The 461,373-nt window shown below is 56.8% G+C and carries 393 protein-coding genes, 13 tRNA genes and 9 pseudogenes (1 of these 415 only partly in view); 172 read left to right on the top strand and 243 right to left on the bottom strand.

Annotated features, from left to right (window positions below):
* Positions 1-773 carry the 3' portion of a class II aldolase/adducin family protein gene (locus tag ACCC84_RS08230; RefSeq protein WP_004961171.1) on the top strand. The gene continues 25 nt to the left of window position 1, outside the view, so only the last 773 of its 798 coding nucleotides appear in the window; the start codon falls outside the window, past its left edge; the stop codon is at positions 771-773.
* Positions 774-1,233: 460 nt separating this feature from the next.
* On the opposite strand, the gene ACCC84_RS08225 is transcribed toward ACCC84_RS08230, so the two are convergent.
* Complete coding sequence (locus tag ACCC84_RS08225) at positions 1,234-2,448, bottom strand: mechanosensitive ion channel family protein (protein WP_004961168.1); 1,215 nt, start codon at positions 2,446-2,448, stop codon at positions 1,234-1,236.
* A gap of 225 nt (positions 2,449-2,673) precedes the next feature.
* Here ACCC84_RS08225 and ACCC84_RS08220 point away from each other — a divergent pair, with 225 nt between their 5' ends.
* Entirely contained in the window at positions 2,674-3,372 is a 699-nt protein-coding gene (locus ACCC84_RS08220; protein WP_371901736.1) for an RluA family pseudouridine synthase, read from the top strand.
* An 85-nt stretch (positions 3,373-3,457) separates the two neighbouring features.
* Here ACCC84_RS08220 and ACCC84_RS08215 read toward each other — a convergent pair whose 3' ends face one another.
* The 4 genes from ACCC84_RS08215 to gcvA all read right to left on the bottom strand — a co-directional run bounded on the left by ACCC84_RS08215 (position 3,458) and on the right by gcvA (position 6,859).
* The gene (locus ACCC84_RS08215) at positions 3,458-3,997 is read right to left on the bottom strand and encodes a DUF2058 domain-containing protein (RefSeq protein WP_039992668.1); all 540 of its coding nucleotides are present in this window, start codon (positions 3,995-3,997) and stop codon (positions 3,458-3,460) included.
* Positions 3,998-4,139: 142 nt separating this feature from the next.
* A complete protein-coding gene (locus ACCC84_RS08210; RefSeq protein WP_371901735.1) occupies positions 4,140-5,030 on the bottom strand; it encodes an oxidoreductase in 891 nt (296 codons plus the stop codon).
* A gap of 20 nt (positions 5,031-5,050) precedes the next feature.
* Entirely contained in the window at positions 5,051-5,878 is an 828-nt protein-coding gene (locus ACCC84_RS08205; RefSeq protein ID WP_004961160.1) for a DMT family transporter, read from the bottom strand.
* Positions 5,879-5,953: 75 nt separating this feature from the next.
* On the bottom strand, positions 5,954-6,859 hold the full coding sequence (gcvA, locus tag ACCC84_RS08200; RefSeq protein ID WP_004961157.1) for a transcriptional regulator GcvA: 906 nt from the start codon (positions 6,857-6,859) through the stop codon (positions 5,954-5,956).
* A gap of 287 nt (positions 6,860-7,146) precedes the next feature.
* On the opposite strand from gcvA, the pseudogene ACCC84_RS08195 reads away from it, so the two are divergent.
* A pseudogene (locus ACCC84_RS08195) lies at positions 7,147-7,939 on the top strand (MBL fold metallo-hydrolase).
* Positions 7,940-8,062: 123 nt separating this feature from the next.
* On the opposite strand, the gene ACCC84_RS08190 reads toward ACCC84_RS08195, so the two are convergent.
* Positions 8,063-8,986 carry a LysR family transcriptional regulator gene (locus ACCC84_RS08190; RefSeq protein WP_198772975.1) on the bottom strand — a complete coding sequence of 308 codons (924 nt, stop codon included), beginning with the start codon at positions 8,984-8,986 and terminating at the stop codon, positions 8,063-8,065.
* 92 nt (positions 8,987-9,078) lie between these two features.
* Here ACCC84_RS08190 and ACCC84_RS08185 point away from each other — a divergent pair, with 92 nt between their 5' ends.
* Positions 9,079-9,555 (top strand): GNAT family N-acetyltransferase, encoded by a 477-nt coding sequence (locus ACCC84_RS08185; protein WP_004961152.1) that lies wholly within the window; start codon positions 9,079-9,081, stop codon positions 9,553-9,555.
* A gap of 175 nt (positions 9,556-9,730) precedes the next feature.
* Here ACCC84_RS08185 and ACCC84_RS08180 read toward each other — a convergent pair whose 3' ends face one another.
* The 5 genes from ACCC84_RS08180 to ACCC84_RS08160 form a co-directional block, all read right to left on the bottom strand.
* Positions 9,731-10,966 carry a hypothetical protein gene (locus ACCC84_RS08180; protein ID WP_273872273.1) on the bottom strand — a complete coding sequence of 412 codons (1,236 nt, stop codon included), beginning with the start codon at positions 10,964-10,966 and terminating at the stop codon, positions 9,731-9,733.
* Positions 10,967-11,021: 55 nt separating this feature from the next.
* A complete protein-coding gene (locus ACCC84_RS08175) occupies positions 11,022-13,496 on the bottom strand; it encodes a CS1-pili formation C-terminal domain-containing protein (protein WP_371901734.1) in 2,475 nt (824 codons plus the stop codon).
* Between the two features lie 81 nt (positions 13,497-13,577).
* Positions 13,578-14,087, bottom strand: coding sequence for a CS1 type fimbrial major subunit (locus tag ACCC84_RS08170; protein ID WP_273872270.1), 510 nt, complete (start codon positions 14,085-14,087; stop codon positions 13,578-13,580).
* Between the two features lie 41 nt (positions 14,088-14,128).
* Entirely contained in the window at positions 14,129-14,869 is a 741-nt protein-coding gene (locus ACCC84_RS08165; protein WP_004961144.1) for a hypothetical protein, read from the bottom strand.
* Between the two features lie 114 nt (positions 14,870-14,983).
* Positions 14,984-15,685, bottom strand: a complete 702-nt coding sequence (locus ACCC84_RS08160; RefSeq protein WP_371901733.1) for a LuxR C-terminal-related transcriptional regulator — start codon at positions 15,683-15,685, stop codon at positions 14,984-14,986.
* A 387-nt stretch (positions 15,686-16,072) separates the two neighbouring features.
* Here ACCC84_RS08160 and ACCC84_RS08155 point away from each other — a divergent pair, with 387 nt between their 5' ends.
* The 4 genes from ACCC84_RS08155 (at position 16,073) to ACCC84_RS08140 (ending at position 19,925) form a co-directional block, all read left to right on the top strand.
* Complete coding sequence (locus ACCC84_RS08155; RefSeq protein ID WP_371901732.1) at positions 16,073-16,852, top strand: winged helix-turn-helix domain-containing protein; 780 nt, start codon at positions 16,073-16,075, stop codon at positions 16,850-16,852.
* Positions 16,849-17,316: a hypothetical protein gene (locus ACCC84_RS08150; protein WP_371901731.1), complete on the top strand. Its 468-nt coding sequence runs from the start codon at positions 16,849-16,851 to the stop codon at positions 17,314-17,316. Before ACCC84_RS08155 ends, ACCC84_RS08150 begins: the two co-directional genes overlap by 4 nt.
* A 491-nt stretch (positions 17,317-17,807) precedes the next feature.
* The gene (locus ACCC84_RS08145) at positions 17,808-19,103 is read left to right on the top strand and encodes an MFS transporter (RefSeq protein ID WP_039991929.1); all 1,296 of its coding nucleotides are present in this window, start codon (positions 17,808-17,810) and stop codon (positions 19,101-19,103) included.
* A gap of 15 nt (positions 19,104-19,118) precedes the next feature.
* Positions 19,119-19,925, top strand: coding sequence for a substrate-binding domain-containing protein (locus ACCC84_RS08140; RefSeq protein WP_371901730.1), 807 nt, complete (start codon positions 19,119-19,121; stop codon positions 19,923-19,925).
* On the opposite strand, the gene psrA is transcribed toward ACCC84_RS08140, so the two are convergent.
* From psrA to ACCC84_RS08125, 3 genes are all read right to left on the bottom strand, one after another.
* Positions 19,900-20,799 (bottom strand): L-proline-binding transcription factor PsrA, encoded by a 900-nt coding sequence (gene psrA / locus ACCC84_RS08135; RefSeq protein ID WP_004961125.1) that lies wholly within the window; start codon positions 20,797-20,799, stop codon positions 19,900-19,902. The two genes, ACCC84_RS08140 and psrA, sit on opposite strands and share 26 nt — an antisense overlap.
* 79 nt (positions 20,800-20,878) lie before the next feature.
* Positions 20,879-21,283, bottom strand: a complete 405-nt coding sequence (locus ACCC84_RS08130) for a YybH family protein (RefSeq protein ID WP_371901729.1) — start codon at positions 21,281-21,283, stop codon at positions 20,879-20,881.
* Between the two features lie 131 nt (positions 21,284-21,414).
* Positions 21,415-22,302: a LysR family transcriptional regulator gene (locus ACCC84_RS08125; protein ID WP_198772983.1), complete on the bottom strand. Its 888-nt coding sequence runs from the start codon at positions 22,300-22,302 to the stop codon at positions 21,415-21,417.
* 95 nt (positions 22,303-22,397) lie between these two features.
* Here ACCC84_RS08125 and ACCC84_RS08120 point away from each other — a divergent pair, with 95 nt between their 5' ends.
* Positions 22,398-23,456, top strand: coding sequence for an NAD(P)H-dependent flavin oxidoreductase (locus ACCC84_RS08120; RefSeq protein WP_004961120.1), 1,059 nt, complete (start codon positions 22,398-22,400; stop codon positions 23,454-23,456).
* A gap of 54 nt (positions 23,457-23,510) precedes the next feature.
* Here the strand turns inward: ACCC84_RS08120 and nac are convergent, their stop codons facing one another.
* Complete coding sequence (gene nac, locus ACCC84_RS08115) at positions 23,511-24,434, bottom strand: nitrogen assimilation transcriptional regulator NAC (protein ID WP_039991928.1); 924 nt, start codon at positions 24,432-24,434, stop codon at positions 23,511-23,513.
* 338 nt (positions 24,435-24,772) lie between these two features.
* Here nac and ACCC84_RS08110 point away from each other — a divergent pair.
* Positions 24,773-24,848: transfer RNA gene (locus ACCC84_RS08110), tRNA-Asn, on the top strand.
* Between the two features lie 168 nt (positions 24,849-25,016).
* Here the strand turns inward: ACCC84_RS08110 and ACCC84_RS08105 are convergent.
* The 5 genes from ACCC84_RS08105 to ACCC84_RS08085 all read right to left on the bottom strand — a co-directional run bounded on the left by ACCC84_RS08105 (position 25,017) and on the right by ACCC84_RS08085 (position 28,755).
* Positions 25,017-25,604 (bottom strand): flavin reductase family protein, encoded by a 588-nt coding sequence (locus ACCC84_RS08105; RefSeq protein ID WP_039991927.1) that lies wholly within the window; start codon positions 25,602-25,604, stop codon positions 25,017-25,019.
* 139 nt (positions 25,605-25,743) lie between these two features.
* Positions 25,744-26,400, bottom strand: coding sequence for an NAD(P)H-binding protein (locus tag ACCC84_RS08100; protein ID WP_273872200.1), 657 nt, complete (start codon positions 26,398-26,400; stop codon positions 25,744-25,746).
* 154 nt (positions 26,401-26,554) lie between these two features.
* Positions 26,555-26,845 carry a nuclear transport factor 2 family protein gene (locus ACCC84_RS08095; RefSeq protein ID WP_233092249.1) on the bottom strand — a complete coding sequence of 97 codons (291 nt, stop codon included), beginning with the start codon at positions 26,843-26,845 and terminating at the stop codon, positions 26,555-26,557.
* A gap of 135 nt (positions 26,846-26,980) precedes the next feature.
* Positions 26,981-28,084: an alkene reductase gene (locus ACCC84_RS08090; RefSeq protein WP_371901728.1), complete on the bottom strand. Its 1,104-nt coding sequence runs from the start codon at positions 28,082-28,084 to the stop codon at positions 26,981-26,983.
* 92 nt (positions 28,085-28,176) lie between these two features.
* The gene (locus ACCC84_RS08085) at positions 28,177-28,755 is read right to left on the bottom strand and encodes a TetR/AcrR family transcriptional regulator (RefSeq protein WP_039991926.1); all 579 of its coding nucleotides are present in this window, start codon (positions 28,753-28,755) and stop codon (positions 28,177-28,179) included.
* 173 nt (positions 28,756-28,928) lie between these two features.
* On the opposite strand from ACCC84_RS08085, the gene ACCC84_RS08080 reads away from it, so the two are divergent.
* Positions 28,929-29,795, top strand: coding sequence for a MurR/RpiR family transcriptional regulator (locus tag ACCC84_RS08080; RefSeq protein ID WP_004961111.1), 867 nt, complete (start codon positions 28,929-28,931; stop codon positions 29,793-29,795).
* Here the strand turns inward: ACCC84_RS08080 and ACCC84_RS08075 are convergent.
* The 5 genes from ACCC84_RS08075 to ACCC84_RS08055 form a co-directional block, all read right to left on the bottom strand.
* A complete protein-coding gene (locus tag ACCC84_RS08075; RefSeq protein ID WP_004961110.1) occupies positions 29,792-30,388 on the bottom strand; it encodes a 2-dehydro-3-deoxy-6-phosphogalactonate aldolase in 597 nt (198 codons plus the stop codon). The genes ACCC84_RS08080 and ACCC84_RS08075 overlap by 4 nt on opposite strands.
* Positions 30,375-31,247 (bottom strand): 2-dehydro-3-deoxygalactonokinase, encoded by an 873-nt coding sequence (locus ACCC84_RS08070; protein ID WP_371901898.1) that lies wholly within the window; start codon positions 31,245-31,247, stop codon positions 30,375-30,377. The genes ACCC84_RS08075 and ACCC84_RS08070 overlap by 14 nt, the downstream gene beginning before the upstream one ends.
* Before the next feature lie 7 nt (positions 31,248-31,254).
* Entirely contained in the window at positions 31,255-32,736 is a 1,482-nt protein-coding gene (locus ACCC84_RS08065; RefSeq protein WP_198772987.1) for a sodium:solute symporter family protein, read from the bottom strand.
* Between the two features lie 100 nt (positions 32,737-32,836).
* Positions 32,837-33,229 (bottom strand): RidA family protein, encoded by a 393-nt coding sequence (locus tag ACCC84_RS08060; protein WP_039991925.1) that lies wholly within the window; start codon positions 33,227-33,229, stop codon positions 32,837-32,839.
* A gap of 2 nt (positions 33,230-33,231) precedes the next feature.
* Complete coding sequence (locus ACCC84_RS08055; RefSeq protein WP_198772988.1) at positions 33,232-34,683, bottom strand: N-acyl-D-amino-acid deacylase family protein; 1,452 nt, start codon at positions 34,681-34,683, stop codon at positions 33,232-33,234.
* 201 nt (positions 34,684-34,884) lie between these two features.
* Between ACCC84_RS08055 and ACCC84_RS08050 the strand changes: the two genes are divergently transcribed.
* Positions 34,885-36,105, top strand: a complete 1,221-nt coding sequence (locus ACCC84_RS08050; protein WP_004961102.1) for an amino acid deaminase — start codon at positions 34,885-34,887, stop codon at positions 36,103-36,105.
* Between the two features lie 173 nt (positions 36,106-36,278).
* On the opposite strand, the gene ACCC84_RS08045 is transcribed toward ACCC84_RS08050, so the two are convergent.
* Positions 36,279-37,544 (bottom strand): MFS transporter, encoded by a 1,266-nt coding sequence (locus ACCC84_RS08045; RefSeq protein ID WP_088499733.1) that lies wholly within the window; start codon positions 37,542-37,544, stop codon positions 36,279-36,281.
* Between the two features lie 51 nt (positions 37,545-37,595).
* Positions 37,596-40,718: a beta-galactosidase gene (locus ACCC84_RS08040; RefSeq protein WP_004961098.1), complete on the bottom strand. Its 3,123-nt coding sequence runs from the start codon at positions 40,716-40,718 to the stop codon at positions 37,596-37,598.
* Positions 40,719-40,954: 236 nt separating this feature from the next.
* On the opposite strand from ACCC84_RS08040, the gene ACCC84_RS08035 reads away from it, so the two are divergent.
* A complete protein-coding gene (locus ACCC84_RS08035; RefSeq protein WP_004961092.1) occupies positions 40,955-42,019 on the top strand; it encodes a LacI family DNA-binding transcriptional regulator in 1,065 nt (354 codons plus the stop codon).
* Between the two features lie 52 nt (positions 42,020-42,071).
* Here ACCC84_RS08035 and ACCC84_RS08030 read toward each other — a convergent pair whose 3' ends face one another.
* The 13 genes from ACCC84_RS08030 to ACCC84_RS07970 all read right to left on the bottom strand — a co-directional run bounded on the left by ACCC84_RS08030 (position 42,072) and on the right by ACCC84_RS07970 (position 57,091).
* Positions 42,072-43,022 (bottom strand): hypothetical protein, encoded by a 951-nt coding sequence (locus ACCC84_RS08030; protein WP_127913623.1) that lies wholly within the window; start codon positions 43,020-43,022, stop codon positions 42,072-42,074.
* A 237-nt stretch (positions 43,023-43,259) separates the two neighbouring features.
* The gene (locus ACCC84_RS08025) at positions 43,260-44,852 is read right to left on the bottom strand and encodes a PTS transporter subunit EIIC (RefSeq protein ID WP_004961088.1); all 1,593 of its coding nucleotides are present in this window, start codon (positions 44,850-44,852) and stop codon (positions 43,260-43,262) included.
* A gap of 151 nt (positions 44,853-45,003) precedes the next feature.
* On the bottom strand, positions 45,004-45,924 hold the full coding sequence (locus ACCC84_RS08020) for a LacI family DNA-binding transcriptional regulator (RefSeq protein ID WP_004961085.1): 921 nt from the start codon (positions 45,922-45,924) through the stop codon (positions 45,004-45,006).
* Between the two features lie 180 nt (positions 45,925-46,104).
* Positions 46,105-46,422 carry a PTS lactose/cellobiose transporter subunit IIA gene (locus tag ACCC84_RS08015; protein ID WP_039992661.1) on the bottom strand — a complete coding sequence of 106 codons (318 nt, stop codon included), beginning with the start codon at positions 46,420-46,422 and terminating at the stop codon, positions 46,105-46,107.
* On the bottom strand, positions 46,422-47,813 hold the full coding sequence (gene gmuD / locus ACCC84_RS08010; RefSeq protein ID WP_004961081.1) for a 6-phospho-beta-glucosidase GmuD: 1,392 nt from the start codon (positions 47,811-47,813) through the stop codon (positions 46,422-46,424). Before gmuD ends, ACCC84_RS08015 begins: the two co-directional genes overlap by 1 nt.
* A gap of 13 nt (positions 47,814-47,826) precedes the next feature.
* Positions 47,827-49,152 carry a PTS cellobiose transporter subunit IIC gene (locus ACCC84_RS08005; protein WP_004961079.1) on the bottom strand — a complete coding sequence of 442 codons (1,326 nt, stop codon included), beginning with the start codon at positions 49,150-49,152 and terminating at the stop codon, positions 47,827-47,829.
* A complete protein-coding gene (locus ACCC84_RS08000; protein WP_004961078.1) occupies positions 49,149-49,472 on the bottom strand; it encodes a PTS sugar transporter subunit IIB in 324 nt (107 codons plus the stop codon). Before ACCC84_RS08000 ends, ACCC84_RS08005 begins: the two co-directional genes overlap by 4 nt.
* Positions 49,473-49,855: 383 nt before the next feature.
* Positions 49,856-50,968: an alkylhydroperoxidase domain protein gene (locus ACCC84_RS07995; protein WP_371901727.1), complete on the bottom strand. Its 1,113-nt coding sequence runs from the start codon at positions 50,966-50,968 to the stop codon at positions 49,856-49,858.
* On the bottom strand, positions 50,965-52,008 hold the full coding sequence (locus ACCC84_RS07990) for a putative FMN-dependent luciferase-like monooxygenase (protein WP_088499734.1): 1,044 nt from the start codon (positions 52,006-52,008) through the stop codon (positions 50,965-50,967). Before ACCC84_RS07990 ends, ACCC84_RS07995 begins: the two co-directional genes overlap by 4 nt.
* Positions 52,005-53,663: a dipeptide ABC transporter ATP-binding protein gene (locus ACCC84_RS07985; RefSeq protein WP_198772992.1), complete on the bottom strand. Its 1,659-nt coding sequence runs from the start codon at positions 53,661-53,663 to the stop codon at positions 52,005-52,007. Before ACCC84_RS07985 ends, ACCC84_RS07990 begins: the two co-directional genes overlap by 4 nt.
* On the bottom strand, positions 53,660-54,550 hold the full coding sequence (locus ACCC84_RS07980; RefSeq protein ID WP_371901726.1) for an ABC transporter permease: 891 nt from the start codon (positions 54,548-54,550) through the stop codon (positions 53,660-53,662). The genes ACCC84_RS07985 and ACCC84_RS07980 overlap by 4 nt, the downstream gene beginning before the upstream one ends.
* On the bottom strand, positions 54,547-55,491 hold the full coding sequence (locus tag ACCC84_RS07975; protein WP_004961069.1) for an ABC transporter permease: 945 nt from the start codon (positions 55,489-55,491) through the stop codon (positions 54,547-54,549). Before ACCC84_RS07975 ends, ACCC84_RS07980 begins: the two co-directional genes overlap by 4 nt.
* A 10-nt stretch (positions 55,492-55,501) precedes the next feature.
* The gene (locus ACCC84_RS07970; protein WP_004961068.1) at positions 55,502-57,091 is read right to left on the bottom strand and encodes a TIGR04028 family ABC transporter substrate-binding protein; all 1,590 of its coding nucleotides are present in this window, start codon (positions 57,089-57,091) and stop codon (positions 55,502-55,504) included.
* A 353-nt stretch (positions 57,092-57,444) separates the two neighbouring features.
* Here ACCC84_RS07970 and ACCC84_RS07965 point away from each other — a divergent pair, with 353 nt between their 5' ends.
* From ACCC84_RS07965 to ACCC84_RS07955, 3 genes are all read left to right on the top strand, one after another.
* A complete protein-coding gene (locus ACCC84_RS07965) occupies positions 57,445-58,344 on the top strand; it encodes a glycyl-radical enzyme activating protein (RefSeq protein WP_198772995.1) in 900 nt (299 codons plus the stop codon).
* 4 nt (positions 58,345-58,348) lie between these two features.
* Positions 58,349-60,781, top strand: coding sequence for a formate C-acetyltransferase/glycerol dehydratase family glycyl radical enzyme (locus ACCC84_RS07960; protein ID WP_004961066.1), 2,433 nt, complete (start codon positions 58,349-58,351; stop codon positions 60,779-60,781).
* Positions 60,782-60,896: 115 nt separating this feature from the next.
* Positions 60,897-61,145 (top strand): hypothetical protein, encoded by a 249-nt coding sequence (locus ACCC84_RS07955; RefSeq protein WP_198772997.1) that lies wholly within the window; start codon positions 60,897-60,899, stop codon positions 61,143-61,145.
* 15 nt (positions 61,146-61,160) lie between these two features.
* Here the strand turns inward: ACCC84_RS07955 and ACCC84_RS07950 are convergent, their stop codons facing one another.
* Entirely contained in the window at positions 61,161-61,790 is a 630-nt protein-coding gene (locus ACCC84_RS07950) for an alanyl-tRNA editing protein (protein WP_004961064.1), read from the bottom strand.
* A gap of 71 nt (positions 61,791-61,861) precedes the next feature.
* Between ACCC84_RS07950 and ACCC84_RS07945 the strand changes: the two genes are divergently transcribed.
* Entirely contained in the window at positions 61,862-62,818 is a 957-nt protein-coding gene (locus ACCC84_RS07945) for a LysR family transcriptional regulator (RefSeq protein WP_198772998.1), read from the top strand.
* Here ACCC84_RS07945 and alkB read toward each other — a convergent pair.
* The 3 genes from alkB to agp form a co-directional block, all read right to left on the bottom strand.
* Positions 62,796-63,443, bottom strand: coding sequence for a DNA oxidative demethylase AlkB (alkB, locus tag ACCC84_RS07940; RefSeq protein ID WP_004961060.1), 648 nt, complete (start codon positions 63,441-63,443; stop codon positions 62,796-62,798). The two genes, ACCC84_RS07945 and alkB, sit on opposite strands and share 23 nt — an antisense overlap.
* Before the next feature lie 101 nt (positions 63,444-63,544).
* Entirely contained in the window at positions 63,545-64,240 is a 696-nt protein-coding gene (locus tag ACCC84_RS07935; protein WP_371901724.1) for a 4'-phosphopantetheinyl transferase family protein, read from the bottom strand.
* Positions 64,241-64,312: 72 nt separating this feature from the next.
* Complete coding sequence (agp, locus tag ACCC84_RS07930) at positions 64,313-65,542, bottom strand: bifunctional glucose-1-phosphatase/inositol phosphatase (RefSeq protein WP_004961056.1); 1,230 nt, start codon at positions 65,540-65,542, stop codon at positions 64,313-64,315.
* A gap of 328 nt (positions 65,543-65,870) precedes the next feature.
* On the opposite strand from agp, the gene ACCC84_RS07925 reads away from it, so the two are divergent.
* From ACCC84_RS07925 to ACCC84_RS07910, 4 genes and pseudogenes are all read left to right on the top strand, one after another.
* A tRNA-Asn gene (locus ACCC84_RS07925) sits at positions 65,871-65,946 on the top strand.
* 161 nt (positions 65,947-66,107) lie between these two features.
* Positions 66,108-66,200 (top strand): annotated as a pseudogene (locus ACCC84_RS07920) (Arm DNA-binding domain-containing protein); the annotation flags it as partial.
* Between the two features lie 357 nt (positions 66,201-66,557).
* On the top strand, positions 66,558-68,042 hold the full coding sequence (locus ACCC84_RS07915) for an efflux transporter outer membrane subunit (protein WP_198772999.1): 1,485 nt from the start codon (positions 66,558-66,560) through the stop codon (positions 68,040-68,042).
* Between the two features lie 2 nt (positions 68,043-68,044).
* On the top strand, positions 68,045-69,058 hold the full coding sequence (locus ACCC84_RS07910) for an HlyD family secretion protein (RefSeq protein WP_371901723.1): 1,014 nt from the start codon (positions 68,045-68,047) through the stop codon (positions 69,056-69,058).
* Between the two features lie 192 nt (positions 69,059-69,250).
* Here the strand turns inward: ACCC84_RS07910 and ACCC84_RS07905 are convergent.
* A pseudogene (locus ACCC84_RS07905) lies at positions 69,251-69,322 on the bottom strand (hypothetical protein); the annotation flags it as partial.
* A 21-nt stretch (positions 69,323-69,343) separates the two neighbouring features.
* On the opposite strand from ACCC84_RS07905, the pseudogene ACCC84_RS07900 reads away from it, so the two are divergent.
* The 5 genes and pseudogenes from ACCC84_RS07900 to ACCC84_RS07880 all read left to right on the top strand — a co-directional run.
* Positions 69,344-69,597 (top strand): annotated as a pseudogene (locus ACCC84_RS07900) (Arm DNA-binding domain-containing protein); the annotation flags it as partial.
* A gap of 333 nt (positions 69,598-69,930) precedes the next feature.
* Positions 69,931-71,136, top strand: a complete 1,206-nt coding sequence (gene rbsK / locus ACCC84_RS07895) for a ribokinase (RefSeq protein ID WP_004961041.1) — start codon at positions 69,931-69,933, stop codon at positions 71,134-71,136.
* A 37-nt stretch (positions 71,137-71,173) separates the two neighbouring features.
* Positions 71,174-72,094, top strand: coding sequence for a dihydrodipicolinate synthase family protein (locus ACCC84_RS07890; RefSeq protein ID WP_004961040.1), 921 nt, complete (start codon positions 71,174-71,176; stop codon positions 72,092-72,094).
* Positions 72,095-72,162: 68 nt separating this feature from the next.
* Entirely contained in the window at positions 72,163-73,494 is a 1,332-nt protein-coding gene (locus ACCC84_RS07885) for an MFS transporter (RefSeq protein ID WP_198773003.1), read from the top strand.
* The gene (locus tag ACCC84_RS07880) at positions 73,475-74,470 is read left to right on the top strand and encodes a phosphoglycerate dehydrogenase (RefSeq protein WP_198773004.1); all 996 of its coding nucleotides are present in this window, start codon (positions 73,475-73,477) and stop codon (positions 74,468-74,470) included. The genes ACCC84_RS07885 and ACCC84_RS07880 overlap by 20 nt, the downstream gene beginning before the upstream one ends.
* Positions 74,471-74,828: 358 nt before the next feature.
* Here ACCC84_RS07880 and ACCC84_RS07875 read toward each other — a convergent pair whose 3' ends face one another.
* Positions 74,829-75,878 carry an NAD(P)-dependent alcohol dehydrogenase gene (locus tag ACCC84_RS07875; protein ID WP_198773005.1) on the bottom strand — a complete coding sequence of 350 codons (1,050 nt, stop codon included), beginning with the start codon at positions 75,876-75,878 and terminating at the stop codon, positions 74,829-74,831.
* 112 nt (positions 75,879-75,990) lie between these two features.
* Between ACCC84_RS07875 and ACCC84_RS07870 the strand changes: the two genes are divergently transcribed.
* The gene (locus ACCC84_RS07870; RefSeq protein ID WP_039991921.1) at positions 75,991-76,377 is read left to right on the top strand and encodes a winged helix-turn-helix transcriptional regulator; all 387 of its coding nucleotides are present in this window, start codon (positions 75,991-75,993) and stop codon (positions 76,375-76,377) included.
* A gap of 359 nt (positions 76,378-76,736) precedes the next feature.
* Here ACCC84_RS07870 and ACCC84_RS07865 read toward each other — a convergent pair whose 3' ends face one another.
* The 6 genes from ACCC84_RS07865 to ACCC84_RS07840 form a co-directional block, all read right to left on the bottom strand.
* Positions 76,737-77,729, bottom strand: coding sequence for a zinc-dependent alcohol dehydrogenase family protein (locus ACCC84_RS07865; RefSeq protein WP_004961032.1), 993 nt, complete (start codon positions 77,727-77,729; stop codon positions 76,737-76,739).
* Between the two features lie 121 nt (positions 77,730-77,850).
* Positions 77,851-78,780 (bottom strand): LysR family transcriptional regulator, encoded by a 930-nt coding sequence (locus tag ACCC84_RS07860; RefSeq protein WP_004961030.1) that lies wholly within the window; start codon positions 78,778-78,780, stop codon positions 77,851-77,853.
* Positions 78,781-79,413: 633 nt separating this feature from the next.
* Complete coding sequence (locus tag ACCC84_RS07855; RefSeq protein ID WP_371901722.1) at positions 79,414-80,193, bottom strand: hypothetical protein; 780 nt, start codon at positions 80,191-80,193, stop codon at positions 79,414-79,416.
* Positions 80,194-81,021 carry a hypothetical protein gene (locus ACCC84_RS07850; RefSeq protein WP_371901721.1) on the bottom strand — a complete coding sequence of 276 codons (828 nt, stop codon included), beginning with the start codon at positions 81,019-81,021 and terminating at the stop codon, positions 80,194-80,196.
* 469 nt (positions 81,022-81,490) lie between these two features.
* On the bottom strand, positions 81,491-82,231 hold the full coding sequence (locus ACCC84_RS07845) for an SDR family NAD(P)-dependent oxidoreductase (RefSeq protein WP_004961022.1): 741 nt from the start codon (positions 82,229-82,231) through the stop codon (positions 81,491-81,493).
* A 3-nt stretch (positions 82,232-82,234) separates the two neighbouring features.
* Positions 82,235-83,155, bottom strand: coding sequence for an NAD-dependent epimerase/dehydratase family protein (locus tag ACCC84_RS07840; RefSeq protein ID WP_004961020.1), 921 nt, complete (start codon positions 83,153-83,155; stop codon positions 82,235-82,237).
* Between the two features lie 89 nt (positions 83,156-83,244).
* Between ACCC84_RS07840 and ACCC84_RS07835 the strand changes: the two genes are divergently transcribed.
* Both ACCC84_RS07835 and ACCC84_RS07830 read left to right on the top strand, forming a co-directional pair.
* Complete coding sequence (locus tag ACCC84_RS07835; protein ID WP_198773016.1) at positions 83,245-84,129, top strand: LysR family transcriptional regulator; 885 nt, start codon at positions 83,245-83,247, stop codon at positions 84,127-84,129.
* A gap of 111 nt (positions 84,130-84,240) precedes the next feature.
* On the top strand, positions 84,241-84,495 hold the full coding sequence (locus ACCC84_RS07830; RefSeq protein WP_198773017.1) for a hypothetical protein: 255 nt from the start codon (positions 84,241-84,243) through the stop codon (positions 84,493-84,495).
* Positions 84,496-84,633: 138 nt separating this feature from the next.
* Here ACCC84_RS07830 and ACCC84_RS07825 read toward each other — a convergent pair whose 3' ends face one another.
* The 5 genes from ACCC84_RS07825 to ACCC84_RS07805 form a co-directional block, all read right to left on the bottom strand.
* Positions 84,634-84,987 (bottom strand): nuclear transport factor 2 family protein, encoded by a 354-nt coding sequence (locus ACCC84_RS07825; RefSeq protein ID WP_198773018.1) that lies wholly within the window; start codon positions 84,985-84,987, stop codon positions 84,634-84,636.
* Between the two features lie 322 nt (positions 84,988-85,309).
* The gene (locus tag ACCC84_RS07820) at positions 85,310-85,822 is read right to left on the bottom strand and encodes a GrpB family protein (RefSeq protein ID WP_371901720.1); all 513 of its coding nucleotides are present in this window, start codon (positions 85,820-85,822) and stop codon (positions 85,310-85,312) included.
* A 222-nt stretch (positions 85,823-86,044) separates the two neighbouring features.
* A complete protein-coding gene (locus ACCC84_RS07815; RefSeq protein ID WP_233092272.1) occupies positions 86,045-86,242 on the bottom strand; it encodes a LysR substrate-binding domain-containing protein in 198 nt (65 codons plus the stop codon).
* A gap of 192 nt (positions 86,243-86,434) precedes the next feature.
* The gene (locus tag ACCC84_RS07810; RefSeq protein WP_371901719.1) at positions 86,435-86,941 is read right to left on the bottom strand and encodes an SRPBCC domain-containing protein; all 507 of its coding nucleotides are present in this window, start codon (positions 86,939-86,941) and stop codon (positions 86,435-86,437) included.
* Between the two features lie 2 nt (positions 86,942-86,943).
* On the bottom strand, positions 86,944-87,090 hold the full coding sequence (locus ACCC84_RS07805) for a hypothetical protein (protein ID WP_371901718.1): 147 nt from the start codon (positions 87,088-87,090) through the stop codon (positions 86,944-86,946).
* A 128-nt stretch (positions 87,091-87,218) separates the two neighbouring features.
* On the opposite strand from ACCC84_RS07805, the gene ACCC84_RS07800 reads away from it, so the two are divergent.
* Positions 87,219-88,130 (top strand): LysR family transcriptional regulator, encoded by a 912-nt coding sequence (locus ACCC84_RS07800; protein WP_371901717.1) that lies wholly within the window; start codon positions 87,219-87,221, stop codon positions 88,128-88,130.
* Between the two features lie 15 nt (positions 88,131-88,145).
* Here ACCC84_RS07800 and ACCC84_RS07795 read toward each other — a convergent pair whose 3' ends face one another.
* On the bottom strand, positions 88,146-88,949 hold the full coding sequence (locus tag ACCC84_RS07795; RefSeq protein ID WP_004960999.1) for a DeoR family transcriptional regulator: 804 nt from the start codon (positions 88,947-88,949) through the stop codon (positions 88,146-88,148).
* A gap of 367 nt (positions 88,950-89,316) precedes the next feature.
* On the opposite strand from ACCC84_RS07795, the gene ACCC84_RS07790 reads away from it, so the two are divergent.
* The 7 genes from ACCC84_RS07790 to ACCC84_RS07760 all read left to right on the top strand — a co-directional run bounded on the left by ACCC84_RS07790 (position 89,317) and on the right by ACCC84_RS07760 (position 97,104).
* Positions 89,317-90,591, top strand: coding sequence for a D-tagatose-bisphosphate aldolase, class II, non-catalytic subunit (locus ACCC84_RS07790; protein ID WP_371901716.1), 1,275 nt, complete (start codon positions 89,317-89,319; stop codon positions 90,589-90,591).
* A gap of 22 nt (positions 90,592-90,613) precedes the next feature.
* The gene (locus ACCC84_RS07785) at positions 90,614-91,759 is read left to right on the top strand and encodes an SIS domain-containing protein (RefSeq protein ID WP_371901715.1); all 1,146 of its coding nucleotides are present in this window, start codon (positions 90,614-90,616) and stop codon (positions 91,757-91,759) included.
* Positions 91,760-91,779: 20 nt separating this feature from the next.
* Positions 91,780-92,652 (top strand): tagatose bisphosphate family class II aldolase, encoded by an 873-nt coding sequence (locus tag ACCC84_RS07780; protein ID WP_371901714.1) that lies wholly within the window; start codon positions 91,780-91,782, stop codon positions 92,650-92,652.
* On the top strand, positions 92,649-93,629 hold the full coding sequence (locus tag ACCC84_RS07775) for an N-acetylglucosamine kinase (protein ID WP_095099228.1): 981 nt from the start codon (positions 92,649-92,651) through the stop codon (positions 93,627-93,629). Before ACCC84_RS07780 ends, ACCC84_RS07775 begins: the two co-directional genes overlap by 4 nt.
* Positions 93,619-94,527 (top strand): EamA family transporter, encoded by a 909-nt coding sequence (locus ACCC84_RS07770; RefSeq protein WP_004960989.1) that lies wholly within the window; start codon positions 93,619-93,621, stop codon positions 94,525-94,527. Before ACCC84_RS07775 ends, ACCC84_RS07770 begins: the two co-directional genes overlap by 11 nt.
* 179 nt (positions 94,528-94,706) lie before the next feature.
* Positions 94,707-95,969, top strand: a complete 1,263-nt coding sequence (locus ACCC84_RS07765) for a glycoside hydrolase family 27 protein (protein WP_371901713.1) — start codon at positions 94,707-94,709, stop codon at positions 95,967-95,969.
* A 130-nt stretch (positions 95,970-96,099) separates the two neighbouring features.
* Positions 96,100-97,104, top strand: a complete 1,005-nt coding sequence (locus ACCC84_RS07760) for an OmpG family monomeric porin (protein ID WP_004960985.1) — start codon at positions 96,100-96,102, stop codon at positions 97,102-97,104.
* A gap of 20 nt (positions 97,105-97,124) precedes the next feature.
* Here the strand turns inward: ACCC84_RS07760 and ACCC84_RS07755 are convergent, their stop codons facing one another.
* The 8 genes from ACCC84_RS07755 to ACCC84_RS07720 form a co-directional block, all read right to left on the bottom strand.
* On the bottom strand, positions 97,125-97,610 hold the full coding sequence (locus ACCC84_RS07755) for a hypothetical protein (RefSeq protein ID WP_004960983.1): 486 nt from the start codon (positions 97,608-97,610) through the stop codon (positions 97,125-97,127).
* 114 nt (positions 97,611-97,724) lie between these two features.
* A complete protein-coding gene (locus ACCC84_RS07750; RefSeq protein WP_371901711.1) occupies positions 97,725-98,504 on the bottom strand; it encodes an AraC family transcriptional regulator in 780 nt (259 codons plus the stop codon).
* A gap of 16 nt (positions 98,505-98,520) precedes the next feature.
* The gene (locus tag ACCC84_RS07745) at positions 98,521-99,888 is read right to left on the bottom strand and encodes an MFS transporter (protein WP_088499740.1); all 1,368 of its coding nucleotides are present in this window, start codon (positions 99,886-99,888) and stop codon (positions 98,521-98,523) included.
* A 14-nt stretch (positions 99,889-99,902) separates the two neighbouring features.
* Positions 99,903-100,799 (bottom strand): diiron oxygenase, encoded by an 897-nt coding sequence (locus ACCC84_RS07740; RefSeq protein WP_004960978.1) that lies wholly within the window; start codon positions 100,797-100,799, stop codon positions 99,903-99,905.
* Between the two features lie 13 nt (positions 100,800-100,812).
* Positions 100,813-101,721: a TauD/TfdA family dioxygenase gene (locus ACCC84_RS07735; protein ID WP_004960976.1), complete on the bottom strand. Its 909-nt coding sequence runs from the start codon at positions 101,719-101,721 to the stop codon at positions 100,813-100,815.
* Complete coding sequence (locus tag ACCC84_RS07730; protein ID WP_088499741.1) at positions 101,718-103,283, bottom strand: AMP-binding protein; 1,566 nt, start codon at positions 103,281-103,283, stop codon at positions 101,718-101,720. Before ACCC84_RS07730 ends, ACCC84_RS07735 begins: the two co-directional genes overlap by 4 nt.
* Positions 103,280-103,963 (bottom strand): thermostable hemolysin, encoded by a 684-nt coding sequence (locus tag ACCC84_RS07725; protein WP_004960972.1) that lies wholly within the window; start codon positions 103,961-103,963, stop codon positions 103,280-103,282. Before ACCC84_RS07725 ends, ACCC84_RS07730 begins: the two co-directional genes overlap by 4 nt.
* 265 nt (positions 103,964-104,228) lie before the next feature.
* Complete coding sequence (locus tag ACCC84_RS07720) at positions 104,229-104,816, bottom strand: hypothetical protein (protein WP_371901710.1); 588 nt, start codon at positions 104,814-104,816, stop codon at positions 104,229-104,231.
* Between the two features lie 132 nt (positions 104,817-104,948).
* Here ACCC84_RS07720 and ACCC84_RS07715 point away from each other — a divergent pair, with 132 nt between their 5' ends.
* On the top strand, positions 104,949-105,839 hold the full coding sequence (locus ACCC84_RS07715) for a LysR substrate-binding domain-containing protein (RefSeq protein WP_004960966.1): 891 nt from the start codon (positions 104,949-104,951) through the stop codon (positions 105,837-105,839).
* 114 nt (positions 105,840-105,953) lie between these two features.
* Here ACCC84_RS07715 and ACCC84_RS07710 read toward each other — a convergent pair whose 3' ends face one another.
* The 5 genes from ACCC84_RS07710 to ACCC84_RS07690 all read right to left on the bottom strand — a co-directional run bounded on the left by ACCC84_RS07710 (position 105,954) and on the right by ACCC84_RS07690 (position 112,074).
* Positions 105,954-106,598 carry an RpiB/LacA/LacB family sugar-phosphate isomerase gene (locus tag ACCC84_RS07710; RefSeq protein WP_198774016.1) on the bottom strand — a complete coding sequence of 215 codons (645 nt, stop codon included), beginning with the start codon at positions 106,596-106,598 and terminating at the stop codon, positions 105,954-105,956.
* 38 nt (positions 106,599-106,636) lie between these two features.
* Positions 106,637-107,398, bottom strand: a complete 762-nt coding sequence (gene kduD / locus ACCC84_RS07705) for a 2-dehydro-3-deoxy-D-gluconate 5-dehydrogenase KduD (RefSeq protein ID WP_004960959.1) — start codon at positions 107,396-107,398, stop codon at positions 106,637-106,639.
* Between the two features lie 219 nt (positions 107,399-107,617).
* Complete coding sequence (locus tag ACCC84_RS07700; RefSeq protein ID WP_004960953.1) at positions 107,618-108,298, bottom strand: oligogalacturonate-specific porin KdgM family protein; 681 nt, start codon at positions 108,296-108,298, stop codon at positions 107,618-107,620.
* Between the two features lie 73 nt (positions 108,299-108,371).
* Positions 108,372-110,432, bottom strand: a complete 2,061-nt coding sequence (locus tag ACCC84_RS07695; RefSeq protein ID WP_039991915.1) for a right-handed parallel beta-helix repeat-containing protein — start codon at positions 110,430-110,432, stop codon at positions 108,372-108,374.
* A 73-nt stretch (positions 110,433-110,505) separates the two neighbouring features.
* Complete coding sequence (locus ACCC84_RS07690) at positions 110,506-112,074, bottom strand: MFS transporter (protein WP_004960949.1); 1,569 nt, start codon at positions 112,072-112,074, stop codon at positions 110,506-110,508.
* A gap of 306 nt (positions 112,075-112,380) precedes the next feature.
* Here ACCC84_RS07690 and ACCC84_RS07685 point away from each other — a divergent pair, with 306 nt between their 5' ends.
* Complete coding sequence (locus tag ACCC84_RS07685) at positions 112,381-113,547, top strand: oligogalacturonate lyase family protein (protein WP_088499742.1); 1,167 nt, start codon at positions 112,381-112,383, stop codon at positions 113,545-113,547.
* Positions 113,548-113,580: 33 nt separating this feature from the next.
* Here the strand turns inward: ACCC84_RS07685 and ACCC84_RS07680 are convergent, their stop codons facing one another.
* The 3 genes from ACCC84_RS07680 to ACCC84_RS07670 all read right to left on the bottom strand — a co-directional run bounded on the left by ACCC84_RS07680 (position 113,581) and on the right by ACCC84_RS07670 (position 117,191).
* Positions 113,581-114,996: an EmmdR/YeeO family multidrug/toxin efflux MATE transporter gene (locus tag ACCC84_RS07680; RefSeq protein ID WP_371901897.1), complete on the bottom strand. Its 1,416-nt coding sequence runs from the start codon at positions 114,994-114,996 to the stop codon at positions 113,581-113,583.
* Between the two features lie 117 nt (positions 114,997-115,113).
* Positions 115,114-116,523 (bottom strand): heavy metal sensor histidine kinase, encoded by a 1,410-nt coding sequence (locus tag ACCC84_RS07675; protein ID WP_371901708.1) that lies wholly within the window; start codon positions 116,521-116,523, stop codon positions 115,114-115,116.
* Positions 116,520-117,191 carry a heavy metal response regulator transcription factor gene (locus tag ACCC84_RS07670; RefSeq protein ID WP_039991912.1) on the bottom strand — a complete coding sequence of 224 codons (672 nt, stop codon included), beginning with the start codon at positions 117,189-117,191 and terminating at the stop codon, positions 116,520-116,522. The genes ACCC84_RS07675 and ACCC84_RS07670 overlap by 4 nt, the downstream gene beginning before the upstream one ends.
* A gap of 139 nt (positions 117,192-117,330) precedes the next feature.
* On the opposite strand from ACCC84_RS07670, the gene ACCC84_RS07665 reads away from it, so the two are divergent.
* The 3 genes from ACCC84_RS07665 to ACCC84_RS07655 are packed head-to-tail and all read left to right on the top strand — an operon-like array spanning position 117,331 to position 119,328.
* Positions 117,331-117,954 carry a hypothetical protein gene (locus tag ACCC84_RS07665; RefSeq protein WP_198774013.1) on the top strand — a complete coding sequence of 208 codons (624 nt, stop codon included), beginning with the start codon at positions 117,331-117,333 and terminating at the stop codon, positions 117,952-117,954.
* Positions 117,955-117,968: 14 nt separating this feature from the next.
* Positions 117,969-118,577, top strand: coding sequence for a cytochrome b/b6 domain-containing protein (locus ACCC84_RS07660; RefSeq protein ID WP_004960934.1), 609 nt, complete (start codon positions 117,969-117,971; stop codon positions 118,575-118,577).
* Positions 118,567-119,328: a molybdopterin-dependent oxidoreductase gene (locus tag ACCC84_RS07655; protein ID WP_004960933.1), complete on the top strand. Its 762-nt coding sequence runs from the start codon at positions 118,567-118,569 to the stop codon at positions 119,326-119,328. The genes ACCC84_RS07660 and ACCC84_RS07655 overlap by 11 nt, the downstream gene beginning before the upstream one ends.
* Positions 119,329-119,341: 13 nt before the next feature.
* Here ACCC84_RS07655 and ACCC84_RS07650 read toward each other — a convergent pair whose 3' ends face one another.
* Positions 119,342-120,208 (bottom strand): aldo/keto reductase family oxidoreductase, encoded by an 867-nt coding sequence (locus ACCC84_RS07650; RefSeq protein ID WP_004960931.1) that lies wholly within the window; start codon positions 120,206-120,208, stop codon positions 119,342-119,344.
* Positions 120,209-120,313: 105 nt separating this feature from the next.
* Between ACCC84_RS07650 and ACCC84_RS07645 the strand changes: the two genes are divergently transcribed.
* Positions 120,314-121,246, top strand: a complete 933-nt coding sequence (locus ACCC84_RS07645) for a LysR family transcriptional regulator (protein WP_198774012.1) — start codon at positions 120,314-120,316, stop codon at positions 121,244-121,246.
* 104 nt (positions 121,247-121,350) lie between these two features.
* Positions 121,351-122,811: an AMP nucleosidase gene (locus ACCC84_RS07640; RefSeq protein WP_004960927.1), complete on the top strand. Its 1,461-nt coding sequence runs from the start codon at positions 121,351-121,353 to the stop codon at positions 122,809-122,811.
* A 46-nt stretch (positions 122,812-122,857) separates the two neighbouring features.
* Here the strand turns inward: ACCC84_RS07640 and ACCC84_RS07635 are convergent, their stop codons facing one another.
* The gene (locus ACCC84_RS07635) at positions 122,858-124,045 is read right to left on the bottom strand and encodes a sugar transporter (RefSeq protein WP_004960924.1); all 1,188 of its coding nucleotides are present in this window, start codon (positions 124,043-124,045) and stop codon (positions 122,858-122,860) included.
* Between the two features lie 322 nt (positions 124,046-124,367).
* On the opposite strand from ACCC84_RS07635, the gene ACCC84_RS07630 reads away from it, so the two are divergent.
* Positions 124,368-124,443 (top strand) — tRNA-Asn (locus ACCC84_RS07630).
* A gap of 65 nt (positions 124,444-124,508) precedes the next feature.
* Positions 124,509-124,639 (top strand): annotated as a pseudogene (locus ACCC84_RS07625) (Arm DNA-binding domain-containing protein); the annotation flags it as partial.
* Positions 124,640-124,800: 161 nt separating this feature from the next.
* On the opposite strand, the gene ACCC84_RS07620 reads toward ACCC84_RS07625, so the two are convergent.
* Complete coding sequence (locus ACCC84_RS07620) at positions 124,801-125,262, bottom strand: alpha/beta fold hydrolase (RefSeq protein ID WP_371901707.1); 462 nt, start codon at positions 125,260-125,262, stop codon at positions 124,801-124,803.
* A gap of 44 nt (positions 125,263-125,306) precedes the next feature.
* Here ACCC84_RS07620 and ACCC84_RS07615 point away from each other — a divergent pair, with 44 nt between their 5' ends.
* From ACCC84_RS07615 to ACCC84_RS07595, 5 genes are all read left to right on the top strand, one after another.
* Complete coding sequence (locus tag ACCC84_RS07615) at positions 125,307-125,999, top strand: DsbA family protein (protein ID WP_371901706.1); 693 nt, start codon at positions 125,307-125,309, stop codon at positions 125,997-125,999.
* Positions 126,000-126,213: 214 nt separating this feature from the next.
* Positions 126,214-127,194: an NAD(P)H-dependent flavin oxidoreductase gene (locus ACCC84_RS07610; protein ID WP_371901705.1), complete on the top strand. Its 981-nt coding sequence runs from the start codon at positions 126,214-126,216 to the stop codon at positions 127,192-127,194.
* Between the two features lie 739 nt (positions 127,195-127,933).
* Entirely contained in the window at positions 127,934-129,091 is a 1,158-nt protein-coding gene (gene thcB4 / locus ACCC84_RS07605; RefSeq protein WP_219654905.1) for a Thoeris type III anti-phage system protein ThcB4, read from the top strand.
* On the top strand, positions 129,092-129,682 hold the full coding sequence (gene thcA / locus ACCC84_RS07600) for a Thoeris type III anti-phage system protein ThcA (RefSeq protein WP_371901703.1): 591 nt from the start codon (positions 129,092-129,094) through the stop codon (positions 129,680-129,682). It begins immediately after the preceding gene.
* A 19-nt stretch (positions 129,683-129,701) separates the two neighbouring features.
* Complete coding sequence (locus tag ACCC84_RS07595) at positions 129,702-130,283, top strand: TIR domain-containing protein (protein WP_219654907.1); 582 nt, start codon at positions 129,702-129,704, stop codon at positions 130,281-130,283.
* Between the two features lie 295 nt (positions 130,284-130,578).
* Here ACCC84_RS07595 and ACCC84_RS07590 read toward each other — a convergent pair whose 3' ends face one another.
* Complete coding sequence (locus ACCC84_RS07590) at positions 130,579-131,754, bottom strand: TIR domain-containing protein (protein ID WP_371901702.1); 1,176 nt, start codon at positions 131,752-131,754, stop codon at positions 130,579-130,581.
* Between the two features lie 734 nt (positions 131,755-132,488).
* Between ACCC84_RS07590 and ACCC84_RS07585 the strand changes: the two are divergent.
* Positions 132,489-132,599 (top strand): annotated as a pseudogene (locus tag ACCC84_RS07585) (Arm DNA-binding domain-containing protein); the annotation flags it as partial.
* A 111-nt stretch (positions 132,600-132,710) separates the two neighbouring features.
* Here ACCC84_RS07585 and ybtS read toward each other — a convergent pair.
* Genes ybtS through ybtP form a run of 4 tightly spaced genes read right to left on the bottom strand, consistent with a single transcriptional unit; the run spans position 132,711 to position 138,820 of the window.
* Positions 132,711-134,021, bottom strand: a complete 1,311-nt coding sequence (ybtS, locus tag ACCC84_RS07580; RefSeq protein WP_371901701.1) for a yersiniabactin biosynthesis salicylate synthase Irp9/YbtS — start codon at positions 134,019-134,021, stop codon at positions 132,711-132,713.
* A gap of 27 nt (positions 134,022-134,048) precedes the next feature.
* Positions 134,049-135,326 carry a yersiniabactin-associated zinc MFS transporter YbtX gene (ybtX, locus tag ACCC84_RS07575; protein WP_273869472.1) on the bottom strand — a complete coding sequence of 426 codons (1,278 nt, stop codon included), beginning with the start codon at positions 135,324-135,326 and terminating at the stop codon, positions 134,049-134,051.
* A complete protein-coding gene (gene ybtQ / locus ACCC84_RS07570) occupies positions 135,319-137,121 on the bottom strand; it encodes a yersiniabactin ABC transporter ATP-binding/permease protein YbtQ (protein WP_371901700.1) in 1,803 nt (600 codons plus the stop codon). The genes ybtX and ybtQ overlap by 8 nt, the downstream gene beginning before the upstream one ends.
* On the bottom strand, positions 137,108-138,820 hold the full coding sequence (gene ybtP / locus ACCC84_RS07565; RefSeq protein ID WP_273869705.1) for a yersiniabactin ABC transporter ATP-binding/permease protein YbtP: 1,713 nt from the start codon (positions 138,818-138,820) through the stop codon (positions 137,108-137,110). Before ybtP ends, ybtQ begins: the two co-directional genes overlap by 14 nt.
* Before the next feature lie 256 nt (positions 138,821-139,076).
* On the opposite strand from ybtP, the gene ybtA reads away from it, so the two are divergent.
* From ybtA to fyuA, 7 genes are all read left to right on the top strand, one after another.
* Positions 139,077-140,036, top strand: a complete 960-nt coding sequence (ybtA, locus tag ACCC84_RS07560; protein WP_273869476.1) for a yersiniabactin transcriptional regulator YbtA — start codon at positions 139,077-139,079, stop codon at positions 140,034-140,036.
* A gap of 190 nt (positions 140,037-140,226) precedes the next feature.
* A complete protein-coding gene (irp2, locus tag ACCC84_RS07555; protein WP_371901699.1) occupies positions 140,227-146,337 on the top strand; it encodes a yersiniabactin non-ribosomal peptide synthetase HMWP2 in 6,111 nt (2,036 codons plus the stop codon).
* An 88-nt stretch (positions 146,338-146,425) separates the two neighbouring features.
* Positions 146,426-155,917 (top strand): yersiniabactin polyketide synthase HMWP1, encoded by a 9,492-nt coding sequence (gene irp1, locus ACCC84_RS07550; RefSeq protein ID WP_371901698.1) that lies wholly within the window; start codon positions 146,426-146,428, stop codon positions 155,915-155,917.
* Complete coding sequence (ybtU, locus tag ACCC84_RS07545) at positions 155,914-157,014, top strand: yersiniabactin biosynthesis oxidoreductase YbtU (RefSeq protein ID WP_273869482.1); 1,101 nt, start codon at positions 155,914-155,916, stop codon at positions 157,012-157,014. Before irp1 ends, ybtU begins: the two co-directional genes overlap by 4 nt.
* Entirely contained in the window at positions 157,011-157,814 is an 804-nt protein-coding gene (ybtT, locus tag ACCC84_RS07540; RefSeq protein ID WP_371901697.1) for a yersiniabactin biosynthesis thioesterase YbtT, read from the top strand. Before ybtU ends, ybtT begins: the two co-directional genes overlap by 4 nt.
* A 3-nt stretch (positions 157,815-157,817) precedes the next feature.
* Complete coding sequence (ybtE, locus tag ACCC84_RS07535; protein WP_371901696.1) at positions 157,818-159,395, top strand: yersiniabactin biosynthesis salycil-AMP ligase YbtE; 1,578 nt, start codon at positions 157,818-157,820, stop codon at positions 159,393-159,395.
* Between the two features lie 130 nt (positions 159,396-159,525).
* Entirely contained in the window at positions 159,526-161,547 is a 2,022-nt protein-coding gene (gene fyuA / locus ACCC84_RS07530) for a siderophore yersiniabactin receptor FyuA (RefSeq protein ID WP_371901694.1), read from the top strand.
* 358 nt (positions 161,548-161,905) lie between these two features.
* On the opposite strand, the gene ACCC84_RS07525 is transcribed toward fyuA, so the two are convergent.
* Together ACCC84_RS07525 and ACCC84_RS07520 are read right to left on the bottom strand one after the other, a co-directional pair.
* Positions 161,906-163,243 (bottom strand): LLM class flavin-dependent oxidoreductase, encoded by a 1,338-nt coding sequence (locus ACCC84_RS07525; protein ID WP_273869491.1) that lies wholly within the window; start codon positions 163,241-163,243, stop codon positions 161,906-161,908.
* A 9-nt stretch (positions 163,244-163,252) separates the two neighbouring features.
* Positions 163,253-164,239, bottom strand: a complete 987-nt coding sequence (locus tag ACCC84_RS07520; RefSeq protein WP_039991905.1) for an MsnO8 family LLM class oxidoreductase — start codon at positions 164,237-164,239, stop codon at positions 163,253-163,255.
* 228 nt (positions 164,240-164,467) lie between these two features.
* Here ACCC84_RS07520 and ACCC84_RS07515 point away from each other — a divergent pair, with 228 nt between their 5' ends.
* The 6 genes and pseudogenes from ACCC84_RS07515 to ACCC84_RS07490 all read left to right on the top strand — a co-directional run bounded on the left by ACCC84_RS07515 (position 164,468) and on the right by ACCC84_RS07490 (position 169,579).
* Positions 164,468-165,652, top strand: coding sequence for a M20 peptidase aminoacylase family protein (locus ACCC84_RS07515; protein WP_004960865.1), 1,185 nt, complete (start codon positions 164,468-164,470; stop codon positions 165,650-165,652).
* 219 nt (positions 165,653-165,871) lie between these two features.
* Positions 165,872-166,795, top strand: a complete 924-nt coding sequence (locus ACCC84_RS07510; RefSeq protein WP_371901896.1) for an ABC transporter substrate-binding protein — start codon at positions 165,872-165,874, stop codon at positions 166,793-166,795.
* 14 nt (positions 166,796-166,809) lie between these two features.
* Complete coding sequence (locus ACCC84_RS07505; protein WP_198773992.1) at positions 166,810-167,313, top strand: GNAT family N-acetyltransferase; 504 nt, start codon at positions 166,810-166,812, stop codon at positions 167,311-167,313.
* A 36-nt stretch (positions 167,314-167,349) separates the two neighbouring features.
* Entirely contained in the window at positions 167,350-168,264 is a 915-nt protein-coding gene (locus ACCC84_RS07500; RefSeq protein WP_039991904.1) for an amino acid ABC transporter permease, read from the top strand.
* 14 nt (positions 168,265-168,278) lie between these two features.
* Complete coding sequence (locus ACCC84_RS07495) at positions 168,279-169,118, top strand: amino acid ABC transporter ATP-binding protein (protein ID WP_004960852.1); 840 nt, start codon at positions 168,279-168,281, stop codon at positions 169,116-169,118.
* Positions 169,119-169,226: 108 nt separating this feature from the next.
* A pseudogene (locus tag ACCC84_RS07490) lies at positions 169,227-169,579 on the top strand (MmcQ/YjbR family DNA-binding protein).
* A gap of 298 nt (positions 169,580-169,877) precedes the next feature.
* Here ACCC84_RS07490 and tmaR read toward each other — a convergent pair.
* Both tmaR and ACCC84_RS07480 read right to left on the bottom strand, forming a co-directional pair.
* Positions 169,878-170,195: a PTS system regulator TmaR gene (gene tmaR, locus ACCC84_RS07485; RefSeq protein WP_039992647.1), complete on the bottom strand. Its 318-nt coding sequence runs from the start codon at positions 170,193-170,195 to the stop codon at positions 169,878-169,880.
* A gap of 240 nt (positions 170,196-170,435) precedes the next feature.
* Positions 170,436-171,203, bottom strand: a complete 768-nt coding sequence (locus tag ACCC84_RS07480) for an N-acetylmuramoyl-L-alanine amidase (protein ID WP_004960842.1) — start codon at positions 171,201-171,203, stop codon at positions 170,436-170,438.
* A gap of 173 nt (positions 171,204-171,376) precedes the next feature.
* Here ACCC84_RS07480 and ACCC84_RS07475 point away from each other — a divergent pair, with 173 nt between their 5' ends.
* Positions 171,377-172,123 carry a S24 family peptidase gene (locus ACCC84_RS07475; protein WP_004960840.1) on the top strand — a complete coding sequence of 249 codons (747 nt, stop codon included), beginning with the start codon at positions 171,377-171,379 and terminating at the stop codon, positions 172,121-172,123.
* 4 nt (positions 172,124-172,127) lie between these two features.
* Here ACCC84_RS07475 and ACCC84_RS07470 read toward each other — a convergent pair whose 3' ends face one another.
* Positions 172,128-173,237 carry an SDR family oxidoreductase gene (locus tag ACCC84_RS07470; protein WP_371901693.1) on the bottom strand — a complete coding sequence of 370 codons (1,110 nt, stop codon included), beginning with the start codon at positions 173,235-173,237 and terminating at the stop codon, positions 172,128-172,130.
* A gap of 249 nt (positions 173,238-173,486) precedes the next feature.
* On the opposite strand from ACCC84_RS07470, the gene ACCC84_RS07465 reads away from it, so the two are divergent.
* On the top strand, positions 173,487-173,711 hold the full coding sequence (locus ACCC84_RS07465) for a hypothetical protein (protein WP_004960835.1): 225 nt from the start codon (positions 173,487-173,489) through the stop codon (positions 173,709-173,711).
* 71 nt (positions 173,712-173,782) lie between these two features.
* On the top strand, positions 173,783-175,210 hold the full coding sequence (gene sbcB / locus ACCC84_RS07460; protein ID WP_039991902.1) for an exodeoxyribonuclease I: 1,428 nt from the start codon (positions 173,783-173,785) through the stop codon (positions 175,208-175,210).
* Positions 175,211-175,300: 90 nt separating this feature from the next.
* Here sbcB and ACCC84_RS07455 read toward each other — a convergent pair whose 3' ends face one another.
* Complete coding sequence (locus ACCC84_RS07455) at positions 175,301-176,671, bottom strand: APC family permease (protein WP_004960827.1); 1,371 nt, start codon at positions 176,669-176,671, stop codon at positions 175,301-175,303.
* Between the two features lie 536 nt (positions 176,672-177,207).
* The gene (locus ACCC84_RS07450; protein ID WP_004960823.1) at positions 177,208-178,626 is read right to left on the bottom strand and encodes a glutamine synthetase family protein; all 1,419 of its coding nucleotides are present in this window, start codon (positions 178,624-178,626) and stop codon (positions 177,208-177,210) included.
* Positions 178,627-178,984: 358 nt separating this feature from the next.
* Between ACCC84_RS07450 and puuR the strand changes: the two genes are divergently transcribed.
* From puuR to ACCC84_RS07430, 4 genes are all read left to right on the top strand, one after another.
* Positions 178,985-179,542, top strand: coding sequence for an HTH-type transcriptional regulator PuuR (gene puuR, locus ACCC84_RS07445; protein WP_004960821.1), 558 nt, complete (start codon positions 178,985-178,987; stop codon positions 179,540-179,542).
* 165 nt (positions 179,543-179,707) lie between these two features.
* A complete protein-coding gene (locus ACCC84_RS07440; protein WP_273869713.1) occupies positions 179,708-181,219 on the top strand; it encodes a sugar ABC transporter ATP-binding protein in 1,512 nt (503 codons plus the stop codon).
* Positions 181,216-182,211, top strand: coding sequence for an ABC transporter permease (locus ACCC84_RS07435; protein ID WP_198773988.1), 996 nt, complete (start codon positions 181,216-181,218; stop codon positions 182,209-182,211). The genes ACCC84_RS07440 and ACCC84_RS07435 overlap by 4 nt, the downstream gene beginning before the upstream one ends.
* 242 nt (positions 182,212-182,453) lie before the next feature.
* Entirely contained in the window at positions 182,454-184,445 is a 1,992-nt protein-coding gene (locus tag ACCC84_RS07430) for a ligand-gated channel protein (protein WP_371901692.1), read from the top strand.
* Between the two features lie 54 nt (positions 184,446-184,499).
* Here ACCC84_RS07430 and ACCC84_RS07425 read toward each other — a convergent pair whose 3' ends face one another.
* Both ACCC84_RS07425 and ACCC84_RS07420 read right to left on the bottom strand, forming a co-directional pair.
* Positions 184,500-185,288 (bottom strand): ABC transporter ATP-binding protein, encoded by a 789-nt coding sequence (locus tag ACCC84_RS07425; RefSeq protein ID WP_004960811.1) that lies wholly within the window; start codon positions 185,286-185,288, stop codon positions 184,500-184,502.
* Positions 185,288-186,370, bottom strand: a complete 1,083-nt coding sequence (locus ACCC84_RS07420) for a FecCD family ABC transporter permease (RefSeq protein ID WP_004960809.1) — start codon at positions 186,368-186,370, stop codon at positions 185,288-185,290. The genes ACCC84_RS07425 and ACCC84_RS07420 overlap by 1 nt, the downstream gene beginning before the upstream one ends.
* A 356-nt stretch (positions 186,371-186,726) precedes the next feature.
* Between ACCC84_RS07420 and ACCC84_RS07415 the strand changes: the two genes are divergently transcribed.
* Positions 186,727-187,674: a GGDEF domain-containing protein gene (locus tag ACCC84_RS07415; RefSeq protein WP_371901691.1), complete on the top strand. Its 948-nt coding sequence runs from the start codon at positions 186,727-186,729 to the stop codon at positions 187,672-187,674.
* Positions 187,675-187,712: 38 nt separating this feature from the next.
* Here the strand turns inward: ACCC84_RS07415 and ACCC84_RS07410 are convergent, their stop codons facing one another.
* Both ACCC84_RS07410 and yieE read right to left on the bottom strand, forming a co-directional pair.
* Entirely contained in the window at positions 187,713-189,191 is a 1,479-nt protein-coding gene (locus ACCC84_RS07410) for an amino acid permease (protein ID WP_004960802.1), read from the bottom strand.
* 167 nt (positions 189,192-189,358) lie between these two features.
* Positions 189,359-190,237, bottom strand: a complete 879-nt coding sequence (gene yieE / locus ACCC84_RS07405) for a DNA-binding transcriptional regulator YeiE (protein WP_039991901.1) — start codon at positions 190,235-190,237, stop codon at positions 189,359-189,361.
* 253 nt (positions 190,238-190,490) lie between these two features.
* Here yieE and ACCC84_RS07400 point away from each other — a divergent pair, with 253 nt between their 5' ends.
* Positions 190,491-191,567 carry a YeiH family putative sulfate export transporter gene (locus ACCC84_RS07400; protein ID WP_004960798.1) on the top strand — a complete coding sequence of 359 codons (1,077 nt, stop codon included), beginning with the start codon at positions 190,491-190,493 and terminating at the stop codon, positions 191,565-191,567.
* Positions 191,568-191,667: 100 nt separating this feature from the next.
* Positions 191,668-192,507, top strand: a complete 840-nt coding sequence (nfo, locus tag ACCC84_RS07395; protein ID WP_039991900.1) for a deoxyribonuclease IV — start codon at positions 191,668-191,670, stop codon at positions 192,505-192,507.
* Positions 192,508-192,596: 89 nt separating this feature from the next.
* Here the strand turns inward: nfo and fruA are convergent, their stop codons facing one another.
* The 3 genes from fruA to fruB are packed head-to-tail and all read right to left on the bottom strand — an operon-like array spanning position 192,597 to position 196,371.
* Positions 192,597-194,288: a PTS fructose transporter subunit IIBC gene (gene fruA, locus ACCC84_RS07390; protein WP_371901690.1), complete on the bottom strand. Its 1,692-nt coding sequence runs from the start codon at positions 194,286-194,288 to the stop codon at positions 192,597-192,599.
* A gap of 11 nt (positions 194,289-194,299) precedes the next feature.
* Complete coding sequence (gene fruK / locus ACCC84_RS07385) at positions 194,300-195,241, bottom strand: 1-phosphofructokinase (protein ID WP_004960790.1); 942 nt, start codon at positions 195,239-195,241, stop codon at positions 194,300-194,302.
* Positions 195,238-196,371, bottom strand: coding sequence for a fused PTS fructose transporter subunit IIA/HPr protein (fruB, locus tag ACCC84_RS07380; protein WP_371901689.1), 1,134 nt, complete (start codon positions 196,369-196,371; stop codon positions 195,238-195,240). Before fruB ends, fruK begins: the two co-directional genes overlap by 4 nt.
* A gap of 247 nt (positions 196,372-196,618) precedes the next feature.
* On the opposite strand from fruB, the gene ACCC84_RS07375 reads away from it, so the two are divergent.
* The 4 genes from ACCC84_RS07375 to ACCC84_RS07360 all read left to right on the top strand — a co-directional run bounded on the left by ACCC84_RS07375 (position 196,619) and on the right by ACCC84_RS07360 (position 202,335).
* The gene (locus ACCC84_RS07375; protein ID WP_273869518.1) at positions 196,619-197,041 is read left to right on the top strand and encodes a nucleotide triphosphate diphosphatase NUDT15; all 423 of its coding nucleotides are present in this window, start codon (positions 196,619-196,621) and stop codon (positions 197,039-197,041) included.
* Between the two features lie 274 nt (positions 197,042-197,315).
* Positions 197,316-198,476 carry a NapC/NirT family cytochrome c gene (locus tag ACCC84_RS07370; protein WP_004960781.1) on the top strand — a complete coding sequence of 387 codons (1,161 nt, stop codon included), beginning with the start codon at positions 197,316-197,318 and terminating at the stop codon, positions 198,474-198,476.
* Between the two features lie 13 nt (positions 198,477-198,489).
* On the top strand, positions 198,490-200,970 hold the full coding sequence (gene torA / locus ACCC84_RS07365) for a trimethylamine-N-oxide reductase TorA (RefSeq protein WP_198773439.1): 2,481 nt from the start codon (positions 198,490-198,492) through the stop codon (positions 200,968-200,970).
* Positions 200,971-201,156: 186 nt separating this feature from the next.
* The gene (locus tag ACCC84_RS07360; protein WP_198773440.1) at positions 201,157-202,335 is read left to right on the top strand and encodes a sugar efflux transporter; all 1,179 of its coding nucleotides are present in this window, start codon (positions 201,157-201,159) and stop codon (positions 202,333-202,335) included.
* 4 nt (positions 202,336-202,339) lie between these two features.
* Here the strand turns inward: ACCC84_RS07360 and ACCC84_RS07355 are convergent, their stop codons facing one another.
* The gene (locus tag ACCC84_RS07355) at positions 202,340-202,594 is read right to left on the bottom strand and encodes a YkgJ family cysteine cluster protein (RefSeq protein WP_371901688.1); all 255 of its coding nucleotides are present in this window, start codon (positions 202,592-202,594) and stop codon (positions 202,340-202,342) included.
* Positions 202,595-202,868: 274 nt separating this feature from the next.
* Here ACCC84_RS07355 and mtr point away from each other — a divergent pair, with 274 nt between their 5' ends.
* Together mtr and yeiP are read left to right on the top strand one after the other, a co-directional pair.
* Complete coding sequence (mtr, locus tag ACCC84_RS07350) at positions 202,869-204,104, top strand: tryptophan permease (protein ID WP_004960765.1); 1,236 nt, start codon at positions 202,869-202,871, stop codon at positions 204,102-204,104.
* 157 nt (positions 204,105-204,261) lie between these two features.
* Entirely contained in the window at positions 204,262-204,834 is a 573-nt protein-coding gene (yeiP, locus tag ACCC84_RS07345; RefSeq protein ID WP_004960762.1) for an elongation factor P-like protein YeiP, read from the top strand.
* 131 nt (positions 204,835-204,965) lie between these two features.
* Here yeiP and uxuA read toward each other — a convergent pair whose 3' ends face one another.
* Positions 204,966-206,159, bottom strand: coding sequence for a mannonate dehydratase (gene uxuA / locus ACCC84_RS07340; protein ID WP_198773441.1), 1,194 nt, complete (start codon positions 206,157-206,159; stop codon positions 204,966-204,968).
* 314 nt (positions 206,160-206,473) lie between these two features.
* Here uxuA and ACCC84_RS07335 point away from each other — a divergent pair, with 314 nt between their 5' ends.
* Positions 206,474-207,949, top strand: a complete 1,476-nt coding sequence (locus tag ACCC84_RS07335) for a mannitol dehydrogenase family protein (RefSeq protein WP_039991897.1) — start codon at positions 206,474-206,476, stop codon at positions 207,947-207,949.
* Between the two features lie 51 nt (positions 207,950-208,000).
* Here the strand turns inward: ACCC84_RS07335 and ACCC84_RS07330 are convergent, their stop codons facing one another.
* On the bottom strand, positions 208,001-208,312 hold the full coding sequence (locus ACCC84_RS07330; RefSeq protein ID WP_004960753.1) for a YmdA family protein: 312 nt from the start codon (positions 208,310-208,312) through the stop codon (positions 208,001-208,003).
* 319 nt (positions 208,313-208,631) lie between these two features.
* Here ACCC84_RS07330 and ACCC84_RS07325 point away from each other — a divergent pair, with 319 nt between their 5' ends.
* The 9 genes from ACCC84_RS07325 (at position 208,632) to yejF (ending at position 219,461) form a co-directional block, all read left to right on the top strand.
* On the top strand, positions 208,632-209,606 hold the full coding sequence (locus ACCC84_RS07325; protein ID WP_039991896.1) for a CobW family GTP-binding protein: 975 nt from the start codon (positions 208,632-208,634) through the stop codon (positions 209,604-209,606).
* Positions 209,607-209,654: 48 nt separating this feature from the next.
* A complete protein-coding gene (locus tag ACCC84_RS07320; protein WP_004960745.1) occupies positions 209,655-210,359 on the top strand; it encodes a phosphatase PAP2 family protein in 705 nt (234 codons plus the stop codon).
* A 414-nt stretch (positions 210,360-210,773) separates the two neighbouring features.
* Entirely contained in the window at positions 210,774-211,349 is a 576-nt protein-coding gene (gene mepS / locus ACCC84_RS07315) for a bifunctional murein DD-endopeptidase/murein LD-carboxypeptidase (RefSeq protein ID WP_004960739.1), read from the top strand.
* Between the two features lie 156 nt (positions 211,350-211,505).
* Positions 211,506-212,171 carry a TetR/AcrR family transcriptional regulator gene (locus tag ACCC84_RS07310; RefSeq protein WP_004960736.1) on the top strand — a complete coding sequence of 222 codons (666 nt, stop codon included), beginning with the start codon at positions 211,506-211,508 and terminating at the stop codon, positions 212,169-212,171.
* 101 nt (positions 212,172-212,272) lie between these two features.
* Positions 212,273-213,868, top strand: coding sequence for a cyclic di-3',5'-guanosine monophosphate phosphodiesterase PdeN (gene pdeN / locus ACCC84_RS07305; RefSeq protein WP_198773443.1), 1,596 nt, complete (start codon positions 212,273-212,275; stop codon positions 213,866-213,868).
* An 81-nt stretch (positions 213,869-213,949) separates the two neighbouring features.
* Positions 213,950-215,758 (top strand): extracellular solute-binding protein, encoded by a 1,809-nt coding sequence (locus tag ACCC84_RS07300; RefSeq protein WP_371901687.1) that lies wholly within the window; start codon positions 213,950-213,952, stop codon positions 215,756-215,758.
* Positions 215,759-215,768: 10 nt separating this feature from the next.
* Positions 215,769-216,845 (top strand): microcin C ABC transporter permease YejB, encoded by a 1,077-nt coding sequence (locus tag ACCC84_RS07295; protein WP_004960725.1) that lies wholly within the window; start codon positions 215,769-215,771, stop codon positions 216,843-216,845.
* On the top strand, positions 216,842-217,867 hold the full coding sequence (locus ACCC84_RS07290; protein WP_004960721.1) for an ABC transporter permease: 1,026 nt from the start codon (positions 216,842-216,844) through the stop codon (positions 217,865-217,867). The genes ACCC84_RS07295 and ACCC84_RS07290 overlap by 4 nt, the downstream gene beginning before the upstream one ends.
* A 1-nt stretch (position 217,868) precedes the next feature.
* The gene (gene yejF, locus ACCC84_RS07285) at positions 217,869-219,461 is read left to right on the top strand and encodes a microcin C ABC transporter ATP-binding protein YejF (protein ID WP_371901686.1); all 1,593 of its coding nucleotides are present in this window, start codon (positions 217,869-217,871) and stop codon (positions 219,459-219,461) included.
* An 8-nt stretch (positions 219,462-219,469) separates the two neighbouring features.
* Here the strand turns inward: yejF and ACCC84_RS07280 are convergent, their stop codons facing one another.
* The 3 genes from ACCC84_RS07280 to rsuA form a co-directional block, all read right to left on the bottom strand.
* Positions 219,470-219,814: a YejG family protein gene (locus ACCC84_RS07280; RefSeq protein WP_004960716.1), complete on the bottom strand. Its 345-nt coding sequence runs from the start codon at positions 219,812-219,814 to the stop codon at positions 219,470-219,472.
* 586 nt (positions 219,815-220,400) lie between these two features.
* Positions 220,401-221,612 (bottom strand): Bcr/CflA family multidrug efflux MFS transporter, encoded by a 1,212-nt coding sequence (locus ACCC84_RS07275; protein ID WP_039991894.1) that lies wholly within the window; start codon positions 221,610-221,612, stop codon positions 220,401-220,403.
* Between the two features lie 34 nt (positions 221,613-221,646).
* On the bottom strand, positions 221,647-222,360 hold the full coding sequence (rsuA, locus tag ACCC84_RS07270; protein ID WP_004960707.1) for a 16S rRNA pseudouridine(516) synthase RsuA: 714 nt from the start codon (positions 222,358-222,360) through the stop codon (positions 221,647-221,649).
* Positions 222,361-222,616: 256 nt separating this feature from the next.
* On the opposite strand from rsuA, the gene radD reads away from it, so the two are divergent.
* Both radD and rplY read left to right on the top strand, forming a co-directional pair.
* On the top strand, positions 222,617-224,374 hold the full coding sequence (radD, locus tag ACCC84_RS07265; RefSeq protein ID WP_371901685.1) for a DNA repair helicase RadD: 1,758 nt from the start codon (positions 222,617-222,619) through the stop codon (positions 224,372-224,374).
* Between the two features lie 173 nt (positions 224,375-224,547).
* On the top strand, positions 224,548-224,832 hold the full coding sequence (gene rplY, locus ACCC84_RS07260; RefSeq protein WP_004960703.1) for a 50S ribosomal protein L25: 285 nt from the start codon (positions 224,548-224,550) through the stop codon (positions 224,830-224,832).
* A gap of 92 nt (positions 224,833-224,924) precedes the next feature.
* On the opposite strand, the gene yejK is transcribed toward rplY, so the two are convergent.
* Positions 224,925-225,932, bottom strand: a complete 1,008-nt coding sequence (gene yejK / locus ACCC84_RS07255; protein ID WP_198773446.1) for a nucleoid-associated protein YejK — start codon at positions 225,930-225,932, stop codon at positions 224,925-224,927.
* A 159-nt stretch (positions 225,933-226,091) separates the two neighbouring features.
* Here yejK and ACCC84_RS07250 point away from each other — a divergent pair, with 159 nt between their 5' ends.
* The 6 genes from ACCC84_RS07250 (at position 226,092) to ACCC84_RS07225 (ending at position 232,519) form a co-directional block, all read left to right on the top strand.
* The gene (locus tag ACCC84_RS07250) at positions 226,092-226,319 is read left to right on the top strand and encodes a YejL family protein (RefSeq protein WP_004960694.1); all 228 of its coding nucleotides are present in this window, start codon (positions 226,092-226,094) and stop codon (positions 226,317-226,319) included.
* 10 nt (positions 226,320-226,329) lie between these two features.
* A complete protein-coding gene (gene yejM / locus ACCC84_RS07245) occupies positions 226,330-228,117 on the top strand; it encodes an LPS biosynthesis-modulating metalloenzyme YejM (protein ID WP_004960691.1) in 1,788 nt (595 codons plus the stop codon).
* 75 nt (positions 228,118-228,192) lie between these two features.
* Positions 228,193-228,269: transfer RNA gene (locus tag ACCC84_RS07240), tRNA-Pro, on the top strand.
* Between the two features lie 257 nt (positions 228,270-228,526).
* Positions 228,527-228,901 carry a VOC family protein gene (locus ACCC84_RS07235; RefSeq protein ID WP_004960662.1) on the top strand — a complete coding sequence of 125 codons (375 nt, stop codon included), beginning with the start codon at positions 228,527-228,529 and terminating at the stop codon, positions 228,899-228,901.
* Between the two features lie 126 nt (positions 228,902-229,027).
* On the top strand, positions 229,028-229,186 hold the full coding sequence (locus ACCC84_RS07230; protein WP_156000356.1) for a hypothetical protein: 159 nt from the start codon (positions 229,028-229,030) through the stop codon (positions 229,184-229,186).
* Positions 229,187-229,372: 186 nt separating this feature from the next.
* The gene (locus ACCC84_RS07225) at positions 229,373-232,519 is read left to right on the top strand and encodes a DUF4214 domain-containing protein (protein WP_227745698.1); all 3,147 of its coding nucleotides are present in this window, start codon (positions 229,373-229,375) and stop codon (positions 232,517-232,519) included.
* 41 nt (positions 232,520-232,560) lie between these two features.
* Here ACCC84_RS07225 and ACCC84_RS07220 read toward each other — a convergent pair.
* The 4 genes from ACCC84_RS07220 to ACCC84_RS07205 form a co-directional block, all read right to left on the bottom strand.
* Positions 232,561-232,636: transfer RNA gene (locus ACCC84_RS07220), tRNA-Thr, on the bottom strand.
* A 237-nt stretch (positions 232,637-232,873) separates the two neighbouring features.
* Positions 232,874-232,961: transfer RNA gene (locus ACCC84_RS07215), tRNA-Ser, on the bottom strand.
* 157 nt (positions 232,962-233,118) lie between these two features.
* Positions 233,119-233,448, bottom strand: coding sequence for an osmotically-inducible lipoprotein OsmE (gene osmE / locus ACCC84_RS07210; protein WP_004960655.1), 330 nt, complete (start codon positions 233,446-233,448; stop codon positions 233,119-233,121).
* Positions 233,449-233,527: 79 nt separating this feature from the next.
* Positions 233,528-234,916, bottom strand: a complete 1,389-nt coding sequence (locus ACCC84_RS07205; protein ID WP_371901684.1) for a PepSY-associated TM helix domain-containing protein — start codon at positions 234,914-234,916, stop codon at positions 233,528-233,530.
* Between the two features lie 129 nt (positions 234,917-235,045).
* On the opposite strand from ACCC84_RS07205, the gene ACCC84_RS07200 reads away from it, so the two are divergent.
* A complete protein-coding gene (locus tag ACCC84_RS07200; RefSeq protein WP_050763115.1) occupies positions 235,046-235,519 on the top strand; it encodes a DUF2946 domain-containing protein in 474 nt (157 codons plus the stop codon).
* Between the two features lie 97 nt (positions 235,520-235,616).
* Here the strand turns inward: ACCC84_RS07200 and ACCC84_RS07195 are convergent, their stop codons facing one another.
* Entirely contained in the window at positions 235,617-236,084 is a 468-nt protein-coding gene (locus tag ACCC84_RS07195) for a nuclear transport factor 2 family protein (protein ID WP_273869546.1), read from the bottom strand.
* Between the two features lie 108 nt (positions 236,085-236,192).
* Between ACCC84_RS07195 and ACCC84_RS07190 the strand changes: the two genes are divergently transcribed.
* Positions 236,193-236,768, top strand: coding sequence for a TetR/AcrR family transcriptional regulator (locus ACCC84_RS07190; protein WP_198773451.1), 576 nt, complete (start codon positions 236,193-236,195; stop codon positions 236,766-236,768).
* Here ACCC84_RS07190 and ACCC84_RS07185 read toward each other — a convergent pair.
* A complete protein-coding gene (locus tag ACCC84_RS07185) occupies positions 236,762-237,031 on the bottom strand; it encodes a VOC family protein (RefSeq protein ID WP_004960650.1) in 270 nt (89 codons plus the stop codon). The genes ACCC84_RS07190 and ACCC84_RS07185 overlap by 7 nt on opposite strands.
* Before the next feature lie 278 nt (positions 237,032-237,309).
* The gene (locus ACCC84_RS07180; protein WP_004960647.1) at positions 237,310-238,419 is read right to left on the bottom strand and encodes a porin OmpC; all 1,110 of its coding nucleotides are present in this window, start codon (positions 238,417-238,419) and stop codon (positions 237,310-237,312) included.
* A 705-nt stretch (positions 238,420-239,124) separates the two neighbouring features.
* Between ACCC84_RS07180 and ACCC84_RS07175 the strand changes: the two genes are divergently transcribed.
* From ACCC84_RS07175 to rcsB, 4 genes are read left to right on the top strand one after another with little or no spacing between them, the layout of a single operon-like run.
* Entirely contained in the window at positions 239,125-239,529 is a 405-nt protein-coding gene (locus tag ACCC84_RS07175; protein WP_004960645.1) for a DUF4186 domain-containing protein, read from the top strand.
* 54 nt (positions 239,530-239,583) lie between these two features.
* On the top strand, positions 239,584-240,738 hold the full coding sequence (locus tag ACCC84_RS07170; protein WP_004960642.1) for an MFS transporter: 1,155 nt from the start codon (positions 239,584-239,586) through the stop codon (positions 240,736-240,738).
* A gap of 20 nt (positions 240,739-240,758) precedes the next feature.
* Positions 240,759-243,464 carry a phosphotransferase RcsD gene (gene rcsD / locus ACCC84_RS07165; RefSeq protein ID WP_004960640.1) on the top strand — a complete coding sequence of 902 codons (2,706 nt, stop codon included), beginning with the start codon at positions 240,759-240,761 and terminating at the stop codon, positions 243,462-243,464.
* On the top strand, positions 243,457-244,107 hold the full coding sequence (gene rcsB / locus ACCC84_RS07160; protein WP_004960635.1) for a response regulator transcription factor RcsB: 651 nt from the start codon (positions 243,457-243,459) through the stop codon (positions 244,105-244,107). The genes rcsD and rcsB overlap by 8 nt, the downstream gene beginning before the upstream one ends.
* A gap of 79 nt (positions 244,108-244,186) precedes the next feature.
* Here rcsB and rcsC read toward each other — a convergent pair whose 3' ends face one another.
* Both rcsC and gyrA read right to left on the bottom strand, forming a co-directional pair.
* On the bottom strand, positions 244,187-247,048 hold the full coding sequence (rcsC, locus tag ACCC84_RS07155; RefSeq protein WP_039991888.1) for a two-component system sensor histidine kinase RcsC: 2,862 nt from the start codon (positions 247,046-247,048) through the stop codon (positions 244,187-244,189).
* Positions 247,049-247,343: 295 nt separating this feature from the next.
* On the bottom strand, positions 247,344-249,986 hold the full coding sequence (gyrA, locus tag ACCC84_RS07150; protein WP_039991887.1) for a DNA topoisomerase (ATP-hydrolyzing) subunit A: 2,643 nt from the start codon (positions 249,984-249,986) through the stop codon (positions 247,344-247,346).
* Positions 249,987-250,199: 213 nt separating this feature from the next.
* Here gyrA and ubiG point away from each other — a divergent pair, with 213 nt between their 5' ends.
* From ubiG to yfaE, 4 genes are all read left to right on the top strand, one after another.
* Positions 250,200-250,925 carry a bifunctional 2-polyprenyl-6-hydroxyphenol methylase/3-demethylubiquinol 3-O-methyltransferase UbiG gene (gene ubiG, locus ACCC84_RS07145; protein ID WP_004960626.1) on the top strand — a complete coding sequence of 242 codons (726 nt, stop codon included), beginning with the start codon at positions 250,200-250,202 and terminating at the stop codon, positions 250,923-250,925.
* Between the two features lie 439 nt (positions 250,926-251,364).
* Positions 251,365-253,653, top strand: coding sequence for a class 1a ribonucleoside-diphosphate reductase subunit alpha (gene nrdA, locus ACCC84_RS07140; RefSeq protein WP_004960623.1), 2,289 nt, complete (start codon positions 251,365-251,367; stop codon positions 253,651-253,653).
* Between the two features lie 102 nt (positions 253,654-253,755).
* Positions 253,756-254,886: a class Ia ribonucleoside-diphosphate reductase subunit beta gene (nrdB, locus tag ACCC84_RS07135; RefSeq protein ID WP_198773453.1), complete on the top strand. Its 1,131-nt coding sequence runs from the start codon at positions 253,756-253,758 to the stop codon at positions 254,884-254,886.
* Position 254,887: 1 nt separating this feature from the next.
* A complete protein-coding gene (gene yfaE / locus ACCC84_RS07130) occupies positions 254,888-255,148 on the top strand; it encodes a class I ribonucleotide reductase maintenance protein YfaE (RefSeq protein WP_039991886.1) in 261 nt (86 codons plus the stop codon).
* Between the two features lie 241 nt (positions 255,149-255,389).
* Here the strand turns inward: yfaE and ACCC84_RS07125 are convergent, their stop codons facing one another.
* Positions 255,390-256,586, bottom strand: a complete 1,197-nt coding sequence (locus tag ACCC84_RS07125; RefSeq protein WP_039991885.1) for a nicotinamide mononucleotide deamidase-related protein YfaY — start codon at positions 256,584-256,586, stop codon at positions 255,390-255,392.
* 244 nt (positions 256,587-256,830) lie between these two features.
* On the opposite strand from ACCC84_RS07125, the gene tyrP reads away from it, so the two are divergent.
* Positions 256,831-258,039 (top strand): tyrosine transporter TyrP, encoded by a 1,209-nt coding sequence (gene tyrP / locus ACCC84_RS07120; protein WP_039991884.1) that lies wholly within the window; start codon positions 256,831-256,833, stop codon positions 258,037-258,039.
* 60 nt (positions 258,040-258,099) lie between these two features.
* On the opposite strand, the gene ACCC84_RS07115 is transcribed toward tyrP, so the two are convergent.
* Entirely contained in the window at positions 258,100-258,642 is a 543-nt protein-coding gene (locus ACCC84_RS07115) for a YfaZ family outer membrane protein (protein ID WP_004960609.1), read from the bottom strand.
* A gap of 327 nt (positions 258,643-258,969) precedes the next feature.
* On the opposite strand from ACCC84_RS07115, the gene ACCC84_RS07110 reads away from it, so the two are divergent.
* A complete protein-coding gene (locus ACCC84_RS07110; RefSeq protein ID WP_371901683.1) occupies positions 258,970-260,409 on the top strand; it encodes a catalase in 1,440 nt (479 codons plus the stop codon).
* A gap of 48 nt (positions 260,410-260,457) precedes the next feature.
* Here the strand turns inward: ACCC84_RS07110 and menE are convergent, their stop codons facing one another.
* From menE to menF, 6 genes are all read right to left on the bottom strand, one after another.
* Positions 260,458-261,840, bottom strand: coding sequence for an o-succinylbenzoate--CoA ligase (gene menE / locus ACCC84_RS07105; RefSeq protein WP_371901682.1), 1,383 nt, complete (start codon positions 261,838-261,840; stop codon positions 260,458-260,460).
* Positions 261,828-262,799, bottom strand: coding sequence for an o-succinylbenzoate synthase (menC, locus tag ACCC84_RS07100; RefSeq protein WP_088499927.1), 972 nt, complete (start codon positions 262,797-262,799; stop codon positions 261,828-261,830). Before menC ends, menE begins: the two co-directional genes overlap by 13 nt.
* 11 nt (positions 262,800-262,810) lie before the next feature.
* The gene (gene menB / locus ACCC84_RS07095; RefSeq protein WP_039991883.1) at positions 262,811-263,668 is read right to left on the bottom strand and encodes a 1,4-dihydroxy-2-naphthoyl-CoA synthase; all 858 of its coding nucleotides are present in this window, start codon (positions 263,666-263,668) and stop codon (positions 262,811-262,813) included.
* 10 nt (positions 263,669-263,678) lie between these two features.
* Positions 263,679-264,446, bottom strand: a complete 768-nt coding sequence (gene menH, locus ACCC84_RS07090) for a 2-succinyl-6-hydroxy-2,4-cyclohexadiene-1-carboxylate synthase (protein WP_004960597.1) — start codon at positions 264,444-264,446, stop codon at positions 263,679-263,681.
* A complete protein-coding gene (gene menD, locus ACCC84_RS07085) occupies positions 264,446-266,119 on the bottom strand; it encodes a 2-succinyl-5-enolpyruvyl-6-hydroxy-3-cyclohexene-1-carboxylic-acid synthase (RefSeq protein WP_004960595.1) in 1,674 nt (557 codons plus the stop codon). The genes menH and menD overlap by 1 nt, the downstream gene beginning before the upstream one ends.
* Before the next feature lie 283 nt (positions 266,120-266,402).
* Positions 266,403-267,698, bottom strand: a complete 1,296-nt coding sequence (menF, locus tag ACCC84_RS07080; RefSeq protein WP_004960589.1) for an isochorismate synthase MenF — start codon at positions 267,696-267,698, stop codon at positions 266,403-266,405.
* A 348-nt stretch (positions 267,699-268,046) separates the two neighbouring features.
* On the opposite strand from menF, the gene ACCC84_RS07075 reads away from it, so the two are divergent.
* Positions 268,047-276,656: a GH36-type glycosyl hydrolase domain-containing protein gene (locus ACCC84_RS07075; RefSeq protein WP_371901895.1), complete on the top strand. Its 8,610-nt coding sequence runs from the start codon at positions 268,047-268,049 to the stop codon at positions 276,654-276,656.
* A gap of 117 nt (positions 276,657-276,773) precedes the next feature.
* On the opposite strand, the gene elaB is transcribed toward ACCC84_RS07075, so the two are convergent.
* The 6 genes from elaB to ACCC84_RS07045 form a co-directional block, all read right to left on the bottom strand.
* Positions 276,774-277,085 carry a stress response protein ElaB gene (gene elaB / locus ACCC84_RS07070; RefSeq protein ID WP_004960581.1) on the bottom strand — a complete coding sequence of 104 codons (312 nt, stop codon included), beginning with the start codon at positions 277,083-277,085 and terminating at the stop codon, positions 276,774-276,776.
* A gap of 100 nt (positions 277,086-277,185) precedes the next feature.
* The gene (locus ACCC84_RS07065; protein ID WP_004960579.1) at positions 277,186-277,689 is read right to left on the bottom strand and encodes a DUF1097 domain-containing protein; all 504 of its coding nucleotides are present in this window, start codon (positions 277,687-277,689) and stop codon (positions 277,186-277,188) included.
* Positions 277,690-277,900: 211 nt separating this feature from the next.
* A complete protein-coding gene (locus ACCC84_RS07060) occupies positions 277,901-279,145 on the bottom strand; it encodes an MFS transporter (RefSeq protein ID WP_004960576.1) in 1,245 nt (414 codons plus the stop codon).
* Between the two features lie 286 nt (positions 279,146-279,431).
* Entirely contained in the window at positions 279,432-280,301 is an 870-nt protein-coding gene (locus tag ACCC84_RS07055; RefSeq protein ID WP_004960573.1) for a DMT family transporter, read from the bottom strand.
* A gap of 52 nt (positions 280,302-280,353) precedes the next feature.
* Positions 280,354-280,779, bottom strand: a complete 426-nt coding sequence (locus tag ACCC84_RS07050) for a cupin domain-containing protein (RefSeq protein WP_088499747.1) — start codon at positions 280,777-280,779, stop codon at positions 280,354-280,356.
* A gap of 115 nt (positions 280,780-280,894) precedes the next feature.
* On the bottom strand, positions 280,895-282,724 hold the full coding sequence (locus ACCC84_RS07045) for a thiamine pyrophosphate-binding protein (protein WP_004960570.1): 1,830 nt from the start codon (positions 282,722-282,724) through the stop codon (positions 280,895-280,897).
* 298 nt (positions 282,725-283,022) lie between these two features.
* Between ACCC84_RS07045 and ACCC84_RS07040 the strand changes: the two genes are divergently transcribed.
* Entirely contained in the window at positions 283,023-283,898 is an 876-nt protein-coding gene (locus ACCC84_RS07040; protein WP_198773464.1) for a LysR family transcriptional regulator, read from the top strand.
* 162 nt (positions 283,899-284,060) lie between these two features.
* On the opposite strand, the gene nuoN is transcribed toward ACCC84_RS07040, so the two are convergent.
* The 14 genes from nuoN to lrhA form a co-directional block, all read right to left on the bottom strand.
* A complete protein-coding gene (nuoN, locus tag ACCC84_RS07035; protein ID WP_004960567.1) occupies positions 284,061-285,518 on the bottom strand; it encodes an NADH-quinone oxidoreductase subunit NuoN in 1,458 nt (485 codons plus the stop codon).
* A 6-nt stretch (positions 285,519-285,524) separates the two neighbouring features.
* Complete coding sequence (gene nuoM / locus ACCC84_RS07030; protein ID WP_004960566.1) at positions 285,525-287,054, bottom strand: NADH-quinone oxidoreductase subunit M; 1,530 nt, start codon at positions 287,052-287,054, stop codon at positions 285,525-285,527.
* A gap of 337 nt (positions 287,055-287,391) precedes the next feature.
* Complete coding sequence (nuoL, locus tag ACCC84_RS07025; RefSeq protein ID WP_004960564.1) at positions 287,392-289,239, bottom strand: NADH-quinone oxidoreductase subunit L; 1,848 nt, start codon at positions 289,237-289,239, stop codon at positions 287,392-287,394.
* Positions 289,236-289,538 carry an NADH-quinone oxidoreductase subunit NuoK gene (gene nuoK, locus ACCC84_RS07020; protein WP_004960562.1) on the bottom strand — a complete coding sequence of 101 codons (303 nt, stop codon included), beginning with the start codon at positions 289,536-289,538 and terminating at the stop codon, positions 289,236-289,238. The genes nuoL and nuoK overlap by 4 nt, the downstream gene beginning before the upstream one ends.
* Entirely contained in the window at positions 289,535-290,095 is a 561-nt protein-coding gene (gene nuoJ / locus ACCC84_RS07015; RefSeq protein WP_004960557.1) for an NADH-quinone oxidoreductase subunit J, read from the bottom strand. The genes nuoK and nuoJ overlap by 4 nt, the downstream gene beginning before the upstream one ends.
* A 13-nt stretch (positions 290,096-290,108) precedes the next feature.
* A complete protein-coding gene (nuoI, locus tag ACCC84_RS07010; RefSeq protein WP_004960554.1) occupies positions 290,109-290,651 on the bottom strand; it encodes an NADH-quinone oxidoreductase subunit NuoI in 543 nt (180 codons plus the stop codon).
* Between the two features lie 14 nt (positions 290,652-290,665).
* Positions 290,666-291,643: an NADH-quinone oxidoreductase subunit NuoH gene (gene nuoH, locus ACCC84_RS07005; RefSeq protein ID WP_004960551.1), complete on the bottom strand. Its 978-nt coding sequence runs from the start codon at positions 291,641-291,643 to the stop codon at positions 290,666-290,668.
* Positions 291,640-294,375, bottom strand: a complete 2,736-nt coding sequence (gene nuoG / locus ACCC84_RS07000) for an NADH-quinone oxidoreductase subunit NuoG (RefSeq protein ID WP_088499928.1) — start codon at positions 294,373-294,375, stop codon at positions 291,640-291,642. Before nuoG ends, nuoH begins: the two co-directional genes overlap by 4 nt.
* 228 nt (positions 294,376-294,603) lie before the next feature.
* The gene (gene nuoF, locus ACCC84_RS06995) at positions 294,604-295,956 is read right to left on the bottom strand and encodes an NADH-quinone oxidoreductase subunit NuoF (RefSeq protein WP_004960546.1); all 1,353 of its coding nucleotides are present in this window, start codon (positions 295,954-295,956) and stop codon (positions 294,604-294,606) included.
* Positions 295,953-296,504, bottom strand: a complete 552-nt coding sequence (gene nuoE / locus ACCC84_RS06990) for an NADH-quinone oxidoreductase subunit NuoE (RefSeq protein WP_004960544.1) — start codon at positions 296,502-296,504, stop codon at positions 295,953-295,955. The genes nuoF and nuoE overlap by 4 nt, the downstream gene beginning before the upstream one ends.
* A 2-nt stretch (positions 296,505-296,506) precedes the next feature.
* A complete protein-coding gene (nuoC, locus tag ACCC84_RS06985) occupies positions 296,507-298,303 on the bottom strand; it encodes an NADH-quinone oxidoreductase subunit C/D (protein ID WP_004960542.1) in 1,797 nt (598 codons plus the stop codon).
* A 95-nt stretch (positions 298,304-298,398) separates the two neighbouring features.
* The gene (locus ACCC84_RS06980) at positions 298,399-299,073 is read right to left on the bottom strand and encodes a NuoB/complex I 20 kDa subunit family protein (RefSeq protein ID WP_004960540.1); all 675 of its coding nucleotides are present in this window, start codon (positions 299,071-299,073) and stop codon (positions 298,399-298,401) included.
* Between the two features lie 30 nt (positions 299,074-299,103).
* Positions 299,104-299,544 carry an NADH-quinone oxidoreductase subunit A gene (locus ACCC84_RS06975; protein ID WP_004960537.1) on the bottom strand — a complete coding sequence of 147 codons (441 nt, stop codon included), beginning with the start codon at positions 299,542-299,544 and terminating at the stop codon, positions 299,104-299,106.
* A gap of 712 nt (positions 299,545-300,256) precedes the next feature.
* The gene (lrhA, locus tag ACCC84_RS06970; RefSeq protein WP_004960536.1) at positions 300,257-301,192 is read right to left on the bottom strand and encodes a transcriptional regulator LrhA; all 936 of its coding nucleotides are present in this window, start codon (positions 301,190-301,192) and stop codon (positions 300,257-300,259) included.
* A gap of 838 nt (positions 301,193-302,030) precedes the next feature.
* Here lrhA and ACCC84_RS06965 point away from each other — a divergent pair.
* Together ACCC84_RS06965 and yfbR are read left to right on the top strand one after the other, a co-directional pair.
* Entirely contained in the window at positions 302,031-303,245 is a 1,215-nt protein-coding gene (locus ACCC84_RS06965; RefSeq protein WP_039991881.1) for a pyridoxal phosphate-dependent aminotransferase, read from the top strand.
* Between the two features lie 116 nt (positions 303,246-303,361).
* The gene (gene yfbR / locus ACCC84_RS06960) at positions 303,362-303,961 is read left to right on the top strand and encodes a 5'-deoxynucleotidase (RefSeq protein WP_088499748.1); all 600 of its coding nucleotides are present in this window, start codon (positions 303,362-303,364) and stop codon (positions 303,959-303,961) included.
* A gap of 19 nt (positions 303,962-303,980) precedes the next feature.
* Here the strand turns inward: yfbR and ACCC84_RS06955 are convergent, their stop codons facing one another.
* The 4 genes from ACCC84_RS06955 to yfbV all read right to left on the bottom strand — a co-directional run bounded on the left by ACCC84_RS06955 (position 303,981) and on the right by yfbV (position 307,678).
* On the bottom strand, positions 303,981-305,813 hold the full coding sequence (locus ACCC84_RS06955; RefSeq protein ID WP_004960511.1) for an SLC13 family permease: 1,833 nt from the start codon (positions 305,811-305,813) through the stop codon (positions 303,981-303,983).
* Positions 305,814-305,910: 97 nt separating this feature from the next.
* A complete protein-coding gene (locus ACCC84_RS06950) occupies positions 305,911-306,567 on the bottom strand; it encodes a sugar phosphatase (RefSeq protein ID WP_039991878.1) in 657 nt (218 codons plus the stop codon).
* Positions 306,568-306,584: 17 nt separating this feature from the next.
* Complete coding sequence (locus ACCC84_RS06945) at positions 306,585-307,079, bottom strand: YfbU family protein (protein ID WP_039991876.1); 495 nt, start codon at positions 307,077-307,079, stop codon at positions 306,585-306,587.
* 143 nt (positions 307,080-307,222) lie between these two features.
* Entirely contained in the window at positions 307,223-307,678 is a 456-nt protein-coding gene (yfbV, locus tag ACCC84_RS06940) for a terminus macrodomain insulation protein YfbV (RefSeq protein ID WP_004960505.1), read from the bottom strand.
* A 350-nt stretch (positions 307,679-308,028) separates the two neighbouring features.
* Here yfbV and ackA point away from each other — a divergent pair, with 350 nt between their 5' ends.
* Positions 308,029-309,231: an acetate kinase gene (gene ackA, locus ACCC84_RS06935; protein ID WP_004960503.1), complete on the top strand. Its 1,203-nt coding sequence runs from the start codon at positions 308,029-308,031 to the stop codon at positions 309,229-309,231.
* A 72-nt stretch (positions 309,232-309,303) separates the two neighbouring features.
* On the top strand, positions 309,304-311,460 hold the full coding sequence (gene pta, locus ACCC84_RS06930) for a phosphate acetyltransferase (protein ID WP_039991874.1): 2,157 nt from the start codon (positions 309,304-309,306) through the stop codon (positions 311,458-311,460).
* Positions 311,461-311,534: 74 nt separating this feature from the next.
* On the opposite strand, the gene ACCC84_RS06925 is transcribed toward pta, so the two are convergent.
* The 5 genes from ACCC84_RS06925 to ACCC84_RS06905 all read right to left on the bottom strand — a co-directional run bounded on the left by ACCC84_RS06925 (position 311,535) and on the right by ACCC84_RS06905 (position 315,556).
* Positions 311,535-312,491 carry a transketolase family protein gene (locus tag ACCC84_RS06925; protein ID WP_004960497.1) on the bottom strand — a complete coding sequence of 319 codons (957 nt, stop codon included), beginning with the start codon at positions 312,489-312,491 and terminating at the stop codon, positions 311,535-311,537.
* A complete protein-coding gene (locus ACCC84_RS06920) occupies positions 312,484-313,323 on the bottom strand; it encodes a transketolase (protein WP_273869602.1) in 840 nt (279 codons plus the stop codon). The genes ACCC84_RS06925 and ACCC84_RS06920 overlap by 8 nt, the downstream gene beginning before the upstream one ends.
* Before the next feature lie 14 nt (positions 313,324-313,337).
* Positions 313,338-314,720, bottom strand: coding sequence for a PTS ascorbate transporter subunit IIC (locus ACCC84_RS06915; RefSeq protein ID WP_198773469.1), 1,383 nt, complete (start codon positions 314,718-314,720; stop codon positions 313,338-313,340).
* A gap of 23 nt (positions 314,721-314,743) precedes the next feature.
* Positions 314,744-315,025 (bottom strand): PTS sugar transporter subunit IIB, encoded by a 282-nt coding sequence (locus ACCC84_RS06910; RefSeq protein ID WP_004960490.1) that lies wholly within the window; start codon positions 315,023-315,025, stop codon positions 314,744-314,746.
* A gap of 87 nt (positions 315,026-315,112) precedes the next feature.
* A complete protein-coding gene (locus tag ACCC84_RS06905) occupies positions 315,113-315,556 on the bottom strand; it encodes a PTS sugar transporter subunit IIA (protein WP_273869613.1) in 444 nt (147 codons plus the stop codon).
* A gap of 318 nt (positions 315,557-315,874) precedes the next feature.
* Between ACCC84_RS06905 and ACCC84_RS06900 the strand changes: the two genes are divergently transcribed.
* Positions 315,875-316,894 (top strand): LacI family DNA-binding transcriptional regulator, encoded by a 1,020-nt coding sequence (locus tag ACCC84_RS06900; protein ID WP_004960478.1) that lies wholly within the window; start codon positions 315,875-315,877, stop codon positions 316,892-316,894.
* 174 nt (positions 316,895-317,068) lie between these two features.
* Here ACCC84_RS06900 and yfcD read toward each other — a convergent pair whose 3' ends face one another.
* Positions 317,069-317,644, bottom strand: a complete 576-nt coding sequence (gene yfcD, locus ACCC84_RS06895; RefSeq protein ID WP_004960475.1) for an NUDIX hydrolase YfcD — start codon at positions 317,642-317,644, stop codon at positions 317,069-317,071.
* An 88-nt stretch (positions 317,645-317,732) separates the two neighbouring features.
* Complete coding sequence (gene yfcE, locus ACCC84_RS06890; RefSeq protein ID WP_004960472.1) at positions 317,733-318,284, bottom strand: phosphodiesterase; 552 nt, start codon at positions 318,282-318,284, stop codon at positions 317,733-317,735.
* Positions 318,285-318,537: 253 nt separating this feature from the next.
* On the opposite strand from yfcE, the gene yfcG reads away from it, so the two are divergent.
* The 3 genes from yfcG to ACCC84_RS06875 all read left to right on the top strand — a co-directional run bounded on the left by yfcG (position 318,538) and on the right by ACCC84_RS06875 (position 320,586).
* A complete protein-coding gene (yfcG, locus tag ACCC84_RS06885; protein ID WP_004960470.1) occupies positions 318,538-319,167 on the top strand; it encodes a GSH-dependent disulfide bond oxidoreductase in 630 nt (209 codons plus the stop codon).
* 115 nt (positions 319,168-319,282) lie between these two features.
* Positions 319,283-319,654, top strand: coding sequence for a dihydroneopterin triphosphate 2'-epimerase (gene folX / locus ACCC84_RS06880; protein ID WP_004960468.1), 372 nt, complete (start codon positions 319,283-319,285; stop codon positions 319,652-319,654).
* Positions 319,655-319,677: 23 nt separating this feature from the next.
* A complete protein-coding gene (locus ACCC84_RS06875) occupies positions 319,678-320,586 on the top strand; it encodes a TIGR01777 family oxidoreductase (protein ID WP_273869620.1) in 909 nt (302 codons plus the stop codon).
* A gap of 38 nt (positions 320,587-320,624) precedes the next feature.
* On the opposite strand, the gene hisP is transcribed toward ACCC84_RS06875, so the two are convergent.
* The 15 genes from hisP to ACCC84_RS06800 form a co-directional block, all read right to left on the bottom strand.
* Entirely contained in the window at positions 320,625-321,398 is a 774-nt protein-coding gene (hisP, locus tag ACCC84_RS06870) for a histidine ABC transporter ATP-binding protein HisP (protein WP_039992637.1), read from the bottom strand.
* Positions 321,399-321,415: 17 nt separating this feature from the next.
* A complete protein-coding gene (locus ACCC84_RS06865; protein WP_004960455.1) occupies positions 321,416-322,123 on the bottom strand; it encodes an ABC transporter permease in 708 nt (235 codons plus the stop codon).
* The gene (locus ACCC84_RS06860) at positions 322,120-322,806 is read right to left on the bottom strand and encodes a histidine ABC transporter permease HisQ (RefSeq protein WP_004960450.1); all 687 of its coding nucleotides are present in this window, start codon (positions 322,804-322,806) and stop codon (positions 322,120-322,122) included. The genes ACCC84_RS06865 and ACCC84_RS06860 overlap by 4 nt, the downstream gene beginning before the upstream one ends.
* 71 nt (positions 322,807-322,877) lie before the next feature.
* Positions 322,878-323,660: a lysine/arginine/ornithine ABC transporter substrate-binding protein ArgT gene (gene argT / locus ACCC84_RS06855; RefSeq protein WP_004960440.1), complete on the bottom strand. Its 783-nt coding sequence runs from the start codon at positions 323,658-323,660 to the stop codon at positions 322,878-322,880.
* A 301-nt stretch (positions 323,661-323,961) separates the two neighbouring features.
* On the bottom strand, positions 323,962-324,534 hold the full coding sequence (locus ACCC84_RS06850; protein WP_004960436.1) for a UbiX family flavin prenyltransferase: 573 nt from the start codon (positions 324,532-324,534) through the stop codon (positions 323,962-323,964).
* A gap of 124 nt (positions 324,535-324,658) precedes the next feature.
* Entirely contained in the window at positions 324,659-326,176 is a 1,518-nt protein-coding gene (gene purF / locus ACCC84_RS06845; RefSeq protein ID WP_004960434.1) for an amidophosphoribosyltransferase, read from the bottom strand.
* A gap of 21 nt (positions 326,177-326,197) precedes the next feature.
* Entirely contained in the window at positions 326,198-326,698 is a 501-nt protein-coding gene (gene cvpA, locus ACCC84_RS06840) for a colicin V production protein (protein ID WP_039991873.1), read from the bottom strand.
* Between the two features lie 187 nt (positions 326,699-326,885).
* Entirely contained in the window at positions 326,886-327,596 is a 711-nt protein-coding gene (gene dedD, locus ACCC84_RS06835) for a cell division protein DedD (protein ID WP_198773474.1), read from the bottom strand.
* Positions 327,597-328,862: a bifunctional tetrahydrofolate synthase/dihydrofolate synthase gene (gene folC / locus ACCC84_RS06830; RefSeq protein ID WP_004960425.1), complete on the bottom strand. Its 1,266-nt coding sequence runs from the start codon at positions 328,860-328,862 to the stop codon at positions 327,597-327,599. It lies immediately after the preceding gene.
* 151 nt (positions 328,863-329,013) lie between these two features.
* The gene (gene accD / locus ACCC84_RS06825) at positions 329,014-329,922 is read right to left on the bottom strand and encodes an acetyl-CoA carboxylase, carboxyltransferase subunit beta (protein WP_004960422.1); all 909 of its coding nucleotides are present in this window, start codon (positions 329,920-329,922) and stop codon (positions 329,014-329,016) included.
* Positions 329,923-330,155: 233 nt separating this feature from the next.
* Positions 330,156-330,818, bottom strand: a complete 663-nt coding sequence (locus tag ACCC84_RS06820) for a DedA family protein (RefSeq protein WP_004960419.1) — start codon at positions 330,816-330,818, stop codon at positions 330,156-330,158.
* Between the two features lie 69 nt (positions 330,819-330,887).
* A complete protein-coding gene (truA, locus tag ACCC84_RS06815; RefSeq protein WP_004960416.1) occupies positions 330,888-331,700 on the bottom strand; it encodes a tRNA pseudouridine(38-40) synthase TruA in 813 nt (270 codons plus the stop codon).
* Complete coding sequence (locus ACCC84_RS06810; protein ID WP_004960415.1) at positions 331,700-332,710, bottom strand: aspartate-semialdehyde dehydrogenase; 1,011 nt, start codon at positions 332,708-332,710, stop codon at positions 331,700-331,702. Before ACCC84_RS06810 ends, truA begins: the two co-directional genes overlap by 1 nt.
* Before the next feature lie 105 nt (positions 332,711-332,815).
* Positions 332,816-333,937 (bottom strand): 4-phosphoerythronate dehydrogenase PdxB, encoded by a 1,122-nt coding sequence (gene pdxB / locus ACCC84_RS06805; RefSeq protein ID WP_004960412.1) that lies wholly within the window; start codon positions 333,935-333,937, stop codon positions 332,816-332,818.
* A gap of 89 nt (positions 333,938-334,026) precedes the next feature.
* Complete coding sequence (locus ACCC84_RS06800) at positions 334,027-334,800, bottom strand: AraC family transcriptional regulator (RefSeq protein ID WP_371901681.1); 774 nt, start codon at positions 334,798-334,800, stop codon at positions 334,027-334,029.
* 109 nt (positions 334,801-334,909) lie between these two features.
* Between ACCC84_RS06800 and ACCC84_RS06795 the strand changes: the two genes are divergently transcribed.
* Positions 334,910-335,821, top strand: coding sequence for a DMT family transporter (locus ACCC84_RS06795; protein WP_371901680.1), 912 nt, complete (start codon positions 334,910-334,912; stop codon positions 335,819-335,821).
* Between the two features lie 12 nt (positions 335,822-335,833).
* Here the strand turns inward: ACCC84_RS06795 and ACCC84_RS06790 are convergent, their stop codons facing one another.
* From ACCC84_RS06790 to ACCC84_RS06780, 3 genes are all read right to left on the bottom strand, one after another.
* On the bottom strand, positions 335,834-337,255 hold the full coding sequence (locus tag ACCC84_RS06790) for a sensor histidine kinase (protein WP_004960405.1): 1,422 nt from the start codon (positions 337,253-337,255) through the stop codon (positions 335,834-335,836).
* The gene (gene tctD, locus ACCC84_RS06785) at positions 337,242-337,916 is read right to left on the bottom strand and encodes a transcriptional regulator TctD (protein WP_004960403.1); all 675 of its coding nucleotides are present in this window, start codon (positions 337,914-337,916) and stop codon (positions 337,242-337,244) included. The genes ACCC84_RS06790 and tctD overlap by 14 nt, the downstream gene beginning before the upstream one ends.
* Positions 337,917-338,074: 158 nt before the next feature.
* Positions 338,075-338,404, bottom strand: a complete 330-nt coding sequence (locus tag ACCC84_RS06780) for a hypothetical protein (protein ID WP_198773476.1) — start codon at positions 338,402-338,404, stop codon at positions 338,075-338,077.
* Positions 338,405-338,704: 300 nt separating this feature from the next.
* Between ACCC84_RS06780 and ACCC84_RS06775 the strand changes: the two genes are divergently transcribed.
* The 3 genes from ACCC84_RS06775 to ACCC84_RS06765 are packed head-to-tail and all read left to right on the top strand — an operon-like array spanning position 338,705 to position 341,664.
* Entirely contained in the window at positions 338,705-339,685 is a 981-nt protein-coding gene (locus ACCC84_RS06775; RefSeq protein WP_198773477.1) for a Bug family tripartite tricarboxylate transporter substrate binding protein, read from the top strand.
* 15 nt (positions 339,686-339,700) lie between these two features.
* On the top strand, positions 339,701-340,132 hold the full coding sequence (locus tag ACCC84_RS06770; protein ID WP_004960392.1) for a tripartite tricarboxylate transporter TctB family protein: 432 nt from the start codon (positions 339,701-339,703) through the stop codon (positions 340,130-340,132).
* Positions 340,133-340,143: 11 nt separating this feature from the next.
* On the top strand, positions 340,144-341,664 hold the full coding sequence (locus tag ACCC84_RS06765; protein WP_004960389.1) for a tripartite tricarboxylate transporter permease: 1,521 nt from the start codon (positions 340,144-340,146) through the stop codon (positions 341,662-341,664).
* Between the two features lie 480 nt (positions 341,665-342,144).
* On the opposite strand, the gene ACCC84_RS06760 is transcribed toward ACCC84_RS06765, so the two are convergent.
* Genes ACCC84_RS06760 through ACCC84_RS06745 form a run of 4 tightly spaced genes read right to left on the bottom strand, consistent with a single transcriptional unit; the run spans position 342,145 to position 345,802 of the window.
* A complete protein-coding gene (locus tag ACCC84_RS06760; RefSeq protein WP_004960383.1) occupies positions 342,145-342,645 on the bottom strand; it encodes a protein disulfide oxidoreductase in 501 nt (166 codons plus the stop codon).
* A complete protein-coding gene (locus tag ACCC84_RS06755) occupies positions 342,638-343,354 on the bottom strand; it encodes a DsbA family protein (RefSeq protein WP_004960379.1) in 717 nt (238 codons plus the stop codon). Before ACCC84_RS06755 ends, ACCC84_RS06760 begins: the two co-directional genes overlap by 8 nt.
* Entirely contained in the window at positions 343,351-345,387 is a 2,037-nt protein-coding gene (locus ACCC84_RS06750) for a protein-disulfide reductase DsbD family protein (RefSeq protein WP_004960374.1), read from the bottom strand. The genes ACCC84_RS06755 and ACCC84_RS06750 overlap by 4 nt, the downstream gene beginning before the upstream one ends.
* A 49-nt stretch (positions 345,388-345,436) precedes the next feature.
* Positions 345,437-345,802: a hypothetical protein gene (locus ACCC84_RS06745; protein ID WP_004960372.1), complete on the bottom strand. Its 366-nt coding sequence runs from the start codon at positions 345,800-345,802 to the stop codon at positions 345,437-345,439.
* A 192-nt stretch (positions 345,803-345,994) separates the two neighbouring features.
* Here ACCC84_RS06745 and flk point away from each other — a divergent pair, with 192 nt between their 5' ends.
* On the top strand, positions 345,995-347,026 hold the full coding sequence (gene flk, locus ACCC84_RS06740) for a flagella biosynthesis regulator Flk (RefSeq protein WP_371901679.1): 1,032 nt from the start codon (positions 345,995-345,997) through the stop codon (positions 347,024-347,026).
* A 2-nt stretch (positions 347,027-347,028) separates the two neighbouring features.
* On the opposite strand, the gene ACCC84_RS06735 is transcribed toward flk, so the two are convergent.
* Positions 347,029-347,484 carry a rhodanese-like domain-containing protein gene (locus ACCC84_RS06735; RefSeq protein ID WP_198773482.1) on the bottom strand — a complete coding sequence of 152 codons (456 nt, stop codon included), beginning with the start codon at positions 347,482-347,484 and terminating at the stop codon, positions 347,029-347,031.
* A gap of 37 nt (positions 347,485-347,521) precedes the next feature.
* On the opposite strand from ACCC84_RS06735, the gene pdxR reads away from it, so the two are divergent.
* The 3 genes from pdxR to apbE all read left to right on the top strand — a co-directional run bounded on the left by pdxR (position 347,522) and on the right by apbE (position 351,454).
* Positions 347,522-349,015, top strand: coding sequence for a MocR-like pyridoxine biosynthesis transcription factor PdxR (gene pdxR / locus ACCC84_RS06730; RefSeq protein WP_004960364.1), 1,494 nt, complete (start codon positions 347,522-347,524; stop codon positions 349,013-349,015).
* 58 nt (positions 349,016-349,073) lie between these two features.
* Complete coding sequence (gene pepT, locus ACCC84_RS06725; RefSeq protein ID WP_004960361.1) at positions 349,074-350,303, top strand: peptidase T; 1,230 nt, start codon at positions 349,074-349,076, stop codon at positions 350,301-350,303.
* 119 nt (positions 350,304-350,422) lie between these two features.
* Positions 350,423-351,454: an FAD:protein FMN transferase ApbE gene (gene apbE / locus ACCC84_RS06720; RefSeq protein ID WP_198773483.1), complete on the top strand. Its 1,032-nt coding sequence runs from the start codon at positions 350,423-350,425 to the stop codon at positions 351,452-351,454.
* Positions 351,455-351,571: 117 nt separating this feature from the next.
* Here the strand turns inward: apbE and ACCC84_RS06715 are convergent, their stop codons facing one another.
* Together ACCC84_RS06715 and fabB are read right to left on the bottom strand one after the other, a co-directional pair.
* Positions 351,572-351,793, bottom strand: coding sequence for a putative periplasmic lipoprotein (locus ACCC84_RS06715; RefSeq protein WP_004960354.1), 222 nt, complete (start codon positions 351,791-351,793; stop codon positions 351,572-351,574).
* A gap of 211 nt (positions 351,794-352,004) precedes the next feature.
* Positions 352,005-353,219, bottom strand: a complete 1,215-nt coding sequence (fabB, locus tag ACCC84_RS06710) for a beta-ketoacyl-ACP synthase I (RefSeq protein ID WP_004960351.1) — start codon at positions 353,217-353,219, stop codon at positions 352,005-352,007.
* A 172-nt stretch (positions 353,220-353,391) separates the two neighbouring features.
* On the opposite strand from fabB, the gene mnmC reads away from it, so the two are divergent.
* The gene (gene mnmC, locus ACCC84_RS06705) at positions 353,392-355,413 is read left to right on the top strand and encodes a bifunctional tRNA (5-methylaminomethyl-2-thiouridine)(34)-methyltransferase MnmC2/FAD-dependent 5-carboxymethylaminomethyl-2-thiouridine(34) oxidoreductase MnmC1 (RefSeq protein ID WP_371901678.1); all 2,022 of its coding nucleotides are present in this window, start codon (positions 353,392-353,394) and stop codon (positions 355,411-355,413) included.
* Positions 355,414-355,474: 61 nt separating this feature from the next.
* Here mnmC and ACCC84_RS06700 read toward each other — a convergent pair whose 3' ends face one another.
* The 6 genes from ACCC84_RS06700 to prmB all read right to left on the bottom strand — a co-directional run bounded on the left by ACCC84_RS06700 (position 355,475) and on the right by prmB (position 360,250).
* Complete coding sequence (locus tag ACCC84_RS06700; RefSeq protein WP_004960346.1) at positions 355,475-355,756, bottom strand: YfcL family protein; 282 nt, start codon at positions 355,754-355,756, stop codon at positions 355,475-355,477.
* 31 nt (positions 355,757-355,787) lie between these two features.
* The gene (locus ACCC84_RS06695; RefSeq protein ID WP_004960343.1) at positions 355,788-356,345 is read right to left on the bottom strand and encodes an elongation factor P hydroxylase; all 558 of its coding nucleotides are present in this window, start codon (positions 356,343-356,345) and stop codon (positions 355,788-355,790) included.
* Positions 356,346-356,410: 65 nt separating this feature from the next.
* Positions 356,411-357,211, bottom strand: a complete 801-nt coding sequence (locus ACCC84_RS06690) for a sulfite exporter TauE/SafE family protein (RefSeq protein WP_004960340.1) — start codon at positions 357,209-357,211, stop codon at positions 356,411-356,413.
* A gap of 3 nt (positions 357,212-357,214) precedes the next feature.
* A complete protein-coding gene (gene mepA / locus ACCC84_RS06685) occupies positions 357,215-358,042 on the bottom strand; it encodes a penicillin-insensitive murein endopeptidase (protein ID WP_004960337.1) in 828 nt (275 codons plus the stop codon).
* A 31-nt stretch (positions 358,043-358,073) separates the two neighbouring features.
* A complete protein-coding gene (gene aroC / locus ACCC84_RS06680) occupies positions 358,074-359,159 on the bottom strand; it encodes a chorismate synthase (protein ID WP_004960335.1) in 1,086 nt (361 codons plus the stop codon).
* A gap of 158 nt (positions 359,160-359,317) precedes the next feature.
* Complete coding sequence (prmB, locus tag ACCC84_RS06675; protein WP_039992635.1) at positions 359,318-360,250, bottom strand: 50S ribosomal protein L3 N(5)-glutamine methyltransferase; 933 nt, start codon at positions 360,248-360,250, stop codon at positions 359,318-359,320.
* Positions 360,251-360,524: 274 nt separating this feature from the next.
* Between prmB and smrB the strand changes: the two genes are divergently transcribed.
* Positions 360,525-361,055 carry an endonuclease SmrB gene (gene smrB / locus ACCC84_RS06670; RefSeq protein ID WP_004960326.1) on the top strand — a complete coding sequence of 177 codons (531 nt, stop codon included), beginning with the start codon at positions 360,525-360,527 and terminating at the stop codon, positions 361,053-361,055.
* Between the two features lie 68 nt (positions 361,056-361,123).
* On the opposite strand, the gene sixA is transcribed toward smrB, so the two are convergent.
* The 4 genes from sixA to ACCC84_RS06650 form a co-directional block, all read right to left on the bottom strand.
* Entirely contained in the window at positions 361,124-361,606 is a 483-nt protein-coding gene (gene sixA / locus ACCC84_RS06665; RefSeq protein ID WP_004960321.1) for a phosphohistidine phosphatase SixA, read from the bottom strand.
* 424 nt (positions 361,607-362,030) lie between these two features.
* Complete coding sequence (gene fadJ, locus ACCC84_RS06660; protein ID WP_004960319.1) at positions 362,031-364,190, bottom strand: fatty acid oxidation complex subunit alpha FadJ; 2,160 nt, start codon at positions 364,188-364,190, stop codon at positions 362,031-362,033.
* Positions 364,187-365,500 carry an acetyl-CoA C-acyltransferase FadI gene (fadI, locus tag ACCC84_RS06655; protein WP_039991867.1) on the bottom strand — a complete coding sequence of 438 codons (1,314 nt, stop codon included), beginning with the start codon at positions 365,498-365,500 and terminating at the stop codon, positions 364,187-364,189. The genes fadJ and fadI overlap by 4 nt, the downstream gene beginning before the upstream one ends.
* Before the next feature lie 205 nt (positions 365,501-365,705).
* The gene (locus ACCC84_RS06650; RefSeq protein ID WP_081445075.1) at positions 365,706-366,002 is read right to left on the bottom strand and encodes a YfcZ/YiiS family protein; all 297 of its coding nucleotides are present in this window, start codon (positions 366,000-366,002) and stop codon (positions 365,706-365,708) included.
* Positions 366,003-366,408: 406 nt separating this feature from the next.
* Between ACCC84_RS06650 and fadL the strand changes: the two genes are divergently transcribed.
* Positions 366,409-367,686, top strand: a complete 1,278-nt coding sequence (gene fadL, locus ACCC84_RS06645; RefSeq protein ID WP_004960307.1) for a long-chain fatty acid transporter FadL — start codon at positions 366,409-366,411, stop codon at positions 367,684-367,686.
* A 63-nt stretch (positions 367,687-367,749) separates the two neighbouring features.
* Here the strand turns inward: fadL and mlaA are convergent, their stop codons facing one another.
* From mlaA to ccmA, 10 genes are all read right to left on the bottom strand, one after another.
* Positions 367,750-368,511 carry a phospholipid-binding lipoprotein MlaA gene (mlaA, locus tag ACCC84_RS06640; protein ID WP_039991866.1) on the bottom strand — a complete coding sequence of 254 codons (762 nt, stop codon included), beginning with the start codon at positions 368,509-368,511 and terminating at the stop codon, positions 367,750-367,752.
* Positions 368,512-368,549: 38 nt separating this feature from the next.
* Positions 368,550-369,761: a c-type cytochrome biogenesis protein CcmI gene (gene ccmI, locus ACCC84_RS06635; protein WP_004960300.1), complete on the bottom strand. Its 1,212-nt coding sequence runs from the start codon at positions 369,759-369,761 to the stop codon at positions 368,550-368,552.
* Positions 369,761-370,228, bottom strand: a complete 468-nt coding sequence (locus ACCC84_RS06630) for a cytochrome c-type biogenesis protein (protein WP_004960297.1) — start codon at positions 370,226-370,228, stop codon at positions 369,761-369,763. The genes ccmI and ACCC84_RS06630 overlap by 1 nt, the downstream gene beginning before the upstream one ends.
* Positions 370,225-370,776 carry a DsbE family thiol:disulfide interchange protein gene (locus ACCC84_RS06625; RefSeq protein ID WP_004960296.1) on the bottom strand — a complete coding sequence of 184 codons (552 nt, stop codon included), beginning with the start codon at positions 370,774-370,776 and terminating at the stop codon, positions 370,225-370,227. The genes ACCC84_RS06630 and ACCC84_RS06625 overlap by 4 nt, the downstream gene beginning before the upstream one ends.
* Positions 370,773-372,743: a heme lyase CcmF/NrfE family subunit gene (locus tag ACCC84_RS06620; RefSeq protein ID WP_198773488.1), complete on the bottom strand. Its 1,971-nt coding sequence runs from the start codon at positions 372,741-372,743 to the stop codon at positions 370,773-370,775. Before ACCC84_RS06620 ends, ACCC84_RS06625 begins: the two co-directional genes overlap by 4 nt.
* Positions 372,740-373,231, bottom strand: coding sequence for a cytochrome c maturation protein CcmE (gene ccmE / locus ACCC84_RS06615; protein WP_004960289.1), 492 nt, complete (start codon positions 373,229-373,231; stop codon positions 372,740-372,742). Before ccmE ends, ACCC84_RS06620 begins: the two co-directional genes overlap by 4 nt.
* Entirely contained in the window at positions 373,228-373,479 is a 252-nt protein-coding gene (ccmD, locus tag ACCC84_RS06610; protein ID WP_004960287.1) for a heme exporter protein CcmD, read from the bottom strand. The genes ccmE and ccmD overlap by 4 nt, the downstream gene beginning before the upstream one ends.
* Positions 373,476-374,213, bottom strand: coding sequence for a heme ABC transporter permease (locus ACCC84_RS06605; RefSeq protein WP_039991865.1), 738 nt, complete (start codon positions 374,211-374,213; stop codon positions 373,476-373,478). Before ACCC84_RS06605 ends, ccmD begins: the two co-directional genes overlap by 4 nt.
* Positions 374,214-374,329: 116 nt before the next feature.
* Positions 374,330-374,989, bottom strand: coding sequence for a heme exporter protein CcmB (ccmB, locus tag ACCC84_RS06600; protein ID WP_004960282.1), 660 nt, complete (start codon positions 374,987-374,989; stop codon positions 374,330-374,332).
* Positions 374,989-375,621 (bottom strand): cytochrome c biogenesis heme-transporting ATPase CcmA, encoded by a 633-nt coding sequence (gene ccmA / locus ACCC84_RS06595; RefSeq protein WP_004960276.1) that lies wholly within the window; start codon positions 375,619-375,621, stop codon positions 374,989-374,991. The genes ccmB and ccmA overlap by 1 nt, the downstream gene beginning before the upstream one ends.
* Positions 375,622-375,874: 253 nt before the next feature.
* Between ccmA and ACCC84_RS06590 the strand changes: the two genes are divergently transcribed.
* Together ACCC84_RS06590 and ACCC84_RS06585 are read left to right on the top strand one after the other, a co-directional pair.
* Positions 375,875-376,828: a formate/nitrite transporter family protein gene (locus ACCC84_RS06590; protein ID WP_004960275.1), complete on the top strand. Its 954-nt coding sequence runs from the start codon at positions 375,875-375,877 to the stop codon at positions 376,826-376,828.
* A gap of 113 nt (positions 376,829-376,941) precedes the next feature.
* Positions 376,942-377,016, top strand: a tRNA-Arg gene (locus tag ACCC84_RS06585).
* Positions 377,017-377,273: 257 nt separating this feature from the next.
* Here the strand turns inward: ACCC84_RS06585 and ACCC84_RS06580 are convergent.
* Entirely contained in the window at positions 377,274-378,545 is a 1,272-nt protein-coding gene (locus ACCC84_RS06580; protein ID WP_233092354.1) for a DUF2254 domain-containing protein, read from the bottom strand.
* Positions 378,546-378,709: 164 nt separating this feature from the next.
* Here ACCC84_RS06580 and ACCC84_RS06575 point away from each other — a divergent pair, with 164 nt between their 5' ends.
* Positions 378,710-379,150 carry a type II toxin-antitoxin system HicB family antitoxin gene (locus ACCC84_RS06575; RefSeq protein ID WP_004960265.1) on the top strand — a complete coding sequence of 147 codons (441 nt, stop codon included), beginning with the start codon at positions 378,710-378,712 and terminating at the stop codon, positions 379,148-379,150.
* Positions 379,151-379,694: 544 nt separating this feature from the next.
* Positions 379,695-379,769 carry a membrane protein YpdK gene (gene ypdK, locus ACCC84_RS06570; RefSeq protein ID WP_099782600.1) on the top strand — a complete coding sequence of 25 codons (75 nt, stop codon included), beginning with the start codon at positions 379,695-379,697 and terminating at the stop codon, positions 379,767-379,769.
* 73 nt (positions 379,770-379,842) lie between these two features.
* Here ypdK and alaC read toward each other — a convergent pair whose 3' ends face one another.
* Together alaC and ACCC84_RS06560 are read right to left on the bottom strand one after the other, a co-directional pair.
* On the bottom strand, positions 379,843-381,081 hold the full coding sequence (gene alaC, locus ACCC84_RS06565) for an alanine transaminase (protein WP_371901677.1): 1,239 nt from the start codon (positions 381,079-381,081) through the stop codon (positions 379,843-379,845).
* A gap of 117 nt (positions 381,082-381,198) precedes the next feature.
* Positions 381,199-381,741 carry a GNAT family N-acetyltransferase gene (locus tag ACCC84_RS06560; protein ID WP_039991864.1) on the bottom strand — a complete coding sequence of 181 codons (543 nt, stop codon included), beginning with the start codon at positions 381,739-381,741 and terminating at the stop codon, positions 381,199-381,201.
* A 168-nt stretch (positions 381,742-381,909) separates the two neighbouring features.
* On the opposite strand from ACCC84_RS06560, the gene ACCC84_RS06555 reads away from it, so the two are divergent.
* On the top strand, positions 381,910-383,154 hold the full coding sequence (locus ACCC84_RS06555) for a DUF1479 domain-containing protein (RefSeq protein WP_004960256.1): 1,245 nt from the start codon (positions 381,910-381,912) through the stop codon (positions 383,152-383,154).
* On the opposite strand, the gene ACCC84_RS06550 is transcribed toward ACCC84_RS06555, so the two are convergent.
* Positions 383,147-383,302, bottom strand: coding sequence for a hypothetical protein (locus ACCC84_RS06550; protein ID WP_004960252.1), 156 nt, complete (start codon positions 383,300-383,302; stop codon positions 383,147-383,149). The genes ACCC84_RS06555 and ACCC84_RS06550 overlap by 8 nt on opposite strands.
* A gap of 43 nt (positions 383,303-383,345) precedes the next feature.
* Between ACCC84_RS06550 and ACCC84_RS06545 the strand changes: the two genes are divergently transcribed.
* The 3 genes from ACCC84_RS06545 (at position 383,346) to ACCC84_RS06535 (ending at position 387,322) form a co-directional block, all read left to right on the top strand.
* On the top strand, positions 383,346-385,034 hold the full coding sequence (locus ACCC84_RS06545) for a sensor histidine kinase (protein WP_004960249.1): 1,689 nt from the start codon (positions 383,346-383,348) through the stop codon (positions 385,032-385,034).
* Positions 385,034-385,774: a LytR/AlgR family response regulator transcription factor gene (locus ACCC84_RS06540; RefSeq protein WP_371901676.1), complete on the top strand. Its 741-nt coding sequence runs from the start codon at positions 385,034-385,036 to the stop codon at positions 385,772-385,774. Before ACCC84_RS06545 ends, ACCC84_RS06540 begins: the two co-directional genes overlap by 1 nt.
* 318 nt (positions 385,775-386,092) lie before the next feature.
* Positions 386,093-387,322 (top strand): L-lactate MFS transporter, encoded by a 1,230-nt coding sequence (locus ACCC84_RS06535; RefSeq protein ID WP_004960243.1) that lies wholly within the window; start codon positions 386,093-386,095, stop codon positions 387,320-387,322.
* 91 nt (positions 387,323-387,413) lie between these two features.
* Here the strand turns inward: ACCC84_RS06535 and glk are convergent, their stop codons facing one another.
* Entirely contained in the window at positions 387,414-388,379 is a 966-nt protein-coding gene (gene glk, locus ACCC84_RS06530) for a glucokinase (RefSeq protein WP_198773514.1), read from the bottom strand.
* Positions 388,380-388,460: 81 nt separating this feature from the next.
* A complete protein-coding gene (locus tag ACCC84_RS06525; RefSeq protein WP_198773492.1) occupies positions 388,461-388,730 on the bottom strand; it encodes a hypothetical protein in 270 nt (89 codons plus the stop codon).
* On the opposite strand from ACCC84_RS06525, the gene ACCC84_RS06520 reads away from it, so the two are divergent.
* Positions 388,729-389,982, top strand: a complete 1,254-nt coding sequence (locus tag ACCC84_RS06520; RefSeq protein WP_198773493.1) for an ion channel protein — start codon at positions 388,729-388,731, stop codon at positions 389,980-389,982. The two genes, ACCC84_RS06525 and ACCC84_RS06520, sit on opposite strands and share 2 nt — an antisense overlap.
* Before the next feature lie 6 nt (positions 389,983-389,988).
* Here the strand turns inward: ACCC84_RS06520 and ACCC84_RS06515 are convergent, their stop codons facing one another.
* Together ACCC84_RS06515 and ACCC84_RS06510 are read right to left on the bottom strand one after the other, a co-directional pair.
* Positions 389,989-390,681 (bottom strand): aspartate/glutamate racemase family protein, encoded by a 693-nt coding sequence (locus tag ACCC84_RS06515; protein WP_004960232.1) that lies wholly within the window; start codon positions 390,679-390,681, stop codon positions 389,989-389,991.
* A gap of 69 nt (positions 390,682-390,750) precedes the next feature.
* Positions 390,751-391,191, bottom strand: a complete 441-nt coding sequence (locus ACCC84_RS06510) for a multidrug/biocide efflux PACE transporter (protein ID WP_198773494.1) — start codon at positions 391,189-391,191, stop codon at positions 390,751-390,753.
* 98 nt (positions 391,192-391,289) lie between these two features.
* Here ACCC84_RS06510 and ACCC84_RS06505 point away from each other — a divergent pair, with 98 nt between their 5' ends.
* Positions 391,290-392,177, top strand: coding sequence for a LysR family transcriptional regulator (locus ACCC84_RS06505; RefSeq protein WP_004960227.1), 888 nt, complete (start codon positions 391,290-391,292; stop codon positions 392,175-392,177).
* Here the strand turns inward: ACCC84_RS06505 and ACCC84_RS06500 are convergent.
* Positions 392,153-393,814, bottom strand: a complete 1,662-nt coding sequence (locus ACCC84_RS06500) for an alpha-keto acid decarboxylase family protein (protein ID WP_198773495.1) — start codon at positions 393,812-393,814, stop codon at positions 392,153-392,155. The two genes, ACCC84_RS06505 and ACCC84_RS06500, sit on opposite strands and share 25 nt — an antisense overlap.
* 247 nt (positions 393,815-394,061) lie before the next feature.
* Here ACCC84_RS06500 and mgrA point away from each other — a divergent pair, with 247 nt between their 5' ends.
* Positions 394,062-395,051 (top strand): L-glyceraldehyde 3-phosphate reductase, encoded by a 990-nt coding sequence (gene mgrA / locus ACCC84_RS06495; protein ID WP_004960218.1) that lies wholly within the window; start codon positions 394,062-394,064, stop codon positions 395,049-395,051.
* Positions 395,052-395,294: 243 nt separating this feature from the next.
* Complete coding sequence (locus tag ACCC84_RS06490) at positions 395,295-395,669, top strand: DUF2502 domain-containing protein (protein ID WP_371901675.1); 375 nt, start codon at positions 395,295-395,297, stop codon at positions 395,667-395,669.
* A 46-nt stretch (positions 395,670-395,715) separates the two neighbouring features.
* Here ACCC84_RS06490 and ACCC84_RS06485 read toward each other — a convergent pair whose 3' ends face one another.
* Positions 395,716-396,954, bottom strand: a complete 1,239-nt coding sequence (locus ACCC84_RS06485) for an Nramp family divalent metal transporter (protein WP_004960212.1) — start codon at positions 396,952-396,954, stop codon at positions 395,716-395,718.
* Between the two features lie 380 nt (positions 396,955-397,334).
* Here ACCC84_RS06485 and ACCC84_RS06480 point away from each other — a divergent pair, with 380 nt between their 5' ends.
* On the top strand, positions 397,335-398,522 hold the full coding sequence (locus tag ACCC84_RS06480) for a NupC/NupG family nucleoside CNT transporter (RefSeq protein ID WP_004960209.1): 1,188 nt from the start codon (positions 397,335-397,337) through the stop codon (positions 398,520-398,522).
* Positions 398,523-398,714: 192 nt separating this feature from the next.
* Here ACCC84_RS06480 and ACCC84_RS06475 read toward each other — a convergent pair.
* From ACCC84_RS06475 to gltX, 3 genes are all read right to left on the bottom strand, one after another.
* Positions 398,715-398,790: transfer RNA gene (locus ACCC84_RS06475), tRNA-Ala, on the bottom strand.
* Between the two features lie 61 nt (positions 398,791-398,851).
* Positions 398,852-398,927: transfer RNA gene (locus tag ACCC84_RS06470), tRNA-Ala, on the bottom strand.
* A gap of 310 nt (positions 398,928-399,237) precedes the next feature.
* Positions 399,238-400,653, bottom strand: coding sequence for a glutamate--tRNA ligase (gene gltX / locus ACCC84_RS06465; protein ID WP_198773496.1), 1,416 nt, complete (start codon positions 400,651-400,653; stop codon positions 399,238-399,240).
* A gap of 292 nt (positions 400,654-400,945) precedes the next feature.
* Between gltX and ACCC84_RS06460 the strand changes: the two genes are divergently transcribed.
* The 4 genes from ACCC84_RS06460 (at position 400,946) to ACCC84_RS06445 (ending at position 401,320) form a co-directional block, all read left to right on the top strand.
* Positions 400,946-401,021, top strand: a tRNA-Val gene (locus ACCC84_RS06460).
* Positions 401,022-401,046: 25 nt separating this feature from the next.
* Positions 401,047-401,122 (top strand) — tRNA-Val (locus ACCC84_RS06455).
* Positions 401,123-401,161: 39 nt separating this feature from the next.
* A tRNA-Val gene (locus tag ACCC84_RS06450) sits at positions 401,162-401,237 on the top strand.
* Between the two features lie 7 nt (positions 401,238-401,244).
* Positions 401,245-401,320 (top strand) — tRNA-Lys (locus tag ACCC84_RS06445).
* A gap of 165 nt (positions 401,321-401,485) precedes the next feature.
* Here the strand turns inward: ACCC84_RS06445 and dhbA are convergent.
* Genes dhbA through ACCC84_RS06425 form a run of 4 tightly spaced genes read right to left on the bottom strand, consistent with a single transcriptional unit; the run spans position 401,486 to position 405,935 of the window.
* A complete protein-coding gene (gene dhbA, locus ACCC84_RS06440; RefSeq protein WP_198773497.1) occupies positions 401,486-402,241 on the bottom strand; it encodes a 2,3-dihydro-2,3-dihydroxybenzoate dehydrogenase in 756 nt (251 codons plus the stop codon).
* On the bottom strand, positions 402,241-403,095 hold the full coding sequence (locus ACCC84_RS06435) for an isochorismatase (protein ID WP_004960204.1): 855 nt from the start codon (positions 403,093-403,095) through the stop codon (positions 402,241-402,243). The genes dhbA and ACCC84_RS06435 overlap by 1 nt, the downstream gene beginning before the upstream one ends.
* A 3-nt stretch (positions 403,096-403,098) precedes the next feature.
* Positions 403,099-404,727: a (2,3-dihydroxybenzoyl)adenylate synthase gene (locus tag ACCC84_RS06430; protein ID WP_004960203.1), complete on the bottom strand. Its 1,629-nt coding sequence runs from the start codon at positions 404,725-404,727 to the stop codon at positions 403,099-403,101.
* Positions 404,728-404,732: 5 nt separating this feature from the next.
* Entirely contained in the window at positions 404,733-405,935 is a 1,203-nt protein-coding gene (locus ACCC84_RS06425; protein ID WP_004960202.1) for an isochorismate synthase, read from the bottom strand.
* Positions 405,936-406,137: 202 nt separating this feature from the next.
* On the opposite strand from ACCC84_RS06425, the gene fepB reads away from it, so the two are divergent.
* A complete protein-coding gene (gene fepB / locus ACCC84_RS06420; protein ID WP_004960201.1) occupies positions 406,138-407,091 on the top strand; it encodes a Fe2+-enterobactin ABC transporter substrate-binding protein in 954 nt (317 codons plus the stop codon).
* A 78-nt stretch (positions 407,092-407,169) separates the two neighbouring features.
* Here the strand turns inward: fepB and entS are convergent, their stop codons facing one another.
* Positions 407,170-408,414, bottom strand: coding sequence for an enterobactin transporter EntS (entS, locus tag ACCC84_RS06415; protein WP_371901672.1), 1,245 nt, complete (start codon positions 408,412-408,414; stop codon positions 407,170-407,172).
* A 135-nt stretch (positions 408,415-408,549) separates the two neighbouring features.
* Here entS and fepD point away from each other — a divergent pair, with 135 nt between their 5' ends.
* Genes fepD through ACCC84_RS06400 form a run of 3 tightly spaced genes read left to right on the top strand, consistent with a single transcriptional unit; the run spans position 408,550 to position 411,445 of the window.
* A complete protein-coding gene (gene fepD / locus ACCC84_RS06410) occupies positions 408,550-409,623 on the top strand; it encodes a Fe(3+)-siderophore ABC transporter permease (RefSeq protein WP_004960199.1) in 1,074 nt (357 codons plus the stop codon).
* A complete protein-coding gene (gene fepG, locus ACCC84_RS06405) occupies positions 409,623-410,648 on the top strand; it encodes an iron-enterobactin ABC transporter permease (protein WP_273872302.1) in 1,026 nt (341 codons plus the stop codon). The genes fepD and fepG overlap by 1 nt, the downstream gene beginning before the upstream one ends.
* Positions 410,645-411,445 carry an ATP-binding cassette domain-containing protein gene (locus ACCC84_RS06400; RefSeq protein ID WP_004960196.1) on the top strand — a complete coding sequence of 267 codons (801 nt, stop codon included), beginning with the start codon at positions 410,645-410,647 and terminating at the stop codon, positions 411,443-411,445. The genes fepG and ACCC84_RS06400 overlap by 4 nt, the downstream gene beginning before the upstream one ends.
* Positions 411,446-411,532: 87 nt before the next feature.
* Here ACCC84_RS06400 and ACCC84_RS06395 read toward each other — a convergent pair whose 3' ends face one another.
* From ACCC84_RS06395 to fes, 3 genes are all read right to left on the bottom strand, one after another.
* Positions 411,533-415,429, bottom strand: coding sequence for an enterobactin synthase subunit F (locus tag ACCC84_RS06395; RefSeq protein ID WP_371901894.1), 3,897 nt, complete (start codon positions 415,427-415,429; stop codon positions 411,533-411,535).
* A 191-nt stretch (positions 415,430-415,620) separates the two neighbouring features.
* A complete protein-coding gene (locus tag ACCC84_RS06390) occupies positions 415,621-415,827 on the bottom strand; it encodes an MbtH family protein (protein WP_004960192.1) in 207 nt (68 codons plus the stop codon).
* On the bottom strand, positions 415,802-417,187 hold the full coding sequence (gene fes, locus ACCC84_RS06385) for an enterochelin esterase (protein ID WP_071586664.1): 1,386 nt from the start codon (positions 417,185-417,187) through the stop codon (positions 415,802-415,804). Before fes ends, ACCC84_RS06390 begins: the two co-directional genes overlap by 26 nt.
* Before the next feature lie 318 nt (positions 417,188-417,505).
* Between fes and ACCC84_RS06380 the strand changes: the two genes are divergently transcribed.
* Complete coding sequence (locus ACCC84_RS06380) at positions 417,506-419,803, top strand: TonB-dependent siderophore receptor (RefSeq protein WP_371901671.1); 2,298 nt, start codon at positions 417,506-417,508, stop codon at positions 419,801-419,803.
* A 149-nt stretch (positions 419,804-419,952) separates the two neighbouring features.
* Here ACCC84_RS06380 and ACCC84_RS06375 read toward each other — a convergent pair whose 3' ends face one another.
* The 3 genes from ACCC84_RS06375 to budA all read right to left on the bottom strand — a co-directional run bounded on the left by ACCC84_RS06375 (position 419,953) and on the right by budA (position 424,218).
* Positions 419,953-421,548: an ABC transporter substrate-binding protein gene (locus ACCC84_RS06375; RefSeq protein WP_371901670.1), complete on the bottom strand. Its 1,596-nt coding sequence runs from the start codon at positions 421,546-421,548 to the stop codon at positions 419,953-419,955.
* Positions 421,549-421,685: 137 nt separating this feature from the next.
* Positions 421,686-423,371, bottom strand: a complete 1,686-nt coding sequence (gene alsS, locus ACCC84_RS06370) for an acetolactate synthase AlsS (RefSeq protein ID WP_004960174.1) — start codon at positions 423,369-423,371, stop codon at positions 421,686-421,688.
* 67 nt (positions 423,372-423,438) lie between these two features.
* Positions 423,439-424,218, bottom strand: a complete 780-nt coding sequence (gene budA / locus ACCC84_RS06365) for an acetolactate decarboxylase (protein ID WP_039991861.1) — start codon at positions 424,216-424,218, stop codon at positions 423,439-423,441.
* Between the two features lie 392 nt (positions 424,219-424,610).
* Between budA and ACCC84_RS06360 the strand changes: the two genes are divergently transcribed.
* Together ACCC84_RS06360 and ACCC84_RS06355 are read left to right on the top strand one after the other, a co-directional pair.
* Positions 424,611-425,498 carry a LysR family transcriptional regulator gene (locus ACCC84_RS06360; RefSeq protein WP_198773502.1) on the top strand — a complete coding sequence of 296 codons (888 nt, stop codon included), beginning with the start codon at positions 424,611-424,613 and terminating at the stop codon, positions 425,496-425,498.
* 46 nt (positions 425,499-425,544) lie between these two features.
* Positions 425,545-426,090 carry a nucleotidyltransferase family protein gene (locus ACCC84_RS06355; RefSeq protein ID WP_004960166.1) on the top strand — a complete coding sequence of 182 codons (546 nt, stop codon included), beginning with the start codon at positions 425,545-425,547 and terminating at the stop codon, positions 426,088-426,090.
* Positions 426,091-426,136: 46 nt separating this feature from the next.
* On the opposite strand, the gene ACCC84_RS06350 is transcribed toward ACCC84_RS06355, so the two are convergent.
* Entirely contained in the window at positions 426,137-427,054 is a 918-nt protein-coding gene (locus ACCC84_RS06350) for a LysR family transcriptional regulator (RefSeq protein ID WP_004960165.1), read from the bottom strand.
* 96 nt (positions 427,055-427,150) lie between these two features.
* Here ACCC84_RS06350 and ACCC84_RS06345 point away from each other — a divergent pair, with 96 nt between their 5' ends.
* Positions 427,151-428,128, top strand: a complete 978-nt coding sequence (locus ACCC84_RS06345) for a bile acid:sodium symporter family protein (RefSeq protein ID WP_039992626.1) — start codon at positions 427,151-427,153, stop codon at positions 428,126-428,128.
* Between the two features lie 32 nt (positions 428,129-428,160).
* Here ACCC84_RS06345 and ACCC84_RS06340 read toward each other — a convergent pair whose 3' ends face one another.
* The 3 genes from ACCC84_RS06340 to zipA form a co-directional block, all read right to left on the bottom strand.
* Complete coding sequence (locus tag ACCC84_RS06340; protein WP_039992624.1) at positions 428,161-428,376, bottom strand: DUF3820 family protein; 216 nt, start codon at positions 428,374-428,376, stop codon at positions 428,161-428,163.
* Entirely contained in the window at positions 428,376-430,397 is a 2,022-nt protein-coding gene (gene ligA, locus ACCC84_RS06335; protein WP_004960159.1) for an NAD-dependent DNA ligase LigA, read from the bottom strand. The genes ACCC84_RS06340 and ligA overlap by 1 nt, the downstream gene beginning before the upstream one ends.
* Before the next feature lie 76 nt (positions 430,398-430,473).
* A complete protein-coding gene (gene zipA / locus ACCC84_RS06330) occupies positions 430,474-431,460 on the bottom strand; it encodes a cell division protein ZipA (RefSeq protein ID WP_039991859.1) in 987 nt (328 codons plus the stop codon).
* A 221-nt stretch (positions 431,461-431,681) separates the two neighbouring features.
* Here zipA and cysZ point away from each other — a divergent pair, with 221 nt between their 5' ends.
* From cysZ to crr, 5 genes are all read left to right on the top strand, one after another.
* Positions 431,682-432,443, top strand: a complete 762-nt coding sequence (gene cysZ, locus ACCC84_RS06325) for a sulfate transporter CysZ (RefSeq protein WP_004960154.1) — start codon at positions 431,682-431,684, stop codon at positions 432,441-432,443.
* A gap of 174 nt (positions 432,444-432,617) precedes the next feature.
* Positions 432,618-433,586, top strand: a complete 969-nt coding sequence (gene cysK, locus ACCC84_RS06320) for a cysteine synthase A (RefSeq protein WP_088499750.1) — start codon at positions 432,618-432,620, stop codon at positions 433,584-433,586.
* Between the two features lie 399 nt (positions 433,587-433,985).
* Positions 433,986-434,243, top strand: a complete 258-nt coding sequence (gene ptsH, locus ACCC84_RS06315; RefSeq protein WP_004960145.1) for a phosphocarrier protein Hpr — start codon at positions 433,986-433,988, stop codon at positions 434,241-434,243.
* Between the two features lie 46 nt (positions 434,244-434,289).
* A complete protein-coding gene (gene ptsI / locus ACCC84_RS06310) occupies positions 434,290-436,017 on the top strand; it encodes a phosphoenolpyruvate-protein phosphotransferase PtsI (RefSeq protein WP_004960143.1) in 1,728 nt (575 codons plus the stop codon).
* Positions 436,018-436,066: 49 nt separating this feature from the next.
* Positions 436,067-436,576, top strand: a complete 510-nt coding sequence (gene crr, locus ACCC84_RS06305) for a PTS glucose transporter subunit IIA (RefSeq protein ID WP_004936467.1) — start codon at positions 436,067-436,069, stop codon at positions 436,574-436,576.
* A gap of 285 nt (positions 436,577-436,861) precedes the next feature.
* Here crr and ACCC84_RS06300 read toward each other — a convergent pair whose 3' ends face one another.
* From ACCC84_RS06300 to ACCC84_RS06255, 10 genes are all read right to left on the bottom strand, one after another.
* The gene (locus tag ACCC84_RS06300) at positions 436,862-438,181 is read right to left on the bottom strand and encodes an ATP-binding protein (protein ID WP_198773516.1); all 1,320 of its coding nucleotides are present in this window, start codon (positions 438,179-438,181) and stop codon (positions 436,862-436,864) included.
* A gap of 5 nt (positions 438,182-438,186) precedes the next feature.
* The gene (locus ACCC84_RS06295) at positions 438,187-438,867 is read right to left on the bottom strand and encodes a response regulator transcription factor (RefSeq protein ID WP_004960136.1); all 681 of its coding nucleotides are present in this window, start codon (positions 438,865-438,867) and stop codon (positions 438,187-438,189) included.
* Between the two features lie 247 nt (positions 438,868-439,114).
* A complete protein-coding gene (cysM, locus tag ACCC84_RS06290; RefSeq protein WP_004960132.1) occupies positions 439,115-439,996 on the bottom strand; it encodes a cysteine synthase CysM in 882 nt (293 codons plus the stop codon).
* A gap of 92 nt (positions 439,997-440,088) precedes the next feature.
* Positions 440,089-441,177, bottom strand: a complete 1,089-nt coding sequence (cysA, locus tag ACCC84_RS06285; RefSeq protein ID WP_004960130.1) for a sulfate/thiosulfate ABC transporter ATP-binding protein CysA — start codon at positions 441,175-441,177, stop codon at positions 440,089-440,091.
* Positions 441,167-442,042, bottom strand: coding sequence for a sulfate/thiosulfate ABC transporter permease CysW (cysW, locus tag ACCC84_RS06280; RefSeq protein WP_198773504.1), 876 nt, complete (start codon positions 442,040-442,042; stop codon positions 441,167-441,169). Before cysW ends, cysA begins: the two co-directional genes overlap by 11 nt.
* On the bottom strand, positions 442,042-442,875 hold the full coding sequence (gene cysT, locus ACCC84_RS06275) for a sulfate/thiosulfate ABC transporter permease CysT (protein WP_039992621.1): 834 nt from the start codon (positions 442,873-442,875) through the stop codon (positions 442,042-442,044). The genes cysW and cysT overlap by 1 nt, the downstream gene beginning before the upstream one ends.
* A gap of 2 nt (positions 442,876-442,877) precedes the next feature.
* Positions 442,878-443,900 (bottom strand): sulfate ABC transporter substrate-binding protein, encoded by a 1,023-nt coding sequence (locus tag ACCC84_RS06270; protein WP_004960118.1) that lies wholly within the window; start codon positions 443,898-443,900, stop codon positions 442,878-442,880.
* A 223-nt stretch (positions 443,901-444,123) separates the two neighbouring features.
* Positions 444,124-445,023 (bottom strand): Dyp-type peroxidase, encoded by a 900-nt coding sequence (locus tag ACCC84_RS06265; RefSeq protein ID WP_004960116.1) that lies wholly within the window; start codon positions 445,021-445,023, stop codon positions 444,124-444,126.
* Positions 445,024-445,225: 202 nt separating this feature from the next.
* The gene (locus tag ACCC84_RS06260; RefSeq protein WP_039991858.1) at positions 445,226-445,810 is read right to left on the bottom strand and encodes an RpoE-regulated lipoprotein; all 585 of its coding nucleotides are present in this window, start codon (positions 445,808-445,810) and stop codon (positions 445,226-445,228) included.
* 145 nt (positions 445,811-445,955) lie between these two features.
* Complete coding sequence (locus ACCC84_RS06255; protein ID WP_039991857.1) at positions 445,956-446,417, bottom strand: DUF2919 domain-containing protein; 462 nt, start codon at positions 446,415-446,417, stop codon at positions 445,956-445,958.
* Between the two features lie 172 nt (positions 446,418-446,589).
* Here ACCC84_RS06255 and ACCC84_RS06250 point away from each other — a divergent pair, with 172 nt between their 5' ends.
* The gene (locus ACCC84_RS06250; RefSeq protein WP_004960108.1) at positions 446,590-446,988 is read left to right on the top strand and encodes a YgiW/YdeI family stress tolerance OB fold protein; all 399 of its coding nucleotides are present in this window, start codon (positions 446,590-446,592) and stop codon (positions 446,986-446,988) included.
* 38 nt (positions 446,989-447,026) lie between these two features.
* On the opposite strand, the gene ACCC84_RS06245 is transcribed toward ACCC84_RS06250, so the two are convergent.
* Complete coding sequence (locus tag ACCC84_RS06245) at positions 447,027-447,452, bottom strand: GNAT family acetyltransferase (RefSeq protein WP_004960106.1); 426 nt, start codon at positions 447,450-447,452, stop codon at positions 447,027-447,029.
* Between the two features lie 181 nt (positions 447,453-447,633).
* Here ACCC84_RS06245 and amiA point away from each other — a divergent pair, with 181 nt between their 5' ends.
* The 3 genes from amiA (at position 447,634) to ACCC84_RS06230 (ending at position 449,968) form a co-directional block, all read left to right on the top strand.
* Positions 447,634-448,524 carry an N-acetylmuramoyl-L-alanine amidase AmiA gene (amiA, locus tag ACCC84_RS06240; protein WP_371901669.1) on the top strand — a complete coding sequence of 297 codons (891 nt, stop codon included), beginning with the start codon at positions 447,634-447,636 and terminating at the stop codon, positions 448,522-448,524.
* Between the two features lie 74 nt (positions 448,525-448,598).
* Complete coding sequence (hemF, locus tag ACCC84_RS06235) at positions 448,599-449,516, top strand: oxygen-dependent coproporphyrinogen oxidase (RefSeq protein ID WP_371901668.1); 918 nt, start codon at positions 448,599-448,601, stop codon at positions 449,514-449,516.
* A gap of 2 nt (positions 449,517-449,518) precedes the next feature.
* The gene (locus ACCC84_RS06230) at positions 449,519-449,968 is read left to right on the top strand and encodes a YaiI/YqxD family protein (RefSeq protein WP_198773508.1); all 450 of its coding nucleotides are present in this window, start codon (positions 449,519-449,521) and stop codon (positions 449,966-449,968) included.
* On the opposite strand, the gene ACCC84_RS06225 is transcribed toward ACCC84_RS06230, so the two are convergent.
* On the bottom strand, positions 449,965-450,813 hold the full coding sequence (locus ACCC84_RS06225; RefSeq protein WP_004960090.1) for a ChaN family lipoprotein: 849 nt from the start codon (positions 450,811-450,813) through the stop codon (positions 449,965-449,967). The genes ACCC84_RS06230 and ACCC84_RS06225 overlap by 4 nt on opposite strands.
* A 158-nt stretch (positions 450,814-450,971) precedes the next feature.
* On the opposite strand from ACCC84_RS06225, the gene mmuP reads away from it, so the two are divergent.
* Entirely contained in the window at positions 450,972-452,393 is a 1,422-nt protein-coding gene (mmuP, locus tag ACCC84_RS06220) for an S-methylmethionine permease (RefSeq protein WP_198773510.1), read from the top strand.
* Positions 452,383-453,324 (top strand): homocysteine S-methyltransferase, encoded by a 942-nt coding sequence (mmuM, locus tag ACCC84_RS06215; RefSeq protein WP_273872322.1) that lies wholly within the window; start codon positions 452,383-452,385, stop codon positions 453,322-453,324. The genes mmuP and mmuM overlap by 11 nt, the downstream gene beginning before the upstream one ends.
* 53 nt (positions 453,325-453,377) lie before the next feature.
* On the opposite strand, the gene maeB is transcribed toward mmuM, so the two are convergent.
* The 6 genes from maeB to ACCC84_RS06185 form a co-directional block, all read right to left on the bottom strand.
* Positions 453,378-455,657: an NADP-dependent oxaloacetate-decarboxylating malate dehydrogenase gene (gene maeB, locus ACCC84_RS06210; protein ID WP_004960082.1), complete on the bottom strand. Its 2,280-nt coding sequence runs from the start codon at positions 455,655-455,657 to the stop codon at positions 453,378-453,380.
* Positions 455,658-455,824: 167 nt separating this feature from the next.
* Positions 455,825-455,989 (bottom strand): Rz1-like lysis system protein LysC, encoded by a 165-nt coding sequence (gene lysC, locus ACCC84_RS06205; RefSeq protein ID WP_164844269.1) that lies wholly within the window; start codon positions 455,987-455,989, stop codon positions 455,825-455,827.
* Positions 455,979-456,359 (bottom strand): DUF2570 family protein, encoded by a 381-nt coding sequence (locus ACCC84_RS06200; RefSeq protein WP_273872324.1) that lies wholly within the window; start codon positions 456,357-456,359, stop codon positions 455,979-455,981. Before ACCC84_RS06200 ends, lysC begins: the two co-directional genes overlap by 11 nt.
* The gene (gene chiX / locus ACCC84_RS06195) at positions 456,356-456,757 is read right to left on the bottom strand and encodes an L-Ala D-Glu endopeptidase ChiX (protein WP_039992619.1); all 402 of its coding nucleotides are present in this window, start codon (positions 456,755-456,757) and stop codon (positions 456,356-456,358) included. Before chiX ends, ACCC84_RS06200 begins: the two co-directional genes overlap by 4 nt.
* Positions 456,747-457,073, bottom strand: coding sequence for a phage holin, lambda family (locus tag ACCC84_RS06190; RefSeq protein ID WP_088499752.1), 327 nt, complete (start codon positions 457,071-457,073; stop codon positions 456,747-456,749). Before ACCC84_RS06190 ends, chiX begins: the two co-directional genes overlap by 11 nt.
* 274 nt (positions 457,074-457,347) lie before the next feature.
* The gene (locus tag ACCC84_RS06185; RefSeq protein ID WP_004960072.1) at positions 457,348-458,289 is read right to left on the bottom strand and encodes a LysR family transcriptional regulator; all 942 of its coding nucleotides are present in this window, start codon (positions 458,287-458,289) and stop codon (positions 457,348-457,350) included.
* A 401-nt stretch (positions 458,290-458,690) separates the two neighbouring features.
* Between ACCC84_RS06185 and cbp21 the strand changes: the two genes are divergently transcribed.
* Positions 458,691-459,284 (top strand): chitin-binding protein/chitosanase CBP21, encoded by a 594-nt coding sequence (gene cbp21, locus ACCC84_RS06180; protein WP_371901667.1) that lies wholly within the window; start codon positions 458,691-458,693, stop codon positions 459,282-459,284.
* Positions 459,285-459,348: 64 nt separating this feature from the next.
* Here the strand turns inward: cbp21 and ACCC84_RS06175 are convergent.
* A pseudogene (locus tag ACCC84_RS06175) lies at positions 459,349-459,702 on the bottom strand (sugar-binding domain-containing protein); the annotation flags it as partial.
* Here ACCC84_RS06175 and ACCC84_RS06170 point away from each other — a divergent pair.
* The 3 genes and pseudogenes from ACCC84_RS06170 to ACCC84_RS06160 form a co-directional block, all read left to right on the top strand.
* Positions 459,687-459,893, top strand: a pseudogene (locus ACCC84_RS06170) (RpiB/LacA/LacB family sugar-phosphate isomerase); the annotation flags it as partial. The pseudogenes ACCC84_RS06175 and ACCC84_RS06170 sit on opposite strands and share 16 nt — an antisense overlap.
* Positions 459,894-460,280: 387 nt before the next feature.
* Positions 460,281-461,231 (top strand): transaldolase, encoded by a 951-nt coding sequence (gene tal, locus ACCC84_RS06165; protein ID WP_004960055.1) that lies wholly within the window; start codon positions 460,281-460,283, stop codon positions 461,229-461,231.
* 20 nt (positions 461,232-461,251) lie between these two features.
* The coding region (locus ACCC84_RS06160; protein ID WP_171996282.1) for a thiamine pyrophosphate-binding protein at positions 461,252-461,373 on the top strand (122 nt) is incomplete at its 3' end.

The raw sequence follows: 461,373 nt of genomic DNA, 5'->3' as shown, positions 1-461,373 counted from the left end.
CCAACAGCGGCGCAGTAAAAAACGACGTCAGCCAGGAGGAGTGGCAAGAACGCGTCAAACTGGCTGCCGCTTATCAATTGGCGGCCCTGTATAACTGGACCGATCATATTTATACCCATTTCTCGGCGCGCGTGCCGGGCGCGGAAGAACATTTCCTGATTAACGCCTACGGCCTGCTATTCAGTGAAATCACCGCCTCCAACCTGGTGAAAATCGATTTGGACGGCAATATTATTGCCGATCCCACCGGGCTTGGCATTAATCAGGCCGGCTTTGTGATCCACAGCGCCATACACCGCGCCCGACCCGATCTGAAAGCCGTGCTGCATACCCACACCAAAGACGGTGCGGCAGTATCGGCGCAAAAAGACGGTTTGTTGCCGCTGTCACAACATGCGCTGGCTTACTATTCGCGCATTACCTATCACGAATATGAAGGCGTAGCGCTCGATCTGGATGAGCAGGAACGGTTGGTTAACGATCTGGGCCACGGCAACGTGATGATTTTGCGCAACCACGGGCTGCTGGCCGGCGGCGTGAGTATCGAGCACGCGTTCCGGGAACTGCACGGTTTGGAGCGCGCCTGTAACATTCAGGTGGCGGCGCTCGCCGGCGGGCGAGACAATCTGCACTATGCGCCGCCGGCCGCGATCGAAAAGGTCAAGGCGCAGTCCATGCGGTTTCGCAGCGGCACGGATGAGATCACGCAAAAGCACTGGGCGGCAGCCATCCGCCAGTTGGAGGCCAGTGGTTTATCCAGCTTTAATCGATAATCTGTTGAGCGATGTGCCTGCTGCCATGAGACATCGCGGTGGCTGGTACCGTTTCGTCACATTCCCGCATGGCATGCCGGTGATGATATGAGACTCTCCCAGGTGAGATGATGAAGAGCGTCATGATTCAGCGCAACGCTGACGAAACCAGACAAAACAGCTGATTTCGGCAAAAAATGTGCCGGCTGAAGGCGACTATATCTCCTTTAGCGAAAATAAAATCTGCGCGTTAACCGGCGTGGCTCGCACGGCGTTATCAGGTTTATTTTGGCGTCGATTCACTCGACGAAATAGCCGAACATCTGACACCGTATCGTCTTATGTTCTGGGGCGCAATTTTAGCGCTGCATCACAATGACAAAGAAGGTTACAGCTTAAAATCGGTAACTGACTTTATTCATTCACACCAATCTCGCCCCTGCATTATGCGGGGGATGTCTGCTTGTGCATCGCTGAACGATTATTTCGGCAACATGTTGCTGACATCGGTTCCCGAGGGTTTTTGATAAATCCCCAAAGAAAAGTAACGAGCCGTCGCATACATATACTCGAAAATTTCCGACTGTGTTTCTTCATAGTTTTCCCAGAAGACATTTGAGCTGAAACAGTATATTTCAATCGGCAATCCTTCTGATGTCGGACTAAGTTGCCGCACCACCAGATACATATCCTTTCTAATATCTTCCCGCCCCTTCAAATACTCCAGTAAGTATTTTCTAAACAATCCAAGATTGGTAATCCCATGGTGACTCAGCTGTTCATCCGACAGCGTTGCCATTTTTTTACTGAGATATTCTTTCAGTCCAACATATTTTTCTGGCGATAACGCTGTTAACCTCTCAAGTAACGCGGTATCGGCAAAGGTGACGCTAGATTGATCAACAAAGAAACTGCGCTTAATGCGACGTCCGCCCGAGGAGAACATCGGTTGCCAGTTGGTATAGGTTTCTGTGATCAGGTTCTTGGTCGGTACCCGCGACAGGGTATTGTCCCAGTTACGAATAGTGATGGTATGTAGCGCAATATCAACAACTTCGCCGCTGATCTCTCCATGAGCAATCTCTATCCAGTCGCCGGTTTGAATAACGTTAGAGGACGATACCTGGATATTTGCCACCAGTGATGTCAGCGTATGTTGAAATACCAGCATGAGCACGGCTGCCACCGCCCCCAGACTAGAGATAATGATTACCGGTGACTTATTGGACAATGTGGCAATCACTAAAATAGTCGCAATGGATGACACAATAATCTTGCCGATCTGCACATATCCTTTAATCGAATGCGCTTTTTCACCGTGTCTGCGAATATAGGTGGTATTGGTGATATCCAGAAGTTCGTTGATCAGCATGGTGGCATTAATAATAAATAACACCCCGCAAATGGTACTGATGGCTTCCTGTAGCCCCGGAGGCAATCCCGGAATAAGACGTGACAGAAAGTAGAACGTGACGACGGGAATAATGTTCGTCAAACGCCGAGCGACCCGCATGTCCTTGTCCAGAGGATCGTGCTTATGCGAGTGGAGGATGAACCGCCTCACCAGACCCAGCAGGAAAAGCTTACAGATAATCGCTGTCACAAAAGCGGTAAATAGCATAAAAACAACCGCTAGCAGGGAAAAGGCGAATGGGCTCGACTTAAGCCAGTCCCAGATAAACAACAGCGTTTGCATCAACTCAACCCCTCAACAAAGAAAAACTAATCCATAGTAGCCAACTTTAAACTATTTTCTTTGCTAAATATGGGATTGCTGGATTCATTCATCGGTAATCCGGCTCAACGCCTAAATCTGAGCGGGCTTTTTGCTTATCGGGTTTTAGCCGACGATGATGCGCGGGATCGCCAGACGGCTGAAAATTGGTTATCATCCGCCCCCACTCTCCGTTCAGGCAAGCTGATGTCTACCATTGTCGATAGCTTTATTGCCCCGCCGTGTCATGACAGGATAGAGATCCTCTATCAGGACGAGCAGCTGGTACTGATCGATAAACCCGCCGGGCTGCTCAGCCTGTCGGGGAAAAATGCGCAAAATATCGATTCGGTGCATCATCGGCTGGTGCAGATTTTTCCTGGCTGCACGCTGGTTCACCGCCTGGATTTCGGCACCTCCGGGCTGATGCTGATTGCCCGCAATAAGGCGATTAATGCCGCCCTCTGCCAGCAGTTCAGTCAACGTACGGTAAGCAAGGAGTACCACGCGCTACTGTGTGGGCATCTGGAGCACAACGAAGGGGTGATAGACGCGGCGATAGCCAAAGACCCGGCACTGTTCCCGTTGATGTCGATTTGCTCAATCCACGGCAAGCCCGCCCGCTCCCGCTATCAGGTCGTTGAGCGCGGTTATCACGCCGTGGCAGAGCAGCGGCCAGTGCCGGTGACGCGGGTACGGTTAACGCCGGAGACCGGGCGCACCCACCAGTTACGTATCCACTGCCAGCAGTTGGGTCACCCTATTTTGGGTTGCGATCTGTACGGCGGCCGCCTGTTGCCAGGCACCGAGCAGACGCCGCGGCTGATGCTGCACGCCAGCGAGTTACAGTTTGTTCATCCCGTCAGTCAACGGCGAATCACCGCCCGCCAAGCAAGCCCGTTCTAAGCGCAAAAATGGTGTTGCCGCTCGCTATGGCTGCAAAGCAGCGGCGCCAGGGTTGAGGATCCAACCCATGGCCTGTAACCGCTGATTACCACATCAAATCATCAGGCACTTTAAAGTCGGCATACGGATCTTCTTCATCCTGCTCTTCCTGACTCAGCGCACTGTTCAAGACAATACTGCTGGCATCTCGCTGGGCAATTTTGTCGGCAACGCTGGCGGGGATAATGGCGTATTCTTTCTCGGCGCCGTTATCAACCACCAACGCCGCGATGGCAAGCCGACCGCTAATCAGCTGGGCCTGAGTGGTCTTGTCGACATAGATTTTTTTAATCACATTGCTATCGGTGAAGTTAAAGCCGATATCACCTTTTGCAATGACGATTTTGTTCATTTCAATCAGCTGCTTGACCTGCGCTTTATACTCTTTGGATAACGCCGCCTGTTTTTGTTGTTCGCTCAGCTGTTTGTCGCGCTCAAGTTGCGCTTTTTTGTTTTCTTCTACCGCTTCTCTGGCCTCACGCGCCTGCACGCGTGATTTTTTAGCCGTTCTCTGGACTTTGGCCATTTTTTTGCTGGTTACCAAGCCCGCTTTGAGCATCTGCTCTTGTAAGGTGAGTTTTGTCATCGTCATTTCTAAACCGGTTGAATAATGACGGCGATTATACCCATTATTTTTGTGGCTGCACCAGGTTGCATCCACCACTGACCGGGTGGCAAACGCTAGCCGGCTGTCAGCGTTGAACAACAGCCACCCACCATTAGCTGCGTTAACCTGGCCCCTCACTGCCCGCCGCCAACAGCGGAACCAGCACGTCGCCGATCGGCATGGGGATCCCCTGCAAGCGCCCGTAACGCTGTATTACGCCGTTGCGAATATCCCACTCCAGTGGCCGATTGGCCTGGCGATCGGCTAGTATCGAGGTGCCTAAATCCGCCGGGGCGCGATGGAAACCGTCGACGATCTCCTGCGGCACGTTGTCGTCAAGTTTAGCCCCCTGCGTACGCGCCACTGCCAGACACTCATGCAGATAAGCCAGAGCCAGTGCGGTAATGTCCGGCCGGGCAAACATCCCGGTACGGCGATTGGCCAACACCATCAGCCCCGCCACCGCATTCTGCAACAGCTTGCGCCAGGCGATAGTCAGAAAGTCGGCTGACAGCTCCACCGTACAGCCGCTGCCGCCGAGCGCATCGGTGACCCGTGTTGCCGACGGCACCGCCGGCAGCGTCAGGCGTGGTTTGGCACGCAGCCAGACAGACGCGTCTGGTTCACGCTGAGCCGGGAACCACACTACCGAAGGCAGCACCGTTGCGCCATTGACGTAGGGTGCCAACTGGGTTTGCTGTTCGACGCCGTTCTGCAAGGCGCAAACCACGGTGTTTTCGTTACACAGCGCGGCCAGCCAGTCGGCGCTGTCGGTTATCTGGGTGGTTTTCACCGCCACAAACACCAGATCGAACGGCTGGCGGATCGCCGCCGGATTGCTCAATACCGGGCCAGGTACCACAACTTCACCGCCATCATGACGCAGAATCAGCTGCGGATAGGCGGTGCGCCCGCAGAGCACTGGCGTACGGCCAACTTGATGCAATACTGCCGCAATGGTGGTGCCGATGGCCCCCGGACCAATAAGCGCTATCGAAGGATGCTTTGACATAGTGTGTTGTCCTGTGTTGATTAACCCATGATCACAATACCGCTGACAATCACCGTGCATGCCAGCATTTTTCCCAGCGTCAGTGTTTCGCCAAGAAACAGATAGCCCAGCAGCGCGGCAAACAGTACGCTGGTTTCACGCAGCGCCGAGACTGCGCCCATCGGGGCTGCCGCCATGGCATAGATAATGATGCCGTAAGCCAGTAGCGAAACCACGCCACCGGTGGCCGCGCGCCCTACGCCGGCGCGCCAACGCAGCAGACTTTTACCGTCACGCAGCGCGATATACAGCGCTGGCATCAAGATTCCCCATAAAGCGCTCATCCAGACGGTATAGGACAGCGCATTGCCGGACAGGCGCACGCCGATACCATCCACCACGCTATACGCGGCGATAAACACGCCGGTCGCCAGTGCGTATTGCACCGTCGGCCTCGTCAGCTTGCGCCCCCGGAAGGCGAGCAACAGGATCCCCACGCATACCAGCGCAATACCGCCCAGGGTGTTGAGCTCGATCTGTTCCCCGGCCAGGAGGGCCGCCGCGCAGGTGACCAGCAGTGGCGCAGAGCCGCGTGCAATCGGGTAGGTTTGCCCGAGTTCCCCGCTGTGATAACTGCGTATCAGGCACAGGTTATAACCAACGTGCAGCAGGGCCGACAGCAGCGCGTACCTCCAGCTGGCGCTGGCCGGCAGTGGCAAAAACGGCATCGCCAGCGCGCAGCTCACGGCGATGGCGAGGCACATGATGGTCATCGACCATAGCCGGTCGGTGCCGCCACGCAATAAGGTATTCCAACTGGCATGCAGCAGCGCGGCGAATAGCGTAAGCAGAATAATATGATTGGGCATCTGCTGATGCTAAACAGCCGGTGCGCCAATGAACAGTGAAGTGTCGTCATCATGTCATGAGTAAATACTCATGACTTAACGGTAGCTGCACTGCGCCTGCTGCGACTCTGCCTGTAGCCAGCTGCGGAATTTGACAATATGCGGCCGTGTTTCGATGCCCTGCGGGCAGACAAAATAATAGGCGGCCGGTGACGGAAAAGGCACCGCAAACAGCCGCACCAGCGTGCCTTCGCCGAGCTCTTTTTCCACGTGCCCACTGCGCGCCAGCGCAATGCCTTGCCCCAGCAGCGCCGCTTCAATCGTCATATTGGTATCGGCGAAGCGCACGCTTTCGTGCAACACTTCGGTATTTATGCCAACCAGCTTGAACCAGACGTCCCATTTCGGCACCAGATCGGCGCCGTCACGCGTCAGTAGCGGGTAGCGCAACAGTTCGGCAGGTTCACGCGGAGTACCAAAGCGCTGTAACAGTGCCGGACTTGCCACCGGGAACAGCTGCTCGCGGAACATAAACTCGGTGTGTAGCGCGGGGTAATTGCCGTGGCCGAAGCGGATCGCCACGTCGGCATCGGTGCTGGCGAAGTTGATCGCCTGATCGGTGCTTTCCAGAGTCACCAGAATTTCCGGATGCAAACGCGCCAACTCCGGCAGGCGTGGCAGCAACCACTTTAATGCAAAAGAATAGGTGGTATTGACGCGCAGTCGCACCCGGCCCTTTTGCTCTCGCAGATCGGCCAGCGTGGTTTCCAACTTGCTGAAAAATTCACGCACCAGCGGGGCCAGTGCCGCGCCGGCCGGCGTCAGACTGAGATTTTTACCGCGCTGAAAAAGCTGCAGACCCCAGATTTCTTCCAGCTTTTTCAATTGATGGCTAACCGCACTTTGGGTGATAAACAGCTCTGCGGCCGCCGAGGTGAAGGTGGTGTGACGGGTGGCAACTTCAAACGCGCGTAGCGTAGCGGTAGGAGGAAGGTCACGCATGATTCTGTTCCTGTGAATGAGCTAATGCTCATAACACCATACGCCGGGTGCCCGGCAAAATATACGCGCATCGGGCAAAGCGACCGCAGCACCAGCGTTACCGGTATACGCCCTGCGAGCGGCTGTTCTACGGGGCATACTCCGCTTGATAGCGGTGTCTTTTGTCGCGCGTTCTTGTAAAAAGAACTCTCGTTGTCTACCGCCTATTCGCCTCTCTGGCGGAGGGTAAGCTAGTGTTACTGGAGAGATATCAGCCAATCAGCCTGACGAGAAGCATGGAGGACGTGATGATAACGCTATGTAAAGCTTGCGGAACATCCTATGAGACGGCCGACGCTCATCCGCAACGGTGCCAAATCTGCCTGGATGAACGCCAGTACGTACCGGTAACGGGACAACAATGGATTGACTTCGATACCCTGGTTGCCTCACACACCAACAAGTGGAAACAGCATCAGGAAAACCTGTTTAGCATCCGCACCGTGCCTGATTTTGCCATTAACCAGCGTGCTTTTATTCTGCGAACCGCGCAGGGCAATATTCTGTGGGACTGCATCGCCACGCTCGATGACGCCACCAAAACGCTGGTTAATTCTCTGGGCGGACTGAAGGCTATTGCCATCTCGCACCCGCATTACTACACCACCATGCAGCAATGGGCCGACCAATTTGATGCCGAAATTTACCTGCATGCCCGCGATCGCCAGTGGATCATGCGCGATAGCCCGCGGATCACCCTTTGGCAAGGTGACAGCCTGGCGCTAACCACAGATAGTCAACCTGCTACGTCTCGGGGGACACTTCGCCGGCGGTAGCGTGCTTCACTGGGCGACGGGTGATGGCATATTGCTGTGCGGGGACATCCTGCAGGTGACGCCAGGCGCCAACGGCGTATCGTTCATGTGGAGTTATCCCAACATGCTGCCGCTGCCGGCGGCGACGGTTAGCGATATGGTGCACCGCCTGAACGGCGTGAGTTTCAACACCCTTTACGGCGCGTTTGAAGGCAAGGATATAATGGCGAATGCCGATCGGCTGGTGCAGCGTAGTGGGGAAAAATACATTGCCTGTCTTGATTAAACAGCGTGAGCGGAATGTATCGACAGGAAAATCCGCCCTGCGCTGGCAGACGGTGGCTGCGCTGACGGTTTGCCGTGACATCAAGCCGCTCGGCGCCTAAAGGCGGTTATCTACGCGCAGCGGCTAATTCATCTCTTTTGCCAGCATTTGCAGTTGGCTCTTCAGCCAGTTGGTCGCGCCCCGCTGGCCACTGCGTTTATGTGAATAAATCTTCACCTCAAACCGGCGGATGGCGAACGGCAAGGCAAATAGCTTGATATCGGCTGCCGGCATCAGCTTTTCGGCGGCAAAACGGGGGATCGCCATCAGCAGATCGCTTTGTGCAACAATAAACGGCGCACTGAGCATCGACGGTGTTTTGATTGCTATCTGCCGCGTATACCCCATCTGTTCCAGCTGTAAATCCACAACGCCCTGCTTTTCATTCCACGGTGTTACAACCAGGTGCCGGGCGGCGAGATAATCCTCCAGCGTCAGCCGCGTACGCTGGGGGTTGCTGATAACGACATACTCATCTTCAAACCAGCTGATTTCATCCAGTTCCGGATAGTGGATATCTTCCGGCGTGCTGAATCCCAGCGCCAGATCCACTTCGCCTGCCAGCAGTTCCGTCAGCGCCGGGCTGTGCGGCAAATAGAGTAACTCAAAGCGCAGGCCGGGGGCATGATGCTGCAGTGTGTGCATCAGGGCAGGGAAAATGCAGAAGGCGGTAAAATCGGTAATCGCAATCTGTAACCGCTCGCTACTGGTAGCAGCATCAAACTCCGGCTGTGGCGTCAGCTGCCGATTGAGGAAAGCCAGTGACGATGCAATGGCCGGCGCCAACTGGCTGGCATACACGCTGGGGCACATACGGTGGCCTTGCCGGTAAAATAGCGGATCGTTCAGGCTGTCACGCAGTCGCGACAGCGCATGGCTCAGCGCCGATGTACTCATCGCCAGTTCATCCGCCGCCAGACGAACCGAGCGGTGACGATAAATTGCGTCAAAAACCGGCAGCAGATTTAAGTCAAGGCGCCTCAGCGCCGGATGCATAATATTCATCATTTAGTGATTTCATTGCACTTAATTCTTCTGACAATACCCCTTATGCTGGTTATCAACAATATCGACAACATGCAGCAACCATAGGAAAACCGATGAGCATCACGATTCGCCAGGCACGCCCGGAAGACGCAACGGCAATATACGCCATGATCTATGAACTGGCGGTGTACGAAAAAGCCCCGCAGCAGGTGGTCACCACGCCGGAGGAGATCCGCGCAACGCTGTTTGGTGCAGGCAGTAACACCGAAGCGTTGATCGCTGAAAGTGAGGGTAAAACCATAGGCTATGCCGTTTTCTTTACCAGTTATTCCACATGGCTCGGACGTAACGGTATTTATATGGAGGATTTGTACGTTTCCCCTGATTATCGCGCTAAAGGCGCGGGAAGAGCCTTGCTGAAAAAGATTGCGCAATGTGCAGTGCAACGGCAGTGCGGCCGCCTGGAATGGAGCGTGCTGGACTGGAACCAGCCCGCCATTGATTTTTACCTGAGCATTGGCGCGTTGCCGCAGTCTGAATGGGTACGCTATCGCCTTGATGGCGACGCGTTGCTGAAATTTGCCGAATAACCACGCCGTCATAGTAATAAAACCCCGACAACCGGGGTTTTGCATTGCCACCGTTATCCCGCCGCTGCGTTATTGCCGCGCTCACTTCAAACCGCCATTTTAACTGTCCCCTGACATTCGTCCCCTCGGTGGTTATCAGGATACCGCCCCTGCAAAACAGCGCGTTGCCGGCGCATCACTCCACCTCGGAGTCAAATATCAGGGTAACCACGCCCCGCCATGCCGACCCCGGCGTTTGTACCATCTGCTCCACCCCCGCTCTCTTCACCTGAAAATCCAGCGTCGAGCGGCGGTTAAAGATTGGCACCTGCGGCGGATTGATTTTTTGTCCGTTACGGTTGGTCGTAAGCAACTGCCTGGATACCGGGCCGCCGTCGCTGCTAAAGCCCGGCAGGCTTATCAACACCTCCACCGGTACGGTGTCGTCAGTCAGGGTACTCTTCAGCCCGCAGGTTGGCCCCTGCTGATGTTCACACAGCATCGTTACCTTAAAGCCGGTGGATGAAGATAGCATAAACGGCACCTGTTTCTGCAGCTGATCGGGGATGCGCCCGCCATTAATCCACTGACTCCAGCCCCCTTTTGCCGCCAGTTTGACCCGCTCGCTACCTGGCGGGAAACGAAGTTCAAATACGTGTTCCACCGTCGCCTTGATAACAATGCGGATCACTTCCTCGCCGTTGTAATCATCCGCTCCCAAGCCGATGTAGCCGGGGGCATTCATCACGTCGCCGACGCGGTATTCAATCACCCCTTCATACTCGCCGGCCCTGATGCCCATCGGTGACGGCGTGGTCAAGGTATAACCGATGCTCAGATTGTCAATCTTGACCGTACCCTGATAGCTATGGTTGCTGTTCAGCATCCTGTAGCAAACGATCAGGCGCTCAGGCACCCCCCAACCGTGATTATATATGCTGGCATGTCCTGACCCTATCCGGCCTGAACAGCCGCCCTCAGGATAAACGCCGGTACCCGACATTGCAGCAGACAAGTCTCCATCCTGGGCGTTGATTCTGCTATGCCTGACGCCAAAGAATGCCCAGCGGAAGTCCGCCGTCATCTGGTTGGCCGGATTATTGACGTCGGTCAGGGTTACCGGCTTGGTCGTCCCATCCAGGGAGATAAAGGTATGTCTGTTGAGATCCCCGGAGCTGCTGTCGAACTGCTTATAGGCGGTAAAGCCGGGCACCAGAACGCTGAACTCACCGTCATGACAATATGCCGAGAACGAACCACAAAATCCCGACACCGGCGTGGTGTTCTCAAACTGATTGTGGGTCGGCCGCGTGGCGTCGGCTTTAAACAGGGTGGTGATCACCACCTCCGCCGCCAGGGCGGACTGTGCCAGTAGTAATGCCGCCGGCAGCGCCAGGGCGCTCAGCGAACGCGTTAAGTTAAACTTCTTCATGAATAGTGACTCCGGAATCTCGGTGGTTGCTTTTTGCTGCGCAAAAGTTGTGTCATCAGCCGTCCTGCAGAGTGGAACGGGTGTTGCTGTCTGCCAGCGGCAGCCCGTCGCAGGTCAGGTTGCCGGCAAAAATCATGTCTTCCTGCTTCTGGCTGCCGGGGTTCAGGCGGATTTCGCACTGCGCGCCGGAAGGGTGTTCCACGGTGACCACCGGATTTTTCTCATGCAGTTCCAGCGTAAACACTCCGTCGGACTCGGTGACCGTGCGTCCGGCGTGGTTGATCACCTGCGCGCCCCCCAGCGCCAGCCCCTCTCGGTTCACCAGCCGGCCCATCACCGTGACGGTCTTCATCACCCGGACCTGATGGGTGCTGACGCCGCCGCGGATGTGGTGATAGTCGAGGTATTCAGGCTGAATTTTCAGCGCCGGTGCCTCGGTGCCCGGGAAGTCGAGCTGCACCGTGCCGGGTTTCCAGGCTTCCACTGGGATGAAGTTGCGTCCCGGCTTCAGCGTGATGCCCCCCGACTGATGCAGGGCCACCAGTTCGGCGCTGTCGTCATCGGAAACTACATCGACAATCATGCCGCCGCCCTGATGATGAGCCACCTGCTGCGTCATCACCGCCTTGCCCTTCCCGAAGGCCAGCGTGCTACCGGTGTTGAGGCCGCCCGAAAGCCCGCCGTCAACGCTGGATCGTTGCCCCCAGAAGCTCCCTTCGGCTACCGACGTATTGAAGCTGTTATAGGTGCTGAGGCTGGCGCCGTGGCGGTCGGCGGTCAGGGTGCCGCTGGTTTCTCGGATAATGCTGTTGTCTCCCCACTGCTGGCTGACCGACGCCGAAGCGTATAGGTCACGGGTGCCGGTGGTATCCGTCCGGCTACCGACGCTGACGCTACCGCTGCGCCCTTCGCCGCCGAGCGGGAAGCTCAGGCTGAGGCTAACGCCACGATTACGCAGGGCGCTGCTGTCCTGATAGGGGCGATCAAACCCCGACAGCCGCCAGTTCACCGAAGTGCCCGCCACGCGGGTCCGCGAACTGTAGCCCACATCTACGCCCGGCCCGCGCCCCCGGCTATGGTGGGTGATCCGGGCGTTGACGTTGTTCTCGCTGTTAAAGCGCCAGGTTGCCGACAGCACGCTGTTGTACTCGGCCTGCGGCGAGGAGGTACGCTGCGCACCAAACCCTTCCGCAGGGCGGAACCAGCTGCGGCTGTGTCCGAACGCCACGTTGCCGCGGTGGTGGCTAAGCACCGCCTGGGAATCGAAACCGTAGCCGGTGGCCGAACTGTTCCACAGGTTGCCGTAAAACTGCAGCGCGTCCGCCGGTTGAAAATCCAGCGAGCTGCCAATCTGCGTCTCCTTGCCGATTTTCTGCCACGCCAAACCGAGGGTAGCGCGGGGATGCAGTAAATAATTGAGGCTGGCACCGGCTGCCGGCTCGCCGGTGCCTAGGGTGCTGTCGCTGTTGAACAGCGTGCGCTGCTGGCCGGCAAACAGGTTGTAGCGCAAACGCTGCCCGGTATTACGCCAACGCATCGGCTTGTTGATGGTTTCCGTCACCCGGCTACTTTCACGACCATCTTCAAGTACGCGGATTTCAACGTCGTAAATGCCCGCCGGCAAAACCGTGGTATCCAGCATCTGCATGCCAGGTGCGACCGGTTGCGCGTTAATCAGGGAACCATCGCGATAAACTTCGGCCACCCCCTCGCGGTTGGCGGTGACGTAAACCGGATACAGGCTGGCGAATCCCGCGTCTTTCAACAGCGTCTCGCTGCTCCCCACCATGGCACCCACCAGGGTACTGACGCCACCGCCGCGTGAGTATGGCTGATGCAGCAGCCCTTGGCTGTCAGGGGTAAACAGACCGGCGCGGACAAAATGCTGCTGAAACTCACGTTGGGAGTACAGCGACGTCACCGCGTGGCGGGTCTCGTTAGCTGACCCGCTGCTGCGGTCCAGTTGGTACTGGCTGACGGTGGTCCAGCTCCCGGTCGCGGCTTCGGCACCGCCGGTCCAGCCCAGCGCCGTCTGCTGGCGGCTGCCGCTGATGCTCAACTGGTTGTTCAGCAACAGCCCCGAACTGCCCGATTCAGGCAGGCTGAACCAGCGATCCGCCGCGCCGCTTTCCGACGCCGGCGTGATAAGGACCAGCCTGGCATCGCTGAGGTTATAATCAACGGCCATCAGGCCATGCGGGCAACGGCCATCACACTGGCCGAGCGGCAGCGCTGACGAGAAGGCTTGCAACCAGCGCTGGCGCTCTGACTCGGGGTACGAGCTCTCTGCCGGATCGGTAAACTGTATAATCTGCGCCCGATCATCTTCCGTCAGCACTATCATTGCATCACCCAATACCTTGCCATCGAGGACTACCCGGGCGGATATCGGGGCATTAAAAAAGTGCTCACGGAATTCTGCTGGCATGTCTGCCGCCTGACTGGCAAGAGACTGGGACGCCTGAGCTACAGCGGAAAGGCTCAGGGTAATGGCGAATGCAATTGCGGTGACAAGTTGGAGAAATGGCATGACTAACTCATTACTCTCTGAATTGGGGCAAAAAAAGGGAGAGGTTGCCCTCTCCCGAAGCAGTGAAACGGCAATAACGGCTTATGGGGTTACTACCGGGACCGTATCGAAGATCATGGTGACCGGGCCCATGTAAGTGCCTGCCGCCGGACGTGCACTGAGGGTGCTGCTCTGGCTGATCGCCATGGTAGCGGTCTGCTCGGTTGCCGCCGCCGTGGAGTTATACAGCTCAACTGCGGTTGCCGAAGTCACCGGCAGCGTCTTACCCGCCAGGCTGACCGTAAGAGGAATGGCGTCGTTGCCTGCGCCCGAGGTCAGGGTCGGAGCACCGTTGAGGTATGCCTTGATGCCGCCGGCGGTATTTTTCATCTTCAGCTGCTTGCCCGGATCGGCTTCAACTACCGACATGCTCGGCTCATCCCAGCGCATTTTCTGCGACTGTGCATCCCAACCGTTGACCGGGGTAACGTAGAAACTGTTGTCAGGGATCACCGCTTCCACGGTAAAGTCCACCTGCGGCGTAGCCGCATTGGCAGCAAAGCCGCAGGCCAACAGGGAAGCCGCCAGGCCGATTTTTTTCAGGTTCATCATTTTGAATTTCTCCAGGTTATTTAATTGTCCGGGCAGTAACATTACTTACCGGTATTCAGGTTTTTTTTCTGACCGCCTTCGATCAGGGTGTATTGCCAGACTCGGTCTGGCGCGGCAGTACGTTTGAGCGTTTTGCCGGGTCTTAACTGGACAATCACGCCGCTGTCGCAGTTTTTTAACGCTTTGTCGCAGGACTTCAGTCCGTCAATCACCACGGAGGCATTACCGTGGTTAACAATGTTCAACTGGTTCCCCCCACCGCTGATGCGCGAGTCAAAGCGCGCGTTGTCCGGATGGACGGTGACGATGGTGCCGAATCCAGACATCACCGTGACGCCTGCATTGATTTCGTCCTGGTATTGCTTTGCATCCGCGCTGCTGATGCCGAACTCTTTGCTGCTGTCGGGCACCACCGGGATGTAGCGCACGCGGTAATAACGCTCTTTCTCCCGCGAACCGGTAAACACCAGACGGTTGGTCTGCATACCGCCAGCGGGAATAATCAACCGGGGCGGCGTGGAGAGCAGGCCGGTGCCTTTTCCGCTAACCATGGCGTCGGCGTCCAGGTTTTTCTCTACCGTCTCACCTTTGTTATCGAACAAAATTTCATAAATATTGATGCGTACGAAGGCCGTGGCGTCGCCAGTGTTATGAATACGCTTGGCCAGCGTGCTTTTACCGCTTTGCATATATTCATTCAGGGAACCAACGTTAATAACCGGGCCAGCCAGCGCCGGCAGCGCCACCATTAATGCGGCAGCGGTGAAAATACCTTTAAACATATAACTCTCTTAATCAAACCATTAAGCAATATCGGCGTACACCTGATTTAAAAACCCCATACACCCAAGTGCAATGGCTTTTTAAATAGGGTTCGCGGAGTGCGACCTGAAATATCATTGTTTGGGCAGATGCCCGTAGCGTTTTAAAAGCTCCATCTGATTGCTGACACCCAGTTTTTTCATTGCTGCCTGTTTGTGACTGCTAATCGTTTTGATGCTGCGCTTCTTTTGCACTGCAATTTCTGACACCGTCAGACCATTCATGTAATTAAAAATGACCGCGTGCTCGGCCTGGGTTAATAGCAAAATTGCTTTTTCCTCAACCGTAAGGCGCCGCTGTGTATCCAGCGAGACGATTTTTTGGTAATACTGATCAATATGTGATTCCAGCCAGTACCCTCCCCGCCTGACTTTATCCACGGCATCAATAAAGCAGGACAGAGGAGCGCAGCGCCATATATAAGCCTTCGCGCCTGACAGCATATATTCCACGACTTCGGCAGCATCGTTACCAGAAGAGGTAATAATAACCGACACGCCTGCATACTGCGAAATACGGGCAACCGAGAAACACACCATTTGCTGACACGAGAAAAAGTCGGCATCGATAACCACTACGCTGATATTTTCACGTTCAACAAAACCCTTATCAACCGCGCTCTCATTTTTAAACAAGTGCACCTGATTAAACCTGCGAGTCTCCAACAAGGTCGAATAGAAACCCTTGCTCATTATCTCGCATGACGAGACAACGGCGACACCGCTACTTTGTGTCAGGCGGCGCATAAAGCGCTGAGCCAGAGAATGTGCACTCACAATGCCTTCCTGTTATTTAATAATTTTCACCACGTTCTATAACCTGAACCGTAGTCAACCTGCTATTTATTCAGGTGGTGAAGCACGCTTGATTACATCCACTTTTATTATCGCCGCCATGGTAATCAAAGGGTATCCGTGACTTGCGATGGGTGCATTTGAACACCGGAACACTCTTAGCTCAACACCCTAAGCCAAAATGGAACGCAAATGTAACCGTTACAAAATATTTACATAAAAAACAACAAGTTAAATCGTTATTTTTGCGTTACTTTAAGGAAGATCCGCTTTTGATAGCCGCAATACCAGCGCCGAACCTGCGGTTAAAGGATGTATTTCGGATTAGACACGGATTATAATGATGACTTTCGCATGTAAGGAAAACGCATGGACATTCTTTTTTATTACCAGGTTGGGGTACTGAAAAACGGTACACGCTCGCTTGAGCTGAGTAAGCAAAACAAGCTCGGGCTGGCGCTCTTTTGCAAAAAAGAAGGGCTACTGGTGACAAAGGAGGAGTTCGTGCAGGAGTGCTGGGAAAGCAAGGGCGTTATTGTCTCCGATAACACCGTAAGACAGACCTTATTCCGACTGCGTTCCGCACTGGCTGACATTGGCGCACCGGAAGATACGCTTATTACCCAGGGGCGAAATGGCTATGTGCTTAAGCCAGGGGTTATTAAGGTTATTGACAGTGATAATGTTTATGATGCGGCGATTAATACCAACGCCGAGCCACATCATGTTTCCGTCAAACCATCCGCAACGGCAGACGAGGCGACAACGGCGCCAGAAAAAAGTCAACGATGGCCGGTGTCCGGTCAATATGCATTATTAGCACTGGCAGTAATGCTATTGTTTTGTGGCGGAGTTTTTTTGCGATATCTCTTTTTCACCCACGAGCTTTCCTTTACCCACTATAAAGATGAAGGTGGCCGAGCATTTTTCTTCTCTGACAATATACGCAAAGATAAAAATAAAGAGGATTCGGTGCGCAGGATTATCTACTGGTTAGACAAGAACAATCGCAAACCCGCCGACGGACCGCTGATCTATGTGAGTGCAGACTGGCGAGACACGCTTTCATTCCTTTCCTGTAAAAAAGACATTACTTCGCCATCGGGTGATTGCCTGACCATCAATGTGATTGGAGGTAATAAAAAATGAAATGGCTGCTTCTTGCCTGCCCAATTTCTCTGTTTGCAGGATGGTTGGCATTTCCGCTGGTGGCCCAATTTTATGTCGGTGAATGTACCACGCGGTCGTTATTAATTTATGATGAGCCCCATAAGACCGTCATCAGCGACGCCATATGGGATACGCTGCGTGGTGGCAAGCAACATTATTACACCAGCAAATTACGCCTGATACCGGATAACGGCCCGGTGGAAAACTATTATATTGAGAGAACGCTCAAGACGTCGGTTAACTATCATATGGATTCAGCGGAGATAACCAGCGTGGCGGCGTTCAGGATAGCAGGACCTGATACCTCGGATCCGCACGTTGGGCGTTATATTGATCCCCTCTCGGAACAGGGTTTCACCGCAAGGGTGTATTTCTTCCGCGTGGGAGAACGTATTCTGTCTGGATTTCGCGACCGGCCCTTGGTGTCTTGTCAGAAAAGGTAAAGCAATGACGTTGGTTCGCCTCCTTGAACCGCTGTTATCGCGGAGCTGAGCATTATCTCTACCTCTGGGGCGTGGGAAACGCCCCTCTGTCCGGCCTTGCTGCAGATGTTCTGCTCCCCCTCTTTCACAAGCTGCGCCAGCCCGCCCCGTCAAGGCCCATTTTTATATACAGTCCCGTCGGGTTGACGGCCGCAGCGCCGCTGACCGGAAGCGCGATGGCCTCCCTGCCCTTGACGAAGCACATCTCCCCCCTGCGCCCGATATGAACCCTGTCACAAAACGCGCATTACTTTTTTTGCTGCCGATGCCACAGGTTGTAGCGAACAAGTTGGTTAATAGCCCGTTACAACCTATCGCATCTAATTGTTAAATTTTATTCATGCGTGATACGCATCAATCCATGAGTTTATTGCGCTTATCTGGTTTATTTTCCTGATCCAGTCTGCAGCAACGGGCGCGGTAAAAACGCCAATGACCAACTGGAGATAACGATGCATTCCTCTAAGCTACCCATGACAACTCGGGCAAAAACCAGCGCGATACTGCGTGTAACCTCGGGCAATTTCCTCGAGCAATTTGATTTTTTCCTGTTCGGATTTTATGCCACCTACATCGCCCATACCTTCTTCCCTGCCAGCAGTGAGTTTGCCTCGCTGATGATGACCTTCGCGGTGTTTGGCGCGGGCTTTCTGATGCGACCGTTCGGCGCTATCGTACTGGGTGCATACATTGATAAAGTCGGCAGACGTAAAGGGCTGATTGTCACCCTGTCGATCATGGCCGCCGGGACCTTCCTGATTGTCCTTATTCCCTCCTATCAAACCATTGGCCTCTGGGCGCCGTTGCTGGTGCTGGCGGGGCGTTTATTACAAGGTTTCTCGGCGGGCGCAGAGCTGGGCGGCGTGTCCGTTTATCTGGCCGAAATTGCTACCCCGGGCCGTAAGGGTTTTTATACCAGCTGGCAGTCTGGTAGCCAGCAAGTGGCCATTATGGTGGCGGCAGCCATGGGCTTCGCCCTGAACGCCGCGTTGGAAGAAAGCGCCATTCGCGACTGGGGCTGGCGGCTGCCTTTCCTGTTCGGCTGTCTGATTGTGCCCTTCATCTTTTTCCTGCGCCGCAAACTGCAAGAAACCGAGGCGTTCACCGCCCGCCGCAACCATCTGGCAATGCGCGAGGTGTTTAAAACCCTGTTAGCGAACTGGCAGGTGGTTATCGCCGGCATGTTGATGGTCGCCATGACCACCACCGCGTTTTATCTGATCACCGTCTATGCCCCGACCTTCGGCAAGAAAGTGCTGATGCTCAGCGCCTCGGACAGTCTGCTGGTCACCTTGCTGGTGGCGATATCCAATTTCCTCTGGCTGCCGGTAGGCGGCGCCCTGTCAGACCGTTTTGGCCGCAAACCGGTGTTGGTTACCATGGCGCTGCTGGCACTGGTCACCGCCTATCCGGCGCTGAGCCTGCTTGCTGAAGCCCCCAGCTTTTCCATGATGCTGACGGTGCTACTGTGGCTGTCCTTCCTTTACGGCCTCTACAATGGCGCCATGATCCCGGCGTTAACCGAGATCATGCCGATGGAGGTGCGGGTCGCCGGCTTCTCGTTGGCCTACAGTCTGGCAACCGCTGTTTTTGGCGGCTTTACGCCGGTTATTTCTACCGCCCTGATCGAGTACACCGGCGACAAAGCCTCGCCCGGCTACTGGATGAGCTTTGCCGCGGTATGTGCATTATTGGCAACGCTTTATTTATACCGTCGCAACAGCTTATCGCTGCAAACCGCCGCTTGAATCAGGGATTACACCATGCAAAACATTTATCGTTCACTGCTCGCCATACTGCTATTTTCGGCTGTCAGCACCCCGGTGCTGGCCAAAGAAGTGACCGTCATGATTTCAGGTGGCTTTAAAGCCGCACTGGAAAAACTGGCACCGCAATTTACCGCCAATAGCGGCGACACTGTCGTTTTGGTGTCTGGTCCCTCCATGGGTAACACCCCTCAGGCGATCCCGGCACGCCTGGCGCGCGGAGAACAGGCCGACGTGGTGATTATGGTCGGTGATGCGCTGAACAACCTGGATCAGGGTAACTGGCTGCAGCCGGGTTCGCGTGTCGAAATAGCCGACTCGCCGATTGGTATGGTGGTCAGGCAAGGTGAGCCCAAGCCCGATATCAAACGGGCGGCAGATCTGCGCAGCACCCTGTTGCATGCCACATCCGTGGCTTATTCGGACAGCGCCAGCGGCCGCTATGTCAGCGGCCAGCTGTTCAAAAAACTGTCTATCGAAGCGCAGATGAAAGAGAAGGCGCATAAGGTTGAACGCATTCCGGTGGCATCCGAAGTGGCAAAAGGGAAATATGCGCTAGGTTTCCAGCAGGTGAGCGAACTGCTTCCGGTGCCGGGCGTCACCTTTATTGGCGAACTGCCGGAAGAACTGCAGCACATTACCCGCTTTGCCGGCGCGATCACCGCCAACGCACAGCACCGTCAGGCAGGCAAAGCGCTGCTGGATTTCCTCTCTTCCGCCGAAGTGCAAAACACCATTCGCGCCACCGGCATGAGATCGGTGCAGGCCGAACGACCGGTTAAACCGCGTGATACTGTTCAGTGATCAAGGTTTCCAACTCACCAGCCAGGTAAGACTGCATGCGTCCGCTGCGCCTGATCAGGCCCACCGTGCGCTTCACCACCGGATCGGTCAGCGGCAGGTGAGTCAATACCGAATGTGCTGAGCTCGGCATCGACATAGCGGGCACGGCGGCAATGCCGACGCCCGCTTCAACCATGCCCAGCAGGGTCGTCACATGGCGGGTTTCGCAGAGGCTGGGACGCTCGGGAATAATGTGTCCCAGCATCTGATCGAGCAGATGGCGGTTACCGGAGGTCTGATCCAGCCCCACGTAATCCTGCTGATAAAACTCGCGCCAACTGAGGCTTTTTTTACGGGCGAGAGGATGATCGCGCCGGCAGGCAGCCACGTAGACATCCCCCACCAACGGTACAAATTCGATATTGGGTTGCAGGTTTCTCGCAAAACAGATGCCGAAGTCAGCCTGACCACTGGCAACCGCTTCAATGACATTCCCTGCACTGCTATCAATAAGCTTGACCCGCACCCGTGGATAGCGGGCCTGGAAACGGCGGATCACGTCAGGCATGAAATAGTAGGCTGCCGAGGGCACCGTGGCGACGGTGACCAGCCCCATGCGGTCCTGACTCACCTTATTGATATCCGCCAACACCGACTCAACGTTGGCCAATAGCTGGTCCGAACGTTCGGCAAAGGTCTGGCCATACAGCGTCAGCGTGACGCGCCGGGTGGTTCTGTCGAACAACTTGATACCCAGCGCGGATTCAAGCTTTTCTATTCTGCGGCTCAATGCTGACTGTGACAGGCAGATGGACTCCGCGGCAAGCCGAAAATTGCCGTATTCAACCAGCGCACGGAAGGCATAGAGATCGTTAAGATCAAAATTCACGGGCATAGCAACAGACGATCCTTTTTCAGTGGCAGCAAGGGGTTAAGGGAAAGATGATAGCCGCATCTTGCTCAACCGCCATCTTTTAGGCGCTGTCCCGATCCAAAAGCGCCGTGCCGTAAGAATTATCAACGGTGCAAAGCCAGCGGCCGTCGTCTTCCTGCCGAAAAACATAGGTTGCCCGCCGGGTTATCTCAACCATCACGCCCTGTTGATCGGGAAAGCGCAGCAGGGTTTCCATGATAACCAGCGCATTTCTGCCACCTTCAACGATCTGCATTTCCCCCTGCTCCACCACCAGCCGATGCTGAAAGTAATCGGAAATGGCGATAAAGGCGTTGCGGATATTGTCTTTTCCCATGGCGATGGTGCCTGGCTTCACCACCAGAGCGGCATCGGGTGCATAGTGCTCCATCAGCGCGTCAAAATTCCTGGCTGAAATAGCGCTGTCGCAGAACGCAATGATCTGCCGAATCGGATGCGAATTCATCTAGCTGCTCCTGTAAGGGTGTTCAGTTATATGTACCATAACCTCGCTTGGCGTCCGCTATTTATCAAGGCAAGACGTCATTTTCATCAGAGTGAAGCCGTATGCCGCAGACCCGCGGCGCTGCCTGGCGATCATCGCTCAACGTTCGACGTCGCGGCCAGCGCCCGACGCAGGCTGTCCAGCGCTGGCGAACGCGCATCGGCGCGCCAGATAAAATGCGTGGTTGCCGATCCGGCGGCAACCAGAGTGACCCCAGCGGGCAGTTGCAGCAACTCGAGCACGCTTGCGGGTAACAGGCACAGGTAGTTGCCGGCGGCGACGCAGGCGAGCATCGCATGGTAAGAGCCGACCTCCTGCACCGCCGGTTGCTGGTTCGCAGGCAGTCGACGCGCCATCAGGCCAATGGCAAGCTCGCGGTAGCGACACCCCTGCCTGAATGCGGCAAGTTTGAGCGCACCGGCGTCATTGCCGCTTTTTGCCTGGTCAAACCCCACCGGCAGCACCAGGGTCATTTGCTCGACAAATAAGGGTAGAGAGGATAAACCGTCGGGACATATAACGTTACCGTCACGGCCTTCAGGCAGCGCGACCAGCGCACAATCCAGTTGCGCGTTATACACTTTTTCCGTCAGTTGTCGCGTCGGCAAGGTGGCCAAGGTCAACCGCACCTGCGGGCAAGCCTGGCGAAAATGACTCAACGGCATGGACAGCCGGCTGGCGGCGGCACATTCCATCGCGCCCAGCGCCAGCGTGCCGCTTGGCTGCTGAGGGTGCAAAGACTGGCGCGCCTCCTGCGCCAGACTGAGAATGCGCTGCGCATAGCCGAGGAACTTGCGCCCCTGCGACGTCAGAGCCAAACGTCTGTTTTCGCGAGAAAAAAGCTGAACACCCAGTTCCTGTTCAAGCTGTTGGATGCGCGTCGTAATGTTGGATTGCACCCGTCCCAGGCGCGTAGCCGCTTTGATGATGCTGAGCTCCTCGGCGACCACCGTGAAGATTTCCAGTGAAGTATGGTTCATCTTTCATTCTCATTTTGAAAACGACATTGATTTTTACGTCTCTGCACGAGATTTTATAGTTGACCTTACATGACGCTCAAGCAGGTATAAACACCATGAAAACCGCTTTGTGTACCGCTGTTAACCTACAGTACCCGCTGGTACAGGCGCCGATGGCCGGCGTGTCTACCCCTGAACTCGCTGCTGCCGTCAGCAACGCCGGGGCGCTTGGTTCGATCAGCGTCGGGGCTTCAACGCCAGAACAGGCGGAGGCAATGATAGCCAAGACCCAGTCGCTGACCTCTCGCCCGATCAATGTCAATGTGTTCTGCCACCCGCCGGTGCAACGCGATCAACGGCTTGAACTGGCCTGGATACGGCGATTCGAGACGCTGTTCGACCAGTACGCGGCAACGCCTCCCGCACAACTGAGCGAAATCTACCAAACGTTTCATGACAACCCGCCGATGCTGGAGGTCTTGTTGGCACGCCGGCCCAGCGTGGTGAGTTTTCATTTCGGCATTCCGTCGGCCGCCGTTATCGACCAGCTAAAAGCGCGCGGCATCGTCACCTTTGCCACCGCAACCAGCCCGGACGAAGCACGTCAGATAGCCGCGAGCGACATTGATTTTATTGTGGCGCAGGGCATCGAGGCCGGCGGCCATCGCGGCCAGCTTGACCCACGGCAGGATGACGGTCAGCTAAGTACCTTTACGCTATTGCAGGCCATCAAGGCGGTCACGCCGGTGCCGGTTATTGCCGCCGGCGGCGTGATGGATGGCGCGGGCATTGCCGCGATGCGCCGTCTGGGCGCGACCGGCGTGCAAATGGGGACGGCGTTTATTCTGTGTCCGGAATCTGCCGCCAATCAGGCCTATCGCCACGCATTGAAGAGCCCGCAGGCGGCCACCACGGTGATGACGTCGGCGATTTCCGGCCGACCGGCCAGGTGTATCGACAATGCCTTTTGTCAGTTTACCCGCCGTATCGCCGAGGACGCCATTCCCCCCTATCCGCTGACCTATGCGCTCGGTAAAGCGCTCGCCGTTGCGGCAGCGGCGAAAGGCGAACACGGTTTTGGCGCCCAGTGGGCCGGACAGGGAGTGTCGCTGATTCGGGAAATGCCCGCCGATAGACTGGTGCAGACGCTGGTGGAGGAATGGCAGGCGGTATAACGCCGTTTTCCGGCGGGGTTGGCGGGACCGGGGGCGCTGCTGCCCCCCGTAACCTTATTGCACCAATACCAGCGCGCGTTTTTCCTGACTGCGCTCGGCAACGATCGACAACAGCAGCTCCTTAACCGCCAGCGCCGGGGCAGACAGCGGTTGCTGGCTGGAGACGCACAGCGTCATCGGCACCGCCAGTGCAGGGCTGATGATGCGCGCCATCCAGGCCTTGGCTGGGCCGATCATCGCTCGCGCGGCCGATTCAGGCAAAATGGTGGCACCCAGACCGCCGGCAATCGCCGCACTGAGGGTGGATGGCGACTCAATCTCGCCAATCACGTTCGCCGCCAGTCGGCGCACCGCCATCGCTTCATCTACCTGATTACGCACCACGTCACCCTCGCGCGGCAAAAACAGGTTCAATCGTGATACGTCCATCAGGTCGACGCTGTTGCCGGGGCTTGGTACCGCCCGCGTTGCCACCAGATATAACTCTTCTTTCGCCAGCAGGGTGGCGGTCAGTCCCGGCGGCGTTTTAGCACCGTACAGCACCGCCATGTCCAGACGGTAATTCTCGATTTGGCCAGGCAGTTCGGCCCCTGCGTGTTCATGCAAACTCAGCAGAATGCCGGGATGCCGCTCGCGCACCGCCTGCAATAGCGGCAAGGCCAGCTGCGCCGCCGCGCTGCCGGACGCCAGTCCGACCGCAACCTGTCCGCTCATCGCCTGCCCTGCGCTGCACACCGCGCTTTGTGCCTGTTCGCACTGGCGTAAAATGGTCTGCGCATGGGCATAGAGAATATTGCCGGCTTCGGTCGGCATCACGCCGCGCTTGGAGCGAATCAGCAGCTGTTGATTGAGTTCGCCCTCCAGCGTCGCCAACTGCTGGCTGAGCGCTGGTTGAGCGATATGCAACACTTCTGCTGCCTGGGTCAGACTGCCGATATCGACAATTTTTACGAAATACTTGAGTCGTCTGAGATTCATGGTGCCCCCGTGATGCCGGTTAACAGCGAAATAAAAACCAAACATCAGGCAGCAAGATCCAGGCCATAATGTCACGAGAGCGCATTTGCCATGCTAAGGTGTGGATTAACAGGCTAAAAAACGCGGGTTCGCCCCGTTCGGTTAACCACTGCCCCCGCAAGGCGGCGCGATTTTGCACCACAATGGGGCGGTTGCCGTGCGCATTGCCCGCCACCATGCCACCAATTCATTCAATAATGCAGCAGTTTGCATACTCTTACAGCAAACGCACCAAAACGCGTTTTTTGATGCTTTACAAGCCCCTGGCACCCCGCTATGATTCGCCTCGTTCAAACGATTCCTCTGTAGTTCAGTCGGTAGAACGGCGGACTGTTAATCCGTATGTCACTGGTTCGAGTCCAGTCAGAGGAGCCAAATTTAGAGAAGCCCGCTTAAGGAAACTTAAGCGGGCTTTTTGCTTGCCGACGCCGGTATTAATCAGCCAGGTAAATAACACGCGCCGTGTATCAACAGCGAGGGGCCCCCTCGCTGTCTCGTCGCTAAGCGGCCATTGTGCCCGTGGTATTGACCGGCGGATTGGCGTTACTCAGCGCCAGGTTGAGCCACGGTCAGCGCATCGCCGATGGTGTAATAGTGGCCGCCGGCGATGTAATGCAGGCTGCGCAGCGCGGGATCGGCGGTTTCGAAATGCCAGTGCCCGTCGCTGAATATACGGGTATCCGACCAGGCGCCGACGATCTCGCCAATAAACAGATCGTGCGCCGCCTGATTGTGAGGTTCGGCTATCAGCCGACACGCCAGCCAGGCACTGCACCCCGCAACAAACGGCATATCATGGCCATCAATGTCTAACAGTTGCACCCCGCTGTTGGTCAGTTTTTGACTATCCGTCAACAGGCTGTGCGTGCCCAGATAGTGGGTTAATGGCAGCTGTGCCGCGGTGGGCACCTGGACCACAAAAGTGCCGCTGCGTTCGATTAGCTGGCGCGTTTTGGCTACCTTGTCCAACACCACGTTGAGCTTGGGCGGCGAAAAATCCATCGCACAGGCCCAGGCAACGGTCATGATATCGTCACAGTCGCCATCACGCGCCGAGACCAGAACCGTAGGGCCATGGTTAATCAAGCGGTAGGCTTTTTCCAGCGCCACCGGGGCGATATGGCTTTCCATAGGCATCTCAATTTCTCTCTTTAACTTGCTGACATGCGCCGTCCGGCTAACCGGTCAGCCCACTTTTCTTGCCACCGCCACATCTGCCACGGCCCGTTGACAGCACGCCGAGGCAAGAGCCGTTGCAATGATACGCAGATCAATGTGCCAGGCGACGCACCGCCTGTTCTACCGGGAGATCGCCCTGCGTCAACTCGATGATCACCCGGTTGACTTCGGGCTGTTCAATCAATGCGACCAGCGTCGCCGCTACGTCGTCCCGCGACACATCACCATAAGGGATGGCGACGTCGGCTCGAACCTTGCCGGTGCCCACGTCATCGCGCAACGTTCCCGGACGCAGAATGATCCAATCCAGCTCGCTTTCAACCAGTTGCACGTCTGCGCGTTTTTTTACTGCCATATAATGTTCGAACTGCTCGGAAGCCTTGCCACCGCGCAGCGCGTCGGGGAAAGCGGAAACCAGCAGGAAGCGGCGGATCCCGGCCAGTTTGGCGGCCGCAATCGCGGTGGTCAGTCCGTCACCGTCAATCGCCTGGGTCATTGCCGGGCCGCCCTTGCCGCCAGCGCCGGCAGTAAAAATGACCACCTCGCTGCCGGTCATTAACCTGGCTAGCGCGGGCGCATCCAGCGCCAACAGATTACCGGCAACGGGAATGGCGCCCAAGGCGCTGAGTTCACCGGCCTGTTCTGCATGGCGATGCAGCGCGTACGGCTGCAGGCCACGGCTGGCCAGACGCGGGATCAAACGGCGGCCGATCTTGCCGGCGGCCCCAATAATAAACACATGACTCATTTTCACTCCTTATATCGACTGCATAGCAGCATGGTGTCGCGGCGCGCCCCTCAACGGCAGACGTTACTGCCCTCAAACCGGCAAAGTGCGGGCATCAGGGCTGGTATGGCGATGATGCGGTGCCGGGGCACGCGGCGTTGAACAGGCCGAACGGTCAGGCGGCGGTATGGGTATGATAAATTTTGCTGACCACCCGCCACTGGCCTTCAACCTTCAGCAGGTTAAAGAAATCGGTAAAGCGGAAACCGGAAATGTCATCCGTATCGATCCGCGCGCTGGCGGCGGTTCCGACGATATCAATGTGCACGATGGCCGCTTTGGCTTCCGGCAAGGGGCGAAAGGCGCTATCAATGATGTCGAACAGGCCTTGAATCGGGCCGCCGGTCAATTTGTAGTCGTCATCCACGCCAAAGATAGTGGCACGCTCGCTGAATGCCGGTTTCATCAGCGTACTGGCCACCGGCATTGTATTGGTTTAGCACATCAACGATGGCGTTGTATTCCTGTACATAGGTGATATTGCTCATCTTGCCGTTCCTTATTTAACTGAGTGATGGTTCTAGGCAAATCCACGCCAGATTCAATAATTGCCGTTTGGCCAGTCGGTATACCCCTTGGCACCGCCGCCGTAATAGGCTTCGCGCGCAGCGATGGTCAGCTCTGCCCCCTTGCGCAGGCGTTCAACCAGATCAGGGTTGGAGATAAACAGCCGGCCAAAAGCCACCGCATCGATGATCCCTTCGGCCCGCCGGGCAATTGCCATTTCCAGGTCATAGTTATTGTTACCAATAAATGGCCCGTTGAACTGGCCGCTCAAGGCGTCCAGGTCGACGCCTGGCGGCACCGAGCGTGATGTCGCCGTCGCGCCCTCGACAAAGTGCAGATAGGCCAGATTGAGGGAGTTCAACTGCCCGATCAGATACCCGTAGGTCGCCATCACGTTGCTGTCTGGCGGCGTATTTCCGGCATCCGGCGTCACCGGCGAAAGTCGGATACCCACGCGATCGCTCCCCCAAACCCCGATCACCGCTTTCGTGACTTCCAGCGTCAGACGGCTACGGTTTTCAATCGAGCCGCCATAACCATCGCTGCGCTGATTGGTCGAATCACGCAGGAACTGATCGAGTAAGTAACTGTTTGCCGAGTGAACTTCCACACCGTCAAAACCGGCACGTTTGGCGTTTTCTGCTGCGCGCCGGTACTGTTCAATAATCCCGGGTATTTCATCCGTTTCGAGTGCGCGGGGCATCGAGACCGGCACAAACCCCTCAACGGTATAGGTATTGCCTTCGGCAATGATGACAGAAGGTGCTACTGGCGATGCTCCGCCGGGCTGCAACGCGGTGCTGGAAAAGCGCCCCACGTGCCACAGCTGGCTGACGATTTTGCCACCGGCGGCGTGTACCGCGTCGGTGACTTTTTTCCACCCGGCAACCTGCTCGTCATTCCAGATCCCCGGGGTAGCGGCATAGCCTCGCCCCTGCGGCGAAATATTGGTGGCTTCCGCCACAATCAGGCCGGCACCGGCACGCTGCGCGTAATAGGTGGCATGCAGTTGATGCGGAATACCGTCTTCGCCGTAACGGCTGCGGGTCACCGGTGCCATCACGATACGATTGGCAAGTTCAAGTGCGCCAAATGTGGTTGGAAAGAACAGATCGGTGCGAGTGCTGTTATCAGTCATGGTAAATCTCTTTTATAGTTGACCAGTCGTCTAGTAAGTAAGTAAAAAAATGCAGCTACCGTAGCAGCTGCCTATTGATGCCATCAGCGACGCTAGATCAGCCGTACCGTCATTGACATGGCGCTGGCAAAAGCATCGTCGGTTTTGTGCAACTTGCCCAGTAATGAAGCCCCCAGCCACAGTTGGTAAAGCGATTCCGCCAAGGTGCGCGGCGCCATGTCCGTGACGATCGATTTATCGCCCTGTCCGGCTTCGATAGCGGCGGCGATGCGATCGATAATGGCGACGGTGCCAGTTTGCAGCACTTGCCGCATCCCCTCGGACAGATCGCAAACTTCAGGGCCGAGTTTCACCACCAGGCATTTACCTTCCGGCAAATCTGTCCCCTGAGTATCAGACCAATATCGAAAATAGCCCAATAGCCGGTCACGCCCGGTGCCGGTTGCCGACAACAGACGATCGATGGTGGCTAAATATTCCCTGAAATATTCTTCGAGTAATGCCTGCCCGAAATCTTCCTTGGATTTGAAATAGTAGTAAAATGATCCTTTCGGCACGCCGGCCGAGGCCACCAGTTCGGCCAACCCTACGGCAGTGTAGCCTTTGGTCGTCATCAGGGTTCTGGCCACGTCCAGAATGTGTTGGCGTATTTCGCAAGCTGGTTTTTTCATAGTGCGCATAGCATAGTCAAAAAACTGACCGGTCGTCTAGTAATTTTGTCAGGCTATTCGTCCATCGGCTGGATGCGCAGAACCCAGCCTGGCTGTTGACCCGATGCTTAGTTGCATTAAATACCCCACATGATAAAAAGGATCGTAGCTTCCCACTACGTTGATACCGTCTAATGACCTACAGCATCGACATAATCTCCTGCATCACCGAGCGTTTCATGGCACTGACAGCAACAGAAAAACGCATTGCGCGCTTTATTCTGGACGATGTTGCCACTGCCGCCGAGCTGCCTATCGCCAGCCTGGCGCACCACACCGACACCAGTCAGGCCTCAATCACCCGTTTCGCCAGAACCCTGGGCTGCAAGGATTTTCGCGAACTCAAGATGCGCCTGGCCCAGTCGCTGGCGGTGGGACAGCGCTTTATTCTGGATGTACCGGATCTTGAGGGTGTACAGGGCATTTACGAATCTATCATCAGCGTGCTGGAAACCAACCGACGCGCCCTGGATACCGAAGCGTTGCAGCTGGCGGTGAACTGGCTGAGCCAGGCTCGGCAAATCCTGGCAATTGGCATGGGCGGCGGCTCCACCATTTGTGCTCAAGAGTTACAGCACCGTCTCTTTCGCCTCGGACTGCCGGTCGTCCATCAGAATGATGGCCTGCTGGTGCGGATGATGTGTGCGGCGGTGGCGCCGAAGGACGTGGTGATTGCCCTTTCGCTCGGCGGGCATGCCAGTGAACTGACTAACAGCGCGGCCATTGCCCGGCAATATGGGGCCAAGGTGATCGCCATCACCCCGCCGGATACGCCGCTGGCCGAGCAGGCCGATCTGGTGTTGCCGCTGGTGGTGCGTGAAAACGACTATATCTTTAAACCCAGCACGTCACGCTATGCGATGTTGGCGATGGTGGATGTGCTGGCAACCGAACTGGCGATGGCAAACAAGGCGCAGGCAAAAGACCGCTTGCGCCGCATCAAGCTGGCGCTGGACAGTCACCGTGAAAACCACGATGACCGCCAGCCGCTAGGAGATTAACCGCAGGCGGCAATAAATCGTCGGGCCTGTGCTGCGGTTTGCTGTACGCTTTGCCCGGCACGATACAGATCGCTACCCAACCCGGCGCCACAGCAGCCCGCCTGCAGGTAATCGACAATATTGTCCGGCGTTACACCGCCGACAGCCAACACCGATACCTCAGGCGGCAGTACCGCTTTCAGTGCGCTAATGTACGCCGGCCCAAAAGCGGCTGAGGGAAAGATTTTCAGGCACTGCGCGCCGGCCTCAAGCGCAGTAAACGCTTCGCTGGCGGTGGCACAGCCGGCACACACCAGCATGTCATGCTCCAGCGCCCGGCGAATGACAGCGGGTTGCGTATTGGGCGTGACAATCAGTCTTGCTCCAACCTTGGCCAGCCAGTCCACCTGCTCGATATTCAGCACCGTTCCGGCGCCGATCGTCGCCTGCTGACCATACTGGCGTATCATCTGCGGTATGCTTTGTTGCCAACCGGGGGAGTTGAGCGGAATTTCGATGTAGCGTAAACCCGCGTCAATCAAGGCCGCAACATGGTCGGCAGCCTCTTCTGGCCTGACGCCGCGCAAGATGGCAATCAGCTTAATATCCATCATTGATTATCCTCTTTATTCCCTGCAAAAATGCGCTGTCGCCCGAACATTGGCTTACCGTTATTCCCAGCAGATCGAAGGCTGCCTGGTAGCGCATCAGTAATGGTTCTGCACCAACCAGCGTGACCGATGACGGTTGCCGCTGCCCCGTCTGCGTTGCCAGCTCGGCACCGATCAGCAAGCCCGACAGATAGTCGCTGACCGATTCCTTTTTCAGCGCCCCCAACAGCCAGCGGGCGCGGGTTTCAAACAGCTTTGGCAGCAAGGCGGGAGAATCCACACCGGTTGCCAGCCCCTGGCGGAACGCCGCGGCATCCTCCTGCTGTTCCGGCAGCGCGTGGCCGATCAATGAATGGCTCAACAATAAATGGTGCAGTTCCCCCGTCATCACCGTGGTGAAATCCTCAATGCTGGCCTGCGGTGACCACACCCATTTGCAGTGCGTACCCGGCAGTACGTAACAGCTGGCAGGCGACAGCTGTGCTGCGCCAAGCAGCTGCGTTTCCTCACCGCGCATCACGTTGCAGGCGCCATCGCGCACGGTTTTCAGCCCCGGCACAATCCAGACATTCTCATCAACACGCTGGCATTGTGAGCCGATATCATCAAGTCGTACGGGACAATCGAGATAGGGCACTGTCTGCCAGCCCGCCTCACTGCCGATCATCCCCGCCATCATGACCGGTATGTTCCGATTGCCGCGCCAGGGGGCGATGTAGCGCTGGAAGATGTCGCGCGGTGCCTGCCCTTTCAGACGGCTTACCCCCGCCGGGAGGTTGAGTGAATGGATACAGTCGCCGTGCTGCACGTGCCAGGCGCGCAGTTGGGTCGACCCCCAGTCAATGGCAATATAATCGTCGATCATGCCCTTACCCCGCATTGCCTGATGCCTTGTCGGTAACGACCACCACGCTCTGGTCTTCACGTTCCCGGGTGATCATCGCCAGAGCGTCTTCCCGACTCAAGGTGCTGGCAGGCGTCATCAGCGTAACAAACAGCGAGCTGACAAAGCTCACCACCACCGACGGAATGCACGGATTCCCCCAGAAGGCCAGCCAGTCGGCCTTCGCCAGAATGACGATCGAGGTCAGCATGCCGGCGATCAGCGCGGTAAGCGCGCCCTGCCAGTTAAAGCGCAGCCAGAAGTGACCGAGCAGCGAGCAGACAAACAGCCCGGACATCAGCATCGAAATCATTTTGGTGATATAGCTGATGATGTCGTTGGAGGTCAGCGCGCAGATCAACGCCAGGCCGATCACCCCGGCCAGCATGATGCGCGACAGCAGAATGGCCTTGTTTTCCGGCGGCATTCTGCCGGTCACCATGGTGTAAACATCGCGCATCATAATGGCGACGGCGGCGATGGCATCGGAACTGGCGGAAGACATGGTGGCCGACAAACCGGCAATCAGCACCACCATGCCGAGAATGGCGGGCAGGAAACCGGTGGCGAACAGGAAAGCATAGTTACTGTTGGTCAGGTGCGGGTTCATGGTGAAGGCCGCCATGCCGATAATCGCCGGCAGAATGGAGAAAAACAGATACAACACGCCGGTATAGACAAACGAGCGGCGCACCGAGGACACGTTTTTACCCGAGTAGATGCGCTGGCGATACGATGGGGTAGCCAGCACGCCGACACCGATCACCGTCGCCAGCGACAACGCCGGCACCAGGCCCAGTTTGTCAATCGCAAACAGGCTCAGAGCTTGCGGATCCATCGCCTGCTCAATCGCCTGCCAGCCGCCGACGTGAATCACCGCCAGAATCGCCATCAGAATAAAACCAAAGAACAGGATCAGCGCCTGAATCGTATCGGTCCAGACCACCGCCGAATAGCCGCCGATAATCACATAAATTGCAAAAGCCAGCGCGATAATCAATTTGGCTACGGTCAGGTCAATACCGGTAGCCCACGACAAATAGAGACTGCCGCCGAGAATATGCGCCCCCAGCCAACCAATTGAGGCAATAAATATCATCAGCCCGACGATATTTTTAATCAGATGACTGCCGCCGGTATAATAAGACAATTCTTCACTCATGGTCATAAAACGTAATTTACGCAACGGAGCAAATAGCCAGGCGACCAGCAAAATCCCGATAGCGCCGCCGACGCCGTAGAGCATGCCCGCCCAGCCGTTGCTGTAGCCGAAGCCGACGGCCCCCATGCTGGAGCCGGTGCCAACCATGGTGGCGACCGTCGATCCGAGGGTTAAAAACAGCGGTAGCGATCGCCCGCCGAGCAGAAAGTCTTCTCCACTTTTCTGGTTCCGGGATACGTACCAGCCAAGCCAGATCATGGCGATGGCATAAACAATAAATCCGACTAAAAAGACATGACTATTCATTATTCACATCCTGCCAGTTAATGAGTGTAAGGTAGAGAGAAGCCTGAGCGCTGAATAATTTCAGCACTCAATGAGCAAATGAGATTGTATTTTTATTTAATTACGCGCGTGACGCGTTATAACAGGTAATATCAACTTCAACTTTACAATCAACCACCAAATCCGCCACACAGCAAATACGTGCCGGAGGATTGGCGCCAAAGATTTCGCTGAATACTTTATTGAACGACTGGAAATAGCGTGCATCCGTCAGGATCACCTTGACATGTACCACATCTGCCAGGGTATAACCCGCCTCATCCATGATATCCAGGCAGTTCTGAATCGCCAGACGGGATTGATCGACAATACCGCCTTCGACCACTTCGCCATTTTTCATCGGTGTCTGGCCGGACACGTACAGCCAGCCCCCCGCTGCCACCGCACGGGCAAACGGCAGATGCTGCCCGCCGGTTCCCGTTGCGCCGTCGATCCCGTAACGTGTAATACTCATTATCATGCCCCTTCTTGCTGACGTTGACGACGCAGGAAACGCCCTGCTCGCCCGATAACCTGCTGTTGTGGCCCATAGCTCATCACGCCGTTCACCATCACCCGTTCAATGCCGGCGGCCGGCTGTCTGGGGTCAGAAAAACTGGCGATATCGCGTACCGTTTGCGGATCGAATAACACCAAATCGGCATAGTAGCCCACTTTTACCAGCCCCCGCTGCGGCAGACGGAAACGCGCGGCGGACAGGCCGGTCATTTTGTGGATCGCCACGGTGAGCGGGAACAGTTTTTCATCGCGGCAGTAATGCCCCAGCACGCGGGGGAACGCGCCCCACAGGCGCGGATGCGGCATCGGATCATTAGGCAGTCCGTCTGAACCCACCATCGTCACCGGGTAGCTCAGCACCCGGCGTACATCCCGCTCATCCATGTTGTAATAAATCGCACCGGCCGGCATCAGGCGCTTCGCCGCGTCATGCAGGCTCAGCTGCCAGTCAGTGGCAATCTGTTGCAGCGTTTTCCCTGCCTGTTCCGCGTGGGGGTGCGACCAGGTAATCACGATGTCAAACTCGTCGGTCACCTGCTTGAGATCGAGGGTAGAAGAGCTGGCGGAATACGGATAACAGTCGCAGCCAATCTCCTGTCGTTGACGCATGCGGTCAAACAAGGCCAGCGTCTCGACGGTGCGCCCCCAGTTGTTGGCCCCGGCGCATTTGTGGTGCGACACAACCACCGGCACCTTGGCGTGACGACCGATACGGAAAGCCTCATCCAGCGCCTCGAGGATCGGCTCGAACTCGGAACGCAGGTGCGTGGTGTAAATCCCCTGCTCGCCGGCCAGCTCCTCCGCCAGCGCCATCACTTCCTCGGTGCTGGCGTTAAAGGCGCTGGCATAGGCAAGCCCGGTACTTAACCCCAATGCCCCCTGTTGCAACCCTTCACGTAACTGGAGGCGCATCGCGGCAATTTCTGCGGCCGTCGCCGAGCGAAAAAGATCGTCCATATGATTGTTGCGCAAGGTGGTGTGGCCAATCAGCGTTGCCACATTCACCGCCGGCCTGGCGGCCTCGACCCCGTGCGCATAGGCCTCCACGCTAGGGTAGATAAAATGCGCCTTCTCACCCAGCAGGTTCATCGGATCTGGCACCTCGCCCTTGATGGTCGCCAGCGCGGCACCGATCCCGCAGTTGCCAACGATCACTGTCGTCACCCCCTGGCTTATCTTTGGCAGATAGGCCGGCATGCGGATGACGTTGGTATCATCGTGGGTATGAACATCAATAAAACCCGGAGCAAGCACCCGTCCCTCACCCTCAATGGTCTGCAGCGCTGTGACCGCGAGCGACGGTGCAATATCCACAATGCGATCGCCCGCCACTGCCACATCAGCGCGGTATTGCTCACCCCCGCTGCCATCAACCACCGTGACATTCCTGAATAACCAGTCAACTTTCATTGTCTTCAGCTCCCTATGCATTCTGTGCAGCAGTAAACCATTTACACACGCTGAAAACAGTGAAAAACCACACAAAATCACCATGAAATTGTGGTACTTTAATTCAATAAAAATAAATAAAAACGAAATAATCAAATAAATTCAATAGATTAAGTTTAGTTACCCAATCCGATCGCCATAAAAAATCAAAGGAGTCATGTTATGAAATACCAATCCGAGATGCTGGTACCCCACAAATCTGCGCTGATGAACCCATGCGCCAACGTGCTCAACGAAGACGTGTGTCTGCCTGCGGCGGTGATTAAAAAAGCCGCCTTGATGAACAACATCGACTGGATGCAGCGTTATGCCAATGCGCGCGGAGTTTCGTTGATACCGCACGGTAAAACCACCATGACGCCCGCGATTTTTCAGTGGCAGCAACGGGCAGGCGCCTGGGCTATCGGCGTTGGCAGCGCCTGGCAGGCAAATGCAGCCATGGCGAGCGGTATCCAGCGCGTGCTGATGGCTAACCAATTGGTGGGTAAAGCCAACATGCAGCTGATCTCGCGCCTGAAGTCGCATTATGCCGAGGTTGATTTCATTTGCTGTATCGACAGTCTGGCGAATGCACGGACGCTTTCCGCCTTCTTCCGTCAGCAAAATCAGGTATTGGATGTACTGGTGGAACTGGGGGTGGTCGGCGGGCGCTGTGGCTGTCGCAGCACTGACAGCGCGCTGGCACTGGCTGCGGAAATCGCCAACTTACCGGGGTTACGTCTACGCGGGCTGGAATTATATGAAGGCGTCTTGCATGGCGATAACCCGCAACCTCAGGTGGAGGCGCTGCTGCGTGACGCCGCCACCCTTGCCTGCCAGATGGCAGCTTACGTGGACGGCGAGTTTATCCTCACCGGAGCCGGTTCCGTGTGGTATGACGTGGTGTGCAATAGCTGGCTTGCGGCCGAAAAACCGGCGCAGTGCCGCATTGCGATCCGCCCCGGCTGTTATATCACCCACGACCAGGGGATTTATCACCAGGCTCAGCAACGGCTAATCGAGCGTGACCCCATCGCCTGCGAGTTGGCAGGCGACCTGGTCTCCGCCCTGGAACTGGTGGCGATGGTGCAATCGGTGCCGGAAAACCATCGTGCGGTGGTGAACTTCGGCAAACGTGACTGCGCGTTTGATGCCGGCTTGCCGCAGCCTGTCGCCCATTATCGCCATGGAACGGCACTCCCGCTGCCAGCGGGGGCGATAAGCAGCATCGGCATCATGGATCAACACTGCATGCTCAGCCTGACTCCCGGCTACGACTTACAGCCCGGCGATATTCTGGTATTTGGCACCTCCCACCCGTGTCTGACATTCGATAAGTGGAAAACGCTGCTGTTGGTTGATGATGGCTACCAGGTCGAACAACAGCTGGAAACCTTATTCTGATGGCACGGCTCACCGCAGCGGCTCAATCGGCACCGTAAAAGCCTGCCACCATAGCGAGGCATTGGCGGTCATTGACTGGCAATGTTAACCCCGTTCACCGGCGTTATAATAAGAAAAGCCCGCTCAGGGAAACCCGAGCGGGCCTATTGCTTCGCCGTGGGCCAGCGCGAAAGTTAGCGCGGGGCGGGATTCGCTTCTACCGCTGACGACAGGCTGCGCCCCGTCAGGGTGAAATAGGAGATAATGGTAAACACGCTGGTGATCAGGCCCAGGATCAGATAGGCCTGATGGAACCCTACCGAGTCATACATTCTTCCCACCCAGGCAGACAGCACCACGCCTGAAAGCTGTTTCGACAGGTTAAATCCTATCAGGAACAGCGTCGCCGACACCCGTGGATCGAACACCGAAGAAATGTATTTGAAGGTGCCGACCAGCAGGAATGGCAGCTCGAACATATGCAGCGTTTTCAGCACAATGACCTCGATGCCGCTGCTGGCAAATGACGAGCCGATGATCCTCAGCGACATGATGGCACCGGCCACCAGTAATGCGTTTTTGGCACCGATACGGTTAATGATAAACGGGGCACAGAACATAATGCAGGCATTCAACAACTCCCCGCCGGTGGTCACAAAACCAAAAATCTCGGTGCCGCGCTGGGGCGATGAAAAGAAGCCTTTGAAGAAGTTGGCGAATTGCTGGTCAAACACGTCATAAATACTGGCAACGCCAACCACGTATAATAAAAAGGCCCAGAAACGCGGCATTTTTAACAGTTCCAGCGCCATCGTCAGCGAAAACTCGCGCTGATTGGCGCCCAGCTTATCCAGCACCTGCGCGGTCTGGTGTGGCTGCGGGCGGGAAACAATCAGCAGAATGGCCAATACTATGCCAAAGCCCGAGGCGATCCAGAAGGTGATATTGGGATTGATGCTGAACAATAACCCGGTAATCGACGCGCAAATCGCCCAGCCCACGCAGCCCGAAACCCGCACCTTGCCGTATTCAAAGCGATTGGTGCGGCTGACGCGTTCGATATAGGCCTCTACCGCGCCGGCACCGCCGGAGAACACAAACCCCAGGTATAATCCTCCGGCCAACGCGCCGGCATAAATATTGTATTGCAACAACGGGGCAAGCACGTAAATAAAGAAAGGGGCAAACAGAATCAAAAGAATAACGATGGCCCATAGCAGATGTTTACGCAGGCCCAATTTGTCGGAGATCAACCCGAAAGCCACCTGAAATATAATGGCAAACAGGGCAATAAATGAAAAAACCAACCCGGTTTCAGTCTTGGTCAGATGATTGACATCCGCCAGCCATATCGGGAAAAAAGGAAAGTACGCCGACATGATGAAATAGTAAAAAAAGAAAAACAGCATAAAATAAATAAAATTATGCCGTTCCTGCGCCGAGAGTTGAGTCAGTTTCATAGTGTCACCTGGATTATTATTTTGTAATGGGGGGCTCGCCCCCCTCCACGCTTACCGATGTTTGATAGTGACCTGATAACGCCATTGCGAGTCCTGCAACAACCACGCGTCATGCACGCTCGGCGTCCAGGAATCGTCGCCGCCGACGCCCATGTGCTGGGCATCCAGCGTGATCCAGATACCCGCTTCGGCACGCAGCAGATGCCAATGGTCGACCTCCATTAACTGTTTGCTGCCGTAAGGCATGATGGAAAAATGGAATAATCCGTCGATGTGCCAACCGGCCCAGTTGAGCTCGCGGGTGTCGCAGCGCAGGCCATTTTCCGTCGGGAAGACATACGGGGTGACCATTTCACTCAGCGGCAGACGCCAGCGTGAAAAACAGGCGCTCTGCCGGCGATCGGGATAGTTCTCATGCGGCCCCAGTCCTAGCCACTCGACCTCGGCGGCATCCGGTGTGGCCTGGAAAACCATACCGATACGCGCCAGCGCGGGCAGATGTTCGGCGCGCTGCCCTTCGACGCTGATGGTTAACGCGCCCTGGCCGTCAATCACCATCTGCCAGCGGCTGACGATCAGGATTTCCTCACCATAGCGGTAATGGAAGGTACTGCAGATCTCCACCCGATCCGCGTAAGCCTGCGCCGTGCAGTGAGCGCAAACCCGCTGCAAATCATAAAGTCCGGCCTTTTTCCAACGTTCAACCCAGGCGTTGGGATCGCAGCGCTCCACCTCGCTGACGCCAATGTCATTATCCAGCGGTGCGCGCACGAACTGGTCGGTAAACGGCGAAATCAGTTTATCCACGCCCGCCACCGTCCATTGGCTTAACAGACCGCTGGCGCGGTCGACCCGCCACTGCTGCTCGCCGTGCGAAACCCGATACCCGTCCTCATGCTGTTGCAGTTGCGGGCAACCGGCCGCTTTGACAACGTCTGGCAATACCAGCGCCGTCGGCAAGCGGAACTGCTGCCATGCGACACGGTGCCCTGCCGGCGACCAGGCGGTGGCCTGCGGTTGGATAACCTCGACGATCAGGTAGAGATCGCGGGCGTTCGCTGGCAAATCGCCCGCTTCAGCCAGGACAATCACGCTACTCCCCTGTGGCGCAATGGCCAGCGGCAGCTCACCGGACCGCCATTCGCGCCCGTCCTGTTCAATGCGCCAATGCAACCGCTCGTTGTCACTAGGGCGGAAAAGGTATTCGCTGCTGACGGCCAGTTCGAGCGGCGCCGTGCTCAGCAACGAAAACTGAAAGAACTGCTGCGCCTGTTTGGCTTCGTGCAGCGACGGGTGCGGCGTGCGGTCGGCAAACACCAGGCCGTTCATGCAGAACTGGCGATCGTTCGGCGTATCGTTGAAGTCACCGCCATAGGCCGGCGCCGGTACGCCATTCAGGTCGTTCTTGAGCAGCGATTGGTCGGCCCAGTCCCAGACAAACCCGCCCTGCAAGCGGGGATACTGACGAAATGCGCGCCAGTACTCGTCAAAATTGCCGAGGCTGTTACCCATCGCGTGGGCGTATTCGCACAGGATCAGCGGACGCTGTTCGCCCGGCATGCCGATCCATTTCTTTATCGACCATTTGGGTACCGCCGGGATCTGCTGATCCTCGTCCACCCGAGCATACATCGGGCAAATGATATCCGTCGCCGCGCTGTTGGCGCCGCCGCCTTCATACTGCACCGGACGGCTAGGATCGCTACTTTTGAGCCAGCGATACAGCGCGTCATGCAGACTGCCATGCCCCGATTCATTGCCCAGCGACCAGATGATGATTGAGGGATGATTGCGGTTACACTGCACCATTCTGGTGACTCGGGCGCTGTAGGCCGGGAACCAGGCCGGATCGTCGCTGAGCCGTCCCATCGGCACCATGCCGTGCGTCTCGATATTGGCCTCGTCCACCACATACAGCCCATAACGATCGCAAAGCTCATACCAACGGGGATTATTGGGATAATGTGAACAACGCACCGCATTAAAGTTGTTCTGCTTTATCAGCAGAATATCCTGCAGCATATCCTCTTCGCTGATGGCCTGACCGCGTTGCGGATGATGCTCGTGTCGGTTGACGCCACGGATCAGCAGCGGCTGGCCGTTGAGTTTCAGCAGTCCGTCGACGATCTCGACGCGGCGAAAACCGGTGTCCGCCGCCTCGGCTTCAATCAGTTGTCCATCGGCGTCATACAGGGCAATAACGGCGCGATAGCAATGCGGCAATTCCGCGCTCCATAAATCCGGTGCCGCCACCGGCAGCCCAAACGTCACCCGTTCGGCATAACCACCGCGCTCATCAACCGCCGCGCTGCCGAGCGGCTGGCGTTGACCGGCAATCTTTTCATCACCGCGCCATAGCGACAGGTCAACCTGTAACCCGCTCAACGTCGCCTTACCCACCGCCACCTGGACAGAAGCCTGCAGCGTGCCGTGGCGATATTCGCTATCCAGCCCGGCAGTCAGCTGAAAATCCGCCAGATGAGCGTCCGGTTTATGCAGCAGCGAGACCGAACGGTAGATGCCGCTCATGCGCCACATATCCTGATCTTCCAGCCAGGTTCCCGCGCTCCATCGCATCACCATCACGCAGAGGCGATTGCCGCCACCGGCATGCAGCGCGTCGGTTAAATCAAACTCGGCCGGCAGACGACTGTCCTGCGAATAGCCAATCCAGCGGCCATTGCAAAAAAGGTGAAACGCCGAATTAACGCCGTTGAAGATGATGCGGGTGCTGCCGCTGCTCAACCAGTCAGCGGGAATGTCGATCTCGCGCGAATAGCAGCCGGTGGGATTATCCTCCGGCACCAACGGCGGTCTGGTGGCTATCGGATAACGGACGTTGGTGTAGATCGGCGCATCATAGCCGTCCATTTGCCAGTTGGAAGGTACGCTGACGGGCCGACTTTCCGGGCTATCCTCAACCAGCCAGCGAGGATCGGCCGCTTCTGGCCGCGCCAGGTAGGCAAAACGCCATTCGCCATCCAGCGACGCCCGCTGTTCGGAGCGCCGGTTATCCCTGGCCGGTTCAAGTGCACGCCAACTGCGAAACTGCGGATGGGCCGGCAAGCGGTTGAGATGGCAGATCGCCGGATTTTGCCAGTCCTGTCGGGCAATGACCTGCTGGAGGACACTGTCCGGTGACACCGCGTTTACCGCATAAATATGATGCTTCATAACCGTCCTTTCCTGCTGTCTGTGGAATGTATAGCGCTATACATTTTTAAACGAGTAAATACGATTATTATCCTTACCAGCAATCAAATAAGTGATTATCTTTGAGTTAAATCACGCTATTTATCGGTTGTTTCACATAATGTATTACGCACGACATAAAATGTTTTTTTTAGACATTTTCCGACAGTACGGCTTATCACAGACGCCAAGCGTGCCGTTAAGAAGAGAGCGAATCGATGACCAGACGTCAGGCAACCCTGGAAGATGTGGCAATAGAAGCGGGCGTATCGCAGCAAACCGTGTCACGAGTATTGAACAACCCGGCTATCGTCGCTGAACGCACGCGCAAAAAAGTACTGGCCGCGATGAATACGCTCAATTATGTGCCCAACCGCTCGGCGCAGATCCTGGCTGGCAAGGCGTTGCCGACCTTTGGCTTGATCACCACCTCGCTGGCGCTGCATGCCCCGTCGCAAATCGCCTCATCATTCAAGCATCATGCGGAACTGGCCGGCTACCAGGTGGCGATCTCGATGTTGAAAACCGGTCAGTTGCCGAGCCTGCAATCGGCGTTGAACGAATTCCGCGCGCAAAAGATCAACAGCGTGGTCATGAGCCTGCCGCTGGAAAAAGCCGATGCCGAAACCCTGACCAGAGATAATCCCGACATCCGGCTGCTGTTTCTCGACGTTCCCCCCGCCGCACAGGTGTGCCACCTCGGTTTTCTGCACAGCGACGGCACCGCCAGCAGCGTCAATCTGCTGCTCGACCTGGGACACAGAAAATTCGGTTTGCTGGCCGGTCCGGAAAGCTCCATTTCGGCCCGCCTGCGTCTCGCCTGTTGGCGCGACACGCTGTATCAGGCGGGCATCACCGAAGTCGATACCGAATACGGCGACTGGAGCGCCAACAGCGGCTGGATAAAAACCGTGGAACTGTTCAGCCGGCACCCGGATATCACCGCGATGCTGGTGGCCAGCGATCAGATGGCGCTGGGGGTGATGAGCGCCTTACGGCAAATCAATAAGCGCATACCGCAGGATGTTTCGGTGATTGGCTATGACGATACCCCCGACAGTCAGTATTTCCATCCGGCGCTGACCACGGTGAGGCAGGATTTTGATCTGATCGGCAAGCGTGCGGTCGATCATCTGGTGGGGATGAAGGATCGACCGCACCAGGCGTTTAACGATCTGTTGCCGACGACCCTGGTGGTCAGGCAGTCCACCGCGGCCCCTTACGCGTCAAACGCGGAAAATCCGCTGATCCGGCAACTGCAGGCGCTGGTACAGCAACTGTAGGCCGACTGCCAACGCGGGCCGCCCCGGCCTGCGCCAACAGACTGACACGGCGTTAGAACTCCGCTGCCAGCCCGATGCTCCAGCCTGTTACGCCGTCGCCAAGGATGCCAGAGCCCCGCAGGCTGACGCCGCCAATACCAGGGATCACGTCGCTGTCGACCAGCTCGATGCCGGCGCCAAGTTCCACGAAAGAGTTGAAACCGATGTCACCCTTGATCTGTGGCATATAGGTACCGCTGGCAAAGCCAATCCAGCGCAACGGCTGACCGAACAGCGTCAGATCGGTCGGGCCATTCAGTTCAGCCCCGGCGGTCATCACGCTGTAATCGTCACGCCCTTCCAGCGCCGGATCGCTGGCACTGTAACTGTCATCCACCAGGTAGTTGTAACGCAGGTTGGCGGTCAGATTCACATCGTTTTGCCAGCGGTGATTCTGTTCGATTTCGAGCGCGCCACCGTACAGCAGGCTGTTGATTTTAAAATCAAACAGCAGGCCGCGCCCGGCGCTGTGGAACTGGTCGCCAAAATTGCCGGAAGACGTGGTGTCATTGGAGGAACGCGAATAGCCGAATAACGCCATCGGCCGCAGAATGGTGCCGCTGGCAATGTCAAATTCAGCCCCGGCGCCACCGAGCACCGACAGGGTTTTGGTCTTCAGTTTCAGGTGATTGGCGGTGGAATCAAAATCGCCTAAATCCAGAGACTGATCGCTTTTGACATAACCGAAAGTGCCTTCAATATACGGTCTGAAGCCGTCGATGCCGACGTCAAACGCATGCGACGGCGAGAGTTTGTAGGAGTCGATCTCCAACGGATCGGTGTCATCGTGGGTCAGACGAAAATTCGCCGCGCTGATGCCCGGCGTGGTGCCGATAATGGACAATACCTGATAGAGATCCCTTAATCCCCCGCCATCCTCGTGTACGATGGCGTGCAATTCTTGCGGGCTGATTGGCAATGGATCGGCCAGCGCGTCGCCGGCCGAGAACAACATGGTCGTCAATATAACACAGCGATTTCTCATCATATTTATCAGCCATATTTTGATAATCGGTAATCAACTGCACTATATCCGTCATTATCAAGCCACACCCTGGCAGTAATTGCCGACCAAGCTGCTTTAATTATTTAGGATATAAATAAATACCAAAGGAAAATTAAGCATAAGCCATCCTCGATCGTCCGCAATTTTTTAAGATATTACGGAGCCAGGCCGACACGGGCAATCGCGCTGCCGCCTTTACGCCAGCGCCTGCTTGACCTGATTGGCGATCTTCTCGACCTGCAAACCGTAAATAACCTGAATATCCTCGTCGCTGGCGCGTTTGATACCGCTGGCACCGCTGGCCATCAGCGCCTCGTCGTCGATGTCATCCATGTTCACCACCTTGACCCGCAGGCGGGTAAAGCAGCAATCCACCAGTTGAATGTTCTCTTTACCGCCCAGGCCGACGATAATGCGCGCCACCTGCTCGTTGGGTGCCACCACCACCTCGGGCGGCGATGCGCTGTCGTCGTCCTCGCGACCAGGGGTTTTGACCTGCATACGCGTAATGACCAAGCGGAAGGTGAAGTAATACAGCGGGAAATAGATCGCGCCCAGCAACAGCGGATACCACCATGCGGTCTGGCTGCCCCCCAACACGCCGAAGACCAGAAAATCGATCGCACCGCCCTGTACGTTGCCAATCATCACGCCAAACAGCTGCATCAGCGCAAAGGAAAGGCCGCTCATTATCGCATGGAAGACGAACAACAGCGGTGACACGAAGATAAAGGTGAATTCCAGCGGTTCGGTAATGCCGGTGGTAAAGGACGCCAACGCGCCGGCCATCATCAGCGCCTTAACGCGTTTTTTATGTTCTGGCCGCGCACAGTGATAAATCGCCAACGCCGCTGCCGGCATACCGAACATCATCACCGGGATTTTGCCCTGCGCCAGAAAACGGGTGGCGCCACGCACCACCTGATCGGTAAAGGCGCCGGGATTGGCCAGTGCGGTATTGAAAATGTTCAGCGCGCCGACGATGCTTTCACCATGAAACGGCGGCGAAACCCCGCCAATCGGCGTGAAACGCACGGTTTCATTGAGGATGTGATGCAGACCGGTGGGGATCAGAATTCGTTCGGTGAAGGCATAGACAAAGGTGCCATAAATGCCGGAATGGCCAATCAACCGACCAATCCAGGCAATGCCGGCACCGATGGTTGGCCAAATCAGCGACAGCGCAATCCCCACCAGCGGCATCACCAGTACGGTAACGATCGGCACAAAGCGCCGCCCACCGAAGAAGTTAATCGCCGTCGGCAGCACGATGGTGTAATAGCGGTTATGCAAAAACGCGGTGATCAGACCGGCAATCACCCCGCCCAGCACGCTCATCTGGTAAGAAAATATGCCCAGCGTTGCACTAAATTCGGCGGAGTACATCAACGCCTCGGTGCGCCCCATGCCGTGCGCAGTCAGGTAGGCCGGCGTGGTGGTTTGCGCGGTAATCCCCTGGCTCAACAGACTGTAGCTGATGCCCATATGCATGGTCAGGAAGCCAATCACCGCGGCGAACGCAGCGGTGGGCTTTTCGTCTTTGGCCAGGGCAATAGCGGCGGCAACGGCAAAGAACAGCGGCAGGTTGGCAAACAACGCGCCAGCAATGTTGCGGATAAACCCAATCACCAGCTGCGGCAGCGCCATCTGGCTAAACGACTCGCCGACCACCGCCGGGTTTTGCATCGCCGCGGCCACGCCAAGAAAAATGCCCGCGGCGGCAATCACCGAAATGGGCATCATCAATCCTTTGCCAAAATCATGAAGCCTGGCACCAAACTTAGCCATAAGTTGCACCTCACTGTCGCGTTCTGGTGATGATAGTGTGGAAAAATGGCGATAAAAGCGGGCAACCGCAGCACTTTTTCACCATTCGCGTAAAAAGTGTAATGCGGTTGATTATAGACAATGCGCGTGCGAGCGCTGGGGGGGAGGCAAGTCAGCGCGCCATCAGGCTGCCGCGAATCAGGCTGTGGTCTTCGTCGCTGGTCAGCAACGCCAGCGCACGCTGCGCCAACGCCTCCAGCGAATATTCAATCGACGGCACCGCCGGTGCGCCGGGCCACTGCAATGACCCGTCCAGGCTGAACACCGTCACCTGTCCCGGCACCTGCCGTTGATACTGCCGCAGAACGTCGATCGCTTCCTGCGCCTGACAGTCATCGGTGACCAGCAGCGCATTAAACGGCATATGGCGATTGAACAGGCTTTGCAACGCGATACGCACCGACGCCTCGCCCTCCACCACCAGTTGCCGGTTATAGGGGATCAGGTGCGTCTCCAGCGCGCTGCAATACCCCTGCAAGACCTGCTGCGCGGCGTCGCCACCGGCAAAGTTGACCAGCGCAATCTGCCGCCGCTGCTGGCTGGCGAGATAATGCACCGCGGTTTCGGTTGCAAACTGATGATCGAAGCCGATGCTTTTACTGGTGGTGGCCGACAGGCAATCGAGACACATTACGCTGTCTGGCAGCGGCGGCAGGCTAAAGCGCGCACCGACCACAATCAGCGCGTCACACCAGCCATTGCTCAGCTCCGCCACCGCGGCCGCCAGCGTCGGTGCATCGTTGGCGAAGCGCAACAGCAAATGCTTGCGCTGTTGACTCAGCTGTTTTTCCAGCGCCTGCAAATAGCCGGTGGACTGCTGGATATGTTCGGTAGCGCACACCACGCCGATGCAGCCGGTCGATTGACTGGTCAGCGACTGCGCCACGGCATTCGGCCGATAATTGAGCGTTTCCACCGCCCGCAACACCGCCAGGCGGCTTTCTTCCTTTACCCCGCGACTGCCGCTCAGCACCCGGGATACCGTGGCTTTCGACACCTGCGCCAGACGGGAAACATCGTTGATATTGGCCATAACTGCGGGTCTTCCTGCTGATGTTGAAAAACGGGCCAAAGGCCCGTCAGACTACTGACAAAGTCAGATATTAGGGAGAGCGTTGGGGCGTAGCGGCGTGAGCCGCCGAAGCGCCTCGAAGTGCGCCAGGCCCGAGTCTCTCACCGAGAACTTTGTCATCTATCTCGTTACTGATTATCCTTAACTCGCCGCCTGCTGTCGTTGATAAAGTTCGACCATTTCAGCGATCAGCTCGCGAGCGAGAATAGCATTCATCAGATGATCCTGTGCATGCACCATGATCAACGTCATCGGCGTCTTGCCCTCACCGGCGTCATGTTCAATCAACTGGGTCTGCACCCGATGCGCCGCGCGCGAATACTCGTCCGCCTCGCGCAAACGCGCCTGAGCCTGAGTGAAATCACCGTCGCGCGCCGCCTGCAACGCTTCAAAACACAGGCTGCGCGTCTGCCCGGCATTGACGATGATTTCCATCACCGTGCTTTCCAAATCGTCCATCATTCTGCTCCCTCAAACCCCTTGGCTTCGGCGACGGCAGCAAACCACTCGCCACTTTTTTTGATGCTGCGTTTCTGCGTAGCCAAATCCAGCTGCACAAAACCATAGCGATTTTTATAGGCGTTGCACCATGACCAGTTATCGATAAAGGTCCACATATGGTAACCCAGGCAGTTGCTACCCTCCTGAATACCGCGATGTACCCAGCGCAAATGGTCGCGAACAAACGCAATGCGATAGTCGTCCTGGATCTGGCCATTCTGGTCAAAGCGCTGCTCGTTTTCCACCCCCATGCCGTTTTCGGAAATAAAGCAGCGCGGGTTGCCGTAGTTGGTGCGCAGATTGGTCAGAATATCGTAAACGCCCTTTTCGTAGATTTCCCAGCCGCGATACGGGTTCATTTTACGCCCCGGCATCTCATAGCTGCTGAAGAACCATTCCGGCATAAAGGGGCTGTCGGGGTTAACCAGGCTGTCGCGACACTGAATGCGGCGCGGCTGGTAATAATTGATCCCCAGCAGATCGACCACGCCCTGTTGTAGCAGTTGCGCGTCTCCCGGCTGGCAATGCGGCAGTTGACCGTGCTGTTGCAGCAACGCCACCAGCTCCTGCGGATATTCACCGCGCAGCGCTGGATCGAGGAAACTGCGGTTGAACATCAGATCGGCAATATGGGCCGCCTTGACGTCTGCCGGGTTGTCGGAACGCGGATAGGACGGCGTCAGGTTAAGAATGATGCCAATCTCCCCACCCTGTTGCCGCGCGCGGTACTTTTTCACCGCCTGGGCATGGGCCAGCATGGTGTGGTACGCCACGGTGGCGGCGCGTTTGAAGTCCACCACGTTCGGATAATGGAAATCATACAGATAGCCGCCCTCCACCGGCACGATCGGCTCGTTGAAGGTAAACCAGTGCTTCACCCGATCGCCAAACAGACGGAAGCAGTTATCGGCAAACTCGGCATAGGCATCGATCACCTCGCGGCTTTCCCAGCCGCCGAGCTGTTGCATCGCCATCGGCATGTCAAAATGAAACAGGTTGATAAATGGTGTAATGCCCTGCGCCAGCATTTCATCGATCACCTGATTATAAAACGCCACCGCCTGCTGATTGACGCTGCCGCGCCCCATCGGCATCAGCCGCGCCCAGGAGATCGAGGTGCGGAAGCTGTTGTGATTCAACTGTTTGAGTAGCGCAATGTCTTCACGCCAGTGGCGATAAAAACCGGAGGTGTCCTGCGGCCCGACCTGCTGGTGAAAACGCCCCGGCTGCTGCGAAAACCATTCATCCCAGACGGTAGCGCTCTTGCCAAAATTCAGGCTTTCCCCTTCGGTCTGCGGTGCCGAGCTGGCGCTGCCCCACCAAAAATCTTGCGGGAACGAATATTTCATTATGGCTCCTTGTTCAGGAATTCACGGCGGTTGCGGCACCGCCTTGTGGTTGATTATTTTCCTGCTCTTGCTTGAGCAGGGTGCGTTCGTAGGCCTTCAGGAACGGGTAATACATCAGTGCCGACAACACCATGCAGAACAGGCACATCAACAGCGGACTGATCGCCCAGTTGGCGGCCCAGGAAGCCCCGATCGGTGCCGGCGTGGTCCATGGCGTCAGCGACACCACCTGCGCGACCCAACCCAGCTTGGTGGCGATATAGGCGAAGGTGGCATTGATCATCGGCACCAGAATGAACGGCAGGAAGAACACCGGGTTCATGATGATCGGCGCACCGAACAGAATCGGCTCGTTGATATTGAACATGCTCGGCACCACGCCCATCTTGCCGATGGTACGCAGATGCACGGCCCGACTGCGCAGCAGCAGGAACGCCAGCGGCAACGTGGAACCGACGCCGCCGATCAGCAGATAGTGGTCCCAGAACCCTTGCAGATAGATATGCGGTAATGGCGCACCGGCGGCGAGCGCGGTCTGGTTCAGCGCCAGGTTGGTCATCCAGAACGGGTTCATGATGCCGGTGACGATCAGCGCGCCGTGAATACCGGCAAACCACAGGATCTGACAGATAAACACCGAAATCAGGATCGCCGGCAGCGAATCCGACGCCGAAACCAGCGGCTCCAGCAGATGCATGATGGCCTGCGGAATGATCATGCCGGTGTAACTCTGCACCAGCAGGTTAAGCGGGTGCAGCGTTGCCACGATCACCACCACCGGGATCAGGATTTCGAACGATCGCGCCACGCCGGTCGGCACCTCTTTCGGCAAGCGGATGGTGATATTGTGGCGTTTGAGCCAGGCATACAGCTCACCGGCGTACAGCGCGGTAATGATGGCGGTGAAAATACCCTGTCCGGAGAAATACTGGGTGTCGATCACTCCGTCGCGGTACGGCGCCGCCACCAGCAGGAAGGCCATAAACGCCAGCAGACCGGTCATGATCGGATCCAGCTTGTAGTGCCGCCCAAGGCTGGCGCCGATCCCGACCGAAATAAAGAAGGTCATTACCCCCATGCTGAGATGAAACGGCAGCATCAGTTGCTCACGGTATTTGAGCGAAAAATTCAGCCAACCGCGCGCAAAGCCCCAACTGCTGTCGGCGGCAAACGGCGGGAAGATGAACACCAGCATGAACGAACCGATAATCATAAACGGCAGCGCCGACACGAAGCCGTCGCGAATGGCGATCACGTGCCGCTGCTGGCCGACGCTACCGGCCAACGGCGTGACCTTTTGTTCAATAACGTTGACCATCGCCTGATAGAGGGAACTCATGCGCGCGCTCCCTGTTGTTCAATCAGCGCCAGCGCGAAGTCCAGCACTTTGTCGCCACGCTGCATGCCGTAATCCATCATGTCGATGGCGGCCACCGGCACGCCCTTTTCCGCCGCGCGGGCCGACAGCGCCGGCAGCATATATTTGACCTGCGGCCCCAGCAGCACCACCTGGTAGTTCGGGAACTGCTGATCGAACTCGCTGGCGCTGAACGCTGCAATCTCCACCGGCAGCTGACGACTGGCGGCTTCGGCATTCATTTTATTGACTAACAGACTGGTCGACATCCCCGCAGAACAACAAAGCATTATTTTCTTCATTATGATTACCCCAGTGATGATTGGTGGTCTTTGAGGCCCCCATTGGAAACAAAATGGAAACCGGTTTCCAATGGAGAAATGACGAAATGAGAGGGCTCTCATGCATTAAAATCAAAATACTGGCAACCTCGTGATTCCGGTCACAATTTCAACAACCACCGAGTCTGGTTGGCAGGTAAATTTCCGGGGAACTGCTATGGCGGGAGAGGCGTACCGCTCAAGCGCCAGTCGCGCGGTTAACCGCGACATGGCGCTTGCCAGCACATAAGTGACGAGGTCACATAACTATAAATGTATATATTTCAAGTGATTAAAAACAATTTCCGCAATGAGTGCAACGGGTGGCTAATGCCAAAAAACGCCGCACCGGCAGGCGCTACCCTCTATGGCTCAAACGGTTCTCCCAGCGTCAGCATCAGCCGGTTGGCCCAGGCGAAAAACGCCGTCGACTGCACCAAATCCAGTAGTTCAAGTGGGGTTAGACCCTGACTGCGCAATAGCGCCAATTGATTGGGATTGGCCCGCGGCGGCGTGGCGGACAGTGCGGCAGCAAAATCGATCTGCGCGCGCCAGGCGTCCTGCTGCCCTTCACTCAGCGCCCCACCCGGCGGTACCTCTAACAGTTGCTGCACCGCATCCCCCTGTTTGGACAACTGCGCGGCCTTGCGCGCGTGTACCGACGCGCAATAGATGCAGCCGTTCACTTTGCTGGCGACGGTGGCTGCCAGTTCGCGCTCCGCCCGCGCCAGCCCGCCGGAGGTATAGAAAATCGCCCGATCGGCCAGGGTGCGTTGTTCCAGCAGCGGGTGGTTGCGCGCCAGCAGGCGGAAATAGTCCGAATCCGTATGGCCAAAACGCGCCAGCAGCGCCAGCCCTGCGGCATCAAATTCGGCCAGCGGTTTGGCGGCAATCCAGGGTTCCCACTCCAACTCCTGGCGGGTAAAGGCCAGCGGCGCCTGACGGCCGCCATGGGTACGGCGCTCGGTGCGCCATGCTGCGGCACGCACCGGCGCCCCGCCGACGGCGTTCACCGCCTTTCCCGCCAACAACCGGTAGCCGTACAGCAAACGACTTTGGAAACTGACGAAGGCGATCAACTGCGACAGCGTGACGATCGCCGCCAGCGACCAGCCAGCCTGTTGCAACCCCTGCAGGTGCTGAGGTTCGGCCTGCGCCGGCGTGAATGCCAGCCGCTCGGCGTGATCCAGCGCGGCACGCAGCCGTTCGGCATTTTCCTGCGGGCGTTGCGCCGTCTGCCGCAATGCATCGCCATAGTGCGCCGCCAGCGCGTGGACGCCGTGCCATTCGCTGACGCGCTGTGCCAGCAATAATCGCTCGGCGCGTGGGAATTCGTCATCCGCTGCGGCATGGAACAGCGCGTGATAACTGGATTGAATCGCCTCGCCGGCGGCCTGACGCGTCGCACGTGCCTGCGCCAGTGCCGAGTCGCTGTCGATATCAGCCAGCGTAGCCAGCAGATCATGGGTGTCGGTCATACATTTTCCTCTGCGTGATGGTGAGCGGCCGCGGCCGGGTGACGCGGTTGCCAGCCGAGTGCCGGTGCGACATGGCGCGCGATCAACTCGATCGAACGCAAAATATACGGGTGTGGCGGATCGATGGAGTGCACCTGAAACGCCAAATCGGTGACGCGGGCCAGCGCGCTGTCCTGTTGCAACGAGTCAATCACCTGCTGCGGCGTGCCCAGATGCACGTCAAACGCGCGGATCAACCCGTCCAGCGTTTCATCGGCCGGTTGATGGCCGGCGGCGCGCAGGCGTTCCAGCCCGCGGCTCAGCCCCTGGGCGGCAAAATCGCGCGCCCGGGCGCTGTCGTCACAGACAAATACGCTGCGCGACCCCATGATGCGCGGCGTCACCCCCGCGGGCAACGCCGCCAGATAGGCGTCGATAATCGGGTTTTGCAGCGCATCCAGCGGCAGATCCAGCGCATCGGCCGGCCGTGGCTGGGTGCGCGACAGCATCAACCCATGGCCGGCCTTGCCAGCACGCTCGCCGCCGGCCACCGAAAAGGTGGCCTGCCACACGCGCTGCGCCAACTGCGGCGCTGCCGGGTAAAGGCGATTGTCGTCGCTGCCCAATGGGGCGCCGCGCCACGCCTGCAACAGGCTGTGCAAATTGGCGGCAAACGCCGCGTTGCGCTGTTCGGCCTCCAGGCCAAACGCCGCAAACGAGGTCGGCGTGCCCCCCGCCGCAACGCCAACCTCCAGCCGGCCGTCGGACAACAGATCCAGCACGGCGGTGTCTTCCGCCACGCGGATCGCCGACTCCATCGGCAGAGTGATTACGCCAGTACCAAGCCGGATGTGGCGCGTTTTTGCCGCCAGCTGCGCCAGAAACACCAGCGGCGATGGCAGTCCGCCCTCATCCTGGTGAAAATGGTGTTGCGCCACCCAGGCGCTGTCGAATCCGGCACGCTCGGCATGCACGATCTGTTCGGTTGCCAGACGGTAACGCTGCTGCGCGCTGCCCTGATCGAGCAAACGGGTGAAGAATCCCAGTCTTTTACTGCTCATGACACATCCTTAATCTGCTGCGGTAGCTGAAAACGTTGACCGGGAATGGCGTCGATCAACCGGCGGGTATAGTCGCTGCCCGGCATGGCGAACAGCTCGGCGGTAGCGCCGCAATCCACCTGTCGGCCACGGTGCAACACCGAAACGCCGTGTGATATCTGGCGTACCGTCGCCAAATCGTGGGAAATAAACAGATAGGTCAGGCCAAGCTCCTGCTGCAACTGCTGTAACAGACGCAGGATTTGCGCCTGCACCGTCACGTCCAGCGCCGACGTGGCCTCATCCAGCACCAGCACGCGCGGCTGCAATACCAGCGCACGGGCAATGGCCACCCGCTGGCGCTGGCCGCCGGACAGTTCATGCGGCCGGCGGCTCAGCAGATCGTCCGGCAACGCTACCCTGGCAAACAGATCGCGCACCCGGCGATAACGCTCGGCTTTGGCCATCGGTTGGAAATTCAGCAACGGCTCTTCGACCACCTGATACAGCGTCTGGGCAGGATCGAGCGAACCGAACGGATTCTGATACACCAGTTGAATGCGTTGGCGGAACTGGCGCAGCGCCTCCCCCTTCAACTGCGTCATGTCCACCCCGTCGATAACGATCTGCCCGGCATCGGGCCGTTGGAAGCCCAGCAGACAGCGCGCCAGGGTGGTTTTTCCCGAACCGGATTCGCCCACCAGCGCGTGGGTGGCTCCTTGGGCAACGCGAAACGACACGTTATCCAGCGCGCGAAACACCTCGCCGCCGCGCCCGGCGAAACGGAAGTCTTTTACCAGGCCCTTAACCTCGATTGCCGTTGCCGCCTGGCCAATCACGCTCGGCGCAGCGGCGCCCCCCAGCGACGGCAAATCGGCAAACAACTGACGGGTATAGTCGCTGCGCGGATTAGCCAACACCTCGGCGGTCGCCCCCTGCTCCTGCACCCGCCCGTCACGGAACACCAGCAATCGGTCGGCACGCTCGGCGGCCACGCCCAGATCGTGGGTAACCAGCAGTACCGCCGTGCCGAACTCCTGACGCAGCTGGTCAATCAAATCGAGGATGCGTTTTTGCACCGTGACGTCGAGCGCGCTGGTCGGCTCGTCGGCCACAATCAGCGCCGGTTGCAACGCGATGGCGATCGCAATCAACACCCGCTGCTTCATGCCGCCGGACAACTCATGCGGATACTGATGCAGCCGTTGCGCCGGATGCGACAGACCGACGCGGGTCAGCAACTCCACTACCCGCTGTTGCAGCTGTCGTCGCGGTAGGCGGCGATGAATATTGATGATCTCCGCCACCTGGGCACCGATGGTTTTCACCGGATTGAGCGAGCTGGACGGATCCTGTGGGATCAGACTGATTTGCGCGCCACGCAGCGCATCGAGGCGCGACGAGGGCCAGCGGCCGATATCCACGCCGTTCAGGCGGATGGCACCCTGTTCAAGCTGCCCGTTGTCGGCCAGCAGGCCGATAATCGCCTGCGCGGTGGTGGTTTTGCCGGAGCCTGACTCCCCCACCAGCGCCACCACCTCCCCCGGCCGAATGGCGAACGAGACGTTATGCACCACCCGCCGGCTGTCGCCGTGCCGCTGATAGGCAATCGAGACGTTATCCAGTTCCAGCACCGGCGGTACCGCCGTACGCTGTAATGCTCCTTGCAGACTCATAGGCGTCTTCTCCCCAATGCGTGACTGATACGGTTGGCGGCCAGTACTACCGCTATCACCACCAGTCCCGGGAACGTGGTCAGCCACCAGGCGGTGGCGAGATAGTTGCGTCCTTCGGCGATCAGCAGTCCCCATTCCGGCGTTGGCGGCGGCGTGCCATACCCCAGAAAGCTCAGCGTGGCGATCGCCAGAATGGCGCTGCCGAACTGCAACGCCGACAGCGCAATCACCGGTCCCAGCGAGTTCGGCAAGATATGCCGCCACAGCACCGCCCAGAAGCCGCCACCGCTGCCATACGCCGCTTCGACATAATCGCTGTGACGCACCCGCATCACTTCCGCCCGCGCCAGCCGGGCAAAGTTCGCCACCGAGGTAATGCCCACCGCGATCGCCGCGTTTACCATGCCAAACCCCAGCAGCATAATCACACTGAGCGCCAGCAACAGGCCGGGGATCGACAGCAGTACGTCTACCAGCCGCATCAGCGCAGTATCAACCACCCCGCCCAGCGTCCCGGAGCATACGCCGAGCGCGGTACCGGCCACGCCGCCCAGCGCCACCGCCACCAGCGCACCGGTCAGGGTTTGCGAGGCGCCGTAGACGATGCGCGCGTACAGATCGCGGCCCAGCGGATCGGTTCCCAGCCAGTGTTCGGCGCTCGGTGCCAGCCGCTGTGCCCCGGCAATGCCGTCGGTCCCGCTGTAGGCGGTAAACAGGCCCGGCGCCAACGCCCACAGCGCCACCAGCGCCAGTACCGCCCAGGCCAGCACCAGCGTCAGCGGAAGGCGTCGCGAACGTGAACGGCGCATCGGCAACGTGCCTTCGCTTTCAACCACCGTCAGATCGCGTTCCGGCACCACCTCTTTTTCAAATGAAATACTGCTCATGCGGTCACTCCTGCGTGAGATTTCAAGCGTGGATCCAGCAGCGGGAACAACAGATCCACCAACAGGTTGATGGTGACGAACGCCGCGGCCGAAAGCAGTACCATCGCCTGCAATACCGCAACGTCCTGATTTTCCACCGCCTGTTGTGTCAACTGCCCAAGGCCGCTGCGACCAAATACCGTTTCAGTGATGAGCGCGCCGGCGATCAGCTCGCCAAACAACATGCCGGCGATGGTCAGCGCCGGCAGCATGGCGTTGCGCGCCACATGGTGCAGCAATACCCGCTGCCGACTGGCCCCTTTGGCGCGGGCCACGGCGATGAACGGCTGCGTTTGTACACTGTCGATGCTGCGGATCAGGATCTGCGCCAGCGGCGCGCTAATCGGTATCGCCAGCGTTACCACCGGCAGGATCAGTCCCTGCCATTGCGTGGGATTGATCACTGGTATCAGTTTGAAATGGAAAGAAAACAATTGAATCAGCGCGATACCGAGCCAGAAGGTCGGCACCGAGACAAACAGCGCCGGCAGCGAACGCAGCAGTGCCGCCAGCCGGGACGCGCCGGGCAGATGGGAAACAAAGGCCAGCATCAGCGCCACCAGCAGCGCCAAGGCAAAGCCGATTACCGCCAGTTGCAGCGTGGCTGGCAAGTTGGCGGCCAGCAGCGCGGTGACCGGCACCCCGGCCTGCATCGAATAACCCAGATCGCCATGCAGCACGTTACCGAGGGTATGCAGGTACTGCTGCCACAGCGGTACGTCGGCGCCATACGCCGCCCGCATGTCGGCGATCTGCGCCGGGCTAAGGCCCATATCCGGATTCTGGAACTTGATCAGCACAGCGTCGCCCGGCAACACCTGCAGCAACAGAAAAGACAGGGTAAATGCCGCCCACAGCACCAACAGCGCCTGTCCAACCCGACTACCGAGATATCTGATCATCGTCGCCTCCCTAGTGCTTTTCCAGCCATGCGCCGTAGAAGCTTGGCCGGCCTACCGCCTCGAAACTGACGCCCTTCAGGTACGGTGCACCGGCAAACACCTGCGGCTCTTCAAAAATCGGAATGACGTACGCCTGATCCAGCAGGTAACGCTGGGCATCGCCGGCGATTTGCAGGCGTTTTGCCGCATCGACTTCGGCAGCAATGCCAAGTAGCAATGCGTTCAGCCGATCGTCGCTGAAACGGCTGTGCTTGCCGCTGCCGCCCTGTTGCAGCAGGCCGTCGCGGTTGCTGGGATAAAACTGGCTCTTGATCACGTCCGGATCGGCGCGGCCCACCTCAATCACCGCCAGCGGCGTTTTTTGCGGGTCAAGGTTGTCCGCCACTTTGCTACCGGCGTCGCCGGCCAGAATATTCAGACTGGCGCCAACGTTGCGCCACTGCTGCGAAACCAGCTGCAGCACCGCTTTGTTCTGCGGCTGCGGCAAGGATTCGTACACCGTCAGTCGCAGCTTTTTGCCGTCTTTTTCGCGCAGGCCATCGGCGCCCTTTTGCCAGCCGGCCTGATCCAGCAGCCGGTTGGCCAGCGCCGGATCGAAATTAAGCCGATCGGACAGATCGACAAAACCGGCAGCGGACGAGGCTACCACCGAGCGGGCCTGCGGGTAGTTGGGCGAAAATAGCGTCTCGACGATCTGTTTGGCGTCAGTGGCATGCAGCAGCGCCTGGCGTACCCGCAGGTCGCTGACCAACGGGTTATCCGGACGGAAGGCCAGACTGTCGTTGACGCCGCGCGTTGGGGCGGCGTAAATGATAAAACCGCGATCGCGGGTGGGCTTTTCGTCGTAGGCCTGGATCTGGCGAATAAAATCCGCCTGTCCGGCCTGTAGCGCGCCGATACGAACGCTGTCCTCAGCGGTGACAATCACTTTGATGCCATCCAGATTGGCGCGCCCCTGCTGCGCCAGTGTGACCGGTCCCCAGCGATAATCCTTGCGCACGCTAAGGTTCACTTCCCGCCCCAGCTTCTCATCGCTGACCACAAAGGGGCCGGAACCGATAATATTGCGGGCGTCGCCCAGTTGGTCATAGCTGCGCGCCAGCGTGCTGAGCGCCACCAGGCCGGAGCCGATGGTGGCGGTGCCCTGCAGAAAGCCCGGCGACGGCCGTTTGAAATAGAACTTCACCGTCAGTGGGTCGATCACTTCGCTGTGGTCATAGTTGTTGATCACTTCCGACACCGGCAGCTTTTGCCGTTTGTTACCCAAGCCATAGGTGTCGAAATTTCTGGCGACCGCGTTAGCGTCCAGCGGCGTACCGTCGGAAAAACTGACGCCGGGACGCAATTTGAAGGTGTATTCGGTTTTATCGGCGTTACTGCTCCAGGATTGCGCGATCCAGGGTTCGATCTCCAGCGTTTGCGGGTTCTGATAGGTCAGTTTGTCGGTGATTTGATTGAGGATACCGCCGTTAGGATAAAAACCGCCGGAAGGCGGATAAAGCGTGGTATGCGCCTGCTGTTCCAGGTAAATCAGGGTGCCGCCCTGCACCGCCGCCCAGGCTGGGCTGGCGCTGAGCGTCACCCCCAAAGCCACCGCCATTCCACTGGTTAAGCTATTGAAAGAAAAATTAAACATGCTCGCCACGCCCTTATATATTTCTGGAAGTTATGGGTTAGATAACAAACCAAATCGACAGGGAATTGAACGAACAAATCCGGCAATGCTTTGTTAGAAAATGCACAAGGTGACCGGCCAAAACAGCCTCGGTGACAATCAAGTCTCAGAGGGGTGGCCGGCAGGGATTAAAAGACGAGAGTGACGGGTCCTCAAAGTGTGAGATTCAGCATGGTTTAAAACTCGCACGCAGCAACCTGTCACCAAGTTGATAAAAGTCAAACTAGATTTCAATAGAAAGTTATTTAATCTTCATATGAAACTCGTGGGAGTGAATTATGATTTTTAATATTCAGCGTTATTCCACCCATGACGGCCCTGGCATCCGCACGGTGGTGTTTATGAAAGGCTGCTCGCTGGGCTGCCGCTGGTGTCAAAACCCGGAAAGCCGCGCCCACGAAGCGGAGCTGCTGTATGACGCCCGTCTGTGTCTTGCTGGCTGCGATCTCTGCCAACAGGCGGCGCCGGAGGTTATCGTGCGGACTCTGGAGGGGCTGGTGATCCAGCGTGAAAAACTCGCCCCCGCGCAGCTGAACGCGCTGACCGACTGCTGCCCCACTCAGGCTCTGACCGTCTGCGGTGAAATGAAAAGCGCCGATGAAATCATGGCTACCGTCCTGCGCGATAAACCCTTTTATGACCGCAGTGGCGGCGGTATGACACTCTCCGGTGGCGAACCGTTTATGAACCCGGATCTGACACTGCGCTTGCTAAAAGCCAGCCGCCAACATGCTATTCACACTGCCGTAGAAACCTGTCTGCACGTGCCGTGGAAATACATCGAACCGGCACTGCCGTGGATCGATCTGTTCCTTGCCGATCTGAAGCACGTTGATGCGGCGAAATTCCTGCACTGGACCGAGGGCTCCGCCAAGCGCGTACTGGATAATCTGCGGCGCGTTGCCGACGCAGGAAAACAGATCACCCTGCGCGTCCCGCTGATCCCCGGTTTTAACGCCGACCGGGAATCAATTGAAGCGATCGTCGATTTTGCCGCCAATGTGCTGCACGTTCGCGACATTCATTTTTTGCCCTACCACACGCTCGGTATGAACAAGTACACCCTGCTTGGCCTGCCCTATCTCGCTCCTGATAAACCGCTTGACGATCCGGCTCTGCTGGCGCTCGCCCAACGCATCGCGGGTGATAAAGGGCTGATCGCGACCCTACGAGGATAATACAATGACAACTTTACAGCTCGACACCCTGACGGACCGCATCAAGGCGCATAAAAACGCGCTGGTACATATCGTTAAACCGCCGGTCTGCACCGAGCGAGCGCAGCATTACACCAGCGCTTATCAGCAGAATATGGACAAGCCGATGCCACTTCGTCGCGCGCTGGCGCTGGCGCATCACCTGGCGCAGCGCACTATCTGGATCAAGCACGACGAGTTGATTGTCGGCAACCAGGCCAGTGAAGTCCGCGCCGCCCCCATTTTCCCGGAATACACCGTCAGTTGGATTGAAAAGGAAATAGACGATCTGGCCGACAGGCCCGGTGCCGGCTTTGCCGTCAGCGAAGAGAACAAGCGCGTGCTGCACCAGATTTGCCCATGGTGGCGGGGGCAGACGGTACAGGACAAATGCTATGGCATGTTCACCGACGAACAAAAGGCGCTGCTGGCCACCGGCATTATTAAAGCCGAAGGCAATATGACCTCCGGCGACGCGCATCTGGCGGTTAACTTCGCGCTACTGCTGGAACAAGGCCTCGACGGCCTGCGTGAAAAAGTGACCGAACGTCGCACGCGCATCAATCTGACGGTGTTGGACGATCTGCATGGCGACCAATTTCTCAAAGGGATTGATATCGTTCTGCAAGCGGTCAGCCAGCATATCCAGCGTTTTGCCACGCTGGCCCGCAGCATGGCGACGCAAGAAAGCCGTGCCAAGCGCCGCGACGAACTGCTGGCGATCGCCGAAAACTGCGACATTATCGCGCACCAGCCGCCGAACACCTTCTGGCAGGCGCTGCAGCTGTGCTACTTCATCCAGTTGATACTGCAAATTGAGTCCAACGGGCATTCGGTCTCCTTTGGCCGCATGGATCAGTATCTCTACCCGTACTATCGCCGCGACGTGGAACTTGAGCATGCCCTTGAGCGTGAGCAGGCCATCGAGCTGCTGCACAGCTGCTGGCTGAAGCTGCTAGAGGTCAATAAAATTCGCTCTGGCTCCCACTCAAAGGCCTCGGCCGGCAGCCCGTTGTATCAGAACGTCACCATCGGCGGCCAGAAGCTGGTCAACGACCAGGCTATCGATGCGGTCAACCCGCTTTCTTACGCTATTCTCGAGTCCTGCGGTCGGCTGCGCTCCACTCAACCCAATCTGAGCGTGCGCTATCACGCCGGCATCAGTAACGACTTCCTCGACGCCTGCGTGCAGGTGATCCGCTGCGGTTTTGGCATGCCGGCGTTCAATAACGACGAAATCGTTATCCCGGAATTTATCAAACTGGGCATCGAGAAGCAGGATGCTTACGACTATGCCGCTATTGGCTGCATCGAAACCGCGGTCGGTGGTAAATGGGGCTACCGCTGTACCGGTATGAGCTTTATCAACTTCGCCCGGGTGATGCTGGCTGCGATGGAGGGGGGGCGCGACGCCACCAGTGGCGAGGTATTCCTGCCGCAGGAGAAGGCGCTTTCCAGAGGCAACTTCGTTAATTTTGACCAGGTTCTCACGGCCTGGGATAACCAGATCCGCTACTACACCCGCAAATCAATCGAAATTGAGTATGTGGTCGACACCATGCTCGAAGAAAACGTGCATGACATCCTCTGTTCCGCGCTGGTGGACGACTGCATTGAGCGTGCGAAGAGCATCAAACAGGGCGGCGCCAAGTACGACTGGGTATCGGGCTTGCAGGTCGGCATCGCCAACCTCGGCAACAGCCTGGCAGCGGTGAAAAAACTGGTCTTCGAGCAGGGCGCGATTGGACAGCAGCAGTTGGCAACCGCACTGGCGCAAGATTTCGACGGACTGAGCCACGAGCAACTGCGCCAGCGTCTGATTAACGGCGCGCCAAAATACGGCAATGACGAAGACAGCGTTGACGCCCTGCTGGTTCGCGCCTACCAGACGTATATCGATGAGTTAAAGCAGTACCACAATCCGCGTTATGGGCGCGGCCCGATCGGCGGCAATTATTACGCAGGCACCTCTTCCATTTCCGCCAACGTGCCGTTTGGCGCCGCCACCATGGCCACGCCGGATGGACGCAAGGCGCATACGCCGCTGGCGGAAGGTGCAAGCCCGGCGTCAGGCACCGACCATCTCGGCCCCACCGCCGTGATTGGCTCGGTGGGCAAACTGCAAACGGGATCTATTCTTGGCGGGGTATTGCTGAATCAGAAACTGAATCCGGCGACGCTGGATAACCACAGCGATCGCCAGAAGTTGATGGCGCTGCTGCGCACCTTCTTTGAGGTACATAAAGGCTGGCATATTCAATATAACATCGTCTCGCGTGATACTCTGCTGGACGCGAAGCAACACCCGGACCAGTATCGTGACCTGGTGGTGCGCGTGGCGGGCTACTCGGCGTTCTTTACCGCGCTGTCACCAGACGCCCAGGACGATATCATCGCCCGTACCGAACATATGCTGTAAGCGTTTTCTCTCTCGCCCGGCCCCCTGCCGACATGCAAGCGGGGCTGGAACCGCGGGATGGCTTGGCAGGCGGATTATTTTGTTATAATGTATCAAAAAAACCGAGGGACAGACGATGAAACCACAGCTAAGCGCATTGCTGTTAACCCTGCTGGCCGGTAAGGCGATGGCCTTTCAGGCGCAGGTTGCCGCGCCGCAGCCGGCGCAAACCAACTCGGCTGAAAACGCCTTTGAAGGCCGGTTTTACGGTTTTCACGCCATGGATATGCAAGCGGTCAGCATGGGCAGCTGTAGCACACAGCCGGTTGCCGGCTGTCAATGCGGCTTCTGCACCCTGCTACGCCATGCCGGGTCGGCTAAATAACCCCATCGCGGCTGTTCAGACAAGATGATACTGCACCACCAGTTGGCCTTTCTTCATTTTTACCGCCGTAATCTGCACCTGCCCCAGCTCCGCCAACGAAGCCACATGGGTGCCGCCGCAGCCATAGGCCGGCAATTCGCCAAACCCCACCTTACGCATGCCATTTTCCGCCTGCTGCACGCGCGGCAGATCCCGCGCAATCAACTGCGCCAGTTCGGCTTGCAGCCACGCCGGTTCCACGGTTTTTGCACCGCTACCGGGTGCAAAGGTGATACGCCCCTCTCCCGGCCAATGGTGAGCCTTGACCGGTTGCCACCCCTGCCGCTCCCCCAGCCCGCCAATCAGATGACCGGCGGAATGCCAGCGCGCATGCAACGCGCGCTGCGCTGGGTCGATAGTCAGCGTGACCGGCCCCAACGGTAGCGGCCGGTCGATCACATGCAGCACCTGCTCATCCTGTTGCTGCAATCGCAACAGCGGCACGCCGTTCAGCCAGCCGCTGTCCGACGGTTGCCCTCCGCCCTGCGGGTGGAACAGGGTCGCATCCAGCACCACGGCGTAATTGCCGTCATCCAGCGCGTTACAGGCCAGCAGTTGCGCGGTCAACTGCAGATCATCACTGTAGTAATAGCGTCGTTCGGTCATTGGTTTCTCCTTCTTCACGATACCGCTATTATATTCATGTCATAATTAACTGATAATCCGTCGTCAACTGAATGGACTTTTGCGCTGTGATCACAAATCAAACCTCACCGCTGCTGGCCGAAATGGCAGTGTTTGCTCAGGTGGTGGAAAGCGGCAGTTTTTCCGCCGCCGCCCGCCGACTGGGCGCCACGCCGTCGGCCATCAGCCGCAGCGTCAGCAAACTGGAACAGGCGTTGAACCTGCGTTTGCTGCATCGCACCACCCGCAAACTGCGCCTCAGCGAACAGGGCGAGGCGGTTTTTCAACATTGCCAGCAGATGCTGGCGGCCGCCAATGCCGCCATGACGGTCTGCGGGCAAGGCAGCGCAGAACCGGAAGGTCTGGTCAGCGTCAGCGTGCCGAAGGCGGTTGGCCACTTTGTGCTGCACCCACACATGCCGGAATTTCTGCGACGTTATCCGCAGGTCGACGTGCGTCTGCGACTGGAAGACCGCTATATGGATTTGATTGACGACCGGGTCGACCTGGCACTGCGCATTACCGATCGACCCTCGCCGGGCCTGATTGGCCGCCAGTTGATGACCGTCGATCACCTGCTGTGCGCCACGCCGCATTATCTGGCACAGCACGGCACGCCGCAGCAACCACAGGATCTGGCGCAGCACAGCTGTATTTACCTGGGAGAAACGCCGAACGACGCCCGCTGGAAGTTCCGCCGCGCCGGTAAAACGGTAACGGTCAAGGTGGGCGGCCGCTATGCCGCCAATCACACCGGGGTGCGACTGGACGCAGTGCGCCAGCATATCGGCATTGGCAGCCTGCCGTACTTTACCGCACGACAGGCGCTGGCCAAGGGCGAGGTGGTTCAGGTGCTGGCGGATTGGGATTTTCTTAGCAGTTATCAGGGGGGCTTGTGGCTACTGTACGCGCCGACCCAGCAGCTGCCGGCAAAATTGCGGGTGTTTATCGATTATATCGTCAGCTGCCTGGCAGCGGAGCCGCAGCTTAAAGCGCCTTGCGCAAAGTGATGTTGATGCGGTGCGGCCCCACCAGCGAGTGGTAGCCCTCTTTTACCGGCATAATGCCATGAAAACACAGCCGCGACGGACCGCCCCACACCACCACGTCGCCATGCGCCAACGGAATACGCCGGGTTTTATCGCTGCGCTGCAAGCCGCCGAACTGGAATACCGCCGGTAGCCCCAACGACACCGAGACGATGGGCGAACCAAAATCATGCTCGTCCTTATCCTGGTGCAATGACAGTTTGCTGCCGGGATCGTAACGGTTCATCAGACAGGAATCCGGCACGTAATGGCCAAAACCGGCCTGCAACGCGGCTTCGTCGGCCAGCGCCATCAGGATATCAGGGATCGGCGGCCAGCGTTTGCCGCTGCGCGAGTCGCGCGCGGAATAACGATAGCCACGGCTGTCACTGGTCCAGCCGTTGCCGCACCAGCTCATGGCCACCGACATGGTATAGCCGCCGGGGGTGGTCATGTGCCGCCATGGCACCTGTGCCACCACGCTCTGCACCGCCGCCAGCAGTTCGGGGCCGTGGTCACGGACAAACCCATGCAGCACTACCGCGCCGGGCGCAATCTCTTCACGCCACGGTGGCGGCAGCGCATCTTCAAAAAGATCGAGCGTCATTGCCAAACACCTGTTTATATATCCAGTGCTTATTTTAGCGCTAAAAATACCGTTGTCCAGTCTCGAACACACCAGGTAAAAAAATCACATATCAATTTGAATTATAAGTGAATAAACGTAGTTACAGCGTCACCATCAAGCAAGAATTGTCCGCTAAATCGTCGCCCCGCCGGACAATGCGCCGTCAGCGTCGTCAGCAATTCCAGCTCCAGCGTTTGCGCCTGCCAGTCAACCGCCACCGTACGCGCATCAAGAAAATCAAAGTAACGCTGCACCTGCGGATACAGCGCCTTAAACAGGCTTTCCTTGGCGGAGAACACCAGCGTCAGCAAATGAGGAAAGGCTACCGGCTGGCGTTGTAGCCAGGCATGCTCTTGCGTCGAGACTATCGCTTGCCACAGTTGCGCTGCGCGCTGTTGCGACATCAGCGTTTCGACATCTAGCCCGACGCCGCCAAGACCATGTTCCCGCTGTACCGCACACAGCACCGTGTCAACATTGTGGCTTAGCGCACCGGCGATGCCCGACGGCCAGACCGGGGCACGATGGTCACCGGTAGTGACGATAACGCCGTGATGATCCAACTGCGCCAATGCCTGCCGTGCCAGACAGCGTCCGGCCAGATACTCCGCCCGCCGCTTGGCCACTGCCGCAGACAGATGCGCCGGAAACGGCACCGCAAAGTGGGAAAACAGGGAGTCGTGGTACTCGGCCACGCTGAAACGGCCGCGGATCGCGTGGCCGGGGTAATCGCTGAAGTTCAGCCATTGAATATCGTTAAGGAAACAGGCAGACACGTAGAAACCAGATGAACGGGCAATGCCCCCAGTGTAATGCCCCCGTCCCGCTGGGGAAAGGGGCAGGCAGCGTTACAACATCTCTTGCATGGTTTTCTTGAAGTCGCTCCAGGCGCAATAACCCTGTTTATCGATAGGGCAGCCTTCCAGTGCCAGCGTCACGCGCTGCGGCGGGTGCTCCAGCGTCAGTTTGTCGGCGTTACGCAGCTGTTCGGTGGATTGATAGACGTACTCGATTTTCAGCAAATCCCGATCCTGTTTGGCATCATGCCAACGCTGGAACACCAGTTTACCGCCGATTGGCGTTTTCTCATATTGGTTCGGTAACTGATACGGCTTGAACTTCATCGCCGACAGCAGTGAAGCAATGTTGGAATCGTGGCCGACCAATACGGTCAATTTCGGCGAATGGGCTTTATCGGTGCCATTCAGCGCCGAATCAATGTAAGTCAGCAGCGGTTTGGCGACGTTCTGTGCCACTACCGATGAGGTGAACAGCGAATCCTGATAACCGTCTTTCAGCTGTGCCAGCTGGCGCCACTGCTCAGGCGTGGTCACTTTACCCCACGCCACCTGCGTCAGCGGGAAACCTTCGTAATATTGCAGCATAAAGGCATCAACCAGCGAATTGCCCACCTTTAACGGCCCCGCTACCCCCGGCTCCTTGCCCGGCACCGCGCTCATCTTGCTCGCTTCGGCGGTCAAATCGCACTGGCGGTCGGTTTTGCAAGCATTAGAATCCTGATAATCGATAATGCTCGCCAACTGACGATAGGCGGCGTCCAACTGCAATGAGTCCAGTTTGGCGTTCATCGCTTTTAGCGCCTGCTGGTTAAACTTTTCACTGTTATCGGTGATGATCGGGTTAAAGGTCGGGTCCATTTCGCCCATTTTCGCCTGATGATGCACCGCCACGTCACAGCCGGGGAACGCACCGTTGGTAAAGAACTGCGCGGTCGCTACCGTGCGTTGCAGGCTGTTGGCATAAACGTATACGCTGTCTTGCGCCGGGCAGCCCTCCGCTGGCAGCAGGCCGGTTTGCTTGAGCCAGGCGTTAAAATAATGGCCCATATACACTTCCAGCACCCCGCCCTTGGTGGTCAGCAGGCCTCCGGGCGTATCCCACGCTGGCCAGGCCTGCGGCGTGGCGTTCGCCAGTACGCTGCCGTTGTTGGCCAACGGTGCGCGCAGGTTGTGGCGGCTCATCACCAATACCTGTTCCAGTTGATAGCCTTCTGTCTCGGCCAGCGCCGAGGCGCTGAACAGCATCGGCAAGCACAGCAGTAACGTTTTTCTTTTCATCCCGCCTGTCCCTATTATGTGTATTTTTAGTGAGTTAGCTTGAACTGGCTATCATGGCGGGGTTGCGCGAGCAAATGTGTGATGCAACTCACGGGCAGACAAACCCGCCCACGCCGAGAGAAGCGCGACGGGCGCTGCGCGACAGCAACTGACCGGCGATCATTGCGGCAGCCGCACGCCGATCGCTGCCGCCCTATCCGCCAAAGAGCCAATAAATCTGCAAAAAACTCAAGCAATTGCGCATTCTGTAAGCAAACAGTCACAGAATGCGTAATCGCCCTTTGACATGCTCCCGGCAGGTCGTTATGATTCCGGCCGTTCACACGATTCCTCTGTAGTTCAGTCGGTAGAACGGCGGACTGTTAATCCGTATGTCACTGGTTCGAGTCCAGTCAGAGGAGCCATATTTATGTTTTCATGCATCTTCACGAATCTTTATACGATTTAGATTCAACAAGTTAGCGTGAAAAGTCTCCCCGATGCATTTTCTTTCCCCCCTCCGCATCGGGCAAGATTGATAGTCTGATTTGGGGTCATTTCAGTTCGATTATGGAGTGGCCACCCTATGTCTCTGAACGACACTAAAATCCGCAGCTTAAAACCATCCGCTAAACCTTCCAAAGTTTCCGATTCTCATGGCCTGTACCTGTTGGTCAATCTATCTAACGTTTTCATGTCAAGGTCCCTCAGCGCCCTTGGTGTTTACCTTAAATAAAAAACTCATCATCAAGTCTTGTTAAAGAGTAAGCTCTCTTTTGTTGCCACCGGCTCCAGTCCGCCTAAAGCGAAATGACTACCCGTGCTTCGGTCGCTGTACATGGCAGCCTGGCAGGCTTGTCAGCTCTGAAGCAGTACTTATGCCAGGGACGGGCGACGACCAAAAATCATCGTTAAATATATCGCTGATTTGTTTACGCTGAAAATGACCATTTTGCGATAACAAAAGTCAATTCCTCGACATAAAGACAAATTAACAATGGGTAATCTAGTCGCATTCTCATTAAGAGTGTGACACATGTTAATAATCAGAAGGCTAACCATTGTCTTAATTCCGTTGTTATCTGCCGGTTGCGCTGTGGGACCAGATCGGCCTCCCCTCACGACTTTACCCATAACATCAACTCTGTCTGACAATTCCCCCACACCTGATCAGTGGTGGGCTTTGTATCAGGATCCTGCGTTAAATCATGCCGTCGGGGAAGCATTGCGCAATAATCGCGATCTTCGTGTCGCAGCAGCCAACCTTCTCGCAGTCCGTGCGCTTCAACGCGAAACCGATGCGCAAAAACTGCCCGACACAAGCTTAACTGCCGACGGGGGATATGGCAGTTCGCTGGACGATCAGATTGAAGCGGCGTTAGGCCAGAGCGACAATATCCGTACCGGCAGCCGCTATAGCGCAGGCATGAGCCTGCAGTGGGAGCTCGACCTGTTTGGCCGCCTGCGCTCACAGTCCAGCGCGGCACAGGCACACGCCGAATCTGTTCAGGCCGAAGAAGACGGCGTCCGGGTGTGGGTTGCCGCCGAAACAACCCGGGCCTGGCTCAGCGCTTGTAGCTATGGTCAACGGATCGGTATTGCTCAACAGACTTTGGCGCTGGTTGTGCAAGAGCAGCAGATTACCGAAGCGCTGCATAAATCCGGGGCCGGTGCCATGCCGGGTGTGGTTCGAGCTCAGGGTTTGGTCTACCAGACCCGCACCGAACTGCCAGTGTTGAAAGCCAAACGACAGCGTGTACTCGCTGAACTCGCGGTTTTAATGGGCCGTCTACCTTCCAGTCCTCCCGAACAAGCGCTTGTCTGCCAAAAACCGCCAACGCTGGCGTACCGCGGGTTGCCGGACAGCGAAGGTTTAGCCCTGTTACGCCGTCGCCCCGATGTGCGCGAGGCACAACAACAGCTTACCGCCGCAACGGCCAACATCCGCGTGGCGACCGCCGATCTCTATCCGCAGATTTCACTGGGGGCCAGCATGCTCAGCTCCGCTCACCAGCCTGAAGATTGGGGAAAGGAAGGTGCCACGGTCTGGAGCATCGGACCGCTGATCTCATGGTCCTTCCCTAACATCACTGCGGCCCGGGCGCGTATCGCTCAGGCCGGAGCCAAAGAGAGTGCGGCACTCGCGCATTTTGACGGCACGATTTTGACGGCGCTGAAAGAGGTACAGGTGAGCCTGACAGGCTATGACTCTGCCCTGCAGCAACAAAAACTCCTTCAACAGGCTGCCGAAAACAGTCGACACGCGCTGAGGCTATCGACGCTTGCCTATCAGGACGGTGCGACAACCGCTCTCGACTATCTCGACAGTCAACGTAACGACGTCGCCGTTCAGAGTGAGTTGGCGCGCGCAAATACGCGGCTTATTGATGCTCAGGTGACTTTATTTAAAGCCCTGGGTGGCGGGTGGCAGCAGGCTCCCTCGGTGGTGATCCCGGCACCTCAGCGGTCAAAAATCGTTTCCAGCATTTTATTTCCTCCTGTTTTTAAAAGAGAATCATAGTAATGACCGAAAATACTTCGTCTGCTAAACAGCCAGTTTTTGCTGTCCGACGTGCAAAACCCCGGCCCCGCACGCTGGCCGGCATCCTGTTGTTCACCCTGTTGATACTGGCCTGGGGAATTTACTGGTGGACCACCGGCCGCTGGATGATCGAGACCGATGATGCCTATGCACGCGCCGACATTGTCACGCTGGCGCCCCGCATTAACGGCTATTTAGTTGCGGTGGCGGTTCAGGACAATCAACCGGTGAAAGCCGGTCAGCTACTGGCCCGAATCGATCCCCGTGATTTTCAGGCCAAAGTTGAACTTGCCGAAGCCGCCGTCGCGGCGGCGGTTGCCGAAAATGACGTGAAACAGGCCCGTATCGCCAATCTGGCCGCCCGCCAACAACAGCAGATAAGTCTGATTGCAGAAGCGCAAGCCGCCGTCCGCGCCGCCGCTGCAGAATCAAATCGCGCGGCACTGGAGGACCGGCGCCAGCATCGCCTGGCCCGGCAAAACATCAGTAGCGCCCAGCAGGTAGAATCGTCTGACGCGGATGCCCGTAAAACCGTCGCACAACTGGCGCAGGCCCAGGCGCGGCTCGCCAGTCAGCAGCAGGCGCTGTCCGTACTCGCCAGCAGCCAACAGGCTACCGAGGCCGAGCGGGACAAGGCGAAAGCCATGCTGACGCAAGCGCAGGCCATACTGACGATCGCACGCATTAATCTGGCGAGCACCCGGATTGTCAGTCCGATCAACGGCACTGTGGGCGAGCATGCGTTGCGGGCTGGCCAATATGCCGAAACGGGTTCCCCGCTGCTTTCCGTGGTTCCCGGTAATACTTACGTGGTTGCCAACTTTAAGGAAACGCAATTCGGTATCCCGGCGGGTCACAGCGGACCAGCGGAAGACATGTACGATGCCGTGAATGCGGGATGGATGGACCTCGGCGTCGAAGGAACGGAGCACATAGCCGGAACCACGCCGGCACGCGACGTCTTCGCCGCGGCTCAAAAAGCGATGAAGGTATAATCCATGATAATAAACGAGGGTCACGTTCGACTCCCGTGCTCCGTATATGCAACAGCTATCCCTTCTGGTTTACACCCGTAAGCCAGATATCAACTGCTTCTGGCAAGCCTGAGGACACTCCGGAGCTTAAGTCGGGTGATAATTCGAAGGTGGTTGACCGGTAACGCGGCGGCACATGGTAGAGAAGGATTAACCATTGTCATATCCCAGTAACAACGCCACTTCTTTAACGGACGTTCCTGTTATCAGCAATGCCAGCGCGCTTGATCTCTTCCCTTTGTTCAGTACCTTTTGGTCAATCCAGGCGGTTCACGTCTCAGGCATCTCAAATATCGTATCAATGGTTAAGAATCTTGCCTCGGCTTAGGTGCCTGTCCCGAGGTATCTTTAGCCGACGCTCATCAGCCGCGTGACAATATCCATAAATTGCTGACGCAGAATATCAACCTAGCACAACATCAATCGACTGAACGAACCACGTCCTCACCAGAAAAAACCTTCACGTCTGGGCACTGAGTTGGCATAAAAGCAACAGAACATAGTCACAGACCACTCCGTCCGTCTACCTGCTATTTATTCTGATTTTTGCGTTATTCTTAAGTATTTATATCTTTGTTTTATTTATTACTTAACCTTTAATTTTAATTTATGTTGTTTTTATCAAATAATTAACTGAACATATTAATATTTTCCCCTCGTGTGCCATTTCTTTTTTGGTTTTACTGATAATCTTATAACTAACAAATGGTTACATGATTTCTTTGTTGTTTTATTTTTGTTTATTTTTGTTTTTTTGATTGTTACACGATATTCATCACTTTTTAGCCAGTGCCGCTCCCCTATTCTTCAGTAAGCAACGGGGGGAGGTGAATATGTTTATGGACGAGAGAAGGAGTAATGTTCTCAATTTTCTGGATAAACATAATAGTGCAACGGTCAAACATCTGGCTCAGTATTTCAGCGTAACGAAAGAAACAATACGCAGCGATCTGCGAATACTGGCTCAGCAGGGGTATATTCAGCGCTGTCATGGCGGAGCCATGATTATACGTAAAAGCCTGCAATCAAAACTAATTTCCGAAACCGACAATGACTTTGAAGTTTTGTTGAAACATATCCGGAAGGGGAAGTATGAGAAAGGTTCAGTGGGCAATATGAAAAATAAAGTCTGTATTCTCGGTTCTTTTAACGTTGATATCGTGGCTAAAGTGGCGCGGTTCCCTAAAGGGGGCGAGTCGCTGATGGCGCTGGGCAGCTCCCTCGGGCCGGGCGGTAAGGGCGCAAACCAGGCACAGGCAGCAAGCCGTGCCGGGGCGAAAGTGCATTTTGTTTCTAAAGTAGGGAAAGATCAGTTCAGTCAGTTTGCCCTGGACCATCTCTCTTCCTCTGATATTTATTCCTTTAAACTTTATCAGTCTGAAGAAGAACCAACGGGCAGCGCAATTATTTATGTTTCACAGGAAAATGGCGAAAATATGATCGCCATCTACTCCGGTGCAAATAAAAACATTAGTGAAAAAGAAATTGCTGAACTGAAAGAAGAGTTGGAAGACGCTAGCGTGCTGCTGCTGCAACTTGAGAATAACTTCTCCGCCACGCTGAATGCCATGAAACTGGCAAAAGCGCTGGGGGTAAAGGTCATTATGAACCCCGCTCCTTATTCCGCCGATATTATCCCGGCGCTGGAATATATGGATGTTATTACCCCGAATGAAACAGAAGCCTCACTGCTTTCCGGCATTGAGGTGACTAATCTGGAGAGCGCCCGTCGTGCCGCCACCGCCATCGCTGAACTGGGGGCGCGCTGCATCATCATCACGATGGGGTCCCGTGGCGCGCTGCTGTATGAGAACCAGCAGTTCCAACATATTCCCGCTTTCCCTGCCATCAGCATTGATACCACTGGCGCGGGTGATGCCTTTAACGGGGCGTTGGCTGCTTCCATTGCTGACGGTCAGTCGCTGGTACAGGCAGCAACCTTTGCCTCTGCCTTTGCTTCGCTGGCCGTTGAACGTGAAGGCGCATCGAACATGCCGGAGCGCAAGCAGGCGCTTAACCGACTGAAAAGCAAAATTTAATCGTTTTCTGGCCGCCCTGTGGCCGCAAGGAGAAAAAATGAAAGAGATTAACGGTGTTGTACCGGTCATGCTGACCCCATTCAACGAACAGAACGAGATTGACTGGCCGGGGCTGGAACGCCTGATTGAGTGGTACGTTCAGAAGGGCGTTGATGCGCTGTTTGCAGTGTGCCAGTCCAGTGAAATGCAGTTTTTATCGCTGCAAGAGCGCGTACAGTTGGGGCGCTTTGTGGTGGAGAAAACCGCAGGCCGCGTGCCGGTGATTGTTTCCGGGCATATTAGCGACGATATCGACGGTCAGCGCGAAGAATTGCTGGCGATGGCCGATACCGGGGCCGATGCATTGGTGCTGGTCACCAATCACCTCGATCCGAAAAACCAGGGCAGCGAGGTGTTCTACGCCACGCTGCAAAACCTGCTGGATGCGCTGCCGCAAAGCCTGCCGCTGGGGCTGTACGAGTGCCCGGCACCCTATCGCCGCCTGTTGACGGATGATGAGTTCTCCTGGTGCGCCCGCAGCGGACGTTTCGTGGTACTGAAGGACGTAAGCTGCGATCTGGACACGGTAAAACGCCGCGTGGCGCTGGCCGAAGGTACGCCGCTCAACATAATCAATGCCAACGCCGCTATCGCCTGGCCCGCCATGCAGGCCGGTTCAAAAGGCTTCAGCGGGGTGTTTACCAATTTCCATCCTGAGCTGTATGTCTGGCTTTATCACCACCATACGAAAGATCCGGCTCTGGCCAGTGAGCTGGCGACGTTCCTTTCCCTCGCCGCCGTATCGGAAACGCTGGGTTATCCGAAGAACGCAAAAATCTATCACCAACGCCTGGGCACCTTTGAGAGCGAAGCCTGCCGGGTAAATAAAGACAACGTGCTGGAGAAATTCTGGGGGCTGGGGGTAATCCTCGACCAGATCCGCAGCGGAACAGAATTCTATAACAATAAAATCGGCTGATTTATCTACCCTGTACCGGCACCAGAGACTATGCATCTCTCTGGTGCCCAAAAATGAAGGTGCATTCAATGAGTGAGCAAGCCATAAACGATAGCGTATTAGTTCGTGCGGTAAATAAAGCAAAATGGCGGATTATTCCCTGCCTGATCGTTATGTATCTGATGTCCTACCTTGACCGGGTAAACGTCAGCTTTGCCAAATCGGCTTATCAGGCGTCTACCGGTATCTCCGATGCGGCCTTTGCCTTCGGTGCCGGGATCTTCTTTCTCTCCTACGCGCTGTTTGAATTACCCAGCAACCTGCTGATGCACCGGGTCGGCCCGCGTGCGTGGCTGGTGCGTATTATGGTCACCTGGGGTCTCGTTTCCGCTGCAATGAGCTTTGCCTGGAACGAGCAGACCTTTTATTTCCTGCGCGTGCTACTGGGTATTGTTGAAGCCGGATTCTTCCCGACGGCAATCTACTTTATTGCACAGTGGTTCCCCTCCCGTTTTCGCGCACACATTATGGGGATCTTCTATTTTGGTTCCCCGATTGCGCTGATCATCGGCGGCCCGCTTTCTGGCCTGCTGCTGGATCTGCACGGCTTTGGCGGCTGGGAAGGCTGGCAGATTATGTTTGCAGTAGAAGGCCTGGCGGCTTCGGTGCTGGGTGTGGTGCTGTGGTTCTTCCTGCATAACTCGCCGAAGGACGTGAAGTGGCTGACGGTGGAGGAAAAACAGGCGCTGACCGCTGCACTGGATGAAGAGAAAGCCGACAAGGCCCGCGCCGGGCATACCCGCTTTATCGACGCGATTAAAAGCCCGGTACTGCTGCACTTCGCTGCTATCTACTTCCTGATTCAAATCACCGGTCTGGGCGTGGCATTTTATCTGCCAACTCAGGTTGCTGCACTGCTGGGCGTAAACATTGGCCTGATGGTCGGTTTGGTTACCGCTATTCCGTGGCTGTGCGCGCTGGTTGCCGGAGCTACCTGGCCGGGGCTGGCCGCTCGTCTGGGGCGCGCCCGTCTGTTTGGTACTATTTCGCTGTGCTGCATTGCGCTCGGTCTGGTCTCCTCTGCTCATGGTTCACCGCTGTTCGCCATTGCGGCACTCAGCTTCGTCACTATGGGCATTATGACCGCCCAGCCAATCTTCTGGACCTGGCCTACCCGCTATTACGGTGGCGCGGCGGCGGCGGCTAGCTTCGCTCTGATCAACAGCTGCGGCGCAGTAGGTGGCTTTGTTGCCCCGAACCTGCGTACCTGGGCTGAAATCTACTTCCACACCCCGACTGCCGGCCTCTATGCACTGGCGATTGCCGCAGTAATTGCCGTCGTTCTGTTTATTTTACTGCCTTCAGAAGATAAAAAAATCATTTATATCAAAGGAAAGAGTTATGAACGCAACAACGCCTGAAAAAATCCTGGTGTTAACTGAACAGTTTAAAAACAGTGATTCGATCTTCGATCCGCTACGTCAGGCTGGCTACGAGGTTGAGGTAAATGAAACCTTCAGGCTGCCCAACGAGCAGGAACTGATTAGCAAGCTTCAGCAGAACGTGGTGGCGACCATTGCCGGGGGCGAGCCTTACACCGAAAACGTGTTTGCTCAGGCGGCAAACCTGAAAATCGTTGCCCGCTGGGGCGTTGGCTACGACAAGGTAAACGTTCCGGCGGCTACCGCAGCCGGGGTACCGATTGCTATGGCGTTTGGTGCCAACCATGAAAGCGTCGCTGAGTTTGCCTATGCAATGGCGCTGACCCTGGCCTGCCGCCTGCCGCAGCGTGATGCAATGGTAAAACGCGGCGAGTGGCACTTTGACGGCTTCCACCCTGGTCTGTGGGGCCGCACCGCGGGTGTTATTGGCTTAGGCCGCATTGGCTATGCCATGGCACGCCGCTGCCATGCAGCAGAGATGCGCATTCTGGTGTGCGATCCGTGGGCCAGCGACGAGCTGCTGGCCAGCCTGAATGCTGAACGGGTCGATCTGGAAACTCTGCTGCGTAATGCCGATCTGGTATCGGTGCATGCACCGTCCACCCCGGAAAGTCGCCATACCATTAACGCCGATACCCTGGCAATGATGAAACCCGGCGCAATCCTGGTGAATACCTCTCGCGGCCCGCTGATTAATGAAGAAGCGCTGGTTGAGGCGCTGAAAAGTGGCCACCTCAGCGGTGTGGGGCTGGACGTCTACGAAGTGGAGCCGCTACCGGCCAGCTCACCGCTGCGCCAGTTTGACAATGTTCTGCTTTCGCCGCACGTTTCCGGTATGGACCGCATGGCCGAAAGACTGGTCACCGAGCGTTGTATCAACAACATCCTTAACTATCTGAAAGGAGAAAAAGACGCCCTGAAACCCTACGTTATCAATCCCGATACCCTGAAGTAACGGCCATGCCGCACCGGTGAAAGCCGGTGCGGCATGCGCCAGCACCAGTGAACGCGTACCCTACATAACATTATAAAACGGTCATCCTATGAACCGTAAAACTCGTTATATCGCAGCGTTATCACTATTCTCTACCCTCTCCGCCTCTGCCTTTGCGACTACTCGTCGGCGGCAACCAGAAGCACGAATAAACGTCCCCATAAGGCTCAGCGATATCGCCTCATTTTGAACACGATTCTGCCACGAAAAAGCAGCTCCGCCGAGCTTCAGCCCAGAGCCTCTGCCAGCTGCGTAGTACGAGGCGGCCTGAAACGGCCGCCCAGAACGACATAAGCATGACGCTCCGCTGCACGCTTCGTTACCAGCGCGTAGCCTGCATATCGATCACAAAGCGGTACTTAACGTCGCCCTTAAGCATACGGGCAAAAGCAGCCTCGATATCTTCGCCACCGATCATTTCAATTTCGGCGGTAATATTGTGCTCGCCGCAGAAGTTCAGCATCTCCTGGGTTTCCCGCATGCTGCCAATCGACGAACCGCTGATGCTTAAACGTCGAAACACCATCGGCGTAATATTCGGCGAATGGTGTGGCTGGTCCGGAATGCCTACCAACACCAGGCGGCCATTGGTTTTCAGCGCGGCCAGATAAGGATCCAGATCGTGCGGTGCTGCTACACAGTCAATAATAAAATCCAGCGAGGTTTGGCAGGCGGCCATTTGCGCGGCATCGCGCGACACCACCACCTGTTTAGCCCCCAGACGACGGGCATCTTCGCCCTTCTCTGGGGAGGTCGTAAACAGCGTCACCTCCGCCCCCATCGCACTGGCCAGCTTCACGGCCATATGGCCTAACCCCCCCAGCCCGACAACACCGACACGATCGCCGGCCTTGACGTTGAAATGGCGCAGCGGCGACCATACGGTCACGCCCGCACACAGCAACGGTGCAACCCCGGCGAGCGACAGGTTTCGTGGTACAGAAACCACAAAATGCTGATCAACAATCACGCTTTGCGCATAGCCGCCCCAGGTACTGTCGCCGGTGTATTTATCAATGCCGTTGTAGGTAGCAGTAAACCCTGCTTCACAGTACTGTTCTTCCTGTTGTTTGCAGAAATGGCACTCGCGGCAGGAGTCGACCATCACGCCCACACCGACGATATCACCGGGTTTAAAATGGCTGGCCTGGTCGCCAACCTCTACCACTCGCCCGACAATCTCATGCCCAGGCACCAGTGGATATCGGCTAACCGCCCATTCGTTACGCGCCATATGCAGATCGGAGTGGCACACGCCGCAATAGAGGATCTCGATTTTGACATCCTGCTTTTGTAACGGACGCAGCGAAACCTGGCCTGATGTTAAAGGTTGTGCCGCGTCATGTGCGACTAATGCGTTGATTTTCATAGTGCCTCAAGAATGTGCTGGTTTTGGCTAATTCAAGGGGGCAGACTATAGGTAATAAGGTTCTATATTGATAGTAGTTACCATTTGGTGACCATAAGCAGAGGACAGCACAGTGCCAGCCTGGGTTGAAGGTAAACTCTTTTTCTATGCGGACTCACCGCCGCGCCGCCTGATGGAACTTTTTTCAGTTAAATGGAGCACTATGGTGCTGCACGCGCTGTATCACTGGCCGGATGAACGCGCACGTACCGGCGAACTACAACGTAGCTTGCAGGGCATTTCCAAGAAAATGCTGTTCCAGACGCTGAAAGAGTTGGAGTCGCGAGGATTGATTGCTCGCCATGTGTATGACGTGATCCCACCTAAAGTCGATTACCGCCTGACGCCGCTTGGCAGAACCTTTGCCGAACCCATTGAGCAAATGTACCAATGGGGGCTGGAAAATCAGTCCGCACTGGATGAAATGGAAGCCTGTTATCAGGCGGCGGCGCCCAACTAACTGCGTTTGCAATACCAGCATGCGGCTATTGCGCGATGGTAATCGCCAACTACCACGGCCACATCCCTCATGTATCACTTCTGCGCGCTGATTTTCCTGTTCCGTCTGGTTTCAGGCACCATTGGCCGAGTACTCCCCTCTCTCACACAAGAGCTTCATTCATAGTCTGTATATGACCCAAAGCATCAGTAGCTGCGACTGCCGCAAAACAGTCGCAATGAGCAGGAAACGGACATGTAAGTTTCAAGTAATGGAAATCGAAGCCAGTACCGTAGCCATCACATCGAAGCTAAGGACAAAAAAAGCCTGGATAATTTCCAGGCTATAGCAAATTCATTAATAAAATACTGTGGTAAGCATTACTCTACCACCACAACTATTTTTCCTACCTGGCCATTGGCCTCCATATAGCGATGCGCATCTGCGATATCTTCGAGCCTGAAGGTTTTATCGATTACCGGCTTCAGATTGCCGGAACGCAAACCTTGTGAGACGAAGGATTTCGCTCGCGCCATTTTTTCCGCGTCGGTGGTGATTTCGAACAGCTCATAGCCTCGTAGCGTAAGATGTTTACCGAGAATGTCGAATACAGGCACAAGCAGGTCGCGACTGTCGAGCGCGCCATACTGGAAGAACATACCCTGCGGTGCCATCACCTGAGTCAGTTTTGCCACGTCCGGACCGCCGACGGGATCAAAAACAATGTGGGCACCCACGCCATCTGTTGCACGCGTGATTTCAGCCACCATATCCTGCTCGGCAGTGGCAATAACAGCGGCGGCACCGGCTTTCAGCAGCATATCGCTTTTTTCGGCGGTGCGCGTAAGCGCGATGGGTTTTGCACCCAGCATATTAGCTATCTGGATGGCAGCCAGGCCCACGCTGCTTGATGCTGCGCGGATCACCACATTCTGACCAGCCTGAAGATTGCCATATTCAACCAGCGCGCCATAAGCGGTGACATACATCATCCAGCTTGCCGCAGCTTCCTCGAAAGAAAGATTTTCAGGATGCTTCACAACAGCGTGCACCGGCGCATTCACCAGTTCGCCGTACATGCCGTATTCATTAAACATAAATGAAGGGATCACGCTGACCAAATCCCCTGTGGCAAACCCTTCAACATTTTCACCGACAGCCTGAACGACGCCAGCGGCTTCATAACCAAGACGTGCCGGAAATTCCGGCTCAATAACATACTGGCCGTTGCGGTACATGATTTCTGCACGGTTAAGGCCAATCGCATGTACGCGGATTTGGATTTCCCCGGCCGCAGGCTCCGGCACCGCCACATCAACAACCTCAAGAACCTCCGGGCCACCGGTGCGGTTAAACGTAACAACTTTCGACATATACAGACCTCGTCAGTTAGCGATATACCTAATAGATAGCGTGAAAGGCATATCCGATGAATCTGCGAACAATCTACGTGGTTGTCACCTGGGTAAAAATAGCTGCGGAGGAACTTCAGTGTTATTCATTCGGTAACAATCCGTCGGTTTCAGCCGTTCTGCTGGCAAAAATTTCGCTAAACCAGTCGATAAAGACACGTACCTGAGGGGAAAGATAGCGCCTGTCCGGATACATCACTGACACAGGCTTGGAAACTGAAGGATACTGCGTCAGGATTTCTTCAAGCTCACCGGAAGCAATATGCGCGGCAAGGGCGTCACTGGAAGCCTGGATAATCCCCAGACCGGCCAAGGCACAGGACAATAGAATATCAGAGTTATCTACCAGCATGCTGCTGGCAGGGCGCAGTGAAACAACCACCCCATGTTCAATAAACTTCCACTCCATCACCTCACGACTGTGATCGCTGAAGAAGTTAACTGCCTGGTGCTGTTCCAGTTCTGTCAGCGTTGCCGGCTTCCCATACCGTTGCAAATAGGCGGGGGCAGCGCAGGTGACCATCCTGATTTCCCCAAGACGTCTGGAAATAAAGCTTGAATCTTGCAGCTCCCCCAGGCGGACCACACAGTCCACGCCTTCGGCGATCAGATCGGTTTTTTTATCCGATGAAACCAACACCACGTCAATATCGGGATATAGCGACTTGAACTGCGCCAGATGGGGAATAAGGAGGGTATGAGCCAGCGCCAGCGGAACATCAAGCTTGAGCCGTCCACGCGGTGGCAAGGTTGATGAGTAATTGGCCATCATGCCATCAACTTCAGCCAGAAGGTGTTTGGCACGCTGGTAAAACTCGTCGCCTTTCGTCGTAACACTCAGCTTGCGGGTGGTACGATGGATGAGTTTTACTCCAAGTTCGTCCTCTAGCTGCTGTATCGCTTTACTCACTGCGGGCCGGTGCAGCTGCAGAATATCAGCAGCTTTGGTGAAGCTGCCCTGCTCAACCACCTGTATAAAAATGCTAATATATTCAATTATGTTAGAACGCATATCACTACCGTAGCCCCCTCCTCTACGAACCAAGCCAGGCCGTTTTATCATTCAGATTCACTTGCCTCGGCATCTGAAAGCTTATGTCGGCAGGAAATTAATCATTGTTCTCACTTTGTGAATTCTAACCCATATCCTTCAGAACTGATCCAAAGGACACTCAAGGGCAAAGTGAGCCAAGCATACCTGTGTTCACAAGTCTGCTTCCGACCTGTTGTGCTGCGCTTCCAAGTCCGCTTCTGGCACGGAGCAAACTTGAAAGCAAAGCCATAAGGTCTGCTGCGAGCGAGAAGCGGAAATCAACATATCTGTTAAAGTGTCTAAATTTAGTTATCCACTATAGTGGTTGGTGACTGGTCAGGGCTACCTAATAGGAACACAATGAGGCCGTATAACAATATGATTTTTAATTAATTTTACTTTGGCTGTTTTACTTGACTCCCCCAAAGATACCCCTTTGGTTTTTCTAACTCGGCTGAGATCAATGCTCAATCATTAGGAGTTAACCTTTAAAATTCCATGCAAGTATTAAAATCGTGAACTTAAATCAAATATCTGCAAACAATATTTTATGGCTTCCACAATAGACTTTATTAATTGTCATAGTCAAAATAAAAATCCAAAAAACATTTTCTATTGATGGAACTCTTTCCAAAATTTAATGTACTCTTTAACCGCTTCGTTATCGGAAAACCCTTTCCCATCATCAACAATATAATTTACGTTATGCCAGTCCATATACACAGACATGAGAGCCACTAAGTTTACTAATTTAACTGGCAACATATTCATAAAAATATCAAGATAGTAATCTTGATGTTCTTTATGGCATTTATCCTTAACCACTTTAAAAACAACATATACACATCTCACCATAGAAAATATTGCCATAGATGAATCTTCATCAATTTTGTTTATGTAATCTCTGACATCCCCAATTTCGCACCTACCATTTTCATTTATTTGTTTCTGAATAAAATCCAAAATCGCTTCTTCTAACTCACTTACAGCAGCAGAGGAGCGGCATTCTTTCCCATTAAGACTAATAGTGAAACAACTAAACTCTTCTCTTTCTGAAGATATAAGATTATAAAAACCGTCTTCAAACCGTTTTAGATGAACATCTTTCTCTTGTCTTCTTTCATCTTTAATTAATTGTTCGTTTGCTTCTCGTTGAAGTTTCAAGGAATTAATGAGCATAACAATGGTAATGAAGCTTAGGATAGGATTAAGCACACCTCCTATAAAATCCCCGAAAGTTCCCCATTCCCCTTTATCATTGGAAAGACCCTTCCATTTGCTAGTATTAAAGATATCTAATGGGCTATCCCAATGATTGAAATGAGAAAAATAAAAATACCATACAATTGCTATTAATATAAATGAAATGACTTTTATTGAGGGCATCTTCATTTACAATACTTCTCGAATTATATAAGCCTTGAGTTCTCCAATATGGTCGTGCAACTCATAAGCAGAAATGGTTATAGGTATAAAAGCATCTTTCCCACCTCTATTATTTCTATCAAGATTTCTTGAAAATTTATTTTTCTGAGACTGTAAAACATGTTCCCAATTAAGAGAGTGTCTAAATGCAACTGAATCTGACTTTCTATCTAATAACAATCGCCCAGTTCCTGTTAACATATTGAACCTAGTTATAATGACATCTTTTTCTACTGGCTGGACAGATTCATGCTCAACATTGATATTGAGAAGTGTCTGCGCATCCATTTTAGCAACAACTAAGTTTTTATTTGCTGTTCTTCTTCTCAAAAGTACATTATATTTTTGTTTTTCAACTGTCCTATGTAAATTCTGTATAGGCTCCTGAATTCTTATCAAAAGTTGTCTTTCCAGCGGTTTAAGGCGTTCTACTAAGTCGATTGCCTTCTGGCTCTTTAGATTATGAACTATTCCCATCCCTTTAGAGATGTAATATGTCATAACATCGAAAAAAACAACCTTACCAATTTCATTAAATCTTCTTATTTTTTCTGGATCATCAATTCTAAGATCAAAGTTTTGCCCAAACGATCCATCAAATGTATGTTTGAACATATTCCTTAGCCCATGTATAGAGGTTGATTTCTTTGGAACTGAATCATCTAAAATAGTGCTTGTTGTAATTTGGGTGATGTCAGAAGCCCCTGAAAAAACCTTTATGCCAGAGTTCATTTCTAATTCTTCAAAATCGTTCTGACCATGCCCAACCACAACATCCATATCTAAGTTTATCATATGATTCTCTTTCAGAATTATTGCATGTTACTTGAACAACATGCTATGTACTCACATTATGTAGAAAACCTAGGTAGACGGCTATAGACAAATGCATACTATTCTGACTTTGTCTCAAAAACTTGAGTTATACCACTTCCTGCAAATGTAGCCCATTGAAGCAACTGTAGCTTAGAGCGGTAACACTCAAGAATCCCCCTGGCGGCGGCGGGCAACAACTTTTGACAACTCACTCCCTTCACCAGCTGACTGACCTGTTCTCGATTGATTAACACATTATGATGTCAGCAATGTCCGCTTCTGGCACAAAGCGGACGTGCTTGAAAGGCCATGGGATCCGCTGTGAGCGAGAAGCGGACATTAGCGCTTTCAGCTAATAGCCACAACATTGGCTTTTTAGATATCTGGCGTTGCCAATTAAACCTCATGACGCTGGCATGGGCCGAGCTAGATTACAGGCGCTACCTTTTCACAGCCGCATCAGGCCACCGTCAACCACCAGAGTTTGTCCCGTAACAAAACGCGCATCTTCACTGGTGAGGAAAGCGACCGGCCCGGCGATATCGGCTGGCGTGCCGAGCCGCTTAATCGCCTGCATCATGTAGACCTGTGCCTTCTGCTCGTTCGGCATGCTACTCGCACCTTCCGTGTCGGTAATCCCCGGATGGACTGCGTTGACGATGATGTTATCAGCCGCAAGCTCATTGGCGAGAGCGCGGACCAAACCGACCCCACCCATCTTAGACGTAATGTAATGGGAAAAGCCCATTCCGGGCGGTGTCACCATGCCGACTGCGTTAGAACCAACGGCGACGATCGCCCCACCACCAGCCTTGCGCATCAGCGGTACAATCGCTCGGGCGCCGATCACGTGTGCATCGAGGTTCACAGCCATGACACGATGCCATTCATCCTGCGTCATCTGGTCAAGCCCGGCGATCGGGTAAATGCCAGCCGCATGCACCAAGATGTCGGCACGGCCGAATTTCTGCTCTACCTCGGTGGCAACCCGCCGCCAATCTGCCTCATTCGTCACGTCAGCGGCGATGGCAATCGCGCCGTTGCCAATCTGGGCTGCTTCCTCCCTAGCATCCTGGCGATTGACGAGGATGATTTGCGCGCCGCGCTGCGCCAAAAGATTGGCAATGCCGCGCCCGATGCCCTGCTTACCGCCGGTGATGATAGCGACCTTGTTTGCATGTGTCTTCATGGGTTATTTCCTCGGTTGTAGATTTGCAAGCGCACGCAGTCGTGGCTCGCCCACCTGTGACAGAAAATCGAATTGGTTTGGCCGCCAGCCCAGTTCGGCTCGTGTCCGCGGATCGCGCGAGCGGCTGCATGCTGACAGCAGTAGAGCTCCAAATGGGCCAAATACCTCGGTCGCCTCCCCCATCGTCAGGCTGCGCGTGTTAACCCCCAGGTCACGTGCCACGGCCTCGGCAATCCAGCGGTATGGAATTTCCCCGGCTGCGGCGTGGTACAGCGCGCCAGCCTGTCCGCGTTCGACGCCAAGGGAAAATAGCTGGGCCAGATCGGCGCTGTACACATGGGTATAAGTGGCAAGTCCGGAGCCGATGTAACAGGCAGCGCCGGTGGCGGCAACGGATCGGTACACGCTCGCTACAGGGCCATTGTCGTCTGGCCCCCAAATCACCGGGGGACGGATTACCATGCTTCGCAGACCCTGCTCGACAGCAGCGCGGACGATGCCCTCTGCCTCTACCCGGGGAAGTGCCAGTGGCTCCGGCAAAAAAGGATCGTCTTCGGCAAAGCTATCGGGGCTCCACGCCCCGCCCGTGCGTTGCATGAAAACGCCGCTACCCGACAAGAAAATAAACGTCTTGCCACTTCCCGCAAGTGCACCGCACAGCGTCCGAATAATGGCCGGCTCGTGCTCGAAGGCAACCTGGGCGGCGTAGATTGTGACTTCCGCCGAGCGTGCCGCAGCGAGCACGGGAGCGACATTGACCTCAAGATCACCGCGAACCACAGCGATACCCATAGTTTTGAGAGTGGCCGCAGTGCGATCGGTTCGCGCCAAACCGACCACTCGTTGCCCATCCGCCAGGAAATGTTTTGCTAATGTGCCGCCGACAAATCCGGATGCGCCAATGATGAATATATTTTGTGACATGAATGGCTCCTTTGCTTGTAGCCTAGGACCTATCGATATCTCTGAAAAGCCTATATTATTAGATACGAACCATATAAGGAGTAGATACTTTGCTGAACGGCATTTCCCTGGACTACTTGCGGACTTTCGTCGCTGCCGCAGACCACGGCAGCTTTTCAGCGGCTGGCCGAGTGATCGGGCGGGCGCAGTCGGTGGTAAGTCAAACCATCGCCAGTCTAGAGGGGCAGCTCGGCGTAACATTATTTGAGAGGGTTGGCCGTTACCCCAAGTTGACGGTTCAGGGAACAAACCTGTTGGCTGATGCGCGCCGCGTTGTCATGGGAGCTGACGCACTGACAGCCAAAGCACGTAGCTTCTCCGCTGGCCTGGAGTCCGAACTGTCAATCGTCGTCGATGTCATGTTTCCGCACCGCTGCCTTACCGATGCTCTCGGCAGCTTCAAGGCGCATTTTCCTTCTACTCCGCTTAGACTCCATGTCGAGGCTTTGGGCCGCGTTGCGGAGCTGGTGATCAAGGGACAGTGCAGCCTCGGCATTACAGGAACACTGCCGTTCCTACCACCGGGGCTTGTGGCCGAACGACTATTCAACGAAGAAATGATAACGGTTGCGGCACCGGGATCACCCTTAGCCGGTAGAAATGGCCCTATTGCATTTCGGGAACTGTTGGATGAAACACAGCTCGTGTTGACCGACCGTTCTTCGCTGACCAACGGGGTGGACTACGGCGTACAAGGCAAGAACATCTGGCGACTAGCTGACCTTGGTTCAAAACATGCTTTCTTGCGCGCTGGTCTTGGGTGGGGGCATATGCCGCGCTGGCTGATCGGTGAAGATTTAAAGGAAGGCCGTCTTGTACGCATCGAGTTGGAAGGACCATCGGCAGGCCTATTACCTTTTCAAGCTATCTATCCAAGCGATCGGTTACCTGGCCCCGCAGGTAGGTGGTTATTAGAGCGATTTCAACCGGCTTAGCCGTGTAAGGGACCTCGATTGGCTCACTGACCTGCCCCCTATTTATTAACGTTCCAGGCTGTAAGTTACGTCTGACTCGAAGCAGCGGTCTGAGGGAGCATCAGAGCTGCTATGAGCGAAAAACGGACACATTTATCAGACATTCCAGAAATCACATTAAACGATGGTGTAAAGATTCCACAGATTGGTTTCGGTACCATGGATCTTGCTCCTCGCGACAATACCCTACAAAGCCATGAGGTTATCAGCGTTAAAGATATCCGTACTAATTGCCTTAACATTAGAACTAATAAAAATGGTGCGAATACTAACTCAGTGCTTAATTTATATAAAAATCATTCAGAACAATATTTTGAAAGTATTTAACACATTAATTTTTAATTGAATAGGCTATGTTTTAATACAGTATTGATATTATAAATTTTTTTAAGGGAAGTTATTGCGCTTCCCTTAATGCACGCTTTAATAAATTTGAAAAATATTCATGCAAGGTATATATGCATTTTATTCAATAGGCAAATTGTGCTGTTTTAAGAAAGATAGCTTATCCCAATAGCCTCTTTGAAATATAATTTTATCATTTACTATTTGAAAAAAACCGCAACCTCTCAAACCTAATGGGGCACGCCACTCTAAAATTGCCCATTGTCCATCTTCGAAAATGTTTTCAACGATACAAACCATTTCTGGAATAGAAAAGTCTTGTTCAAACATTTTCTTTATAGCCTCTTTCCCAATAACTGGCTCATTGGCTACCTGATGGTTTATTGCATTATCATCATATAATTGTGAAATAGTTTCTACATCTGCATTATTAAATGCGTCAACCCATTGGCAAATTATTTCTTTTGGCTTCATATAAATTACCTCCAGACCTGTAAAATATTTCCTTCCAATAGCATAACATCAAAATCTTATCAAGCTCAAAATTTATTTAAAGCACAGGGAAACTCTTAAAGTGCAATAATAACTCTGACCTGCTCCCCACAAATTGATGCAGATAGATGTTAGCAACGTCCGCTCCTGGCGCGAAGCGGAAGTGCTTGAAAGGCCATTGGGTCCGCTGTGAGCGAGGAGCGGGCGTTTCATAGCGCATATAGGCAGAGTTGGCGGGCAAGTTACTCCCTAAAATAGGACATTTGCATTATGTTAAACAAAACATCAGTGACAAACTCAATATCTATCGTTCCAGATCAATCAGCGCAAGTTGCAGATGACGCTCTATAAAGTTCGTTTTTAATGCGCTATAACGATGCGCATCGTTCTTACATATCAATGCTGCTGTACGCTTTATCTCAGCGTAATCACTGGCAATATCACTGTTTTTCCTCAGATAATCGCGGAAAGAAAGATGTTTTAGTATCTGAATGTCCCCTACTGAAAACGCATGCACTTGATGGCTACGCTGATCTCCCCCCTTAATGAAGTACCGGCGTCCTGCAATGCCGTTTTCACCGCGAGCAACGTATCCGGCGTCGACCATTGCAGAGTTGCATTTATCCAGTTGGTTGATATCGACAACTTCCAGAAGTATATCAATCACTGGCTTTGCTGAGAGGCCTGGCACTGACGTACTGCCAATATGATGAACCTTCCTAGCCACGTCACCAAGCAATGCTTGTAGCAGAAAATTTTCAGCGTTAAACATAGCAGGCCATTTTTCATCGTATGGCTCCACAACGATTTCCCGCATGAATGCCTCCTTCTTTTCCGTCAAATTATTAGCATAAGAGTAGCTAAAGTATATTGAGGCGACAACGTCCGCTCCTGGCACAACGCCGCCAGCGACACGGAGCACCAAGTGCTATGAGCAAGGAGCGGAAGCCCGCAGTTTGCACGACATTAAACAGGGTATGACTTGAATCCACTCGGGACTGTAGTGGCTTACTGAGTAGGGTTACCCTATCAGGGATATTTATAAATTCTTTACTCTGAGAAAAGCGATCAATTCTGTCATTGCCGGACTCAGTGAATCCGGTGTTTTATAGCAAATGCAGATTCGTCGCCGTGCCCATTGGTCGGTTAGCGGCAATACAGGGTAATGAAATTTTTTACTGAAGCGTTCAGCTACGGATACGGGAAGAACTGCTACGCCAATACCGCTACTGACCATCTCGCAAATCCCTTCAAAACTGCTCATTCTGATGCGGCACGCGCCAGCCCTTCAGCGATGGCTCGGCCAATGCCTGCGGTGGAGCCACTAACGATAGCCTTTTTGCCATTCAATTCGATTTTCATCTCCGTTTCTCCAACGTCGGTACCGGGGCAATCTGCCTGACCAACCGGCCAGGCAGCGTGAGCCTCGCTATGCGCGTTGCTGCTCGGCAACCCGCGCTTCTGCCGCCTGGGCCAAGCGTTCAACCCATTCCTGGTGATAACGGTACAGCGCACCAGGGTGTTTGCGACCGAGCGTTTCCAGGAAGAACTCCCCTTGCTGCGTCTCTTCGGTCAGCAGATGACAGCCGTCCGGCGTTGGCGTGATAACCCAGCCGTGATAGGCACTGGAGTGCGTGCTGTCACCGTCGACGGTTGCCGACCAGGCGATCCTGCGGCCCGGCACATACTCCGTTACCACCAGGCTCATCGGAAAGCCCACCGTCACGCGGTGGAATGTCGTGCTGGCCTGGAGCTCGCTGTCGCCGGAGAGGATTTTTACCCGATCTTCCGGCGGGAAATAGCTGGCCCAGTTTTCAGCGTTGACCAACAGCGCCCACACCACCTCTGGCGGGGCTTTGATATCAATATCATTGAGCGCATAGATAGGCGAGATTCTTGGATCGAACTGCTCTGGCCAAATTACATGGTCGTACATGGTTAGCTTTCCTTTTTGAAAAGGTCTTGAAAAATAAGCGGTGCCCACCGTTGTTCTCTTGCCTGCACCAGCACTCCGCCTTCGGCAATCTTGCCAAGACTGACCGGCGCGTAGCCGAGCCGTTGCACCAGCGCGACCACGGTCTCCACTGCGGCATCATCATCCCCTGCCAGGGGGATCGCGCGCCGCCAAAGAAAATCCTAATGATTGCCAATACATCTGAGAAGACGGTAAATTGAGATACCAACCATCGTTATTTGAGATGTAGGAACGGCTAATGCTTGATGGCGTCTCTCTCGATCAGCTCAGAACTTTCATTACCGCCGCGGATGAAGGCAGTTTTTCGGCGGCGGCGCGGAAACTCAACCGGGTGCAGTCGGCGGTCAGCGGCTGGGTCAGCAGTCTGGAAGATCAGATCGGCGTGATGCTGTTTGATCGCTCGGCCAAGTTTCCCAAGCTGACGCCGGCAGGCGTGCTGTTACTGGCGGATGCGCGCAATATCGTCGCCGGCGTCGACACGCTCAAGGCGCGGGCCAGGCAGATGACCTCCGGGGTTGAGGCCGAACTGTCGGTGGTAGTTGACGTGTGTTTTCCAACTTCGGTGGTCAGCGCGGTGGCCAAAACGTTTGCCGTTCGCTTCCCGTTGACGCCGCTGCGCCTGTTCGTCGAAGCCCTGGGCGCGGCCTATCAACCGGTGCTGGATGGCCGTTGCAGCCTGGGTATCCTACCGCCGTTGCCGCAAACCTTCCCTTCGCTGCTCAGCGAACGGCTGGGAGAGGTGCCGTTGGTCGCGGTGGCGTCGGCCAGTCATCCGCTGGCCCGTTTCGCGCGCCGCATCCCGCGCAGCGAACTCAGCAAGCACCGGCAACTGGTGCTCTCGGACCGTTCGGAACTGACCACTGGTCGAGATTTCGCCGTCGCATCGCCCACGACCTGGCGTCTGGCCGATCTGTCAACCAAACATGCCTTTCTTAAAGACAACGTCGGCTGGGGAGGCATGCCCTTGCATATGGTGGAAAAAGACATCGCCGAAGGTACGTTGGTGGTGCTGGATGTGGATGATATGCCGCGCACCGGATTCGTATTGACCATGTCGGCATTTCACCGCCCGTCGCAGCCGCCCGGTCCGGCCGGGGTCTGGTTTATCAATCAGTTAAAGGCCGAATGGCGACAGCCCTATCTGGTTTAGTCTGCCCGCTGCCGGTTAGTCGTGTTCAACCAGCAGCAGCTCCACGCCCAGGGCCTCCAGCCCTCTGCGCATCTCGTCGGAGATGGCGGTGTCGGTGATCAGCACGTCGATACGCGCGGTGTCGATAATACGATGCAGCCCGACGCGATTGAACTTGCTGGAATCGGCTACCGCGATGATGCGTTTGGACACCTCGCACATCCGGCGATTGAGGCGCGCTTCATTCTCTTGATGAGTGGTAACGCCCTGACTCAGGCTCAGGCCATCAACCCCGAGAAAAAGCATGTCAAAATGGTAATTGTCCAGTGACAGTTCGGCCTGTGAACCATAGAACGACTGGGAACTGCGGCGCAGATGCCCACCGGTGACCAGCAGTTCGACTTCCGTGGCATCCAGCAGCGCATTGGCAACGTTCATACCGTTGGTCATGACGATAATTTCTTTTTTGTCCCGTAGCTGCTGCGCAATTTCGTAGGTCGTGGTGCCGGAATCAAGAATGATGCTGCTACCGGTAACCACCATTTCGGCGGCCTTGCGGGCAATGCGCTGCTTTACCGCCAGGTGTTCGGTTTGCTTGGCCTCAATGCTGCGTTCGCTGGCCATCACCGGCGGTTCACAAATCAGCGCGCCGCCGTAGGCCCGGGTGGCAATCCCCCGCTTTTCCAGAAACGCCAGATCGCCACGGATGGTGACGGTTGACACGTTAAACTGCGCCGCCAGCTCGCTCACCTGCACCGCTCCCTGCTGTTTCAGCAAGGAAATTATTTTTTCCCGCCGCTCACTGGTACCACGAACGCTTTTTTTATCACTCATGCTCATCGTCTGAAATGACCCATTACACCGTCAGGGTGGTTGAAGATAAATCACTGGGTAAAAACGGCCGTCGCGCAATGCTATGCCAACCGTACGGCCCCCCTTCCCTTACGAACCCTACCATATTCGCCGCCAAACGACGATGTTGCTCAATGCTTTTGCTTTGTTTTCTTTTCCTTTCCGGGTAATAACCGGCATAAACCCTTCGTTACCTTTTCACTACCGTCTCATCAAAAACAAAACCGCGATCACAATACTTACACTTTCTTTTCATTGCGACACCGACCCTATTGATCTTTCTTTTCGTTTTCACTAACGTCACTTTTAGTTTACTAAACGCCAAAAAGAAACAAAACGAAAGAAATGAGGATATATGACACGCTTAACCGAGCTGATTGCAAGGCATAAACAAGGCGAACATATCGGGATTACCTCGGTCTGTTCCGCTCACCCCTGGGTGCTGGAGGCAGCAATGCTGCATGCACGTCAGCAGCAGACGCCGTTGCTGATTGAAGCCACCTCGAATCAGGTTGATCAGCATGGCGGCTACACCGGCATGACACCGCAGATGTTTCAACAGCAGTTACGATCGCTGGCGGAAAAACTGGATCTCGATCCGGCCCAACTGGTGCTGGGTGGCGATCATCTTGGCCCCAACCGCTGGCAACATCTGCCAGCCAGTCAGGCGATGGCGCAAGCGGCGGTGCTGGTTGAGCACTACGTTGCCGCCGGCTTTCAGAAAATTCACCTCGATTGCAGCATGTCCTGCGCCGACGATCCGCAGCCGCTCAGCGATCGGACGGTTGCCGAGCGCGCGGCACAGCTGGCTTACGTTTGCGAACAAACCAGCCTGAAGCTGTTTGGCAAAAGCGAGGTGGTATATGTGATCGGCACCGAAGTTCCGGTGCCCGGCGGTGCGCAAGAGGCCTTGGATACGCTCGCCGTCACCCAGGTTGCCGCGGTGGAGCATACGCTGGCGGCACACCGGCAGGCCTTTGCACGCCAAGGGCTAGCGGATATCTGGCCACGGGTTATCGGGCTGGTGGTGCAACCGGGCGTCGAGTTTTCGCACCATGGCGTGGTGGATTTCCAACCCGAACCAGCGGCGGCGCTGAGTCGCTACGTCGCTGAGCAACCTCACCTGGTATTTGAAGCCCACTCCACCGATTACCAGTTGCCACAGGCCTACCGCAGTCTGGTACAGGGGCACTTCGCCATCCTCAAGGTCGGCCCGGCGCTGACCTTCGCGCTGCGCGAAGCCTTGTACGCGTTGGAGAACATGGAACGCGAACTGCTACCGGCGGCGCAATGCAGCGATCTGCGCGCCCAGCTTGAGCGGGTGATGTGCCAGCGGCCGGACGCCTGGGAAAAATATTATCACGGCAACGAACGGCAACGGTATTTCGCGCGGCATTTCAGCTATTCGGATCGTCTGCGTTACTACTGGCCCGATAGCACGGTGCAAGCGGCGGTTGAACGCCTGCTGGACAACCTTGCTCACCAGCCCTTGCCGCTGCCGCTGCTGAGCCAATACCTGCCGCTGCAGTATCACCGCGTGCGCGCCGGACAACTGCCGGCCGATGCCCGCAGTCTGGCGCTGGATTGCATTACCGATGTTCTGCGCGCTTACGCCGCAGCCTGCCAGTGAGATGGCTATTCAGGAGAATTATATGTATCAACAACCCACCGCTGCCTGCTGGACCGAGCGGGAAATTCGTCAGCAACCCGAGGTGTGGCTGGCCACCGTCGACGCCATCGAGCGGCAACGCCAGGCGCTGGAGAGCTTTCTGACTCCATTGCTGGCGCACCCCGGCCTGCGGGTGATACTGACCGGCGCGGGATCGTCCGCATTTATCGGCGATACGCTGGCGCCGATGCTGGCTCGCACCCTCAACGCGCCGGTGCAGTCGGTCTCTACTACCGACATTGTCAGCGATCCGGCCGGTTTTTTGCCCGCCGATAGGCCGCTGCTGCTGGTGTCGTTTGCCCGTTCGGGATCCAGCCCCGAGAGCCTGGCTGCGGTGGCGCTGGCCAACCAGCATAACGCCGACAGCCACCACCTGCTGATCACCTGCAACGCCGAAGGCGATTTATACCGCCGTCATCATGACCAGCCACGGGTATTGGCGTTAGCACTGCCCGCCAATACCTGCGATCGCGGCTTCGCCATGACCAGCAGCATGAGCAGCATGATTCTGGCCTGCCTGTGTGCCTTTAACGTTGCTGGCATCGACCCGGTCGCAGTACAGGCGCTGGCGCAAAGCGTGGCCGCCTTGCTGGAAGCAACGCGTGACGTGACGCGCTCGCCGTTACAGACCGCCGATGCGCAACGGGTTATCTGGCTGGGCAGCGGCGCACTGCGCGGTATCGCCCACGAAAGCGCGTTGAAACTGCTGGAACTGACCGCCGGGCAGACGGCGGCGTTCTATGAGTCACCGCTGGGCTTCCGCCACGGTCCCAAGTCTCTGATTAATCGGCAAACGCAGGTTATCGTCCTGATGTCCAACGACCCTTACACCCGCCGTTATGACGAAGACCTGCTCAATGAGCTGCGTAACGACGGCGTGGCCTGTCGGATTGTGGCGCTGGCCGGCAGGCCGTCGGCGGAGATCGAACGGGGTGAGCATATCTACCTGCCCAATGCGCAAGGCTTCAACGATGGCCAACTGGCATTGGGGTTGCTGGTATTCGCCCAGCTTTATGCCTTGGCGCAATCGGTGCATTTCGGCATGACGCCGGACAACCCTTCACCGGAAGGGCGAGTCAACCGGGTGGTACAAGGGGTCACTATCTACCCTTGGCACGCGCAACCATAGCCTCAGGAGTGAACAACACCATGGCGATTATCTCAACCAAATACTTATTGGCACAGGCGCGTAAACAGGGCTGGGCGGTCCCGGCGTTCAACATTCACAACGCAGAAACCATTCAGGCGGTACTGGAAGCCTGCCGGGAACGGCAATCGCCGGCGATCCTGGCCGGAACGCCGGGCACCTTCCGCCATATCGGCTGTCAGGAAATGCTGGCGCTGGCCGCAACCTACGCAACCCGTTATCAACTGCCGGTGATTTTGCACCTCGATCATCATGAGACCTTTGAGGATATCGCTGGCAAGGTCGACGTCGGGGTGAGAAGCGCCATGATTGACGGCAGCCATCTCCCTTTTGAACAAAATATCCAACTCGCCGCTCAGGTAGTGGCATATTGCCACCAGCGGGACTGCAGCGTGGAAGCGGAGCTCGGACGGCTGGGCGGGATCGAAGACGATCAGGACGTTGACGAAGCGCAGGCATTTTTGACCGATCCGGCGCAGGCGCTCAGTTTTGTCGAGCGCACCGGCATCGACAGTCTGGCGGTGGCGATCGGTACCGCGCACGGCATGTATGCCCAGCGGCCGAACATCGACTTTGCCCGTTTGCAGGAGATCGGCGCACGGGTGGCGATCCCGCTGGTGCTGCACGGTGGCAGTGGCGTGCCGGACAACGACGTCAGGCAGGCGATTGGTCTGGGCATTGCCAAGGTCAACGTCGGCACCGAATTGAAGATTGCCTTCGCCGACGCGGTGAAACGCTACTTTGCGGCGCACCCCGATGCCAGCGATCCCCGTTACTACATGCGTGAAGGGATGGATGCCATGAAACGCGTTATCCATGAAAAAATCACCCTGTGCGGTGCTGAGGGGCGACTGAATGCGGGAGGTGAACGGTGATTTACCTGGGGGTTGACGGTGGCGGCACCAAAACCGCCTTCGTGTTGATCAATGACGCCGGCGATGTGCTGGCCCGCCATGAGGCGGCAACCAGCTACTACCTGAGCGTCGGCATGGATGCCGCGCGCAGCGTGGTGCTCAACGGCATTGGCGAAATCTGTCATCGTGCGGGCATCACCCCCGCCGATATCAGCTTTACCTTTCTTGGCCTGCCGGCCTACGGCGAAGTGTCGGCCGACGTGGAGCGGCTGGATGCGATAGCGCAGTCGCTGCTGAACCGCGAACGCTATCGCTGCGATAACGACATGATCTGCGGCTGGGCCGCCAGCCTGGGCTGTCGCGACGGCATCAACGTGGTGTCCGGCACCGGTTCAATCGCCTATGGCGAATACCAGGGGCGTAGCGCGCGCTGCGGCGGCTGGGGCGAGCTGTTCAGCGACGAAGGCAGCGCCTACTGGATCGGCTGTCAGGCGTTGAACCTGTTTTCGCGCATGGCCGACGGACGATTGCAGAAAGATCTGTTCTACGATCTGATGCGCGAAAAATACCCCTGCCGCAACGATCTGGACATCTGCGATCTGGTGTTCAACCAGTGGAAAGGCGACCGCGGCAAGATTGCCTCGCTGGCGCCGATCGCCTGTGAAGCGGCGGTCGCCGGCGACAAGCAAAGTCGCGCCATATTCTTTCTGGCGGCCAAAGAGCTGGCGCTGATGGTGGATACGCTGCGTGAAACCCTGCGTTGGCACGCCGATGAAAGCGTACGCGTGTCCTATTCCGGCGGCGTATTCAAATGCGGCGACGTGATTCTGGAGGCCTTTGCCTATGAACTCGCGAAATTGAACGGCAATTATCATATCTGTCTGCCTGAATATCACCCCACACTCGGCGCGGCGATCTATGCCGCGAAACTAAACGGTACGCCGCTCTCTGGGCAGGCGTTGGGCAAACTGTCACTCGGTGAATACAATGGTCAATAACACATCCTGGATCGTTTATACCTTTCTGGTGGTCATTACCTGGGGAGTCTGGGGGGCGTTCAGCGCCTGGCCAACCACCCACTATGGCTATCCCGACCAGTGGATCTACATCATCTGGTCATTAACCATGCTAATTCCCTGCTATTTCGCGCTACGCGGTCAGCGCTTCGATACCTCCGGCACCGCGATTCTGTATGGCTGTCTGATCGGCTTTACCGGCGCCGGCGGGCAACTGCTGCTGTTCAAAACACTGGCGATGGGCGCCCCTGCCTATCTGGTATTCCCAATCATTTCCATCTCTCCTGCCATCACGGTGCTGATGTCGCTGGCGCTGCTGAAGGAACGGGTAAACCGGCTGGGCGGCCTGGGGGTACTGCTGGCGCTGTTGTCGATCGTCATGTTCAGTATCAGCAGCGGTGACGGCGATCGCGACGGCGGCCTGCTGTGGCTGTTGTATTCGGTGGTGATTTGCGTCGCATGGGGAGTACAGGCGTTCTTTATGAAACGCGCCTCCAACCTGGGCGTTGCCGACAGTTCGCTGTTTGGTTATATGACGCTGACCGGGATCCTGCTGGCGCCGGTTGCCTGGCTGATGCTGGCGGACAAGGGCGCCAGTTATCCGTTGATGGCCACGCTGGCTACCGCGTGCATTCAAGTATTGAACGCCGTTGGCGCACTTTGCCTGGTCATGGCGCTGTCGCGCGGTAAGGCCACCATCATCGCCCCCTGCACCAATGCGCTGGCGCCGGTATTGACCGCGGTGATTTCCCTGATCATTTACCAGTCTATGCCGAGCAGCTGGGCAATCGTCGGTATTGTGCTGGCGATTTCAGGTTCGACGATGATGGTCTATTCCGAAGAAAAGCAAAATGCCGCCAAGCTGAGCACCGCCCTATAACACAGCTGGCATGATTAATACCGATCGCGCCATTATTACCGCAGCCGGTTATTTTATTAATGCAGCAAGCGTAAGTTCAGACGTCATTTTTAGATAAAAGGTATTTCAGGATAAACATCGATTCCCTGCGCTGGCGCAGCGAACCGCTACGCCCGTTATCTTACCGGAGCCTTTAATTAATGAAACGCTTACTTTCCGTCCTCTGTTCCATATTACTCAGCGGCGCCGTGCATGCCGCAACCGCAGACCCCACCAGCGCCGAGGCGGCCGCCGAACGGGTAACCACGCTGGCGCAAACGCCGCCGATGGGTTGGTCAAGCTGGAACTATTATGGCGACAGAATCAATGAAAAAATTATTATAGACACTATCGATAAAATGGTTGCCAGTGGTTTGCGCGACGCCGGTTATATTTATGTCAATATTGATGACGGCTGGCAAAAATATAAAGGCTCGCGCGCCGACCATCCATTAACCTATGACGAAAAAAAGTTTCCCCGTGGTATTAAATACCTCGCCGACTACGCTCACCAAAAGGGCATGAAACTGGGCATTTACAGCGGGCCGGGGAATTCCACCTGTGCAGGCTACGTCGGTTCCGAAGGGCATGAAAAGCAGGATGCCGCCATGTTCGCCTCATGGGGGGTCGACCATTTGAAATACGACTCCTGCTGCAGCCACCAACAGGCGAGTCAGGCGGTGCTAAAAACGGTGTTTGGCGATATGTCCAAGGCGCTGCAGGCTACCGGCCGGCCGATTGTCTATCATGCCTGCCACTGCGGCTGGCAGAACATTTGGCAATGGGGTAACAGCGTTGGCGCAAACCAGTGGCGCATCGGTCAAGACATCAGCGACGACTTCAATTATCCGGGCAACCGCGAAGGTTACTACTTTGACGTGCTGGATATGATCGACCGTGGCGTTGGCCTGGAAGCCTACAGCGGCAAAGGGCATTGGAACGACTACGACATGCTGGTCATCGGGCTGCATGGCCATTCAAAAGAGCTGGTCGGCACCGGCGCGTCAGACACCGAATACCGCACCCACTTCAGCATGTGGGCGATCCTCAGTTCACCGCTGCTGATTGGCGCCAGCCTCGACGATCTGAACGCCGCGGATATGGTTACCTTGAAAAACAAGGAAATCATTGCGCTGAACCAGGATCCGCTGGGGTTGCAAGCCAAACGTTATGTCAATAACGGCGATCAGCAGATCTTTGCCAAACCGCTCGCCGACGGCTCCTGGGCGGTAGCGTTACTCAACCGTTCGGGACAGACCGCCACCATGACCCTCAATCTCCACCAGGATTTGGATCTGCCCTGGAAAAAAACGCTGGTGCGCGATCTGTGGGCACACCGCGACGTGGCAACCGTGACCGACAGTTACAGCAGCGAAGTGCAATCGCACGAAGCCAAAATACTGGTTATCCGCAGCGGCTGGTAAACCGCGCACATCGTGGGCCCCCCATTGCGGGTCCACGATGTGCGCCGCTAGATAGACACAGCCCAGGCGCAGGCACGCAGCTGCCTGCAACCTCGACAATAATAAACCGCCTCGCTAGCTGACGAGAATAATGATGAACCAGATAAAGGTCCTCGCCTCGAGCCTGCTCGTATGGGCCGGCACCACCTGCGCCCAGCAGGCTGACGCTGAACACGCCGACAGCAAACACGATCGGCCGCCGCGGCTTGCCGCCCCGGCAACGTCGCCAGCCGCAGAAAAAACCTGGCATATAACCACCGGCCTGTTGATTGAAACGGAAAACGTCGAAGGCCAATCGGATAATAAAGGCTTTTGGGAACCCACCCTGTATCTGGAGGCGGCGCGCGGCAACTGGAGTATCTACGGTTCCTTTTATCAAGAGAACCATAATGGCGCGCACTATTACGGTACTCAGGGACGCAGCGACTGGTTTAATCAGTACGAGATCAATTTACGCTATCTGATCGCCAGCCATGCCGTCTACGACCTCGGCCTGATGGCCGGCGTACGCCATTACCAGTGGCAATATAAACAGCAAGACGGCATAACCCGCTACCAGACGCAGCGCTATACCGTGCAACCCGACTGGGAAATCCGGCTTGGCGACCAGAGCCGTTTTAGCGGCTGGCTGGCGCTGTATCAATATATCAATCATGTAAGGCAGAACGCGCTGACCGACAAGGAACTGGAGGGCGAAACCGGCTTTGGCTACCAGGTCAACGACCTGCTCAGCTTCAAACTCAATTATTATATCGATCGCGGCTGGAATAGCGGCAGCGATCGGCTGGCGGAATTTTCTCAGCAGGAGCTGCGCCTGTATATGCCGTTGACGCTAGCGCTGTGGCACACGCCGCTGACCGTGACCCCTTATCTGCGCCATTCGCTGGACACCGATTACTATAACGTTGAACAACAGCGCAACGACGGCGAAACCGACACCCGCATCGGCCTGTTGCTGGAACAGACGTTGCCGCAGGGCATTGCGCTGAGCCTGGAGTATGCCTATGAACTGCAGCGCCATCACGGCACCGCTGACGATGCGGGCAGCAACGGCAAATATCACTATACCGGCGTAGGTCTTTCCTACGCATTTTAAGCCGATTGGCAGTTGACGGGTTAGCTAACCCACGGCCATAGCGACAGCGTCAACAGGTTGATGCGTAACTGGCTGTGCAACAGCATCACCAGCAGTATCAGCGCTGTGCATGCCATCTGCGCGATCACCGCCTTGTGCAGCCGGGCAGCGTTTTCCGCCCACCCCTCCTGCCCTGGCTGCAACTGCGCCAATGCCGTGGTGGCAGGATCGCGCCAACGCTTTTCCGCCAGCGAATCAATCACGAAAATCGCCACGCTAAGCACAAACCACAGCTGGAACGCCCGGTGCCAGTCTTGCAGCCAGAACAGCGCGATGCCGCTGAGCATTAAGCCCCAGCCGGCAATATTGTAAAACCGATCGGTGGCAGCCAGGCCGTTAAGCAACACGGTTTTATTCTCCGCCGGACTAACGGCCAGACGGGCAGACAACCAGGGGGCAAACAGCAGCGGTCCGGTTGCCGCTACCGCGGCCAAGGCGTGGACTAGTTTGATGATGTCGTAGTTCAATGCCGGTTCCTCAATTCATTCAGTAATGAAAGCTAGGGTACGCAACGGCATCGATGGTGAGAATGTTCAATAAGCACAGATTATCGAACGAAACGGACAAACCGGCAGAGCGCTTTAGGCGCTATTATTCAGCCGATAGTCTTGCAGATAGCGACGGATTTCCCCCGGGCATTTACCGGCGACCCGGCGAAACCAGTGGCCGAACGAATCGCCGGAAGATAATCCCAGCATCACCGAAAGCTGCTCATTGGATGCACCCTCCGCCAGCCCTTGCCAGGCGACGGCCAGCAGCAGCCGGTTGTGCCATTCGGTGTAGCGTAACCCGGTATCCTTGCGAAACAGCCGCGCCAGCGTGCGCTCGGTGGCGCCCACCTGCCGGCCCCATTCGGCCAGGCTGCGATGCTGGGCGGGATCGTCGATCAGGCTGTCGGTTACCTTCTTCAACCGGCTGTCATGCGGCAAAGGCAAGGTAAAGTTACTGGCGGGTTTTTCTTCGATTTCTTCAAACAGCAGCTGCAACATGCTATTGCGGCGCGTTTCCGCCAGCGGCAACGTGGCATCGGCCAGCCGTTCGCACAGCGCCGAGATCAGCATAGAGGCGTCAATCAACTTGATATGCGGGGTGACGGTGCGGCAAAGTTCGGGAGAGATATACAGCACGGTGAGATCGACACGGTTATAGGCCTGCCCCCAATGCAGGGTATCAGGCGGTATCCATACCGCCATGCCCGGCTTCATCAACCAGTGCTGTTCCGAGGTATGCCCGTACAGCACCCCCTGCTTGACCAGCACGAACTGCCCCAACGGATGGCGATGGGGCTCGTTTTCCCCTGCCGCCACCCGATCGAGCACCCGCTCGATAATCAGCGCATCATCCAATGTTGTCGATACCATGCATTCCACATTACCGTTAACTGACCGGGTAAGCGCGAGGCATCAGCAGCGTAAAGCATAGCCCCACCAGCATACTCAGCCCAAGAAGAATAAAACAGCTCTGAAACGCGTCGCTGCCGGCCTGGCGAAGCTGTACCGTCGCCAGCGTATTTACCCCCAGCGCCGCCCCCAGATTACGCAAAAACTGCACGGTTGCCGTCCAGCTAGCCAGGCGATCGGCCGGTGCGCTGTTCTGGGCAAACACCAGCGTGGTGGTGGCGGTAAAACCCATGCCCAGACCGATCAGCAGCAGAGCGCCGGCAATCATCGGCAACTGATGCTGTCCAACCGTCAACGCCATCAGGAATGCCCCACCGGCCAGCATCAACATGCCGAACAGCGCCATGCGCCGATAACCGACCGAGGCCAGTTTGTTACCGCAAAATGCCGCGCCAACTACCCAGCCGAGCGCCGCCAGCATAATCAGCATACCGCTCGACATCAGGCTGCCGGCCTGCTGGCTGAGCGCCAACGGCAACAGCGTCACCGATGAATACAGGCCGGCGCTGGAAAGCAGCACCAAAATGATAACGGAAAACAACGCCCCTCGCCGGAAGAATTGTAACGGTATCGGACTGCTGGTCGGCCGCTGGCGCACACGCAGCATCAACAGTGCCAACGCCGCCAGCGTCACCGCCCACAGGGCGTATTCGGCGCCTCTCAGCGCAGCGGGACTGTCAATCAGCAACAGCAGGCCGCAGGCCAGTACCATCAGCAAAAGCTGCGCCGGCAGATCAAGAGCTGCCTTGCCGTTGCCTTTGCCTACCGGCGGTGTCACAAACAGCAACAACAACGCCAGTGCCCCCACCGGCAGATTGAACCAGAAAATGGCGCGCCAGCCGAAGCTGCTGGCCAGCACGCTGCCCAGTAGCGGTCCCAAAATGGCCGACAACCCCCACACGCCGCTCAACATGCCCTGCATTTTTCCGCGTTTCTCCGCGTCGAACAGCGACGCCAACAGGGAATAAGAGAGCACGATAATGCCACCGGCACCGATGCCTTGCAGCGCTCGCGCCGCAATCAGCAGCCCCATGCCGGGGCTGACGGCGGCCAGCGCCGACGCCGCCAGAAACAGCAGCAGACAGGCCTTGAGCGTAGCGGATACGCCCAGCCGGTCACCGCAAGCGCCGGCCAGCGGCGCCACCAGCGCCACCGGTAACAGAAAGGCGGACATCACCCAGGGATAGAGCGCCGGGTGACCGAGCCGACCGCCGATCACCGGCAATACGGTACTGACGATGGTACTGTCAACCGCCGCCAGGAAAAGCGCGCTGACCACCGCCACTAGCCCCAGGCCCGTTTTTTTTTGCGGCATTGCCGACGCCGCTAATGCATCTTGTTTCATGATTTTCCTGCTGATTAAGCGGCGTGAACCCGCGAGGCCTGAGAAAACTGCTGTACGATCGCCGCCGTTTCATCATCCAGATGCTCATCCACCTTACGGATCATATCGCCAGACTGGACGATCTCGCGAAAACGCAGGGTCATGTCCAACTGGGTTTTCGCCGCCTGGTTGCCCTCGGTGTAGTCGATATCGAACGCCGCCTTTACCGTTTCCGCGCTGGCCAGCGCCAACTGCGTATTCAACGCTTCGGTGTCCTGAATCAGCTGATGCATTCGCTGACGTTCAGCGGCGTTGAAGGTCGGGATCAGTCGGTCAAAAATGGCGTGATCGCACTGGATATGCCGCGCCTCATCCAGGCCGTGAAAATGCAGCAATTGGGTCAGGAAACCGCGTTGCATCGGATCCAAGACCTTGAGGCGACGCTCGAACACCGTAATGATCGACTCGCCCACATAGGCCGTCGAACACAGCGCAGCCAGTTTGATCAACGGAGCATCGCCGTCGTCGTACAGATCCACCCGCTGTTTGAACAGGTTGTTTTCCAGTTTGATATCGCGTCCCGACAGCAAGCGAACATATTGATAGAAGCTGTTGGCATGATTGATCTCTTCCGCCGCAAAACAGGAGAGCGCGTGATACAGGCCATCACCGGCCATCAGCGCCGTGTTGTCGGCCTGTAGTTCACACAGAATGCGCGTCATCACCGTCGCGACGTGCATTTCAATCTCCGCCAGCTGCGCCAGCTCCTTGTACAGATAGGCAACGGCTTTTTGTTCCTGCCCTGCTTCCCCGACCAGCGCACGTGACAGGAAATCCAGCTCGCGATCCGTGGCCGCCTGCTCCCACGGCATGCGGTTGGGGTGCAGATAGTTGAGGTGAGCGTATTGATTGATTTGTTTAAAATGCGTCATGGCAGCGGTTCCGTTAGGCAAGGTAAGAGAGCGCGTTGTAAATGGTGCGGGCTTTATCTTCGATCCGCCGGCGACCGTGCATCACCCGGCTGTTGTCGATCAGCACGATGTCGCCGTGCTGCCAGCCGACATCGTCGGTAAAGCGATCGCAAACCGTGTCCGCTTCCGCCAACAGATCCCGCGGGATCTCGCTGCCGTCGGCGAAGGTGATCTGCGGCTTTTCATAGTTATTGGACGGCCCGAAGATGCTGTTGGCGAAGTTGTTCACTTCGCGCAGATTGATGCGGCTGGCGCGGATTGCCGGCGTCTGGAAGCGATAGCGGATCGCCCCATCGTCATCCAGAGTAATCTGGGTGCCCGCAGCCCCCTCGGTCAGCGCCAGCAGATGGGCCAGAGTGGTTTCCTCGAGGCTGGCCGGGGCATTGGCCTGCGTCGCCAAGGCATGAAAGGCATAGGTTTTCCATTTGCTTTCCTCCACCCGCCGCGAATAGGCGATGTCCTGTGCGGCGAACGCCGCCCGCGCGTCGGCGCTCAGATGCTGATACACCAGCTTGCCGTCACACACCGTGGTCTGAGAACCTTGCGCCGGTGCCAGCTGGCAATAGAACCAGCAAAGATCCGGCCAGAACGGGCTGTTGCCGTTTTCACAGTGCAACCCCACCTTGTCGTAACCGGCGTCAACCTTTTGCGCGGTATCGCCGTCAAAGCTGCGGGCCGGATCGAGACTGATGCGCCCGCTAGTTTGACGAACCAGACGGGAAAACTCGCCGATGCCATGCTGGAATCCTCGCAGCACGGCATAGCCATGGTCATGCAGCGTAGACAGCAGGTATGCCGGCGTCAGGTCGGTGACCTTCCCCTCGTTCAGCGAGGTGACAATCAGACCGCTATGGTCGGTATGGGTAGTTTCACGAATAGTCATGCGGTGGCAGCCTCATATTGAGCCAGGAAGGTGGCGACGGCGTTGCGACGCGGACGCCCGGTAACGGTAAACAGCTGCGCCATAACCTCGGCGCCGTGGGGGATCAACAGCGGTTCGGCAATGCGCTCAATGTCATTGAGATGTTCATGGGCGAATGCCGCGATGGCCTGGCGGATCGCCGGTGCCTGCGCCAGACTCGCCACCACGAAAATACCGCCAAGGAACTGCTGCCGGTCGCCATACACGATGACCTGCAATACGCCCGGCACCCGGCGGTAGGCGGATTCCAGCCATTCGGGCGAAATGTTGCGGCCGTTGGCGGTAATGATGATGGTTTTTTTGCGACCGATGATAGTGACGTACCCGTCGGCATCCTGCTGCGCCAGATCGCCGGTGTGTAACCAACCCTGCTCATCTACCGCGCAGCTGCTGGGATCTTCGTTTGAATAGCCGGCAAACAGCGAGCTACTGCGCAAACAGAGTTCGCCGTCGTCGGCAATCCGCACCTCCACGTGCGCCAGCGGTTTCCCTACCGTGCCAATACGGTTGGCATCGCGAGAATTCCAGGTGGCCACCGAGCTGTTTTCACTCAGGCCATAGCCCTGATAGACCGGGATGCCCAGCGTATCCAGCGTCAGCAGCACTTCGCGGGTTACCGGCGCACCGCCGGCGGCCAGCAGCGGTACCGTGTCACGGCCAAACAGCGCCGTCGGCAAACTGGCAACCTCAGCATGCGCCAATGCGCGCTCGGCCAGAGCTTCCACCAGCGCCGGGGTCAGCGTCAGCGCCGACGGACAAGCCTGACGGACGATCTCCAGCCGTTCCGCCGCGGTAACGCCGGGGCTGCCCAGCGGTGGCATATCGCCTGGCGGCATCACCACCGCGCCGCCGGAGGTCAGCGGCATATACAGCGCCGTCACCTGTTCAATCAGCAAACTGAGCGGCACCAGATTCAGATAGCGCCGGTAGTCGTCACCACGGGCACGCTGCCACAATGCCGACACCAGCGCATCCAGGCCGTGCCGGCGGATCTGCACGCCCTTTGGCTGCGAGGTGGTTCCCGAGGTGTGGATCACTTTGATGATGGCGTCACTATCGGCGCAGACCACGGTCGGCGGCAGCGGCAAGTCCGGCGACGCACCGAGCTGCTGCGCAACCGCCACGATGTCACCGGCCAGCTGCAAACCGCCCTCCTGCCACTGGGCAAGGCGTTGCGCGCCGATAGTATCCGTCAGCACCAGTTCACAATTGCCGAGCAGCCATCTGGCCTGCTCGGCAGAGAATGCCAACGGCACCGGCACTTCAATCCGTTCGGCCAGCAACAACGCCATATCGGCCAGTACCCACTCTGGGGTGTTGCCCATTACCATGCCGATCTGCGCGCCCTGCCCGCTACGTTGCCGTAGGCTGGCCGCCAGACGGTGCGCCTGGTGCATCAACGAGCCGTAGCTATACAGCGTTTGCTCCCGGTAGCCGCCGTCATCGGCGTTGTGCAACTGGATCACCGCAGGCGCGTGAGGGGTGTTTTCCGCCTGAGCGAGAATGGCAGCAAGGATATTCATGCCGCCACCTGTGCCGTCGTCAGCGCAAAGCGCGCCAGATTTTCAAACTCGGAAAACACCAGTCGGCCGCAGAAATGATTGAACAGATGGCCGCACTGTTCCAGCAGGATAATGCCGGTTTGCGGCGCCTGATCGTAGTAACTCCCCCAGGCGCTACGCTCCTGCGCCGAGAGGCGGTCGGCAGAGGCGTCTGCCAGCCTGGCAAACGGAATCTGGTGGTAGGCCAGCAACTTGCGCAGACGGCGCGTCGAGGTGCACAAAATCGCCTTACTGCCCATAAACCAGGCAATGATCGGCATCAGGCGAATCAGATCGGCGGCGGCGGCGGGATTATCCGAGGCCAGCGCGCCGATCTCCAGCACCTGATGCTGCGCCAGCACGTGGCCGGTCTGCTGCCATACCGCCTGCTCCAGCGGTAAATCAAGATAACGTTCAGAAAACAGACGTTGGCCGGGCGTGGCGAAGGATATGCCGGTGCAGGCAACCAATTGTTCGCTGACCTTGTCCTTGCTGGCGATGATGATGTCGGGATTGGGTTGGATGGTGGCTTGATAGTTGTTGTGATAAATATTGGCAATATATTGCCGGGCCTGTTCCGCCGTATCATCACAGCGACGGATGATATCTAACTGCGTCGAAAATACATCAATATGCTGTTGTTTGTGCAGAAAGCTACTCATTTCACGGTTGCCTCGGAGTCGGGTGTTATCCGCGTGAAATGTTAAATGATGGTTATGTGTCGAGGAATGTTTTGTAAAGACAAGCAACCGAACGAAACGGACAAATTCCGCTTTTTATGTGAATTAGCCCGCATTGTTTGGATAGAAATCCAGAAATAATTTGACAGCATACCAACCTGTAACTTTTCCCCGATACGGCTGAAGGCGCTGCTCCGCCACAGCCGCGTCGACATCCGGGTTGGGGAACCACAGCCGACGCTACAGGTTACTTTCCCACCACCAACTCACTTTCCACATCGCGTTGGGTAATGCGCACCAGCAATGCGCCGAACAACGCCAGATCGATCAATAGCGCGAAAGAGAAACAGCGCCCTTCCAGACCGCCGACGGCCTGTTTGATCGCCAACACCAGCACGCAGGACAGCAGTGCGAGCAGGCCATATACCAGCAACCGTACCTGCCCAGACCGAGAGCGCACGCTGCCCTGGTGCAGCGCCGCGCCGACCATGCCTTGCCCCACGCCGCTGATCGCCACTGCCGGCAGTAGCGCCAGCCAATCACGCTGGGCATGCAGCGCCAGCACCACGAGCAACAGGCCGGCGGCGGCGATCAGGAAACCGTGCATAATACCCGCCAATTGCCCGGCATGGCGCCAGCGGGCGGTGCCGATACCGACGGCAGCGGCCAGCATCAAGGTTAACAACGACGCCAGGCCGTACAGCAGCCCACGGCTGCCATACAGCGTCACCAGCAACAGCGCTTCGGCCGCCAAACCGCTATAAAAGATGCCGCCGGCAATCAACCGGGGTTGCTGCGTTGCCTGGCAACCTGCGGATTGAGAAGATAAACGCATAATGACTCCTGCGATGCAATCGAGATAAGATGAAATAAACTAACTTGCTCTGTTCGGATGTCTTTAGGGTATCTTTGTTACAATCAGCAAATCAAAGTCATTGATTTCATCCATAGATGAGAAAAACTCAGCATGAGAAAACCACGTTTACCGCCGCTGGGGGCGCTACGCGCGTTTCACGCCGTTGCCGACTGTCTGAGCTTCAAACGGGCAGCCGACCAGCTCGGCGTGAGCGCCACCGCCGTTAGCCATCAGATACGGCTGTTGGAAACCTCGCTGGCGTGCCGGGTGTGCGAGCGCAGCGCCCAGGGCGTCAGCCTGACCGCAGCGGGTAAGACCTTGTACACCGGCACACAGCGCGCCTTTGCCGCGCTGGAAGAAGCCACCGCACAAATTGCCCATGCCAATCAGCCGCCGGCGCTCACCGTTACCACCACCTCAAATTTCCTCACCCACTGGCTGGTACCGCGTCTGGCTGATTTTAAGGCGCAGTTTCCGCAGATTGATCTGCGCCTGCACACCAGCGTTGAACGTGTAGATTTGACCCAGCACACGGTGGACGCCGCCATTCGCTACCGTGAAACGCCAGAGGCCGACTTGCCCTGCACGCTGCTGCATGAAGACCGCTTTATTCTGGTCGCCAGCCCGACGCTGGGTATCAGGCAGCTCGACGATCTGCGCTCGGTGACGCTGTTTCACGTCGAGCAGCGCCATGTTCCCGCCGATGCGCCAGACTGGTCACATTGGCAACGGCTCTACGGGCCGCCGGATCTGAATATTAACGCCGGGCTGCGCTTTAGCGATGAAACCCACGCGCTACAGGCGGCGGTGGCCGGGCAAGGGGTGGTGATCGCCAGCCAGCTGTTGGCACAGGATCAGCTGCAACGCGGCGTATTGGTCGCGCCGTTTGCATGCTCGCTACCCGGCGCGCGCTATTACTGGGTCACCGGCGAGGATCGCGCCGAACGGGAGGATGTGGTTGCGTTGCGGGAGTGGCTGTTGCGACAAATGGCGTCAGCATAACCGGCCTGGCAGCATCCGCTAACCGCCACCGGAGGTAAAACCGGCGGCCGGTTCAACTCTTAGCCCAAAAAAAACCGCCCAGTAGCAACTGAGCGGGCTTTTGCAGGTGGTTCATCAGGCTATTTGCAGCAAATCCTTGACGAAAGCCACGATCTCGGGCTTTTTGCCGTGCTCGAACAGGCAACGCTGGAAGCGCTCGCCACCCACCGCCGTCTTGACCAGTTCAGGATCGATGGCGCGCAGCGTAGCAAGATAGTCGTCTTTCATCACCGCGCGTTTTACCTGATTCAGAATACCGGCGTTACGCACCTGTGGCTCTTTACGCTCGACCGGATACCCTTCGCCCTTGCGGCCGGTGAAGGCTTTTTCAAAGATATAACGCACGTTGAGCTCCGCGCCCCAGCCAAAGCCTTTGGCAAACGGCAGCGACAGCGCATTGCCGTTGTTGATCTGGGCAAACAGAAAGGCGTCAGCCGGATCGATGCAGTAACCGCACACCACGCCGGGGTGGATATTCAACGACATCAAGGCCCCCTGCCCGGTGCCACAGCCGGTGACGACAAAGTCCACCGCTTCGGCATTCAACAGAATGCTGGCCATAATGCCCAGATGAATGTAGGTCAAATGGTGATCCTGTTCGTCACTCATGCCCACGTTGAACACCGCATCCTGATTGTCAGCGGCAACGGCCTGCAGTTGTTCCAGCACCAGCGCATTTTTGCCGGCCTGGCTGTTTTCCATCATCAGCGCAATATTCATGGTTTCCTCTCTCTAAAATCGATGGGTGTCATGCAGGGTTAACGGGCTAACCAGCCGCCATCCACTGCCAGGGTAAAACCGTTGATGTAATCGGAAGCGGGTGATGCCAAGAACACCACCGGCCCCATCAAATCTTGCGGCAGCCCCCAGCGCCCCGCTGGAATACGCTCCAGGATCGCTGCGCTGCGCGCTTCGTCGTCACGCAGCTGTTGCGTGTTGTTGGTGGCCATATAGCCCGGCGCCAGCGCGTTGACGTTGATGCCGTGGCTGGCCCATTCGTTGGCCAGCAGACGCGTTACCCCCATCACCGCACTTTTTGACGCGGTATAGGAAGGCACGCGAATGCCGCCCTGATAAGACAGCATAGACGCAATATTGATGATTTTGCCGCCGCGCCCCTGAGCAATAAACTGGCGTGCTACCGCCTGCGACAGGAAGAACACCGTTTTGATGTTCAGGTTCATCACCTCATCCCAGTCTTTTTCGCTGAATTCCAGCGCATCCTGACGGCGGATGATGCCGGCATTGTTGACCAGAATATCGATATGGCCGAACTCGGCCAGCGCACGCTCCAACAACGCAGGCAGCACCTCCAGTGAACCAAGATCGGCCTGCAGGCTGAGAAAACGGCGGCCCAGCTCGGTCACTTTGGCGATGGTTTCCTGCGGCTCAACCAGGTTGATACCGACGATATCGCAACCCGCCTGCGCCAGCCCGATCGCCATGCCCTGTCCCAGACCGGTATCACACCCGGTCACGATCGCCACCTTACCCTGCAATGCAAAATTATCGAGAATCATACTGTTTCCTTTGTGCTCAAGGCGCCTGCGCCTGTGTCGAAGAGGGATGCGCGGCTCACCACCCGTACTGCCGCCGTTGCTACCCACGGCGACGCGCTCAACGCCGCCGAACCGTGATGATGAAGAAAGTCTATCGTTTATGCTGACGCTGATCAACAAAATCAAAACATAGTTTTATTTTAAATAAAACCAAAGACCATAGAGCGATGACCATCGTGATTAAAAACTGTATTGCACTCCGACCCGCAGTCGGGTTTGCCGCTCATCGCTGGTCTTGCTGACGCTGACGTTGCCCACCTCGGCATACGGCGCCCAATGTGCGTCATAGCTCCACTGCGTTTTAAAATTGTATTCATAATCCCATTTCTTATTGTCAAAGCGGATCTGGTCGCTGTGTTTGTAAATATAGTTATATTCAAAACGCCAGTTCTGATAACGGTAACCAAGCCAAAACTCGCCGCGATTGGTTTTAACATCGTTTTTGTCCGCTTCATTCTCGCGGGTATATTCATAGCGATAGCGTCCATTGAGATAAATACCGTTATCAAAGGTATAACCGCTGGTGAAATACGGTTTGTAAATACTCTTGTCGTCAGTTGATTCCAAGGTAAAACCGGGTTGAATAAACCATTGCGGATTCAGTTTGTATTGGTAACTGATGGTGCTTTCCGTGCCGTTGCTGACCATATTGTTGAATGCTTTGTTGCTGTTGTCGCCGCCGGATTTCCATTTTGCCTCCAGCGAAAACCCGACGCCGTTGGCGAAGCGATGGGACACCAGCGCGCGGTCTTTGTGCGCCTTACTGTCGTCAAACCATTCATGCCGCACATCGAGGGTAACTGCCGAAGCCTGAACTGAAGCCAGCAGCAGGCCGCAGATCAATAAAGTCTGTTTTTTCATTACTGGATCCCCAAAGATATTGAAATAATATTTTTTAAATAAACAGCGCCAATCAACTTACTGAAGCTGACAACTATTTAATCTCTGCCAGCATAAAGCGATTGTCATCGGCAATATTACCGTTCAGCACATCCGGGTATTTCCCCGGTTTACTGCGTAACGAAACGTTACCCTTGAATATGCCCTGCCTGTCTGGCGTACTATAGGGGCCGGGGCGGAAAATATAGTTAAAACGCCGATTATCGATGGCGACATTATTATTGAGCCGTAACTGGCCTGGATTAAAGTTATCGCTAAAGCCGTCCATGCCATTTTCCATCGCCAGACTGTTGCTGACCTGATGAGCCACTGGTAAACCTTCGCCGCCCAGCTTGAAGCCGTTATTGGTATTGCGCAGCGCAATGCTGTTTTCGATGGTTACCCGGCCATTGGGGCCATCCTCGATCTTGTTAAACAGATCGAAACCATCGTCGATGTTATCGTGAGCAAAGCAGGCCACCAGGCGATTCCCTTCGCCAACCCGCATTTTTACCGCAAAACCATCGGCGTTGATCATGCCGGGATCCTGGTTGGCATAGGACTGTGAATTCGAAATCAGATTATGGCTGGCCCATAAGGCGCGGCCAATGCCTTCAGGCGAGGCGATCCAGATGCCGCTATCGTCGGCGTGATGCACCACCACCCGATCAATGTGGTTATGGCTGCCGGCAATATTGAAACTCTTGCCGGTCACGCTAATCCCCTGTATATCCCAGTAGCTGGCCTGCAAATTGATGCCGTGGAAGACCGCATGATGCCCCAGCGGCCGCAATTTCTTGGCCTGTTGAGGCGTACCGCTGGCGGTCGCCGGTATGGTGATCTGCGGATAATCGCCATCTGCCAGCCATAAAACACCGCCGGGAGCCAGCGCCAGCGCCGCGCTGGCGAAGTCCAGCGGCTTTTGCCGACTGCCGTCGTTGCTGGCGCTGCCATGCGGTGAAACATACAGGTTGACCGCATCGGCATAAGTCTTTTTATCCACCACCAGGCTATCGCTGACGTTGTGACCGCTGCGCGTGACAAAATGGTAGTTCAACCGCGTGGACATCGACGTTAACGCCAGGCGCAGAGACAGCATCTCCCCGGCTTGCAATCCGTGTTGGGTCGCTACCAGTTTACCGTCCTGACTGAGTGTCAGTACCCCGTCTTCATTACTGCGCATCTGGAACAGGTAGTCGTCACCGGCGCTCACCGGCGCGGAGGCAATTTCGATACGCGTCGGTATGCGTGCCGCCACCCACGGTTTGGCCGGTGCCGGCCGTGCGTCGCTGAGCGTCAATCGGGCCTGATGCACCGTAATACGCGCATTGCGAGCGGCAAAAAAGCCCACGTAGTAGCCTTGTGCATCCTGCACCGTAACACGTTGTGCATCGTCGACCGTCTGGCTAACCCAATTGTCGCTACCATATGGCGCATAGGCGGCGACAAAGCCGTCATTGGTGCGCTGCAACCGTAGCCGCAGCCGCGGCGTTTTGGCCAGGTCGATCGCCGGTTGGTAACCCTGACGGCGGATTTTCACACCGGCGTTGCCCCAGGACTGGGTGACGCCATGACGATCAATCAGCATCATTTGCACCCGCTTATTATCGGTTTTGTCCTGCGTGATGATGGCGTTCATCACCATGTTGGAGGCCGCCGGGAACTCTTCATAACCCGGTTGCACTCGCGTCAGTCGCGGCTTACCGATAATATCGCGCATCAATAGGCCTGCCCCCTCCTGTCCGGCCGGCAATGCGCCCGTTTCCGGACCGAACTGATCGACGGTAATGTCCGCCTCGAGCAATGCGTTACTCTGAGCCGGCACATAGGTGTAGTAATAGGTCAACCCATCGTGGCTGTTACCTATCTTGCCACCACGACTTTCGATGCTGAACGGCATTCGCAGCACACCGGCGGCGAATGGATGCCCGTGAGCATCGGTTACCTGATTAGTGCCGACTTTTTTCGGCAGTACGTTAGTGGCGAAATTGACGTCGCTAGACTGACCAAAGGTGATTGCCTGCCAGACCACCTCCTTTGCCGCCGCTGACGTGACAACGGCGCTCTGGCCGAGCAGGACCGCCGTCAGGCAGAACCTGCGAAACACGCTATTCATCGTACTTTCCTTTAGGCGATAGCCGTCCTCCCCCAAAGGGGCGAGGACGTTTCAGATCGGGTTTAACGAAGGATCAGCTCTGGGAGGCCGCTGCCGGATTGGCCACGCTGGCTTCAGGAATGATGTTCATTTTCTGACAGATTTTGCTGTTACCCCAGCATTGTTCATACGGCAGACCAACCAGCTTTTCGATCACCGCCCGCGCTTCTGGAGTAATATCAGCCAATTGACCGCCGGCTTTGATGCGTGCGACTTCGTCCAGCACCACGCGGTGGGTTTGGCGGTTAAGCGTCATTTGGCTGCTGAATAGAATCGCCACCAGCGCCAGGATCACCACGCCGGCAAAGAATACCCAGGAGATCGCCACGATCGCCGTCTCCGGCTGAGTATGCGATTTGGACTGGAAGCCGTAATAACTGAGGATCGCCCCCATGGTAAACACGATGATAGAACGCACAATCTTGCCGGAAAAGGTCATCGCGCCGGCGTAAATCCCCTCGCGACGGCGACCGGTAAACACTTCGTCCACGTCGGCCAGGAAGGTATACACCGTCCACGGGATGTAATACACCCCGCCGGTGCCGAGACCGAACAGCACGGTAATCCCTATAATCGCTATAGTGGCGATATGCGTTGGCAGATCGAAGAAATGCAGCAATGAATAGCAGCCTACGGAAAATATCACGATACCGAGCGCCCAGCTGTAGGGTTTGCTGAAGCCTTTTTTCACGCATAGGCCAATAAATACCGCAGTGGAAAACAGCTGCAGCATGGCGTTCAGGCTGTTCAACCCCGCCAGAATAGCCGGATCGTACTGCAGGACGAAAATCACGTAATAGGTGAAGACCGAGGCGAATAGCCATTCGGCGCCAAAGCCGAACAGATACATGCCCAGATGCTTGCGGAATACGCGCAGGTAAAAGGTCGACTGCATGTCACGCGCCAGCGAAACCAGCGTTTTCATCAGCGAACGTTTGGCCGGTGCCACGGCGAGGCCGTCGTCCTTACGCTCCCAGGAATAGCGATACAACATGCCAACGGCAATAAATAGAATCAGGCCATAGGTGATGCCGGTATACAGAAACGGTTGAGCCGACTCTTTGCCATACAACAGAATGAATTGCCCCGGAATAAAGGCCGCCAGGAAGTTGGCCATCTTGCCGAAAATCGCCTTGTAACCGGTCAGTTTGGAGCGTACGGCAAAATCGTCGGTCATTTCGGTGGCCAGGGTTTCGTAAGGCACCATCACCGAGGTGTAGATCAATTCAAAAATGACGTAGGTCGACAGGTAATACCAAAAGCCGAAGCCCTCCACCCATAGCAGCGGGTAGAACAGCATCAGCGGCGCGCCGATCAACACAAAGAATCGCCGCCGGCCGAAGCGCTTGCCAAGCCAGGTATGGCCGAAGTTATCGGTCAGATACCCCATGACCGGGTTGCTTATCGCGTCGATGACGCTGGCCACGGAAAAGATGAACGACGCCTCAAGCAGCGTCAAGCCACAGAAGGTAGTATAAAAATACAATAACCAGGCACCGCTGATCGCCAGCGCCCCGCTGCCAAGCAAATTTCCGCCGCCGTAAGCCAACTGATGCCCCAACGTCACCGACCTGCCCAGAGGTTGCACACCTTTCGTTATCATCAGACTGTTCTCTTTGTATAATTGAACCGGTGTTTCATTTTTATAGGTAGACCGTTTTATACTGACAAGCAACAGGGATTGATGTGATGAATATCACGTAAGGGAATCTGAACAATTTTTTAAATTAATTTTGCGACCTAGGTAACGGTAAACGGTAATTATGAGAACCACATCGCATAAATTAGCCGGCCCGATTGGCGCATTGATTAATTTGGGTATGATTCCAAATCAAAATGAAACATTGTTTCAATTTTGTAGATTTCACCCAATGCCGGGCGCGACGCCGGCAGCACCAAGGAGGCCATTGTGGCGAAAGGTTCTGTCATCAATCTAGATTTTCACTCGTTTACCGATCCTGGCACCGGCGCGCGCGTTACGCGCCTCACCCCGCCGGAGGTGCTATGCCATCGCAATTACTTCTATCAAAAGTGCTTTACCCAGGATGGCCGCCAACTGCTGTTCGCGGCTGAATTTGACGGCCATCGCAACTATTACCTGCTGGACCGGCAGCAACGGCAGGCGGTGCAGCTGACAGAAGGCGCCGGTGACAATACCTTTGGCGGCTTTTTATCGCCGGATGACCGCTTTTTGTATTACGTTAAAAACGAACGGGAGCTGCGGCGGGTGACGCTGAGCACGCAGGAGGAAAGCACCGTGTACCGCGTACCGGAGGAATGGGTCGGTTACGGCACCTGGGTGGCTAACAGCGAATGCACCAGCCTGGTGGGCATAGAAATCGATCGCCGCGACTGGATGCCGCTGACCGACTGGCAGGTGTTCCATACCTTCTTTACTAAAAAACCACGTTGTCGCCTGCTGCGCGTCGATCTTCACAGCGGCAAAGCCACGGTTATCCACCAAGCCGCCACCTGGCTCGGGCATCCAATTTACCGTCCCAATGACGATAGCTGCGTGGCGTTCTGCCATGAAGGGCCGCACGATCGGGTCGACGCCCGCATGTGGTTGATTAATGAAGACGGCAGCCAACTGCGCAAAGTGAAAACCCATGCCGAAGGTGAAAGCTGCACGCACGAATTCTGGGTACCGGACGGCTCGGCGCTGATGTACGTTTCCTATATGAAAGGCCGCCAGCAGCGTCATATTTGCCGCTTTGACCCGCAAAGCGGCAGCGATGAAGTGCTGATGGAAATGCCGGCCTGCTCACACCTGATGAGCAACCATGACGGCAGTCTGCTGGTCGGTGATGGTTCTGGTACCCCGGTCGATGTACAGGATGCGCAGGGCTATAGCATTCAAAACGATCCGTGGCTGTACGTGTTCGATGCCAAACGTCGCCGTCAGGCGCGGCTGGCGGCGCATAACAGTTCGTGGCGCGTGCTGGACGGCGATCGTCAGGTTACCCATCCGCATCCGTCCTTTACACCCGATGACCGCCAGGTGCTGTTTACCTCGGACGTAGAAGGAAAGCCGGCACTGTACCTGGCCGAGCTGCCGGAACAGCTGTTCGACTGAGCAGGCCGGTACCGCCCGCCGGCGGTTGCATCATCAACCGCCCTGGCGGGCTTTATGACGCGGATATTTTTGCAACCAGCGCCCGCTGATCATCCGCCAGTAGAAGAAAGCGCCACGCACCGCCCAATCCAGGAACATCCCCAGCCAGACGCCGACTACGCCCATTCCCAGCACGATACCGAGGGTGTAGCCGGCCACCACGCGACAACCCCACATGCCGAGCATGGAAACCCACATGGCAAAACGGGCATCGCGCGCTCCTTTCAGGCCGGCCGGTAACACCCACGAAGCGGACCAGATCGGCATAAACAGCGCGTTCAGCCACACCAGCGTCTTGACCACCTCTTTTACATCGTCCTGCTGGGTATAAAACGAGGCAAACAGCCCGGCAAACGGCGCGCTGCCCCAGGCGACCAGCGTCATGAAAATGGTCGATAGCCAGAAAATAAAGCGCAGCTGCCGCTCCGCCTGCCCCACCTGCCCCCTGCCCAGGCGCTTGCCGACGATAATGGTCGACGCCGAGCCCAGCGCGTTGCCCGGCAGGTTAATCAGCGAGGCGATAGAGAAGGCGATAAAGTTACCGGCGATCACGTTGGTGCCCATACCGGCAACAAACATTTGCGTCAGCAGTTTCCCGCCGTTAAACAGCACCGACTCGATGCTGGCGGGAATGCCAATCCCCAGCACTTCCCAAAGGATATTCAGCCTCAGCGGCGTCAGGTAACTGCGCAGCGTAATATGCAGCGCCGGCGTAAAGCCGATCATCAACACGTACAGAATCGCCAGCGCGCCGATGTAACGGGTAATGGTCAGCCCCAATCCGGCGCCAATGAACCCCAGCCCATCCCAGCCCGGAATGCCGTAAATCAGCGCGCTGCTGATAATGATGTTGAGTATGTTCATGCCACCGTTAATCAACAGCGGCAGCTTGGTATTACCCGCGCCGCGCAACGCGCCGCTGCCGATCAGCGCAATCGCCGCCGCCGGGTAACTCCACACCGTGGTTTGCAGGTAGGACAGCGCCAGCGCTTTCACCTCCGGCGTGGCCGCACCGGCGATCACGTCAATGATCTGTTCTCCGGCCAAATGGATGCCAATAGCCAGCACAAACGCCACCAGGGTCATCAGCACCAATGACTGCCGTGCAGCGGCGCGCGCCCGTTGGTGATCCAGTTTGCCCAGGCTGAAGGCCACCACCACCGTGGTACCCAGATCGACCGCGGCGAAGAAAGCAATAATCACCATGTTGAAGCTGTCCGCCAGCCCCACCCCGGCCATCGCTTCCTTGCCGAGCCAACTTACCAGGAAGGTGCTCAGCACCCCCATCAGCAATACGCAAGCATTTTCCAGCAAAATCGGCACCGCCAATGGCGTAATCTCACGCCAAAACAGCACTCGATAGCTGGTTCTTTTGCCATACCAACGCGTACCGGTTACGCGCTGCCGCATGTCATCAAGTAAGTTCAAAATTAGCCCACAGCAAAAAACGAAACCTTGTTTTAAAGGATGTTTGATAAGTGCAGATCATGCAAAGTTTTTTATGCCGCCGGGGCAGGTCGGCGGCGTTTAGCGCGGGAAGATCAGGCTGAAGACAATCTGCGCGGCAGGGGGGGCGGGGTAACACGCCGCCTGAGCTTCACCGCCGTGCAGCGTCATGATGGCGCGCACGATCGACAGCCCCAATCCGCTGGCCTGGCTGCTGCGCGCGGTATCGGCGCGATAAAAGCGATCGAACAGCTTTTCCAGATGCTCGGCGGCAATCGGCGGCCCCTGGTTGATCACCCGCACCGCCAACGCCCCAGCTTGCATTTCGGCGCGCAGCACGATTTGACTATGTCGATCGCCGTAACGCACCGCATTGGCCACCAGATTGCTCAGCGCCCGCTGGAACAGCATCGCGTCGGCTTGCACCTGCCCCGTGCCGTCACACACCAGCGTCATGCCGCGCTCCTCCGCCAGCCCTTCGAAATAATCGGCGACCCGGTGCAGTTCCCGCGCCACGTCCAGTTGGCGGTAGTTGAGCACCGATTGCGCTTCGCTGGCACGCGCCAGAAACAGGATGTTTTCCACCATCCGCGAGATGCGCTCCAGCTCTTCCATATTGGTCGACAGCAGGGTTTCGTACTCGTCGCTACTGCGCGGCTGGTACAACGCCACCTGACACTGGCCCATCAACGCGCCGATTGGGGTGCGGATTTCATGCGCCAGATCGGCAGAAAACTGTGTCAGACGCTGATAACCCGCGTTCAGCCGGTCAAGCATGGCATTGAAAGAGCGGATCAGCTGTTGCAGTTCCTGTGGCGCGCCCTGCTCACTGAGCCGGGTCGACAACGTCTGTGGCGAAATCGCCGCCGCCTGGGTTGCCATACGCCACAACGGCCGCAGTTCACGACGCATCACCCAGTAACCCAATAGGGCAATCGACAGAAATGCGGCGACCACCGCCGCGACAATACGCCACAGGTAACGTGCCAGCATCTTCTGTTCATTGGCCATAACGTGGGCGGCGGTTATTTGCAACAGCGCGCCGTCTTCCAGCTTCACCAGCGCTGAAACCACCCGCAGCGGCACTCCCTGCGGGGTTTCGCCGGCCTGTACCGCGCTGCGCGACTGCGGCTGTCCGGGCGGCGTGGGGGTTAACGCCGGCAAATTCAGCCTGGCCGGATTGACGTTGATTAACGCTTTTTGCCCCTGTAGCCGGAAGATCAGCACGTCCTGTTCGTTGCCCAGCATGTTCTCGAACAGTCCGGTATTGGCGGTCAGCCGTTCAAGCGGAAAACGTTGGCTGAGCAAATGCCGGAAATATTCGACCCGACCGATGATCTGCACGTCGCTGCGGTACACCATTTCCTGACGCATCGCGCCGTACAGATAACTGCCCGCAGCGCTGACCACCAACGCCGCCGCCAGGGCAAACAGCATCGCGCTGCGCAACGTCAGCGACAGTGAGCGCCAGCGCGCCGCCAGCCGGCTCATGCGCGTGGCTCGCACACGTAGCCGATACCGCGCACGGTATGGATAAGTTTGACCGCAAACGGCCGATCGATTTTGGCGCGCAGCCGTTTGATTGCCACGTCCACCACGTTGGTATCGCTGTCAAAGTTCATGTCCCACACCTGCGAGGCAATCATGGTGCGAGACAGCACCTCGCCCTCGCGCCGCACCAGCAGGTGCAGCAGCATAAATTCCTTGTTGGTCAGCGTAATGGTTTGTTCCTGCCGCACCACTTTACGGCGCAGCACATCAATGTGCAGATCGGCAATCGCATAATGATCGGCTTCGCGCACCGTACCGCGACGTAGCAAGGTGCGCAGGCGCAGCACCAGTTCGGTAAAGGAAAACGGTTTGATCAGATAGTCATCGGCCCCCAGCTCCAGGCCGTGAATGCGGTCTTGCACCCCGTCGCGCGCGGTGAGAAACAGGATCGGCACGTCGCTTTTCTTGCGCAGCACCTCGATAATCTGCCAGCCGTCCAGCCCTGGCAGCATCACGTCGAGCACGATGGCATCATAGCCGTGCTCCAGCGCCCGGAACAGCCCATCGGTGCCGTTACGCGCCAGATCGACGCGGTAGCCAGCCTCTTCCAGCCCTTTTTTCAGATAATCTCCGGTGCTGGTATCGTCTTCAACCACCAGTATTCGCATGCTCATTACCTCATTACACCCACGGGAATACTAGCAGCTTCGGCTGACAAACTTGATGACATTAATGTCATCAAATCGACATGGTGCTGTCCCTATTGCTCGACCATGCTTAACCGGCAACCTACTACAGGAGAAATTTATGCTTACTCGTCACCGTATTGCCGGTTTACTGCTGTCCAGCCTGATGATGTGCAGCGGCATCGCCGCCGCGTCAACGCCAGGCAAAGCCATCGCGCCACTGCGCGGCACCATCGATCAGGTGAGTGACACCCAGTTGCAGCTCACCGATCGTAAAGGCAGCAAGATCGAGGTCAAACTCAACGATAAAACCCAGGTATTCAGCGTTGCGAAAGGCACCGCAGAGGATATCAAGCCCGACAGCTTTATCGGCACCGCCGCGGTACCCCAGGCCGACGGCACGCTGAAGGCGCTGGAAGTGCATGTCTTCGCCGCCAGCCTGCGCGGCACCGGTGAAGGCCATTCGCCGTGGGAATCGGCCGACGGCAAGGTAGATACCATGACCAACGGTACGGTGGGCAAACTGGTTAATGCCAATGGCCGCACCCTGACGGTGAATTACGGCAACCAGCAAAAAACCGTGATCGTACCGGACGACGTGCCGATTGTGACGCTCGATCCGGGCGATCGCAGTCTGCTGAAGCCAGGGGCACACATCGTGCTGTTTTCCGCTACCGACGCCAAGGGTGAACGCGTGGCAACGCGCATTTCCGCCGGTAAAGACGGCACCGTGCCGCCAATGTAACTCGGGAGCCGACGATGAAAACCAACGCGCCGCGGCCGGCGCACCGCTGGCCGATCAGGATAACCCACTGGGTCAATCTGTTCGCCATGGTGTGCATGTTCATGAGCGGCTGGGAAATCTACAACGCCTCGCCGCTGTTCGACTTCCGCTTTCCGCCGCAGATCACGTTGGGTGGCTGGCTGGGCGGCGCGATTGGCTGGCATCTGGCCGTGATGTGGCTGCTGGCGCTCAACGGGCTGTGCTATCTGCTGTGGAGCCTGTTCAGCGGCCATTTTCGCCACGATCTGCTGCCGCTGCGCATTGCCACGCTGCGGCAGGATCTCTGGCAGGCGCTGACGCTGCGTTTGCAACACCGACACGGCCATTACAACAGCATTCAGAAGCTGATGTATCTGGGCGTGCTGCTGCTCGGCCTGCTGCTGGTGCTTTCCGGTCTGGCCATCTGGAAACCGGTGCAGTTGTCCTGGCTGGTGGCGCTGTTCGGTGGATTCGATATTGCGCGCTACCTGCATTTTTTCGCCATGGCGGCGATTGGGCTATTTGTGGTGATTCACCTGCTGATGGTGATCCTGGTGCCGCGCACGCTGTGGGCAATGCTAACTGGAGGTCAACGTGAAGAATAAAACCCCGCGCGCGCCAACGCTGGAGCCGGATCAGAAAAAACGCCTGGTGGATCTGCAACGTCGCCTGCTGCTGCGTTCCGGTCTGACGCTGGGCGGAGTGGCGATGTTGACCGGTTGCAATATGCAGGACGGCGATCGGGTGGATAAAGTGCTGTGGGCAATGTCGCGCTGGAACGATCGGGTGCAGAGCTGGCTGTTCAGCCGGCAGCGGTTGGCGCAAACCTATCGCCCGGATCAGATAACCCAGCCGTTCCCGTTCAACGCCTATTATCCGCAATACAACGTGCCAGAGGTGGATCTCGACAGCTTTCAACTGGAGGTGTCCGGCAAGGTGGCGAAAAAGGCGCCGTGGACCCTGGCGCAGCTACAGCGTTTGCCGCAGCACAGCCAGATCACCCGTCTGATCTGCATCGAAGGCTGGAGCGCCATCGGCCAATGGAGCGGCGTGCCGCTGAGCAGTTTTCTGCAACAGGTGGGGGCCGATCTCAACGCGCGCTACGTTGGTTTCAAGTGCGCCGACCGCTACTATTCCAGCATCGACATGGCCACCGCGCTGCATCCACAGACCATTCTGGCGCTGGATTTCGCCGGCAAGGCGCTGCCGGCGGAATACGGTTACCCGCTGCGGCTGCGGGTGCCGACCAAGCTGGGCTTCAAGAACGCCAAACACATTGCCGCCATTGTGGTCAGCGACACCAACCCCGGCGGCTACTGGGAGGATCAGGGCTATAACTGGTTCAGCGGCATCTAGCCTGCCCGGCCCGTCAGGCGCCGATAGCGTTCAGCATGCTCATTGTCTCATCCGACAGAGACAGCTGCGCGACCGCCAGGTTTTCGTGCAAATGGCCGAGCGAAGATGTCCCCGGGATCAACAGGATATTCGGCGCACGCTGTAGCAGCCAGGCCAGCGCCAGCTGCATCGGCGTCACTGCCAACTGCTGCGCCAGCTCAGACAGCGTCGAGGATTGCAGCGGGCTGAAGCCGCCCAGCGGAAAGAACGGTACATAGGCGATGCCGTCGCGGGCCAAATCATCGATCAACGCATCATCACCGCGACAGGCCAGATTATACTGATTCTGCACGCAGACGATCGGGCAAATCCGCCGCCCTTCTGCCACCTGACGGGGTGTCACATTGCTTAAACCGATATGGCGTACCAGCCCCTGCTGCTGCAACTGCGCCAGTACGCTAAGCGGCTGTTCGATCGATCCTTCCGCCGGGCCGTGCGCGTCAAACATGATACGCAGATTGACCACCTCAAGCTGTTCCAGCCCCAGATTACGCAGGTTATCGTGCACCGCCTGTGTCAACGCCTCGGCAGAAAAAGCCGGCAACCAGGCGGCATCGTCGCCGCGGCGCGCACCGATTTTGCTGACAATGGTCAGATCGTCGGGGTAAGGCGCCAACGCTTCGCGGATTAGCTGGTTGGTAATATGCGGGCCGTAAAAATCACTGGTATCAATATGATTAACCCCCTGCTCAACGGCGCTGCGCAACACCGCCAGCGCCGCAGCACGATCGCGCGGTGGGCCAAATACTCCCGGACCGGCCAGCTGCATCGCGCCGTATCCCAGGCGGTGCACGCGGCGATCCCCCAGGGTGTAACTGCCTGACTTTTCGATCTGAGACATGTTGTCGCTCCTTTTTGTATTCGCTGCTGACAAGATAGTCCCTTTTCGACCGCACGATAATCCGGCACAATCCGCATGGGCTGTGCGAAATGGCGAACAATCATCATGAAGAGCGATCTGAACGATTTAAGGGCGTTTGTCGCGGTAGCGCGCGCCGGTGGATTCCGTGAAGGTGCCAAGAGCAGCGGCACCAGCGCCTCCGGGCTGAGCGAAGCGGTACGCCGGCTGGAAGCGCAGCTTGGTGTCCGGCTGCTGAACCGCACCACGCGCAGCGTAATGCCCACCGAAGCCGGCCGTGACTTGCTTGAGCGGCTGACGCCCGCCTTGAACGAGGTCGCCGCGGCACTCGATTCGGTCAACCACTTTCGCGACAAGCCGGCCGGCACCCTCAAACTGAACGTGCCGGTCAGCGTCGCCCGTCTGGTGCTACCCGCGCTGGTGTCACCGTTTCTTGCGGCCTATCCCGATATTCAGTTGGAAATCGTCACCGAAGAGAGCTTCGTCGACATTCTGGCGGCAGGCTGTGATGCCGGGATCCGGTATGATGAACGGCTGGAGCAGGACATGATCGCGGTGCCGATCGGCCCGCGCAGCCAACGTTTTGCCGCCGCCGCCTCCAGCGCCTACCTCAATCGGCACGGCCGGCCGCAACACCCGGATGAATTACTCAACCATGCCTGCATACGCGGGCGTTTCCCCAGCGGCACGCTGGCTACCTGGGAGTTCGCCCAGGCCGAGCAGCGGGTACGAGTAGATGTCGACGGACCGCTGATCGTGCGTCTCGGCGGGGCAGCGGATCTGGCTATCGATGCCGCGCTGGCCGGCACCGGGGTAGTCATGCTGTTTGAAGAGTGGCTGCGACCGTATTTGTCACGCGGCGAGCTTGAACCGGTGCTGGAGCCCTGGTGGCCAGCGTTTTCCGGCCCGTATCTCTATTATCCCGGCCACCGCCTGGTTCCCGCGCCGCTCAAGGCCTTTATCAGCTATGTCAAAACCGTTGCCGCTCACCCAGCGACGCCACAGGCGTCTGCCGGCTGAACGCAAAGAAGCGCCTGACCCTCGGCATACAGTTGTAACATATTGAGAATATGCTACTTTTCTAACAGAGTCTCAGCCAGAAACTACCAGCGACAAGGGGCATTATGACGAACAGCGAAACAGGCACCAGACTGACGGCCTCCGAGGCACTGGATCAACTGGAAACCATGTACGACGACGCGGTAAATGCGCTACGCACGGCGATTGGCGCCTATATTGAACACGGCAGGTTGCCTGACGTCAAAGCGCGCGCGGAAGGGTTGTTTGTCTATCCGCAACTGCGGGTCAGTTGGGATGGCACCGCCCCCAGCGAGAAAAAAACCCGCGCCTATGGGCGCTTTACCCATCCGGGCTGCTACACCACCTCCGTAACCCGACCGCAGCTGTTCCGCCATTATCTGGCCGATCAGCTGTCTCTGCTGCAGGGCGAATACGGCGCCAATATCGAGGTGGTGCCGTCAACGCTCGAGATCCCCTACCCGTATGTGATTGACGGCTCCAGCCTGTCGCTGGATCGTTCCATGAGCGCCGGGTTGGCGCAGCATTTTCCCACCACCGAACTGTCGCAAATTGGCGATGAAACCGCCGATGGTTTATTCCACGCCACCGATACCTTCCCGTTGTCGCACTTTGATGCGCTGCGCGTCGACTTTTCGCTGGCGCGTCTGCGCCATTACACCGGCACGCCGGTAGAAGACTTCCAGCCGTTTGTGCTGTTTACCAATTATACCCGCTACGTTGACGAGTTCGTCAGCTGGGCCTGCCGACAAATCGCCGATCCCGACAGCCCGTATCAGGCGCTGTCCTGTGCCGGTGGCACCTATATCACCGCAGAAACCTCGGCGCCCGAGCAGGCCGTATCCGACCTGGCGTGGAAAAACCACCAGATGCCGGCCTACCATTTGATCGGCGCCAACGGTCAGGGCATTACGCTGGTCAACATCGGCGTCGGGCCGTCGAACGCCAAAACCATCTGCGACCATCTGGCGGTGCTGCGACCGAATGCCTGGCTGATGATCGGCCACTGCGGCGGCCTGCGCGAGAGCCAGTCAATTGGTGATTACGTGCTGGCGCACGCCTACCTGCGTGACGATCACGTGCTGGATGCGGTGTTGCCGCCGGATATCCCAATCCCGAGCATCGCCGAAGTGCAGCGTGCGCTGTACGACGCGACCAAAATGGTCAGTGGTATGCCGGGGGAAGAGGTCAAACAGCGGTTGCGTACCGGCACCGTGGTCACCACCGACGATCGCAACTGGGAGCTGCGCTATTCGGCGTCGGCGCTGCGATTTAACCTCAGCCGGGCGGTGGCGGTGGATATGGAAAGCGCCACCATCGCCGCACAGGGTTACCGCTTCCGCGTGCCGTACGGGACGTTGTTGTGCGTATCGGACAAACCGCTGCACGGTGAGATCAAGCTGCCAGGACAGGCGAACCGTTTTTATGAGGGGGCGATTTCAGAGCATCTGCAAATCGGTATTCGCGCGATTGACCTGCTGCGCGCCGAAGGCGAGCGCCTGCATTCACGCAAACTGCGTACCTTCAACGAACCACCGTTCCGTTAAGTCACAACGCGGCCGGGGGCCAGACGCCCTCGGCCGCAGCGCCCGATTACGCGCGGTGATGTTGCAGCCGTTCGCTGCGGTAGAAGTTCAGCACGCACCAACCCAGGGCGATCAGCGCCAGCGGTGCACCAACCAGACCGATATTCGGCATGCCGAGGTGCAAACTGACCTGATTGCCCAGCAGCGCCCCACCGCCGATCCCCAGATTGTACAATCCCGAGAAGATCGCCATCGCCACATCGGTCGCATCCGGCGCCAGGCTGAGCACTTTGGCCTGCATCGACAGGCCAATCGCCATGATCGCCATGCCCCAGAAGGCGCAAAGCAGCGTGAGGTTGAGCTGACTGCCCGCCGCCGGCAACAGCAACAGCAGGCACAGCGTCAACAGGCCAATCGCGCCGATAAACAGAGCCGACGGGTAACGCTCGCTATAACGGCTGAACAGCATGCTGCCGATAATACCGCTCGCACCGAACAGCAGCAGCATCAAGGTGGTGAAGTTGCCGCTCAGGCCGGCCACGTTCTGAATGAAAGGCTCGATGTAGCTGTAAGCGGTGAAATGCGCCGTCACCACGATAATGGTCAGCATATACAGGCTGACCAGCGCCGGGCGCTTGAACAGCATCGGTACGCTGGCCAGTGAGCCGGAATGCTCACTTTTCAGCTCCGGCAGCAGCCGCCACAGCATCACCAGCGCCAAGGTGGCCGCCACCGCGATGCCAATAAAGGTCATACGCCAACCGAGCAACTGCCCGACCACCCGGCCCAGCGGCAGCCCCAGCACCATCGCCAGGGCGGTGCCGCCAGCCAGCATGCTTAATGCCTGGGCTTTTTTACCCGCCGGCGCCACGCGAATCGCCAGAGAGGCGGTAATTGCCCAAAACACCGAGTGCGCCAAGGCTACGCCGGCACGTGAAATCACCAGCGTGGTGAAATCCCAGGCCACGGCGGTCAACACGTGGCTGGCGATAAACAGAATAAATACGCCAATCAGTAACTTGCGACGCTCAATCTTGCTGGTCAGCAGCATGCAGATCAACGACGCCGTGGCCACTATCCAGGCGTAAATGGTAATAATCAGTCCCACCTGTTCGGTTTGCATGGCGAAGCTTTGGGCAATGTCACTGAGCAAACCGACCGGAATAAATTCGGTGGTATTAAAGATAAATGCGGAAACGGCAAGCACGACGACGCGCAGCCAGGCTGTGCGGCGGGAAGCAGCAATCTCTTCCATGGTAAATGGGTCCAGAACAGGTGGGAAGCAATGGAGATATTTTATCCAACTGCGTTATGAAATGCGATATGCGTCACACTTTTTATTATGATTATTTTTTCTTGCTGGTGAGCTAAACATACCTGCCCCCAGCGCTATGCCGTAGGTCACGCCGACGCGCCCCCCGATACGACGCCTCCTACGCCATTTTGCCTGCCAATCACACCAGCAATGGCGAAAAACCCGTCATACTGTACATTGCATCAGCAAACGCACTTTTTTGCCTAATCTCGGCTTTGACAAACCCCCTCACCCTCGCTAACATGCGCCCCGTTCAAACGATTCCTCTGTAGTTCAGTCGGTAGAACGGCGGACTGTTAATCCGTATGTCACTGGTTCGAGTCCAGTCAGAGGAGCCATATTTAGAGAAGCCCGCTTAAGGAAACTTAAGCGGGCTTTTTGCTTTTGATGCTCCGATGCCTTTGGCGCTTATCCCGATGTTTCTCTGGCTGACGCCCGGCAGCAACGTGATGACTTCCGTAAGCTATTGGTGCAGAACGTACTACCCACTCTCAGGGAAAATCCTTTGAGCACGTAGCATTGAGCTGGCATAAAAGGCGCATCAGAGTTTCCGGAATCGCCCTGGCACCTTCACTATTCAAAGCACTTATGGCGCCAATACCAGACGTAAGGAATATACGGTCTGTAAAACGGAAGGATCATAACCACCGCCGTTTTTTCTATTTGTATAAAACTCGCAGTGTCGATAAAAGTGATTACTGGTGAGATACCCGTGCAGATAATACCGACTTCTGAAATTCGCTTATATGACGCCACATGGCAATGGGATTGGAATACATAGGAAAATGCCCGCACTCAGGAATTTCAGCCAGCTTCACGCCTCGCTGCTGAATATAATCAAGGTAGGACAGGGTTGCATTCTGTTCGCCGCACATGAACATTTTTGGACAGGGTAGATTCAGAAATTTGGTCATCAGTTCTCCGTGGTCGGAGTAATCAACCATCGATTTAAAAATGTATCTTACTGCACTGGCACGTACTTTATAACGAAGGCTCACCGAATATAATGCACTGGCCCAGGCCGGGACATGCAGAGTTCGCACAATGAATTCATCAAAAAATTGCTCATCGCTGCCCTCCGGATAATCAATGACCTGACGACTCAGGAAACAGTCTTCGGGGGCAATATTGCCCTCGATATCTACAAAGCTCAGCACGCGTTCCGGGTGGGTATGATTTCGTCGATCCTGAAGACCTGAAGGTGAGCAAGCAATATGCCCTTGAAAAATACAGGCTGAAGCTGGCAGAGATATACAAAAGCGAAGAAAGCATTACCGGCATGCCTGTAAACATGACGGATTTGCAGCTCTTTACGACGGAATACACTTCGTCTGTCCCACTGAATCTGGCCTATAAGGCGGCTCAGTTAGCGGATCGCAATAAAGCCGACCGCTTTTTATATAACCTGCGCTTTGCCACCCTGGTTGAATGCAGTCCGACAACGCGTCCGGAAGAAATACTGGCGGTAGTGGCTGACACCGGCATCAGCGTCAACGAATTCCTTAAGCACTATGAAGGCGGCAGCGCACATGCGTCACTGACTGATGACTTCAGCCTGCGGCAGTCGCTGGGTGTGAGAGGGCTGCCTGCTTATCTTTTGGAATATGAAGATAAACGAGCGCTGGTTAACGGCGTGATTGGATACGAACAATGTCGTTCCACGATCATAAAGTTGACCGACGGAGAACTCGCTGAAATGCAGCCGGAAATATCAACAGATAGCGTCCGGAGATTAATTAACCTGCATCCGTTAATCTCGCCGGTTGAGATTAAAGAAGCGTTTTCCCTGCGGGGCATCTCTGCGGTTAAGGCGTTGATCCAACCCTTACTGGATGCAGACGAGATTTTTATCAAAGAGGTTTACCACGGGGGGGTTATTCGGAAGCATCAATAAGCCACCAGGGCATTCAGCCTCTTTACTATTTTCAGTGATGCGAACAATGCGCGCGATCATTAAAATCCTCATTATTACTAACTTAGTAATTCTGTTTTAAAGATCAGGTTCTTTTTCGTAACAATAATGAAGCTAGGATCTTCTCCAGAGCAATTTACCTATCACAGCCGCCGAAACCGGCAGGCTGAACAACGTTTCTGAAGGAGATCGCGTCATGAAAAACAACCGTATCTGTCAAATTCTGGGCATCGAAAAGCCCGTTATTCAGGGGCCATTATCGTGGCTCACCGATGCACGACTGGTTGCCGCCGTAAGTAACGCTGGTGGCCTGGGCGTACTCGGTCCAAACGCGGGCTTAACGGCGGAAACCGCTGTATCAACACCGGAAGAAACAGCCGAAAAGATGCGTGAAGAAATCCGTAAAACTAAACGGCTGACGGAAAAACCATTCGGGGTAAACCTTATCCCAACTCCGGGGAATGATATCTGGACGCCGCCTATCCTGCAGGTAATCAAGGAAGAAGGCGTCAGGGCCGTAGTTTATACCGGTTACGGCGAGGGTGCCGTCATTCCGGACCTCTTCAGAGACTTAAAAGAGGCTGGCATTTCAATCATCTACCGCGATATTAATCCGACGCCTGAAAACACCCGTCTCGCGGAAGAAGCCGGTGCAGATATTGTCGTTGCAACCGGTTTTGACGAGGGTGGCACGTTACCCGGAACCGCGCTAGGAACCTTTTCGATCGTGCCATTGATTGCTGATGCCGTGAAGAACATTCCTGTGATGGCCGCAGGCGGTATTACCGACAACCGCACCGCCCGTGCAGCCCATGCGCTGGGCGCAGAAGGTGTATTTGCCGGATCGGTGTTTATTGGCACGGAAGAAAGCCGCGTGCCACAGTCGGTGAAAGATAAAATCATTGAGGCCAACGGCCTGGATTTGCTGCTTTTCCGTACCCTGCCTGATTACTACCGCTCACTCCCAGGTAAACTGGCCGAAAAGCTCGTGTCGATGGATAAAGCTGGCGCAAGCAATGAAGAGCTGGGTAATGCAATGGGCGGTTTACGGGGTCTGCGTATCGGCATGCTCGAAGGCAATACAGATGAAGGCTATATCGCGCTTGGCACGGGGATCGGAAACATCCGCCGCGTCAAAAGCGTCGCTGAGGTCGTGAACGAGCTGACTATTGCCTGAGGACAGTATCAGCCGCCAAAGATAACGTTCCGGTAACCAGGTTAACAATGTCCGCTTCTCGCACTAAGCCGATCACAAAATGTCAAACAAGGTCCGCTGTGAGCGAGGAGCGGACGCTGGCAGTGACCATAAATCACAGCAGCCAAAAATGACGGTTAGTTAAGCCGTGGGGATTCCTTTTACCATTCAGCCGGTTGCTATAAACTGATCTGGTCAGCTGTATAAGGACTAATGCAATCTCACGGTCATTTAACTAAGGTAACTCAGAATGCCAATTTCTATTAAAACGACGAAAAATACCCGCACAGGCATCAGGGGGGTGCAACGATATGGAGCAATGTATCGCTGGCGTGTTGATGCTACTCGATTCAGAAGTCTTACAGGACAAGACCCAACACCGCCATTCATTGCCTGTCTTAATAAGAGTAAATCCGGGTGTGTAGACTCTGTTCGTTTTCATACGATTGAGGATGCTGGTGATGACCTTTGCCGGTTCTTAAAAGCTATGACTGGGGTCTCATTCGAGTATCAATGACCTTTGCATCTTGCTTAATAACGTCTGCTATGAGCGGGAGCGGAATTTGACGCCTGCTATGCCAGCTTAAAAGATGGCTCTCGAAGCTATGGTGATTCATGCAGTAGTATAATAAAGTTAATCAACTGCTTTAGGTTTAGTCACCAAGGAGTTATGTAGCATGCTAAATGTAGGTTCGTCTTATAGTATGTGGAGCTGATCTTTATGAACACAAAGATGCCGCTGTCACTTTATCAGTGTTTGATTTTTGGCCAGCCGACACCAAGCCAAGTTTCTAATATCACGAAGACAATTTCTAATGCAATGGAAGGGTTTGGCCTTCAACCTAGTGAGCATTTTACAATAACGGAGGGGTTCGAAGACAACTTTGTTGAGACAGCCCCTTGTGTAGCCTTGTTTTTTGGGGGAGCGAAACCTTTTTTAGCAGATCACGCAAAATTAATGCGGCTAAATATTCCCATAGTACCTTTAGTGAGTGATGTCGTTAATGTTGCGAATGAGCTCCCAGAATGTTTGACATCGCTAAATGCCTTAGCTCTTGTACCTGAAGATATTGAGCTAGTAAAACCGGCAGGTGTTGCTTTGCAGTGTCTTGGTCTGCTGCCAACACAAAGGCGCGTGTTTGTAAGCTATCGCCGGACTGAATCCAGAGATGTAGCAGTTCAACTGTTTGAAGCGCTATCAGCCCGGCAATTTGAAGTATTTCTTGATACTCATTCTGTCGGTGCGGCAATGGATTTTCAGAGCGTTTTGTGGCATCGGTTATGCGATTGTGATGTCGTCGTTATGCTGGATACTCCAGGCTTTTTTGACAGCCGTTGGGCACGAGCGGAATGGGGTCGTGCGACAGATAAGAACATTTCTATCTTGCAAGTTCTTTGGCCTAGTCATACTGCATCTCGAACCAGTGCATTAGCTACACCGAGAGTTTTGTCAGGAGATGACTTTGTTGATGGAAAATTATCTGATGAAGTCATTGATTCTCTTTCACTTCAAGTTGAAAGCTTACGAAGTAAAAGCGTTGCGCTGCGTCACGCAAATATTGCGGGTCACATACGTAGTTCTATTGAAAGCATGGGGGGCTCTGTAGAGGCAATAGGTATTCGGCGTTCGCTTGTTCTCAAGTTACCTTCAGGCAACCCTCTTGTAGCCCATCCTAGTGTCGGTGTACCTACCGCAGTTACGCTGCATGATGCCATGCGAGATAATGATAGCCGCCCGGCTATTTTAGTTTATGATCATGTTGGACTTTCTGAGGAATGGATGGTTCATCTGGGTTGGTTGGGTAGAAATTTCAAAGGTGTTCAGTGGATCAAGAGTCGTCAGGTAGGATGGGAATTATCCGAACTGGAGGAGCTATAAATGGGTGCTATTTTTCTTTCAGCAAGCATACCTGTGGCTGGCAGGAAACCATTTGATGAAGACTGCGAGCCACAAATGATCCAGTCAGCTGTCATAGCCTTAACAACAGTTGCACTCGGAAGACGCACAATTGTTTGGGGAGGACATCCTGCGATCACTCCGATGCTTTGGGCCGCGGCGGAGGATTTAGGGGTGCACTATGCAACAGCAGTAAAGTTGTTTCAGACAAAATTCTTCGAGGACGATTTTCCTGAAGATAATAAACGATTTGCTAACGTGACATTTGTTGAAGCTGTTGAGAATTGTCGTGTAAAAAGTTTACAAGCAATGAGGGAAACAATGCTTACATCTGAATCATTTGATGCAGCCGTTTTCATTGGAGGGATGGATGGGATCGATGATGAATACGAAATGTTTCATCAAATGCATCCTCATGTTAGATGCATTCCAATCGCTGTAACTGGAGGCGCGACAAGAGAATTGGCAAAAAGACTCCAATACTCTATACCAGCAGATTTAGGCCCATTAGACTTTATTGGGTTACTGTATCGAGAGCTTAATATTTCTCCAGTAGATGCACGTAACATCTGATTTTTAAGGGATAAAAATTATGGCGAAAAGAGTTTTTTTTAGTTTTCATTACCAGGATGTGAGCGATTTTCGAGCTAATGCGGTACGCAATCACTGGTTAACTAAACCTGATCGCGAAAGTGCGGGGTATTTTGACGCATCAGTTTGGGAGGAGTCGAAAAAGAAAGGGGACATGGCTCTTAAGAGATTGATTAATGGGGCGCTTGTTAATACTTCGAATACTTGCATACTAGTTGGCAGTAATACATATGAACGCCCTTGGGTTCGTTATGAGATTTTGAAGAGTTTTGTTCGTGGCAATCATATTCTTGCTGTGCACATAAATGGGATTAAGGATAAGCATCAGAAGACAAAATCACTTGGCCAAAATCCCCTTTCTTATGTTGGGGTTACATATTCTACAGATGGGAAAACGGGAACACTTTGGGAAAAAGTGGGAGGGAAGTGGGTTAAATACGAGCGAATTGATGGCTCTGCAAACTTCAGTGTTTCAGTTGACTCAGAATATAGAGGGAATGGTTACAACCTGTCTAATTTCTTTACTATATACGATTGGGTGAGTGATGACGGATACAATAACTTTTCTTTATGGCTAAAATAAATGGAAAAAAACTAAGATGTGTTTTTTGAATTATTAGTTTGAGGAAAAACTATTTCATCTTCCCTACCTATCAAGTGAGTGGGATATTTGCACATGGGGTTACTAGAAAGCAAAAAAAACCAGTAAGTCCCGACACTTAGGTGGAGATAAATTGCACTGAATATGGCTCTAAAATGCTTCATGCCGAAGGGCATATTCAGCATTTATCCGATTTTTAATTATACCTATCCGTCCGGTTAAAAATGAGGGATTACCGTCCATAGGACGTGGTATTCAGTTAGAAATAAAATTATTACTACTTTCCCGTTAGCCATTCTATAATGTTCTCTTTTCCCTTGCCAGAGAAAATTAACAACTCCTCATCTATAAATTTAGCTGTCGGAAATTTACGTAGGGAATCTGGTGTCTTTTCGTAGTCATCATTTACATTTAAAATGGCAATTTTCTTTTTAAGAGCGGTGAAGTAGTCTACTTCCCATGATACCCATTTTGATGAATCGGACTCTTTTGTTCTGATTAGAATAAGGCATTTGGACTGCTTCATTCTAAGCTCTAAAACTTTTTCAGTGTAAAAACTAGACTTTGTCCTGTTTAAATCTTGTCTATCATTTTTCCAATCAACAAAAGCGACAAGTCCTGATGCGTTCAGTTGATCAACTAAATCTTCAACTAAATCAGCGTTTGACATTGCATGGGAGATAAAAACGTCAAAATCCTTAGCATGTTCAATATACTCATTGCTATAAAACTCTTTCATGATATCTTCTGGAGTTCTACCTATGTCTTCTTTATAATCACAATTAAAAATCCTCACTAAAGAATCATATTTTCCTCTTTTACCTTTACCCTTGGGAGAAAGATAGACAACCTCATCAAACCGTTGAAGAGTTCGAAAACAATAGTTTCGTATAAACCAGTCTTTTTCTCCGTTCAGAACTTGCCTAAAGAATAAAGTAGTACTTTCATTCTTAAATTTACTGCATTCGATAACTATCAAAAGCCTGCGAATTTTGAGATTTTCCTGCCAGTATCTCTTTATTAAACCATCGATATACCTAGGGGTTACGGTTTGCGTTGATATATTATTACTGCGATATTTAAGTTGTCTTTTCTCTCTATCTAGTTTCTCTCCCGCCAGAGCGGATATTTTATCAGTTTCGGCCTTATAACTATTCCATTCATTATTTTTAAAATTCCCAAGCTTCGTCCTAGCTAGATCATACAATAAATCTGATGGATGGGGGAAATAAAGAGGCTTTCCTTTAGTTCGATTCTTGTTCTTTTCTTGGTAAAACAAGAAGTGTTTCTCGATGCTTACCAAATCATCGGGATAAACTTCTGAGAAGAGCTTGATAAAATCTTTTTTTGACGAATTTGGATGAGTAAATGACACGACTGTTAGTACTTTCTTTTTGAACTTCTTCCGGTATAACTCTACGTACTTGCTTGTCTTACGTTGAGTTCTTCCCATTCATTTACCTCCGTTTTTTATGTTAGGTGTGAAACCTAATGATATCCAAATTCTCATTGGTAGCTGAATCTCCGGCACTCAGTCTATCTTACCCAGAAGTATAGGGACTCCGGAGGTTACGATACGTCGCACGACGCTATATCTGATTCACTGCTGAAGAATATCAGTGATAGTGGTCATATGCTATCGCTAGAATAACTTCAGAATCTGGTAACAGCTATTGCTGACGTTTCTGTGGAAAAAGATTCGTTTGACATTTTACCACTTAAAATTATTGACCTCGCCTCGTTATTATCACAGCCTGATAAACTTCCGCTCTTGGCACTCAGCCGACAGTTAAACCTCTTTGCACACAGTTTCACATAGGATAAACGCCTTCGACGTTACCTCTAACTACGCTTCATTTTCAGAGAGTAAAATAGTCATGTTCACCCATGCTGCGGAACGCTCATACCAGATTTATGGAAACCGCAACTATTGGTGGTCATTCTGGTGGTCTTGACCGGGAGAACTTTCAGGATTAGCTTACTTATTAGCCACTTACTGGCAAAGGCGATCCCAGTCAGGGAGCCATATTTATGTTTTCATGCATCTTCACGACTCTTTATACGATTTAGATTCAACAAGTTAGTGTGAAAAGGCTTCCCGATGCATTTTCTTTTCCCCCTCCGCATCGGGCAAGATTGGTAGTCTGATTTGGGGTCATTTCAGTTCGATTATGGAGTGACCACCCTATGTCTCTGAACGACACTAAAATCCGCAGCTTAAAACCACCCGCTAAACCTTTCAAAGTTTCCGATTCTCATGGCCTGTAGCTTTTAGTCAATCCGGGCGGTTCACGTCTCTGATATCTCAAATATCGTATCAAGAGAAAAGAAATAAGGAGTAACGTCACAGAAGAGGCAGAGAGTCACTCAATTGTCTTTGGACTCTCCGAGTTGTGGGGTTAAAAACAGTCACTCTGAAACCATTAAATAGGGCGCAATGCTCGCTAATTTCTCCCGCGTTTCCGTCAGTTCACGTTCCGGCGTAGATTGCGCGATGATTCCCGCCCCCGCCTGTATCCAGCAGCGTTGGCTGTCCTGAAATACGGACCGCAGGACTAAGGCCGCATCGAAGCGCGTATCGTCCAGCAGCAGGATTGCGCCGGAATAGAGCTCTCGCGGCGTCTTCTCAATTTGCATAATCGCGTTCAGGGCAGCATTTTTAGGGATACCTGAGGCAGTAATCGACGGAAACAGCACGGTAAACGCATCCCAGGCATCCTTGTTTTCCGCAAGCTGACCGCTCACGCCAGACCCCAAATGCTGAACGCTGCCGCGTTGGCGAACCGACATTAAATCTTCAACCACCACGCTGCCCGGCTGACAAACGGCCTCCAGTTCAGCAATAGCTTCTTTGACAGAAAGTATGTGCTCAAGCACCTCTTTACTGTCGTGCAACAGTTCTGCCTCTTTCGCCTTATTATGCTCAGGGTTTCCCATGCGATCGCGGGTGCCCGCAAGCGGTTCAGTGACCACTTTATTGCCCGTCACTGACATCACCAGTTCCGGGCTAAAGCCCAGCGCTTCGCGCCCTTCCTGACGGAACATAAACGAACGCGTAGGCGTGTTTGCCTGCCGCCCGTATAACAGCGTGGCGGGCATATCAACCCGCGATGGCAGGGAAATGGCGCGCGAGACAATCACTTTGACATACTCGCCACGGCGGATCTCCGCAACGGCGCGCGCAACCTGTTGTTTATACGCCTCACCATTGAGGGCGGTATCCACCGCCAGTGGTGCGTTCTGCGTCGTTGTACCAGCCTCTTTCACCCACTCGCACAGACGTCGACACCCTTCGGCGGAGTCCGCATAAACGGTGACATTTCCCTTTTCAAAAATAAGTTCTTCACGGGGAACGGTTAACGTCAGCAACGGCCACTCTCCGGCGTTAAAGGCAATCCCCCGTGTATGCGCCGCAAAGTTGAACCCAACCTGTCCATATACCCGACGTCCTTTCACCTGAGGATGCGCCATAAAACGACGCGCGCAGTCGGCAATGGAATCCATCGCCCATTTTTGCTCCCCGGCATCATCAATAAATGTCGCCTGCGTTCCGTCGGCATTAATGTGCAGCCGTGCGTGGCACCCCTTGCCTAAATACCAACAGGGTTGACGCTCATAGACATAACACTCTTCTTCTGCGAACTGGCGTAAAACGCCAGAAATCGTCGGCAGCCATTGTTCCTCTGGTAACGCCAGGTGTAGAAATTCACTGATTTTCATCCCTTACCTCTCTGTGTTATTCCCGGATCAATCAATTGCGCTTGTCATCAGTTCTCTTGCCGCATGCAGCCGGATATAAGCAACCCACGCCGCCAGCAACGTAAATGCACCGGCAAACAGGAAGCAGGCCGCATAGCCAAAATGTTGAGCAACAACGCCGCCGATAACGCCAGCCAGAATGGCAATTGCCGCGTCAGTACATTGAAAGAGGGTGAAGTCGACACCGGCCTGCAAAGGCGATGAAAGCGACATCAGCGTGGCATAAAGACAGACCAGCGCACAGGCCAGCGAAATGGACTGGACAATGACCAGACACTGGAGAATCGGCAGCAGATGACCCGGCGTCATCATGAGCGTCACCACCACCGCCAGCAGCGCGATCCCCTGGACACCATAAGCCGTCAACAGCGCTCTGCCGGGTGAGGTGTATTTCATCAGCAATCCGCCGGCCAGCGTTCCTGCTATGCCCGCCGCAATATTGCCGCCGCTGAACAGCGCGCCCAACGCTGACATACTTAACCCATGATCCAACAATAGCGGCGCCAGAAGAGGCAGTACAAACCGCATGCCTGAATTCAGCATCAATACCAGCAGCAAGCCCAGGCGCGCCTGTTTCCTCCTTAGCGCATAACCTAACGCCGGAACATGCGGGATAGCCGCTGTTCGCGTCGGCTCCGTAATACGCCACAGCGGGAATGACAGCGCCATAATCAGCACCGCCATCATCAGCATGGCAACAGGCCAGGCAGATGCTGCCGACAGCATCAGGAACACCCCGCCGCCGCACATCATTCCCAGATAGCTGCCGCCGACCTGCACGCTGTTTCCCCAGCCGTAACCCGCGCGGGTCAGTTGATCAACGCAAAAGCCGTCGCTGGCGATATCAATGGTGGAGGCGACAGTACCTGCCACCATAAACAGAATAAATAACGCGGCGATTTGCGCATCAGGAAATCCCCCTTCTCGCCCGAACCAGCCAATCGCTGCGGCAATCATCAGGATCGCCGCTAACGCGACCTGACCACGCAGGATTAACATGCGGGAACGGCGTTCGGGGCTATCGGGCGGAAGCCGCCAGCGTTCGATCCACGGCGCCCAAATAAACTTCAGCGCCCAAGGCAACATGAACAGGGTTGTCGCACCGGCAAGCGCCAGCGAACCGCCAGCAGCGCGCACCAGCGCGGGTAAGGACTGCATAGACAGCGCCGATACCAGGCTCTGCGTCACATAGACGCCGGCAATAGCAAAAATCACCCGCCTGGTCGTCAACGTCAGCGGTTTCACATTCGACTGAACGTCACTCATGCACCCACTCTCCAGACGCGGAAACCCCGTCGTCGCGCCACACGCGCGCGGCCATTTGCGCCTGCCAAAGCGCCTGATAACGTCCATGACGGGAGAGCAATTGCGCATGAGTACCCTGATCAACCACCTGTCCCTCTTCCATCACCAGAATATTTCCGGCCCCGGCGATAGTGGATAAACGGTGAGCGATGATAATCACCGTCCGGTTGTGGACCAGGTTATCGATCGCTTTTTGCACCGCCAGCTCGCTTTCAATATCCAGCGCGGCGGTTGGTTCATCGAGAATGACGATCGGCGCGTTTTTCAATAACGCTCTGGCAATGGAAATCCGCTGGCGCTCGCCGCCCGATAGCTGGCTACCCATCTCCCCCATTGGCGTCAGCCAGCCTTGCGAAAGACGGGAAATAAACTCAAGGCACTGCGCCGCGCGGGCGGCCTCTTCCACCTCCTGCCGCGTCGCCCGTGGGCGCGCGATACGGATATTCGCCAGCAGCGTGTCATCAAACAGCCAGACCTCCTGGAAAACAACAGAAATCAGGCTATTGAGCTGTTCTGGCGTCAGGCGGCGAATATCGACGCCGCCAATAGAAATCTGCCCTTGCTGCGGATCGGCATAGCGCATTAACAGTTTGGTGACCGTGGTTTTGCCTGCGCCGGAGGCGCCCACCAGCGCGCTCATACTGGCTGCCGGGAAGGTCAAAGAAACATTATTAAGCGCGTGGCCGTCACCTTCTTCGTAGCGATAGCTGACGTTGTCAAAGCGGATATCGTAACGTTTCGGCATCTCGCTTTGCTCTGCGACGGGAAGCGGTGCTATCGCCATAAACTGCTCAATCCGTTGCAGGGCGCTGGCGATCAGTTCCACAACCGAGGTGTAGCTGATAAACATCGCCATCGGTTCTGCGAAGCGCATAATCATCGCGACGGCGGCAATCAGAAAGGCGAGGTTCAGGGTGCCCGTCACTACCCAGATGATCCCGGATAACACCACCACCTGTAGGCCCAACTCCACGACGCTGGCGATCAGCATCGTCGCGCCAGCGCCCTGACGATGAGTGCGGGTCTGTAAGTTTTCCAGCGCATTAAAATGCGCCAGCAGCGCCCGGCTTTTATCGGCATCGCTGCCGCAGGTGCGCAATACCATCATCCCCTGAGCAAATTCAACGATATCACCACTCAGCTGCTGGTGCGCTTCCCCAAGCGTCTGCATTTGTCGCCGCATGGCCGGGCGGCGCCAGTAATAAAACGGCACCAGTAGAGGGAAGATCAGCAACATCACCAGCCCCAGCCGCCAGTCTATCCACAATGTCGCCAGCGACGCCGTTAGCGGCGTGACAATGGTTAGCAGCAAAATATTGGCTATCGCAATAACATAATTGAGGTTTTCATCCACGCTGCCCAGCAACAAGGCGTTCATTTCACCCGCCCTGCCGCGCTGGAGCCTCTCCAGCGGCACGCGGCGTAACTGCTCGCCAAGTCGCAGGCGCAACTCATGGGTGGCCTGCGCCAGATGACCACGGTATTCAAAGCCCAGGCCATACCAGCGCAGCGCCAGCGTCACAATCGTGGCAACGCTGAAGGCCACAGCCCAGTTGAGCAGTTGCGGCGCGTCTCCCCGTAACAGCATATCAATGATCGGATAAAGACAGGCAAAGGCGATCCCCTGCATAAATGCCGCCAGCAACAGCGCCAGCATACTGCACCGCAGCATCCTGGCCTCACTGCCAACGCTGGAGATAAGCTGGCGCCAGATGACGCGCCAGGCCTGGTTATCCGCAGGATTATTGTCTTTCATTTTCCACCACCTCTTCTTGTGCTCCACCCGGCACCCAATGCTGCGCCTGCTGATAATGTTGCCAGAGCCGTTGATACAGGCCGCCCTGCGCCAGCAGTTGCGTATGGTTCCCCATTTCCCTGAGCTGGCCGTCGGAAAACAGCAATATCACATCGGCCTGAGTCACCATTGAGAGACGATGCGCGACCATGATGACCGTCCGACCGCGCATGGCTGCCGCGAGCGCCTTGATAAGCGCAGCTTCGTTTTCCGGGTCAGCAAACGCCGTCGCCTCATCAAGGACCAAAATGGGGCGATCCTGCAAAAGGGCCCGGGCGATAGTAATGCGCTGCCGCTGGCCGCCGGAGAGAAATACTCCGCGTTCCCCGACTGGCGTGTTGTAACCTTCTGGCAGCGCGCTAATAAACTCATGGGCCTGCGCCACTCTGGCCGCCGCTATTACCGCCTCCAGCGGCGTATCCGGCGCGCCCAGACGAATGTTATTGGCTATCGTGTCGGCAAAAAGGAAGTTGTCCTGAAACACAAACGAGAGTTGCTTCATCAGGGTGTCCGTCTGCATATCGCGCAGATCCACGCCGCCAATACGGATATGGCCTTTGTCTGGATCGGCGTAGCGCAGCAGCAAGCGCGCCACGGTGCTTTTTCCGGCGCCGCTTGGCCCGACCAACGCCACAATTTGCCCGGCAGGCACATGAAAGCTCACCTCCTGCAACGCGGCGCCAGTACGCGCTTGCTGATAATGAAAGCTCACCTGCTCAAAGGTAATGCTCGCCTCTTTCGGCTGCTGATCAGACAGCGGTAGCGATAACGCCGGCATCGCGAGAACCTGATAAATACGCTGAATGCTTAAACGCGTTTGCGCGATCAGGTTATTGAGCATCATCATTGGCATCACGGCTTCGGCCATTCCGCTGCCCAGCAGTAAAACAGCCACCCACGCGATAAAATCGAGACTGCCATAGTGCAGCAGGCCGTACCCCGACCAGATCAGGACAAATAGGGTCGGGAGAGGATTCAGAATCGAGAAGGAAAAACGCGCTGAGAAACCGGCTTTGCGATACCAGGTTTTGAGCACATCGCCCCATTCTTCAAGGGCGCGTTGGTAGCGTAAAAAACTGGTGCTGCCGCTATCAAACGTTCTCACCACGGGCATGGCCTGTACGAACTCTATAACCGCCGCGCTAACCTGCTCGCGCGCCTTATGATAACGCTGAGCCATATCTTGCGAACGCTGGCGGGCGAGCACGAGAACAACCGAGCCAAACGCCAGTACCCCCAGCGTCGCAATTGCCAGCCGCCAGTCCAGCCAGAACAAGATAATGATTGTCGCCAGCGGCATGATGATCGCGCGGGCATAGAGCGGCGTACTGTCAGCCACAAAGATATGTAACGACTTCACGTCATCCAGCATCACTTTCGCCACCGATCCGCTACCCATTTGCTGTAACACGCCAGGCGGAAGTTGCAATGCTTTACGGGCTAACCTGCTGCGCAGAATGTTCTCCAGATGAAAAGCCGCATAATGAGAGATGTTGAACGCCTGCAAGCGCAGAACAAAAGTCAAGACCACGCAGCCGATCACGCCGCCCAGCGGCCAGGCCGGAATAGCGTCAGGCGTCGTGCGAATATCGCGCAGGCTCCACGCCAGAAAAAGAAGCGCCCCCAAGCTGGTTAATGCCGCCAGCCCCGCCAGCGCCATAGCTAAAATAACCTTCCGGCGCACCGGTATAATCACCTGCCAGAGAGGAAATCGGGACAGCGATTCAGTATTGGATGATTGAGATGACATGGGAGTGGCTGAATTTCCTGATGAATTTTTACGGGCGCCAAAAACGACAATTCAGGGTGGCGCTCGGAGAATTATTGTGAATAATAACCATTATCAATAACTCATCTACCCCATTCGGTTCTATTTATACCCGCATTGGTCTAAGCCACAGGGAGATAACCAGGTCATGACGGAGTCAGCGCAAACGCAATCTGAAATCTCTATTCACCAGTTGGTGGTCGGGAAACCTACAAACAATGGCAATATTCCTGCTCAGTGTGAACTGCTGCGCTGTTCGTTGCAGGAAGGTATGGATATTTTGCTCTGGAGGGGCCATTTTGCGCAGCCTGAGACGTTGCAGCTATACGACGATCTGGGCAGGATTAACTTCTCGTGCATCCTGGAAGGCACATCACGCTTTGCGATTCAGGGACTCAGGCGTCACACCGACTGGGAGCTTGCGCGTAATCGCCATTACATTACCCATACGCCAGACTGCCGCGGCAGCGCCTCCTATTGTGGCCGATTCGAGAGCATTACCCTCTCCTTCAGCCCTGAAACCCTCGCGCTGTGGGTACCGGATATTAGCGCGGCCATTAAGAATAAGATCGACTCCCACTGCTGTTGCCAGCAGCAGCGTTGTAATGCTGAAACCCACTTAACGGCTCAGGCCTTGCGTCACGCGCTAATGCGCATGCACGGCGGCTTCAGTCATGAACAAAAGCCGTCGACGCTATGGTTGCAGGGGCAAAGTCTGGTCATGCTCAGTCTGGTGCTGGATGAGCATCGCGAAGACGTCAGTTGCCTTTCCTGCCACATCAACCCGATGGACCGCCAGAAACTGCTGCGGGCGAAGGATCTGCTGCTGGCCGATCTGACGCAAGCGCCGGGCGCCTTGGAGCTGGCCAGAGAGTCCGGCCTGAGCGTTCTCAAAATTAAGCGAGGCTTCCGAGTTCTGTTCAACAACAGCGTCTATGGTCTGTTTCAGGCTGAACGAATGCAGGAAGCCAGAAGACGCCTGGCCAACGGCAATACCTCTGTCATGACGGTGGCGGCCGATCTGGGCTATGCCAACGCCAGCCATTTCTCTGCCGCCTTCCAGAAACAGTTTGGCGTAACCCCTTCGACCTTTAAACGCGTGATGTAACCGGGGTCGCGTCCCCATAAATTCCTCCCTGACAGAGGCCCGGATACCCCATCCGGGCCTCTGTTCTTTCCACCTGTTACCAACCCGAAACGGGCATAAATAAACCCGTTTCGGGTAGCATTCAATTGTTAATAATTATTATTCTCATATAAGAAATGAATTTCGGTAAGACGTGCCATCAGGAGGAAGAATGATTTCTAGCGCATCATCTCAGGATCCGCTGTTACCGGACAACTGCCACGCGGCTAATTACCAACAGTTACGCGAGCGGCTCATACAGGAACTGAATTTAACGCCGCAGCAGTTACATGAAGAGAGCAATCTGATCCAGGCAGGCCTGGATTCAATGAGATTGATGAGATGGTTACACTGGTTTCGTAAAAATGGCTACCACCTTACCCTTCGTGAGCTGTATGCCGCCCCCACGCTGGCGGCATGGAATCAGTTAATGCTCAGCCGGTCGCCGGAGAACGCGGAAGAAGAAGCGCTGCCCGACGAATCATCCTGGCCAAACATGACCGAAAGCACCCCCTTCCCATTGACGCCGGTACAGCACGCCTACCTGACAGGCCGCATGCCGGGGCAGACGCTTGGCGGCGTGGGTTGCCACCTGTATCAGGAGTTTGAAGGCCATTGTCTGACGGCGTCGCAGCTGGAGCAGGCCATCACGACCTTGCAGCAACGCCACCCAATGCTGCAAATCGCCTTTCGCCCCGACGGGCAGCAGATCTGGCTACCGCAACCTTACTGGAACGGCGTCACCGTTCATGATTTACGCCATAATGACGCTGAAAGCCACCAGGCTTATCTGGACACGCTGCGCCAGCGCCTGAGCCACCGTCTTTTACGCGTGGAGATCGGCGAAACGTTTGATTTTCAGTTGACGCTCTTGCCGGACAATCGCCACCGCCTCCATGTCAATATTGACCTGCTGATTATGGATGCCTCCAGCTTTACGCTTTTCTTCGATGAGCTTAACGCCCTGCTGGCCGGAGAATCGCTGTCAGCTATCGACACCCGCTATGATTTCCGTTCGTATTTGCTGCACCAGCAGAAGATCAATCAACCACTGAGAGACGACGCGCGCGCTTACTGGCTGGCGAAAGCATCGACGCTTCCCCCCGCGCCCGTCTTGCCACTGGCCTGCGAACCCGCCACGCTGAGTGAAGTTCGTAATACCCGACGCCGCATGATTGTCCCGGCAACACGCTGGCACGCCTTTAGCAACCGGGCCGGTGAGTATGGCGTGACGCCGACCATGGCGCTGGCGACCTGTTTTTCTGCCGTGCTGGCTCGCTGGGGCGGCCTGACGCGTCTGCTGCTTAACATCACCTTATTCGACCGCCAGCCGCTGCACCCGGCAATTGACGCGATGCTTGCCGATTTCACCAATATTCTTCTGCTGGATACCGCCTGCGACGGCGATACCGTCGGCAACCTAGCGCGTAAAAACCAGCTGACGTTTACAGAGGACTGGGAGCATCGCCACTGGTCCGGCGTCGAACTACTCCGTGAACTCAAACGCCAGCAGCGCTACCCCCACGGTGCCCCGGTGGTATTTACCAGTAATCTGGGCCGCTCCCTCTACAGCAGCCGCGCAAAATCACCGTTGGGCGAGCCGGAATGGGGCATCTCGCAAACGCCGCAGGTCTGGATAGATCATCTGGCGTTCGAGCATCACGGCGAGGTCTGGCTGCAATGGGACAGCAACGACGCGCTGTTCCCTCCCGCGCTAGTCGAAACGCTGTTCGACGCTTACTGCCAGTTGATTAACCAACTCTGCGATGACGAAAGCGCCTGGCAAAAGCCGTTCGCAGATATGATGCCCGCCAGCCAACGCGCGATACGCGAACGGGTCAACGCCACCGGCGCCCCCATTCCCGAAGGCTTGCTGCATGAAGGCATTTTCCGTATCGCCCTGCAACAGCCGCAGGCGCTGGCGGTAACGGACAGACATTATCAGTGGAATTATCATGAGCTGACAGACTATGCCCACCGTTGCGCGGGCAGGTTAATCGAGTGCGGAGTTCAGCCCGGCGATAATGTGGCGATCACGATGTCGAAAGGCGCAGGACAACTTGTTGCGGTTCTGGCCGTCCTGCTGGCCGGGGCGGTTTACGTTCCGGTTTCGCTGGACCAGCCTGCCGCACGGCGCGAGAAAATCTACGCTGATGCCAGCGTCCGGCTGGTGCTCATTTGCCAGCACGACGCCAACGCCTGGTCAGACGATATTCCCGTCCTTGCCTGGCAGCAGGCCATTGAGGCGGAGCCGATCGTCAACCCGGTGGTACGCGACCCCACGCAACCGGCCTATATTATCTACACCTCCGGTTCTACCGGCACACCGAAAGGGGTAGTCATTTCGCACCGGGGAGCGCTCAACACCTGTTGCGATATCAATACCCGTTATCAGGTTGGCCCCGATGACAGGGTGCTGGCTCTCTCCGCCCTGCATTTTGATTTATCGGTTTACGACATTTTTGGCGTACTGCGTGCGGGCGGCGCACTGATTATAGTGATGGAAAATCAACGGCGCGATCCTCACGCATGGTGTGAGCTGATCCAACGCCATCAGGTCACACTCTGGAACAGCGTCCCGGCACTGTTCGATATGCTGCTGACCTGGTGTGAAGGGTTCGCCGACGCCATGCCGGAAAACCTGCGCGCAGTGATGCTTTCCGGCGACTGGATCGGGCTTGACCTCCCCGCCCGTTATCAGGCCTTCCGCCCACAAGGACAATTTATCGCGATGGGTGGTGCCACCGAGGCGTCTATCTGGTCTAACGCCTGCGAAATTCACGACGTCCCTGTCCACTGGCGTTCCATCCCTTACGGTTTTCCGCTAACCAACCAACGCTACCGGGTGGTGGATGAACGGGGCCGGGACTGCCCTGACTGGGTGCCGGGCGAATTATGGATTGGCGGTATCGGGGTCGCAGAAGGCTATTTCAACGATCCCCTGCGCAGCGAGCAGCAATTTTTGACGCTCCCCCCGGACGAGCGCTGGTATCGCACCGGCGATCTCGGCTGCTACTGGCCAGACGGCACAATAGAGTTTCTCGGTCGTCGCGACAAGCAGGTCAAAGTCGGAGGATATCGCATCGAGCTGGGCGAAATCGAAAGCGCGCTCAGCCAACTGACGGGAGTGAAACAAGCAACCGTTCTGGCGATCGGCGAAAAAGAAAAAACGCTGGCGGCATACGTTGTTCCTCAGGGCGAGTTTTTTTGCATTACCGATCATCGGGACCCGGCACTGCCGCAGGCGTGGCACACGCTTGCTGGAACGTTGCCCTGTGGCGTCATCTCGCCAGAGATCTCCGCAGAACAGGTAGCCGATTTCCTTCAGCATCGCCTGTTAAAACTAAAGCCGGGTCACACCACTGGCACCGATCCTCTCCCCCTGATGAACTCACTCGCTATCCAGCCGCGCTGGCAGGCCGTGGTGGAACGCTGGTTAGCATTCCTGGTGACGCAACGGCGACTGAAGCCCGTGGTTGAAGGTTATCAGGTCTGTGCTGGTGAAGAGCGCGAAGATGAACATCCGCATTTCAGCGGACATGATTTAACGTTATCGCAAATTCTTCGCGGCACCCGTGACGAACTGTCGTTACTCAACGACGCGCAGTGGTCGCCGGAAAGCCTGGCCTTCAACCATCCGGCCAGCGCCCTGTATGTTCAGGAACTGGCGACAATTTGCCAACAGCTTGCACAACGCTTACAGCGCCCGGTACGCCTGCTTGAGGTGGGAACTCGCACTGGCCGCGCCGCAGAATCGCTGTTAACACAGCTCAACGCCGGACAGATTGAGTATGTCGGGCTTGAGCAGAGCCAGGAGATGCTGCTGAGCGCCCGGCAGAGGCTCGCCTCCTGGCCTGGTGCTCGTCTGTCCCCCTGGAATGCAGACACGCTGGCGGCGCACGCTCACTCGGCGGACATTATCTGGCTTAATAACGCCCTGCATCGTCTGCTGCCGGAAGATCCCGGGCTCCTTGCGACATTACAACAGCTTGCCGTTCCCGGCGCGCTGCTCTACCTGATGGAGTTTCGCCAGTTAACGCCGTCCGCCTTGCTCAGTACGCTTCTGTTAACCGATGGGCAGCCGGAGGCCTTACTGCATAACAGCGCCGACTGGGCTGCGTTATTAAGCGCAGCCGCCTTCAACTGTCAGCATGGCGATGACGTCGCGGGGTTACAACGCTTCCTCGTACAATGTCCCGATAGCCAAGTGCGCCGCGATCCTCGTCAACTTCAGGCCGCCCTCGCCGGGCGCCTGCCTGGGTGGATGGTGCCGCAACGAATCGTTTTCCTCGACGCCTTACCGCTGACGGCGAACGGGAAAATTGACTATCAGGCGCTGAAGCGTCGTCATACCCCTGAAGCGGAAAACCAGGCCGAAGCGGATTTACCCCAGGGCGACATTGAAAAACAGGTTGCCGCCCTCTGGCAGCAACTCTTATCGACTGGCAATGTCACCAGAGAAACCGACTTTTTCCAGCAAGGCGGCGATAGCCTGCTGGCGACCCGTCTGACCGGGCAACTCCATCAGGCAGGTTATGAAGCGCAATTAAGCGACCTGTTTAATCATCCCCGGCTGGCGGATTTTGCCACCACGCTGCGGAAAATCGACGTCCCGGTCGAACAACCCTTCGTCCACTCCCCTGAAGAACGCTACCAGCCCTTTGCGCTTACCGATGTGCAGCAGGCTTACCTGGTGGGGCGTCAGCCGGGCTTTGCCCTGGGCGGCGTCGGCTCACATTTCTTTGTTGAATTTGAAATTGCCGATCTGGACCTCACCCGGCTGGAGACGGTCTGGAACCGATTAATCGCCCGTCACGATATGCTGCGCGCCGTCGTGCGTGATGGACGGCAACAGGTGCTCGAACAGACGCCCCCCTGGCTGATACCCGCACACACCCTCCATACGCCAGAAGAGGCGTTGCGGGTACGCGAAAAACTGGCGCATCAGGTACTCAATCCCGAAGTGTGGCCGGTATTCGATCTCCAGGTTGGATACGTGGACGGGATGCCCGCCCGCCTGTGGCTGTGTCTGGATAACCTGTTGCTTGACGGTCTGAGCATGCAGATCCTGCTGGCGGAGCTGGAGCACGGCTACCGCTACCCGCAACAGCTGCCTCCGCCGCTGCCCGTCACCTTCAGGGATTATCTGCAACAACCCTCGCTACAGTCGCCCAATCCAGATTCTCTGACATGGTGGCAGGCGCAGCTTGATGATATTCCTCCGGCGCCTGCGTTGCCGTTGCGCTGCTTGCCTCTGGAGGTTGAAACACCGCGCTTCGCCCGCCTGAACGGCGCGCTGGACAGCACGCGCTGGCATCGTCTGAAAAAACGGGCGGCTGACGCCCATCTCACCCCGTCGGCCGTGCTGTTGTCGGTGTGGTCAACGGTTCTCTCTGCATGGAGTGCGCAGCCTGAGTTCACGCTTAACCTTACGCTTTTCGACAGGCGACCGCTGCACCCGCAAATCAACCAGATTCTGGGCGATTTTACCTCGCTGATGTTGCTGAGCTGGCATCCCGGCAAAAGCTGGCTGCACTGCGCGCAGTCACTACAGCAGCGGCTGAGCCACAACCTCAACCACCGCGATGTGTCGGCCATCCGCGTGATGCGTCAACTGGCGCAACGGCAAAACGTGCCCGCCATTCCGATGCCCGTCGTCTTTACCAGCGCGCTGGGCTTTGAGCAGGATAACTTCCTCGCCCGGCGTAATTTTCTCAAACCGGTCTGGGGCATCTCCCAGACGCCGCAGGTCTGGCTCGATCACCAGGTTTATGAATCCGAAGGCGAACTGCGCTTTAACTGGGATTTTGTCGCCGCGCTGTTTCCTGCCGGGCAGGTGGAGCGCCAGTTTGAACAGTATTGCGCATTGCTAAACCGAATGGCCGAGGATGAAAGCAGCTGGCAACTGCCGCTCACCGCGCTGGCGCCTCCCGTTAAACAGGCAGGGCAATGCGCAGAGCGCTCACAGCGCGTATGCCCTGAGCACTCTCAACCACACATTGTGGCGGACGAGAGCACCGTCAGTCTGATTTGCGACGCCTTCCGCGAGGTGGTTGGCGAGTCTGTCACGCCCGCAGAAAACTTCTTTGAGGCGGGCGCAACGTCGCTGAATCTGGTGCAACTGCACGTTTTATTACAACGTCACGAATTTTCCACCCTGACGTTGCTTGACCTCTTCAGCCACCCTTCTCCTGCCACCCTGGCCGATTATCTGGCCGGCGTCGCTTCGGCGGAGAAAACAAAACGTCCTCGCCCGGTTCGCCGTCGTCAGCGGCGGATATAGCGCGAAGCAAACTGATTTTTCCCCTGAACGCCATCGCGAATGCATGGCGTTCCATTGACTTTGTGAATCTTAGGAAACGGGACCGATTATGGATAACTTGCGCTTCTCTTCTGCGCCGACAGCAGATTCCATTGATGCATCGATCGCTCAATACTACCCGGGCTGCGAGCCTGTCGCGATTATCGGCTACGCCTGCCATTTCCCTGAATCGCCGGATGGCGAAACGTTCTGGCAAAACCTGCTGGAAGGTCGTGAATGCAGCCGACGCTTTACGCGCGAAGCGCTCCTGGCCGTCGGTCTGGATGCCGCCATCATTGACGATCCTCATTATGTCAATATCGGTACGGTGCTAGACAACGCCGACTGCTTCGACGCCACCCTGTTTGGCTATTCGCGACAGGAAGCGGAATCGATGGACCCCCAGCAGCGCCTGTTTTTGCAGGCGGTCTGGCATGCGCTGGAACATGCCGGTTATGCCCCTGGTGACGTCCCCCACAAGACCGGCGTTTTCGCCTCTTCCCGGATGAGTACCTACCCCGGTCGCGAAGCATTGAACGTGACAGAAGTCGCGCAGGTAAAGGGGCTGCAATCTCTGATGGGCAATGATAAAGACTATATTGCCACCCGCGCCGCGTACAAACTCAACCTGCACGGCCCGGCGTTATCGGTACAGACCGCCTGCTCCAGCTCGCTGGTTGCCGTGCATCTGGCCTGTGAAAGCCTGCGCGCAGGCGAATCCGATATGGCGGTTGCCGGCGGCGTGGCGCTCTCTTTCCCCCAGCAGGCGGGCTACCGCTACCAGCCCGGAATGATTTTCTCTCCTGATGGTCACTGTCGTCCCTTTGACGCCTCGGCTGAGGGCACCTGGGCCGGTAACGGTCTCGGCTGCGTGGTGCTGCGTCGCCTGAGAGACGCGCTGCTGTCAGGCGATCCGATTATCTCGGTGATCCTCTCCAGCGCGGTCAACAACGACGGCAACAGAAAGGTCGGCTATACCGCCCCTTCCGTCGCAGGGCAGCAGGCGGTCATCGAAGAGGCGTTAATGCTGGCGGCCATCGACGACAGGCAGGTAGGTTACATTGAAACCCATGGCACCGGCACACCGCTGGGCGACGCGATTGAAATTGAAGCGTTACGCAACGTCTATGCGCCTCGCCCGCAGGATCAGCGCTGTGCGCTCGGTTCCGTGAAAAGTAATATGGGCCATCTGGATACCGCGGCGGGCATTGCCGGACTGCTAAAAACCGTTCTGGCCGTCAGCCGCGGGCAAATTCCTCCATTACTGAATTTTCACACGCCAAACCCGGCGCTGAAGCTTGAAGAGAGCCCCTTTACCATACCGGTGTCGGCGCAGGCGTGGCAGGACGAAATGCGCTATGCCGGCGTCTCCTCCTTTGGTATTGGCGGCACCAACTGCCATATGATCGTCGCCTCGCTGCCCGACGCGCTCAACGCGCGCCACCTCAATACGGATGGTGGCAGAAAAAGTACCGCGCTGCTGCTCAGCGCCGCCAGCGACAGCGCGTTGCGGCGGCTGGCGGCGGATTATGCCGGGGCGCTGAGGGAGAATGCGGATGCCAGCGATCTGGCCTTCACGGCCCTGCACGCGCGCCGTCTCGATCTTCCCTTCCGCCTGGCGGCGCCATTAAACCGTGAAACCGCCGCTACGCTGAGCGCCTGGGCCGGTGAGAAATCGGGGGCGCTGGTTTACAGCGGCCACGGCGCCAGCGGCAAGCAGGTGTGGCTGTTTACCGGCCAGGGCTCGCACTGGCGCACCATGGGTCAGACAATGTACCAGCACTCAACGGCGTTTGCCGACACGCTGGATCGCTGTTTTTCCGCCTGTGGCGACATGCTCACGCCGTCACTGCGCGAAGCGATGTTTAACCCCGACTCTGCGCAGCTGGACAATATGGCCTGGGCCCAGCCGGCGATTGTCGCCTTTGACATTGCGATGGCGGCGCATTGGCGCGCTGCAGGACTGAAGCCAGACTTCGCCATTGGCCATTCCGTCGGTGAATTCGCCGCTGCCGTCGTCTGCGGCCACTATACGATTGAACAGGTCATGCCCCTGGTTTGTCGACGCGGCGCACTGATGCAGCAGTGCGCAAGCGGCGCGATGGTGGCGGTATTTGCAGACGAAGATTCGCTGATGCCGCTGGCTCGCCAGTTTGAGCTGGATCTCGCCGCCAACAACGGCACGCAACATACGGTATTTTCCGGACCGGAAGCCCGTCTCGAGCTATTTTGCGCCACACTCTCGCAGCATGACCTTAACTATCGACGCCTGAGCGTAACCGGCGCGGCGCACTCCGCTTTACTGGAACCAATACTCGATCGCTTCCAGGCCGCCTGCGCGGGTCTGCTCGCCGAGCCGGGGCAAGTACCGCTGATATCCACACTCACCGCGGACGTTATTGATGAGTCAACGCTCAACCAGGCGGATTACTGGCGCCGACACATGCGCCAGCCGGTGCGTTTTATCCAGAGTATTCAGGTGGCGCATCAGCTCGGCGCCCGCGTTTTTGTTGAAATGGGGCCCGATGCCCAGTTGATTTCTTCCGGGCTGCGCGAATACCGCGATAACGCATACTGGATAGCCAGCGCCCGGCGTAACCAGGAGGCGAGCGCTGTCCTTAATCAGGCGCTTCTCCAGCTGTACGCGGCAGGCGTCACCCTACCGTGGGCTGACCTACTGGCGGGCGATGGACAACGTATCGCTGCGCCATGTTATCCGTTTGATCGTGAGCGTTACTGGAAAGAGCGCGTCTCCCCGGCCTGCGAGCCTGCCGACACAGCGCTGTCTGCCGGGCTGGAGGTGGCGAGTCGCGCCGCGACAGCGCTCGATCTCCCCCGCCTGGACGCACTCAAACAGTGTGCCACGCGACTGCACGCCATCTATGTCGATCAACTGGTACAACGCTGTACTGGCGATGCCATTGAAAACGGCGTGGACGCCATGACCATCATGCGCCGTGGACGTCTGCTTCCCCGCTACCAGCAGCTACTCCAGCGCCTGCTGAATAACTGCGTGGTCGACGGCGATTACCGCTGCATCGATGGGCAATACGCTCGCGCCCGCCCCATTGAACATCAACAGCGGGAATCACTGCTGACGGAACTTGCCGGTTATTGTGAAGGTTTTCAGGCTATTCCCCACACCATCGCCCGTGCCGGCGATCGGTTATATGAAATGATGAGCGGCGCGGAAGAACCGGTAGCGATTATTTTCCCGCAAAGCGCCTCCGACGGCGTGGAGGTGCTGTATCAGGAATTCAGCTTCGGCCGCTATTTCAACCAAATCGCCGCCGGGGTATTACGCGGCATGCTCCAGACTCGTCAGCCCCGCCAGCCATTGCGTATTCTTGAAGTTGGCGGCGGAACCGGCGGCACCACCGCGTGGCTGCTGCCGGAACTCAACGGCGTTCCGGCGCTGGAGTACCATTTCACCGATATCTCGGCGCTGTTCACCCGCCGCGCCCAGCAGAAATTCGCCGATTATGACTTTGTGCGTTACAACGAGCTGGATCTCGAAAAAGAGGCTCAGTCTCAGGGGTTCCAGGCACAGTCTTACGATCTTATTGTGGCGGCGAACGTGATTCACGCCACCCGCCATATTGGCCGCACGCTTGATAATCTGCGCCCCCTGCTCAAGCCGGGCGGGCGTCTGCTGATGCGCGAAATCACCCAGCCAATGCGTCTGTTTGATTTCGTTTTCGGCCCGTTGGTCCTTCCGCTACAGGATCTCGACGCCCGCGAAGGCGAGTTATTCCTCACCACCGCTCAGTGGCAGCAACAGTGCCGCCACGCCGGATTCAGCAAAGTAGAGTGGCTACCGCAGGATGGCAGCCCGACTGCCGGGATGAGCGAACATATCATTCTCGCTACGCTCCCCGGTCAGGCGGTCAGTGCCGTAACATTCACCGCGCCATCAGAACCCGTATTGGGGCAGGCGTTGACGGATAACGGTGATTATCTCGCCGACTGGTCTGACTGCGCAGGTCAACCCGAACGGTTTAACGCTCGCTGGCAGGAGGCCTGGCGCCTGCTCTCACAGCGTCATGGCGACGCTCTCCCTGTGGCTCTCCCCCTCGTCGCCGCCCCGGAGTGGCTGGGGGAGGTTCGCTTAAGCTGGCAAAACGAAGCTTTTTCCCGCGGTCAGATGCGCGTTGAAGCCCGTCATCCTGATGGCGAGTGGCTGCCGCTATCGCCCGCCGCGCCTCTTCCTGCGCCGCAAACGCATTATCAATGGCGCTGGACGCCCCTCAACGTCGCCAGTGTTGGCCATCCGCTTACCTTCAGCTTCAGCGCCGATACGCTTACGCGCCGCGACGAACTGGCGCAATACGGCATCATTCACGATCCGCACGCATCTTCGCGACTGATGATTGTTGAGGAGAGCGAGGATACGCTGGCCTTAGCGGAGAAAGTGATGGCGACGCTCACCGCCAGCGCAGCCGGATTGATTGTGGTCACTCGCCGCGCCTGGCGAGTAGAGGAAAATGAGGCACTTTCTGCGTCCCATCACGCGCTATGGGCCTTGCTTCGCGTCGCGGCCAACGAACAGCCGGAACGGTTGCTTGCCGCCATCGATCTCGCCGAAAACACCCCGTGGGAAACGCTGCATCAAGGGTTGAGCGCAGTCTCACTATCACAGCGCTGGCTTGCCGCACGGGGTAACACCCTCTGGCTCCCTTCACTGGCGTCCAATACGGGCTGCGCCGCCGAATTACCGGCAAACGTGTTTACCGGCGACAGCCGCTGGCATCTGGTGACCGGAGCGTTTGGCGGATTAGGCCGCCTTGCCGTGAACTGGCTCAGAGAAAAAGGGGCACGACGCATCGCCCTGCTGGCACCGCGCGTGGATGCGTCATGGCCAGGCAACACAGCGGACGTGGAGATTCGCGTCTGCCGTTGTGATGTGGGCGATGCAGGGCAACTGGCCACGGTTCTTGACGATCTGGCGGCCAACGGCGGCATTGCCGGAGCGATTCATACCGCTGGCGTATTGGCTGACGTGCCCTTGCAGGAGCTTGATAACCACCAACTGGCCGCTGTTTTTGCGGTAAAAGCGCAGGCGGCAAACCAGCTGTTGCAAACCCTGCGCAACCACGACGGACGCTATCTTATTCTCTACTCTTCCGCTGCCTCTACCCTCGGCGCGCCGGGTCAGAGCGCCCATGCGCTGGCCTGCGGCTACCTGGACGGGCTGGCCCAGCAGTTTTCCGCCCTTGATGCGCCGAAAACGCTCTCTGTCGCCTGGGGCGCATGGGGAGAAAGCGGCCGGGCGGCCACGCCGGAGATGCTGGCAACGCTCACCAGCCGTGGTATGGGCGCGTTAAGCGATGCCGAAGGCTGCTGGCACCTGGAACAGGCGGTGATGCGCGGCGCCCCGTGGCGACTGGCGATGCGCGTTTTTACCGACAAAATGCCCCCGTTACAACAGGCTCTGTTTAACACCAGTGCCACAGAAAAAGCCGCAACGGCTGTCATTCCTCCTGCTGATGACAACGCCTTTAACGGCAGCCTGAGCGATAAAACGGCGGTGATGGCATGGCTGAAAAAGCGGATTGCGGTTCAGCTAAGGCTGAGCGATCCGGCGTCACTGAGCCCAAACCAGGATCTGTTGCAACTCGGCATGGACTCGCTGCTCTTCCTTGAACTCAGTAGCGATATTCAGCACTACCTGGGCGTACGCATCAATGCGGAACGGGCGTGGCAGGATCTGTCGCCTGATGGACTCACGCAGCTTATCTGTTCTAAGCCAGAGACGACGCCTGCCGTATCGCCGCCGGAAGTGTTGCAGCACGACGCCGACGAGCGTTATGCGCCCTTCCCTTTGACGCCCATTCAGCACGCCTACTGGCTGGGGCGAACCCACCTCATTGGCTATGGCGGCGTCGCCTGTCACGTCCTGTTTGAGTGGGATAAACGCCACGATGAGTTCGATCTCGCCATACTGGAGAAAGCATGGAACCAGCTCATCGCACGCCACGATATGTTGCGCATGGTGGTTGATGCCGACGGGCAGCAGCGAATCCTGGCGACAACGCCGGAATATCGCATCCCACGCGACGATCTGCGCGCGCTTTCCCCGGAAGAACAACGCATCGCGCTGGAAAAACGGCGGCATGAACTGAGCTATCGCGTTTTGCCTGCCGACCAGTGGCCTCTTTTTGAGCTGGTGGTCAGCGAAATCGACGATTGTCATTACCGCCTGCACATGAACCTCGACCTTTTGCAGTTCGATGTGCAGAGTTTGAAAGTCATGATGGACGATCTGGCACAGGTCTGGCGCGGCGAAACGCTGGCGCCTCTCGCTATTACCTTCCGTGATTATGTGATGGCTGAACAGGCGCGCCGACAGACATCGGCATGGCACGATGCCTGGGATTACTGGCAGGAAAAACTGCCGCAACTGCCCTTGGCGCCAGAGCTGCCGGTGGTTGAGATCCCCCCGGAAACGCCACACTTCACCACCTTCAAATCGACGATCTGCAAGAAAGAATGGCAGACCGTGAAACAGCGTTGGCAGCAGCAAGGCGTCACACCGTCTGCCGCGCTGCTCACGCTGTTTGCCACTACCCTTGAGCGCTGGAGTCGCGCCACGGCATTTACGCTGAACCTGACTTTCTTCAATCGTCAGCCGATCCATCCGCAAATCAACCAGTTGATTGGTGATTTTACCTCCGTCACGCTGGTTGATTTTAACTTCTCAGCGCCGGTGACGTTGCAAGAGCAGATGCAGCAGACCCAACAGCGCCTCTGGCAAAACATGGCGCACAGTGAAATGAACGGTGTTGAGGTGATCCGTGAGCTGGGCCGCCTGCGCGGGTCACAACGTCAACCGCTGATGCCGGTGGTGTTTACCAGTATGCTGGGGATGACGCTGGAAGGCATGACTATCGATCAGGCGATGAGCCATCTGTTCGGCGAACCCTGCTATGTGTTCACGCAGACGCCGCAGGTCTGGCTGGATCATCAGGTCATGGAGAGCGACGGCGCGTTGACGTTTAGCTGGTACTGCATGGACAACGTGCTGGAACCCGGTGCTGCCGAGGCGATGTTTAATGACTACTGCGCCATCCTGCAAGCCGTCATCGCCGACCCTGAAAGCCTGAGGACTCTCGCCAGCGGCATCGCCGGGCACGTTCCTCGCCGCCGCTGGCCGCTGAACGCGCAGGCGGACTACGACCTGCGGGATATTGAGCAGGCGACGCTCGAATACCCCGGCATCCGGCAGGCCAGAGCGGAAATAACCGAAAAAGGCGCGTTGACGCTGGATATCGTGATGGCCGACGATCCGTCGCCATCAGCGGCGACGCCTGATGAGGACGTTCTCGCCCAGTTGGCACTGCCGTTGCCTGAGCAGGCGCAACTTGATGAGCTGGAAGCGACCTGGCGCTGGCTGGAGGCGCGTGCGCTACAGGGGATCGCGGCTACGCTAAATCGTCACGGCCTGTTTACCACGCCGGAGATCGCCTATCGCTTTAGCGCAATAGTACAGGCGTTGTCCGCGCAAGCGTCTCACCAGCGTCTGCTGCGCCAGTATCTACAGTGTCTGACGGAAAGAGAGTGGTTAATCCGCGAGGGTGAAAGCTGGCGGTGCCGCGTTCCGCTCAGCGAGATTCCTGAGCCTCAGGAAGCGTGCCCGCAAAGCCAATGGAGCCAGGCGCTGGCGCAGTATCTGGAAACCTGTATCGCCCGGCACGACGCCCTCTTCTCCGGGCAGTGTTCTCCGCTGGAATTGCTGTTCAACGAGCAATGGCGTGTGACGGATGCGCTGTATCGCGACAACCCCGCCAGCGCCTGTCTGAATCGCTATACCGCGCAGATTGCCGCCTTGTGCGGCGCAGAACGGATTCTGGAGGTTGGCGCCGGAACCGCCGCCACTACCGTGCCGGTGCTGAAGGCCACGCGGAACACGCGGCAGTCGTACCACTTCACGGACGTCTCCGCACAGTTCCTCAATGACGCCAGAGCCCGCTTTCATGATGAATCGCGGGTGTCTTATGCCTTGTTCGACATCAACCAGCCGCTGGATTTCACCGCCCACCCGGAGTCGGGTTACGACCTGATCGTTGCCGTCAATGTGCTCCACGACGCCAGCCATGTCGTCCAGACGTTGCGCAGATTAAAACTGTTGCTGAAAGCCGGCGGACGTTTGCTGATCGTTGAAGCGACGGAGCGAAACAGCGTATTCCAACTGGCGAGCGTGGGCTTTATTGAGGGATTAAGCGGATACCGCGATTTCCGCCGCCGGGATGAGAAACCGATGCTCACCCGTTCCGCATGGCAAGAGGCCCTCGTTCAGGCCGGGTTTGCCAACGAGCTGGCGTGGCCCGCGCAGGAATCGTCGCCGCTGCGCCAGCATCTGCTGGTGGCGCGTTCGCCTGGCGTAAATCGCCCGGATAAAGAAGCCGTGAACCGCTATTTACAGCAGCGCTTTGGCACCGCTCTGCCCGTTTTACAGATCCGGCAAAGAGAAGCGTTACTTACGCCGCGGCATGCCCCGTCTGATGCGCTGATTGAGTCAGCCAAACCCACGCCAGTTGCCGGGGGGGATCCGGCGCTGGAAAAACAGGTGGCTGAACTCTGGCAATCGCTGCTGTCTCGCCCCGTGGCAAGGCATCACGACTTTTTCGAATTGGGCGGCGACAGCCTGATGGCGACAAGAATGGTCGCGCAGCTAAACCAGAGAGGGATTGCCATGGCTAACCTTCAGGATCTGTTCAGCCATTCGACGCTGAGCGACTTCTGCGCCCAGCTACAGACGGCTACCTCAGGAGAGGACAACCCAGTCGCCCTTTGCCAGGGCGACGGCGACGAAACTCTGTTTGTCTTCCACGCTTCGGACGGCGATATCAGCGCCTGGCTGCCGCTCGCCAGCGCGCTGAACAGGCACGTTTTCGGCCTGCGAGCAAAATCGCCGCAGCGCTTTGCCACGCTTGACCAGATGATCGATGAGTATGTCGGCTGCATCCGTCGCCAGCAGCCTCACGGCCCTTATGTGTTGGCGGGTTGGTCATATGGCGCGTTTCTTGCGGCGGGCGCCGCACAGCGCCTGTACGCCAAAGGCGAGCAGGTTCGGATCGCGTTAATCGATCCCGTGTGTCGACAGGATTTCCGTTGCGAAAACCGCACGGCCCTGCTGCGCCTGTTAGCTGAAGGACAAACGCCTCTGGCGCTGCCCGAACACTTTGACCAGCAAACGCCCGACAGCCAACTTGCCGACTTTATCGGCCTCGCTAAAACGGCCGGCATGGTGTCGCAAAACCTGACGCTGCAAGCGGCAGAAACGTGGCTCGACAACATCGCGCATCTGCTGCGTTTACTGACTGAGCATACGCCGGGCGAAAGCGTTCCGCTCCCCTGTCTCATGGTGCATGCCGCCGGGAGACCCGCGCGCTGGACGCCAGCAGAAACCGAGTGGCAGGGCTGGATAAACAACGCCGACGACGATGTGATTGAAGCCAGCCACTGGCAAATCATGATGGAAGCCCCCCACGTTCAGGCTTGTGCTCAACACATTACGCGCTGGCTTTGCGCAACCTCAACGCAACCGGAGAACACGTTATGATGCCGTCCACCTCTGCAAAACAACGCGTACTGATTGTGGGCGCCAAATTTGGCGAAATGTACCTGAATGCCTTTATGCAGCCCCCGGAGGGGCTGGAACTGGTTGGCCTGCTGGCGCAGGGAAGTGCTCGCTCAAGAGAGCTGGCCCATGCGTTTGGCATTCCGCTGTATACCTCGCCGGAACAGATAACCAGAATGCCGGATATCGCCTGTATTGTTGTGCGTTCGACCGTCGCCGGAGGAACCGGTACGCAGCTTGCCAGACACTTTCTGGCGCGTGGCGTACACGTCATTCAAGAGCATCCTCTCCACCCGGATGACATCCGTTCCTTACAAACGCTGGCGCAGGAACAGGGTTGCTGCTATTGGGTAAACACATTTTATCCGCATACGCGCGCGGGACGCACATGGCTTCGCGATGCGCAGCAGCTGCGTCGCTGCCTGGCTAAGACGCCGCCGGTGGTACACGCTACCACCAGCCGACAGTTGCTCTACTCCACGCTGGATTTGTTGTTGCTGGCTCTGGGCGTTGATGCCGCCGCCGTGGAGTGCGACGTGGTTGGCAGCTTTAGCGATTTTCACTGCCTGAGACTCTTCTGGCCGGAGGGAGAAGCCTGTCTGCTGCTTCAGCGCTATCTCGATCCTGACGATCCAGATATGCATAGCCTTATCATGCACCGCCTGCTGCTGGGCTGGCCGGAAGGTCACCTTTCGCTGGAGGCGAGCTACGGCCCCGTCATCTGGTCATCCAGTCTGTTTGTCACAGACCATCAGGAGAACACCCACAGTCTCTACCGCAGACCGGAGATCCTGCACGATCTGCCGGGTCTGACGCGCAGGGCGGCGCCCCTGAGCTGGCGCGACTGCTGCGAAACCGTCGGGCCGGAGGGCGTCAGTTGGTTGCTACACCAGTTGCGCAGCCATCTGGCAGGCGAACATCCACCAGCGGCCTGCCAACGCGTACATCAGACTGCGTTATCACGTTTATGGCAGCAGATTTTACGTAAGACCGGCAATGCGGAGATCAGACACCTGACGCCGCCGCACCACGACCGGTTAGCCGATTTCTACAACGATGATGATAAGGAGGCGCTATGACTCAATCTGCAATGTGCATCCCGCTGTGGCCCGCCCGGAACGCCAATACTGCACATCTGGTCATGTGTCCTTTCGCTGGCGGCAGCAGTAGCGCGTTTAGCCACTGGCGAGACAATCAAATGGCGAACAGCGCGCTTTCTCTGGTGACCTGGCCGGGGCGCGATCGCCTTCGACATCTGGCACCGGTCAGAAGCATTACGCAACTGGCGGCACTGCTGGCGAACGAACTGGAAGAGACCATATCGCCTGACACGCCGCTTTTACTCGCCGGGCACAGCATGGGGGCGCAGGTGGCGTTTGAAACCTGCCGATTTCTGGAGCAACGGGGGCATGCGCCGCAAGGACTGATTATTTCCGGGTGCCATGCCCCGCATCTGCATTCTGAACGCCAGCTCAGCCATCGCGATGATGCCGGCTTTATCGCTGAACTGATAGACATTGGCGGATGTTCTCCTGAACTGCGGGAAAACCAGGCATTAATGTCGCTGTTTCTTCCTCTTCTGCGCGCTGATTTTTACGCCACCGAGAGCTATCACTACGACTCGCCCGACGTCTGTCCGCCGCTGCGCACGCCTGCATTGTTATTATGCGGCAGCCACGATCGCGAAGCCTCCTGGCAGCAGATCGATGCCTGGCGTCAGTGGCTGAGTCACGTTACAGGCCCAATGGTGATTGACGGCGACCATTTCTATCCCATTCAACAAGCCCGGTCCTTTTTTACGCATATTGTCCACCATTTTCCCCACGTATTTTCTGCAATGACCGCTTTGCAAAAACAGCCCAGCACTTCAGAAAGGTGACGCATGAATTCTTCCTTTGAATCTCTAATTGAACAGTATCCCTTACCCATTGCCGAACAGTTGCGCCACTGGGCAGCCCGTTATGCCTCGCGAATTGCCGTCGTTGATGCAAAGGGGTCGTTAACCTACAGCGCGCTTGATGCACGAATCGACGAACTTGCCGCAGGCCTGTCATCACTGGGTTTGCGTTCGGCGGAGCATGTGATTGTGCAGCTTCCCAACGACAACGCGTTTATTACCCTGCTGTTCGCCTTGTTAAGACTGGGCGTTATCCCCGTGCTGGCGATGCCCTCCCAACGGGCGCTGGATATCGACGCGCTGATTGAGCTGGCGCAACCCGTCGCTTACGTTATTCACGGGGAAAACCACGCAGAACTGGCCCGACAGATGGCGCACAAACACGCCTGCTTGCGTCATGTTCTGGTCGCTGGTGAGACCGTGAGCGACGATTTTACGCCGCTCTTCTCCCTTCACGGTGAGCGACAGGCATGGCCTCAGCCTGATGTTTCCGACACCGCATTGCTGCTACTTTCTGGCGGCACAACCGGCACGCCCAAACTCATCCCGCGCCGACATGCCGACTATAGCTATAACTTCAGCGCATCTGCTGAACTGTGCGGCATCAGTCAACAGAGCGTATATCTCGCCGTCCTCCCGGTGGCGCATAACTTTCCGCTGGCCTGTCCCGGCATTCTGGGTACGCTTGCCTGCGGCGGAAAAGTGGTGCTGGCCGACAGCGCCAGCTGTGATGAGGTGATGCCTTTAATCTCGCAGGAAGGGGTGACTCACGTTGCCCTGGTTCCGGCGCTGGCGCAATTATGGGTGCAAGCCAGGGAGTGGGAAGACAGCGACCTTTCGTCGCTGCGCGTCATTCAGGTAGGCGGCGCCCGGCTCGACCCGACGCTTGCTGAGCAGGTTATCGCCACCTTTGACTGTACCCTGCAACAGGTTTTCGGTATGGCGGAAGGCCTGCTCTGTTTTACCCGACTGGACGATCCGCATACCACCATTCTCCACAGCCAGGGGCGCCCGTTGTCCCCGCTGGATGAAATCCGCATCGTTGATCAAGCCGAAAACGACGTCGCGCCGGGCGAAACCGGGCAATTGTTAACGCGCGGCCCTTATACCATTTCGGGCTATTACCTCGCCCCTGCTCACAATGCACAGGCCTTTACTGCGCAAGGGTTTTACCGCACAGGCGACAATGTCAGGCGCGATGAGGCGGGAAACCTGCACGTTGAGGGGCGCATAAAAGAACAGATCAACCGCGCCGGAGAAAAAATAGCCGCTGCTGAAGTGGAATCAGCACTGATGCGTTTAGCACAAGTGCAAGATTGCTCGGTGGTCGCCGCGCCGGACACGCTGCTTGGCGAGCGGATCTGCGCGTTTATCATCGCGCAGCAGGCGCCAACTGACTATCAGCAGTTGCGTCAACAACTGACCCGCATGGGGCTCAGCGCGTGGAAAATTCCTGACCAAATCGAGTTTCTGGACCACTGGCCGCTCACCGCCGTCGGCAAGATAGACAAAAAACGCCTGACGGCTCTCGCCGTCGACCGTTATCGCGATTGTGCCCAATAAGCGCAAACCGACCCGAAACAGGTTGAAATAAACCCGTTTCGGGTAGCACTACCAGTGAAAATAGTTATCATTCTCAATTCAACATTGTCGGTATTTTTGGCATTTCGCCGTTTTACAGGGACTCACAATAATGAAAATGACACGGCTTTATCCTCTGGCCTTGGGGGGATTATTGCTCCCTGCCATTGCTAATGCCCAGACTTCACAGCAAGACGAAAGCACGCTGGTGATTACCGCCAGTAAACAATCTTCCCGCTCGGCATCAGCCAACAATGTCTCGTCTACCGTTGTCAGCGCGCCGGAATTAAGCGATGCCGGCGTTACCGCCAGCGACAAACTCCCCAGAGTCTTACCTGGGCTTAATATTGAAAATAGCGGCAACATGCTTTTTTCGACGATCTCGCTACGCGGCGTCTCTTCGGCGCAGGACTTCTATAACCCCGCCGTCACCCTGTATGTCGATGGCGTCCCTCAGCTTTCTACCAACACTATCCAGGCGCTTACCGATGTGCAAAGCGTGGAGTTGCTGCGAGGCCCGCAGGGAACGTTATATGGCAAAAGCGCTCAGGGCGGGATCGTCAACATCGTCACCCAGCAGCCGGACAGCACGCCGCGCGGCTATATTGAAGGCGGCGTCAGCAGCCGCGACAGTTATCGAAGTAAGTTCAACCTGAGCGGCCCCATTCAGGATGGCCTGCTGTACGGCAGCGTCACCCTGTTACGCCAGGTTGATGACGGCGACATGATTAACCCCGCGACGGGAAGCGATGACTTAGGCGGCACCCGCGCCAGCATAGGGAATGTGAAACTGCGTCTGGCACCGGACGATCAGCCCTGGGAAATGGGCTTTTCCGCCTCACGCGAATGTACCCGTGCCACCCAGGACGCCTATGTGGGATGGAATGATATTAAGGGCCGTAAGCTCTCACTTAGCGATGGTTCACCAGACCCGTACATGCGGCGCTGCACTGACAGCCAGACCCTGAGTGGGAAATACACCACCGACGACTGGGTTTTCAACCTGATCGGCGCCTGGCAACAGCAGCATTATTCGCGCACCTTCCCTTCCGGTCCGTTAATCGTCAATATGCCTCAGCGCTGGAATCAGGATGTGCAGGAGTTGCGCGCCGCAACCCTGGGCGATGCGCGTACCGTTGATATGGTGTTTGGGCTGTACCGGCAGAACACCCGCGAGAAGTTAAATTCAGCCTACGACATGCCGACAATGCCTTATTTAAACAGTACCGGCTATACCACCGCTGAAACGCTGGCCGCATACAGTGACCTGACCTGGCATTTAACCGATCGTTTTGATATCGGCGGTGGCGTGCGCTTCTCGCATGATAAATCCAGTACACAATATAACGGCAGCATGCTCGGCAATCCGTTTGGCGACCAGGGTAAGAGCAATGACGATCAGGTGCTCGGACAGCTATCCGCAGGCTATATGTTGACCGACGACTGGAGAGTGTATACCCGTGTAGCCCAGGGATATAAACCTTCCGGGTACAACATCGTGCCTACTGCGGGTCTTGATGCCAAACCGTTCGTCGCCGAGAAATCCATCAACTATGAACTTGGCACCCGTTACGAAACCGCTGACGTCACGCTGCAAGCCGCCACCTTTTATACCCACACCAAAGATATGCAGCTCTACTCTGGCCCGGTCGGAATGCAGACCTTAAGCAATGCGGGGAGAGCCGACGCCACCGGCGTTGAGCTGGAAGCGAAATGGCGGTTTGCCCCCGGCTGGTCATGGGATATCAATGGCAACGTGATCCGTTCCGAATTCACCAACGACAGCAAGCTGTACCACGGCAACCGGGTGCCGTTCGTACCGCGTTACGGCGCGGGAAGCAGTGTGAACGGCGTGATTGATACGCGCTATGGCGCACTGATGCCCCGGCTGGCGGTTAATCTGGTCGGGCCGCATTATTTCGATGGCGACAACCAGCTGAAGCAAGGCGCCTACGCCACCCTGGACAGCAGCCTGGGCTGGCAGGCGACGGAACGGATGAATGTTTCCGTCTATGTCGATAACCTGTTCGACCGTCGTTACCGTACCTATGGATATATGAACGGCAGCAGCGCCGTCGCACAGGTCAATATGGGGCGCACCGTCGGTATCAATACGCGAATTGATTTCTTCTGATTATTTTAAAATGGATACCGAAAGGGCATCCCTTTTACGCCATCAGTTAAAACGGTAACCCAGCAGCATCCACCCAAAACAATGTTGCCTGTTGCATTGCCCGATTAAGGAGAGAAACCCACCATGTAAGAAACATTTTCTCACCTATTGGCCGCATATTCTCAATCAACAGAGATGTTAGCTGTTTATTAGCCGGTTATTGGCTTAGGCGATGTCAGTCAGAGGTGCCATTTTAGAGAAGCCCGCTTAAGGAAACTTAAGCGGGCTTTTTGCTTTTATTTGCCGACGCCGGTTCAGTTCAATCGGCATCGCGGCAAAACGCGGGCAACGGCGAACGTCATGATGATGATGCTGGACGCTACTGCTCGTTCACCGTGTCGCGCCGCGTTGCCGGCACGCTATAACGGCTGGTTTTGAATGGAATGTCCAGCCGCTCTCTTAGCGTAGTCGCCGTCGACGGCTGCCAGTATCCGCGTGCCGCCAGCACCGGCAACACCAGCTGGGTAATGTCGCCCAGCGCCTCGGGCAGCACCGGGCCGCTGATGATAAAGCCGCTGGCGCCGCCCTCTTCTACCCAGCGGATCAACTGGTCGGCAACCTGCTCCGGCGTGCCAAAGAATTCACCGCGCGGCAGCGTCGTCTGATAGGCCACTTCACGCAGCGTCAGTTGTTCCTCGCGCGCACGTTTTTTAATACTGTCGGTGGTGGAACGGAAACTGTTCTGCCCCAGTTCACCCAGCTCGGGGAACGGGCCGTCCGGCGGGTACTGGCTGAAATCATGGTGCTCAAAGAAACGCCCAAGATAGGCCAACGCGTCCTCCAACGACAGCAACGACAGTAAATAGCGATATTTGGCTTCAGCTTCCTCTATGGTTTTGCCGACGATCGGGCTGATGCCCGGGAAGATACCCACCGGATGACGCCCATTTTTGCTGACCTGCGCCTGCAACTTCGCCGAATATTCCTGCGCTTCCGCCAGCGTGCGGGCGTTAGTAAACACCGCATCGGCGGATTTGCCCGCCAGCGCGATACCGGCATCCGACGCCCCCGCCTGAAAAATCACCGGTTGTCCCTGCGGCGAGCGCTGAATGTTCAACGGCCCTTCCACCGAGAAAAACTGCCCCTGATGATTCAGCTTATGCAGTTTGGCCGCATCAAAGAACACGCCACTGGCGCGGTCACGTACAAATGCATCGTCCTCCCACGAATCCCACAGCCCCTGTACCACGCTGATGTACTCCTCGGCAATCTGGTAGCGTAGCGCGTGTTCGGGGTGCTGTTTGCCAAAATTCTTCGCCGACCCGGCCAAGGGCGAGGTGACCACGTTCCAGCCTGCCCGCCCCTGGCTGATATTGTCTATCGTCGCCAACTGACGCGCGACGGTGAACGGATCGCTGTAGGAAGTCGAAATGGTGCCGGCCAGACCAATGCGGTGGGTCACCGAGGCCAGCGCTGACAGCAGCGCGACCGGTTCGAAGCGGTTAAGAAAATGCGGCAGCGACTTTTCGTTGATGTGCAGGCCGTCGGCGACAAACAGGAAGTCAAAACCGGCGGCTTCGGCGCGCAGCGCCAAATCGCGAAAATACGGGAAGTTGACGCTGGCATCGGCAGGCGCCTTTTCATGACGCCATGAATTCATGTGCCCACCGGCACCGTGCAACATCAGACCCAGCTTGATACTTTTTGCATGACTCATGTCATCTCCTTACCGCTGGCCAGCCAGCAGTTTGATGGATGCCAGACGCACTTCGGCATCTGTCAGTGGGGTATGGATCACAAATTCGTTCACCCGCAGATCGCGCTGAATATCGGCCAACTGCCGGTGAATATCCGCGGAAGTGCCATGCAGTACGTTCAACGGCTGCCGTTCAATGCGGTATTGCGTCGCGCCGGACTGTTGCACAAAGGCTTCTGCCTGTTCACGCGTGCCCACCGTGACGTGGCGATCCCCCAGCGTGACGCGAAAATTATGCTTTTCTGCCACCTGCTCGGCGGCCTGCTGACGGCTTTCCGCCGCCAGCGCCGCCAGGCTGACCAGAGCCTCCCCCTGTCCGGCAGAGTATTCATAAAATGCCAATATCGATTCGCGCATCACCTCGGCCGAGGTATTGATAAAGCCGGCAAAAACAAAGTTCCAGCCAAGCGAGGCAGCCAGACGAGCGCTTTCTTTACTGGCACCCAGCAAGAAGCGCTGCGGCGCCACCGGCGGGCACGGCAATGCGCGCGCTTCTCTGCCCGCCAGACGTTGGTCAAGGTGCGTCAGATAATGGGTCAATTGTTGCAACTGCGCGGGGAATCCCGGCGCCGATGCGGACGCGGCATGGGCTCGCAGCGCCTGAGTGGACAGCGGTAATCCGCCGGGCGCCTTGCCGATGCCGATGTCCACCCGATCCGGCGCCAGTGCGGACAACAGATGGAAGTTTTCCGCCACTTTATACGGGCTGTAATGTTGCAACATCACGCCACCGGAGCCGATGCGCAGCGTGCTGGTTTGCGCCAGCAGCCAGGCGATCAGCACTTCCGGCGAACTGCCCGCCAGTTGCTCGCTGTCGTGGTGTTCCGACAGCCACAGGCGGTGATACCCCAACCGTTCTGCCGCCTGGGCAAACGCCAGGCTGGCCTTGAGCGCCTGCGTCGCCGTCTGGCCGCCATCGATCGGGCTTTGGTCTAGTAAACTCAGTCGGTAATTCACCTGGCTATTCCTTTTTATCGGTTGTGATAAAAAGAGTTCCATTAAATAAAGCCAAAGGTAAATACCAAAATCACGCTTATATAGTCAGTATTTTGCTATACGCCGCGCTGAATAAAATGCATATAAATTATAGCAACTGCGTATTTAGTTAATTCCGCCGCGCTGACTAGCATAATCATCAGCAACATCGCATTAATCACTCTGTGCCAACAATAAGGTTATTTAGCCATGAGCATTTCTTTCGCCGAAGACGTTAAGCCGACTCCTGTACAGCAGGGCTCCGCGCTGGAAAATAAACTTATCGCCCACCGTCGTGAATTACACCAGCACCCTGAATTATCCAATCAGGAATTTGTCACTACGCAAAAAATCACCGACTGGCTGAATGCCGCCGGCATACGTATCTTGCCGCTCGGGCTGAAAACCGGCGTTGTCGCCGAGATCGGTCCGCAACAGGGGCCGGTAGTAGCGCTGCGCGGCGACATCGACGCCCTGCCGATTGAAGAAACCTCCGGAGTGCCGTTCAGTTCACGACAGGCCGGCGTGATGCATGCCTGCGGCCACGATGTGCATACCTCGGTGATCCTCGGCGCGGCCTATCTGCTCAAGGCGCGCGAAGATCAATTGCCCGGCCGCGTGCGGCTGTTTTTTCAGCCGGCGGAAGAGCGATTCGGCGGCGCGTCGCAGCTGATTAACGCCGGTGCGCTGGAAAACGTCGATGTCATTTTCGGCCTGCATAACGCCCCGGAATTGCCGGTCGGCACCTTCGCTACCAAAAGCGGCGCGTTCTATGCCAACGTTGACCGCTTCCAGATCACCATAACCGGCAAAGGCGCGCACGCGGCGCATCCGGAGGAAGGCGTCGACAGCATTGTCACCGCCAGCCAGATCGTCAGCGCGCTGCAAACCGTGGTCAGCCGCAACGTCAGCGCGCAGCAGGCCGCCGTGGTCAGCGTTACGCGTATCGAAGGCGGCAATACCTGGAACGTCTTACCGCAAACCGTCTTATTGGAGGGCACGGTACGCACCCACAGCAATCCAACCCGTGAACAGATCCCGCAGCGGATCCGTCAGTTGATCGGCGGCGTCGCCGATGCGCTGGGCGCCAAGGCTGAACTGCAGTGGTTTGACGGGCCGCCGGCGGTGGTCAATACGCCGCGCTGGGCAGATTTCAGCCTGCAGGCCGCCGCAGAGTTTGGCTACCAGGCCGAGGTGGCTCCGCTGCAGATGGGTGGCGAAGATTTTGCGTTTTATCTGCATCATGTGCCGGGCGCGTTTGTCAGCATCGGTTCTGCCAGCGAATTCGGCCTGCATCATCCGCAATTTAACCCTGATGAAGCGGCGATTTATCCTGCGGCAAATTATTTTCAGCAATTGGCAGAAAAAGCCCTCAGGGAATTAAGCGCCCAATAACCATCACCGGCAGCGAATAATAGCAACAGCCCTGGCTATGCCCGGGTTGTTGCGTAGCATATTTGGCGGAATGGCGGCCAAATAATGCATTGCCATTTTCTCTCTATGATTATTGAATTTTGTTGTTTTACATCTCTATAACGCTGGGGAATAGTAAAAGCGTCGGTACAAAAATTATCAATGCAAACAATAATAATGCAGGTAAAAATAATAATGATGATGAAATACAGGGCAACCATTACGGCGACCGCCATCGCGGCACTATTGAGCATGCCGGCGCTGGCCGCGCCAGGGATTGATCTGATTGCCAATGAAACACCGATCCATACACCAAAAAGCGCGGAAGCGGTGGCGAAAATCCCGGCCAACTTCAAGTTTGTCGAACCAGGCACGTTGACCGTGGCGTTGGCGGTGCTCGGCAGCGCCCCACCGTTTGGCCTGTACGCCCGCGACAATAAAACCGTGATCGGCAGCGAGGCGGATATCGCCCGTCTGGTGGCCGACGGACTGGGGTTGAAACTCAAAGTGGTGCCGGCCGCCTGGGAGGACTGGCCGTTGGGCGTGGCGTCCGGCAAGTACGATGCCGCCATCTACAACATTACCGTCACCAAAGAGCGTAAAACCAAGTTCGATTTTGCCACCTACCGCCAGGATACGCTGGGTTTCTATGTCAAAACCACCAGCAAAATCACCAAGATCAATTCGGCAGCGGATATAGCCGGCAAACGCATCATTGTCGGCTCCGGCACCAATCAGGAGGCGGTATTGCTGGCGTGGGACAAACAGAATCAGGCCAAAGGGCTGCCGGCGCTGATCCCGCAATATGTCACCGATGACGCCGCCGCCACGCTGGCGATCCAGTCAGGCCGTGCCGATGCCACCTTTGGGCCAAACGTGACCGGCGCGTATAAAGCCCTGTTGACCGGCAAAACCAGGCTGGTTGGCACCGTGCCGGGCGGCTGGCCGAACACCGCCAATATCGCCGTCACCTTGAAGAAGGGCAACGGGCTGGTGAATGCCGTACAGGCCTCGCTCAATAGCGCCATCGCCAGCGGTGCCTATCTCAAGGTACTGGATCGCTGGGGCGAAAGCATCGAAAAAATCGACCATTCAGAGATTAATCCGCCAGGACTGGGCGACTGAGAGGGAGCAGGACCATGAGTGAAGACGTTTTTATCCAGACCGTACCGGAAGATCCGCTGATCGCACCGGTGATTGCCGGGTTATTTGGCGAATACCGCGATCGCTACGGCGAGTTCTTTGCCAATCGGCCAGCAGAGGATGACCGCGCATTTTCCGCGCCCGACGGCATGTTTATCGTCCTGCTGAGAAACGCCGAGCCGATTGCCATGGGGGCCTATAAACGTTACGACCCGCAGACCGCCGAGCTAAAACGCATCTGGACGCAGCGCGCGCTGCGCCGTCAGGGGCTGGCGCAAAAAGTGCTGCATGAACTGGAACGCCGCGCCGTCGCGCATGGCTATCGGCGGCTGTTTCTGACCACCGGCTTTCGCCAGCCGGAAGCGGTCGGGCTGTATTTGTCCCACGGCTATCAACCGCTGTTCGACACCCGTCTCGATCCGGAAGTCTATTCCCGCCCTCCCTATGACGGGCGTTTGCCGTTTACCAAGACGCTGAAGGTCGGCCTGCCGGTCAGCTAGTCCACACCATTGTGCACCGTATTAAAGAGAACGCCTATGAATCAGCATGCCTCTCCCCGCGTAAATCATCCGCCACTGAAAGTGGTGCCAGCACGCTATCCGTGGCGATTGGCCGGCGCGCTATTTGCCGCATTCATCCTGTTGGCTATTATCCAGTCGATCGCCACCAATGACCGCTGGGAATGGGGTGTATTCCGTCAGTGGTTCTTTGATCCGGTGATCTTGTCAGGGCTCGGCAAAACGCTGTTGCTGACCTTGCTCGGCACCGTTTTCGGCGTGATGTTGGGCACCGCCCTGGCACTTGCCCGCCTGTCGTCATCTTACCTGCTCAACGCGCTGGCCTGGGGATATATCTGGCTGTTCCGCTCGCTGCCGCTGTTGCTGGTGCTGATCGTTCTGTACAACTTTTCCTATCTGTACGACAACCTGTCGCTCGGCATTCCGTTCACCAATATTGCCTTTTTCAGCACGCCAACGGTGGATTTGCTGGATCAGTTTTCGGTCGCCGTCATCGGTCTGTCGCTGGTGCAATCCGCCTATACCGCAGAAATCATTCGCGGCGGTATTTTGGGGGTGGAACAGGGGCAGCATGAAGCCGCCGCCGCCCTGGGGTTGCCGGCCTACCGCCGCACCTTCCGGATTATTTTGCCGCAGGCGCTGCGCTCGATTCTACCAACCGGCTTTAACGAAGTTATCAGCCTGGCGAAAGGGACATCGATTGTTTATGTGCTGTCGATGCCGGAGCTGTTTTATACCGTGCAGGTAATTTACAACCGCACTCAGCAGGTTATTCCACTGCTGATGGTGGCCACCGTCTGGTATCTGTTAATCACTACCGTACTGTCGATTTTGCAGCATTACGTCGAACGTTACTTCGCCCGCGGCACGGTTCGTCAGGTGGCGCCGACGCTGTTCAAACGCCTGCGCCGCTGGCGCATCGCCGGGTATTGATAAGGGAAAACCACATGTCTGAAGCCTTTGATCTCTTCGTTAACCGCCCGGAAAACGCCCCGCTCGAACCGAGGTGGGCGACTAAAACCGCCAGCGTCGGGCGCATCGACATCAATAATCTGAGTAAATACTACGGAGCGCATAAAGCGCTGGACAACGTCAGCCTGCAGATTGAGCCCGGCACCGTGACGGTGATCCTCGGCCCTTCCGGCTCCGGGAAGTCCACCCTGCTGCGCACCATTAATCATCTGGAACGGGTTGATGAAGGCTTTATCCAGATCGACGGCGAATACATCGGTTACCGTCGGAAAGGCGATACCCTGTATGAGCTCAAGGAGCGCGCCATCCTGAAACAACGCGCTCACGTCGGTTACGTGTTCCAGAACTTCAATTTGTTCCCGCATATGACGGTGCTGGACAACATCATTGAAGCCCCGATAGTTCACGGTCTTCTGTCCCGAAAACAGGCCGTCGCGCGCGCCTATGAACTGCTGCACACCGTCGGTCTGCGGGACAAGGCGCACGCCTGGCCGCGCCAACTGTCTGGCGGTCAACAACAACGTATCGCCATTGCCCGGGCGTTGGCGCTCAATCCCAAGGTGATGCTGTTTGATGAACCGACCTCGGCGCTCGATCCCGAGCTGGTGGGCGAAGTGCTGGATGTGATCAAGGCGCTGGCGCGCTCGGGCGTCACGCTGGTGGTGGTGACCCATGAAATCGGCTTTGCGCGTCAGGTCGCGGATCGGGTGGTATTCATGGTCGATGGCGCCGTGGTGGAAAACGGCCGGGCCGAACAGGTGCTGGACCGGCCGCGCCATGACCGAACCCGGCGCTTCCTGCAGAAAGTGCTGTAAACCGCGCCCGATGCGGCGACAAAGGCATACAATAGCGTTATTGAATCCCTTAGCCATAGACCCTGGTACTGACGGCATAAGTCACACACGGACACGCAGGGAATCATGATGGAAAGAGAGACGTTATGCGACTATGCCCGCCAACATTTTGCCTCCGAACCGGAGTATCTGTGGCGTAATCTCCCTGACTATGCGGTTCTGCGCCATCAGCGCAGCAACAAGTGGTTTGCACTGGTGATGAATGTTCCCGGCAGCAAGCTGGGGCTGACAACCGATCGACAGGGGGACCTGCTTGAAGTCAAGGCACGCCCGGGGCATATCGGTTCGCTGCGGCAAAAAACGGTATCCTGCCGGCTTATCCTATGAACAAGGAGCACTGGATCAGCATATTGTTGCCCGGCCCGTTGTCCGCACAGGACATACACCAATGGCTTGCCGACAGTTACCAACTGACATTCTGAAGCACCGCCAGTGAGCTGGCGCTCTGGCGGTTGCACGTCTCAAGGCGTCTGACGACGCCGAAGGTGCGGGCATTGGCTGAATTTATCTGTGAGAGGTATCCGGAGAGTTGGCTGCTGTTGCACGGCTAAGCAACGGCCTGGTCTCAGCGCGCAACGGCGGCACTGGCCTGGTCCAGACGCTAATGCTCAAAGCGCTGCACCAGAGCGCTGCGGCCAAAATGAAAAAACCCGCTTGATGCGGGTTTGGGCTATTCAGGCGCAATTGGCAACAGCGCCCTGCGCCGGCGCTGACCGCAGGTTATTTCACTTCACCCATGGCTTTCAGCTTTTTAGACAGCTCACGGCGCTCTTTCGACAGATCGGCGTTTTTGATGATGTAGTCATCAACGCGATCTTCGTAATCGCCGCGCATATTGGCAATGATCGCCTGAATGTCTTCAATGCTCATGCCCGGCTTGATGTATTCGCTCAGGTTGTCGAGCAGCAATACGCGCTTCTGGTTGTCGCGGATTTTCTTTTCGTTATCAACGATTTCACGTTGCAGCTTGTTTTTACGTCGGAACATACGCACAAACTCCAGCACGTCCTGAAAACTCGGCTTATTTGCATTATCCATCTTCATACCCTTGCTTTGTAATACACAGATTCATTAGCTTACGGCCACAATGACACCAAGATACAGGTTTGTGGCTGTGCGACACAACTCTCAATGCCGTTATCTTACTCACTTTAGCAGGCTGGCAAAAACCTGAAGCGCCTGCTTTATGATCTCACCCGCTATTCCAACTCGCTGACGGTACGCTATTTAAGCAAACCAGCGGATTGATGGCTGCGGCACGCGACCAATCAGCAGGCGTTAAGCAGCGTATTTGTCCACCAGCGCCTGCAAGGTGGCCGCCGTTTCGGCATCCATCACACCATCATACTGGCGCTGACGAAAATGCAATTGAAAGGCGCGCACCAGTTGACGGTAACCTTCATCGCTGTCGGCGGCAGACGTGTCGTAGCCGTAGCGGGCGAACAGCGCCAGCAGCGCTGAACGTTCGGGCAGGCCGTGACGGCAATAATGCTGTTGATGGCGATGCTGCACCGCGGCGTCATACCAGGCTCCAACACCGGCCTGATACAGTTGTAACCAGGGGAACTGCGGGCCTGGGTCGCTTTTGCGGCCAGGGGCGATATCCGAATGCGCCACCACGTTAACCGGCGAAATGTCCGGATAGCGCTGCAAAATATTGCTCGTCAGTTGGATCACCGCGTCGATCTGCTGGGAATTGAACGGCGGGAAGTGAATATTTTCGCCGTCGCCGCTCGCCAGATTGACGATTTCGATGCCGATAGCGGTGTCGTTGAGATTGGTGCGCCCTGCCCACTGGCTGGCGCCGGCATGCCAGGCGCGTTCGTTTTCATCCACCAGGTTGAAAATACGCAGATCGCCATAGCCGGCCTCACGATAACTTTGATCGTCCGGATCCGGCACCAGATAATGCGCGCTGACGGCGGGCCCGGTCAGCGAGGTTATCGAGTCGGCAAAGTTTTGCGCGGTATAATGCAACACCAGAAAACGCACGCGGCGGTTGAAGCTGGTTACCGACCGATAACTGTTGTAATCAATAGTGAACATCACAGATTCCCTCTTGGTGGTTGCCGCAGATGCCGTTCACCGATCGTCACGATAGGCAAAACAGCCGCGGCGGTTCCTCGTGGCTCCCCCACTTTTAGCGGATTGCTAAATTGAGGGCAAGTTTTTAGCAACAGGATATTCCACTTTTTGCCAAACGGTGCGATTATCGGCCGATGGAAATCAAAGAAATACGGCGCAATAATCTGCGCGATCTGATGGCACGCTATGCGCGCAACGGCATCAACCAACATGAATTTTCCAGGCTGGTTGAATCTTCTGCGCCCACGCTCAGCCAAATCACCGGTGACAAATCCTGCCGCAATCTTGGCGATAACCTCGCCAGGCGGATTGAGGCCAGGCTCAGCCTGCCCACCGGCTGGCTTGACGTGTTCCATGAAAAATCGCTGGCAAGACCGTTTGAAAACGTCGCGGCGGGATCCGACTTTCAGCCTGCGCGGCTAAAACCGGTGGTGTGGGAAGAAACCGAGCAGGATCGGGAAGAGTTTGTGGAGATCCCGCTGCTGGACATCGATTTCTCTGCCGGCGACGGCTGCTATGATATTGTCGATCTCGAAGCGTTCTCCCTGATATTCCGCCGCTACTATCTGCACAAGATGGGCATTCCGGTCAATGCCGCGCGCATTATCCGCATTTCCGGCTCGAGCATGGAGCCTCGCCTGCAGGACGGTGACGTGGTGGGCATCAATACCGACGACACGCGCATACGCGAAGGAAAAACCTACGCCATTCGCCACGGCAACCTGCTGCGGGTCAAAATCCTGATCGAACAGCCGGACGGCGGGGTCATCATCCGCTCGCTGAACCGCGAAGAATACCAGGACGAACAGCTCAGCTATCAGCAACGCAAAGAACAGTTGATCGTGCTGGGCCGGGTATTCTGGTCGTCCTCGTCCTGGTAAACGTCTATTTGAAATCCACCACCATCTGCTGCGGAATCGACAGGCCACGCGTCGACTGCACGCAACGCGCGATATAATCGGTGAAGCGCGGTGGTTTCGGCATGCCCAGCTTGAGGATTTTTTCGTTACTGAACCGTACGTTGAGCATGGCGAATGAACCATACAGACGCATCGCCTTGAGCATCAGACGTTCATTGCACGGACCAAAAATGTCTTTCAACTGCCGGCGCATCTGCACCAGCGCATCATAGCTGACCTGCGCATAGCGATCGCCGACCGGCGCGGTTTCCAACGCCGCCGCCATTGCCCGATCAATGTCGGCAAAACTGACGCTGCACTCTTCGCCGGCAGAAATATGGTACAGATCATTTTCCAGTCGTTCGCCGTTGATCAGCATCACTAGCGCGTCGGCGCAATAATCGACCGGGATGACATCAATATTGTCCTGCAGCGAGCACATGAATTTACGCAGCATCAGCGCCATGCTGAACACCCAGAAAATACTGCTCGATGGCTGGCAGCCGAGGCGCGTATGGCCGACCACGATCGAAGGCCGGGCAACCACCAATGGCAATTGCGGCAATTCACGACGCATGCGCTGTTCGATGGTGGATTTGGAGCGGGTATATTCCACCAGGTGCTCGGCGTCAGATTCAAACTCGCCGCTTTCCGACACCAGCGCCCCCTGCTCCGGCGCACAGGACATAGCGGTGCCTACGTGTAAAAAGCGTTGCAATCCACCAACCTGCGACATTCTCTTCGCCAAAGCCAGCGTACCTTCAACGTTGACTTTCCAAATAAGCGGATTATTGCCAAATGACGCCACCGCCGCACAATTGATAACATGCGTTACCCGATTAATTCGACGGTCCGATAAAAAACCTTCCGGCTCGGACAAGTCCCCTAATAGAATATTTTCTTCGCTAATACTGTCGAATAAATCAGGCGCAAGATTAAATTTGGCCATATTATCCTTAATACGCGTCAAGCCCTGTGCAGGATTATTGGCCCGCACCAGTAACAGGAAATTAACTGGCTGTTTTTCAATAAGTAACTTCTCAAGCACCGCACCTCCGAGAAAGCCGGTAGCGCCCGTCAGTAGTAAAGTTTTCATGGTCATCATCCACATTGGCATTGAATGAGACGGATTGTATGTGGTAACAATTAAACGCATCATCAATAGAATACGCACGAAAAATAAAGAGCATCTTAATATTATCTTAAGGAATATCCTGAAACATCAAACCGCCATTGGTAACACTCTCCCTCGGCTGCAGATAAGATATTTCTTGTGCGTTGATATCTTATTTATGTTGCGTCTGTTTTAATCTGCACAATTATTCCCGTCCTTTTCGGAGCGACCATGAGCTACAAAAGAAAAGTCTGGCTGGGTGTGCTGCTATTTTGCACACTGTGCTGGCTAGCGGTGATCCAGGGTGTACATACGCTGAGCGAACGATTATTGCAACACTCTGCACAACAAAGTGACCAGATGGCAAAGGCCAGTATCAGTCCGCACGCCAAAAACCCGCACGCCATTGCTACGAACAGCATGCGTAACAACGCGCATTTCGATGTGAAAGCATAACCACTGCTTGGCATCGCGCCGCACGCCGTTACAATAGGGAGATATTCCTACGCGACTGAAGAGATGCGATTTTGAGCAGCAAGGCACCGGCCACATTCTACTTCCACGACTATGAAACCTTCGGCAAAAGTCCATCGATGGATCGCCCGGCGCAGTTCGCCGGCGTGCGAACCGACATGGACTTTAATATTATCGAAGAGCCGCTGGTGATCTACTGCGCCCCGGCCGATGACTACCTGCCCGACCCCGAAGCGGTGATGATTACCGGTATAACCCCGCAGGAGGCGCTGGCAAAAGGCGTGTGCGAAGCGGAGTTCGCCCGCCAGATACACCAGGCCTTCAGCGTCCCCGGCACCTGCATCGTCGGCTACAACAACATTCGCTTCGATGACGAAGTCAGCCGCAACATCTTCTATCGCAGTTTTTACGACCCTTATGCCTACAGCTGGCAGAACGGCAATTCCCGCTGGGACTTGCTCGATGTGATGCGTGCCTGCTACGCCCTGCGCCCTGAGGGCATCGTCTGGCCAGAAAACGACGACGGTTTCCCCAGTTTCCGGCTTGAGCACCTGACGCGCGCCAACGGCGTCGCGCATGAACAGGCGCACGACGCAATGTCCGACGTGCATGCCACCATTGCCATGGCCAAGCTGGTACGTCAGGCCCAGCCACGGCTGTTTGATTACCTGCTGCAACACCGCAACAAACACAAGCTGAACGCGCTGGTCGACATTGCCGAAATGACGCCGCTGGTGCACGTCTCCGGCATGTTTGGTGCCGCACGCAGCAACACCAGTTGGGTCGCGCCGCTGGCCTGGCACCCGGACAATAAAAATGCGCTGATCGTGTGCGACCTGGCCGGCGACATGACGCCGCTGCTGGAGCTGGATGCCGACCAACTGCGTGAACGACTGTATACCCGCCGCGATCGGCTCAGCGCCGATCGGCCGCCGGTGCCGATCAAACTGGTGCATATCAACAAATGCCCGGTGCTGGCGCCGGCAAAAACGCTGCTGCCGGAGAATGCCGACCGGCTGGGCATCGATCGCCAGGCCTGTCTGAACAATCTGCAGATCCTGCGCCAGCATCCGCAGGTGCGTGAAAAGGTGGTGGCACTGTATGCTGACGCCGAACCTTTTGCTGCCAGTGACGACGTCGATGCCAGGCTGTATGACGGCTTCTTCAGCGACGCCGACAAAGCGGCGATGAAAATCATTCAGCAGACCAAACCGCAAAATCTGCCGGCGCTGGATTTGACCTTCAACGATGACCGTATGCAGGAGTTGCTGTTCCGTTTCCGCGCGCGCAATTACCCCAATACGCTGGATGACGGCGAGCAACGTCGCTGGCTGCAACATCGCCAGACAGCGCTCAGCGCCGAAAAAGTGCAAAGTTATGTGCTGCAACTGGAAGCGTTATACAACCTGCATGAAGCGGACAGCGCCAAGCTGGCGTTGCTGAAATCGCTGTTCGATTACGGCAAGCAACTGGTTGGTTGAGGCAAAGAAAAAGGCCGCAACGGCGGCCTTTCGGGTTATCACTATTCTGACTTGCTCAGGGTTCCGCTGGCGGAACCCTTTTTTATGCGCTTAGGCCAGGTCTTCGCTGGCTTGCGGTACCGGCAAACGGAAGCTGCGGGTAACAAACGCCAGGTAGATCAGGCCGATTGCCGCCCATACCAGGCCCAGCGTCATCGAGCTGCTTTCCAGATTCAACCACAGCGCGCCCACCGTCAACGCGCCCATGATCGGCAGAATCAGATAATTAACCGTGTCTTTAACGCTACGGTTCATTTTATCGCGAATATAGAACTGGGAAATCACCGACAGGTTAACGAAGGTGAAAGCCACCAGCGCACCGAAGTTGATCAACGCGGTGGCGGTAACCAGATCAAACGATACCGCAGACAGGGCAATCGCCCCCACCAGCAGCACGTTCAGCGCCGGAGTACGCCATTGCGGGTGTACATAGCCGAAGAAACGCTGCGGGAATACCCCATCGCGGCCCATCACGTACATCAGACGGGAAACGCCAGCGTGCGCCGCCATGCCGGATGCCAATACCGTCACGCAGGAGAACACCAGAATGACCGACTGGAAGAACTTGCCAGCCACGTACAGCATGATTTCAGGCTGTGACGCATCAGGATCCTTGAAGCGCGAGATGTCCGGGAAGTACAGCTGCACGAAGTAAGACACCACGATAAAGATAATGCCGCCGATCAGCGCCGTCAGGAAAATCGCTTTCGGGATCACTTTCTCTGCGTCTTTGGTTTCTTCCGACAGCGAACTGATTCCGTCAAAGCCAAGGAACGAGAAGCACAGGATGGTCGCACCGGTGATCATCGGCACCACGTGGGCATCCTCAGACCAGAACGGGCGGCTGCTGACCAGGTGACCTGCGCCTTCGCCGTGATAAACGCCGTTGATCACCAGGCCAAGGAACACGATCATGATGGCGACCTGCACCACCACGATGATGGAGTTCAGGTTAGCGACCAGCTTGATGCCACGCAGGTTGAACAGCGTCATCAACGCCACCAGCGCCGCGACGAAAATCCACGACGGCACGCCCGGGAAGATGGCTTCCAGGTAAATCTTGGCCAACAGGATGTTGATCATCGGCATGAACAGATAGTCGAGCAACGACGACCAGCCGACCATAAAGCCAACGTGCGGGCCAATGGCCTTTTGCGCATAGGTATAAGCCGAGCCGGCAGATGGGAATTTCTTCACCAGTTTGCCGTAGCTGAGTGCGGTAAACAGTACCGCCAGCAGCGCAAAGGCATAGGCGGTCGCGACGTGACCATCGGTCAGGCCGGAAACGATGCCGAAGGTATCGAAAATGGTCATTGGCTGCAGGTAAGCCAGCCCCATCATTACCACCGGGAGCAACGTCAGGGTTTTACGCAATTGAGGGCGCGGTGCCGCTGCGGCAGCGCTGATGATGTTATCGGACATTGCGCAGCCCCCCCTGACCTTCAGACTTGCGGATAATAGACACGCCAAGACTCAAGGTTGCGGGGAAACTTCGCAACGTGCGACTGAATTCTAAAAGAGGGGTATTGGAAGCTGGATAACGCGTCAAGGTGGCCTTGGCTGCTGCTCCATAATCGCTGCGAGTGCAGCGGAAACCGGCGGGCACCGGTGCTAAAGTGAAAAATTGCCCCATCTTTCTTATCCTCATGAGTCACGACCATAAAGTTTTGGTTGATCGTGAACAAACCTGTTTATCTATCCGGCTCGAAGTCCGGCCTCGCTTGGTGTATGAAACGCTCGGTTTACAAAACAAAAATGCAAAAAAATAACCGACGCTTTAAAACGTCGGCTATCTGCATTGGGGATATTTTGCATCAGAAAGCCTCTGGATGACAAGATCCAGAAGCCTTCTGACACAAATTCTTTTCGCGATCGACTGGAAAACCGCCTTACGGCTTAATAATTCCGCAAGTCATATCACGAAAAGTTATTTAACTAGCCTTACTTTATACCTCTTTTCAGGCATTTTTCAACATCCAGTCGATCTCGGTTTCGGTCACCATACGCTCGAACTGCATCAGCTCGTTCGACTTGCAGGCATGATAAACATGGCAAAAGCGCTGGCCAAGATACTGCTGCATCGCCGGCTGCTCGGCAAATTCATACAACGCGTCGCTCTGGCGGATAGGGAAAGGCAGCCCTTGCTGTTCCAACCCGTTACCGGTCACCGGCTCGGGCAGCGCTAATGTGTGATCAAGGCCGTATAGAATGCCGCTCAGCACGGTTGCCATCACCAGATAAGGGTTGGCATCGGCACCGGCAACCCGATATTCGACCCGGTGATGTTGTGGTTCACCACAGGGAATACGCAACGCCACGGTACGGTTGTTGTGCCCCCATGACGCCTGCGTCGGCACGTACATCCCTGGCTGGAAGCGGCGGAAGGCATTGACATTGGGTGCCAGCAGCGCCATTGACGCGGGCATCAGCGTAATCATCCCGGCCAGAGCGCGGCGCAGCAGCGCGGAGTCGCCGCCGTCCGCGTCGGCAAACAGATTGACCCCGTTGCCGTCCACCATGCTGATATGGATATGCATACCGCTGCCGGTATATTCCTCATAGGGTTTGGCCATAAACGTGGCGTGCAAATCGTGGTTTTCCGCCACCTGGCGCACCAGCCTTTTCAGCGCCAGCGCGTGATCACAGGCCTGCAGCACGTTATCGGTATGGTTGAGATTCACTTCAAACTGGCCTGGCGAGGCTTCGGCCACCGCGCCGTCCGCTGGCAGCCCCTGCATCTGAGCCAGGCTGTCGATGTCGTTCAGCACCGCGGAAAAATGGTTCAGATTGTCCAGCGAATACACCTGGCTCTGCACGTTGCGTTCCTGAGTGCCGGGCGCGCACGGCGGTTGCAGATACCCTTCGGCATCGCGCTGTCGGTCAATCAGATAGAACTCCAACTCTACCGCTACCACCGGGAACATGCCGCGCTGGCGCAACATCTGCCACACTCGGTTCAGCACATTGCGGGGTTCAACGTCAAAGGGAGTGCCATCTTCATCCAGCATGGTCAGCAACAGCTGGCCGATATTTTCCGCATCCGCTGCCGACGGCGTCAAGGTGCCCGCTACCGGCATACACACCCGGTCCGGCTCGCCCAGCTCCTGGCCCAGACCGGTTTCTTCCACCACGTTGCCCAAAATATCCATGGCAAATACCGATGCGGGGAAATAACAGCCTTTTTCCAGTTTATTCAGCCCGGAGACGGGAATACGTTTACCGCGGAAGGAACCATTGAGATCGGTGAGGAGAATGTCGATATACTGCGTTGCAGGGTGGCGTTCCAAATAGTGAGCAACCTCACGTTGGAACGCGCTACTTCGCCTTTCTTCATTATGCTGTGCAAAATTTTCAACTGCTGCGATATGGGTTTGCATACTTCACCTGCCATTATGCCCTGGAAAGACGCCGTGGCGCCGCTTACCGAACGTTTAACATAGCGAATCAACTCTCTTTAGACAGCGCCACCGGCCGGCGCTCAAAATAACATCCATAATATGAAACATAGCCTTAACAGAATTGGTTTGCAAATGTTACAATGGTGATTGATTATTCGCCACCCGCTGCTAAATTGATAAAATATTGACCGAAAAGGCGATAGATTGTTTCGACATACGGAATTTATTTCGGTGAGTCAGGTATCATCATGGGCAATATATTTTCCACCGTCATCGTCTTGCTGCCCTATGGCGGCAACCTTTCTGCCAGCCATCTCTTTTAGAAGGAAGTACCACTATGAGCGAAGTCAGCTTGGCGCCAGGTAAGCGCCTGTCGCAAATCCGTCAGCAATTGGGTTTGTCACAGCGCCGGGTCGCCGAACTGTCCGGATTGACCCACAGTGCCATCAGTACCATTGAGCAGGACAAGGTCAGCCCTGCCATCAGCACCCTGCAAAAACTGTTGAAAGTGTATGGCTTGTCGCTGTCGGAATTCTTTGCCGAACCGGAGCGGCTGGATCAACCGAAAGTGGTGATCGACGCCGACGATCTGATAGAAATCGGCAGTCAGGGGGTATCGATGAAACTGGTGCATAATGGCAGCCCGACGCGTACGCTGGCGATGATGCTGGAAACCTACCCGCCAGGCACCACCACCGGCGAAAAAATAAAGCACCAGGGCGAAGAAGTCGGCACCTTGCTGGAGGGCGAGATCGTGCTGACCATCAACGGCCAGAGCTATGCTCTCAGCGCCGGCCAGAGCTACGCGATCAATACCGGCATTCCTCACAGTTTCAGCAATACCTCAACCCGCGTCTGCCGTATCGTCAGCGCACATACGCCCACCACCTTCTGATCGCCGGCCATTTCCCCCGCCCGTCGCGCCACCCGGACGGGGGATCGGTAATGCAACAACCATTTTCATCTCTCTTATGCCATTTCGTTCGTTGCCAAAACGGCAATCTATGTTAAAAAAGAACCACTTTAGCCATCTAAACACCTAAACGTCTTCATGCACATGATGCCAACCGCTACGCCCTCCCGCCTGGAGATGCGCAATATCTCGATCGCCTTTGCCGGCTTCAACGCCTTGCAAAATGTGAATTTTACCCTGACGGGAGGATCCATCCATGCGTTGGTCGGTGCCAACGGTGCCGGCAAGTCGACGCTGATGGCGATCCTGTCCGGCGCCCATAGCCATTATCACGGCAATATTTTGATCGACGGCCATGCGGTCGACATTCATTCCCCGCTGCACGCGCGGCAGCACGGTATTCACGTGGTACAGCAGGAGGTCGACGTCGCCCTGATCCCGACGCTGTCGGTCGCGGAAAACATCATGCTCGACTGGCTCAACCAGCCCGGTCAGCTGTTGAACTGGCGTCAGCTGTACACACAGGCGCAGGCCCTGCTCGATCAACTGGCGTTGACCATCAATCTGCGGCGGCGGCTGGCAGACTGCACGCTGGCGGAAAAGCAGCAGGTACTGCTGGCGCGCGCCCTATCGCACCGCTGCCGTTTTCTGGTGCTGGATGAACCGACCGCCCCGCTGGACCGCGCCGAAAGCCAACGCCTGTTCACGGTGGTGCGCCGTTTACAGTCTGAAGGCATCGGCATCGTGTTTATCTCACACCGCATTCATGAACTGAGCGAAGTATGCGACCGCTTGACGGTGTTGCGCGACGGCCAACAGGTCAGTGAGGACGCCATGCGCGGGTTGAGCGGCGAACAGATCGTCGAAAAAATGCTCGGCCATCGCCTGGACGACATCTTTCCACCGCGTCGCCCTACGCCACAGCCACGGCCGTTGCTGTCGGTGCGCGGCCTGAGCGATCGCCATAAATTGCGCGACATTTCCCTGACGCTGCAACAGGGTGAAATTCTCGGCATCGCCGGCCTGGCCGGTGCAGGCAAAACCGAATTGTGCAAGGCGCTGTTTGGCGCCACGCCGGCACGCATCAAACATGGCGAACTGCATGGCAAACGCTGGAAGCCTGATTCGCCGCATCGTTCCGTCGTGCTAGGTATGGCGCTGGTGCCGGAAGAACGCCGCCAACAGGGGGTGTTTATTGACGAAACCATTGCCATGAACCTGAGCGTCGCTGCCGACGACGGTTTCTGCCGCTGGGGCGTTTTCAGCCAGCGGCAGGCGCTGGACTGGGCGCAGCAGGTGATCCGCCGTCTGGGCATACGCGCCGCCGGGCCGCAGCAGAGACTGGCGCGACTGTCCGGCGGCAACCAGCAAAAGGTGGCGATAGGCAAATGGCTGCGCGGCGATGCCGATCTGCTGATTTTCGATGAACCGACCAAGGGCGTGGACATCAAGGCCAAGCAGGATTTGTTTGCGTTGATAGACCAGTTGGCGCGTGACGGCAAAGGCATCATTTATGCCTCGGGTGAATTCTCCGAACTGGTTGGCCTGTGCGATCGCATTTGCGTGTTATGGGATGGCCGCATCGTGGCTGAACTCAACGCTGCCGATATTGATGAAGAAACCTTGTTACTGTATTCCACCGGAGGAACCCCAGCGTGAGTAAAGACCTTTCCCTGCCCAACGCCCAACCCTGGCGTCATCGGCTGTTCGAGTTTTTATATAAATGGGGGATGCTGCTCACCGTCGTTGCTCTGGTCGCTCTGTTCGGCCTGGCGTCGGACAATTTTCTCGATCCCAACAACATCATCAATATTCTGCGTTCGATCGCCATCGTCACGGTGATCGCCATCGGCGTTTCCATTTCGCTGTCGGTTGGCGGGTTTGATCTTTCCGTCGGATCGACCGCATCGCTGGCTAATGCGCTAGTGATCTCGCTGTTTGTCTGGTACGGCTTTGGCACCACCGGGGCGATTGTCCTGACGCTGTTGCTATGCACCCTGGTCGGTTTGTTCAACGCGTTTCTGATCGTGGTGCTCAAGATCCCGGATATGCTGGCCACCCTCGCCAGTCTGTTCGTCATTCAGGGCGTGGCGATGACCTACAGCTATGGCGGCTCGATCACCCAGAATATGCTATTGCCCAGCGGTGAGATGGCCGAAGGCGTCATTCCACAGATCTTTTCCGCCCTGGGCCAGGTGCCGGTGATCGTGCTGATCATGTTGGCGGTAACGCTGGTGGTGCAGCTGTTCCTGTCGCTGACCAAGCACGGACGCCGCATGTATGCGATCGGTGGCAATGCGCAAGCGGCACGGCTCTCCGGCATTCGCACCCTGCGTTACAGGGTTATCGCATACGTGCTTTCGTCGCTACTGGCGGCGCTTGGCGGCATTCTTCTGGCGTCACGTATCGGCTCTTCCCAGGTCAACGCCGGCGGCGGTTATTTGATGGATGCAGTGGCGGCAGCCTATATCGGCTTTTCGCTGGCTGGGTCTGGCAAACCCAACGCCTTCGGCACGCTGATTGGCGCAATCATTCTTGGCGTACTGCAAAACGGCCTGGTGATGCTGTCGGTCCCCTACTACGCAATGGATATCATCAAAGGGTTGGTATTGGCGCTGGCGCTGGCCATCACCTACATCCAAAAGCGCTGAATCCCCCGGCACGCTGCAGCGTGCCGTTTCCCCCTCGTTGAATTATTCCTGACCAACCCCTGATCAAATATACAAATGATACGAATTATCATTTGCATTTACATTCGTTTTTATTTCCTTACAATACCCTTACGCACCACCCCTCGGGCCTTTTCATCCACAGAGATGCAAGGGTTTTCATTTTTAACTCAGTAGGTTAACAGGCAGAGCTGCCTGTTTCTCTGGCCAGGAATCGTTCATTCATGGAAATGCCAAACTATAATAAGCTCGCCGCATTAATCCTTGCGTCATTTGCCAGCCACGCTGCCTTTGCAGCCAGCCAGGACGATCAACATGACACCATGGTGGTTACCGCCTCCGGGTTCCAACAGAAAATTCAGGACTCGCCGGCGTCGATCTCGGTGATCCCCCGCCAGCAGCTGGAAGAAAAAGCCTATCGCGACGTCACCGATGCGCTGAAAGACGTGCCGGGCGTGGTGGTTAGCGGCGGTGGCAGCAGCAGCGATATCAGCATTCGCGGCATGTCATCCAAATACACGCTGATTCTGGTGGACGGCAAGCGCGTCGATACTCGCGGCACCCGGCCGAACAGCGACAACGCCGGTATCGAACAAGGTTGGCTGCCGCCGCTGGAGGCCATCGAACGAATCGAAGTGGTACGCGGTCCGATGTCATCACTGTACGGCTCCGATGCCATGGGCGGCGTGATCAACGTCATTACGCGCAAAACCAGCACCACCCAGGGCTGGAAAGGTTCGCTGCACGCCGACGCCACCTTCCAGGAGCGCCGCGATTCCGGCGATCTGTTCCAGACCAACGCCTACGCCTCCGGCCCGCTGATCGACGGCCTGCTCGGTCTGCGCGTCAACGGCCTGCTGTCGCACCGCGCCGAAGACGAAATTGTCAACGGCTACAACGAGCAGCGCATGCGCAGCGGTACGGCGGTGTTCAGCCTGACGCCAGATGATAAAAACGAATTCGACTTTGAAATTGGTCGTTCATTGCAGGATCGTAACAGCACGCCCGGCAAGTCGGTGGCCGCCGAACGTTGCAGCAAAGGCAAATGCACCCCAAGCCAGGTGAGCGAAAGCCTGTATACCCGCACCAACTATGCGCTGACGCATAACGGCTACTATGATTTTGGCCATACCAACAGCTACGTTCAACGCGAAGAAACCAACAACCCCGGCCGTAACATGAAGATGTACAACACCATCTTCAATACCCAGAACCAGTTCGAGTTGGGCGATCATATGCTCAATCTGGGCGGCCAATATCGTTATGAAAAGCTGGCTGACGGCGGCAACCAGTTGGTAGCGGCGCAGGATGTGAACCAGCTGACGCGCTGGAGCTGGGCATTATTTGCCGAAGATGAATGGGCGCTGACCAACGACTTCAGTCTGACTACCGGCCTACGGATGGATCAGGATCAAAACTACGGCAGCCATTGGACGCCGCGCATGTATGGCGTATGGCACCTGGCCGAGCAGTGGACACTGAAAGGCGGCGTATCTGCCGGCTACCGCTCACCTGACCTGCGTCAGTCCTCGCCCAACTGGGGCCAGGCCACCGGCGGCGGCGTGCGCTCCGGCATTATCGTCGGCAACCCGGATTTGCAGCCGGAAAAAAGCCTGAGCGAAGAGATCGGCCTGATGTGGGATAACCTCAAGGGCATCAACGCCGGCGTCACGGTATTCAATACCGACTTTAAAGATAAAATTACCGAAGTAAGGCGCTGCGAAGATACGCCAGACTGCATGATTGGTACCACCCACTATGACTTTATCAGCGACCGCGTCAACGTCGATAAAGCCAACATGCGCGGCGTGGAAGCCACCTTCGGCTGGCAGATCAGCAAGGATTGGCAGTGGAACACCAACTACACCTATACCTCGTCCGAGCAAAAGAGCGGTCAGTTCGAAGGCAAGCCGTTGAACCAGATGCCCAAGCACATGATCAACTCGACGCTGGACTGGCAGGCAACCCACGACGTCAGCCTGTGGTCGCGCGTCAACTTCCGCAGTAAAACCTCTGAATACCTGAGCCGCACCTCGATCGCGCAGAGCACGCCGTCATACACTTTCGTTGACATGGGCCTGAGCTATAAGGCGAACAAAAACCTGCTGGTCACCGGTGGGGTGTACAACATTCTGGATAAAAACGTCAATTACGACGACTACAACACCACGCTGGACGGCCGCCGCTACACGGTAGGCATGACCTACAGCTTCTAACGGACAAAAGGCCCTAAACGGGCCTTTTTATTCTGACGCTTACTCCACCAGCCGTTACACCACCGGCTCGGTCACCAACCCGTCAATCAATACCTGCGGCGTGCCCTGCGAGCAACGCTCGATGCGACCGCGCACGCCATAGACCTGTGCCAGGCTTTGCGGCGTGATCACCTGCTCCGGCAGCCCATCGGCGATCATATTGCCGTTTTGCAGCATCAGAACGTGGTCACCGTGGCGTAAGGCAATATTGATGTCATGCACCACCACCACCGTCACGATATTGCGTTTGCGGGTTTCACGGCGTACCAAGTCCATCACGTGAAACTGATAGTTCAGATCGAGCGCGCTGAGCGGTTCGTCCAGCAACAACAAGGACGGTTGACGGATCAGCGACTGCGCCAGGCCGACCAGTTGCTTCTGGCCGCCGGACAGCTGATCCAGATAGCTCAGCGCCAGATGGGCGATACCGAGCTGTTCCAGCAGCGCCATCACCTCCGCTTCGCTGCCGGCATTGCTCCGGCCGCCGGAGGCGCGCTGCGCGACGATAATCGATTCCAGCACGTGCAAATGCACGCCGGCCGGCAGCGACTGCGGCAGATATACCACCTGTTCGGCGCGGCGGGCGAACGGCATTTGCATCAGGTCATTGTTGTCCAGCCACAGCTGGCCCTGCGCCGGGTTAAGGCCAGCCAGCGAGCGCAGCAGCGTCGACTTGCCGCTGCCGTTCGGCCCCAACAGCACGGTAATCTTGCCACGCGGCAGCATTGGTACCGATAGATCGACGATCACCGGGCGTTTTGGGTAACCGGCAGAAAAGCCGGCGATACGTAGGCCCTGGTTCATCAGACGTTCCCCCGGTGGCGTAGAATAATACTCAGGAAAAACGGCACGCCAACCAGCGAGGTGACAATACCGACCGGAATAATGATGCCCGGCACCAGGTTTTTCGATGCCACCGAGGCCATCGACAGCACCAGCGCACCAATCAGCGCACTGGCCGGCAGGTAGAAACGGTGATCTTCGCCAAACATCATGCGCGCGATATGCGGCGCAACCAGCCCGATAAAGCCGATCGGCCCAACGAATGCCACCGCCAGTGCCGAAAGAATACTGATGCGTAGCAGGGTCGCCAGCCGCAGGCGGCGTACGTCGATGCCAAAGCTGACGGCGCGATCTTCACCCAGACGCAGCGCGGTCAGTTTCCAGGAGCTCATCATCGACAGCGGCAGCAGCACGGCAAACGCCGCAAACAGTATACCGAGCTTATCCCATGAGGCGCGCGACAGGCTGCCCATGGTCCAGAACACCAATCCCTGCAGCGTGTCTTCACTGGCGATAAACTGCATCATCGACACCAGCGCATTGAAGGTGAACACCAGCGCAATGCCAAACAGCACCACGCCGGAGGTGGCGACCCGCGTCCAGCGGGTGATGCCGTCCAGCATCAACGCAGCCAGCAACGCAAAGACGAAGGCATTGGCGGAAATAAACCACTGGGCAGGAACCCCCGGCAGCCCAATGCCCAGCACGATAGCCAGCGCGGCGCCGAACGCCGCCGCCGAAGAAACCCCCAGGGTAAACGGGCTGGCCAGCGGATTATTAAGGATGGTCTGCATTTCTGCACCGGCCAGCCCCAACGCCATGCCAACCACCACCGCCATCAGCGCGTACGGCAGACGAATATCCCAGACGATGACCCGCGTGCCGGCATCGGCCGCCGCAGGGTCGATTAGCGTTTGCCAGAGGGAAGACAGCGAAAGGCCGGACGGCCCCATGGTAAAGTCCAGCAGCAGTGAACCGGCGATCGCCAGCGCCAGAATCCCCATGATTATCAGGCGATGGCGCAGAATATGCTGATAGTGCCCCATCACCTGGACGCCGGATTGCCCCTTTGCGTCTGGCAAAGGATCGGTGGTTACGCTCATTATTTTTGGCTACCTGTTACGACGAAATGATTACCACCGGTCAACCCGGTGATTGCAGCGGAAAAGTGCGCAGCATCTGCGCGGCAATAGGCGCTAACAATAAAGCAAACGATAATACTTATCAATCACAGCGATAGCCATGGCAACAAAAATTACAGCGTAATCATTTGTTTTATAAATAGAATTACAATTAGTTTCCCAGTGAAAGTATATGTTTCCTCAGGTTAAACATTCTGAAAAACCCACCGTCGCCTCCAGCGTTATGACAAATCGCCAAAAAAGCACATAGAATCCCAGCCATGGCCGCAGTTGAGCGCGCCGTTTCGGCCATATTAATAGGGATATAAAGAGGCTTTATGAGAACGTTACCCACCGCCAACGCGGCTAAACGCCCGTTACTGCTGCGCTGGTTGCTGCACAGCCCGTTACACGCCGATGACTGCCGGTTCCAGAGCCAGATGCGCCAGGCATTACCCGTGTCCGTCAATGCGTTGTGGCTGTATGTCGTCGGCGCAGTGTTGCTGTCAACGCTGGCGGTGCTGGCGGTACTTTCCGGTCGCTATGTATTGATGTCTGGCGCCGGTTTACTGCTGTGCGGGCTGGCCTTCTGGCTGATACAGTACCACGCCGCCGCGCCACGCTTCGCCATGCTGGAAATCACCCTGCTGACCACGCCCTACCTGCTGGCGACGCCGTTTTCCGGCGTGCAGAACCTTTATCTGCTGGCGGATATTCTGCCGTTGTGGTTATGGTTGGCACACGGGCTTATCCGCCGTCATCACCGCCAGCTGGCGCAGAGTGTGAAGCTGGCTGCCGAGCAGCAACGGGCGGCGCATCGGGATCCGCTGACCGGCCTGCTCAATCGCACCGGTGTCGAAGCGATACTGGCCGAGGTATGTCAGCCTTCGCCAATCGCGCATTCCCTATCGCATATGTTCATTCTCGAATTCGGCCCTTTGTCGGCGCTGTATCAGAGTCACGGCGTGCAAATCGGTGATGACGTGCTGCGCACGCTCGGCGAACGCCTGAAGACGCTGATCCGCCCGAGCGATCATCTTTGTCACTATCTTGGTGGACAGTTTCTGATTCTGCTGCATGACCTGCCGTACGGCGCGGAAAACGAGCTGCTGGCGCGCATTACCCCGCCATTGGCTGCGCCTTTTGACTTCGGCGCGTTCGGCAGCGTCAGTCTGAGCCTAACTACCGGCATCCTGATTTTACGGCCACGGCATGATCAAACGGTGGACGGTCTGTTAACGGCGGCCCAGCAGGTGCTGGCAGAGGCAAAACGGGGAGGGAAATAACGCGGCACCGCAGCGCCGCGTTTGATCGGATCAGGGCGTTATTTCACGTCCATCTTCGGGAATTCCATTTCGCTGTACTTCACCACGCGGGTGCCGCGCGTCAGCTTGTAACCGAACCAGATAATCAGGAACAGCGGAATACCGATGTAGGTGGCAGTCACGCCATACCAGTCGATTTTATCTTCCAGGAACGCCTGGTAGTTCTGGCCCAGGGTAATGATCAGGCACAGCACGAAAGCGAAGATCGGCCCCAACGGGAAGAAACCGGAACGGTACGGTAAATCGCTCAGATCACGCCCTTGCAGCATATAGCCGCGGCGGAAACGATAGTGGCTGATGGCAATCCCCAACCAGGCGATGAAACCGGTCATGCCCGAGGTATTCAGCAGCCACAGATACACCGACTGGTTGCCGAACATCGAACTCAGGAAGCACAGGCCCGCCACCACGGTAGTGGCATACAGCGCATTACGCGGTACGCCGCCCTTCGACAGTTTGGCGAAAATGCGCGGTGCCTTGCCTTCCGACGCCAGCGTGAACAGCATGCGGGTCGAGGCATACATGCCGGAGTTGCCGGCCGACAACACCGCCGTCAGAATGACCGCGTTCATCACCGCCGCCGCAGACAGCAGGCCGGCATGCTGGAATACCAGCGTGAACGGGCTGACGCTGATGTCTTTTACGTCGTTACGCAGCAGGCTCGGATCGGTATAAGGAATGATCAGGCTGATGATCAGAATGGCGAAGATATAGAATAACAGAATACGCCAGAACACCTGACGCACCGCGCGCGGGATATTCTTGCCCGGGTTCTCGGATTCGCCGGCGGCGATGCCGATCAGTTCAGTCCCCTGGAACGAGAAGCCGACGATCATCGCCACGCCTATCATTGCCGAAAAGCCGCCGGCAAACGGCGCGTCGCCAATGGTCCAGTTTTGCCAGCCAGCATGTTCGCCGCCCTTCAGGATGCCGACAATCATCAATACGCCAATGGCAATGAAGATGATGACCGTCGTGACCTTGATCAGCGAGAACCAGTATTCGGCTTCGCCGAAGCCTTTCACCGAAATGTAGTTCAGCAGGAACATCAGACCCAGGAACAAGGCACTCCAGATCCAGCCGGGCGTATCAGGGAACCAGTAACTCATCACCAACTGCGAGGCGACCAGATCAACGGCGATGGTAACCGCCCAGTTGTACCAATAGTTCCAGCCCAGCGCGAAGCCGAAACCTTCTTCAACGTATTTGGCGCCGTAGGTGGAAAATGAGCCGGAAACCGGCATAAATGCCGCCAGTTCGCCCAGACTGGTCATCAAGAAGTACACCATCAGGCCAATCAACGCGTAGGACAACAGCGCCCCACCCGGCCCGGCTTGAGAAACCGTTGCACCCGAGGCGACAAACAGGCCGGTACCGATGGAACCACCAATGGCAATCATGGTTAAATGCCGCGCTTTTAGCTCGCGGCGTAGCCCGGGTGCTGGTTGCCCCGATGTTTTTATATCCTGCTGAGCCATTCTTACCCTATCTGCTCTTCAAAAAATGAGGGCGGATTGTAACAAATACCCGCCGGCGCACTAGCAACATTGCAATGATATAAGATAGCTTCATAATTCAGAGGCAATTATTAGCAGCAACCTGATTTGCCCGACTTCGTCTCATTAATGTGAAGCAGCACAGGTTTTTATGCTTGTGCTGGCAGGGTGCAATAGCTGAGAAAACGCGCAAGCGCGTTGGAAATATGTTTTTGCCGATGATGGATCAAATACAGCGTGCGCGTTAGCGGCGGCAGCGGTACCTGCAACTCCACCAGCGTGCCGGCCGCCAACTGCTCGCCAATCACCCGCCGTGACAGACAGCTGATGCCAATGCCGTGACGCACCGCGTGTTTGATCGCTTCCGAGTTGCCAAGCTCCATCACCAGTTGAAAATGCGGCAGATGCGCCAGTAACAGGTGATCCAGTACTTCACGCGTGCCAGAACCGCGCTCACGCAGGATCCAGGGGGCGTTGGCCAGCGCCTCCAGGCTTAGCGGCCGCTGCGCCAACGGGCTGTCCGGGGCGGCAAACACCACCAGCTCATCGTCCTGCCACGGCTGGGTAACCAGTTCCGGCATATGACACGGCCCTTCGATCAGCCCCAGATCAACGCGAAAATCCGCCACCGCCCCAATCACGTCCTGGCTGTTGCCGACGTTCAACTCCAACGGCACATTGGGGAAATCCTGCCGATAGTGCGCCATCATCGCCGGCAGCAGATAGTTGCCGATGGTGCTGCTGGCAGCGATGCGCAACGCCCCGCCGTCATGACGAAACAGCTGTTCAATCTCTCCGGCCTGTTCCAGCAGCGCCAGCGCTTTGGGATACAGTAAACGGCCATGTTCGTTGATCACCAGCCGCTTGCCAACGCGATCGAATAACTGTACGCCAAGTTGCCCCTCCAGATCCGCCAACGCCGCGCTGACTGCCGATTGCGACAGCGCCAACACCACCGAGGCCTGAGTGGTCGAACCGCTTTTCAGCACTTCGGTAAACACTTCCAACTGACGTAAGGTAATATGCATAGCCGTCTCGATAATGAGGGTGAGCGGGTTATCTTGCGCCGCGTGAACACCTGAAATGAATGTCGGCCCCACGGGTAGCCAACCTGTTAACTGGAACCTGTTATTAAGATTATCACGTTTGCCCAAAACGATTGTGGACTCACCACGGCGGTTATACCACTTATTTAGATTGGTTATAAATATATAATCAATTTATCTTTTATAGCACGGCGCTATATCCTTGTTGGCAGAGAAACAGCACAAGGACTTATGTATGGCGACCAATACCACCCCACTGTTCCCCGAACGGCGTTTCCCGCTGTTCGGCCTGCCGCGCCTGGTGCCCGGGCTGGCGCTGACCGCCGCGCTGACCGCCATCGCCATTTGGGCTGGCGAAGTGCCGTGGATTGCCGGCTTGGGACTCGGCGCTCTGACGCTGGCGATCCTGTTGGGCATTGTCATCGGTAATACGCTTTACCCATGGCTGCAACCCAGCTGTCACAGCGGTGTACAGTTGGCCAAACAGCGGCTGTTGCGCCTGGGGATCATCCTTTACGGCTTTCGCCTGACCTTTCAGCAAATTGCCGACGTCGGCACCACCGGCATCATTATTGATGCCTTGACCCTCACCAGCACTTTTTGGCTCGCCTGCTGGCTGGGGAAAAAAGTGTTTGGCATCGATAGCCAGACCGCGATGCTAATCGGCGCTGGCAGCAGTATCTGCGGTGCTGCGGCGGTGATGGCGACCGAGCCGGTGTTGAAAGCCGATTCGAGTAAGGTGGCAGTGGCAGTCTCCACCGTGGTGGTGTTCGGTACCCTGGCGATTTTCGCCTATCCGTGGCTGTTCCATCTCAACCAGCAATTCCAGTGGCTGCCGTTCAGCCAGGAAACCTTTGGCATCTATACCGGCTCCACCATTCATGAGGTGGCACAGGTAGTGGCCGCCGGTCATGCCATCGGTCCTGCAGCGGAAAATGCGGCAGTAATTGCAAAAATGATTCGCGTGATGATGCTGGCACCGTTCCTGCTGCTGCTTTCCGGCTATATCAGTCGTGGCGGCCAGGCGGATAAAAGTGAAAAATCCGCCATCACCATTCCGTGGTTTGCCGTGCTGTTCATCGCCGTTGCCGGGTTAAACTCATTCAATCTGATCCCGGCGCCGGTAGTGCAACACCTGATTACCGCCGATACCTGGATGCTGGCGATGGCGATGGCCGCACTGGGTCTGACTACCCACATCAGCGCGGTGCGACAGGCTGGAGTCAAGCCGATTCTGCTGGCCACGCTGCTGTTTGTCTGGCTGATTGTCGGCGGCGCTGCCATCAACCAACTGGTACAACATCTGCTGTAATCCCCCTCTACGGGCCCGAAAGCGGGCCCGTTTCCCTCCCCACCTTCCAAATCCGCCGCTATCAATGCCATAATGGCGCCGATAATACAGGAGAATGAAAATGAAGTTTGTCGGTGCACATGTCAGCGCGTCAGGCGGCGTGGATCAAGCAGTTATCCGCGCACACCAACTGGAGGCGACCGCATTCGCCCTGTTCACCAAAAATCAGCGTCAATGGAAAGCGGCACCGCTGCCTGCCGACGTGATAGATAAATTCAAGAGCGCCTGCGCGCAATACGGGTTCGGCCCGGGGCAGATCTTGCCGCACGACAGTTACCTGATTAACCTCGGCCACCCTGTCGCAGAGGCGCTGGAAAAATCTCGCGAAGCGTTTATCGATGAAATGCAGCGCTGCGAACAGCTGGGGCTGACGTTGCTGAACTTCCATCCTGGCAGCCATCTGAAGCAGATCGACGAAGATCGCTGTCTGGCGCTGATCGCTGAATCGATCAACATCGCGCTGGATAAAACCCAAGGCGTAACCGCAGTGATTGAAAACACCGCCGGCCAGGGCAGCAATCTGGGCTTCAGATTTGAACATCTGGCGGCGATCATCGACGGGGTGGAAGACAAGAGCCGGGTCGGCGTGTGCATTGATACCTGCCATGCCTTCGCCGCAGGTTACGATCTGCGTACCGAAGAAAACTGCGAGCAAACGTTCAAGGCTCTGGGCGATATCGTCGGCTTTAACTATCTGCGCGGCATGCACCTGAACGATGCCAAGAGCCAGTTCGACAGTCGGGTCGACCGCCATCACAGCCTGGGGGAAGGTAATATCGGTAAAACGGTGTTCAGCTACATCATGCGCGATGCGCGTTTTGACAATATTCCGCTGATCCTCGAAACCGTCAACCCGGATATCTGGGCGGAAGAAATCGCCTGGCTGAAGGCGCAGCAATAACCTCTCACCGCAACATCAGCAACATCAGCAGATTACAACGCAAACCGGTCAGGATAGCCTGACCGGTTTGTGCGTATTGAGGCAGGGAATTACGCCGCGCTGGTCACCGCCGCTTCAGGGCGCTTCAACACTGCGTAAGATACCCCGGCCAGCAACGTCCCGGCGACGATCGCCAGCAGGTACAGTAACACCGGTGAAATTGCGCCCGGGATCAGCAGTACGAACAGGCCACCGTGCGGTGCCATCAGCTTGGCGCCGAACGCCATTGACAGCGCGCCGGTCAGTGCGCCGCCGGCGATGCAGCACGGCAGTACGCGCATCGGGTCACGTGCAGCGAACGGGATCGCCCCTTCGGAAATAAAGCACAACCCCAGTACCAATGCCGCTTTGCCGCCTTCCTGCTCGGACTTCTCGAACTTGCGACGTGCCAGCAGCGTAGCCAGCCCCATCGCCAGCGGTGGCACCATACCGGCCGCCATGATCGCCGCCATTGGCGCATACACCGAAGAACTCAGCAGCGCGACGCCGAAGGCATAAGCCGCCTTGTTCACCGGGCCGCCCATATCGGTACACATCATCGCACCGAGGATCGCGCCCAGCAGTACCGCATTGGCGGTTCCCAACGATTGCAGCCAGTGGGTCAGGCCTTCCATGATTTTGGCGACCGGCGTGCCGACCACGTAAATCATGACCAGACCGGTGATCAGGCTGGCAACCAACGGTATGATCAGTATCGGTTTCAGCGCTTCCATACTCTGTGGCAGGCGCAGCTTGCCGCTGATCGCCTTGGCGACATAACCCGCGAGGAAACCGGCAATAATGCCGCCGAGGAAACCGGCGCCGGTGCTCACCGCCAGCATCCCGCCGATCAGACCCGGCGTCAGGCCCGGACGGTCAGCGATGGAAAATGCGATGTAACCGGCCAATACCGGCACCATCAGGGCAAAAGCGGAACCACCGCCAATCTGCATCAACGCTGCCGCCAGCGTGCCCTTCTCTTCGAAGGCCTTGATACCGAACACGAACGACAGTGCGATGCACAGGCCCCCGGCTACCACCATCGGCAGCATGTACGACACGCCGGTCAACAGGTGACGGTATGGACCGGCACTTTCCTTTTTCTTGCCGCCGGTGGAGGCGGCAGCGCCGCTTTTCTGCGGCTGGTAGACTTCGGCTTCCGCCAGCGCCTTGTCCAGCTCCTGCGCGGTTTTCTTCAGCGCCAGACCGGTAGAGGTACGATACATCGGTTTACCGGCAAACTTGTCCAGATCGACTTCAATGTCGGCGGCAACAATCACCAAATCCGCCGCGGCCACTTCTTCCGGCGTAATGGCATTGCCAGCGCCTACCGAGCCGCGCGTTTCTACCTTCACCCACCAGCCACGTTTTTTCGCTTCACTTTCAATCGCTTCAGCAGCCATAAAGGTATGCGCCACGCCGGTCGGACACGCAGTGATCGCCACAACGCGTTTTTGCCCGGCGGCTTTCGCCGGCACGGCGGCGACCGCAGGTGCCTGATACGGCTGAGCGTGCGCCTTGGCCGCAGCCAGGAAGGCCTGCGGTTCGCGCACCGCCTGCTCGACATCACCGAGGTAAAGCGCTTTACCGTTCAGGGCGGCGTCTGCGGGCACAGACTGCCCGGCCACCACCACCAGATCGGCATCAGCCAGAGAATCAACCAGTTGCAGCCCCTGTTTGGCCGCAGCCGCACTCAGCATGCGTTGCGCCAGGTGGCCACGGGCCTGCCCCAGCGAACTGTCTATCATCAGCAGCGTTTTCATTCTGCCTCCTGCTATTGATTAAAAGGTGTTAAATCGACGCGCGCCATCATCGCGGCCAACTGGGGACGGTCGGTCACGCCAACGTTGCTCTGGCTGACGGCCAGGGCGGCAACGGCGGTGGCCAAACGCAGCGTATGTTCGCTGGATTCACGCATCAACAGACCATAGATCAGGCCGCCGACCATCGAATCGCCAGCGCCAACCGTGCTGACCACTTCGCATGCCGGCGGTTTGGCAATCCAGGCACCCGATGCATTCACCCACAGCGCACCTTCGGCACCCAATGAAATCACCACGTGGGCAATGCCCTGATCGCGCAGCGCATGGGCGGCTTCCACCACATCCGCCAGCGTTGGCAGTCGGCGACCGGCCCAGATTTCCAATTCACGGCGGTTTGGCTTGACCAACCACGGCGCGGCCTTCAAACCGGCCACCAGCGCTTCGCGGCTGCTGTCGAAAATGATGCACGGGCACTGGGCGCGCAAACGGGTCATCCAGTCAGTAAAGGCTTCCGGCGCGACGCCAGCCGGCAGGCTGCCGCTGACCGCCACCATGTCGAACTGGCCGAGCCAGCTCAGTGAATCACTGACAAAACGCTCCCAATCCTGTGGTGTTACCTCAAAGCCCGAGAAATTGAAATCGGTCACTTCACCGTCTTTTTCCGTCAGTTTGACGTTGATGCGCGTACGGCCCGGCACCACCTGAAAGCGATTGGCAATGCCCAGATCGCTGAACAGCAATTGGAAGCCGTCCTGATTATCTTTGCCCAGAAAACCACCGACGGTGACGTCAATGCCAAGATCTTTCAAGACTTTGGCAACGTTAATGCCTTTACCGGCGGCGTGCAGGCCGGCGGTTTTAACCAGATTCACTTCGCCACGTTCGATCTCGGGGCAAAAACCCACCAGATCGTAAGCCGGGTTCAGGGTGATGGTTGCGACTCTTCTGCTCATGCTGCGCCCTCGCCCAGTCCTTCGTTGATTGCCTCGCCGATGGTTTTCAGCGCGACTTCGGCATCCTCACCGCTGGCGGTAAAGCGCAGACGATGACCTTTCTTCACCCCCAGCGCGACCACTTTCATCAGGCTGCGCCCGTTGGCCGGCTTACCGCTGCCGTCCAGATTGGTCACGGTGATCTCGCTACTGAACTGTTTGATCACGTTGACCAGCGCCGTTCCCGGCCGCGCATGCAGGCCGTGTTCGTTGCGAATGATGTATTCAGCGGTCAGTACGCTGCTTTCCTCCGCTACCTCACTGGTCAGCAATGCCAGCACCCCGGCAGCGTCAGCGTTCAGCAGACGTTCAGCTTTTTGCGCCAGCAGCAGATCGCCCAGATAGTTCAGCACCGTCAGCGGCTGTCGATCGGCCACGGCGACGGTCAGCAGCAATGCCACTTTTTCACCCTCTTCGTCGAACGCCTGTGCCGGACGGCTAACGGTGGCAGCGCTGCCCAGATTGCCTTCGGTACTGTCGCTCAGCCAGATGCCCTGGCCCAGGTTCAGCGGCTTGCGGGTAATGACGTCGCTGACGAACTCGGCGCTAACCGCACCAATCTTTTGCAGACGACCGGCGTTCAGCGCCTGTAACGTCATCAGACTGTCGGCGGCCACATCGAGCGCAATCAGCGACGCGTCAAACTGGAATTCGGTCGCCTGTTTTTCACCCATCAGCAGGCTGCGCAGTTCGTCCGCTGAAGTGGTCTTCGCCAGTTGCTCCGCCACGCTGTCATCACTCAGCACGTGCGTCAGCTGGCGCAGCAGCGCCAGGTGTTCATCTGAACGCGCGGCAATGCCGATCACCACATAGGCGGTCTGGCCTTCGCCCCATTCGATGCCTTGCGGAAACTGAAACACCTGTACGCCGGTGTTCAACACCAAATCACGGGTATCGGTGGTGCCGTGGGGAATGGCAATGCCATTGCCAAGATAGGTGGAGGTCTGCAGCTCGCGCTGCAACATACCGTCCACATAGCCGGCGCCGACGCAGCCAGCCTCGGTAAGGGCGGCCGCCACCTGCTGGATGGCGTCCTGCTTGCTGCCTGCGGCAGCGCCCAGGTGAATGTCTTGCTGTGACAACTGGAACATGGCTCTCCTCTCCTGCTGAATTGAATCGTTTCAGCTTCATTGAGAAAAAGGAGCGTTATCCAAACCAACCCAGTCAGTCCGATAACGCTGAAACGTTTCAAGGAGTGTGTAATCAGCCCATGCCGAAAGCAAGTTTTCTCCATCAGGACGTAGCAGATTTTTGAGCTTACGCACATTTTTCCCCAGCACTCCCCCGCTACGCGTCGGAAGTGGCATAATCTGCTGAAATTTGCTGAAGGAGAAAAGCATGAGCGTCATGACCGGCATAGGCGTGATCATCGTTAACGCGCAGGGAGATATTCTGTTGGGCAAACGCTGCGGCAAGCATGCCCCTTACTGGTCGATTCCCGGTGGGCATCTGGACGTCGGGGAGAGTTTTGAACAGTGCGCTCAACGAGAGGTGCTGGAGGAAACCGGCTTGCATATCGCGTTGCCGCGATTTATCGGCGTTTGCAATAACCTGCAAACCTGGCGTGAAGAAGGTAAACACACGGTATCCATCTGCATGCTGGCACAACACGCTGGCGGTGAGCCACAGCGCCTCGAACCGGAAAAATGCGCGCAATGGCGTTGGTGTTCGCCAGACGCCCTGCCCGAACCGCATTTCGAAGCCAGTAAAATGGCCGTTACCCTGTGGCAACGTGGGCAATACTACCGCCCGGCGCGTTAATGTCATACCCAGCGCGGCGTTGCCATCCACCGCGCGGGTTTCCCCTGCCAATTCCCTCGCCAGACAAATGCCTAATCCTGCCGCCTTTCGTTATATAAAATAAAACATAGCGCTTTATTTTTCAGCAAACGTCGAATTATTACCTACAATTACCCCCAATGTGTTAGTCACACAAATAAATAGGCTCTATAATTGCATGGGTATAAGGGGTTAATACCCATCGAGCTTTTTGGCAAGGCATCTTCGGGATTTCATAATTATAAGTGGGTTCAATATGAGCAAAAAAACAACTGGCTTGGAAAAGCGACGCCGGTGGGGATGGTTGTGGCTGTTACTCATTGGCATCGTTCTTGGCGCAGCGCTATTGGCCGGCACCGCCACCGTATTTCATAAAACCAGCGATACCGCTTTTTGCGTTTCCTGTCATACCATGCAGCAACCTCTCGCCGAATATCAGGGCAGCGTTCACTTCCAGAATACCAAAGGCATCCGCGCTGAATGCGCCGACTGTCACGTGCCGCACGAACCGCTGGAGTATCTGTGGACCAAAATTCGCGCGGTGAAAGACATTTACGGCGAAATGGCCGGCACCATCAGCACGCCGGAAAAATACGAAGCGCACAAACTGGCAATGGCCCAGTCGGTGTGGAAAACGCTAAAAGAGAATGATTCCGCCACCTGTCGTTCATGCCACAGCTTTGACGCCATGGACATCACCGCGCAAAGCGCTGAAGCGCGCGTGCAGCACCCGGTGGCGATCAAACAGGGTGAAACCTGCATCGACTGCCATAAGGGGGTTGCGCACATTCTGCCGGACATGAGCGGCGCAGCGCAGGCTGGCGCCGCCGAACTGGCGAAGGCGGCGGCTGAAACCTCACCGACGGCCACCACGCTGTACACCATTGCGACCGAACCGTTCTTCTTGCAACCAAACGATGAACACAACGCCGGCAACCTGATGCCTTCAACCGAAGTGCGGGTGGTGAAACAGGACGGTGACAAGGTGCTGGCCGAAGTGGCCGGTTGGCAACAGGACGGCGTCAGCGAAGTATTCTATGCCGCACAGGGCAAGCGCATCCTCAGCGTATTGCTGGGTGAAGACGCGCGCAAACAGCTGAAATCTGCCAACACCATGACCGACGCAGAAACCGGGCTGGTATGGCACCAGGTTTCTCTGCAGGTGTGGTTGCCGCGTAAGCAGCTGATTGACGATCAACAAAAAATCTGGCGCTACAGCGCAGACATGATGTCGGCCAACTGTACCGGTTGCCATGGTCTGACCGCGCTCGATCGCTTCAACGCCAACCAATGGATCGGCGTAATCAAGGGCATGGCTCCACGTACCTCACTGACGCAGGAACAGCTGCGTGTATTGACGCAATACGTGCAGAAACACGCCAGCGATATGCCGCCGGCCACCTCGGCCAAGCTTTAAGGGAGAAGCGCAGATGAAATCGTATTCACAACAACCATTAAAAATGAGTCGTCGCCGCTTTCTGACCGGCGCCACCGCGCTGGCCGCCGCACCGTTGCTGGCGGGGCTGTGGCCAAAAAACGCGCTGGCGCAAGCCATCAGCCAGGCGCTACCGCAGTTTGTGGTACTGCGTCAGGCGCAAAAAGGCATTCTGACCGGCGCTCACTGGGGCGCATTTGAAGCCATCGTGCAGGACGGAAAAATGATCGGCGTACAGCCGGTCAAGGACGATCCATACCCGAACGATCTGATCACTATGGCGCCGTACCAGGTGCACGCCGAAAACCGCATCAAATATCCGATGGTGCGCAAAAGCTGGCTGGAGGGCGGCCCCGGTAGCCGCCCCGAACTGCGCGGCCACGATGAATGGGTGCGCGTCAGCTGGGACAAGGCCATCACGTTAGTGAGCAACGAAATCGCCCGTTTGCAGCAACAGCATGGTCCACAGTCGATCTATGCCGGTTCCTACGGTTGGAAGAGCGTCGGTATGCTGCACAACAGCCGCACGCTGTTGCAACGTTTGATGAATCTGACCGGCGGTTTTCTCGGCTACGCCGGGGATTATTCAACCGGTGCTGCGCAGGTGATCATGTCGCACGTGGTCGGTTCGATGGAGGTTTATGAACAGCAAACCGCCTGGCCAAACGTAATTGAAAACAGCCAACTGGTGATCCTCTGGGGCTGTAATCCGATGGTCACGTTGAGAAATAGCTGGAACGTACCGGATCACTATGGCCAAACCGGGTTTGAAGCGCTGAAGAAAAAAGGTACCCGGGTGATCAGCATTGATCCGGTGCATAACGACAGCGCCAAATTCGTCAATGCGCAGTGGATTGCGCCGCGCCCGTACACCGACAGCGCGATGCTGATCGGCATCGCCCATACGCTGTTGAGCGAAAAACTGCATAATCCGGACTTCCTGAAAACCTACACCGTCGGCTTTGACCGTTTTGCCGCCTACCTGCTGGGGGAGGAAGACGGCACGCCAAAAACTGCCGAATGGGCAGCCGACATCAGCGGCGTCGACGCCGAGGTACTGCGGCAACTGGCGCGCGATATGGCCAAGAACCGTACCATGATCATGGGCGGCTGGGGCATTCAGCGCCAGCATCACGGCGAACAGCAACACTGGCTGCTGGTCACGGTGGCAGCAATGCTCGGCCAGGTTGGTCTGCCCGGCGGCGGTTTCGGCTTTAGTTACCACTACTCATCCGGCGGCAGTCCGACGGCGAAAGGCGGCATTATCGCCGGTATTTCCGCCGGCAACGCGCCGAAGAACTCGCCGTCGCCAATCCCGGTGGCGCGCATCGCCGAATGCCTTGCCAACCCTGGCAAAACCATTCATTTCAACGGAGCCGACGTCACCTACCCCGAGGTAAAAATGGTGTACGTGGCGGGTGGCAATACCTTCCACCAGCATCAGGACACCAATAATCTGATCAAAGCCTGGCAGCGGCCGGAAACCATCGTGGTCAACGAACCTTATTGGACCGCTACCGCCAAATATGCCGACATCGTGCTGCCGGCAACCACCAGCTATGAACGCAATGATCTGGAGATGGGCGGCGATTATTCGCAGCTGTATGTCTTCCCGATGCATCAATGCGTGGCACCACAGCATGAAGCGCGTAACGACTTTGATATTTTTGCCGCCATGGCCGCCAAGCTCGGCGTGCAAGATGCCTTCACCGAAGGCAAAGACGAAACCCAATGGCTGAAGGGCATGTACGACGATATGAAACAGCAGGCGCGCAACGCCCGCGTGGCTCTGCCGCCGTTCGATATGTTCTGGCAGTCCAATAACTACGTGCGATTCCCGGTGCCGGAAGCCAATCAGCAATGGGTGCGCTTCGCCGATTACCGCGAAAATCCGCTGCTCAATCCGCTCGGCACCCCCTCGGGGAAAATCGAGATCTATTCCGATGCCATCGCCAAGATGGATTATCAGGATTGCAAAGGGATCCCAACCTGGATGCCGCCGCATGAATGGTATCGCGGACCGGAAGCGGCGAAATATCCGCTGTCACTCAATACCGCGCATCCGATCAACCGCCTGCATTCGCAGTTGGACAATACCCCGTTACGCAAAAAGTACGCGGTGGCCGATCGCGAGGCGATCATGATCAACCCGCAGGATGCCCAGTCGCGCGGCATTACCAATGGCGATCTGGTGCGTGCATTCAACGATCGCGGCCAGATTCTGGTCGGCGCGTTGATCAGTGAGGATGTGCGCCCCGGTGCGGTACGCATCAGCGAAGGGGCATGGTTCGATCCGGCCGATCCCTCACAGCCGGGCTCGATTTGCAAGAACGGCAACGTCAACTGTCTGACCTTCGACGTCGGCACCTCCAGCCTGGCGCAAGGCAACTGCGGGCAGATGGCGCAGCTGGAAATCGAAAAGTATCAGGGACAGGTATTGAAAAATACCGCACACGACGTGCCGGCCGGCGCGTAGCGTCCCCCCGCGACGGGCCTGCACGATAGGCTCAGGCAACATCAATGGCAGGGCGATGGCAAGCATCGCCCTGTTTTTTTATGTCAGCGTGCGTTTTGCCCCTGGCGACAATGAAACTGGTTTTTGTTTTTTTTAAACAGGCGTATTATACGCGCGACTTTCCTTCCAGCCATTTATTAAGCACTTATGCAAACTACTCCTGCGCTAACGCGGCGCTTGCCCGACCTCACCTCGTTGGCTTTTCTTGTCGTGGCTTTTCTTACCGGGATTGCCGGGGCGCTGCAAACGCCGACGCTGAGCCTGTTTTTGTCGACCGAAGTCAAGGTGCGGCCAACCATGATCGGGCTGTTCTTCACCGGCAGTGCGGTGATAGGCATTTTGGTCAGCCAGTATCTGGCGCGCCGTTCGGATCAAAAAGGCGACCGCAAATCGCTGATTTTCCTCTGCTGTATGCTTGGCGCTCTGGGCTGCGTGCTGTTCGCCTGGAACCGTAACTATTTTGTGCTGTTGCTGGTCGGGGTCGTTTTGAGCAGCTTTGGCTCTACCGCCAATCCGCAAATGTTTGCCCTGGCGCGCGAACATGCCGAGCGCACCGGTCGGGAAGCGGTGATGTTCAGCTCGATTCTGCGTGCGCAGGTTTCGCTGGCGTGGGTGATTGGCCCGCCGGTTGCCTTTGCGCTGGCGTTGGGTTTTGGTTTTAAAGTCATGTATCTGGCCGCCGCCGCTGCGTTTATCGTCTGCGGCGCGTTGGTTTGGAAGCTGCTGCCGTCAATGCGCAAAAGCACGCCGACGCCCGGCACGCTGCTGGAGGCGCCGCGCCAGAACCGTCGCGATACGCTGCTGCTGTTTATTGCCTGTACCTGCATGTGGACCGCCAACGGCATGTACCTGATCAATATGCCGCTGTATGTAGTGCATGAATTGCAGCTATCAGAGAAGCTGGCCGGTATCCTGATGGGCACCGCCGCCGGCCTGGAAATCCCCATCATGCTGCTGGCCGGCATGGTGGCAAAACGCGTTGGCAAACGCGCCCTGATGCGCGGTGCGGTGATCGGCGGGTTGCTGTTCTATGTCGCACTGCTGTTTATTAGCGGCAGTTGGCAACTGATCGCGCTGCAATTGCTCAACGCGGTATTTATCGGCGTGCTGGCGGGGATTGGCATGCTGTATTTTCAGGATCTGATGCCCGGTCAGGCCGGCGCGGCCACCACGCTGTTCACCAATACCACCCGCGTAGGCTGGATCATCGCCGGTTCAATCGCCGGTTCGGTGGCGGAAATCTGGAATTACCACGCCGTGTTTTATTCGGCGGTGGCCATGGTGATTGCTGCAGCGCTGTGCCTGTGGAAATTACAGGACGCCTGACGGCTTACGGCGCGGTGTCCGCTTCCAGCCTGGCCAGATAGATCAGCGCCTCTTCGCGGCGGTCATGGCACATTTCGCGGCTGGCCTGCAGGCTGCCGCAGACCTTTGGCCGCAACGGTGAATGGAACAGGCCGCAGCGCAGCTGTTCATCAAGATGAATGCAGCGAGTATTGGCCGGTTTGCCGTTCGGCATGCCGGGGATAGGGCTGGATATTGAAGGCACGATGCAGCATGCGCCGCAGTCGGGACGGCAGTCCATCAGCGAGTCTCCTGGTGGGCTGGCGGAATTGAAGCGCGACAATAGCAGTCGCGTACCGACACCGCCAGCATAATCGTACCACTATGCCAGCCACCAGTCCGTCGGCCATCAGCCTTTGCCACGCCCCCTCCCCCTGCCTCGCTAAAAAACGGCACCGCCAGCTCGTTTGACGCACCGTTTACGCATAATAAGCGCTTTACATGCACCAGCCCAGCACGTACCATTAAGCTAGTACAAAAGAACTCACGACCGCATCGGTCATTCAGGAGCCCGCATGTCCACGGACACCATCCAGAAGCTTTCTCGCCCATCGGTTATCGGTGGCGCGATGATCATTGCCGGTACCGCCGTCGGTGCCGGCATGTTTTCGATCCCCATTGTCACTTCTGGCGTGTGGTTTAACGGCTCGATCGCGTTGCTGGTGTATACCTGGGCCTGCATGTTGATCTCCGGCCTGATGATCCTGGAAGCCACGCTACATTATCCGGCGGGCGCCAGTTTCCATACCGTAGTCAAAGACTTGCTTGGCAAAGGCTGGAACGCCATCAACGGCATTTCCATCGCCTTCGTACTGTATATTCTCACCTATGCCTATATTTCTGCCGGCGGCTCGATCATCGCCCATACGCTCGGTAGCATCGGTCAGACCAGCGCCGGCCTGCTGTTTGCCGCAGTGGTGGCGTTTATCGTCTGGTTGTCAACCCGCGCGGTGGATCGCCTGAGCACCATTTTGATCGGCGGTATGGTCATTACCTTCGTGATGTCGGTCGGCGATATGTTCAGCCATGTGCAACCGGCGATACTGTTCAACCAACGCGACAGCGACGCGCATTATCTGCCTTATGCGCTGGCCGCGCTGCCCTATCTGCTGACCTCGTTCGGCTACCACGGCAACGTGCCGGGATTGGTGAAATACTACCAAAAGGACAGCGGCGCGGTGGTACGCAGCCTGGTGTACGGCACGCTGCTGGCGCTGGCGATTTACATCCTGTGGCAGTATGTGATTCAGGGCAACATTGCGCGTGACGCTTTTAAACAGGTGATCGCCGAAGGCGGCAATATCGGCAGCCTGCTCAAACAGATGGGTAACGTCTCCAGCAGCCAGACCGTCAGCCAACTGCTCAACGGCTTCTCTTATATGGCCCTGGCCAGCTCGTTTCTTGGCGTGTCGCTTGGACTGTTCGACTATATCGCCGATTTTTTCAAATTCAGCGATGACGCCACCGGCCGCAGCAAAACCGCACTGGTTACCTTCGCGCCGCCTACCCTGGCCGCGTTGCTGTTGCCGAACGGTTTTCTGTACGCCATCGGTTTTGCCGGTCTGGCGGCCACCATCTGGGCGGTTATCGTGCCGGCATTAATGGCGCGCGCCAGCCGTCGCCGCTTTGCCAATGCCCGTTACCAGGCTCCCGGCGGTCAGGGAATGGTGCTGTTCATCATCCTGTTTGGCCTGATCAACGCCGTCGCACACCTGCTGGCGCTGTTCGGTCTGCTGCCGGTGTTTAGCTAACCCTGCCTATCAGAGGGGCGGAGCCATGCGCTCTGCCCCCACCTGCTGCCCCGAAAGCTGATTTGCGCCATGTTTTCACCCGTTGCGCTTGCCTGAATCATCCGGCGCGAGTAATTTGTCGCAACTTCCCCCGGATCCTTACTGACAGGTTATTTTTATGGCAAGAGCTAACGAAATCAAACGCGGCATGGCGATCAGCTACAACGGCAAACTGCTGCTGGTGAAAGACATCGACGTGCAGAGCCCAAGCGCCCGTGGCGCCAGTACGCTATACAAAATGCGCTTTTCGGACGTACGCACCGGTTTGAAAGTTGAAGAGCGTTTTAAAGGCGACGATATTCTCGATACCATCTCGCTGTCACGTCGCAAAGTCACCTTCTCGTACATCGATGGCGAAGAATACGTCTTTATGGACGAAGAGGACTACACCCCATACATTTTCAAGAAAGAGCAGATCGAAGAAGAACTGCTGTTTATTCCAGAAGCGGGTCTGCCAGGCATGCAGGTACTGACGCTGGACGGCCAGGTACTGGCGCTGGAACTGCCGCAAACCGTGGATATGGAAATTGTGGAAACCGCGCCAGGCATCAAGGGGGCTTCAGCCAGCGCACGCAACAAGCCGGCGACCATGGCAACCGGCCTGGTGATCCACGTACCGGAATACCTCAGCACCGGTGACAAGATCCGGATTCATATCGCCGAACGCCGCTACATGAGCCGCGCAGACTAGCCCATCGTCTTTCACGCTGCCGCGTGGTTGGCGGCAAACGCTCACCCCAGTCACTGATTGATGCAGACGGCTGGGGATTCGTGCGCCTGGCGCCTGGCCGCAGCGTGAAATCCATTGGACCTTGTTGCTGCTTATGGCAACAGATCCGGGAAGAAGCGCCGCTTGAGCGCCAGTTCGACGCCGCGAATTTCCGCCAATCCCTTCAACCGCCCAATCGCCGAATAGCCCGGGTTGGTTTTCTTCTTCAAGTCATCCAGCATCTGGTGACCGTGATCCGGACGCATCGGGATCGGCCGGCGATCTCCGGCTCGCAGACGGCGCTGCTCTTCGCTGAGGATCGCCTCAATCACCGCCACCATATCGACATCGCCGTGCAGGTGGGCGCCCTCGTGGAAGGTTTTCGGGTTTTCTTCACGACAGGTGGCACGCAAGTGGGTGAAATGGATACGATCGCCGAAAGTTTCGATCATTTTCACCAGATCGTTATCGGCGCGGACGCCATACGAGCCGGTACACATGGTAAATCCGTTGTGGATGCTGTCGACGGTGCTTTTCAGCCATTGCATGTCTTCAAGGGTGGAAACGATGCGCGGCAGGCCGAGGATTGGCCGCGGCGGATCGTCCGGGTGTACCGCCAGTCGTATGCCGGACTCTTCCGCCACCGGTACGATGGCACGCAGGAAGTAGGCCATGTTTTCACGCAGTTGCGCCTTGTCGATGGCGTCATACTCTGCCAGTCGCGCACGGAATTGATCGAGGGTATAGCCCTCTTCCGCACCCGGCAGGCCGGCGATGATATTGCCGGTCAGCCTGGCGATTTCCGCCTCGCTCATCGCCTTGAAATAGGCCGCCGCCTGCGCCTGTTCCTGTTCGCTGTAATCTTTGTCTGCCCCGGCGCGCTGCAAAATATGCAGATCGAACGCCGCGAACGCGATCTGATCGAAGCGGAGCGCTTTTGATCCATCCGGCAGGGTGTATTCCAGATCGGTACGCGTCCAGTCGAGGATCGGCATAAAGTTGTAGCATACGGTGTCAATGCCACACGCCGCCAGATTACGCAGCGACTGCTGATAGTTGCTGATATGCCGTTGATAGTCACCGCTGTGGGTCTTGATCTCTTCGTGCACCGGGATGCTTTCCACCACCGACCACACCAGCCCTTTTTCAGCCAGCTGCGCCTGGCGCGCCCTGATCTCTTCGACCGGCCAAACCTGGCCGTTGGCAATATGATGCAGAGCGGTGACGACCCCGGTAGCCCCGGCCTGGCGGACATCATCAAGAGAAACCGGGTCATTCGGCCCGTACCAACGCCACGTTTGTTCCATACCGTTATCCTTGTTTGGGTTATTGACTGCGCAGTGGTGAGGCAGATCGCACATTTCAGACAATGCTGTTATACCAACTTGCGATAGATATCATTCAGCTTTAACCTTACTCCTTCGCAGCAGGCTGTCAAAACAGAATCGTTATTTGGTTGATCCACCTCACGCTTCCAATCTATTTTGGAGACAACAATCAGCAGCGCTAAGTGGACAGATCGATGCTGGCTAGCGTGAAATTCAGCGTATACCGCTCGACCAACTGGTCTGATAACTTTTGCCGGCAACCCCGAATCCTTTACCTTGCTATGGAGCTTTGCATGAAGACTATCGCCAACCAGCCGCTTCCCGCCAACGTACGGCAGCCCACTTACGATCGCAGCGCGTTGCGCAGCCGCATTGTGCATATTGGCTTTGGCGCATTTCATCGCGCTCATCAGGCGCTGTTGACCGATCGCGTGCTTGAACGCCAGGGTGGCGATTGGGGGCTATGCGAGATCAGCCAATACGGCGGCGACAAGCTGTTTGAAGCACTGCGCCAGCAGGCGCATTGCTATACGGTGCTGGAAAAAGGCGCCGACGGTAATCAGGCCATCATTATCGGCGCAGTGCATGAAAGCGTGCACCGCAAGCTGGAAGGCATCGACGCGGTGCTGGCGAAGCTGGCGGAACCGCAGGTGGCAATTGTGTCAATGACCATTACCGAAAAAGGCTACTGCATCGAACCCGGCAGCGGTCGACTGGATTTGCAGCATCAGGCCATCCGTGACGATCTGGCCAACCCGGCACAGCCGAGCAGCGTGCCGGGCATTCTGGTTGAAGCGCTGCATCTGCGCCGACAACGTGGGCTACCGGCATTTACCGTGCTGTCATGCGACAATATTCCGGAAAACGGCCACGTGGTACGCAATGCGGTCATTGGTCTGGCGCAGGCGCGCGACGCCGCATTGGCCGACTGGATCGCCGCCCACGTCACCTTCCCCAGCACCATGGTTGACCGTATCGTACCGGCCGCCACGCCTGAAACGCTGGATGAAATCGCCGCTGCGCTCGGTGGAGTGCGTGATGAATGCGCCATCGCCTGCGAACCGTTCATCCAGTGGGTAGTGGAAGACAACTTTGTCGCCGGACGCCCGGATTGGCAAGTGGCCGGTGCGCAGTTGGTGGACGACGTACTGCCGTTCGAGCAGATGAAGCTGCGTATGCTGAACGGCAGCCACTCGTTCCTGGCTTACCTCGGTTATCTCGGCGGCTATCAATACATCAACGACTGCATGACGGATGATCACTACCGACAGGCCGCCCACCGTCTGATGCTGGCAGAGCAGGCGCCGACCTTGAGCGTAAGCGGCATCGATCTGGCCGCCTACGCCGATCGATTGATCGCCCGCTACAGCAACCCGGCCTTGCAGCATCGCACCTGGCAAATTGCCATGGACGGTACGCAAAAACTGCCGCAACGCATGCTGGATTCGGTACGTTGGCATTTGCAGCACGGCGGCAGCTTCGCCGGTCTGGCGCTGGGGGTCGCTGGCTGGATGCGCTATGTCGGCGGCGTTGACGATGCTGGCAATGCCATTGATATCCGCGATCCGCTGCTCAACAGCCTGCAACAGGTGGTTAGCAGCACGCCGGATGATGAAAGTCGGGTTCAGGCGCTGTTGGCGCTGAGCAATGTGTTTGGCGAGCAGTTGCCAAAGGATCAACGGTTTGTTGACTCGGTGACCCAAGCCTACCTGTCACTACGCGATCGGGGTGCCCGTCAGACGGTACAGGACTGGGTTAACCAGGCGTAAGCATGTCCGAGCTGCCGTGCCGGGCCAATCGACCCGGCACGGCGTAGGGGATTAGCGGTAGACCACCGTCATGACGGCCAGTTTTTGTTGTTGGTTCACCCAGCCCATTTCTGTCGAACCTAAATTCAGTGGAAGGTTTTTGCGGGTGGTATCGAAGTGTGACAGGGTGTGCTGTCGGCTTTGATAGTGGCGTCCGTTGCGATAACATTGCGTATTGGCAGTTGTCTCAGTGACGGAAAGCGTGCAAGGGCTCTCCACAATGGCGCCGGAGAAATAAATCACTCCGCCGTTGGTTTCGGCATGACTGCCTGCTATCCATGAAACTGCAAGTCCTACGATCGTGATAAACCGACGGGTATTCATGGCAACCTCACTTTTAATTAAGCCAATTTAAACATAGAGGATCTTCCTAAGAATAATCGCAAGGTAAGGCAGTATATTTGTTGAGTAATTGGGTAATTAACTACATGAAAACAAGCTAATAACAAATAGAGCCCCCTCCTAATACATGGTTTTTAATAGGAATTTTCTTGTAACGTAAGAGGGATTTCGACGCCAGAAAGCGGCATCTTTATCTGCCATATTTGTGACGCGGAACACGCCGGCCGGCCTGGTGCTGATAAAACGTACAATTAGCCTTAATGATTAATATGTTAAATCCATTAACATCAGGATGATATCCATGACAAAAACCAACCTGATCACCGGTTTCCTCGGCAGCGGCAAAACCACGACCATCCGCCACCTGTTGGCAAATAAACCAGAAAATGAACGCTGGGCGGTGCTGGTAAATGAATTTGGCGAAATCGGTATCGATGGCGCCTTGCTGGCCGACAGCGGCGCCGTTTTGAAAGAGATCCCGGGCGGGTGCATGTGCTGCGTGAATGGATTGCCGATGCAGGTCGGGTTAAACATGCTGTTGCAGCAGTCCAAACCCGATCGTTTATTGATTGAGCCCACCGGCCTCGGGCATCCGAAGCAGATCCTGTCGTTGCTGACACAGGAAACCTATGGCGGTTGGATTGATTTACGCGCCACGCTGTGCCTGCTGGATCCGCGTCAACTCAGCGACGCCCGCTACAGGGAAAACGAGAATTTTCGCGATCAACTGGCGGCAGCCGACATTATCATCGCCAATAAAAGCGATACCTGGCAGCCGCAGGACGTTGAGGCATTACAAGCCTGGCAAACGCAGTTTGCCGGCGAGCGCCCGCTCTTGAGCATCGAGCACGGCCGATTGGCGGTGGAGCTGCTCGACCGCCCTCGCACAAATAGCACAGCATTGCCGGATGCGCAGCATCATCATACGCACGGCAAAAGCCAGGGTCTGGCGGCCTTGCGCCTGCCGGAAAACAGCCGCTGGCGCCGTGCGCTGAATCAGGGACAGGGTTATACCGCCTGCGGATGGATTTTTGACGGCGACACCGAATTCGACACCATCGGCATGATGGAATGGGTGCGGCTGGCGCCGGTTGACCGCGCCAAAGCGGTGGTACGCATTAATGAAGGCACGCTGCTGGTAAACCGTCAAGGACAGGATTTCAGCATCGAAACCCGCCCGGGCGCCCCGCTCGACAGCCGTATTGAACTGATCCACAGCGCCGATGCCGATTGGAATGCGCTGCAATCCGATCTGTTTAAGATTCGTTTAAGTTAATGGTTTTACCGTTGTTCCCGTTTTTAGACTATAGATACAGGTTATTTCATGACGCGCCGCAATTTACCGATCATCCTGTTGCTCAATATACTGGGCATCGCGCTTTTTTTATCCTGGTACTTGCCGGCGAATCACGGCCAGTGGTTTGCGCTGGACTCGGCAATTTTCTTCTTCTTCAATCGCCATCTGGCGACCGACCCGGCGTTTTTGCATCTGGTGGCCATCACCAATAACCGCGCATTTGACGGCATTTCGCTGATCGCCATGGGCCTGCTGTATCTCTATTTTTTCCTCAAACAAGACGCCGCCGGGCGCCGTCGTCTGCTGGTCACCGGCATCGTGATGTTGCTGACCGCAGTGGTGCTCAACCAGTTGGGTCACCTGTTGCCGGTAAAACACCCCAGCCCGTCGGTCAGCTTTGAACACGTCAATCGCGTTAGCGAATTGACCGGTATCCCCACCAAAGATGCTTCGTGGGACAGTTTCCCTGGCGATCACGGCATGATGCTGATGATTTTTGCCTGTTTTATGCTGCGTTACTTTAACGTTTGGGCATTTGCCTGCGCCGTGCTGATTACCGTGGTATTTTCATTGCCGCGCGTGATGATTGGCGCGCACTGGTTTACCGATATTGCCGTCGGCTCCCTGTCGGTGGTGCTGGTTGGTGCCAGTTGGTGGCTGATGACGCCGGCCTGCGATGCCTTGATTAACGGTTTGAATCGCCGACTCCCTGGGAAAAATCGCCCGCAGTAGCCATAAGAGACCGTTATGACCGCCTGAAGGCCGCGCCGCCGTCAGGCGGATTCCATCCGCGCTAGGCTATCCGCATCTATCGCCCGCCATCCCCTTTCACCGCCTGATTTGCAACAAATTGCCGACAGAATCAGCTTTGCTTTTTTATATGAATATTTACATTATGTTACATCGCTATTTTATATAAAAAAGCGCCGAAAAAAGTCTCGCAATCCCCTATTCGTTCCGGTAATCTCAACAACGTTTATATCTGGTTTACTGCCTTTCAGTAAGAAACCAAGGAAAACTGTGCGTTCCAGCACATTTTCAGCGGTAACTGATTGTCGGTGAAACAGCAGCAGACTAGTCTCGTTTCGTTTGGCATTTTCTGATAGCGACATCCGTCGTTAAGGACTTCAAGGGAAAACAATAACAATGGTCACATCTCAACCTTTTCTGAGATATGTTTTGCGGTTGGTACCTGCCGTTGCGGCAGCGATTCTGCTCTCCGCATGTAGTACGACTCACACATCGAACTTGGATAACGCACAAACTGAGACGCATGCAGTTAATGACAAAAACGGTCTTTTACTGCAAGCGTCTCAGGATGAATTCGAAGCGATGGTGCGTAATGTTGACATCAAGTCAAAAATTATGGACCAGTATGCTGACTGGAAAGGCGTTCGTTACCGCTTAGGCGGTGAAACCAAGCGTGGCATCGATTGCTCGGCGTTTGTACAGCGAACGTTCCGCGAACAGTTTGGTATGGATCTGCCGCGCTCGACCTACGGTCAGGAAGACGTCGGCAAGAAGATCCAGCGAACCAAATTGCGCCCTGGCGATCTGGTGCTGTTCCGCGCCGGTTCAACCGGACGTCATGTCGGCATCTACCTGGGTAACGATCAATTCGTTCATGCCTCTACCAGCAGCGGCGTGATGATATCGAAGCTGACCGATAACTATTGGAATAAACGTTATCGCGAAGCGCGGCGAGTGCTCACCAGCAGCTGAGTCGCAACCCGTCCGAAGTCCAGAATCCCAAACGAACGAACTAGCGCCGCCCCTCGTGGGCGGCGTTTTTTTCTGCTATATGCCGGTTAAATTTGCACTTTCTACCGTCTGCTTTTAAATTGTGACAAGATTTCAGTTTACTGAATCCGCCAGGTAATGGAGCCGACTTTGAGCGCTACCCGCGAAACATCCCCGAAAGGCACACGTAAAAACGATCCTGAAGGCCTGAAACAGCGTATCTTCGAAAGCGCCCTGACCGAGTTTTCCGAGGCCGGCCTGAAAGGCGCGCGGCTGGAACGGATTGCCGAGCAAGCCGAAACCACCAAGCGCATGGTGGTCTATCACTTTAAAAATAAACAATCTTTGTATATTGCCGTCCTGGAATATGCCTATGCCCATATTCGTCAGGATGAAATTGCGCTTAATCTGGCGACGGTGGAACCAAAAGCGGCAATGCAGCGGTTGGTTGAAGCCAGTTTCACCTATCACGCCGCGCACCCGGCGTTCATCCGCCTGGTCAGCATGGAGAATATGCAACGCGGGCAATATGCCCGCCAGTCGGAAAAACTGAAACTGCTCAATACCAGCGCCTTACACACGCTGGAGGAAATACTGCTGCGCGGCAAACGGCAGATGCTGTTCGACTCGCAGGTGAATGCCCGTGACCTGCACCGGGTGATCAGTTCGCTCTGCTTTCACTACGCCGCGAACCAGTACACCTTCGACACGTTGTTTGAAGGCAACCGCTCGGCAGAAGAAAAGCTGGCCTATTACCGCCAAATGACGGTGGAGGTGGTGATGCGTTATTTGAAGTGCGACTAACGCCTGCCGGCAAAAATGACCAGATCGCGGTTAATGAGATATAGTAAAAGCTGCCGCTATAATAAAAACAGACTGTTATGCCATGCTCAGGGGGCAGGTTTATGGGCTTAAAAAGAGCATTCGCGCGCCATGTTTCACACCGTCGGCGCAGCCTGATTAAAAGTACCGTTGCCGCCCTGGTCTTTTTTCTGCTGTTTATCTCGGTGACGCTATTTTTAATCGATCATCAGCGCGCACAATATCAGCGCCTGGTGGAGCAGCGGACGCAGAAGTTTACCGTCAACTACCTTAACCACCTGACCGACACCATGCGCGAGCTGACCTCGCTGACCGACAAACCCTGTCTGACCATGCAGGCCGACATTACCTATCAGGCCGCGTTCACCAGCGGCGTGCGCACTTTCCTGCTGATCAAGAACGGCTATGCCTACTGTTCATCCGCCACTGGCGACATGATGCTGGCGATGAGGGACATTTACCCGGATCTTAACTGGCATCAGCCACTCGACCTCAAATTGCAGCAAGGCACGCCGATGGTGCCCGACAAACCGGCGGTCGCCGTATGGCTGCGCCAGCCTGGCGCGGAGAACACTGGCGTGCTGGCAACGCTGGATATCGATTTGCTGCCGTACCTGCTGTTTACTTCGCATGATGAAGAAGCGCCCGGCATTGCCATCATTATGGGCAACCGCGCCCTGACCACCTTTGGTCCCGACCTGCTCTCGCTGGATCAACTGCCGAACGGCCGTTCCTACCGGCTGTCGATTCCCGGTTATCCATTGGCCATTCAGTTTTATAACGAAAAGTTGACCCCTAACGATATACGCCTGACGGTACTGGGCAGCCTGGTATTGTCACTGCTGATCGGCGTGCTGTGCTATTACATGCTGATGCTGCGCCAGAGCCCTGAACGCGCGATGATGCGCGCTATCAGGCACAACGAATTTTTTGTCGAATACCAGCCGGTATTACATAGCGCCAGCAACGCGGTTTCCGGGCTGGAGGCATTGATTCGCTGGCAGCATCCGATCGAAGGACGCATTCCGCCGGATTTATTCATTCCCTACGCGGAGAGCGAAGATCTGATTGTGCCGCTGACTCGTCATCTGTTTACGCTGATAGCCACAGATGCGCCCCGATTGGCGACGGTGCTGCCGCGCGGAGCCAAACTGGGACTCAACCTCTCTCCCCACCATCTCAGCGCCCCGTCGTTCCACCAGGATGTACGTGCACTGCTGGCGCAATTGCCGGCCGATCATTTCACCCTGGTGTTTGAAATTACCGAACGCGGCATGCTGGAAGAACAGAGCGCGCTGGCGGAATTTGACTGGCTGCACCGGCAAGGCATCGAGGTGGCGATCGATGATTTTGGCACCGGACACAGCGCGCTGATTTACCTGGAGCGCTTTAGCATGGACTATCTGAAGATCGACCGTGGCTTCGTCAGCACCATCGGTCAGGACACGGTCACCGCCCCGGTGCTGGATGCGGTATTGACGCTGGCAAAAAAACTCAAGATGCAAACCGTGGCGGAAGGCGTTGAAACCGCGGAACAACGGCACTATTTATACCAGCATGGCGTCAACTTCATGCAAGGTTATTACTTCAGCAAGCCGTTGAGCGCAGAGGCATTTGTCGAGTTTTGCGGCGTTAACGCGGTGTATCCACACCAGACCGATGCCTTGGCCGATATTTAAACTTCTTTACCCCATGCCGCAGCTGGCAATGATATGCTGTGCGCTGTTTAATTGATTACACAGCAGGAGCTTACCGTAAAAATGTCCATGCGCGTTTTTGCTGCTCTGGTGCTTTCGGCACTGAGTTTTACTTCACAGGCCGAAGCCATCAACGAAGGATACGCTTTCGCTCTGCTCGGCGAGCCGAAATACTCTGCCAACTTCAGCCATTATGACTACGTCAATCCGGCGGCGCCCAAAGGGGGTAGTGTCCGGCTGGCGGCTATCGGCACCTACGACAACTTCAACCGCTACGCCAGCCGCGGCGTCCCCGGCCAGCGCACCGGCGAACTGTACGATTCCCTGTTCACCCAATCGCATGACGAACCGGCCAGTTATTACCCGCTGGTTGCCGAATCGGCACGCTATCCGCAGGACATGCGCTGGATGGAGCTGGACATCAACGCCCGCGCCCGCTTCCATGACGGCAGCCCGATCACCGCCAACGACGTAGCCTTCACCTTTGGCAAATTCATGACCGAAGGGGTGCCGCAATTCCGCTCCTACTACAAAGGGGTGACGGTCAAGGCCATTTCGCGTCTGACGGTGCGCATTGAACTGCCCAAGCCGAATCGCGAACAGATGCTCAGCCTGCTCAGCCTGCCGGTAATGCCCGAAAGCTTTTGGAAAAACCACCCGCTGAACCAACCGCTTGGCACACCGCCGCTCGGCAGCGGCCCGTATAAGATCGGCAGCTACCGCCTCGGCCAATACATCACCTATCAGCGGGTTCGCGATTACTGGGCGGCAGATCTGCCGGTCAACCGCGGACGCTTTAATTTTGATAGCCTGCGTTACGATTATTACCTGGATGACAAGGTGGCATTGGAAGCCTTCAAGGCCGGCGCCTACGACTTCCGCGCCGAAGGTTCGCCAAAAAGCTGGGCCACCCAGTACCAGGGGGGCAACTTTGCCCGCAATTACATCATCAAGCATGATGAAACCAACGAAGCGGCGCAAAACGCCCGCTGGCTGGCGTTCAATATTAAACGGCCGCAGTTTGCCGATCGCCGGGTGCGTGAAGCCATTTCACTGGCGTTCGACTTCGACTGGATGAACAAAGCGCTGTATTACAACGCCTATCAACGCACCAACAGTTATTTCCAGAACACCCCCTACGCCGCCAAAGGTTATCCGGATGCCGCCGAGCTCGCGCAGCTGGCCCCGCTGAAAGGCCAAGTGCCGCCGGAGGTGTTTACCACCATTTATCAACCCCCCACCTCCGACGGCAGCGGTAACGATCGTCAAAATCTGCTGAAAGCCACACAGTTGCTGAAGGATGCCGGCTGGCAAGTGAAAGACCAGCGTCTGGTCAACGGCAAAACCGGCCAACCGTTGGTGTTTGAGCTGTTGCTGCTGAGCGGCAGCAACTTCCAGTACGTGTTGCCGTTCCAGCACAACCTGCAACGGCTCGGCATCACCATGGAGATCCGCGAAATCGACGCCAGCCAGTACACCCGCCGCGTCCGTAACCGTGACTTCGATATGGTGTCGACCGTCTATCCGGCGATGCCGTTCCCGAGCGCCGACCTCCAGATATACTGGGGTTCCGCCTATATCGATTCAAGCTATAACACGCCGGGCGTCAGCGATCCGGCGGTAGATGCGCTGCTTGCACAGATCGCCAAAAATCAGGGCAATGAGCAAGCCCTGCTGCCGCTCGGCAGGGCGCTCGATCGGGTGTTGACCTGGAATCACTACATGCTGCCGATGTGGTACTCCAACCACGATCGCTACGCCTTCTGGGACAAGTTCTCGCTGCCGGCCATCCGCCCTGCCTATGACATCGGCTTCGACAATTGGTGGTTCGACGTCAATAAAGCCGCGCGTTTGCCGGCTCAGCAGCAATAAGGGGCAACCGGTGGGCGCTTATCTGATTCGCAGACTGCTTTTGGTGATCCCGACCCTGTGGGCCATCATCACCATCAACTTCTTTATCGTGCAAATAGCCCCCGGAGGACCGGTAGATCAGGCGATTGCCGCCATCGAACTCGGCCATACCAGCGGCTTTGGTGGTGGCGGCGTCAGTGACGGTCTTGGCCATGCGCGCCCGGAAAGCCAGTACCGTGGATCGCGCGGGCTGGATCCTGAAGTGATCGCCGAAATCACCCAGCGCTACGGCTTCGACAAGCCGTTGCATGAGCGCTACTTCACCATGCTCTGGAACTATGCCCGTCTGGATTTCGGCGACAGCCTGTTTCGCGGCGCGTCGGTAATGCAGCTGATCGGCCAAAGCATGCCGGTCTCGATCACGCTCGGACTGTGGAGCACGTTGATCATTTACCTGGTGTCGATCCCGCTTGGCATTCGCAAGGCGGTGCGTAACGGCAGCGCGTTCGACACCTGGAGCAGCAGCCTGATCATCATCGGCTACGCCATACCGGCGTTTCTGTTCGCCATTATTCTGATCGTGGTGTTCGCCGGCGGCAGCTATCTGGACTGGTTCCCGCTGCGCGGGCTGGTTTCCAGCAATTTCGACACCCTACCCTGGTACGGGAAAATCACCGATTATCTGTGGCATATTACGCTGCCGGTACTGGCGACGGTGATCGGCGGCTTTGCCACCCTGACCATGCTGACCAAGAACGCCTTTCTCGACGAGGTGCGCAAACAGTATGTGGTCACCGCGCGCGCCAAGGGACTGGACGAACAGAAAATCCTCTATCGTCACGTGTTTCGCAATGCAATGCTGTTGGTGATCGCCGGCTTCCCGGCCACTTTTATCAGCATGTTCTTCACCGGCTCTCTGCTGATAGAAGTGATGTTTTCCCTCAACGGCCTCGGCCTGCTGGGCTACGATGCCACCCTGCAGCGTGACTACCCGGTGATGTTCGGTACGCTGTACATTTTCACCCTGATTGGCCTGCTGCTGAATATTCTGAGCGATATTACCTACACGCTGGTCGATCCGCGCATTGATTTTGAGGCCCGCCAATGAGTCGCCTAAGCCCGATCAATCAGGCGCGCTGGGCGCGCTTTCGTAACAACCGTCGCGGCTATTGGTCGCTGTGGATTTTTCTGCTGCTGTTTGTACTCAGCCTGGCGGCGAACCTGATCGCTAACGACAAGCCGCTGCTGGTGCGCTACGACGGTCGCTGGCTGCTGCCGGTGATGGTTGATTACAGCGAAACCACCTTCGGCGGCGAGCTGCAAACCACCACCGATTATCAGGATCCGTTCGTTCTCCGCCAGATAGAGCAGCACGGCTGGGCGCTGTGGGCGCCGATCCGCTTCAGCTACGCTACCATCAATTTTGCTACCGACGTGCCCTTCCCGTCTGCGCCGTCGCGCCATAACCTGCTGGGCACCGACAGCAATGGCAGTGACGTGCTGGCGCGCGTGCTGTACGGTTTTCGCATTTCCATGCTGTTCGGGCTGGCGCTGACGCTGGTGTCGAGCGTCATCGGCATTTGCGTCGGCGCGATACAGGGCTATTACGGCGGCCGTCTCGATCTGTGGGGACAGCGTTTTATCGAAGTGTGGTCTGGCATGCCGACGCTGTTTTTGATTATTCTGCTGTCGAGCATCGTGCAGCCGAACTTTTGGTGGCTGCTGGCGATTACCATTCTGTTTGGCTGGATGAGCCTGGTGGGGGTGGTGCGCGCCGAGTTCCTGCGCGCCCGTAACCATGATTACATTCGTGCGGCGCGGGCGATGGGCGTGCCCGATCGTACTATCATGCATCGCCATATGCTGCCCAACGCCATGGTGGCAACGCTGACCTTCTTACCGTTCATTTTGTGCGGCTCCATCACCACGCTGACCTCGCTGGATTTCCTCGGGTTTGGCCTGCCCATCGGCTCGCCCTCGCTCGGCGAACTGCTGTTGCAAGGCAAAAACAACCTGCAAGCGCCCTGGCTCGGCATTACCGCGTTTCTGGTGCTGGCGCTGCTGCTGTCTCTGTTAATCTTCATCGGCGAAGCGGTACGCGACGCCTTCGATCCCGGCAAGGCATATTGATATGGCTAGCACTCCCCTGCTCTCGATTCAGGATCTTAGCGTCGCTTTCCGCCACGGCGAGGCGCTAAACCAGGTAGTCAACGGCGTTTCATTACAGATCGAACACGGCGAAACGCTGGCGCTGGTCGGTGAGTCCGGCTCGGGCAAAAGCGTGACCGCGCTGTCGGTGCTGCGCCTGCTGCCCACACCGCCGGTGGTGTATCAGGGCGGCGACATCCATTTCAACGGGCGTTCATTGCTGCACACCAGCGAAGCCGAGCTGCGCCAGGTGCGCGGCAATCAGATTTCAATGATTTTTCAGGAGCCGATGGTATCACTCAACCCGTTGCACACCATCGAAAAACAACTGGCAGAAGTGCTGATGCTGCACCGTGGCATGCGGCGCGACGCGACGCGAGCAGAGATCGTTCAATGTCTCGATCGGGTCGGCATCCGCAACGCCAAAGGTCGGTTGAAAGATTATCCGCACCAGCTTTCCGGCGGCGAACGGCAGCGGGTAATGATTGCCATGGCGGTATTGACCCAACCCAAACTGCTGATCGCCGATGAGCCAACCACCGCGCTGGATGTCACCATCCAGGCGCAGATCCTGCTGCTGCTGAAAGAGCTGAAGCAGGAATTGGGCATGAGCCTGCTGTTTATTACCCATAACCTGAACATCGTGCGTCGCCTGGCAGATAACGTGGCGGTGATGCGGCAGGGGCAATGCGTGGAACAGAACAGCCGTCAACGGTTGTTCTATGCGCCGCAACATGCCTATACGCAGCAGCTGTTGGCCGCCGAGGAGGTCGGCGATCCGCTGCCGCTGCCGGCCGATGCCGCCCCGCTGTTGCGGGTAGAAAACTTGCAGGTCAGCTTCCCGATTCGTCGCGGCCTGTTGCGGCGTACGGTCGGTCAGCATTACGCCTTGAAGGATCTGAGTTTCAGCCTGAAATCAGGGGAAAGCGTCGGCCTGGTCGGCGAATCGGGATCGGGTAAAAGCACCACCGGGCTGGCGTTGCTGCGTCTGCTGACCTCGCGCGGCGCCATCTGGTTTAATGGCCAACCGCTGCATCAGCTCAATATGAAACAGCTGCTACCCTATCGCAGCCAGATGCAGATTGTGTTCCAGGATCCTTATTCGGCGCTCAATCCGCGGCTCAATGTGCAGCAGATCGTCGCCGAAGGATTGGAAGTCCATCAGCAACTCGGCGCGCAACAGCGTGAACAACGGGTGATTGCCGCATTGCAGGAGGTCGGGCTGGATCCGGCGCTACGCCATCGTTATCCGAGCGAGTTTTCCGGTGGGCAACGCCAACGCATCGCCATTGCCCGCGCGCTGATTTTACAGCCTCGGCTGCTGATCCTCGACGAACCGACCTCTTCGCTGGACAAGTCGGTGCAGGCCCAGATCCTGACGCTGCTGAAAACGTTGCAGCAGCGCCACCGATTGGCCTATCTGTTTATCAGCCATGATTTGCAGGTGGTGCGCTCGCTGTGTCATCAGCTGATCGTACTGCGTCAGGGCGAAGTAGTGGAACAGGGCGACTGCCAGGCGATCTTTACTGCGCCTGCCGCAGACTATACGCAACAGTTATTGCAGTTGGCGGATTAACGCGGTAGCTAGAAGGGATATTGTGCGCTCATTGGCTCGGCGATCGCCGCACCGACGTTTTTTAACCGGCACATGGTTGCGCTTTCGTCACAGCGATGAACAAACAGGCAAGGCTGCCCTTCCCATTCCACCACCGCGCAGTCAACCTGGATCTCTTGCAGAGAGGTTTTGAGCTGTTGCATTACGCGCCAGGCTTCATTGCCGTCATGGCTCAGCAGCTTCAGGCCGATCAGGTTGTTATCTTCGTCTAAGCCGCTTAGCGGAATCGGTTCAACCTTGACGCCGGTAAACCCCGTTAGCCAACGATAACTTTGCGGTAAGCGATGCACTACCGAAAGTTGGATACTATCCACATGAAATCCCTAGTTTGAAAAGATGAAACATTTTTTTTACATACAGGGTAACTAAGTTATAGCCGTTAGATACTGACTCTGCCGTGAATGTACGTTATCAAAACGTAAAATTTGTCACAAACAGTTAACGACACCCTGTACTCGCTGATTTCGCATTTTTTTACTGACTGCATGCGCGTGTTCCACGGCATTTTGCGACTCAGCTCGCATTTTTGCGTTATATGTAACCCTTTCCGCTTACAATCTCAACCCTTTTCTCTTGCATAACGATTACTTTTCCATCGCCATAATTTTACATTGTTTAAACATTACCATCTGGGCTGCCGTCATAAACATGTGCTTAACCCACTGATTAATAATGCTGACACCTCTATTCCCCCGCCGCAGCGCCAGCCACGATACAGGTTTAACACCGATCGTCACCCCGCGCTGGCAGCGCTTTTTTTAGCAAAAAAGCCGCAGCGCATTTAATCAGCGTTTAATTAGCTGACTTATATTTAGCAACAAAAGAAAGATTGCAACTCTCGGCAACGGCTGAAATTACAGGGGAAAGTGCGGGGCGATGCGGTTCGCCCCGGCCAAGTGACTATACTGCGACCGGTTTGACCCGGTTATGGCGAGGACGGCTGGCATACAAATAGAACAATACGGCGATAATGCTGCACAGCGCCATCGAGATCACCATCGGCCATGCCGTTTTGCCCGGCACCAGCGACAGCAGTGCCCCGACGATGGCGCCGATGCTGAACCGCAGCGTACCGGCCAGCGAGGATGCGGTGCCGGCCATATGCGGGAAGTCATCGAGGATCACCGCCATGGCGTTGGAAGAGATCATCGCAATGCAGCCAAGATAGACCGCCACGCCCAGCACCAGCGACCAGAAGCCCAGATCGGCCGCGCTGACCACCAGCAACCAGATGCCCATCGCCAACTGCACCATCAGCCCCAGTCGGAACATGTTGATGGCACCAAAACGGCGCACGTTGCGGCTGTTGACCAACGTGGTCAGGAACAGGAATACGATGTTCAGCGCAAAGTAGTAACCAAAATGCTGCGGTGAGACGTGGTTCAGCTCGATGTAGACAAACGGCCCGGCGCTGAGGAACGAGAACATGCCGGCAAACGAGAAGGCGCTGGCCAGCATATAGCTCAGCACCCGTTTATGGCGAAACAGCGAGCCAAAGTTGCCCAACGTGGTACGCAAATGGAATTTTTGCCGCCGCTCTTTGGGCAGGGTTTCCTTGATGTACAGCGCCACCAGCAGCGAGCCGATCAGCGCCGCCGCTCCCATGCTCCAGAAGATCGCGTGCCAGCTGAACCACAACAGCAGCGCACCGCCGATCATCGGCGCCAGCAACGGCGCGATGGTCATCACCAGAATGACGAACGACATCATGCGCGAGAATTCGTCCTTGGTGAACATGTCGCGCATCAGGGCATTAATCACCACGCTGGCCGCCGCAGCCGCCAGACCGTGCAGAAAACGCAGGTTGACCAGCTGTTCCACCGAGTCGGCCATCGCGCACGCACAGCCGGCCAGGGCAAAGATCAACGTGCCCCACAGGATCACCGGCTTGCGGCCGATGCTGTCCGACATCGGCCCATAGAACAGCTGACCGATGGCGAAACCGAACATATAGGCGCTAAGCGTCATTTGCACCCGCCCTGGTTCAACGCCGAATTCCCTGGCGATTACCGGCATACTGGGCAAGTACATGTCTATCGCCAACGGCATCAGCATCGACAGCAAGCCCAATATAAAGATTAAACCCAGATGAGAGGTCCGGTTCTGTTGCACGTTCAACGACTCCTTTATCAGCCGCAGCGGTTAATTAATCTTGTAAATGCGGAGCGCCGACGCTGGCGATCTCTTCCTCGGTCAGCGGGCGGTATTCGCCCGGCGCCAAATCGTCGTCCAGCCTGATGGCGCCAATGCGTTCGCGATGCAGGTCAACCACACGGTTGCCGACCGCTGCAAACATGCGCTTCACCTGGTGATAACGCCCTTCGCTGATGGTCAGGCGCACCCGATGTTCGTCAAGCTGTTCCAGTTGCGCCGGCCGGGTCAGATCTTTTTCATTATGCAGTTGCACCCCTGCGGCAAAATGCGACGCGGTGTCTGCCGCCAACGGCTGCTCCAGGGTCACCAGATAGGTTTTCTCGCAGTGATGCTTCGGCGAGGTGATACGGTGCGACCACTGGCCGTCGTCGGTCATCAGCACCAGGCCGGTGGTATCGATATCCAGTCGTCCGGCGGCATGCAGCTTGTAGGCCACCGGCTCTTCAAGAAAATACAGCACGGTGGGATGATCGGGATCGTCAGTGGAGCAGACATATCCCTGCGGTTTATTGAGCATGAAGTAGCGCGGCCCGTTCAGCTGTTCCAGCACATTGCCGTCAAACGCCACTTCCGTTTCCGGCGTCAGCTTCAGCGCCCCGCTTCTTACCACTTCACCGTCAACGGTGACGCGCTTTGCTCGGAGTTCACGCGCTACCAGCGCGCGGCTGATACCTAACTGCTGAGATAAAAACTTGTCCAGTCGCATGGGGTCTGCTTTGCCTGTCGTTGTTATGATCGCTTTGATCGTATCGCTAAAATATGACGAACCACCGTTGCATCAGGTGCAATGGCCGGCTCGGAGAGGGTGAATCAGTAAAATCGCGTGGGGAAACAGCGATTGCTGTCCGATGATTATAGCGGTGGAAACGGTGCCATGACAGGGCAATTTTGCTGTTGGTCGCAACCAATGCGCACAAACGGTACTATACGCGGAATATTTTTACGGCCAGAGGCGTTATTTCATGGCATTCACCCTACGCCCCTATCAGTTGGAGGCGGTCGAAGCCACTATCACCCATTTTCGTCAACACCCCGAACCGGCGCTGATCGTCCTGCCGACCGGTGCCGGCAAGAGCCTGGTGATCGCCGAACTGGCGAAGCGCGCGCGCGCGCGGGTGCTGGTACTGGCGCACGTCAAGGAGCTGGTAGCGCAAAACCACGCCAAATACTGCGCGTATGGCCTGGAGGCCGATATTTTCGCCGCCGGTCTGCAACAAAAGCAGAGCGCCGGTAAGGTGGTGTTCGGCAGCGTACAGTCCGTGGCGCGCAATCTGCCACTGTTCGACGGCGCATTTTCACTGTTGATTATCGACGAGTGCCACCGCATCAGCGACGATGACGACAGCCAGTACCAGCAAATCATCCAGCATTTGCAGCGCAGCAACCCGCAGCTGCGGCTGCTGGGTCTGACCGCCACCCCCTATCGACTCGGCAAGGGCTGGATTTATCAGTTTCACTACCACGGCTTCACGCGCGGCGACGCCAACGCGCTGTTTCGCGACTGTATTTATGAACTGCCGCTGCGCTACATGATCAAAAACGGCTATCTGGTGCCGCCGGAGCGGCTCGATATGCCCATCGTGCAATACGATTTCAGCCGCTTGCAGGCCAACGATCAAGGTTTGTTCAGCGAGGCCGCGTTGAACCGGGAATTGAAGCAGCAAAACCGCATCACACCGCACATCATCAGTCAGATTGTCGAATATGCCGACAGCCGCAAGGGGGTGATGATTTTTGCCTCCACCGTCGAGCATGCGCGCGAGATCCACGGTTTATTGCCGCAGGGTGAGGCGGCGCTGGTCAGCGCGGAAACGCCGCCGGCCGAGCGCGATGCGCTGATCGAGGCCTTCAAGCGCCAGCAGTTGCGCTATCTGGTCAACGTCGCGGTACTGACCACCGGCTTTGACGCGCCGCATGTCGATCTGATCGCCATTCTGCGTCCGACCGAATCGGTCAGCCTGTATCAGCAAATCGTCGGGCGTGGTCTGCGGCTGGCGCCGGACAAGCACGATTGCCTGATCCTCGATTACGCCGGCAATCCGCATGACCTGTTTACACCGGAAGTCGGCGTGCGCAAACCGCACGGCGACAGTCAGCCGGTACAGGTCTTCTGCCCGGCCTGCGGTTTCGCCAACTTATTCTGGGGCAAATGCACCGACAACGGCGACATCATCGAGCATTATGGCCGCCGCTGCCAGGGCTGGATGGAGGATGATGACGGCCAGCGCGAACAGTGCGATTATCGCTTCCGTTTCAAAAGCTGCCCGCACTGCGGGGCAGAAAACGACATTGCCGCCCGCCGCTGCCACCAATGTCAGGAAGTACTGGTCGATCCTGACGATATGCTGAAGGCGGCGCTGAAGCTGAAAGATGCGCTGGTGCTGCGCTGCGGCGGCATGACGCTGGACAGCGGCCGCGATGATAAGGGCGAATGGCTGAAGGCCACCTATTACGACGAAGACGGCACCAGCACCAGCGAACGTTTCCGCCTGCAGACGCCGGCACAGCGCAAGGCGTTTGAAATGCTGTTTCTACGCCCACACCAGCGTGCGCCGGGGGTGCCCTTCAGTTGGCAGCATGCCGCCGATATTCTCAGGCAGCAGGCGTTGCTGCGCCATCCTGATTTCGTCGTGGCGCGCAAACGCGGCCAGTTCTGGCAAATTCGCGAAAAGGTATTTGATTATCAGGGGCGTTTCCGGCGAGCCAACCAACTGTATTGACCGCCATCCCCCCGCCTGACCGGCAGGTTTTCATTGCCCTGGCGGTGGCTTTCCGTTAAAATGCCGCCCGCTTTACCCGGGTCCGCCCGGCGTAAACGCGAGTAAAACTGCTTTATCGAACCTGTTACTGGGTCGCCTGTAGCAGGGTAAATTTTCTTTCGAGAGAAAAAACAATGTTCACTATCAATGCAGAAGTACGTAAAGAGCAGGGTAAGGGTGCGAGCCGCCGCCTGCGTGCAGCTAACAAGTTCCCCGCTATCATCTACGGTGGCAAAGACGCTGCAATCGCTATCGAATTAGACCATGATTCTGTCAAGAACATGGAAGCTAAACCAGAGTTCTACGCTGAAGCTATCGTTCTGGTTGTCGACGGCAAAGAAACTAAAGTTAAAGTTCAGGCTGTACAGCGTCACGCTTTCAAGCCAAAACTGACCCACATCGACTTCGTTCGCGCTTAATCGCACAACGTTATCGAGCTTTAGTATTTCGGGACGCCGAAGTAAAAAACGCCGCAAATGCGGCGTTTTTTATTGTCTGCGATCCGCTGGCACTATTTGCCACCGTTCAACCGACGCTGTAGCTGGTCGCGCAGATTGGGTGGCGTGCCCCGGATGGTCAAGGTGTCGGTGGCCGCGTCCCAGAAAATGCGCTCGCCCAGCAACATCGCGTCAAAGTTGAGACTGATGCCGCCGCCGCTGCCGGCAAACTTGGTCAGTTGGCGCAAGGTGCCGCGATCCGCCGGGAAACTGTCTTCCAGTTCGTAACCCTGCTCGCTGGAAAATTGCAAAAAGTCTTTTTCGCCCAGCGGGGCGATTTCCGCCGACAGCGCTTGCAGTTCAATCTCTTCCCCTGCCTGCAACTGCTCGTTGCAATAGCTGTACACCTGCTGACGCACGCTCTGCCGTTCGTTTTTGTCCAGTTGCGCATCGGCACAGTAATCGTCTACCGCCTGCAACAGCCCACGGTTTTGCGCCTTGGTGTCCAGGCCCTCGGCCGCCGCCAGGAAGTCCATAAAGAAATCGGACACCTTGCGGCCAACCCGCCCTTTGAGGAAGGTCAGATAACGGGTGGATTCCGGGTTGGTTTCCCATTCGGTCAAATCAACGCGCGCAACGATATCCGCGTGGTTGATGTCCAGATAATGGGTGGTGCTGATGTCCAGCTCTTCGTTGACGCGCATACTGTTGCAGCTGTTGAGCACCGCGATCAGCAAATACTCCACCGCCAGGTAACGGTATTGGCCGAACAGTACCACGCCGCTCTCGGCAAACGGATATTTTGCCAGCTCGTCGCGCAGACGTCCGGTGGCGGCACGGCTGAATGCCAGGAAATCTTCGTCGCCCTTGCGGCAGGTCCGCAACGCCTGCGCCAACTCGCTCTCTTCATTGAACAGGCCGTAAGCCTTGCTTTTGGCGCTGTAAACGCGGTGCAGCTCCGCCATCATCTCTTCCACTGCCGCATTGGCGGGAAGAAGGGAATCGCGCAGCACCACATCCAGCGTTTGTTCGTCGCGTTTTACCAACTGGTGCAGTGCGATCTGGTCAATATCCAGACTCATGATAAATCCTCCTGTTCTTTGAGCGCGTATTCAAACACCGAAGGCAGAGAGCTGCAATTGAAAGATGGCGACGATCCGCAGGTCGCGATAAATTAGAGCGGAAAATCACGGCCCTATACGGTAAGATATGGGACTTTGTCAGGTTTTGAGCTCAACTTTATGCCACAATCATCCCGTTACAGTGACGAACATGTTGAACAACTGCTCTCTGAGCTAGTCAACGTTCTGGAAAAACACCATACTCCCACCGATCTCTCTTTGATGGTGTTGGGCAACATGGTAACCAACTTGATCAACACCAGCGTCTCTCCCGCACAGCGGCAGACGTTGGCGAGATCGTTTGCTGAAGCCCTACAGGCTTCTATCCGTGACGACAAAGCGCATTAATACTTAATTTATGGTGACAAACCGTCAGCGTTATCGTGAAAAAGTCTCCCAGATGATCAGCTGGGGGCACTGGTTCGCCTTGTTCAACATTCTGCTCAGCCTTGGGTTGGGCAGCCGCTATCTGTTTGTCGCCGACTGGCCTGCCTCGCTGCTGGGCCGGGTGTATGCGCTGGTCAGCCTGCTGGGGCACGTCAGCTTTATCGTCTTTGCCGGCTACCTGCTGATCATCTTCCCCCTCACCTTCGTGGTGATGTCGCAGCGGCTGCTGCGCTTTATCTCCGCCGCGCTGGCTACCGCCGGGCTGACCCTGCTGCTGGTCGACAGCGAGGTGTTCACCCGCTTCCACCTGCACCTGAATCCGGTGGTATGGGAACTGGTGGTCAACCCGGACCAGAGCGAACTGGCGCGCGACTGGCAGCTGATGTTCATTTGCGTGCCGGTGATTTTCCTGGTGGAAATGCTGTTCGCCACCTGGAGTTGGCAAAAGCTGCGCAGCCTGAATCGCCGCAGCTTCGGCAAGCCGCTGGCCGCGCTGTTTATTGTGTCGTTTTTTGCCTCGCACCTGATTTACATCTGGGCGGACGCCAATTTCTATCGGCCGATTACCATGCAGCGCGCCAATCTGCCGCTGTCGTACCCGATGACCGCGCGCAAGTTCCTGGAAAAACACGGCCTGCTCGACCCGCAAGAATACGAGCGCCGTTTGGTGCAGCAAGGCAACCCGGCTGCTGCTGCGGTTGAGTATCCTCTCAACGATCTCAGCTACAGCGACAAGGGCAGCGGTTATAACCTGCTGATGATCGTGGTAGACGGCATACGCACTCAGGATGTGGCGCAGGACATGCCCGCCCTCACCCGCTTCGCGCAGGAAAACGTGCGCTTCACCGATCACTACAGTACCGGCAACCATGCCGATACCAGCCTGTTCGGCTTGTTCTATGGCATTTCCCCGACTTACCTGGACGGCATTCTGGCATCGCGCAAGTCGTCAGCATTGATCAATGCGCTCAATAGCCAGGGTTATCAGTTCGGCCTGTTCTCTTCGGACGGTTTCAACGCACCGCTTTACCGTCAGGCACTGCTGACCGATTTCACCCTGCCGCCGGCGCAGGTGCAAAACGACAGCGCCACCACGCAGCAGTGGCAGCGTTGGCTGGCGGATCAAGGCAACAATATGCCGTGGTTCTCCTATCTCAACCTGCGCGGCAATGACACAGTGGCATCCGACAATGGCGATACGCCAACGCCGGCCGATTTTATGCAACGCTACCGCAGCGGCGCACGCGAGGTTGACGCGCAAATCGCCCAGGTGCTCGACACGCTGAAGCAACGTGGCATGCTGGAAAAAACCGTGGTGGTGATCACCGCCGAGCACGGCGTTGAATTCAACGATACCGGCAAAGGCCACTGGGGTGCCGGCAGTAGCTTCAGCCCGGCGCAGTTGCAGGTGCCGCTGGTGATCCACTGGCCAGGCACGCCGGCGCAGACCATCAACAAATTGACCAACCATAACGACGTGATGCGCACCCTGATGCAGCGGTTGCTGCACGTTAAAACCGCGGCCAACGATTATTCACAGGGTGAAGACCTGTTTACCGCTCAACGACGTAACAATTGGGTTGCTACCGGCAACAGCGATCTGCTGGTGATCACCACGCCGACGCAAACCATCGTGCTGGACAACAACGGCAATTACCGCGCCTACGACAAGAACGATAGCGAAATAAAGGACGAAAAACCGCAGCTTGGTTTGCTGTTGCAGGTTCTGACCGATGTAAAACGCTTTATTGCCAACTAACTGCTTAAAACTAAAGCAATCAGACGCGGCCATCTTGCAATGGCATCGGGAAAAGGTAGACTGTTTTTATCGCGTCGGCATGTAGCGCAGCCTGGTAGCGCACCGTCATGGGGTGTCGGGGGTCGGAGGTTCGAATCCTCTCATGCCGACCAAACATTCCTTTAGAAACCAACCCGTTGCGGTTGGTTTTTTTATGCCTGTCATAGGGTATCGCCATTGCCCCGCTGACCATGGCAGAACATCTCAACCTGTCGGTGGCCGCCAACGCTCCATCACTCGGCGTTGCGGCACAACGGCTCGCTCATAGCCGGCAAAGGCCGTGCGGCCAGCCAGCGCCACCAGCGACTATACTGCTTAATCATCCCTCCATCGCGGGTTTGCAACCACAGGATAACAGTGAGGTGAGCAGATGTTTGACCACGTAAAATTCGGCGTCAGTGACTATGACGTCAGTAAGTCCTTCTTTCTCAAGGCTCTGGAGCCTCTCGGCGTCAGCATATTGTCCGAGGGCGAGCCGACTTACGGCGTTGAACTTGGCACAGAAAGTAATGTTTCATTATGTCTGTTTCAAACCACGGAAAAACCGGCCCCGCTGCATCTGGCGTTTATTGCGCACAGCCGCCGGCAGGTCGACGCGTTTTATCGTGCCGCACTGGAAGCCGGTGGGCAGGACAACGGCGCACCCGGTTTGCGACCGCACTACCATGCAAATTATTATGCCGCCTTTGTCATCGGTCCGGATGGCCACAATATTGAAGCGGTCTGCCATCAGCCGGATACCTAGCGCTGCCCCTGACGCCGGTCTGTTCGGTCTGCCTGCCGGACCGCGCCCGCCCGTATAGCCCATACCTGAAGCGGGGTTTCTCTGCTATACCTTAAAGGTGCCCTGAGCATGATTTAAGGAGGCTCGATGCAACGTTCAATCCCTCTGTTATTAGCCTTGCTGCTTGCTGCCTGCTCTTCCGGCAGTGGCCCACCGCCACCGCCAACTGGCGACCCCACCCCACACTGCAATGAAGCCAGCGCCGACGCCAAGTGTGCGCCTTCGGTGGGGCCACAAACCTACTGACCCCATGCGGGCGCCATTAGACGGCGTCCGTTTTCCTGCGCCGAAAGCCGTTCAATTAAAAATGAAATAATTAACAATTTTATTTATATCCTGCTGAAATAGAACCTCTTTCCCTGACTGACATGGCAAAAAATCGAAAAATGGTACTACGCTATAGTGCTACTTGTGGCTATTCACCAAGGAAACATGATGAACGTATTACTGTATCAACAAAGCGCAGCCAGCATTTTCCAGACCACTCTGGGCAAAAAGCCGGCATTAAAAGACGTGGAATACTTTGCAAAAAAACTGATGGACGGTATGAGTACCAGCGAACTTGCCGCCTGGCTGATCCGTAGCCCTGACGGACAACGTCATTACGGTGAGATGTCAAAGGAACAGCAGGTATCGTTTGTTTATAGCAACCTGTATCAGCAACCGCCGTCCTCTAGCGAAGTCACCTCACTGGTCAATCAGTTAAATAGTGGGAAAACCCTCGGCAACGTTGCTGCCGGCCTGTCAGATGCATTGCTCAATTATCAGGGCCAGGATGAGACGATGCTGCAACAGCAAACCATATTGGATGATTCTATTATGCAGGCACTTTATCCGGGCGTTGCCGATACGCCGGCAGCCCACAGCGGGGCTCAAGATGTACTGGCGCTATTTTATGCCGTTGGCGCCATCGCCACTGCCGATGGCGTGACTTATTGGGGTAACGTCATCGGCAGTGGAACAAATACCTTTGCCAATGTTGCACAGAAATTTATCGACACCAGACCGGCGAAGTTCGCTGCCCTCAACGACAGCGAGTTCATCAACAAGATTTATGTTCAGCTGTTTACCCACGCGCCCAACGAGGTCGCGGTGAACCATTATCTCGGCGCCATGGCCGAACAGCAGCTAAGTCGCGGCGCCGTTCTCAGCATGATGATTGACGATTTGCGTACCTCGACCGCCGAAAGTGACTCAGCCGCCCAGCAAAAACTGGCGAAGGTAGAACATGTGTACGGTCCGGGAGAAATGCCAACGGCGGAACACCAGGAAACCGTGGCCGCCTTGTACCTGTCGATAGCCGGGCGCGGCGTGGACGCCTCTGGGCTGGAAGCCTGGTCCAAGTTTCTCGCCAGTGGTGCCAGCGAGTACGATCTGTTGAAAATTCTCGCCAAAAGCGGCGAATTCAGCGGAGCCGAAGACTATGTGAAACTCTATTACACCCTGCATGGTAATCAGCGACCGTTAAGCGAGATGGAAAGCCAGGCCATTTTACTGCGCGCGGGCAACGATAAACTGCAGGCCTCGCTAGTAGTGCTGGAGGCCTTCCGCACCGGTGAAAGTCTGATCGGCAGTAACAATCCGGTGTCCGTCAGCAAGATTTTCGAGTTCAATCATGCTCTGGCCACCTCGCTTGGCTACAAAACAATCCCGCAACTGGATGTCAGCCAGGACGGCGGCAATCCGTCGGGCGATGTTAACGGCTACGGCTACCATAAGGTAACCGACAGCGAGCTCACGCTCTTTACCTCGCTGGTGCTGCAGGTGAACCATGCCGCGAGCGTCGATCTGTCGCACGCTATGGATCTCGACGGCGTCACACTGACCGGCGATCTGGCCGCCAACCCGACGACCGTCGCTTCGTTGGTCAATCAGGATAAATCGTTAAGCTTGCAACTGAATAACGCAGCACTCAACGCTGCCGCAGGCACGCTGCAGTTGGGCGTAGAAAACGATAATGTGCTCTTCACTGGCGATGCCGATCTCAGCCAGGCCAATCTGAAGATTTATCTGGATGACGGTATCAATACGCTGCGCTGGCAAGGAAACAGCGTCAATGGCGGAGCCAACAACGTCAGCGAGAATTTTTACGCCAGCGGTAAGGAGTTCACAGCCGAAAGCGCCTATTCCATCATGGACGCCAATTTTATTACCAAAACCATTCAGTTAACCACTCAGCCTGATGGCAGCATCACTGGCGCCGTCAGCCATAACCTGAAAAACTTCAGCAACTTCCAATACGTCGAGCTGAGCGGCTATACCGGTACCGGTGAAATTTATCTGGATGGCCAGCGGGTTGGCAACGACGGCGCAAAAGTCTTCGATCGCGGTTTGTATGTCAATATGGCGACCATTAACAACCCTGATCATGACGACGTAGCCTCGCTTACCCAGGATCGGATCGATTATGTGAATGCACAGTTCCCGGCCATGCTGCTAACGGCAAAACCGGATCAGGTTCGCGTTATCAACGTTCCGCTTGAGGATCAACTGGTGATTGCCAACAACCTCGGCAGCGACAGCCATCTGCAGTTGGAAACCGCACATTACCCCCGTATCAACAACGACCAGAAGGCGCTGACGGTGAGTATTATGCGTGATTTGGACGTAGGTTCAGGCGCTGCCCCCAATAAAGGGCAATATATTGATGCGGGCACCCTCGGCCTTACCTCACACTTTGGTGAGCAACCGGCAGGAGCGCTAAGTATTTTTGTCCAGTCGGTAAATACCTCGCTGACCCTGTCCGGCGGTAATAACCACCTCACCGACGTCACCGTTGATGGCATTGGCTTATACAGCAGTAATTATGAGGTTAACCTGCACATCAAGGCCGACTTTAGCGACTCGTTGCAGCATGTCGGCGCGATGCAGGACGACATGCTGCCCTACACCCAGATGCAATACAACCTGACCCTTGACGTCGGCGGTACCGGCGGCGGTGATTTTTATCAAAACCTGCTCTCGCTGCAAGACAACGCACGTTTCAGTGAACTGCTCGACGGATTGAGCGGCTATCAGCTGCGCGTCACCGGCGGCAATGCCGATGACAGCTTCAAGGTTATCGGCAACACCACGGTATCAGGCGGCAGTGGTTCAGGCGTCGATATTACCACCTTCGAGCACAGCAGCGTCGACAGCATGGTGAAAGTCATTGATGTGCTGTCGCCGCTAGACAGGATCGTTGCCGGAGAAGCCGGACATCAATGGTCATTTTCCTCCAGGGCCGAAAAGCAGATGGCGGTGTACGGGGATTACACCAGCAGCAGTAAGCTGAATGCCCTGTTTGACTCGATTGACGGTGCCGCCAACGGCTCCGCCCAGGCGCTGTTCTCTTCGGTATTGAGCGCGGCGACCGCAGGTGCCAGCGATGGACAACTGGCTGAAGTGGGTGCGTTGAAACTGGGGAACGCGCTGTATGTGATCGTGGACAACAACGCCAATCAGTCGTTTGACGATCGGGATATGGTGTTTTCTCTCGGCGATCGCGACATTTATCAAACGGCATTGCAATTACACTATGACTCGCCAGAGGTTGCCCTGAGCGGCATTGCCGCCGCCCAGCATGAGACGTTTGCCTGACGCAAGAAAAAACCCCAGCATAAATGCTGGGGTTTCTTTTATGGTGCCGGCTACCGGAGTCGAACTGGTGACCTACTGATTACAAGTCAGTTGCTCTACCTACTGAGCTAAGCCGGCGAATCTGTTGGAAAGTCGGTCTGTTTCCGTGGAGCGCAATATAATACAGCCAAACGAGAACAATCAAGGCTAATCAACAGATTATTGATTCAATCGGCTAAAAATCCCGCTAATGCGGTGCTGCGCCCTGCAACTGCGTAACACGCCTGCCCGGCGCTGGCGTTCCGACAGGCGGCGCGGCGTTAAACCCGCTCCAAAAAGCAAAAACCCCAGGCTAGTGAGCCTGGGGTTTGAATTTGGCGGAAGGACAGAGATTCGAACTCTGGGAGCTGTTACACTCGACGGTTTTCAAGACCGCTGCCTTAAACCACTCAGCCATCCTTCCGATGGGCGCAGATATTAGCGATACCGTTCTGAAATGTCTATCGTTTTTTGATAAAAAAATGCAGCTTGCCGCACAAGTGATTAATCTTCAGCCTTTTGGCGGCTTAAAAATGAAGAACCCCGCAAAAACGGGGCTCTTTTGATTGTTTCGCAGCCAGTTATTTAGGCTGTGAGTCGTATTCCGAACAGCTCTGATAGCCCTTGTTCATCACGTGACCGGTATCGTTATAGCTGACGAAATAGGTTTGCGCCTTGCCATCGCGTGGCGCGACCGCATAGGTATCACAGGTGCCCTGTGCATGGATCAGGGTCGCAGAGGTGGACGGCGGTCCGGCGATAGCGCGTACCTGTTGCTTAGTCATCCCTACTTTCACATCGCTTACCACAGGTTCCTTAACGTAACTGGCGGCCCTGTCGTAAGCGGTACAGCCAGCAAGAATGGAAAATACCGCGGCTGTGCTAACGGCTAAAACCAGCTTCTTCGTCATAGCTTGTCCTCTTAACGTGCATTTATTGTCTTCTAAGTCTAGATGGCAAAAGGCTTTTCGACAAATTTCACTTTAACGCTCAGTGCTGTTTTTGCCAAAGATAACGCAGCAGATCGCACAACAGAAACAGCAGCAGACTGATGCCCATCACCGGCAAGGCAAACGCCAGCAATAGCGTGCACACCACAATAACGCTCAACCATCCCTTCGGCGTACGTCGCAATACCAGCAACGGCGAACGCGGCGGTTTAGCGGTAATCCGCGTTGGCCGCCCGCGCCACCACATGACATACCCCATTACCACCATCGCCACCAATCCGGCGGCGAATGCCACCAGCACCAGTTCATTCACCCAACCAAACAATACCCCCATATGCAGATCGATACCCCAGCGGGTAAGTTTGGCGGCCAGGGGATAGCGCTCAAAACTCACCTTATCGGTGATCTGCATGGTAGCGCCGTCTACCGCCACGGCATCTACCTGGGTCGGCCATCGACGGTCGATTTCACTGACCGACCAGGCCTGACCCGGTGCGCTCGGTTGCCTGATCTCAATTTTCTGCGCGTCGATGCCAGCCTGACGGGCCGCGTGCAGCACGCGATCGTAGCTTTCGGCTCGCCACTCGGGGCGGGTTTGCGGCAGCATCGACATGCCATGTGCGCGATGCTCGGCATGCTCATCCGCCGGCGTCGCCGAGGCGGCATGCAGAGCGGTCGAGATCGACGGCGTCGCCCAGCCAAACTGCTGGCGCAGCACGCTGATATTGTCGCCTGCCCACTGCGACCAGGTCAGCCCAGTGGCGGAAAAGAACACCAGCCCCAGCAGTATTATCAACCCCAGTTGCTGATGCACGCCGCGTATGCCTCGCTGCCGCCGCGCCGCCCTGCGGCGCACGCCCCAGAGAGCCAGCCCGCCCAGCGCCGCAAGCCAGAGCCATGAGGCGGCCAGTTCACTATAGTTACGCCCCAGTTCCCCCAGCAACAGGCTGCGATGCAGTTGATCCAGCCAGGTTCGTAGCGGTAATACGCCGCTGGTGCCATACACCGGCAGCTGTCCATGCGTTTCGGCACTGACCGGATCGACAAATACCGCCAGCCGCTCGGATGCCTGCATGCCAGCCACGTTGAAAAGAACACGGGTGTTTTCGCCCGCCGCCGCTGACGGACGCACCGCAGCAAGCGCAGCCCCGGCCGGCGCGTCGGCCTGTGCCGCCCTGATTTGTAACGCCAGCGGCAATGCCGGCCCCTGGCTCGAATGGTACAGCCGGTCAGCGTAATAATATGACTCGATTTGCGGCGTCAACGCATAGAATATTCCGCTGAGTGCGGCAATAAGCATAAACGGACCGACAAACAGGCCGATATAAAAGTGCAGGCGCATCAGCAATGGAATAAACCAGCTACGGGTAGTCAGCTGATGCTGAATATTATCCTCAGCCAGCGACAACGAGGGTAATCGTTCGGACATTATGCAGTTTCCTTTGCAGGAATAGAGATATCGCCGGAATCTATCCGATATTTTTTTATTTAACAAATAAAAATGGCATTTAAATAAAAACAACCAGAGCGTCGCAATGTATTACGGTGTTGGAAAATTGTGAAAGATGTTACAATCCGCTGCGAATTGTCTTTTCCGCCCGCTCGATTCATTGTCACCAAGGACGCGATAACCGTGAAGCGCTCAGCACAACATCTCCGCATGCCGGCCTGGCTGGGCCTGTTTGCCATGTTGATGATTTTCCTGGCGCCACTAATATCCTCACAACTTGCTGATAAACATCATTTAAGCATGACGATGCCGATGAGTGGACATCAGATGATGCCGCATCATCAGACGCGACAGTCAGCCCCCATGACGCATCATGACGCGGGAGACGCCGGGGTAGATCTTTGCGGTTATTGCAGCCTGTTCCATCATACCCCTGCGCTAGACACAACCCTATTCTTGCCACCGGGCAACGCGTTTCAACCAGCCGCTGTTATTGCCGTAGGTATATTTAGCATTACTCTCGCTGATTTATTCCCACCTTATCAAACGCGCGCGCCGCCAGTGGCGATTTTATTTTCATAAGACAACATAATGTTAATGCCTTATTTTATTGAGGTAGGGTTTACTACATCCGTTAATTAATAAACCCAGACTCATTATTAAAATATTAATAAACTATTTAAAAGCCAAAGTCGCTTAATGCCGGCACATTATCCGGGCGCCGCCCCAACGGCCAATGAAAGTGGCGTTCAGCATCCTTAATCGGACAATCGTTAATACAGGCGTGCCGCTGCACCATCAACCCCTGGTCGTTGAATTGCCAATTTTCGTTACCGTAGCTGCGATACCAGTTACCGCTGTCATCATGCCATTCGTAGGCAAAGCGCACCGCAATACGTGCGCCGTCAAACGCCCATAACTCCTTGATCAGTCGGTAATCCAGCTCTTTCGCCCATTTGCGCTGCAAAAACGCCACCACCGCATCACGACCATCAACATATTCGGCACGATTACGCCAGTGGGTATCTGGTGAATAGACCTGCGCGACACGCAGCGGATCGCGGCTATTCCATGCATCCTCTGCCAGGCGCACCTTTTCTATCGCCGATTCACGGCTAAATGGCGGTAATGGGGGTTTGATACTCATGCTTCACCTCGGGTAACTGTAAGTAGACAGAGTTGTCTACATATTTACGCTAGCGCAGGTAGACAGAGTTGTCTACAATCGATGCAGTGAATTTTTCAGGACGGTTCAATGACCACATCAGGCAAAACCTCGGCGGCGCGTCAGCGCATTTTGCTCACCGCACATGATCTGTTTTACCGCGACGGCATCCGCGCAACGGGCATTGATCGGATCATCAACGCCGCCGGGGTGACCAAAGTGACGTTCTATCGCCACTTTGCCAGCAAGAACGCGTTGATAGAGGCATTCCTGAACTATCGGCATCAGCAATGGCTTGACTGGTTTCGCCATACCCTGGCCCAGCAGGTAACTAAACGGGGCGATCTGTTCCGCGCGCTGCCGCCCTGTCTGGAAACATGGTTCAACGATGGCGGTTTTCGCGGTTGCGCATTTATCAATAGCGCGGTGGAATTGGCCGATCTGCTGCCGGCAAGTCTTGAGATCGCACAGGCCCACAAGCAGCAGATGAGCGAGGAAATTGCCCGCTATCTGCCAGCAGACAATCGCCAGCAGCGGGCGGCGATCGTTGCCATGCTGGTCGACGGCGCGATCGTCAAGGTGCAAATCGAGCAACAGGCGCAGACGGCGCTGCTGACGCTAGCAGAGACGCTGTCGGCGCTGTCCCTGGCCTGGCGCGCTCAATAATTGTCCCACAGTCCTGGCGTAACCAGCTCCAGCAGATGATGGTCGGGATCGCGAAAATACAGACTTTCGCCGCCGCGAGGCCAATTCATCCGCCCTTCTATCTCGACGCCATGCTGGGCAAGCTGGCGCTCCCAGGCGGGCAATTGCTGCCGACTGACCGCCAGGCCAATATGATAAGGCCCGTGGCCGTCATGCGGCGGAATATAGCCGGTCGGCTCAGGCGAACCGCCCAGCGCATCGCCTTTGACAAATAGCAGCAGCACGTTCTGCCCCCCACGTCGTAGGCGCGAAAACGCGCTTTCGCCACCATCGCCGGCAGCAGCAGCACCGTTTCATAGAACTGGCTGGCACGCGCCATATCACTGACATACAACGCCGTTTCAATTACCCGCTCGATTTTCAATTCCATAGACTGCCTCCTGACTGGTCAGCGTCAGCCAAGCATAGTCAGGCGTTGCCAGCACCAACGAGCAATCCGTGCCAAAACGCCGGCAAAAAAAAACGCGGCCCGGAGGCCGCGTTGCTAACGTCACGCTGGTGCTTAGAACTGGTAAACCAGGCCCACGGCAACCACGTCGTCGGTGTTGATACCGGCGGCTTTGGTGAAGTCATTTTCATCCATCAGGTTGATTTTGTAATCAACGTAGGTAGACATGTTTTTGTTGAAGTAGTAGGTCGCGCCCACATCAACATACTTCATCAGATCCTGATCGCCGTAACCTTGCTCGATGTCCTTGCCTTTAGACTGCAGGTAGGCCACGGAAGGACGCAGACCGAAGTCGAACTGGTACTGAGCCACGATTTCAACGTTCTGCGCTTTGTTAGCGTAGCCGTAAGCCGAGCTGCCGGTTTTACCGAAGCGGGTAGCGTTGTAAGACTGGGTGTACATCGCTGCCAGGTAAACGTTGTTCGCGTCGTATTTCAGACCGCCGCTGTAAGCTTCAGCCTTGTCGCCGCTGCCCAGGATGGTTGGGTTGTTATAACCATTCTGTTCGTTGGTACGGTCGGAAGAGAAGTATGCCGCTGCCGCGCTGATGCCGTAACCCAGGTCATAGCTGGCTGACATGCCGTAACCGTCGCCGTTCTGTGCCAGAACGTCACGACCGTTGTTGGATTCGGTTGCGCTGTCGTTTTTGCCCTGGTACTGCAGAGCAAAGTTCAGGCCGTCAACCAGACCGAAGAAGTCATTGTTACGGTAAGTCAGCACGCCGTTGGTACGCTGGAACATGAAGTTGTCAGCGCCGTAGGTGTCGCCACCGAACTCAGGCAGTACGTCGGTCCATGCGCCGATGTCGTACAGCACGCCGTAGTTACGGCCGTAATCCAGTGAGCCATAGTCGCCAAAACGCAGACCGGCGAAACCAACACGGGTGAAGGAGTCATTTTCAGCTTCGGTTTTGTTCAACTGAACCTGATATTCCCACTCACCGTAGCCGGTCAGCTGGTCGCTGATTTGCGTCTCGCCACGCAGGCCAAAACGCATATAGGACTGATCGCCATCAGAACCCTTGTCATCAGAGAAATAGTGAAGACCGTCGATTTTACCGAACAAATCCAGTTTATTACCGTCTTTGTTGTAGATTTCCGCAGCGCCCGCAGTGCCGGCAACCAGCAATGCAGGAACAATCAGGGAGAGTACTCGAAGTTTCATCGTTATTATCCTCGTTAATTATGTCGAGCTATGGCCACTGCCCTTCTGAGCATTATTAGCGCGACTGTGCATTACCATTCTGGTAACAAGGGTTATATTAATCCAGAAAGAAAATGATACCAAGTATCAGATAGTGTTTCAGAGTCATATTTAAAGGTTTCAAGATGTAAATATGGGCGAACTTTAACAAAACCTTACAGACAAAGAAAATACCGCACAGAAAGACAAAAAATAACCTAAAACAATAGAAAACAAACAGATATACAAAACTTTAAATTACTATTGAATACCATACAAAACTTAAGCGCGATAAGCACGTACTGTCAAAATGAAATGTAATCCCAGCATTATAATTCTCTCGCTATCATCATTATTTTCATTATTACCTTCATTATCTGTACGATAATTTCTGTACTTTACAGCCGGCCTACTGGGCCGGTTTTTTATTGCCCCTCTCCCGACTCCTGGTTGAAAAAAACGCACTTTTCGCCCCAAAATAGTCACTTACAGATATAATCACCCTCGCTTATTTGCGCACAAAACGCTAAACAAGATGGCGATATTTAGTCTACGCCTTAATATTTTATCGAATTATTTTTCGTTCACCGTTCGATTATTGTCCATTAAGGCACAAAATATGCACAAGCGGCGGGTTTTCTACGCCATTACTGATAGACTTGACGATTATTGTTTTAAGTAAAATTTATGAACCGCCAACTCGAAAGCCAATGGCAGCGATTGCAAGCATCAGCGTTCCGCGCCAAATTTCACCTCAATGTCAAAGACCAGGCCTACCTGCAGAATAAGGGGTTGCCGCTGATCCTCAGCCATGCCCGCGATTTTGTCGACCGCCGTTTGGCACCCGCCTGGCCGAAAAACGATGGCAAACAGACGCCGATGCGCGGTCACCCGGCGTTCGTGGCTCAGCATGCCACCGCCACATGCTGTCGCGGATGTCTGGCCAAATGGCATGGCATTCCACCGGGCGTGGAACTGGATGAGCCGCAACGCCAGTATATCGTGCAATTGATCGGTCTGTGGCTGGTACGCAAGGCCGGCGCGCAAGCGGAGGAACATGCAAATCCTTTCGACCCGGATCGCGCTTTGTGATAAAAACAGGGCACAACTTTAGTCGAACATCCCATAACAGATCCTGATGCCCACATGACATCCACTTTGTGCACTGAACAACCAAAACCCGGCGTCCCCGCCCAGATTGCCACGCGCATGGCGTTCTTTGTCGCTGGTCTGGGGATGGCCGCCTGGGCGCCGCTGGTGCCGTTTGCCAAAACGCGACTCGCGCTGGATGACGGTGCATTAGGCTTATTGCTGTTGTGCATTGGTGCTGGCTCGATGCTGGCCATGCCCTTTACCGGTTTGCTGACCGGTAAATTTGGCTGCCGTCGGGTGATCCTGCTGGCTGGACTGGCGCTGTGCATCGATTTGCCGCTGCTGGCCACCATGGACTCGACCGGCGGCATGGCGCTGGCGCTGTTACTGTTTGGTGCCGCGATCGGCATGATCGATGTCGCGATGAACATTCAGGCGGTGATTGTCGAACGAGCCAGCGGCCGCGCCATGATGTCCGGCTTCCATGGTTTTTTCAGCGTTGGCGGCATCGCCGGCGCCGGCGGCATTAGCGCCGTGCTGTGGCTCGGCCTCACTCCGTTAATGGCCTCGCTGGTGGCCGTGTTGGCCATTGCGCTGTTGCTGGCGCTTGCCGGCAGGCACTTGTTGCGCGACAGCGGCGCCCAGGAAGGCAGTCCTTTATTTGTACTGCCGCGCGGCTGGGTGATGTTTATCGGCATGCTGTGCTTTATCATGTTTCTGGCGGAAGGCTCAATGCTGGACTGGAGCGCCTTGTTCCTGACGACGCTGCGCGGCGTGGAGCATAGCCAGGCCGGACTGGGCTATGCGCTGTTTTCGATTACCATGACCCTGGGCCGCCTGAATGGCGACCGGGTGGTCAATGCGCTGGGGCGTTATAAAGTAGTACTGGCTGGCAGCCTGTGTGCTGCGCTGGGTTTGGCGCTGGCTGTCATGTTCAACGGTGCCATCATCGCGCTGGTGGGCTTTATGCTGGTAGGGCTCGGCGCGTCAAACGTGGTGCCGATCCTGTTCAGCGCCGCCGGCAATCAACGCGACATGCCCGCCAACCTGGCCATCGCCTCGGTCACCACCGTCGGTTACGCCGGTATTCTTGCCGGGCCGGCGCTGATTGGATTTATCGCTCAGCTTTCCAGCCTGACGGTGGCCTTCGGCTGCGTTGCCGTGCTGTTGCTGGCGGTGGCCGCCAGCGCCAGAGCCGTTACTCGCTAATTCAGGACGCACTGCCGTTTATGCAAAACAAACAACTGATCATCAGTTCAAGCAATATCACCCGCTGTTTTCTGGTGTTTATTGTGCTGCTTTTCGTCGGCATCGGCTTGTATGGTTACAACTATACCAACGCCTACCTGACCGAGAAAAAACACGCGCTGAATACCATTGCCGGCAACCTGCAAAAGCGCATCGACAACTATCGCCATATCACCTATCAGATTTACGACCGCTTCGGCAACGCGCCGCCGCAGGTGGTCGATCCGACCTTGCGGGAAACGCGCCTGCGGCCGGACATTTTCTACGTCGAAAAACCGTATAAAAAGACCGATGCGGTGATTTTCGGTAGCCATGACGGCAACACGCTGGCGATGATCGCCAATATTTCCGAATACCTCGACGGCCGTTGGGGGGCGAAGACCGAAAATTACGCGATGTACTACCTGAACGGTCAGGACAATAGCCTGAGCCTGATCACCACCCAGCCGCTCAAAGAGTTGACGTCACGCTTTCGTGAAAGTTACCTGACCAACTCCGCCGAAGACCGCCGAGCGGAAATGCTGCAACAGGCTAACCTGCTGGATGAGCGCGAAAGCTTCTCCAGCCTGCGTAAACAGCGTTTCCAAAACGCCTATTCATTCTCGATTCGCACCACCTTCAATCAACCGGGACATCTGGCGACGGTGATCGCCTTCGATCTGCCGATCAACGACATCATTCCGTTCAATATGGCGCGCTCCAGCTTCCTGCTACAGCCTGATGATGACGACGATCTGGATGACAGTGGCGTTGCCAGCGAAGCGGCAAACGCCGCAACAGCCAGCCTGTCCGGCAGTTGGCTCGAATTCAGCGCACCGCTGCCGAATGCGCCGCTTAACCTGTTGTATCGCGTGTCCCTGTTTAGTCTGACCATTGATATGCTGCGCAACAATATGTGGCTGTTGATGATCAACGTGATGTTGCTGATGCTGTCGCTGGCCGGTATTTACTTTATCCGTCACCAGTACATTCACCCCAGTGAAAACCTGGCGGAGGAGCTGGCTAGCGAACGTGCGCTGAATCAGGAGATTATCGCCAGCCTGCCCTCCGGACTGCTGGTGTATGACTTTGCCAGCAATGCGGTGATCGCCAGCAACAAGATTGCCGAACATCTGTTGCCGCACCTGAGCCTGCAAAAAATTGCGCATATGGCCGAACAGCACCACGGCGTCATTCAAGCCACGGTGAATAATGAAGTGTATGAAATACGCATCTTCCGTAGCCATATGTCACCTGAAACCTACCTGTTTCTGCTGAACGATCAGGACAAAGAGGTGATGGTGAACAAACGGCTGCAACAGGCACGGCGCGAATACGACAAGAATGTGCAGGCACGCAAGTTAATGTTGCACAACCTGGGCATCGAGCTGACTCAGCCGGTACGGCAGATACACGATCTGGCCGATCGTCTGCGCACTCAACCCGATGCCGAACAACAGCAGGCGCTGCTGGATCAGCTGGTTAGCGAATCCGCATCGGTATCGGGACTGATCGATAACATCACGCTGCTGACCCGTCTTGAAACTCAGGATTGGCAGCCGTCGCGCCAGCCTTTCAACCCGGCGACGCTGGTTGATGAGCTGCTGAAAGAAATGCTGCCGTCGATCAATCAAAAAGGGCTGGCATTGTTCAATCATTACCAGCTCGACGTTGGCCAGAATTACATTGGTGACGCCAACGCCTTGCGCAAGGTGCTGTCGCTGCTGCTGCGCTATGCGATTATCACCACCGCTTACGGCAAGATTTCGATGGTTGTCGATCATGAGCCCGAACATCCGGAACGCCTGGTGTTTCATATCAACGACACCGGTTCGGGCATTTCCAACGAAGAAATCAGCAACCTGAACTATCCGTTCCTCAGCCAAACGCTGGTCGATCGCTTTGATCACGGCTCGGGGCTAACCTTCTTCCTCTGCAATCAGCTGTGCAAAAAACTCAATGGGCAATTGGATATTCGTAGCAAACTCGATATCGGCACCCGCTACAGCATTCGTGTACCAATGGAAATCGAACGTCGGGACGACGAGGAACAGGAGAAATTGCTGGATGGCGTTACCGCGCTGCTGGACATCACGTCGGAAGAAATCCGCGGCATCGTCACTCACCAGTTGCAGTCTTATGGCGCCAACTGCCTGATTGCCGAGGATCGTCAGATCAATCGTGACTACGACGTGTTGCTCACCGACAATCCCCAGCGCGCGGACGACTACACCCTGCTGCTGGCCAGCGATGAAGCCGGCTGGCAACAGCTCGACAAGCGCTATATCCGGGTAAATTATAATCTCGGCAGCGCCTTGCTCGACGCCGTTTTGATGCTGATTGAACAGCAGATGGCCGCCCTGGATCAGGAGCAAACCCCGGCGCAACTGACCGCCGACGATCTCCAACTCTATGAAAAACAATTAAAATCAAGTGATTACTATGGGTTGTTTATTGATACAGTACCCGACGATGTCAAAAAACTGTATACTGAGGCGGGCAGCAGTGATTTCGCTGCTTTGTCTCAGACCGCACACCGCCTGAAAGGGGTGTTTGCGATGTTAAATTTGCTTCCCGGCAAGCAACTGTGTGAATCGCTAGAACAGCACATCGCAGACGGTGATGCGCTTAAGATCGAGAACAACATCAGTCAGATTGATTTTTTCGTCAGTAGACTGCTGCAGCAAGGTAGCCAACAACATGAATAACCTGAACGTAATTATTGCTGATGACCATCCTATCGTACTGTTTGGCATCCGGAAGTCACTCGAGCAAATTGAATGGGTGAATGTCGTTGGGGAGTTTGAAGACTCAACAGCACTGATCAACAGTCTGGCCAAGCTGGACGCCAACGTCTTGATCACCGACCTTTCCATGCCTGGTGACAAATACGGCGACGGCATTACGCTGATCAAGTACATCAAGCGCCACTATCCTCAGTTGTCGATCATCGTTCTGACCATGAACAACAACCCGGCCATTCTCAGCGCGGTGTTGGATCTGGACATTGAAGGTATCGTACTGAAACAGGGTGCGCCGACCGACTTGCCAAAAGCGCTGGCCGCACTGCAAAAAGGCAAAAAGTTCACGCCGGAAAGCGTCTCCAAACTGTTGGAGAAAATCAGCGCCAGCGGCTATGGCGACAAGCGCCTGTCACCAAAAGAGAGCGAAGTGTTGCGCCTGTTCGCCGAAGGTTTCCTGGTGACCGAGATCGCCAAGAAGCTGAACCGCAGCATCAAAACCATCAGTAGCCAGAAGAAGTCGGCGATGATGAAACTGGGCGTCGACAACGACATCGCCCTGCTCAACTATCTGTCTTCCGTCAGCATGACGCCGTTGAGTAAAGACTAGTTGATACCATTACAGGGGCCAAACGGCCCCTGATTCATTCTTGCCCTGCCGCCACCGCCATACGTCTCGCCCTTTCGCCTCAGTCCTGCTGATTATTCTTGCGTACGATGGCTGAATACACCGCCAGCGTCTGTTCCAGGGTTTCCAGCGTTACCGGTTTCGACAAACAATTATCCATCCCGGCTTCGATACAGCGCTGCTTTTCTTCCGCCAGGGCATTGGCCGTGACCCCGATGACCGGCGAGGTGAAATTCATCTGCCGCAGGCGCTGCGTCAGGCGATAACCGTCCATATTCGGCATATTGACGTCGGTCAGTACAATATCTACCGGGTTATGGCTCAACACCCCCAGCGCATCAACGCCGTCATTGGCGGTAATCACCCGATAACCGAGCGACGTCAACTGATCGGACAGCAACCGGCGGTTGATCGGGTGGTCATCAACCACCAGCAGGCGAATATCGCCGTTATCCACCGCGCAGGCCTTGGTCGGCTGCGGCAGCTGCATCAACGTTTTGGCGCTGCCGTCATATACCTCAAACAGCCGGTTAAGCAAGCCGATGGTTTCCCGCGGCGTCGAGGTGCTGTGCATCCAGTAACCGGCACGAGTTTCATTCGACGGGCCAATATGGTCAATGGAAAACTCTATTTGCGCCAATAGCGGCGTGGCGATCTGCAACCCATGATCGCTGAGCAGCACGTCCTGTGCCGTGGTGTCCTGGCCCTGATAGCGCAACAGCGTGGCGCCATAGCCGCCGAGAATTTCCATCAGGTAATTTTCCAACCGCTGGTTGCGGATCTCCAGCCACAGGGTTCTGCCCTGCCAGGTATCACTCGGTTGCGGCACCGGGTATTGTGCATCGAATAATGGAATGCGGATCGAGAACATACTGCCCAGACCCGGCTCGGACTCTACCGCAATGTCGCCGTCCATCATGTTGATCAGCTTCTCACAGATCGCCAGTCCCAAACCGGTGCCCTGGAAATGACGCTGCACCCCGGTGCCTACCTGGAAGAACGGATCGAACAGGCGGGAGATTTCCTTTTCGGGAATGCCGACGCCCGTATCGCGCACGCTGAACTCAAGGTAGCTGCCACGCGCCGTGACCTGCAGGATAATGCAGCCGGTATCGGTGAACTTGATGGCATTGTTCAATAGATTGGACAGCACCTGCTGCAAGCGCACCGGATCGCCTGAAATCCGCTCCGGTACGTTCTGTTCGATAAAGCAGTACAACCCCAGGCGTTTCTTCACCACCAGCGGCAAATAGTTGCCGGCAATATGGGTGATAACTTCCAGGCAGGAAAACTCCCGCGGCTCAATCTTCAGCTGTTCGGATTCAATCTTGGAAAAATCCAAAATATCGCTGATGATTTTCAGCAGTAACCCGGAAGAGTTGTTCATGGCATTGACCAGGCGGTCTACGCCCTCCGGCAGCGCTTTGGTCTGCAACAAATCCAGGTTACCGATAATGCCGTACAGCGGCGTGCGCAATTCGTGGCTGACGGTGGCGAGGAACATCGACTTCGACTGGCTGGCCTGCTCGGCGGCAGCGGCCATTTCCTGCAGCGACTCTTCCATTTTGACGCGTGCGCTGACGTCTACCAGCACGCAGATCGCCACATCCTCGTTACGATAACGAGAGTGCACAAAACTGATTTGCAGATTGTTATTGTTGCTGGTCATCACATCAACGAAGTTCGCCTGCTGCTCGCAGATGATGCGCGTAATGCGATCGCGGTCTTCCTGGGTCAGCAGATTGATATAGTTATGCGCCAGTTCGTTACTGAGGATGTTGGTGCCGTCGCTGATGCGCAGGATGCAGATCCCCACCGGCGCCGATGCGACAATCTTGCGGTTGAACTGTTCATGTTCCTCCAGCCGGAACGCGTTGTCTTCCGCCGGCAGGAACATTTTGCGTTCAAATAGCCACGCCAGGGTAAACAGCACGATAGCCGACAGCAGGTTGAGCAGTATCGCGTTGAGGATCAGCATTTTAAAACGCTCGATCACGCTCTTCACCGGCAAGGCATAGACGATGCTCAGCGACGACGGCGGCAATGCTTTTTTCAGGATCAAATCATGGTAGCTGTCGACGTAGCCAAAATAGGTGTGATCTTCCGGATAATTGGTGAGCGAGGAGGCATAACGTTCGCCGTCGGCCAGGCGCAGCACCGGCTGGTTATTTTCATCCAGCAGCGCGACACCGATCGGCAGACTGCCCGGCGTGATGAAATCTTCCAGACGAATGGTCTGTTCGATACCCAGCAACGCTTCCAGTTTGTTGCCGATATAAATTGGCGTCAGAATATACAGATAACCGACGTCTGAGCGTTGCTGGCTGGGGGTTACCCAATAGATGTTGCTGTCTTTGTCCTGATTTTTGGCGTTGCGGTACTTCAGAATGCGTTCATGCAACGACTTCAGCACATTTTCACGGTCGGTCACACCGCTGCTCTTGCCAAACTCGGCCATACACAGGCTGTCGCCACCGATGAAAAACACCCGGTTCAGATCGTAGGCGGCAACAAAGTTCTCTTTCCAATATTGAATCAGGCCGCTAAGGGCATCAAGCGAGCTGCGATAGGTGGTGTTCAGCGCACAGTCTGATTCAGGGTACAGCGGGAAGAATTCCGGTTGCGCGCTCTTGCCGGGGAACACGCCGCTGAACAGATCGAGACTGCTGACGGAGCCGTTCAGGCGGTTTTCAGCCATGTATTTGATATCACGTATAATATCAGCTGAATGGCGGATATAGCCCTGTGCCTGATCGAAATTGAGATTGTATTCCTGCCGCAGGTCGGACTCTTTTTCGTGCAGGATATTGAGAATGTAAAACGTGGTGAGCAGCGCGCCCAACGACCACAGCATAATCGCCAGTACCCGAAACAGGTAGCGGGAAATTTTTAACGTAGTACGGAAAGAGGCTAAATATTTCAATCGATTACCATACAAAAGTGAGTGGTGACGAACGCTTGCATCTCACGCCGGGCCTGCGTAGTCAGCCCCGCAATCAAACCCTATCTATCGATATAATCCGCGTGGCAAAGTGGCATCTGCCTGCGCAAACCGCTCGCAGAGCGAGCTGAACGCAGCCCCGCAGGGGTGGGAACAGCGTCACGCCACGCAGCAGGCATGGCCGCGAATGCTGAAAAAGGGCCTAGCATCGCTGCCAAGCCCTTTACTCATGCATGGCGCGCCTGACTCAAAAGCCGGCGCGCATCAGAATACGCGATTACGCGTTTTCATCATCCGCATCGTCAACAACCTCACCGTCGTCGCTGTCGTCCAACGGCGTGCCGTCGTCGATCGCTTCACCCGGTTCGATGCTGTCCAGCTCTTCGTCTTCAACCGGCTCCGCTACGCGCTGCAAGCCAACGACGTTTTCATCTTCTGCCGTGCGGATCAGGGTGACACCCTGAGTATTACGGCCAACCACGCTGACTTCAGATACCCGGGTACGCACCAGCGTACCGGCATCGGTGATCATCATGATCTGGTCGGTAGTTTCTACCTGCACCGCACCGACCACCTGACCGTTACGTTCGCTGACCTTGATGGAGATAACCCCTTGGGTCGCGCGCGATTTGGTTGGGTATTCGGTCACTGCGGTACGTTTACCGTAACCGTTTTGCGTGACGGTAAGAATGTCGCCTTCGCCGCGTGGCACGATCAACGAGATGACGCTGTCGCCTTCACCCAGGTTGATGCCGCGCACGCCAGTAGCGGTACGCCCCATCGAACGCACCTGCGATTCAGGGAAGCGCACCACTTTACCGTTGGCAGAGAACAGCATCACTTCGTTACTGCCGTCGGTCAGGTCAACACCGATCAGCTCATCACCCTCGTTGAGGTTGACGGCGATGATGCCGGCGCTGCGTGGACGGCTGAACTCGGTCAGGGCGGTTTTCTTCACCGTGCCGCTGGCGGTCGCCATGAACACGTGACGCCCTTCCTCATACTCGCGTACCGGCAGAATGGCGGTGATACGCTCGTCGGCTTCCAACGGCAACAGGTTGACGATTGGACGCCCGCGCGCGCCGCGGCTGGCTTCAGGCAGTTGATAGACCTTCATCCAGTACAGACGGCCACGGCTGGAGAAGCACAGAATGGTATCGTGGGTGTTGGCCACCAGCAGACGGTCGATAAAGTCTTCTTCTTTGATGCGCGCAGCCGACTTGCCCTTGCCGCCGCGACGTTGTGCTTCGTAGTCGCTCAGCGGCTGATACTTGACGTAGCCCTGATGCGACAGAGTCACTACCACGTCTTCCTGATTGATCAGGTCTTCGATGTTGATGTCGGAAGAGTTGGCGGTGATCTCGGTACGACGTTGGTCGCCAAACTGATCGCGCACCGCCTCCAGCTCTTCGCGGATCACTTCCATCAGACGATCCGGGCTTTGCAGAATAAAGATCAGCTCGGCAATAAAGTTCAGCAGCTCTTTATATTCGTCCAGTAACTTTTCGTGCTCCAGACCGGTCAGTTTTTGCAGGCGGAGATCGAGGATCGCCTGCGCCTGCTGCTCGGTCAGGTAGTATTTACCATCGCGGATGCCGAACTCTGGTTCCAGCCATTCCGGACGCGCGGCGTCGTCGCCGGCACGTTCCAGCATTGCACCCACGTTGCCCAGATCCCACGGCTGCGCCACCAGCGCAACCTTGGCTTCCGCCGGGGTTGGCGCACGGCGAATCAGCTCGATGATCGGATCGATGTTGGCCAGTGCAATCGCCAGCGCTTCCAAAATATGGGCGCGGTCACGGGCTTTACGCAGTTCAAAGATGGTACGGCGAGTCACCACTTCGCGGCGGTGACGCACAAAGGCTTGCAGGATGTCTTTCAGGTTCAGCAGCTTTGGCTGCCCCTGATGCAGCGCCACCATGTTGATGCCGAAAGTGACCTGTAACTGGGTCAGCGAATACAGATTGTTGAGTACGACCTCACCCACCGCGTCGCGCTTCACTTCAACCACGATGCGCATGCCGTCTTTATCGGACTCGTCACGCAGTGCGCTGATGCCTTCGACGCGTTTTTCCTTTACCAGCTCGGCGATCTTTTCGATCAGACGCGCCTTGTTCACCTGATAGGGAATTTCGTGAACGATAATGGTTTCGCGGCCTGTTTTGGCGTCGACTTCGACTTCGGCACGGGCGCGGATATACACCTTGCCGCGACCGGTACGGTAGGCTTCTTCGATACCGCGACGGCCATTGATGATGGCGGCGGTCGGGAAGTCCGGCCCTGGGATGTGTTCCATCAGCCCTTCGATGCTGATGTTTTCATCATCAATATAGGCCAGGCAGCCGCTGATAACCTCAGACAGGTTGTGCGGCGGAATGTTGGTGGCCATACCGACGGCAATCCCCGATGAGCCGTTAACCAGCAGGTTGGGGATCTTGGTAGGCATCACTGCCGGGATCTGTTCGGTACCGTCGTAGTTAGGCACGAAGTCGACGGTTTCCTTTTCCAGGTCCGCCAGCAGTTCGTGAGCAATTTTAGACATGCGTACTTCGGTATAACGCATTGCCGCGGCGGAATCGCCATCGACGGAACCGAAGTTACCCTGACCGTCCACCAGCATGTAGCGCAGCGAGAACGGTTGAGCCAGACGCACGATGGTGTCGTAAACCGCACTGTCACCGTGTGGGTGGTATTTACCGATCACGTCCCCGACGACACGGGCGGATTTTTTATAGGGTTTGTTCCAGTCGTTACCCAGTACATTCATCGCGTACAGAACGCGGCGGTGCACCGGCTTCAGCCCATCACGAACATCTGGCAGCGCACGTCCGACAATGACGGACATCGCGTAATCCAGATACGAACTTTTCAATTCGTCTTCGATGTTTACCGGTGTGATTTCTCTGGCAAGGTCGCTCATGGAGCTGCTATCCCTCATACTGAATGATTCATCTGCCCTGGCATAGTGCCAAAGGTGTAAAACTATATCACAAAGCAGGCTTTTCGGAAAAATAACCGGCGCTGTTTGCTGGAATTTGTGCATAACCGTGCGCTAAAAACGCATCGGTTGCGACAGCGCCGCGCGGTAACATGTATAATCCGCCGCAAAGAGAACCAGGAGTCCAACACGCTCATGAATGCAGAATCATCCAGCCGCGCACAAAACGTCGACCATCAGGAAATCGCCAAATTCGAGGCCGTCGCCTCGCGCTGGTGGGATCTGGAAGGCGAATTCAAACCGCTGCACCGCATCAACCCGCTACGCCTGAATTACATCATGCAACGCGCCGGCGGCATCTTTGACAAACAGGTGCTCGACGTCGGCTGCGGCGGTGGCATCCTGGCGGAAAGCATGGCGCGCGAAGGCGCCCGGGTCACCGGACTGGACATGGGTGCGGAACCCTTGCAGGTGGCTCGGCTGCATGCGCTGGAAAGCGGCGTCGATGTGACCTACGTTCAAGAAACGGTAGAAAGTCACGCCCATGCCAACCCACAGCAATATGACGTCGTCACCTGCATGGAAATGCTTGAACACGTGCCGGATCCGGCGTCGGTGGTGCGAGCTTGTGCGCATCTGGTCAAACCGGGGGGTCACGTGTTCTTCTCCACCATCAACCGCAACACCAAAGCCTGGCTGATGGCGGTGATTGGCGCCGAATATGTATTGAAAATGGTTCCGCAGGGCACCCACGATCGTAACAAGTTTATCAAACCGTCGGAATTGATAAGTTGGGTAGATGGTACCTCTCTGCGCGAAAAGCACATGATTGGCCTGCATTACAACCCGATTACCGATCGTTTTAAGCTGGGTCGCAACGTAGATGTGAACTATATGGTTCATACCCAGCACGAAGGTTGATGTGCTAAAGGCGGCGCCGGCGCTGGATTTGGCTTATGTTGCCCGACGCCGCCATTAGGAAAAATGCCTAATTTTTCCACGTTCGTTGCAAAAATAGCGCGTAAAGGGTTTTTAAGAATATTAAAACAGATCAATATGCCGTTTTTTTCTAACGTTTAAGAAATCGGCAATCGATCATGTTTTTGCAATCGTGCGGAAAATCTTATCCCGCTTATTGACAAGCTTCCGGGGCCAGACACCACGCGCATTGCGAACCAACAGCCACAATTCACCCCCAAGTTATCCACAAAATCGAGCCATTTTGTTCACTTGCAAATAGGCCAGGTTCTCACTATCTTGTTACCTCACCGACATACACCCCCTATATATAGTGTTTACATACTGAGCAGAGCTACTACACTTTTGGCTGGGAACACTATACGGACAGGTAAAACAGCACATGAACCAAAGTCTGCTTGTAACTAAACGCGATGGCCGCAAAGAGCGCATCAACCTCGACAAAATCCACCGAGTCATCGACTGGGCTGCGGAAGGTTTAAACAACGTCTCGGTATCTCAAGTAGAGTTGCGTTCTCACATCCAGTTTTATGACGGCATCAAAACTGCCGATATCCATGAAACCATCATCAAGGCCGCTGCCGATCTGATCTCGCGCGATGCGCCCGATTACCAGTATCTGGCCGCGCGCCTGGCGATCTTCCACCTGCGCAAAAAAGCCTACGGTCAGTTTGAGCCGCCGAAGCTGCATGCTCACGTGGTGCGTATGGTCGAAATGGGTAAATACGATAAGCATCTGCTGGAAGACTACAGCACTGAAGAGTTCGAGCAGATGGACTCCTTTATCGATCACTGGCGTGACATGAACTTCTCCTACGCGGCCGTCAAGCAGCTTGAAGGGAAGTACCTGGTGCAAAACCGCGTCAGCGGCGAGATCTATGAGAGCGCACAGTTCCTGTACATTCTGGTTGCGGCTTGCCTGTTCTCCAACTACCCGCGTGAAACCCGTCTGGACTACGTAAAGCGGTTCTACGACGCGATTTCCACCTTCAAGATTTCGCTGCCAACGCCGATCATGTCCGGTGTACGTACGCCGACCCGCCAGTTCAGCTCCTGTGTGCTGATCGAATGCGGTGACAGCCTGGACTCGATCAACGCCACCTCCAGTGCGATTGTGAAATACGTTTCCCAACGTGCAGGCATCGGCATCAACGCCGGCCGCATCCGTGCGCTGGGTAGCCCGATCCGTGGCGGCGAAGCTTTCCACACCGGCTGTATCCCGTTCTACAAACACTTCCAGACTGCGGTGAAGTCCTGTTCACAGGGCGGCGTGCGCGGCGGTGCTGCCACATTGTTCTATCCGATGTGGCATCTGGAAGTGGAAAGCCTGCTGGTATTGAAGAATAACCGCGGCGTCGAAGGCAACCGCGTCCGTCATATGGACTACGGCGTGCAGTTGAACCGCCTGATGTATCAGCGCCTGATCAAGGGCGGCGACATCACGCTGTTCAGCCCGTCTGACGTACCTGGCCTGTACGACGCGTTCTTTGCCGATCAGGACGAGTTCGAACGTCTGTACACCCAGTACGAACAAGACAGCAGCATCCGCCAGAAGCGGGTCAAAGCGGTTGAACTGTTCTCGTTGATGATGCAGGAACGCGCCTCTACCGGCCGTATCTACATTCAGAACGTTGACCATTGCAACACCCACAGCCCGTTCGATCCGCAGATCGCGCCGGTACGTCAGTCCAACCTGTGCCTGGAAATCGCCCTGCCGACCAAGCCATTGGATGACGTGAACGACGAAAACGGCGAAATCGCGCTCTGTACGCTGTCCGCCTTCAACCTGGGTGCCATCGACAGCCTGGACGATCTGGAAGAACTGGCGACCCTGGCGGTACGCGCGCTCGACGCCCTGCTCGATTACCAGGACTACCCGATCAAGGCCGCTTACCGCGGTGCGATGGGCCGTCGTACGCTGGGTATCGGCGTGATCAACTTCGCCTATTATCTGGCGAAGAACGGCGTGCGCTATTCCGACGGCAGCGCCAACAACCTGACGCACAAGACCTTCGAAGCGATTCAGTATTACCTGCTGAAGGCCTCCAATCGTCTGGCGCAGGAACAGGGCGCCTGCCCGTGGTTCAACGAAACCACCTATGCCCAGGGCATCCTGCCGATTGATACCTACAAGAAGGATCTGGATGGTATCTGCCAGGAGCCGCTGCACTACGATTGGGAAACGCTGCGTAAGGAAATCCAGGAAACCGGCCTGCGCAACTCTACCCTGTCGGCGCTGATGCCATCGGAAACCTCTTCGCAGATTTCCAACGCCACCAACGGCATTGAACCGCCGCGCGGCCACATCAGCATCAAAGCGTCGAAAGACGGCATTCTGCGCCAGGTGGTGCCGGAATACGAACGTCTGAAGGATGCCTACGAACTGCTGTGGGAAATGCCAAGCAACGACGGTTACCTGCAGTTGGTCGGCCTGATGCAGAAGTTTATCGACCAGTCGATTTCTGCCAACACCAACTACGACCCAACCCGTTTTGCGGGCGGCAAGGTGCCAATGAAGCAGCTGTTGAAAGACCTGCTGACCACCTACAAGTTTGGTGTGAAAACCCTGTATTACCAAAACACCCGTGACGGCGCGGAAGACGTGCAGGAAGACATGCTGCCGGCCAAAAGCGCTGATGACGACTGCGAAAGCGGCGCCTGCAAAATTTAAGTTTTAACGCTAAGGGCCGAATGTTCGGCCCCTACACTGTTTTCCACGTAGGGGTCGACGTAATCCGGCCTGTCTCTGTGTGGTTTCAAAGGATTCCGGCTTATGGCTTACACCACTTTCTCTCAGAATAAAAACGATCAGCTGCTCGAGCCGATGTTCTTCGGCCAGTCGGTCAACGTGGCGCGTTTCGACCAGCAGAAACATGAAATTTTTGAAAAGCTGATCGAAAAACAGCTGTCCTTCTTCTGGCGTCCGGAAGAGGTAGACGTTTCCCGCGATCGCATTGACTATCAGGCGCTGCCGGACCACGAGAAACACATTTTCATCAGCAACCTGAAGTACCAAACGCTGCTGGACTCGATTCAGGGTCGTAGCCCGAACGTCGCGTTGCTGCCGCTGATCTCGATTCCCGAGCTGGAAACCTGGATTGAGACCTGGTCGTTCTCGGAAACCATTCATTCTCGCTCCTACACTCACATCATCCGTAACATCGTCAACGATCCGGCGCTGGTGTTTGACGATATCGTCACCAACGAAGAGATCAAAAAACGCGCGAAAGACATTTCCGGCTACTACGACGATCTGATCGAAATGACCAGCTATTACCATCTGCTGGGAGAAGGCACTCACCAGGTGAACGGCCAGAGCGTGACCGTCAGCCTGCGCGCGCTGAAAAAGCAGCTTTATCTGTGCCTGATGAGCGTTAACGCGCTGGAAGCCATTCGCTTTTACGTCAGCTTCGCCTGTTCGTTTGCGTTCGCCGAGCGCGAACTGATGGAAGGCAATGCCAAAATCATCAAGCTAATCGCCCGTGACGAAGCGCTGCACCTGACCGGCACGCAACATATGCTGAACCTGATGCGCTCCGGTGCCGATGACCCCGAGATGGCCGAAATCGCCGTTGAATGCCAACAGCAGTGCTACGATCTGTTCGTCCTGGCGGCCCAGCAGGAAAAAGAGTGGGCGGAATACCTGTTCAGTGGCGGTTCGATGATCGGCCTGAACAAAGACATCCTGTGCCAGTACGTCGAGTACATCACCAATATCCGCATGCAGGCGGTGGGACTGGGCACGCCGTTTAAAACCCGCTCCAACCCGATCCCGTGGATCAACGCCTGGCTGGTGTCCGACAACGTTCAGGTAGCACCGCAGGAAGTGGAAGTCAGTTCTTACCTGGTCGGCCAGATTGATTCTGAAATCAACGCCGACGACCTGAGCGACTTCGAACTGTAAGATGGCAACGCCAACCGTGACGCTGCGTACTTCCGGTATGCAGCTGGCCTGCCCAAACAGTGAACGCTGCCTGCTCGAGGTGCTGGAACTGCATGACGTACAGGTTGAATACCAATGCCGTTCCGGTTATTGCGGCGCCTGCCGTCTGAAACTGGTCAAGGGTGAAGTGGCATACCAGCAACAGCCGCTGGCGTTTATCAACGACGGCGAAATCCTGCCCTGCTGCTGTATGCCGCTGGTGGATATCGAGCTGGAAATCTAATCGGCTGGGGGCCTGAAACCGCGCCGAAGAGCAAAAGGCGGGGTTGCCCCGCCCTATGCTTTATCTGCAGCCCCATGCTGTTTGAAGTCAGTCTGGGGCTTTTATCTGCCTGCCTTGTCACACCATGGTCAAGACCAACAGTCTCCCGCATCCGCCAGCCGAATAACAGCATTACCCCACAACGAATACTCCCTATAATATTGTGATTTATAAGTGATATTTCAGTATTATCAACAATACCCTATTCGATGGTTTCCACAATCTCCAACCAGCCGTTTTTGCCGCAAACGGGCCCGCCGGCCAGCCAGCGACGCAGCATGTCCAGCGCCAGCATCGCGACCGATTCCTGGCGTAAACGCAAGCCGTGGCGCGACGCGCGATAACGCACGGTTTGGCCAAAACGGCCCTGCGACGTATACAGTGCGACGCTGACCTGTTCACCCTGCATGGCGCTCACCGCCAGCGTCAACGGTGCGCCCGTCAGTTGCGCCAACGACTGCGCGCGTGCCAATAACAACGCCAGGGTTTCACTACAGTAATCCGGCAGCAGTTCGCCGCCGGCCAGCGGAGCGCCGGCACTCTGTAACTGCAGATTGATCAACCCGGCGCTGAACTGCTCGCTTAACGCCAGTTTCAAGCCCCGTTGATGCAACTGCTCGGCGAGCAACGCCGGCAGACCAACGGTACCTTCGAAGATGGTGTTATCCCCTGCGACCTGACGCACGCGCTGCCAGGCGCTCTCCATCGCCGCACGCTGCGCAACCGGCCCGGTCAACTTGAGTTCGATTATCGGGCTGGACGAGCGATACCCCAGCACCACCTCCGGCGGCAGCGGCATGCCGTCCAGTTCGGCAGCCAGATCGCTTTCAGAAGTGCCAAAAGTGGTCAAACGCAGGCACAGAGGCGGTTCCGGTAAGCGAAACCGTTGCTGTAGACGCGGTAAAATCTGCTGTTCCACCATCACTTTAAATTCCGACGGCACGCCGGGCGTGAAGAACATCCAGCATTTATTCAGTTGCAGCGCAAAACCACAGGCGGTGCCAACGCTGTTATCCAGCATCTCGGCATTGGCCGGGATGTGCGCCTGCTTGCGGTTGGACGCGGCCATCGGGCGTCCCCGCTCGGCAAAGAAGGCCTCCATGCGGGCGATCCATTGCGGCTGCTCAATCAGCTCAACGCCGGCCGCCCTGGCTGCCGCCAACGCGCTGAGATCGTCACTGGTCGGCCCCAGCCCGCCATTGACGATCAGCACGTCGGCAATCTGGCTACGCTCCTGCAAGGTTGCGATCAGGGAGGAGAGACTGTCCCCGACCGTTTCACGCCCAGTCATCGGCAGCCCTTGCTGAAACAGATAATCTGCCAACCAGGCAGCATTGGTATCAATAATTTGTCCATGCAGCACCTCATCACCGGTGCTGAGCATTTCAACCCTTAACATTGATCTCTCCCACATTTTCTGGTCATTCCACTATAGAAGCCTGTAAATAACTTTTCACCGTTGGAGAGGGTTTTATTGCTGCATAACGCATTTTTTTGCGCTGGCGTGCCGCTCGCATGATCGTAACGATAACTGTACAGTATGCGTAACGCTCATTTGACACAAAATCACCGTTCAACTATCCTGCCGCACACTGAATTGATTACCTATAATTTTCCAAAATCATTGGTTGGTAGAGAAAAACGTGAAGAATCGCACTCTTGGCAGTGTTTTTATCGTGGCAGGCACCACCATTGGCGCCGGCATGCTGGCCATGCCGCTGGCAGCCGCCGGCGTCGGTTTCGGCGTCACCCTGGCTTTACTGGTCGGGCTATGGCTGTTGATGTGTTATACCGCTTTGCTGCTGGTTGAGGTTTATCAGCACGAGCAGGCCGATACGGGCCTTGGTACCCTGGCGAAGCGCTACCTGGGCGGCGGTGGACAGTGGCTGACCAGCTTCAGCATGATGTTTCTGATGTATGCCCTGACCGCGGCCTACATCAGCGGAGCGGGCGAGCTGCTGGCTGCCAGCCTCAGCCAATGGACCGCGTACAGCGTCCCGGCATCACTCGGCGTGTTGTTGTTCACCGTGGTGGCGGGCGGCGTGGTGTGCATTGGCACCCATTCCGTCGATCTGTTCAATCGCATTTTATTCAGCGCCAAAATCGTCTTTCTTATCGTCATGCTCGGTCTGATGCTGCCGAATATTCACCAAACCAATCTGATGACTTTACCGTTGGAACAAGGACTGGCGCTGTCGGCCATCCCGGTAATTTTTACCTCGTTTGGCTTCCATGGCAGCGTACCGAGCATTGTTAATTACATGGGCGGCAATATCCGCAAGCTGCGCTGGATATTTATCGTCGGCAGCGCTATCCCGCTGGTCGCCTATATCTTCTGGCAGTTGGCGACGCTGGGCAGCATCAGCTCCAATACCTTTGTCGGTATCCTGGCGCAGCAGGCGGGCTTGAACGGCTTGTTACAGGCGGTGCGTGACGTGGTAGCCACGCCGCACGTTGAGCTGGCGGTGCATCTGTTTGCCGATCTGGCGCTGGCAACCTCGTTCCTTGGGGTATCACTGGGGCTGTTCGATTTTCTGGCCGATTTGTGCAAGCGCCAGGATAATGCCCGCGGCCGCTTGCAGACCGGGTTGATCACCTTCCTGCCACCGCTGGTGTTCGCGCTGTTTTACCCGCGCGGCTTTGTGCTGGCATTGGGGTTTGCCGCCATCGCCCTGTCGGTATTGGCGCTGCTGCTGCCGTCGCTGCTGGTGTGGAAAACCCGCCGACAGCATCAGGCGCGCTACCGTGTCTGGGGGGGAACCCCGGCGCTGGCGGTGGTGTTTATCTGCGGCATCACCGTCATCGCCATTCAACTGGGCATCGCCAGCGGCATGCTGCCCGCCGTCGGCTAGAGAGAAAACCGACGTAAAAAAGGCGCGAAACCGTTCGCGCCTTGAACCGGTTCACAGCCGTTAGAAATCCAGGCTGGCGCCGAGGTACGGGCCGTCAGCCAGTACGTTGTCGCGGTGGCCGTCCTTCCCTGCCATCTCGATATAACGATAACCGGCGGTCACCGACAATGGACGGAAAACGTTCCAACGCACGCCGGCATTGGCTTCGCTATATTTGTCCACGCCGCTGGAGAGCGAGTCCGGGGCATAATACCCTTCGCCAAACAGTGCGAAATGCTCGCCCAACGGCAGCCGCAAGCCGCCGCCTACCGCGACCGCATAACCGTCATCACCGTCTTTTGGCCCAAGATACAGCGCCTTGCCACCGACCGTTGCCATCAGAGGCCCCAGCGGTAGGTTCAAGCCCAGCCCCAGCCCGGCGATATCGCCGTCATTGTCGCTGTGCGCCCAGTTGCCGCTGACCGCCAGTCCAGCCGAGGTGGTGCCAAAGCCCACGCCGAGATTGGTATAGTGTTCCCCCGCTTCGCCGGTAACGCTGATGGCATTGGCGGAGCCAGCCACAAGCAGCAAGCCTGCTGCACACGCGACTAAAGTCTTTTTCATTGTGTCCTCTTCGTCATTTTTTCATCATCAATGATGTATTAACCTGGTTTGTTGCGCTGGAGAGTGTAACCGAACGGCGGCGCCAGATGTTCGGCAGCAGGTCAAAAAATCTCTCAATCTTTCAGCAAATTGTAAATAAGTGATCCATTTCTGAACGTTATCACAACGATAACTACCGCCTATTTGCTGAGGCTGAATAATAGCGCTACAACTAATAATGACTTTGACAAAGGTCAGGGTGAGATTTTCCCTGCGCCATAGAATTGTGGACGTGAAGTCACCCGAGTATGAGCTGTCACACCTAAATGCAGTACCGTAAAGGAGCACATGATGAGCAAGAAAGGATTGACCACCGCTGCCGGCGCGCCGGTAGTAGATAACAATAATGTCATTACGGCAGGTAAACGCGGCCCGATGCTGCTTCAGGACGTCTGGTTCCTGGAAAAGCTGGCTCACTTTGATCGCGAAGTTATCCCGGAACGCCGCATGCACGCCAAGGGTTCTGGCGCTTACGGCACCTTCACCGTCACTCACGATATCAGCCAATACACACGCGCCAAGCTGTTCTCTGACGTTGGCAAAAAAACCGAGATGTTTGTTCGATTCTCCACCGTTGCCGGCGAACGCGGCGCAGCGGATGCCGAACGTGACATTCGCGGCTTTGCCATGAAATTTTACACCGAAGAAGGCAACTGGGATCTGGTCGGCAACGACACGCCGGTGTTTTATCTGCGCGATCCGCTGAAGTTCCCGGATCTCAACCACGTGGTCAAGCGCGATCCCCGCACCAACCTGCGCAATCCGGTGTACAAATGGGACTTCTTCTCGCACCTGCCGGAATCACTGCACCAGTTGACCATCGACTTCAGCGATCGCGGCATTCCCAAATCCTATCGCCATATGCACGGCTTTGGCAGCCATACCTATAGCTTTATCAACGCCGACAACCAGCGTTTCTGGGTAAAATTCCACTTCCGCTGCCAGCAGGGTATTGAAAACCTGATGGATGATGAAGCAGAAGCGATCATTGCCAAGGATCGCGAAAGCTCACAGCGCGATCTGTTCGACGCCATCGAACGCGGCGACTTCCCACGCTGGAATCTGCAGGTGCAGATCATGCCGGAACATCAGGCCTCGCAAACTCCTTATAACCCGTTCGATCTGACCAAAGTCTGGCCGCACGCCGACTTCCCGTTGATTGACGTCGGCTACTTCGAACTGAACCGCAACCCGGATAACTATTTCTCGGAAGTGGAGCAAGTGGCCATGAACCCGGCCAATGTGGTGCCCGGCGTCAGCTTCTCGCCGGACAAAATGTTGCAGGGACGTTTATTCTCTTATGGCGATGCGCACCGCTATCGCCTGGGCGTAAACCACCATCAGATCTCGGTAAATGGTGCCAAATGCCCGTTCCACAACTACCACCGCGATGGTGCGATGCGCGTGGACGGCAACAGCGGCAATGGCCCAACCTACGAGCCGAACAGTTTCGGTCTGTTCCAGGAGCAACCGGACTTTAGCGAACCACCATTAAGCATCGAGGGCGCCGCCGATCATTGGAATCATCGTGAAGATGATGATTACTACAGCCAACCGCGCGCGCTGTTCGAACTGCTGACGGAAGAAGAACACCAGCGTATGTTTAACCGCATCGCCGGTGAGCTGTCGCAGGTGCCGGAAGCGATCCAGCGCCGCCAGATAGCGCTGTTCACCAAGGTTCATCCGGCATACGGCGCCGGCGTCGCCAAGGCGTTGGGCATCCAGTAAGCGTCATCTTGGCAGGGGTGTCACACACCCCTGCGTTTCAAGGCGACGCTACTGCCGCACCGATTGCGCCGCCCACTCCTGTACCTGCCGTCGAGCCACCTTGATTCCGCCGTTTTTCAACGCTGCCGGCAAACGTAGCAACGCCACCGGCCGTTGGAAGTTGGCCAATCGCGCCTGCGACCAGGCCAGCAAGGCGTCCAGCGTCAGCTCTCCCTCCGCCTCGACCACCGCCACCGGCCGCTGGCCGAATTCGGCATCGTCGACCGGTACCACAAACACCTGTGAAATCTGCGGGTGCTCGGCAAATATCCGCTCCACGTCTTCGGGTTGTACGCCTTCGCCACCGCAAAAGAACAGATTGTCCAAGCGACCAAGGATACGCAGTTCGCCCTGTTCCATCACCCCGCGATCGCGCGTATGAAACCAGCCTTGCCGGTCAACCAGCGGGTGCAGCGCACCGTTGCGCCAATAGCCCAATGCCAGGCTTTGCGCGCGGATCCACACTTCGCCCTCTACCAGCCTGATCTCACGCCCGATGAGCGGCAGACCGACGCCCGGCAGCGCATCGGCGCGCTTGGCGGACACGGTCGACGCCAGTTCCGTCAGGCCGTAGCCACACCAACAGCGAATGCCCGCCGCTTCGGCCTGTTCGGTCAGCGGCACCGGGATCATCGCACCGCCAAGCAGCACTTCCTTTAGCGAATGCGTTGTCTGCGACTGGCTGAGCAAACGCCAAAGCTGCGTGGGCACCAGCGACGCATGGCTACAACCGTCCAACGCCTCGCTCAACGACTGCATATTGCGTACCGCCAACCGTGCGCCTACCGCCAGCCAGCGCCAGACAATGCCCTGGCCGGAAACGTGGAACAGCGGCAGTGAAAGCAGCCAGCAGTCCTGCGGTTGAAAGTCCATCAGCTGCAATACGCCGGCGGCGCTGGCCAAATGGCCGGCAAAGCTGTGCGCTGCGGCTTTGGGCATACCGCTGGAACCGGACGTCAGCGTCAGGGTCGCCAAACGCTGGCTGTCCCAGTGCGGGATTGTCGGCAGCCGTTGGCGGGTAGCCGGCGGCGTCAGCGTCTTTATCCCCGCAGGCAGTGCCGGCAGCCCCTCCGGGCCGAAGGCAAACTGCACGTCCAGTTGCGGCAATAATACGTTAAGCAGCGGCGTTGGCAGGGCCGGATTGAGCGGCAGCAACCGCGCGCCGCATTGCAGTAACGCCAGATAGGCCAGTAATAGCGGATAGCCGTTTTTGCCGCACAGCGCTACGCCGCAGCCGGGCATTACCCCCTGAAACTGGAAATCCGCTGCCAGCGCATCAATGCGCGATTGCAGCGCCTGCCAGCTGACGCTTTGCCTGCCGACAATCAGCGCCGTGTCCTGTGCACGCTGGGCGGCCCAGTGACGCCAGGGCCAGTCGCTCAACGGCGCCATAGGCACTCCAATGTATCGACGTCCAGCAGCGGCAAATCACTTCCCGGCCAGGCACGCAGCAACTGCGCCTGCATCAGGTTCAGCGTATCGAGCCCCGGCACGGTATCCGGCGTCAGCCAATGCGCGATGCGCGCCAATTGGCTTAGACCCAGGCTGGACTCGATGCTGGAACTGATCACCGCGGTTAATCCGGCCTGCTGCGCCTGCCGCACCAGTTGCCGGCAGCGCGTCAGACTACCGGTCAGCATCGGTTTTATTACGATGGCCGCCACGCCCGGCTCGGCCCGTACCGCAAACCCCGGCTCGCGCACGCTTTCGTCCCAGGCAATGGCGATGCCGGTTTCCTCGGCGAAGGCGCGTGATTCATCGGGAGTTTTGCAGGGTTCTTCGAGAAAGGCGATGCGATCGCGCCACGCCGGATTAACGTACCTGGCAAAACCGTCGGCTTTGGCACGCGTCCAACTGCGGTTGGCGTCCAGCCGCAAACGCAGATCGGGCAACGCCTCCAGCAGCACATTGACTATCATGCCATCGCGCACCGCTTCATACAGCCCGACCTTGATCTTGGCGATCTTGTCACCCGGCAGCGCATCGAGTAGTGCAAACAGCGCGTCCGGATCGCCGGTACACAGTGGCGCAGTACGGTAGTCCGCCGCCAACGGCAGGCGTTGATCCAGCTCCGCCAGCGCGCAGCTGATGCCAAACGCCACCGACGGCAGCGCATCCTCATCCGGCTGCGCCCCGGCCAGCCAGTGCGTTAACCATGCCTGCGTCGCCTGCTGCGCCTGATCCAGCGTTTCGCTGCTGAACTCAGGCAGCGGCGCAATTTCGCCCCAACCGTGCCGTTCGCCCTGTTGCAGATGTACCAGCAAGCCGTCGCGCGTTTTCAACCGCTGGTGGCGCAGCACTACGCCCGCCTCCATTGGCAGGCTGTAGCGATAGACGGCGGCGTTACGCAGTGAGGCCGTCATTACGGATTACGCTTGAATTTACTGAAGTCAGGCTGGCGTTTTTCGTTAAACGCATTGCGCCCTTCCTGGCCTTCATCGGTCATGTAGAACAGCATGGTGGCGTTGCCGGCCAGTTCTTGCAGTCCCGCCTGGCCGTCGCAGTCGGCGTTCAGCGCCGCCTTCAGGCAACGCAGCGCCATCGGGCTGTTTTGCAGCATTTCACGGCACCAGCGCACGGTCTCTTTTTCCAGTTCCGCCAACGGCACCACGGTGTTGACCAGCCCCATGTCCAGCGCGGCGGCGGCGTCGTATTGACGGCACAGGAACCAGATTTCACGCGCTTTCTTCTGGCCGACGATGCGCGCCATATAAGACGCCCCCCAGCCACCGTCAAACGAACCGACTTTCGGTCCGGTTTGGCCAAAGATGGCGTTGTCGGCGGCAATGGTCAGGTCGCACATCATATGCAGCACGTGGCCACCACCGATCGAATAGCCAGCCACCATCGCCACGACAGGTTTCGGACAGGTGCGAATCTGGCGTTGGAAATCCAGGACGTTGAGGTGATGTACACCGCTGGCATCTTTATAACCGCCGTAATCGCCGCGAACTTTCTGATCGCCACCGGAACAGAAAGCCTTATCGCCAGCGCCGGTCAGGATAATGGTGCCAATGCCATCGTCGTAACGCGCATTGCTCAGCGCATCGATCATCTCTTTTACCGTTTGCGGGCGGAAAGCATTGCGCACCTGCGGGCGGTTAATAGTGATTTTGGCAATGCCGTCGGCGGATTTGTGATACAGGATATCGTCGAAATCACCGCTGCAGTCTTGCCAGTCAATGGCCGCGTAAAGCTGTTGTTCTGTCGGATAAAGCATGTTCGGTTCCTTAACCTGGGTTAACGAGAAAATCATAAAGCTGTTCGGCAAAATGTTGCGGGTTGGCCAGATGCGCGTTGTGGCCGGCGTGTTCAATGACGCGTAACGGCAAACCGGCATCGCACGTCAACCGTTGGAATTTGCCATCGTCGGCACCGCACAACACGCATAATGGCAGGGTCAACTGCCGTAACAGCGGGACAAGATAAGGCTGACGACCAAGCGAAGTCGCTTCCAGCATCGCCGCCACCGCCGGGCCGTGGTTTGCCGCACGCGCGTCGATCAGCGACGCGCGGTGCACCTCGCTCATTTCCCGAAACACCGGCTGTTGATACCAATCGGCCAGCACCTGTCTGATCGGTTGATGGCGAAAGCGTGCAGCCCAGTCGGCATCATGCGCCCGACGCTGGTCGCGCAGCGCCGGATCGGCCAGCCCCGGATTGCCGCCTTCGATCACTACGCCCTGCAAACCATGGCTAGCGCCGAGACAGGCGTGGTACATGGCAATACGGCCGCCAAGCGAGTAGCCCACCAGCCAGTATCGTTCAATGCCGTGCCGTTGCAGGGTGGCGACGATCTGCCGGCTGACATCGGCAAAGTCATCACAACGCTGCGTAACCGACTCGCCATGGCCGGGCAGATCAATCGCCAGCGACGGCCATTGCGGGCAACGCGAAGCAATTACCCGCCATTCGTTATTATTGCCAAGCAGGCCATGCAACCACACCAGCCAGGGCCGATCGCCGCTGCCCTGCTGCAATACGCGCGCGGCCAGCATCAGCACGCCGCCATTTGCTGAACCAGCTGTTGCAACGTTTCCGCGCCGTCGGCCGGCGGCACCTGCAATTCAATCAAGGTAGCCCCGCTGTGGCGCCAGCCCTGCTCGACCGCCTGTTGCAGCTGGCCCCAGTTTTCCGCCAGCGCATAATTGAGCTGGAACATCGCCGCCGCATGGCTGAACTCCAGATTCTGCGGCATACAGTAATAGCGGTTGCGTTCGGCTTCCGGCGTCGGCAACAGCGAGAAGATTTGCCCGCCGTTATTATTCACCACGATCAGCACCGTCGGCGCCGAACACTGGCGCAACAGCGCCAGCGAATTCAGATCGTACAGCGCCGACAGATCGCCGACGATAGCCAGCATCGGTTTGGCGGTAGCGCGCTGGACGCCGGCGGCGGTAGCAATCAGCCCATCAATGCCGCTGGCGCCGCGATTGCCGAACACCGGATAACCGGGCGGCAACTGGCTCAGCGCGTCGACCAGCCGTACAATCAGGCTATTGCCGAGAAATAGCAGGCCGTTTTCCGCCAGCAGTTCCGGCAGGCGGTGTGCTACCTGCGCCTCTCCGAACCGGTTCACCAGATAGCCGGCGGCTGCATCGAGCGCGTCGTCTGCCAGCGCCGCCAGCTCTCCGGCCCATGGCGAGCGCGGCTGTGCCGGGTGCAGATCCAGCCATTCGCCTACCCTGGCACGAATGCGACGGCCGCGGTGATGTGCCGGGTCGCGTCGGCCGGGCAAATCGTCAATCAGCCAGTACTCCTCCGGCCGGCACTGCTCTTGCCACTGCAACAGGCGTTTGCCGGTCAGGCTGCTGCCAAACTGAATCACCAGTTGGGCGTTGTCCAACAGATGCTGCGCCTGCGGCTGTGCCAACCACAGGTCGGCGCACGGCAGCGGTTGGCCGGTCTGAGACAATACGTCGCCGATCAACGGCCAGCCCAGCATGCCGGCCCATTCTGCCAGTTGCAGCCCCTCTTCAGCGCTCATGCGCCCGGCCACCACCACACCGCGTTTCTGCCGCCAGAAGAACCAGTCTGGCTGCTTTTGTGGTTGATGCAGATCACGTTGGCGCAGCCACGGGTGGCTGTCATGCCACCATTCGCCCAGCGCATCCGACCAGTCGGCATATTGCCGCTGGTCACCGCCGTACAGCGGCTCGGCAAACGGACAGTTGATGTGCAACGCGCCATGCAGCAACTGCGCCATGGCACTGTCGACGGTGGAAACCAGCCAACTGGCGGGAATATCCGGCGTCGGACGCGGCAGCTCGATGCTCTGCGCCGGATGGCTGGCATACAAACCGTTTTGTCGGATCGCCTGATTGGCACCGCAGTCGATCAGTTCGGGTGGACGATCGGCGGTCAAAAATACCAGCCGTTCGCCGGTCAACCCGGCTTCTATCAGCGCAGGATAAAGGTTGGCCGCCGCGGTACCCGAAGTGACGATTGCCGCCACCGGCTCACCGGTGGCTTTTGCCAGGCCGAGCGCCAAATGGCCCAGCCCGCGTTCATCAAAATGCGTGTGGCAAATAAAAGACTTATTCGCGGCCGCCGCCAGCGTCAACGGCGTTGAGCGCGATCCCGGGGCGATACAGACGTGCCGCACCCCGTGGCGAGCCAGCGCTTCCAACAACAACGCCGCCCAGCGGCGATTAAAAACACTTGTCGACATAGTTCGCTCACACGTCAAAAAAGAGGCTCGGCTTTGGCAACGTTAAACCATGCCGCTTCACCGAAGTTATTAGCCTGAATTATATAAGTAGTTATCAAGGTAACTATTGCGCCAGCGCAAGAACGCCGTTTATCTCTGTAGAGCGATAAATGCACGTTACCGCTGCCGATCAATTTCAGCGTAAACAATAGTTTGTTTTTAAACAAAAAATAAACAAGATAGGCTCATTTATATTACAAAATAGTAAAGTAAATTAACACGGGCGTGATCATGGCGACTGCGCTCATCCCAGACTTTCAGGCTGCAACAGCGAACGCAGGCTCGCGGCCTTGTTTTCGATTTCCAACCACTCTTCGGCAGGATCCGACCCGCTGACAATGCCCGCGCCGGCGTACAATTGCAGCTGATGGTGATCTATTTGACAGGAGCGCAACGCCACGCAGAATTCTGACTGCGCCAAGGAGAGATAGCCGGCCGATCCGGCGTACCAGCCACGGGAAACAGGCTCATGCGCCACGATAAACGCGCGCGCCGCCTGGCGCGGCAAACCGGCGACCGCCGCCGTAGGCTGTAAACGCGTCAAGCAGTCGGCATCGTCCGCCGCATGCAGTTGCCCTTCAATACGCCGCCGTAAATGCTGCACCTTGCGCAAGCGCACCACGTCCGGCGGCAGTACGTCTACCGCCCGGGCGCCGCCTTGCAGGCGCTGGCAAATATCGTCAACCACCAGCAGGTTTTCATGCTGATTTTTGGCATCGCCCAATAACCACTGAGCCAGCAGACTGGCCTGCTGGTCGTCCTGATGACTGGCAACGGTACCGGCCAGCGCTTCGGTCAGCAACCGCACCCCACGCCGCAGGTACAGTCGCTCCGGGCTGGATCCCAAAAACGCCGAATCGGCGGCAAAGCGCATCATGAAATGGTAGCAGTGGTGATTGACCTGGCGACTGGCGGCCATCAGCGCCGGTGCCGACAACGGCTGTGCCAGCGTCAGACGGGTATTGCGTGCCAACACCACTTTGTCCATTTGCTGGCGTTCAACGGCGTTCAATGCCTGTTGCAGCATGCTTTCCCAACCGCTGAAGTCCGGCCGGTGACATGCCTCCTGCACCTCAACCTGCAATGGCATAATGGGCAATGCCGCCCGTAGCGACGTCAACACCGTGATGGCCGCCTGCGCGTCCTGGTCCAACGCCACATCAGAAAACAGGTTCAACGTCAGTTCGGTACGGTTGTCGCGGGTCAGAATTTCCAGTCGTGGTAAAACCAGCATGGCGCTGGCGTCAAAACCATTCAGCCCCCACAGCCGCGCCTGCGGATGACGCTGCAAAAACGCCTGCGCCGTTATCGGGTCGGTAAATTGGCGCAGCGCACCGCACACGGCCGCTTCTTCATGTTGTTCACGATGACGCCAGTAAAATTGTGGAAAGCACGGCTGTGCCGCCAGCCACTCCAGCAGGCTACCACTCAGCCGTTGTGGAACAGGTAAGGAAAATTGCCGAAAACCGGGCTCTGAGGGCAAATTCTGTTCAAGCTGCTGACGTAACCGCCGCAGCAACGCTGAAAGTTGTTCCACCATTACCTCATTAACCAAACGCAATGTAAGGAATTATACGGTAAATCCCTCCGCGCGGGCGGAAAAATCCTGATTGCCAGTGCGTTCATTCCTGACGCAATTGATTATAAAATCTAAAGTTTTAGCGCAAAAAAACACCAGACTGGTATTCTGCGACTATACTGAATTGGCATGTTCCTGCCCGCAGCGAGCTCTCACCAGATCTTACTGGTGCTGAAATCAGGATGCTCGCTCTCTCCCAGCGGCGATCACCGGCTGTCCTTTGGGTCAGATGTAAGGAGCTTTTGTGTGAAAGAAAAACTAATCAATTGGTTAAATAATCGACAAAAAGGTAAAAAACGTCAATCCTCCGTGAGTCGGCCCCCCACGGCAGCGCCGAACAACCACGCCGGCAATATCAAGGCAGAACTGTTTTCCGTCGATCAAATGGAGCGTTACGGCCAGCGACTGGCGCGTTCGCACAAGCTGGCGACGCGCAAGTCCCCCTATTATCTGTTGAAACGGCTGGACGATAACGAGCGGGTACTGGCCGAGAGCTGCCACCAGCTCAGCAACGGCAAAAAGACCAGTATGACCCCGGCCGGTGAATGGTTGCTGGATAACTATTATCTGATCGAAGAGCAGATCCGCGTGGTACGCCATCATTTGCCAAAAAACTTTGGTCGTGGGCTGCCACAGTTAGCCGCACCACACTACTGCCCGCGGATTTATGATGTCGCCACCGAGGCTATCGCCCACGGCGACGGGCGGTGGGACGCAGAAACCCTGACGCGTTATATCGCCGCTTATCAAAAAGAAGCCAATCTGACGCTTGGCGAGCTGTGGGCGCTGCCGGGCATGTTGCGTCTGGCATTGATTGAGAATCTGCGCCGCGTCGCGGTTGAAGTGGCACAGGCGCAGCAGGAACGTAACCTGGCCGACAGTTGGGTAAATAAAATGCAGGAAGCGGCGGAAAACGATCCCGCCAACCTGATCGTGGTGATCGCCGATATGGCACGCTCCAATCCGCCTCGCACCAGCGCCTTTGTGGCTGAACTGGTGCGACGCCTGCAAGGCCACGGCACCATGCTGGCGCTGCCGTTGACCTGGGTTGAACAGCGTCTGGCGGAAGTCAGCCTGACCTCCGATGAATTGATCCACCGTTTCAACCAGCAACTGGCGGTCAGTCAGCTGTCGGTCAGCAACAGTATTTCGGGACTGCGTCAACTGAGCGAAATGGACTGGGCCGAATTTGTTGAAACCATGAGCCAGGTCGATCAAACCCTGCGCCAAGATCCGGCCGGCGTCTATCCGATCATGCATTTTGACACCCGCGACCAGTACCGCCACGTGATTGAAATGCTGGCGCGGCATTGCGCGCACACTGAAGTAGAAGTGGCACGGCATGTATTGAACATGGCGCAAGTCGCGGCTGAAGACCCCACCAGCGATCCGCGCAGTCACCATATCGGCTATTTCCTGATTGACGACGGCAGGCCAGAACTGGAACAACAACTCGAGGTACGTCTCGGCCGCATTACCCGTCTGCGCCACGCGCTGAACCAGGCGCCGCTCCTATCCTGGCTCGGCAGTCTGAGCCTGCTGACCACCGCCTGCTGCGCCGTGCTGTTACGACACAGCCATAACAGCGGCGTCGGTTGGCTGGGGCTGACGTTGCTGCTGGTGCCGTTGGCCATCGTCATCAGTCAGTTTGTACTGAACGTGCTGAGCGAGGTAACCACCCGCAGTCGAGCGCCGCAACCGCTGCCGAGGCTCGACTTTTCCTGCGGTATCCCCGCCGAGTTCCGCACGCTGGTGGTCATTCCGACGCTGATCGGCAGCAAAGACGCCATTGACAAGTTGGTCAACGCCCTCGAGGTCTGTTATCTGGGCAACGCGATGAAGCATCTGCACTTTGCCTTGCTCACCGACTTTCACGATCACCAGCAGGCCCGACACCCGCAAGACGAGCAGTTGCTGAATTATGCGCGCCAACAGATAACCGCCTTGAACGCCCGCTATGCCAACGAAGGTCCGAGTCATTTCTTTTTATTCCACCGCGATCGCCAATGGAATCAGCAGCAGGGCGTGTGGATGGGCTATGAACGCAAACGCGGCAAATTGAACGCGCTGAATGACTGGCTGCGCAACCGCGACAATGCGTTCAGCGTGCAGATAGGCGAAGGCAAAGAGGTGCTGAAAAACGTCAAGTACGTGATTACCCTCGACAGCGACACCGTTATGCCGCGCGACTGCGCGCACCAGTTGATCGCCGCCATGGCGCACCCGCTCAACCAGCCGCAGTATGACGTCAGCCAGCAGCGGGTGGTGGAGGGCTACGCCATTCTGCAACCACGTATGGCAGAGGAGATCCCCCGTTACGGTCAGGGACGGTATGCCGCGCTGTGCAGCAGCATCCCCGGCAACGATCCTTATACCCTGATGGCGTCAGATATCTATCAGGATCTGTTCGGTGAAGGCTCGTTCGTCGGCAAGGGCATTTATGACGTCGATGTGTTTTCCCACAGCCTGAAAGGCACCTGTCCAGAAAACCTGGTGCTAAGCCACGACCTGCTCGAGGGATGCTACGCCCGCTCCGGCCTGCTAAGCGATGTGCTGCTGTATGAGCAGTATCCAAGCAACTACCTGGTCGACGTCGCACGACGCTCGCGCTGGATCCGCGGCGACTGGCAATTAGTCAACTGGCTACTGCCGCGCGTCGCCACCGAAGGCGGTACGCGGGTCGCCAATCCGCTTAGCGCGCTGTCGCGCTGGAAACTGTTCGACAACCTGCGCCGCAGCCTGGTGGCACCCAGCCTGCTGATTTTGCTGTTCTGCGGCTTTGTCTGGCTGCCAGACACCCGCTACTGGCTGGCGGTATTTTTGCTGATTCTACTGTTGCCGACCGCATTGGCGCTGTTACAGGACGTCATGCGTAAACCGGCACGCCGACCGATGCTGCAACATGGGCGCCTGGCATTGCAAGGTGCGCTACGCCGGCTGTCGCAGGTCGGCTTGCGCCTGGCGACGCTACCGCATGAAACCGCCTACAGCCTGCAGGCCATTGGCATCACCCTGTGGCGCTTGCTGGTCAGCCGGCGCAAGCTGCAGGAGTGGACCAGTTTTGACCAGACGCAGACCCGATTGCGGGTTACCTGGGAGAACGTCTACCGCACCATGTGGTTCAACCCGTTCGCCGGGCTGCTGCTGTTGACGCTCAGCACGCTGTATAACCCGATGGCGCTGCTGATTAGCGTACCGTTCGCCGCACTGTGGCTGGCGGCGCCCTACCTGCTGTATTTCCTCAGTCAAACGCCGCAGCGCAGCAAAACCGCGCTGGATCCGCAACAGCGCCGTTTCCTGCGCCGCACCAGCCGTGAAACCTGGGCGTTTTTCGCCACCTTTGTCAATCAACAGGAAAACTGGCTACCGCCGGACAATTTTCAGGAAACACCAGAGCCGGTGGTGGCGCACCGCACCTCTCCAACCAATATCGGCCTGTCGCTGCTGGCCAACCTGACCGCCTATGACTTCGGCTATCTGACGCTGAGCGCCGCGCTGCAACGCACCGAACTGACGTTGAACACGCTGGATCGCATGGAGCATTATCGCGGTCATCTCTACAACTGGTATGACACCCGCACGCTGGAACCCTTGAACCCGCGCTATGTGTCGAGCGTCGACAGTGGCAACCTGGCGGGCCATTTGCTGACGCTGAGCGCCGGACTGCCGGCATTGATGCACCAGCCGGTCATCGATCCACAGCGCGTGTTGAACGGGCTGGAGGACACGCTCGAACTGCTGGAGTTGCAATGGGCCGACGCGGCGCCGAAGGCGTTGCATAAACTGCGTAAACATTGGCAACAGGCGCACCATGCCCACCCCGCCGCGCTGTTCGGCGAACTGAATGCGATGCGTCATGCCTGCAACAGTTTGCAGGAAGCTGCGCTGGGCCATGACGAAGACACCCGGCGCTGGGCCGGCGCGCTGCATCAGCAGCTTAACGATCTGTGCAGCGAATGGGCGCAGTGGTTCAGTTGGCTGAGCGACAGCATGCCAGAACTGGAGCAGCTCCCCAGTCTGCACTGGCTGGCCAACCCGCCACGGCAGTTAACCCTGTCAGCGGAACAGCAAACCCAGTTGGCGACCGCCAGCGCATTGGCCAGCCAGCGGCTGAGTCAATTGCTGCAGTTGCAGCAGCGGTTGGAACAGATGGCGCAGATGGACTTCCATTTCCTGTACGACACCGCCACGCACTTGCTGACCGTCGGATTCAATTGCGATCTCAATCGCGCCGACAGCGGCAAATACGATCTGTTGGCGTCGGAGATCCGTCTGACCAATTACGTTGCCATCGCCACCAATCAGTTGCCACAGCGCAGCTGGTTTGCCCTGGGGCGCCTGTTCACGCTGATCGACAACGAACCGGCGCTGATGTCGTGGAGCGGATCGATGTTCGAATACCTGATGCCGCAGTTGGTGATGCCAGCCTATCCCGACACCCTGCTGGTACAAATGTGTCGCACCGCGGTAGAACGGCAAATCGCCTGGGGCAAGGAGCGTGGCGTACCCTGGGGCATTTCCGAATCGGGCTATTTTGGCTTTGACGCCCAGCAAAACTATCAGTATCACGCCTTTGGCGTTCCGGGACTCGGCCTGCGGCGTGGTTTGGGCGACGATATGGTGATTGCGCCCTATGCCACCCTGATGGCGTTGATCGTCGATCCCGACAGCGCTTGCAACAACCTGCTGACGCTGGAAAAGAACGGTGCCAAAGGGCGTTACGGCTTTTACGAAGCGCTCGATTACACCACCTCGCGCCTGAGTCGCGGTCAGCTGTACGTGATTATTCGTTCTTATATGGCGCACCATCAGGGAATGGGGTTGCTGGCGTTGTCACACCTGCTGCTGGACGCGCCCATGGTGCAACGTTTCGCGCAGTATCCTGCCTTCCAGGCCACCCGTTTGCTGTTGCAAGAGCGGGTGCCGGACGCCGTCGAGCTGTACAGTACCCGCCGACACTTTGAAACTCACGAGGGAACGCTCAAACCGGCCAGTTTTAGCGCGCGCGAATTCAGCCGTGTCGACTCGCCGATCCCCGAAGTGCAGCTGTTGTCCAACGCCAACTATCATCTGATGCTGACACAGGCCGGCGGCAGCTACAGCCGCTGGCAAAATCTGGCACTGACCCGCTGGCGCGAAGACGGCACGCGCGATAACTGGGGCGCCTTCTGCTACCTGCGTGACACCCAAAGCGGCGAAGTCTGGAGCAATACCTGGCAACCGATCGGCGGCGCGGCAAAAAACTATCGCGCGGTATTCAACGACGCCGGGGCAGAGTTTCAGCGCAGCCAGGGTTCCTTGCAGATTAAAACGCAAGTGGTGGTGTCACCGGAAGATGACATCGAACTGCGTCGTCTGACGCTGATCAACCGCGGTAAGCAGACGCGCACGCTGGAAGTCACCACCTATGCCGAGGTGGTATTGGCCCCGGCCAATAACGATTTGGCGCATCCGGCGTTCAGCAATCTGTTTGTGCAAACCGAACTGCTGCCGGAGCAGGAGGCTATCCTGTGCCACCGTCGCCCACGCGAGCCGAAAGACAAATCGCCGTGGCTGCTGCATATGATGACGGTACAGGGTCAAGGCAGCCAGACGTCGTTCGAAACCGACCGCGCCAAATTCCTTGGTCGCGGCCGTTCGCCGGCCAGCCCGCAGGTGATGCACCAGAGCGAACCGCTGAGCAACACCGCCGGCCCGGTGATCGACCCGATTATCGCCATCCGCCAGCGGGTGCAACTGGAACCGAACGTGCCGCTGACGCTGGATATTTTCTACGGTGTGTGTGAAGACCGCGCCGCCAGCCTGGCGATGCTGGAAAAATACCGCGACCGCCATCTGGCCGATCGTATCTTCGAGCTGGCCTGGTCACACAGCCAGGTGGTGCTGCGCCAGATCAATGCCAACGAAGAAGACGCCAATCTGTTCAATCGGCTGGCCAGCGCGGTGATCTTCCCGACGCAGGAAATGCGCGCCGCCAGCGGTGACATCATCAACAATCGGCGCGGGCAATCCGGCCTGTGGGGCCATTCGATCTCTGGCGATCTGCCTATCGTGCTGCTGACGGTAACCGACAGCGACAATATCGGTCTGGTGCAGCAATTGGTGCAGGCGCACAACTACTGGCGGCTGAAGGGGCTGCGGGTGGATCTGGTGATCCTCAACGAAGATGCCGGAGGTTATCGTCAGGAGCTGCAAAACCAGATAATGGGGTTAATCGCCGCCGGACTGGAGCCACAAACCGATAAACCGGGCGGTATTTTTGTACGTACCAGCGAGCATATGTCGCAAGAGGATCGCACCTTGCTGTTCAGCGTGGCGTGCGTGTATCTCGACGATCGTCGCGGCGGGTTGACCGAACAACTCAACCAGCGACTGCAAATGCCACAGACTTTGCAACAACCGCTGAGTCCCACTGATGCCTCCGCCACACTGACGCTGGAAGAGCAACCGCAACGTAATCTGCATACCCCGCAATTACCGTCGTTCAACGATTTGCAATTCTTTAACGGGCTCGGCGGCTTCTCGCAGGATGGCCGCGAATACCTGATCGCAATGAATGAAAGCAAGGTTACTCCGGCTCCCTGGTGCAATGTGATCGCCAACCCGATGTTTGGCACGGTGATTTCAGAAAGCGGCCAGGCGTATACCTGGTATGAAAATGCCCATGAATATCGATTGACGCCATGGGATAACGATCCGGTTGGCGATCGCAGCGGCGAAGCATTTTACCTGCGCGACGAAGAGAGCGGTCACCTGTGGTCGCCAACCCCCCTGCCCGCCGGCGGCCGCGGCCATTACCTGACGCGTCACGGCTTTGGCTACAGCGTGTTCGAACACCGTGAAACCGGCATCGACAGCCAGCTGAGCGTACTGGTGGCCAAGGATGCGCCGGTAAAACTGTTCCTGTTGACGCTGACCAACAATTCCGGCCGTACGCGCAAACTGTCCGCCACCGGCTATATGGAATGGGTGCTCGGCGACCTGCGGCAAAAATCCGCCATGCATCTGGTGACCCGCGGCCTCGAGCTGGAAAATGGCCTGGGGATCCTGGCCACCAACCACTACGGCAGCAGCGGTTCCGAGCGCACCGCCTTCTTCGGCGTCACCGGCGCGCACTGCTCGATTACCGGCGATCGGCGAGAATTTATCGGCCGTAACGGCTCGCTGGCCGATCCGGCGGTGCTGAAACTGCGCCGACTGTCCGGCAAGGTCGGTGCCGGGCTGGATCCGTGCGGCGCGGTACAGTCAGCGATCGGCCTGATCGACGGCGATCAGCGCAGCTTTGTGTTTGTGCTCGGGCTGGGGCAAAACGCCGACGAAGCGGACAGCCTGCTGCGCCGTTACCTGCATGAGGATGCGCTGCAAGAGCAGTTGCAACAGGTTCAGCAGCACTGGAGGCAGTTGCTGGGCAAAGTGCAGATCCACACCCCGCATCCGGCGGTCAACCTGCTGGCCAATGGCTGGTTGCTGTATCAGACCCTGTCATGCCGTATTCAGGCCCGCAGCGGCTATTACCAATCCGGCGGCGCATTCGGCTTCCGCGATCAGCTGCAAGATACGCTGGCGTTGAGCCATGCCATGCCGCAGCGCATGCGTGAACAGATTCTACTGTGCGCTTCGCGACAGTTTATCGAGGGTGACGTGCAGCACTGGTGGCACCCGCCACAGGGCAACGGGGTGCGCACCCGCTGTTCCGACGATTATCTGTGGTTGCCGCTGGCCATCTGCCATTATCTCGATACCACGCAAGACGATGACATTCTGGAAGAACAGATCGGTTATCTGCAGGCTCGCCAACTGGCGCCGGGCGAAGAGTCCGCGTATGAACAGCCGACCGCCAGCAGCGAAAAGGAAACGCTGTATCAACACGGCGCGCGGGCCTTGAAGCACGGCCTGACCTTTGGCGAGCACGGCCTGCCGCTGATGGGGGCCGGCGACTGGAACGACGGCATGAATATGGTCGGGCTGGAGGGACGCGGGGAAAGCGTCTGGCTGGGCTTCTTCCTGTTCCATATTTTGCAGCGCTACGGCAAGCTGGCGGAACGGCGCAACGATCGGCAACTGGCAACCCTGTGTCGTGAGCAGGCGGAAACGCTGAAGAAAAACCTGCACAGTCACGCCTGGGACGGTGAATGGTATCGCCGTGGCTATTTCGACAGCGGGGAACCGCTCGGTTCGCATTCAGCGAGCGAATGTAAAATCGATGCCATTGCCCAGAGCTGGTCGATCCTGTCGGGAGGCGGTGAGCCGACGCGCAGCCAGCAGGCGATGCAGTCACTCGACCGGCATCTGGTTGATACAGAGGCCGGGTTGATAAAACTGCTGACGCCGCCGTTCGACGGCAACGGACCCAACCCCGGCTACATTCGCGGTTACCTGCCAGGCGTGCGTGAAAACGGTGGCCAGTACACACACGGCGCGGTGTGGGCGGTGATGGCATTTGCCGAAATGGGCAACGTCGAACGCGCATGGGAACTGATGGCCCTGATTAACCCAATCAACCACAGTCTCGACAGCGCCGCCGCCGAACGTTACAAGGTAGAGCCATATGTGGTAACCGCCGACATTTATGCCGTCGAACCCCACGTCGGTCGCGGCGGTTGGAGCTGGTATACCGGCTCCGCCGGCTGGATGTACCGGCTGATCGTCGAATCATTGCTCGGTCTGAAACGCTGCGGCAATGCACTGAGCATCGACACGCGCCTGCCCGCCGACTGGCCCAGCGTGACCATTGATTATCGGGAAGGCAACGGTGAGTATCACATCACGCTAAGCCAGGGCGACGCTGAAACGCAGGTGATAGTCGACGGTGAGCGACAGCCCGATGCGACCATCCCGCTCAGCGACGATGGCGCACGCCATCAGGTGGAGGTCAAACTGGGCAGCGCGCAAAAAGGCGGGCAACGGCAAAGGACATAAACGGACAAAACCGCCATGGAAGGCGGTTTGAGGTTGATGACAACGTGGCCTGTTAGACAGAGATACCCGGCTCTCACCCACCGATGCAGCGTCAGGCGCTACCGGCTATCAATCAGCTTATTTACGTGCTAACAGCAGCCCCAGCACCAGGCCGATGGTTGCGCCGCATCCGACGCCGTGCCATGGTTTGTCGCGTACATAGTCATCCGCGCGGTAAGCCACCTGTTTGGCACGGGCATAATAGGTTTCAGATGCGCCGGACAGGCGTGACTTTACGTCTTTCAGCGCCTGCTCCGCGCGGGTTTTGATCTCGATATAGGCCTGGTCGGCGCGATCGCCGGAATATTTCAATACTTCTTCCAGCGTGTCGGTCAACATACGCAGATCGTCGTCAAGCGTGGTTTGATTTTCGTCCGGATTAATCGCCATTGTGCCGTTCTCCTTTATTAAAAAATCACCGTTTGCTAACTATAGACAACAAATTCGCCATTCGGCCATCGGATTATTGGCTAAATAGCGCCCGCCACACCTAGCGGTCGCCGCCGTTCTCCCCTAGCGCCGTCGGGGTTGATGCAGCACGTTGGCGCCCGCGTGCCGCCAGCCACAGCCCGCTGTTTTTCATTGCATAACCGAACACCAGCCCCACCAGCAGCGACAGCGTCACCCAGCGCCAGTTACCGTCGCCAGCGAAGGTGGCGCAGGCGCCGATAAAGGTACCCGGCACAAAACCCAACCACTGTTGGTAGGCCTGAATACACATCAGGAACGCCACCACGCCGGTCAATGCATACCCCAGCAGACTCCAGGCCGGATCGAGCGCACTGCCGTGAATAATCGCCATCGCCCAAAATACGCCGCTGCAGCAGGTTAGCGCGCATATCGCCAGCCCTTTCAGCCCGCCTTGCGGGCAGGCGAAATAGGCGGTACAGCCCAAAAAGCCGGCCCAACCGATCAACCCCAGACTCACCGCAACCCATCCCCAAATGCCGGACAGGATGCCGGTGGTAACGGCAATGGCAAAAATAACGTTCATAAAACCGACTCGCAAAAAGAAAGCGCGCAGTTTACCCGAAACCGTCGGTTATTTTGTGACTAGAATCACTAAATTAATGTAACGAGAGAAAGGTTATTTTCAAAATCGGAGGATTAATCACAAAAAAAACCAGCGTGCAAGCACGCTGGAAATGACACACAACAACACCAGGGAAATCGTCGGTCGTACGGTTACCTTCATCAACGCGTAATCAGCGCGGGAATCCCGCTCGCGTTACCAGCACACTCAATGCCAGGCAAACTACCGTACTGACCATAAACAGCAGGTTAACCGCCAGGAGCAAACTCACCTGGTCGATAACCACCCCCAACAGGATTGGCACCCAGTTGGCGATATAAGCAATCACATAAAACAGCGAAATCAATCGTGCATGGCTGGATTTTGGTGAAATCAGATTCACCAGCGTCGCGCTGCCGACAAAAATCGCACCGTAGGCATAACCCGCAATCACCATGCCGGCACCAGCCAGCGCCAGCGAATGGATATGTATCGCTTCAGCGAATACCACCACCGACAACGCCTGTGCCAGACAACCAAACATCAGCGAGTGTCGGGCATTGATTCTGCGACTCAGAATCTGGCTGATACCGGCAATCAGCAGATATACCGCAATCACATAGCCATACATGCCACGGCTGTGCATACCTAACAGTTTCTCTGCCACGCTCGGGCCAATCGCCAGAATACTGGCGGCTACCGCCCAACAGATAAACAACGCGCCAGCACAGAGGAAAAACTTGCTGCCGGTAGCTCGCAGCCCCTCGGCCAAGCCGCTGTTTTCCACTTCAGCGGCAGCCACCGACTGACCGTTCAGCGGCGCAATCACCACATCACGCGGCCACTTGAGCATCACGCCCAGCACAGCCACTGCCGCCACTACCATGATAATGATGAACGGCAGCGAGGTGGTATGGAATCCGGTTTGCAGCGCCACACCGCTGAAAATCGGCCCCAGCGCCAGCCCCATGGTGAACGACAGCGTGGCAATCAATGCCGCATTCTTGCCGCCGTCTTTTGGCCCAAAACGCACCAGCGCGATATTGGCCGCACCGGTCAACGCCCCGGTACCCACCCCGGCCAGCAGACGCGCCATAAACATCATCCAAAACGAATCCGCCAGCGAAAACAGTAACGCTCCGGCCAACACTATCAACAGTGCCGGAACGATCATACTGCGCAGATCCTTGACCTTGCCAGCCATATTGCCAACGCCAAACAGCGAAATCAGCACGCCGGCGGCGTAAGCGCCGTAAATCATGGTCAGGCTGACCGATGTCAGCCCCAACTGATGTTGATAAAGCGGATAAAGCGGTGTCGGTGCACTGCTGTTTAACAATGCCGACATTAGCGCCAACGCTAAAAACAGCAGAATAGCAAAATGCGACGTCACCGAGTTCGCTTTAGCGGTTTCATCAACGGCCAAACTTGCAGACATTACTCACTCCCAAAACAAGCAAGGCGTTAAGCCTTGATAAACGCGCAACCCTGAAAACCAAACTGCATCAGGAAACGCGTGCATCATACCGTTTTGGAATAACAGCCAAAATAGCCAAGAATGCATCACGGTGATTCAATATTGCATGCCGTGAGAAACATTAATGCCAGCTATGATAAACGCTAACAGACTTGGACGATACCGCCGTTGTTCGATAAGCACGGCTTACCTTGGAAAAAATAAGCATAAGTTATAAGCAATAATACTTTAGCCATGCTTATTTTAATCACGGTTGTACCGCCTCAGCCTTGCGCGTCTTCGCCGATGAGCGTCGTGCGATAGCCAACCCGCCAGAAAGAATGATCAACGCCATACCCGCAGCGGCGATATAGGAGAGTTTTTCATTAAACAGCAGGAAGCCGAGCAAGGTAGAAAAGATAATGGTGCTGTATGAAAGAATGCTGACAATCACCGGGTTGCCGCTGCCGTAAGCGCGAGTCATGGTGATCTGCCCCAGACTGCCGAATACGCCAATCGCGCAAACGTTCAGCAAGGTGGCAGCATCCAGTGCGCTAAAGCCGATGGCGCCGGTCATCACCACCCCGACCAGCGTGCCCACCAGTGAAAAATAGAACACCACCCGCAGTTCAGGCTCGCCGGTGCGCACCAGTTTGCCGACGTTGAAATACGCCAGCGCGGTCAACAGGCCGGAAAGCAAACCGATCAGCGTAGCGGCATAGGCACCGTGCGGCACATCGGGCCGTAACAACACCAGGATGCCGACAAACCCCAACAATACCGAAAACAGCAGCCTGCCGGTCAACTGCCCCTTGGCCGTAACAAAGGTAATCACCGACTGAAAGATCGGGTTGGTGTAACCCAGCGTGGTGGCGGTGGCGATCGGCAAATGAATCAGTGAGTAAAAACCGCAATACATCGCCGCATTACCGATGGCCGCACGCTTCATATGTAATCCCAAATGACGCGTGCGAAATCCCAGATTCTTGATTTTAATCAGCGCTGCGACGATCAGCACGTTAATAAACGAACGGTAAAAAACGATCTCGAAAAAACCGACCTTCACCGACGCCAGTTTTATGCTGGCCCCCATCAGCGCAAAAAACACGCTGGCGACCAACATCCATAAAGCGACCATAACACCCTCTGATAGCGGCCTGTAACAGACCGCAGCACCCTGAATTAGCCAGTTATTTCCCAGCGCTGACCGTTAGCGGCCGGTTATCCGCACAGGCGAAAAACACCAGCATTTCCGCGCCCTTGTCTCCCGAAACGCCCTGATGAACAATATCTACCGTATCGGTGAAAGAGTCACCCTGCTTAAAGGTTTTTTTTATGCCGGTTTTTTCCACCGTCAGTGACACGCTGCCACCGGTCATATGCACCGCGCTGATGCACGGGTGCGTATGCCAGGCCAATACCTTATTGGGTTCCACCGTCACCTTCAGCATGGTGATTTGCGGCGCGCCGGCTGGATAATGCCCGTACGGCGTGCCCTCCCATGATGTTTCGGTTTTCAGCAGCGTTTCCTTGCTGATGCCCTCGCCGTGATCGTCTGCCGCCAACGCATTGCCGCAAGCCGCGCTGGTTATTGCCAGTAATAGTGCCTTATACATGGGATTATCGCTCCGTGATCGTTATTGATGAAAACACCCTGACGCAACGCGAGATTAAGCAAACTACCGTTGCTGGCTGCCCTGCAGGCAATGCGACCCGGGCAGCCGTTACGCATTACACGCCCTCGATGCGCCGTTGGTATTCTACGACGCTCTCGGCATAGTAACGATTGGGCACCGCATGATTACCCACCATCATTTCAATCAGATACGGGCCGTCATGTTCGGCGGCGGCCGCCAGCGCCCGATCCAACTCATCCAGCGTCGCAGCCTTGGCCGCCGCGACGCCCAGACTGTTGGCAAACGCCTGCCAGTCATGATTCGGTAATGCGGTGTAATCGGCGGATATGCCGCGATTTTGCAAGGTATCAATATGCATCGCGCCATGGGCACAGTTATTCATCACCACAAAGGTCATCTTGACCCGATAGCGCGCCGCCGTCTGGATTTCGATGCCGTGCATCAACATGCAGCCGTCGCCGGTCACCACCAGACAATCGCGATGCGGCGCCGCCAGCTTGATGCCGATGCCGGCACAAATCGCCCACCCCATCGGCGCCAGCGAACTGGAGGTGTGATAATCACCGCCACCGTTGCTGTGCCAGTGGTGTGCCATGAAGATGCGGTGTGCGCCGGAATCGACCACCACGTTGGCATCCGGCGCAAAGTGACTGCGCAGGCGCTTGATGGCATCTCCGGGATAAAGAGCGGTTTCGCCTGTTACGGTGCGTGCCGGCAGATCCGGCGGCGGCAGCTCGAGCGGCAGCCGACTGACGTGCTCCATCCACTGCATGCGCAGTTTAATGATGCTGGCCAGATGAGCATCGTCATCCGCCACCGCATTCAGCAGCCGTTGCAGCGATCCGCTCAGGCTGGAGAAGATCTGTACGTCCGGCTGGTAATGGGAACTGGCCTTGTCAAAGTCCTCGTCGAGCACCACCAGCGTTTTGCTACCGTGTAATTTTGCGCTCCAGTTCAAACTGTCGCGCTGGCCGAGATCGCAGCCCAGCACCAGCAGTACGTCGACCTCATCACCGTTGAGCGTCTCTACCGCTCGGGTGTGGCCGGCAAAGCCGTACAATCCCAGCGCCAGCGGATGGCCTTCGGGGAAAGCGCCCTTTCCGCCCAGGGTAGTCGCGACCGGCAGTTGGTACTTTTCCGCCACCCTCAGCAGCAGTGCGGCGTCTTGCGGGTTGTTTACCCGACTGCCGACCAGACAGGCAATATTCAGGCCGCGTAGCAGGTAATCGTCCAGAATGCCCTCCAGCGCCGCGTGATCCACCGCCGTTTCACGGCACACCGGCGCACGCGGCGACACAGGCCGTTCAACCTCACCCCATGACCGTTTCTGCATGTCCACCGGCACGCTGAGGTAAGCGCGGCCTTTGCGCTGACCGTTGAGGCACGACAGACTGCGGCGCAGTTCATGCGGCAAGGTCAGGTTGTTTTTTACTTCGATCGCCGCAGAGAGCAAGGGTTTGACGATGGTCAGCTCATCGATGCCGCTGTTGCTGCCGTCCTGGAATGCCCCCTGCGCTTCGTGGTGGGTGGCGATACCGCCAGCCAGGTACAACACCGGGATTTTATCTGCCTGCGCCGCTGCCATCGCCGGCAGAAAATTCATGGTGCCAGGGCCGGAAATCCCCAGACAGACGCCGAATTTACCACTGGCACGGGCGTAGCCATCGGCCATAAAGCCACAGGCCGTTTCGTGCGCCCCAACGATGCCGGCAATGGTCGAACCTTCGATCGATTTGATCAGCGGATAGATCAGTTTGCCGGGTACCAGAAAGATGTGTTGAATGTCACGTGCTGCCAGCGCCTGAATAATCGCATCCGCATTATTGGTCTGTGCGGTTTTGTGGTCGGAAGAAACGGTAACGCTGACACCGTTCGCGGTCGCCAGAGCCACCGGGGTGTACATGTTCTCTGCGTGAGACTCCATGGTTTAATGTCCAATCAAGAGGGGAAATTCGAGCGCATCCCTTCAGGTGGAAACCCCGGTAGAGACAGGCTCTTATAAATGTGCGCCAGATCACAGCATAAGCGTTGAGTAGCATAAGGTTTGGTAGGTAAAAATAAAGATGCAAAATTGCTTCTCAATGATGCAATTATTCATATCCTGAAACATAATAAATAATTATGATACGGATGCCTCATTTTTGGCGCAAGTCGCTCGTCAAGCCCGCTGACGCCAGCAAAAACCGCGCCGTATCCGGAAAAAGCGATAAAAAGGAAACAACATGATGAATTGGGATGACGCACGCTTCTTCCTGGCGGTGGCGCGCTGCGGCACGTTACGCAAAGCCGCGCATGAACTCCATGTTGATCAGGCCACCGTCGGTCGGCGTATCGCCGCTTTTGAAGAAGCCCTGGGCTCAAAGCTGTTCATTCGCACGCCAAAATCGTTCTCACTCAGCCCGTTGGGCGAGGAAATGCTGGCAGACGTAATGAACATGGAAAATGCGGTACAGGCCATCGGTCGCAAAGCAACCAGCGGTGACGACAGCCTGTGTGGCAACGTGCGCATTGCGACTACCGATACCATGGCCGAAGCGTTTGTCATTCCCGCACTCCGGTATCTGCGTGAACGGCATCCGCAGATCACCGTCACCCTGCTGACCGCGGTGAATATTTCCGATATTTCGTATCGCGGCGCCGATCTGGCGATCCGCGGTGCAAGACCGGATTCCGACGAGCTGATCATCAAGCGGATGGCCACCATCGAAATGGGGCTGTATGCCACCCAGGACTATCTCGACAAGCACGGCGTTCCACTCAAGGGCGACCACCTGCGTGGTCACGATCTGCTGATGTTCCCACGTGAACTGGTACCGCGCCACTGGAACGACTTTTGCGGCGAAACGCTGATCAACCCCAACGTGGTGCTGCAATGCAATTCGCAGCTGTTGCTGCGCTCTGCCACTCGCAACGGACTTGGCATCGGGCTGCTGTCATCGTTTCTGGCGGATGAGGATCCAGATTTGGTGCGTATCTTCCCGGACAGCAAGGACTGGGTGGATATCTGGCTGGTACTGCATCCCGATTTGCAACGGGCTGCCCGAGTGCGGGCAGTAGTTTCCGCACTGGAAGAGGCATTTACACACTATCCCCACTGACGACCCGAGTGTCTCTGGAAGGCCGGTAGGACAAGCTCCTGCCGCCCGACGTTTTCCACAGTGCACTGCCAATATCAGACAGCACGGCAGATGACGCTGTAATCTCATCCTCTACCAATAAAAAAGGTCGCCGAAGCGACCTTTTTACTGCCTGAGTCAGACTTAGAACGTCGGTTGCGCCATCTGTACCAGCGTAATCAACGGCTGCGGATAGATACCGAGAATCAGCACCAACGCGGCAGAAATCAGCACCACCACCCCGCCGGCAGTCAGCGCCCAGTTGTTCGGCGTATCGCGCGACAGGGTTTCCGGCGCGCTGAGGAACAGACTGACGGTCACGCGCAGGTAGTAGTACAAACCGATGGCGCTGCCCAGCACCACGGCACCGGTCAGCCACCACAGCTGTGCGCTGACGCCCATCGCGATAACGAAGAACTTGCCAATAAAGCCCAGCGTCATCGGGATACCGGCCAGTGACAGCATCATCACCGTCATTACCGCCGACAGGATCGGCTTGTGCCAGAACAGGCCGCGGTAGGAGAACAGCGAATCTGCATCCGGGCCACGGTACGGGCTGGACATCAGACTGACGACGCCGAACGCCCCCAGGCTGCTGAACAGGTAACCGGCCAGATAGACCCCGGCGGTTTCCAGCGCCAGCTGATGGGTTTGCACCGCCACCAGCGCCACCAGCAGGTAACCGAGGTGGGCGATGGAGGAATAACCCAGCAGACGTTTGATGTTGGTCTGGCTGATGGCCATCAGGTTGCCGAACAGAATCGAACACACCGCGATGATCGACAGCACCATGCGCAACGCTTCGTTATCCGCCGCCGGCGCGTACAGGAACAGACGCATCACCACGGCGAAGATCGCAATCTTGCTGGCGGTTGCCAGGAAGGTTGAAACCGGCGCAGGCGCGCCCTGATACACGTCCGGCGTCCACAGTTGGAACGGTACCAGCGACAGTTTGAAGCCCAGACCGACGATCATCATGCCCATACCGGCCAGGATCAGCGGCTGGTGCATCATGTTTTCACCGAGGCTCTTGCCGAGACCGGCCATCGACAGATCGCCGGATTCGGCGTACAGCAGCGCCATGCCGAACAGCAGGAAGCTGGAGGCGGCAGCGGACAGCAGCATGTACTTGATGGCGGCTTCCAGTGGACGCTTCTGACGATAGGCATAACCCACCAGCCCAAACAGCGGCAGCGAGATCAGTTCAATACCGATGAACAGCGACGCCAGATGGTTGGCGCTCGCCAGCAGAATGCCCCCCATGGCGGCAATCAGCACCAGCAGGTAGAACTCTTCGCGGTTGTCCGGATAACCAACCAGCCACGGATAGGCGAAAGTACAGGTGGCCAGACTCGCCAGCAGCACCAGCCCGGTATAGAAGATCGAATAACCGTCCACCCGCAGCAGCGGTGTGACGTCCATTGGGCCGGCCTGGCCAACAAAGTACAAAGAAAGCAGCGCCAGGTTGAGGCCAATGACGGTCAGGGTGGCGTTGATAAAGTGGTCGCGTCGCCACGCAATGCTTAGCATCACAACCACTACCGTCAATCCGACGATCAACAGCGGCAACAGTGCGATCAGTTGTTGAGGAGTTATTGTCATGGCGAATTACGGCCTTGTTGTTGAAATTGCAGAAACTGACGAACCAAACCAGTGTTGCACGTTGCTCATCGCAGCGGCAGACGTGTCCAGCACCGGCTGCGGGTAGAAGCCCAGCAGTACCAGCAGAACCACCAGCAGCAGAATGATGAACAGTTCGCGCGCGGTCATGCCCGGCAACGGCTGGTCAGATTTCGGTGCGCCATAGTACGCACGCTGCATCATGATCAACGAGTAGACCGAGGCAAACACCAGACCGAAGGTGGAAATCACCGTGATCACCGGAACAACCTGGAAGCTGCCAAACAGGATCATGAATTCGCCGACGAAGTTACCGGTCCCCGGCATGCCGAGGGTAGCAACCGCGAAGAACAGCGACAGCGCAGGAATGAACTTGATGCGCCCCCACAGGCCACCCATCTGACGCATGTCACGGGTGTGCAGGCGTTCATACAGCTGGCCGCAGATGATGAACATGCCGGCAGCCGACAGGCCGTGGGCAATCATCTGAATCACCGCGCCCTGGTAAGCCAGCTGGCTGCCGGTGTAGATGGCAATCAGCACGAAGCCCATATGGGACACCGAGGTGTAGGCGATCAGGCGTTTGATATCGGTCTGCGCAAACGCCATCCAGGCGCCGTAGAAGATACCGACCACGCCCAGCCACATGGCGATTGGCGCAAATTCGGCGGAAGCGTTCGGGAACAGCGGCAAACTGAAGCGCAGCAGGCCGTAGGCCGCGGTCTTCAGCAAGATGCCGGCCAGGTCCACCGAACCGGCGGTTGGCGCCTGGCTGTGCGCATCAGGTAACCAGCCGTGCAACGGCACCACCGGCATTTTCACCGCAAATGCGATGAAGAAGCCGAGCATCAACAGGTATTCGATGTTATGCGACATCGGGGTTTTCAGCAGATCTTCGTAGTTGAAGGTCCACACGCCGGTGGCATTGTAGTGAACAAACACCAGCCCCAGAATGGCAATCAGCATCACCAGACCGCTGGCCTGGGTATAGATGAAGAATTTGGTTGCCGCAGTGATGCGGGTTTTGCCGTCTGACGCCTTGTGACCCCACAGTGCGATCAGGAAGTACATCGGCACCAACATCATTTCCCAGAAGAAGAAGAACAGGAACATGTCGATGGCGAGGAACACGCCAATCACGCCGCCAAGGATCCACAGCAGGTTCAGGTGGAAGAAGCCCTGATATTTCTGGATTTCACGCCAGGAGCAGAGGATCGCCAGCAGGCCGAGCAGCCCGGTCAGCACCACCATCAGCAGCGACAGGCCGTCCAGCGCCAGGTGCACGGTAATGCCGAAACGCGGGATCCACGGCAGAATAAACTCGGATTGCCACTGCGGCAGCCCCACCGGTTTGAGCAATGTATAGCCGCCCTGCAACCACAGCTGCAGAGAAAGCGCCAATGTCAGCCCCATTGCGATTAACGCGATCCAACGCGGCACCTTGCTGCCGAAACGTTCGCACTGCCAGCACAGCAGACCGCCGATAAAGGGGATAAGAATTAGCCAAGGTAATAGCATGGCGTTTTGTGTCCCTTATTCTACCGTTGTCTTTCACGTTATGGCGTTGTTGGCCTGGTTTGCTCACCCCGGCCGCTTACTTGAGTAAGTTCCCGGAGATACACCCACTTGCCACCTGACCACAACGCGAAATTCACACGGTATAAAACATTCCGCATAACACCGAGTTAACGGATGCTACGCCCGATAATTGCATCTGTTGAAATTAGCCATACCCTAAATAATTGCAGTTGCATCAAGGCGGCGGGTCTGTAAGTCCCCGGCGACAGAGAAAACTCTGTGACCGGGACTACAGGTGGAGCCAACAACGATGCCGCTTCAAGTATGCCGGGTATATTTAAACCAAAATCAACAGCGCCAATACGACCACTGCACCCACACCCATAGAGGCGATGTACCAGCGTACCTGCCCGTTTTCGCTGACCGTCAGGCCTCGGTTCCCCCAGCGGGAGAACACGGCCGGTATGTTCATCAGCGAGTTCAACGGATCGCTTTGCAGCAGGCGTGCAATGCCCAGGTAAGGCTTGACGAATACCTTGTCATACAGCCAGTCGAAGCCCCAGGCATGGAACCACCAGGTCGAGAAGAAACGACCCGGCGCGCTGTTGGCAACTGCGCTAACCAGGCTGCGTTTGCCCAGCCACAGCGCGGCCGCCAGCAGAATACCGACGATCGCCACCACCCCGGAGGTGATTTCAAGCGTCAGCACGCTGCCATGCGCCAGTTCGGTGGTGGCTGGCAATACGCCGTGCAATGGCGGCACGATCATCGCGCCCACAAAGGTCGACAGCACCAGCAACACCAGCAGCGGCAGGTGATGGGTAATCCCCTTGCCGGCATGCGCCTTGATCTTCTCTTCGCCATGGAACACGATGAAAATCATACGGAAGGTATACAGCGAGGTCATAAATGCACCGACCAGGCCGGCAATCATCAGATTGAGGTGACCATTGGCCATTGCCCCCGCCAGGATTTCGTCCTTACTGAAGAAGCCTGCGGTGACCAGCGGCAACGCCGACAGCGCCGCGCCCCCCACCAGGAAGCAGACATACACCAGCGGAATACTCTTGCGCAGGCCACCCATTTTGAAGATGTTTTGCTCATGATGGCAGGCGAGGATCACCGAACCGGACGACAGGAACAGCAGCGCCTTGAAGAACGCATGCGTCATCAGGTGGAAAATCGCCGCATCCCACGCCTGTACGCCCAGCGCCAGGAACATGTAGCCAATCTGGCTCATGGTGGAATAGGCCAGAACGCGTTTGATGTCGGTCTGTACCAGTGCGGCAAAACCGGCCAGCAGCAGCGTTACCGCCCCCACGATACCCACCAGGTGCAGCACTTCCGGCGCCATCAGGAACAGGCCGTGCGTACGGGCGATCAGGTAAACGCCCGCGGTCACCATGGTAGCGGCGTGGATCAGCGCAGACACCGGCGTCGGGCCGGCCATCGCATCGGCCAACCAGGTTTGCAACGGCAGCTGTGCGGATTTACCGACCGCGCCGCCCAGCAGCATCAGCGTCGCCCAGGTAATGGCGGTATCACCCACCGCCAGTTTCTGCGGTGCCAGCACCATCAGTTCGCGGATGTTCAGCGTGCCCAGTTCGTGATACAGAATGAACAGTGCAAACGCCAGGAACACGTCGCCGACGCGGGTGACGATAAATGCTTTCATCGCCGCGGCGCCGTTGGCCGGATCCTTGTAATAGAAGCCGATCAGCAGGTAACTGCACAGCCCCACCCCTTCCCAGCCCAGGTACATCAGCAGCAGGTTATCCGCCAGCACCAATACCACCATGCTGGCGATAAACAGGTTGGTGTAGGCGAAGAAGCGCGAGTACCCCTCTTCACCGCGCATGTACCAGGAGGCAAACATGTGGATGAAGAAGCCGACGCCGGTAACCACCGACAGCATGGTCAGCGACAGGCCGTCCAACACCAGCGTGACGCCGATATTGAAGTTATCCACCGCCATCCAGGTCCACAGATGCTGCTCGAACAGCGGCACGCCCGCGGCTTTTTGACTGAGGAAGTCCATCGCCACATACACCGTGACCAGCGCAGCCAGGCCGATGGAACCGACGCCGACGGTCGCCGACGCGTTCTCGGACCAGCGGCCACGGGAAAATGCCAACAGCAGGAAGCCGATCAGCGGCAGCAGAATAGTTAAATATAATAGGTTCATCCGCGCATCTCACTGACAGTATCGATATTCAGGGTATGACGACGACGGTACAGCTGCAGCAGCAACGCCAGACCAATACTGGCCTCGGCTGCCGCCAGGCTGATCGCCAGGATGTACATCACCTGCCCGTCCGCCTGGCCCCAGTAGCTTCCCGCCACGATAAACGCCAACGCCGCAGCGTTGATCATCACTTCCAGACTGATCAGCATAAACAGCAGATTACGGCGAATCAGCAACCCGGTCAGCCCGAGCACAAACAAAATTGCCGCCAGAATCAGTCCATGTTGAAGAGGGATCATGCTTGCTCCTCCGATTTTCTTTTCGCCATCTCACCGCTGGCCGAGGTGCTGCTCAGCACTTCGCCCGGCTTGTGTTCGCGGCCAATGTGGAAGGCAACCACCAGCCCCGCCAACAGCAGCATTGAAGCCAGTTCAACCGCCAGCACGTAAGGGCCGAACAGGCTGATGCCGACCGCCTTGGCGTCGACCATCTCGCCGCTGATGCCCTGGTCGGACACGCTGCGAATGGCAACGATCAATACCACCAGCAGGATCAGCGACAGCAGTCCCGGTCCAATCCATAGCGACGGTTTTAGCCATTCGCGCTCTTGCTGCTGAACCGCATTACCCAGGTTCAGCATCATCACCACGAACACGAACAGCACCATAATGGCGCCGGCATAAACGATGATTTCCAACGCGGCGGCAAAATAGGCGCCCAATGAGAAGAACACTGCCGAGATCGCCAACAGCGAGACGATCAGATACAGCAACGCATGCACAGGATTGGTATGCGAGATCACGCGAATAGTCGCGAGAATCGCTATCAAACCTGCCAGATAAAATGCAATTTCCATGCTTGCTGGCTCCTTACGGCAACAGGCTTTTGACGTCGATCGGCTTGGCTTCGTTTTCGGCTTCGCCTTTCGCTTTGCCGTCAATTGCCATACCGGCCATCCGGTAGAAGTTATATTCCGGATATTTACCCGGGCCCGAGATCAGCAGATCTTCTTTTTCATACACCAGATCCTGGCGTTTGAACTCGCCCATTTCGAAATCCGGCGTCAGCTGGATCGCGGTGGTTGGGCAGGCTTCTTCGCACAGGCCGCAGAAAATGCAGCGCGAGAAGTTGATGCGGAAGAATTCCGGATACCAGCGACCATCTTTCTGCTCGGCCTTTTGCAGCGAAATACAGCCCACCGGGCAGGCAACCGCGCACAGGTTACAGGCTACGCAGCGCTCTTCGCCGTCCGGATCGCGCGTCAGCACGATGCGTCCGCGGTAGCGTGGCGGCAGGTTCACCGGCTCTTCCGGATACATGCGGGTTTCGCGCTTGGCGAAGGCATGCAGGCCAATCATCCAAATGCTGCGCACCTGGGTGCCGAAACCAACCACTAACTCTTTCAATGTCATGGTTTATTCACCCCTTATTGAGCGTTGTACAAAATGACCGCAGCGGTCGCCAGCAGGTTCAGCAGCGTCAACGGCAGGCACACTTTCCAGCCGAAGGACATCACCTGGTCATAACGCGGACGCGGCAGAGCAGCACGAATCAGAATGAACATCATCATGAAGAAAGCCGTTTTCAACGCGAACCAGATGAACGGCGGCAGGAACGGACCCTGCCAGCCACCGAAGAACAACGTCACAATCAGGGCCGAAACGGTAACGATACCGATGTATTCACCGACGAAGAACAGACCGAACTTCATCCCGGAATATTCAATGTGGTAACCGTCAGCCAGCTCCTGCTCCGCTTCCGGTTGGTCAAACGGGTGGCGGTGACACACCGCGACGCCGGCAATGGCAAAGGTCACGAAACCAAAGAATTGCGGAATGACGTTCCAGACGTGAGCCTGTGACTCGACGATGGCCTGCATGTTGAACGAACCTGCCTGCGCCACCACGCCCATCAGCGACAGGCCGAGAAACACCTCGTAGCTCAGGGTTTGTGCCGAAGCACGCATCGCCCCCAACAGCGAGTATTTGTTGTTGCTCGACCAGCCGGCGAACAGCACGGCGTATACCGCCAGGCCGGCCATCATCAGGAAGAACAGAATACCGATGTTGAGATCGGACACCGCCCAGGTCGGACTGACCGGGACGATGGCAAATGCCAGCAACAGGGAAGTAAAGGCGATCATCGGCGCCAGGGTGAAGATCACCCGGTCGGAGAATTTCGGTACCCAGTCTTCCTTGAAGAACATTTTGATCATGTCGGCAACCAGCTGCAGCGAGCCGCCCCAGCCGACACGGTTAGGTCCATAACGGTTTTGGAACAGCCCGAGCAGACGGCGTTCGCCGAAGCTCATAAAGGCGCCGCAGCTCACCACCACCAGCAGGATAACCACCGCTTTCAAAATAGCGATCAGCACATCGATCACCTCAGGGGTAAACCAGCTCATCGTGCCGCCTCCCGCAGATTTTCAACCGTTGCACCCACCAGCACCGGCGGGATCCCTGGCAAGCCGAGCGGCAAACCAACCTGACCCTGAGACAGGGTTTCACTCAGCCGCACCGGCAGACGCAGCGTCTGACCCGCACAGTTGAACTCCACCATACTGCCTTCGTTAACGCCCAACTGCGCGGCATCGGCCGGGTTAACCATCGCGTACGCCTGCGGCATGCGCTGCTGGATAACCTGCGAGCGCTGCGACATTTCATCGCTGCCAAACAGGTGATAATACGGCGCCACACGCCAGCCTTGCGCCTCGAAGGCGGTCGGTACGCTGGTGAAGTAGTCGAGGTTGCCCTCCCCTGCTTCGATCAGACGCACGCCCGGATCACCATGACGCAACTTGCCGCCCACTTCGGCCTGGAACTTGTTCCACGCCTGCGGTGAGTTCCAGCCCGGTGCCCAGGCAAACGGAATTTGCTGCCGATCGGCCAGCGGGTTGTTGTTCCCTTCCATCGAGAAGGCGAACATGGTGTCTTTGTCCTGCGGCTGACGCGGCTCGTGCACGCTGATGTCTGCGCGCATCGCGGTGCGTCCGCTGTAACGGTGCGGTGAACGCGCCAGTTTCTGCCCACGGATGCGGAACGAAGCGTCCGGTGCGGCATCCCTGATGCCTTGCAGCTGCGGCAATGCCTCGACGCAGGCGGCGATCACGTGATCGAGCTGCGTCCAGTCAACCTGACGGCTGGTGTAGGTGGAATGCAGCGAATGCATCCAGCGCCAGCTTTCCAGCATTTCGGTACGGACGTTTTTCTTCGCGTCATCGTAGTAGGCCGGATCGTAAACCTGGAAGAAACGCTGCGCGCGGCCTTCCTGGTTGACCAGCGTGCCATCGCTTTCGGCAAAGCTGGCCGACGACAGCACCAGATTGGCCTTGTCCATAATGGCAGTGCGCTGGTGATCGGCAACGATCAGGTTGCTGACCTGCGCCAGTGCCGCTTCGATCCTGGCTGCCGGTGCATGACGATAAAGATCGTTTTCCATCACGATGGCGGTATCGGCGGCGCCCGTTGCCAGCTGTTCCAACGCCTGATCGAGCGAACCGCCGCCGATCATCGCCAGCCCCATGCTGTTGGCCGCGCCGGCCACAAAGGTAATACCGACGTCAGAACCGCGACCTTTCAACGCCTTGGCGATGTTGGCCGCCGCTTTGATGATTGCTTCACTGCCGGCGTTGCTGCCAGTGACGATCAGCGGTTTGCGCGCATCGGTCAGCGCCTGCACGATAATCGCCACCTTCTTGTGCAAGTCATCGGCCAGACCATCCACCGCTGGCGCGGCGTTGTCCAGCGCGTGAGCGATGGCGAAGCCGAGGCGAGCCTGCTCATCGACCGGTGCACGGTAGTTCCAGGCCGCAATGTCGTCCATACGGGTATTGTCGACGTTGGTGATGAACAGCGGGTGTTTGGCGTGCTGACCAATGTTCTGCACTGCCGCGATCTGCCAGTCGGCAACGCGTTGCGCCGCAGCCATGGCCCGCGCCTTGCCCTTCACCGCCTGACGCACCGACAGCGCGATGCGCGCGCCTGTCTGGGTCAGATCTTCACCCAGCACCAGCACCGCATCGTAATCTTCGATTTCGCGCAGCGCCGGCGTATAAACGCCGCTGTTTTTCAGCACGTCGAGCATCAGCGCCAGACGCGATTGTTCCGCCTGGGCGATACCGGTGTAAAAGTTCTCGGCGCCGACCAGTTCACGCAACGCGAAGTTGCTTTCCACGCTGGCGCGCGGCGAGCCGATGCCGATGGTTTTCTTCGCCTGACGCAGAATGTCTGCCGCGCCCTGCATCGCCTGCTCGGCGTTCAGGGTGATCCAGTCATCGCCACGCAACTGCTGCGGCTGACGTGGACGGTCGTCCAGATTGACGTAGCCGTAGCCGAAACGGCCGCGGTCGCACAGGAAGTAATGGTTCACGCTGCCGTTGTAACGGTTTTCAATACGACGCAGTTCGCCGTAGCGCTCGCCTGGGCTGGTGTTGCAACCCACGCTGCACTGCTGGCAGATGCTTGGCGCAAACTGCATGTCCCATTTACGGTTATAGCGTTCGGAGTGGGTTTTGTCGGTGAAGACCCCAGTCGGGCACACTTCCACCAGGTTACCGGAAAACTCGCTTTCCAGCGTGCCGCTTTCCGGACGGCCAAAGTAGACGTTGTCGTGTGCGCCATACACTCCCAGATCGGTACCGTCGGCATAATCCTTGTAGTAGCGTACGCAGCGGTAGCAGGCGATGCAGCGGTTCATCTCGTGCGAGATAAACGGCCCCAGGTCCTGATTCTGGTGAGTACGCTTGGTGAAGCGATAGCGACGGAAACTGTGGCCGGTCATCACCGTCATATCCTGCAGGTGACAGTTGCCGCCCTCTTCGCACACCGGACAGTCGTGTGGGTGGTTGGTCATCAACCATTCAACCACGCTCTCACGGAACTGTTTGGCTTCTTCGTCGTCAATGGAAATGAAGGTTCCATCGGCCGCCGGTGTCATACATGACATCACCAAACGGCCGCGCGTATCTTCCGCGTTTTGGTATTGCTTTACCGCACATTGGCGGCAAGCGCCGACGCTTCCCAGCGCCGGATGCCAGCAAAAGTAAGGAATATCGAGGCCGAGGGAGAGACACGCCTGCAACAGGTTGTCGGCTCCATCTACGTCGTATTCTTTGCCGTCTACATGAATCGTAGCCATAGTCAGCATGCTTCCAATTTGCCTGAAATAACCTTCATCCTTTACGCCGCTGCCGTGTTGGCTGTCCTCGTTCACACCGGTCATTGCAATAAAACTTCCGGTGCTTCTCTCGGTTGCCGCCTTGCCGCAACGCAAATGCTTAGATTATTTCCAAGCGTTAATTATAAAATTCTGCTTAATCAACAAGCCGAGAGGCTCTGTTCGACGCCCCTCATCCTGCCAAAATAGTTACCAGCGCTGTTTCAACAAGTTGTTCGCCTGGATGCCGCCAATGGCGTGTGCATTGCTAAATTGCTGCACTTTGATCCCGGCTTCGAACTCGTCACGGAAATATTTAATTGCGCTTTGCAGTGGCTCTACGGCACCTGGCGCATGGGCGCAGAAGGTTTTGCCCGGGCCAAGGAAACGGCACAGCTGTTCAAGGGTTTCAATATCCCCCGGCTGGCCTTCGCCGTTTTCCAATGCGCGCAGGATCTTCACGCTCCACGGCAGGCCGTCGCGGCACGGCGTACACCAGCCACAGGACTCGCGGGCGAAGAACTCTTCCAGGTTGCGCACCAGAGGCACCATGCCGATTTCGTGATCCACCGCCATCGCCAGCGCGGTACCCAGACGGCTGCCAGCCTTGCCGATGTTCTCGAAGTCCATCGGCAGATCGAGGTGGTCAGCGGTCAGGAAGTCGGTTCCTGCGCCACCCGGTTGCCAAGCCTTGAACTTCAGGCCATCACGCATACCGCCGGCGTAATCTTCCAGAATCTCGCGCGCGGTGGTGCCAAACGGCAGCTCCCAGACGCCCGGATTTTTCACCCGGCCGGAGAAGCCCATCAGTTTGGTACCGGCGTCGTTGCTCTTGCCGGCGGAAATACCCTTGTACCAGTCCACGCCGTTCGCCAGGATCGCCGGGACGTTGCACAGGGTTTCCACGTTGTTGACGCAGGTCGGCTTGCCCCATACGCCGGCAGAGGCCGGGAACGGTGGCTTGGAGCGCGGGTTGGCGCGGCGGCCTTCCAGCGAGTTGATCAGCGCGGTTTCTTCACCACAGATATAGCGGCCGGCGCCGGTGTGCACGAACAGCTCAAAGTCGAATCCGCTGCCCATGATGTTTTTGCCCAGCAGGCCGGCTTCGGTCGCTTCGGCGATGGCGCGACGCAGGTGCACCGCCGCTTCGACGTATTCGCCACGCAGGAAGATATAGCCGCGATAGGCTTTCAGCGCAAAGGCCGAAATCAGCATGCCTTCCACCAGCAGGTGCGGCAGCTGTTCCATCAACAGGCGATCCTTGTAGGTGCCCGGCTCCATTTCATCGGCGTTACACAGCAGGTAACGGATGTTCATGGATTCGTCTTTTGGCATCAGGCTCCACTTCAGACCGGTGGAAAAGCCCGCGCCGCCACGGCCTTTCAACCCGGCGTCTTTTACCAGGTTGACTATCTCGTCGGGCGCCAGCCCCTTGATGGCCTTTTCTGCCCCCGCGTAGCCGTTTTTGCTGCGGTACTCATCCAGCCATACCGGCTGTTTGTCATCGCGCAGTCGCCAGGTCAGCGGGTGCATCTCGGGAGTGCGTACAATGTCTTTGATCATTGATACTGCTCCAGTAGATTTTCGATGTCTTCAGGCTTCAGCTGACTGTGAGTATCCTCATCAATCATCATGGTCGGCCCTTTGTCGCAGTTGCCCAGGCAGCAGGTTGGCAGCAGGGTGAAACGGCCATCGCCGGTGGTTTGGCCCGGCTTGATGTTCAGTTTCTTTTCGATGGCGGCCTGAATGCCCTGATACCCGGTGATGTGGCAGACCACGCTGTCACAATAACGGATAACGTGACGCCCTACCGGCTGACGGAAAATCTGGCTGTAGAACGTGGCCACGCCTTCTACGTCGCTGGCAGGTATGCCCAGCACGTCTGCGATGGCGTAAATCGCCCCATCGGGAACCCAACCGCGTTTCTTCTGCACGATTTTCAGTGCTTCGATAGACGCGGCGCGTGGATCCTCGTAATGGTGCTTTTCGTGCTCGATCGCATCACGTTCTTCAGCGCTCAATTCGAATGCATCAGCGCCGCTCTGGGGAGCGGCTGCATTGATCGGCTCTAGAGCATCGTTGCTCACGTGACTGTCTTTTTGAAAGTGCATAGTTAGCGGTCCACATCTGACATTACAAAGTCGATACTACCCAGATAGACGATCAGGTCAGAGACCAGGCTGCCACGGATAACCGCCGGGATTTGCTGCAGGTGAGCAAAACTTGGTGTACGTACCCGGGTACGGTAGCTCATGGTGCTGCCGTCGCTGGTCAGGTAGTAGCTGTTGATCCCTTTGGTGGCTTCAATCATCTGGAATGATTCGTTGGCTGGCATCACCGGGCCCCAGGAAACCTGAAGGAAGTGGGTGATCAGCGTTTCAATGTGCTGCAGCGTGCGCTCTTTCGGCGGTGGCGTAGTCAGCGGGTGATCGGCCTTGAACGGGCCTTCCGGCATGTTGTTCAGGCACTGCTCCAGGATACGCAGACTCTGGCGCAGCTCTTCCACCTTCAGCATTACGCGGGTATAGCAGTCGCTGTTACCGTCGCCGATCGGCACATCGAAATCGAAGTTTTCATAGCCTGAATACGGGCGCCATTTACGTACGTCGAACTCGACGCCAGTAGCGCGCAGGCCGGCGCCGGTGACGCCCCACTCCAACGCCTCTTTGGCATTGTAAGACGCCACGCCGACTGAACGCCCCTTCAGAATGGTGTTCTGCAACGCGGCCTTGACGTAGGAATCCAGACGCTTTGGCATCCATTCGAGGAATTCACGCAGCAGGCGATCCCAGCCGCGTGGCAGGTCATGCGCTACGCCACCGATGCGGAACCAGGCCGGGTGCATGCGGAAACCGGTAATCGCTTCCACCAGATCGTAGATTTTCTGACGGTCGGTAAAGGCGAAGAACACCGGGGTCATGGCGCCGACGTCTTGAATAAAGGTACTGATGTACAGCAGATGGCTGTTGATGCGGAACAGTTCGGACAGCATCACGCGGATGACGTCAACACGCTCCGGCACCTTGATACCGGCCAGTTTTTCTACCGCCAGTACGTAAGGCATTTCATTGACGCAGCCACCGAGGTATTCGATACGGTCGGTGTACGGAATATAGCTGTGCCATGACTGGCGCTCGCCCATTTTCTCCGCGCCGCGGTGGTGATAGCCGATATCCGGTACGCAGTCGACGATCTCTTCACCGTCCAGTTGCAAAATGATGCGGAAGGCACCGTGCGCCGACGGGTGGTTCGGGCCGAGGTTAAGGAACATGAAGTCCTCGTTCTCGGTGCCGCGTTTCATGCCCCACTCTTCCGGCTTGAAGGTCAGCGACTCCATCTCCAGATCTTCTTTCTGTTTGGTCAACACAAACGGATCGAATTCGGTGGCGCGCGCCGGATAATCCTTGCGCAGCGGATGGCCTTCCCAGGTCTGCGGCATCATGATGCGCGACAGGTGCGGGTGACCGTCAAAGGTAATGCCGAACATTTCCCACGTCTCGCGCTCGTACCAGTTGGCGTTCGGGAACACCTTGGTCGCGGTCGGCACGTGCAAGTCTTTTTCAGACAGCGCCACCTTCAGCATGATATCGCGGTTGCGTTCGATGGAAATCAGATGATAGAAAACAGAAAAATCCGCGGCAGGCAGACCCTGGCGGTGGGTGCGAAGACGTTCGTCGACGCCATGCAGATCGAACAGCATGACGTACGGCTTCGGCTGTTTTCTCAAAAACGTCATTACTTCCAGGAGCTGCTCGGCCTTGACCCATACCACGGGCATTCCGGTACGGGTGGGTTGAACAGTAAAGGCTTCCGGCCCAAAACGGTTGCGCAGTTCGCCAATCACCGGATCGTCAAGATGATCGCGGGTGTGCCAGGCTGGCAAAGCGTCGTGCGTCGTTAAATCTGTCATAATATTTTTCACCACACTAAAGGGTCAAATCGCTGCAAGCTTAACTTTCGCTGTGTTAACCAATAGCGCATCAAGATGGACGTAACATGACCGTCTTAAATCTCGTCAGGCGTCCGCAGGTTGGTCACTGCGATACGTTCGCCGTGTTTACGTTCTCTTTCCGACTGCATATTGGCCCGGTAGACGCCTTGATCGCCCACGACCCACGACAGTGGACGGCGTTCTTTACCGATGGATTCTTGCAGCAGCAGCAGCGCCTGCATATAAGCTTCTGGGCGCGGTGGGCAGCCAGGAATGTACACGTCGACCGGCAGGAACTTGTCCACGCCCTGTACCACGGAATAAATATCGTACATGCCGCCGGAATTGGCACAGGCTCCCATGGAAATAACCCACTTCGGCTCCAGCATTTGTTCATACAAACGCTGAATGACTGGGGCCATTTTGGTAAAGCAGGTACCTGCGACCACCATAAAGTCAGCCTGACGTGGCGACGCACGCAGAACTTCCGCACCGAAACGCGCCACGTCATGAACGGCGGTAAACGAGGTCACCATTTCCACATAACAGCACGAAAGGCCGAAGTTATACGGCCAGAGAGAGTTTTTACGCCCCCAGTTCACCATGTCATGCAATGCATGTTCGAGTTTACCCATGTAAACCGTGCGGTGAACCTGCTGTTCCAGAGGATCGGCAACGATCTCCTGTTGTTGCAGGGGGTAACGGTCGTTCTCACCGTTCGGGTCTATGCGGGTGAGCGTATAGTCCATCTTAATGCCTCGTTTTAAACCACAAATGAATTACTGCGGATGACTGTTGGCGGCTTTAGTAATTTTGCCCGGCTTGCTCTGACCGCGGGAACGCGACGGAGTCCAATCCAATGCGCCAATACGCACCAGATAAACCAAACCTGCCAATAGCACCAAAATGAAAATGGCGGCTTCGATAAAGCCAATCCAGCCGGTTTCGCGGATCGCGACGGACCAGGCGTAGAGATATAAGGCTTCTACATCGAAAATGACGAAGAACATGGCCACCAGATAGAACTTGGCGGAAAGGCGCATGCGCGCCGTACCGACCGAGTCGATACCGGATTCAAACGGGGTGTTTTTGGCGCGCGCCCGGGCTCTCCCGCCCAGGAAGAACGCACCGAGCAGCATTAAGCCGCACAGCCCGATGGCCATGACAAGAAATACGGCGAACGCCCAGTGATGAGCGATAACTTCAGTGGTTGTTGACATACTCTATGCTTACTCATCAAAAGTGGCGTCGATTGCTCTGCTCTTGTGACGGCAGATGTAGCACCACATCGATTTAAGGGAAGGATAAATAACCACACAAAACAGACTGCTTTTACAGTAAGTTAGGCAACGTTTTTACTGTGGGCTTTTTACTCCTTTCTATAACCTTTTGTCAACTTTGACAAAAGTATCTACACATTAGTTTACATACGTATCATTTGATTAACATTTGATGCGCCGGGCTTAGGCTAAATCGTGTCAGTCTTTTGCCGTGTAGAATCAGATAGATATAAACCAAGATGCACATTTCAGTTTTACTATACCATTCTCGCAGGAAATACCTGTTGTTCCACTCACTACCTAGGGGTATTTTTTTGATCCAGGACACGTTTTCGACAGAAATCCTCAACAAAAGTGTGGCTCTTTCACAAAATCGCTCAATTCTGGTGCAAAAAAAGACCGTGCAAAAAATAACAAAATAACCTTATAAACTCCAGGCAATTATACCCTCAGTCTATGGGTTAAAAAATATACAAATCAGGTTTTTATGGTTGAATAGACCGGTTTAACCCCAAGAAAAGCGAATCAAATAACCGCTTCGTAAGAAATTACTTTCGAAATCGCGATAAACCTTACTTTCCTGCTTTAGCGTCCAAAAAAAAACCTCTGCCGAAGCAGAGGTTTTATGCGTGACGTCGGCGCTATTCAGCCGTTATTCATCTTCATCTACCGACACGGCGTCATCTTGTGCCGACGACGCGGGCCCGGCAAAACTGTAGCTTTCGTTGCCGTTTTGCACCGCGCTGAAAATCGCCATCGCCAATTCGTTTTCACACTGCATATCCTTGCACAGCGCGTACTGGGTATCCGGCAACGCCGGTAATCCTTCCACGGCGCCAAGCACCCGCAGATCCGGACTCATCATTTCAATCGGCCGCGCGGTAATGCCCAAACCGGCCTTGCATGCCGCTCGCACCGCCGACAGCGTGGAAGCCACGTAGGCTATGCGCCACGGAATGCCGGCCTCGTCCAGATGCTTGATGGCCATCGACCGGAACGGGCTTGGCTCGTCCAGCACCACCAGCGGAATCGGCTCGCCTTGCTGATAGTGATAATCGGCAGCGCAATACCATAACGTCGGCGAGGTACGCAGAACGATATGCGGATGCCCGGCGGTATCAACGGTGGTAATCGCCAAATCGACTTCGCCGTTCTTCAGCATGTCGATCATGAACGGGCTGCGTTTTACCCGGACGTCAATCGCCAGCTTTGGATAGACCGAAGTCACACGATTAAGCAGGAAAGGCAGGATGGTATCGGCGGTATCATCAGAAGCACCGATAGTCAGAACGCCCTTGATGTTGTTGTACATCAGTGAGGTGCAGGCTTCGTCGTTGAAACGCAGGATTTTCCTGGCGTAGCCGAGCAGCTGGATACCGTGTTCGGTCAGCAACTTATTACGCCCATGACGGGCGAACAACTCTTTACCAACCAATTGCTCTAACCGTTGCATTTGCTGACTGACCGCTGACTGTGTGCGACAAACGGCGACTGCCGCTGCGGCAAAGGTATTCAGATCGGCGACAGCTACAAAGGTTCTCAGCAGATCGAGGTCGAGATTAAGTATCGGACGATTTGCATTAGTCATAGTGTTTTTCTTCACTTTTTAAATTCTATATTTGAAACTACCCTGGTGTATTTCTAAGGCGTCGTTTAAAAGGGACGATGCCTGTTATGACAGTACCCCACTCATAAGTGGAGGGCAAAAAAATTACTTATATTTCGTTACCTCTATCGCTTTTTACCTGGTGACCTATTGCTGATGCTTATCTAACAAGGCGTTAGATCACCACCCAATGTGTTTAATACTGACAGGATCGGCAATTTTACTCGTTGACACCCGGTAATTACCACACTAAACGTGCTGCTTAATTACCCTTTGGTGGCCAAAAACACGGCCGATGCGGATGAAAACATTACGGCTACGTCATGTAGCAAACGGTTCGTTATTAAAGTCTTTAATAAATTCAATTGGTAATAAAAACCCTTGGCGAAACGGCCCGCCGAACGGTAAAAATGTATTAATCGTATTAAGTAAAGCATTTCTAATGTAATTAACGTTTCACCTGCAGTTTGGTGTCGAACGCCGCGCTGCGCTATCAGACTACTCCGGTATTCCCGCCCACTGTTTTTTGCGCCTGGTACACTGGCAACCGGTGCCAGCGTTACCTGTCAATGGGGCAAAAAAACTTTACGCCGCCTGGCGGCGAGTTAGTTTAAAACACCAATGATAGATAATTTTACGAAACTTTATACCACCCAGTGGTTTTACCTGGTTTTATCGTCGTCAAAAACCGCCTTTTGGCCGATCATTTACACCAAAGGCGTCGCCAACCCTTCAAAAGCGCCGGCACCAGGAGTACATTGAACAGGTTGCGGTGTTCCACGGTAGGAGCGCCCTATCCCAGCAAAAGGCTCAACTTTTTATGTCCCCCATTGAGAAATCCAGCAAACTGGACAACGTCTGTTACGACATTCGCGGCCCGGTGCTCAAAGAAGCCAAACGTCTTGAAGAAGAAGGCAACAAAGTCCTTAAATTGAACATCGGCAATCCGGCGCCGTTCGGTTTCGAGGCCCCTGACGAAATTCTGGTCGACGTGATCCGCAACCTGCCAACCGCGCAAGGCTATAGCGATTCCAAAGGGCTCTTCTCGGCGCGTAAAGCGATTATGCAGCACTATCAGGCGCAGGGCATGCGCGACGTTACCGTTGAGGATATCTACATTGGCAATGGCGTTTCCGAACTGATCGTGCAGTCAATGCAGGCGCTGCTCAACAGCGGCGACGAGATGCTGGTGCCAGCACCGGATTACCCACTGTGGACCGCAGCGGTGTCGCTGTCCAGCGGCAAGGCGGTGCATTATCTGTGCGATGAAGAGTCCGGCTGGTTCCCCGATCTTGACGATATCCGCAGCAAAATTACCCCGCGCACCCGTGGTATCGTGATCATCAACCCGAACAACCCGACCGGTGCGGTATACAGCAAAGAGTTGCTACTGCAGATCGTCGAGATCGCCCGCCAGCATAATCTGATCATCTTCGCCGATGAAATCTATGACAAAATCCTGTACGACGCCGCCGAACATATCAGTATCGCTGCGCTGGCGCCGGATCTGCTGACGGTGACCTTTAACGGTCTGTCCAAAACCTACCGCGTCGCCGGCTTCCGCCAGGGCTGGATGGTGCTAAATGGGCCAAAGCAACACGCCAAAGGCTATATTGAAGGGCTGGAAATGCTGGCCTCGATGCGCTTGTGTGCCAACGTGCCGATGCAGCATGCCATTCAAACGGCGCTGGGCGGCTACCAGAGCATCAACGAGTTTATTCTGCCAGGCGGCCGTTTGTACGAACAGCGCAACCGCACCTGGGAATTGCTCAACGACATCCCGGGCGTGAGCTGTGTGAAACCCCAGGGTGCGCTGTATATGTTCCCGCGTATCGATGCCAAGCGCTTTAATATTCACGACGACCAGAAACTGGTGCTGGACCTGCTGCTGCAGGAAAAGGTGCTGCTGGTGCAAGGCAGCGCCTTCAACTGGCCATACCCGGATCATGTGCGTATCGTAACCCTGCCACGGGTTGATGAACTGGAAATGGCGGTCGGAAAACTGGGGCGTTTCCTGGAAGGTTATCGTCAGTAGTGATGATGGGCGCAGCATGCTGTGCCCTTCTCCCCCACCGGCGCACAGCCCGGGTTGCATAACCTGCCATCACTGCTCACAATGGAACCCTCATTTGCCGCTGTAGAGAGAGCACCATGAGCCAGAGCCATTTTTTTGCCCATCTGTCCCGTCTGAAATTGATCAACCGCTGGCCGCTGATGCGCAATGTACGTACCGAAAACGTATCCGAACACAGCTTGCAGGTGGCGTTTGTCGCCCATGCCCTGGCGGTGATTAAAAACCGCAAGTTCAACGGCAATCTCAGCGCCGATCGCGTGGCGTTGCTGGCCATGTATCACGACGCCAGCGAAGTGATCACCGGCGACATGCCGACGCCGATCAAGTATTACAACCCGCAGATCGCCCACGAATACAAAAAAATAGAAAAGGTAGCCCAGCAAAAGCTGCTGGATATGATCCCGGCGGAACTGCGTAACGATTTTCGCTCGATCCTCGACGAACACTATTATACCGAGGATGAGAAACAGGTAGTGAAGCAGGCGGATGCCTTGTGCGCCTATCTCAAATGTCTGGAAGAGCTGTCCGCCGGCAACAACGAATTCAAACTGGCAAAGGCCCGCCTGGAAAAGACCTTGCAGCTGCGCAACAGCCCGGAAATGGAATACTTTATGGCGGTGTTCATCCCGAGCTTCAGCCTGTCGCTGGATGAAATCAGCCTGGATTCAACGCTTTGATCAAACGCCCCTGGCCGGTTCAGAACGCATACAGCCAGGGCACCACCACCACGCTGACCAGCATCACCAACAGGGTGAACGGCACCCCCATGCGAACAAAATCGCCGAATCGGTAATTCCCCGGCCCCAGCACCAGCGTGTTGACCGGTGAAGAAACCGGCGTCATAAAGGCGGCCGATGCGGCAATGGCAATAATCATCGCGAAGGGATAGGGAGACACCCCCATCTCGCGCGCAGCGGCGATGGCGATCGGTGCCATCAATACCGCAGTGGCGGTATTGGAAATAAACAGGCCGATACCGGCACACAACACGAACAGACAGACCAGCATCACGCGTGGCCCCATGCCGCCGGCGACATCCATCAACCCACGGACGATCAGATCCACCCCGCCGGTCTTTTGCAGCGCCTGGGCAAAGGGCATCATACCGACAATCAGGATAATGCTCGGCCAATGGATGGATTTATAAGCGCTTTCCATGTCGATACAGCGGAACTTGCCCATCAGCAGGCAGGCGATCAGCGCCGCAATCGGGTTGGGAATTTCATCGGTCAACATCATCGCCACCATCAGGGCCAGACAAAATAGCGCGTGCGGTGCCTGTGTGACCGCGGGAGCCACTTCATCGACCTCGGCCGGCAGGTTGAACACGATGAAATCACGGGTTTTGGACTGGAGTTGGCGAATCGCCTTCCAGTCGCCGATCACCAGCAGAATATCCCCCAGCGCCAACGGCTCATCCACCAATTTACCCGACAGGGTTTCACCGTTGCGCCGAATGCCCACCACGTTGAGGTCATAACGGCTGCGAAACGCCGCGTCGCGCAGGCTTTGCCCCAGCAGCGCGGAATCGGGGATCAGCGACACTTCCGCCATACCGACGTTACGTGACTGTTCAGAAAAGTAATCGCCGCGCAGCACCATCGGCTCCAGCTGTTGCTCGCTGCAAAACTCGCGCAGATCCACTTCGCTGTCGGACATGTCGATCAACAGCACGTCGCGCTCGCGCAGCTCGGTGCTGCCCGACGCGCTGACCATCACTCGCCGAAAGCGCTTCCAACGTTCGATACCCACCACATTGGCGCCGTAACGCGCACGCAAATGCAGCTCGTCCAGCGCGCGGCCAATCAACGGCGAGCCGCTGCGGATCGCCAGCCGCCGCGCGCGACCGGTCAACCTGTAGTCACGAATCAAATCCCGCAGGGTGCGCCGCTGCCAGCCCTCTTTGTTGCTGCCGGCGCCGGCATCGCCGAGCCAGCGGCGCGCCACCAGCATATAGCCCACGCCCAGCGCCAGAACGATAATGCCGATCGGCGTAACGCCAAAAAAGCCGAAACCGTGAATGCCCTCCCGCACCAGCTCGCTGTTGACCACCATGTTCGGCGGCGTCGCCACCAGGGTCATCATGCCGCTGATCAACCCGGCAAAACTCAGCGGCATCATCAGCCGCCCCGGAGCGGTTTTCATGCGCGCCGCCACGCTCAGCACCACTGGGATAAAAATCGCCACCACGCCGGTCGAACTCATAAAGGCCCCCAGCCCGGCAACGGTCACCATCAGCAGCGCCAGCATTCTGGTTTCGCTGCTGCCAGCCACCTTCACCAGCCAGTCACCGACCTGATAGGCCACGCCGGTTCGCACCAGCCCTTCGCCAATGACAAACAGCGCGGCGATCAAAATCACGTTCGGATCGCTAAAACCGACCGTCGCCTCCTGCAGGTTCAAGGTGCCGCTCAGCACAAAGGCGATGATCACCAACAACGCCACGACATCCATGCGTAATTTATTGGTAGTGAACAGGACGATGGCAACCAGCAACAGGCACAGCACCCACAGTAATTCGCTGTTCAAAACGGCCTCTTTGGTCAGGGATTCAGGGAGTTAAAAATTAGCATAAAAAAACCCCGCGCATGCGGGGTCGAATCAATTTGCCGGCAGAAAACGGCAATTAGCCGATCGTTTCAATGCGTGCGCCCTGTTCCGTCCTGTTCACCGCAATCTGTTCCAGCGACGTCAGGCGCAGGCTTACGCGATCGAGCTGCGGCGCATCTGCCGGTGCATTGACGGCGATCACCTGACAGCCTGCCGCCAGCCCGGACAGGATACCGGCGGCGGCATCTTCAACCACTATGCAGTGCTGCGGCGCCAGACCGAGGCGTTCGGCACCCAGTAAATATGCGTCTGGCTGCGGTTTGCCGTGTTCGACCTGCTCGGCGGTAATGAACACTTCCGGCTGCGGCAAGCCTGCTGCAGCGCGGCGGGCGGTGGCGACCGGAATCGAACCGGACGTCACGATGGCCCATGGCATGCCCAACTGGTTCAAGCGCGCCAGCAGCGCCACCGCGCCCGGCAATGCCCGCACGCCTTCGGTATCCTGTGCTTCCACCTGCTCCAGCAGGTCATGTTCGTGCTGGATTTCTGCTTCGCGTGCGCCGGGCATGAAATGGCGTAAAGAAGTAATCGCCTGTTTACCGTGAATAAATGCCAGTACGTCCTGCGGGTTCACCCCACGCCGCATGGCCCACTGGGTCCAGGCGCGCTCCACGGCCGGCAATGAATCGACTAACGTACCATCCAGGTCAAACAGAAAACCTTTACACTCCACAGGAAACCTCTTTTTAATCAAGCGTTAATAATTTGCGCAATCTCAACGGCGCTCAAGTGATACTGCCGTGGGCAAGACAGCCAGACCGCCAGCATACGCTGGTACTTATCCCACATTTTGGTTTGGGCATTGAAGCCGTGGCTGCCGGAGTCGAAATGAGTATAACGTCCTTCGGTGCTGACCAGGAAACGCACATAACTCAGGTAACGCGCTTCGGTGGCGGCGTCGAAGCCAAGAAACGCCATACGGCGCAGCTCGAGCCCCTGCTTCTCTTTCAGATTTTCCCACGACACCTGCAATGCGTGATGCATTTCCATGATGTTGATGATGGTGCGGCAGACCTCTTCGCTCATTTCACCAAAATCACGGTCCAGTTCGCGCAATTGCAGACCGAAGCCGCGCTCGATAATGGTTTGCAAACGACGATAGCGCTCCGCGTTGTCCGGATCGAGCATGGTCATCATCTTGTATTGGTTTGACAGGATCAAACGTTGGGCGTTGGTCATTTCCATCAGGATTTCCTCGTTTCTGTATGATGGCGAGAGCATCGCACAGCGCAAAATTGCAGGAAATCACAACTCGACCGTTCTTTGATTTAAACCGGGGTTATTGGCCGAAACGCGTAACGGGCCGCGATAAAACGGCCCGTCCGGCTTTACAGATCGTCAAGAAAGGCTTTATCCAACTGCTTGAAGGCGCGCTTGAGCAAATCCGCCAGCGACTGGTAAGTCGGCGTGCCTTCAACCGGTGCCAGCGCCTGCCCGGCTTCCGCCAGCTTGTTGCGTACCTCGTGGAACCACGACAGCAGCGTCGGCGGTAACGGCGTCACCGACCGACGGCCCAGCCACCACAACCCCTGCATTGGCAGGCTACAGGCGAACAGCGCGGTGGCGATAGCTGGCCCGAGTTGCCCACCCAGCGCGATTTGCCAGGTCAGGGTGAAGATCGCCAACGGCGGCATGAAACGAATGGCAAAACGGGTGGCGCGCGCAACGCGATTCTCCGGAAACACCGGGGCCAGACGCTTATCTGCCGGCCAGGTTTTCATATAATGCTGCCCGCGTTGGAATACCTGAAACCAACTTACGGAACCGGACGGTTTGCTCGTCATCGCGTACCTCAACGTCACAGAAAATGGGATCTCAGACAAACACACTACTAAAAAAGTTGAAGCTTTAAATTTATTTTGTGTTTGCTGCGGGCTATCGGTATCCTAAGCCGGCCTTTTGGCCGCTAGAAGATGACGGTAAAACTGTCAACTTTTAGCCCTATAAAAATCAAGATTATTTAAGCCGAGAGAAAACATCGGTTTTTTCATCATCATGTAATTTATGTCTCTCACATGATGTTAATCATAAATGTCAACGGCATTATGCGCTACGCTTGTTGTCTGATTGACGATTAATTCACCACGTGTTTGGTCTTCCTTTAACAACACGAACATATTAAGTAGGTACTTCCATGTCGAGTAAGCTAGTACTGGTTCTTAACTGCGGCAGTTCTTCCCTGAAATTCGCCATCATTGATGCTGCCAACGGTGAAGAACACCTTTCCGGTTTGGCCGAATGCTTCCACCTGCCTGAAGCCCGCATCAAGTGGAAAATGGACGGCGGCAAACAAGAAGCGGCACTCGGTGCCGGTGCAGCCCACAGCGAAGCGCTGAACTTTATCGTTAATACCATTCTGGCACAAAAGCCGGAACTTTCCGCACAGCTGACCGCCATTGGCCACCGCATCGTACACGGCGGCGAGAAGTTCACCGCTTCTGCGCTTATCAACGATGAAGTGCTTCAGGGTATCAAAGATTCGGTGCCTTTTGCACCACTGCATAACCCGGCGCACCTGATCGGCATCGCCGAAGCACTGAAATCCTTCCCGAACCTGGCAGACAAAAACGTGGCGGTCTTCGACACGGCATTCCATCAGACCATGCCGGAAGAATCCTACCTGTACGCCCTGCCGTACAGCCTGTATCGTGACCACGGCGTGCGTCGCTACGGCGCGCACGGCACCAGCCACTTCTATGTCACGCAAGAAGCGGCAAAAATGCTGAACAAGCCGGTGGAACAGCTCAACGTCATTACCTGCCACCTGGGCAACGGCGGCTCCGTAACCGCAGTGCGCAACGGCAAGTGCGTCGATACCTCCATGGGTCTGACCCCACTGGAAGGCCTGGTGATGGGCACCCGCAGCGGCGATATCGACCCTGCCATCATCTTCCACCTGCACGATGCGCTCGGCATGAGCGTTGATCAAATCAACAAGATGCTGACCAAGGAATCCGGCCTGCTGGGTCTGACCGAAGTCACCAGCGACTGCCGTTATGTCGAAGACAACTACAGTACCAAGGCCGATGCCAAACGTGCCATGGACGTATTCTGCCACCGCCTGGCCAAGTATATCGGTGCCTATAGCGCATTGATGGACGGCCGCCTGGACGCGGTGATCTTCACCGGCGGCATCGGCGAAAACGCCGGCATGGTGCGCGAAATGACCCTGGACAAACTGGCTCTGCTGGGCTTTGAAGTCGACCATGAGCGTAACCTGGCAGCCCGCTTCGGCAAATCCGGCGCCATCACCAAAGACGGCAGCCGCCTGGCGCTGGTTATCCCGACCAACGAAGAGTTGGTCATCGCGCAAGACGCGGCCCGTCTGACCGCATAATGCTCTGCACACCGTCAGCTCCGGCTGGCGGTGTCGTTTTAGCCTCACATCAATCGTGAAGAGGACTATTCTGTGTCACGTACAATCATGTTGATCCCGACAGGCACCAGCGTCGGCCTGACCAGCGTCAGCCTGGGTGTCATTCGCTCCATGGAGCAAAAAGGCGTTCGCCTGAGCGTATTCAAACCTATCGCCCAGCCGCGTACCGGCGGTGATACCCTCGATCAGACCACCACCATCATCCGCAGCAACTCCACCATCCCCGCAGCCGAACCGCTGCGCATGAGCTACGTCGAGGGGCTGCTGAGCTCCAACCAGCAGGACGTGCTGATGGAAGAGATCGTGGCCCGCTACCACGAGAACACCAAAGATGCAGAAGTGGTGCTGATCGAAGGCCTGGTGCCGACCCGCAAGCATCAGTTCGCCAACGCGCTGAACTACGAAATCGCCAAGACCCTGAACGCCGAAATCGTCTTTGTACTGGCGCTGGGCAATGATTCTCCGGCCCAGTTGAAAGAGCGCATCGAACTGGCGCGCAGCAGCTTCGGCGGCAGCAAGAACAAGAACATCACCGGCGTGATCATCAACAAGCTGAACGCCCCGGTTGATGAACAGGGCCGCACGCGTCCCGATCTGTCCGAAATCTTTGACGACTCCACCAAGGCCAGCGTTGCCAACGTCGATCCTGCGCAACTGTTTGCCAACAGCCCGCTGCCGGTACTGGGCTGCGTGCCGTGGAGCTTCGATCTGATCGCCACCCGCGCCATCGATATGGCTCGCCACCTGAAAGCTCGCGTGATCAACGAAGGCGACATCATGACGCGCCGCGTCAAGTCGGTGACCTTCTGTGCTCGCAGCATTCCGCACATGCTGGAACACTTCCGTCCGGGTTCACTGCTGGTAACCTCCGCAGACCGTCCGGACGTGTTGGTATCGGCCTGCCTGGCTGCGATGAACGGCGTAGAAATCGGCGCCATTCTGCTGACCGGCGGCTACGAAATCGACGAACCTATCAGAAAGCTGTGCGACCGCGCCTTCGGCACCGGGCTGCCGGTATTTATGGTAGAGACCAACACCTGGCAAACCTCGCTGAGCCTGCAAAGCTTTAACCTCGAAGTGCCGTCTGACGACCATCAGCGCATCGAAAAAGTGCAGAACTACGTCGCCAGCCATATCAATGCCGACTGGATCGAGTCCCTGACCGCCACCTCTGAACGCTCACGTCGCCTGTCTCCTCCGGCGTTTCGTTATGAGCTGACCGAACTGGCGCGCAAAGCCGGTAAACGCATCGTGCTGCCGGAAGGCGACGAACCCCGTACCGTGAAGGCCGCAGCCATCTGCGCCGAGCGCGGCATTGCCGAATGCGTGCTGCTGGGCAACCCGGATGAAATTCAGCGCGTTGCGGCAGCCCAGGGCGTTGAGCTGGGCAAGGGCATCGAAATTGTCGATCCGGTCAAGGTGCGTGAAAACTACGTACCGCGTCTGGTTGAGCTGCGCAAAAGCAAGGGCATGACCGAAGTAGTGGCACGCGAGCAACTGGAAGACAACGTGGTGCTCGGTACCCTGATGCTGGAAAAAGGCGAAGTCGACGGACTGGTATCTGGTGCGGTACATACCACCGCCAATACCATCCGCCCACCGTTGCAGTTGATCAAAACCGCACCGGGCAGCTCGCTGGTGTCTTCGGTGTTCTTCATGCTGCTGCCCGATCAGGTGCTGGTCTACGGCGACTGTGCGATCAACCCGGATCCTAGCGCTGAGCAACTGTCTGAGATCGCCATCCAGTCGGCGGATTCCGCCGCGGCGTTCGGTATCGAACCGCGTGTGGCGATGATTTCCTACTCCACCGGCACTTCCGGCGCCGGCAGCGACGTAGAAAAAGTACGTGAAGCAACCCGCCTGGCGCAGGAAAAACGCCCTGACCTGATCATCGACGGCCCGTTGCAGTACGACGCCGCCATCATGGCCGACGTTGCCAAGTCGAAGGCGCCGAACTCACCGGTGGCCGGCCAGGCAACGGTATTTATCTTCCCGGATCTGAACACCGGCAACACCACCTACAAAGCGGTACAGCGTTCTGCCGATCTGGTGTCCATCGGGCCAATGCTGCAAGGTATGCGCAAACCGGTGAACGACCTGTCGCGTGGCGCGCTGGTTGACGATATCGTCTACACCGTGGCATTGACGGCCATTCAGTCCTCACAGGCTGACGCAACGGCCAACGCCTAAGCGCAGGTCGCTTAACCGTCAACGAGCAAAAGCCGGTCATAGACCGGCTTTTTTATCGGCTGAATATCAAATGGTTATGCCAGCAATTGCTTAGCCGCCTCCAGAATATGCTCAGCCGTCAGGCCATACTCCTGTTGCAGAAACTCCTGCGTTCCCACCTGGCCATAACGTTCTTTCACCCCGACGCGGCGCATCGGCACCGGGCATTCCTCTACCAGCACCTCCGCCACCGCCGACCCCAGGCCGTTATGAATGCTGTGATTTTCGCAGGTGACAATACGCCCGGTTTTCGCGGCATAGGCTTTTATGATATCGCGGTCTATCGGTTTGAGGGTAAACATGTCGATGACCGCCGCATCGATCCCTTCTCGCACCAGCATTTGCGCCGCTTTCAACGCTTCCGCCACCATGATGCCGTTGGCGATCAGCGTAATGTCAGCCCCGTCACGCAGCACATTGGCCTTGCCAATGGTAAAGCGCGTCCCCTGCGGGTAGATCTTGGTCGCCTGTTTACGGATGGTGCGCACCCAATAGAACCCCTGCAAATCCATCAGCTGCTGCAAGATATCGGCAAACATTACCGCGTCGGTCACTTCCAGCACCACCGAATGCGCCAGGCCGCGCACAATCCCCATATCTTCGAACGACATATGGGTGCCGCCGTTATGACAAGCAGTCACCCCGGCATCCGACGCAATGACCTTGACGTTGTTGCGCTGATAGTCCAGTGACATGAAGAGCTGATCAAAACAGCGTCGACTGGCAAACGCGGTGAAGGTGTGCACGAACGGAATACGCCCGGTCAGCGACAGTCCGGCGGAAACGCCAATCACATTGGCCTCCATGATGCCGCAGTTGATCACATGCTGCGGATAGTCCTTATGCACCGAATCCATCGCCATCGAGCTCATCAGATCCGCTTCCAGCGCGATGATCGGCCGTTCGGCCTCGATCTGGCGGCGTACCATAGCGGCATACACCTTGCGCATTTCTACGTCGTCTTTTTCCAACTGCGTTGCCAGGTTAAACATCAGCTGCCTCCATATCGGCGATGGCTTGTTCGATTTCCCGCTTAACGTCCGGCGTCAAACGCAGGTGGTGCGAATTCGCCAACCGCTCAAGATAGGCCACGCCCTGCCCTTTGATACTGTCGAGGATCACCACCAGCGGCCGTTGCTCTCCGTTGCGCACCGGGGCCACCGCGGCACAAATGGCGTTGATATCGTCACCTTTGACGGTTGCCACCTCGAAGCCAAAGGCGCGGAATTTTCCGGCCAGGTCAAACGGCTTGATCACCTCGTCCAGCAGACCGTCCAACTGCTGTTTGTTGTAATCGATAAACAGCGTCAGGTTGTTGAGATTATGATGAGCGATAAACTGAAATGCCTCCCAGCACTGGCCTTCGTTCAGTTCACCATCCCCCAAAATGCTGAATACCCGATTGCGGCGCCCGCCCAGATGGTGTGACAGCGCCATACCGGCGGCAATCGACACGCCCTGCCCGAGCGAACCGGTGGTGGCGTCGACCCCGCGGGTACGCAACCGATCAGGGTGACTTGGCAAACGCGTGCCGTTCTGGTTGAGCGTGGCCAGTTCCGCCAGCGGGAAATAGCCCTTGATCGCCAGCGTGCTGTACAGCGCCGGGCCGGCGTGGCCCTTCGACAGCACCAGGTAATCGCGCTCCGGCCAGTCCGGATCGGCAGGGTCGATGCGCATCACATCGCCGTACAGCACCGCCAGCGTTTCCACCACGGACATGCACCCGCCATAATGGCCAAAGCCCAGCCCGGTTAACGCCTTTAGCGTTTCCAGACGTATGTCATGCGCCAGCCGGCGTATTTCCCCGATATCTGAAGTTGTCATTAGACGGTCCTCGCTTATTTTTCAACGTGATCACCGGCAGCAGCGCTGCCTTTGCGTTTACCCAGGAAGTTGTGCGCGACCAGCAGCGCAAAGATGGCAATCACCACCACCATAATCATTTCCTTATTGAGGAAGCGCGCCATATTGCCCAGCACAATGCCCAGCACACCGAAGTCGGCATCGGAGAAAGTGGTATTGGCAAAGCCCAGCGCACCCAGCACCGGCAGCAGCATCATTGGCAGGAAGGTGATAAGCAGACCATTGGCGAAGGCGCCAAGCATGGCGCCGCGTCGCCCGCCGGTGGCATTGCCGAACACCCCGGCGGTGGCGCCGGTAAAGAAGTGTGGCACTACGCCCGGCAGGATCAGCACCAGCTTCATCTGGCCGAGCAGGAACAGACCAACCAGACCACCGAGGAAGCTGAACAGGAAACCAATCAGCACCGCGTTGGGGGCGTATGGATACACCACCGGGCAGTCCAGCGCCGGCCGCGCGTTCGGCACCAGTTTTTCCGAAAAGCCGGTAAACGCCGGCACGATTTCCGCCAGAATCAGTCGCACCCCTTGCAGGATGATAAACACCCCGGCAGCAAAGGTGATCGCTTGAATAATCGAATACACCAGGTAGTTCTGACCGCCGCTGAGTTCGCCTTCCACGTACGCCTGGCCAGCGCTGATCGCCATGATCAGATAGATAACAATCATGGTCATCGAAATCGAAATCGAGCTATCGCGCAGGAAGCTGAGGTTTTTCGGCAGGTTCATTTCCTCGGTGGAACGCGAGTTTTTACCGACACGCGCGCCAATCCAGCCGGAAAGTACATAGCCCAGCGTGCCAAAATGACCAAAGGCAATGTCATCATTACCGGTTATGCGCCGCATATAACGCTGCGCGATAGCCGGGAAAAACGCCATCACCAGGCCCAGCGTCAATGCGCCGGTAAATACCAGCTGCACCCCTTCGAAACCGGCGACCGACAGAATAATGCCGATCATGCAGGCCATATAAAACGTATGGTGGCCGGTAAGGAAGATATATTTCAAGCGCGTGAAGCGTGCCACGATAATGTTTGCCACCATGCCGAACGCCATGATAAGCGCCGTGGAGGCGCCATATTTTTCCAACGCGATAGACACGATCGCTTCATTATTGGGTATTATCCCCTGGATATTAAATGCGTGTTCAAACATTCCGCCCAGTGGGTTAAGCGAACTGACCAACACCGTCGCCCCGCCACCGAGCACGATAAAGCCGAGAATGGTTTTAACCGTACCCTTAACGACATCGGAAAAAGATTTTTTCTGCGCCAGCAGGCCAATCAATGCGATTAAACCGACCAATACCGATGGCACCTTTAATATATCGACCACAAATTTAAGCGTTTCCTGGATAAACATATCCACCTCGCCAATAGTTTTGCCTAGATAATGGAATGCGCTTCGAAATAGGCGCGCAGTTTGGTTTCCAGTTCATTGATATCGATAATATTGCTAATCACCACCAGCTGGTCTGCCGGTACGCTGGCGCTATCGGCGATATCCTTCGCCATGACAAAAATATCCGCAGCGCCTGGCGTGGCGGAAGAAAGATCGGAATGTTCCACCTCAGCGTCTATCGCCATTTTCTTCAGCACTTTTTTAATGTTCATTTCCACCATAAAACTGCTGCCGAGGCCGGAACCGCAAATCGCCATGATTTTCATTATTGTCACCTGTCAAATTTTATGCGTAAGGTTAGCTCGCCAGTATTGCAACTGGCGTGATGGGGTGTATTTAAAAAACCTCAGTAGTTAAAATCGGGCAATAATATCCTCTATCTGTTGACGATCGTTGGCATTGAATAATGCATTCATTGCCTGACCGTCTGAAAATAATTCTGCCAGTTGCGCGATTAATTCAATATGGCTATTGCCGTCCGGTGCGGAAAGCATCACCACAATAAATACCGGATCGTTGTCTGCAGAATGAAAACGCACGCCCTGATGCACTTTTAGCAGCGACAACCCTAATGCCCTCGCTCCTTCTTCTGGCCTGGCATGCGGCATGGCGATGCCGGGCGCTAAAACGAAATACGGACCAAGCGCCTGATACTGGCGGAAAATCGCCGTCAGATAATCGGCGGTGATAATGCCACGCTGCAACAACGGCTGGGCGCTCAGCGTTACCGCCTGCTGCCAGTCGTCTACGCATTGGCATAGTTGAATATGGTCGGATTTTAGCCAGTCGTTAAGCACGCTTCCCCCTTGACCTGATGACTAACGATCTCTTGCCGAGGCAAACCACTGCGGCAACGGCATAAACTTTAATCAACGCCTCGCACTCTCACTGTGAGATCTATCACAAAGATAGCGCTACCAAAATGCGATCGTGCAGAACTGTGATAGCGCTATCAAAACGTTTGCTACTGCCCGGCGTGAGCTGCAGATTTTTTCTCGTCACTAACGGTAACGAGTTAGAATGTAATGCATACTGGGATCGTTGAAGCCGCCGATGCGGTTTCGCACTGCCTCTTCACTTTATGCGCACGACGCGCATTTCAGTCAGGATTAACAATGTCGATCGGTAAGAAACGACGCAGCACCGGCAGGGTCACGTTGGCCGACGTGGCGCAGCTGGCGGGCGTGGGTACCATGACGGTTTCACGCGCACTGCGCACTCCGGAACAGGTTTCAGACAAGCTAAGAGAGAAAATCGAAGCGGCGGTCAATGAACTGGGCTATTTGCCCAATCTGGCCGCCAGTTCCTTGGCTTCGGCCTCGTCCTACACCATCGCCATGGTAGTGCCGAGCTTTTCCGAATCCGGCTGCGCCGATATGTTTGCCGGTCTGCAACGGGTGCTACAGCCGGCAGGCTACCAGATCATGCTGGCCGAATCTCAGCATCACCTGGAGCGGGAAGAGCAACTGCTGGAAACGTTGCTGTCTTATAATCTGGCGGCGGCGGTCCTGCTCAGCGTCGAACATTCGCAAAATACCCGTCAGGCGCTGCTGGCCGCCAAGATCCCGGTGGTGGAAATTGGTGCGATGCGCGCCGATCCTATCGATATGAACATCGGCATCGACTATGTGGCGGCGATGTATCAACTGACGCAAACGGTGATTGCCAGCGGCTACCAGAACGTCGGTCTGCTGTGCGCCAATCAGGAACAGTGGATTTTTCAACAGCATCTGCAAGGCTGGCACAAGGCGTTGCTGCGCAACCACATGTCGCCGCACCGGGTGATTAACGCCGCGCAACCGGCCAGTTTTTCCACCGGTGCCCAGCAGTTACCGGAGTTTCTGCTGGCCTGGCCAGAGCTGGACGCGCTGGTTTGCGCCTCGGATGAACTGGCCTGCGGTGCGCTGTATGAGTGTCAACGCCGGCGTATCAAGGTACCCGAGCAGTTGGCGGTGGTCGGTTTCGGTAACAGCGACGTCAGCCAGGTCTGCCAGCCGCCGTTGACCACCATGACGGTGCCGCATAAGGAAATCGGTATTCAAGCCGGCAAGGCGCTGCTGGCGCGGTTGAATGACCAGCCATGGCAGCCGGAAGGTTCGCTGCCGTCCACCCTGTGCCGCCGTGGCAGCTGTTAACCCTGGCAGCCGTCGGCCGTGGTCACCGGCGAGCATGTCGAGCACATTACGCCCACCTGCTGGCGTTTTTCAGATTAATGCCAGCCGATAGGCCGATAAAAAAATGCCGCTCGGCGTTAACCGAACGGCATGGTATCTATTGGCCGGCGCTAGCGACAACCGCAGCGCGCCGCATCAGGCGTGGTCTGCATCGCCGTCGGGTTTGCCTTCTCTTGCCAGCGGCTTGCCATAGTCCTGCTCATTATTGCGCGTCAGCCACAGCGACAGCGCTTTCAGCGAATCAGGAGTGAACTCGTCGCAGCGGGCGGTGATTTCCTCTGGCGTCAGCCAGTTTACTTCCACCACTTCTTCTTCCTGCAAGGCAAACGGGCCGTGCGATACGCAGCTGAACAACGCGCCCCATACGCGGCACTGTTCTTCTTCGAAGTAAAACAGGCCATGCTCAGCGAAGGGGACGCCAGCGATGCCAAGCTCTTCTTCCGCTTCGCGTCGTGCCGAATCCAGCACGTTTTCACCGCTCTGCACCACGCCGCCAGCGGTAGCGTCCAGCCAGCCCGGATAGAAATCCTTGGTATCGGTACGACGCTGAACCAGAATTTTTCCCATCCCGTCATGCACCACAATATAGGTCGCACGATGACGCAGCCGTTCTGCACGCATCTGTTGACGACTGGATTGAGCAATCACTTCGTTTTGCTCGTTGACGATATCAACCCACTCGGTAACTGTAGCCTGATCCTGTTCCGCCATCCTCTAAAACCTTCTATTTTGGCGCGAGGGTCGTCGCGCGCTGGTTGATCAATGAGTCTTGTTCAATGATTCTTATTGTGGGTACAAATTAGTGTGTTAATGCCACCTCTGCAATAGTCTTACCGCTTTGCAACGCGATTACTCGCAAAATGTCGTCTTGCAGCAGCCCGTAGCTTGCCGGAAAGCCGCCCTTGGGCATGCCGATCGAACCCGGATTAAAGCAGTAGATGTCGCCCTGCCGTTCCGCCTGCGGCAGATGCGTGTGGCCATAGGCCAAAACGTCCCCGGCAGATAACGGCGGCGGTGCGGAGGGATGATAAAGGTGACCGTGGGTCAAAAACAATCGTCTTTTTTGCCAGATCGCCTGTTGCCATGGTGTATCGATCGGAAATGACAGCAGCATCTGATCCACTTCGCTGTCGCAATTGCCTCGAACGGCGATGATCCTGTCGGCAAGGCGATTCAATTGTTCGGCAACCTGCGCCGGTTGATAGTTATCCGGCAAGGCGTTGCGCGGCCCGTGATTCAGCAAATCGCCCAACAGAATCAGCCAATCGGCGCCTGACTGTGCAAAGCGTTGCACCAGCTGCTCGGTGGCCGACAGTGAACCGTGCAAATCCGCAGCGAACATCAGCTTCATGGTTTTTCTCCCTTAACATTACTACGGTTATTTTATCGCACAATCGCCACGCCACAAGCCGCCAGCCTCGCCCCTGGCCGAGGGTACTGACGCGCGTCATATTTTGCCTTGATAGCATCGGACGAATCCCACATTGCCTGCTATTCTTAGCTGCTATTGTTGGTGTCCTTTTAGCTGGATCGTAATAACCTTGTGCGGCGCAGACCGCCACAACGTGTAATGATTTACAGATCACTTTACCGCAGGAGGCAATATGATTGACCTGTATTACGCGCCTACTCCCAATGGTCACAAAATCACTCTGTTTCTGGAGGAGGTCGGCTTACCCTACCGTATCCATCGCGTAAACATCAGTGCCGGCGAGCAGTTCAAACCGGAGTTCCTCGCCATCTCACCCAATAACAAAATTCCGGCCATCGTCGACCAACAGCCGGTTGATGGCGGTGCGCCCATTGCGCTGTTCGAATCCGGGGAAATCCTGCTGTATCTGGCGGAAAAAACCGGCAAGCTGCTGAGCAAGGGGCTACGCGAGCGCGCCGCCACGTTGCAGTGGCTGTTTTGGCAAGTGGCCGGTTTCGGGCCGATGCTCGGACAAAACCATCACTTCAATCACTATGCACCGCAGCCGGTTCCGTACGCCATCGAGCGTTACCACCTGGAAACCCGGCGGCTGTACGGCGTGCTCGACGCCGAACTGCAAAAACACCCTTACCTTGGCGGCGACAACTACAGCATCGCCGACATTGCCACCTATCCCTGGGTGGTGTCCCACCCGCGCCAACGCATCGATCTGGCTGATTATCCGGCGGTACGCAACTGGTTCGAGCGTATCAGCAACCGTCCGGCTACCGAGCGCGCCTACAAACTGGCTGAGCCGGCATAACCCGTCCTGCCGGCAGCGCCCAAGGCCTGCCGGCAGCGTTTGTTGTTAGCGCGTTATCATTTCCCTACTTTCCGTGTATTCTGGGCAAAATAATCAAAAGCCTGGAGAACCTCGGATGTCATTCAATCAACCCGACGCCATTATTCGCATCAAAAACCTGCGGTTACGCACTTTCATCGGCATCAAGGAAGAAGAAATCAACAACCGTCAGGACATTTTGATCAACGTCGCCATTCACTATCCGGCCGATCGGGCACGCAACAGCGAAGACATCGACGATGCGCTCAACTACCGAACCATCACCAAGGCGATTATTCGCCACGTTGAGGATAACCGCTTCGCGCTATTGGAAAAATTAACCCAGGATGTGCTCGATATCGTGAAACAACATCCTTGGGTAACCTATGCTGAAGTAGAAATAGATAAACTGCTCGCCCTGCGTTATGCCGACTCGGTATCCATGACCATGAGCTATCGCCAGAGCTGAGCCTGCCTTCAGGGAGCCAGACCATGCGTATCTTGATCACCGGCGCAACAGGATTGATAGGAAGCAGCCTGACACGGCGGCTAGCGGCCCTTTCTCACCAGATTACCGTGCTGACGCGTAACGTCGAACGCGCGCGTGGTCGACTCGGCGATAACGACATTCGCTACTGGTCAACCTTGCAGGATAAACAGAATCTGGATGATATTGACGCGGTTATCAACCTGGCGGGCGAGCCGATTGCCGACAAGCGCTGGAGCAAAGCGCAAAAAGAGCGTTTATGCCGTAGCCGTTGGGAACTGACCGAAAGATTGGCCAGCTTGATCAACGCCAGCGCCACCCCGCCGGCGGTGCTGATTTCCGGTTCCGCGGTTGGCTATTACGGCGATCAGGATCAGGCGGTAGTGACCGAGGACGAAGCGCCGCAGGACGAGTTCACCCACCAGCTCTGCCAGCGCTGGGAATCGCTGGCGCTGCGCGCACAAAGCGACGCCACCCGCGTCTGCCTGCTGCGAACCGGCGTAGTGCTGGCACCCAACGGTGGCGCGTTGGCCAAAATGCTGCCGCCGTTCAGATTCGGCCTTGGCGGCCCGATCGGCAATGGCCGGCAGTATCTGCCCTGGATCCATCTGGATGACATGGTCAACGGCATTATCTTCCTGCTCGAACACCCCACGCTGCATGGCCCCTTCAACATGGTCGCGCCCTATCCGGTGCATAACGAACAGTTTGCCGCGACGCTGGCCAGGGTGCTGGATCGGCCGGCATTTCTACGGCTGCCGGCTTTGGCGATCACGCTGATGATGGGCGAAGCAGCCGTTCTGGTGCTCGGCGGGCAGCGAGCGGTGCCAAAACGGCTGGAAGAAGCAGGATTCAGCTTCCAGTATTTTGAACTGGAACAGGCGCTAGAAGCGGTGATTAACCACCAGACCTAAAACGCGGGCGCCGTCACGCGCCCGCCTGTCGTGTTACCTCATTTCAACGCGCCGGACAGGAACTGCTGCAAACGCGGGCTTTTCGGACTGCCGAAGACCTCCGCCGGAGGTCCCTGTTCTTCAATCAGCCCCTGGTGCAGGAAAATCACGTGGTTGGAAACGTGGCGGGCAAACTCCATTTCGTGCGTGACCACCACCATGGTGATGCCCTCTTCCGCCAGCTTTTGCATGATGCGCAGCACTTCACCCACCAGCTCAGGATCGAGCGCCGAGGTCGGCTCATCGAACAACAGCACTTCCGGCTCCATCGCCAGCGCGCGGGCAATGGATACTCGCTGCTGTTGTCCACCGGACAGGTGCACCGGGTATTTGCCTCGCGCACGTTCATCGATGCCCACTTTATCCAGATAGCGCACTGCGCGGTCACGCGCGTCGGCCTTGCTCAGCCCCAGGACCTGAATCGGGGCTTCCATCACGTTTTCCAATACCGTCATGTGGCTCCACAGGTTGAAATGCTGAAACACCATGGTCAGGCGGGTACGCAGCAGCTGCAGCTGCTTTTTGTCGGCCACCTTGAGCTGCCCGTCCTTGTCGCGCACCATGCGGATATTTTCATTGTTCAGGCTGATAGAGCCTTCGCTAGGCTTTTCCAAGAAGTTGATACAGCGCAGAAAGGTACTCTTGCCGGAACCGGAGGATCCGATGATGCTGATCACATCCCCGGCATTGGCCGCCAGTGAGACCCCTTTCAGTACTTCGTGTTCACCATAACGTTTATGCAGTTCAGTGACGGCTAATTTGTTTTCAGACATGGTTTTAATCCCGTCATTCATCGTTGGGTAACGTGTCCCATCCAGCGCTTTTCCGCTAGCCGGAACAGGCTGATCAGCGCATACGAAATGGCCAGATACAGCACTGCGGCAATACCGAAGGCATAAAACGGCTGATAGGTTGCCGCATTGATATCACGAGCGACCTTCAGCAAATCCGGTACGGTGGCGGTGAATGCCAGCGCGGTGGAGTGCAGCATCAGGATCACTTCGTTGCTGTAGGCCGGCAGCGCGCTTCGCAACGCCGAAGGTAAAATGATGCAGCGATACATTTTAAAGCGTGAAAAACCGTAGGCGTTGGCCGCTTCGATTTCACCGTGCGGCACCGAACGAATCGCACCGGCGAAAATTTCGGTGGTGTAGGCACAGGTATTGAGCGTCAGCGCCAAAATGGTGCAATTGAGCCCGCTGCGGAAAAACGCGTTAAGCAACTCGGTACCGCGCACCATTTCCAGACTGTACATGCCGGAGTAGAACACCAGCAGCTGCACATACAGAGGCGTACCGCGAAACACATAGGTATACAGCCACACCGGAAAACGCAGCCAGCGCAACGAAGACACCCGCGCCACCGCCATGGGGATCGCCAGCAAGCCGCCCATTACCACCGAGGCAATCAGCAGCCACAATGTGACCGCGACGCCGGTGAAGCGGTAACCGTCGCTCCACAACAGCGACTGCCAGTACTGTTGTAAAATTTCGATCATAGCTCGGCCCTCTTGACGCCCAATGAATAACGCCGTTCAAGCCACAGCAGCACGCCGTTGGAAACGGTGGTGAAAATCAGGTACACCGCGCCGGCGACAATCGCATAAAAGAACGGTTGGTAGGTGCCCTTGCCGGCCAACTGGGTGGCCTTGACCACGTCATTCAGGCCTAAAATCGACACCAGCGCCGTCGCCTTCAGGATCACCTGCCAGTTGTTGCCGATGCCCGGCAAGGCAAAACGCATCATCGCCGGGAACAGAATGCGACGAAAAGTCTGCCCACCGCTGAAGCCGAAGGCGGTCGCCGCTTCAATCTGCCCACGCGGAACCGCCATATAGGCGCCGCGGAAGGTTTCGGTGAAATAGGCGCCGTAAATGAACCCCAGGGTGATTATACCGGCGCTGAGTGGGTCAATATCGAACTGCGCCACGCCCAGCGCTTCGGTCACGCCGTTGAGGGCAATTTGCAGACCGTAGAAAATCAGCAGCATCAACACCAGATCGGGCACGCCACGAATCAGCGTGGTGTAGGCACCAAAAACGCTGGCAATAACGCGGTTATGGGAGAGTTTGCCGCCGGCGCCGATCAGGCCAATCACCACCGCCAGCAGTACGGAACTGAGCGCCAGCTCCAGCGTAACCAGAGCGCCCTCGAATATCAGTTGGGAATAGCCTTGCAGCATCTACTTCATCCTGTCGTCATTGAGCATTACCTGGGGGCAAGCCCCCAGGATGGATGCGGTGGTGCGCGGGATTAGCCGCCGTAGACGTCAAAATCGAAGTATTTTTTCGCAAACTTGTCGTAGGTACCGTCTTTACGCATCTCGGCGAACGCCTTGTCCAGCGCCGCCTTCAGCTCGGTATCGGTCTTGCGCAGACCCATGCCGGTGCCGACGCCAAAGAACTTGTCGTCTTTTACCGCTTCACCGGCAAAGGCGTAATCCTTGCCCGGCGGTTGTTTCAGGAAGCCGTCGCTGCCCGCCACTTCATCCTGGAACGCAGCGTCGATACGGCCGGAAGCCAGATCGGCATACACCAGATCCTGGTTCTGGTAAGGCACCACGGTCACCCCTTTCGGCTGCCAGTTGGCATTGGCATAGGCTTCCTGGGTGGTGCCTTGCAATACGCCCACGCTCTTGCCCTTCAGCGAGTCGACGCTAGGCAGGATTTTCGCGCCTTTCGGTGCGATTAGACGCGCATTGGCGGCATACAGTTTGTCGGTGAAGGCAATTTCCTGTTGGCGTTTTTCAGTGATCGACAGCGACGAGATGATGGCGTCGATTTTCTTGGCTTTCAGTGAAGGGATCAGGGCGTCGAAATCGCTTTCGACAAAGGTGCATTGGGTGTTGATGCGTTTGCACAGCTCGGTGGCCAGATCGATGTCAAAGCCCACCAGTTCGCCCTTGGCGTTCTTGGATTCAAACGGCGCATAGGTTGGATCGGTGCCGATCTTGAGCGTAGTCGGAATGGCGGCAAAAGCGCTGCTGGCGGCAGCCAGGGCCATCACTAAAGGAACAACCAAAAACCGCTTTTTCATACATTACCCTCAAATTGATTTTTTTTGATGCCACTGCGGGCATTATTCCCACCAAATCAATTTGCAGTAATCGTGCCACATTGCTTGCGACAGGCGGAGGGAACGACTCCGCACTGCGCAAAACTGTTTCCCGGGACGATAACCGCAAAATTAAATCGGCCATTCAGGGCCGCGCTACGGGCGGCAACGCTGTGCCAGCGCCATGAAACAGTGTGCGTGGTGTTGAGGGATCATTATGGTGCAGCTATCGCCCTAATACAGTGCGGTGTTGCACAAATGTGCAATTTTGGATGTCAGCTTGTTAATTAGCGCCTTGCCAGCGGACAAACAGATCTTGCGGCAGTTGTATATCAAACTGATCGATAACGCGATTCACCGTCTGGTCAACAATGTCTTGCACCGTTTGCGGCTGATGGTAAAACGCCGGCACCGGCGGCATGATCAGCGCCCCCATTTCCGCCGCCTGGGTCATCAAGCGCAAATGGCCGAGGTGCAACGGCGTTTCACGCACGCACAGCACCAGGCGGCGACGCTCTTTTAACACCACGTCGGCGGCACGGGTCAGCAGACCGTCACTGTAACTGTTGACGATGCCGGATAACGTTTTGATGGAACAGGGTAAAATGGCCATCCCCAGCGTTTTGAACGAGCCGGAGGAGATGCTGGCGGCAATGTCGCGCGCATCATGCACCACGTTGGCCAGCGCCTGGACTTCACGCAGGCTGTAGCGGGTTTCCAGTGCCAGGGTCTGCCGTGCCGCGTTGCTCATCACCAAATGGGTTTCCACCTCGGCGACGTCGCGCAAAACCTGCAACAAACGCACGCCGTAGATAGCGCCGCTGGCACCGGAAATGCCGATGATGAGTCGTTTCATAAGGGAGTCTCTGCCAGAAAATTAGGGGAACAGGCAGACTTTGCCGCAACGGGGGCGGATAAGCAAGTTAACCAGGCAGGAAAGCACCGCAGCAGATGCCGCGGTGCTCTGTTACAGCGCGGGCTTAGCCCTCGTTGTGCATTTCCAGATTTTCAGCTTCGGTCTGGCCACGCATCGCTTTGGCATCGTCGTTGCGCAGCGACTCCAGATATTCCAGATAGCTCTGATCGACGTCTTTGGTGACGTAGACACCATTGAAGACCGAGCATTCAAACTGGGCGATATCCGGGTTCTCTTCACGCACCGCTTCGATCAGATCGTCCAGATTCTGGAAGATCAGGCCGTCAGCGCCGATGATCTGGCGGATTTCGTCCACTTCACGACCGTGGGCAATCAGCTCATTGGCGCTTGGCATATCAATGCCATACACGTTAGGGAAGCGGATTTCCGGCGCGGCGGAAGCCAGATAGACACGCTTGGCACCGGCGTCACGCGCCATTTCGACGATCTGCTCAGAGGTGGTGCCGCGCACGATGGAATCATCCACCAGCAACACGTTCTTGTCGCGGAACTCCGCACGGTTGGCGTTCAGCTTGCGGCGTACCGACTGGCGACGCGCCTGCTGGCCCGGCATGATAAAGGTGCGGCCAACGTAGCGGTTCTTGACGAAACCCTGGCGATATGGCTTGTCCAGAATGCGTGCGATTTCCAACGCAATGTCACAGGAGGTTTCCGGGATCGGGATCACCACGTCGATGTCCAGATCTTCCCATTCGCGAGCGATCTTTTCACCCAGCTTCTGCCCCATGCGCACGCGGGCGCTGTAGACCGAAATCTTGTCCATAAAGGAATCCGGACGGGCAAAATAGACGTATTCGAACAGGCATGGATTGGTTTTCGGGTTTTCTGCACACTGGCGTGTGAACAGCTGGCCCTTTTCAGAGATGTATACCGCTTCGCCCGGCGCCACGTCGCGCAGGAACTCAAAGCCCAGCGTATCCAGCGCTACGCTCTCGGAGGCCACCATATATTCGTTGCGGCCGTCCTCCAGGGTGCGTTTGCCGATCACCAGCGGACGGATGCCGTTAGGATCGCGGAACGCCACCAGACCATGGCCGATAATCATCGCCACGCAGGCATAGGCGCCGCGCAGTTGCTGATGCATCGCCGCCACGGCGGTAAAGATGTTGTCGGATTCCAGCGGATAGTGCGGAAAACGGTCCAGCTCGGCGGCCAGCACGTTGAGCAGGATCTCAGAATCGGAGGTGGTGTTGATATGACGACGGCCGCTTTCGAACAGCGACTGGCGCAGTTCATGGGCGTTGGTCAGGTTGCCGTTATGGGCCAGCGTGATGCCGAACGGCGAGTTGACATAAAAAGGTTGAGCCTCTGAGGCACTGGAGCTGCCAGCCGTCGGGTAGCGAACGTGGCCAATCCCCATGTTGCCCTGCAAGCGCTGCATATGCCGTGCTTCAAATACATCTTTTACCAGGCCGTTTGCCTTACGCAGACGGAACCCGTTATGGGCATCAATGGTGACGATGCCGGCGGCATCCTGTCCACGGTGCTGGAGCACCGTCAACGCATCATAAATCGACTGGTTTACCGGCATAAAACCGGCGATACCGACAATACCGCACATGTTGTCTTTTCCTCATCAGCGCTACCGCCCCGGTAAATGGGTCGGTAAGAAACTCGACGTGCTCTGCAGGTAGTCAAAGAACCACCTGATGATATAACTGAACTGGGGGATCAGCTGTGACTGTTTCCAGTCCTCACTCTGCGAAAAGCCGGTAAAGGTGTCGAGGAAAAACAGTATCGCTGCGACAATCAACACACCGCGCAATGCCCCGAAACAGATACCCAGCACCCTGTCGGTACCCGACAGGCCGGTTTTTTCGACCAGCGAGCTGATCACATAGTTAACAATAGCCCCAACGATCAGCGTCGCGATAAACAAAATGGCAATCGCGATGCCGTTTCGCACCAGTTCATCGTCAAAACGTGTGAAATAGACTGCAAGGTAAGAGTAGAAATGGCTGGCGACAAAGAACGCGCATCCCCATGTCACAAGTGACAATGCTTCGCGAACAAACCCTCGGATCAGGCTCACCAGAGCCGAAAATCCAATCACCGCTATAATGACGTAATCAATCCAGACCATGACCATTCCAATAACGAACCGCCCCGCATCCAATTCGCGGCGAATTCTAACAGAAAAAGAAAACGTTTGCGTAGGGGATTTCCCTACCACGTTACAAATAAAAAGCGGCGATAAAAAAATCTTAATCGCCGCGCCTACATAGCCGCTGAACCACCGTTCGCCCCGCTGCCGGGACGAACGGATCGGATCAACGCACGCTGTACGGCTTCACCTGCCCGTTCAGACCGCTGAGCGAGTTGAGTGATGACAGCGATGATTGCAGTTTTTGCTTCGAGGCATCCGGTCCGACATAAATACGGGTGATCTGCCCCTGTACCGGCGTGGACGGCACGGTGAACGCCCGGTAACCCGACAGGCGCAGCGTCGCGACAATCTCGTTGACCTTGGCGGCGTTTTTCAGCGCCCCCAACTGCACCACATAGGCTTGACCGGCCGGCGTTTTTTCTTCCGCCGGTTTGGTTTCCTGCTTCGGCGTCGGCTGCGGTTTCACCTCAGGTTTTGGCTGCGGTTTCGGCTTCACCTCCACCGGCCGGGTTTCCACCGGTTTCGGTTTTGGCTGCGGCGCCGGGGTGTTTTCAATCGGCGGCGGCGTGATCGCGGTATTCTGCTGTTGCTGCTGGGCAGACTGACGCGCCGCCTGCTGCGTTGCCGCTTCGTTGGCCGCCTGTTGTTCAACCAGGGCGCCAGCCCCTTCCGGCGGCTGGGCCGGCAACGGCTGACTTACCGGCGGCAGAACGTCGTTTTCCTGCGCATCGCCCGGTTTCGGTACCAGCGGGATCGCGGCGAATTCATCTTCGTAATGCTTCTTTTTTCCATCCAGCAGACCTGGCAGGATAATTACCCCCAGTGCCACCAGAATCACGGTTCCAACCAGTCGGTTCTGAAATTTACTTGCCACTCACACTCCCCGCATCTCGTCTAACGCCGCCATCACCTGCGCAACGGTGTGGAACGATCCACAGACGATCACAATATCCTGAATATCTGCATCCTGCATAGCCTGACGCCAGGCAGTTTCGACATCGGCAAAGCAGCGTGGTTCCGCCAGATGTTGCGCCAACAGTTCAACGCTGGCGCCACGCGGGCCATCCAGCGGTGCGCAGTACCATTCATCAACCTGGTCGCGCAGACAGGCCAGCGTGCCGGCGATGTCCTTGTCCGACAACATGCCCACCACCGCCCGTACCTTGCCGCCGCTGCGGGGCAAGGCCGCCAGCCGGCCGGCGAGATAGCCGGCGGCATGCGGGTTATGCGCCACGTCGAGTATCAGCAGCGGTTGCTGCTGCACCACCTGGAAACGCCCCGGCAGCGTCGCCTGTTGCAAACCGGTAAATATCGCCCGCTCGTCGATTTCCAGCGCCGAGTAGTGCAGCGCCGCCAGCGCCGTTGCGGCATTCGGTAGCGGCACGTTTGGCGTTGGTAAATCAGTCAACAGCGTGCCGCCACTTTGCCACTGCCAGCGATCGCCCTGTTCGTTGAAGCTCCAGTCATCACCCCGGCGGTACAGCTGCGCGCCCAGCGTTTCGGCCACCTGGCGGATCGACGCCGGCATCTCCGGCTCGCCAACCACCGCCGGTTTGCCGGCGCGGAAAATGCCGGCCTTCTCACGGCCAATGCTTTCGCGGTCATTGCCCAGCCAGTCGGTATGATCCAGTGCGATACTGGTGATCACCGCCACGTCCGGATTGACGATATTGGTGGCATCCAGACGCCCGCCGAGGCCGACTTCCAGAATCACCACGTCGAGTTTGGCCTGGCGAAACAGATGCAGCGCCGACAGCGTACCGAACTCAAAATAGGTCAGCGACGTTTCGCCACGGCCGGCTTCGATAGCGGCAAAGGCTCGGCTGTGTTCCGCTTCGCTCAGCTCTTCGCCCTGAACGCGCACCCGCTCGGTGTAACGCACCAGATGCGGCGAACTGTAGACGCCGACGCGCAAGCCGGCCGCCAGTAAAATGGCTTCCAGCGTGCGACAGGTGGTGCCTTTGCCGTTAGTACCGGCAACGGTGAATACCGTGGGGGCGGGAGTCAGTAACTCAAGGTGCGCGGCAACGCGCTGTACGCGTTCCAGACCGAGTTCAATCGCCTGACTGTGCAGACGTTCCAGATAGTAAAGCCACGAGCTCAGGGGCGAGGTGGCTTGAGGAATTTGGTGGTTTTGCATGAGTCCCGTCACTGAACTTGGGTTCATTAATCCATCAGGGCACCACCCTCACCGCGGTAAAGGCGATGCGCTACGTTCCAACTATCGCTTAGCCACAAAGCGACGGTTGAGCGCCGCTACGGATGATACCCGCAGCGGCGCGGCCAACGGCTTAGGCGCCTGGCTGATTTTCCGGCGCGATGGTCTGCGCGTCGTCATCAATGGCCGGCTGCGGCTGATTGGTCAGCTTGGACAGAATACTGGCCAGTCGCTGGCGCATTTCCGGGCGGCGAACGATCATGTCAATCGCGCCTTTTTCGATCAGGAACTCACTGCGCTGGAAGCCCGGCGGCAGTTTTTCGCGTACGGTCTGTTCGATAACGCGGGGGCCGGCAAAGCCGATCAGCGCCTTTGGCTCGGCAACGTTGATGTCGCCCAGCATCGCCAGACTGGCGGAAACGCCCCCCATGGTCGGGTCAGTCAGCACCGAAATATACGGCAGACCGCGCTCTTGCATCTTGGCCAGCGCCGCGCTGGTTTTCGCCATTTGCATCAGCGACATCAGCGCTTCTTGCATACGCGCGCCACCGCTGGCGGAGAAACAGACCAGCGGGCAGTTGTCTTCCAGCGCCTGCTCGACCGCACGGACAAAACGCGCACCGACCACCGAAGACATCGAACCGCCGATAAAGGCGAATTCGAAAGCAGCGGCGACCACCGGCATGCCATACAGCGTGCCTTTCATCACCACCAGCGCGTCTTTTTCGCCAGTGGCTTTCTGAGCTGCCACCAGACGATCCTTATACTTCTTGGAATCCTTGAACTTCAGAACGTCTTTTGGTTCCAGTTCGCTGCCCAGTTCCACTTCACTGCCTTCGTCCAGCAGAGTATGCAGACGCATACGCGCAGACATGCGCATGTGGTGGTCGCACTTTGGGCAGACTTCCAGATTACGTTCCAGCTCGGCGCGGTAGAGAACCTGACCGCAGCTGTCACATTTGGTCCAAACGCCTTCGGGAATGCTCGCCTTACGGGTTTGGGTGATATTGCTCTTGTTAAGAATTCGTTCAATCCAGCTCATCGATGACCTTTCTGTTTGAACCTGGCAGACGCCAGTCCGCAGTTCATGCTTTAACAATCCTCCCGCAGCAACACCCAATGAAAAAGTGCCCGAGCCAAGCGCGGCATGCGCGCGACCGAGGCACTGGCTTCAGGGTTGTTCGCAGGAACAGACCATAAATGTCGCTCATTAAACCATATCGGCTCGGCGCTGTGGATAAAAAACTGGTCGAACCGATAGGTTAAGCGATGTTTTTACTGTTTTTGCTGGCGGGCAGCCGCACGCTTATGCCGCCAGATTTCAATGATGCCCGGCAAAATTGACACAATGATAATAGCAACAATCAGCAATTTCAGGTTTTCCTGTACCACCGGCACGTTACCAAACAGATAACCCGCATAGGTGAACAGCAGCACCCAGAGCAGCGCGCCGATCACGTTATAAGCGGCAAAATGGCGATAGGACATATGCCCCATACCGGCCACGAACGGCGCAAAGGTGCGAACGATCGGCACAAAACGCGCCAGAATAATGGTTTTCCCACCGTGCTTTTCATAGAACTGATGGGTTTTGTCCAGGTAGCTGCGGCGGAAAATCTTCGAATTCGGATTGCTGAACAACCGCTCGCCGAACAGCCGGCCGATGGTGTAGTTGACCGCATCCCCAATAATTGCCGCCACCACCATCAACGCGACCATGGTATGCACGTTCAGATCGTTGGTCGGCAGCGCCGCCAGCGCACCGGCGACGAACAGCAGAGAATCGCCAGGCAGGAACGGGGTAACGACCAAACCGGTTTCACAAAACAGAATCAGGAACAGAATAGCGTAAATCCACATACCGTATTGCGCCACCAGCTCCGCCAGGTGCACATCGATATGCAGAATGAAATCAATAATAAACTTGATGATGTCCATAAGTTCTCTCTTGGCGCCAGGTGTCTCACCCACCCGGCAGATTAATCAGGGAGTACGGTAAAATAACGCTCAGTCATCGGCCAAAAACAGCGGGCCCATCGGTGCGTGTGGTAAACCGAAATGCTCGGGATAATCCACGGCAACCAGATACAGGCCGTCCGCCTTTGCCGTTGCCGCCGCCAGGTTACGATCCTTCAGCGCCAGCAGTTCGGCCATCCAGTTTTCATCCTGATTGCCGCAGCCGATTTCCATCAGGCTGCCGACAATGTTGCGAACCATATGATGCACAAAGGCATTCGCCTTAATATCTACCACGATATATTGCCCGTGGCGCGTGACCTTAACGTGTTTTACATTCCGCCACGGCGTGCGCGACTGACACTGTACCGCGCGGAACGACGTGAAATCGTTTTCACCCAGCAGGGCCTGCGCCGCGCGCTGCATGCGATCGGCATCCAGCGGATGGTAGAAATGCGTCATCCCCTGCTGCAACACCGCCGGACGGTAGCGATGGTTGAAAATCAGGTAGCGATAGCGGCGAGCCGTGGCGCTGAAACGCGCGTGGAAATCCTCGCGTACTTCGCTCACCCAGCGTACCGCAATGTCCGGTGGCAAATGGGTATTGACCCCCATGGTCCAGGCGGCGTCCTTGCGCCGGGCGGTGGTTTCAAAGTGCACCACCTGGCCAGTAGCATGTACCCCGGCGTCGGTTCGGCCGGCGCAAAACACAACGACTGGCGCGTCGGCCACCTTGCTCAATGCCTGTTCCAGACAGCCTTGCACGCTGGCCACTTCCTGCTGACGCTGCCAGCCGTAATAACGGCTGCCGTCATACTCAATCCCCAGTGCGATCTTCAATACCGGTACTGCAACCTCGGACATCAGTGAAATTGCTCCTGCACCAGGCGCTCTGCGGTTTCAATCGCCATCAGCGCGCCGCCGAAACGCACGTTGTCCGCTACCGACCAGAACTGCAACACTTCCGGAATACCGTAGTCGTTGCGCAGGCAACCCATGCTCAGCACATCGCTGCCGGAAGCGTCGGTAACCTGGGTCGGGTAGTCGTCTTCTTCGCTAAGCTGGATGTCGTCGATATGTTCCAGTTCGGCACGCGCTTCTTCGGCGGCCATCGGACGCAGCGCTTCCAGATGCACCACCTGCGCATGGCCGTAAAACACCGGCGACTGCACGCAGCTGACGGAGATCGGCAGGCCTTCGTCCTGCAGCACTTTACGTACCTGATCGACAATCAGACGCTCTTCGCGCACGCTGCCCTGTTCATCTGCCACCAACGGCAACAGGTTGAAGGCCAGCTGCTTGGCGAAGACGCCGGCCTCGGCCGGAATGCCGTTCAGCAAACGCGCACTTTGACCGGCCAGATCGTCTACCGCCGCCTTGCCCTGTGAAGAAACCGACATCAGCGTGGTGACATGCAGACGCGACAGCCCGGCCTGTTCGGTCAACGGTCTGATCGCGGTCAGCAACTGGCTGACCATACTGTCGGCCACCGCGACAATGTTACGGTTGCGGTAATCCGCCAGTACCTGCGGGTTAACGCCCGGCACCACCAGTGGCACGTCCGGTTCCAGTGCAAACAGGCCGCTGGTGTCGATCACCAGACACCCCATGTCACCGGCCTCGACGGCGTAGCGAGCGGATGCTTCGCTACCGGCGACAAAGAACGCCAGCTGCGCCTGCGACCAGTCGAACTGTTCCGCGTTTTCCACCATCAGCGATTTGCCATTGAATCGCACTGTCTCGCCGGCACCGCGCTCGCTGGCCAAAGGATAGAGTTCGCCCACCGGGAACTGGCGTTCCTGCAAAAGTTCCAGCAACGCTTCACCTACCGCGCCAGTGGCGCCGAGCAGAGCGATATTCCAGCCGTCAGACATTGGGTTTCTCCAAAATATTTCATGTAAAAGCAGACGGGCAGTGTCACCACCGCCCGATAATTCCGGGCCGGAAAAACCGACCCGAGGAACGATAACGCTCGCGGCTTATCGCACGCTGAAGCCCAACCGGTGCAACAGCTCTGTGCTGGCGCTGTCGTCGCACAGTACGCACAGTGACGACCACTCACGACGTTCCTGATAATGCTTGCGCAGACGATCGAATTCGCCCGCCTGCCCCGCCACCTTGCGCAGGGGCGCATCATCGCGGCGCACATCATACACCAAGTGCATCAATCGTTTTAACTTGCCTTCGTCCAGCACGCCGTTAAGTCGGATTTCGCTGAATTCCGGTACCGGCAGCAGCGAGGACAGTTCGATGTGTTGCGGATTGCCCAAATGCCGACTGTAGGCCTCGAACACCTGGGTGGTGCCGCGCGCCTTGCCTTCCAGCGTGTAACCGGCGATGTGCGCGGTACCGATGTCCACCCGCGCCAGCAGTGGCAGTGACAGATCCGGTTCCGGTTCCCACACGTCCAGCACGGTGCTGAGTTTTTTCCCCTGTTGCAGCGCCTGCAACAACGCGGCGTTGTCCACCACCTCGCCGCGGCAGGCGTTAATCAGGATGCGGTTGTCCGGCAACGCCGCCAACAGCTGCGCATCCGCCATATGCAGCGAGGCGTAAGGACCGCTTTTATTCAACGGCGTATGGAAGGTCAGTACGTCAGCTTCCGCCACCAGTTTTTCCAGCGGCCAGAACTCACCGGCATCGCCACGATCGGCGCGTGGCGGATCGCACAGCAGGGTACGCACTCCCAGCGCTTTCAAGCGTGCATCCAGGCGCGAACCGACGTTACCAACGCCAATAATTCCCACGGTTTTATCCCGCAGATGGAAGCCGTCGCGCTCCGCCAACAGCATCAACGCAGCAAACACGTATTCCACTACCGCAATAGCGTTACAGCCCGGTGCGGCAGAAAAGCCGATACCGGCCTGCTGCAACCAGCGCTCGTCGACGTGATCGGTGCCGGCGGTCGCGGTGCCGACAAACCCGACGCGGGTGCCGGCCAGCAACGCCTCATTCACCTTGGTCACCGAACGCACCATCAGCGCATCGGCGTCCGCCAGCGCGGCCTGCGGGATAGGGCGTCCCGGCACCGCCTGTACCTCGCCCAAACGGCTGAACAGGTCAAGCGCATAGGGCATGTTTTCATCAACCAGTATTTTCACAGCTTTCTCCGACAGCATACGGCGATTTGACTGCGCACAGTTTGCCACCGAATCCACCAGAAACCCAACGTTGTTAGCCCGCCGCTACGCTAGGCGCGGCGAAAACGCTCAGGGGTGGTGCCGGCGATCTGCTGGAACATCACAATAAAGGCCGACGCCGAGCTGTAGCCCACTTCCAGTGCCACCTCTTGCACCGTGTGCCCCTTTTCCAGCAACGAAATGGCATGCAAAAAGCGCAGGCGCTGCCGCCATTCGCTGAACGATATCCCCAGTTGCTGCTGACAACGTCGTGACAACGTTCGCTCAGTGGTGTAGACCCGGCTCGCCCAGACCGCCAGCGACGTATTGTCCGACGGGCAGCGCTCCAGCGCCTGCAACACCGGCCCGAGAAATTTGTCCTGCGAGGTCGGCAGATAAGTTTGCTGGATGGGCGCCTGATGCAGTTGATCGATCAGTACCCGGCACAGCCGTAGCTCGGTTTTATTCTGCGGGGCCAGCATTTTGCGCGCCAGACACTGGTCAATGATAGCTTTGAATACCGGCGACACATTGAGCAGACACGCCTGCTGCGGCAGATTCTGACACAAAGGGCGGGCGATGTTGATGGTACGAAACAGCGCCGGTTTACGGTTATAGCTGGCATGCTCGATGCCCGGCGGCAGCCAGACGGCAAACTCCGGCGGCGCCAGAAAGCGCTGGCCGGCGATGCTCAGCGCCACCACCCCGCTCTTGACGCAAATCACCTGGCCCCATGCATGGCTGTGCGGCAAATATTCGGTATCTGCATTGGTTTCTTCAGTGCGGAAGAACAGCGTGCGCGGCGCATCCACGCCGCTGGTCGGATAGTTACGCGTTTCGGCCATCGTTAAGGTTGTCTTGATTTCGCTAAAGGGTGTCTGATTTTCGCTATATATAATAAACCAGACACAGGTAGACTAGCCAGCAATCGGTTTGTTATTGAGAATAATTATCATGAACGTATTGTTTCCCCTGCTGGCGGTGCTGATTTGGTCAATCAACGCCGTAGTCAGCAAAGCCTCGGCTAGCGCTATCGATCCGGCGGCGATCTCCTTTTACCGCTGGCTGCTGGCATTGGTTACGCTGACGCCGTTTGTATTGCCGGGGGTGATCCGCAACTGGCAAACGGTGCGCACCCATTGGTGGAAGTTGCTGATCCTCGGCCTGTTGGGCATGGTGCTGTATCAGAGCCTGGCGTATTACGCCGCCCACAGCGTCAGTGCGCTCTTTATGGGCATCCTCAACTCGCTGATCCCGCTGTTGACGGTGTTGCTCGGTGTCTGGCTGCTGCGCGTAGCGCCCACGGTCGGCATTGCCATCGGCAGCCTGCTGTCGCTGGGTGGGTTGGTATGGCTGGTCAGCAGCGGCCAACCGGGGCAACTGCTGCAACACGGCATCGGCAAAGGTGAATTGATGATGTTCGCCGCCTCGGCGTCCTACGCGCTGTATGGCGTGCTGACCAAGCGCTGGGCAATCGCCATACCGAACTGGCAGGCACTGTACGTGCAGATTCTGTTCGGCGTGCTGTTGCTGCTGCCGAATTTCCTGCTGGCGCAGGACGTGGCGCTGAATGGCCACAATATTCCACTGGTGCTGTTTGCCGGTATTCCGGCATCCATTATCGCACCGTATCTGTGGATTCAGGGCGTGATGCGCCTCGGCGCCAATACCGCATCGATTTTTATGAATCTGGCTCCGGTATTTACCGCCATTATCGCCATGCTGTTCCTGCATGAGCAGTTGCACAGTTACCACCTGATTGGCGGCGGCATCACCTTATTGGGGGTGATACTCTCGCAGCGCCTGCGTACGCCGCTAGGCCGCAAGGCACCGGCAACCGTGCCGAACGCCGACCTCAAGAAGTAATAACCGCCTGCCCTATCCGGGCGACGGCGTAAAGCGCACCCGCACCAGCAGGCCGCCGAGCTCGGACGAAGGCAACAGCTGCGGGCGGGTGCCGTGATAGGCCAAAATATCCTTTACCAACGCCAGTCCCAATCCGGCCCCCGGCTGGCTGCCAACGTTGTCGAGTCGGTGGAACGGTAGCAGCGCCTGCAAGGCATCTTCCTGCGCAATGCCCGGTCCGCTGTCTTCTATTTCCAGCAGGCAGTCGCCTGCCCCTTGATCGCACAGCACCCGCGCGGTTACCACGCCGTTACGCGGCGTGTATTTCAGCGCGTTATCCAGCAAATTGGCACACATTTCGGTCAATAACAGCGCTTCGCCGTTAATCCAGCAGGCCGCCAGTCCCTCATAGCCCAGATCGATCTGCTTGCTACGCGCCTGGGGTAAACGCGAAAAACAGGCATCGCGCAGCAGTTGCGCCAGGTCCACCGGCTGCAACCTGCGCTCGGCGCTATGCTCATGCGCTTTCAAGCGCGACAGATGCAACAACCGATCGGTGAGTGCCACGGTATTGTCCAGGGTGGTACTCATCGCCAGCAGGCTTTCACGCCACTGTTCCGGCCGGTCACTGGCCAGAGCAACGCCAACCTGGGTTTTCAGTACTGCCAACGGCGTACGCAACTGGTGCGACGCATCGGCGCTGAACCGCTCCTGCCGCGCTACCATCACCCGCAGCCGTTCAATGTAGCGGTTAAACGCCAGCAGCAGCGGCTGCATTTCCGACCAGGGCAACACCATCGGTAACGGCGTCAGCTCACCCGGATCGCGCCGCATCATCAGGCTTGACAGCTTGCGCAGCGGTTTGAGCAGTTTCTTCAGCAATACGAAGGCCAGCAACAGCGTCAGTACCACCACCGTCCCCTGACTGGCCAACGCCGCCAGCATCATCTGTCGCGCCAGGTACTTGCGTGACTCCAGCGTTTCCGCCACCAGAATCACCGCCATCCCCATTACGCCGGATTCATTGATCGGCTGATACAGCGCCGCAACGCGGATTGGCCGGCCATAGTAGCTGGCGTCATAAAAATGCACCAATGCCGGGTAAAGGTTGGAACGCGGGATATTTTTCGGCGGCAATGGCAGATCGTCATAGCCGGAAATGCTGATGCCCTCGGGCGAAATCACTTCGTAATACAGTTGGTCGTTCATGTTGCGCTCAAAACTGTCGAGCACCACATATGGCACATCCACTTCCAACCGGCCGCCGCGTACGATCAGCCGCTCGGCCACGGTACGCGCCGACGCCAGCAGGGTGCGGTCATAGGCCAGCGTTGCGGCGCTCATGGCACTAAAATAGTGGGTGTAAATCGAGATACCACCCAGCACCATCAGCGGCAGACCAAAGAACAGTAACAGTTGATTGAACAGTGAACGCGGCGGGTTAAACCATTTCATTGCACAGCTCCAGGCTGTAGCCCAGGCCGCGCAGCGTCACAATCGCCACATTACTGCCATGCAGTTTTTTACGCACCCGGTGGACATACAGCTCGATGCTTTCCGGGTTCGCCTCGTCCGACAGGGTAAATACCTGCTCAAACAGCTGCTGTTTAGCCACCGGCCGCCCACGTCGGTGGATCAGGGTGGTCAGCACCGCCAGTTCGCGCGGTGTCAATGCCAGCGGTTTGTCATCCAGCAGAAAATAGCCTTCGTCATGGTAGGTCAATGCACCGAACTGCAACGCCTGCTGAGTCACGCCCACGCTGCGGCGCAGCAACGCCCGGATGCGTGCCTCCAGCTCATCCAGTTCGAACGGCTTGGTGAGGTAGTCGTCAGCGCCGAGATTCAGCCCCTTGACGCGATCGGCGACGTCGGTTCTGGCCGTCAACAACAATACCGGCATATTTTGCCCGCGCTTGCGCAGGCGGGCCAGCAGATCCAGCCCGTTCAAACGCGGCAGTGCCACGTCCAGCACCACCAGCACATAGTTTTCATTCAGCAGCATATGATCGGCCGCCACGCCATCCGCAGCAACGTCGACGGCAAATCCAGCGCCGGTCAGCGCCTTTTGCAGCCAATGTGACAGTTCGGGATGGTCTTCAACCAGTAACAAACGCATTTGCCCATTCCATTGATGATTCGATCAACCCGGCGTCATTGCGACACCGTTAACAAGTTTATAACGAAGAATGGCATGGAAGAGAAACAGAGAGAAGAGCAGCGCCGCCGCCATTTTGAGAGCTGGCACACAATTACGGCGCACGGCAGCGTAACGTTTTATCTTAACGCGATCTCACTGCCCGCCAGGGCAATGGCAAACACCGGGCGCAGTTTAGCCGGGGTGAACGGCGGAGAAACCAGTACGTTGCGGTTGTTGGTGGCAAACACCAGATCCACCCCGGTGACACAGGCGGTCATCTGGCAGACATGGCTAACGCCGCTGGCAGAGGAAAAGTGCAGTTCAAAGACGCCGATGCTTGGCCGCAAGTGTTTGACGCGACACTGGCCGGCGTCGCCGACCATTTCGGCATAAGCCTGTGGCAACATCTTGATCGCCTTGGTTCTGGCGCAGTCTTTGCCGGCAAATAACTTACTCAGAGAAAACATGGTGGTGCACCCGAAATCATTTTGTTTTTGCCATTTTATCGCAGGACGAATGTGGCAAAGGTGACATTACGCATGTTATTTGCAGAGTTTGCCGGCGGTTATCGCCGGACATTCTGTGCTAATGCCGATAAATCCGCGCTGGATTTACCGCTGATTTGTCCAATCCAGGAGACGCGTATCACACCCTGCAAACTTTCCCACCGGCTGAAAGGTAAATGAAAGGTTGTTGTTTTAACAATTCAGCAACCTCGCACCCGCGAGGAGTTTCACCGTCTGAAGACAAATACCTAGGGGAAGGCAATGAAAAAAATAATTACCCGTACTCTGACCGCAACCGCGCTGCTGCTGGCAGCCAATCAGGCATTTGCCATCGATGCACCCAAGCGTACCGAATGTATCGCCCCGGCCAAACCCGGCGGCGGTTTCGATCTGACCTGCAAACTGATCCAGGTTTCGCTGCAGGAAACCAAGGCCATCGACAAACCGATGCGCGTTACCTACATGCCCGGCGGCGTCGGCGCGGTAGCCTATAACGCCATCGTCGCGCAACGTCCGGCCGAGTTCGGTACCGTCGTGGCGTTTTCCGGCGGTTCGCTGCTCAACCTGTCGCAGGGCAAATTCGGCCGTTACAGCGTCGACGACGTGAAATGGCTGGCGGCGGTCGGCACCGATTATGGCATGATCGCCGTGCGCGCAGACTCACCGTATAAGTCATTGAAAGATCTGATGGAGGCCTTCAAGAAGGATCCGAACAGCGTGGTATTCGGCGCCGGTGCCTCGATTGGCAGTCAGGACTGGATGAAAACGGCACTGTTGGCGCGCGAAGTCGGGGTCGATCCGCACAAGATGCGCTACGTCGCGTTTGAAGGCGGCGGCGAGCCGGTGACGGCGCTGCTGGGTAACCACATTCAGGCGGTTTCCGGCGACTTGAGCGAAATGGTGCCCTACCTGCAAGGCGACAAGATTCGCGTACTGGCGGTATACGCCGACCAGCGTCTGCCGGGTCAGTTGGCCGACGTGCCGACCGCCAAAGAACAGGGCTACAACCTGGTATGGCCAATCATCCGTGGGTTCTACGTTGGGCCTAAGGTCAGCGACGCAGAGTACCAATGGTGGCAAGACACCTTCGCCAAGATGATGCAAACCGAGGAGTTCAAAAAGCAGCGGGATATGCGCGGCCTGTTTGAATTCAACCTGACCGGCAAAGAGCTGGATAGCTACGTGAAAAATCAGGTCAATCAATACCGTGAACAGGCGAAAGCCTTCGGTCTGGCCAAGTAATCCCGGGGGCATACCATGAGCGATCGTATCTTTGCCGGACTGTGGCTGCTGCTGTGCATCGGCGGCCTGATCGTCGGCTGGGGCATTCAGAGCGAATACAGCTATGAACCGCTGGGGCCTCGCCCCTTCCCACTGGCCATTCTCAGCCTGATGGCGCTGTGCGCCGCGCTGTTACTGCTGCGCCGTCCGCAAGTGGTCGAATGGCCGCATCACAAAATCCTGCAGCGGCTTATCGTCCTGACGATCGCGCTGGTGTTGTATGCCTGGGGTTTTGAATGGCTGGGCTTTCCGCTGGCCACCGCCCTGCTGACCTTCAGCATTGCCTTGCTGTTCCAGGCAAGCGTGCTGGCGGCGGGTATTTCCGGTGTGGTGATGGGCGTAGCGCTGTATTACGCCTTTGACCGCTTGCTTGATGTCACACTGCCGCTCGGCGTCTGGCTGAGTTAACGGGGGCGATAATGGAAACCTGGATGTATTTATCTCAAGGGTTCGAGGTAGCATTAATACCGCAGAACCTGGTGATCGCCCTGATCGGCTGTTTTGTCGGCACCATCGTCGGCCTGTTGCCGGGGTTGGGGCCGATCAACGGCGTGGCGATCCTGCTGCCGTTAGCCTTCGCGCTGAAGTTGCCGGCTGAATCGGCACTGATTTTGCTGGCGACGGTGTATATCGGCTGTGAATACGGCGGACGCATCTCTTCAATATTACTTAACGTGCCGGGTGATGCTGCGGCGATCATGACCGCGCTGGACGGCTACCCGATGGCGCAGCAAGGGCGCGCCGGCGTGGCGCTGTCAATCTCGGCGGTCAGTTCGTTCGTCGGCTCAATGATCGCCATCGGCGGCATTATCCTGTTTGCCCCGCTGCTGGCACGCTGGTCACTGGCATTTGGTCCAGCGGAATACTTCGCGCTGATGGTGTTCGCCATTGCCTGTCTGGGCAGCATGATGAGCCAGAACCCGCTGAAGTCGCTGTTGGCGGCGCTGATCGGGTTGGGTCTGGCAACGGTTGGCGTGGATGCCAACACCGGCGTTTACCGCTTTACCTTTGACAGCGTGCACCTCTCCGATGGCATTCAGTTTATCGTGGTGGTGATCGGCCTGTTCTCGGTCAGTGAAATTCTGTTGATGCTGGAAAGCACCAGCACCGGCCAGAAACTGGTACGCAAGACCGGCCGTCTGCTGTTTAATCGCCAGGAAGCGGCGCAGTGCGTCGGTCCAACCCTGCGTTCATCGGTGGTCGGCTTCTTCGTCGGCATTTTGCCCGGTGCCGGCGCCACCATCGCCAGCGCCCTGACCTATATGACCGAGAAAAAAATCAGCGGCAACAGCGATACCTTCGGCAAGGGCGATATTCGCGGCGTTGCGGCACCAGAGGCGGCCAACAACGCTTCGGCCTGCGGATCGTTCATTCCAATGCTGACGCTGGGCGTACCCGGTTCCGGCACCACCGCGGTGATGATGGGCGCACTGACGCTGTACAACATCACGCCGGGGCCGGCGATGTTCACCGAGCAACCAGACATCGTCTGGGGGCTGATTGCCGCGCTGCTGATTGCCAACGTGATGCTGTTAATCATGAACATTCCATTGATTGGTTTGTTCACCCGCATGCTGACCATTCCGTTATGGTTCCTGGTGCCGGCCATTGCGGCGGTATCGGCGGTTGGCGTCTACGCGGTGCACAGCACCACCTTTGATCTGCTGTTAATGGTCGGACTGGGGATATTCGGTTACATCTTGCGGAAAATGCACTTCCCGATGTCACCGCTGATCCTCGGCTTCGTACTGGGGGAAATGCTGGAGCAGAACCTGCGTCGCGCACTGTCGATCAGCAACGGCGAGTTCGGCATTCTGTGGGGCAGTTCTATCGCGCAATGCCTGCTGGTGCTGGCGGTGGCGGTGCTGGTGCTGCCACCAATCCTGCGTAAACTGCGCAAGCGCCGCAGCCATACGGTAGAAGCAGCCAAGGTCGAGTAAGCATTAGCGGCATTGACACCTGGGGCCGGATTATCCGGCCCCTTTTTTATCGTTTGCTTTAGGTAAATAATTTTATATATGCAGCAAATAAGGCGTTCAAAATCAGGAAAAATAAAATTGATAAATAAAACAAACCCGACTGCCAATTCTATTTTTCACGTGTGACGTCATAAAAAACCATACGCATCACTTGTTCTTGGTAGGAACAATGCTTTCCTTCCTGTCTTTATCATCATAAAGAAATAGCAAATCGCCACCGCCCCAAAAATCCCCGTCTGACAATGAAATGAATAAGGAAAAGGGCATTCATATTTCTCAGGGGAACAGCGGCAATCGTATAAAAAGCCCGATACTGTCATAACAGTATCGGAAGATATTTAAAATGGAGAGCCAAGGTCATTTAATTTCAACACAAGCAATAAATTAGATTTTTATCGTGTGTTCTTATATCGACGACCTTCGCTCTCCTGATGTGACCAGCTACCAGGCCGCCCACCACAGGCGCAGTTTCATCCCCCAGTAGCTGGTCCAACCGGTGGTGCTCTGCACCACCTTGCCCTTATCAATGATGACCAAGGTCGGCGTGACGCCAATCTGCCACTGCGCCGCCAACGCCCCGTTCGGGTCATTGACTACCGGTAGCGATAATCGCTTGCCCGCCAGCCATTCGGCAACCTGCACATCGTCACCGGAACGCAACGCCACGCTCAGCACGTTGTCACCCAGCGCTGCCAGTTTGGCCACGCTGGGGGTGGTGTAACGGCAGACACCACACCACGAAGCCCAAAAATAGACCAGCAATGGCCGTTGCTGGCTGAGTTGTGCCAGCGAAACCGCCGAACCATCGAGCGTGGCTAACTGCTGCTCAGCGAAAGCGTCCGGTGCCTGCGGCGCGCGCAGCGTATCCATCAGCCACACGATGCCGCCAGTTATCAGCAGTAACAACAGTATTTCGCGCGCCCAGCGCTTTAACCTAGCCATTGTTCGCCTTCGCCAGCTGTTGCTTCACCATGCTTTCAAGTTCTTGATACGAGACCGCTCCCGCCAGCATCCGATCGCCGATCAGCGTGGCAGGCGTTCCCTGTACTCCCAACTGTTCCGCCAACTGCATGTTGGTACGCAACGTTTCCATGCTGCGATCGCTTGGCGCAACCGGCTTGACGTTGGTCTTCTGCTGCGCGGCGGCGATGCTGGCATCGTCGTGGAAACCCTTTTTCGCCATCAGCCGCTGGTGCAGCGCCCAGAACTGTTCCGGGTGCTGTTGCCAGGCGGTCAGCGCAATACGCGCCGAACTGACCGAACTTTCCCCCTTGAACGGCAGTAGTTTCACCACCAGCGCCACCTGCGGATACTGCTTGACGATTTTCTCCAGCATCGGATCAAAGCGTTTGCAGTAAGGGCAGTTGTAATCGGTAAAGGTCACCAGCGTCAGTTTGGCGTTTTTCGCCCCCATGCGCGGGCTGGCCGGATCGTCATACAGCGTTTTGGCATTGGCCGCGATAACCTGACTGACCTGCTGGCTGGCGGTCTGCTGCTGCCAGGCATCCACCGCCTGTGCCAATATATCCGGGTTGGATACCATGGTTTCACGCACAATCTCCTTGATGCGCGCCTCCTGTTCAGGGGTAAACGGCGCAGCGGCCCACACCGGCGAAACCAGCATCATCAATACAATCAGTAATTTTTTCATTTTTCAGTTCCTTGAGCGGCACTAAGGGTTTGTAACACGGCATCGCGGGTCAATAATGCTGACAGCACCGTACCGTTTGGCTTAGCTGGGCCATAAATCTGGTTAAACGGCACGGCGACACTGCCGCGACGTTGCAGGAAAGCGGTAATCTCCGCAGAAGGACGGCTCCAGTCGCCGCGCAGCGCCACCACGTCATCGGCGCTCAGCGCCTGTTGCACGTCATCACGCAGCAGCACATTGAATTTATTGGCTTTACAGGTCACACACCAGTCTGCGGTAACGTCCACGAACACCCGTTTATGCTGCGCCAACGCCTGCTCGATCGCCTGTTCCGACAAGGGTTGCCAGTTGATGCGATCCACCAGCGGCTGCCGCCACAGCGAGGCGCTCAGCGAACCGGCCAACAGCGCCACGCCGGCCAACACCAGCACGCCGGCACTGACCATGGCCGCCAGCCGCGCACCGTGTCGATACCAGACCGCCAGCAACAAACAGCACAACAGCACAGCGGCAATAATCCAGGTCGGCACGGCGCCAATATGGTTGGTCATCAGGCTAAGCAGCCACAGCGAAGAGGCCAACATCAGCAGGCCGAGAACCAGGCGTAGCGTATTCATCCAGCGGCCCGGACGCGGCAGGCGCAGCGCCAATGCCGGCCAGGCGGCAATCATCAGCCACGGCAGGCTCATCCCGACGCCCAGCGCCACAAACATGCCCCACAGCACCGGCAGCGGCGCGGCCAGCGCAAACGCGACCGCCGTGCCAAGGAACGGTGCAGAGCACGGCGTCGCCAGCAGCGTGGCAAAGGCCCCCTGCCAGAAATGCCCGCTCATCCCCTGCCCGCCCTGCGTCGCCAGGCGGGTATTGAGGCCGGAGGAGAGCTGCAGATGAAACAGGCCAAACAGATTGGCACTGAACAACAGCGTAATCAGCACCATAAAACCGATAAACCACGGGTTCTGAAACTGGATGCCCCAGCCAAGCGCATGGTTGCTCAGCCGCAGCACGGTCATCAATAGCGCCAACGCCATAAACGACGCCACAATGCCGGCGCTGGAAAGCAAAAACTGCATCCGCACGCTGCGTCGGTCACGTTGCTCCACCTGCAAGATAGCGCTCAGCTTGATGCCCAGTACCGGCAGCACGCACGGCATCAGGTTCAGGATCAAGCCGCCGACCAATGCCATCAACACCGCCTGCCACAACGGGAAAGCGGCCGAATCGGCAGCGGCCAACGGTTCGCCGATGGTCAGCGTTGCCTGCTGCGCGACGCCGCCGTCGCCGATCACCAGCGTCAGGGTTTTGCCTCGCAGATCGGGGGCGCTATCACCCCAGCCGTCGCTGACCGGCACTCGCGCCAGCAGTTGCGTACCGTCGCTGCTGATGCTCGGTTTACCGATATCGACGTCGTCCAGGCTGTCGAAGAACAGCGCCGGCTGTTGCCAGCCTGTGCTACGTTCGGCGCCGATCTGCAGCTCACCGTTCTGGTAACCGGCGCGCAGGTTTTCCGCCAGGCCGCGCTCAATCGGCACCTGCCCCATCGCCTGGGCAAAGTCATGGTTGAACTGCGCATCGTTTGGCGCACTCATATCGAGGCTAAACGGATAGTCGGTCAGAATGCAGACGTTGCTGCAGGTGGAAAGCGTCAGCGTCCCCGCCAGCCGGGTGGGAACCTCACCCTGCATGACGATCGGCAGGCTGACCTGCTGGTGATAGCCCTGGGTGGAAATCCCGGCAACGTCAAACCGTTGCGGCGTCGGCCAGTACCATTTGGCCGGCGGCGGATTGCCTTGCCAACGGATTGCCGGCGCAATGCCGCCCTCGCCGGGCGAACGCCAATAGGTTTTCCAGCCGTTTTGCAGTTCGACCGACAGCAGCAGGCGAGTTTCGCCAGCTTGCGAAGTATCGGCCCGCAGCCGCACTTTAGCATGATCGTTGGTCGGATTTTGCAGCCAGCCGCTGTCCGCCGCCTGAGCGGCAGGCAGCCACAGCAGTAACAGACAGGCCACGGCCAGTCTGATGATATTCAACATGTTGTTTCTCCATCAATGAGTCAGTAATCGTCCAAAACGGGCGATCGGCTCATTCACGGAACACGCATAATCGGAGATGTACCCTGAGGGTCGGCGGGGAAATGGCGCGCGGAGGCGGAATGCGCAGCCGGGCGGAGAGCGTCGGAGCCAGCAATGCCAGTAACAGACCCAGCCCTAGCAGCACGGTTTCAAACATCACCGGCGGCGCGGCCAACAACGACTTGGCGCTCAGCTCGCACGGCGAACTCCCCGGCGCTTCGGCATGATCATCGCTGCTGGCTGCGGCGCTTACCGTGGGAACGCCAAGCATGATTTGCAACGCATGCAAGCCCGCCATGCGCTGAGTGATGCAGGTCAGCACCACCAGGCAAGCCAGGCATAAAAACCATTTTGCAATTCGTTGCCGTTTGAACATCGCATCCTCGGTTCGGTAATGCGCTTATCTTAGTGGCAACGGAATTATTCGCAACGTTTTGCCTGTAAAGAAATGTCTGACAGACGGTATTGATGGCATCAATTAACAGGTATCATAGGCAGCGTACGTTTTCTTGCACCTGTGCTTTTCGCCGGGTTTGACTTTATTTCTGCACAGCGAAGGACGGGTGATATGCAACCTTTGAGTGGCCCCGGTACTCACAACGTTTCCGATCGTCCTCCGACCGGGGGAAAAACCACTGCCGCTGACGATCAGCCACTCTCGCCGGCACAACGCACCCGGCTGGAAAAACTGATCGTGAAAATCATGGCGCTCAGTCCGGCAAAATCGGCCGAAATATGGGCCACGCTGCGCCACGATCTTGGGGCAAACCGCCCTGCGGCCAACCAGGAGTTGCAGGCTCGCCACTTTGAACCGGCTGAACGGCTGTTGCAGAATCGTCTGGATCAGGCGCAGCGCAGTCATGCCAATCGCCAGCTGTTGCAGCAGCTCACCGAACTGCTGCCGCAGGGCAATAATCGCCAGGCGGTCAGCGACTTCATTCGCCAGCAATTTGGTCATACCGTGCTGAGCAAGCTTAGCCATGAACAGCTGCAACAGGTGTTTAACCTGCTGCAAACCGGCGAACTGACCATTCCGCATCCACAGCAGAGTGCCACCAGCGATCGTCCACTGTTGCCGGCCGAGCACCAAAACCTGCAACAGCAGGTTACCCGGCTCAGCGCCGCCACCGGCGAATCACCGGCGAAAATCTGGCAGAGCCTGCTTGATTTGACCGGCGTTAAAACCAGTGAGCCACTGCCGGCACGGCATTTCCAACTGCTCAGCCAATACCTGCAGGCCAGGGTGGCGCTCAGCTCGCAAAGCGCACCAACGCTGAACAACCTGCTGGCACTGCTAAAACAGCCGGCGGACCCGCAAGAGCAGCAGCAGCTGTTCGACTATTGCCAGTCGCGCTTTCACTGCGTTGCTAACGCCCCGCTGACCCACACGCAGATCAACAACCTGATTAACCAGCTGTTTGCCCGCCGGCTGGAAAAAGCCGGTGCCGCACCGGCCATTCACAACGACTCACCAACGCCGTTGCTCAACCCGTTGATCGCTGCGCTACCGCAACCGTGGCAAGCGGCGCTCGGTAAACGCATGCTGGCATTTGCCGCACTGATCGTGGTGCTGCTGCTGGTGCTGGCGATGATGTTTTAACTTCAGCCGCAGCCGCAATCTTGCGGCGCCGCCCAATCCAGCAACGAACCGCTGGACTCACCGATGGCCAACGGATGGCCGTCGCGCAACCAGAAGTCCAGCCCGCCAATCAGCTCCTTAACCCTGAAACCGTGCCTGGCCAGCTTATAAGCCCCCTTGGTGGAGCCGTTGCAGCCAATACCGTCGCAATAGGTGACATATACCTTGTCACGTGACAACTGCCGGGTACTGACCTCATCCATCAACCGATGCGGAAAACTGATCGCACCGGGGATATGCCCGGCGGCATATTGCTGTGCCGAGCGGGTATCAATCACCACGATACTATCAATCGCCTGGCGTAAATCTTCTGCTACATCCCATGCATCGGCGTAATAGCCGAGCTTGGCCGTCAAATAGGCCAGACTGTCGGCCGGATCGGCCGCCGGAAAGGCTAAAACCTGTGAATCCTGTACCATTGCGTTATCCTGTTGTCGGTATCGTCAGGTGACAATCATGCCCGAATTTGGTCTTATAATTGATACCCATTTCGTCATCTGGACAAGACCGATTATGCCGCAAACGCTGCTTACGCTGTTCCAACAGCCGCAACAGGCCGCCACCACCCTGCGCGATCGGGTGTGCAGCACGCTACGCCGCGCCATTCATGGCGGTACGCTGGTCAGCGGCCAGCGCTTGCCCTCCTCGCGCCTGCTGGCCGCCGATTTAGGCATTTCACGCGTTACCGCCGAAGCGGCCTATGGGCAACTGGAAGCCGAAGGTTATTTGCAACGCCGCGTCGGCCAGGGCACCTTTGTGGCGATTACCGTCACCCGGTCGCCCCCCTCCCGGCTGCCGCACCGTCGCCCTCGACTATCGCAGCGCGGCGAGCAGATTCTCCACACCGGTGGCTGTCGCGATCCGCAACAACCGCTGCCTTTCGCCGCCGGTTCGCCCGACCTGCGCGCCTTTCCGCTGAAACTGTGGCAGCAGCTCAGTGCTCAGCAGCTGCGATTGCATGGCGAAAAACTGCTGCGCTATGGCGATCCGCAAGGCTATCTGCCGCTGCGTGAAGCCATTGCCGGTCACGTCAGTCAAACCCGCGGCGTGAACTGCGATGCACGGCAGGTGGTGGTACTGACCAGTTCTCAGCAGGCGTTGCAGCTGATCGCCACTCTGCTGCTCGACGCCGGCGATCGGGTGTGGATGGAAGAACCCGGCTATGCCGGGGCGCGTAACGCCTTTGTCAGCGCAGGGGCGCAATTGATACCCGTGGCGGTTGACGATGCCGGACTCGCGCCGTCGCCGGGGTTACCGACGCCGCGCCTGATCTATCTGACGCCGTCGCACCACTACCCGACCGGCGTGGCGCTCAGTCTGGAACGCAGGCTGGCCCTGCTGGCATTGGCGCAACGGCAGCAGACGTGGATCGTCGAGGACGACTACGACAGCGAGTTTCATTACGACGGCCAGCCGATGCCCGCCATGCAAGGTCTGGATCGTCATGGCAACGTGTTGTATCTCGGAACCTTTTCCAAAGCGCTGTTCCCTTCGCTGCGGCTGGCGTATCTGGTGCTACCGCCGGCGCTGGTGGATGCCTTCGTCACCGCACGTACGGTTTATGACGGCCACTGCGCCCAGTTGGCGCAAGCGACGACCGCCGAATTTATCCGTCAAGGCCACTTCGCTGCCCATATTCGCTATATGCGTCAGCTGTACCGTAGCCGTCGCGATTGTCTGCAACAGCAGATTCAGCGGCACTGGGTGCACTTTGCCGTGCCGCAACCCACGCCTGGCGGGTTGCAGCTGTGCGTCTGGCTACCGACCGGGCAAGAAGCCGACCTGAGCCGCCAGGCGCAGCAAGCCGGTGCGATCGCGCCTGGGCTGGCGGAGCTGTACGCCAGTCCGTCAAACCGACGAGACGGCTGGCTGCTGGGCTTTGCTGCCCTGACTCCGGGGGAAATCAGTAACGCGGTTGAGCGGCTGGCACGGCTCAAGCCCCGCGATTGAATGGACAACGCCGCCGTTTCGCTTTAAAACCATAATACATCCACAGCGAGGACCTCTCATGACCCGTGCCATTGCCGACCAACTGACCGAACGTTTTTTCCGTTATCTGGCCATTTCCAGCCAGAGCGATGCCGCCGCAACCACCTTGCCGAGCAGCCCGGGTCAGCATCATATGGCGCAGCTGCTGGCGGAAGAACTGACGCAACTGGGGTTGGAACAGGTGCAGATCGACCAGCATGCCACCGTGACCGCGCGCAAACCCGGCAATCAGCCCGGCGCGCCGCGCATCGGTTTCATTACGCATATTGATACCGTGGATGTCGGCCTGTCGCCGGACATTCACCCGCAGGTGCTGCGCTTCACCGGTGACGATTTGTGCCTCAACGCCACGCAGGACATCTGGCTGCGTACCGCCGAACACCCTGAAATTCTGCCCTATCGCGATCAGCAGATCATTTTCAGCGACGGCACCAGCGTGCTGGGTGCCGACAATAAGGCTGCGGTGACGGTAGTGATGACGCTACTGGCAAATCTGACCAGCGCCGATCGTCACGGCGATATCGTGGTGGCGTTTGTGCCCGACGAGGAGATCGGTCTGCGCGGTGCCAAGGCGTTGGATCTGGCGCGATTTGAAGTGGATTTCGCCTATACCATAGACTGCTGTGAACTGGGTGAAGTGGTGTATGAGAACTTTAATGCCGCCGCGGCGGTGATTGATATCGAAGGGGTCCCGGCCCACCCGATGTCGGCCAAAAACGTGCTGATTAACCCGATCCGCGTCGCAACCGACATCATCAATCACTTTGACAGCAAAGACACGCCGGAGCATACCGACGGCCGCGAAGGCTATTTCTGGTTCAACGATATTACCGCCAATGCCAACCACGCCACGCTGAAAGTCTCGATCCGCGACTTTGATTTAATCGCCTTCAACGCCCGCAAAGCGAAACTCGCCGCAGTAGTACAGCAGGTGGCGGCCAATTACCCGCGCGCCAAAGTCAGCTGTGCCGTTAGCGATATCTACAGCAACATCAGCAATTCGATTGGCGAGGATAAACGGGCGATAAACCTGATTTTTGGCGCGTTGGCGGCCCACGGCATCCCGCCCAAGGTGATCCCGATGCGCGGCGGTACCGACGGCGCGGCGCTGTCCAGCCGTGGCGTGCTGACGCCGAACTACTTTACCGGTGCACACAATTTCCATTCGCGCTTCGAATTCCTGCCGGTCAACGCGTTCGTGAAATCCTATCAGGTCACCCGCAGCATTTGCCTGCTGGCAGCCAGGTAGTCCAGGACGCTCGGCGGCACCGCTGGTGATGCCAAAAGACATTTTTTGCCGCCAGCCCTTTTCATTTGCCATGCTTTGCTCTATTTGTAGCGCCCTTGTTTACGTTAAAGGATTTTCCGATGGCCAACTTTTTTGCCAAAGGCCTGTTATTGAGCGTCGCATTTGGCCTGCTGACTGCCTGTAACGACACCGAAACCCGCCCGCAGCTCGATATTGACGGCAAAACGATGGGTACATTTTACAGCGTCAAAATCAGCGGTCAGTTGAGCGAAAGCCGCCAACAGTTGCAACAGGAAATCGACGCCCTGCTGGAACAGGCCAACGACGACATCTCCACCTATCGTGCCAATTCGGTGCTGTCGCGCTTTAACCAGTCACGCAGCGCCGAGCCTCAGCCGATCCCCCGAGGGATGGCCGACATCATTCTCACCGCCCAGCGTATCGGCCGTGACACCGGCGGCGCAATGGATATCACCGTCGGCCCGCTGGTGAATCTGTGGGGCTTCGGCCCGGACAAGCGACCGGTAACCATCCCCAACCAACGGCAAATCGATGCGGCGAAGAACGACATCGGGCTGCAACACCTGAAACTGATCGCTGACCAGCGCGGCGAATGGCTGCAAAAGGATTTGCCGGATCTCTACGTTGACCTTTCCACTCTCGGCGAAGGCTACGGCGTTGACCAGTTGGTCAAATTGATGGCGCGCAAGGGCATTACCAATTATCTGGTGTCCGTGGGTGGTGCGGTATCGTCTCGCGGGGTGAACGGCCAGGGTAAGCCGTGGCGGGTGGCGATCCAGAAGCCGACCGATCGCGAAAACGCGGTGCAGGCGCTGGTGGACTTGCACGGTTACGGCATCAGTACCGCCGGCAGTTACCGCAACTATTTCGAGCAGAAAGGCCAGCGTTATTCGCACGTCATCGATCCGACTACCGGCCGGCCAATCGTTCATCAACTGGTGTCAGCCACGGTGATTGCACCGACCGCGCTGGAAGCCGACGGCTGGGATACCGGCTTGATGGTACTGGGAACGGAAAAAGCGCTGAAACTGGCGCAAGAGAAAGGTCTGGCGGTGTATTTGATCGGTAAAACCGATAACGGCTTCACTGCCGTGATGACGCCGCAGTTCAAGGCGTTCCTGGTGCAGTAGTCTGGTATATCGCCTGGCGCGCCGTCTATCTCGCTTTTTGGCAACGATGGACATGCCGCGGTGGCGATAACGCAGCGTTCAATCCTGCGATGCCGGATTGAACGCTGCTGACAGCCCTTATTTGGTCAACGCAATAATACCCAGCGTCAGACCGGCAACGGCCGCGGCACCACCGGCGATTGCGCCCGCGGTTTCCCAGTTGTCCTGCGTGGTGCCCTTCATGCAGGTGTTGGTATGCACCAGTCGCCCCTGATCGTCATAAACCGGGACGCACGGTGAGTTGGTGGCGCAACCGGCCAAAACGGCCGACAGTAACCCAACCGCAATTAACTTTTTCATACTTTTTTGCCTCAATGTTCGATCACTAGTAAACGCTACGCCGAGCGATAATCACGCTACCTGCCTATTGTATGCGCAAATATGACGGGAACGAATCGATGATGTGGCTAGCGCGGTGATTTGGGAAAACTCTGAACCGCCCGCCAACGGGGGGGAAAAGTAAAAAGCCCGCGTTATCGCGGGCTTGATCGGCAATTGATGCTGTAACGGCTTATTTAGCCAGTTTACGCATCACCAGCGTGGCGTTGGTACCACCAAAACCGAAGCTGTTAGACATGACGGTAGTCAGCGCACGCTCGGTTGGCTGAGTCACGATGTCCATGCCAGCCGCTTTTTCGTCCAGATTATCGATGTTGATGCTAGGCGCAATAAAGCCATGCTCAACCATCAACAGGCTGTAGATGGCTTCCTGCACGCCTGCCGCACCCAGCGAGTGACCGGTCATCGCCTTGGTGGACGAGATGGCCGGGGTGGTGTCGCCGAACACTTCACGGATCGCGCCCAGTTCCTTGACATCGCCAACCGGCGTAGAGGTGCCGTGTACATTGATGTAATCGATCGGCGTGTCCAGATCCTGCATTGCCATGCGCATGCAACGCACCGCGCCTTCGCCTGATGGAGCAACCATGTCGGCGCCATCGGAGGTCGCGCCATAGCCGACGATTTCCGCATAGATATGCGCACCGCGCGCCAGAGCGTGTTCCAGTTCTTCAACCACTACCATGCCGCCGCCGCCGGCGATGACGAAACCGTCACGCGCTGCGTCGTAGGTACGGGAGGCTTTTTCTGGCGTGTCGTTGTAGCTGGTGGACAGTGCGCCCATCGCATCGAACTCACAAGCCATTTCCCAGCACAGTTCTTCACCGCCGCCGGCAAACACCACGTCCTGCTTGCCCAGTTGAATCAGTTCAACCGCATGGCCGATACAGTGTGCCGAAGTGGCGCAGGCAGAGCTGATCGAGTAGTTAACGCCACGGATTTTGAACGGCGTCGCCAGACAGGCAGAAACGCCGGATGCCATGGCCTTGGTCACCATATACGGCCCCACGCCGCGCAGCCCCTTGGCGCGCATACCGTCGGAACCGGCAACCTGGTTACGTGGCGAACCACCGCCAGAACCTACTACCAGGCCGGTGCGTTCGTTAGAAACCTGATCGGCGGCCAGGCCGGAATCCTTGATGGCTTCTTCCATGGAAAGAAAGGCATAAACTGACGCATCGCTCATGAAGCGCATCACTTTACGATCGATAAGACCGGTCGTGTCCAGTTTAACATCACCCCATACGTGACTACGCATGCCGGAATCTTTCAGTTCCTGGGAGAAAGTGATCCCAGAACGTCCTTCCCGCAGGCTCGCCAGGACCTCCTGCTGGTTGTTACCAATGCTGGAGACGATTCCCAGGCCAGTAATCACTGCACGTTTCATTCAATACCTCTTCCACAATTGTTGCTTTCGGGATTTTGCATCGCACTCTAGCGTACAGTTGTACGCCGAACAAGTCCGATCAGCGTTTTTCAGTGTAATTCTGATCCAGTTTGCGCCGCAGCGCCAGCGCCGTTAGAATCGCGTCACCCCCTTGAATTATGAGCAACTGACCGTGAGCCACGCCCCCATCCAAACCGCCGCATTATCCTGGAACGAACAAGGTACACCTGTTTCGAAACAGTTTGATGACGTCTATTTTTCCAATCAGGATGGGCTGGAAGAAACCCGTTACGTCTTTCTTAACGGCAATCGGCTGCCTGCCCGTTTCGCCGAGCACCCGCGCGCGCTGTTTATCGTTGCGGAAACCGGCTTTGGCACCGGGCTTAATTTCCTGACGCTGTGGCAGGCATTCGACCGCTTCCACCGCGCCGCGCCGGACGCCACGCTGCAACGTCTGCACTTCATCAGTTTTGAAAAGTTCCCGCTGCAACCGGCGGATCTCGCCGCGGCACACGCGCGCTGGCCGGAGTTGGCGCCGTATGCCGAGCAATTGCGCGCCCAGTGGCCGCTGCCGTTGCCCGGCTGTCACCGGCTGCTGCTGGCCGACGGCCGCGTTACGCTCGATCTGTGGTTTGGCGACGTCAACGCGCTGCTGCCGCATTTTGACCACAGCATGGACAATCAGGTAGACGCCTGGTTCCTTGATGGCTTCGCGCCGGCCAAAAACCCGGAGATGTGGAGCGAGCAACTGTTTGATGCCATGGCGCGTTTTGCCCGCCCGCAGGGCAGTTTTGCCACGTTCACCGCCGCCGGGTTTGTGCGCCGCGGTTTGCAACAGGCCGGGTTTGAAGTGACGCGCAGCAAGGGCTTTGGCCAAAAACGCGAAATGCTGATCGGCACACTGGCGGCCGAAACGCCCTCCGCCAGCAACCCGACGCCCTGGTACAGTCGCCCCGCAGCCGCAAGGGTCGACGACGTTGCGCTGATCGGCGGCGGCATCGCCAGCGCCCTCATCGCGCTGGCCCTGCTGCGCCGCGGTGCCAGGGTCACGCTGTACTGCGCCGACGACGCGCCGGCGGCAGGTGCCTCCGGCAATCGCCAGGGTGCGCTGTACCCATTGCTCAATGGCCGCAATGACCCACTGGAGCGTTTTTTCAGCGCCGCTTTCCCATTCGCACGCCGACTGTATGACATGCTGGCCAAACAGGGCATTGAATTCGATCATCACTGGTGCGGCGTCACCCAGTTGGGCTATGACGACAAAAGCGCCGGCAAAATCGCCAACATGCTGGCGACCGAGTGGCCAGACGCACTGGCATTTGCCGCCGACCGCGCCACGCTCAGCGCATTGTGCGGCGTGGATAGCGGGTTTGCCGGTATCAACTATCCGCAAGGCGGCTGGCTGTGCCCGGCCGAACTGACCCGCAACGCCATTGCCTTTGCCGAGCAGCAGGGGCTGGTGTGTCACTATCGCCACCGGCTCGACGGTCTGACGCCGTCCAGCGTCGGCTGGCAACTGGCCTTCGGTAACGGCGTGACGTCGCAGCATGCCAGCGTGATCCTGGCCAACGGTCATCAACTGCCCAATTTGCCGTTTACCGCCGCGCTGCCGGTTGTCGCCGTACGTGGACAGGTGTCGCATATCCCCACTGCGCCAGCGCTCGGTCAATTGAAACAGGTACTGTGTTATGAGGGCTATCTGACACCGCTGAACCCGCGTAATCAGCAACATTGCATCGGCGCCAGTTATCAACGCGGCGACACTGCCAGCGACTATCGTGAAACGGAACAACAGGAAAATCGCGCACGTCTGCTGCGCTGTCTGCCCGAACAAAGCTGGACGCAACAGGTAGACGTCAGCGATCGACAGGCACGTTGCGGGGTACGCTGCGCGTCACGCGATCATTTGCCAATGATCGGCGCGGTGCCGGATTATGCGCAAACGCTGACCCAGTATCAGCATTTGCAACGCCAGCGCCAACGCGCAGAAAGTATTGCCGAAGCACCGAGCTACCCAAATCTGTTTATGCTGGGCGCTTTGGGTTCACGGGGATTGTGTTCCGCACCGCTGGCGGCGGAGATTCTGGTGGCGCAGATGTTTGGCGAACCGTTGCCGGGTGAGGGTGACGTGCTGGCGGCGTTGAATCCAAACCGCATGTGGGTGAGAAAATTACTGAAGGGGCGTCCGGTATAAGGGCTATTGTCTCCCCTTCCTCTCACGCCCTGGCAGACCGGGCATGAGAGGAAAGCGCCGGTCAGGCGTTGGCCAGCGCGGTCTGGTACAGGTTTTCCCACATGCCTTCAACCAGCGCCTGATCCGGTGGCGAAAGCTCACCGGCACGAATCGCCTGGTGCAGGCTGTGCTCCACCCGGACTTTCAGCCCTTCGGCGCTATGCTCACCGTTTTCTTCCGCTTCAGCCACCGCCAGGGTCAGATGACCGCGCAGGTAGCCACCGGCAAACAGTTCATCGTCACTGGCGTGGTCTACCATGTCATCAATCAGCGCCAAAATGCGCGCTTCGAATTCAGCGATCATTGCTTTTCCTCATTAAATTAAAGCGGCAACATCAGTTGAGATCTTCCGGATACGGAAAATGCTCTGCCACCAGCGGTGGCGTATTGTAAAACGATTGTAACGCCTGAATAAAGCGCGCCGGTCGTGTGGGTATGCCTTTTTCCAGCAGTTCCAGCACCCGTTGACGCACTTTTCGCTGGAACGCGATCCGATCCGGCTCGCAATCACCGTTCAGATTGTCGCAGCTGACGTTGAACGGAAAGCCTGCGGCGACGCAGAACATCCATTCCAATGCCTGTGGCTTGACTTCTACCGCTTCAAATTCGCTTTGCGTCTGCGCGTCGCGCCCATCAGGGCAATACCAATAGCCGAAATCCACCTGTTTGCGCCGCTCGTCACCGGCAATACACCAGTGGGAAATCTCGTGCAGGCCGCTGGCGTAAAAGCCGTGGGCAAATACGATACGGTGATACGGCAACTGCTGGTCCGCCGGCAGATAGATCGGCTCATCGTCGCCCTTGACCAGGCGCGTTTGATAATCGTCGCTGAAACAGCGGTTAAAAATATCAATCAGGTCAGTATATTGGTGTGTGTTTTGTACGTCTGACATAGGTAAAACCCGATAACCACAAAAATAGAGTGGTAATTATTCCACTTCAGTGCTGTTTTGGCTTGTTAAAAATGCATCGACAACCAGCGCTGGATTTCCACGCCGTGATTATCGTACAGCAATTTCAGGCTCATAATCAGCGAAACGATAACGATCATTGGCCGAATCAGCTTCTGCCCGCGCGTCAGTACCATATGTGCGCCAATGCGCGCGCCCAGCACCTGCCCGACCAGCATCACCAGGCCGATCCCCCACAGTACTTTGCCGCCCATGATAAAAAATATCAGGCTGCCGAAGTTGGAGGTGAAATTAAGCACTTTGGCATGTGCGGTGGATTTCGCCAGATTGAAACCACACAGCGTGACGTAAGCCAGCGCGTAGAACGAGCCGGCGCCAGGGCCGAAAAAGCCGTCGTAAAAACCGACGCAGCCGCCCGCCACCAGCCCAAACGGCAGCGCACTCAGGCGGCGCTGACGATCGCTTTCCCCCAAACGTGGCGTCAGCAGGAAATACAGCCCGATGCCAATCACCAACAGTGGCAACATCTGGCGCAGCAGATCGGCACGCATATGCTGTACCAGGATCGCGCCCGCTATCGAACCGAGCAGCGTCAGCAGAATGGTCAGTTTCTGATCGTTCAGATTGACCGCTTTGCGGCGGATGAAATACAAACTGGCGGAGAACGACCCGCCCACCGACTGCAATTTATTGGTGGCCAGCGCTTCCGCCGGGGGAACCCCCACCGCCAGCAACACCGGTACGGTCAGCAGACCGCCACCGCCGGCGATGGAGTCAATAAACCCTGCCAGTAATGCCACGGCAAACAACGCCCCGAGCATTTCGGGGCCGACCATAAACCAATCCATTTTTTATTCCGCAGCGAAATGATTATCCAACAACGCCTGACAAGACGGCGGCAACGGCGGCACTACCGGTTTACCCGGCTTCGCGCTCGGCTGATGCGGCTCGAACCAACTGGCTAATTCAGCGCCGCAGCCATCTCCGGCCGGTGGCGGATCCTGATCCTTGCATTCCAGACTGTCCGGCGGGCAACTCAAGCGCACGTGCATATGCGCACGATGGCCGAACCACGGACGCACTTTGTGCAGCCAGGCGCGATCGCTGCCCGCGTCGTCGCACAACCGCTGCTTGATCGCCGGGTTGACGAAGATGCGCGTCACTTCTCTGTCCTGCGCCGCCAGTTTAATCAACGAGGCGATTTGCGGCTGCCACTGGCTGTCGCGTACGCGCTTGCCGTCACCGCTCACCAAATCGATCGGTTGCGGTTTGAGCAGTTGCTGCGAACTCCAGCGCTGGCGTGGCAATTGCAGCCAGATATCGACGTCCAGTCCCGACTGATGGCTGGCATGGCCGCTGCTGAAGCGCCCGCCGGCCGGCATCGCCATGTCGCCGATCAATACCGTGCCCAGCCGTTGCTGGCTGGCCTGATTACCGAGACGCTGGATAAACGCCAGCAGATCCGGGTGACCGAAATAACGTCGCTGGTCCTGACGCATGACCTGATAATCCGCCGCGTTCAACGGCAACGGCTGCGCGCCGATAATGCACCCATTGGCAAAGCCGCCGATCGCCTGCGCCGAACCGGCCACCGGATGCGAGATTTGCTGCCACGGTGTCAAGGCCAGCGCGGACCCCGATGCCATCAGGGCCGCCAGGCCCAACATCCATTTTTTCATTGTTATCGTCACCCGATTGCGAAATCCCGTGTTACCAACGCGGTACGTCGGACACCACGTCACCGTTTTGCGCCCGCTGGCGCAGCAGATGGTCCATCAGCACGATCGCCATCATCGCCTCGGCGATCGGCACCGCCCGGATACCGACACAGGGATCGTGGCGACCGCGAGTCACCATTTCGACCGCTTCACCCTGGCGGTTGATGGTGCGGCCCGGCACCATAATGCTGGAGGTGGGTTTCAACGCCAGATGCGCGATAACCGGTTGACCGCTGCTGATGCCGCCGAGGATGCCGCCGGCATGGTTGCTCTGGAAGCCTTGCGGGGTAATTTCATCGCGGTTTTCACTGCCGCGCTTGCTGACCACGGCAAACCCGTCGCCGATTTCGACGCCTTTCACCGCGTTGATGCTCATTAGCGCATGCGCCAGATCGGCATCCAGACGGTCAAACACCGGCTCGCCAAGGCCGACAGGCACGTTTTCGGCCATTACGCTGACTTTGGCGCCGATGGAGTCCCCCTCTTTCTTCAGTGCGCGCATCAGTTCGTCCAACGCTTCCAGCTTGTCCGGGTCCGGGCAGAAGAACGGGTTCTGCTCAACCTGCTCCCAATCTTTCAGCTCGCAGGTTACGTCACCGATCTGCGCCAGATAGCCGCGAACTTTTACGCCAAACTTCAGTTCGAGGTATTTTTTGGCGATCGCCCCTGCCGCCACGCGCATCGCGGTTTCTCGTGCCGAAGAACGGCCGCCGCCACGATAGTCGCGCACGCCATATTTTTGTTCATAGGTATAATCCGCATGCCCCGGACGGAACAGATCCTTGATAGCACCGTAATCCTGCGAGCGTTGGTCGGTATTTTCGATCAGCAGCCCAATGCTGGTGCCGGTGGTGACGCCGTCGAACACGCCGGAAAGAATGCGCACCCGATCCGGCTCGCGACGTTGGGTGGTATAGCGCGAGGTGCCCGGACGGCGGCGGTCCAGGTCATGCTGCAAATCTTCTTCGGTCAGCGGAATGCCCGGTGGCACGCCGTCAACGATACATCCCAGCGCCACACCGTGCGATTCACCGAATGTAGTGACGCGGAATAACTGTCCAATACTGTTGCCTGCCATCACGGCTCCTTACTTCCCTGCCGCTTTCACGCCGCCTGGCGAGGGGCGGTTCAGGCTCGTCCGTGGGTCCGGCAAACCCGACGCCCGGCGGCGACGTGAAAACGCTGAGGGATACTCATTTTTATTATCAGGCCCGCTGGGCAGGCCTGGGGAAATCATCAGCTGCGGTACATGCTGAAATGGTCTTTACAGTCAACCAACTGCTGTTTGGTCAGCATGAACACGCCGTCACCGCCGTTTTCGAACTCCAGCCAGGTGAAGGGAATATCCGGATACTGCTCCATCAGATGTACCATGCTGTTGCCCACTTCACAAATCAGCACGCCGTCGTCGCTGAGGAAATCCGGCGCACAGGCCAGAATGCGACGCACCAGTTTCAGGCCGTCACTGCCCGCAGCCAGGCCCAGTTCCGGCTCGAAGCGGAACTCCTGTGGCAGATCGGACATGTCTTCGGCATCGACGTATGGCGGGTTGGTGACGATCAGATCGTACTGGATCGGCGGGACTTCACGGAACAGATCGGAGCGGATCGGGATCACCTGATGCTCGACGCCGTGCGCCTGAATATTGCGCTCGGTAACCGCCAGCACCTCGCTGGAGATATCAACCGCGTCCACTTCCGCTTCTGGGAAGGCGTAACCGCAGGCGATGGCGATGCAGCCGCTGCCGGTGCACATATCCAGGATATGGCGTGGTGGGTGTGGGATCAACGCGCTGAAACGGTCGTTGATCAATTCGCCGATTGGCGAGCGTGGCACCAATACGCGTTCATCGACGTAAAACTCCATGCCGCAGAACCAGGCCTTATTGGTCAGATAAGCGACAGGAATACGCTCGTTGACGCGGCGAATCACGCGCTCAACGATACGGTGGCGCTCGCTGGAGGTCAGGCGCGCTGAACGCATGTCTTCAGGAATATCCAGCGGCAGGTACAAACTCGGCAGAACCAGCTGCACCGCTTCGTCCCACGGATTATCGGTTCCGTGACCATAATAGATATTGGCGGCGTTAAAACGGCTTACGGTCCAACGCAGCATATCCTGAATGGTATGCAGTTCGTTCACTGCTTCGTCGACGAAAATTTTGTCCAATGTGCCCTCCGGCAGGCGGCTGTGATTCATGAGATAGCCGCATAGTTTGCCATGAAGCCCGCGACAAATCAGCTTCGATACCCTAAATAATTGGCGCAACATCCGGCGGCAGGCAAACGCCCTGTCGCCGCCGCTCTGGCGGAGCGCATGCGCCGCCAACGGCGAGATGGCAGGCAGCATATCGGCCTACGTCACTACCGATGACGGTTTTGCTTCGCCAGACCACGGGCACAGGCTAAACTGTCGCGATGAATAATTTCCGGTGAATGAATTAATGAAAAACAGACACCCTCTGAGCAAAGATGAATTGCAGCTCTTCAGAGAGTCGGTGACAGGCGCCAAGAAGCTGCGTCAGGACACCATCGTCCACCGGCAGCCCAAACCTACCGCCAGGCAGGCCGCACCGCAGCGGCTGATGCAGGAGCAGGTCGATGCCAGTTTTTATTTTTCTGATGAATTCCAGCCGCAGTTGGATGACGAAGGCCCAGCGCGCTACGTGCGCCCCGGCTATAGCCATTTTGAATTGAAAAAACTGCGGCGTGGCGATTACCTGCCAGATCTGTTCCTCGATCTGCACGGTTTGACGCAGCTGCAGGCCAAACAGGAACTGGGGGCGCTCATCGCCGCCTGTAAACGCGAGCATGTGCACTGCGCCTGTGTGATGCACGGCCACGGTAAGCATATTCTCAAGCAGCAGACGCCGTTATGGCTGGCACAGCACCCAGACGTGCTGGCGTTCCATCAGGCACCGAAAGAATGGGGTGGCAGCGCGGCGCTGCTGGTGTTGGTCGAGCTGGCTGAATAATTCAGCGCAAGAATGACAAAGGGCGATGTTTAGCATCGCCCTTGGGGTTCATCGTCGCATTGTCCGCGTCAGACTTTCGCCATCAGCTGCGACGGGCTGACCTGCCATTCCAGTTTCCCCTGGCTGCCGTCGGCGGCCAGTTCAACGTTGGCAATCGCCGACGTGGCAAACATTGGCGGGCATTCGCCCGGGCAGAGTTCCGCCACCAGGTAGCCCACCAGCGGCAGATGCGAGACGATCAACACCGCGCCTACCCCTTGTTGCGCCAGCAGTTGCAGATAACTCCCCACCAGTGAGGCATCGCCACCTGGGGTGAGTTCCGGCAGCACTTCTTCGCCTTCCGGCAGCGTCAACGCTTCACGCACCGTTGTCAGCGTCTGTTCGGCTCGCAGGTAAGGGCTGACCAGCACGCGTTCAATATCCACTGACTTGGCATTTAGCCAGGCCGCCATCTGACGAGACTCATCACGGCCACAAACGGTAAGAGGCCTTACCGCATCGCTGGCCGCCTCGAGTGCCGCCTCTCCGTGACGCATAATCAAAACTTGCATATTGCACCGCTGTTGTTGACAAAATAACGCTATACAGAAACGCAGAGCGTGCTGTATCGCCGAATACCTATAGCTCAAGAGCACAAGTGCTTCAAAACGATAACGCGCCGTCTCTCTATGGCGGCCGGGCATTTTGCCTGAAAGTTCACGTAAAGAAAACGCTGTTTTTTGCACCAACGGCAGCGTAGCGTGAATCCATCGCTCACTTGACAACCAATTCAACGGGTTGAATTTTAGCCAACCCCTGATAAAAGTTTTTTATCGTGATGCCACATTCATCACCACGCGGTTACGTTACCTCGCCCTAATCTCCCTGTACAGCGTCCGGAATTGACGCTGTTGCAAGGAGTGATGAGGATCACATTGCAGCCTTATTGCTACTGTAGTGCAAATCGGGCTGCCATGCCGTTAACCGCCGGGTATTTTAGCGCGGATAAAAGCGCTCTCCCTGCTGTGCCATACGCTGCAAGCGCTCGCAGGGCGCAAAATGTTCGCCGTATTGCTGTTGCAGATAGTGCAGGGTTTTCACCACCTTTTCCGCGCCAAGCCGATCGATATAACGGAACGGCCCGCCAAGGAATGGCGGGAAGCCAATGCCGAACACCGCACCAATATCGCCGTCGCGCGCGCTGCGAATCACCCCTTCGTCCAGGCATCGCGCCGCCTCGTTCAGCATCATCATCACGCAGCGCTGGGCAATCAGCGCCGGTTCGAGATGCGCCTTTGGCGTCACGCCCAGCAGGGAATACACCTCGCTGTCGGCGCGTTTGCCGCGCTGCCGCTGCTGGCCTTCGCTCGGGTAGAGATAAAAACCACGCCCATTTTTGCGCCCTTTGCGGCCGTCCTTCAATAGCGCATCAAACGCCGCCGGCGCGGCAAAACGCGGGCCCAGTTCGTTGACCAGCACCGGGATGATTTTGGTGCCGACATCGATGCCGACCTCATCAAGCAGCGTAATCGGCCCAACCGGGAAACCGAAATCCACCAGCGCCTTATCCAGGGATTCCATCGGCTCGCCGGCCAGCAGGCAACGGGCAGCTTCATTGATATAGGGCGCCAGAATGCGGTTGACGTAAAATCCGGCCCGATCGGCCACCACTATCGCCGTTTTGCCCTGTTTGTGCGCCAGGGCAACGGTGGTGGCAATGGTTTCCTCACGGGTGCCGGCATGCGGGATCACTTCCACCAGCGGCATTTTATCCACCGGACTGAAATAATGCAGGCCGACCACCTGCTGCGGCCGCTGCGCCTTGGCGGCAATCTGGCCAATCGGCAGTGACGAGGTATTGGAGGCAAATACCGTGTGCGGTGCGGTGTGCTGTTCTACTTCGGCCACCATGCGCTGTTTCAGTTCCAGATCCTCGAACACCGCTTCCACTACGATATCCACCCGGTCAAAACCGCTGTAATCGGTGGTGCCGGAAATCAGCATCATCTGCTTTTGCCGTTCGGCTGAGCGCATGCGCTTGCTGCGTACCCGTTTGCCAAGCACCTGCCAACTGTACTTCAGCGCATGGTTGATGCCCTGCTCGTTGATATCCTTGATGCGCACCGGCAAACCGCCGCGCATGGCGGTAACGCAGGCAATGCCACCGCCCATCAAGCCACCGCCCAAAATACCTACGCGCTGCAGTTCACGCGGCTGTGCGTCGCCGCCACGCTCTTTTTTCAACGCGGTAGAAGCAAAGAACAGGCTGCGCAACGCGGCGGACTGCGGCGTCATCGCCAGTTCGCCGAACGCGCGCGCCTCAGCCTGATAGCCATGGCCGCTGCCCTGCTCCAGACCAGCGCGCACCACCTGAATAATGCGCTCCGCCGCCGGGTAATTACCGTGGGTTTTTGCCAGCGTTTTCTTACGCACCACGCTGAAGAGCAGGCTTCGCCCCAGCGGCCCGTTCATCAGACGCTCCTGCCAGGGCAGCGTCGGCTTGCTCTTCCAGCCCTGTTTGACCCGTGCGATCGCCGCATCAAGCAAGATAGCCTGCGGCACCGCATCATCGACCAGCCCCATGCGCAACGCCTGGCGCGCTCGAATGTGTTTACCGGTCAGCATCATGTCCAGCGCCTTGCTGGCGCCAATCAACCGCGGTAAACGCTGAGTACCACCAGAGCCGGGCAGCAGCCCCAGTTGCACTTCCGGCAGACCCAGCGCGGTTTTGTCGTCCAACGAACAGACACGGCTGTGGCATGCCAACGCCAGTTCCAGGCCACCGCCGAGACAGGCGCCGTGAATGGCCGCCACCACCGGCACCGGGAATGCGGCAATTTTCGCCAGCGTACTTTGACCTTTGCGCGCCAGATCCTCCGCCTCCTTGGCGTTGCTGCACGCGGCGATCATGGTGATATCTGCGCCGGCAATGAACGAATCCGGCTTGCCTGACACGATCACCAGCCCCTCCAGTGCGGCATATTGCTGCGCCTTGTTCAGCACCTCATTGACCTGATCGACAAATTCCGCCTTCAGCGTATTCACCTTTTCGTCCGGGACGTCGATGGTGATCACACCAATATGGTCCGGTCGCAGCGTCAGCCGAAAAGCCGACGGCGTGGCACGTTGTTCATGCAAGGCATTTGTGACGCTCATTGTTCCACCTCCACCACCATCGCTGCGCCCAAACCGCCGGCCGCACAGGCGGTAGCCAACCCCAAGCCACCGCCGCGGCGCTTCAGCTCGTACAGCGTCTGGGTAATCATGCGTGCGCCGGTTGCGGCAAACGGATGCCCGTAAGCAATCGAGCCGCCCAGCACGTTGAATTTATCCATATCGACCACGCCAATCGCTTCATTGCGCCCCAGTTTTTGCTGGGCGAACTCGCGGCTGGCGAACATTTTCAGGTTGGCCAGCGTCTGCGCCGCAAAGGCTTCATGCATATCGATTAACGCCAGATCCGCCAGGGTAATACCCGCGCGATCGAGCGCCAGCGGCGTGGCATAGGAGGGGCCAAGCAGCATATCCTGCCAGACATCGATGGCGGCAAAGGCAAAACTGCGCAAATAACCCAGCGGCTGCAGCCCCAATTCTTTGGCACGCGATTCACTCATCATCAGCACCGCGGCGGCGCCGTCGGTCAATGGCGTGCTATTGGCGGCGGTAACGCTGCCATGCTGGCGATCGAACGCCGGCTTCAATCGGGCGTATGACGCCAGGCTGGAATCCTTGCGCACGTTGTTGTCTTCGGCAATGTGCGCCTGGTACGGCGGCACATAGGCGGTCATCACCTCGGCGCGCAGCAGCCCCTGCTCCCACGCCCTGGCGGCCAACTGGTGCGAACGATGCGCCAACGCGTCCTGGTCCTCACGGCTGATGGCATGCGACTTGGCCATCTGCTCGGCGGTATCGCCCATGCGCAGGCCGGTAGAATACTCCGCCACCGCCGGCGGCACCGGCAGCAGGTCGCGGAATCTGAGCTTGCTGAACAGCTTGAGGCGTTGCGACAGCGTACGCGCTTTGTTGAGATCGACCAGAGTGCGCGCCAGCGCTTTGCTGACGCCTATCGGCAGCACCGAAGAGGAGTCTGCACCGCCGGCAATACCAATACCGATACTGCCGGCGACGATGCTTTCCGCCACGTTGGCTATGGCCTGGAAACTGGTGGCGCAGGCACGGGAAACGCTGTAGGCGTCGGTGTGCACGCTCATGCCGGTACCCAGCACGATTTCACGCGCGATGTTTGGCGCTTCCGGCATTTGCACCACCTGGCCAAACACCAGTTGATCGATTAATTGCGGGTCAATACCGCTGCGCGCCAATAATTCACTTACCGCCATTTTGCCAAGATCCACCGCCGGAATACCGTGATAAGCGGTCGCCTGCTTGGCGAAGGGGGTACGCAGTCCATTTACAATTGCAATACGGTCACCCTGTCGGGTAACCAGCGGCAGTGCCTTACTCATAAACGCTCCTGAAGGAAAAGACGTCAGCGCAACCATCAAAACAGGTCTGACCTGATGAGGCCATTGTTAACCAGATGTTGATATTTGGCAAACCGGCAGAGGTGAAATCTGCGAGCAGGAGCAACTTTCTAACGGTAACCCAGGAGAGGCTGGAGGCAGGAAAAGCTGCGCGGCAGACCCGCGCAGCGACGTCGACTCGCGCTGTTTAACGCAAGCCAAGCTGGAAGATCAGGGTTTCCGCCTGGCAGCAGAAGATAAAGTCGACATCCAGTTGGAAGCCGCCGTCAACCGGATTAATGCTACTGTTGATGTCACAGGGATCGGATTCCACCGCGCGGGCCTTGTCGGTCAATGCCGCCAGCGCTTGTTGTGCCTGTTGTTGATCTGTAAAGACCTGGCTATAGGATGCGGTGCAATCGGTGTTATCCATCACGGTGCCGACATCCACACAGCAGCAGGCTGCCGTTTCTTGCGCACTGCATTTGTTTATTGCATCTGACATGTTCAATTCTCCTCACCGGGCAGCGTCAATACCGCCTAAAGTGCCAAATTTGATCGGGCGCATAATCACAATAATCTGAGGGCTATTTTACTCCCCCGTGGCGCGCAGCACTAGCACTTACTGTTAGTAGGTGTTTTAAGCGATGGAAATCACAAACGAAAATGGTTGCCTGCTAATGAAGCGTCAGAATTTTGTTATTTACCGTCGGTGTTTTGTTAAGCAGATCTCTTTTTTGATATCAATTTTGAAATATCTGAAAAACATAGTTGCAACATTTTCACAGGTCAGACCTATAATTCAGCCACTGGTCTGATTTGTCTGATGGATAACGGACCCTACAATCCCGCGCTCCTTGTTACCTTGTGTAACATAGTTTAAATAATAAACACATAATGAGGTTTTGGTCATGAGCCAGAAAAACCTATTTACTAAATCAGCTCTCGCAGCTGCAGTGGCAATTATTTCATCAAACGTGTATGCCGCAGGATTCCAGCTGAATGAGTACTCTTCATCTGGTTTAGGCCGTTCTTTCTCTGGCGAAGGCGCAGTCGCGGATAATGCCACGGCGGCAAGCCGCAACCCTGCTACCATGATGATGTTTGATAGCCCAGCGCTTTCCGTCGGTGCGATCTTCGTCGATCCGGACGTTGATATTTCCGGCACGTCATCTTCCGGTGCCAGCCTTAACTCGAAAAACATTGCACCAGCCCAGTGGATCCCGAACCTGCACTATATTCACCCATTGAACGATCAATGGGCAGTTGGCGGTTCCGTGACCAGTAACTATGGCCTGGCAACCGAATTCAACGATGGTTATACCGCAGGCCCGTACGGCGGTAAAACCGATCTGACCACGGTCAACCTCAACCTGAGTGCCGCCTACCGCTTGAATCAACACTTCAGCTTCGGTCTGGGTTTTGACGCGGTTTATGCCAAGGCCAAACTGGAACGTTACGCCGGTGAAAGCGGTCCTGCTCTCGGCATGCCGGCCGATACCCAGATCTCGCACCTGAAAGGCGACGAGTGGGGCTACGGTTGGAACGCTGGCCTGTTGTACGAAGTTGACGACAATAACCGTTATAGCCTCACCTACCGCTCTGAAATCAAAATCGACTTCGACGGCGATTACAAAAGCAGCATTCCTTCACAGTACAATCCGCTGCAGGGCAGAACCGGCCTGCCGTGGGGTACCGACGGCAATACCATTCCGGGCTCTCTGACTCTGCACCTGCCGGAAATGTGGGAAATTTCAGGGTATAACAAGGTTGCGCCGCAGTGGGCTATCCACTACAGCCTGGCCTATACCAGTTGGAGCCAGTTCCAGGAGCTGCGCGCTACCGGCAGCAATGGCCAGACGCTGTTCGAAAAACATGAAGGCTTCAAAGACGCTTACCGCATCGCGTTGGGTACCACTTATTACTACGATGATAACTGGACCTTCCGTACCGGTATTGCCTTCGATGACAGCCCGGTTCCAGCACAGAACCGCTCGATTTCCATTCCGGATCAGGACCGCTTCTGGCTGAGCGCCGGTACCACCTACGCGTTCAACAAAAATGCCTCGGTTGATGTCGGCGTGTCCTACATGCACGGCCAGCATGTCACGGTCAAGGAAGGCCCATATACCTTCGAATCCGAAGGCAAGGCCTGGCTGTACGGCGCCAACTTCAACTATACCTTCTGATCGCTGGCGCGAACGGCATAAAAAACCCGCCAATCGGCGGGTTTTTCTTTATTCGTTCGACACTCAATTGGCTGAATCGATTTCATCCAGATCGCCCTGAATCGCCTTGGCGTTCGGGTTTTCTTCCGGCTTGAGTACGCCGCCGTTGGCCAGGAAGTCGTGACGCTGGAAGTAGGCTTCACGCATCATCAGGTACGGATCGGAAGAGTTGCGCAGCAGGCCGTCAGAATCCAACAGCTGAGCACGCGTTTCGATGCCTTCGACTACCCATTTACCGGCCGACATCCAGAAGGTCAGATAGCTCAGCATCGGATAGAGCTTATCAACCCATTCGCCGCCGTCTTCACGCAGGGTCCAACTGCCGTATCCCGGCAACTGCACGTAAGGGCCGTAACCAACGTCGTAATAACCCAGCGTACTGCCGAAGCGACGCGGCTCTTCACGCGCCAGTTTCGGGTTGGCCATGCCAGCCACGTCAATCAACCCACCCATGCCAAGCAGGGTATTGAGGAAGAAGCGGTTAAAGTGAATCATGGCTCGGTACGGTTCGCCACGCAGGAATTCGTTGACCATACTGGCCGGTTCTTCAAGGTTCGACGTGAAGTTGCTCAGACCGTTACGCGCCGGCATCGGCAGGTAATCACGCCAGGCGACCGCCACTGGACGCAGCAGATAAGGATCCAGTACGTTGTAGTTAAAATCGAACATGGTGCGGTTGAACCCTTCCAGAGGATCGGAACGCCCTTGAGGTTCATTCTCAGGGGTGCTGGCGCACCCGACGAGCAATACCGTTGCGAAAGCCAGCCCAGTCAGGCGAAAGTTCATACTTTTCTCCATAAACACAAATACGTTCAGTCTTCTTATCAAGGAACTTGCTTGTCTATCTGAACGCCAACCTGCCCTTTACCGCTAAAGCCCTGCACGGCGCTTTCACCAAACCAGTCTCCGGCCTGCGGCGTCGCCAGACCGTCGTGAGAGATGCGTACGCGTACCTTCACCTGCTGCAACGCCGAAAGCAGACGTTCCGGCATCATGGCATTACTGTCATCCAGCGAGAATGACAGCGGGAAGCGGCTCAGGGGCAATTGTTTTACGGCAACCGGTACCGGGCTGTTGCCGTCGGTAACCGAAATAATCAGCGTTCCTTGTTGTGGTAATGCCTTCGCTGCCTCTGGAGACAACGTCACATTGACAGCAAGTTTAACAGTTTCCTCGCCTGCCTGTATTTTTGCTTGTTCAATACTGCGCTTTAACACTTCGACACGTCGATCGTCGGCAGGCATCAATTTGAGCATCACCTGCCAGGCACCTATCGCCTGTTTATAATCACCCTGTTCAAAGGCATTAAACGCCAGCAGGCTCAGTACGCGCAGATCGGTATGATCTTCGGCGATCATCTTGCGTAACATTGCGGTCGCCTGTTTGTTATCCTCCGGATCGCTGGAGCGCGTCAAGACCTCGGCATAACCGAGCCGTACTTCCAGATTATTCGGATCCAACCGGTAAGCATGAGCAAATGCCTGCGTCGCGGTGGTGGCGTTATTCAGCGCCATGCCGACCCGACCGAGCATCATCCAGTCATGGATATTGCGATCGTCCTGTTGCAGCGCGGTACGCAGCCCCAAGCCCAGGCGGGCGATCTCTTCCATGCTCAGCGGCTTGGCGCGCTCATTCGCCACCCGCTCACGCAACTCCGGCATCTGCGCTTCGACCTGGTGCCAGGCAGCCACCTGCGCCAACCCGCCGGTTTTCAGATAAAAACCAACCGCCACCACCACTAATACCACCACGCCCGGTACCAGCGCCCAACGATTAATCGGCCGCGTCTGCGCGTCTTGCTGGCCGGGAATGTCGTCCAGCAAATTCTGCTGCAGTTCTTTGACCAGCTCCGGCCGCTCGGCTACCACGCCCTGTTGCTCGTCTCTTTCCAGTTCACCAAGACGATCGCGATAAAATACCGCGTTCAAGGCATCACGGCTGGTGACGGCATCCGCCTTGCCCTGCCGCATCGCCGGCACCACCAGCAACGCCGCGGCGCCGATCAGTAGTGCAATTATAATCAGCCAAAAAGCCATTAGGGTTTCTTCCTGTCAGTCTCTTTCAGCAGCGCCGCCAGACGCCGTTGCTCCTGCTCGGAGAATTGCTCATTGCTCCCGACGCCGCCTCGACGACGGCTGCGCATAATCACCACCGCGCCGCCAATCAGCACAAACAGCAACGGCCCTAGCCACAGGATCAGCGTTGCCGGCGTCACCGGCGGTTTATAGGTGACGAAATTGCCATAGCGAGCCACCATATAATCAATGATTTGCTGTTTGCTTTGCCCTTGCATCATCAATTCATACACTTTGGTACGCATATCCGCCGCGATGATGGCGTTGGAATCGGCAATGCTGTTGTTCTGGCACTTCGGGCAGCGCAGCTGTTCGGTCAACTCGCGATACTGCTGCTCCTGCTCTACCGAATTGAATCTGTAGGTATCAATGGCCGCCGCGGCGCTGTAACTGAATAACGCGACCAATATCAGCATCACAATCCTCATGCGTCCCCTCCGTACTTACGGTACAGCGGCAACACTTCCTGCTGCCAAACGCGTTGATTCATGTCACCGGCGTGGCGATAGCGAATGATGCCGTCGCCGTCGATCAGGAAAGTCTCAGGTGCGCCGTAGACCCCCAGATCCAGGCCCAGCATGCCGTTGCCGTCGAACAGGCTGAGCGCATACGGGTTACCCAGCGTGTTCAGCCAGGTCACCGCTTTGGCGCGATCGTCCTTGTAGTTCAAGCCAATCACCCGCACACCCTTGGCGGCCAGCGTATTGAGATACTGATGTTCGGCGCGGCAGGTCGGGCACCAGGTGGCCCATACGTTCAGCAGCATCGGTTTGCCGTTGCGCAGCACCGCCTGATCGTAGGTTTTGCCTGGCTGCTCGAGCGATTCCAACGTAAAGGTCGGCACCGGCTTACCGATCAGCGCCGACTCCAACATAGTCGGGTCCTCACCGCCGGCATTGCGCGTTAGCTGCACCATAAAGGCCGCTACCAGCAGCAGAAACAGAATCAGAGGAATAAACAGCAGTTTGCGCTTCATGCCTGCGCCTCCCGTTTGCCTTCACGCGCCAATTTCTTCTTCATGCGGTAACGTGGATCGACAATGCACAGCAGGCCGCCAATCGCCATAAACACCCCGCCGAACCAGATCCAGCGAACAAACGGTTTGTAGTACAGACGCACCGCCCATGAGCCATCGTCCAGCTCTTCGCCGAGTGCGGCATACAGATCGCGGCTAAAGCCGCCGTCAATTGCCGCCTCGGTCATCATGCTGCGCGCCACGCTGTAATAGCGTTTTTCGGCGTGCAGCGTGGCTTCCGGCTTGCCGTTGCGCGTGACATCGATGATACCGACGCCACCCGTGTAGTTCGGCCCGCGAATGTCATACACATCGCGGAATACAAAGTGGTAGTTGTGGATGTCCACGCTATCGCCAGCCTTCATGCGCACATCGCGCTCAACGCTGTAATTCTGGCTGAAGGCGATGCCGATCACCGTCACCGCCACCCCGAGATGGCCAAGCACCATCCCCCAGTGGCTGCGGGAAAGCTGCGCCAGACCGCGCCAGAAACCGTGACGGTGAGTGGCGCGCTCATGCAACTCCATCAACGTCAGCACGATGACCCAAATGGCCATGATCAGCCCGACCACCGTCATGCCGGCGATGCTGTCCTGCAGCAACCACGGCAGCGCGATCGACAGCACCAATGTGACCAGCAGCGCCATGCCCAGGCGGCGCCACAGTTTGCTCGGCTCATCGCGACGCCAGCGCACCAACGGCCCAATCCCCAGCAGTAGCGCCAGCGGCGCCATCAGCCAGGTGAACATGGTGTTGAAGAACGGTTCGCCGATCGAAATACTGCCTAGCCCCAGTTGCTTGTGCACCAACGGCAACAACGTACCGAGCAGCACCACCAGCATTGCGGCGATCAGCAATACGTTGTTGCCCAGCAGGAAGGTCTCGCGTGAAAACGTCTCATGCTGTACCCGGCTGCGCACCTGCCCGCCCTTGAAGGCGTACAGCAGCAGCGAACCGCCAATAACGATCACCAGATAGGCAAGGATAAACATGCCGCGCGCCGGATCCGATGCGAACGAATGCACCGAGACCAGCACGCCGGAGCGTACCAGGAAGGTGCCCAGCAGGCAGAGTGAGAATGCGGTAATCGCCAGCAGCACGGTCCAGGCCTTGAAGGTGCCGCGTTTTTCGGTCACCGCCAGCGAGTGAATCAGCGCGGTGCCGGCCAGCCAAGGCATGAACGAGGCGTTTTCCACCGGGTCCCAGAACCACCAGCCGCCCCAGCCCAGTTCGTAATAGGCCCAGGCGGAGCCCAGCACGATACCGAGGGTCAGGAATACCCACGCCGCGGTAGTCCACGGACGTGACCAACGTGCCCAGGCGGTGTCTAGCCGCCCGGCCATCAGCGAGGCAATGGCAAAGGCGAACGCCACCGAGAAACCGACGTAACCCATATACAGCAACGGCGGGTGGAAAATCAGCCCGATATCCTGCAACAGCGGATTGAGGTCGCGCCCGTCAATCGGGAAGTCTGGCAAGGTGCGCGTGAAGGGGTTCGAGGTCATGATGATAAACAGCAGGAAACCGGCGGTAATCATCCCCATCACCGACAGCACGCGCGCCACCGCATCCTGCGGCATCGAACGGCTGAACAGTGCCACCGCCAGTGACCAGCAGCTCAGCAGCAGCACCCACAATAGCAGTGAACCTTCGTGCGCCCCCCAGGTGGCGGCGATGCGGTAATACACCGGCAACTGGCTGTTGGAGTTGGCCGCGACATAGGCGACGGTAAAGTCATTCACCACAAACGCGTAAACCAGGCAGAAGAACGCCAGACCGATGGCGACAAACATGCCATAGGTCAGTGGACGAGCCACCGCCATCATGCGCCGATCCTGCCGCGACGCCCCCCACTGTGGATAAATACTCAGCAGCAGCGATACCGCCAGCGCCAGACATAACAGAAAACTCCCGATTTCCGGCATCATGACTTGCTGCCCTCCTGCGGAGCGGCGTAGGCCGAAGCCGGGCCCTGGTGATTTTCTTTCATCGCGTCGGCCACTTCTGGCGGCGTGTATTTTTCATCATGCTTCGCCAGCACCTCTTTAGCTTGCACCACGTTGCCCGCAGCCAGCACTCCTTGAGCCACTACGCCCTGCCCTTCACGGAACAGATCCGGCAAGATGCCGACGTAGGTGACGTCGATAGCGCCGCGCGCGTCGTAGATTTTAAAACTGACCTGTAGCGTTTGCTGATCGCGTTTAACCGAGCCCGGCATCACCATACCGCCGATACGCAGGCGCTGGCCGACCTCCGGCTTCTGGTGGTTTTCACCCTTGCCCTGCAAAATTTCGCTCGGGGTATAAAACAGATCGATATTCGATCGCAGCGCATACAGCGCCAGCGCTGCGGTCAACGCAACGCCGATCAGGACGACAATCGCCAGATACAGGCGACTTTTACGACGTGGATTCACAATGATTTCTCCCGCGGCTTGGCGGATGGCGCGATGGCGTTGTTATGCTGCTGTTGCGATTGGCGAATGCGGCGCTCACGCGCCTGACGACGGCTGACATCCTCCAGCAGTTGCCGACGCTGCCACCAGGTATGCAGCATCAGCGCCAATAACGGGATCAGGGTGGCGGCCACCGCCAGCCAGACGTAGAAGGCATAGCCGCCCATGGCGAAGAAGGCCTGCCAGGAATCGAATGCGCTATAACTCATGGCTGACGCTCCTTGTTCACCAGGTTGGCGACCCATGGACGGTGGCGTTCCTGCAGCAGAATCAGGTTACGCAGGCGCATCAGCGTCAGGGTCACGAAGAACAGCAGATAACCGAGGATCGCCCAGCGCAGCGGGGTACGCATACTGGGTGCGATGCTTTGCTGCATATTGGTCGAACCCTGGTGGAGCGTGTTCCACCATTCGACAGAGAAATGGATAATCGGAATATTGACCACGCCGACCAACACCAGGATTCCGGCTGCCCGGCCTGCCAGACGGCGGTCTTCAAAGGCGTTATACAGGGCAATGATACCCATATAAAGGAACAGCAACACCAGTTCCGAGGTCAGGCGCGCGTCCCAGACCCACCAGGTGCCCCACATCGGCTTGCCCCAGGCGGAGCCGGTGACCAGGGCAATAAAGGTGAACACCGCGCCCACCGGCGCCATCGCCGCCACCACGCTGTCCGACATCTTCATCTGCCATACCAGGCCAATAAATGCCGCCACCGCCATTGAGGCATAGATGCCCATCGACCACATGGCGGCGGGTACGTGAATGTACATGATGCGAAAGCTGTCGCCCTGCTGATAGTCTTTGGGCGCAAAGCCAAAGCCCCACACCCAGCCAATCAGCAGACATGCCGCGCCGGCCATGCCCAGCCAGGGGACAAAGCGCCCGCAGACATGGTAGAGCCGCTCAGGCCTGGCAAATTGATGTAACCATTTCCACATTGTTGTCATTGCTCACGATAAATGAAAATCCGGTCCGCCTTGCGCCGGCAAAGCGGTGAAAAAGCATCTTGGCTGCAACGTTCTTGGCGACGTTATTCAGCGCATCATACGGTTGGCTAGTGCACGCTAACCCGAAGCGCCGCCGCCGTGGCAAAAGGCGCCAACGTCATGCTGCCCGCCAGTATCGCACCGAGGATCGCCAGATAACCGTCAATCGGCATGTTCATCGCAGCGGCATCAATAGCGCCGGTGGCAAAAATCAGCACCGGAATATATAACGGCAGCACCAGCAGGCTGAGCAGCACTCCTCCCTTACGCAAGCCCACGGTCAGGCCTACGCCAATGGCGCCGATCAGGCTGAGCGTCGGGGTGCCCAACAACAAAGTCAAGGCCACCGCCAGCCAACTATTGAAGTCCAGCGACAGCAGTAACGCCACCAAGGGCGACAAAATCAACAATGGCAGGCCGGTCACTACCCAGTGAGCACATACTTTGCCTAACACCGCGATCGGCAGCGGCGTCGGCAACAGCAACAGTTGCTCTAGTGAACCATCCAGCAGGTCATCACGAAACAGCCTTTCCAGCGACAGCAGCGAAGCCAGCAATGCCGCCACCCAGATGATCCCCGGGGCAATCCGCGCCAGCAACTGTGGTTCGGGGCCAACGCCCAGCGGAAACAGCGTAATGACGATCAAAAAGAACCACAGCGGGTTGACTATTTCCGCGCCTTTGCGAAAGGCGATTTTCAATTCGCGGCGTACCAGGGTCAAAAACATCAGACGTGCTCCCCGCCCGCATCAACCAGTCGAATTTTCTCTACCGCCTGGGTAGTACCGACCACATCCTGATGGGAGGTCAACAATACCATGCCCCCCTGCTGCGCATGTTGATCAAAAAGGCGAATCAATTCAGTTACACCCTGCTTGTCGATAGCCGTCAGCGGCTCATCGAGGATCCACAACGGGCAGTCGCTCAACCACAGTCGCGCCAGCGCGACTCGCCGTTGCTGACCGGCAGAAAGCTGCCCAACCGGCAAGTCTTCGTACCCCACCAAGCCCACCTGCTCCAGCGCCTGCCAGATAGCCTGGCCGTCGGTAGCGCGCCGTACCTGCTGATAAAAACGCAGGTTTTCAAACGGCGTCAGCATGGCATTGATGCCGGGATGGTGCCCCAGATACAGCAGCTCCCAGTGATAACGTTCGCGGCTGCGCAGCGTGCTTTCACCGCGCCACAGCACCTCACCGCCGTCAGGCCGCGCCAACCCGGCGAGAATACGCAACAGGCTGGTTTTGCCCGCGCCGTTGGCACCTTCAATCTGGACAATTTCTCCCGAACTTAGCGAAAAACTCAGCCCGCTAAACAGAACGCGTTCATCGCGGACACAACTCAGGTTTCTGACTTCCAGCATCAGGTGACTCGACAGTTTTCGTTGGGAATGCGAATCATAGCATAAGCGACAGAGCGCACGTAGCCTGCCAAAGCCCGCTCAACTACTCCAATGGGGGTAATATCCTGTACCAGATCAATAATGCGTAGAAAAAAACGCCTCGGTTAAAATCTTGTTACTTTTTATTGCAATAGCGACTGTCACTTTCAGCCGCACGCAACGGCAACTACGCTTGAATCATCAACGTGATTTTTGCTGCCTGAGGGAACTGAAGATGAGCGATAAACCGAATCTCGGATTGGATGATGAGAAACGCGGCGACAAAGGTGAGGTCAAGGTCGAAAGCAAAGAACAGGAACAGGGCAAGGCAGAAATAGAAGTCGATGAGGAAAAACTGCCGTCACGCGCTGCGGCCGTGCATGAGCAAATCCGCATGGAAGGGGAAAAGGAGCTGGAGCGCGATTGGCTGGCGCTGTTATGGTCAGCGGTGGCGGCCGGACTGTCGATGGGGGCGTCGTTAATGGCCAAGGGCATCTTCCACGCCCGATTGCCGGACGATCCCAGTCGATTTTTCATCGAGAATATCGGTTACACCTTCGGTTTTGTCATCGTGATCATGGCGCGCCAGCAGCTGTTCACTGAAAATACCGTCACCGCGGTGTTGCCAATCATGCATAAACCCACGCCGAAAAACTTCCTGATCCTGTTCCGGTTATGGAGCGTGGTGCTGCTGGGCAACCTGATTGGCACCGGGCTGGCCGCTGAAGCGTTTATCCAGCTTCCACTGTTCGACGACGCCACGCGTCAGGCGTTTACCGACCTCGCCAAGGAGGTAATGCAAAATAGTCCCGAAGAAATGTTTGCCAACGGCATTTTGGCCGGCTGGATCATCGCCACCATGGTCTGGATGTTTCCGTCGTCTGGCGCCGCCAAGATCTGGGTGATCGTGCTGATGACCTATCTGGTCGCCATCGCCGATCTGACGCACATTGTGGTGGGCTCGGTGGAGATACTGTATCTGGTGTTCAGCGGCGCTCTCCCCTGGCAGGATTTTTTCTATCCGTTCGCGATCCCGACGCTGGCGGGCAACATCATCGGCGGATCGTTTATCTTTGCGCTGATCAGCCACGCGCAGATCCGTAACGACATGAGCAACAAAGCCAAAGCCAGGCGTGAAGCCGAACGGGCAAAGGCACAGCGAGACGCCGACCCGGCCAACAAACCCTGACGCCCTCCCTCGCCAAGCGGCAAAAACATGGCCAATTGGTGAGGGATTGAGCAAACGAACCGCTAAGCGCTTATTCTGCGACGAAAAAAGGGTATAATACTCCCGCTCGCGGCGTCTCCGTAGTTAAACGGATATAACAAGCCCCTCCTAAGGGCTAGTTACTGGTTCGATTCCAGTCGGGGACACCATTTTCTGCTTTACCAATCTTTGCCGCCGACTCCCCCTGTTGAGCCACCGCCTGCGGCAACGGTCTTCTGGCCCATACCAGTCATCAATTGCAAGCGGGATTTATTGACGGCAAGCGCTGCCCCGGAGAACTACAGGTCGTCGAATGAGTACCGGTAATCACTGACGTTCACGCCGACCCGCGATAAAAAATGCCGCTCATGAGTCAACCGCAGTAGCCTGTGCGTCGGGCGCCAAACATTGTGCTGTTTACTGCTCCCTAGTCACTCTTATCTGTAGCCAGCAGGCCGGACTGCCGTATCCATTCATTGAGTTTATCGCCATCCGTTTGAGATACCATCTGACTCTCTGCCAATGCTTTTACTATCAAGACATATCTGTGTACGTCAGCGGAAAATATCGCTTTATTGATCTGATAAAGAGCCAACAGGCCTTTTACCAAGCGGAGTTGTACCTCGATAAGCGCCGCCCCGTCACGTGCTACAGGATTAAAAATGTCATCGAACAGGTCTGCGGTCAAAATCGGCTTTACGTAGATGTTCGGATAGATGACCTCTTCCCGTTGTGGCGTTTTATCACCCCACATCGCTAACAGCCTCACGGCACGGCCAATGACATCAATTGCTGTTCCAGGGTCATTAACCGCTGGGGACAATGCTCTTGAGGCTATTTCGGCCAACACCGACAAACCAAAGCGGGGATCTTGATCAAATGAACGCTCCGTACTGATAGTGATGGCGCGCAATAATGCTTCCGTCTCGATGTTTCGATGAGACGAGCACAGCAAAGCCACCGGTTGCCCCGGATGCACAAACGCCCCGGTCTGACATGCTAAATAGAGTTCACCTTCAATACTCTGAACGTAATCATCAAGTATCTGCATATCAATATGTTGTATATAGCCGATGTCCTGCGGATATATCGCCAGTGCATCCTGAGGGAGGTGAATATGTGAAGACCAGGGATTGGCACCCAGATACGGTATGTTTATACGACTTTCAAGTGCTTTTCGCGTAGCATCTTCTACCCGTGAAGTCGTTTCACCAACGCGTCCAAGCAGCGAGAGATGCTGGATCCAGCGTAATAGCGTGATGATGATCAGAGCGATAACGGCCAGTGTCACCACAAAGAGAACCACACGGCCCTGCTCTCCATAGGCTCCCATGCTGAGTGCAATAATGCCCACCAGGCTGAATAAGAAGGAGCCTATAAAGGTCGCCAGTACGTTTTGCGTGGTGCTGTCTTCCATCACCAAACGTGTCGCACGAGGCGTAACGCTGGTGGTTGCCGAACTGTATGCTGATACCATGATATTCAGTGAGAACGTGGTTACCGCCAGCATACTGGACGCCAATATGTTGAGAATATTATCAACCGCATCGGCTCCAACCACCCCACCGATACTGGCGGGAATAATCGGTTTAAGCACAATGGAAACTAATGCCGAAATCACGGCAAGCAGAGCAAATAAGCAGGTACGGAACCATAACTTGCGCGTTAACTGGCTAAATAACCAATGCCACTTCGACATTATTCGCATTCCTTTGTCCGATCGTGTTACCTACTATAGCTTATGTATTTATGCATTTTCTGAATTCCATTCCCATCGTTACATCACTTCCTGTACCCTAATGCCAACATGTCACGCGGTCGCCGCACCGTCCTTTCAGCCGCAGTTTCCCATTTGGATACGCCATGACCCATGATTACCCTGCCAGCTACGCCTTCGACGACGAAAGCGATGCCTGGCACATTACCTTTCGCGATTTCCCACAGCAGCAGGCGGCTTGCTATAGCCATGATGACATTGAGCTGGAGGCGCAAGAAAGCCTGCTGATCGCCATCGCCAACGAAATGGCCGAGCGCCGCCCGTTACCGCCTGCCTCCCCCCCACGGCTCGACGAGATCGCCATTCATCTGCCGGTGCTGGTGGCGCTGAAACTGGAACTGCACAATATCATGCTGGCGCAAACGACCTCCAAAGCCGATCTGGCGCGCAAACTGGGTTACAACGCGGCGCAGATCGATCGCCTGCTGGATATTAGCTACGCCTCCAAGGTGGAAGCGCTGGAGCAAGCGCTGTACCTGCTGGGCCATGAAGTCCGGCTGGCGGTAACCGCAATCAGCGGAAAATAAATATTCTCGCGGCGGGCTAAATATTCTCCGTTTTACGCCGATGTAATCGCTACCCAATAACAATAAAGGTAGTTAAGGCCAAAATGGAGTGGAGCCGCCGTAATATCTGGTGCGTTATTCTGCTGACGTGCCTTGTCTTCTGGGTCATGCTGCTGGTCGGCCTCAACGCCGTCGCCTAAGCCTTCCCCACCCAATCTGCAAACATGACAAAGCCCGCATTGCGGGCTTTATTGCCTGTGGTTGAAAAAAGCGGATAAAAATAAAAAGCGTTTAAAAACAGCAAGTAGTGGTTAAATAATGCGCAAAAAGTGTGATCAAAAACACAGTATTGAAATCAAGCGTGAATTGGGAGTACATTAGCGCCGATCCTGTCGTGGTTGCAGCCCTGTCTGCAGCAAGAGAAACGCGACGACCGGGATGCCGCTAATTCAAGCCGTTGTTGTTATTGATAAACAACCCGCTGATGCTGATTGGCATTCCTTATAATACTCAGCACAACAATCGGGATCGTTGGCTTGCGAGGAACTCCATAGGGGAGTGATTTGTGAAATATTTTCTGATGGGTGTATCATTCATGCTGGTTGCATGGGTCGGCACTTTCATGCTGATGGTTGCCTAACGGTAACCGTACCGGGAACATAGACAAAGGGGCGCTGATGCGCCCCTTTGTTGTTTTACCGCCGCCTGGCGGTTTATTTCACTACGCTTTTCGCCGCCTTGACCGATGGCGCAATCAGCCCATCGGCACGGAACATCGCTTTGATGCCCCGCACCGCCTGCCGGATCCGATCCTGATTTTCGATCAGGGCAAACCGCACGTGATCGTCGCCGTAGTCGCCGAAACCAATGCCCGGCGATACGCAGACTTTGGCCTCCGCCAGCAGGCGCTTGGCAAATTCCAGCGATCCGAGGTGCGCATAAGGCTGCGGGATTTTCGCCCACACGTACATGGACGCTTTCGGATTAGCCACCATCCAGCCCGCTTCGTGCAGGCCTTTGACCAGTACATTGCGACGCTGACGATATTGTTCGGCAATATCGCGCACGCATTGCTGATCGCCTTCCAGCGCGGCAATCGCCGCCACCTGCAGTGGCGTAAAGGTGCCGTAGTCGTGATAACTCTTGATACGCGCCAGCGCGCTCACCAATTCCGGGTTGCCGACCATAAAGCCGATACGCCAACCGGCCATGTTGTAACTTTTCGACAGGGTAAAGAACTCCACCGCAATGTCCTTGGCGCCGGGCACCTGCATGATCGATGGCGCTTTCCAACCGTCATAAACGATGTCGGCGTAGGCCAGATCGTGGATCACCAGCACGTTGTACTGCTTCGCCAGTTCCACCACCCGCTCAAAGAAATCCAGCTCCACGCACTGCGCGGTCGGGTTGGAGGGGAAACCGAGGATCATCATTTTTGGCCGTGGAATGGTTTCGCGGATCGCGCGTTCCAGCTCGCCAAAGAAGTCGCCGCCCTCCACCAGCGGCACCGAACGCACCTGCGCGCCGGCGATCATCGCACCGTAAATATGGATCGGATAGCTTGGGTTCGGCACCAGCACGGTATCGCCGTGATCGAGCGTCGCCAGCATCAGGTGCGCCAGCCCCTCTTTCGAGCCAATGGTAACAATGGCTTCGTCTTCCGGATCGATTTCCACCTGATAGCGTTCGGCATACCAGCGTGAAATAGCACGGCGCAGACGCGGAATGCCGCGCGACGTTGAATAACCATGGGTATCGTCACGCTGCGCCACGGTACACAGTTTCTCAACGATGTGCGGCGGCGTCGGGCCATCGGGGTTGCCCATGCTGAAATCGATAATATCCTCGCCGCGACGGCGTGCGGCCATCTTTAATTCGGCGGTGATGTTGAATACATAAGGGGGAAGACGTTCAATACGCGTAAAGCGGCGTGGACTGTTATTGTCAGCCATAGGATCCTCGAAGATACGTTAGCGCCCGGACCGTCCGAGCGACGCTGGCCAATTTTTGGCCTGACGACGAACATATCGCAGCGCCGACAGGCTGTCGAGTCTCCTTGCGCAATTTTTTTACTTTTTGGCAACGGCGTATTCGCTGGCCAGCAAGCCCAGTTGCCAGTCGTTATACCATTGCCCTGCCAGACGGAAATTATCACGCAGCGTGCCTTCAAGCTGAAAACCACAGCTTTCCAGCAGACGTCGTGACGCCATGTTGCCTTCGGTTACCGTGGCGTTGAGCTTGTGAAAGCCACAGGCGTTGAACGCAAAGTCCATCAGCTTGCGCAGCGATTCCTTACCGTAGCCTTTGCCCTGACCCGCCGGCAGGCTGGCAAAGCCCACCTCCGCCTGCTGAAACGGCAACCATTCGGCACGAAAGCCGGTCAGCCCCAGCGCAGCGCCGCTGGCCTTTTCACGCATCACCAGACACAGCCAGTGTTGGCTGTGTTTGTTCCAGGCCGGTAATCGGCCGGCAAAGCGCGCATGGATTTCCGCCTCATCCAGCGGATCGGCCAAATAACGAATCACCTGTGGATCACGATACAGCTGCAAGAACAGCGGCCAGTCCTCTTCAGTCAGGCTGTGCAGCGTCAGCCGTTCTGTTTCCAGTTTCATGCTATACCTCCGAAATGCGAAAAAGAGGAAGTTACGAATGAAAGCTAACCCTTTATTTTCCGCAATTAAATTTAGATAATCGTTAACGTCAAAACAACAAAACCATAACCCTTTACCCCGGTATCCGACAATACCTGTCGCCGTCGCTGGCGACATGAGGAGAACATCATGGCAACACTGGTCATTGACGATATTCCAACCGCCATTAAACACGTCAAACAGCAATTGCGTCAGGCTTTGCCCAACTATCACGAAGTTTTCCTGACGCTGGAGGATAACATCCGCCAACAGGTGGAACAGATCCGCAGTGAACTGGCCGCCGGGCAGAATCCGGTACCGCAGCTAGACGCGGAAGACATTCTGCAACAGCGCGTCAGCCAACGGCAGATAGCCTTGATCAAGCAACGCGGCGCCTGCGCTATTCGCGGCGTTTTTCCCCGCGAGCAGGCCGCTGGGTGGAACCGCGACATTGGGGACTATCTCGAGCACAATAACTTCGTCGAACGACTGAAAAACGCCGCCGAAGACAACTACTTTGGCAAGCTGGCCGCCAGTAAACCGCAAATTTACGGCATTTACTGGTCGAAGCCGCAGGTCGAAGCACGTCAGGATCAACGTATGCATGCGGTGCAAGTGTTCCTCAACAGCCTGTGGGAAACCGAAAGCAACGGCAAGCAACATTTTGATCCGCAGCGCGTCGTTACCTACGCCGATCGCACGCGCCGCCGCCCACCCAATTCGTCCTCACTCGGCCTGTCGCCGCACGTCGACAGCGGCACTATCGAACGCTGGCTGGATGAAAATTTCCGCTACGTTTACCGCCACGTTTTTTCCGGCGATTGGCAACAATACGATCCGTTTGCCGCCGACGGCCGCACCGCAGTGCGTGAAATCGCCTCGCCGGCGGTCTGTTCGATGTTCCGCACCTTCCAGGGCTGGACCGCGCTGACACCGCAGCGCACCAATGCCGGCACGCTGAATCTGGTGCCGATCGCCAATGCCATGGCCTATATCTTGCTGCGCGCCCTGCAAGATGACGTCGCCGACGACGATCTGTGCGACGCCGCGCCGGGCCGTGCCTTGTCGATTGCCGAAAAATGGCATCCCCTTTTACTGCAAGGGATTTCCCCTATTCCCGATTTAGAGCCCGGTGATACGGTATTCTGGCACTGTGACGTGATCCATGCGGTGGAAAACCAGCACAACGGTGAATTCGATAGCAACGTGATGTACATCGCCGCCGCGCCAGGCTGCGAGAAAAACGACGCCTATCTGCAACGCCAGTTGCCAAGCTTTCTGGCGGGCCGCACGCCTCCAGACTTTGCCCCGGATGATTTCGAGGTGGACTTTGTCGGTCGGGCAACCGAGGCATTGCTCACGCCGTTGGGCAGAGCGCAACTGGGCTTCAAATAACCGCACCCGCGCGCTGACTGCCAGCCGGCGCGCGGTTTTCCCCTCTGGCGGCCGGCCGCGTATCCACCCGCTGCGGCACGTGCCGCTTCAGCCCTGACAGGCCGTGGCGGTTCTGGGCGTCGCCCGCGCTGTGATATACTTGCCGCATCTTTTCGCCGCAGCGAGTACCCGTTGTGCACTCAGTTTTTGAAATGCTGTTAGCGGTGTTCGATCGCGCCGCGCTGATGTTGATTTGCCTGTTTTTCCTCACCCGCACCCGGCAGTTCCGGCAATTGCTGCAAAAAGAGGACCATACGCCGCTGGAACTGGCGGCGGTCACCGCCATCTTTTCGCTGTTCGCCATTTTCAGCACCTATTCCGGTATTAACGTCGAAGGATCGCTGGTCAACGTGCGCGTTATCGCCATCATGGCGGGCGGCATCCTGTTCGGCCCCTGGGTGGGGATCGTCACCGGCATCATCGCCGGCACCCACCGCTATCTGATCGATATCGACGGCATTACCTCGGTTCCCTGCCTGATCACCAGCATCATCGCCGGTATCTGCGCGGCGTACATTCACTTGAAGATCAACAAGCAACAGCGTTGGCGGGTGGGTATCCTCGGCGGCATGCTGTGCGAAAGTCTGACCATGCTGTTGATCGTGCTGTGGGCCAGACCCACCGAGCTCGGGCTGGATATCGTGGCGAAAATCGCCCTGCCGATGATCCTCGGCACCGTCTGTATTGGTCTGATCGTGCTGCTGGTGCAAAGCGTCGAAGATGAAAAAGAGGTGATCGCCGCGCGGCAGGCCAAGCTGGCGCTGGATATCGCCCGTAAAACTCTGCCGTACTTTCGTAATTTCAACAGTGAATCGCTGACCACCATCTGTGAAATCATCCGCCGCGATATTCAGGCTGATGCGGTGGCGATGACCGATACCCAACGCGTGCTGGCCTACGTTGGCATTGGCGAAGAACATTATCCGGTTGGCCGTGAGAGCCTGAGCCGCGTCACGCGTGAAAGCCTGCGCCACGGCAAGATCATCATAAAAAACAACCTGGAGAACCCGGCGACGCCGCAGATACATTCACAGTTGGTGATCCCGCTCTGGGAAAAGGGCGAGGTCAGCGGCACGTTGAAAATCTACTACTGCCACGCCCACCAGATCACCAACACGCTGAAGGTGATGGCGGTCGGGCTATCGCAGATTATCTCGACCCAAATGGAAGTATCACGCATTGAACAGCTGCGCCAAATGGCCGACAAAGCCGAAATGCGCGCACTGCAAAGCAAGATCAACCCGCACTTTCTGTTTAACGCGCTGAACGCCATTTCGTCATCGATTCGCATCAACCCGGACATCGCGCGTCAGTTGATCATCAACCTGTCGCGCTATCTGCGTTACAATCTGGAGCTCAGCGACGAACTGATTGATATCCGCAAGGAACTGCACCAGATCCAGGATTATATCGCCATCGAGCAGGCGCGTTTCGGCAGCAAGCTGACGGTGATTTATGACGTGGACGACGATATTGCGGTGCGCATCCCCAGCCTGCTGATCCAGCCATTGGTGGAAAATGCCATTGTGCACGGCATACAGCCCTGCAAAGGCAAGGGTGTGGTGGTGATCGCGGTAAAAGATTTGGCTGACCGAGTCAGGATTTCGGTAAAGGATACCGGTAACGGCATCAGTCAGGAGGTCATCGACCGCGTGGCGCGCAACGAAATGCCTGGCCATAATATCGGCCTGCTCAACGTACATCATCGCGTATCGCTGCTGTATGGTGAAGGCTTGCAGATCCGGCGTCTGGAGCCGGGCACCGAAATTTCGTTTGTCATCACTAAAAACGGCAACAAGCTGCATCACGACGCTGCCGTATTACCGGCCGGGGAACATTGATGAAAGCCATAATTGTCGAAGATGAGTTTCTGGCACAGGAAGAGCTGCATTATCTGATCAAGAAACACAGCAACATCAGCATCGAAGCGACCTTCGAGGACGGGCTGGACGTGCTGAAATACCTGCAGAATCACCAGGTGGACGCCATTTTCCTCGACATCAACATTCCGTCGCTCGACGGTGTGCTGCTGGCGCAAAACATCAGCAAATTCGCGCACCGCCCCTCGATTATTTTCATCACCGCCTACAAGGAACACGCGGTAGAAGCGTTTGAGATCGAGGCCTTTGACTATATTCTCAAGCCCTATCACGAAGCGCGCATCATTACCATGCTGCAAAAACTCGAAGCCTTGCATCAGCGCCCCGCGACGGTAACGGCGCCGGAACAGACAGCGCCGGCCGGGCGCAGCAATTCCAGCATCAATCTGATCAAAGACGAGCGGATTATCGTCACCGATATTAACGAGATTTACTACGCCGCCGCCGATGAGAAAGTGACGCGCGTCTACACTCGCCGCGAAGAGTTCGTGATGCCGATGAACATTACCGAATTTTACAGCAGGTTGCCGGAAGAGCACTTCTTCCGTTGCCACCGTTCCTATTGCGTCAATCTGTCGAAGATCCGCGAAATCGTGCCGTGGTTTAACAACACCTATATTTTGCGGCTGAGCGATCTGGAATTTGAAGTTCCGGTCAGCCGCAGCAAGGTCAAGGAATTCCGCAAATTGATGCGTCTTTGATGTTTGCCGGCGCAGCCGCCTCGACGCTGCGCTGGTCTCCCCGCGGCCAATCCCCCCTGTAGCCCCTGACGCCAGCGTGCTGGTCGACAAAAATCGTCGCGATGTTTGATGTAGATCACATTACAAACGCGGCATTTCCCCCCCTTTTGGGCGCTAAATCGGCAACTCAAGCATCTCCTGGTGCATTTCATTCCTTTGCTGGTGCAACTCATTCCCGATCCGCCAACCCGGGATATTGCCAGACTTATACTAAGCCCATTCCGCGGGAGCACAGCATACCCGCAAATTTACGGGCAACGCACACAGGAGAAACCGGCCATGACCAACAAACCGGTAAATCGCAGCTTCATCGTTTTTGGCACCATCGTTTGCCAAATGGGCCTTGGCACCATCTACACCTGGAGTTTATTCAACCAGCCGCTGGTCGATAAGTTCCACTGGGGCCTGGCCGATGTCGCCACCACCTTCTCCATCACCAGTTTCTTTCTGGCGTTTGCCACTCTGTTCGCCGGTAAATTGCAGGAACGCTTCGGCATTCGCAACCTGACGCTGGCGTCCGGCATCCTGGTAGGGCTGGGTCTGATTGCCAGCGCTCACGTCAGCTCGCTGGACATGATTTATCTGCTGGCCGGGGTCGTGGTGGGTTTCGCGGTCGGTATTGCCTATATTTCCACGCTGTCGAATCTGATCAAATGGTTCCCGGCCAACAAAGGGTTGATTTCCGGTATTTCAGTCGGCGCTTTCGGCAGCGGCAGCCTGCTGTTCAAATACGTCAACGCCACGTTGATCGCTGATGTTGGCGTGTCTGCCGCCTTCTTCTACTGGGGTGCGATCGTCATGGCGCTGATCGTGTTCGGCTCAATGTTGCTCAAAGAACCCGCCGCCAGCACATCGACCAATACCGCCGCCGGCCTGGGTAACGATTACAGCGTGCGCCAGATGCTGGCCACCAAAGAAGCCTACCTGCTGTTCGCAATTTTCTTCTCTGCCTGCATGAGCGGCCTGTATCTGATTGGCATCGTCAAGGACATGGGAGTGCAATTGGCGGGGATGGATTTGGCTACCGCCGCCAACACCGTTTCCGCCGTGGCTATCTTTAACACCGCAGGCCGCATCATTCTGGGCACCCTGTCGGATAAAGTTGGCCGCATGCGCGTTATCAGCTTCACCATGTTGGTTACCGTGCTGGCGATTGTCGCACTGAGCTTCTTTACCCTGAGCCACACCCTGTTCTTCCTGTGCGTCGGCGCGGTTGCCTTCTGTTTCGGCGGCAATATTACCGTCTTCCCAGCGATTGTCGGCGACTTCTTCGGTCTGAAAAACCACAGCAAAAACTACGGCATCATCTATCAGGGCTTTGGTCTGGGTGCGCTGGCCGGTTCGTTTATCGCCAAATACTTTGGCGGCTTCCATGCCACCTTCATGGTGATTGGCGTACTGTCGCTGGTATCGCTGCTGATTACGCTGTTTATCAGCGCGCCGCAGACGGCAACAGCAACAACCGACGACACCGCAACGCCGGAGCTGGCAAAAGCAGAACACGCCTGATTCATATCAACAGCAAACAGCCGGTCAGTGATGCTGACCGGCTGTTTGCTGATAGAGGATAACACCAGGAGGAACCTGTCAGCCCCTGTGACTACAGACGCATCCCCAGCGTTTGCCGCAGGTGAGCGCCAGCACCCAGCAACCCCGGCTGTGCGTGGGTGATCATAAACACCGGAATGTCGTGCACATAGTCCTTAAAGCGCCCCTTATCCTCAAACGCCGTACGGAAGCCGGACGCTTTGAAAAATTCCATAAAGCGCGGCACGATACCGCCGGCGATATACACGCCGCCAAAGGTGCCAAGACTCAATGCCAGGTTGCCGCCAAAGCGCCCAAGGATCACGCAAAACAGCGACAACGCGCGGCGGCAATCCGTGCAGCTGTCGGCTAACGCGCGCTCGGTCACGTCCTTCGGCGCCAGATTTTCCGGCATACGATCGTCCGCCTTGACGATCGCGCGGTACAAATTGACCAGCCCCGGTCCAGACAGCACCCGTTCGGCAGAAACATGGCCCACTTCGGCACGCAATACCTCCAGAATGATGTCTTCCTCTTCGCTGTTGGGCGCAAAGTCGACATGGCCGCCCTCACCCGGCAGGCTCAGCCAACGGCGGTCAACCTGTACCAGGTGCGCCACGCCCAGCCCGGTACCGGCACCGTACACCGCAATCGGCTTGTCCTGCTGCGCCTGACCGCCGCCAAACTGCATCACGTCGTCGGCGGTCAGCATCGGGATCGCCATGGAGACTGCGGTAAAATCGTTGATCACTTCCAGATGGTTCAGCCCCAGATTGGCCTTCATCTCTTTGATGGAAAACGCCCAGCTATGGTTGGTCATCGCCACCCAATCGTCGGTCACCGGGCAGGCTATGGCGATGCAGGCATCCTGTACTTCGGCCTGGTGTTCGACCAGATATTGGCGAATCACCGCTTCGAGGCTGTCGAACTCCAGGCCGGAATAGGTTTTCGCCTGGGTAATTTCACCCGTCGCGACAGTGCACAGCGCCAGGCGGGCATTGGTACCGCCAACATCACCTACGAGGGCATAGGTCATCAGTGTTTTCTCCGCAAAATTTAAGGGCAAATAGCAAACTGCACTCACTGTAAAATCCCGCCGAGAAAACAACAATCGTCATCGTTACGCTAACCGGCCAATAGCGATCTTGATCACAAAAAACGTTTCAGCCAGGCCGTTTGGCCGATTTTCCTGCACGTTGAAACAAATTGCGGCAAAAAACGCGTCTTGGCGGCTGTTCAGCGGCGACCGGGGTTGGCAAAATGCCTGAAAACAGCCTATATAACCATCCGTTGACGCTGCTTGCTGCGCACAGCGAAGGCTGGTGCACTCAATCATCACCCAATCATCTCCCCCTGCGACGCAGGGTTTATTGACAAGGGATCCCTGCATGCTGCATCCGCGCGCCACGACAATGCTGACCTTTGCTCTGCCTGCCATTATTATCGGCTCTGCCGCCAGTCTGGTGCTTATTCTGGTGATGAGAGTGGCCGCCGCGCTACAAAATACCCTGTGGTCACGGCTGCCCGCCCTGCTTAACGTGGATGTGCATTCGCCATGGTGGACCCTTGGCGTACTGACGCTCACCGGCGTTGCCGTCGGGTTGATTATTCGCTATATGCCCGGCCATGCCGGCCCGGATCCGGCCACCGAATCGCTGATCGGCTTGCCGATCCCGTTGTCGGCCATTCCCGGGCTGCTATTGGCGTTGCTGGCGGGTTTGGCCGGCGGCGTCAGTCTGGGGCCGGAAAACCCGATCACCGCCATCAATATTGCACTGGCAGCGGCACTCGGCGCTCGCCTGCTGCCAAAAGTCCCGCAGGTGGACTGGATTATCCTGGCGGCGGCCGGCACTATCGGCGCCCTGTTCGGCACGCCAGTGGCGGCGGCGCTGGTTTTCTCGCAAATGTTGGCCAGCAGCGGCGATGTTCCGTTGTGGGATCGGCTGTTCGCCCCGCTAATGGCGGCAGCGGCCGGCGCAGTGACTACGCAACTGTTCTTCACCCCCGATTTTTCTCTGCAATTGGCACCCTATGACGTCACGCGCCTGGCGGATATCTTCAGCGGCGCAGTGGTGGCGCTGATCGCCATCGCGCTCGGTATGGCGGCGCTATGGTGCTTCCCGCATCTGCATCGGATGTTCCATTCGTTGAAGCACCCGGTATTGGCGCTGGGATTGGCTGGCTTTCTGCTGGGCATGCTGGGACTGATCGGCGGCGACGTTACGCTGTTCAAAGGGGTAGACGAAATGAAGCGTCTGGCGGCCGGCGACGATGTTACCGTCAGCACGCTGCTGATCGTCACTCTGACCAAGCTGGCGGCGTTGGTGATTGCCGCAGCCAGCGGTTTTCGCGGCGGACGGATCTTCCCCGCGGTGTTTATCGGCGTTGCGCTTGGCCTGATGCTGCATCAACACGTACCGGCGGTGCCGGCGGCCATCACCGTTTCCTGCGCTATTATGGGGCTGGTGCTGGTGGTTTCACGTGACGGATGGCTCAGCCTGTTTATGGCTGCGGCAGTGGTACCGGATCTGCATCTGCTGCCGGTGTTGTGCATGGTTATGCTGCCCGCCTGGCTGATACTGGCGGGCAAGCCGCTGATGCTGATCTCGCAGCCGCGCCCGCCGCGCGAGCACGATGAATAGGTGCGCTCAGGCCAGCGCGTAATCCGCCGCCGCGCGGGCATGAATTTCCGTGGTGTCGAATACCGGCACCGAGGCGTCCTGTGCATTAACCAGCAGGCCGATTTCGGTACAGCCGAAGATAATGCCCTGTGCGCCCTGAAGCTCCAGATTGCCGATGATCCGCCGGTATTCGTCACGCGAAGCGGCGCTGATTTTCCCCAAACACAGTTCGTCGTAAATAATACGGTGGATAATGTCGCGATCGGCGGACACCGGCGTCACCACCTCGATGCCAAAGCGCGCCTGCAGGCGCCCACGATAAAAATCCTGTTCCATGGTAAAGCGCGTGCCCAACAGCCCGACGCGGCGCATATCTTGTTGACGTACCTGCAATGCGGTGGCATCGGCGATGTGGATCAGCGGTAAGCCGCTGGCCTGCTCAATGACATCTGCCACTTTGTGCATGGTGTTGGTACAGATGACGATGGCTTCTGCGCCAGCAGCACGCAGCGAGACTGCCGCCGCCGCCAACAGTTGCCCGGCGCCTTGCCAGTCTCCCTGATGTTGCAGACGTTCAATCTCATGGAAATCGACGCTGTACAGCACCAGCCTGGCTGAATGCAGGCCGCCCAGTTGCTGCTTGACCTGCTCGTTGATCATCCGGTAGTACGGAATGGTGGATTCCCAGCTCATTCCTCCCAGCAAACCCAGCACTTTCATTGGTTTCTCCTCACGGCTACGCGCTACATGTGACCAACCTTATCCGCGCGGCAGCGCGTTGACGATAGCTTATTTCACCGCCAGACGAGTGTCGACCCAACGCTGACGCAAAGTGTCATACAACCAGTTATAGGCCATGGTATACGGCAGGAAGAACAGGAAAAAACCCAGTTCCAGCATAAATGCCTGGACCAGCGTCAGGTTTAGCATAAACGCGGCAATCGGCACGCCAATCAGCACAAAGCCGGCTTCGAACCCGAACGCGTGCAATGCACGCACCTTCAGAGTACGCAGCACCCGGTTTACCGGCCACAGACGGTCAAAGACGGTGTTATAAATCATATTCCACAGCATGGCGACGCTGGACAGCATCACCGCCAGCGCCCCTACCTGCATCATCGAACGGTTCATCAACCATGCACCGATCGGCGCGCAAATCATCACCGCGATCGCCTCAAACCCTACCGCATGCACCACGCGTTCAGCGAAAGACTTGTTTTGCAATTGCATATATCACCTGACATTGATTGTTTATGAAAAAGTCAGGTGATTATCATCGACTTTTACCGTAGATTAAAAATAGGTTCCATCGATAAAATAGATACTTCATGCATTATTCACCGGAAGCATTACAGGCATTTGTCGAAGCAGCCGCGCTGGGGTCGTTTTCCGCCGCTGCGCGCAAGCTGCGCAAAAGCCAGTCCACCATCAGCACCGCGATCGCCAATCTGGAAGCTGACCTTGGCCTGACGCTGTTCGACAGGCAGGCTCGTCAGCCGGTGCTTACCGCCGCCGGGCGTAAAGTGCTGGGTCACGTGCAAGAGATCCTCGCCGCCAGCGAACGGTTGGATGCGTTAAGTATCCGCCTGGCCGATCGCATTGAACCCCGCTTGACGATCGTCTTTTCCGACACTTATCAACCCAATCATCACGACAGTTTGATGCGGCATTTTGAGCGTCGTTATCAGGACATTGAGCTGGAGTGCATGATTGCCGAAGGCGGTGACGTACTGGAGCTGTTACAGAGCGGCCGGGCGCATCTTGGCATGCTGGCGGTACAGCCGGCCTACCCGCCGGATATCGCGGTAGCCCGCCTGCCAGAGCAAACCGAAATGGGGATTTTTGTCGCTCGCGATCACCCCTTGGCACAGCTTGAGACGGTTTCGCAGGAACAATTGGCCAGCGACCGCCAGCTGTATCTCAACACCTATTCTGCCAATGCCAACAAACCGCAGGGACGCGTGTGGTCGGCGCCAAGTTATCTGATGCTGCTGGAAATGGCGGAGCAAGGCTTCGGCTGGGCGATTTTGCCGCACTGGCTGGTCAGGCAGTACGGTCAGGAGCGTTTGCAGCCGTTGCCGTTGCGCGGCTGGCCAATGCGCATTTCGGTCGACGCGGTGTGGTCACGTCTTACCCCACCGGGACCGGCGGGGTTTTGGCTACTGGAGCGCCTGCAGGAAAGCGCCGAGGATCAGGCGGCGGCATTACGCACCTGAATGGCCCGAGACACGCTGTCGAGCAGTTCCGGGATGTCCATCTTCGGCAATATCACCTCGATGAATGCCAGCCGATCGCAGTCGTTCACCTCACTCAGCGCAGCGCGTAACGACTCTGGTTCACTAACGCGCAACGTCTTCACGCGCTGTCCATCGCCCATCGCCTGCGGTAACAACGTCCAGTTCCAGGCGGCGATATCGTTATAACGCTGCTCTGGCCCATGAATGGCGCGCTCGACGGTATAACCATCATTATTCAGCAGGAAGACGATCGGCTTTTGCCCATCACGCAGCATCGACCCCAACTCCTGAGCCGTCAACTGGGCTGAACCATCGCCTATCAGCAATATTACTCGACGCTCCGGCTCCGCAGTCTGCGCGCCAAACGCCGCCGGCAGGGTATAGCCGATCGAGCCCCACAGCGGCTGCACGATAAAATGGCAACCCTGTGGCAACGTCAGCGCCGCAGCGCCAAAACTGGCGGTGCCCTGTTCCGCCAGCACGATATCGCCGGGACGCAGAAAATCCTGCACCTGCTGCCAGAAACCATGCTGATCGAGCCCGCCGCCATGCGATTGTGGCAATGGCGTGCGCGCAATGACGGGTAATGTCCAGTGCCGACACAGCGACAGCGTTAACTGATGCAGCGCGATCACCGCATCGCGCATCGGGATCTGACTGAATACCTGCTGGCCGACGCGTGCTTCAAACGGTTGGATATCAATGCATTTGTCCGCTGGCAAACTGTGGCTAAATCCGGCGGTAATGGTGTCAGTTAAACGCACACCGATACTGATGATCGCATCAGCGCCTTCGATCAACTGCTTGACCGGCGGGGCACTGGCTGCACCGGCATAGGTGCCGGTAAAAGCGGCGTGGGTTTCATCCAACACGCTTTTGCCCATTAGCAGCGTGGCATGAGGAATTGAAACTTCCTGCATCCATTGGCTCAGAGCTTGCTGCGCGCCAAAACGATCGGCGAGAAAATCCGCCAACAGCGATACCCGCTGTGCGGCTTGCAACTGTACGCGCGCCGCCTTGACAAAGGCCTGCAACGATGCGGCGGACAGATTGGGCTGTCGCAGCATCAACGGCGCCGGGCGTGAAGCCAGCGGAGCCTGCGCCACATCGCTTGGCAAGAGCAGATACACCGGCCGACGCTCAAACAGCGCGGTGGTCAGCAGCCGATCGATTTCTGCTTCGGCATTGGCCGCCGTCAGGCTGGCCTGCGCAATGGTGACCTCTTTGGCCATGCGGGCAAAATGGCCAAAATCGCCGTCACCCAGCGAATGATGCAACAGTTCCCCACTGCGCTGGCAACGCAGCGTGGGGGCGCCGACAATATGAATCACCGGCAGATATTCCGCATAACTGCCGGCAACGCCGTTGATCGCGCTGAGTTCACCCACGCCAAAAGTAGTCAGCATCGCGGCAGCGGGTTTGCAGCGGGCATAACCATCCGCTGCATATGCCGCATTAAGCTCATTGGCGCAACCAACCCAGGTCACCTGCGGATGATCGATCACATGATCGAGAAACTGTAAATTGTAATCACCGGGCACGCCAAACAAATGGCGAATACCCATCTGCGCCAATCGGTCGAGAAGATAGTTAGCCACCGTATAATTCTTACTCATGATATTTACCTGCCCGATGATAGGAATATTAGTATTTAGTATTGAATATCCCGGCGAAATTTCGAGCTTTATGGCAAATAACCACTTGGAAACCCTACTTTACATGGTTGCACCGGCATCAGGCAGCACGACCTGAGCATTAATCCACGTTATCTCCGCGCAAGTTAACGTGATCCGGACCGCAGGCAATCGTGGTGAAAACGCATACACTAAAACATGTCCCCCTCCCTTCAAGGCAGAGATTGATATGGTTTATCAGGCAGATGCTTCCCGTTATCACACCATGGAATACCGACGCTGCGGACGCAGCGGACTGAAATTGCCAGCGATATCATTGGGCTTATGGCATAACTTTGGCGATAACTCGCTGTATGACAACGCTCGCAACCTGGTGCGCCGCGCGTTCGATCTGGGCATTACCCATTTTGATCTGGCCAATAACTACGGGCCGCCCCCCGGCTCTGCCGAAGCGGTTTTTGGCCGCATCCTGCATGCCGATCTGCGCGCCTATCGCGATGAACTGATCGTGTCATCAAAAGCCGGTTACACCATGTGGCCAGGCCCGTATGGCGACTGGGGTTCAAAAAAATACCTGGTCGCCAGCCTCGATCAAAGCCTGCAACGGCTGGGGCTGGATTATGTGGATATCTTTTATCATCACCGACCGGATCCCGATACGCCGCTGGAAGAAACCATGGCGGCGCTGGATTTACTGGTGCGGCAAGGCAAGGCGCTGTATGTCGGCCTGTCGAATTATCCGGCTGAACGGGCACGTGAGGCATTCGCCCTGCTGCAACAGCTTGGCACGCCCTGTGTGATCCACCAGCCCAGATACTCAATGTTCGAGCGCAGTATTGAAGCGGAGCTGCTGGACACGCTGGCTGACCATGGCGTGGGGTCCATTGCCTTTTCTCCGCTGGCGGGCGGCGTGCTGACCGACCGCTATTTGCACGGCATACCGCAAGATTCGCGGGCTGCCGGCGACAGCAAGTTCCTCCAGCCAGAGCAACTGACCGAAGAAAAGCTGGCAAAAGTGCGCCGTCTCAATGCATTGGCCGAGCAGCGTGGACAAAAGCTGTCTCAGATGGCGCTGGCCTGGGTGCTGCGTAACGATCGTGTGACCTCGGTGTTGATCGGCGCCAGTAAAACCAGCCAAATAGAAGATGCGGTCGGCATGCTGGCCAATCGCAACTTCAGCCCACAGGAAATCGCCGCAATCGACGCCATTCTTCTGTAAGCGATTACACCCCGTCGTTCTAACGCCTGCCGGGGTGTGATTTTACTTTAGATAAATCTTAATTCGTTGCCACAGCGTGGTTTTCAGAATCTCCCTCAGATTCTTTATACGTCGATAGCGATAACATGCTGACAGATTAACTATAAGGCCGGTTTACCTCCCCGCAGGGCATCAAGCGAGCACAGGCTACGCGTGACGGGCATACGGGAATTTTTGCACGGTGAGCCGCCAACAGGAGAAAGCATGTTTAAACCTCTGCTACTGGCCGCTATCTTAGTGGCAACCACAGCCCCACTGGCGCAACAGGCGCAGGCCGAAGGCCTCAACATTGATTTGATGCCCGGCGTTTCATTACGCATAGGCGATCAGGATCGACGCGGCAATTATTGGGATGGCCATGACTGGCGCGATCGTGACTGGTGGGAAAACCACCGTGGGCGTTATCAGGGCGAACGCAGCCGCCGGGGATATTACTGGGACGGCTATCGCTGGCGTGACGGCGACTACTGGCGCAAAAATTACTATTACCATGATGGTCGCTATCGCAAATACGATAAGCACCATTATAAAAAGCATCATAAACACAAGCACCGTCATCACGAACACGACGACGATTAAATGCAAAAGGGCGCGATTTCGCGCCCTTTCAGCTAGCGCCAAGCGGTTAGAACAGACTGCTTACCAGCAGATAGCCATTCAGCCCCACCACGATCAATACGATCAGCCACCCGATATTCTGTATGGATCTACTGTTAACCAGATCCCCCATCAGTTCCCGGTTGCCGGTGAAACGCAGCAGTGGTACCAACGCTAACGCGATACCAAAGCTCAACAACACCTGGCTGAGCACCAGGATACGCGTAGCATCCATACCCAGCAGGATCACGATAAACGACGGCAGCATGGTCACCACGCGCCGCACCCACAGTGGAATATAGAAACGCACGAACCCCTGCATGACCACCTGCCCCGCCAACGTGCCAACCACGGTGGAAGAGAGTCCCGCCGCCACCAGGCTAAGACCGAATACCGTTGCAGCGGCGTGCCCCAGCAACGGTTGCAAGGTCAGGTAGGCTTGATCAAGATCGGCGATGCCGCTATGGCCGCTAAAGTGGAATGCCGCAGCGGCGGTAGCCATCATCGCCAGGTTGACAAAACCGGCGATGGTCATGGCAATCGCCACGTCTACCTTGGTTGATGCATAACGTTCCGCCTGCGAATTTTTACCGGCGGTTTGCGTCAACGAAGAGTGCAGATAGATCACGTGCGGCATAATGGTGGCGCCAAGCACGCCGGCCGCCAGAAACACCGCATCGCCGTTAGGCAGGTCGGGAATGGCCATGCCTTTGATAAGCCCGCTCAACTGCGGCTGCGAGAATACCAGCTCGACGATGTAGGCGGCGGCAACGAACAGCAGCAGGCCGCCGATCACCAGTTCCAGCGGTTTCTGCCCACGTTTTTGCAGCATCAGGATCAGGAAGGTGGCGATACCGGTCAGCACCGCGCCTTCAAGCAGGGTGACGCCGAGCAGCAGTTTAAAGCCGATCGCCGCACCGATAAATTCGGCCAAATCCGTAGCCATGGCGATGATTTCCGCCTGAACCCAATAGGCCCATACTGCCGGCCGCGGAAAACGGTCGCGGATATGTTCGGCCAGGTTCTTGCCAGTGGCGATGCCGAGCTTGGCAGACAATAGCTGGATTAACATCGCCATGATGTTGGCCCACACCACTACCCACAACAGTTTGTAGCCAAAGGAAGCGCCGGATTGGATGTTGGTGGCAAAGTTACCGGGATCGATATAGCCGATGGCGGCGATAAACGCCGGGCCCATCAAAGAAAGTTTGATCTTCCTGGACGGGCGGTTGGTGGAGGTAGAAGTAACCGCACGGCTGTTCAACATATCGTTTAGCCCTTACTCATATTAAGCTTACCGTAATCATAGCAAAATGATAATAATTATCAATTGCATTTAGAGAGGTGATGCTTATCCCTGTGATAGACGGCGACGAAGGCTTTACGAACATATCGCAGCTATTTCAACAAGTTTCTTGCCGCTGGCGTTGACCAGAAACAGAACGAAGTACGCCTGATAATCAAATTAGCACAAAAATGCTACCAATGGGCAAAATTATTAACATCTTGATTTGGAGTGCTTTACTGGACTACTTTAAGAAGAATCCCACTATCAGTTTCTATATTTGCAATCGAAGTCTCGTTTTTAAACGCAGCGTTACATAGAATGACAACCGAAATTCAGCCTGCCTCAAATTTGGAGCAAACATGTCCCATATTGCGCACTTTGCGTTGGCGTTAGTGGTGGTAACGATTTTGGCATTGCTGGTATGCCGCGATCGCAAAAGCATCCGCATTCGCTATGTTATTCAATTATTGGTTATCGAAGTATTATTGGCCTACTTTTTCCTGCATTCGGAAGCGGGCCTGGGCTTCGTCAAAGGGTTCGCCGCCCTGTTTGATAAACTCCTCGGATTTGCAGGACAAGGGACTGATTTTGTCTTCGGCGGTATGGGCGACAAAGGGTTGGCGTTCTTCTTCCTGAAGGTACTGTGCCCTATCGTGTTCATTTCTGCGCTGATTGGCATACTGCAATACATCAAGGTGCTGCCATTTGTGATCCGCATCATCGGTACCGTCCTGTCCAAGGTAAACGGTATGGGCAGGCTGGAGTCATTCAACGCCGTCAGCTCACTGATTCTCGGTCAGTCGGAAAACTTTATTGCCTATAAAGACATTCTGGGCAAGATGTCGGAAAAGCGCATGTACACCATGGCGGCAACCGCGATGTCGACGGTCTCCATGTCGATCGTCGGCGCCTACATGACCATGCTGGATGCCAAATTCGTGGTAGCGGCGCTGGTGCTCAACATGTTCAGTACCTTTATCGTGCTGTCGTTGGTCAACCCGTACGACACCAGTAGCGAAGAAGAACTGCACCTCGGCAATCTGCATGAAGGCCAAAGCTTCTTTGAAATGCTGGGTGAATATATTCTGGCAGGTTTTAAAGTTGCAATAATCGTTGCCGCAATGCTGATCGGCTTTATCGCCCTGATCGCCGCACTCAACGGCCTGTTCAGCGCCATCTTCGGTCTGAGCTTCCAGGAGATCCTCGGCTACTTCTTCTATCCATTTGCCTGGATTATGGGTATCCCTAAACACGAAGCGCTGCAGGTTGGCAGCATCATGGCGACCAAACTGGTTTCCAACGAATTCGTGGCGATGATGGAATTGCAGAAAGTCTCGGCTGAACTGTCGCCACGCAGTCTGGGCATTCTGTCGGTATTCCTGGTGTCCTTCGCCAACTTCTCTTCTATCGGTATCGTTGCCGGTGCGATTAAGGGCTTGAACGAGCATCAGGGCAACGTGGTTTCGCGCTTCGGCCTGAAACTGGTGTACGGCTCTACGCTGGTGAGCATTCTGTCCGCGTCGATCGCCGGCCTGGTTCTGGGCTAAGCCTAGCCCACCGTCAAGCCTCCCATGCCGCTCAGTTGACGCTGAGCGGCATTTTTTATGCCTGTCGCAGAGGATTGAGATTCCTGAACCGTTCGGCAGGCAATGGCGCGTGATGCCATCGCGTTCCGCCAGCGTCGTGAGCCAGACAGCAGAAAAGCAAAAAGCCGACCCAGAGGTCGGCTTTTTAAATGGTGGTGGAGCTAAGCGGGATCGAACCGCTGACCTCTTGCATGCCATGCAAGCGCTCTCCCAGCTGAGCTATAGCCCCACAAAATGTGGTACGCATTAACCGGCGTTACGGTATCAACCAACCTTACTGAGATAAAGGTTGGTGGAGCTAGACGGGATCGAACCGTCGACCTCTTGCATGCCATGCAAGCGCTCTCCCAGCTGAGCTATAGCCCCATTCCACAAACACTTTGTGCCGTGAACGGGGCGCATAATATGAAACCCGGCAAACCCTGTCAACGGCTAATTTGCATTACTCGATCAAGCGCTGAAAAAGCCGCCAAATCAGCACGTTTATCGCTACAAAACGCCCTGAAGCGCTGAAAAACTCGGCAATCATCCGGCATAAAAAAACCCCGCGAATCTCCTCGCGGGGCTGTGTATGGACGAGCAATCGCAGGCTAGACGTCTGATTACTGCCAGCTCACCCGGCCGAAAGGCCTGAGCAAAAGGCAACCCAGTCGCTGCCTGGCACCAGATACGGCTATCAGGCCTGCGCTTCGCGCTCGGCAATATAGGCCAGTGCCTGATCGATACGCTTCAGGCTGCGCGCCTGGCCGATGGCATGAACGGTAACGTCCATGCCCGGCGACTGACCGGCGCCGGTGACGGCCACGCGTAATGGCATGCCCACTTTGCCCATGCCAACACCCAGTTGATCTGCCGTGCCCTGAATGGCGTTATGCACATTTTCCGGCGTCCATTCGGTGATGGCAGCCAGATTGACGCGCACCGCTTCCAACGGCTGGCGAGCCACCGGCCGCAAATGTTTCTTCGCCGCATCGGCATCAAACTCGCTGAAGTCTTCGTAGAAATAGCGGCAGGCAGCGGCCATTTCCTTCAGCGTCTTGCAACGCTCGCCCAGCAGTTTGACGATATCCTTCAGTTCCGGTCCGTTGCGCGTTTCGATGCCCTGCTGTTCAACGTGCCATGCCAGATGCACTGCCACCTGTTCCGCCGGCATATGGTTAATGTAGTGATGGTTTAACCATTGCAGCTTTTCGGTGTTGAAGGCGCTGGCGGACTTGCTGATGTCATTCAGCGAGAAGAACTGCTTCATTTCATCAATGGTGAAGATTTCCTGATCGCCATGGGACCAGCCCAGACGCACCAGATAGTTCAGCAACGCTTCAGGCAGGTAGCCATCATCGCGGTATTGCATTACGCCGACCGCGCCGTGACGTTTGGACAGCTTTTTGCCGTCATCACCCAGGATCATCGATACGTGCGCGTATTCCGGCACTGGCGCACCCAGCGCCTTCAGGATGTTGATCTGGCGCGGCGTGTTATTGATATGGTCTTCGCCACGGATCACGTGAGTGATTTCCATATCCCAGTCGTCGACCACCACGCAGAAATTGTAGGTCGGTGAACCGTCGGTACGCCGGATGATCAAATCATCCAGTTCCTGGTTGCTGAATTCGATTGGCCCGCGGATTTGATCGTCGAAAATCACCGCACCATCTTGCGGGTTACGGAAACGCACCACGTGTGGCTCATCGGCGGTGTGGCTGCACTGGCTGTCGCGGCAGTGACCGTCGTAACGCGGCTTTTCGCCGTTTTCCATCTGTTTTTCGCGCAGCGCTTCCAAACGCTCTTTGGAGCAGTAGCAACGGTAAGCGGTGCCCTGCTCGAGCATCTCGTCAATCACGCCGTTGTAGCGATCGAAACGTTTGGTCTGATAATACGGGCCTTCATCCCAATCCAGGTTCAGCCAGTTCATCCCATCCATAATGGCGTCGATAGCATCCTGGGTGGAACGCTCCAGATCGGTATCTTCGATGCGCAGAACGAACTCGCCGCCGGCGTGGCGACTGAACAGCCAGGAATAAAGCGCAGTACGCGCGCCGCCGACGTGCAGGTAGCCGGTTGGGCTCGGTGCAAAACGGGTTTTGATTTTCATTGGGATCACTGCCTTATTACGCAACGCGTGTCAGCGGGTGCCGACGATTGCTCGGAATTGAAAAAAGTGGGCAACATTGTATCACCACGTGCTAATTCCTCAACGCCGACACGGCATCAGCCGGTGCTATTTCATCAATGTTACGCCGTTTTTCACATAACAATGAGCAAAGAAACGGCAGCGCTGGCGATAAATATCGCATCCTGTTTAAATTTGCGGCGAACGATTGAAATCATTTTAAAAACCGTTGACTCACTTTCAACTATCCCTATAATGCGACTCCAACAAGACGGGGCGATTAGCTCAGTTGGTAGAGCATCTCCTTTACACGGAGGGGGTCGGCGGTTCGAGCCCGTCATCGCCCACCATCTTGTTAAGCAGTGAGAAAAATGAGGGTGATTAGCTCAGTTGGTAGAGCATCTCCTTTACACGGAGGGGGTCGGCGGTTCGAGCCCGTCATCACCCACCATCATTCTCTCGCTGATGCAGTATCCGGAAGTCCTGAAGTGGGTGATTAGCTCAGTTGGTAGAGCATCTCCTTTACACGGAGGGGGTCGGCGGTTCGAGCCCGTCATCACCCACCACTTCTGCGGGTCGTTAGCTCAGTTGGTAGAGCAGTTGACTTTTAATCAATTGGTCGCAGGTTCGAATCCTGCACGACCCACCAATTAAGAAAAAAGCGCCTTTAGGCGCTTTTTTTGCATTTAAGCTCGGCGTAATCTCGAACGCCGACCTACTAACCGCTCTCTTTAGGCGCTTCTTTTCATTTATACACCAGACAACAATAAGGCGCTGCACGCAGCGCCTTGATTATCCCATCACCACGCCGGCATCAGGCCGCCAGCGTTGCGCCACCGTCAATCACAATATCCTGCATGGTAATATGGCTGGCCAGATCCGACGCCAGAAACAGAATCGCGTTAGAGACTTCCTGCGGCTGCGCTATTTTCCCCAACGGAATACCGAGTTTAAACTGCTGCGGGAAGCCTTGAATGGTCTTCTGCTCGCCGGTTTCATCCTGCCACATGCCGCGCTGCATCGGCGTATTGGTTGAACCCGGCGATACCATGTTCGATCGCACGCCGAACTCGGCCATTTCCAGACCCACGGTTTGGCACAGGCTGCGCAATGCGGCCTTTGAGGCGCAATATGCCGCCATGCCTACGCGCGGTACATGCGCCGCATTGGAAGCAATGCTGACGATCGCGCCGCGCCGCTGACGGCGAAATACCGGCAATGCATGGCGGAACATGTTAAACGCCCCGCCGGCATTGACATTGAGGCATGCCATCCAGTCCGCCGAACTGGTTGCATCGGTCAGCCCCATACGCAAAATACCCGCGCCGTTGACCAACACATCCAACTCCCCCTGCTCTGCCAACAGGCGGGTACAAACGCCATCCACCGCCTCACCGTCGGCAATATCCAGCACTTCGCAGCGGAACGGATACTCCCGCTGATCAAACCGCAGATCAAACCCCACCACCTCCGCCCCGGCAGCAACAAAGTCCAGCGCGGTTTGCAGACCGATACCGGCACCGGCGCCGGTTACCCACACCCGTTTGCCGTTAAAATCCCACCCGCTCATCACGCCTTCTCCCCGGAAAGCAACGCCCACCAACTGTCGATGGTTGGGCTTTTCGCCAGCGCGATAAAATCGATATCGCTGCGGATCTTGCGCCAGCGAGTCGCCAGTTCCATGATACGCACCGAATCCAGACCATAGTCGATCAGGTTTTCGTCGTTGGCCATATCGTCACTGTCTTCGTCCAATAGCGGCAGTATCTGCTGACGCAGCGCATCCTTGCTGGCGATGCCCGGCAGCAGATCGGCGGTAGCCACCACCCGCCCGCAGCGACCGGCAGTGTAGCGCAGCGCCATTAAGTGTTCATCGCGGGAAAAGTCCGCCAACCCATCGGCCACCATAAATGGCTTGATGTTGCGCATAAAGGCGTCAATTGCCGTTGTCAGGCAGCCGATGTGCGCATACACACCGCAAATAATCAGTTGATCGCGGCCTGACTCCTGCAAAATGTCTTGCAGCGGCGAGCGATGGAAGGCGCTGTAACGCCATTTCACCAATACGGTATCGTCAGCGTCCGGCGCCAGCGCGGCCACCACCGCCTGCTGTTCCGGATGTTTGTTCAGCCCCGGCCCCCACATGTCATTCAACAATGCGCGATCTTCGGCGCTCTGCTCATTGGGTTGTGCGGTATAAAACACTGGAATACCTTGTGCCTTGCAATAGCGACGCAGGTTGGCGATGTTGTCCACCACCTGCTTGATCAGCGCGCTGTCCTCGCCCCAAAAATTCAGGAAATACTGCTGCATATCGTGGATCAGCAGCGCGGCGCGTTGTGGTTCGAACGCCCAGTTGACCTTGTTGGCCGGCATTTCAGCTGCCGTTGGCAGCGCATAATCATTAAGTTTAGGAATGGCCATCGTTCAATCTCCCTGGACCTGAGTCGGTTGCTGCGCCTCCAGGCGCTGGCGCAGCAGTTTTTTGTCTACTTTGCCGACCGGCGTCAGCGGCAGGCTTTCCACCTGGACAAAACGGTCTGGCAATTTAAATTCCGCCACGCCCTGCGCACGCAGATGGCGCCGCAGCGCCACCGGCTTAAGCGTCTCGCTGGCAATAACGTAGGCGCAACTTTTCTCGCCCATCAGCGCATCCGGCATGGAAACCAGCGCGGCGTTAATCACCGCCGGATGACGTAGCAGCAGGTTTTCGATTTCTTCGGCGGCAATTTTCTCGCCGCCGCGATTGATCTGGTCCTTCTGCCGACCTTCGACGCAAAGATAGCCGTCTTCGGTCAGGCGAATCAGATCGCCGGAACAGTAAAAACCGTTCTCGTCGAAGGCTTCGGCATTGTGCTGCGGGCTTTGATAGTAGCCGCGGAAAGTATAAGGGCCGCGCGTCATCAGGCGACCAGTCTGCCCAACCGGCAACGGATTGCCGTCGTCGTCCGCCACCCAGACCTCGTCATCGGGCGACATCGGGCAGCCCTGGGTAGTAAGAATGTGCTGCCGATCGTCATCCAGTCGAGTGTAGTTAACCAGCCCTTCTGCCATGCCGAACACCTGCTGCAACTGGCAGCCGATTTCAGCGGGAATGCGTGCCGCCAGCGTTTCACCCAGTTTGGCGCCGCCAACCTGCAACAGTTTCAAGCTGGTCAACTGCTGGTTGCCGCCCCACTCTTCGATCGCCTGCAGCCACAGCGTGACCGCCGGAGGCACCAGCGCAGTAACGTTGATCCGGTGCTGTTCAATCAGCGTGAAGCACTGGGCCGCATCCGGATCGGCGGCAAACACCGCCACCCCACCGGCATACAACACCCCCAGCACGCCGGGTGAACTCATCGGATAGTTGTGCGCCACCGGCAGCGCGCACAGATAGCGCGTGTGCCGATCAAAATGGCAGATTTCCACGCTGCGGCGGATGCTGTAGTAATAATCGTTGTGAGTACGCGGGATCAGTTTCGGCGTGCCGGTACTGCCGCCGGAAAGCTGGAAAAACGCCACCCGATCGGCGGCAGACGGCGTGGCGCAAAAGCCTGCGCTGTCTTCGGCCAGCATCTGCGACAACGCCTGCGCGCCGTGCGGCTGATTACGCAACGCCACCACGCGCAGCGACGGATGCTGCTGACGGAACTCGGCCAGGAAATCATCGTTGGCGAACAGACCGTGCAGGCGATCGGCGATCAACACTGCCGGCTTGATCTGCGACGCATAGGCATGCAGCTCGCTGCGCTGATGGCTGAACAGCGCATTTACCGGCGCCACGCCGATTTTCAGCAGGGCAAAGAAGGTGACGTAAAATTCAACCACGTTGCCCAACTGCACCAGCGCGGTTTCGCCGGGTTGTACGCCACGGCGCAGCAGTGCCGCCGCCAGACGATCCGACCGCTGGTGCAATTGGCGATAGCTGAGGCTGGCGACCGCATCCACCAACGCGATATCGTCGTTATCAGCCTGGCGGGCGAGGATGTCGGTCAGGGGCAGATCAAGCCAATAACCGCGCTCACGATAACGCCGGGCAAAGACCTCCGGCCAGGGCGTAAAAGCAATGCTCATGTTTCTTATCCTTGATTCAGGCCAAAGGCGCGCAGAATGGTGCTGAGCTTGGTGCCGGTTTCATGCCATTCGGACTCTGGTGAAGAGTCCTGCACAATGCCGGCACCGGCAAATAGGCGTACCTGATTGCCGCTGACGGTTCCGCAGCGGATGGTCACCACCCATTCACCGTTGCCCTCGGCGTCACACCAGCCAACGATGCCGCCAAATACGCCGCGATCAAACGGCTCCAGCTCGGCAATCAGGTCACGCGCCACCCGGGTCGGCGTGCCGCACAGCGCCGGCGTCGGATGCAGCAGACAGGCCAGCGACAGCGCGTTTTCCTGCCGCGGATCCACTTCGCCGTCAATCGGCGTCGACAGGTGCCACAGCGTCGTGGTACTCAACAGTTCCGGCGCGTTGGGAATATGCAGGTAACGGCAACGGCCGCTTAACGCTGCGCGCATGCCTTCGGTAACAAAACGGTGCTCTTTATGGTCTTTAGTGGAGCTCAGTAACTGCTGGCTGACCTCGCGATCGCGCTGTGGATCGGCCTCGCGGCGGGCGGAGCCGGCCAGCGGATTGGAATAAAATTGCGCGCCGGTCTTACGCAGCAGCAGCTCGGGGCTGGCTCCCAGCAATGCGCCGTCTGCCAGCGGTACGTGGAAGTGAAAACCGTTCGGGTTCTGCGCAATGATGCGCGTCATCAGCGCATGGCGATCGACCGGCTGGCAGGTTTCAATCTCCAACAGGCGCGACAGCACCACCTTATCCAGCGTGCCTGCACGGGTTGCCGTCACCGCATCGCTGACCATTTGCATAAATGCTGCCTGTGCCGGCACTTCGGTTTTATGCGCGATATCCGGTGCCGCAGCGTGCTCTATCCCTTGCGCGGCCATAAAGGCATTACGATCGAACCAGCGGGTTTGGCGAGGGATAAACAACGACGACGGCTGTCGGGTATCGAACGGGATGGCGCCACACAGCACCGGCTGCTTGATGCCCGCCAGCCGAGCTTCGTCAAAGGCATGGCGCACCACCTGCTGAAATTCGCCGTTCACGTCGTCGCCACCCACCGCCGGCAAACTGACTTTGGCAAAACACCCCTGAGTGCTCAGGCTGCGGAAAGGAGAAGTGAAAAAGAAACCGGCAGCGAGATCCGGCGGTAGGTAACCCCCTTCACTGCTGTGCGATTGCATGTTTTTGGCACCATTCATGGCTGTATCCATCGGTACGCCCTCTATTGTTTGCTAATAATAACCAATATAATAATGATTATCATTTATGTTTACGGGCGCTAAATTACCCTCCGGATTTTACTATGTCAATAAACGTAAACACTTCTTTCCCATCACAATCATGGTATAAACAGTGTGGCATTAGCTAGATAAATGATAAGCATTAGTATTTAATCGACAGGAACACGCCGACATGAAGAATATCCTGCTTTTGGGGCTGGCCTTATTCGCCTTCACCGCTGCGCACGCCGCCTCTCCCCAGTGGCCGCGCACCATTGACACTGCCCATGGCGTCGTCACTCTCTCACAGGCACCAACGCGCATTGTCTCGACCAGCGTTACGGTCACCGGTACCCTGCTGGCGATTGGCGCGCCGGTGATCGCCAGTGGCGCCACCAGCCCCAACGGTAAGCTGGCCGACCAACAAGGCTTCTTCCGGCAATGGGGGGATATCGCCGCACAGCGCGGTGTCAAACGCCTGTATATCGGCGAACCCAACGCCGAAGCGATAGCCGGCGAAGCGCCGGATCTGATCGTGATGTCCGCCACCGGCGGCGATTCCGCCCTGCGCTTATACGATCAGTTATCGGCCATCGCGCCGGTGCTGGTGGTCAATTATGATGACAAAAGCTGGCAGCAACTGGCTACAGACCTGGGCTATGCCACCGGGCGCGACGCCGAGGCTGCCAAGCTGACCGCCGATTTCGCCGCGCGCGAGCAAGCGCTGAAACAGCGGATGACCTTGCCGCCGCAGCCGGTCAGCGCATTGGTGTTTCGCCACGACGGCAAGGCCGCCAACCTGTGGACCGCCGAGTCATCGCAGGGTGAAATGCTGCAACAACTGGGCTTCACGCTGGCACAGCCACCGTCCAACGTCCACGGCAGCACCAGCCAGGGCGTGCGCAAGGACATTATTCAACTGAGCGGGGAAAATCTGGCGGGTAGTCTTAACGGCCAAACGCTGTTGCTGTTCGCCAACGATGACGGCGACGCCGAGCGCTTGATGGCAAATACCTTCCTGACGCACCTGCCTGCGGTGCAAAACAAGCGGGTCTACGCGCTGGGCAATGATACCTTTCGTCTGGATTACTACAGCGCCAGCAACTTGCTGACGCGATTAGAAAAACTGTTCATCCACTCACGTTAGCCAGACTGGCGGGTAGCGCCCGAATCGCCTTGCCGTCAGGCTATTCGGGCTATCCGGCGCAGCTTGAGCTCGCTGACATCAGGCTTGCGTCACCTGCGGTTTGTCGAGCGTCACCAGACGTAATCCACGCATGGCGAACACCAGCAGCACGCCGAGCACCGCGGCGCCAAAGCCAAAGCTGGTCGAGGTCATCGCCGGCAACATATACGCTCCCATCGCCCCCAGCAGCAACGCGCCCAGGGCATCACCCACCACGTTCTGCGCGGTCCACAGCCCATTGATGCGCCCGAGGAAGGCGTCCGGCGTCAGGCTCTGGATCAGCCCGTATTGCAGCAGCGAATTCACCGCGCTCAGGTAACCGAATGCCACCAGGCACGCCAGCGCCGCCCCGTACCACGGCATCAAACCAAACAAACCAATGGCGACGAACGCCGCTATCGCAGTCATCAGCATCATCCAGCCAGGCCGTGCCAGATGCGCCACCCGACCGCTGGTAAAGGCGCCAATCGCCGCGCCGAGCGGTACCGCCGCATACATCAGGCCCAGGCTGGAAGCGCCGACCAGCCAGTCGCCCGCCAGCGCCGGGTAGAGGATACGCACCGCACTGGCCATGGTCAGCAGCGCGCCGATCAGCGCCACCATACCGATCACTTTATTCTGGAACAGAAAGGCAAAGCCACCTGCCAGCGCTTTCAGCGGGTGCTCGCGCGGCTGTGGCGGCGGCATCAGCTGCGGCAGACGTAGCAGTGGCATCAGCGTCAGCAAGGTGCCCAACGCTGCCAGACCGTAGTTCCACGCCACGCCGGCATGGGCTATCACCAACCCGCCCACCGCCGGCGACAGGATCGATCCAAAACGCACCGTCAGCATACTGATGGCGCCGGCCTGGACAATGTTTTCCCGCCCAACCAACGCCGGTGTCGCAGCCAGCAGCGCCGTCACGCCGACGGCGCCAAAGAAGCCATCCCACACCGATAACAGATAGATCGCCACCAGCGATGGGGTTGGCAATGCGGCATTGATGCACATGCCGACAAAGCCGATGCCACAGGTTGAACGCGCAAACAGGATCAGGCGACGGCGTTCGTAGCGATCCGCCAGTACACCGCCCATCAACAGCCCGGCAAACATGCCGCTGCCGGCCAAGGTAACCGCCAGACCGACCAGCAGCGTTGAGCCGGTCAACGCCTGAATCTGCACCGGTATCGCGATGGCCATCAATCCCAACGCCAAAATGGAAATAAAACGTGCGCAGAACACGGCACGGAACGCCCGATTGGTCTTGAGCAGACCAAAATCAAGCAAAATCGAGGGCTTACTCATTTGTCTATCACCACAACTTTTAAAAGGGATTGCGTGCTTGCTGCTGCATTGCGCCAGCGAGTCATGCTACCATAGATGAATACAATCAATAATGATAATAAATATCATTTATATTCAATTGAATAATGGGTTGCCATGTTCCGGCTTACACACAATGGTTCGCACTCCTCACATCCCTCGCAGGAGCGCCTGATATTCGGCACCACACGCGCTTTCCGCCGCAGGCTGTACGGCCTGGTACTGGCATTACTGACGCTATTGCTGATGATGGCGCTCAGCCTGTCGCTGGGCGCAAAGCCAATTCCCTTCACCACCGTGCTGCAGGCCCTCAATGGCCAATGCAGCGGCGTCGACTGCACGATCGTCACCAATGCACGACTGCCGCGCACGCTGGTGGGGCTGTTGGCCGGTATCGCGCTCGGGCTGGCCGGCGCGCTGATGCAAACCCTGACGCGCAACCCGCTGGCCGACCCTGGCATTCTCGGCGTTAATGCCGGTGCCGGCTTTGCCGTGGTGCTCGGCATTACGCTGTTTGGCGCCGCCGACATCGACCAATACCTGTGGTTCGCCTTTGCCGGCGCGCTGGGCGCGACGCTCTTGGTGGCGCTGGTCGGCGCGCTGGGGCGTAGTACATTGAACCCGATTCGCCTGACGCTGGCAGGCGTCGCGCTCGGCGCGGTGCTGGAAGGCATGACCTCCGGCATTGCGCTGCTCAACCCTCAAACGTTCGATCAACTGCGCTTCTGGCAGGCCGGTTCGCTGGATATCCAGAACATGCAGGTGGTACGCACCGTCACCCTGCCAATTGTGCTCGGTACGCTGATCGCCCTGTGGATGACCAAGGCGCTCAACAGCCTGAGCATGGGTAGCGAACTGGCCACCGCGCTGGGCACCGGTATCGTGCGCACCCAATTGCTCGGCCTGCTGGCGATCACCCTGCTGTGCGGCAGCGCCACCGCCGCCGTCGGGCCAATCGCCTTCGTCGGCCTGATGATGCCGCACGTCGCGCGCCGTCTGGCCGGTTCGGAACTGCACTGGATCCTGCCGTGGACGCTGGTACTGACCCCCATTCTGCTTCTCGGCGCCGACTTGCTCGGTCGCTTCCTGGTGGCCGGCGAACTGCGGGTCTCGATCGTAACCGCATTGCTCGGCGCCCCGGTGTTGATCGCCCTGGTTCGCCAGCGCCACATGTTCCGCAGGAGTTGCTGATGTCGCTGCATGCTACCCGTCTGATGCGCCCGTCGCACCCTGCCCGCCTGTCACGCGCGACGCTGACCCCGCTGGCGCTGCTGTTCGCTTGCGCCAGCCTGGCCATTTACGCGCTCGGTTCCGGTACCCTGTCGCTCAGCGCGTTACAGGTGATCGACGCACTGCGCGGCGAAGGACCGGCCAATTTAACGGTGATCGTCAGCCAATGGCGCTTGCCACGCGTAGCGATGGCGCTGATATTGGGCGCCGCACTCGGCATCAGCGGCGCCATTTTCCAGTCGTTGCTGCGCAATCCGCTCGGCAGCCCGGATGTTATCGGTTTCAATACCGGTGCCTACAGCGGCGTGCTGGTAGCGGTGGTGCTGTTCAACGGTGGCGTACTTGGCATCACCTCCGGCGCGTTGATCGGTGGCCTGTTAACCGCGGCGCTGATTTACCTGTTGGCATGGCGCAATGGCATCGAGGCCTTCCGGCTGATTATCGTCGGCATTGCGGTGCGCGCGCTGCTGGTGGGCGCCAATACCTGGTTGATTATCACCGCCTCGCTGGAATCGGCGATGACCGCCGGATTATGGAGCGCCGGTTCGCTTAACGGCGTCACCTGGGCCAAAAGCCAGCCGGTGATGTTGGTGATCGCCGTCTGTGCACTGCTGCTGATGGCGTTGTCACGCCGCATGCGCCTGCTGGAAATGGGTGATGACGCCGCCTGCGCGCTTGGCGTGGCGGTTGAACGTTCACGCATTTTACTGCTGCTGATTGCGGTATTGCTGACCGCTGCGGCCACCGCCGTCGCCGGTCCGATCTCCTTTATTGCGCTGGTGGCGCCGCAAATTGCCCGCCGCCTGTGCGCCAACCGTCAGGTGCTGCTGTTAACCGCGCTGACCGGCGCGCTGCTGCTGCTGGCGGCCGACGTAACCGCACAGCGGCTGTTTATGCCGTATCAACTGCCGGTCGGCGCACTGACCGTCAGCATCGGCGGCATCTATCTGATTTGGCTATTAATCCGTGAGTCGCGAAAAAAATGAATGCTGAAACGCCTTTATCCGCGCCGCTGCGCGCCGAAAACCTGACGCTGGGCTATGACAAAAAAACCGTGGCGCATAACCTTTCAGTGTCCATCCCGCAGGGGGAACTGACGGTGATTATCGGCCCAAACGCCTGCGGGAAATCCACGCTGCTGCGTACCCTCAGCCGTCTGTTGCAACCACAGGCTGGCGCTGTATGGCTGAACGGCAAACTGATTGGCGAGTACGCCACCAAAGAGGTAGCCCGCCAGTTGGGATTGCTGCCGCAAAGCTCGATCGCGCCTGGCGATATCACGGTGTTCGATCTGGTGGCGCGCGGCCGTTATCCGCACCAGCGTCTGTTCAGCCGTTGGCGGGCGGAAGATCAGCAGGCGGTCACCGAGGCGATGCAGGCAACCGGCGTGGCCGAACTGGCCGAACTGGCGGTCGATACCCTGTCTGGCGGCCAACGCCAGCGCGTCTGGATCGCCATGGTGCTGGCCCAACAGACGCCACTGCTGTTGCTGGACGAACCGACCACCTGGCTGGACATCGCGCATCAGATCGATCTGCTGGAATTGATGCGTCGCTTGAACCGCGACAATGGCCATACCCTGGTGGTCGTGCTGCATGATTTGAACCACGCCTGTCGCTATGCAACGCACTTGATTGCCATGCGCGGCGGCAAGGTGATCGCAGAAGGCGCGCCAAAAGACATTGTCACGCCGGAACTGATCGAAGACGTGTACGGACTGAAATGCATGATCATTGACGATCCGGTGTCGCACACGCCGCTGGTGGTGCCGTTGGGCAAATAAGCCAGCACAGACGCAAAAAAGGGCTGAATATACTTCAGCCCTTTTTATCGGTCGGCGGGCACCCGCTTCACTCAGCGCGTACGGGCGTTATAATGCCCGTAGCACGCGGTTGAGCAACGGCCCCAACACCTTGAACGATGCCGGCGATACGATGTCGACGTGCGCGCAGTCCAGTTCGTGTACCTGCAGCGCATCCACGTAGCGCGCCCAGGTTTGTTGCACATCCATCCCCTGCTGCAAAGTGCGCTTGGCGACAAACAGCGTCGCCTGCCCGCTGAAACTGGCGGTATGGGTATGGGACAGCAGGCGCACCGAATCCGCGTAGTTGGCCTCGATATTGTCAAACATCGCTACCCGGGCGTCCCCCAGCGCCGGATCCAGCGTGTCTTGCGATACCGCCAGGAACTGCTCGCGTTCGCGCTGGACTTCTTTCAGCACATTGTCGTCCAGCATCACATCCCAGTTCTGGGTTTCCGGCGGATAGGTGTCCAGCAGGCCGAGAAATGCCACTTGTTCGCCACGCGCCTGCAGCCGCGCGGCAATACCCTGCGCCAGCGTGCCCCCCAGCGAATAACCGATAAAGTGGTACGGGCCATGTGGTTGCACCGCCAACACCGTGGCCAGATGCGCATCGCAAACCTGATCCATGTCTTCGCTCACCGCCAGCGGGCCGTCCGGCCGTGGCGATTGAATGCCGACCAGTGACCAGTGCTGGTCGATATAGCGTGGCAGCACGCTGAACTGCCAGGAAAAACCGGAGGCCGGATGCAGACAGAACAGCGTCGGGCCATCGGTAATGCGCAGGGGCAGCACGCGTTCGAAACCACAGCGGTCGGCCTCTTCCTGCGTGCGCTCTTCCGCCAGCAGTTGCGCCAGCTGTTCCACTCTCGACGCCACCATCACCTGGCCGACCGACACCGCTTTGCCGAGATCGCGCCGCAATTCCGCCGCCAGACGCATCGCCAGCAACGAGTGGCCGCCCAATGCGAAGAAATCATCATCGGCAAAAACCTGTTCGCGTTGCAGCAAACGGGCGAAGACCGCGGCAATGGCGCTTTCCAACCCCGGTTCCGCGTCACGGCCGGCGCTGCGGCAACCGCTTTGCGGCTGTGGCAACGCCTTGCGATCCAGCTTGCCGTTGGCGCTCAGCGGCAATTCGGCCAGCTCTACCAGCGCAACCGGTACCATATGCGCGGGTAACCGCTCGCTCAACGCGCTGCGCAACGCATCCAGCGCCAGGCTAACGCCCGGCTGCGCCACCAGGTAGCCTACCAGTTGACGCGCATCGCCGCCGGTATCCGTCGGCGTACCGTCCAGCACCAGCGCATGGGCGACCGCCTGCCGTACCCCCGGCAGCGACAACAACGCATGGTCGATCTCGCTGAGTTCGATGCGCTGTCCGCGGATTTTCAACTGGTCATCGCTACGGCCCAGATATTCCACCGCGCCATTCGGCAGCCAGCGGGCCACGTCGCCGGTGCGGTACATGCGACCGCCATCACCGAACGGATCGGCGACAAAACGGCTGGCGGTCAATTCAGGCCGCCCCAGATAGCCGTGCGCCAACTGCACGCCGGTCAGATACAGATCGCCAGCCACGCCAGGTGGCACCGGCCGCAGACGCGCATCGAGGATGCGCAAACCGGTATTCCACACCGGCAGGCCAATCGGCACGTTGGCACCGCTCACCGCCGCCAGGGACTCGCCCCAGGCCGGGTGCCAACTGACGTCCACCGCCGCCTCGGTCGGGCCATACAGATTGTGCAGCGGCACGCCGGTACGACTTTGCCACAGACGGCACAGCTCGGCCGGCAGCGCCTCACCGCTGCAAAATACCTGGCGCAGCCGAGCGCACTGGGCAACCGCCTGGTCACTGTCCAGCGCGCTGACGAACGCCGCCAGCATCGACGGTACGAAATGCAGAGTCGTGACGCCATGACGTGCAATCAACTGCTGCAAGCGTTGTGGATCGCGGTGCGCTTCCGGCGGCGCCATCACTAACTGCGCGCCCACCATCAGCGGCCAGAAGAATTCCCATACCGACACGTCGAAACTGCACGGCGTTTTCTGCAATACCACGTCGTCCGCCCTCAACGGATAGTGGTTTTGCATCCACAACAGGCGGTTGACGATAGCCTGATGACCGACCAAGACCCCCTTCGGCCGCCCGGTAGACCCCGAGGTAAAGATAATATAAGCCGGATGATGTGGCGTCGGCCCGTTCACCATCACGTCGGCCGCATGGTCGGCCGCCAGCGGCGCATCGTACAGCAGGATCTCGCCCTGACCGGTAAAGCGCGCCTGCTGTGCCGGATTAGTGACGATCAGCCGCGGCGCGGCGTCTTCCAGCATCATGCGCAGACGCTCGTCCGGGTAACCGGTATCCAGCGGCAGGTAGGCGGCGCCGGCTTCGACAATCGCCATCAGCGCCAGCGACAGGAACACCGAACGCGGCAACGCCACGGCAACGATGTCGCCCGGCCGCACGCCCTGTGCGCTCAACTGGCGCGCCAGCGCGCTGACCTGTTGGCGGGTTTCACGGTAATTGAAGCGGAAATGTGCGTCAGACAGCGCTGGTGCGTCCGGCGTCTGGCGCGCCTGTTGCGCCAGCAGGCCGCTCAACGTCTGTGTCGGTAGCGGATGTGCGGTATCGTTGACGCGGCTCAGCAGCGCACGATCGTCGGCGGTCAGCAAATCCGCCTCGCCGACCGGCAACTGCGGCTGCTCGCCAAACTGACGCATCAGCAGCGGCAGTCGCTGCAAATGCGCCGCCAACTCATCGCGCTGGTAACGTTCGGCATTCGCCAGCAACTCCACTTTCAATTGGCCGTCCTGGTCGATAAACAGGGCAATTTCCAGATCGCGTACCGGCCCGGAAGCCAGATCGTGGGTGATGCCGGCAATACCGTCAAAGTCGAGCTGGTAATCGAACATCTTAAAGTTGAACACCGTGCCATACAGCGGCTGGGCATCGCCTACGTGCCCCAGATCGCGCTGTACCTGCTCCGCGTCATAACGCTGGTGACGACGCAGCGTTTTCAGTTCGCGACTGATTTTCGCCGCCGCATCCGCCAAGGTGGCTTGCGGATCGAGGTGCAGTTCCATCGGCAAGACGTTAATCACCGGCCCGGTGGCGCACAACGCGGCCGAGCCGGTACGGCGCATAAAGATAAATCCGGCGCTGAAGCTCGGCTGACCGCTAAGGCGCGACACCCACAGCGCCAACAGGGCGATCGCCATATCCGCCGCATTCAGCTGTTGCTCGCGCCCGGCATCCACCAGCGGCGCGAACGCCGCCGCCGTGCAGATCTGACTCAGACGATGAATGCGGGTGGTCGGCACCTGCCCCGCCAGCGGTTGCGCGCACAGCGTGGCCGCCGGCGGCAGTTGGCGCGCCTTATTACGCCAGAAATCGGCATCACGCTGCCAGCCGGCAGACTGACGGTAAGCCTGGTATTCAGCCACCACATCACCAAATGGCGTAAACGGCGTAGGTTCCAGCGGTTGGTCATGGCGCAAACGGCTATAGATATTGGCGATGCGCCGGGCAATGGCGGTAAAGCTAAAGCCATCCACCAGCAGGTGGTGATAGCGCTGATACCAGTACCAGCGGCGCTCTGCCACCCGCATCAGCAGGTGACGATACAGTGGTTTTCCACTGCTGACGCGCAGTTCGCCGGCAAGATCGCGCTGCATCAGCGCTGTGGCAGCGGCGGCGGGATCCGCCGAAGCGGTCAGATCGAGATATTCCGGCGCGTCAATCGCCATGCCCGCATCAAACGATTGCCGCGGTACCCCGTCGCACTCGTCAAAACGCAGTCGCAGGGTGTCCACTTCGTTCAATCCCAATGCGATGGCGCGCAGCAGACAGTTCGGGTCCAGCTCGCCGTTAAGCTCAATATAATGCGCTACCGCATAGGCATTGCCATGCGGTGAAATCTGATCGGCAACCCAAATACCCGGTTGCGCCGCGACCAACGGCATGTCGACGCACAGCGCGTGGTCGGCCGGTAAAGTTGATGTTTCTGACACCGTACTGATTCCTATGGTTGGTATACCCTGACGACTGCGGGCAGCATCGAGACGGCAATGAAAGCCATCCTTATCCAGATGCAAACTGTCGCTGAACGGGGCAACGCCGGCAGGCAGCCCGTGATACGACGGGCATCAGCCCGTCACGCCTGACGCTGTGATGCGGGCCGCATGTCCTGCCAATTATCTTCCAGCCAGCTGACGCACTGCGCGCGCGGTGCCGGGCCGAATACGCTGTTCCAGCCGGGCGGCAGTGCGCAGAAATCCGGCCATAGGCTGTATTGCTGTTCGGCGTTGCGCACGATCAGGCAGCATTGTTGTGGATCATCGAACGGGTTGAGGGTTTCCATCACGGGCTCCTTGCATCATCCCAGAAGTGGCAATTGGTGTGGCCTGATGGCCGGTGACAAACGGCTCGCGCCAGTGGGCCTGCAAACCGTCGAGCAGGCCGCCGCGCCAGCACAGCGCGTCGTGGCCGCCGGCCACCGCCCGATACTGCACCCGATGCCCAGCCTGGCTCAGCAGCGTCGCCATCTGGCCGCTGACCTGATGCACCAGCGGTTCATGCACGCCAGCCTCCATAAACACCTTCAGCGCGCCATGATTGCCGAGGCCGCTTTCAACCTGGCGAGTCAGCCAGCAGGCGTCTTCCGGCGGCGTAGGCAGTTGCAACATATCGCGTCGCGGCCACCAGAAAGAACCGGACTGGCTGATCACCGCACCAAAACGCTGTGGCCAGTTCAACCCGGCATACAGGGAAGCAAGACCGCCAAAACTCTGACCGGCAACCACGGTACTGGCGGCATCCGCGCGGTGCGGCGCCCATTCGGCCAGCTGCGGCATCAGCTCTTCCTGCAACGCCAGCCAGAACTGCGAATTGCAGCCAAGCTCGCGACTGCGGTGCGGCAAATCGATAATGTCGATCAGCACATATACCGCGGCCGGCAACTGGCCCTGCTGCGTCAGTTTCATCAGCGGATCCCAGACCGGCATCTGCTGCGCCCAAAACTGACCGTCGAGCAATATCGCCAGCGGCCGCTGCGCCGGGTTGCTGTCGCCGGTGGTGTAGACCCAGACGTTACGGCTATTGCCGAGACGCTGGCTATGCCAGGTATGACGCTGCAGACGCGCCGGCGGCGCCGGCACGCAGCGGGCGCTGGCTACCTCATAATTGTCGAAATCGTGCCAGGCCGACTGCGGCGGCGCTGACGGCATATGCAGCCCGGAAACCACATTGCCGCCGGCACTGCACCAGGAACGGTAGGGATTCAACAGATCGTGCGTGGCACTGGCAAATACCTGATGCCACCAGTGGCGCATCGCGTGCATCATGGCGTACGCATCGCCGCCCTCTGCCCGCAGCGGGCGATGATCCAGACAGGGAATAAAACAGTAGCTGCCGCGCCAGTCGGCGCTCAATTCGGTTTGCCAGTACCATACGTCGCTGCCGCTCAGGCGTTGCAGACTCTGCGGCGGATTCGGCTGATGGTGATCGGTCAGGCAATTGATGTTGATCCAGACGCGCTGGTGGGCTGAAGTCATCTCGCATCCCTGGGGATCGCGCCACAAAAACGTTACCTTCCATCGGCCATTGTCGCTCGGCTCCACCAGCGGCGTACCGCGTCGGGCAATCTCCAGCCACCAGCCATGGCTCCCTGCTTGTTTGCTTGCTAATAACGTACTGCTTGCTGACTGCTGTTCAGTTTTCAAGACACCCACTCACTTGGTAGTTGGCATAACGGGTGAGGCAGCAGCGGATAGCGGCTGACGCTCTCCCGAATGCAAACGAACGGTAGAACGAATACTATTGATAATTATTTTCATTTGCAATAGTGTGTAAAGGCTCGTAAAGAAGGCAGGTATTCTTCAACAGGGACGGGTACCTGAATTCGCATCGGATCGGCTGCTGGTCGCGTCTCCGGCGTAGTCAGATCCACACCATTAATGACGATATAAAAACGACAACCGGCTCCCCCTGCCGGCTTCAGCGCTGGCGCACGGGGGCGACAACACGGTAGGAAATTAAAAATGACTCGCAAGTTATCTCGTTATTCCCTAGCCACAGTCATCGGGTTGGGATTAGGCACGTCCGCAATTGCACATGCCGCACAGCAAACCAGCCCCAGCGCCGAAGCGGAAGCGGAAGCCACCAGCGTCGGCAACAATAATCAGGCAAAACCCGCCGAAGACACCATTCTGGTCACCGCCGCCAAGCAGAACCTGCAGGCCCCCGGTGTTTCCACCATCACCGCCGCCGAAATCAAAAAACGTCCCCCGGCGCGCGACATCAACGAACTGATCCGCACCATGCCGGGCGTTAACCTGACCGGCAACTCCACCAGCGGGCAGCGCGGTAACAACCGCCAGATCGATATCCGCGGCATGGGACCGGAAAACACCCTGATCCTGATCGACGGCAAGCCGGCCTCAAGCCGCAACTCGGTACGCCAGGGGTGGCGCGGCGAGCGTGACACCCGTGGCGACACCGCCTGGGTGCCGCCGGAAATGATCGAGCGCATCGAAGTGCTGCGCGGCCCGGCGGCGGCGCGTTACGGTAATGGCGCGGCGGGTGGCGTGGTCAACATCATCACCAAGAAACAGACTCAGGAGTTGCACGGTGCGTTGAATGCCTATTTCAACGTGCCGCAACACAAGCAGGAAGGTTCCACCAAACGTACCGACTTTAGCCTCTCCGGCCCGCTGAGCGACACCCTGAGCTTTCGCCTGTTCGGCGGCTACAGCAAAACGCAGGCCGACGCCTGGGATATCAACCAGGGTCACCAGTCCGAGCGCGTCGGTATTTATTCCGACAGCCTGCCAGCTGGCCGCGAAGGGGTGATCGACAAAAATATCGACGCCCTGCTGCACTGGGATTTCGCCTACCTGCAATCGCTGGAGTTTGAGTACGGCTATGGTCGTCAGGGCAACCTGTACGCCGGCGATACCCAGAACACCAATAGCAATAATTTGGTAAAAAGCATGTACGGCGAAGAGACCAACCGCATGTACCGTGAAACCTACTCCGTGAAATATCAGGGGGCCTGGGACAACGGGGTCAGCACCAACAACTACGTACAATACGAGAACACCCGTAATTCGCGCTTGAACGAAGGTCTGGCCGGCGGTACCGAGGGGATCTTCAATGAAAGTGATGCCGGTTATAGCAACAGCGATCTGGATGATGTGCTGTTGCACAGTGAAATCAGCCTGCCTTTCGATATGTGGGTACCACAAACCGCCACCTTCGGTGCCGAGTGGAACCAGCAGAAGATGAAGAGCAGCTCGGTAGTCAGCCAGGCGCTGCAAGGCGGCGACATTGACGGCATCAGCAGTGCGGATCGTAGCCCCTACTCTTCTGCGCGTATTTTCTCGCTGTTTGCCGAAGACAATATCGAACTGACCGACACCACCATGCTGACGCCAGGCATGCGCTACGATCGTCACTCGGTTTCCGGCGATAACTGGAGCCCGTCGCTCAACCTGTCGCAGGAATTGGGCGAGTACTTCACGCTGAAAATGGGCATTGCGCGCGCTTACAAAGCACCTAACCTGTTCCAGACCAATGAAAATTACGTGTTGTACAGCAAGGGTCAGGGTTGTGCCAACAGTTCCACGGGCATCGGCTGCTACCTGGTCGGCAACGATGACCTGAAAGCGGAAAACAGCGTTAACAAAGAGATCGGGCTGGAGTTCCATAACGGCGGCTGGCTGGCCGGCGTGACCTACTTCCGTAACGACTACCGCAACAAGATTGAAGCCGGTTACACGCCGGTCGGCCAGACCAGCAACGGTAAAACCGATATCTATCGCTGGGAAAACGTGCCCAAGGCGGTAGTTCAAGGGTTGGAAGGTACGCTGAACATCCCGGTCAGCGATACCATAGCCTGGACCAACAACGCCACTTACATGATCGAGAACGAGAACAAAACCACCGGTGATTACCTGTCGGTGATCCCGAAGTTCACCATCAACTCGACCCTGAGCTGGCAGGCCACGGAAGATCTGTCGATGCAGTCGACCCTGACCTGGTACGGTCGCCAGAAGCCGAAGAAGTACAACTATAAAGGGGAACCGACCACCGGCACGGAAACCCGAGAGGTCAGCCCGTATGCCATCGTTGGCGCCAGCGCCACCTATACGCTGAGCAAAAACGTTGACGTCACCGCCGGCATCGAAAACCTGTTCGACAAACGTCAGTTCCGTGCTGGCAACGCGCAAAACGTCGGCAACCCGACCACCGGCGCGATCAATATTGCCGGCGCCGGCGCCGCGACCTATAACGAACCGGGTCGCACCTACTATTTAAGCGTCAATACCCATTTCTGACGGTTGATTGAAAAGGGTGAAAAGTAAAAGCCGGTCTGGCCTCCGACCGGCTTTTTTACGGGCTAATGCACCCCATCAGGATAACCGACAACCGGCGTGCCCCCTTGCGGCGCAACGATTGGCAAGCTCGTCGTCAACCCGCGCTGGCTTCACTGCCCCAGCGATACCTGCTTGAAAATATGCTTGCCGAACGGATCGATTTCATACCCTTTCACCTCGTTGCGCACGGGTTCAAAAATGGTCGAATGCGCAATCATCAGCGCTGGCATCTGCTGATGCATCATTACCTGCGCCTGCTGGTACATCGCTAGCCGTTTGGCATGGTCGGTTTCTTTACGCGCCTGCAAGATCAGCCGATCAAACGGCGGGTAACACCATTTGGCCGAGTTTGAACCGCCGTTGGCGGAAACGCAGGTAAACAGCGGGCCGAAGAAGTTGTCCGGGTCACCGTTGGCGGTGGTCCAGCCCATCAACGCAGTCTGGTGTTCACCATTCTTGATACGCTGCAGATACTCCCCCCATTCGAAGGTCACAATCGTGGCACGCACGCCGATTTTCGCCCAGTCTGACTGGATCATCTCCGCCATGCGCTTGGCATTCGGATTGTAGGGGCGCTGCACCGGCATCGCCCATAAATCAATGGCGAACCCCTGCCCCAAACCGGCTTCCTGCAGGAGTTGTCTGGCCTTTTGCGGCGAGTAAGGATAATCCTCAAGCGCGCTATTGCTGCCCCACTGGGTCGGCGGCAGCAGGTTTTTTGCCGGCTGGCCGGCACCGTGGAATACCGCCTCGAGGATCGCCGGTTTGTTCACCGCCAACGCCAGCGCCTGGCGAACCTTGACGTTATCCAGCGGTTTTTTCTGGGTGTTAAATGCCAGAAAACCGATGTTCAACCCTGACTTTTCCATCAGCGTAATGTTGTTATCCGCCCGCATGCGCGCCAGATCGGCCGGGTTTGGGAACGGCATCACCTGGCATTCGTTCTTCTGCAATTTGGCATAGCGCACCGCCGCATCCGGGGTGATCGAAAACACCAGCCGGTCGATCTGCGGCCTGCCTTCCCAGTAGCCGTCAAACGCTTTATAGAGGATTTTGGCGTCATGCTGGTATTGCTGCAACTGGAACGGCCCGGTGCCGATGGGATCGTTATCCACCCGCTGCGGGGTGCCGGCCTTTAGCATCGCATCGGCATATTCGGCGGAGAGAATGGTGGCAAAATACATGCCCAAATCGGCAATAAACGGCGCTTCGGCGCGCGAAAGCTCAAAGCGTACCGTATGCTCGTCAACCTTGACGATCGCGTTGATCAGACTGCCAAACTCCATCGATTCAAAGTTGGTGTAAGCGCCGTTGGATACCTTGTGATAAGGATGTTGGGGATCTTTTTGCCGCATGAACGAAAAGATCACGTCATCGGCGTTGAAATCGCGGGTCGGCGTAAAGTACTTATTGCTGTGGAACTTGACCCCCTGACGCAGATGGAAGGTGTAGTTTTTGCCGTCAGCACTGACCTCCCAACGTTCTGCCAGGCTGGGCTGCAATTCCACGGTGCCGGTTTTAAAGTCCACCAGCCGGTTGTAAATCGCCGCCGAACTGGCGTCTACCGTGGTGCCAGAAGTAAACAACTGCGGATTGAAACCTTCCGGCGATCCTTCAGAACAAAACACCAGCGTTTTGGCCTGTATGCTGCCGGCGGTCGCCAGCGCCAACAGAGCCAAGGTAAATCTTACTTTTATGCTCGTCATCTCATTTCCCCAGTGGTATCCCAATGGATACCAATAAAACAGGGAGTTAGCGAAGTAAAGAATAAATATTGAGCAAGCAAAACTGCGCAAAAAGACGGGATAATGCCCTCACCGCGCTGGAGAGGGCATCGTGCGGGTTATATCAGCTGACTGAAGTTCATTTGTTCCATCAGCCGGTAGTTATCAGCATAATCCACCGGGATCGCCACCACCACCGGCCCCTGAATTTCCATTGCCTTACGCAACATCGGCCGCAGTTCCTCAACCTTCTGCACCGCAAAGCCTACCGCACCACAGGATTCCGCATAGGCTTTGAAATCGATCGGGCCAAATTCCACGCCGGATTTGCGCCGATACTTGTTCAACTCCTGCATTTCAACCATGTTATAGGCATTGTCGACCCAGATAACGTGCACGATATTGGCATTAAGCCGTACCGCGGTTTCCAGCTCCATGCTCGACTGCATAAACCCGCCGTCACCGGAAATCGACAGCACTTTATCGCCCGGCCGCACCAGCGCGGTGCCAATCGCCCATGGTAACGCGACGCCCATCGTTTGCTGACCGTTGGAAATCAGCAGCTGTCGCGCGCGGAAGCTGTAAAGATAACGCGCGATCCAGATATGAAAACTGCCCATATCGACGCACAGCGTGACGTCGTCGCTGACGATATCCTGCAGCTCCTTGACGATGCGCAGCGGATGGATCGGCATACCGTCCCGACGCGCCGCGCGCTCCGCCAGCTCGGTGCGCTGACGCCCCAGATCGGTCAGAATGGTTTCTACCGCCGGCGGAATCAACAGTGCGCCGGCAAACCTTTCGGTCATCGCATTAATGGTGGCGCTGATGTTGCCGATCAGTTCGATGTCGGGGCGATAACAGCTATCGATATCCGCCGGTTGCACGTCGATGTGCACCAGTTTTAACCGACGCTGGCTGTTCCACATGCAGGGATCGTACTCAATCGGGCCATAGCCGACACTTATCACCAAATCCGCCTGCTGCAACAGCTGGTCCGCCGGCTGGTTGTTGAACAGCCCGACACGACCGGCAAAACGCGCAAAGTGGTTAACGTCGATCACCCCGGCGGCCTGATAGGTACCGACCACCGGCATACGGGTGCGAGACAGCAGTTGGCGCACCGCGTCGCTGTTTTCCGGCCGGCTGGCCTGCAGTCCAAGCAGCAGCACCGGGCATTTGGCCTGCTGAATCAGCGTTACCGCCTCCTGAATGTCGTCACTCGCTGCCGCCCCCAGGTGGGGAACCCGACAGCCTGCCAATACCGGCGCGCTGACCGGCTCATTGACGATATCCATCGGCAGGCTGACAAACGCCGCCCCCGGACGGCCAAATTCGGCGGTACGAAACGCGTTGGCAATCACTTCTGAAATCGCCGAACCGGCATGCACTTCGGCGCAGTATTTGGTCACCGGCCGGAACATGCTGACGGTGTCCATGCTCTGGTGAGTCTGCTTCAGGTTATCGGCGCGTTTGACCGCGCCACCGAATGCCACCACCGCATCGCCTTCGGAGGTGGCGGTCGCCAGCCCGGTGATCAGGTTGGAACTGCCCGGCCCGGAAGTGACCAGCGCCACTCCGGCCTTACCGGTCAGGCGCCCCACCGCCGCCGCCATAAACGCAGCGTTGGCCTCATGCCGCACCACCACGGTCTGAATCGACGGCGCGTCTTCCAGCGAGTCAAACACTCGGTCAATTTTGGCACCCGGGATGCCAAAAACGTGTTTCACCCCCTGTGCCTCAAGATTTTTCACCACCAGATCGGCGCCGCATTGCCAGTTCTCGTCCGTATTTAGCTTACTCATGGTTCCACCTCATCAATAAAAAAATCGACTACCGTAAAATCGACCGCCAGCACGGCGGCGGGCCTGTTTAGCCTTCGGCAGAACGAATGGCGCGATCCAGATCCTCGGGACAGAGGTTGGTGCGCAGAAAATCCGCATCGTGCGGCAATTGGAGATTGAGACGCGTGATAACGCCAAATTGCAGGCGACCGTGGTCGAGCTGGTAGTCCAGCACATGTCCGCCACCGCTGCGATCGTCGGTGACGAAGTGCTCGTGGTAACCGGCTACGCCAATGCCCTGCATATAGTCCGGCGAACGAAAACCGACCAGCGTGCCGCGACGCCGCCGAAAGGCGAAGGTCGGCTGCGCTTCAATGGCTTCGAGCATCGGTTTGTAAGGCCGCTGCTGACGCGGTACGGTGCGGGTTTCCAGGTGGTTGAATTCGCCGTCGACGCGCAGTGCACAGAACAGGTTTGGCGATGCCACCTGTTCGTCAATGCACTGGTGTAGCTGGGCTTTGCTGATCGGTCGGTCGAAGTGTTGGGTCACGCTCGGAGTGAAAAAGGTCACCACCGCAAACGGCGTTTTTTGATCCGGGCTGGCTGGGCGAGCGCTGCCGTCGGCGCGCAGTTGGTGAATTTCTCGATCGAAAGCGATCAGTTCACCGTCCAGATGGTTGAAGGTACCGAGGCCGAAATCACCGTGGCGCAACAGTTCGGCAATGGTGACGTCTCCCTCGTACACCCCGCCAATCAGCGCGCTCATCAGTGAAATCTGGTAAATTTCCCCCTCGCCGACGCTCGCCGACTGTCTGGCAAAGCCCTGCGCCAGATGCTGCGCACAGGCACACTCTTGGTTCTGGTTCATGCAATACTCCTCCACCAACGCGAATTGACTGCCTTCGCGCATGCAAAAATGTTGCCGTTGATGTTTCGTGTTGTAACGATTCAGCTAATAGCAACAAAAAACCGGTCATCAGGACCGGGACAGTGGCAAAAGAAACAATGAGTTAGCAAGGCTAATCATTATTATCACGCCACCGTCAATTCGAACGCAATGTCTGGTGTTGGAGCAATCACGACCGCGTGCAAGACACAGGGTCAAAAATGACTGGATGCACAGGGTATTTATCTATTTTCATCACGGTGCACCCGGCAGGACAATCGCCAAAACGACCGCTTGCAAGCCAAAGAGTATCGCCAGTGCGCTAAACAGAGAACCTGGTATTCATAAGAAACGCTTTTGCATATAATGCAAAGATGAATGATGCCCAATACGTCGAACACTTGCCGATTTTCCTTGAGATCGCTCAGCAAGGCAGCTTTTCTGCCGCCGCCCGCAAACTGGGTATGGTGCCCTCGTCGCTGGTACGGCATATCGATACGCTGGAGCAGCAGCTCGGCGTGGTGCTGTTTATCCGCTCCACCCGTGGTCTGATATTGACCGACGCCGGTGACATGCTGAAAAACCGCGCAATTGCCTTGCAGGCGGACATTATTGCCGTGCGGGCCGAACTGACGTCACTGAACACAGCGCCACAGGGAGTGCTACGCCTCAGCTGTTTACCGACCTTCGGCAAAACCACCCTGCTACCACTGCTGCCGACGCTGACCCAGCGCCATCCGAAACTGTCGGTAGAACTGGATCTCACCGAACGGCAGACCGATCCGAAACGCGAACTGCTGGACGCCGCCGTACGCATCGGTGAACAGAAGGACAGCACGCTGTACGCCAGCCGCATCGGCACTCAGCGCTGGATGATGTGCGCCAGTGCGGACTACGTCGCGCGTTTCGGCCGGCCGGACAGCCTGGCGGCGTTGACGCAACATCGGCTGATTGGCCGTTTCCACAAGCAACAACCGGCCTGCTGGGCACAGATTCTCGATGCGCCATTACTGAACCAGTGCAACATCGTGCTGCGCTGCGATGATTTTAGCGCCCAGCGTCAGGCGACGCTCAGCGGGATGGGCATTGCCTTTCTGCCCAACTGGGTGGTTGGCGACGACGTGCAGGCCAACCGCCTGCTGGCACTGATGGGCGATCCGCGTGGCGAGGAACAGGCCATTTATCTGATGCGACCGGTGGCAAAAATCTCTGCCAAGCTGGCGGCGCTGATTTCTTTATTGCCCAAAAATATCGGACAGTAGCCTGAGGCCGATCACGTGGTAGAGTAGCGCCAGCAAAGGAGGCGCTATGAGCCAGCAACAACAGATTATCGATTGGTTACAACAGGATGTGCAACGTATGGCCGCACTGCGCACCGTACGCCGTCTCGGCCTCAACGACTGGTGTCTGGGCGCCGGTTTTGTGCGCAATCTGGTATGGGACTGGCGACACAGTCATGCCGCCGCCACGCCGCTGAATGATATCGACGTGATTCATTTCGACGCCGCGCGCCCGCAGGCGGAACGCGACAGAATGCTGGAGGCCCGCTTGCAGCAATGGCTGCCGCAACCATGGTCGGTAAAAAATCAGGCGCGGATGCATCAGCGCTGCGGCCGGGCGCCGTATCGCGACAGCGAAGACGCCATCAGCTTCTGGATCGAAATAGAAACGGCGGTTGGCGCACGGCTAAACGCCGATGACAGCATCACGTTGATCGCCCCCTTTGGCCTGCAGGCATTGTTCAGCGACAGCGTGACCTTCAATGCCAAAAGCGGCGATGCCGCGGCGTTTCAACAGCGGCTGGCGGCCAAACGCTGGCTGCAGCTGTGGCCTCGGCTACGGGTGATTGACTAAGCCTGCTCTGGGTTGGCCGTTCTTGCGCCCTCATGTCGCCAATGTTTTATCCGGCCGGCTCCCCGCGCAGCTGTTGCAACAACGCCGCCTGTTGATGTACTACCTGCCAGATGGCATCGGCCGCCGGCGACAGCGAACGATTTTTGCGCCGTACCAGCATCAGCGCACGATTGATCTCCGGCTCCATCCGCTTGACCCGCAGCCGGCCGCCTTCCGGCAGCGGTAACGCCAGGGCGGGAAAAATACTGATGCCAATCCCCGCCGCCACCATCGGGAACAGCGTGGCCGGGTGGCCAATTTCCTGTACCACCTCAACGCCAATCCCTTGCTGGCGAAGCGCACTGTCGATCAGCGGTCGGCTGCCGGAAGCATAATCCTGCAACACCAGCCGGCAGCCGTTTAACGCCGTCCACGGCACCGACGTCAAGTCGGCAAAGGGATGATCGTCACGGCACAGCAATAAAAATGGCTCGTGCAGAATCGGCTCACACTGCAGATCCACCGCCTGTAGCGGATCAACCACGATGCCAAAATCCACTTCGGCGTTGCGCACGCTGTGCAATACCGATTGCTGCGCCTGATCGCGCAACAGAATGCGGATCTCCGGATACTGCCGTTCACCGGCGGCGATGCATTGTGGCATCAGGTGCGCCGAAATGGTTTGGCTCGAGGCCACGCGCACCGTACCGCTGCGCTGCACACCAAAACTGCGCGCATCCAGCAGCGACGCCTGCAAATCATCCAGCAGGCGTTCAACCCGGTTCGCCAAGCGCTGCCCGGCGTCGGTCAACAACACTTCCCGCGTAGTACGATCGAGCAGGCGCACGCCGATTTCCGCCTCGAGCTCTTTTACGCTGTGGCTGACGGCCGACTGCGTCAGGCCGATCGCCTCCCCGGCACGGCTAAAACTGCGGTGGTGAGCAATGGCGACAAATACCTTGAGCTGCTTGAGTGAATAATTCATGCGTAATATTCATAAATGAATTAAATAAATCAATTTTATTATTATATGTCGCCGCGCGAGAATATCCCCCATGATATTTATCGCGAGAACACCGAGATGAGATTTTTACCCGATCGTTTTACCCTAACGCTGATCGCCACCGTGCTGCTGGCATCGTTTCTGCCGGCTCGCGGCGAGTTTGTCGGTTGGTTGAACAGCCTGACGGTTGCCGCCATTGCGCTGTTGTTTTTCATGCATGGGGCCAAGCTGTCACGCGAGGCGATCCTCGCCGGCAGCAGCAACTGGCGTTTGCATCTGTGGGTGATGTTCAGCACCTTCATTATCTTCCCGCTGCTCGGCGTGCTGTTCAAATGGTGGTCGCCGGTCGACGTCAGCCCGCAACTGTACGATGGCTTTATCTATCTGTGCATCTTGCCGGCCACCGTGCAGTCGGCCATCGCCTTCACCTCACTGGCCGGCGGCAACGTCGCGGCAGCGGTGTGCAGCGCATCGGCTTCCAGCCTGTTGGGGATTTTCGTTTCGCCGCTGTTGGTTGGCCTGTTGATGAACGTACATGGTGAAACCGGCAGCCTGCAACAGGTCGGTACCATTGTGCTGCAGCTGCTGGTGCCGTTCGTTGTCGGCCATCTGTCGCGGCCGCTGATTGGCAAGTGGATTGAACGCAACCGTAAGCTGATCGGCAAGACTGACCAAACCTCGATCCTGCTGGTGGTATATGCCGCCTTCAGCGAGGCGGTGACCCACGGCATATGGCAGCAGGTGGGGATCGGTTCGCTGGCATTTATCGTCGCCGTCAGTATCATCCTGCTGACCATGGTGCTGGTGATGAATATCGCCATGGCGCGCTGGCTGGGGTTCAGCAAGGCGGATGAAGTGACGATCGTATTCTGCGGTTCGAAAAAGAGCCTGGCCAATGGCATTCCAATGGCCAACATCCTGTTCCCGGCGGCCACGGTGGGCATTATGGTGCTGCCGCTGATGGTGTTCCATCAGGTGCAGTTGATGACCTGCGCGGTACTGGCGCGCCGGTATCAGAAAAAGCAGCAACGGCTACAGCAGGCGCAAACCGCCTGACGCGACCAGCGGTGGAGGCCACCCCACCGCGTTCAACTGCGCTTTAACGGCTTGACCAACGAGTCCAACCCTTCGATTTTAATCGCCAGCGTCATTTCCATCAGCATCCCCAATTTGCCGTTGGGGAATTCCCCCTTACGAGCGAACCACAGCAGATATTCTTCCGGCAAGTCGATCAGCACCCGGCCCTGGTATTTGCCAAACGGCATCACGGTGTTGGCAATTTCGATCAGGTTTTCCTTTTCCATCATTGCCCCAACAGGCGGATCATTTCCGCCTCGTCGATCACCGCAATCCCCAGTTCTTGTGCCTTCACCAGCTTGGAACCGGCGGCTTCGCCGGCAATCACCAGATCGGTCTTCTTCGACACGCTGCCGCTGACCTTTGCCCCCAGCGCCGTCAGGCGATCTTTGGCTTCATCGCGCGACAGCTGGCTCAGCGAGCCGGTCAACACCACGGTCTTGCCGGCAAACGGGCTGTCGATCTCTTCGACTGCCACCACCACCGGCGCTGGCCAGTGAATGCCGATATCATCGCTGACCAGTTCGTCAATCACCTGCTGGTTTAGCGCTTCGGCGAAGAAGTTCACTACGTGTTTGGCGACCACTTCCCCCACGTCCGGCACCTGTTTCAGCGCCTCGACGTCCGCTGCACGCAGCTTGTCCAGCGAGCCGAAATGCGCCGCCAGGTTGGCGGCGGTGGATTCACCCACCTCGCGGATGCCCAACGCGTACAAGAAACGGGCAAAGGTCGTCTGCTTAGCCTTTTCCAACGCACTGGCCAGATTCTGCGCCGACTTCGGACCCATGCGATCCAGCCCGGTCAACATGCCGGCGGTCAGGCGGAACAGACCCGCCGGATTTTTGACATACTCTTTTTCTACCAGCTGTTCGATGATCTTGTCGCCCATGCCATCGACATCCATCGCCCGGCGTGAAACAAAATGCTTTAACGCCTCTTTGCGCTGGGCACCGCAGATCAGGCCGCCGGTGCAGCGTGCTACCGCTTCGCCTTCAACCCGCTCCACGTCGGAACCGCACACCGGGCAGTGCTGCGGGAACACCACTTCACGCGCATCTGGCGGGCGGCGATCCTCCACCACCCCGACCACCTGCGGGATCACATCACCGGCACGGCGCACGATCACCGTATCGCCGATCCGCAGGCCAAGACGTTCGATCTCGTCGGCGTTATGCAAGGTCGCGTTGCTGACGGTTACGCCAGCCACCAGCACCGGCTCCAGTCGTGCTACCGGGGTAATTGCCCCGGTACGGCCGACCTGAAACTCTACCTCCCGCACTACGGTGATTTGCTCTTGTGCCGGGAACTTGAAGGCGGTGGCCCAACGCGGCGCACGCGCCACAAAGCCCAAACGCTCCTGCAGGTCGATGTCGTCGATTTTCACCACTACGCCGTCAATATCAAACCCAAGCTGGCTGCGATCCTGTTCCACCTGCCGGTAGAAAGCCAGCACCTGGTCACTGCCGGTGCATAACCGGACGCGATCGCTGACCGGCAATCCCCAGGCTTTGAACTGCATCAGACGTTGGTAATGGCTGCGCGGCAGTTCGCCGCCCTCCAGCAGACCGACGCCGTAACAGAAGAAGGTCAGCGGGCGTTTCGCCGTAATGCGCGGATCGAGCTGACGCAGCGAGCCGGCGGCGGCGTTGCGCGGGTTGGCGAATACCTTGCCGTCCTTGCGGCGCGCTTCGTCGTTCATTTTTTCAAACCCGGCCTGCGGCATAAACACTTCACCACGCACTTCGACGCGACGCGGGATGTTGTCGCCGATCAGGCGCAGCGGAATGGCGCGGATGGTGCGCACGTTGGCGGTGATGTTTTCACCGGTGGTACCGTCGCCGCGCGTTGCCGCGCGTACCAGTTCACCGTCTTCGTACAACAGGCTGACCGCCAAACCATCCAGCTTCAGTTCACAACAAAACGTCAGCGGCTCGCTGCTTTTCAGCCGGTCCTGCACCCGTTTGTAAAACGCCAGGTAGCTGTCTTCGTCGAACACGTTGTCCAGTGACAGCATCGGCACTTCATGCCGTACCTGGTCGAAGGCCGTCAACGGCGCCGCCCCTACCCGCTGCGTAGGGGAATCGGCGGTGATCAGCTCCGGATGCGCCTCTTCGAGCGTGCGCAGCTCGCGCATCAGACGATCGTATTCGGCATCCGGAATTTCAGGTGCGTCGAGCACATGATAGAGGTATTCATGATGGCGCAGTGAGGTACGCAGTTGATTGATTTTTTTGTTGTTTGGTTCCATGGCTCACCATCAAAGAGAAAAACCCCCGGCAAGCGGGGGTCTTGAGAGACTATTCGGTCAGCGCTACCGATAACCGTCAGGCGTTGTTTTCCAACACTTCACGGATGCGCGCTTTATAGGTTTCCAGCTTTTGCGGAGTCATCATACGACGCTCGTCGTCCAGCACCACACCACCCACGTCATCGGCGATACGCTGGGCCGATTGCAGCATCAGTTTGAAGTTCTGATTGGCGTCGCCGTAGGACGGCACCATCATGAACATCGACACGCCAGGGGTGGAGAAATCGGACATGGTATCAGGATCGAACGACCCCGGTTTGACCATGTTCGCCAGGCTGAACAACACCGGGCCGCTGCCTGCAGGGCTGATATGGCGATGGAAGATGCCCATTTCACCAAACTGGAAGCCCGCTTGCAGCACGCTTTGCAGCAGAACTTCGCCGCCAATCACGCCACCCTGATGCGCCGCAACGTGCAGTACCAATACGGTTTCCTTCAACCTGGCCGGTTCGGCAGCAACGGGCTGAACAGGTTCTTCAGGCTGTGGTTCCGGCGTGGTCTGCGGCTGTGGGGCCGGTTCTGCATGCTGGAAGGTCGGCTCTACCGGCGGCAGATCGTCAACGCGCGGTTCACGACGTGGCGCAGGCTGTTGCTGTGGCTGCTCCTCTTCCTGATCCTGCGCGTAGTTGTCCAACAGGATGTCATCATAGTCCGGACGCTGAGACAGCGGCGGCGGCTGATGAGCAGCCGGTTGAACGGCTCGTGGCGCGGGTTCGACTGCCGGAGCAGGCGTTGGCGCAACCACGGGTTCTTCGCGAGCGGCATCAAGATGACCAAACGACGGCTCGTCCTGCGGGTGAGCGGAGCGCACACGCACTTCTCCCACGCCTTCATCGAGATCGTCGATCGGGGTTGTTTCACGTTCTTTTTTAGAACGTTTGGCTGGGCGATCGCGGAAAAGCGAAGAGCGTTCTTTACGACTGGTCCAAAGACCATGTAATAACAACGCTATTATGGCGATCGCGCCAACAACGATTAATATCAGACGCAAATCCTGCATCATTGCTATCTCTGTTGTTCCAATACATTGCCACCGCGGCAAACATTCACTCTTTAACTCTATTTGCCCAGGCAGACAAGTGCAAGTCCGTGCTGAACTTTATGACAATAAAGATGATTATACTGCCTTTTTTTGTCGTTTTTTCAGCCAACAGCACGCTAGCCAGCAGAAAATCATCCCGATATGATAACGATGCCTGTTCTGACAAAGAGATAACTTAAGATATGTCCTATTCGCAGCAAACTTCTCGACCCGCCAGCGGCGTGCACTATTTTGCCGAAGGGTGGCGACTGATTTCGCGCCCGGGGATCAAGCGTTACGTGGTATTGCCGTTGCTGGTAAACGTGTTACTGATGGGTTCGGCCTTTTGGTGGCTGTTCAGCAAGCTCGGCGACTGGATCCCGCTGATGATGGGATACGTACCGGACTGGCTGCAGTGGCTCAGCTATATTCTGTGGCCAATCACCGTTATTTCCGTGGTGCTGGTGGCCGGCTACCTGTTCAGCACCATCACCAATCTGATCGCGGCGCCGTTTTGCGGCCTGCTGGCCGAACAGCTGGAAGGCAGCCTGACCGGCAAACCGCTGCCGGACACCGGTATTTTCGGCGTGGTGAAAGACCTACCGCGCATCATGGCACGTGAATGGCGCAAACTGGCCTATTACCTGCCGCGAGCGATAGTGCTGTTTATGCTGTATTTTGTGCCGGGCGTCGGCCAGACCATCGCGCCGGTGCTATGGTTCCTGTTCAGCGCCTGGATGTTGGCGATTCAATATTGCGACTACCCTTTCGACAACCATAAGGTCAGCTTTGCCGATATGCGTCGCGCGCTGCGTCAGCACAAAACCCATAATCTGCAATTCGGCGCGCTGGTCAGTCTGTTTACCATGATACCGATCCTCAATCTGGTGATTCTGCCGGTGGCAGTGTGCGGCGCGACCGCCATGTGGGTCGATCGCTATCGCGGTCAGTTTGTACAGCATTGATCGCGTCATATTCGCTGTTTTGTTCGACGGGGCGCGCATTTCGCGCCCTTGTTGTTGTGCTTAAAACTTATTTCCTAATAACATATAGATATACCAATTCCTTACTTCCCTGCCGGGGCCGTTAGCGTATGCTTTCGATGTTCCCTACATTTTCATAGAGTTAAAGGACGGGCTATGAGCAAGATATATGAAGACAACTCATTAACAATCGGCCATACGCCGCTGGTTCGTCTGAATCGAATCGGCAACGGACGTATTCTCGCCAAGGTTGAATCACGCAACCCAAGCTTCAGCGTCAAATGCCGTATCGGTGCCAATATGATTTGGGACGCAGAAAAACGCGGTATCCTCACCGCTGGCAAGGAACTGGTTGAACCGACCAGCGGCAACACCGGCATCGCGTTGGCCTACGTGGCGGCAGCTCGCGGTTACAAGCTGACGCTGACCATGCCGGAAACCATGAGCATCGAGCGGCGCAAACTGCTGAAAGCGCTGGGCGCCAATCTGGTGCTGACCGAAGGTGCCAAAGGCATGAAGGGCGCCATTGCCAAGGCGGAAGAAATCGTCGCCACCGATCCGAATCGCTATATTATCCTGCAGCAGTTCAGCAACCCGTCCAACCCGGAAATTCACGAAAAAACCACCGGCCCGGAAATCTGGGAAGACACCGATGGCGACGTTGACGTGTTTGTCTCCGGCGTAGGTACCGGCGGTACGCTGACCGGCGTCAGCCGTTACATCAAGAAAATCAAGGGCAAGGCCATCGTCAGCGTGGCGGTTGAACCTACCGATTCGCCGGTTATCACCCAGGCATTGGCCGGTGAAGAACTGAAGCCGGGTCCGCACAAGATTCAAGGCATCGGCGCGGGCTTTATTCCCGGCAACCTGGATCTGGATCTGGTCGACCGCGTGGTGCAAATCACCAACGACGAGGCCATCAGCATGGCGCGCCGCCTGATGGAAGAAGAAGGCATTCTGGCCGGCATCTCCTCCGGCGCAGCGGTCGAAGCGGCGGTCAAGCTGTCGCAGGAACCCGACTTTACCGACAAAACGATAGTGGTTATCCTGCCTTCTTCCGGTGAACGCTATTTGAGTACTGCCCTGTTTGCAGATCTGTTTACAGAACAGGAATTGCAACAGTAGCGCCAGGCAGTGCACAAAAAGCTAAAAAAGCACCTTACGGGGTGCTTTTTTGTGGTCTGGATCAAAGTTTATAGCAGTGAAAGATTGATTTTAGCTGCGGGCTTTAGTATTTAACCGGACAATTATTTCGATGCGCAAAATTAATCGCCCTCCACCCCTTGTTTGAGCTGAATCGATTTACTGATTTGTCGCTCGGACATAAAACACGGCATAATGGAGAGCTGATTGAAACGACGCCATTTGGCTACGGTTTTTTGATCTGAAATGGCTAAAACGTCGTTTTCTGTTGCATCAATGCTCGCCCCTGTACCATAGTCAGGCGCTAACCAGACAAGCTAAAGTGCCGCCGGTAGGCTAAACTTTAGCTCCACAACAATCCAATAAGTTGGGGAAACATCAATGTTCCAGCAAGAAGTTACTATTACCGCTCCGAATGGTCTGCACACTCGCCCTGCCGCGCAGTTCGTTAAAGAAGCCAAAGGCTTCGCGTCTGAAATCACCGTGACCTCTAACGGCAAAAGCGCCAGCGCCAAAAGCCTGTTTAAGCTGCAAACTCTGGGGCTGACCCAAGGGACCGTAGTAACCATTTCTGCTGAAGGTGAAGACGAGCAGAAAGCCGTTGAGCACTTGGTTAAACTGATGGCAGAGCTTGAGTAATCGGCCCGTCTTTTTAGTTAACACCAGTCAAGAGTAAGGTAGGGTTATGATTTCAGGCATTTTAGTATCACCGGGTATCGCTTTTGGTAAGGCTCTCCTACTGAAAGAAGATGAGATTGTCATCAACCGGAAGAAAATCTCTGCAGACCTTGTAGAGCAGGAAGTCTCGCGTTTTCTGGAAGGTCGCGCCAAAGCGTCCGAGCAACTGGAAGCGATCAAAACCAAAGCAGGCGAAACCTTCGGCGAAGAGAAAGAAGCGATCTTCGAAGGCCACATCATGCTGCTGGAAGACGAAGAGCTTGAGCAGGAAATCATAGCCCTCATCAAAGACGATCTGGCATCCGCAGACGCCGCAGCCTACACCGTGATCGAAGGTCAGGCAAAAGCGCTGGAAGAGCTGGACGACGAATACCTGAAAGAACGCGCGGCCGACGTACGCGACATCGGCAAGCGCCTGCTGCAAAACATTCTGGGTCTGGCCATCGTCGATCTGAGCTCGATCCAGGACGAAGTGATCCTGGTTGCCTCCGATCTGACGCCGTCCGAGACTGCGCAGCTGAACCTGGACAAGGTGCTGGGCTTTATCACCGACCTCGGCGGCCGGACGTCCCACACCTCGATCATGGCGCGTTCGCTTGAACTGCCGGCCATCGTTGGCACTACCGACGTGACCAAGCAGGTAAAAAACGACGACTACCTGATTCTGGACGCGGTTAACAACAAGATTTACGTTAACCCGACCGCTGACGTTATCGATCAGCTGAAGGCCGCTCAGAACCAGTACATCACCGAGAAAAACGATCTGGCCAAACTGAAAGACCTGCCGGCGATTACCCTCGACGGGCATCAGGTTGAAGTCTGCGCCAACATCGGCACCGTGCGCGACGTCGCAGGCGCCGAACGCAACGGCGCAGAAGGCGTTGGCCTGTACCGTACCGAATTCCTGTTCATGGACCGCGAATCGCTGCCAACCGAAGATGAGCAGTTCCAGGCTTACAAGGCCGTGGCCGAAGCCATGGGCTCGCAGGCGGTTATCGTGCGTACCATGGACATTGGCGGCGACAAGGATCTGCCGTACATGAATCTGCCGAAGGAAGAAAACCCGTTCCTCGGCTGGCGCGCCATCCGTATCGCGATGGATCGCCGTGAAATTCTCCACGCCCAGCTGCGCGCCATCCTGCGTGCCTCCGCCTTCGGCAAACTGCGCATCATGTTCCCGATGATCATTTCGGTAGAAGAAGTGCGCGATCTGAAAGGCGAACTGGAAACCCTGAAGGCCCAGCTGCGTGAAGAAGGCAAGGCGTTTGACGAAACAATCGAAGTAGGCGTGATGGTGGAAACACCGGCTGCGGCGGTCATTGCTCACCACCTGGCAAAAGAAGTCGACTTCTTTAGTATTGGGACAAACGATCTAACCCAGTATACTCTGGCGGTAGATCGCGGCAACGAGCTGATTTCTCATCTCTATAACCCGATGTCCCCATCAGTACTTGGCCTGATTAAACAGGTTATTGATGCATCTCACGCAGAAGGCAAGTGGACCGGCATGTGCGGTGAACTGGCTGGCGATGAACGTGCTACACTGTTGTTATTGGGCATGGGGCTGGATGAGTTCAGCATGAGTGCGATTTCAATCCCACGCATCAAGAAAATTATTCGCAACACCAATTTCGAAGATGTGAAGGCGTTGGCAGCGCAGGCCTTGGCTCAGCCAACGGCACAAGATCTGATGAACTGCGTTAATAAGTTCATCGAAGAGAAAACGCTCTGCTAAACTTCCACGACACTGGAACGCCGCCCAATTTAATGCTTAGGAGAAGATCATGGGTTTGTTCGATAAACTGAAATCTCTGGTTTCTGATGACAAGAAAGACACGGGCACCATCGAAATCGTCGCCCCGCTTTCTGGCGAAATCGTCAATATCGAAGATGTGCCGGACGTAGTGTTCGCTGAAAAAATCGTTGGCGACGGTATTGCCATCAAGCCAGCCGGCAACAAAATGGTTGCCCCGGTGGACGGCACTATCGGTAAAATTTTCGAAACCAACCATGCTTTCTCGATCGAATCCGACAGCGGCATCGAGCTGTTCGTCCACTTCGGTATCGATACGGTTGAACTGAAAGGCGAAGGCTTCAAGCGCATCGCCGAAGAAGGCCAGCGCGTCAAGAAAGGCGATGTGGTCATCGAATTCAACCTGCCACTGCTGGAAGAAAAGGCCAAGTCTACCCTGACGCCGGTCGTTATCTCCAACATGGACGAGATCAAAGAGCTGATCAAACTGTCCGGCAGCGTTACCGTCGGTGAAACACCGATCATTCGCATCAAGAAGTAATGCGCACGTCACGCTAACAAGCAACAACGGCGCCACTCGGCGCCGTTTCTTTATCCTATCGTCTTTCATGCCGCCAGTGCTCGCTCCCGTCACTTGCGGAGTAAGCTCTCGGGTTTCACCCGCTTGCTGCCTAGCTGCGGTTTAAAATCCTTTGCTTACACCGCGAGTAATAGGCGTTATCGGCGCAGGCAGTTTGCACATGGACAGCGCGCAGTCCTCGGAGCGTACACGCACTACCTGACGAGGGAGAGCACTGCCCTCGTGCAACATGGCAACTAAGATAGTCTATGATTGCCAACGCGGGATACGCAGGGTAATCACCAACCCCCCCTGCTCGCCGTTACGCGCTTCCACCTGGCCGCCGTGCGCCAGCACCACTTTACGCGTGATCGCCAGCCCTAGCCCGTAGCCCTTGCCGGACAACGGGGATTTCACCCGCACGAACGGATCGAAAATGCTCGACAGTTTAGACGCTTCTACCCCCGGCCCCCGATCGCTGACCACAATCTGGAACAGCTGATCGGCAGGCGTCAAGCTGACCGTCACGCGCTGACCGGCGCTGGAAAATCGCAGCGCGTTGCGCACGATATTGTCCACCGCGCGACGCATCAGTTCGGCATTGCCCTTGACCGTGTATTCCACTTCGCTGTTGGCCTGCAAGGCGATTTCGACGCCAGGCACCTGCGCTTCATAGCGCGCATCATTCACCACCGCCTCCACCAGCCCATAAAGATCGAAGTACTCTTCGTCCGGCAAAGCGTTGTTTTCCGCCCGCGATAGCGCCAGCAGCTCGCCAATCATCTTATCCAACCGCCCTGCCTCATGCTCGATGCGTTGCAGCGAATTTTCAACGTTATTCGGATTCTGCCGCGCCAGGCCTATCGCCAGTTGCAAACGTGCCAATGGTGAGCGCAGCTCATGGGAAACGTCGTGCAGCAGCTGCTCGCGTGCGCTGACCAGCAGGTCGAGCCGTTCGGCCATCGTATCAAAGTCACGCGCCACGTCCGACAGCTCATCATGCCGGCGCCGCATGGTCGGGAACAGGCGAATGGACAGATCGCCCTGCGCCACGCGATCGAAGCCTGCGCGCAGCTGGCGCATCGGCCGCGTCAGGTTCCACGCCAGCAGCGCGCTGAACAGCAATCCGCCCAATCCACCAATCCACAGCATCGGCGCCGGAATGTGGAAAATATGCCAGCGCTTATCCATGCGATACTGTGCACGCAACCCCTCGACGTCATAGGTCAGTACATACCCCTGTCCATCGGCGCCCTGCACCCATTCGACAATTTTAGTCGGCATGCGACCCGGCTGCAGAGCGCCGTGCAATTGGCCGCTCGGCGGCGCGGCGGCAGGCGTGACCGTCATAAAGCGTCGGTCTTCGTCCGGCCAGTTCTCGCTCATCGCGTCCAGTGCCTGAATACCGCCATTGCGCAGCAGGCTGGCTGCCGAGGTGATTTGCATGTTAACCAACCGCCGGGCCAGGGTATTTTCCGGTGGTTCGCGGTTGCCGTAGAGGGCAAATGACACCCACAGCGCCTGCATCATAAAGATGAAAATCAGCCAATAGCCGAGCAGAATCTTCCAGAATAGCCTTCCGCGCATCACCATCAGCGGATCCGATAGCCGATGCTGCGCACCGTTTCGATACTGAGCGTATTACCCGTCAGCGCGGCCAGTTTTTGGCGGATATTGCTGATATGCACGTCTACGCTACGATCGTAGGCCTCACGTGGCCGACCCAGCCCTTTTTCCGACAGTTCGTCCTTTGACACCACCCGTTCCGGCGCGCGCAACAGCAGCTCAAGCAGATTGAATTCAGAGGCGGTAAGATCGAACCCCTGGCCACGCCATTCGCTGCTGCGGGTCGACGGGTTGAGCGCCAGTTCACCGAGCACCAGTGGCGCATCGTCATCGACCGCGGCCGGCTGTTCTTCAAAACGGCGCAGCACCGCGCGCAGGCGTGCCACCAGCTCACGCGGATAACACGGTTTTGGCACATAATCATCGGCGCCCATTTCCAGGCCAATCACTCGGTCAATGTTGTCGCCCTTGGCGGTCAGCATGATGATCGGCAGGCGGCTTTTTTTACGCACATCGCGCAACACGTCAATACCGCTCATGTCCGGCAGCATAATATCCAGGATCATCGCGGTATACTCGCCGGACAGCGCGCCCTCGACCCCGGCTTTGCCGGTCAGCACCAGCGAGGCGTTGAACCCTTCCGCCGTCAGGTATTCACTCAGCATGGTGCCAAGTTCAAGGTCATCATCGACCAGTAAAATCTTCATTTATCGCCCCTTCAGGTATTTGCCCCATTTTCCCGCCTATTTGTCCATTTCGCAGCCGGTTTTACTCAATCCTTACAGTTGCGCCGTCGGCATCAGGCGAATGAGACATAGGCACTGATTCAGCGCGCACAGGCGTTAGCACAACGACTGATGGTTAATCGCGACGGGATAATGGAGATAATAGTCGGATTTCCCGGCGCAGGGCAGCGCCAGGAGGGAAAGGGCAAATAATGCGCCGTGAGACGGCTTAGTTGAAAACGCCAGTCGACAGGTAACGATCGCCGCGATCGCAGATGATTGCCACGATCACGCTACCCGGGTTGGCGGCGGCAACGCGCAATGCGCCGGAAACCGCACCACCGGAACTGACGCCGCAGAAAATACCTTCACGCTGCGCCAACTGGCGCATGGTGTCTTCGGCCTCGCTCTGGCTGATGTCCAATACCTGATCGATCAGTTCCGGTCGGTAGATCCCCGGCAGATAGGCTGGCGACCAGCGACGAATACCCGGAATACTGCTGCCTTCCGCCGGTTGCAGGCCGATGATTTGTATCTGCGGATCCTGACTCTTCAGGTAGCCACCGACGCCGGTGATGGTGCCAGTGGTGCCCATACTGGAGACAAAATGCGTAACGCGCTGTTCGGTCTGCCGCCAGATTTCCGGCCCGGTGGTGGTAAAATGCGCATACGGATTGTCCAGATTATTGAACTGGTCCAGCACCTTGCCCTGCCCCTGCTGCTGCATCGCCAGCGCCAGATCGCGCGCGCCCTCCATGCCCTGCTCACGGCTGACCAGGATCAGCTCGGCACCGTAGGCGCGCATCGCGGCCTGACGTTCCTGACTCATGTTTTCCGGCATCAGCAGCTTCAGCGTATAGCCTTTCATGGCAGCGATCATCGCCAGCGCAATGCCGGTGTTGCCGCTGGTCGCCTCAATCAGCGTATCACCCGGTGCTATCTCGCCGCGCAGCTCTGCCTGTTCGATCATCGCCAGCGCAGCGCGATCCTTGACCGAGCCAGCCGGATTGTTACCTTCCAGCTTCAGCCAGATTTCGCTGTCAAGCCCGGCGGCCAGACGTTGCAGTTTTACCAGTGGGGTATTGCCGATGTAATGTTCCAGCGTTGTCACGATCGTTGCCTGTGTGTTGGTGTGCGTTGCGTAATGTAAAAAGGCAACCCGTGGGTTGCCTCTGGATAATATTTATTGGCTGCTAAAAATTATCAGGCGCTTTTGGCTAATGCAACAGGCTGAAGCAGATGATCGCCGGCATACAGACGCGCATTCAGGCTACCGACATAGTAACGACCGCCGCGCACCGGGGTTTCATTGCCTTCTGCCAGTACCACGGTAATCGGATCCTGATGCCAGCCAATCGGCTGTACCGTCAATTGCCAGAAGTGGCCACGCGGGCTGACTTCCAACACCTGCACCGGCAGCGGGCAACGGGCGCTGCTTTCGCTGCTGACTTCCATTTCCCACGGACGCAAGAACAGCTCGACACTGCCCTGATGCATCGGCTGGAACGCCAACGGCCACTGGTGTGCGCCGACAAACAGCTGAGAACCGCGGATCTCGCCATTCAGGCGATTGACCTCGCCCATAAATTCCAGCACAAAGCGGCTGGCCGGTTCACGCATGATTTGTTCCGGCGAACCGACCTGTTCGATATTACCCTGGCTCATCACCACGATGCGATCGGCGACTTCCATCGCCTCTTCCTGATCGTGCGTCACGAACACGCTGGTGAACTTCAACTCTTCATGCAATTGACGTAGCCAGCGACGCAGTTCTTTGCGTACCTGCGCGTCCAGCGCGCCGAACGGTTCGTCCAGCAGTAAAATCTGTGGCTCTACGGCCAACGCGCGCGCCAACGCCACGCGTTGCTTCTGGCCGCCGGACAGCTGCGACGGATAACGGTTGGCCAGATGCGCCAACTGCACCATTTCCAGCAGCTGTTCCACTTTTTGCCTGATTGCCGCCGCGTTGGGCCGCTCGCGGCGCGGCAGCACCGTCAGACCAAAGGCGATGTTGTCGAATACCGTCATATGGCGGAACAACGCATAATGCTGGAAGACAAAGCCGACGCGACGATCGCGGGCGTGTACCCGGCTAACGTCGGTGCCGTGGAAACCCAGCGTCCCGCCGCTCTGACTTTCCAGCCCGGCGATAATACGCAGTAACGTGGTTTTGCCGGAGCCCGATGGCCCCAGCAGCGCCACCATCTCACCGGAAGGGATATCGAGCGAGATGTCGTTCAGTACCTTGGTACGCCCGAAATACTTGTTGATATTGTTAATCTCAATGCTCATGATTTTCCTCCCGCTCAAGACGTGCGTTCTGTCGTTCCAGACGCCATTGCAGAGCGCTTTTCAAAAATAGGGTCACTATCGCCATGATGGTCAACAGCGCGGCGGCGGTGAAAGAACCGACGGTGTTGTAATCCTGTTGCAGTAATTCCACCTGCAACGGCAGGCTATAGGTTTCACCGCGAATCGAACCAGATACCACCGACACCGCGCCAAATTCGCCGATGGCGCGAGCGTTGGTCAATACCACGCCGTACAGTAGCGCCCAGCGAATGTTCGGCAGCGTCACCCGGCGGAACATCTGCCAGCCGGAAGCACCAAGCAGGATCGCCGCTTCGTCTTCCTGGCTGCCCTGGCTAAGCATCATCGGCACCAGCTCGCGCACCACAAACGGACAGGTCACGAACACCGTCACCAGCACCATGCCGGGCCAGGAAAACATCAGTTGGATATCGTGCGCATCCAGCCAACCACCCAGCAGGCCATTGCTGCCGTAAAACAGCAGATAAATCAGCCCCGCCACCACCGGTGACACGGCAAACGGAATATCGATCAGCGTCAATAACAGCTGGCGGCCCGGGAAGGTAAAGCGCGTTACCAGCCAGGCCAGCAAGGTGCCAAAAATCAGGTTTACCGGCACGGTAATCAACGCAATCAATACCGTCAGCCAAATGGCGTGCAGCATGTCCGGCTCGACCAGATTGCGCCACATTTCGCCAAAGCCCTCGGAAAAGGCGCTGGCAAAGATGGAAATCATCGGGATCACCAACAGCAGCAGCGAGAACAGTGCGCCGATGGCGATCAGTGTCCACTTGCCCCAGTTCACCCGCGGGCGCTCAACGCCGTTGAAGGCAGAGATGTCAGCCATTAGTGCCCCCCAATGCGTTTGCCAAAGCGGCTTTGCACGGTGTTGATGCTAAACAGCAACAGTAGCGACGCCGCCAGAATCACGGAGGCAATCGCGCTCGCCGCCGGGTAATCGAACTCTTGCAGTCGGACGAAGATCATCAGCGAGGTCACTTCGGTTTTCCACGCGATGTTGCCGGCAATGAAGATCACCGCACCGAACTCCCCCAGACTGCGGGTGAAGGAAATCGCCGTACCGGCCAACAGCGCTGGCGCCACTTCCGGCAACACCACGCGGCGAAAGCTCTGCCAGCGGGTTGCACCAAGGGTTTCAGCCGCCTCTTCGTATTCTGGTCCCAGTTCCTCAAGCACCGGTTGCACGGTGCGCACCACGAATGGCAGGCTGGTAAAGGCCATGGCAACGGCGATACCCAGCCAGGTAAACGTCACCTTGATATCAAAATGCGCCAGCCACTGTCCGTACCAACCGGTGGTAGAAAACAGCCCGGCCAACGTCAGGCCGGCCACCGCCGTCGGCAAGGCGAACGGCAGGTCGATCAGACCGTCCAGCAGCGTGCGGCCAGGGAAACGGTAGCGGGTCAGGATCCAGGCCATCAGCATGCCGAACACCGCGTTGAATACGCTGGCAACGCCTGCCGCCAGCAGCGTGACCTTATACGCCGCCACTACCTGCGGGTTGGAGATCACCTGCCAATATTGCGCCAGGCTCATCTGCGCCAGTTGCATTACCAGCGCGCTCAGTGGCAGCAGCAGGATCAGACAGGTATAAAACAGGCTGCTTCCCAGGCTCAAACCAAATCCGGGCAGTACCCGTTTACTGGACAACGACGACAACATTACTTATGCCCTGCTGCTAATAGCCGATCCAGCTCACCGCCGGTCGAGAAGTGCGTTTTCATCACCTGTGGCCAGCCGCCGAACTGATCTTCGACGCGGAACAGTTTGGTCGCCGGGAACTTGTCTTTGGCGGCGTCCATCGCCTGCTGGTCATAAACCCGGTAATAGAAACTGGTGATCACCTGCTGTGCGGCCGGGCTATACAGGTAGTTCAGATAATCTTTGGCCGCCTGCGCCGTGCCGTTGCGCTCGACATTTTTATCAACCCATGCCACCGGAAACTCGGCCAGAATATCCACCGGTGGTACGATCACCTGATATTTATCTTCGCCGTACTGTTGGCGGATATTGTTAACTTCGGATTCAAAGCTTATCAGCACGTCGCCCAGACCGCGTTCGACGAAGGTGGTCGTGGCGCCACGGCCGCCGGTATCGAACACCACCACATTTTTCAGAAAGCGGGTCATAAACTGACGGGTTTTGGTCTGATCGTTGCCGTCAGCCTGGCTGGCAGCGCCCCAGGCGGCCAGATAGGTATAGCGGCCATTGCCGGAGGTTTTCGGATTCGGGAACACCAATTTGACATCATCACGCACCAGGTCGTCCCAGCTGTGGATACCTTTTGGGTTGTCCTTGCGCACCAGGAACGCCATGGTGGAATAGAAAGGAGAGCTGTTGTTCGGCAGACGCGCCTGCCAGTCGGCCGGGATCAACTTGCCGCGATCGTGCAGGATCTGCACGTCGGTAACCTGATTATAGGTCACCACATCGGCGCGCAAGCCTTGCAGAATGGCCAGCGCCTGCTTGGACGAGCCGGCATGCGACTGTTTGATGGTCAGTTTATCGTTGGGATGCTGCTGGTTCCACAGCTGCTCGAAGCCAGGATTCAACGCGGTGAACAGTTCGCGGGAAACGTCATAGGAGCTGTTGAGTAATTCAGCGGCCGAAACGGTACCGCTGGCCAACAGCGCAGCGGCCAGCCAACCTTTCAGCATGAGATTTTTAACCCGCGTTTGTTTCATTCTGCACCTTCGCTAACTGAGTCATTCCGTCGGGCTTCGCCCTGATGATGACCAGTGTATTTATAACTTGGTGCAGACCTGTAACGCTTTTATATACCGTTTAGTGATTTTCAAGCATCAAATGCTATAAGGCAGGGGCAGCGCGGCGCGCTGGCGGGGTTCGCCGCGGCGCCGGCAAATGCGGCCCCGCGGCGAGACGGCGGCTATCAACAGAGAAGCGGCCTTAAAGTGACAGTAAACGCGTCAGTGAAGGGGCAAAGTAATAACTGCCGGTCACCGCACGGCTGAAACGCAGCATCGCATCACGCTTGCCGTCCAGTTCGCCGAACATGCTCAGCAACTGCTTTTCGATATTGTGCAAGCGCGCGCAATAGGCGATGAAATACAGGCCGTGTTTGCCGCTGGCGGTACCGTATGGCAGGCTCTGGCGCAGGATTTTCAGGCCTTTGCCGTCTTCTTTCAGATCGACGCGACTGACGTGCGAAGTGTCAGGGCGCGCCTCCGGCGGCAGCTCTTCGCTGTCATGCTTGGTGCGGCCGATGATCTGTTGTTGCTGTTCGGTGGTGAAACGCGACCATTGGCGCAGATTGTGTTCGTAACGCTGTACCAGCACGTAGCTGCCGCCGGCGTCCGGATCGCCTTCGGCGATTGCCGCTACTTCGGCGCGCTGTTCGCCCTGCGGGTTTTCGGTGCCGTCGATAAAACCGCTCAGATCGCGTTCTTCAACCCAGCGGAAACCGTGGGTTTCTTCTTCGATCCGGATAGTGTTGCCGAACGCCGCCAGCGCCGCCTGCGCCAGCGTGAAGTTGACATCATGACGCAGGGACTGGATATGGATCAGCAGGTCGCGCTGCGTGGCCGGTGCCAGGCCTTTGCCCAGCGCAGTGAAAGGCTTCAGTTCCGCCGCACCCTGACCGCTGGAAAGATCGTGCCAAACGTCATAACCAAAGGCGATTACCGCCCCCAGGCGCGCGTCGGGGAATTGCTGTTGCAGTTCGCTCAGCGTCTGACAAAACTGTTTGCAGCCCTGACGCAAATCGGCGAACTCGCCCTGAACCATGGCTTCCATATAAATGGCAAAACGGCAATGTTCCAGCAGGATGCCGCTCTGAACCTGTGTCATGTTGTTTTCCTTATTCCTTGATCGGGTGCCCGGCTACGCCCCACGCGCAGATGCCGGTTACTGAATGACTGCGTTGCTGGCTGCAACTGCAACGACGGTGGACATACACCCGGTTATCATACCGTAAGCTGACTCGATTACCTTGCCCGAACGCAAAGAAAATCGGCGAGGCCCGCCTTACCCGGCGGGCGACAGGGTGGCATTATTGCGCTTTGGCGTGCCAGATGATTTTGCTGACCGTCCAGCTTTTCAAGGTGTCATCAGGCGGGATGATGTCCTGCGGTCCGGCCCATTTACCACTGAAAATGTACGTCACGTATTTGCTTTGGCTGGCGACGCACTCCACGTTGCCGGCGTCATCCCCGGTAGCAGGTTTACAGGCACCGAAGGCCTTGCTGTACATATCGCTGAACGGCGTGCCGAGCTTGCTGCCCCATTCGGTGGCAACTTCAGGATCCATGATGTCAACGCGCTGTACGTGCCCTTTCGGTTCGCCGCTGATCACCAGTTTGATGTCATCGCCGTCCATTGCCTGATAGAACGCGACGATCTGCCCGTTGCTGGTTCCCATGCCGCTGCGCAGACGATAGTCGCCGTTCAGGCCGTCATTGACTGCGCTTTCCGACATCGGCGTGCCGGCATTGATCTCGCCAACGCCCTTGCCGCTCACTTCAAGGCTGCTGCCAAACCAGTTAAGAGGCGACAGGCTCGACCATGAGAAATTGGACATCGTCGAACAGCCGGTCAGGATCAGCGGCAGCCCTAATATCAGTGGGCGAATATTCATCTCATAATTCCTTAACTTTAATGGCATAGGCCGGTTCAATTTATAAGCGTCGTGCTGCCAATCAGCCTCTCACAACTGCTCGCACTTCGCCATCGGTTGCCAGCTTGGAGTATGTAAAATGCGAAAAGTGCCGCAAAGCGATAGATCAGTCGCGCTCAACGCCAGGCGCGAAGCAGGCCTTCAACCGAACATTCAGCAGCAGGTAGGCGAACGCCAGCACGTCCAACAACGCCAGCATGCCGTCCAGCCCCGGCGCATTACCGTCCTGCTGCCAGACGCCTGTCAGCGAGCCGCCCAGCGCTGCCAACAACGACGCCATCAATACCCAACGCCAGCTACGCCACAGCCGTGGCCACTGCGCGCGTCGCCCACTCAGCAAAAATGCCAGTGCCGCCGGCAGCCCCAGTGCGATGCCGTACCAAAAGCGTTGGGTGTCGGGATAGAACAGTTGCAACATGCTCTCTCCCTGCTGGCGTGACGCGCCAGCCATCACAAACAGCAGCCAGGTACGTGCCTGCAGGATCAACACCCCCCAAAACCACAGCGGCAACCGCAGCAGGCCGTGCTGATCGTAATCGTCGGGGGAAAATATCGGGGCTGACTTCACTGCCGCTTCCTTGTTAATACGTCTATTCTCCACAGATGGGTGCACTGTTTTAGCTTTTCAATGAGCAGGCTTAAGAAGCTCTTAATATCCATGTGCTTTAATTAACCCACTAAGCAAGCAACCCCGGTGCTCGGGGTTAATGATTCACTGACCAAGATAAGGAAGCTTAACGATGAAAAAACTGACTCTGGCGGCATTGATCGCCCTGTGCAGCACCCCGGTACTGGCACAACAAGGTGGTTTCAGCGGCCCAGGTGCACAGCAAACCCAGACGACGGTCAGCCAGCAAGGCGGCTTTTCTGGCCCAAGCGCGGCGCTGACCACGGTGGATAAAGTGAAATCAATGAGCGACGACACCTGGGTGATGTTGCAAGGCAACATTGAACAACGCGTCGGCGACGACACCTACACCTTCCGCGATGCCAGCGGCACGCTGACTGTCGAGATCGACAACAAACGCTGGAACGGTCAAACCATCACCCCGCAAGACAAAGTTCAGTTGGAAGGGAAAGTGGACAAAGACTGGAGCAACGTCGAAGTCGACGTGAAAAGCCTGAAGAAAATACGGTAATCGTTGCGGCGGGCGGTGGCTAATCCGCCCGCATCCCCTCAATATTCCTGATCTTCAATCAGCCGTTTACCCAGGCTGGTAATGCCCTGGATCTCATAGCCCAGCTTTTCGTACATTTCGATCACGGTATCGTTATCTTCACGCACCATCAGCTGAATTTTCGGGCAACCGCGCGCCATCAGTTTCTTTTCCAACCGGTTGATCAGCGCATTGGCAATGCCGCGCCCACGGTAGTCGGGATGCACGCCGAGGTAATAGGCAGAACCACGATGGCCGTCATACCCTCCCATCACCGATCCCACGACTTCACCGCCCACTTCTGCCACCAAAAACAGGTCGGCGTCATGATGCAGCTTGCGCTCGATATCCATTTCCGGATCGTTCCATGGCCGCAGCAAATCACACCGCTCCCAGAGAGTGATGACTTCTTCAAAGTCGTCTTGTCGAAATACGCGAATTTCCATCGTTGTTCGCCGCTGTTAATTAAGATGTTTATCTGATTATCGCGTGATTATTCACTTACGCAATATCAAACTGATAATTCGCGGTAACAATGTTAATAAATGGAAATAGTTATCAAGTCGATAAACGCATTTTAATACGATATAACGTTGCAAAACCATCCCTTCGAAGGAGCGCAACGTAATGAAAAATAGGATGAATCCTTTTCGGCATTTTAAACCGTTAGCCGTTTCCCCGACTCGCCGCCAACTGTTGCTTTCCGGTCTGGCGCTGGCGTTGGTGGGTGCTAAACCTCACGCCAGCCAAGCCGCGGGCTCCCCCGCTGCGCTGCGGCACAATGCGCACGGCAAACCGGCAGCCAAAGCGCCTGGCAGTAAACGACTGGTGATGATCGACCCCGGCCACGGCGGCATTGACTCCGGCGCGGTGGGGCACGAAGGTTCGCAGGAAAAACACGTGGTGCTGGAGATAGCCAATCACGTACGCCGTTTCCTGCAGCATCGCCAGCTCGACGCGCGTCTGACGCGGGAAGAGGATGAATTTATTCCGCTGTATCAACGGGTGGAGATTGCCCATCAGCATCAGGCCGACCTGTTCATTTCCATCCATGCCGACGGCTTCACCAGCCCCAGCGCCAGCGGTGCCTCGGTGTTTGCACTCTCCAACCGCGGCGCCAGCAGCGCAATGGCCCGCTACCTGTCGAAACGCGAAAACGCCGCCGATGAGGTCGCCGGCGGCAAGTATCGGCAACAGGATAATTATCTACAGCAGGTGCTGTTTGATCTGGTACAGACCGATACCATCAATAACAGCCTGACGCTTGGCCGCCATGTGCTGGGGCAGATTCGCCCGGTACACCATTTACACAGCCCAAGCACCGAGCAGGCGGCGTTTGCAGTATTGAAATCGCCATCAATACCGTCGATCCTGGTGGAAACCTCCTTTATCACCAATCCCGAGGAAGAGCGTCTGCTGGGCACCCACGCATTCCGCGAAAAAATCGCCCGCGCCATTGCCAATGGCATCGTCAATTTCTTCGAATATTACGACGCCCACCAGCCTAAACCTCGCTAGGCGCTGCCAGCGCGGCGAATTGCGGGTATACTTGGCGGCTTATCGGAATTGGTATAAGGCTGTGAACACCCCCTATGAGTTTACCTGACATCGCTGAAGTAAAATCCTTCCTGCTGGCACTGCAAGAGCGCATTTGCCAGCAATTGGCGCAGGCCGACGGCGGCGCCGAGTTTACTGAAGACCGCTGGACACGGGCAGAAGGCGGTGGCGGCCGTAGCCGGGTGCTGACCAACGGTGCGGTGTTCGAACAGGCCGGGGTGAACTTTTCACACGTTTCCGGCGCAATGTTGCCGGCTTCCGCCACCGCGCATCGCCCCGAACTGGCCGGCCGCAGCTTCCAGGCGATGGGCGTGTCGCTGGTGATCCATCCGCTCAACCCCTATATTCCCACCAGTCATGCCAACGTGCGTTTTTTCATCGCCGAAAAGCCGGGCGAAGCGCCGGTCTGGTGGTTTGGCGGCGGTTTTGACCTGACGCCCTATTACGGCTTCAAAGAGGACGCGGTGCACTGGCACCGCACCGCCCAGCAGCTGTGCGCTCCGTTCGGCGAGCAGGTTTATCCGCAATACAAAAAATGGTGCGACGATTATTTCTTTATCAAGCACCGGAATGAAGCGCGCGGCATCGGCGGACTGTTCTATGACGATCTGAATACGCCGGATTTCGACCACTGTTTCGCCTTGACCCGCGCGGTCGGCGACGGCTTCCTCGACGCCTACCTGCCGATCGTCGCCAGACGCAAGTCTATGGCCTGGGGCGAGCAGGAGCGCCAGTTCCAACTCTATCGCCGTGGCCGTTACGTCGAATTCAATCTGGTGTGGGACCGCGGCACGCTGTTTGGCCTGCAAACCGGCGGCCGTACCGAATCCATTTTGATGTCAATGCCGCCACTGGTACGCTGGGAATACAACTACCAACCGGCGGAAGAGAGCCCGGAAGCGGCGCTGTACCGTGATTTTCTGCCGGTACGCGACTGGCTGGAGGAGCGATAAACATGCAGATCTGGGTTGATGCGGACGCCTGTCCGAACGTGATCAAAGAAGTGCTGTTCCGTGCAGCCGATCGTACCGCCACGCTGGTCACGCTGGTGGCCAACCAGCCGCTGCGCACGCCGCCGTCAAAATACCTGCGCACGTTGCAGGTCGCCGCCGGTTTTGACGTGGCGGACAACGAAATCGTCCGCCGTTGCGCCGCCGGCGATCTGGTGATCACTGCCGATATCCCGCTGGCGGCTGAAGTGGTGGAAAAAGGCGCGGTAGCGCTGAATCCGCGCGGGGAACGCTATACGCCGGATACCATTCGCGAGCGGCTTAACATGCGCGACTTTATGGATACCCTGCGCGCCAGCGGCATTCAGACCGGTGGCCCGAATGCCCTGAGCCAGCGCGATCGCCAGCTGTTCGCCAACGAACTGGATAAATGGCTGGTACAGGCCAGGCGCTAATGCGCAGCCGGTAACACCCACTGATAATCCGCGTGGGCCTTGCTCACCTCAGCGCCCGGTTCGACCAGCATCAATACCGCCGGTTTCACCGCCGGCTGCATATCTTCAATGTGCAGCGGCACCCCCACCACTTTTGATGCATGATAGGCACCGACAATCAGCAGGCTCGGAGTGGGCGCCGCCAGCAACCGTTGCGCCATCCGCCGATCGCGCTGTTGCTGGATGGCAACCATCGCCTGCAACTGCGGCGCGTCAAGTTTGCCGCCATGTGCCTGCTCGATGGTGGTCGCCAGCGCCTGGCGCACTGCCGCCGAGGTTGAAACCACCCCTGGCGGCAGTTGAGGATGCTGATAAAACGCCATGATTTCACTGCGATCCAGATTGGCCGACATCAGCGGATACGGCGCCGCCAACGCGGCGGTTACCAATGCGCCATACTGCGACCATGGCCAGCCTGCCTTCCAGCCCAACTGAGCCGGCAAATCGTCGTGCGACGTCGTTTTACCGTTTTGCCATTGCTGCTGTAACGCATCGACCCGCGCCTGCTGGTCGGGATTGATCATCTCCAATAACAGACTGCCCTGCGGCCGCTGCTGAGGCAGGCGTTGTATCAGCCACAGCTCAACGCGATGGTGATCGGGATTGTCATGCTTCTCGCCGACGATCAATCGCGGCGCCGCCGCCAGCCGCTCCAGCAGCTGTGCCGGCGTCAAGCTCTGGCCGGTGTGTAAATCGGTTATTTTTCCCGGCAGCGCCGCTGCATCAATCGGCCTGGCAGGCGAGTTCACCGGTGAATGGCTACAGGCCGCCAGCATCAGCGCCGCAACAAAAACCCACAATTTCATCTTGTCACCTTTTTGCAAAACGTCCGGCCATTATAGATAACAATTATCATTTACAAACAACTATCCGCCCTTACCCGGGCACTATGCATTGATTTCATTACGCAGAGCGGGTATAACGATTAGCCATTTAGCTGCTTAGACGTCTATACGGATACAATATGAAGCAATCACCTACGCCTGCTGAAGGGCAGTTCAAACGCACCATGAAAGCCCGGCATCTGGTGATGCTGTCGCTGGGCGGCGTGATCGGCACCGGGCTGTTTTTCAACACCGGCTATATCATTTCCACCACCGGCGCGCTCGGCACGCTATTGGCCTATATGATCGGTGCGTTGGTGGTTTATCTGGTGATGCTGTGTCTCGGTGAGCTATCCGTTGCCATGCCGGAAACCGGCGCGTTCCACGTTTACGCCTCCCGCTATCTGGGACCGGGCACCGGCTACACCGTGGCGTGGCTGTATTGGCTGACCTGGACGGTGGCACTCGGTTCCAGCCTGACCGCCGCCGGCTTCTGCATGCAGTACTGGTTCCCGCAATCGCCGGTCTGGCTGTGGTGCCTGGTATTCTGTATTGCCATCTTCTTGCTGAACGTGGTGACGACCCGCTTTTTTGCCGAAAGTGAATTCTGGTTTTCGCTGATCAAGGTGATCACTATTTTGGCATTCATCGTACTCGGTGGGGCGGCGCTGTTCGGCATTATCCCGATGAAGGACGGTACCCCTGCGCCGTTCCTGCACAATCTGACCGCCTCAGGCTGGTTACCCAACGGTACGCTGCCGATCCTGATGACCATGGTGGCCGTCAACTTTGCCTTTTCCGGTACCGAACTTATCGGCATCGCCGCGGGCGAAACCGAAAACCCGGAAAAGGTGGTGCCATGGGCAATCCGCACTACGGTGATCCGCCTGATGGTGTTCTTTATCGGCACGGTATTTGTGCTGGCTGCGCTGCTGCCGATGGAGCAGGCCGGCGTGGCAAAGAGCCCGTTCGTGCTGGTGTTTGAACGCATTGGCGTGCCTTACGCCGCCGATATTTTCAACTTCGTTATCCTGACCGCCATCCTGTCCGCCGCCAACTCCGGTCTATACGCCTCTGGCCGCATGCTGTGGTCATTGGCCAATCAACGCACCCTGCCGGCCTATTTTTCACGCGTCAACCGGCGCGGCATTCCGTTCAATGCCCTGACTTTCAGCATGCTCGGTGGCGTGCTGGCGTTGCTGACCAGCGTGATCGCGCCGGACACGGTGTTCGTTGCCCTGTCGGCCATTTCCGGCTTTGCGGTGGTGGCCGTCTGGCTAAGCATCTGCGCTGCGCATTACGCTTTCCGCCGTGAGTATTTACGCAGCGGCAAACCGATTTCCGGCCTGAAATACCGCGCTCCCGGCTATCCGCTGACGCCAATCGCCGGCTTTACCCTGTGTCTGCTGGCCTGCATCGGTTTGGCATTTGACCCCGAGCAGCGTATCGCACTGTATTGCGGCTTGCCGTTTGTCGCCGTGTGCTACGGCGGGTACTATCTGACCCGCCGCGCCGCCGGGAAAAAATCATTACTGAATGCAGGAGAAGAACATGTCGGTTAATAACCCGCTCGCCCCACTGCTGACCGATGGCCGCTCGCTGATTTTAGACGGCGCGCTGGCCACCGAGCTGGAAACCCGCGGTTGCGATCTCAGCGATCCGCTGTGGTCTGCCAAGGTGCTGATCGAGAATCCCGAGCTGATTTATCAGGTTCATCTGGACTATTTCAACGCCGGCGCGCAGTGCGCCATCACCGCCAGCTATCAGGCTACGCCGCAGGGATTTTTACGCCGAGGGCTGGATGAACAACAATCATTGGCACTGATTGCCAAAAGCGTGCAGTTGGCGCAACAGGCGCGTCGCGATTATCTGGCACAGCGGCCGCAGGCCGAACCGCTGCTGATTGCCGGTTCGGTTGGGCCGTACGGCGCATTTCTTGCCGACGGCTCGGAATACCGCGGTGACTACCGCTTGCCAGCGGCAGAGATGATCGCCTTCCACCGGCCGCGCATTGCCGCGCTGGCCCAGGCCGGCGTCGATCTGCTGGCGTGCGAAACGCTGCCGTCGTTCGATGAACTGCACGCGCTGCTGACGCTGCTGCGTGATTTCCCGTCGCTCGGCGCCTGGTTCTCCTTTACGCTACGCGATAGCCATCACCTCAGCGACGGTACGCCGCTGACCGAGGTTATCGCCCTGCTGAACCACAACCCGCAGGTACTGGCGATTGGTGTCAACTGCATCGCACTGGAAAACGTCACGCCTGCGCTGCAGACGCTGGCGACCTTGACCTCACTCCCGCTGCTGGTCTATCCCAATTCCGGCGAACATTATGACGCGGTGAGCAAAACCTGGCACGCCTGTGGCGGCGAGCACGGTAGCCTGAGCGAACAGGCTGGCGACTGGCAGCAGATCGGCGCACGCCTGATCGGCGGCTGTTGCCGTACGACGCCAAAAGATATCCGGGCGATTGCCGAACAGCTGGCTAGCCGCTAAAAAAAACGGGGCAAACCGCCGTTCGCCCCGTCGTTATCTTCACCGTTGTGCTATCACAATGGCGTGGTTTGCGCCTCGACCACCGCCAGCGCCACCATATTGACGATGCGGCGCACCGAGGCGATAGGCGTCAGGATATGCACCGGCTTGGCAACCCCCATCAGCACCGGCCCCACGGTCACCCCTTCCGAAGAAGACACCCGCAGCAGGTTGTAGCTGATGCGCGCGGCTTCCATGTTTGGCATGATCAGCACATTGGCCGCTCCTTTTAACGGGCTGTCCGGCATCAGATCGTGACGAATGCTTTCCACCAGTGCAGCATCACCGTGCATCTCGCCGTCGATTTCCAGCTCCGGCGCCATGGCGTTGACCAGTTCCAGCGTTTTACGCATTTTGCGCGCCGCCGGGCAGTCGGAGGTGCCGAAACTGGAGTGCGACAACAGCGCCACCTTCGGTTCAATGCCGAAGCGGCGTACCGTTTCTGCCGCCATCAGGGTGATTTCCGCCAGCTGCTCCGGCGTAGGATCGTCATTGACGTAGGTATCGGCGATAAAGGTGTTGCCGCTTGGCAGCAGCAAGGCGTTCATCGCCCCGGCGACGTGCGCACCTTCACGGAAGCCGAACACGTTTTTAACCACATCATAATGTTCATGGTAACTGCCAATGGTGCCGCAAATCATCGCGTCAGCCTCACCGCGATGCAGCATAATGGCGGCGATCAGCGTCGGGTTGCCGATCACCGCCCGCCGCGCCTGCTCTTGCGACACGCCACGGCGTTTCATTATCTGGTAGTACTCACCCCAATATTCCTTGAAGCGCGGATCGGATTCGTTGTTGACCACTTCGAAATCCTTGCCCGGGATCATTTGCAGACCCAGTTTCTTCAAGCGCATTTCGATCACGCTCGGGCGCCCAACCAGAATTGGGAACGCCAACCCTTGCGAAATCAGCTCCTGGGTGGCATGCAGTACGCGCTCTTCCTCGCCCTCCGCCAGTACCACGCGTTTCACCTCTTTCTTCGCCTGCGAAAAAATCGGCTTCATGAACAGGTTGGTTTTGTAAACGAACTCGCTGAGTTTCTCAACGTAGGCATCGAAGTCCTCAATCGGCCGCATCGCCACGCCGGACTCCATCGCCGCCTTGGCCACCGCCGGCGCAATCTTGACGATCAGGCGCGGGTCGAACGGTTTGGGAATGATGTATTCCGGCCCGAACGACAGATCCTGATCGCCATAGGCCGACGCTACCACGTCGCTCTGTTCAGCCAGCGCCAAATCGGCGATGGCGTGTACGCAAGCCAACTTCATTTCCTCGTTGATGGTCGTCGCGCCAACGTCCAGCGCGCCGCGGAAAATGAACGGGAAGCACAGGACGTTATTGACCTGGTTGGGATAGTCGGAACGACCGGTACAAATGATGGCGTCCGGACGTACCGCCTTGGCCAGTGGCGGCAGGATCTCCGGTTCCGGGTTGGCCAGCGCCATGATCAGCGGATCCCTGGCCATGGTCTTCACCATTTCCTGCGTCAGCACGCCAGGGCCGGAACAGCCAAGGAAGATGTCGGCGTTCGGGATAGCGTCCGCCAGCGTGCGCTGGCCGTTGTCGTCAATCGCATATGCCGCTTTGGTTTCTTCCATTTTGGCGTCGCGACCTTTGTAAATCACGCCCTTGGAGTCGCACACCGTGATGTTCTGCTGACGCAGACCCAGCGCCACCAGCAGGTTGAGGCAGGCGATCGATGCGGCGCCGGCACCAGACACCACCAGCCGCACGTCGGAAATGTTTTTCTTCACCACCCGCAAACCGTTAAGCACCGCCGCGGTGGTAATGATCGCCGTACCGTGCTGATCGTCATGGAAGACCGGGATCTTCATGCGCTCGCGCAGTTTCTTCTCGATATAGAAGCATTCCGGCGCTTTGATATCTTCCAGATTAATACCGCCGAAGGTTGGCTCCAACGCGGCAATCACGTCGATCAGCTTGTCGGGATCGAGCTCATCGACCTCAATGTCAAACACGTCAATGCCGGAAAACTTCTTGAACAGCACGCCCTTGCCTTCCATCACCGGCTTGCCGGCCAGCGCGCCGATATTGCCCAACCCCAGCACCGCCGTCCCGTTGGAGATCACCGCCACCAGATTGCCACGCGCGGTGTATTTGTAGGCCGCCAGTGGATCGGCCGCGATTTCCAGGCAGGGTGCGGCGACGCCCGGCGAATAGGCCAGCGCCAGATCGCGTTGCGTTGCCAGGGGTTTGGTTGGCGATACCTGGATCTTCCCTGGGACCGGAAACTGATGGAAATCAAGAGCACTCTGTTTGAGCTGTTCGTCCATTATGGGTTCCTTTGCTTTTTTACTTTTATGTTGAGGTAAGACTTTTTGGCTAAACCAGTATAGTGAGAGAATCGTCACAAACTTTGAAGCGCGCCATAACCTTGATCGAAATTCTCTTCTAACGGCTAAAAACAAGTAACACAGGACGAAACAGAATAAAACCGTGGTTATTGTGCTGGCAATCCGGTACGCCACAGATTGAGCGCCGCCACCCGGCCGGCGCAGAGCCGCAGCGCCGCCTGCAACGCCAGGGTATAATCCACCGCCTCTCCCCAGGTGTCGCCCGACAGCTGCGGTTGCTCGCATGGGGTAAACACCGCCTCAGGGGGCAACAGCACCACCGGGGATGGCGGCGTTGGCTGGGCGCAGGAGCTCAAGCACAGCGTCAGGCATAGCGCGGCCAGCGCAGGCATCATGTTTAATCGCTTCACGGTATTTCCTCCGATGATTATCGCTTTGCTGGCGCAACTGCTGCTCCTGCTGCTGCAACCTCGCCATCAACGCGCGGTTCTGCGCTTCCTGGGTTTGCAGCGTGGTAATAAGCAACGCCTGCTGCGCCACGGTTTTCCGCTGGTCGGCCAACCGCTGCTGCGCCAGCGCCAACCGGTGCGACTGCAACGAGCCGTATCCCCACAGGCCTGCGGCCAGCAACAACAGGGTCAGCAACGCCCCCGGCAGCAGTTTTTGCCACCCGCCGCTCATGCCGGATAATCCTTGACTGCCAGTTGGAAATGCGGCCCGTCCCTCAGCGATTGCCAGGCGCCGCCCCATTCAACCTGGATACCCAACTCGCGCGCGGCGCGGCGTACCGCCACGGCGATCTGCGCATAATAGTCCCACTGCCAAGACACCACGCCCGCCGGCATTGCCACCACATCCACCGCATGCCCGGTCAGATGGCGGCTGTTCAGCGTCTGGCTTTTACCGGTGCGCACCAGCTCACGCTGCCGTTCGATGTTGCGCCGCCCTTCGGTAATGGCAAACGGCACCAGCGAGTAATTGAGCGCCAATCGCATAACGCGAATCAGATCGGCATGAACATCTTGCAGCCGCTGTTCGCTACGGACGGAAAACCGCGTCGGTTGCGCTTCACTTAACATTTTTAACCCCCGTTTTTTTACCAATCAGTTTTTTAATTAACCCGCTGATATAATCCGCACCGAGAAAGCCGATTAATACGCTGGCGATATTCGCCCATTGCAATTCCCAGCCCACCAATGACAATGCATCACGTACCGTCCATGCCAGCAATGCGCACATCCCGGCGTTTAACAAACGCCGGCGGACAGCCACGTTTTTATACGCCCCCTGTAATAACGCCATACTGCCTGCCAATATGGCATTCATTGCCGGCTGCAAATATTCGCACACGTGTAAAATGAATAAGCTAACCCCGTCTGGCTCTAAGCTGGACATTGCTCTCCTCCTGTTTTTATTACACGCCGACCACCGCCAATAGGCCATCACCAATAGGTTAAAACTAATAAACAAACCTCTTACAACGCAAATGAATTAATAACGACATAATTGACGAAAAATATCACAATAAAAAAACAACCAACGTATAAAAACATCAACTTGGCATAATGGTAAATAATGCCGCAACGATATTGACGATTAACTTTTCGGGCAAAACGCCATTGATTACCGCGCCCTGCCCGTAATCAGGTCAGTTATCTTGACGCTGCGGTTAGCTGTGGCACCAAGGGTAACCGCCATCGCGCACCACTTCGCGCCCAATCAGACTGAAGATATCGCTGTTACGCGTCAGCCGCTCATGCCACCAGTTGAACCCGCTCCCTTTACTGGCCGGGTGCCAGGCCAGCCAGATCATCTCGTCGCCCTTTTGCACCTCCACCGGCACCGCAACCAATGCACCGCTGGCCAGCTCTTTTTCGATCAGCGTCGGCGGCAGGAAACCATGCCCGATGCCACGCTTGAGCAACGCCAGTTTGCTTTCCACGTCACACACCGCCAATTGTCGCTGCAACGGCGAAATGCCGATGTTGCGTTTTGGCAACTGATGGCTACTGTCGGCGATGGTGACCACAATATCATTGAGCCGCTGATTCTTGCTGACCGGTTTTTTCTGTGCCGCAAAAGGATGCGAGGGTGAAACACACAGCACAAAGTTCAGCTTGCCGAGCATCAGCGTTTTCGCCTGCACGCTGTCGGGGATTTGGCCAATGGCGACGATCAGGTCGGCGCGGTTATCTTTCAGCGCGTCCCAGGTACCGTTCAGCGCCTCACGTTGCAGTGAAATATTGGCGCCGGGAAAATGGCCAATAAAGTCGCGGATATCCTGGGTGATGGTGTCCAATGGGAACAGTTTGTCCACCACGATGCGAATGTGACTGTCCAGCTTCGGAATATTTCTGACGCGACTTTCCAGATCCTGCACCGCGTTTAATATCCAGCCGCCCTCTTGCAACAGGAACTCCCCTTCATCGGTCAGCGTCACCATCGGGCCATTGCGATGAAAAAGCTTCACGCATAGCTTACTTTCAATATTGGCAACGCGGTACGAGATGGCAGACGGCGTTTTATGCAACGCTTCCGCCGCCATCGAGAACGAACCGGTACTTTTAATGGTGCTGATTATTTTAATCGCATCCAGGGATAATCTAGTCATACAAATTCCTCTTTAAAATAATAACAAGAAAAATGACACTAAATTCCCAAAGGCGTTGGCATGCAAAAAATCGTTCAAATAAAGCAAAAATACCATCACGAGAAATATACCCCACTAACAATCCCGCCATTTGAAAGAGTATTCATTATTTCTGTGAACAAATTTCATCATGGCGCCCATCATCTCACCTTGCCGATAAAATAAACTTGAAGCAGCCAGCAAATAAAATCACCTTAATAAATTTAGTTGATAGCGTATAAAACATTCCTCTCTGGCCGTTTTTAACCAATGGTAAAAATATAACAAGCCGGCCAGTTATCTGCCTTTTTAATTTGTCCATGGCAAAAAAAACCGCCGGTGGAAATAAACCCAATTTAAAACACATTCCAACAGGAGTCATTATGAACGCAACTTCCCGTACCCTACTGTCCGTTGGCCTGCTTGGCGCAGCGATGTTTGGCGCCTCCCACCAGGCCAGCGCGCACGGTTATGTCGAGTCGCCAGCCAGCCGTTCGTATCAGTGCAAGCTGCAGCTGAATACCCAGTGCGGCAGCGTACAATATGAACCGCAGAGCGTGGAAGGTCTGAAAGGCTTCCCGCAGAGCGGGCCGGCAGACGGCCACATTGCCAGCGCCGACAAATCCACCTTCTTCGAACTGGATCAGCAAACGCCAACCCGCTGGAACAAGCTGAACCTCCACAGCGGCCCGAACTCCTTCACCTGGAATCTGACCGCACGCCACAGCACCACCAGCTGGCGTTACTTTATTACCCGCCAGGGGTGGGATGCATCACAACCCCTTACCCGTGCCGCGTTTGATCTGACGCCGTTCTGTCAATTCAACGACGGCGGCGCGATCCCGGCGGCCAAGGTGACTCACCAGTGCAACATACCTGTAGATCGCACCGGTTCGCACGTCATCCTTGCCGTGTGGGACGTAGCCGACACCGGCAACGCGTTTTATCAGGCGATTGACGTCAATCTGAGCAAATAATCGGTTGGAAAGGCGACGGGTTCAGCATGACGCTGAACCCTTTTTTTATGCGGGGACGTGCCGCTTATTGCGATATGTTCAGAATGGTGCGGACGTTGAGCGCGCTGCTGGCAATGATATCAATTGCGCCGGTGCGCAGTGCGCCGAGCATTGCCAACGCTTTGGTATTTTCGGCAGCAATGGCAATCACACAGGGGATTTTACGCAGTTCGTCGATGCTCAGGCCAATCACCCGATCGTTCATTACCGTGTCAACGTGCTGCCCCTGCGCATTGAAGAAATCATAACCGGCAATATCGCCGATCACGCCCTGGTTCAGGCTGGCGTCGATAATTTCGTGTGGCGTAAACCACCCCAGCTTGACCATATAGCTGTTTTCGTTCATATCGCCGATTCCGACCAGCGCCACGGTGCCACGACACCTATTCCGCGCAGCGCGCGCGTAAAAGCAACGAGGCCCAGATCATCACGTTGGGTGCACGGGTGATCGGCGTAGAACTGGCAAAAAGTATCGTCGACGCCTGGCTGAATTCAGAATTTGAAGGTGGCGGCTCCGCCCCCAAAGTGGCTAAAATCGGTGACTACGAACAGGTAAACAGTTCGCGCTGAAAGCGCTGTCGGCATGCAGGCCGGTGTAGCACCACCGCGCCCTGCCTGCCTTTGCTCGGGATTCATTGTTCTTATCCATCGCAACAATCAGAAAAAGCGCATTTTATTTGCCTGTCGTATGATGCAGTGTGTTCACCCTATGATGACAAACGTTCTCATTTCTATCTTATGACGTCGAAACGTAGTCAGGCAGCCAGCGAAGTCCCACCGGAAACCGACAGATAACGCCAAGGCACGCCGTGACCAGGAAAAGCAGGGTTCTCCCGACCTTTCAAGGCACGGCAAAGACGCTAACCAGCGCCTTCCGGACACGGTCAGTGACTCGGAACTGCGGATAGCCAATGCCGCTACGTTGCGAAATATGCAGGGTAAATCAAGGAGCTATACATGAACCAATTAGACGCACTCAAGCAGCTGACCGTGGTGGTTGCCGACAGTGGCGATATCGAATCCATTCGCCAGTTCGAACCGGAAGATGCCACCACCAACCCTTCGCTGATCCTGAAAGCCGCTGCGCTGCCTCAATATAAGCCACTGATTACCGAAGCACTGGAATATGCCCGCCAACAGGGTGGCAATAAAGAAACGCAACTGATCAACGCCTGCGACAAGCTGGCGGTAAATATCGGCGTGGAGATCCTGAAAAGCGTGCCGGGCCGCATTTCTACCGAAGTGGATGCGCGTCTGTCGTTCGACCGCGGTATGTGCGTCGCCAAAGCGCGCAAACTGATCGCCATGTATCAGGAACAGGGCGTCGACAAATCCCGCATTCTGATCAAGCTGGCCTCCACCTGGGAAGGCATTAAGGCAGCGGAAGAGCTGGAAAAGGAAGGGATCAATACCAACCTGACGCTGCTGTTCTCCTTTGCCCAGGCGCGTGCCTGTGCCGAAGCCGGCGTATACCTGATCTCGCCGTTTGTTGGCCGTATTTACGATTGGTACCAGGCCAAACAACCGGCCAGCGACTATGACGCCGAGCAGGATCCTGGTGTGAAATCCGTGCGCACCATTTATGAATACTACAAACAACACCGTTATCAGACCGTGATCATGGGCGCCAGCTTCCGTAAGGTTGAGCAGATTCTGGCGCTGGCTGGCTGCGATCGTCTGACCATCGCACCGAACCTGCTGGAGCAATTGAAAAACAGCGACCAGCCGATCGAACGCATGCTGACGCCGTCTACCGAAGGCTTCCACCAACCTGCCCCACTGGCAGAAGCGGAATTCCGCTGGTTACACAACCAGGATGCCATGGCGGTAGAAAAACTGGCCGAGGGCATTCGCCTGTTCGCCGTTGACCAGCAGAAGCTGGAAGACATGCTGGCCGCTGAACTGTAATTTTTTGGGAGCACTTTGTTATGTCTTCGCGTAAAGAACTTGCCAACGCCATCCGCGCACTCAGTATGGACGCCGTGCAAAAAGCAAAATCCGGCCACCCGGGTGCCCCTATGGGAATGGCGGATATCGCCGAAGTCCTGTG

The organism is Serratia odorifera, from assembly GCF_041448735.1.
Lineage (GTDB): Bacteria > Pseudomonadota > Gammaproteobacteria > Enterobacterales > Enterobacteriaceae > Serratia_F > Serratia_F odorifera.
The sequence above is the reverse complement of the archived record's forward strand: the minus strand, read 5'-3'. Positions and strand labels throughout refer to the sequence as shown.

What these genes read in the sequence shown, in the direction of transcription:
- ACCC84_RS08225 (WP_004961168.1), bottom strand. Translation starts at nt 2,448, where the DNA reads ATGCAAACGCTGTTGTTTATCTGGGACTGGCTTAAGTCGAGCCCATTC.
- ACCC84_RS08220 (WP_371901736.1), top strand. Translation starts at nt 2,674, where the DNA reads ATGTCTACCATTGTCGATAGCTTTATTGCCCCGCCGTGTCATGACAGG.
- ACCC84_RS08215 (WP_039992668.1), bottom strand. Translation starts at nt 3,997, where the DNA reads ATGACAAAACTCACCTTACAAGAGCAGATGCTCAAAGCGGGCTTGGTA.
- ACCC84_RS08210 (WP_371901735.1), bottom strand. Translation starts at nt 5,030, where the DNA reads ATGTCAAAGCATCCTTCGATAGCGCTTATTGGTCCGGGGGCCATCGGC.
- ACCC84_RS08205 (WP_004961160.1), bottom strand. Translation starts at nt 5,878, where the DNA reads ATGCCCAATCATATTATTCTGCTTACGCTATTCGCCGCGCTGCTGCAT.
- gcvA (WP_004961157.1), bottom strand. Translation starts at nt 6,859, where the DNA reads ATGCGTGACCTTCCTCCTACCGCTACGCTACGCGCGTTTGAAGTTGCC.
- ACCC84_RS08190 (WP_198772975.1), bottom strand. Translation starts at nt 8,986, where the DNA reads ATGATGAATATTATGCATCCGGCGCTGAGGCGCCTTGACTTAAATCTG.
- ACCC84_RS08185 (WP_004961152.1), top strand. Translation starts at nt 9,079, where the DNA reads ATGAGCATCACGATTCGCCAGGCACGCCCGGAAGACGCAACGGCAATA.
- ACCC84_RS08180 (WP_273872273.1), bottom strand. Translation starts at nt 10,966, where the DNA reads ATGAAGAAGTTTAACTTAACGCGTTCGCTGAGCGCCCTGGCGCTGCCG.
- ACCC84_RS08175 (WP_371901734.1), bottom strand. Translation starts at nt 13,496, where the DNA reads ATGCCATTTCTCCAACTTGTCACCGCAATTGCATTCGCCATTACCCTG.
- ACCC84_RS08170 (WP_273872270.1), bottom strand. Translation starts at nt 14,087, where the DNA reads ATGATGAACCTGAAAAAAATCGGCCTGGCGGCTTCCCTGTTGGCCTGC.
- ACCC84_RS08165 (WP_004961144.1), bottom strand. Translation starts at nt 14,869, where the DNA reads ATGTTTAAAGGTATTTTCACCGCTGCCGCATTAATGGTGGCGCTGCCG.
- ACCC84_RS08155 (WP_371901732.1), top strand. Translation starts at nt 16,073, where the DNA reads ATGGACATTCTTTTTTATTACCAGGTTGGGGTACTGAAAAACGGTACA.
- ACCC84_RS08150 (WP_371901731.1), top strand. Translation starts at nt 16,849, where the DNA reads ATGAAATGGCTGCTTCTTGCCTGCCCAATTTCTCTGTTTGCAGGATGG.
- ACCC84_RS08145 (WP_039991929.1), top strand. Translation starts at nt 17,808, where the DNA reads ATGCATTCCTCTAAGCTACCCATGACAACTCGGGCAAAAACCAGCGCG.
- ACCC84_RS08140 (WP_371901730.1), top strand. Translation starts at nt 19,119, where the DNA reads ATGCAAAACATTTATCGTTCACTGCTCGCCATACTGCTATTTTCGGCT.
- psrA (WP_004961125.1), bottom strand. Translation starts at nt 20,799, where the DNA reads ATGCCCGTGAATTTTGATCTTAACGATCTCTATGCCTTCCGTGCGCTG.
- ACCC84_RS08130 (WP_371901729.1), bottom strand. Translation starts at nt 21,283, where the DNA reads ATGAATTCGCATCCGATTCGGCAGATCATTGCGTTCTGCGACAGCGCT.
- ACCC84_RS08125 (WP_198772983.1), bottom strand. Translation starts at nt 22,302, where the DNA reads ATGAACCATACTTCACTGGAAATCTTCACGGTGGTCGCCGAGGAGCTC.
- ACCC84_RS08120 (WP_004961120.1), top strand. Translation starts at nt 22,398, where the DNA reads ATGAAAACCGCTTTGTGTACCGCTGTTAACCTACAGTACCCGCTGGTA.
- nac (WP_039991928.1), bottom strand. Translation starts at nt 24,434, where the DNA reads ATGAATCTCAGACGACTCAAGTATTTCGTAAAAATTGTCGATATCGGC.
- ACCC84_RS08105 (WP_039991927.1), bottom strand. Translation starts at nt 25,604, where the DNA reads ATGGAAAGCCATATCGCCCCGGTGGCGCTGGAAAAAGCCTACCGCTTG.
- ACCC84_RS08100 (WP_273872200.1), bottom strand. Translation starts at nt 26,400, where the DNA reads ATGAGTCATGTGTTTATTATTGGGGCCGCCGGCAAGATCGGCCGCCGT.
- ACCC84_RS08095 (WP_233092249.1), bottom strand. Translation starts at nt 26,845, where the DNA reads ATGAAACCGGCATTCAGCGAGCGTGCCACTATCTTTGGCGTGGATGAC.
- ACCC84_RS08090 (WP_371901728.1), bottom strand. Translation starts at nt 28,084, where the DNA reads ATGACTGATAACAGCACTCGCACCGATCTGTTCTTTCCAACCACATTT.
- ACCC84_RS08085 (WP_039991926.1), bottom strand. Translation starts at nt 28,755, where the DNA reads ATGAAAAAACCAGCTTGCGAAATACGCCAACACATTCTGGACGTGGCC.
- ACCC84_RS08080 (WP_004961111.1), top strand. Translation starts at nt 28,929, where the DNA reads ATGACCTACAGCATCGACATAATCTCCTGCATCACCGAGCGTTTCATG.
- ACCC84_RS08075 (WP_004961110.1), bottom strand. Translation starts at nt 30,388, where the DNA reads ATGATGGATATTAAGCTGATTGCCATCTTGCGCGGCGTCAGGCCAGAA.
- ACCC84_RS08065 (WP_198772987.1), bottom strand. Translation starts at nt 32,736, where the DNA reads ATGAATAGTCATGTCTTTTTAGTCGGATTTATTGTTTATGCCATCGCC.
- ACCC84_RS08060 (WP_039991925.1), bottom strand. Translation starts at nt 33,229, where the DNA reads ATGAGTATTACACGTTACGGGATCGACGGCGCAACGGGAACCGGCGGG.
- ACCC84_RS08055 (WP_198772988.1), bottom strand. Translation starts at nt 34,683, where the DNA reads ATGAAAGTTGACTGGTTATTCAGGAATGTCACGGTGGTTGATGGCAGC.
- ACCC84_RS08050 (WP_004961102.1), top strand. Translation starts at nt 34,885, where the DNA reads ATGAAATACCAATCCGAGATGCTGGTACCCCACAAATCTGCGCTGATG.
- ACCC84_RS08045 (WP_088499733.1), bottom strand. Translation starts at nt 37,544, where the DNA reads ATGAAACTGACTCAACTCTCGGCGCAGGAACGGCATAATTTTATTTAT.
- ACCC84_RS08040 (WP_004961098.1), bottom strand. Translation starts at nt 40,718, where the DNA reads ATGAAGCATCATATTTATGCGGTAAACGCGGTGTCACCGGACAGTGTC.
- ACCC84_RS08035 (WP_004961092.1), top strand. Translation starts at nt 40,955, where the DNA reads ATGACCAGACGTCAGGCAACCCTGGAAGATGTGGCAATAGAAGCGGGC.
- ACCC84_RS08025 (WP_004961088.1), bottom strand. Translation starts at nt 44,852, where the DNA reads ATGGCTAAGTTTGGTGCCAGGCTTCATGATTTTGGCAAAGGATTGATG.
- ACCC84_RS08020 (WP_004961085.1), bottom strand. Translation starts at nt 45,924, where the DNA reads ATGGCCAATATCAACGATGTTTCCCGTCTGGCGCAGGTGTCGAAAGCC.
- ACCC84_RS08015 (WP_039992661.1), bottom strand. Translation starts at nt 46,422, where the DNA reads ATGGACGATTTGGAAAGCACGGTGATGGAAATCATCGTCAATGCCGGG.
- gmuD (WP_004961081.1), bottom strand. Translation starts at nt 47,813, where the DNA reads ATGAAATATTCGTTCCCGCAAGATTTTTGGTGGGGCAGCGCCAGCTCG.
- ACCC84_RS08005 (WP_004961079.1), bottom strand. Translation starts at nt 49,152, where the DNA reads ATGAGTTCCCTCTATCAGGCGATGGTCAACGTTATTGAACAAAAGGTC.
- ACCC84_RS08000 (WP_004961078.1), bottom strand. Translation starts at nt 49,472, where the DNA reads ATGAAGAAAATAATGCTTTGTTGTTCTGCGGGGATGTCGACCAGTCTG.
- ACCC84_RS07995 (WP_371901727.1), bottom strand. Translation starts at nt 50,968, where the DNA reads ATGACCGACACCCATGATCTGCTGGCTACGCTGGCTGATATCGACAGC.
- ACCC84_RS07990 (WP_088499734.1), bottom strand. Translation starts at nt 52,008, where the DNA reads ATGAGCAGTAAAAGACTGGGATTCTTCACCCGTTTGCTCGATCAGGGC.
- ACCC84_RS07985 (WP_198772992.1), bottom strand. Translation starts at nt 53,663, where the DNA reads ATGAGTCTGCAAGGAGCATTACAGCGTACGGCGGTACCGCCGGTGCTG.
- ACCC84_RS07980 (WP_371901726.1), bottom strand. Translation starts at nt 54,550, where the DNA reads ATGAGCAGTATTTCATTTGAAAAAGAGGTGGTGCCGGAACGCGATCTG.
- ACCC84_RS07975 (WP_004961069.1), bottom strand. Translation starts at nt 55,491, where the DNA reads ATGATCAGATATCTCGGTAGTCGGGTTGGACAGGCGCTGTTGGTGCTG.
- ACCC84_RS07970 (WP_004961068.1), bottom strand. Translation starts at nt 57,091, where the DNA reads ATGGCGGTGGCTTTGGGGGTGACGCTCAGCGCCAGCCCAGCCTGGGCG.
- ACCC84_RS07965 (WP_198772995.1), top strand. Translation starts at nt 57,445, where the DNA reads ATGATTTTTAATATTCAGCGTTATTCCACCCATGACGGCCCTGGCATC.
- ACCC84_RS07960 (WP_004961066.1), top strand. Translation starts at nt 58,349, where the DNA reads ATGACAACTTTACAGCTCGACACCCTGACGGACCGCATCAAGGCGCAT.
- ACCC84_RS07955 (WP_198772997.1), top strand. Translation starts at nt 60,897, where the DNA reads ATGAAACCACAGCTAAGCGCATTGCTGTTAACCCTGCTGGCCGGTAAG.
- ACCC84_RS07950 (WP_004961064.1), bottom strand. Translation starts at nt 61,790, where the DNA reads ATGACCGAACGACGCTATTACTACAGTGATGATCTGCAGTTGACCGCG.
- ACCC84_RS07945 (WP_198772998.1), top strand. Translation starts at nt 61,862, where the DNA reads ATGGACTTTTGCGCTGTGATCACAAATCAAACCTCACCGCTGCTGGCC.
- alkB (WP_004961060.1), bottom strand. Translation starts at nt 63,443, where the DNA reads ATGACGCTCGATCTTTTTGAAGATGCGCTGCCGCCACCGTGGCGTGAA.
- agp (WP_004961056.1), bottom strand. Translation starts at nt 65,542, where the DNA reads ATGAAAAGAAAAACGTTACTGCTGTGCTTGCCGATGCTGTTCAGCGCC.
- ACCC84_RS07915 (WP_198772999.1), top strand. Translation starts at nt 66,558, where the DNA reads ATGTTAATAATCAGAAGGCTAACCATTGTCTTAATTCCGTTGTTATCT.
- ACCC84_RS07910 (WP_371901723.1), top strand. Translation starts at nt 68,045, where the DNA reads ATGACCGAAAATACTTCGTCTGCTAAACAGCCAGTTTTTGCTGTCCGA.
- rbsK (WP_004961041.1), top strand. Translation starts at nt 69,931, where the DNA reads ATGTTTATGGACGAGAGAAGGAGTAATGTTCTCAATTTTCTGGATAAA.
- ACCC84_RS07890 (WP_004961040.1), top strand. Translation starts at nt 71,174, where the DNA reads ATGAAAGAGATTAACGGTGTTGTACCGGTCATGCTGACCCCATTCAAC.
- ACCC84_RS07885 (WP_198773003.1), top strand. Translation starts at nt 72,163, where the DNA reads ATGAGTGAGCAAGCCATAAACGATAGCGTATTAGTTCGTGCGGTAAAT.
- ACCC84_RS07880 (WP_198773004.1), top strand. Translation starts at nt 73,475, where the DNA reads ATGAACGCAACAACGCCTGAAAAAATCCTGGTGTTAACTGAACAGTTT.
- ACCC84_RS07875 (WP_198773005.1), bottom strand. Translation starts at nt 75,878, where the DNA reads ATGAAAATCAACGCATTAGTCGCACATGACGCGGCACAACCTTTAACA.
- ACCC84_RS07865 (WP_004961032.1), bottom strand. Translation starts at nt 77,729, where the DNA reads ATGTCGAAAGTTGTTACGTTTAACCGCACCGGTGGCCCGGAGGTTCTT.
- ACCC84_RS07860 (WP_004961030.1), bottom strand. Translation starts at nt 78,780, where the DNA reads ATGCGTTCTAACATAATTGAATATATTAGCATTTTTATACAGGTGGTT.
- ACCC84_RS07855 (WP_371901722.1), bottom strand. Translation starts at nt 80,193, where the DNA reads ATGAAGATGCCCTCAATAAAAGTCATTTCATTTATATTAATAGCAATT.
- ACCC84_RS07850 (WP_371901721.1), bottom strand. Translation starts at nt 81,021, where the DNA reads ATGATAAACTTAGATATGGATGTTGTGGTTGGGCATGGTCAGAACGAT.
- ACCC84_RS07845 (WP_004961022.1), bottom strand. Translation starts at nt 82,231, where the DNA reads ATGAAGACACATGCAAACAAGGTCGCTATCATCACCGGCGGTAAGCAG.
- ACCC84_RS07840 (WP_004961020.1), bottom strand. Translation starts at nt 83,155, where the DNA reads ATGTCACAAAATATATTCATCATTGGCGCATCCGGATTTGTCGGCGGC.
- ACCC84_RS07830 (WP_198773017.1), top strand. Translation starts at nt 84,241, where the DNA reads ATGAGCGAAAAACGGACACATTTATCAGACATTCCAGAAATCACATTA.
- ACCC84_RS07825 (WP_198773018.1), bottom strand. Translation starts at nt 84,987, where the DNA reads ATGAAGCCAAAAGAAATAATTTGCCAATGGGTTGACGCATTTAATAAT.
- ACCC84_RS07820 (WP_371901720.1), bottom strand. Translation starts at nt 85,822, where the DNA reads ATGCGGGAAATCGTTGTGGAGCCATACGATGAAAAATGGCCTGCTATG.
- ACCC84_RS07815 (WP_233092272.1), bottom strand. Translation starts at nt 86,242, where the DNA reads ATGGTCAGTAGCGGTATTGGCGTAGCAGTTCTTCCCGTATCCGTAGCT.
- ACCC84_RS07810 (WP_371901719.1), bottom strand. Translation starts at nt 86,941, where the DNA reads ATGTACGACCATGTAATTTGGCCAGAGCAGTTCGATCCAAGAATCTCG.
- ACCC84_RS07800 (WP_371901717.1), top strand. Translation starts at nt 87,219, where the DNA reads ATGCTTGATGGCGTCTCTCTCGATCAGCTCAGAACTTTCATTACCGCC.
- ACCC84_RS07795 (WP_004960999.1), bottom strand. Translation starts at nt 88,949, where the DNA reads ATGAGCATGAGTGATAAAAAAAGCGTTCGTGGTACCAGTGAGCGGCGG.
- ACCC84_RS07790 (WP_371901716.1), top strand. Translation starts at nt 89,317, where the DNA reads ATGACACGCTTAACCGAGCTGATTGCAAGGCATAAACAAGGCGAACAT.
- ACCC84_RS07785 (WP_371901715.1), top strand. Translation starts at nt 90,614, where the DNA reads ATGTATCAACAACCCACCGCTGCCTGCTGGACCGAGCGGGAAATTCGT.
- ACCC84_RS07780 (WP_371901714.1), top strand. Translation starts at nt 91,780, where the DNA reads ATGGCGATTATCTCAACCAAATACTTATTGGCACAGGCGCGTAAACAG.
- ACCC84_RS07770 (WP_004960989.1), top strand. Translation starts at nt 93,619, where the DNA reads ATGGTCAATAACACATCCTGGATCGTTTATACCTTTCTGGTGGTCATT.
- ACCC84_RS07765 (WP_371901713.1), top strand. Translation starts at nt 94,707, where the DNA reads ATGAAACGCTTACTTTCCGTCCTCTGTTCCATATTACTCAGCGGCGCC.
- ACCC84_RS07760 (WP_004960985.1), top strand. Translation starts at nt 96,100, where the DNA reads ATGATGAACCAGATAAAGGTCCTCGCCTCGAGCCTGCTCGTATGGGCC.
- ACCC84_RS07750 (WP_371901711.1), bottom strand. Translation starts at nt 98,504, where the DNA reads ATGGTATCGACAACATTGGATGATGCGCTGATTATCGAGCGGGTGCTC.
- ACCC84_RS07745 (WP_088499740.1), bottom strand. Translation starts at nt 99,888, where the DNA reads ATGAAACAAGATGCATTAGCGGCGTCGGCAATGCCGCAAAAAAAAACG.
- ACCC84_RS07740 (WP_004960978.1), bottom strand. Translation starts at nt 100,799, where the DNA reads ATGACGCATTTTAAACAAATCAATCAATACGCTCACCTCAACTATCTG.
- ACCC84_RS07735 (WP_004960976.1), bottom strand. Translation starts at nt 101,721, where the DNA reads ATGACTATTCGTGAAACTACCCATACCGACCATAGCGGTCTGATTGTC.
- ACCC84_RS07730 (WP_088499741.1), bottom strand. Translation starts at nt 103,283, where the DNA reads ATGAATATCCTTGCTGCCATTCTCGCTCAGGCGGAAAACACCCCTCAC.
- ACCC84_RS07725 (WP_004960972.1), bottom strand. Translation starts at nt 103,963, where the DNA reads ATGAGTAGCTTTCTGCACAAACAACAGCATATTGATGTATTTTCGACG.
- ACCC84_RS07720 (WP_371901710.1), bottom strand. Translation starts at nt 104,816, where the DNA reads ATGCGTTTATCTTCTCAATCCGCAGGTTGCCAGGCAACGCAGCAACCC.
- ACCC84_RS07715 (WP_004960966.1), top strand. Translation starts at nt 104,949, where the DNA reads ATGAGAAAACCACGTTTACCGCCGCTGGGGGCGCTACGCGCGTTTCAC.
- ACCC84_RS07710 (WP_198774016.1), bottom strand. Translation starts at nt 106,598, where the DNA reads ATGAATATTGCGCTGATGATGGAAAACAGCCAGGCCGGCAAAAATGCG.
- kduD (WP_004960959.1), bottom strand. Translation starts at nt 107,398, where the DNA reads ATGATTCTCGATAATTTTGCATTGCAGGGTAAGGTGGCGATCGTGACC.
- ACCC84_RS07700 (WP_004960953.1), bottom strand. Translation starts at nt 108,298, where the DNA reads ATGAAAAAACAGACTTTATTGATCTGCGGCCTGCTGCTGGCTTCAGTT.
- ACCC84_RS07695 (WP_039991915.1), bottom strand. Translation starts at nt 110,432, where the DNA reads ATGAATAGCGTGTTTCGCAGGTTCTGCCTGACGGCGGTCCTGCTCGGC.
- ACCC84_RS07690 (WP_004960949.1), bottom strand. Translation starts at nt 112,074, where the DNA reads ATGATAACGAAAGGTGTGCAACCTCTGGGCAGGTCGGTGACGTTGGGG.
- ACCC84_RS07680 (WP_371901897.1), bottom strand. Translation starts at nt 114,996, where the DNA reads ATGCGGCAGCGCGTAACCGGTACGCGTTGGTATGGCAAAAGAACCAGC.
- ACCC84_RS07675 (WP_371901708.1), bottom strand. Translation starts at nt 116,523, where the DNA reads ATGAGCCGGCTGGCGGCGCGCTGGCGCTCACTGTCGCTGACGTTGCGC.
- ACCC84_RS07670 (WP_039991912.1), bottom strand. Translation starts at nt 117,191, where the DNA reads ATGCGAATACTGGTGGTTGAAGACGATACCAGCACCGGAGATTATCTG.
- ACCC84_RS07665 (WP_198774013.1), top strand. Translation starts at nt 117,331, where the DNA reads ATGCTTACTCGTCACCGTATTGCCGGTTTACTGCTGTCCAGCCTGATG.
- ACCC84_RS07660 (WP_004960934.1), top strand. Translation starts at nt 117,969, where the DNA reads ATGAAAACCAACGCGCCGCGGCCGGCGCACCGCTGGCCGATCAGGATA.
- ACCC84_RS07650 (WP_004960931.1), bottom strand. Translation starts at nt 120,208, where the DNA reads ATGTCTCAGATCGAAAAGTCAGGCAGTTACACCCTGGGGGATCGCCGC.
- ACCC84_RS07645 (WP_198774012.1), top strand. Translation starts at nt 120,314, where the DNA reads ATGAAGAGCGATCTGAACGATTTAAGGGCGTTTGTCGCGGTAGCGCGC.
- ACCC84_RS07640 (WP_004960927.1), top strand. Translation starts at nt 121,351, where the DNA reads ATGACGAACAGCGAAACAGGCACCAGACTGACGGCCTCCGAGGCACTG.
- ACCC84_RS07635 (WP_004960924.1), bottom strand. Translation starts at nt 124,045, where the DNA reads ATGGAAGAGATTGCTGCTTCCCGCCGCACAGCCTGGCTGCGCGTCGTC.
- ACCC84_RS07610 (WP_371901705.1), top strand. Translation starts at nt 126,214, where the DNA reads ATGAAAAACAACCGTATCTGTCAAATTCTGGGCATCGAAAAGCCCGTT.
- thcB4 (WP_219654905.1), top strand. Translation starts at nt 127,934, where the DNA reads ATGAACACAAAGATGCCGCTGTCACTTTATCAGTGTTTGATTTTTGGC.
- thcA (WP_371901703.1), top strand. Translation starts at nt 129,092, where the DNA reads ATGGGTGCTATTTTTCTTTCAGCAAGCATACCTGTGGCTGGCAGGAAA.
- ACCC84_RS07595 (WP_219654907.1), top strand. Translation starts at nt 129,702, where the DNA reads ATGGCGAAAAGAGTTTTTTTTAGTTTTCATTACCAGGATGTGAGCGAT.
- ACCC84_RS07590 (WP_371901702.1), bottom strand. Translation starts at nt 131,754, where the DNA reads ATGGGAAGAACTCAACGTAAGACAAGCAAGTACGTAGAGTTATACCGG.
- ybtS (WP_371901701.1), bottom strand. Translation starts at nt 134,021, where the DNA reads ATGAAAATCAGTGAATTTCTACACCTGGCGTTACCAGAGGAACAATGG.
- ybtX (WP_273869472.1), bottom strand. Translation starts at nt 135,326, where the DNA reads ATGAGTGACGTTCAGTCGAATGTGAAACCGCTGACGTTGACGACCAGG.
- ybtQ (WP_371901700.1), bottom strand. Translation starts at nt 137,121, where the DNA reads ATGAAAGACAATAATCCTGCGGATAACCAGGCCTGGCGCGTCATCTGG.
- ybtP (WP_273869705.1), bottom strand. Translation starts at nt 138,820, where the DNA reads ATGGCGCTGGCGGGGCTGGCGGCATTAACCAGCTTGGGGGCGCTTCTT.
- ybtA (WP_273869476.1), top strand. Translation starts at nt 139,077, where the DNA reads ATGACGGAGTCAGCGCAAACGCAATCTGAAATCTCTATTCACCAGTTG.
- irp2 (WP_371901699.1), top strand. Translation starts at nt 140,227, where the DNA reads ATGATTTCTAGCGCATCATCTCAGGATCCGCTGTTACCGGACAACTGC.
- irp1 (WP_371901698.1), top strand. Translation starts at nt 146,426, where the DNA reads ATGGATAACTTGCGCTTCTCTTCTGCGCCGACAGCAGATTCCATTGAT.
- ybtU (WP_273869482.1), top strand. Translation starts at nt 155,914, where the DNA reads ATGATGCCGTCCACCTCTGCAAAACAACGCGTACTGATTGTGGGCGCC.
- ybtT (WP_371901697.1), top strand. Translation starts at nt 157,011, where the DNA reads ATGACTCAATCTGCAATGTGCATCCCGCTGTGGCCCGCCCGGAACGCC.
- ybtE (WP_371901696.1), top strand. Translation starts at nt 157,818, where the DNA reads ATGAATTCTTCCTTTGAATCTCTAATTGAACAGTATCCCTTACCCATT.
- fyuA (WP_371901694.1), top strand. Translation starts at nt 159,526, where the DNA reads ATGAAAATGACACGGCTTTATCCTCTGGCCTTGGGGGGATTATTGCTC.
- ACCC84_RS07525 (WP_273869491.1), bottom strand. Translation starts at nt 163,243, where the DNA reads ATGAGTCATGCAAAAAGTATCAAGCTGGGTCTGATGTTGCACGGTGCC.
- ACCC84_RS07515 (WP_004960865.1), top strand. Translation starts at nt 164,468, where the DNA reads ATGAGCATTTCTTTCGCCGAAGACGTTAAGCCGACTCCTGTACAGCAG.
- ACCC84_RS07510 (WP_371901896.1), top strand. Translation starts at nt 165,872, where the DNA reads ATGAAATACAGGGCAACCATTACGGCGACCGCCATCGCGGCACTATTG.
- ACCC84_RS07505 (WP_198773992.1), top strand. Translation starts at nt 166,810, where the DNA reads ATGAGTGAAGACGTTTTTATCCAGACCGTACCGGAAGATCCGCTGATC.
- ACCC84_RS07500 (WP_039991904.1), top strand. Translation starts at nt 167,350, where the DNA reads ATGAATCAGCATGCCTCTCCCCGCGTAAATCATCCGCCACTGAAAGTG.
- ACCC84_RS07495 (WP_004960852.1), top strand. Translation starts at nt 168,279, where the DNA reads ATGTCTGAAGCCTTTGATCTCTTCGTTAACCGCCCGGAAAACGCCCCG.
- tmaR (WP_039992647.1), bottom strand. Translation starts at nt 170,195, where the DNA reads ATGGATAATGCAAATAAGCCGAGTTTTCAGGACGTGCTGGAGTTTGTG.
- ACCC84_RS07480 (WP_004960842.1), bottom strand. Translation starts at nt 171,203, where the DNA reads ATGTTCACTATTGATTACAACAGTTATCGGTCGGTAACCAGCTTCAAC.
- ACCC84_RS07475 (WP_004960840.1), top strand. Translation starts at nt 171,377, where the DNA reads ATGGAAATCAAAGAAATACGGCGCAATAATCTGCGCGATCTGATGGCA.
- ACCC84_RS07470 (WP_371901693.1), bottom strand. Translation starts at nt 173,237, where the DNA reads ATGAAAACTTTACTACTGACGGGCGCTACCGGCTTTCTCGGAGGTGCG.
- ACCC84_RS07465 (WP_004960835.1), top strand. Translation starts at nt 173,487, where the DNA reads ATGAGCTACAAAAGAAAAGTCTGGCTGGGTGTGCTGCTATTTTGCACA.
- ACCC84_RS07455 (WP_004960827.1), bottom strand. Translation starts at nt 176,671, where the DNA reads ATGTCCGATAACATCATCAGCGCTGCCGCAGCGGCACCGCGCCCTCAA.
- ACCC84_RS07450 (WP_004960823.1), bottom strand. Translation starts at nt 178,626, where the DNA reads ATGCAAACCCATATCGCAGCAGTTGAAAATTTTGCACAGCATAATGAA.
- puuR (WP_004960821.1), top strand. Translation starts at nt 178,985, where the DNA reads ATGAGCGAAGTCAGCTTGGCGCCAGGTAAGCGCCTGTCGCAAATCCGT.
- ACCC84_RS07440 (WP_273869713.1), top strand. Translation starts at nt 179,708, where the DNA reads ATGCCAACCGCTACGCCCTCCCGCCTGGAGATGCGCAATATCTCGATC.
- ACCC84_RS07430 (WP_371901692.1), top strand. Translation starts at nt 182,454, where the DNA reads ATGGAAATGCCAAACTATAATAAGCTCGCCGCATTAATCCTTGCGTCA.
- ACCC84_RS07425 (WP_004960811.1), bottom strand. Translation starts at nt 185,288, where the DNA reads ATGAACCAGGGCCTACGTATCGCCGGCTTTTCTGCCGGTTACCCAAAA.
- ACCC84_RS07420 (WP_004960809.1), bottom strand. Translation starts at nt 186,370, where the DNA reads ATGAGCGTAACCACCGATCCTTTGCCAGACGCAAAGGGGCAATCCGGC.
- ACCC84_RS07415 (WP_371901691.1), top strand. Translation starts at nt 186,727, where the DNA reads ATGAGAACGTTACCCACCGCCAACGCGGCTAAACGCCCGTTACTGCTG.
- ACCC84_RS07410 (WP_004960802.1), bottom strand. Translation starts at nt 189,191, where the DNA reads ATGGCTCAGCAGGATATAAAAACATCGGGGCAACCAGCACCCGGGCTA.
- yieE (WP_039991901.1), bottom strand. Translation starts at nt 190,237, where the DNA reads ATGCATATTACCTTACGTCAGTTGGAAGTGTTTACCGAAGTGCTGAAA.
- ACCC84_RS07400 (WP_004960798.1), top strand. Translation starts at nt 190,491, where the DNA reads ATGGCGACCAATACCACCCCACTGTTCCCCGAACGGCGTTTCCCGCTG.
- nfo (WP_039991900.1), top strand. Translation starts at nt 191,668, where the DNA reads ATGAAGTTTGTCGGTGCACATGTCAGCGCGTCAGGCGGCGTGGATCAA.
- fruA (WP_371901690.1), bottom strand. Translation starts at nt 194,288, where the DNA reads ATGAAAACGCTGCTGATGATAGACAGTTCGCTGGGGCAGGCCCGTGGC.
- fruK (WP_004960790.1), bottom strand. Translation starts at nt 195,241, where the DNA reads ATGAGCAGAAGAGTCGCAACCATCACCCTGAACCCGGCTTACGATCTG.
- fruB (WP_371901689.1), bottom strand. Translation starts at nt 196,371, where the DNA reads ATGTTCCAGTTGTCACAGCAAGACATTCACCTGGGCGCTGCCGCAGGC.
- ACCC84_RS07375 (WP_273869518.1), top strand. Translation starts at nt 196,619, where the DNA reads ATGAGCGTCATGACCGGCATAGGCGTGATCATCGTTAACGCGCAGGGA.
- ACCC84_RS07370 (WP_004960781.1), top strand. Translation starts at nt 197,316, where the DNA reads ATGAGCAAAAAAACAACTGGCTTGGAAAAGCGACGCCGGTGGGGATGG.
- torA (WP_198773439.1), top strand. Translation starts at nt 198,490, where the DNA reads ATGAAATCGTATTCACAACAACCATTAAAAATGAGTCGTCGCCGCTTT.
- ACCC84_RS07360 (WP_198773440.1), top strand. Translation starts at nt 201,157, where the DNA reads ATGCAAACTACTCCTGCGCTAACGCGGCGCTTGCCCGACCTCACCTCG.
- ACCC84_RS07355 (WP_371901688.1), bottom strand. Translation starts at nt 202,594, where the DNA reads ATGGACTGCCGTCCCGACTGCGGCGCATGCTGCATCGTGCCTTCAATA.
- mtr (WP_004960765.1), top strand. Translation starts at nt 202,869, where the DNA reads ATGTCCACGGACACCATCCAGAAGCTTTCTCGCCCATCGGTTATCGGT.
- yeiP (WP_004960762.1), top strand. Translation starts at nt 204,262, where the DNA reads ATGGCAAGAGCTAACGAAATCAAACGCGGCATGGCGATCAGCTACAAC.
- uxuA (WP_198773441.1), bottom strand. Translation starts at nt 206,159, where the DNA reads ATGGAACAAACGTGGCGTTGGTACGGGCCGAATGACCCGGTTTCTCTT.
- ACCC84_RS07335 (WP_039991897.1), top strand. Translation starts at nt 206,474, where the DNA reads ATGAAGACTATCGCCAACCAGCCGCTTCCCGCCAACGTACGGCAGCCC.
- ACCC84_RS07330 (WP_004960753.1), bottom strand. Translation starts at nt 208,312, where the DNA reads ATGAATACCCGTCGGTTTATCACGATCGTAGGACTTGCAGTTTCATGG.
- ACCC84_RS07325 (WP_039991896.1), top strand. Translation starts at nt 208,632, where the DNA reads ATGACAAAAACCAACCTGATCACCGGTTTCCTCGGCAGCGGCAAAACC.
- ACCC84_RS07320 (WP_004960745.1), top strand. Translation starts at nt 209,655, where the DNA reads ATGACGCGCCGCAATTTACCGATCATCCTGTTGCTCAATATACTGGGC.
- mepS (WP_004960739.1), top strand. Translation starts at nt 210,774, where the DNA reads ATGGTCACATCTCAACCTTTTCTGAGATATGTTTTGCGGTTGGTACCT.
- ACCC84_RS07310 (WP_004960736.1), top strand. Translation starts at nt 211,506, where the DNA reads ATGGAGCCGACTTTGAGCGCTACCCGCGAAACATCCCCGAAAGGCACA.
- pdeN (WP_198773443.1), top strand. Translation starts at nt 212,273, where the DNA reads ATGGGCTTAAAAAGAGCATTCGCGCGCCATGTTTCACACCGTCGGCGC.
- ACCC84_RS07300 (WP_371901687.1), top strand. Translation starts at nt 213,950, where the DNA reads ATGTCCATGCGCGTTTTTGCTGCTCTGGTGCTTTCGGCACTGAGTTTT.
- ACCC84_RS07290 (WP_004960721.1), top strand. Translation starts at nt 216,842, where the DNA reads ATGAGTCGCCTAAGCCCGATCAATCAGGCGCGCTGGGCGCGCTTTCGT.
- yejF (WP_371901686.1), top strand. Translation starts at nt 217,869, where the DNA reads ATGGCTAGCACTCCCCTGCTCTCGATTCAGGATCTTAGCGTCGCTTTC.
- rsuA (WP_004960707.1), bottom strand. Translation starts at nt 222,360, where the DNA reads ATGCGACTGGACAAGTTTTTATCTCAGCAGTTAGGTATCAGCCGCGCG.
- radD (WP_371901685.1), top strand. Translation starts at nt 222,617, where the DNA reads ATGGCATTCACCCTACGCCCCTATCAGTTGGAGGCGGTCGAAGCCACT.
- rplY (WP_004960703.1), top strand. Translation starts at nt 224,548, where the DNA reads ATGTTCACTATCAATGCAGAAGTACGTAAAGAGCAGGGTAAGGGTGCG.
- yejK (WP_198773446.1), bottom strand. Translation starts at nt 225,932, where the DNA reads ATGAGTCTGGATATTGACCAGATCGCACTGCACCAGTTGGTAAAACGC.
- ACCC84_RS07250 (WP_004960694.1), top strand. Translation starts at nt 226,092, where the DNA reads ATGCCACAATCATCCCGTTACAGTGACGAACATGTTGAACAACTGCTC.
- yejM (WP_004960691.1), top strand. Translation starts at nt 226,330, where the DNA reads ATGGTGACAAACCGTCAGCGTTATCGTGAAAAAGTCTCCCAGATGATC.
- ACCC84_RS07235 (WP_004960662.1), top strand. Translation starts at nt 228,527, where the DNA reads ATGTTTGACCACGTAAAATTCGGCGTCAGTGACTATGACGTCAGTAAG.
- ACCC84_RS07230 (WP_156000356.1), top strand. Translation starts at nt 229,028, where the DNA reads ATGCAACGTTCAATCCCTCTGTTATTAGCCTTGCTGCTTGCTGCCTGC.
- ACCC84_RS07225 (WP_227745698.1), top strand. Translation starts at nt 229,373, where the DNA reads ATGATGAACGTATTACTGTATCAACAAAGCGCAGCCAGCATTTTCCAG.
- osmE (WP_004960655.1), bottom strand. Translation starts at nt 233,448, where the DNA reads ATGACGAAGAAGCTGGTTTTAGCCGTTAGCACAGCCGCGGTATTTTCC.
- ACCC84_RS07205 (WP_371901684.1), bottom strand. Translation starts at nt 234,916, where the DNA reads ATGTCCGAACGATTACCCTCGTTGTCGCTGGCTGAGGATAATATTCAG.
- ACCC84_RS07195 (WP_273869546.1), bottom strand. Translation starts at nt 236,084, where the DNA reads ATGAGTATCAAACCCCCATTACCGCCATTTAGCCGTGAATCGGCGATA.
- ACCC84_RS07190 (WP_198773451.1), top strand. Translation starts at nt 236,193, where the DNA reads ATGACCACATCAGGCAAAACCTCGGCGGCGCGTCAGCGCATTTTGCTC.
- ACCC84_RS07180 (WP_004960647.1), bottom strand. Translation starts at nt 238,419, where the DNA reads ATGAAACTTCGAGTACTCTCCCTGATTGTTCCTGCATTGCTGGTTGCC.
- ACCC84_RS07175 (WP_004960645.1), top strand. Translation starts at nt 239,125, where the DNA reads ATGAACCGCCAACTCGAAAGCCAATGGCAGCGATTGCAAGCATCAGCG.
- ACCC84_RS07170 (WP_004960642.1), top strand. Translation starts at nt 239,584, where the DNA reads ATGACATCCACTTTGTGCACTGAACAACCAAAACCCGGCGTCCCCGCC.
- rcsD (WP_004960640.1), top strand. Translation starts at nt 240,759, where the DNA reads ATGCAAAACAAACAACTGATCATCAGTTCAAGCAATATCACCCGCTGT.
- rcsB (WP_004960635.1), top strand. Translation starts at nt 243,457, where the DNA reads ATGAATAACCTGAACGTAATTATTGCTGATGACCATCCTATCGTACTG.
- gyrA (WP_039991887.1), bottom strand. Translation starts at nt 249,986, where the DNA reads ATGAGCGACCTTGCCAGAGAAATCACACCGGTAAACATCGAAGACGAA.
- ubiG (WP_004960626.1), top strand. Translation starts at nt 250,200, where the DNA reads ATGAATGCAGAATCATCCAGCCGCGCACAAAACGTCGACCATCAGGAA.
- nrdA (WP_004960623.1), top strand. Translation starts at nt 251,365, where the DNA reads ATGAACCAAAGTCTGCTTGTAACTAAACGCGATGGCCGCAAAGAGCGC.
- nrdB (WP_198773453.1), top strand. Translation starts at nt 253,756, where the DNA reads ATGGCTTACACCACTTTCTCTCAGAATAAAAACGATCAGCTGCTCGAG.
- yfaE (WP_039991886.1), top strand. Translation starts at nt 254,888, where the DNA reads ATGGCAACGCCAACCGTGACGCTGCGTACTTCCGGTATGCAGCTGGCC.
- ACCC84_RS07125 (WP_039991885.1), bottom strand. Translation starts at nt 256,586, where the DNA reads ATGTTAAGGGTTGAAATGCTCAGCACCGGTGATGAGGTGCTGCATGGA.
- ACCC84_RS07115 (WP_004960609.1), bottom strand. Translation starts at nt 258,642, where the DNA reads ATGAAAAAGACTTTAGTCGCGTGTGCAGCAGGCTTGCTGCTTGTGGCT.
- ACCC84_RS07110 (WP_371901683.1), top strand. Translation starts at nt 258,970, where the DNA reads ATGATGAGCAAGAAAGGATTGACCACCGCTGCCGGCGCGCCGGTAGTA.
- menE (WP_371901682.1), bottom strand. Translation starts at nt 261,840, where the DNA reads ATGGCGCCGTTGAGCGACTGGCCCTGGCGTCACTGGGCCGCCCAGCGT.
- menB (WP_039991883.1), bottom strand. Translation starts at nt 263,668, where the DNA reads ATGCTTTATCCGACAGAACAACAGCTTTACGCGGCCATTGACTGGCAA.
- menH (WP_004960597.1), bottom strand. Translation starts at nt 264,446, where the DNA reads ATGCTGGCCGCGCGCGTATTGCAGCAGGGCAGCGGCGATCGGCCCTGG.
- menD (WP_004960595.1), bottom strand. Translation starts at nt 266,119, where the DNA reads ATGTCGACAAGTGTTTTTAATCGCCGCTGGGCGGCGTTGTTGTTGGAA.
- menF (WP_004960589.1), bottom strand. Translation starts at nt 267,698, where the DNA reads ATGGTGGAACAACTTTCAGCGTTGCTGCGGCGGTTACGTCAGCAGCTT.
- elaB (WP_004960581.1), bottom strand. Translation starts at nt 277,085, where the DNA reads ATGGCGATTAATCCGGACGAAAATCAAACCACGCTTGACGACGATCTG.
- ACCC84_RS07065 (WP_004960579.1), bottom strand. Translation starts at nt 277,689, where the DNA reads ATGAACGTTATTTTTGCCATTGCCGTTACCACCGGCATCCTGTCCGGC.
- ACCC84_RS07060 (WP_004960576.1), bottom strand. Translation starts at nt 279,145, where the DNA reads ATGTCTGCAAGTTTGGCCGTTGATGAAACCGCTAAAGCGAACTCGGTG.
- ACCC84_RS07055 (WP_004960573.1), bottom strand. Translation starts at nt 280,301, where the DNA reads ATGGTCGCTTTATGGATGTTGGTCGCCAGCGTGTTTTTTGCGCTGATG.
- ACCC84_RS07050 (WP_088499747.1), bottom strand. Translation starts at nt 280,779, where the DNA reads ATGTATAAGGCACTATTACTGGCAATAACCAGCGCGGCTTGCGGCAAT.
- ACCC84_RS07045 (WP_004960570.1), bottom strand. Translation starts at nt 282,724, where the DNA reads ATGGAGTCTCACGCAGAGAACATGTACACCCCGGTGGCTCTGGCGACC.
- ACCC84_RS07040 (WP_198773464.1), top strand. Translation starts at nt 283,023, where the DNA reads ATGATGAATTGGGATGACGCACGCTTCTTCCTGGCGGTGGCGCGCTGC.
- nuoN (WP_004960567.1), bottom strand. Translation starts at nt 285,518, where the DNA reads ATGACAATAACTCCTCAACAACTGATCGCACTGTTGCCGCTGTTGATC.
- nuoM (WP_004960566.1), bottom strand. Translation starts at nt 287,054, where the DNA reads ATGCTATTACCTTGGCTAATTCTTATCCCCTTTATCGGCGGTCTGCTG.
- nuoL (WP_004960564.1), bottom strand. Translation starts at nt 289,239, where the DNA reads ATGAACCTATTATATTTAACTATTCTGCTGCCGCTGATCGGCTTCCTG.
- nuoK (WP_004960562.1), bottom strand. Translation starts at nt 289,538, where the DNA reads ATGATCCCTCTTCAACATGGACTGATTCTGGCGGCAATTTTGTTTGTG.
- nuoJ (WP_004960557.1), bottom strand. Translation starts at nt 290,095, where the DNA reads ATGGAAATTGCATTTTATCTGGCAGGTTTGATAGCGATTCTCGCGACT.
- nuoI (WP_004960554.1), bottom strand. Translation starts at nt 290,651, where the DNA reads ATGACATTGAAAGAGTTAGTGGTTGGTTTCGGCACCCAGGTGCGCAGC.
- nuoH (WP_004960551.1), bottom strand. Translation starts at nt 291,643, where the DNA reads ATGAGCTGGTTTACCCCTGAGGTGATCGATGTGCTGATCGCTATTTTG.
- nuoG (WP_088499928.1), bottom strand. Translation starts at nt 294,375, where the DNA reads ATGGCTACGATTCATGTAGACGGCAAAGAATACGACGTAGATGGAGCC.
- nuoF (WP_004960546.1), bottom strand. Translation starts at nt 295,956, where the DNA reads ATGATCAAAGACATTGTACGCACTCCCGAGATGCACCCGCTGACCTGG.
- nuoE (WP_004960544.1), bottom strand. Translation starts at nt 296,504, where the DNA reads ATGCACTTTCAAAAAGACAGTCACGTGAGCAACGATGCTCTAGAGCCG.
- nuoC (WP_004960542.1), bottom strand. Translation starts at nt 298,303, where the DNA reads ATGACAGATTTAACGACGCACGACGCTTTGCCAGCCTGGCACACCCGC.
- ACCC84_RS06980 (WP_004960540.1), bottom strand. Translation starts at nt 299,073, where the DNA reads ATGGACTATACGCTCACCCGCATAGACCCGAACGGTGAGAACGACCGT.
- ACCC84_RS06975 (WP_004960537.1), bottom strand. Translation starts at nt 299,544, where the DNA reads ATGTCAACAACCACTGAAGTTATCGCTCATCACTGGGCGTTCGCCGTA.
- lrhA (WP_004960536.1), bottom strand. Translation starts at nt 301,192, where the DNA reads ATGACTAATGCAAATCGTCCGATACTTAATCTCGACCTCGATCTGCTG.
- ACCC84_RS06965 (WP_039991881.1), top strand. Translation starts at nt 302,031, where the DNA reads ATGTCCCCCATTGAGAAATCCAGCAAACTGGACAACGTCTGTTACGAC.
- yfbR (WP_088499748.1), top strand. Translation starts at nt 303,362, where the DNA reads ATGAGCCAGAGCCATTTTTTTGCCCATCTGTCCCGTCTGAAATTGATC.
- ACCC84_RS06945 (WP_039991876.1), bottom strand. Translation starts at nt 307,079, where the DNA reads ATGGAAATGACCAACGCCCAACGTTTGATCCTGTCAAACCAATACAAG.
- yfbV (WP_004960505.1), bottom strand. Translation starts at nt 307,678, where the DNA reads ATGACGAGCAAACCGTCCGGTTCCGTAAGTTGGTTTCAGGTATTCCAA.
- ackA (WP_004960503.1), top strand. Translation starts at nt 308,029, where the DNA reads ATGTCGAGTAAGCTAGTACTGGTTCTTAACTGCGGCAGTTCTTCCCTG.
- ACCC84_RS06925 (WP_004960497.1), bottom strand. Translation starts at nt 312,491, where the DNA reads ATGTTTAACCTGGCAACGCAGTTGGAAAAAGACGACGTAGAAATGCGC.
- ACCC84_RS06920 (WP_273869602.1), bottom strand. Translation starts at nt 313,323, where the DNA reads ATGACAACTTCAGATATCGGGGAAATACGCCGGCTGGCGCATGACATA.
- ACCC84_RS06915 (WP_198773469.1), bottom strand. Translation starts at nt 314,720, where the DNA reads ATGTTTATCCAGGAAACGCTTAAATTTGTGGTCGATATATTAAAGGTG.
- ACCC84_RS06910 (WP_004960490.1), bottom strand. Translation starts at nt 315,025, where the DNA reads ATGAAAATCATGGCGATTTGCGGTTCCGGCCTCGGCAGCAGTTTTATG.
- ACCC84_RS06900 (WP_004960478.1), top strand. Translation starts at nt 315,875, where the DNA reads ATGTCGATCGGTAAGAAACGACGCAGCACCGGCAGGGTCACGTTGGCC.
- yfcD (WP_004960475.1), bottom strand. Translation starts at nt 317,644, where the DNA reads ATGGCGGAACAGGATCAGGCTACAGTTACCGAGTGGGTTGATATCGTC.
- yfcE (WP_004960472.1), bottom strand. Translation starts at nt 318,284, where the DNA reads ATGAAGCTGATGTTCGCTGCGGATTTGCACGGTTCACTGTCGGCCACC.
- yfcG (WP_004960470.1), top strand. Translation starts at nt 318,538, where the DNA reads ATGATTGACCTGTATTACGCGCCTACTCCCAATGGTCACAAAATCACT.
- folX (WP_004960468.1), top strand. Translation starts at nt 319,283, where the DNA reads ATGTCATTCAATCAACCCGACGCCATTATTCGCATCAAAAACCTGCGG.
- ACCC84_RS06875 (WP_273869620.1), top strand. Translation starts at nt 319,678, where the DNA reads ATGCGTATCTTGATCACCGGCGCAACAGGATTGATAGGAAGCAGCCTG.
- hisP (WP_039992637.1), bottom strand. Translation starts at nt 321,398, where the DNA reads ATGTCTGAAAACAAATTAGCCGTCACTGAACTGCATAAACGTTATGGT.
- ACCC84_RS06865 (WP_004960455.1), bottom strand. Translation starts at nt 322,123, where the DNA reads ATGATCGAAATTTTACAACAGTACTGGCAGTCGCTGTTGTGGAGCGAC.
- ACCC84_RS06860 (WP_004960450.1), bottom strand. Translation starts at nt 322,806, where the DNA reads ATGCTGCAAGGCTATTCCCAACTGATATTCGAGGGCGCTCTGGTTACG.
- argT (WP_004960440.1), bottom strand. Translation starts at nt 323,660, where the DNA reads ATGAAAAAGCGGTTTTTGGTTGTTCCTTTAGTGATGGCCCTGGCTGCC.
- ACCC84_RS06850 (WP_004960436.1), bottom strand. Translation starts at nt 324,534, where the DNA reads ATGAAACGACTCATCATCGGCATTTCCGGTGCCAGCGGCGCTATCTAC.
- purF (WP_004960434.1), bottom strand. Translation starts at nt 326,176, where the DNA reads ATGTGCGGTATTGTCGGTATCGCCGGTTTTATGCCGGTAAACCAGTCG.
- cvpA (WP_039991873.1), bottom strand. Translation starts at nt 326,698, where the DNA reads ATGGTCTGGATTGATTACGTCATTATAGCGGTGATTGGATTTTCGGCT.
- folC (WP_004960425.1), bottom strand. Translation starts at nt 328,862, where the DNA reads ATGCAAAACCACCAAATTCCTCAAGCCACCTCGCCCCTGAGCTCGTGG.
- accD (WP_004960422.1), bottom strand. Translation starts at nt 329,922, where the DNA reads ATGAGCTGGATTGAACGAATTCTTAACAAGAGCAATATCACCCAAACC.
- ACCC84_RS06820 (WP_004960419.1), bottom strand. Translation starts at nt 330,818, where the DNA reads ATGGACATCATCAAGTTTATTATTGATTTCATTCTGCATATCGATGTG.
- truA (WP_004960416.1), bottom strand. Translation starts at nt 331,700, where the DNA reads ATGTCCGAGGTTGCAGTACCGGTATTGAAGATCGCACTGGGGATTGAG.
- ACCC84_RS06810 (WP_004960415.1), bottom strand. Translation starts at nt 332,710, where the DNA reads ATGTCTGACGGCTGGAATATCGCTCTGCTCGGCGCCACTGGCGCGGTA.
- ACCC84_RS06800 (WP_371901681.1), bottom strand. Translation starts at nt 334,800, where the DNA reads ATGGCCGAAACGCGTAACTATCCGACCAGCGGCGTGGATGCGCCGCGC.
- ACCC84_RS06795 (WP_371901680.1), top strand. Translation starts at nt 334,910, where the DNA reads ATGAACGTATTGTTTCCCCTGCTGGCGGTGCTGATTTGGTCAATCAAC.
- ACCC84_RS06790 (WP_004960405.1), bottom strand. Translation starts at nt 337,255, where the DNA reads ATGAAATGGTTTAACCCGCCGCGTTCACTGTTCAATCAACTGTTACTG.
- tctD (WP_004960403.1), bottom strand. Translation starts at nt 337,916, where the DNA reads ATGCGTTTGTTACTGGTTGAAGACCATCCCGAACTGTCACATTGGCTG.
- ACCC84_RS06780 (WP_198773476.1), bottom strand. Translation starts at nt 338,404, where the DNA reads ATGTTTTCTCTGAGTAAGTTATTTGCCGGCAAAGACTGCGCCAGAACC.
- ACCC84_RS06775 (WP_198773477.1), top strand. Translation starts at nt 338,705, where the DNA reads ATGAAAAAAATAATTACCCGTACTCTGACCGCAACCGCGCTGCTGCTG.
- ACCC84_RS06770 (WP_004960392.1), top strand. Translation starts at nt 339,701, where the DNA reads ATGAGCGATCGTATCTTTGCCGGACTGTGGCTGCTGCTGTGCATCGGC.
- ACCC84_RS06765 (WP_004960389.1), top strand. Translation starts at nt 340,144, where the DNA reads ATGGAAACCTGGATGTATTTATCTCAAGGGTTCGAGGTAGCATTAATA.
- ACCC84_RS06760 (WP_004960383.1), bottom strand. Translation starts at nt 342,645, where the DNA reads ATGGCTAGGTTAAAGCGCTGGGCGCGCGAAATACTGTTGTTACTGCTG.
- ACCC84_RS06755 (WP_004960379.1), bottom strand. Translation starts at nt 343,354, where the DNA reads ATGAAAAAATTACTGATTGTATTGATGATGCTGGTTTCGCCGGTGTGG.
- ACCC84_RS06750 (WP_004960374.1), bottom strand. Translation starts at nt 345,387, where the DNA reads ATGTTGAATATCATCAGACTGGCCGTGGCCTGTCTGTTACTGCTGTGG.
- ACCC84_RS06745 (WP_004960372.1), bottom strand. Translation starts at nt 345,802, where the DNA reads ATGTTCAAACGGCAACGAATTGCAAAATGGTTTTTATGCCTGGCTTGC.
- flk (WP_371901679.1), top strand. Translation starts at nt 345,995, where the DNA reads ATGCAACCTTTGAGTGGCCCCGGTACTCACAACGTTTCCGATCGTCCT.
- ACCC84_RS06735 (WP_198773482.1), bottom strand. Translation starts at nt 347,484, where the DNA reads ATGGTACAGGATTCACAGGTTTTAGCCTTTCCGGCGGCCGATCCGGCC.
- pdxR (WP_004960364.1), top strand. Translation starts at nt 347,522, where the DNA reads ATGCCCGAATTTGGTCTTATAATTGATACCCATTTCGTCATCTGGACA.
- pepT (WP_004960361.1), top strand. Translation starts at nt 349,074, where the DNA reads ATGACCCGTGCCATTGCCGACCAACTGACCGAACGTTTTTTCCGTTAT.
- apbE (WP_198773483.1), top strand. Translation starts at nt 350,423, where the DNA reads ATGGCCAACTTTTTTGCCAAAGGCCTGTTATTGAGCGTCGCATTTGGC.
- ACCC84_RS06715 (WP_004960354.1), bottom strand. Translation starts at nt 351,793, where the DNA reads ATGAAAAAGTTAATTGCGGTTGGGTTACTGTCGGCCGTTTTGGCCGGT.
- fabB (WP_004960351.1), bottom strand. Translation starts at nt 353,219, where the DNA reads ATGAAACGTGCAGTGATTACTGGCCTGGGAATCGTCTCCAGCATTGGT.
- ACCC84_RS06700 (WP_004960346.1), bottom strand. Translation starts at nt 355,756, where the DNA reads ATGATCGCTGAATTCGAAGCGCGCATTTTGGCGCTGATTGATGACATG.
- ACCC84_RS06695 (WP_004960343.1), bottom strand. Translation starts at nt 356,345, where the DNA reads ATGTCAGACGTACAAAACACACACCAATATACTGACCTGATTGATATT.
- ACCC84_RS06690 (WP_004960340.1), bottom strand. Translation starts at nt 357,211, where the DNA reads ATGGATTGGTTTATGGTCGGCCCCGAAATGCTCGGGGCGTTGTTTGCC.
- mepA (WP_004960337.1), bottom strand. Translation starts at nt 358,042, where the DNA reads ATGAAAAAATGGATGTTGGGCCTGGCGGCCCTGATGGCATCGGGGTCC.
- aroC (WP_004960335.1), bottom strand. Translation starts at nt 359,159, where the DNA reads ATGGCAGGCAACAGTATTGGACAGTTATTCCGCGTCACTACATTCGGT.
- smrB (WP_004960326.1), top strand. Translation starts at nt 360,525, where the DNA reads ATGAAAAACAGACACCCTCTGAGCAAAGATGAATTGCAGCTCTTCAGA.
- sixA (WP_004960321.1), bottom strand. Translation starts at nt 361,606, where the DNA reads ATGCAAGTTTTGATTATGCGTCACGGAGAGGCGGCACTCGAGGCGGCC.
- fadJ (WP_004960319.1), bottom strand. Translation starts at nt 364,190, where the DNA reads ATGAGCGTCACAAATGCCTTGCATGAACAACGTGCCACGCCGTCGGCT.
- fadI (WP_039991867.1), bottom strand. Translation starts at nt 365,500, where the DNA reads ATGAGTAAGGCACTGCCGCTGGTTACCCGACAGGGTGACCGTATTGCA.
- ACCC84_RS06650 (WP_081445075.1), bottom strand. Translation starts at nt 366,002, where the DNA reads ATGTCAGATGCAATAAACAAATGCAGTGCGCAAGAAACGGCAGCCTGC.
- fadL (WP_004960307.1), top strand. Translation starts at nt 366,409, where the DNA reads ATGAGCCAGAAAAACCTATTTACTAAATCAGCTCTCGCAGCTGCAGTG.
- mlaA (WP_039991866.1), bottom strand. Translation starts at nt 368,511, where the DNA reads ATGAACTTTCGCCTGACTGGGCTGGCTTTCGCAACGGTATTGCTCGTC.
- ccmI (WP_004960300.1), bottom strand. Translation starts at nt 369,761, where the DNA reads ATGGCTTTTTGGCTGATTATAATTGCACTACTGATCGGCGCCGCGGCG.
- ACCC84_RS06630 (WP_004960297.1), bottom strand. Translation starts at nt 370,228, where the DNA reads ATGAGGATTGTGATGCTGATATTGGTCGCGTTATTCAGTTACAGCGCC.
- ACCC84_RS06625 (WP_004960296.1), bottom strand. Translation starts at nt 370,776, where the DNA reads ATGAAGCGCAAACTGCTGTTTATTCCTCTGATTCTGTTTCTGCTGCTG.
- ACCC84_RS06620 (WP_198773488.1), bottom strand. Translation starts at nt 372,743, where the DNA reads ATGATGCCGGAAATCGGGAGTTTTCTGTTATGTCTGGCGCTGGCGGTA.
- ccmD (WP_004960287.1), bottom strand. Translation starts at nt 373,479, where the DNA reads ATGAGTTATAGCGCATTCGATTCCTGGCAGGCCTTCTTCGCCATGGGC.
- ACCC84_RS06605 (WP_039991865.1), bottom strand. Translation starts at nt 374,213, where the DNA reads ATGTGGAAATGGTTACATCAATTTGCCAGGCCTGAGCGGCTCTACCAT.
- ccmB (WP_004960282.1), bottom strand. Translation starts at nt 374,989, where the DNA reads ATGTTTTTGACCCTGGTACGCCGCGAATTGAAAATCGCCTTTCGCAAA.
- ccmA (WP_004960276.1), bottom strand. Translation starts at nt 375,621, where the DNA reads ATGCTGGAAGTCAGAAACCTGAGTTGTGTCCGCGATGAACGCGTTCTG.
- ACCC84_RS06590 (WP_004960275.1), top strand. Translation starts at nt 375,875, where the DNA reads ATGAGCGATAAACCGAATCTCGGATTGGATGATGAGAAACGCGGCGAC.
- ACCC84_RS06580 (WP_233092354.1), bottom strand. Translation starts at nt 378,545, where the DNA reads ATGTCGAAGTGGCATTGGTTATTTAGCCAGTTAACGCGCAAGTTATGG.
- ACCC84_RS06575 (WP_004960265.1), top strand. Translation starts at nt 378,710, where the DNA reads ATGACCCATGATTACCCTGCCAGCTACGCCTTCGACGACGAAAGCGAT.
- alaC (WP_371901677.1), bottom strand. Translation starts at nt 381,081, where the DNA reads ATGGCTGACAATAACAGTCCACGCCGCTTTACGCGTATTGAACGTCTT.
- ACCC84_RS06560 (WP_039991864.1), bottom strand. Translation starts at nt 381,741, where the DNA reads ATGAAACTGGAAACAGAACGGCTGACGCTGCACAGCCTGACTGAAGAG.
- ACCC84_RS06555 (WP_004960256.1), top strand. Translation starts at nt 381,910, where the DNA reads ATGGCAACACTGGTCATTGACGATATTCCAACCGCCATTAAACACGTC.
- ACCC84_RS06550 (WP_004960252.1), bottom strand. Translation starts at nt 383,302, where the DNA reads ATGCGGCAAGTATATCACAGCGCGGGCGACGCCCAGAACCGCCACGGC.
- ACCC84_RS06545 (WP_004960249.1), top strand. Translation starts at nt 383,346, where the DNA reads ATGCTGTTAGCGGTGTTCGATCGCGCCGCGCTGATGTTGATTTGCCTG.
- ACCC84_RS06540 (WP_371901676.1), top strand. Translation starts at nt 385,034, where the DNA reads ATGAAAGCCATAATTGTCGAAGATGAGTTTCTGGCACAGGAAGAGCTG.
- ACCC84_RS06535 (WP_004960243.1), top strand. Translation starts at nt 386,093, where the DNA reads ATGACCAACAAACCGGTAAATCGCAGCTTCATCGTTTTTGGCACCATC.
- ACCC84_RS06520 (WP_198773493.1), top strand. Translation starts at nt 388,729, where the DNA reads ATGCTGCATCCGCGCGCCACGACAATGCTGACCTTTGCTCTGCCTGCC.
- ACCC84_RS06525 (WP_198773492.1), bottom strand. Translation starts at nt 388,730, where the DNA reads ATGCAGGGATCCCTTGTCAATAAACCCTGCGTCGCAGGGGGAGATGAT.
- ACCC84_RS06515 (WP_004960232.1), bottom strand. Translation starts at nt 390,681, where the DNA reads ATGAAAGTGCTGGGTTTGCTGGGAGGAATGAGCTGGGAATCCACCATT.
- ACCC84_RS06510 (WP_198773494.1), bottom strand. Translation starts at nt 391,191, where the DNA reads ATGCAATTGCAAAACAAGTCTTTCGCTGAACGCGTGGTGCATGCGGTA.
- ACCC84_RS06505 (WP_004960227.1), top strand. Translation starts at nt 391,290, where the DNA reads ATGCATTATTCACCGGAAGCATTACAGGCATTTGTCGAAGCAGCCGCG.
- ACCC84_RS06500 (WP_198773495.1), bottom strand. Translation starts at nt 393,814, where the DNA reads ATGAGTAAGAATTATACGGTGGCTAACTATCTTCTCGACCGATTGGCG.
- mgrA (WP_004960218.1), top strand. Translation starts at nt 394,062, where the DNA reads ATGGTTTATCAGGCAGATGCTTCCCGTTATCACACCATGGAATACCGA.
- ACCC84_RS06490 (WP_371901675.1), top strand. Translation starts at nt 395,295, where the DNA reads ATGTTTAAACCTCTGCTACTGGCCGCTATCTTAGTGGCAACCACAGCC.
- ACCC84_RS06485 (WP_004960212.1), bottom strand. Translation starts at nt 396,954, where the DNA reads ATGTTGAACAGCCGTGCGGTTACTTCTACCTCCACCAACCGCCCGTCC.
- ACCC84_RS06480 (WP_004960209.1), top strand. Translation starts at nt 397,335, where the DNA reads ATGTCCCATATTGCGCACTTTGCGTTGGCGTTAGTGGTGGTAACGATT.
- gltX (WP_198773496.1), bottom strand. Translation starts at nt 400,653, where the DNA reads ATGAAAATCAAAACCCGTTTTGCACCGAGCCCAACCGGCTACCTGCAC.
- dhbA (WP_198773497.1), bottom strand. Translation starts at nt 402,241, where the DNA reads ATGAGCGGGTGGGATTTTAACGGCAAACGGGTGTGGGTAACCGGCGCC.
- ACCC84_RS06435 (WP_004960204.1), bottom strand. Translation starts at nt 403,095, where the DNA reads ATGGCCATTCCTAAACTTAATGATTATGCGCTGCCAACGGCAGCTGAA.
- ACCC84_RS06430 (WP_004960203.1), bottom strand. Translation starts at nt 404,727, where the DNA reads ATGAGCATTGCTTTTACGCCCTGGCCGGAGGTCTTTGCCCGGCGTTAT.
- ACCC84_RS06425 (WP_004960202.1), bottom strand. Translation starts at nt 405,935, where the DNA reads ATGGATACAGCCATGAATGGTGCCAAAAACATGCAATCGCACAGCAGT.
- fepB (WP_004960201.1), top strand. Translation starts at nt 406,138, where the DNA reads ATGAAGAATATCCTGCTTTTGGGGCTGGCCTTATTCGCCTTCACCGCT.
- entS (WP_371901672.1), bottom strand. Translation starts at nt 408,414, where the DNA reads ATGAGTAAGCCCTCGATTTTGCTTGATTTTGGTCTGCTCAAGACCAAT.
- fepD (WP_004960199.1), top strand. Translation starts at nt 408,550, where the DNA reads ATGTTCCGGCTTACACACAATGGTTCGCACTCCTCACATCCCTCGCAG.
- fepG (WP_273872302.1), top strand. Translation starts at nt 409,623, where the DNA reads ATGTCGCTGCATGCTACCCGTCTGATGCGCCCGTCGCACCCTGCCCGC.
- ACCC84_RS06400 (WP_004960196.1), top strand. Translation starts at nt 410,645, where the DNA reads ATGAATGCTGAAACGCCTTTATCCGCGCCGCTGCGCGCCGAAAACCTG.
- ACCC84_RS06395 (WP_371901894.1), bottom strand. Translation starts at nt 415,429, where the DNA reads ATGCCGTTGGTCGCGGCGCAACCGGGTATTTGGGTTGCCGATCAGATT.
- ACCC84_RS06390 (WP_004960192.1), bottom strand. Translation starts at nt 415,827, where the DNA reads ATGGAAACCCTCAACCCGTTCGATGATCCACAACAATGCTGCCTGATC.
- ACCC84_RS06380 (WP_371901671.1), top strand. Translation starts at nt 417,506, where the DNA reads ATGACTCGCAAGTTATCTCGTTATTCCCTAGCCACAGTCATCGGGTTG.
- ACCC84_RS06375 (WP_371901670.1), bottom strand. Translation starts at nt 421,548, where the DNA reads ATGACGAGCATAAAAGTAAGATTTACCTTGGCTCTGTTGGCGCTGGCG.
- alsS (WP_004960174.1), bottom strand. Translation starts at nt 423,371, where the DNA reads ATGAGTAAGCTAAATACGGACGAGAACTGGCAATGCGGCGCCGATCTG.
- budA (WP_039991861.1), bottom strand. Translation starts at nt 424,218, where the DNA reads ATGAACCAGAACCAAGAGTGTGCCTGTGCGCAGCATCTGGCGCAGGGC.
- ACCC84_RS06360 (WP_198773502.1), top strand. Translation starts at nt 424,611, where the DNA reads ATGAATGATGCCCAATACGTCGAACACTTGCCGATTTTCCTTGAGATC.
- ACCC84_RS06355 (WP_004960166.1), top strand. Translation starts at nt 425,545, where the DNA reads ATGAGCCAGCAACAACAGATTATCGATTGGTTACAACAGGATGTGCAA.
- ACCC84_RS06350 (WP_004960165.1), bottom strand. Translation starts at nt 427,054, where the DNA reads ATGAATTATTCACTCAAGCAGCTCAAGGTATTTGTCGCCATTGCTCAC.
- ACCC84_RS06345 (WP_039992626.1), top strand. Translation starts at nt 427,151, where the DNA reads ATGAGATTTTTACCCGATCGTTTTACCCTAACGCTGATCGCCACCGTG.
- ACCC84_RS06340 (WP_039992624.1), bottom strand. Translation starts at nt 428,376, where the DNA reads ATGGAAAAGGAAAACCTGATCGAAATTGCCAACACCGTGATGCCGTTT.
- ligA (WP_004960159.1), bottom strand. Translation starts at nt 430,397, where the DNA reads ATGGAACCAAACAACAAAAAAATCAATCAACTGCGTACCTCACTGCGC.
- zipA (WP_039991859.1), bottom strand. Translation starts at nt 431,460, where the DNA reads ATGATGCAGGATTTGCGTCTGATATTAATCGTTGTTGGCGCGATCGCC.
- cysZ (WP_004960154.1), top strand. Translation starts at nt 431,682, where the DNA reads ATGTCCTATTCGCAGCAAACTTCTCGACCCGCCAGCGGCGTGCACTAT.
- cysK (WP_088499750.1), top strand. Translation starts at nt 432,618, where the DNA reads ATGAGCAAGATATATGAAGACAACTCATTAACAATCGGCCATACGCCG.
- ptsH (WP_004960145.1), top strand. Translation starts at nt 433,986, where the DNA reads ATGTTCCAGCAAGAAGTTACTATTACCGCTCCGAATGGTCTGCACACT.
- ptsI (WP_004960143.1), top strand. Translation starts at nt 434,290, where the DNA reads ATGATTTCAGGCATTTTAGTATCACCGGGTATCGCTTTTGGTAAGGCT.
- crr (WP_004936467.1), top strand. Translation starts at nt 436,067, where the DNA reads ATGGGTTTGTTCGATAAACTGAAATCTCTGGTTTCTGATGACAAGAAA.
- ACCC84_RS06300 (WP_198773516.1), bottom strand. Translation starts at nt 438,181, where the DNA reads ATGCGCGGAAGGCTATTCTGGAAGATTCTGCTCGGCTATTGGCTGATT.
- ACCC84_RS06295 (WP_004960136.1), bottom strand. Translation starts at nt 438,867, where the DNA reads ATGAAGATTTTACTGGTCGATGATGACCTTGAACTTGGCACCATGCTG.
- cysA (WP_004960130.1), bottom strand. Translation starts at nt 441,177, where the DNA reads ATGAGCATTGAGATTAACAATATCAACAAGTATTTCGGGCGTACCAAG.
- cysW (WP_198773504.1), bottom strand. Translation starts at nt 442,042, where the DNA reads ATGGCTGACATCTCTGCCTTCAACGGCGTTGAGCGCCCGCGGGTGAAC.
- ACCC84_RS06270 (WP_004960118.1), bottom strand. Translation starts at nt 443,900, where the DNA reads ATGAAACAAACGCGGGTTAAAAATCTCATGCTGAAAGGTTGGCTGGCC.
- ACCC84_RS06265 (WP_004960116.1), bottom strand. Translation starts at nt 445,023, where the DNA reads ATGACACAGGTTCAGAGCGGCATCCTGCTGGAACATTGCCGTTTTGCC.
- ACCC84_RS06260 (WP_039991858.1), bottom strand. Translation starts at nt 445,810, where the DNA reads ATGAATATTCGCCCACTGATATTAGGGCTGCCGCTGATCCTGACCGGC.
- ACCC84_RS06250 (WP_004960108.1), top strand. Translation starts at nt 446,590, where the DNA reads ATGAAAAAACTGACTCTGGCGGCATTGATCGCCCTGTGCAGCACCCCG.
- ACCC84_RS06245 (WP_004960106.1), bottom strand. Translation starts at nt 447,452, where the DNA reads ATGGAAATTCGCGTATTTCGACAAGACGACTTTGAAGAAGTCATCACT.
- amiA (WP_371901669.1), top strand. Translation starts at nt 447,634, where the DNA reads ATGAAAAATAGGATGAATCCTTTTCGGCATTTTAAACCGTTAGCCGTT.
- hemF (WP_371901668.1), top strand. Translation starts at nt 448,599, where the DNA reads ATGAGTTTACCTGACATCGCTGAAGTAAAATCCTTCCTGCTGGCACTG.
- ACCC84_RS06230 (WP_198773508.1), top strand. Translation starts at nt 449,519, where the DNA reads ATGCAGATCTGGGTTGATGCGGACGCCTGTCCGAACGTGATCAAAGAA.
- ACCC84_RS06225 (WP_004960090.1), bottom strand. Translation starts at nt 450,813, where the DNA reads ATGAAATTGTGGGTTTTTGTTGCGGCGCTGATGCTGGCGGCCTGTAGC.
- mmuP (WP_198773510.1), top strand. Translation starts at nt 450,972, where the DNA reads ATGAAGCAATCACCTACGCCTGCTGAAGGGCAGTTCAAACGCACCATG.
- mmuM (WP_273872322.1), top strand. Translation starts at nt 452,383, where the DNA reads ATGTCGGTTAATAACCCGCTCGCCCCACTGCTGACCGATGGCCGCTCG.
- maeB (WP_004960082.1), bottom strand. Translation starts at nt 455,657, where the DNA reads ATGGACGAACAGCTCAAACAGAGTGCTCTTGATTTCCATCAGTTTCCG.
- ACCC84_RS06200 (WP_273872324.1), bottom strand. Translation starts at nt 456,359, where the DNA reads ATGAGCGGCGGGTGGCAAAAACTGCTGCCGGGGGCGTTGCTGACCCTG.
- chiX (WP_039992619.1), bottom strand. Translation starts at nt 456,757, where the DNA reads ATGTTAAGTGAAGCGCAACCGACGCGGTTTTCCGTCCGTAGCGAACAG.
- ACCC84_RS06190 (WP_088499752.1), bottom strand. Translation starts at nt 457,073, where the DNA reads ATGTCCAGCTTAGAGCCAGACGGGGTTAGCTTATTCATTTTACACGTG.
- ACCC84_RS06185 (WP_004960072.1), bottom strand. Translation starts at nt 458,289, where the DNA reads ATGACTAGATTATCCCTGGATGCGATTAAAATAATCAGCACCATTAAA.
- cbp21 (WP_371901667.1), top strand. Translation starts at nt 458,691, where the DNA reads ATGAACGCAACTTCCCGTACCCTACTGTCCGTTGGCCTGCTTGGCGCA.
- tal (WP_004960055.1), top strand. Translation starts at nt 460,281, where the DNA reads ATGAACCAATTAGACGCACTCAAGCAGCTGACCGTGGTGGTTGCCGAC.